At 61.8% G+C, this 461,373-nt stretch carries 420 protein-coding genes, 4 tRNA genes, 8 pseudogenes and 1 riboswitch (2 of these 433 running past the window's edge); of the genes and pseudogenes, 159 read left to right on the top strand and 273 right to left on the bottom strand.

Translation table 11 applies throughout. The features are described from left to right. The 4 genes from PU133_RS07480 to PU133_RS07465 form a co-directional block, all read right to left on the bottom strand. A protein-coding gene (locus PU133_RS07480; protein WP_404864132.1) for a cytochrome bc complex cytochrome b subunit crosses the window boundary here: on the bottom strand, positions 1–765 show its 5' portion. The gene continues 534 nt to the left of window position 1, outside the view; 765 of the gene's 1,299 nt are visible here — the first part of the coding sequence; it begins with the start codon at positions 763–765; the stop codon falls past the left edge of the window. Between the two features lie 20 nt (positions 766–785). Beyond that, positions 786–1,361: a ubiquinol-cytochrome c reductase iron-sulfur subunit gene (petA, locus tag PU133_RS07475; protein ID WP_404864131.1), complete on the bottom strand. Its 576-nt coding sequence runs from the start codon at positions 1,359–1,361 to the stop codon at positions 786–788. 245 nt (positions 1,362–1,606) lie between these two features. Beyond that, positions 1,607–3,472, bottom strand: a complete 1,866-nt coding sequence (locus PU133_RS07470; RefSeq protein ID WP_404864130.1) for an ABC transporter ATP-binding protein — start codon at positions 3,470–3,472, stop codon at positions 1,607–1,609. A 66-nt stretch (positions 3,473–3,538) separates the two neighbouring features. Continuing rightward, the gene (locus PU133_RS07465) at positions 3,539–5,392 is read right to left on the bottom strand and encodes an ABC transporter ATP-binding protein (protein WP_404864129.1); all 1,854 of its coding nucleotides are present in this window, start codon (positions 5,390–5,392) and stop codon (positions 3,539–3,541) included. Positions 5,393–5,649: 257 nt separating this feature from the next. Between PU133_RS07465 and PU133_RS07460 the strand changes: the two genes are divergently transcribed. Continuing rightward, on the top strand, positions 5,650–6,120 hold the full coding sequence (locus PU133_RS07460; protein WP_404864128.1) for a tRNA (cytidine(34)-2'-O)-methyltransferase: 471 nt from the start codon (positions 5,650–5,652) through the stop codon (positions 6,118–6,120). A 24-nt stretch (positions 6,121–6,144) separates the two neighbouring features. On the opposite strand, the gene PU133_RS07455 is transcribed toward PU133_RS07460, so the two are convergent. Then, positions 6,145–6,405 (bottom strand): hypothetical protein, encoded by a 261-nt coding sequence (locus PU133_RS07455; RefSeq protein WP_126012931.1) that lies wholly within the window; start codon positions 6,403–6,405, stop codon positions 6,145–6,147. A 166-nt stretch (positions 6,406–6,571) separates the two neighbouring features. Between PU133_RS07455 and hemF the strand changes: the two genes are divergently transcribed. After that, positions 6,572–7,483 carry an oxygen-dependent coproporphyrinogen oxidase gene (gene hemF, locus PU133_RS07450; RefSeq protein WP_404864127.1) on the top strand — a complete coding sequence of 304 codons (912 nt, stop codon included), beginning with the start codon at positions 6,572–6,574 and terminating at the stop codon, positions 7,481–7,483. An 86-nt stretch (positions 7,484–7,569) separates the two neighbouring features. Next, a complete protein-coding gene (locus PU133_RS07445) occupies positions 7,570–7,764 on the top strand; it encodes a DUF1059 domain-containing protein (protein ID WP_404864126.1) in 195 nt (64 codons plus the stop codon). Here the strand turns inward: PU133_RS07445 and PU133_RS07440 are convergent, their stop codons facing one another. From PU133_RS07440 to PU133_RS07430, 3 genes are read right to left on the bottom strand one after another with little or no spacing between them, the layout of a single operon-like run. Next, positions 7,765–9,066: a CCA tRNA nucleotidyltransferase gene (locus PU133_RS07440; protein ID WP_404864125.1), complete on the bottom strand. Its 1,302-nt coding sequence runs from the start codon at positions 9,064–9,066 to the stop codon at positions 7,765–7,767. Next, positions 9,063–9,722 (bottom strand): CoA pyrophosphatase, encoded by a 660-nt coding sequence (locus tag PU133_RS07435; RefSeq protein WP_404864124.1) that lies wholly within the window; start codon positions 9,720–9,722, stop codon positions 9,063–9,065. Before PU133_RS07435 ends, PU133_RS07440 begins: the two co-directional genes overlap by 4 nt. Before the next feature lie 8 nt (positions 9,723–9,730). Beyond that, positions 9,731–10,336: a DUF1285 domain-containing protein gene (locus tag PU133_RS07430; protein WP_404864123.1), complete on the bottom strand. Its 606-nt coding sequence runs from the start codon at positions 10,334–10,336 to the stop codon at positions 9,731–9,733. A 213-nt stretch (positions 10,337–10,549) separates the two neighbouring features. On the opposite strand from PU133_RS07430, the gene PU133_RS07425 reads away from it, so the two are divergent. From PU133_RS07425 to PU133_RS07410, 4 genes are read left to right on the top strand one after another with little or no spacing between them, the layout of a single operon-like run. Beyond that, the gene (locus PU133_RS07425) at positions 10,550–11,566 is read left to right on the top strand and encodes an AAA family ATPase (protein ID WP_404864122.1); all 1,017 of its coding nucleotides are present in this window, start codon (positions 10,550–10,552) and stop codon (positions 11,564–11,566) included. A 14-nt stretch (positions 11,567–11,580) separates the two neighbouring features. Further along, positions 11,581–12,498, top strand: coding sequence for a DUF58 domain-containing protein (locus PU133_RS07420; RefSeq protein ID WP_404864121.1), 918 nt, complete (start codon positions 11,581–11,583; stop codon positions 12,496–12,498). Next, entirely contained in the window at positions 12,498–15,311 is a 2,814-nt protein-coding gene (locus tag PU133_RS07415) for a DUF4159 domain-containing protein (protein ID WP_404864120.1), read from the top strand. The genes PU133_RS07420 and PU133_RS07415 overlap by 1 nt, the downstream gene beginning before the upstream one ends. A gap of 13 nt (positions 15,312–15,324) precedes the next feature. Beyond that, a complete protein-coding gene (locus tag PU133_RS07410) occupies positions 15,325–17,382 on the top strand; it encodes a hypothetical protein (protein ID WP_404864119.1) in 2,058 nt (685 codons plus the stop codon). A 15-nt stretch (positions 17,383–17,397) separates the two neighbouring features. Here the strand turns inward: PU133_RS07410 and PU133_RS07405 are convergent, their stop codons facing one another. Then, positions 17,398–17,898 carry a GNAT family N-acetyltransferase gene (locus tag PU133_RS07405; RefSeq protein ID WP_404864469.1) on the bottom strand — a complete coding sequence of 167 codons (501 nt, stop codon included), beginning with the start codon at positions 17,896–17,898 and terminating at the stop codon, positions 17,398–17,400. A 258-nt stretch (positions 17,899–18,156) separates the two neighbouring features. Between PU133_RS07405 and PU133_RS07400 the strand changes: the two genes are divergently transcribed. Beyond that, positions 18,157–19,146 carry a glutathione S-transferase family protein gene (locus PU133_RS07400; RefSeq protein ID WP_404864118.1) on the top strand — a complete coding sequence of 330 codons (990 nt, stop codon included), beginning with the start codon at positions 18,157–18,159 and terminating at the stop codon, positions 19,144–19,146. A gap of 8 nt (positions 19,147–19,154) precedes the next feature. On the opposite strand, the gene PU133_RS07395 is transcribed toward PU133_RS07400, so the two are convergent. Continuing rightward, positions 19,155–19,685, bottom strand: coding sequence for an NUDIX domain-containing protein (locus PU133_RS07395; RefSeq protein ID WP_404864117.1), 531 nt, complete (start codon positions 19,683–19,685; stop codon positions 19,155–19,157). On the opposite strand from PU133_RS07395, the pseudogene PU133_RS07390 reads away from it, so the two are divergent. After that, a pseudogene (locus PU133_RS07390) lies at positions 19,668–20,531 on the top strand (metallophosphoesterase family protein); the annotation flags it as partial. The gene PU133_RS07395 and the pseudogene PU133_RS07390 overlap by 18 nt on opposite strands. A gap of 96 nt (positions 20,532–20,627) precedes the next feature. Here the strand turns inward: PU133_RS07390 and PU133_RS07385 are convergent. The 3 genes from PU133_RS07385 to leuA all read right to left on the bottom strand — a co-directional run bounded on the left by PU133_RS07385 (position 20,628) and on the right by leuA (position 23,968). Beyond that, positions 20,628–21,317: a hypothetical protein gene (locus tag PU133_RS07385; RefSeq protein WP_126009126.1), complete on the bottom strand. Its 690-nt coding sequence runs from the start codon at positions 21,315–21,317 to the stop codon at positions 20,628–20,630. Between the two features lie 96 nt (positions 21,318–21,413). Next, positions 21,414–22,229: an alpha/beta fold hydrolase gene (locus PU133_RS07380; RefSeq protein ID WP_404864116.1), complete on the bottom strand. Its 816-nt coding sequence runs from the start codon at positions 22,227–22,229 to the stop codon at positions 21,414–21,416. Further along, complete coding sequence (gene leuA, locus PU133_RS07375) at positions 22,226–23,968, bottom strand: 2-isopropylmalate synthase (RefSeq protein WP_404864115.1); 1,743 nt, start codon at positions 23,966–23,968, stop codon at positions 22,226–22,228. Before leuA ends, PU133_RS07380 begins: the two co-directional genes overlap by 4 nt. Before the next feature lie 238 nt (positions 23,969–24,206). On the opposite strand from leuA, the gene PU133_RS07370 reads away from it, so the two are divergent. After that, complete coding sequence (locus PU133_RS07370) at positions 24,207–24,782, top strand: hypothetical protein (protein ID WP_404864114.1); 576 nt, start codon at positions 24,207–24,209, stop codon at positions 24,780–24,782. Positions 24,783–24,901: 119 nt separating this feature from the next. Continuing rightward, positions 24,902–25,132 carry a DUF2019 domain-containing protein gene (locus PU133_RS07365; protein ID WP_404864113.1) on the top strand — a complete coding sequence of 77 codons (231 nt, stop codon included), beginning with the start codon at positions 24,902–24,904 and terminating at the stop codon, positions 25,130–25,132. Between the two features lie 159 nt (positions 25,133–25,291). On the opposite strand, the gene PU133_RS07360 is transcribed toward PU133_RS07365, so the two are convergent. From PU133_RS07360 to PU133_RS07325, 8 genes are all read right to left on the bottom strand, one after another. After that, positions 25,292–25,834, bottom strand: coding sequence for a hypothetical protein (locus PU133_RS07360; RefSeq protein ID WP_404864112.1), 543 nt, complete (start codon positions 25,832–25,834; stop codon positions 25,292–25,294). 182 nt (positions 25,835–26,016) lie between these two features. Beyond that, positions 26,017–26,838 carry an ABC transporter permease gene (locus PU133_RS07355; RefSeq protein ID WP_404864111.1) on the bottom strand — a complete coding sequence of 274 codons (822 nt, stop codon included), beginning with the start codon at positions 26,836–26,838 and terminating at the stop codon, positions 26,017–26,019. After that, complete coding sequence (locus PU133_RS07350) at positions 26,835–27,833, bottom strand: ATP-binding cassette domain-containing protein (protein ID WP_404864110.1); 999 nt, start codon at positions 27,831–27,833, stop codon at positions 26,835–26,837. The genes PU133_RS07355 and PU133_RS07350 overlap by 4 nt, the downstream gene beginning before the upstream one ends. A 137-nt stretch (positions 27,834–27,970) precedes the next feature. Further along, positions 27,971–28,714: an energy-coupling factor transporter transmembrane component T family protein gene (locus PU133_RS07345; protein ID WP_404864109.1), complete on the bottom strand. Its 744-nt coding sequence runs from the start codon at positions 28,712–28,714 to the stop codon at positions 27,971–27,973. Beyond that, a complete protein-coding gene (locus tag PU133_RS07340) occupies positions 28,708–30,366 on the bottom strand; it encodes an ABC transporter ATP-binding protein (RefSeq protein WP_404864108.1) in 1,659 nt (552 codons plus the stop codon). The genes PU133_RS07345 and PU133_RS07340 overlap by 7 nt, the downstream gene beginning before the upstream one ends. After that, positions 30,359–30,940, bottom strand: coding sequence for an ECF transporter S component (locus PU133_RS07335; protein WP_404864107.1), 582 nt, complete (start codon positions 30,938–30,940; stop codon positions 30,359–30,361). Before PU133_RS07335 ends, PU133_RS07340 begins: the two co-directional genes overlap by 8 nt. 53 nt (positions 30,941–30,993) lie before the next feature. Next, positions 30,994–31,605, bottom strand: coding sequence for a YkoF family thiamine/hydroxymethylpyrimidine-binding protein (locus PU133_RS07330; RefSeq protein WP_404864106.1), 612 nt, complete (start codon positions 31,603–31,605; stop codon positions 30,994–30,996). Then, positions 31,598–31,712: riboswitch (TPP riboswitch) on the bottom strand. It overlaps the preceding gene by 8 nt. Positions 31,713–31,780: 68 nt before the next feature. Next, a complete protein-coding gene (locus tag PU133_RS07325; protein WP_404864105.1) occupies positions 31,781–32,476 on the bottom strand; it encodes a winged helix-turn-helix transcriptional regulator in 696 nt (231 codons plus the stop codon). 156 nt (positions 32,477–32,632) lie between these two features. Here PU133_RS07325 and PU133_RS07320 point away from each other — a divergent pair, with 156 nt between their 5' ends. Further along, positions 32,633–33,799, top strand: a complete 1,167-nt coding sequence (locus PU133_RS07320; protein WP_404864104.1) for an acyl-CoA dehydrogenase family protein — start codon at positions 32,633–32,635, stop codon at positions 33,797–33,799. Between the two features lie 50 nt (positions 33,800–33,849). Here PU133_RS07320 and PU133_RS07315 read toward each other — a convergent pair whose 3' ends face one another. Further along, entirely contained in the window at positions 33,850–34,761 is a 912-nt protein-coding gene (locus PU133_RS07315) for a cation diffusion facilitator family transporter (RefSeq protein WP_404864103.1), read from the bottom strand. Positions 34,762–34,773: 12 nt separating this feature from the next. Further along, positions 34,774–36,960 (bottom strand): anthranilate synthase, encoded by a 2,187-nt coding sequence (locus PU133_RS07310; RefSeq protein WP_404864102.1) that lies wholly within the window; start codon positions 36,958–36,960, stop codon positions 34,774–34,776. A gap of 325 nt (positions 36,961–37,285) precedes the next feature. Between PU133_RS07310 and PU133_RS07305 the strand changes: the two genes are divergently transcribed. Further along, entirely contained in the window at positions 37,286–38,236 is a 951-nt protein-coding gene (locus tag PU133_RS07305; protein ID WP_404864101.1) for an extensin family protein, read from the top strand. A 4-nt stretch (positions 38,237–38,240) separates the two neighbouring features. Here PU133_RS07305 and PU133_RS07300 read toward each other — a convergent pair whose 3' ends face one another. From PU133_RS07300 to putA, 3 genes are all read right to left on the bottom strand, one after another. Then, positions 38,241–38,915, bottom strand: a complete 675-nt coding sequence (locus tag PU133_RS07300; RefSeq protein ID WP_404864100.1) for a spermidine synthase — start codon at positions 38,913–38,915, stop codon at positions 38,241–38,243. Positions 38,916–38,919: 4 nt separating this feature from the next. Continuing rightward, entirely contained in the window at positions 38,920–40,599 is a 1,680-nt protein-coding gene (locus PU133_RS07295) for a formate--tetrahydrofolate ligase (protein WP_404864099.1), read from the bottom strand. Between the two features lie 128 nt (positions 40,600–40,727). Beyond that, positions 40,728–43,847 (bottom strand): bifunctional proline dehydrogenase/L-glutamate gamma-semialdehyde dehydrogenase PutA, encoded by a 3,120-nt coding sequence (putA, locus tag PU133_RS07290; RefSeq protein ID WP_404864098.1) that lies wholly within the window; start codon positions 43,845–43,847, stop codon positions 40,728–40,730. 113 nt (positions 43,848–43,960) lie between these two features. Between putA and PU133_RS07285 the strand changes: the two genes are divergently transcribed. Further along, positions 43,961–44,422, top strand: coding sequence for an Lrp/AsnC ligand binding domain-containing protein (locus PU133_RS07285; RefSeq protein WP_126009093.1), 462 nt, complete (start codon positions 43,961–43,963; stop codon positions 44,420–44,422). On the opposite strand, the gene PU133_RS07280 is transcribed toward PU133_RS07285, so the two are convergent. Then, complete coding sequence (locus PU133_RS07280; protein WP_404864097.1) at positions 44,394–44,891, bottom strand: hypothetical protein; 498 nt, start codon at positions 44,889–44,891, stop codon at positions 44,394–44,396. The genes PU133_RS07285 and PU133_RS07280 overlap by 29 nt on opposite strands. 57 nt (positions 44,892–44,948) lie before the next feature. On the opposite strand from PU133_RS07280, the gene PU133_RS07275 reads away from it, so the two are divergent. Continuing rightward, positions 44,949–45,263, top strand: coding sequence for a hypothetical protein (locus tag PU133_RS07275; protein ID WP_404864096.1), 315 nt, complete (start codon positions 44,949–44,951; stop codon positions 45,261–45,263). An 8-nt stretch (positions 45,264–45,271) separates the two neighbouring features. Here PU133_RS07275 and PU133_RS07270 read toward each other — a convergent pair whose 3' ends face one another. Both PU133_RS07270 and PU133_RS07265 read right to left on the bottom strand, forming a co-directional pair. After that, positions 45,272–45,658 (bottom strand): c-type cytochrome, encoded by a 387-nt coding sequence (locus PU133_RS07270; protein ID WP_404864095.1) that lies wholly within the window; start codon positions 45,656–45,658, stop codon positions 45,272–45,274. An 82-nt stretch (positions 45,659–45,740) separates the two neighbouring features. Beyond that, positions 45,741–46,343 (bottom strand): thymidine kinase, encoded by a 603-nt coding sequence (locus tag PU133_RS07265; protein ID WP_126009087.1) that lies wholly within the window; start codon positions 46,341–46,343, stop codon positions 45,741–45,743. 131 nt (positions 46,344–46,474) lie between these two features. Between PU133_RS07265 and PU133_RS07260 the strand changes: the two genes are divergently transcribed. Both PU133_RS07260 and PU133_RS07255 read left to right on the top strand, forming a co-directional pair. After that, entirely contained in the window at positions 46,475–47,251 is a 777-nt protein-coding gene (locus PU133_RS07260; protein WP_404864094.1) for a HugZ family protein, read from the top strand. Between the two features lie 171 nt (positions 47,252–47,422). Continuing rightward, the gene (locus tag PU133_RS07255) at positions 47,423–47,710 is read left to right on the top strand and encodes an ArsR/SmtB family transcription factor (RefSeq protein ID WP_404864468.1); all 288 of its coding nucleotides are present in this window, start codon (positions 47,423–47,425) and stop codon (positions 47,708–47,710) included. Positions 47,711–47,734: 24 nt separating this feature from the next. Here the strand turns inward: PU133_RS07255 and rirA are convergent, their stop codons facing one another. Both rirA and PU133_RS07245 read right to left on the bottom strand, forming a co-directional pair. Continuing rightward, entirely contained in the window at positions 47,735–48,196 is a 462-nt protein-coding gene (gene rirA / locus PU133_RS07250; protein WP_126009085.1) for an iron-responsive transcriptional regulator RirA, read from the bottom strand. A 139-nt stretch (positions 48,197–48,335) separates the two neighbouring features. Further along, positions 48,336–49,964, bottom strand: a complete 1,629-nt coding sequence (locus PU133_RS07245; protein WP_404864093.1) for an alpha-D-glucose phosphate-specific phosphoglucomutase — start codon at positions 49,962–49,964, stop codon at positions 48,336–48,338. Between the two features lie 141 nt (positions 49,965–50,105). Here PU133_RS07245 and PU133_RS07240 point away from each other — a divergent pair, with 141 nt between their 5' ends. After that, on the top strand, positions 50,106–50,813 hold the full coding sequence (locus tag PU133_RS07240; protein ID WP_404864092.1) for an SDR family oxidoreductase: 708 nt from the start codon (positions 50,106–50,108) through the stop codon (positions 50,811–50,813). A 134-nt stretch (positions 50,814–50,947) separates the two neighbouring features. Next, positions 50,948–53,050, top strand: a complete 2,103-nt coding sequence (locus tag PU133_RS07235; protein ID WP_404864091.1) for a putative bifunctional diguanylate cyclase/phosphodiesterase — start codon at positions 50,948–50,950, stop codon at positions 53,048–53,050. Positions 53,051–53,199: 149 nt separating this feature from the next. On the opposite strand, the gene PU133_RS07230 is transcribed toward PU133_RS07235, so the two are convergent. The 12 genes and pseudogenes from PU133_RS07230 to PU133_RS07175 all read right to left on the bottom strand — a co-directional run. After that, the gene (locus PU133_RS07230; protein WP_404864090.1) at positions 53,200–53,547 is read right to left on the bottom strand and encodes a hypothetical protein; all 348 of its coding nucleotides are present in this window, start codon (positions 53,545–53,547) and stop codon (positions 53,200–53,202) included. Between the two features lie 58 nt (positions 53,548–53,605). Continuing rightward, on the bottom strand, positions 53,606–55,102 hold the full coding sequence (glpK, locus tag PU133_RS07225; protein ID WP_404864089.1) for a glycerol kinase GlpK: 1,497 nt from the start codon (positions 55,100–55,102) through the stop codon (positions 53,606–53,608). Between the two features lie 77 nt (positions 55,103–55,179). Then, the gene (locus PU133_RS07220) at positions 55,180–57,009 is read right to left on the bottom strand and encodes an ABC transporter substrate-binding protein (RefSeq protein ID WP_126009074.1); all 1,830 of its coding nucleotides are present in this window, start codon (positions 57,007–57,009) and stop codon (positions 55,180–55,182) included. A gap of 73 nt (positions 57,010–57,082) precedes the next feature. Then, positions 57,083–57,364 (bottom strand): DUF2160 domain-containing protein, encoded by a 282-nt coding sequence (locus PU133_RS07215; protein WP_404864088.1) that lies wholly within the window; start codon positions 57,362–57,364, stop codon positions 57,083–57,085. Between the two features lie 17 nt (positions 57,365–57,381). Continuing rightward, positions 57,382–58,200 (bottom strand): carbohydrate ABC transporter permease, encoded by an 819-nt coding sequence (locus PU133_RS07210; protein WP_126012907.1) that lies wholly within the window; start codon positions 58,198–58,200, stop codon positions 57,382–57,384. 112 nt (positions 58,201–58,312) lie between these two features. Beyond that, on the bottom strand, positions 58,313–59,182 hold the full coding sequence (locus PU133_RS07205) for a carbohydrate ABC transporter permease (protein ID WP_126009070.1): 870 nt from the start codon (positions 59,180–59,182) through the stop codon (positions 58,313–58,315). 2 nt (positions 59,183–59,184) lie between these two features. Continuing rightward, positions 59,185–60,249, bottom strand: coding sequence for an ABC transporter ATP-binding protein (locus tag PU133_RS07200; protein ID WP_404864087.1), 1,065 nt, complete (start codon positions 60,247–60,249; stop codon positions 59,185–59,187). Between the two features lie 10 nt (positions 60,250–60,259). Continuing rightward, positions 60,260–61,342 (bottom strand): ABC transporter ATP-binding protein, encoded by a 1,083-nt coding sequence (locus tag PU133_RS07195; protein ID WP_404864086.1) that lies wholly within the window; start codon positions 61,340–61,342, stop codon positions 60,260–60,262. 50 nt (positions 61,343–61,392) lie between these two features. Then, complete coding sequence (gene glpD / locus PU133_RS07190; RefSeq protein WP_404864085.1) at positions 61,393–62,922, bottom strand: glycerol-3-phosphate dehydrogenase; 1,530 nt, start codon at positions 62,920–62,922, stop codon at positions 61,393–61,395. A gap of 144 nt (positions 62,923–63,066) precedes the next feature. Further along, a complete protein-coding gene (locus tag PU133_RS07185; RefSeq protein WP_404864084.1) occupies positions 63,067–63,831 on the bottom strand; it encodes a DeoR/GlpR family DNA-binding transcription regulator in 765 nt (254 codons plus the stop codon). A gap of 242 nt (positions 63,832–64,073) precedes the next feature. After that, on the bottom strand, positions 64,074–64,559 hold the full coding sequence (gene bfr / locus PU133_RS07180; protein ID WP_126009060.1) for a bacterioferritin: 486 nt from the start codon (positions 64,557–64,559) through the stop codon (positions 64,074–64,076). Beyond that, positions 64,531–64,836, bottom strand: a pseudogene (locus PU133_RS07175) (bacterioferritin-associated ferredoxin); the annotation flags it as partial. The gene bfr and the pseudogene PU133_RS07175, both read right to left, overlap by 29 nt. Before the next feature lie 568 nt (positions 64,837–65,404). On the opposite strand from PU133_RS07175, the gene PU133_RS07170 reads away from it, so the two are divergent. Further along, positions 65,405–66,661, top strand: a complete 1,257-nt coding sequence (locus PU133_RS07170) for an MFS transporter (protein ID WP_404864083.1) — start codon at positions 65,405–65,407, stop codon at positions 66,659–66,661. Positions 66,662–66,674: 13 nt separating this feature from the next. Here PU133_RS07170 and PU133_RS07165 read toward each other — a convergent pair whose 3' ends face one another. After that, complete coding sequence (locus tag PU133_RS07165; RefSeq protein ID WP_404864081.1) at positions 66,675–67,643, bottom strand: Gfo/Idh/MocA family protein; 969 nt, start codon at positions 67,641–67,643, stop codon at positions 66,675–66,677. A 227-nt stretch (positions 67,644–67,870) separates the two neighbouring features. Here PU133_RS07165 and PU133_RS07160 point away from each other — a divergent pair. Both PU133_RS07160 and PU133_RS07155 read left to right on the top strand, forming a co-directional pair. After that, positions 67,871–67,947, top strand: a tRNA-Met gene (locus tag PU133_RS07160). A gap of 511 nt (positions 67,948–68,458) precedes the next feature. Continuing rightward, positions 68,459–69,442, top strand: a complete 984-nt coding sequence (locus PU133_RS07155) for a calcium/sodium antiporter (RefSeq protein WP_404864080.1) — start codon at positions 68,459–68,461, stop codon at positions 69,440–69,442. 74 nt (positions 69,443–69,516) lie between these two features. Here PU133_RS07155 and PU133_RS07150 read toward each other — a convergent pair whose 3' ends face one another. Further along, entirely contained in the window at positions 69,517–70,554 is a 1,038-nt protein-coding gene (locus tag PU133_RS07150) for an aldo/keto reductase (RefSeq protein WP_404864079.1), read from the bottom strand. A 148-nt stretch (positions 70,555–70,702) separates the two neighbouring features. Here PU133_RS07150 and PU133_RS07145 point away from each other — a divergent pair, with 148 nt between their 5' ends. Beyond that, complete coding sequence (locus tag PU133_RS07145; protein ID WP_404864078.1) at positions 70,703–71,326, top strand: TetR/AcrR family transcriptional regulator; 624 nt, start codon at positions 70,703–70,705, stop codon at positions 71,324–71,326. 86 nt (positions 71,327–71,412) lie between these two features. Here the strand turns inward: PU133_RS07145 and PU133_RS07140 are convergent, their stop codons facing one another. Further along, the gene (locus tag PU133_RS07140; RefSeq protein ID WP_404864077.1) at positions 71,413–72,681 is read right to left on the bottom strand and encodes an amidohydrolase family protein; all 1,269 of its coding nucleotides are present in this window, start codon (positions 72,679–72,681) and stop codon (positions 71,413–71,415) included. Positions 72,682–72,788: 107 nt separating this feature from the next. Here PU133_RS07140 and PU133_RS07135 point away from each other — a divergent pair, with 107 nt between their 5' ends. Further along, a complete protein-coding gene (locus PU133_RS07135) occupies positions 72,789–73,217 on the top strand; it encodes a nuclear transport factor 2 family protein (protein WP_126009050.1) in 429 nt (142 codons plus the stop codon). A 15-nt stretch (positions 73,218–73,232) separates the two neighbouring features. On the opposite strand, the gene PU133_RS07130 is transcribed toward PU133_RS07135, so the two are convergent. Further along, entirely contained in the window at positions 73,233–73,925 is a 693-nt protein-coding gene (locus tag PU133_RS07130) for a GntR family transcriptional regulator (protein WP_404864467.1), read from the bottom strand. 315 nt (positions 73,926–74,240) lie between these two features. Here PU133_RS07130 and PU133_RS07125 point away from each other — a divergent pair, with 315 nt between their 5' ends. The 6 genes from PU133_RS07125 to PU133_RS07100 all read left to right on the top strand — a co-directional run bounded on the left by PU133_RS07125 (position 74,241) and on the right by PU133_RS07100 (position 81,225). Continuing rightward, on the top strand, positions 74,241–75,131 hold the full coding sequence (locus PU133_RS07125) for an ABC transporter ATP-binding protein (protein ID WP_404864076.1): 891 nt from the start codon (positions 74,241–74,243) through the stop codon (positions 75,129–75,131). Then, the gene (locus PU133_RS07120; RefSeq protein ID WP_126009046.1) at positions 75,128–75,898 is read left to right on the top strand and encodes an ABC transporter permease; all 771 of its coding nucleotides are present in this window, start codon (positions 75,128–75,130) and stop codon (positions 75,896–75,898) included. Before PU133_RS07125 ends, PU133_RS07120 begins: the two co-directional genes overlap by 4 nt. Before the next feature lie 48 nt (positions 75,899–75,946). After that, the gene (locus tag PU133_RS07115) at positions 75,947–76,972 is read left to right on the top strand and encodes an ABC transporter substrate-binding protein (protein WP_404864075.1); all 1,026 of its coding nucleotides are present in this window, start codon (positions 75,947–75,949) and stop codon (positions 76,970–76,972) included. 85 nt (positions 76,973–77,057) lie between these two features. Next, entirely contained in the window at positions 77,058–78,500 is a 1,443-nt protein-coding gene (locus PU133_RS07110) for an amidohydrolase family protein (protein ID WP_404864074.1), read from the top strand. Between the two features lie 54 nt (positions 78,501–78,554). Further along, positions 78,555–80,096: a gamma-glutamyltransferase family protein gene (locus PU133_RS07105; RefSeq protein ID WP_404864466.1), complete on the top strand. Its 1,542-nt coding sequence runs from the start codon at positions 78,555–78,557 to the stop codon at positions 80,094–80,096. A gap of 115 nt (positions 80,097–80,211) precedes the next feature. Next, entirely contained in the window at positions 80,212–81,225 is a 1,014-nt protein-coding gene (locus PU133_RS07100; protein ID WP_404864073.1) for a diguanylate cyclase domain-containing protein, read from the top strand. Positions 81,226–81,283: 58 nt separating this feature from the next. Here PU133_RS07100 and PU133_RS07095 read toward each other — a convergent pair whose 3' ends face one another. From PU133_RS07095 to PU133_RS07085, 3 genes are all read right to left on the bottom strand, one after another. Next, positions 81,284–81,475, bottom strand: coding sequence for a hypothetical protein (locus PU133_RS07095; RefSeq protein WP_126009038.1), 192 nt, complete (start codon positions 81,473–81,475; stop codon positions 81,284–81,286). 293 nt (positions 81,476–81,768) lie between these two features. After that, positions 81,769–81,981 carry a hypothetical protein gene (locus PU133_RS07090; protein ID WP_404864072.1) on the bottom strand — a complete coding sequence of 71 codons (213 nt, stop codon included), beginning with the start codon at positions 81,979–81,981 and terminating at the stop codon, positions 81,769–81,771. 126 nt (positions 81,982–82,107) lie between these two features. Then, a complete protein-coding gene (locus tag PU133_RS07085) occupies positions 82,108–82,407 on the bottom strand; it encodes a PRC-barrel domain-containing protein (RefSeq protein WP_404864071.1) in 300 nt (99 codons plus the stop codon). A gap of 215 nt (positions 82,408–82,622) precedes the next feature. On the opposite strand from PU133_RS07085, the gene PU133_RS07080 reads away from it, so the two are divergent. After that, positions 82,623–83,366: a Crp/Fnr family transcriptional regulator gene (locus PU133_RS07080; RefSeq protein ID WP_404864070.1), complete on the top strand. Its 744-nt coding sequence runs from the start codon at positions 82,623–82,625 to the stop codon at positions 83,364–83,366. A 194-nt stretch (positions 83,367–83,560) separates the two neighbouring features. On the opposite strand, the gene PU133_RS07075 is transcribed toward PU133_RS07080, so the two are convergent. The 4 genes from PU133_RS07075 to PU133_RS07060 form a co-directional block, all read right to left on the bottom strand. Then, complete coding sequence (locus tag PU133_RS07075; protein WP_126009030.1) at positions 83,561–84,208, bottom strand: BON domain-containing protein; 648 nt, start codon at positions 84,206–84,208, stop codon at positions 83,561–83,563. 81 nt (positions 84,209–84,289) lie between these two features. Beyond that, on the bottom strand, positions 84,290–84,805 hold the full coding sequence (locus PU133_RS07070) for a pyridoxamine 5'-phosphate oxidase family protein (RefSeq protein WP_404864069.1): 516 nt from the start codon (positions 84,803–84,805) through the stop codon (positions 84,290–84,292). Positions 84,806–84,819: 14 nt separating this feature from the next. After that, positions 84,820–85,170, bottom strand: coding sequence for a TraR/DksA family transcriptional regulator (locus tag PU133_RS07065; protein WP_404864068.1), 351 nt, complete (start codon positions 85,168–85,170; stop codon positions 84,820–84,822). Further along, positions 85,163–85,516, bottom strand: a complete 354-nt coding sequence (locus PU133_RS07060) for an SPW repeat protein (RefSeq protein ID WP_404864067.1) — start codon at positions 85,514–85,516, stop codon at positions 85,163–85,165. Before PU133_RS07060 ends, PU133_RS07065 begins: the two co-directional genes overlap by 8 nt. A gap of 245 nt (positions 85,517–85,761) precedes the next feature. Between PU133_RS07060 and PU133_RS07055 the strand changes: the two genes are divergently transcribed. Then, a complete protein-coding gene (locus PU133_RS07055; protein WP_404864066.1) occupies positions 85,762–87,369 on the top strand; it encodes a catalase in 1,608 nt (535 codons plus the stop codon). 67 nt (positions 87,370–87,436) lie between these two features. Here the strand turns inward: PU133_RS07055 and PU133_RS07050 are convergent, their stop codons facing one another. The 4 genes from PU133_RS07050 to PU133_RS07035 all read right to left on the bottom strand — a co-directional run bounded on the left by PU133_RS07050 (position 87,437) and on the right by PU133_RS07035 (position 91,871). After that, a complete protein-coding gene (locus PU133_RS07050; protein WP_404864065.1) occupies positions 87,437–88,732 on the bottom strand; it encodes a glucoamylase family protein in 1,296 nt (431 codons plus the stop codon). Between the two features lie 136 nt (positions 88,733–88,868). After that, positions 88,869–90,491, bottom strand: a complete 1,623-nt coding sequence (locus tag PU133_RS07045; protein ID WP_404864064.1) for an ABC-F family ATP-binding cassette domain-containing protein — start codon at positions 90,489–90,491, stop codon at positions 88,869–88,871. 130 nt (positions 90,492–90,621) lie between these two features. Further along, the gene (locus PU133_RS07040; RefSeq protein WP_404864063.1) at positions 90,622–91,632 is read right to left on the bottom strand and encodes a Tim44 domain-containing protein; all 1,011 of its coding nucleotides are present in this window, start codon (positions 91,630–91,632) and stop codon (positions 90,622–90,624) included. Further along, positions 91,629–91,871, bottom strand: coding sequence for a hypothetical protein (locus PU133_RS07035; RefSeq protein ID WP_404864062.1), 243 nt, complete (start codon positions 91,869–91,871; stop codon positions 91,629–91,631). Before PU133_RS07035 ends, PU133_RS07040 begins: the two co-directional genes overlap by 4 nt. A gap of 124 nt (positions 91,872–91,995) precedes the next feature. On the opposite strand from PU133_RS07035, the gene PU133_RS07030 reads away from it, so the two are divergent. Beyond that, on the top strand, positions 91,996–93,234 hold the full coding sequence (locus PU133_RS07030) for a diguanylate cyclase (RefSeq protein ID WP_404864061.1): 1,239 nt from the start codon (positions 91,996–91,998) through the stop codon (positions 93,232–93,234). 43 nt (positions 93,235–93,277) lie between these two features. Here the strand turns inward: PU133_RS07030 and rsgA are convergent, their stop codons facing one another. Together rsgA and PU133_RS07020 are read right to left on the bottom strand one after the other, a co-directional pair. Beyond that, complete coding sequence (rsgA, locus tag PU133_RS07025) at positions 93,278–94,267, bottom strand: ribosome small subunit-dependent GTPase A (RefSeq protein ID WP_404864060.1); 990 nt, start codon at positions 94,265–94,267, stop codon at positions 93,278–93,280. A 153-nt stretch (positions 94,268–94,420) separates the two neighbouring features. Beyond that, positions 94,421–94,576 carry a hypothetical protein gene (locus PU133_RS07020; protein WP_164527819.1) on the bottom strand — a complete coding sequence of 52 codons (156 nt, stop codon included), beginning with the start codon at positions 94,574–94,576 and terminating at the stop codon, positions 94,421–94,423. A 160-nt stretch (positions 94,577–94,736) separates the two neighbouring features. On the opposite strand from PU133_RS07020, the gene PU133_RS07015 reads away from it, so the two are divergent. The 4 genes from PU133_RS07015 (at position 94,737) to PU133_RS07000 (ending at position 97,417) form a co-directional block, all read left to right on the top strand. Continuing rightward, positions 94,737–95,195 carry a metallophosphoesterase family protein gene (locus tag PU133_RS07015; RefSeq protein WP_404864059.1) on the top strand — a complete coding sequence of 153 codons (459 nt, stop codon included), beginning with the start codon at positions 94,737–94,739 and terminating at the stop codon, positions 95,193–95,195. 100 nt (positions 95,196–95,295) lie between these two features. Then, entirely contained in the window at positions 95,296–95,934 is a 639-nt protein-coding gene (locus PU133_RS07010; RefSeq protein ID WP_404864058.1) for a hypothetical protein, read from the top strand. Between the two features lie 122 nt (positions 95,935–96,056). Continuing rightward, positions 96,057–96,833: a phosphodiester glycosidase family protein gene (locus tag PU133_RS07005; RefSeq protein ID WP_404864465.1), complete on the top strand. Its 777-nt coding sequence runs from the start codon at positions 96,057–96,059 to the stop codon at positions 96,831–96,833. Between the two features lie 104 nt (positions 96,834–96,937). Continuing rightward, on the top strand, positions 96,938–97,417 hold the full coding sequence (locus tag PU133_RS07000; RefSeq protein ID WP_404864057.1) for a pyridoxamine 5'-phosphate oxidase family protein: 480 nt from the start codon (positions 96,938–96,940) through the stop codon (positions 97,415–97,417). Positions 97,418–97,424: 7 nt separating this feature from the next. On the opposite strand, the gene phnE (PU133_RS06995) is transcribed toward PU133_RS07000, so the two are convergent. The 11 genes from phnE (PU133_RS06995) to phnG form a co-directional block, all read right to left on the bottom strand. Continuing rightward, entirely contained in the window at positions 97,425–98,282 is an 858-nt protein-coding gene (gene phnE, locus PU133_RS06995) for a phosphonate ABC transporter, permease protein PhnE (RefSeq protein WP_404864056.1), read from the bottom strand. Continuing rightward, the gene (gene phnE / locus PU133_RS06990; RefSeq protein ID WP_404864055.1) at positions 98,279–99,205 is read right to left on the bottom strand and encodes a phosphonate ABC transporter, permease protein PhnE; all 927 of its coding nucleotides are present in this window, start codon (positions 99,203–99,205) and stop codon (positions 98,279–98,281) included. The genes phnE (PU133_RS06995) and phnE (PU133_RS06990) overlap by 4 nt, the downstream gene beginning before the upstream one ends. Before the next feature lie 4 nt (positions 99,206–99,209). After that, the gene (gene phnC, locus PU133_RS06985) at positions 99,210–100,070 is read right to left on the bottom strand and encodes a phosphonate ABC transporter ATP-binding protein (RefSeq protein ID WP_404864054.1); all 861 of its coding nucleotides are present in this window, start codon (positions 100,068–100,070) and stop codon (positions 99,210–99,212) included. Between the two features lie 109 nt (positions 100,071–100,179). Further along, the gene (gene phnD, locus PU133_RS06980; RefSeq protein ID WP_404864053.1) at positions 100,180–101,100 is read right to left on the bottom strand and encodes a phosphonate ABC transporter substrate-binding protein; all 921 of its coding nucleotides are present in this window, start codon (positions 101,098–101,100) and stop codon (positions 100,180–100,182) included. 152 nt (positions 101,101–101,252) lie between these two features. Then, on the bottom strand, positions 101,253–101,864 hold the full coding sequence (locus tag PU133_RS06975) for a DapH/DapD/GlmU-related protein (RefSeq protein WP_404864052.1): 612 nt from the start codon (positions 101,862–101,864) through the stop codon (positions 101,253–101,255). 2 nt (positions 101,865–101,866) lie between these two features. Next, complete coding sequence (gene phnL, locus PU133_RS06970; protein WP_404864051.1) at positions 101,867–102,574, bottom strand: phosphonate C-P lyase system protein PhnL; 708 nt, start codon at positions 102,572–102,574, stop codon at positions 101,867–101,869. A gap of 9 nt (positions 102,575–102,583) precedes the next feature. Then, complete coding sequence (phnK, locus tag PU133_RS06965) at positions 102,584–103,360, bottom strand: phosphonate C-P lyase system protein PhnK (protein ID WP_404864050.1); 777 nt, start codon at positions 103,358–103,360, stop codon at positions 102,584–102,586. Further along, positions 103,357–104,235 (bottom strand): alpha-D-ribose 1-methylphosphonate 5-phosphate C-P-lyase PhnJ, encoded by an 879-nt coding sequence (locus PU133_RS06960; protein ID WP_404864049.1) that lies wholly within the window; start codon positions 104,233–104,235, stop codon positions 103,357–103,359. Before PU133_RS06960 ends, phnK begins: the two co-directional genes overlap by 4 nt. After that, the gene (locus PU133_RS06955) at positions 104,232–105,338 is read right to left on the bottom strand and encodes a carbon-phosphorus lyase complex subunit PhnI (RefSeq protein ID WP_404864048.1); all 1,107 of its coding nucleotides are present in this window, start codon (positions 105,336–105,338) and stop codon (positions 104,232–104,234) included. Before PU133_RS06955 ends, PU133_RS06960 begins: the two co-directional genes overlap by 4 nt. Before the next feature lies 1 nt (position 105,339). Further along, the gene (gene phnH / locus PU133_RS06950) at positions 105,340–105,939 is read right to left on the bottom strand and encodes a phosphonate C-P lyase system protein PhnH (RefSeq protein WP_404864047.1); all 600 of its coding nucleotides are present in this window, start codon (positions 105,937–105,939) and stop codon (positions 105,340–105,342) included. 2 nt (positions 105,940–105,941) lie between these two features. Continuing rightward, positions 105,942–106,382 (bottom strand): phosphonate C-P lyase system protein PhnG, encoded by a 441-nt coding sequence (phnG, locus tag PU133_RS06945; protein WP_404864046.1) that lies wholly within the window; start codon positions 106,380–106,382, stop codon positions 105,942–105,944. A 78-nt stretch (positions 106,383–106,460) separates the two neighbouring features. On the opposite strand from phnG, the gene phnF reads away from it, so the two are divergent. Then, the gene (gene phnF, locus PU133_RS06940) at positions 106,461–107,195 is read left to right on the top strand and encodes a phosphonate metabolism transcriptional regulator PhnF (RefSeq protein ID WP_404864045.1); all 735 of its coding nucleotides are present in this window, start codon (positions 106,461–106,463) and stop codon (positions 107,193–107,195) included. A gap of 24 nt (positions 107,196–107,219) precedes the next feature. On the opposite strand, the gene PU133_RS06935 is transcribed toward phnF, so the two are convergent. Both PU133_RS06935 and PU133_RS06930 read right to left on the bottom strand, forming a co-directional pair. Further along, a complete protein-coding gene (locus PU133_RS06935; protein WP_404864044.1) occupies positions 107,220–107,579 on the bottom strand; it encodes a hypothetical protein in 360 nt (119 codons plus the stop codon). A gap of 3 nt (positions 107,580–107,582) precedes the next feature. Then, on the bottom strand, positions 107,583–108,572 hold the full coding sequence (locus PU133_RS06930; RefSeq protein WP_404864043.1) for a LysR family transcriptional regulator: 990 nt from the start codon (positions 108,570–108,572) through the stop codon (positions 107,583–107,585). Positions 108,573–108,677: 105 nt separating this feature from the next. Between PU133_RS06930 and PU133_RS06925 the strand changes: the two genes are divergently transcribed. From PU133_RS06925 to PU133_RS06865, 13 genes and pseudogenes are all read left to right on the top strand, one after another. After that, on the top strand, positions 108,678–109,658 hold the full coding sequence (locus PU133_RS06925; protein ID WP_404864464.1) for an aldose epimerase family protein: 981 nt from the start codon (positions 108,678–108,680) through the stop codon (positions 109,656–109,658). A 163-nt stretch (positions 109,659–109,821) separates the two neighbouring features. Next, on the top strand, positions 109,822–110,814 hold the full coding sequence (gene araD1, locus PU133_RS06920; protein ID WP_404864042.1) for an AraD1 family protein: 993 nt from the start codon (positions 109,822–109,824) through the stop codon (positions 110,812–110,814). 163 nt (positions 110,815–110,977) lie between these two features. Then, the gene (ytfQ, locus tag PU133_RS06915; protein ID WP_126008975.1) at positions 110,978–111,925 is read left to right on the top strand and encodes a galactofuranose ABC transporter, galactofuranose-binding protein YtfQ; all 948 of its coding nucleotides are present in this window, start codon (positions 110,978–110,980) and stop codon (positions 111,923–111,925) included. Positions 111,926–111,986: 61 nt separating this feature from the next. Beyond that, positions 111,987–113,489, top strand: a complete 1,503-nt coding sequence (locus tag PU133_RS06910) for a sugar ABC transporter ATP-binding protein (RefSeq protein ID WP_404864041.1) — start codon at positions 111,987–111,989, stop codon at positions 113,487–113,489. Next, positions 113,489–114,511 (top strand): ABC transporter permease, encoded by a 1,023-nt coding sequence (locus PU133_RS06905; protein ID WP_404864040.1) that lies wholly within the window; start codon positions 113,489–113,491, stop codon positions 114,509–114,511. The genes PU133_RS06910 and PU133_RS06905 overlap by 1 nt, the downstream gene beginning before the upstream one ends. A gap of 2 nt (positions 114,512–114,513) precedes the next feature. After that, a complete protein-coding gene (gene yjfF / locus PU133_RS06900) occupies positions 114,514–115,482 on the top strand; it encodes a galactofuranose ABC transporter, permease protein YjfF (RefSeq protein WP_404864463.1) in 969 nt (322 codons plus the stop codon). Next, positions 115,479–116,333 (top strand): annotated as a pseudogene (locus PU133_RS06895) (SMP-30/gluconolactonase/LRE family protein). Before yjfF ends, PU133_RS06895 begins: the two are co-directional and overlap by 4 nt. Positions 116,334–116,478: 145 nt before the next feature. Beyond that, a complete protein-coding gene (gene chvE / locus PU133_RS06890) occupies positions 116,479–117,546 on the top strand; it encodes a multiple monosaccharide ABC transporter substrate-binding protein (RefSeq protein ID WP_404864039.1) in 1,068 nt (355 codons plus the stop codon). An 82-nt stretch (positions 117,547–117,628) separates the two neighbouring features. Then, entirely contained in the window at positions 117,629–119,158 is a 1,530-nt protein-coding gene (gene mmsA / locus PU133_RS06885) for a multiple monosaccharide ABC transporter ATP-binding protein (protein ID WP_404864038.1), read from the top strand. 3 nt (positions 119,159–119,161) lie between these two features. Beyond that, positions 119,162–120,358: a multiple monosaccharide ABC transporter permease gene (mmsB, locus tag PU133_RS06880; RefSeq protein WP_404864037.1), complete on the top strand. Its 1,197-nt coding sequence runs from the start codon at positions 119,162–119,164 to the stop codon at positions 120,356–120,358. Positions 120,359–120,361: 3 nt separating this feature from the next. Continuing rightward, a complete protein-coding gene (araD, locus tag PU133_RS06875; RefSeq protein ID WP_404864036.1) occupies positions 120,362–122,104 on the top strand; it encodes an L-arabinonate dehydratase in 1,743 nt (580 codons plus the stop codon). After that, positions 122,091–123,017, top strand: a complete 927-nt coding sequence (locus tag PU133_RS06870; protein WP_404864035.1) for a Gfo/Idh/MocA family protein — start codon at positions 122,091–122,093, stop codon at positions 123,015–123,017. Before araD ends, PU133_RS06870 begins: the two co-directional genes overlap by 14 nt. Positions 123,018–123,024: 7 nt before the next feature. After that, complete coding sequence (locus tag PU133_RS06865; RefSeq protein WP_404864034.1) at positions 123,025–124,542, top strand: aldehyde dehydrogenase (NADP(+)); 1,518 nt, start codon at positions 123,025–123,027, stop codon at positions 124,540–124,542. A gap of 25 nt (positions 124,543–124,567) precedes the next feature. On the opposite strand, the gene PU133_RS06860 is transcribed toward PU133_RS06865, so the two are convergent. The 4 genes from PU133_RS06860 to dctP all read right to left on the bottom strand — a co-directional run bounded on the left by PU133_RS06860 (position 124,568) and on the right by dctP (position 127,894). After that, on the bottom strand, positions 124,568–125,005 hold the full coding sequence (locus PU133_RS06860; protein ID WP_404864033.1) for a type II 3-dehydroquinate dehydratase: 438 nt from the start codon (positions 125,003–125,005) through the stop codon (positions 124,568–124,570). A 17-nt stretch (positions 125,006–125,022) separates the two neighbouring features. After that, a complete protein-coding gene (locus tag PU133_RS06855; RefSeq protein ID WP_404864032.1) occupies positions 125,023–126,324 on the bottom strand; it encodes a TRAP transporter large permease in 1,302 nt (433 codons plus the stop codon). Then, the gene (locus tag PU133_RS06850) at positions 126,321–126,833 is read right to left on the bottom strand and encodes a TRAP transporter small permease (RefSeq protein ID WP_404864031.1); all 513 of its coding nucleotides are present in this window, start codon (positions 126,831–126,833) and stop codon (positions 126,321–126,323) included. The genes PU133_RS06855 and PU133_RS06850 overlap by 4 nt, the downstream gene beginning before the upstream one ends. A 71-nt stretch (positions 126,834–126,904) precedes the next feature. Next, the gene (gene dctP / locus PU133_RS06845) at positions 126,905–127,894 is read right to left on the bottom strand and encodes a TRAP transporter substrate-binding protein DctP (RefSeq protein ID WP_404864030.1); all 990 of its coding nucleotides are present in this window, start codon (positions 127,892–127,894) and stop codon (positions 126,905–126,907) included. Between the two features lie 209 nt (positions 127,895–128,103). Here dctP and PU133_RS06840 point away from each other — a divergent pair, with 209 nt between their 5' ends. The 4 genes from PU133_RS06840 (at position 128,104) to PU133_RS06825 (ending at position 132,377) form a co-directional block, all read left to right on the top strand. Beyond that, complete coding sequence (locus PU133_RS06840) at positions 128,104–128,787, top strand: GntR family transcriptional regulator (RefSeq protein ID WP_245451466.1); 684 nt, start codon at positions 128,104–128,106, stop codon at positions 128,785–128,787. Positions 128,788–128,851: 64 nt separating this feature from the next. Beyond that, complete coding sequence (locus PU133_RS06835) at positions 128,852–129,526, top strand: GntR family transcriptional regulator (protein ID WP_404864029.1); 675 nt, start codon at positions 128,852–128,854, stop codon at positions 129,524–129,526. A gap of 122 nt (positions 129,527–129,648) precedes the next feature. Beyond that, the gene (locus PU133_RS06830; protein WP_404864028.1) at positions 129,649–130,488 is read left to right on the top strand and encodes a shikimate dehydrogenase family protein; all 840 of its coding nucleotides are present in this window, start codon (positions 129,649–129,651) and stop codon (positions 130,486–130,488) included. Next, positions 130,485–132,377 (top strand): bifunctional sugar phosphate isomerase/epimerase/4-hydroxyphenylpyruvate dioxygenase family protein, encoded by a 1,893-nt coding sequence (locus PU133_RS06825; RefSeq protein ID WP_404864027.1) that lies wholly within the window; start codon positions 130,485–130,487, stop codon positions 132,375–132,377. The genes PU133_RS06830 and PU133_RS06825 overlap by 4 nt, the downstream gene beginning before the upstream one ends. 21 nt (positions 132,378–132,398) lie before the next feature. Here PU133_RS06825 and PU133_RS06820 read toward each other — a convergent pair whose 3' ends face one another. Together PU133_RS06820 and PU133_RS06815 are read right to left on the bottom strand one after the other, a co-directional pair. Next, positions 132,399–133,415: an amidohydrolase family protein gene (locus PU133_RS06820; RefSeq protein ID WP_404864026.1), complete on the bottom strand. Its 1,017-nt coding sequence runs from the start codon at positions 133,413–133,415 to the stop codon at positions 132,399–132,401. Positions 133,416–133,442: 27 nt separating this feature from the next. Next, on the bottom strand, positions 133,443–134,186 hold the full coding sequence (locus PU133_RS06815; protein ID WP_164527817.1) for a GntR family transcriptional regulator: 744 nt from the start codon (positions 134,184–134,186) through the stop codon (positions 133,443–133,445). Positions 134,187–134,424: 238 nt separating this feature from the next. Between PU133_RS06815 and PU133_RS06810 the strand changes: the two genes are divergently transcribed. The 5 genes from PU133_RS06810 to PU133_RS06790 are packed head-to-tail and all read left to right on the top strand — an operon-like array spanning position 134,425 to position 139,011. Then, complete coding sequence (locus PU133_RS06810) at positions 134,425–135,480, top strand: ABC transporter substrate-binding protein (RefSeq protein ID WP_404864025.1); 1,056 nt, start codon at positions 134,425–134,427, stop codon at positions 135,478–135,480. After that, the gene (locus PU133_RS06805; protein WP_404864024.1) at positions 135,477–136,301 is read left to right on the top strand and encodes an ABC transporter ATP-binding protein; all 825 of its coding nucleotides are present in this window, start codon (positions 135,477–135,479) and stop codon (positions 136,299–136,301) included. The genes PU133_RS06810 and PU133_RS06805 overlap by 4 nt, the downstream gene beginning before the upstream one ends. Then, the gene (locus tag PU133_RS06800) at positions 136,279–137,109 is read left to right on the top strand and encodes an ABC transporter permease (RefSeq protein ID WP_404864023.1); all 831 of its coding nucleotides are present in this window, start codon (positions 136,279–136,281) and stop codon (positions 137,107–137,109) included. Before PU133_RS06805 ends, PU133_RS06800 begins: the two co-directional genes overlap by 23 nt. Continuing rightward, complete coding sequence (locus PU133_RS06795; protein ID WP_404864022.1) at positions 137,109–138,095, top strand: asparaginase; 987 nt, start codon at positions 137,109–137,111, stop codon at positions 138,093–138,095. The genes PU133_RS06800 and PU133_RS06795 overlap by 1 nt, the downstream gene beginning before the upstream one ends. Before the next feature lie 22 nt (positions 138,096–138,117). Next, a complete protein-coding gene (locus PU133_RS06790) occupies positions 138,118–139,011 on the top strand; it encodes a polysaccharide deacetylase family protein (protein ID WP_404864021.1) in 894 nt (297 codons plus the stop codon). Between the two features lie 53 nt (positions 139,012–139,064). On the opposite strand, the gene PU133_RS06785 is transcribed toward PU133_RS06790, so the two are convergent. From PU133_RS06785 to PU133_RS06745, 9 genes are all read right to left on the bottom strand, one after another. Then, a complete protein-coding gene (locus tag PU133_RS06785) occupies positions 139,065–139,766 on the bottom strand; it encodes a ZinT family metal-binding protein (RefSeq protein ID WP_404864020.1) in 702 nt (233 codons plus the stop codon). A gap of 451 nt (positions 139,767–140,217) precedes the next feature. After that, the gene (locus PU133_RS06780) at positions 140,218–141,489 is read right to left on the bottom strand and encodes an ABC1 kinase family protein (protein ID WP_404864019.1); all 1,272 of its coding nucleotides are present in this window, start codon (positions 141,487–141,489) and stop codon (positions 140,218–140,220) included. A gap of 148 nt (positions 141,490–141,637) precedes the next feature. Then, on the bottom strand, positions 141,638–142,600 hold the full coding sequence (speB, locus tag PU133_RS06775; protein WP_404864018.1) for an agmatinase: 963 nt from the start codon (positions 142,598–142,600) through the stop codon (positions 141,638–141,640). Beyond that, positions 142,597–144,036 carry an aldehyde dehydrogenase family protein gene (locus tag PU133_RS06770; protein ID WP_404864017.1) on the bottom strand — a complete coding sequence of 480 codons (1,440 nt, stop codon included), beginning with the start codon at positions 144,034–144,036 and terminating at the stop codon, positions 142,597–142,599. The genes speB and PU133_RS06770 overlap by 4 nt, the downstream gene beginning before the upstream one ends. Then, complete coding sequence (locus PU133_RS06765; protein WP_404864016.1) at positions 144,033–144,776, bottom strand: MBL fold metallo-hydrolase; 744 nt, start codon at positions 144,774–144,776, stop codon at positions 144,033–144,035. The genes PU133_RS06770 and PU133_RS06765 overlap by 4 nt, the downstream gene beginning before the upstream one ends. Continuing rightward, positions 144,773–145,798 (bottom strand): ABC transporter ATP-binding protein, encoded by a 1,026-nt coding sequence (locus PU133_RS06760; RefSeq protein ID WP_404864015.1) that lies wholly within the window; start codon positions 145,796–145,798, stop codon positions 144,773–144,775. Before PU133_RS06760 ends, PU133_RS06765 begins: the two co-directional genes overlap by 4 nt. Beyond that, the gene (locus tag PU133_RS06755) at positions 145,795–146,568 is read right to left on the bottom strand and encodes an ABC transporter permease (protein WP_126008914.1); all 774 of its coding nucleotides are present in this window, start codon (positions 146,566–146,568) and stop codon (positions 145,795–145,797) included. The genes PU133_RS06760 and PU133_RS06755 overlap by 4 nt, the downstream gene beginning before the upstream one ends. Next, positions 146,565–147,416, bottom strand: a complete 852-nt coding sequence (locus PU133_RS06750) for an ABC transporter permease (protein ID WP_126008912.1) — start codon at positions 147,414–147,416, stop codon at positions 146,565–146,567. The genes PU133_RS06755 and PU133_RS06750 overlap by 4 nt, the downstream gene beginning before the upstream one ends. 28 nt (positions 147,417–147,444) lie before the next feature. Continuing rightward, entirely contained in the window at positions 147,445–148,542 is a 1,098-nt protein-coding gene (locus PU133_RS06745; RefSeq protein ID WP_404864014.1) for a spermidine/putrescine ABC transporter substrate-binding protein, read from the bottom strand. 116 nt (positions 148,543–148,658) lie between these two features. Between PU133_RS06745 and PU133_RS06740 the strand changes: the two genes are divergently transcribed. Then, positions 148,659–149,282 (top strand): TetR/AcrR family transcriptional regulator, encoded by a 624-nt coding sequence (locus PU133_RS06740; RefSeq protein WP_404864013.1) that lies wholly within the window; start codon positions 148,659–148,661, stop codon positions 149,280–149,282. Positions 149,283–149,340: 58 nt separating this feature from the next. Continuing rightward, positions 149,341–149,931 carry a hypothetical protein gene (locus PU133_RS06735; RefSeq protein ID WP_404864012.1) on the top strand — a complete coding sequence of 197 codons (591 nt, stop codon included), beginning with the start codon at positions 149,341–149,343 and terminating at the stop codon, positions 149,929–149,931. Between the two features lie 56 nt (positions 149,932–149,987). On the opposite strand, the gene PU133_RS06730 is transcribed toward PU133_RS06735, so the two are convergent. The 18 genes from PU133_RS06730 to PU133_RS06645 all read right to left on the bottom strand — a co-directional run bounded on the left by PU133_RS06730 (position 149,988) and on the right by PU133_RS06645 (position 168,331). After that, on the bottom strand, positions 149,988–151,301 hold the full coding sequence (locus tag PU133_RS06730; RefSeq protein WP_404864011.1) for an FCSD flavin-binding domain-containing protein: 1,314 nt from the start codon (positions 151,299–151,301) through the stop codon (positions 149,988–149,990). A gap of 39 nt (positions 151,302–151,340) precedes the next feature. After that, positions 151,341–151,697, bottom strand: coding sequence for a c-type cytochrome (locus tag PU133_RS06725; protein WP_404864010.1), 357 nt, complete (start codon positions 151,695–151,697; stop codon positions 151,341–151,343). Positions 151,698–151,736: 39 nt separating this feature from the next. Further along, positions 151,737–152,060 (bottom strand): thiosulfate oxidation carrier complex protein SoxZ, encoded by a 324-nt coding sequence (soxZ, locus tag PU133_RS06720; RefSeq protein WP_404864009.1) that lies wholly within the window; start codon positions 152,058–152,060, stop codon positions 151,737–151,739. A 14-nt stretch (positions 152,061–152,074) separates the two neighbouring features. Continuing rightward, complete coding sequence (locus PU133_RS06715; protein WP_404864008.1) at positions 152,075–152,536, bottom strand: thiosulfate oxidation carrier protein SoxY; 462 nt, start codon at positions 152,534–152,536, stop codon at positions 152,075–152,077. A gap of 174 nt (positions 152,537–152,710) precedes the next feature. Continuing rightward, the gene (locus PU133_RS06710) at positions 152,711–153,778 is read right to left on the bottom strand and encodes a YeeE/YedE thiosulfate transporter family protein (RefSeq protein ID WP_404864007.1); all 1,068 of its coding nucleotides are present in this window, start codon (positions 153,776–153,778) and stop codon (positions 152,711–152,713) included. Between the two features lie 115 nt (positions 153,779–153,893). Beyond that, on the bottom strand, positions 153,894–155,777 hold the full coding sequence (locus PU133_RS06705) for a DEAD/DEAH box helicase (protein ID WP_404864006.1): 1,884 nt from the start codon (positions 155,775–155,777) through the stop codon (positions 153,894–153,896). Between the two features lie 102 nt (positions 155,778–155,879). Next, entirely contained in the window at positions 155,880–156,971 is a 1,092-nt protein-coding gene (locus PU133_RS06700; RefSeq protein WP_404864005.1) for an ABC transporter ATP-binding protein, read from the bottom strand. A gap of 1 nt (position 156,972) precedes the next feature. Beyond that, a complete protein-coding gene (locus PU133_RS06695; RefSeq protein ID WP_126008889.1) occupies positions 156,973–157,758 on the bottom strand; it encodes an ABC transporter permease in 786 nt (261 codons plus the stop codon). Further along, positions 157,755–158,741 (bottom strand): ABC transporter permease, encoded by a 987-nt coding sequence (locus PU133_RS06690; RefSeq protein WP_126008887.1) that lies wholly within the window; start codon positions 158,739–158,741, stop codon positions 157,755–157,757. The genes PU133_RS06695 and PU133_RS06690 overlap by 4 nt, the downstream gene beginning before the upstream one ends. Positions 158,742–158,841: 100 nt before the next feature. Next, positions 158,842–159,954, bottom strand: coding sequence for an extracellular solute-binding protein (locus tag PU133_RS06685; RefSeq protein ID WP_404864004.1), 1,113 nt, complete (start codon positions 159,952–159,954; stop codon positions 158,842–158,844). Between the two features lie 118 nt (positions 159,955–160,072). Next, positions 160,073–161,173 (bottom strand): NAD/NADP octopine/nopaline dehydrogenase family protein, encoded by a 1,101-nt coding sequence (locus tag PU133_RS06680; RefSeq protein ID WP_404864462.1) that lies wholly within the window; start codon positions 161,171–161,173, stop codon positions 160,073–160,075. Between the two features lie 75 nt (positions 161,174–161,248). Beyond that, a complete protein-coding gene (locus PU133_RS06675) occupies positions 161,249–161,830 on the bottom strand; it encodes a peroxidase-related enzyme (protein WP_404864003.1) in 582 nt (193 codons plus the stop codon). Continuing rightward, the gene (locus PU133_RS06670; protein WP_404864002.1) at positions 161,827–162,324 is read right to left on the bottom strand and encodes a CMD domain-containing protein; all 498 of its coding nucleotides are present in this window, start codon (positions 162,322–162,324) and stop codon (positions 161,827–161,829) included. Before PU133_RS06670 ends, PU133_RS06675 begins: the two co-directional genes overlap by 4 nt. Continuing rightward, the gene (locus PU133_RS06665; RefSeq protein ID WP_404864001.1) at positions 162,321–163,823 is read right to left on the bottom strand and encodes an NAD(P)-binding domain-containing protein; all 1,503 of its coding nucleotides are present in this window, start codon (positions 163,821–163,823) and stop codon (positions 162,321–162,323) included. The genes PU133_RS06670 and PU133_RS06665 overlap by 4 nt, the downstream gene beginning before the upstream one ends. After that, a complete protein-coding gene (gene tdh, locus PU133_RS06660) occupies positions 163,820–164,890 on the bottom strand; it encodes an L-threonine 3-dehydrogenase (protein ID WP_404864461.1) in 1,071 nt (356 codons plus the stop codon). Before tdh ends, PU133_RS06665 begins: the two co-directional genes overlap by 4 nt. Positions 164,891–164,907: 17 nt before the next feature. Then, positions 164,908–166,104: a glycine C-acetyltransferase gene (locus PU133_RS06655; protein WP_404864000.1), complete on the bottom strand. Its 1,197-nt coding sequence runs from the start codon at positions 166,102–166,104 to the stop codon at positions 164,908–164,910. Between the two features lie 124 nt (positions 166,105–166,228). Continuing rightward, positions 166,229–166,786 carry a helix-turn-helix domain-containing protein gene (locus tag PU133_RS06650; RefSeq protein ID WP_404863999.1) on the bottom strand — a complete coding sequence of 186 codons (558 nt, stop codon included), beginning with the start codon at positions 166,784–166,786 and terminating at the stop codon, positions 166,229–166,231. Between the two features lie 84 nt (positions 166,787–166,870). After that, positions 166,871–168,331, bottom strand: a complete 1,461-nt coding sequence (locus tag PU133_RS06645; protein WP_404863997.1) for an aminotransferase class V-fold PLP-dependent enzyme — start codon at positions 168,329–168,331, stop codon at positions 166,871–166,873. A gap of 109 nt (positions 168,332–168,440) precedes the next feature. On the opposite strand from PU133_RS06645, the gene PU133_RS06640 reads away from it, so the two are divergent. Next, positions 168,441–168,914: an Lrp/AsnC family transcriptional regulator gene (locus PU133_RS06640; protein ID WP_404863996.1), complete on the top strand. Its 474-nt coding sequence runs from the start codon at positions 168,441–168,443 to the stop codon at positions 168,912–168,914. A gap of 3 nt (positions 168,915–168,917) precedes the next feature. Here PU133_RS06640 and PU133_RS06635 read toward each other — a convergent pair whose 3' ends face one another. Further along, positions 168,918–169,973: a pyridoxal-phosphate dependent enzyme gene (locus tag PU133_RS06635; protein WP_404863995.1), complete on the bottom strand. Its 1,056-nt coding sequence runs from the start codon at positions 169,971–169,973 to the stop codon at positions 168,918–168,920. Between the two features lie 2 nt (positions 169,974–169,975). Next, entirely contained in the window at positions 169,976–170,920 is a 945-nt protein-coding gene (locus PU133_RS06630; RefSeq protein WP_404863994.1) for a LysR substrate-binding domain-containing protein, read from the bottom strand. A 101-nt stretch (positions 170,921–171,021) separates the two neighbouring features. Between PU133_RS06630 and PU133_RS06625 the strand changes: the two genes are divergently transcribed. Together PU133_RS06625 and PU133_RS06620 are read left to right on the top strand one after the other, a co-directional pair. Continuing rightward, positions 171,022–171,960: a DMT family transporter gene (locus PU133_RS06625; RefSeq protein ID WP_404863993.1), complete on the top strand. Its 939-nt coding sequence runs from the start codon at positions 171,022–171,024 to the stop codon at positions 171,958–171,960. Between the two features lie 136 nt (positions 171,961–172,096). After that, the gene (locus PU133_RS06620; protein WP_126008866.1) at positions 172,097–172,741 is read left to right on the top strand and encodes a GntR family transcriptional regulator; all 645 of its coding nucleotides are present in this window, start codon (positions 172,097–172,099) and stop codon (positions 172,739–172,741) included. Between the two features lie 25 nt (positions 172,742–172,766). Here PU133_RS06620 and PU133_RS06615 read toward each other — a convergent pair whose 3' ends face one another. From PU133_RS06615 to PU133_RS06580, 8 genes are all read right to left on the bottom strand, one after another. Then, on the bottom strand, positions 172,767–174,347 hold the full coding sequence (locus tag PU133_RS06615; RefSeq protein WP_404863992.1) for a gamma-glutamyltransferase family protein: 1,581 nt from the start codon (positions 174,345–174,347) through the stop codon (positions 172,767–172,769). Positions 174,348–174,351: 4 nt separating this feature from the next. Continuing rightward, positions 174,352–175,677: a TRAP transporter large permease subunit gene (locus PU133_RS06610; RefSeq protein ID WP_404863991.1), complete on the bottom strand. Its 1,326-nt coding sequence runs from the start codon at positions 175,675–175,677 to the stop codon at positions 174,352–174,354. A gap of 1 nt (position 175,678) precedes the next feature. Continuing rightward, a complete protein-coding gene (locus tag PU133_RS06605; RefSeq protein WP_404863989.1) occupies positions 175,679–176,215 on the bottom strand; it encodes a TRAP transporter small permease subunit in 537 nt (178 codons plus the stop codon). 5 nt (positions 176,216–176,220) lie between these two features. Next, positions 176,221–177,303 carry a TRAP transporter substrate-binding protein gene (locus PU133_RS06600; protein WP_404863988.1) on the bottom strand — a complete coding sequence of 361 codons (1,083 nt, stop codon included), beginning with the start codon at positions 177,301–177,303 and terminating at the stop codon, positions 176,221–176,223. Positions 177,304–177,593: 290 nt separating this feature from the next. After that, positions 177,594–178,082 carry a Dps family protein gene (locus PU133_RS06595; RefSeq protein ID WP_404864460.1) on the bottom strand — a complete coding sequence of 163 codons (489 nt, stop codon included), beginning with the start codon at positions 178,080–178,082 and terminating at the stop codon, positions 177,594–177,596. Between the two features lie 148 nt (positions 178,083–178,230). Further along, complete coding sequence (locus PU133_RS06590) at positions 178,231–181,386, bottom strand: efflux RND transporter permease subunit (RefSeq protein ID WP_404863987.1); 3,156 nt, start codon at positions 181,384–181,386, stop codon at positions 178,231–178,233. Between the two features lie 2 nt (positions 181,387–181,388). Beyond that, a complete protein-coding gene (locus tag PU133_RS06585) occupies positions 181,389–182,618 on the bottom strand; it encodes an efflux RND transporter periplasmic adaptor subunit (RefSeq protein WP_404863986.1) in 1,230 nt (409 codons plus the stop codon). A gap of 138 nt (positions 182,619–182,756) precedes the next feature. Further along, a complete protein-coding gene (locus tag PU133_RS06580) occupies positions 182,757–183,386 on the bottom strand; it encodes a TetR/AcrR family transcriptional regulator (RefSeq protein ID WP_164527815.1) in 630 nt (209 codons plus the stop codon). 205 nt (positions 183,387–183,591) lie between these two features. Here PU133_RS06580 and PU133_RS06575 point away from each other — a divergent pair, with 205 nt between their 5' ends. The 3 genes from PU133_RS06575 to PU133_RS06565 all read left to right on the top strand — a co-directional run bounded on the left by PU133_RS06575 (position 183,592) and on the right by PU133_RS06565 (position 187,126). Next, positions 183,592–185,703, top strand: coding sequence for a catalase (locus PU133_RS06575; protein ID WP_404863985.1), 2,112 nt, complete (start codon positions 183,592–183,594; stop codon positions 185,701–185,703). 167 nt (positions 185,704–185,870) lie between these two features. Further along, positions 185,871–186,629: a cytochrome c oxidase assembly protein gene (locus PU133_RS06570; RefSeq protein ID WP_404863984.1), complete on the top strand. Its 759-nt coding sequence runs from the start codon at positions 185,871–185,873 to the stop codon at positions 186,627–186,629. Then, the gene (locus PU133_RS06565) at positions 186,626–187,126 is read left to right on the top strand and encodes a CopD family protein (RefSeq protein WP_404863983.1); all 501 of its coding nucleotides are present in this window, start codon (positions 186,626–186,628) and stop codon (positions 187,124–187,126) included. Before PU133_RS06570 ends, PU133_RS06565 begins: the two co-directional genes overlap by 4 nt. Here the strand turns inward: PU133_RS06565 and PU133_RS06560 are convergent. After that, positions 187,107–187,607 carry a DUF2231 domain-containing protein gene (locus PU133_RS06560; RefSeq protein ID WP_404863982.1) on the bottom strand — a complete coding sequence of 167 codons (501 nt, stop codon included), beginning with the start codon at positions 187,605–187,607 and terminating at the stop codon, positions 187,107–187,109. The two genes, PU133_RS06565 and PU133_RS06560, sit on opposite strands and share 20 nt — an antisense overlap. Before the next feature lie 33 nt (positions 187,608–187,640). Here PU133_RS06560 and coxB point away from each other — a divergent pair, with 33 nt between their 5' ends. The 7 genes from coxB to PU133_RS06525 all read left to right on the top strand — a co-directional run bounded on the left by coxB (position 187,641) and on the right by PU133_RS06525 (position 195,180). Then, positions 187,641–188,348 (top strand): cytochrome c oxidase subunit II, encoded by a 708-nt coding sequence (coxB, locus tag PU133_RS06555; RefSeq protein WP_245451463.1) that lies wholly within the window; start codon positions 187,641–187,643, stop codon positions 188,346–188,348. Then, positions 188,345–190,882 carry a cytochrome c oxidase subunit I gene (ctaD, locus tag PU133_RS06550; RefSeq protein WP_404863981.1) on the top strand — a complete coding sequence of 846 codons (2,538 nt, stop codon included), beginning with the start codon at positions 188,345–188,347 and terminating at the stop codon, positions 190,880–190,882. Before coxB ends, ctaD begins: the two co-directional genes overlap by 4 nt. Next, on the top strand, positions 190,879–191,235 hold the full coding sequence (locus PU133_RS06545) for a hypothetical protein (protein ID WP_404863980.1): 357 nt from the start codon (positions 190,879–190,881) through the stop codon (positions 191,233–191,235). Before ctaD ends, PU133_RS06545 begins: the two co-directional genes overlap by 4 nt. 19 nt (positions 191,236–191,254) lie before the next feature. After that, positions 191,255–192,574, top strand: a complete 1,320-nt coding sequence (locus PU133_RS06540) for a ferric reductase-like transmembrane domain-containing protein (protein WP_404863979.1) — start codon at positions 191,255–191,257, stop codon at positions 192,572–192,574. A gap of 367 nt (positions 192,575–192,941) precedes the next feature. Continuing rightward, positions 192,942–193,574: a hypothetical protein gene (locus tag PU133_RS06535; RefSeq protein WP_404863978.1), complete on the top strand. Its 633-nt coding sequence runs from the start codon at positions 192,942–192,944 to the stop codon at positions 193,572–193,574. Between the two features lie 296 nt (positions 193,575–193,870). Then, a complete protein-coding gene (locus PU133_RS06530; RefSeq protein ID WP_404863977.1) occupies positions 193,871–194,269 on the top strand; it encodes a hypothetical protein in 399 nt (132 codons plus the stop codon). Between the two features lie 59 nt (positions 194,270–194,328). Then, positions 194,329–195,180: an SDR family oxidoreductase gene (locus PU133_RS06525; RefSeq protein ID WP_245451462.1), complete on the top strand. Its 852-nt coding sequence runs from the start codon at positions 194,329–194,331 to the stop codon at positions 195,178–195,180. Between the two features lie 58 nt (positions 195,181–195,238). Here the strand turns inward: PU133_RS06525 and PU133_RS06520 are convergent, their stop codons facing one another. The 8 genes from PU133_RS06520 to gspD form a co-directional block, all read right to left on the bottom strand. After that, positions 195,239–196,681 (bottom strand): PAS domain S-box protein, encoded by a 1,443-nt coding sequence (locus PU133_RS06520; RefSeq protein WP_404863976.1) that lies wholly within the window; start codon positions 196,679–196,681, stop codon positions 195,239–195,241. A 114-nt stretch (positions 196,682–196,795) separates the two neighbouring features. Next, entirely contained in the window at positions 196,796–200,269 is a 3,474-nt protein-coding gene (locus tag PU133_RS06515; RefSeq protein WP_404863975.1) for an AAA family ATPase, read from the bottom strand. A gap of 2 nt (positions 200,270–200,271) precedes the next feature. Beyond that, positions 200,272–201,513 (bottom strand): exonuclease SbcCD subunit D, encoded by a 1,242-nt coding sequence (locus PU133_RS06510; protein ID WP_404863974.1) that lies wholly within the window; start codon positions 201,511–201,513, stop codon positions 200,272–200,274. A gap of 390 nt (positions 201,514–201,903) precedes the next feature. Beyond that, complete coding sequence (locus PU133_RS06505) at positions 201,904–202,251, bottom strand: hypothetical protein (RefSeq protein WP_404863973.1); 348 nt, start codon at positions 202,249–202,251, stop codon at positions 201,904–201,906. Positions 202,252–202,592: 341 nt separating this feature from the next. Then, complete coding sequence (locus tag PU133_RS06500) at positions 202,593–203,258, bottom strand: response regulator (RefSeq protein ID WP_404863972.1); 666 nt, start codon at positions 203,256–203,258, stop codon at positions 202,593–202,595. Further along, entirely contained in the window at positions 203,255–204,625 is a 1,371-nt protein-coding gene (locus PU133_RS06495; protein ID WP_404863971.1) for a sensor histidine kinase, read from the bottom strand. Before PU133_RS06495 ends, PU133_RS06500 begins: the two co-directional genes overlap by 4 nt. Positions 204,626–204,755: 130 nt before the next feature. Next, entirely contained in the window at positions 204,756–205,355 is a 600-nt protein-coding gene (locus tag PU133_RS06490) for a prepilin peptidase (RefSeq protein ID WP_404863970.1), read from the bottom strand. 4 nt (positions 205,356–205,359) lie between these two features. Further along, positions 205,360–207,510: a type II secretion system secretin GspD gene (gspD, locus tag PU133_RS06485; protein ID WP_404863969.1), complete on the bottom strand. Its 2,151-nt coding sequence runs from the start codon at positions 207,508–207,510 to the stop codon at positions 205,360–205,362. A 247-nt stretch (positions 207,511–207,757) separates the two neighbouring features. On the opposite strand from gspD, the gene PU133_RS06480 reads away from it, so the two are divergent. Further along, a complete protein-coding gene (locus PU133_RS06480) occupies positions 207,758–209,416 on the top strand; it encodes a GspE/PulE family protein (RefSeq protein ID WP_404863968.1) in 1,659 nt (552 codons plus the stop codon). Positions 209,417–209,435: 19 nt separating this feature from the next. On the opposite strand, the gene PU133_RS06475 is transcribed toward PU133_RS06480, so the two are convergent. From PU133_RS06475 to PU133_RS06435, 9 genes are read right to left on the bottom strand one after another with little or no spacing between them, the layout of a single operon-like run. Next, positions 209,436–209,897 carry a hypothetical protein gene (locus PU133_RS06475; RefSeq protein ID WP_404863967.1) on the bottom strand — a complete coding sequence of 154 codons (462 nt, stop codon included), beginning with the start codon at positions 209,895–209,897 and terminating at the stop codon, positions 209,436–209,438. Beyond that, positions 209,894–210,430: a type II secretion system protein GspM gene (gene gspM, locus PU133_RS06470; RefSeq protein ID WP_404863966.1), complete on the bottom strand. Its 537-nt coding sequence runs from the start codon at positions 210,428–210,430 to the stop codon at positions 209,894–209,896. The genes PU133_RS06475 and gspM overlap by 4 nt, the downstream gene beginning before the upstream one ends. Then, positions 210,427–211,473 (bottom strand): PilN domain-containing protein, encoded by a 1,047-nt coding sequence (locus tag PU133_RS06465; protein WP_404863965.1) that lies wholly within the window; start codon positions 211,471–211,473, stop codon positions 210,427–210,429. Before PU133_RS06465 ends, gspM begins: the two co-directional genes overlap by 4 nt. Next, positions 211,473–212,351, bottom strand: a complete 879-nt coding sequence (locus PU133_RS06460; RefSeq protein WP_404863964.1) for a hypothetical protein — start codon at positions 212,349–212,351, stop codon at positions 211,473–211,475. Before PU133_RS06460 ends, PU133_RS06465 begins: the two co-directional genes overlap by 1 nt. After that, a complete protein-coding gene (locus PU133_RS06455) occupies positions 212,348–212,992 on the bottom strand; it encodes a hypothetical protein (protein WP_404863963.1) in 645 nt (214 codons plus the stop codon). The genes PU133_RS06460 and PU133_RS06455 overlap by 4 nt, the downstream gene beginning before the upstream one ends. Continuing rightward, positions 212,989–213,381 (bottom strand): hypothetical protein, encoded by a 393-nt coding sequence (locus PU133_RS06450; protein ID WP_404863962.1) that lies wholly within the window; start codon positions 213,379–213,381, stop codon positions 212,989–212,991. Before PU133_RS06450 ends, PU133_RS06455 begins: the two co-directional genes overlap by 4 nt. Further along, entirely contained in the window at positions 213,378–213,833 is a 456-nt protein-coding gene (locus PU133_RS06445) for a Tfp pilus assembly protein FimT/FimU (RefSeq protein WP_404863961.1), read from the bottom strand. Before PU133_RS06445 ends, PU133_RS06450 begins: the two co-directional genes overlap by 4 nt. After that, a complete protein-coding gene (gene gspG / locus PU133_RS06440) occupies positions 213,811–214,272 on the bottom strand; it encodes a type II secretion system major pseudopilin GspG (RefSeq protein WP_404863960.1) in 462 nt (153 codons plus the stop codon). Before gspG ends, PU133_RS06445 begins: the two co-directional genes overlap by 23 nt. Beyond that, a complete protein-coding gene (locus PU133_RS06435; RefSeq protein ID WP_404863959.1) occupies positions 214,269–215,471 on the bottom strand; it encodes a type II secretion system F family protein in 1,203 nt (400 codons plus the stop codon). The genes gspG and PU133_RS06435 overlap by 4 nt, the downstream gene beginning before the upstream one ends. A 372-nt stretch (positions 215,472–215,843) precedes the next feature. Between PU133_RS06435 and PU133_RS06430 the strand changes: the two genes are divergently transcribed. Further along, positions 215,844–218,141 (top strand): multicopper oxidase family protein, encoded by a 2,298-nt coding sequence (locus PU133_RS06430; protein ID WP_404863958.1) that lies wholly within the window; start codon positions 215,844–215,846, stop codon positions 218,139–218,141. Positions 218,142–218,165: 24 nt separating this feature from the next. Further along, on the top strand, positions 218,166–219,245 hold the full coding sequence (locus PU133_RS06425; RefSeq protein WP_404863957.1) for an SCO family protein: 1,080 nt from the start codon (positions 218,166–218,168) through the stop codon (positions 219,243–219,245). Positions 219,246–219,350: 105 nt separating this feature from the next. On the opposite strand, the gene PU133_RS06420 is transcribed toward PU133_RS06425, so the two are convergent. From PU133_RS06420 to PU133_RS06400, 5 genes and pseudogenes are all read right to left on the bottom strand, one after another. Continuing rightward, positions 219,351–220,661 (bottom strand): HlyD family type I secretion periplasmic adaptor subunit, encoded by a 1,311-nt coding sequence (locus tag PU133_RS06420; RefSeq protein WP_404863956.1) that lies wholly within the window; start codon positions 220,659–220,661, stop codon positions 219,351–219,353. A gap of 52 nt (positions 220,662–220,713) precedes the next feature. Further along, a complete protein-coding gene (locus PU133_RS06415; RefSeq protein ID WP_404863955.1) occupies positions 220,714–224,847 on the bottom strand; it encodes a cadherin-like domain-containing protein in 4,134 nt (1,377 codons plus the stop codon). Between the two features lie 20 nt (positions 224,848–224,867). Continuing rightward, positions 224,868–226,634, bottom strand: coding sequence for a type I secretion system permease/ATPase (locus PU133_RS06410; RefSeq protein ID WP_126008796.1), 1,767 nt, complete (start codon positions 226,632–226,634; stop codon positions 224,868–224,870). A gap of 103 nt (positions 226,635–226,737) precedes the next feature. Further along, positions 226,738–227,538, bottom strand: a pseudogene (locus PU133_RS06405) (M10 family metallopeptidase C-terminal domain-containing protein); the annotation flags it as partial. A 276-nt stretch (positions 227,539–227,814) separates the two neighbouring features. Next, positions 227,815–233,745, bottom strand: a pseudogene (locus tag PU133_RS06400) (peroxidase family protein); the annotation flags it as partial. 409 nt (positions 233,746–234,154) lie between these two features. Between PU133_RS06400 and PU133_RS06395 the strand changes: the two are divergent. Then, positions 234,155–235,642, top strand: coding sequence for a sensor histidine kinase (locus PU133_RS06395; protein WP_404863954.1), 1,488 nt, complete (start codon positions 234,155–234,157; stop codon positions 235,640–235,642). A 229-nt stretch (positions 235,643–235,871) separates the two neighbouring features. Here the strand turns inward: PU133_RS06395 and PU133_RS06390 are convergent, their stop codons facing one another. Both PU133_RS06390 and PU133_RS06385 read right to left on the bottom strand, forming a co-directional pair. Then, positions 235,872–236,561: a response regulator transcription factor gene (locus PU133_RS06390; RefSeq protein WP_126008793.1), complete on the bottom strand. Its 690-nt coding sequence runs from the start codon at positions 236,559–236,561 to the stop codon at positions 235,872–235,874. 400 nt (positions 236,562–236,961) lie between these two features. Further along, positions 236,962–237,399 (bottom strand): c-type cytochrome, encoded by a 438-nt coding sequence (locus PU133_RS06385; RefSeq protein WP_404863953.1) that lies wholly within the window; start codon positions 237,397–237,399, stop codon positions 236,962–236,964. A 112-nt stretch (positions 237,400–237,511) separates the two neighbouring features. On the opposite strand from PU133_RS06385, the gene PU133_RS06380 reads away from it, so the two are divergent. Continuing rightward, entirely contained in the window at positions 237,512–238,402 is an 891-nt protein-coding gene (locus PU133_RS06380; RefSeq protein WP_404863952.1) for a LysR family transcriptional regulator, read from the top strand. Between the two features lie 25 nt (positions 238,403–238,427). On the opposite strand, the gene PU133_RS06375 is transcribed toward PU133_RS06380, so the two are convergent. The 4 genes from PU133_RS06375 to PU133_RS06360 all read right to left on the bottom strand — a co-directional run bounded on the left by PU133_RS06375 (position 238,428) and on the right by PU133_RS06360 (position 241,107). Further along, complete coding sequence (locus tag PU133_RS06375; protein ID WP_245451456.1) at positions 238,428–239,123, bottom strand: exopolysaccharide biosynthesis protein; 696 nt, start codon at positions 239,121–239,123, stop codon at positions 238,428–238,430. 91 nt (positions 239,124–239,214) lie between these two features. Then, on the bottom strand, positions 239,215–239,775 hold the full coding sequence (locus PU133_RS06370; protein WP_404863951.1) for a DUF2076 domain-containing protein: 561 nt from the start codon (positions 239,773–239,775) through the stop codon (positions 239,215–239,217). A 98-nt stretch (positions 239,776–239,873) separates the two neighbouring features. Further along, positions 239,874–240,692, bottom strand: coding sequence for an IclR family transcriptional regulator (locus PU133_RS06365; RefSeq protein ID WP_404863950.1), 819 nt, complete (start codon positions 240,690–240,692; stop codon positions 239,874–239,876). After that, positions 240,685–241,107, bottom strand: a complete 423-nt coding sequence (locus PU133_RS06360) for an acyl-CoA thioesterase (protein ID WP_404863949.1) — start codon at positions 241,105–241,107, stop codon at positions 240,685–240,687. The genes PU133_RS06365 and PU133_RS06360 overlap by 8 nt, the downstream gene beginning before the upstream one ends. Positions 241,108–241,203: 96 nt before the next feature. On the opposite strand from PU133_RS06360, the gene PU133_RS06355 reads away from it, so the two are divergent. From PU133_RS06355 to PU133_RS06340, 4 genes are all read left to right on the top strand, one after another. After that, positions 241,204–242,346, top strand: a complete 1,143-nt coding sequence (locus PU133_RS06355; RefSeq protein WP_404863948.1) for an FAD-dependent monooxygenase — start codon at positions 241,204–241,206, stop codon at positions 242,344–242,346. Further along, positions 242,343–243,968: a benzoate-CoA ligase family protein gene (locus tag PU133_RS06350; RefSeq protein ID WP_404863947.1), complete on the top strand. Its 1,626-nt coding sequence runs from the start codon at positions 242,343–242,345 to the stop codon at positions 243,966–243,968. The genes PU133_RS06355 and PU133_RS06350 overlap by 4 nt, the downstream gene beginning before the upstream one ends. A gap of 12 nt (positions 243,969–243,980) precedes the next feature. Next, the gene (gene gtdA / locus PU133_RS06345; protein WP_404863946.1) at positions 243,981–245,021 is read left to right on the top strand and encodes a gentisate 1,2-dioxygenase; all 1,041 of its coding nucleotides are present in this window, start codon (positions 243,981–243,983) and stop codon (positions 245,019–245,021) included. A gap of 72 nt (positions 245,022–245,093) precedes the next feature. Further along, positions 245,094–245,795: a glutathione S-transferase family protein gene (locus PU133_RS06340; protein WP_404863945.1), complete on the top strand. Its 702-nt coding sequence runs from the start codon at positions 245,094–245,096 to the stop codon at positions 245,793–245,795. Positions 245,796–245,832: 37 nt separating this feature from the next. On the opposite strand, the gene PU133_RS06335 is transcribed toward PU133_RS06340, so the two are convergent. Next, positions 245,833–247,902, bottom strand: coding sequence for an FAD-dependent oxidoreductase (locus tag PU133_RS06335; protein ID WP_404863944.1), 2,070 nt, complete (start codon positions 247,900–247,902; stop codon positions 245,833–245,835). A gap of 84 nt (positions 247,903–247,986) precedes the next feature. Between PU133_RS06335 and PU133_RS06330 the strand changes: the two genes are divergently transcribed. Continuing rightward, positions 247,987–248,799 (top strand): enoyl-CoA hydratase-related protein, encoded by an 813-nt coding sequence (locus tag PU133_RS06330; RefSeq protein WP_404863943.1) that lies wholly within the window; start codon positions 247,987–247,989, stop codon positions 248,797–248,799. A 3-nt stretch (positions 248,800–248,802) separates the two neighbouring features. Here the strand turns inward: PU133_RS06330 and PU133_RS06325 are convergent, their stop codons facing one another. The 9 genes from PU133_RS06325 to PU133_RS06285 form a co-directional block, all read right to left on the bottom strand. Next, complete coding sequence (locus tag PU133_RS06325; RefSeq protein WP_126008768.1) at positions 248,803–249,717, bottom strand: helix-turn-helix transcriptional regulator; 915 nt, start codon at positions 249,715–249,717, stop codon at positions 248,803–248,805. A gap of 108 nt (positions 249,718–249,825) precedes the next feature. Then, positions 249,826–250,266 carry an acyl-CoA thioesterase gene (locus tag PU133_RS06320; protein ID WP_404863942.1) on the bottom strand — a complete coding sequence of 147 codons (441 nt, stop codon included), beginning with the start codon at positions 250,264–250,266 and terminating at the stop codon, positions 249,826–249,828. Next, complete coding sequence (gene boxA / locus PU133_RS06315; RefSeq protein WP_404863941.1) at positions 250,266–251,471, bottom strand: benzoyl-CoA 2,3-epoxidase subunit BoxA; 1,206 nt, start codon at positions 251,469–251,471, stop codon at positions 250,266–250,268. Before boxA ends, PU133_RS06320 begins: the two co-directional genes overlap by 1 nt. Positions 251,472–251,549: 78 nt before the next feature. After that, positions 251,550–253,001, bottom strand: a complete 1,452-nt coding sequence (gene boxB, locus PU133_RS06310; RefSeq protein ID WP_404863940.1) for a benzoyl-CoA 2,3-epoxidase subunit BoxB — start codon at positions 252,999–253,001, stop codon at positions 251,550–251,552. A gap of 30 nt (positions 253,002–253,031) precedes the next feature. After that, complete coding sequence (gene boxC / locus PU133_RS06305) at positions 253,032–254,693, bottom strand: 2,3-epoxybenzoyl-CoA dihydrolase (RefSeq protein WP_404863939.1); 1,662 nt, start codon at positions 254,691–254,693, stop codon at positions 253,032–253,034. A gap of 106 nt (positions 254,694–254,799) precedes the next feature. After that, the gene (locus PU133_RS06300; protein WP_404863938.1) at positions 254,800–255,324 is read right to left on the bottom strand and encodes a DUF309 domain-containing protein; all 525 of its coding nucleotides are present in this window, start codon (positions 255,322–255,324) and stop codon (positions 254,800–254,802) included. Further along, positions 255,302–256,867, bottom strand: a complete 1,566-nt coding sequence (locus PU133_RS06295; protein ID WP_404863937.1) for a 3,4-dehydroadipyl-CoA semialdehyde dehydrogenase — start codon at positions 256,865–256,867, stop codon at positions 255,302–255,304. Before PU133_RS06295 ends, PU133_RS06300 begins: the two co-directional genes overlap by 23 nt. After that, a complete protein-coding gene (locus PU133_RS06290; RefSeq protein ID WP_404863936.1) occupies positions 256,864–257,688 on the bottom strand; it encodes an alpha/beta fold hydrolase in 825 nt (274 codons plus the stop codon). Before PU133_RS06290 ends, PU133_RS06295 begins: the two co-directional genes overlap by 4 nt. Then, positions 257,685–259,256 (bottom strand): benzoate-CoA ligase family protein, encoded by a 1,572-nt coding sequence (locus PU133_RS06285; protein WP_404863935.1) that lies wholly within the window; start codon positions 259,254–259,256, stop codon positions 257,685–257,687. The genes PU133_RS06290 and PU133_RS06285 overlap by 4 nt, the downstream gene beginning before the upstream one ends. Positions 259,257–259,587: 331 nt before the next feature. Between PU133_RS06285 and PU133_RS06280 the strand changes: the two genes are divergently transcribed. The 5 genes from PU133_RS06280 to PU133_RS06260 all read left to right on the top strand — a co-directional run bounded on the left by PU133_RS06280 (position 259,588) and on the right by PU133_RS06260 (position 264,162). Continuing rightward, entirely contained in the window at positions 259,588–260,751 is a 1,164-nt protein-coding gene (locus PU133_RS06280; protein WP_404863934.1) for an ABC transporter substrate-binding protein, read from the top strand. 108 nt (positions 260,752–260,859) lie between these two features. Beyond that, positions 260,860–261,720, top strand: a complete 861-nt coding sequence (locus PU133_RS06275) for a branched-chain amino acid ABC transporter permease (RefSeq protein WP_404863933.1) — start codon at positions 260,860–260,862, stop codon at positions 261,718–261,720. A 10-nt stretch (positions 261,721–261,730) separates the two neighbouring features. Beyond that, positions 261,731–262,735: a branched-chain amino acid ABC transporter permease gene (locus PU133_RS06270; RefSeq protein WP_404863932.1), complete on the top strand. Its 1,005-nt coding sequence runs from the start codon at positions 261,731–261,733 to the stop codon at positions 262,733–262,735. Continuing rightward, positions 262,728–263,471, top strand: a complete 744-nt coding sequence (locus tag PU133_RS06265) for an ABC transporter ATP-binding protein (RefSeq protein ID WP_404863931.1) — start codon at positions 262,728–262,730, stop codon at positions 263,469–263,471. Before PU133_RS06270 ends, PU133_RS06265 begins: the two co-directional genes overlap by 8 nt. Continuing rightward, on the top strand, positions 263,464–264,162 hold the full coding sequence (locus PU133_RS06260; RefSeq protein WP_404863930.1) for an ABC transporter ATP-binding protein: 699 nt from the start codon (positions 263,464–263,466) through the stop codon (positions 264,160–264,162). Before PU133_RS06265 ends, PU133_RS06260 begins: the two co-directional genes overlap by 8 nt. Positions 264,163–264,166: 4 nt before the next feature. Here PU133_RS06260 and PU133_RS06255 read toward each other — a convergent pair whose 3' ends face one another. Next, a complete protein-coding gene (locus PU133_RS06255) occupies positions 264,167–264,754 on the bottom strand; it encodes a GNAT family N-acetyltransferase (RefSeq protein ID WP_404863929.1) in 588 nt (195 codons plus the stop codon). 109 nt (positions 264,755–264,863) lie between these two features. Between PU133_RS06255 and blh the strand changes: the two genes are divergently transcribed. The 8 genes from blh (at position 264,864) to PU133_RS06215 (ending at position 273,486) form a co-directional block, all read left to right on the top strand. Then, the gene (blh, locus tag PU133_RS06250; RefSeq protein ID WP_404863928.1) at positions 264,864–266,174 is read left to right on the top strand and encodes a bifunctional sulfur transferase/dioxygenase Blh; all 1,311 of its coding nucleotides are present in this window, start codon (positions 264,864–264,866) and stop codon (positions 266,172–266,174) included. Further along, complete coding sequence (locus tag PU133_RS06245) at positions 266,171–266,488, top strand: helix-turn-helix transcriptional regulator (RefSeq protein ID WP_126008738.1); 318 nt, start codon at positions 266,171–266,173, stop codon at positions 266,486–266,488. Before blh ends, PU133_RS06245 begins: the two co-directional genes overlap by 4 nt. 51 nt (positions 266,489–266,539) lie before the next feature. Further along, positions 266,540–266,962, top strand: a complete 423-nt coding sequence (locus PU133_RS06240; RefSeq protein WP_404863927.1) for a YeeE/YedE family protein — start codon at positions 266,540–266,542, stop codon at positions 266,960–266,962. Between the two features lie 11 nt (positions 266,963–266,973). Further along, positions 266,974–267,402, top strand: coding sequence for a YeeE/YedE family protein (locus tag PU133_RS06235; RefSeq protein ID WP_126008734.1), 429 nt, complete (start codon positions 266,974–266,976; stop codon positions 267,400–267,402). Between the two features lie 33 nt (positions 267,403–267,435). Beyond that, the gene (locus PU133_RS06230) at positions 267,436–269,142 is read left to right on the top strand and encodes a SulP family inorganic anion transporter (RefSeq protein ID WP_404863926.1); all 1,707 of its coding nucleotides are present in this window, start codon (positions 267,436–267,438) and stop codon (positions 269,140–269,142) included. 86 nt (positions 269,143–269,228) lie between these two features. Beyond that, complete coding sequence (locus PU133_RS06225; protein WP_404863925.1) at positions 269,229–270,464, top strand: cation:proton antiporter; 1,236 nt, start codon at positions 269,229–269,231, stop codon at positions 270,462–270,464. Positions 270,465–270,483: 19 nt separating this feature from the next. Further along, on the top strand, positions 270,484–271,677 hold the full coding sequence (locus tag PU133_RS06220; RefSeq protein ID WP_404863924.1) for an MFS transporter: 1,194 nt from the start codon (positions 270,484–270,486) through the stop codon (positions 271,675–271,677). A 57-nt stretch (positions 271,678–271,734) separates the two neighbouring features. Continuing rightward, positions 271,735–273,486, top strand: a complete 1,752-nt coding sequence (locus PU133_RS06215) for a sugar phosphorylase (RefSeq protein ID WP_404863923.1) — start codon at positions 271,735–271,737, stop codon at positions 273,484–273,486. A gap of 3 nt (positions 273,487–273,489) precedes the next feature. Here PU133_RS06215 and PU133_RS06210 read toward each other — a convergent pair whose 3' ends face one another. Then, positions 273,490–274,707 carry a glycosyl transferase gene (locus tag PU133_RS06210; RefSeq protein WP_404863922.1) on the bottom strand — a complete coding sequence of 406 codons (1,218 nt, stop codon included), beginning with the start codon at positions 274,705–274,707 and terminating at the stop codon, positions 273,490–273,492. Further along, positions 274,704–275,501, bottom strand: coding sequence for an HAD-IIB family hydrolase (locus PU133_RS06205; RefSeq protein WP_404863921.1), 798 nt, complete (start codon positions 275,499–275,501; stop codon positions 274,704–274,706). The genes PU133_RS06210 and PU133_RS06205 overlap by 4 nt, the downstream gene beginning before the upstream one ends. 55 nt (positions 275,502–275,556) lie before the next feature. Here PU133_RS06205 and PU133_RS06200 point away from each other — a divergent pair, with 55 nt between their 5' ends. The 3 genes from PU133_RS06200 to PU133_RS06190 are packed head-to-tail and all read left to right on the top strand — an operon-like array spanning position 275,557 to position 278,811. Then, a complete protein-coding gene (locus PU133_RS06200; RefSeq protein ID WP_404863920.1) occupies positions 275,557–277,074 on the top strand; it encodes an NAD(P)H-hydrate dehydratase in 1,518 nt (505 codons plus the stop codon). Beyond that, the gene (locus PU133_RS06195; RefSeq protein ID WP_404863919.1) at positions 277,071–277,910 is read left to right on the top strand and encodes an alpha/beta hydrolase; all 840 of its coding nucleotides are present in this window, start codon (positions 277,071–277,073) and stop codon (positions 277,908–277,910) included. The genes PU133_RS06200 and PU133_RS06195 overlap by 4 nt, the downstream gene beginning before the upstream one ends. 22 nt (positions 277,911–277,932) lie before the next feature. After that, on the top strand, positions 277,933–278,811 hold the full coding sequence (locus PU133_RS06190; RefSeq protein WP_404863918.1) for an NAD(P)-dependent oxidoreductase: 879 nt from the start codon (positions 277,933–277,935) through the stop codon (positions 278,809–278,811). Positions 278,812–278,814: 3 nt separating this feature from the next. On the opposite strand, the gene PU133_RS06185 is transcribed toward PU133_RS06190, so the two are convergent. Both PU133_RS06185 and ggt read right to left on the bottom strand, forming a co-directional pair. Further along, a complete protein-coding gene (locus PU133_RS06185) occupies positions 278,815–280,656 on the bottom strand; it encodes a monovalent cation:proton antiporter-2 (CPA2) family protein (RefSeq protein WP_404863917.1) in 1,842 nt (613 codons plus the stop codon). 58 nt (positions 280,657–280,714) lie between these two features. After that, the gene (gene ggt, locus PU133_RS06180; protein ID WP_404863916.1) at positions 280,715–282,469 is read right to left on the bottom strand and encodes a gamma-glutamyltransferase; all 1,755 of its coding nucleotides are present in this window, start codon (positions 282,467–282,469) and stop codon (positions 280,715–280,717) included. A 218-nt stretch (positions 282,470–282,687) separates the two neighbouring features. Here ggt and PU133_RS06175 point away from each other — a divergent pair, with 218 nt between their 5' ends. The 7 genes from PU133_RS06175 (at position 282,688) to PU133_RS06145 (ending at position 291,168) form a co-directional block, all read left to right on the top strand. Further along, entirely contained in the window at positions 282,688–282,951 is a 264-nt protein-coding gene (locus tag PU133_RS06175; RefSeq protein ID WP_126008713.1) for a DUF4212 domain-containing protein, read from the top strand. Positions 282,952–282,972: 21 nt separating this feature from the next. Further along, a complete protein-coding gene (locus tag PU133_RS06170; protein ID WP_404863915.1) occupies positions 282,973–284,748 on the top strand; it encodes a sodium:solute symporter family protein in 1,776 nt (591 codons plus the stop codon). A gap of 245 nt (positions 284,749–284,993) precedes the next feature. Then, a complete protein-coding gene (locus PU133_RS06165) occupies positions 284,994–285,527 on the top strand; it encodes a hypothetical protein (RefSeq protein WP_126008709.1) in 534 nt (177 codons plus the stop codon). Positions 285,528–285,802: 275 nt separating this feature from the next. Further along, positions 285,803–287,374 carry a peptide ABC transporter substrate-binding protein gene (locus tag PU133_RS06160; RefSeq protein WP_404864459.1) on the top strand — a complete coding sequence of 524 codons (1,572 nt, stop codon included), beginning with the start codon at positions 285,803–285,805 and terminating at the stop codon, positions 287,372–287,374. Positions 287,375–287,488: 114 nt separating this feature from the next. After that, on the top strand, positions 287,489–288,412 hold the full coding sequence (gene oppB / locus PU133_RS06155) for an oligopeptide ABC transporter permease OppB (protein ID WP_126008705.1): 924 nt from the start codon (positions 287,489–287,491) through the stop codon (positions 288,410–288,412). Positions 288,413–288,422: 10 nt separating this feature from the next. After that, a complete protein-coding gene (locus PU133_RS06150; RefSeq protein WP_404863914.1) occupies positions 288,423–289,553 on the top strand; it encodes an ABC transporter permease in 1,131 nt (376 codons plus the stop codon). A gap of 1 nt (position 289,554) precedes the next feature. Continuing rightward, positions 289,555–291,168, top strand: coding sequence for an ABC transporter ATP-binding protein (locus PU133_RS06145; RefSeq protein ID WP_404863913.1), 1,614 nt, complete (start codon positions 289,555–289,557; stop codon positions 291,166–291,168). A gap of 12 nt (positions 291,169–291,180) precedes the next feature. Here PU133_RS06145 and PU133_RS06140 read toward each other — a convergent pair whose 3' ends face one another. The 11 genes from PU133_RS06140 to mbhE all read right to left on the bottom strand — a co-directional run bounded on the left by PU133_RS06140 (position 291,181) and on the right by mbhE (position 303,481). Beyond that, entirely contained in the window at positions 291,181–292,611 is a 1,431-nt protein-coding gene (locus PU133_RS06140; protein WP_404863912.1) for a mannose-1-phosphate guanylyltransferase/mannose-6-phosphate isomerase, read from the bottom strand. Further along, a complete protein-coding gene (locus tag PU133_RS06135) occupies positions 292,611–294,053 on the bottom strand; it encodes a phosphomannomutase (RefSeq protein WP_404863911.1) in 1,443 nt (480 codons plus the stop codon). Before PU133_RS06135 ends, PU133_RS06140 begins: the two co-directional genes overlap by 1 nt. A 144-nt stretch (positions 294,054–294,197) precedes the next feature. Then, positions 294,198–295,523 carry a sigma-54-dependent transcriptional regulator gene (locus PU133_RS06130; protein ID WP_404863910.1) on the bottom strand — a complete coding sequence of 442 codons (1,326 nt, stop codon included), beginning with the start codon at positions 295,521–295,523 and terminating at the stop codon, positions 294,198–294,200. Positions 295,524–295,527: 4 nt separating this feature from the next. Next, positions 295,528–296,970: a sensor histidine kinase gene (locus tag PU133_RS06125; RefSeq protein ID WP_404863909.1), complete on the bottom strand. Its 1,443-nt coding sequence runs from the start codon at positions 296,968–296,970 to the stop codon at positions 295,528–295,530. Between the two features lie 40 nt (positions 296,971–297,010). Further along, positions 297,011–298,243: a monovalent cation/H(+) antiporter subunit G gene (gene mnhG, locus PU133_RS06120; protein ID WP_404863908.1), complete on the bottom strand. Its 1,233-nt coding sequence runs from the start codon at positions 298,241–298,243 to the stop codon at positions 297,011–297,013. After that, positions 298,240–298,533 (bottom strand): monovalent cation/H+ antiporter complex subunit F, encoded by a 294-nt coding sequence (locus tag PU133_RS06115; RefSeq protein ID WP_126008693.1) that lies wholly within the window; start codon positions 298,531–298,533, stop codon positions 298,240–298,242. Before PU133_RS06115 ends, mnhG begins: the two co-directional genes overlap by 4 nt. Then, a complete protein-coding gene (locus PU133_RS06110; RefSeq protein ID WP_404863907.1) occupies positions 298,530–298,865 on the bottom strand; it encodes a Na+/H+ antiporter subunit E in 336 nt (111 codons plus the stop codon). The genes PU133_RS06115 and PU133_RS06110 overlap by 4 nt, the downstream gene beginning before the upstream one ends. Further along, entirely contained in the window at positions 298,862–300,367 is a 1,506-nt protein-coding gene (locus tag PU133_RS06105; RefSeq protein ID WP_126008689.1) for a Na+/H+ antiporter subunit D, read from the bottom strand. Before PU133_RS06105 ends, PU133_RS06110 begins: the two co-directional genes overlap by 4 nt. Next, positions 300,360–300,746 (bottom strand): NADH-quinone oxidoreductase subunit K, encoded by a 387-nt coding sequence (locus tag PU133_RS06100; protein WP_126008687.1) that lies wholly within the window; start codon positions 300,744–300,746, stop codon positions 300,360–300,362. The genes PU133_RS06105 and PU133_RS06100 overlap by 8 nt, the downstream gene beginning before the upstream one ends. Beyond that, entirely contained in the window at positions 300,743–301,147 is a 405-nt protein-coding gene (locus tag PU133_RS06095; protein ID WP_404863906.1) for an MnhB domain-containing protein, read from the bottom strand. The genes PU133_RS06100 and PU133_RS06095 overlap by 4 nt, the downstream gene beginning before the upstream one ends. Positions 301,148–301,153: 6 nt before the next feature. Then, entirely contained in the window at positions 301,154–303,481 is a 2,328-nt protein-coding gene (gene mbhE, locus PU133_RS06090) for a hydrogen gas-evolving membrane-bound hydrogenase subunit E (RefSeq protein ID WP_404863905.1), read from the bottom strand. 998 nt (positions 303,482–304,479) lie between these two features. Between mbhE and PU133_RS06085 the strand changes: the two genes are divergently transcribed. From PU133_RS06085 to PU133_RS06065, 5 genes are all read left to right on the top strand, one after another. Then, a complete protein-coding gene (locus PU133_RS06085) occupies positions 304,480–305,877 on the top strand; it encodes a hypothetical protein (RefSeq protein ID WP_404863904.1) in 1,398 nt (465 codons plus the stop codon). Between the two features lie 500 nt (positions 305,878–306,377). Next, a complete protein-coding gene (locus PU133_RS06080; protein ID WP_404863903.1) occupies positions 306,378–307,331 on the top strand; it encodes a hypothetical protein in 954 nt (317 codons plus the stop codon). Positions 307,332–307,854: 523 nt separating this feature from the next. Further along, complete coding sequence (locus PU133_RS06075; protein WP_404863902.1) at positions 307,855–309,846, top strand: AAA family ATPase; 1,992 nt, start codon at positions 307,855–307,857, stop codon at positions 309,844–309,846. A 1,199-nt stretch (positions 309,847–311,045) separates the two neighbouring features. Then, entirely contained in the window at positions 311,046–311,393 is a 348-nt protein-coding gene (locus PU133_RS06070; RefSeq protein ID WP_404863901.1) for a hypothetical protein, read from the top strand. 576 nt (positions 311,394–311,969) lie between these two features. Then, positions 311,970–313,700, top strand: coding sequence for a hypothetical protein (locus PU133_RS06065; RefSeq protein ID WP_404863900.1), 1,731 nt, complete (start codon positions 311,970–311,972; stop codon positions 313,698–313,700). A gap of 240 nt (positions 313,701–313,940) precedes the next feature. Here the strand turns inward: PU133_RS06065 and PU133_RS06060 are convergent. Further along, positions 313,941–314,252, bottom strand: a pseudogene (locus tag PU133_RS06060) (transposase); the annotation flags it as partial. 2 nt (positions 314,253–314,254) lie between these two features. Further along, complete coding sequence (locus PU133_RS06055) at positions 314,255–315,424, bottom strand: nucleotide sugar dehydrogenase (RefSeq protein WP_404863899.1); 1,170 nt, start codon at positions 315,422–315,424, stop codon at positions 314,255–314,257. Positions 315,425–315,650: 226 nt separating this feature from the next. On the opposite strand from PU133_RS06055, the gene rfbA reads away from it, so the two are divergent. From rfbA to PU133_RS06015, 8 genes are all read left to right on the top strand, one after another. Beyond that, entirely contained in the window at positions 315,651–316,529 is an 879-nt protein-coding gene (gene rfbA / locus PU133_RS06050; RefSeq protein ID WP_404863898.1) for a glucose-1-phosphate thymidylyltransferase RfbA, read from the top strand. Further along, positions 316,526–317,077: a dTDP-4-dehydrorhamnose 3,5-epimerase gene (gene rfbC / locus PU133_RS06045; RefSeq protein ID WP_404863897.1), complete on the top strand. Its 552-nt coding sequence runs from the start codon at positions 316,526–316,528 to the stop codon at positions 317,075–317,077. The genes rfbA and rfbC overlap by 4 nt, the downstream gene beginning before the upstream one ends. A gap of 101 nt (positions 317,078–317,178) precedes the next feature. After that, positions 317,179–318,231 (top strand): dTDP-glucose 4,6-dehydratase, encoded by a 1,053-nt coding sequence (rfbB, locus tag PU133_RS06040; protein WP_404863896.1) that lies wholly within the window; start codon positions 317,179–317,181, stop codon positions 318,229–318,231. 53 nt (positions 318,232–318,284) lie between these two features. After that, a complete protein-coding gene (locus PU133_RS06035; protein ID WP_404863895.1) occupies positions 318,285–319,214 on the top strand; it encodes an NAD-dependent epimerase/dehydratase family protein in 930 nt (309 codons plus the stop codon). Continuing rightward, positions 319,214–322,030 (top strand): rhamnan synthesis F family protein, encoded by a 2,817-nt coding sequence (locus tag PU133_RS06030; protein WP_404863894.1) that lies wholly within the window; start codon positions 319,214–319,216, stop codon positions 322,028–322,030. The genes PU133_RS06035 and PU133_RS06030 overlap by 1 nt, the downstream gene beginning before the upstream one ends. Positions 322,031–322,063: 33 nt before the next feature. Then, on the top strand, positions 322,064–322,876 hold the full coding sequence (locus PU133_RS06025) for an ABC transporter permease (protein WP_404863893.1): 813 nt from the start codon (positions 322,064–322,066) through the stop codon (positions 322,874–322,876). Between the two features lie 61 nt (positions 322,877–322,937). After that, entirely contained in the window at positions 322,938–324,692 is a 1,755-nt protein-coding gene (locus tag PU133_RS06020; protein WP_404863892.1) for a hypothetical protein, read from the top strand. A gap of 53 nt (positions 324,693–324,745) precedes the next feature. Then, the gene (locus PU133_RS06015) at positions 324,746–328,669 is read left to right on the top strand and encodes a rhamnan synthesis F family protein (protein WP_404863891.1); all 3,924 of its coding nucleotides are present in this window, start codon (positions 324,746–324,748) and stop codon (positions 328,667–328,669) included. A 7-nt stretch (positions 328,670–328,676) separates the two neighbouring features. Here the strand turns inward: PU133_RS06015 and PU133_RS06010 are convergent, their stop codons facing one another. The 3 genes from PU133_RS06010 to PU133_RS06000 form a co-directional block, all read right to left on the bottom strand. After that, positions 328,677–329,390, bottom strand: a complete 714-nt coding sequence (locus tag PU133_RS06010) for a cytidylyltransferase domain-containing protein (RefSeq protein ID WP_404863890.1) — start codon at positions 329,388–329,390, stop codon at positions 328,677–328,679. Positions 329,391–329,399: 9 nt separating this feature from the next. After that, complete coding sequence (locus PU133_RS06005) at positions 329,400–330,611, bottom strand: N-acetylneuraminate synthase family protein (RefSeq protein ID WP_404863889.1); 1,212 nt, start codon at positions 330,609–330,611, stop codon at positions 329,400–329,402. Between the two features lie 226 nt (positions 330,612–330,837). Beyond that, on the bottom strand, positions 330,838–331,563 hold the full coding sequence (locus PU133_RS06000; RefSeq protein WP_404863888.1) for an inositol monophosphatase family protein: 726 nt from the start codon (positions 331,561–331,563) through the stop codon (positions 330,838–330,840). Between the two features lie 261 nt (positions 331,564–331,824). On the opposite strand from PU133_RS06000, the gene PU133_RS05995 reads away from it, so the two are divergent. Further along, positions 331,825–333,315, top strand: coding sequence for a ubiquitin-activating E1 FCCH domain-containing protein (locus PU133_RS05995; protein ID WP_404863887.1), 1,491 nt, complete (start codon positions 331,825–331,827; stop codon positions 333,313–333,315). A 644-nt stretch (positions 333,316–333,959) separates the two neighbouring features. Here PU133_RS05995 and PU133_RS05990 read toward each other — a convergent pair. The 5 genes and pseudogenes from PU133_RS05990 to PU133_RS05970 all read right to left on the bottom strand — a co-directional run bounded on the left by PU133_RS05990 (position 333,960) and on the right by PU133_RS05970 (position 337,054). Further along, entirely contained in the window at positions 333,960–334,394 is a 435-nt protein-coding gene (locus PU133_RS05990; RefSeq protein WP_404863886.1) for a hypothetical protein, read from the bottom strand. Between the two features lie 383 nt (positions 334,395–334,777). Beyond that, positions 334,778–335,886, bottom strand: a pseudogene (locus PU133_RS05985) (IS3 family transposase). Between the two features lie 145 nt (positions 335,887–336,031). After that, positions 336,032–336,108: transfer RNA gene (locus PU133_RS05980), tRNA-His, on the bottom strand. A 189-nt stretch (positions 336,109–336,297) separates the two neighbouring features. Further along, positions 336,298–336,756: a phasin gene (locus PU133_RS05975; protein WP_126008648.1), complete on the bottom strand. Its 459-nt coding sequence runs from the start codon at positions 336,754–336,756 to the stop codon at positions 336,298–336,300. Beyond that, a complete protein-coding gene (locus PU133_RS05970; protein WP_404863885.1) occupies positions 336,731–337,054 on the bottom strand; it encodes a hypothetical protein in 324 nt (107 codons plus the stop codon). The genes PU133_RS05975 and PU133_RS05970 overlap by 26 nt, the downstream gene beginning before the upstream one ends. Here PU133_RS05970 and PU133_RS05965 point away from each other — a divergent pair. Continuing rightward, complete coding sequence (locus PU133_RS05965) at positions 337,013–340,504, top strand: ATP-binding protein (protein WP_404863884.1); 3,492 nt, start codon at positions 337,013–337,015, stop codon at positions 340,502–340,504. The two genes, PU133_RS05970 and PU133_RS05965, sit on opposite strands and share 42 nt — an antisense overlap. Positions 340,505–340,814: 310 nt before the next feature. Here the strand turns inward: PU133_RS05965 and PU133_RS05960 are convergent, their stop codons facing one another. Further along, the gene (locus PU133_RS05960) at positions 340,815–342,710 is read right to left on the bottom strand and encodes an acetoacetate--CoA ligase (protein WP_404864458.1); all 1,896 of its coding nucleotides are present in this window, start codon (positions 342,708–342,710) and stop codon (positions 340,815–340,817) included. A gap of 291 nt (positions 342,711–343,001) precedes the next feature. Between PU133_RS05960 and PU133_RS05955 the strand changes: the two genes are divergently transcribed. Further along, a complete protein-coding gene (locus tag PU133_RS05955) occupies positions 343,002–344,804 on the top strand; it encodes an AsmA-like C-terminal region-containing protein (protein WP_404863883.1) in 1,803 nt (600 codons plus the stop codon). Positions 344,805–344,851: 47 nt separating this feature from the next. Here the strand turns inward: PU133_RS05955 and PU133_RS05950 are convergent, their stop codons facing one another. The 5 genes from PU133_RS05950 to PU133_RS05930 form a co-directional block, all read right to left on the bottom strand. Next, complete coding sequence (locus PU133_RS05950; RefSeq protein ID WP_404863882.1) at positions 344,852–345,670, bottom strand: ABC transporter permease subunit; 819 nt, start codon at positions 345,668–345,670, stop codon at positions 344,852–344,854. Next, a complete protein-coding gene (locus PU133_RS05945) occupies positions 345,667–346,572 on the bottom strand; it encodes an ABC transporter permease subunit (protein ID WP_404863881.1) in 906 nt (301 codons plus the stop codon). The genes PU133_RS05950 and PU133_RS05945 overlap by 4 nt, the downstream gene beginning before the upstream one ends. Before the next feature lie 2 nt (positions 346,573–346,574). Next, positions 346,575–347,651, bottom strand: a complete 1,077-nt coding sequence (locus tag PU133_RS05940) for an ABC transporter ATP-binding protein (protein WP_404864457.1) — start codon at positions 347,649–347,651, stop codon at positions 346,575–346,577. A gap of 138 nt (positions 347,652–347,789) precedes the next feature. Then, a complete protein-coding gene (locus tag PU133_RS05935) occupies positions 347,790–348,881 on the bottom strand; it encodes a polyamine ABC transporter substrate-binding protein (protein WP_404863880.1) in 1,092 nt (363 codons plus the stop codon). A gap of 176 nt (positions 348,882–349,057) precedes the next feature. After that, complete coding sequence (locus tag PU133_RS05930) at positions 349,058–350,500, bottom strand: short-chain fatty acyl-CoA regulator family protein (RefSeq protein WP_404863879.1); 1,443 nt, start codon at positions 350,498–350,500, stop codon at positions 349,058–349,060. Between the two features lie 210 nt (positions 350,501–350,710). Here PU133_RS05930 and aceA point away from each other — a divergent pair, with 210 nt between their 5' ends. Further along, positions 350,711–352,000: an isocitrate lyase gene (gene aceA, locus PU133_RS05925; RefSeq protein WP_126008632.1), complete on the top strand. Its 1,290-nt coding sequence runs from the start codon at positions 350,711–350,713 to the stop codon at positions 351,998–352,000. 90 nt (positions 352,001–352,090) lie between these two features. Further along, positions 352,091–352,324, top strand: a complete 234-nt coding sequence (locus PU133_RS05920) for a hypothetical protein (protein WP_404863878.1) — start codon at positions 352,091–352,093, stop codon at positions 352,322–352,324. A 37-nt stretch (positions 352,325–352,361) separates the two neighbouring features. On the opposite strand, the gene PU133_RS05915 is transcribed toward PU133_RS05920, so the two are convergent. The 5 genes from PU133_RS05915 to PU133_RS05895 all read right to left on the bottom strand — a co-directional run bounded on the left by PU133_RS05915 (position 352,362) and on the right by PU133_RS05895 (position 357,143). Further along, positions 352,362–352,847, bottom strand: coding sequence for a DUF4112 domain-containing protein (locus tag PU133_RS05915; RefSeq protein ID WP_404863877.1), 486 nt, complete (start codon positions 352,845–352,847; stop codon positions 352,362–352,364). Beyond that, a complete protein-coding gene (locus tag PU133_RS05910; RefSeq protein WP_404863876.1) occupies positions 352,816–353,640 on the bottom strand; it encodes a DUF1206 domain-containing protein in 825 nt (274 codons plus the stop codon). The genes PU133_RS05915 and PU133_RS05910 overlap by 32 nt, the downstream gene beginning before the upstream one ends. Next, on the bottom strand, positions 353,640–354,389 hold the full coding sequence (locus tag PU133_RS05905) for a phosphatase PAP2 family protein (protein WP_126008624.1): 750 nt from the start codon (positions 354,387–354,389) through the stop codon (positions 353,640–353,642). Before PU133_RS05905 ends, PU133_RS05910 begins: the two co-directional genes overlap by 1 nt. A gap of 123 nt (positions 354,390–354,512) precedes the next feature. After that, positions 354,513–356,522: a methyl-accepting chemotaxis protein gene (locus PU133_RS05900; protein WP_404863875.1), complete on the bottom strand. Its 2,010-nt coding sequence runs from the start codon at positions 356,520–356,522 to the stop codon at positions 354,513–354,515. Between the two features lie 21 nt (positions 356,523–356,543). Next, positions 356,544–357,143, bottom strand: coding sequence for a hypothetical protein (locus PU133_RS05895; RefSeq protein ID WP_404863874.1), 600 nt, complete (start codon positions 357,141–357,143; stop codon positions 356,544–356,546). A gap of 324 nt (positions 357,144–357,467) precedes the next feature. On the opposite strand from PU133_RS05895, the gene PU133_RS05890 reads away from it, so the two are divergent. From PU133_RS05890 to edd, 6 genes and pseudogenes are all read left to right on the top strand, one after another. Beyond that, positions 357,468–357,695, top strand: coding sequence for a hypothetical protein (locus tag PU133_RS05890; RefSeq protein ID WP_404863873.1), 228 nt, complete (start codon positions 357,468–357,470; stop codon positions 357,693–357,695). Positions 357,696–357,784: 89 nt separating this feature from the next. Then, positions 357,785–359,146 (top strand): annotated as a pseudogene (locus tag PU133_RS05885) (glutamine synthetase family protein); the annotation flags it as partial. A gap of 126 nt (positions 359,147–359,272) precedes the next feature. Further along, positions 359,273–360,571 carry an NAD(P)/FAD-dependent oxidoreductase gene (locus PU133_RS05880; RefSeq protein WP_404864456.1) on the top strand — a complete coding sequence of 433 codons (1,299 nt, stop codon included), beginning with the start codon at positions 359,273–359,275 and terminating at the stop codon, positions 360,569–360,571. A gap of 88 nt (positions 360,572–360,659) precedes the next feature. Continuing rightward, complete coding sequence (zwf, locus tag PU133_RS05875; RefSeq protein ID WP_404863872.1) at positions 360,660–362,132, top strand: glucose-6-phosphate dehydrogenase; 1,473 nt, start codon at positions 360,660–360,662, stop codon at positions 362,130–362,132. A gap of 10 nt (positions 362,133–362,142) precedes the next feature. Continuing rightward, positions 362,143–362,841 (top strand): 6-phosphogluconolactonase, encoded by a 699-nt coding sequence (gene pgl, locus PU133_RS05870; protein ID WP_404864455.1) that lies wholly within the window; start codon positions 362,143–362,145, stop codon positions 362,839–362,841. Between the two features lie 60 nt (positions 362,842–362,901). After that, positions 362,902–364,719 (top strand): phosphogluconate dehydratase, encoded by a 1,818-nt coding sequence (gene edd / locus PU133_RS05865; RefSeq protein ID WP_404863871.1) that lies wholly within the window; start codon positions 362,902–362,904, stop codon positions 364,717–364,719. A gap of 51 nt (positions 364,720–364,770) precedes the next feature. Here edd and PU133_RS05860 read toward each other — a convergent pair whose 3' ends face one another. The 6 genes from PU133_RS05860 to PU133_RS05835 form a co-directional block, all read right to left on the bottom strand. Further along, positions 364,771–365,340 (bottom strand): fasciclin domain-containing protein, encoded by a 570-nt coding sequence (locus PU133_RS05860; RefSeq protein ID WP_404863870.1) that lies wholly within the window; start codon positions 365,338–365,340, stop codon positions 364,771–364,773. Positions 365,341–365,467: 127 nt separating this feature from the next. Then, positions 365,468–366,556 carry an ABC transporter ATP-binding protein gene (locus PU133_RS05855; protein WP_404863869.1) on the bottom strand — a complete coding sequence of 363 codons (1,089 nt, stop codon included), beginning with the start codon at positions 366,554–366,556 and terminating at the stop codon, positions 365,468–365,470. 63 nt (positions 366,557–366,619) lie between these two features. Next, positions 366,620–368,287, bottom strand: coding sequence for an alpha-glucosidase family protein (locus PU133_RS05850; protein ID WP_404863868.1), 1,668 nt, complete (start codon positions 368,285–368,287; stop codon positions 366,620–366,622). Between the two features lie 22 nt (positions 368,288–368,309). Next, positions 368,310–369,461, bottom strand: coding sequence for a carbohydrate ABC transporter permease (locus tag PU133_RS05845; RefSeq protein WP_404863867.1), 1,152 nt, complete (start codon positions 369,459–369,461; stop codon positions 368,310–368,312). A 1-nt stretch (position 369,462) separates the two neighbouring features. After that, positions 369,463–370,473, bottom strand: coding sequence for a carbohydrate ABC transporter permease (locus PU133_RS05840; protein ID WP_404863866.1), 1,011 nt, complete (start codon positions 370,471–370,473; stop codon positions 369,463–369,465). A 137-nt stretch (positions 370,474–370,610) separates the two neighbouring features. Next, positions 370,611–371,963, bottom strand: coding sequence for an ABC transporter substrate-binding protein (locus tag PU133_RS05835; RefSeq protein WP_404863865.1), 1,353 nt, complete (start codon positions 371,961–371,963; stop codon positions 370,611–370,613). Between the two features lie 344 nt (positions 371,964–372,307). Between PU133_RS05835 and PU133_RS05830 the strand changes: the two genes are divergently transcribed. Beyond that, on the top strand, positions 372,308–373,366 hold the full coding sequence (locus PU133_RS05830) for a substrate-binding domain-containing protein (protein ID WP_404863864.1): 1,059 nt from the start codon (positions 372,308–372,310) through the stop codon (positions 373,364–373,366). A gap of 15 nt (positions 373,367–373,381) precedes the next feature. On the opposite strand, the gene folD is transcribed toward PU133_RS05830, so the two are convergent. The 21 genes from folD to pseB form a co-directional block, all read right to left on the bottom strand. Next, positions 373,382–374,284, bottom strand: coding sequence for a bifunctional methylenetetrahydrofolate dehydrogenase/methenyltetrahydrofolate cyclohydrolase FolD (gene folD / locus PU133_RS05825; protein WP_404863863.1), 903 nt, complete (start codon positions 374,282–374,284; stop codon positions 373,382–373,384). An 89-nt stretch (positions 374,285–374,373) separates the two neighbouring features. Further along, positions 374,374–374,919, bottom strand: a complete 546-nt coding sequence (locus PU133_RS05820; RefSeq protein ID WP_404863862.1) for a hypothetical protein — start codon at positions 374,917–374,919, stop codon at positions 374,374–374,376. Beyond that, positions 374,916–375,281 carry a hypothetical protein gene (locus tag PU133_RS05815; RefSeq protein ID WP_404863861.1) on the bottom strand — a complete coding sequence of 122 codons (366 nt, stop codon included), beginning with the start codon at positions 375,279–375,281 and terminating at the stop codon, positions 374,916–374,918. Before PU133_RS05815 ends, PU133_RS05820 begins: the two co-directional genes overlap by 4 nt. A 48-nt stretch (positions 375,282–375,329) precedes the next feature. Further along, the gene (locus tag PU133_RS05810) at positions 375,330–375,887 is read right to left on the bottom strand and encodes a rod-binding protein (RefSeq protein ID WP_404863860.1); all 558 of its coding nucleotides are present in this window, start codon (positions 375,885–375,887) and stop codon (positions 375,330–375,332) included. A gap of 109 nt (positions 375,888–375,996) precedes the next feature. After that, entirely contained in the window at positions 375,997–376,413 is a 417-nt protein-coding gene (locus PU133_RS05805; protein WP_404863859.1) for a hypothetical protein, read from the bottom strand. Position 376,414: 1 nt separating this feature from the next. Further along, entirely contained in the window at positions 376,415–377,167 is a 753-nt protein-coding gene (fliR, locus tag PU133_RS05800; protein WP_404863858.1) for a flagellar biosynthetic protein FliR, read from the bottom strand. Beyond that, complete coding sequence (gene flhA, locus PU133_RS05795) at positions 377,164–379,251, bottom strand: flagellar biosynthesis protein FlhA (RefSeq protein WP_404863857.1); 2,088 nt, start codon at positions 379,249–379,251, stop codon at positions 377,164–377,166. Before flhA ends, fliR begins: the two co-directional genes overlap by 4 nt. A gap of 126 nt (positions 379,252–379,377) precedes the next feature. Further along, on the bottom strand, positions 379,378–379,644 hold the full coding sequence (fliQ, locus tag PU133_RS05790) for a flagellar biosynthesis protein FliQ (protein WP_126008586.1): 267 nt from the start codon (positions 379,642–379,644) through the stop codon (positions 379,378–379,380). Between the two features lie 11 nt (positions 379,645–379,655). Then, entirely contained in the window at positions 379,656–380,063 is a 408-nt protein-coding gene (gene flgD, locus PU133_RS05785; protein WP_126008584.1) for a flagellar hook assembly protein FlgD, read from the bottom strand. Then, the gene (gene flbT / locus PU133_RS05780; protein WP_404863856.1) at positions 380,054–380,503 is read right to left on the bottom strand and encodes a flagellar biosynthesis repressor FlbT; all 450 of its coding nucleotides are present in this window, start codon (positions 380,501–380,503) and stop codon (positions 380,054–380,056) included. The genes flgD and flbT overlap by 10 nt, the downstream gene beginning before the upstream one ends. Next, positions 380,500–380,847: a flagellar biosynthesis regulator FlaF gene (flaF, locus tag PU133_RS05775; protein ID WP_404863855.1), complete on the bottom strand. Its 348-nt coding sequence runs from the start codon at positions 380,845–380,847 to the stop codon at positions 380,500–380,502. The genes flbT and flaF overlap by 4 nt, the downstream gene beginning before the upstream one ends. A gap of 48 nt (positions 380,848–380,895) precedes the next feature. Next, the gene (locus tag PU133_RS05770; protein ID WP_404863854.1) at positions 380,896–381,948 is read right to left on the bottom strand and encodes a flagellar hook-associated family protein; all 1,053 of its coding nucleotides are present in this window, start codon (positions 381,946–381,948) and stop codon (positions 380,896–380,898) included. Positions 381,949–381,952: 4 nt separating this feature from the next. Beyond that, the gene (gene flgK / locus PU133_RS05765; RefSeq protein ID WP_126008576.1) at positions 381,953–383,401 is read right to left on the bottom strand and encodes a flagellar hook-associated protein FlgK; all 1,449 of its coding nucleotides are present in this window, start codon (positions 383,399–383,401) and stop codon (positions 381,953–381,955) included. Positions 383,402–383,422: 21 nt separating this feature from the next. Continuing rightward, positions 383,423–384,637, bottom strand: a complete 1,215-nt coding sequence (locus tag PU133_RS05760) for a flagellar hook protein FlgE (RefSeq protein WP_126008574.1) — start codon at positions 384,635–384,637, stop codon at positions 383,423–383,425. A gap of 92 nt (positions 384,638–384,729) precedes the next feature. Beyond that, positions 384,730–385,401 carry a response regulator transcription factor gene (locus PU133_RS05755; RefSeq protein WP_126008572.1) on the bottom strand — a complete coding sequence of 224 codons (672 nt, stop codon included), beginning with the start codon at positions 385,399–385,401 and terminating at the stop codon, positions 384,730–384,732. 264 nt (positions 385,402–385,665) lie between these two features. Next, positions 385,666–386,220, bottom strand: a complete 555-nt coding sequence (locus PU133_RS05750) for a transglycosylase SLT domain-containing protein (RefSeq protein WP_404863853.1) — start codon at positions 386,218–386,220, stop codon at positions 385,666–385,668. Next, positions 386,174–387,784: a flagellar hook-length control protein FliK gene (locus tag PU133_RS05745; RefSeq protein ID WP_404863852.1), complete on the bottom strand. Its 1,611-nt coding sequence runs from the start codon at positions 387,782–387,784 to the stop codon at positions 386,174–386,176. The genes PU133_RS05750 and PU133_RS05745 overlap by 47 nt, the downstream gene beginning before the upstream one ends. Next, complete coding sequence (locus tag PU133_RS05740) at positions 387,781–389,031, bottom strand: chemotaxis protein (RefSeq protein WP_404863851.1); 1,251 nt, start codon at positions 389,029–389,031, stop codon at positions 387,781–387,783. The genes PU133_RS05745 and PU133_RS05740 overlap by 4 nt, the downstream gene beginning before the upstream one ends. Next, positions 389,028–390,344 carry a MotB family protein gene (locus tag PU133_RS05735; protein ID WP_404863850.1) on the bottom strand — a complete coding sequence of 439 codons (1,317 nt, stop codon included), beginning with the start codon at positions 390,342–390,344 and terminating at the stop codon, positions 389,028–389,030. Before PU133_RS05735 ends, PU133_RS05740 begins: the two co-directional genes overlap by 4 nt. After that, on the bottom strand, positions 390,341–390,979 hold the full coding sequence (locus PU133_RS05730) for a hypothetical protein (protein WP_404863849.1): 639 nt from the start codon (positions 390,977–390,979) through the stop codon (positions 390,341–390,343). Before PU133_RS05730 ends, PU133_RS05735 begins: the two co-directional genes overlap by 4 nt. A 150-nt stretch (positions 390,980–391,129) precedes the next feature. Continuing rightward, entirely contained in the window at positions 391,130–392,125 is a 996-nt protein-coding gene (pseB, locus tag PU133_RS05725) for a UDP-N-acetylglucosamine 4,6-dehydratase (inverting) (protein WP_126012825.1), read from the bottom strand. Between the two features lie 238 nt (positions 392,126–392,363). Between pseB and pseC the strand changes: the two genes are divergently transcribed. From pseC to PU133_RS05695, 6 genes are all read left to right on the top strand, one after another. Then, a complete protein-coding gene (pseC, locus tag PU133_RS05720) occupies positions 392,364–393,527 on the top strand; it encodes a UDP-4-amino-4,6-dideoxy-N-acetyl-beta-L-altrosamine transaminase (protein ID WP_404863848.1) in 1,164 nt (387 codons plus the stop codon). Next, a complete protein-coding gene (pseF, locus tag PU133_RS05715) occupies positions 393,524–394,219 on the top strand; it encodes a pseudaminic acid cytidylyltransferase (RefSeq protein WP_404863847.1) in 696 nt (231 codons plus the stop codon). The genes pseC and pseF overlap by 4 nt, the downstream gene beginning before the upstream one ends. After that, positions 394,216–395,373, top strand: coding sequence for a UDP-2,4-diacetamido-2,4,6-trideoxy-beta-L-altropyranose hydrolase (gene pseG / locus PU133_RS05710; protein WP_404863846.1), 1,158 nt, complete (start codon positions 394,216–394,218; stop codon positions 395,371–395,373). The genes pseF and pseG overlap by 4 nt, the downstream gene beginning before the upstream one ends. Positions 395,374–395,402: 29 nt before the next feature. Continuing rightward, positions 395,403–395,927, top strand: a complete 525-nt coding sequence (gene pseH / locus PU133_RS05705; protein WP_404863845.1) for a UDP-4-amino-4,6-dideoxy-N-acetyl-beta-L-altrosamine N-acetyltransferase — start codon at positions 395,403–395,405, stop codon at positions 395,925–395,927. 35 nt (positions 395,928–395,962) lie between these two features. Next, positions 395,963–397,012: a pseudaminic acid synthase gene (gene pseI, locus PU133_RS05700; RefSeq protein WP_404863844.1), complete on the top strand. Its 1,050-nt coding sequence runs from the start codon at positions 395,963–395,965 to the stop codon at positions 397,010–397,012. 100 nt (positions 397,013–397,112) lie between these two features. Beyond that, on the top strand, positions 397,113–398,750 hold the full coding sequence (locus PU133_RS05695; protein WP_404863843.1) for a hypothetical protein: 1,638 nt from the start codon (positions 397,113–397,115) through the stop codon (positions 398,748–398,750). A 93-nt stretch (positions 398,751–398,843) separates the two neighbouring features. Here PU133_RS05695 and PU133_RS05690 read toward each other — a convergent pair whose 3' ends face one another. The 16 genes from PU133_RS05690 to PU133_RS05615 all read right to left on the bottom strand — a co-directional run bounded on the left by PU133_RS05690 (position 398,844) and on the right by PU133_RS05615 (position 410,950). After that, positions 398,844–399,791 (bottom strand): flagellin, encoded by a 948-nt coding sequence (locus PU133_RS05690; protein ID WP_126008547.1) that lies wholly within the window; start codon positions 399,789–399,791, stop codon positions 398,844–398,846. Between the two features lie 276 nt (positions 399,792–400,067). Further along, positions 400,068–401,012: a flagellin gene (locus PU133_RS05685; protein WP_126008545.1), complete on the bottom strand. Its 945-nt coding sequence runs from the start codon at positions 401,010–401,012 to the stop codon at positions 400,068–400,070. A gap of 261 nt (positions 401,013–401,273) precedes the next feature. Further along, positions 401,274–402,011 carry a flagellar type III secretion system pore protein FliP gene (gene fliP, locus PU133_RS05680; protein WP_404863842.1) on the bottom strand — a complete coding sequence of 246 codons (738 nt, stop codon included), beginning with the start codon at positions 402,009–402,011 and terminating at the stop codon, positions 401,274–401,276. Then, positions 402,008–402,493, bottom strand: coding sequence for a flagellar basal body-associated protein FliL (fliL, locus tag PU133_RS05675; protein WP_404863841.1), 486 nt, complete (start codon positions 402,491–402,493; stop codon positions 402,008–402,010). The genes fliP and fliL overlap by 4 nt, the downstream gene beginning before the upstream one ends. Positions 402,494–402,522: 29 nt before the next feature. Then, entirely contained in the window at positions 402,523–403,233 is a 711-nt protein-coding gene (gene flgH / locus PU133_RS05670) for a flagellar basal body L-ring protein FlgH (RefSeq protein WP_126008539.1), read from the bottom strand. Continuing rightward, complete coding sequence (locus tag PU133_RS05665; RefSeq protein ID WP_404864454.1) at positions 403,230–403,745, bottom strand: MotE family protein; 516 nt, start codon at positions 403,743–403,745, stop codon at positions 403,230–403,232. Before PU133_RS05665 ends, flgH begins: the two co-directional genes overlap by 4 nt. 11 nt (positions 403,746–403,756) lie before the next feature. Next, entirely contained in the window at positions 403,757–404,857 is a 1,101-nt protein-coding gene (locus PU133_RS05660; RefSeq protein ID WP_404864453.1) for a flagellar basal body P-ring protein FlgI, read from the bottom strand. Between the two features lie 29 nt (positions 404,858–404,886). Beyond that, positions 404,887–405,366, bottom strand: coding sequence for a flagellar basal body P-ring formation chaperone FlgA (gene flgA / locus PU133_RS05655; RefSeq protein WP_126008537.1), 480 nt, complete (start codon positions 405,364–405,366; stop codon positions 404,887–404,889). Positions 405,367–405,394: 28 nt separating this feature from the next. After that, a complete protein-coding gene (gene flgG, locus PU133_RS05650) occupies positions 405,395–406,183 on the bottom strand; it encodes a flagellar basal-body rod protein FlgG (RefSeq protein WP_126008535.1) in 789 nt (262 codons plus the stop codon). Positions 406,184–406,196: 13 nt separating this feature from the next. After that, a complete protein-coding gene (locus PU133_RS05645) occupies positions 406,197–406,547 on the bottom strand; it encodes a flagellar hook-basal body complex protein FliE (RefSeq protein WP_126008533.1) in 351 nt (116 codons plus the stop codon). After that, positions 406,544–406,963 (bottom strand): flagellar basal body rod protein FlgC, encoded by a 420-nt coding sequence (gene flgC, locus PU133_RS05640; protein ID WP_126012816.1) that lies wholly within the window; start codon positions 406,961–406,963, stop codon positions 406,544–406,546. Before flgC ends, PU133_RS05645 begins: the two co-directional genes overlap by 4 nt. Positions 406,964–406,965: 2 nt before the next feature. Continuing rightward, positions 406,966–407,346, bottom strand: coding sequence for a flagellar basal body rod protein FlgB (gene flgB, locus PU133_RS05635; protein WP_126008531.1), 381 nt, complete (start codon positions 407,344–407,346; stop codon positions 406,966–406,968). Positions 407,347–407,423: 77 nt separating this feature from the next. After that, entirely contained in the window at positions 407,424–407,975 is a 552-nt protein-coding gene (locus PU133_RS05630; RefSeq protein ID WP_126008529.1) for a flagellar protein, read from the bottom strand. Beyond that, the gene (gene fliI, locus PU133_RS05625; RefSeq protein WP_404863840.1) at positions 407,972–409,378 is read right to left on the bottom strand and encodes a flagellar protein export ATPase FliI; all 1,407 of its coding nucleotides are present in this window, start codon (positions 409,376–409,378) and stop codon (positions 407,972–407,974) included. Before fliI ends, PU133_RS05630 begins: the two co-directional genes overlap by 4 nt. Before the next feature lie 57 nt (positions 409,379–409,435). Continuing rightward, positions 409,436–410,164: a flagellar basal-body rod protein FlgF gene (flgF, locus tag PU133_RS05620; protein WP_404863839.1), complete on the bottom strand. Its 729-nt coding sequence runs from the start codon at positions 410,162–410,164 to the stop codon at positions 409,436–409,438. A gap of 3 nt (positions 410,165–410,167) precedes the next feature. Further along, entirely contained in the window at positions 410,168–410,950 is a 783-nt protein-coding gene (locus PU133_RS05615) for a DUF1217 domain-containing protein (protein ID WP_404863838.1), read from the bottom strand. Between the two features lie 204 nt (positions 410,951–411,154). Between PU133_RS05615 and motA the strand changes: the two genes are divergently transcribed. From motA to PU133_RS05585, 6 genes are read left to right on the top strand one after another with little or no spacing between them, the layout of a single operon-like run. Then, positions 411,155–412,027 (top strand): flagellar motor stator protein MotA, encoded by an 873-nt coding sequence (motA, locus tag PU133_RS05610; protein ID WP_126008522.1) that lies wholly within the window; start codon positions 411,155–411,157, stop codon positions 412,025–412,027. A 10-nt stretch (positions 412,028–412,037) separates the two neighbouring features. After that, the gene (locus tag PU133_RS05605) at positions 412,038–412,955 is read left to right on the top strand and encodes a FliM/FliN family flagellar motor switch protein (protein WP_404863837.1); all 918 of its coding nucleotides are present in this window, start codon (positions 412,038–412,040) and stop codon (positions 412,953–412,955) included. Positions 412,956–412,986: 31 nt separating this feature from the next. Beyond that, positions 412,987–413,643, top strand: coding sequence for a flagellar motor switch protein FliN (gene fliN, locus PU133_RS05600; protein WP_404863836.1), 657 nt, complete (start codon positions 412,987–412,989; stop codon positions 413,641–413,643). Positions 413,644–413,671: 28 nt separating this feature from the next. Further along, positions 413,672–414,703: a flagellar motor switch protein FliG gene (locus PU133_RS05595; RefSeq protein WP_126008516.1), complete on the top strand. Its 1,032-nt coding sequence runs from the start codon at positions 413,672–413,674 to the stop codon at positions 414,701–414,703. 53 nt (positions 414,704–414,756) lie between these two features. Further along, entirely contained in the window at positions 414,757–415,845 is a 1,089-nt protein-coding gene (gene flhB, locus PU133_RS05590; RefSeq protein ID WP_404864452.1) for a flagellar biosynthesis protein FlhB, read from the top strand. A gap of 5 nt (positions 415,846–415,850) precedes the next feature. Then, entirely contained in the window at positions 415,851–416,294 is a 444-nt protein-coding gene (locus tag PU133_RS05585) for a hypothetical protein (RefSeq protein WP_404863835.1), read from the top strand. 52 nt (positions 416,295–416,346) lie between these two features. Here the strand turns inward: PU133_RS05585 and PU133_RS05580 are convergent, their stop codons facing one another. Together PU133_RS05580 and visN are read right to left on the bottom strand one after the other, a co-directional pair. Beyond that, positions 416,347–417,087 (bottom strand): response regulator transcription factor, encoded by a 741-nt coding sequence (locus tag PU133_RS05580; RefSeq protein ID WP_404863834.1) that lies wholly within the window; start codon positions 417,085–417,087, stop codon positions 416,347–416,349. Between the two features lie 13 nt (positions 417,088–417,100). Beyond that, a complete protein-coding gene (gene visN, locus PU133_RS05575) occupies positions 417,101–417,772 on the bottom strand; it encodes a transcriptional regulator VisN (protein ID WP_404863833.1) in 672 nt (223 codons plus the stop codon). 409 nt (positions 417,773–418,181) lie between these two features. Between visN and PU133_RS05570 the strand changes: the two genes are divergently transcribed. Beyond that, a complete protein-coding gene (locus PU133_RS05570; RefSeq protein WP_126008508.1) occupies positions 418,182–418,610 on the top strand; it encodes a hypothetical protein in 429 nt (142 codons plus the stop codon). Positions 418,611–418,622: 12 nt separating this feature from the next. Here PU133_RS05570 and fliF read toward each other — a convergent pair whose 3' ends face one another. The 11 genes from fliF to PU133_RS05515 form a co-directional block, all read right to left on the bottom strand. Further along, a complete protein-coding gene (fliF, locus tag PU133_RS05565) occupies positions 418,623–420,284 on the bottom strand; it encodes a flagellar basal-body MS-ring/collar protein FliF (RefSeq protein ID WP_404863832.1) in 1,662 nt (553 codons plus the stop codon). 147 nt (positions 420,285–420,431) lie between these two features. Continuing rightward, positions 420,432–420,815 (bottom strand): hypothetical protein, encoded by a 384-nt coding sequence (locus PU133_RS05560; RefSeq protein WP_126008506.1) that lies wholly within the window; start codon positions 420,813–420,815, stop codon positions 420,432–420,434. Between the two features lie 47 nt (positions 420,816–420,862). After that, the gene (locus PU133_RS05555; RefSeq protein ID WP_126008505.1) at positions 420,863–421,408 is read right to left on the bottom strand and encodes a chemotaxis protein CheD; all 546 of its coding nucleotides are present in this window, start codon (positions 421,406–421,408) and stop codon (positions 420,863–420,865) included. Continuing rightward, complete coding sequence (locus tag PU133_RS05550) at positions 421,405–421,794, bottom strand: response regulator (RefSeq protein WP_126012811.1); 390 nt, start codon at positions 421,792–421,794, stop codon at positions 421,405–421,407. Before PU133_RS05550 ends, PU133_RS05555 begins: the two co-directional genes overlap by 4 nt. After that, a complete protein-coding gene (locus PU133_RS05545) occupies positions 421,794–422,843 on the bottom strand; it encodes a chemotaxis response regulator protein-glutamate methylesterase (protein WP_404863831.1) in 1,050 nt (349 codons plus the stop codon). The genes PU133_RS05550 and PU133_RS05545 overlap by 1 nt, the downstream gene beginning before the upstream one ends. After that, positions 422,840–423,760 (bottom strand): protein-glutamate O-methyltransferase, encoded by a 921-nt coding sequence (locus PU133_RS05540; RefSeq protein ID WP_404863830.1) that lies wholly within the window; start codon positions 423,758–423,760, stop codon positions 422,840–422,842. Before PU133_RS05540 ends, PU133_RS05545 begins: the two co-directional genes overlap by 4 nt. Next, a complete protein-coding gene (locus tag PU133_RS05535; RefSeq protein WP_126008502.1) occupies positions 423,757–424,224 on the bottom strand; it encodes a chemotaxis protein CheW in 468 nt (155 codons plus the stop codon). The genes PU133_RS05540 and PU133_RS05535 overlap by 4 nt, the downstream gene beginning before the upstream one ends. A 4-nt stretch (positions 424,225–424,228) precedes the next feature. Further along, complete coding sequence (locus PU133_RS05530; protein ID WP_404863829.1) at positions 424,229–426,577, bottom strand: chemotaxis protein CheA; 2,349 nt, start codon at positions 426,575–426,577, stop codon at positions 424,229–424,231. A gap of 13 nt (positions 426,578–426,590) precedes the next feature. Continuing rightward, entirely contained in the window at positions 426,591–426,956 is a 366-nt protein-coding gene (locus tag PU133_RS05525; RefSeq protein ID WP_126008498.1) for a response regulator, read from the bottom strand. Beyond that, positions 426,953–427,261, bottom strand: coding sequence for an STAS domain-containing protein (locus PU133_RS05520; protein ID WP_245451445.1), 309 nt, complete (start codon positions 427,259–427,261; stop codon positions 426,953–426,955). The genes PU133_RS05525 and PU133_RS05520 overlap by 4 nt, the downstream gene beginning before the upstream one ends. A gap of 58 nt (positions 427,262–427,319) precedes the next feature. After that, a complete protein-coding gene (locus PU133_RS05515; RefSeq protein WP_404863828.1) occupies positions 427,320–428,882 on the bottom strand; it encodes a methyl-accepting chemotaxis protein in 1,563 nt (520 codons plus the stop codon). 406 nt (positions 428,883–429,288) lie between these two features. Between PU133_RS05515 and PU133_RS05510 the strand changes: the two genes are divergently transcribed. Beyond that, on the top strand, positions 429,289–430,329 hold the full coding sequence (locus tag PU133_RS05510; protein WP_404863827.1) for an AraC family transcriptional regulator: 1,041 nt from the start codon (positions 429,289–429,291) through the stop codon (positions 430,327–430,329). A 172-nt stretch (positions 430,330–430,501) separates the two neighbouring features. Next, positions 430,502–430,723: a LuxR C-terminal-related transcriptional regulator gene (locus PU133_RS05505; protein ID WP_404863826.1), complete on the top strand. Its 222-nt coding sequence runs from the start codon at positions 430,502–430,504 to the stop codon at positions 430,721–430,723. Positions 430,724–430,751: 28 nt separating this feature from the next. Here PU133_RS05505 and PU133_RS05500 read toward each other — a convergent pair whose 3' ends face one another. Then, positions 430,752–431,234, bottom strand: coding sequence for an Lrp/AsnC family transcriptional regulator (locus PU133_RS05500; protein ID WP_126008491.1), 483 nt, complete (start codon positions 431,232–431,234; stop codon positions 430,752–430,754). Between the two features lie 119 nt (positions 431,235–431,353). On the opposite strand from PU133_RS05500, the gene hppD reads away from it, so the two are divergent. After that, the gene (gene hppD / locus PU133_RS05495) at positions 431,354–432,469 is read left to right on the top strand and encodes a 4-hydroxyphenylpyruvate dioxygenase (RefSeq protein WP_404863825.1); all 1,116 of its coding nucleotides are present in this window, start codon (positions 431,354–431,356) and stop codon (positions 432,467–432,469) included. Positions 432,470–432,544: 75 nt separating this feature from the next. On the opposite strand, the gene PU133_RS05490 is transcribed toward hppD, so the two are convergent. The 10 genes from PU133_RS05490 to PU133_RS05445 form a co-directional block, all read right to left on the bottom strand. Continuing rightward, positions 432,545–432,620: transfer RNA gene (locus PU133_RS05490), tRNA-Phe, on the bottom strand. 120 nt (positions 432,621–432,740) lie between these two features. After that, a complete protein-coding gene (gene yacG / locus PU133_RS05485) occupies positions 432,741–432,968 on the bottom strand; it encodes a DNA gyrase inhibitor YacG (RefSeq protein WP_404863824.1) in 228 nt (75 codons plus the stop codon). Between the two features lie 2 nt (positions 432,969–432,970). After that, positions 432,971–433,594 carry a Maf-like protein gene (locus PU133_RS05480; protein ID WP_126008484.1) on the bottom strand — a complete coding sequence of 208 codons (624 nt, stop codon included), beginning with the start codon at positions 433,592–433,594 and terminating at the stop codon, positions 432,971–432,973. 53 nt (positions 433,595–433,647) lie between these two features. Next, on the bottom strand, positions 433,648–433,866 hold the full coding sequence (gene infA, locus PU133_RS05475; protein ID WP_004435948.1) for a translation initiation factor IF-1: 219 nt from the start codon (positions 433,864–433,866) through the stop codon (positions 433,648–433,650). A 142-nt stretch (positions 433,867–434,008) separates the two neighbouring features. Beyond that, on the bottom strand, positions 434,009–434,476 hold the full coding sequence (locus PU133_RS05470; RefSeq protein WP_404863823.1) for a low molecular weight phosphatase family protein: 468 nt from the start codon (positions 434,474–434,476) through the stop codon (positions 434,009–434,011). Continuing rightward, positions 434,476–434,952 (bottom strand): UPF0262 family protein, encoded by a 477-nt coding sequence (locus tag PU133_RS05465; protein ID WP_404864451.1) that lies wholly within the window; start codon positions 434,950–434,952, stop codon positions 434,476–434,478. The genes PU133_RS05470 and PU133_RS05465 overlap by 1 nt, the downstream gene beginning before the upstream one ends. Next, positions 434,952–436,253: a histidinol dehydrogenase gene (gene hisD, locus PU133_RS05460; protein WP_404863822.1), complete on the bottom strand. Its 1,302-nt coding sequence runs from the start codon at positions 436,251–436,253 to the stop codon at positions 434,952–434,954. Before hisD ends, PU133_RS05465 begins: the two co-directional genes overlap by 1 nt. 32 nt (positions 436,254–436,285) lie before the next feature. Continuing rightward, the gene (locus PU133_RS05455; protein ID WP_126008476.1) at positions 436,286–436,735 is read right to left on the bottom strand and encodes a DUF2948 family protein; all 450 of its coding nucleotides are present in this window, start codon (positions 436,733–436,735) and stop codon (positions 436,286–436,288) included. Positions 436,736–436,895: 160 nt separating this feature from the next. Then, entirely contained in the window at positions 436,896–438,185 is a 1,290-nt protein-coding gene (murA, locus tag PU133_RS05450) for a UDP-N-acetylglucosamine 1-carboxyvinyltransferase (protein ID WP_126008474.1), read from the bottom strand. A 330-nt stretch (positions 438,186–438,515) separates the two neighbouring features. Beyond that, a complete protein-coding gene (locus PU133_RS05445; protein ID WP_404863821.1) occupies positions 438,516–438,842 on the bottom strand; it encodes a hypothetical protein in 327 nt (108 codons plus the stop codon). Positions 438,843–439,003: 161 nt separating this feature from the next. On the opposite strand from PU133_RS05445, the gene PU133_RS05440 reads away from it, so the two are divergent. Continuing rightward, positions 439,004–439,078, top strand: a tRNA-Thr gene (locus PU133_RS05440). Positions 439,079–439,290: 212 nt separating this feature from the next. Next, positions 439,291–439,992, top strand: coding sequence for an outer membrane protein (locus PU133_RS05435; protein ID WP_404863820.1), 702 nt, complete (start codon positions 439,291–439,293; stop codon positions 439,990–439,992). 94 nt (positions 439,993–440,086) lie between these two features. On the opposite strand, the gene PU133_RS05430 is transcribed toward PU133_RS05435, so the two are convergent. Next, positions 440,087–441,865: a flagellin gene (locus PU133_RS05430; RefSeq protein WP_404863819.1), complete on the bottom strand. Its 1,779-nt coding sequence runs from the start codon at positions 441,863–441,865 to the stop codon at positions 440,087–440,089. A gap of 277 nt (positions 441,866–442,142) precedes the next feature. On the opposite strand from PU133_RS05430, the gene PU133_RS05425 reads away from it, so the two are divergent. Further along, positions 442,143–442,697 (top strand): hypothetical protein, encoded by a 555-nt coding sequence (locus PU133_RS05425; protein WP_404863818.1) that lies wholly within the window; start codon positions 442,143–442,145, stop codon positions 442,695–442,697. A gap of 15 nt (positions 442,698–442,712) precedes the next feature. Here PU133_RS05425 and PU133_RS05420 read toward each other — a convergent pair whose 3' ends face one another. The 3 genes from PU133_RS05420 to PU133_RS05410 all read right to left on the bottom strand — a co-directional run bounded on the left by PU133_RS05420 (position 442,713) and on the right by PU133_RS05410 (position 445,051). Next, a complete protein-coding gene (locus PU133_RS05420; protein WP_126008464.1) occupies positions 442,713–442,898 on the bottom strand; it encodes a hypothetical protein in 186 nt (61 codons plus the stop codon). Next, positions 442,895–444,019 carry a YeeE/YedE family protein gene (locus PU133_RS05415; protein ID WP_404863817.1) on the bottom strand — a complete coding sequence of 375 codons (1,125 nt, stop codon included), beginning with the start codon at positions 444,017–444,019 and terminating at the stop codon, positions 442,895–442,897. The genes PU133_RS05420 and PU133_RS05415 overlap by 4 nt, the downstream gene beginning before the upstream one ends. 93 nt (positions 444,020–444,112) lie before the next feature. Then, positions 444,113–445,051: a sulfurtransferase gene (locus tag PU133_RS05410; protein ID WP_404863816.1), complete on the bottom strand. Its 939-nt coding sequence runs from the start codon at positions 445,049–445,051 to the stop codon at positions 444,113–444,115. Between the two features lie 312 nt (positions 445,052–445,363). On the opposite strand from PU133_RS05410, the gene PU133_RS05405 reads away from it, so the two are divergent. Then, the gene (locus PU133_RS05405; RefSeq protein WP_404863815.1) at positions 445,364–446,041 is read left to right on the top strand and encodes a YrbL family protein; all 678 of its coding nucleotides are present in this window, start codon (positions 445,364–445,366) and stop codon (positions 446,039–446,041) included. A 113-nt stretch (positions 446,042–446,154) separates the two neighbouring features. Here PU133_RS05405 and PU133_RS05400 read toward each other — a convergent pair whose 3' ends face one another. The 3 genes from PU133_RS05400 to mscL form a co-directional block, all read right to left on the bottom strand. Further along, positions 446,155–446,751, bottom strand: a complete 597-nt coding sequence (locus PU133_RS05400; RefSeq protein ID WP_164527805.1) for an outer membrane protein — start codon at positions 446,749–446,751, stop codon at positions 446,155–446,157. A 166-nt stretch (positions 446,752–446,917) separates the two neighbouring features. Beyond that, positions 446,918–448,084 carry a pyridoxal phosphate-dependent aminotransferase gene (locus tag PU133_RS05395; protein WP_404863814.1) on the bottom strand — a complete coding sequence of 389 codons (1,167 nt, stop codon included), beginning with the start codon at positions 448,082–448,084 and terminating at the stop codon, positions 446,918–446,920. 100 nt (positions 448,085–448,184) lie between these two features. After that, positions 448,185–448,598 (bottom strand): large conductance mechanosensitive channel protein MscL, encoded by a 414-nt coding sequence (gene mscL, locus PU133_RS05390; protein WP_126008453.1) that lies wholly within the window; start codon positions 448,596–448,598, stop codon positions 448,185–448,187. Between the two features lie 229 nt (positions 448,599–448,827). Here mscL and PU133_RS05385 point away from each other — a divergent pair, with 229 nt between their 5' ends. Further along, the gene (locus PU133_RS05385) at positions 448,828–452,334 is read left to right on the top strand and encodes a PAS-domain containing protein (RefSeq protein ID WP_404863813.1); all 3,507 of its coding nucleotides are present in this window, start codon (positions 448,828–448,830) and stop codon (positions 452,332–452,334) included. Positions 452,335–452,338: 4 nt separating this feature from the next. Here the strand turns inward: PU133_RS05385 and PU133_RS05380 are convergent, their stop codons facing one another. Together PU133_RS05380 and PU133_RS05375 are read right to left on the bottom strand one after the other, a co-directional pair. After that, positions 452,339–453,016, bottom strand: coding sequence for a response regulator transcription factor (locus PU133_RS05380; protein ID WP_404863812.1), 678 nt, complete (start codon positions 453,014–453,016; stop codon positions 452,339–452,341). Positions 453,017–453,099: 83 nt separating this feature from the next. Continuing rightward, on the bottom strand, positions 453,100–453,435 hold the full coding sequence (locus PU133_RS05375) for a hypothetical protein (protein ID WP_404863811.1): 336 nt from the start codon (positions 453,433–453,435) through the stop codon (positions 453,100–453,102). 99 nt (positions 453,436–453,534) lie between these two features. Here PU133_RS05375 and PU133_RS05370 point away from each other — a divergent pair, with 99 nt between their 5' ends. After that, positions 453,535–454,521, top strand: coding sequence for an alpha/beta hydrolase (locus PU133_RS05370; RefSeq protein ID WP_404863810.1), 987 nt, complete (start codon positions 453,535–453,537; stop codon positions 454,519–454,521). Positions 454,522–454,524: 3 nt separating this feature from the next. On the opposite strand, the gene PU133_RS05365 is transcribed toward PU133_RS05370, so the two are convergent. Then, positions 454,525–454,929 carry a hypothetical protein gene (locus tag PU133_RS05365; protein WP_404863809.1) on the bottom strand — a complete coding sequence of 135 codons (405 nt, stop codon included), beginning with the start codon at positions 454,927–454,929 and terminating at the stop codon, positions 454,525–454,527. A 91-nt stretch (positions 454,930–455,020) separates the two neighbouring features. Here PU133_RS05365 and PU133_RS05360 point away from each other — a divergent pair, with 91 nt between their 5' ends. Together PU133_RS05360 and PU133_RS05355 are read left to right on the top strand one after the other, a co-directional pair. Continuing rightward, positions 455,021–455,368 carry a DUF952 domain-containing protein gene (locus tag PU133_RS05360; RefSeq protein WP_404863808.1) on the top strand — a complete coding sequence of 116 codons (348 nt, stop codon included), beginning with the start codon at positions 455,021–455,023 and terminating at the stop codon, positions 455,366–455,368. Further along, entirely contained in the window at positions 455,368–456,462 is a 1,095-nt protein-coding gene (locus tag PU133_RS05355; RefSeq protein WP_404863807.1) for a quinone-dependent dihydroorotate dehydrogenase, read from the top strand. Before PU133_RS05360 ends, PU133_RS05355 begins: the two co-directional genes overlap by 1 nt. Here PU133_RS05355 and PU133_RS05350 read toward each other — a convergent pair. Further along, the gene (locus PU133_RS05350) at positions 456,452–457,804 is read right to left on the bottom strand and encodes an MATE family efflux transporter (RefSeq protein WP_404863806.1); all 1,353 of its coding nucleotides are present in this window, start codon (positions 457,802–457,804) and stop codon (positions 456,452–456,454) included. The two genes, PU133_RS05355 and PU133_RS05350, sit on opposite strands and share 11 nt — an antisense overlap. A gap of 193 nt (positions 457,805–457,997) precedes the next feature. Between PU133_RS05350 and PU133_RS05345 the strand changes: the two genes are divergently transcribed. Together PU133_RS05345 and PU133_RS05340 are read left to right on the top strand one after the other, a co-directional pair. Beyond that, entirely contained in the window at positions 457,998–458,897 is a 900-nt protein-coding gene (locus PU133_RS05345; protein WP_404863805.1) for a histone deacetylase, read from the top strand. Positions 458,898–458,921: 24 nt separating this feature from the next. Next, positions 458,922–460,196: a hypothetical protein gene (locus PU133_RS05340; protein ID WP_404863804.1), complete on the top strand. Its 1,275-nt coding sequence runs from the start codon at positions 458,922–458,924 to the stop codon at positions 460,194–460,196. A 13-nt stretch (positions 460,197–460,209) separates the two neighbouring features. Here PU133_RS05340 and PU133_RS05335 read toward each other — a convergent pair whose 3' ends face one another. The 3 genes from PU133_RS05335 to PU133_RS05325 form a co-directional block, all read right to left on the bottom strand. Continuing rightward, entirely contained in the window at positions 460,210–460,695 is a 486-nt protein-coding gene (locus PU133_RS05335; protein ID WP_404863803.1) for a CAP domain-containing protein, read from the bottom strand. A 7-nt stretch (positions 460,696–460,702) separates the two neighbouring features. After that, a complete protein-coding gene (locus PU133_RS05330) occupies positions 460,703–460,969 on the bottom strand; it encodes a DUF6460 domain-containing protein (protein WP_126008428.1) in 267 nt (88 codons plus the stop codon). A 78-nt stretch (positions 460,970–461,047) separates the two neighbouring features. Then, positions 461,048–461,373, bottom strand: the 3' portion of a protein-coding gene (locus PU133_RS05325) for a cisplatin damage response ATP-dependent DNA ligase (RefSeq protein WP_404863802.1). Its footprint extends 1,309 nt past the window's final position; 326 of the gene's 1,635 nt are visible here — the last part of the coding sequence; its start codon lies off the right edge, out of view; the stop codon is at positions 461,048–461,050.

The following is a 461,373-nucleotide window of genomic DNA, read 5'->3' as shown; positions in this document are numbered from 1 at the left end:
CGCCAAGAACACGACCAGTGCCAGCGCATCCTTCGTCGTGGCGTAGGGCGTGAAGGCGACCGTGTCGGTCTTGGTCTTCACGTCGACGCCCGTCGGGTTCGTCTGGCCCGTCACATGAAGCGCCCAGACGTGCAGGATGACGACGCCCGCGATCATGAACGGCAGGAGATAGTGCAGCGAGAAGAAGCGGTTCAGGGTCGGATTGTCGACCGCGAAGCCACCAAGCAGCAGCTGCTGGATCGGCTCACCGATGACCGGGAATGCCGTGAAGAAGCCGGTGATGACGGTCGCACCCCAGAAGGACATCTGGCCCCAAGGAAGAACGTAACCCATGAAGGCCGTTGCCATCATGAGAAGCAGGATCACGACGCCGAGGATCCAGAGGACTTCGCGCGGCGCCTTGTAGGAGCCGTAGTAGAGACCACGAGCGATGTGGATGTAGACGGCGATGAAGAAGAACGATGCGCCGTTCGCGTGCATGTAGCGCAGGAGCCAGCCGGAGTTGACGTCGCGCATGATCTTTTCGACGGAATCGAAGGCAACGCCTGTCTCCGCCGCATAGTGCATGGCCAGCACGATACCGGTCAGGATCTGGATGACCAGCATGACCATCAGAATGCCGCCGAACGTGTAGGCGTAGTTCAGGTTGCGCGGGACCGGATAGGAGACGAACGAATCATGCAGCAGCCGCGGCAGAGGCAGCCGGCTGTCCATCCACCGGCCGACGCCGGACGCAGGTACGTAGGTAGAGTGTTCACCGCTCATGTTGGAAATCTCTCCTCGCCTCAGCCGATCGTGATCATCGTGTCGGACGCGAATGTATAGGGGGGAATCGGCAGATTGAGCGGCGCCGGACCGGTGCGGATGCGGCCCGCGGTATCATAGTGCGAGCCGTGGCACGGGCAGAACCAGCCACCAAAATCGCCTGCCTGACCGAGCGGCACGCAACCGAGATGGGTGCACGAGCCGATCATCACGATCCAGTTCTCGCGACCTTCACCGGCGGAACGGTAGAGATCGGTGGCAGGCTCGGAAGGCGCATTTTCGTTCTGCGACGTCGGATCCTTGAGCTCGGAAAGCTCGACGGCCTGGGCTTCGGCGACTTCTTCTTCCGTACGGTTGCGGATGAAGACAGGGCGTCCACGCCACTGAACCGTCAGCGACATGCCGGGCTGAACGCCGGAAACGTCGACATCGATCGAAGCGAGGGCGAGGGTCGATGCATCTGGGCGCATCTGGTCGATGAACGGCCAAGCGACTGCCGCCGCACCGACGACACCTACCATGCCCGTCGTCAGATAAAGAAAGTCCCGGCGGGTGGGCTCACCGCTGAGGTCTGCTGTCGTTTCGTGTTCGCTCACGGCTCAAACATCCTTTGCGCATGATCATGGCGGACGTCGCAGCAACGCGGCTGCGGCCTGTGGAACAGGAGACAATTCCCCCGCGCGACAGCCCTCGCCGATCGCCCGTCAATTGGGCGCGTTCTATGCTCACAGTCAAATTATGTCCAGTCTCGTCACAGTCATATGGGCAGATTGTCGCGCCCATACGCTGAGGTTCCACAAGCTCTTTGCGGTCCGAACGCCACAATGTGGCAACAGTGGCCCTATTCCGCTGCCATGTCTCCTGCGATGAAGCCACCCGACTGGCGCGACCAGAGGTCCGCATAGAGGCCGCCGCGCGCGACGAGCTCCTTGTGCGTGCCGTCTTCGATGATCCGGCCTTCGTCCATGACGATCAGCCGATCCATCGCCGCGATCGTGGACAGGCGGTGCGCGATCGCAATCACCGTCTTACCTTCCATCAGGCGCGCCAGATTGTCTTGGATCGCGGCTTCCACCTCGGAATCGAGTGCCGACGTCGCCTCGTCGAGGATGAGGATCGGTGCGTCCTTGAGCATCACGCGCGCGATCGCGATCCTCTGGCGCTGACCACCCGAAAGCTTCACCCCGCGCTCGCCCACATGCGCGTCGAAACCGGTGCGCCCCCGAGCATCTTCGAGCTTGCCGATGAAGCCCGCTGCCTCGGCGCGCTCCGCGGCCTTCAGCAACAGGGCATCGTCCGCATCCGGACGTCCGAAGCGAATATTGTCGCGGATCGAGCGATGCAGCAGCGATGTGTCCTGCGTGACCATGCCGATCTGTGCCCGCAAGCTTTCCTGGGTCACCTTTGCGATGTCCTGGCCATCGATCAGGATGCGACCACCCTCCAGATCGAAGAACCTGAGCAAAAGGTTGACCAGCGTCGATTTGCCGGCACCGGACCGGCCGATGACGCCCACCTTTTCGCCAGGCTTGATCGTCAGCGACAGATTTTCGATGACGCCCGAGCCCTTGCCATAGTGGAAGGTGACGTTCTCGAACGCGATGCTCGGTCGATGGACGGTGAGCGTCTCCGCCCCGGCGTGGTCGACGAGACCGATCGGCTGGGCCACCAGTTCGGCCGAATTCTGGATCGTGCCGAAATTGCGCATCAGGCCGTTGAGCTGCGTCATCATGCGGCCGAGCAGCATGTTCAGCCGCAAGACGAGCGCCATGGTGAAGGCGACCGCGCCGCTGGTGACGGCACCCGTCAACCAAAGATGGACCGAAAAGGCGCCGATCATCGCGATCATCAGGCCCGACAGAAGCGCGAGTGTCGCGCGAACCGCCGTCAGGTTTCGCGTAAACGGGATGATGGCCGCGATGAAGCGGTCGAAACCGTCACGGATATAGCGGTCGTTTTCGTCTTCCCGGGCAAAGAGTTTCAGCGTCTGCATGTTCTGGTAGCTGTCGACGAGCCGGCCGTTCAGCATCGACGACGCCTCGGCGGACGCCCGCGCCCAGCGGCGGATGCGCGGCACGAAAAAATAGGCAAGCCCGCAAAACGCTGCGATCCAGAGCCCGACCATGGCGGAAAGCCGCCAATCGAGCTGCGCGATCAGCGCCATGGTCGTGGCGGTATAGATGATGACGAACCAGACGACCTGCAGCAGACTGACCATGAAATCGCCCGTTGCCTGCCCCGCTTGCCATACCTTCGTGACCACACGGCCTGCAAAATCGTTCTGGAAAAAGCTGAGGCTTTGGCGCGCCACATGCGAATAGGCCTGCCAGCGCACGAGATTGTAAAACCCCGGCACGATCGTCTGCTCTTCGACGAGCGCCGCCAGCGCGGTGATCACGAAGCGGGCCACGACGATGACGAGCAGCATGAACAACAATTCGGGCCCGTGCGCGGCGATCAGACCTTCCCAGCCGCTGGCGCGCTCGACCGTGTCCAGCAGATCGACGATCCGGCCGACGAAATAGAAGAGCGCCGCTTCCAGCAAGGCGACGAGGCCGCCAAGCACCAGCATGGCGAAGAAGGGCCAGCGCGCCTGGCGGATATAGAACCAGATAAAGGCCAGCACGCTGGAGGGCGGCTGGAGGTTCTGCGTTTCGCGAAAAGGATCCACCCAGCCTTCGAACAGCCGGAAAATGCGCTTGACCATCGACCCGCATATAATGCGCTGGCACGCTCCCGCAATTGCGGGAACGTGCGTTTGCCTCAGGAATGGCTATTCGGCCGCTTCGTCCTGTCGCGGCTCGGTGGAGATGAACCCGCCGGACTGGCGCGACCACAGGTCCGAATAGAGACCTCCGCGCCCCGCCAGCTCGCCATGCGTGCCAGTCTCGACGATCCGGCCTTCGTCGAGCACAACGAGCCGATCCATCTCCGCGATCGTTGACAGGCGGTGGGCGATCGCGATGACCGTCTTGCCCTCCATCAGGTCGAACAGGTTCTCCTGGATCGCGGCTTCCACCTCGGAATCGAGCGCGGACGTCGCCTCGTCGAGTACCAGAATCGGCGCATCCTTCAGAAACACGCGTGCGATCGCGATGCGCTGCCGCTGGCCGCCCGACAGTTTCACGCCCCGCTCGCCTACATGTGCGTCGAGCCCGGTCCGACCCTGCTGGTCGCTCAGTTCCGAAATGAAACCCCAGGCATTGGCGCGCTTCGCCGCCTCAATGATCTCCGCATCGCTCGCTTTCGGCTTGCCATAAGCGATGTTGTCGCGAATGGACCGGTGCAGCAGCGAGGTATCCTGCGTCACCACGCCGATATGGGATCGCAGGCTGTCCTGCGTAACGTCAGAAACATCATGTCCATCGATGAGCACACGGCCCGCCTCCACGTCGTAGAACCGCAGCAGAAGGTTGATCAGCGTTGTCTTGCCGGCACCCGAACGGCCCACCAGGCCGATCTTCTCGCCGGCGGCGATCGACAGGGTCAGGTTCTCGATGACCCCGTTGTCCTTGCCGTAATGGAAGCGGATGCCGTCGAAATCGATGCGCCCCTTGCGCGTCTGCAGCGGCTTCGCATTCGGTTTGTCGACGACGTCCCGCTCCTTCGCCATCATGTCCATGCCATCGATGACGACGCCGATATTCTCGAAGAGCGCGGAAACTTCCCACATGATCCACTGCGACATGCCGTTCATGCGCAGCGCGAGACCGATCGCAACGGCAATCGCGCCGACGGAGACGGCATTGCCGAGCCACAGGCCGATCGAAAGCGCAGCCACCGCAAAGACAAGGATCGCGTTGTTCACGTAGATCAGGACCTGGAACATGGTCACCAGGCGCATCTGCCGATGAACCGTTCCCAGGAAGTTGTCCATGCTTTCACGCGCGTAAGCTTCTTCACGGCCGGCATGGGAGAAGAGCTTGACGGTCGAGATGTTGGTGTAGCTGTCGACCACCCGCCCCGTCATCATCGAGCGGGCGTCGGCCTGGACGCTGGAGACCGCCCGCATGCGCGGCACGAAATAGACGACGAGCGACACATAGATGATCAACCAGAAGACCAGCGGGATCGCCAGCCGGACATCCGCCGCGGCGATCATCACGATCATCGAGATGAAGTAGACCGAAACATAGACGAAGACGTCCAGCATCTTCATCACCGTCTCACGCACCGCGAGCGAGGTCTGCATCACCTTCGTGGCGACGCGGCCCGCAAACTCGTTGGCGAAGAAGGTCAGGCTCTGGCGCAGGAGATAGCGGTGCATCTGCCAGCGCGCGATCATCGGATAGTTGCCGAGCAGCGTCTGGTGGATGAGCACCGATTGCAGGAGAACGACGGTCGGCAGGCCGACCAGGACGAGCGCGCCCATGGCAAACAGCGTCCAACCCTCGCGCTGAAGGAAACCTTCAGGCTCGGCGGTCGCCAGCCAGTCGACGATCGAGCCCAGGAAGCCGAAGAGCAAAACTTCGCCGATCGCGATCAACGCGGTCAGGCACGCCATGGCGATCAGATAAGGCGCGGCATCCTTTGAATAATGCCAGCAAAACGCCACGAAACCCTGCGGTGGACGCTCCGGATCAGCCTCTGGATAAGGATTGAGACGGCGTTCGAACCACGAAAACATCAAGACATCTTTCAATATGGGTCCAGCAGGCGCTGGAGAATGCCTCGCAAAAGGCGATCTGGCAGACGACACGGTGCGAACACTGTCTTCGGAATGGCACCGTCGAACTCGGTCCCGGCCGTGCGCGGGAGATCGCCGATGGGGCAAGAGGAATGTTTCAGCCAAATAGTGCGCCGATGCAGATTTCGCCAGACCGACCGCGGCCGTCTCACGCATCCCATTGCCAGCACAGTGTGACACTGGCATAGCGGCACGGCATGCATAGCCTTTCACTCGCCCTTTTTCAGCCTGACATCCCTGGGAACGCGGGGACGATCCTGCGTATGGCGGCGTGTCTTGGCCTGTCGGTCCACATCATCGAGCCCGCCGGATTCGATCTCTCGGACAAGGCTCTGAAACGCGCCGGCATGGATTATGCGGCGCAGGCGGCGCTCGTGCGCCATATCAATTTTGACCATTTCGAAGCGTGGCGGGCGCAAGAGAAGCGGCGTCTCGTGCTGGCGACCACGAAAGGCGCCGTCGGCTACACGAACTTCCGGTTCGACCCGAGCGATGTCCTGCTGTTCGGCCGCGAAAGCGCTGGCGTTCCGGACGATGTCCACGCGCTTGCAAACGCCCGCATTCTCATCCCGATGCAGCCCGGCATGCGATCGCTCAATCTCGCGATCTCGACAGCGATGGTCGCCGGCGAGGCCCTCAGGCAGACGGGTGCATTCGCCGCCGAATAGAAATGAAGGCCAAAGGGGTAAAGATCAGTCGGCGGTCGGCAGGCGCCGCATGGTAAATTCGATTCGGTCGTCGGGAAGCTGCCGCCAGGTCTCGATTTCCGTCCAGTAGGCGGCCTTTGGCCAGGTATCGAGCCATTCGCGGGCCTTGGCGCGAGCAGCCATGCGCGGCAGCACGAAGGTTTCGCGCACGAAGGTCGACGTGGAGCCCGTGGCGCCTTCGCGCCGCCCCTTGCTGATCTGCCTGCGCAGGCCCTCCATCGGGGGTTGCGGCTGTCGACGAACCATCATGTCCTCGCGGCTTCCAGTCCTGATCATCAAAAGATAGACATCGGTATCGGCGAAAGCGAGTCGAATCGTCGCGGCCGGGCCGTGCCAAGCCGGTTGCAAATCGCGGCCTGCCGGGCAAACTGCGCATCGGGCGGACGAGCCGCCGACACGGGGGCATTGAGCTATGGAAAGACCGGACCTTCCGGCCACACATCCAGACGACATCGAAGGCAAAAAGGTGCGCGCACGCGCCTGGTTCGAAACGCTGCGCGACACGATCGTCGCCGCCTTCGAAACGCTGGAGGATGAAGTTCAGGGTCCGCTTTCCGATCAGGAGCCCGGTCGCTTCGTTCAGACGCCTTGGAGCCGGGACGACGGTGCGGGCGGCGGCGGTGTCATGTCGCTCCTCAACGGCCGCGTGTTCGAAAAAGCCGGTGTCCACACCTCGACCGTTTACGGCGAGTTCTCACCCGAATTTCGCAGCCAGATCCCCGGCGCAGAGGAAGACCCGCGCTTCTGGGCATCGGGCATTTCACTGATCGTGCACCCGGTCAATCCGAACGTACCGGCCGTGCACATGAACACCCGCATGGTCGTCACATCGAGCCAGTGGTTCGGCGGCGGCGCCGACCTCACCCCCGTGCTCGACCGTCGTCGCACGCAGGACGATCCCGACACCCAGCTCTTCCACCGGGCGATGGAAATTGCGTGCAACCGGCACAAGGTTGCCGACTATCCGCGCTACAAGGCCTGGTGCGAGGAATATTTCCACCTGAAGCACCGCAACGAACCGCGCGGCATTGGCGGAATCTTTTTCGACTGGCTGCGCTCCAGCGAGGAAAAAGGCGGCTGGGACGCGGATTTCGCCTTTGTGCAGGATGTCGGCCGTGCTTTCGCGATCGTCTATCCGAAGCTGGTGCGCGCCAATTTCAACGAGGGCTGGACGGAAGAAGACCGAGACGAGCAACTCGTGCGCCGCGGCCGCTACGTCGAGTTCAACCTGCTCTACGACCGCGGCACGATCTTCGGTTTGAAGACCGGCGGAAACGTCGATTCCATCCTGTCTTCCCTGCCTCCGGTGGTGCGCTGGCCCTAACCGCGATCATCCTCCATCACGAACAAATTGGGCGCCAGCGCGTTTTGCTGGTAGTCTTCAAGTTCCGGACAGAGGAGGAAACGATCATGAAGACGTTCCAGTGCGGATCGCTCGTGCCTGGCTGTTCCTGGCAAACGAGCGCTGATGAAGAAGCGGAAGTCGTGCGCCGCGCCGTCGACCACATGCGCACGACACACGGCGAAATCGTCATTCGCGAATCCATGGTCGACGCCATCAAGCAGCGGATAGAAGACGGACCAGCGAGCCGTCAGGCAAGCTGATCAGCTCTCCTTTTCGGCGATCAGCGCGGCGGCCTTCGAAAGGAGGTCGTCGCGCGTCATGATGAAATTGCTGGAAATCCACATCTCTTCAAGTTCCGACAGCAAGGCCCCGAGCTTCGGCCCCTGCTTCAGACCAAGATCCGATAGGTCCTTTCCGCTGATCGGAAAGACCGGCCGCTGCCACTTTCCAAGGCGCTCGATCAGCCGCGCGTAACCGGCGGCCTCCGCAAGGGCGCCCGTCTCCGACCGCGCCCGCATCCGGGCCGAAGCGAGCTTGAGCTTGAGCCGATCCATCAAGGCGGGCCCACTCGCCCGGTAGGCATGCTTGTGGAAGACGACGTCCGTTGCGCCATGGGCCGGATCTTCAGCCCGCGCATAGGCCTGCAGTCGCCGCGCCTCGGCGCGCGACATCTTCAACCGCTTGGCCATCGCCTCCAGCCGGGCTTCGTCCGGCGGCACGATCGCAAGCAGCCGCAGGAGCGGGTCCGGCTCCCAGCCGAACGCCTCCTCGGCGTGGACGAGACCATGGATCGAATCGATCCCCCACTTTTCGGTTTCCGGCAGGACTTCCGTCAAAACACCGGATTGTCGCATCCACAGCAGCGCACGGGATGGATCGCGGGCAGCGAGAAGCTTCTTGAGTTCCGCCCACACCCGCTCGGCCGAAAGTTTGGCGATGCCTTGCTTGTGGCGCGCAGCCGCACGAATCCCATCGGCATCCGGACGTCCGCCGCCGAAATGGGCAAAGAAGCGGAAAAACCGCAAAATGCGCAGATAATCCTCGGATATCCGCAGATCGGCGTCGCCGATGAAGCGGACTGTCTTCGTCTCGATGTCTGCAAGCCCGTCGACCAGATCGACAAGCCCCCCATTGCGATCGAGATAGAGCGCGTTGATCGTAAAATCGCGCCTGGCGGCATCCTCGGCCCAATCGGTGCCGAAAGCGACGACGGCGCGTCGCCCATCGGTTTCGACGTCCGTGCGCAGCGTTGTCACTTCGAAGGTCTGGCCGTCCACGACCAGCGTGACCGTGCCGTGCTCGATACCGGTCGGCAGAGACTTGATCTTCGCTGTCTCTGCCCGTTGGATGACCTCCTTCGGCTTCAGGTTCGTAGCCAGATCGATATCGACGACCGGCAGCCCCATCAGCGCATTGCGCACCGCCCCGCCGACGATCCGCGTATCGGCGGCCTCGTCGTTCAAGAGATCCAGAACGCGTTGGACCCCGGCAGCCTTGAACCACGGCGCCTCGCGCAGTGTTTCAGCGCTGGAAGCCACATCCCCCGTAACGTCCGTCGTCATCCGTAAAGCCTCTCATAGAGCATCCGCAAAATCCCCGCGGTCACCCCCCAGATGAACCGATTCTCGTACGGCATTGTGTAGTAATGGCGTTCGCGCCCCTGCCACACCCGACTTTCGCGAATGTGATTCTCAGGCGTCATAAGGAAAGAAAGCGGCACCTCAAAGACCTCAGCCACTTCTTCCGGATTGGGAACGAGCGAATATCCCGGCCTCACGACCGCGAGAACCGGCATGATCCTGAAACCCGACATGGTGAGATAAGGCGGCAACTGACCGACAGGCGTGACGAAGGCGGGATCGAGCGCGATCTCTTCCTGTGCTTCGCGGATGGCAGCCGCTTCGGGCGAACCATCCTCGGGATCGATCTTGCCGCCCGGAAACGCGACTTGTCCGGAGTGTTGGCGCAGGCTTCCCGCCCGCTGCGTAAGGATGAGGCGCGCATCGGCTGCGCCATCATCGATCACCGGAATCAAAACGGCCGCATCGCGCCGCGCAACTGCCTCGAGCTGATCTGCGAGATCCGGGTTCAGGGCATGGTCGCCATGGTGGCGAAACGCGTCTGCGATTTCGGCTGCGCTGCGCTGGTGAAGGACCGCGCGCTGCCGGAAGGTTTCGGCGCTGAAGCGATGCAACCCCGCCGGATCATCGATACGCATCGTCGATCTCATCCAGCTGCGAGATCGGCGGCGGGCATGATCGGAAAGACGGCGCCGGCCGATCGCAGGCAAATCGTCGCCTTTCCATTCACGTCTTCCGTGACGGCGCGTTCGACGAGATCGTAGGTCAAGGCCCGGGTGACGAGCGCTTCTAGCCGTCCCCGCACATGCAGATAGGGCTTCAGCGCGCCATCGGGTTCGGTGGCCTCGAACCGGATCGGATGCTCGGGCCCGGCTTCGACCAGATCGCCGACATTGGTGCGGAACGTCAGCACTTCGTGTCCATCGCGCATGGTCGCGCTCATCTCCACCGCAAGAAAAGGGGCATCTTCGATATGCACGACAACCTTTTCCACAGGCGTGACGAGATAGGTCTGCCCGTCCTCATCCTTGCGAAGGACCGTGGAAAAGAGGCGCACGAGCCGCTCCCGGCCAATCGGCGTGCCCTGGTAGAACCAGGTACCGTCAGCGGCAATGCGCATGTCGATATCGCCGCAATGATCCGGATTCCACGTCTCGACAGGCGGCAGGCCTCTTCCGGTGACAGCCCGACTTATCAAAGCGGCAAGATCGCTCTCGCCCATGTCGGATTTGGCCGGGTCATGCTGCGTCATATCTGCTCTGCTTCCTGCCATTGTTCCGTCCAGCTTGCCCGCTAACTCACCAGATAGTTATTCGAAACATGCTTGCTAGCGAAGGGCGTCGGAATAAGCTTGGCTTCGATCCCCTCATGCGGTCACCTGATCCTTGATGCGGGACGAGCGAGAAAAGCGTTCCGGCCGTTCGCCAGAGCTCCGTCAGCAACCGATCGAAAGGGCCTCGACCCAATGGGCGCCATGCAACCGACCGCCACGCCGCTGGATGAAAAGGCGATCGTTCGCTCCGCCGAGCAGGCACTGGAAGACATCGCCCGCATTCGCGCGGAAGTCGCCAAGGTCATCTTCGGCCAGGACAGCGTGGTCGAGCAAACGCTGCTCGCGATTCTCTCAGGCGGTCACGCGCTGCTCGTCGGCGTTCCTGGGCTGGCCAAGACCAAGCTTGTCGTGACGCTGGGCACCGTGCTCGGTCTCAATGCCAACCGCATCCAGTTCACGCCCGACCTCATGCCGTCCGACATCATCGGCTCGGAGGTCATGGACCAGGATGACAGCGGCAAGCGCTCCTTCCGCTTCGTGCGCGGCCCTGTCTTCACGCAGCTTCTGATGGCAGACGAAATCAACCGTGCCTCGCCCCGCACCCAGTCGGCTCTGTTGCAGGCGATGCAGGAATATCACGTGACCGTCGCCGGCGAGCGCAACGATCTGCCTGCCCCGTTCCACGTGCTCGCGACCCAGAACCCGCTCGAGCAGGAAGGCACTTACCCCCTGCCCGAGGCACAGCTCGACCGGTTCCTGATGCAGGTGGACGTGCGCTATCCCGAGCTCGAAGCCGAACGCCAGATCCTGCTCGAAACTACAGGTGTGCGTGAGAGCGATGCTTCGGCGGTGCTCGATGCGGCGCGTCTTCAGGAAATTCAGGCGCTCATCCGCCAGATGCCGGTCAGCGAAACCGTGGTCGACGCCATCCTTTCGCTCGTGCGCGCGGCCCGGCCCGGCAACGGCAACGAGGCCACCGACCGGCATGTCGCCTGGGGCCCCGGCCCCCGTGCCGGCCAGGCGCTGATGCTTTGCGCCCGTGCCCGAGCTCTCTACGATGGCAGGCTTGCACCTTCGATCGACGATGTCGATGCGCTGGCCGAACCGGTGCTGCAACACCGCATGGCCTTGTCCTTTGCAGCGCGCGCGGAAGGCATGAGCCTGCGCGACGTGATCGCCGATCTCGTGAAATCAAGAGCGAGGCGGTAAGCGAAGCGATCCTGATGGCAGCCCTCGGAAAAACGGTTCAACCCACATCGAGCAGCGAGGCGCTTTCGCGTGCGCGCCAGCGCGCTGCGCTTGTGCCGGATTGCCTCGTTGAAGCGCGCCGGGTTTCCAACAGCGTCATCGCCGGATGGCACGGCCGCCGCCGCAGGGGCATCGGCGAAAATTTTTGGCAGTTTCGCCCTTACGCTCCCGGTGAAAGCCTGTCGCGCATCGATTGGCGCCGTTCCGCGCGCGACGACCACACCTATCTGCGCGACCGCGAATGGGAAGCCGCGCACACGCTTTGGCTCTGGGCCGACGCATCCGCTTCGATGATGTTCAAATCGGATCTGGGTCAGGTCTCCAAGGAAAGCCGCGCGCTCGTCGTCGTACTGGCGCTGGCGGAAATCCTGTCGCGGTCTGGTGAACGCATCGCCTATCCGGGCGCGATGGAGCCGGTGGCAGCACGCAACGCGGCCGAACGGCTGGCGGGCGCATTGGTTCTCGCACCGCCAAGCACGGCTCTTCCCGATCTCACACGTGTCGCCGCCCGCAACGACATCGTCGTCGTCAGCGACTTCCTCGATCCACCTGAAGATGTGCTGGCAACGCTCGCACCGCTGGCAAAGCGCGGTATCCGCGGCCATGTGCTGGAAGTCTGCGATCCGGTGGAAGAAATATTCCCCTATGCCGGACGAACGGAATTCGTCGATCCGGAGACCGGCGGCAAGCTGACGCTCGGGCGCGCGGAGACGGCCGGCGAAGAGTACCGCAACGCCTATCTCGCACGACGGGAAGTCCTGGGTGGCGCACTCAGACGCCTGGGGTGGAGCTTCACGACCCACCGCACGGATAGGCCCGCATCGGAGGCGCTCGTCGCTCTGCACATGCACCTGTCCGGCATGCCGGCGACGACTTTGGCGAGGGCTGGCTGATGCTCGGTCTGCCGCTCGCCTTTTCCGCGCCGCTCGTGCTTTTCGGCCTGCTCGCCCTGCCGGTCATCTGGTGGTTGCTGCGCCTGACGCCGCCGCGCCCCCAGGCTGAGATCTTCCCGCCGCTCAAGATTCTCGCGCGCGTGATGAAGCGCGAAGAAACGCCGTCGAAAAGCCCGTGGTGGCTAACGCTTCTGCGGCTTGCCATCGCCGGCTTCATCATTATGGCGCTTGCCGATCCGATCCTCAATCCGCGGGAAAACAGCATATCGACCGCGGGGCCGCTGCTGATCGTCATGGACAATGGCTGGGCGACGGCCGCCGATTGGGAAGACCGCGTCTCGGTTGCATCCCGGCTGATCACCGACGCTGAGGAAAGCGAAATTCCGGTCTCGCTCGTCTTCACCGCCGACGCGACCCATGACGCGACCCCCCGCTCGGCCGCCCAGGCACTCGAGCGCTTGCAGGCTGCAAGCGCCCTGCCCCAGCATGGCGACCGTGCCCGCACGCTTGCAGCTGTGGCGGACACGCTCGGTGGCACTGCGCCCGGCACTTTGGCGATCCTGAGCGATGGCGTTACGTCCGACGGGGAAGAGACAGACCGACTTTCCGCACAGTTGGAAGCGATCGGTGCGGCGTCGGTCCTGCTCTTCGAAGACGGACCCGATGCCGTCGCGCTCGTCGATGCCGAGAATGGCGCCGACGCCTTCGTCGTCGAAGCGCAGCGGCCGGTGGCTGCTGGAGCCGTGAGCTATCCGTTCAATGCGCACGACATTCAGGGCCGAGCGATTGCCGAGGGCAGCATCGATTTCGCGGATGGCGAGACCACGGGCACCGGCTTTATCCGGGCGCCGTTCGAACTCCGCAATGATTTCGCGCGCTTCGCGATCCCGGGGATCCGCAGCGCCGGCTCCGCCTATCTGCTCGACGATAGCTTCCGCCGCCGGCGCGTGGCGCTACTTTCGGGCGCTTCCGCTGACCTCGCGCAGCCGCTGCTCGCCCCGCTCTATTACATCGAACGCGCGCTCGAACCCTTTGCCGACATCGTGCGACCCCGCGATCCGGAACTGTCGGTTGCCATTCCCGAGCTCATCGAGACCAACCCGTCGGTCATCGTCATGGCCGACATCGGCACCCTGCCGGACGATGTCTACGGCCCGCTGACCGAATGGGTGGAAGACGGTGGCCTGCTCCTGCGCTTTGCCGGGCCACGGCTTGCCGGCGCGGACGAAAACGATCCCCTTATCCCCGTGACGCTGCGTCAGGGCGAGCGCGCGCTCGGCGGCGCCATGTCATGGACGGAGCCGCAAAATCTTGCGCCCTATCCGGATCAGGGCCCCTTCGCCGGAATGCCGCCGCCCGAAAACATCGTCGTCAACCGGCAGGTGCTCGCGCAGCCCTCGCCGGAGCTTTCCGCCAATACCTGGGCCAGCCTGGAAGACGGAACGCCGCTCGTTACCACCCGCCAGATCGGCGAGGGCCGCACGGTGCTTTTCCACGTCACGGCCGAAGCGACCTGGTCGAACCTGCCGATCTCCGGCGATTTCGTCGAGATGCTGCGCCGGACAGTCATGCTGTCCAGTGCTGGCGGCCAGCCGGCCGGTGGCAGCGCGGGCGAACAGGCATCCCTGCCGCCCTATCGGCTGCTCGACGCCGCCGGCCAATTGATCGCGCCATCGGGCGAAGCCCGTCCGCTCGTGCTCTCAAACGAAGCGCCCACAGTCAGCCCGGAAAATCCGCCCGGTCTTTACGGCACCGAGGATGGCTTCATCGCGCTCAACCTGATGGACGCACGCGATGCGCTCGAACTTATCGCCTGGCCGGACGCCGTTTCCGCAACGCGGACAGGCTACGGGACAGACAATGCCATGTCGCTGCGCCCGCATCTCTTCACCGCCGCGATGATCCTCCTGCTCGTCGATAGCGCCATCGTTCTTCTCATGGCCGGCTTCGCACGGCGTCTGCGGATCGGATCGCCCGCACTCGGCCGCACGGCAGCTGGCATGGTCGCTATATTTGCAGTGTCGCTTGCGCTGACACCCGATGCGACAGCGCAGACGGACGATACGCGCGCCGGCGACGACATTATCTTGGAGCAACTCAACACCACCCGGATTGGCTACGTACTGACCGGCGAGGATGAGGTAGACCGCATCTCCGAGCGCGGCCTTGCTGGGCTCGCCGAGTTCCTGGCCTACCGAACGTCGCTCGAACCAGGCGCTCCGACAGGTCTCGATATCGAAACCGACCAGTTAGCCTTCTTCCCGCTCATCTACTGGCCTGTCAGCGCCAGCGCGCCAATGCCGAGCGCGCAGGCCATCAGCCGGATCGACGCCTATATGAAGGCCGGCGGAACCGTTCTTTTCGATACCCGCGACCAGTTCTCCGGCCTCGGCAATGCGGCGAGCCCGGAGACCGATCGCCTGCGGGCCATCATGGCCGACCTCGACATACCGCCGCTCGAGCCCGTGCCGGAAGATCACGTGCTGACGAAGGCCTTCTATCTGCTTCCGGATTTTCCGGGCCGGTACCGCGGCGGCGAAATGTGGATCGAGCAATTGCCGCAAGCCGGTGAAACGCGCACGATGACATCCGCCGATGGCGTAACGTCGGTCATCATCACCGGCAACGATCTGGCCGGCGCTTGGGCCATCGACACCAATGGCGTGCCGATCTATCCGACGGTTCCGGCGGACCCCGCCCAGCGCGAATTTGCTTACCGGACCGGCGTCAACATCATGATGTACATGCTGACCGGCAACTACAAGACAGACCAGGTGCACGTTCCCGCCCTGCTCGAGCGGCTCGGCCAGTGAGGCGCCCCGTCCCATGACACTCGATTTCGCCCCGTTGCTGCCCTTCTACGCCCTCGTCGCCCTGGCGCTTGGCGCCGTGCTGGTGGCAGTTGGCCTCTTCGTGCAGGGCGCACGCGGTCGCATCCTGCGCGTGGCGGCGCTCGCGGCCCTCTTGATGGCACTCGTCAATCCGGTGCTCTACCAGGAAGAGCGCGAGCCACTTCAAAGCGTGGTCAGCGTCGTGGTCGATCGCAGCCAGAGCCAGAACTCGCTCGAGCGCACTGAGCAAACCGATGACACGCTGCAGCAACTGACCGAACGGCTCGAGCGCCAGAGCCGCTTCGATGTTCGCGTCGTTGAAAGTCGCACCGACGAGAATGAGGAAGTGCCGTCGACCCGGCTGTTCGAGGCCCTCTCCTCATCGATCCAGGATGTCCCCACATCCCGCTTTGCCGGCGCAATCCTGATCACCGACGGCCAAGTTCACGACATTCCCGAAAATGCCGCGGCCCTTGGCTTCGATGCGCCGATCCATGCGCTCGTTACCGGACATCCGGACGAAGTGGATCGGCGGATTCAGTTGATCGAGACCCCGCGGTTCGGCATCGTCGGCGAAGAGCAGACGGTGCGCTACCGCGTCATCGACGATGGTCAGCCATCGAGCGAGCCAGCCTCCGTTTCGGTGCGATTGAACGGCGAAGACATCGCCAACGCGGCCGTCACGGTCGGCAATGAAGAGCGCCTGAGCTTCGAAGTCCCGCGCGGTGGCAAGAACATCCTCGAATTCGAGGTCGGCGTGCTCGACGACGAGATCACGCCGGCCAACAACCGCGCCGTGATGGAACTGGAAGGCATTCGGGAGAACCTGCGCGTTCTGCTCGTTTCCGGAGAGCCGCATTCCGGTGAGCGCGCATGGCGCAACCTGCTGAAGTCGGACGCTTCTGTGGACCTCGTCCATTTCACCATTCTGCGCCCGCCGGAAAAGCAGGACGGCACGCCGATCAACGAGTTGTCGCTGATCGCTTTCCCGACGCGCGAATTGTTCGTGGAGAAGATTAACGAATTCGATCTGATCGTGTTCGACCGCTACCAGCGGCGCGGCGTATTGCCTGTGCTCTATTACGATTACATCGCCCAATATGTCGAAGCAGGCGGCGCGCTTCTGATTGCCGCCGGTCCCGAACATGCGGGCTCTCAGTCGATCGCAACGACCCCGCTTGCACCGGTTCTGCCCGCAATGCCGACCGGCGAAGTGAACGATGTTGGCTTCTTCCCGCGCCTTTCCGAAGATGGCCGGAAGCATCCCGTGACACGCGACCTGCCGGGAAGCGAGCAGGAACCGCCCTCCTGGGGCCGCTGGTTCCGCGCCGTCGAAGTGGATGCGCCGGAGGGCAACACGGTGCTCGACGGTCCCGATGGATCGCCGCTTCTCGTCCTCGACCGCACGGGCGAAGGCCGGGTCGCCATGCTGCTCTCCGACCACGGCTGGCTGTGGGCGCGCGGCTTCGAAGGCGGCGGCCCACATGTCGATCTCTATCGCCGTGTCGCGCACTGGCTGATGAAGGAGCCATCGCTCGAGGAAGAGGCTTTGACGGCGCGCGCTCGCGGCCGCACGCTCATCGTCGAGCGCCAGACCATGGGCGACGAGCCAGCGCCGGCCTCCGTGACGACACCGGCGGGCGAAGTGATCGATCTCGCCCTCTCGCAGGCCGAGGAAGGTCTGTTCCGAGCCGAGCTTGAAACCGAAGAGGTCGGCCTGTTCGAAGTGGCGAATGGCGATCTGACGGCACTTGCCCACATCGGTGCGATCGACGCACCGGAATTCCGCGCCACAGTCTCGACGGAAGGCTTGCTTCAGCCGATCGCCCGCGAGACCGGCGGGTCGGTCACCCGCGTCTCCGGCAACGAGCTTCCGACAATCCTGCCGGTGCGTGGCGCCGTGCGCGATACCGGCTCCGGCCGCATGCCGCTGCGGGTCACGGACGAAACCGTCCTGATCGGCGTCAACCGCATTCCGCTTTTCTCGGGCTTCCTGGGCTTGGCGCTGCTGCTCCTGGCACTCGGCTCGACCTGGTATCGCGAAGGCCGCTGATCGCGGATCGCTCGCTTATGCCCGCCAGTCGACGGTGCCCTTCAGCTTTACGCGGGCCGTCGGCGAGCAGCCGGCGATGAGAATGCGCGATGGATCGACAGGGCCGGGAAATGCCAGCGTCCCGATCGCCACCGGCTCGAAACCAAGCGGCTGATAATAGGGCGGGTCTCCAACGAGAATGACGCCTTCGCTGCCCTGATCGAGCGCACGACCGACCGAGATGGCGACGAGCGCCCGCCCGATCCCCCGGTTCTTGTGCGTCGGTCGGACGGCCAGCGGACCGAGCAGATGCGCCTTTACACCCCCGGCAAGCACGGGGGTGAGCCGCACTGAACCGACAATCGCGCCGTTCTCGCTGGCGACGAAAGACAAGCGACGATCATGCGGCCCCTGCTCGCGCACACGCTCCGCGGCGCGGGTGAAGCGCCCCGGTCCGAATGCTTCCTGGTTGATCAGTTGAATGATACCGTCGTGCGACGGGTCTTCGGTCAGATAGACGATATCGGAATTGTGCATGAAGGCTGGACCAGCAATGAACCGCAACGAGGGTGCGCCGCGCCCTCTTGCGAGGCACGGGAACGATCAGGATCGTCGCTGTCTGGTCGACTGATGCAAAGCTGCTTCCTATCGCCCCAAGGTCAGGGCATCGCGGCGATAGCATGGGCTCGCGCCACCGCCAACAGGAAAAACAGACTGTCTTCGCTGCATCGTTTCTTGAAGAGCTGCGTTCCGCCTACAATGCTCACAAGACGCTAAAATAATGGAGATCGGTAAATGGGCTTGCTCGTCGAGGGTCAATGGCAGGACGTCTGGTACGACACCAAGGAAACGAAAGGGCATTTCAAGCGCTCTGAATCGCAGTTTCGCAACTGGGTGACAGCCGATGGCTCCGCCGGACCAACCGGCGAGAAAGGCTTCAAGGCCGAAGCCGGCCGCTATCACCTCTATGTGTCCTACGCCTGCCCGTGGGCGCATCGCACATTGATCTTCCGCAAGCTCAAGAAGCTCGAGGATGCCATCTCGGTCTCGGTGGTTGACTACCACATGGGCGAGAATGGCTGGGAGTTCAAAGACCGCGACGGCGGCACGGTCGATCACCTCTTCGGCTTTTCGAAGCTGTGGCAGGTCTACACAAAGGCCGACATGGTCTATTCCGGCCGGGTTACCGTGCCGGTGCTCTGGGACAAGGAGCGCGGGACGATCGTTTCGAACGAGTCCGCCGACATCATCCGAATGCTGAATTCCGCCTTCGACGACATCGGCGACGACACACTCGATTTCTACCCGAAGGAGCTGCGCGGCGAGATCGATGAGATAAATGCGCTGGTCTACGACGCGATCAACAACGGCGTCTACAAATGCGGCTTTGCAACCACCCAGGAAGCCTATGAAGAGCATTTCGTCGCTCTCTTCGATGCGCTGGATGAAGTCGAGGAACGTCTCGCGAAAAATCGCTATCTCGTCGGCGAGCGCCTGACGGAAGCCGATTGGCGGCTCTTCACGACGCTGGTCCGCTTCGATCCGGTCTATGTCGGCCACTTCAAATGCAATCTGCGCCGCATTGCCGATTACCCGAACATCTCAGGCTACATGCGCGAACTCTACCAGATGCCGGGCATCGCAGGGACCGTTAACCTGCTACACATCAAGCGGCACTATTACGGCAGCCATGGCACCATCAACCCGACCGGCATCGTGCCCGTCGGCCCTGCACTGGACTACGATGCACCGCATGGCAGGAGTCATCTGGCGCAGGCTGCCTGACCGCCGGCCTACCAATAGGGAGAGGCTTCGGAACCATTGAGCTCAGCCAGCCTTTTCCGAGTGGCCGGGGTCGTTCCCTCCGGCAAGGCATCCACGTCGAAGAACCCCGCCTCGGCAATCTCGCGATCCGCTTGTTTGGCGCGTTCCTGCGCCACGAGCGCACAGTGATAAAGGACCACATGATCCCGCCTGCTTGCTCCGCGATTGAGATAGATGCCGGCAAGCCGTGGCGCTTCGACCAGCGTGAGGTTGCCTTCTTCGAAAAGTTCCTTTTCAACCGCCTGCAGAACCGTCTCGCCGGGTTCCACGCCCCCACCCGGCAGATGCCACCCGCTCACATAGGTGTGCCGCACCAGAAAAACTCGGCCATCCCGATCGAATGCCAGCATACGCACGCCAAGCGTCATCGGTCGCCTGACCAGGAAGAAGACATGATAGAGCCTCAGCCGCAAGCGTCGCGCCAATCGACGCAGATCGAAACCCGTCGGTTCGGCCTGACGCAGCTCTGGATCGGTGCCTGAATGTTTCGGCTGGCTCATATTTCCGACATCCATCTGGGGCTCGAACACGTCCCCTCCATGCGCGAACTCGCATCCAAGCGCATCACCGGCTATGTGAACTGGCGGCGCCATCGGCGCAAGGCGCTGTTCGGCAATGTGCTGGAAGCGCTGCTCGACGACATCTTCGAAAAGAAGCCCGACCACCTCGCCATCACCGGTGATCTGGTCAATCTCGCCACCGACAACGAGGTGGAGGTCGCCACCGCGTGGCTGGAGGCCATCGGCGACGGACTGAGCACGTCGGTGGTGCCTGGCAATCATGATGCCTACGTGCCCGGCGCCTACGACAAGGTGGCCGAAGCCTGGCGCAGCTATATGACGAGCGACGACGAGCGCCTGATCCGGCCCGACAACGGGCTCTTTCCCTTCATGCGCGTTCGCGACAACGTTGCGCTGATCGGCATTTCGACAGCCACCGCGACGCCGCCCTTCGTGGCAAGCGGCTATTTCGGCATTCCGCAGGCCCGCCGCACGGTGGAACTGCTGAAGCAGGCTAAAAACGCCGGCTTGTTTCGCGTGGTCATGATCCATCACCCGCCGGTCCGGCGCGCGGCGATCTGGCACAAGCGCATGATCGGCATCGGGCGTTTTTCGCGCGTGCTGCGTGATGCCGGCGCCGAACTGGTTCTGCACGGCCACACGCACCTCAACACGATCCACTGGCTGCCTTCGCCGGGCGGGCTCGTACCCGTGGTCGGCATCGCTTCTGCAAGCCAGGGGCCGGGCGGCGCCAAACCGACGGCGACCTACAACTACTTTTCGATCGATGGGAAGCCGGACGATTGGCAGTGCCGGCTGGAACGTTTCCAGCTGCCGGAGGATGGCGGCGACAAGCCGATCCGGATCAGCGACGACGACCTGATGCGGCCCGAGACGGTTCCGCCAGGCCACATCGACCCGGCACTCGGCCAGGACAGCGCGTCACTGCTGCAGGAAGCGATCGGCGAACGACGCCATCAAAAGCAGGCCGCCCAGTATGCAACCGCTCAGGAACCAGATGACGCCGACAAGTAGGCTTTTTGCATTGATGGCCGGTACCCGCTCGGTGCTTGGCATCGCTTGAGGGGCCGGTGACGACGGGGCGTTCGTGGCCGCGACCGATGGCGCATCTGCGCCGTCATGCTCTGCACGATCACGTCGATCCGGCAACCGGCGTCCGCCTGAGCGCATTTCGGTCTCGTAAGACGTCCGCATTGCTTCGAAATCGCCTTCGAGCAGGCGCTGGCGCTGGATGATCCGCTCGGCGATGTAGCGCGAGACGGCGTCCGCCGTCTCCGCCATGTCGGCGGTTTCGCTCATGAGCGTGCGGCCAAGCCTTGTGTCACGCACGAAGCGATAGGTGCGCCGGTCGCGCGCCATGTGCACATGCGCAACCGCGTCGATCCAGAACCGTGGCTGCAGGCCGGAGGACAGGGCGAAATCGAACTGGTCGTCTTGCGCCGGCACGTCGGCGATGACGGGCTCCAGTTCCTGGGCGAGCAGTTCCAGACGCGCCCGATCCGCATCGCGCATGTCGACGACCACGTCGTCGCGCTCGGCAGCCGCCACCTTCACCTCTCGGATGATCTCCGAAAGGCGCCGCTGGCGCGCAGATCTCGACTGATCGCTCATCACGCAGAACCCTCGCTGAGCCAGAAGGCTGGCTTAACTGTTTATTAACACACCGCGAGCGGTCTTGGCGAGGGAGACGGCGGCGGCGCGAGAGAGCTAGCCCCCGGTTTTGACCGATTGCCGAACCAATGTGATGACCGCGTCGCGCTGCTCGTCGACCAGCATGTGCCCCGTATCCTCGAAGACATGGGCTGCGAAAAGCGGTGGCAGCCGATGTGCCTGGCGCGTCGGCAAGACGCGGTCCTGCGTACCCCAGAGCACCTTGACCGGCATCGTCAGCGTTTCGAGATCGGCACGCGCGATCATGCCCTGCCGCCGGTCGAGGCCGGTACCCGTGGTCATGGTGTCATGGATCGCGAGCAGCGTTTCGATGGCACCGGGCTGCGCCCGCAAGGCCACGTAAGCCTCCACGGTCGCATCGCTGATCGGCCGGTTCCAGCCATACATTTCCTCAAGCGCAAGCCGAATGGCGTGCGCATCGGCCGCCTGCGCATAGCGCTCAAGCAGCCGATGGTTGATCTCCGACCCGAACCCGCCGGGGGCGAGCAGCGTCAGCGATGCGACCCGGTCTGGGTCGCGCAAGGCGAGAAGCGCCGCCACTGCCCCGCCCATCGAATGCCCGACAAGATGGACGCCGGCGATGCCGCGGCTGTCGAGATCGGCCGCGATCGCCTTCGCCATCCGCCCTGCCCCGCCGATGCCGGCAGATGCAAGAGAACGCGCATGCCCCGGAAGGTCATAGGCGACCGTCGGATGTTCGACGGCGATGGCGGCGGCGACCTCTGTCCAGACATCCGCCGATCCGCCGAAGCCGTGCAGGAAGACGACGGGCGCCCGTGCCGTCGGATCTCCTTCCGTCGCGGCAAACAACGGTGTCTCGGACTGGTCGGCGCTAGCCTTCCCCGCCGTCATCCGGCATCACCGCTTCGATCGATGATACGGTTTGCCGCCGAGACGATCGCTTCGAGTGAGGCCGCGACGATGTTCTGATTCACGCCGACGCCGAAGATCGTGCGCCCATCGTGCTCCATCTCCATGTAGCAGATGGCGGCCGCATTCGAGCCATGCTGCATCGAATGCTCCGAATAGTCGGCAACCGTCATTTCGATGCCCAGATATTTGTTGAGCGCATCGACAAACCCGTCCACGGGACCGGTGCCCTTGCCTTCGATCCGCTTCGTCTCGCCTCCATCCGTGATTTCGGCGGCAACGATGCGGCGGCCCTTCACCGATCCATCCGCATAGGTGTGATGATCGACGAAGGAGAGCCGCGAACCCGGCTGGCCGACATAGCGCTCCATGAAGCGATCATAGATGCGGCGGGACGGCAGTTCCTTGCCTTCCTCGTCGGTGATGCGCTGGATGTCTTCGCGGAACTCGACCTGCAGCTTCTTCGGCAGGTTGAGCCCGTAATCCTCCTGCAGGATGTAGGCGATGCCGCCCTTGCCCGACTGCGAGTTGATGCGGATGATAGCCTCGTAGGTGCGGCCGACATCCTTAGGGTCGATCGGCAGATACGGCACTTCCCAGAGCGGCTTGTTGGCGACCTTGATCGCCTTCATGCCCTTGTTGATCGCATCCTGATGCGAGCCGGAAAACGCGGTGTAGACGAGTTCCCCCACATAAGGGTGGCGCTCGGCGATCGTCATCTGGTTGGAATATTCGTAGACGGCCTTCATGCGCTCGATGTCGGAACAATCGAGCTCAGGATCGACGCCTTGGGTGAACATGTTGAGCGCGAGCGTCACCACATCCACATTGCCGGTGCGCTCGCCATTGCCGAAAAGCGTGCCTTCGACACGGTCCGCGCCGGCCATCAAGCCCAGCTCGGTGGCAGCGATGCCGGTGCCGCGGTCGTTGTGCGGATGCAGCGAGATGATCAGGTTCTCGCGGTTGTCGAGGTTGCGGCACATCCATTCGATCTGGTCGGCATAGATGTTCGGCGTCGACATCTCCACCGTCGACGGCAGATTGATGATCAGCTTGTTGTCGGCTGTCGGCTTTACGATCTCGGCGACCGCGTTGCAGATTTCGAGCGCGACTTCGAGTTCGGTGCCGGTAAAGCTCTCGGGCGAATACTGGAACCGGTAGCTATCCGCGCCGCTGCCGGCCTTAAACGCCATGTCCATGATCATCTTCGCCGCGTCGGTGGCGATTTCCTTGATGCCGCGAACATCCTTCTGGAACACCACGCGGCGCTGCAACTCCGATGTCGAATTGTAGAAATGGACGATCGGACGGTGCGCGCCTTCCAGCGCCTCGAAGGTGCGCGTAATCAGTTCCGGGCGGCACTGCACCAGCACCTGCAGCGAGACGTCGCTCGGCACATTGCCCTGCTCTACGCACCAGCGCGCGAAATCGAAATCCGTCTGCGAGGCCGATGGAAAGCCGATCTCGATTTCCGGAAAGCCCATGTCCAGCAGAAGCTTGAACATGCGCTCCTTGCGATCGTGCCCCATCGGGTCGACCAGCGCCTGATTACCGTCGCGCAAATCCACCGAACACCAGATCGGCGCCTTCTCGATCCGGCGCGACGGCCAGGTCCGGTCGGAGAGATCGATCTGCGGATAGGGCTGGTACTTCTGCGGCGCGCTCGGCATGCCCTTTTGAATGCGGGCAGCAGGCGTCTCTTGCTTGGCGTGGACAGTCATGGCTCTCGTCTCCGTCTCCTCCGCTTCAAACGCGCTGCCCGACAAAGGGGCAGAAACAGCGCACAAGCGGGACCTCAATCGGTCAATTCACTGGCAGTGTCAAAGGGATAAGGAGCTGTTGCCGGCAAAGCCTCTACGGCCGCCGGGCGCTCCTCAAAGGACCCGGCAACCGCGCGTAAGGCCGAGAAGAAGAAGCGAGCTGAGCGTACGCGCACGGAAGGACACGGACGAAATGCCCATGCCGCGGAAAGATCCAGCCGTGTTGCGCCTCTTGCTCATGGAAGGAGTGATAGCCGAGGACGCTGGGAGAGGCAAGCGGGAGACTTGCCGCGCGCGGACGCCCGTTTTCCACGACCGCAGACGGGCAATCGGCAAATCGATCCCCGCTCAGTCGACGGCCGACGAAGATTTTCCTGCGCTAGCAGCGAACTTTGATCCGTCCGAACCACCGGATGACTGGCCGGAGATTCCTGACCCGCGCCCCCGTAGCTCGCGAGAAAGAACGCGCATCGCTATACGGGTCGCAGAATGGATCGCGCGCAACGCGTGGCGAGCGACGCCCTGGGGTCGAGCAATCACGATCGGACATTGGCTGTATGACAGACTTCCGCTGATCGAATCCTATCGCGATGCCCCACGCACGCTTGAGGAACTGCTCAACAGAGCGAAAACGCCATTGGCGGGCTATGACAGACACCACATCGTCGAACGATCGACTGCTAGACTGAGCGGTTTTTCCGAGGATATGATCAATGATCCTGACAACATCGTGTTGATACCGCGGATGCGGCACTGGCTGATTAATCGATGGTAGGCCAGACCGAATGATGATTACGGAGGCGAAAGCCCTCGCGCTTTCCTTATGGCAAGATCCTGGATGGAGCAGAGACGCGAGGGCCTAAGGGCCTTGCAGAAGTTCGGAGTGCTCAAGCCATGACAACTGTACCTGATCCATCAAGTACAAAGGTTGATGCGCTTGTGGCTAACTTCGCAGATGTCGCGCTCAGGATGGAGCAGGCAGACATCGATGGTCGCTTGGCGCTCTACAAGAAACTCTATCGGCAGAAGGTAGCGATCCAAACTGAACTGCGGGCGCGGCCCGGCGATCAGCGCATCGCTCTGCCGGCTCTTTATAACCACCCCAGTGTTTGGGAGCCAGATTGATATCGGAGAATTGCCCGCAATCTTTGATTGCATGAGCCCAGATGTTCACGAATGCTCATCATGCTCTAGTGCTGCAATTGCATGAAGTGCTGCCTTAAGCCATCGCCGACTTCTTGAATGAAAAGTCGCAATACACACCGGTGAGCTGAAGCCCTCGCTTCACAGCCGCTTCACATACTTCGCCAGCATCCGATCCGCCTTGTATTGCTCCCAGAAATGCTTGGCGACCGAGAGGAAAACCACCGCGGCGGTCAGCCATATCAGACCCATGAAGATGCTGCGCTGGAAGAAGCCGAGTGAAAAGAAGGCCATTCCGAACGCGATAAGCAAGGCGACCGCGAGCAACACGATCTGCCGCACGCACGCACCCGGTGTCAGGGCCCGGTTGGCAAAGGAAGCGCCCGTTTCAGGGATGATGTAATTGTAGAGGTGAAAGCGGTCCTCGTAGGGGCGACCGATCGCTACGACGCGTTGGTTCTCGGCATCCTTGAGCTTGAGGCCGGAGAGATAGACCTCCTTTTCGAAGATGCGCGTGATCGGACGCTTGAGGACGAGACCTTCGATTTCCATCATCGGCGGCTTGTCGCGCAGCTTCAGCCGCTCCCGTGATGCGATATCCCTGCGCTTTTCGACCGGTACCGCCTCCATCCGACCATCGATGATGACAAGGGGACTGAAGTCGAGAAGACTGAAATCATGCATGAACTCTTCGTCACTCCCCGTTGTGGCCGGTCGAACCGCGCTCCTGGCGCACTTCGCCCGTCTTCGAATGGATCAATCGCTCTTTGCGTTGATTGATCGCGTCGCCGGGCGGTGAACCGGCATCCGCTTCACCTGGAAACGCTCCTAGCTCTATGGCCCAAACAGGACGGTGGCGAAAGACCTCAGCGCCGCCGATAGAGCATCAGGGTCACCGGCGCGAGGATCGCCGTTACCAGTGCGGGCGCGATCAGAGCCAGGCCCACATCGGCGAAACTGCCGCCGCCATTCATCAGCCCGCGGATCGCCGTCGTCATCAGGCTCACCGGATTGACGTCGACGAAAGCCCGCAGCCAGCCGGGCATCGTCGCCGGATCCACCATGATGTTGGAGGCGAAGACGAGCGGAAAGAGGAAGGTGAAGCCCATCGTCATCACCGTTGTCGGCGTGCGGATCAAAAGTCCGAGCACCATGAAGATCCAGCCCATGCCGAAGCCGATCGCGACAAGCAGCGCAAAGGCGCCGAACACGCCGAGGATCCCCGTCTCTGGCCGGTAGCCGAGGATCAGCCCGATGGTCAGGATGATCGTCGCGGCGATCAGATGGCGCAGGATATCGCCCACCATCAGCCCGGCAAAAGGCGCCAGCGGCCAGATCGGCAGCGAACGGAAGCGATCGAAGAGCCCCTTGCCGAGATCGGTGGACAGCCCCATGCCGGAATAGACTGAGTTGAACATGACGGTCTGGACGAGAATGCCCGGCAGGAAGAACTGCAGATAGTCCCCCGTCGAACCCGCAAGCGCTCCACCGAACACGAAGGTGAAGAGCAGCGTGAACATGATCGGCGTCATAACCAGATCGAAAAGCTGCTCCGGCACGTGCTTGAACTTCAGGACGGCCCGCCAGCCAAAAACGAGCGCGTTGGAGAACGCGGACGGCTTCGGCGGCCGGGCGACATGTCTGAGGCCGGCCGTGTCCGGCAGATCGTTCATCGGTCGATCGCTCATTCCGCAGCCTCCCTTTCCGGCATGTCCGTGGTGGTGCGCTCGCCCGTCAGCGCGAAGAACACTTCGTCCAGCGTCGGCTGCCCCATGGAGAAATCGGCGAGCGCGATGCCTTCGGCGATCAAAGTCGCCAGGGCAGCATTCGCCGCTTCTGGCGATTCCGCGATGATGGACAGCGTCGCACCTTCCGCCGATCTCTGAACGGAACTCTGCAGCTGCGTTTCGAGGACCGCTGCGGCGCGGTCGAGATGCGCGGGATCGGCAAGAGCCACATGCAGGAAGCCGGAACCGGTCTCAGCCTTCAACTCGCGGCTCGTGCCTTCGGCGATTTTGCGCCCATGGTCGATGACCGCGATGCGCGAGGCAAGCTGGTCGGCTTCCTCGAGATATTGGGTTGTCAGAAGGATGGTGACGCCGCTGTCGGCGAGCCCTCGGATCATCCGCCACACGCCCTGCCGCGCTTTCGGGTCCAGACCTGTCGTCGGTTCATCGAGAAAGAGCACACCCGGCGTTACGATCAGCGATGCGGCGATATCAAGCCGCCGGCGCATGCCGCCGGAATAATCCTTCACCTGCTTTGTTGCCGCGTCGGAAAGATCGAAGGCGGCGAGAAGCTCGTCGCCGCGCTCGCGCGCTGCCCGGCCCTTGAAGCCCCAGAGCCGCGCGATGAGGATGAGGTTCTCGCGGCCCGTCAGATCTTCGTCGAGCGAGGCGAACTGACCGGTCATGGCGATCGCGCTGCGCACGGCATCGGGCGCGGCAGTCAGATCATGACCCATCACCGTGGCTGCGCCGCCATCTGGCACGGTGAGCGTCGCGAGCATGCGCATCAGCGTCGTCTTGCCGGCGCCGTTCGGGCCGAGAATGGCGAAGATCATGCCGCGCGGCACGACGAGATCAATCCCGGCAACGGCAGTCACGTCACCAAAGCGCTTGATCAGCCCATTGGCGACGATGGCAGGTTCCGGCGCGCCTTCATGGTGTGCGTCTGACGTCATGGCGTGGCCCGTCTCAATCTGTGGCCGACACTGCCAAGGACGACGACAACAGCCGTCAGCCGACAGGCGATCCGAATTTTCGATCGATCGGGCTGCTTTACACCAGTTTCATGCCGATTTTGAAGACAGTCCGTGCCTCATAGAGGCGCCCGCGACGTAAGCCAGTAGATCGACAAGAGCCAGGTCGGTGCCAAGAAGCAGAAGATCGCGTCTCGTCTGGATGAAACCGGTGCACCGATGACACTACGCCGGGACGAGGCGCCAAGACCCCGGCTCTCCATCGCGAGTGCCGTGTCACCCGCCCGCCTGATGGCGTAGGCGATGAGCGGGACGACGAGCGATCCGACTTCAATCGGACCCGGGATGCGCCGTGGTGGAGCGCCGCGCCGCATGGCGCGGGCAAGCCGCATCTGCTGCAGTTCGGAAGCGAGATCCGGTACCAGCTGCAGCGCGGCGAAGAGCGCATAGCCAATACGCGGCGACAGGCGCCAATTGACCATCAGCGCTTTGACGAAGCTGCCCGGGTCGGTGGTCAACACGAAAACCGCCGACACCATTCCGCAGGCAATAGCGCGCAGGAAAAGCACGATGCCTGCCTGCAGCCGCCCGTCGCCGTAAGGCGTTTCCTGCGCCATCTGCACCGCGAACTCGCTCTCTTGCCGGAAGAGCACGCTGGTGGTGATGAAGCCCGCGCCGAAGAGCGCGAAGGGCACCATCAAGGCGAGCACGAACACTGGCGAAAGGCGCTCGAGGAGGACGAGGACAGTCACGCATGTCAGGATCATCGCAATCTGGAACGACGCGTCGAACACCGCGATGGAGCCAGCAAGCCAGACCAGCGCGACGATAAGCTTCGGCAGCGGATGAACCGTCTTCAGCATGCGGGCACCGGCTCCTTTTCCAGCCAGTCGAGCGCTTGAAGAAGGTGCGGTGGCGCAAGCCCTGCCCTTTTCATCAGCGCACGATCCCGCATGAGCTCGCCGGCAGGGCCGTCGGCGAGAATGCGCCCTTCGCCGACGACGATCCAGCGTGGGGCCGTCGCAAGTGCAAAATCCATGTCGTGCGTGACGATCGCCACCGCGCGCTCACCGTCGCGGAGCCGGTCGACTTCATCCATGAGCGCCTCGGTACCCGCCGCATCGAGCCCGCCGGTCGGCTCATCCAAGACAATCAGTGGGAACCGGTCGCCGGCCATCAACAGGGCTAGCGAGAGCCGCCGCTTCTGCCCTTCCGAAAGCTGCATCGGATGGCGATCGAGAAGCGTGACCAGTCGCCAACGCTCGGCAAGTGCCGCCACATCGGCTGCCTCCGCCCGTGCGCCGGCGGCTTCAAGTGCGGCGGCAAGCTCTTCGCCGACCGAACCGGCGATGAACTGGCTGTCGGGATTTTGAAACGAGATGCCGCCCATCGCCCCGTCCCGGCGCCCAGCCTTGAGACGGAGGAGCCCCGCCAGGCTGGCAGCAAGGGTCGATTTGCCTGCTCCGTTGGCGCCGAGGATCGCGACCACCTCGCCCGCTGCAATCGACAGCGTCACCTTCTGAAGGACCGGCTTGGCGAAGAGCGGCGCGCAAGACGCGTTTTGCAGCTGGGAAACGGTTGCGCTGATTGATCCGGCTTGCGCGATCCGCGGCGCAATGAAGTCGACAAGCGTTGCGCGTGCTCGATCAATCAGTGGAAGCGGCAGCCGATCCATGGCCTGAAGCGCTTCAGCCAAGGTCAGAGGCTGCTGGTCAGCCTCATGAACGAGCGCCATCAGCCGGTCTGCGAGGCGGCTGCCGATCGGCCGCCAGATGCCCAGACGATCGAGCGTTTGCCCGTGATCCCGGAACACTTTTCGCGGGCAGCCAGTGACGACAATGCGGCCATCGTCTCCGAGCACGGCGACACGGTCGATCAGCGGGATGAGATCGTCGAGCCGGTGATCGACGACGAGTGCGGCGCCGTCAGGTGGCACGTCGCGCAAGAGCCGTTCCAGCCGGCGTGCAGCCTCGGGCGCAAGATGTGCCGTCGGCTCGTCGGCAACGAGGATGGGCGCGCCTTGCGCCATGATGGCAGCAATCGCGACAAGCTGTTTTTCGCCGCCTGACAAGTGGCTTGACCGTCTGTCGAGCCAGTCCTGCGGCAGGCCGATCGAGCGCATCGCCGCTTCCGCGCGCATAGCGATCTCGTCGGCAGGCAGGCCCTGATTTTCAAGCGTGAAGGCGACCTCGTCGGCAACCGTCATGCCGCACAGCGTTTGCTCCGCCTTCTGGAAAAGCCGCGCGACGGAACTGCTCCAGCCCGCTGGCGTGCGCGCCGCAACATCTTCGCCGAGAAGCCTGACCTCACCGGTTCGTTCCGCCGCGATCGCGTGCGGGATGAGGCCGGTCAGCGCATTGAGCAGCGAAGACTTGCCGGATCCGGAGGCGCCAAGCAGAAGCCAGCGCTCGCCCGGACGGATGACGAGATCGACCGGCCCGACCGCCGCCTTGTCCGACGCGGCATAGGTGACCGAGACCCCGTCGATGAGAACCGCGTCAGGCTGTTCAGCCATGGACGACCCGCCGGTCGCGATCGATGCCGAGACCGGAAAGCACGCCCGTGCGATAGAGCGCCTGCGTCACCCAATGGCCAAGAAGCCCGCCGAGCAGCGCGCCACTCAGGCATCTGAGAGCGAACATGGCGATCAACAGGCCGGGTGCGAGCGCGCCATAGTCGAAGCGGATCCACGTGTAGATGAAGGAAGCGACTGCCGCGCCCACGCCTGCCGCCATGAGCACGGGCAAGCGGTAGTTCTTCCATCGCGTGGCCGCGAAGACGGCTTCCGCACCGGCTCCCTGGACCAGGCCGGTGACGATCAGCAGCAGGCCCGCCGGACTTCCGAGCAGAACCTGGACGACCGCCGCGAGCACTTCGGACAGGAGCGCCGCACCCGGCTTGCGGATGATTGCAGCAGCGATAATCGAGACGATGAACCAGAATCCCATGACGACATCCATCGTCACCGGCCCGAAGATCGCCTGCGTGATGAGCCAGACCTGAACCCAGGCCAGATAGAGGACGCCAAACACGGCTCCGAGAAAGGCGACGATCAGGATTTCGCGCAGGGTCCAGCTGTTGCTGTGCATGACAGGCCTCTTGAAGAAAATATGAAACGGGAGAATGGGTTAGCGCCGCGCCCTCAGGCGCGCTTGCTCGGACTGTTGGCCGAAACGGTAATGTCGAGCGCCACATGGCCGCGCGCATCGCCGAAACGCAGGAAGGCTTCCGAGAGCGTTGCGAACACCGCGCCGGCATCGCCCCCGAGCTTCGTGCAGAAGTTCTTGGAGCGATCGAACACCCCCGACGATTTCAGGAAATCGATGCACCCATAGATCTCGTCCATGTGGTGCCCTTCGCCGAGCGGATAGAGCGAAAACTGGGCCGCGACATGCTGACCGGTGACGGGCGCATCGGACACATGCGCACAGGCTGTCTCAATCCGCTCTGCCAGCGGAAACGCGTTGCCGGCGCCCGAGATCGGCGTGCAGATCGGATCGTCCGGCTCACCGGGGCAGCCGCGCGAGACGGTTGCCGAAAACACGCAGTGGACGCCGGATTGCGCCGCACGCACGAAGACGTCGCGCATGGCGGGAAACAAATCCTCCGGTGGACCGACGATCAGCGTCGACACATCATCGGCTTCGATGCGAAACCGGTCCCGATAGGGATCGAGTGCCTGCACGGCATCGAGGATGATCCGGACGAAATCGTCGGACATCGGATAAAGGGAAATCTGTGCACCGGAAAACATGTCGTCGCCTCGCTCCGCTGGCATTAACCAGATCAGCTTGAGGGTCCGGAGGCTTCACGCGCCTCGCATCTCAGCCCCGGCAATACGGAGCACCCCTGTCGAATGGCCGGACGCTATCGCGCCCATTCGACAGACGCAAGTCGTTCGTTGATTTTCCTACTGATTTGTCGAGCGCCTAGCTGGCCTGCCGGGCGTGGGGCGCGAACGGGCTGAGGCCGAGCCATTGCTGCATGGCCTTGGCGATGACGGGATCGCCATCGACGACAAGCCTCCCCGCGTCGATTTCGCTGCGGATAGGGGCGAGCCCCATCCAGACGGCGGTCATGCTGCGCAACTCCCCCGTGACAAGCAGGTCGAGATCGAAACCCGGGTCGAAATTGCAGAGATCCACATGGCCGCGGTCGACGACCAGCCACCAGCTTTGCCGGTTGGTGGGCAGTTCGGGATACAGAAATTGTATCATGCACCGTCGCGGCGGAAGCGGCTGCGGATTGAGATGCCGTCGCATGTCCCACATCAGAAGCGACGGATCGAGATTCTTGAGAGAAAGTCGCGATTCCACCCAGCGCTGACCCCAGATGCCGAGCCCCATGACGAGTGGCTCGAGATCGCGCCCAGCTCGGGTGAGGTGATATTCCGACGCCGTGCCATCGTTGCGCCGGATGGCTTCGATGACGCCTGCTTGCTCCAGTTCCTTCAACCGCTTTGACAGGAGCGCCGGCGACATGCGCGGTACCCCGCGGCGAAGATCGTTGAAGCGCGTCGTGCCGCAAATAAGCTCGCGCACGATCAGCACCGTCCAGCGCGAACAGAGGATCTCGGCCGCCATCGCAACCGGACAGAATTGTCCGTAACCGGCATGTTCCGTCATGGGCTGGCCCTCGCCTGCCGCCCCACTGCCCGAACCGGATAATACCGCGTTCTCGCAGCGCGCGATACGAAAAGCGCAGTACAGTTCCTGAACTGGAAATCCCGAGCAAGCAGACGGATCATCAAGCCGCGATCAATCAGTCGAGGGAGAATGATCATGGCACTGGCTGTTCAGGACACGAATGCGACCCGCATGCGGCGCACGGGAGCGGATCCGGTAGACATCGCAAAATCACTGATGCCAGAATTGAGGAAACGCGCCGAAAGCACTGACGAACAAGATGCATTCGTTGCGGAAAATTTCGCTCTTCTGAAGGGCGCCGGACTTGTCGAGGCAGGCGTTCCTATCGAACTCGGTGGAGACGGCGCCAATGTCGAGCAGCTTGCAGAAATGCTGCGCACGCTTGCCCATGGCTGCAGTTCGACGGCGCTCGCGTTTTCAATGCACACACATCAGGTCGCCGTACCCGCCTGGCGATGGCGCCATCAGCAGGTTGCGGCGGTCGAGCCGCTTCTGCGTCGCGTCGCAAGCGAACGCATCATCCTGCTCTCAAGCGGTGGATCGGATTGGGTCGGCGGCTCCGGGACGGCTGAGCGGGTCGATGGCGGCTATCGCATTCGGGCCCGCAAGGTCTTCACGTCCGCGTCGCCCGCGGGCGAGATCCTCATGTCGGGAGCGCTTGTGGACGAGTGCGACGGAACATCCTCGGTCATCCATTTCGGTATTCCCATGAAAGCCGCGGAGGTCTCAATCGAGCCCACCTGGCGCGCGCTCGGCATGCGGGGCACGGGATCGCATGATGTCGTGATCGACGGGCTGTTCGTTGCCGATGCCGCCATTACGTTTAAGCGCCCTGCGGGTCGGTGGCACCCGGTGTTCCAGATCATCGCGACCGTCGCCTTTCCGCTGATCTACGCGGTCTATTTCGGTGTTGCAGAGCGGGCGCGCGATATCGCGATCGAGATCGCATCGCGCAAGCCGCAGACGGCGCACACGCTCGATCTGGCGGGACGCATGGTGACGAGCCTCAAGGCTGCCCAACTGGCGCACCGCTTCATGGTCGAAACCGCCCTGCGTGGCGATGCCTCCGCCGAGACGGTCAATGCGGTGATGATGGGACGCACGCTTGTGGCGGACAAAGCGATCGAGACGGTTGAACTGGCGCTGGAGCTTGCCGGCGGAACCGGCTTCTACCGAAAGGCCGGGCTGGAGCGATGCTTCCGCGACGTCCAGGGCGCCCGATTCCATCCGCTGCAACGCGGCCCCCAGGCAGCGTATGCGGGGGCAATGGCGATGGGACTTCCGGTCGACACGGTATTTTGAGAACAAGCTTCATGGCGGGTCGCATCGTCGCGACCCGCCATCCTTTGAATTTAGCTCTGCTGCGGCATGACGCGGACGCCGTGCGCCTTCACGCCCTCCGGTTCCACATGGATGGCGATGCGGGCGCCCGGTACCGCGGCACGGATCGCATCTTCGATTCGGTCGCAGATCACATGAGAGGCTGCCACCGTCATCTCGGCCGGTACGACCATGTGGAAATCGACAAAGGTCGCCGGCCCCGCCTGGCGGGTCTTCAGATCATGCACATTCACCGAGCCTGCGGCGTGGTCGGCGATCGCGGCACGGATGAGAGCATCGTCCTGCGCATCCACGGCGCGGTCCATCAACCCGCCGACAGACGCCGAGATGACCTTCCAGCCCTGGAAGAGGATGTTGATGGCGACGATGATGGCGAGCAGCGGATCGAGGATCGCAAAGCCCGTAACGAGCGCCGCGATGAGACCGATGAAGACGCCGACAGATGTCACGACGTCCGACACGATGTGGTGCCCATCGGCAACGAGCGCGGGCGATCGATAGGCGCGCCCCTCGCGGATGAGGATGTAGGCCCAGGTCGCGTTGATGGCGGCAGCGGCGAGGTTGATGGTCAGGCCGAGCCCTGCGGCCTCCGGCAATTGCGGTTCGAAGAGCGCCGGGATTGCCTGCTGCATGATGGCGATGGCCGCCACGACGATCAGGACGCCTTCGATGACCGCGGAGAAGTACTCAGCCTTGTGGTGCCCGAACGGATGGTCCGCGTCGGCCGGCTTGTGGGCGTAGGAAACGGCGTAGAACGCAATCAGCGCCGCGATGATGTTGACGATCGACTCCAGGCCGTCGGACAAAAGCGCGACGGAGCCCGTCACCCACCAGGCGACCAGCTTCATGCCCGTCACGACCAAGGCGATCGGGATCGACCAGAAGGCGAGTTGCCTCACCCGCACGCTGTTGCTTGGCACCACGCTCGTCGTCCTTCAGGCAGCCGCCACATCGGCCTTGCGCGCAAGCCGTGCCACCACGTTTTCGATGATGCGCATGCCGACATCTTGGCCGAGTGTCATGATCGATTCCGGGTGGAACTGCACGGCAGCGACCGGTTCCCGGGAATGTTCGATGCCCATGATCGTTCCGTCCTCGCTCTCCGCCGTGATGCGGAAATCCGAGGGCAGGCTCGCCGGATCGGCGAAGATCGAGTGGTAACGGCCGACGGTCACCTCAAACGGCAGACCGTCGAAGACCGCGCCGGGATCGATGATGCGGATGCGCGATGGCTTCCCGTGCATGGGCAGGGCAAGCTGGCGCAACTGGCCACCATAGGCTTCCGCCAGAGCCTGCAGCCCCAGGCAGACGCCGAAGATGGGCAGGCCCCTCGCCCGCGCGCGCTTGATCGTCGCCTTGCAGTCGAAATCCTTCGGGCTGCCGGGGCCAGGCGAAAGCACCACCAGATCCGGATCGATACGATCGAGCACTTCGTCGGCCACCGGCGAGCGTACTGTGGTGACCGTAGCACCGGTCTGGCGCAGATAGTTGGCCAGCGTGTGGACGAAGCTGTCCTCGTGGTCGACGAGCAGGATCGACACCCCGTCGCCGACCCGGTCGGTCTTTCGCGCGCCCGCCGTAACCGAAGCGCTGCCGGCGTCGCGAATGGCCGAAATCATCGCGGAGGCCTTGAGCTCGGTTTCGGCTGCCTCTTCCTCCGGATCGCTGTCATAGAGCAGCGTCGCGCCGGCACGCACTTCCGCCACGCCCGCCTTGATGCGGATGGTGCGAAGCGTCAGCCCGGTGTTCATGTCGCCATTGAAGTTCACCATGCCGATCGCGCCGCCATACCAGGCGCGCGGGCTCTTTTCGTTGGCTTCGATGAAGCGCATCGCCCAGAGCTTCGGTGCCCCCGTCACGGTCACGGCCCAAGCGTGTGAGAGGAAAGCGTCGAACGCGTCCATCCCGTCCCTGAGCCGTCCCTCGATATGGTCGACCGTGTGGATGAGCCGCGAGTACATCTCGATCTGACGACGACCGATAACCTTGACCGAACCGGGCTCGCAAACGCGGCTCTTGTCGTTCCGGTCGACGTCCGAACACATGGTGAGCTCGGACTCGTCTTTCTTGGAATTCAACAGCTTGAGGATTTGTTCTGAATCAGAAATTGCGTCTTCGCCGCGCTTGATCGTGCCCGAGATCGGGCAGGTCTCGACGCGCCGGCCATTGACCCGCACGAACATCTCCGGCGATGCGCCGATGAGATATTCCTGGTTTCCGAGATTGATGAAGAACGAATAGGGCGACGGGTTGATCGCCTTCAGCCGGCGCGAGATCGCCGAAGGCTTCGACTTGCACGGTTCGCGAAACATCTGTCCCGGCACGACTTCGAACAGGTCTCCGCGCTTGAAGCTCTCCTTCGCGCGGCGCACCAGATCGGCATATTCGCCCGGCTGGTGGTCGCACTTTTCCGGAACCGTGCCCGTGTCCTGGAACGGCTCGGCTTCGACAGACCCGTCCTTGCCTAAGGTCGTGGCACCATCCTTGGTGAAATCGTATCGATCGATCCAGGCTTTTGCCGAATAATGGTCGACGACCAGAATCTCGTCGGGCAGGAAAAGCACGAGATCGCGCTGGTCGTCCGGCCGCGGCAGGGACTGCTTCACCGGATCGAACTGAAAGGCCAGATCGTAGCCAAACGCGCCGTAGAGACCGATATTGCTGTCTTCGGACGACCGGAACAGATCGACAATGGCGCGCAGCACCGTGAAGACGGTGGGGACGCGGGAGCGCTCCTCCTCGGTGAAAAGGCGGCTCGGCTCATGCACCAGCAGCGAAAGCTTGCGTTCCGTCCGCTCGCCGAGCGTCATCTCCTGCTCGGAGGCGAGCCGCGCGGCAATCATCTGCAGCAGCACGGCGCCGCGATCGTTGTAGGCATCGAGCGTGACTGCACGACCGCGTGCCGTGATCGATAGCGGGGGATCGACGATCGCCGTATCCCAACGGGTATAACGGCCGGGATATTCGTAGTTTGACGAGAAGACGGCACCGCGCCGCTCATCGAGACGATCGATGTAGCTGTCGATCGCACCGCCATAGCCGACCTCCCGTCGCAGCCGGGAAACCTCCACGCCACCTTCCGTCAGGAAAGATTGCGCGCCGTCATCGTCAATCCGAGCCATCGTCGCTGCCCACCCTTTTCGTTTGAGCCCGGACACCCTGTCCGGCGGGCTCAAACGAAAAAGCCGCCGGGAGTGATCCTGGGCGGCTTCGGTCTATCAGTCACGCACGACTGGTCGCGGCCGCTTCAGCGTGCCCACCACCAATTCTTGTTTGCGCGTGCCATGTTCATGAATTCTCATTACCGGCGAAAGCGGCCTGCCGCAACTGGATTCGCGAACGCAGGCATCACTCTTCCGTCGACCATGGGAACCCGGACTCAAACGATGCGTTCAGGGACCGGGGAGCGCTCGGCGCAGATGCGCCGTGGGAGAGGATCAATCCTTCATGGACACTCGATTTGCCTGCAGCGTAGCCGCCGCAATTCTCGCGCTCGCGCTGATGACGCCTGCGACTGCTCAGGAAACCGAGCCCGATCCGACTTTGCCGCAAGCCAGCGACGCGCCCTTGCCAGAAGAGCGACCGGAGCTTCCCGGCGATGCCGAACCAAGCGATGATGCCGATCAGCCCGTCGACGGCGGGGAAGCGGAAGAGGAAGCCCCCGAAGACGTGCCGGTCCCGGATGAGCGTCCCGAGGAGGATGTCGACGAAGATTCCGATGACGCAGACGCTGACGCCGGTACCGATGCGGATGCGGATGCCGGCGAAGTCGAGGAAGAGGCCGTCGAAGAGGAGATCCCTGAGCCCCTCCCGCCCGAGCCTGAAGACGCAGCCGCGCTGCGTGCCTGCCGTGCCGAACTGCGCGGCCTCGGCGCGGAATTCACAATACTGGACACGATCGAACCCGAAGGTGCCGAACAGGCTGGATGCGGCGTTGACACGCCCTTCGCCGTCACACGCATCCTGCCCGGCATCGCGCTCGAACCGGAAACGCAGATGCGCTGCGCAACCGCGCTGGCACTGGCGAAATGGGTGCGTGCAGAAGTGCTGCCTGCCGCCCGCGCGCTCGAGCTTGGCCAGCTGACGACGCTCAACCACGGCTCGACCTATGTCTGCCGTCCGCGCAACAATGTCGAGGAGGCCGATATATCGGAGCATGCGCTTGGCAACGCCATCGATATCATGAGCTTCACGTTCGAGAGCGGAGAGGCGATCACCGTTTCACCCAAGGAGGGTGACGGCGACGCCAGCGAAGCTTTCCAAAAAGCGGTCGGCTCAGGCGCTTGCCTGCACTTCACGACGGTGCTTGGTCCGGGCTCGGACGCCTATCACGACGACCATCTGCATCTCGACATCGCCGAACGCTCGAGCGATTACCGGCTTTGCCAGACGCCGTGACGGTCTAGTCCGTGCGCGTCGCGAGCCAGATGAGGTGCCGCGCTCCGCGTGAGCGTCTGGCCCGCACCTTCACTTCTTCCACGGCAAATCCTGAGGATTTGAGCCTGCGGGTGAACCCTGCATCCGGCGCTGACGACCAGACGGCCAGAACGCCGTTCTTCGTCAGAGCACGTCGCGCTCTTTCCAAACCGGCGAAACTGTAGAGCCCCTCATTGGCATCGCGCGTCAGGCCGTCGGGGCCGTTGTCGACGTCGAGTAGAATCGCATCATAGCAGCCAGGCTCGGCTGCGATGACTGCACCGACATCGCGTTCGATGATCGTCACGCGCCGGTCGCCGAGGCTTTCGCCATAGATCGGCTGAAGCGGTCCGCGCGCCCAAGCCACCACGCCCGGCACGAGTTCGGCGACGACGATCTCGCTTTCGGTTTTCAAGGCTTTCAGCGCGGCCCGCAGCGTGAAGCCCATGCCGAGTCCGCCGATCAGGATGCGCGGCCTGGGGCGGTCCGCAACCAGGGCGCAGGACCGCTCCGCAAGCACTTCTTCCGAGCCGCTCAAGCGGCTGTTCATCAACTCGGTTGCGCCGGTCATGATCGAAAATTCATGGCCGCGCTGCATCAGCTTCAGCGGCGTTCCATCGCCCGGCACGATTGCCGTATCGAGATGCACCCAGGGGATCATCGGATCAGAACAGACCTTCGATCTGGCCGCGGTCGTCGAGATGGATCGTCTCCGCCGCCGGCGTTCGCGGCAGGCCGGGCATCGTCATGATCTGGCCGGTGATCGCAACGACGAAACCGGCGCCGGCCGACAGGCGGACCTCGCGGATCGCGACCGTGTGATCTTGCGGAGCGCCAAGCGCGCTCGGGTCGGTGGAAAACGAGTACTGGGTCTTGGCCATGCAGACCGGAAGATTGCCGTATCCGGCCGCTTCCCACTGCGAAAGCTGATCGAGCACGGCCGGCTCGGCGACGGCTTCCGCGCCGCGGTAGATGCGCTTGACGATGGTCTCCATCTTGGAAAAGAGCGACATCTCGTTCGGATAGAGCGGTGCGAACTGGGCATGGCCGGTCTCTGCAAGCTCCACGACCTTTTCGGCCAAGTCGACGATGCCGGCGGAGCCTTTCTCCCAGTGACGGCAGACGATCGCTTCCTCGCCGAAGCCCGCGACATAGTCCCGAACCGCATCGATCTCGCGGTCGGTGTCGCCTGAGAAATGATTGATGGCGACAATGGCCGGCACGCCGAACTGCTTCACGTTCTCGATGTGGCGGCCGAGATTGGCGCAGCCTGCCTTCACCGCATCGACGTTCTCGTGGCCGAGATCGGCCTTGGCCACGCCGCCATTCATCTTCAGGGCCCGGATCGTCGCGACGATGACGGCGGCCGCGGGCTTCAAGCCGGCCTTTCGGCACTTGATGTTGAAGAATTTCTCCGCGCCGAGGTCAGCGCCGAACCCCGCTTCGGTCACGACGTAGTCGGCAAGCTTCAATGCCGTGCGCGTTGCCACCACCGAGTTGCAGCCATGAGCGATATTGGCGAACGGCCCTCCATGGACGAAGGCCGGATTGTTCTCGAGCGTCTGCACGAGGTTGGGCTGCATCGCATCCTTGAGCAGGACCGTCATCGCGCCATCGGCCTTCAGGTCGCGCGCGAAGACGGGCGTCTTGTCGTGCCGGTAGGCGACGATAATGTCGCCCAGGCGCCGCTCCAGATCTTCGAGGTCGGATGCGAGGCAGAGGATCGCCATGATTTCCGACGCGACAGTGATGTCGAACCCGGTCTGGCGCGGAAAGCCGTTCGACGCGCCGCCGAGACCGCACACCATGTCGCGCAGCGCCCGGTCGTTCATGTCGAGCGCGCGGCGCCACACGACCCGGCGGCTGTCGATGCCAAGCGCGTTGCCCCAATAGAGATGGTTGTCGATCATCGCCGACAGCAAATTGTGAGCGGCCGTAATGGCATGGAAGTCGCCGGTGAAGTGCAGGTTGATGTCATCCATCGGCACGACCTGCGCATAGCCGCCGCCGGCTGCACCGCCCTTCATCCCGAAGCATGGACCGAGCGAGGGTTCGCGCACGCAGATGATCGCGCGCTTGCCGATCCGGTTCAGCCCATCGCCGAGACCGACCGTCGTCGTTGTCTTGCCTTCGCCGGCGGGCGTGGGGTTGACGGCCGTGACGAGGATCAGCTTGCCATCGGGTCGGCCGCTCAGGCTGCCGATGAAGTCCGCCGAGACCTTCGCCTTGTCATGGCCGTAGGGAACAAGCTGGTCTGCGGGAATTCCGAGGGCGGCGCCAATCTCCATGATCGGCTTTTTCGCTGCAGCGCGTGCAATCTCGATGTCAGATTGGACACTCGTCATGAATTTCCCCTCGCTTGCACGGCTGCCGTTCACCGCAGCTTGACGCGCCCACGGTGCTACGCGGATACGCCATCGCGCAAGATGGCGCATCACTTATTCAGCGGCCAGGCATGGAACCGAGCAGCGGCTCAGCCGTCCCCCATGGCGATCAGGCTTGCATTGCCGCCGGCGGCAGCGGTGTTGATCGACACCACCTGCTCTTGCGCAAAGCGGGTCAGATAGTGTGGTCCACCGGCCTTGAAACCGGTGCCGGACAGCCCGGAGCCGCCGAAAGGCTGGGTGCCGACCACGGCCCCGATCATGTTGCGATTGACGTAGACATTGCCGACATCGAGGCGATCGATGATGCGCGAGACTGTGGCATCGACGCGGGAATGGATGCCGAGCGTCAGCCCGTAGCCGGATGCCGCTATGCTTTCTACGACCTGATCCAGATCCTTCGCCCGATAGCGGACCACGTGCAGGACGGGTCCGAAGATTTCGCGATCCAGCCGGTCCGCACGGTCGAGTTCGACGATATGCGGTGCGAAGAACGTTCCGGTTTCGGGTGTGTTGCCCGTCGCACGAACGGCGTGGCTTTTCCGCATGGACGTGATGTGGGTCTCCAACATCTCCTTCTGCGCGTCGTCGATCACCGGACCGATGTCGGTCGAAGGGTTCATCGGATCGCCGATCTTCAGGGCGCTTGCCGCACCCTCGATCATGGCCAGCATGCGGTCGGCGACATCAGTCTGGAGAAAGAGCAACCGCAGCGCCGAACACCGCTGGCCGGCCGAACGGAATGCCGACATGACCACATCGTCCGCCACCTGCTCGGGAAGCGCCGTGGCATCGACGATCATCGCATTCAGACCACCTGTTTCGGCAATCAGCGGAACGATCGGTCCGTCCTTCCCGGCGAGCGTGCGGTTGATCGCCCGCGCCGTGTCCGTCGATCCGGTGAAAGCGACACCCGCGATTGACGGATGCGCCGTCAACGTTGCGCCGACATCCCCGGCCCCGGGCAGGAAGATGAGCACGTCCCTCGGAACACCGGCTTCGTGGAGAAGCTGCACCGCGCGATAAGCAATCAGCGGCGTCTGCTCGGCAGGCTTGGCGATGACCGCATTGCCGGCGGCAAGCGCTGCCGTCACCTGGCCAAGGAAGATCGCCAGCGGGAAATTCCATGGGGTGATCGCGGCAAAGACCCCACGCCCGCGCCAGCCGTAATGATTGTCCTCGCCCGTCGGCCCGGGCATCCGCTCTTTCGTGGTGAAAAGCTGCCGGGACTGCGCGGCATAGTAACGGCAGAAATCGACCGCCTCACGGATCTCAGCCAGCCCGTCGTCGAGGGTCTTGCCCGCCTCGAGCGCCAGAAGCGCCATCAGTGCATCGCGGTGTTTTTCCAGAAGGTCTGCTGCGCGCTCCAGCGTCGCGGCCCGATCTTGGACCGAGGTGCGCGACCAGCGGACGAAGCCGGCACGCGCCGCCGTCATCGCCTTGTCGACGTCTGCAGCCGTCGCGAAAACCACAGAGCCGACCTCGCGACCGGGGTTGGCAGGAGCAAGAACGCGCTGAGGCTTGCCAGATGCGTTGACACCCAGGATGAGCGGCTCGGCGTTCACAGTTGCGGTTGCGCGCTCCAGCCCGGCAACCAATTGGTCCAAATCGGCGCGATAGCCGAATTCGAGGCCCGCGCTGTTGCGACGGTTCCCGTAGAGCTTGGCTGGCAGCGGGATCTTCTCGTGACGGGCCGAATGTCCCTTGTCGAGGGCCAGATGCGTTTGCGGCCTGACGAGAAGCTTGGCGACCGGGATCTTTGCATCGCCCGCCACGGCAACGAAAGACGAGTTCGCCCCGTTCTCCAGAAGACGGCGCACGAGATAGGCAAGCAGGTCCCGATAGCCGCCGACCGGCGCATAGATGCGGCAGGGCACGCGCTCGTTGCTCTTGGCGAGATCGGCATAGACCGCCTCTCCCATGCCGTGCAGGCGCTGAAACTCGAAGCCCGAGCGGTCGCTACCGGCCATTTCAAGGATCGTCGCGATCGTCAGGGCATTGTGAGTCGCGAACTGCGGGTAGAGATGGGCCCGCCGGTCGAGCATCTTGCGGGCACAGGCGAGATAGGAAACATCCGTCGCCGGCTTTCGCGTGAAGACCGGATAGTCGGGAAGTCCCCGCTCCTGCGCCCGCTTGATCTCGGTGTCCCAATAGGCGCCCTTGACGAGCCGGACCATCATGCGCCGGTTAAGCTTTCGGCACAGCATCTCGATATGTTCGATCACCATCGGCGCCCGCTTCTGGTAGGCTTGGATCGCCAGACCGAACCCGTCCCAATCAGCCAGCGACGGATCGGCGAAGACCGCATCGATCACGTCGAGCGAGAGCTCCAGTCGGTCCGCTTCTTCCGCATCGATCGTAAAGTTGAGGTCATGTGCTTTCGCGCGCTGGGCAAGCCGCAGCACGTCCGGCACCAACTCCTTGAGCACCTGATTCCGATGAGTCGCCAGATAGCGCGGATGAAGCGCGGACAGCTTGACGGAAATGCCCATGCGTTCCGGCAGGCGTCGCTCCTTGCCGCTCTTGGCCTGCGCCTTGCCGATCGCCTCGATCGCCTCGGCATAGGAGCGCCAATAGCGCGCCGCATCGTCAGCTGTGCGTGCGCCCTCCCCGAGCATGTCGAAGGAATGCCGATAGCCCTTCGCCTCGTTGCGCGCCGCACGCGACAGCGCATCCTCGATCGTCTCGCCGAGCACGAAATGATGGCCGAGGAACCGCATCGCCTGCCGCGTGGCGGTTCTGACCGTCGGCATGCCGAGCCGCCGAACGAGGCCCTGCATCACGCCTTCGGGCGTGTCGCCGGGCTTCAGGACACGCGCAGACAGACCGAGCGCCCAGGCGGAGGCCGAAACAAACCAGGTCTCGCCATGCGCCTCGTGCTCGCTCCAGCCGCCCTCGCGCAGCTTGTCTTCGATGAGCTTGTCCTGTGTCGCCGCATCCGGCACCCGCAACAGCGCTTCCGCCAGCACCATCATCGCGAGACCTTCGCGCGTGGAGAGCCCGTATTCGCGCAGGAAATCCTCGACCCCGCCCATCGAGCCCGCTTCCGATCGGATCGCGTTGATCAGCCGGGTCGCCCGCTGATCGATCGCGCGGTCCTGCGCCTGATCCATGCCGATCAGGCCCAGATGGCCGCGGATGATCGTGTCGTCGTCGCCCCCGTAGGGTGCATCAAATCGCAAGGTGGAGAGGCGCGGCGCAGCAGTCATCAGGGATCTCCGAAAATCTGCCGCGATCCTAGCAAAGCTGGAACCGTATTATCCGCTATATTTGGTCGGCGGATTGGTGGATTTCTCCACCATTTGGCGCTATTTCTGTCCACATGAAGGATCTTGATCGAATCGACCGTAAGATATTGCGGTCACTCCAGCTGGACGGCCGGCTGACCAACACGGAACTCGCGGACCGGATCGCGCTGTCGCCGACGGCGACGGCCGAGCGAGTCAAACGGCTGACACGCGAAGGCTATATCGAAGGATATGGCGCGCGTCTCTCCCCAGCAAAGCTTGGACGTACGCTGCTGGTTTTCGTCGAGGTGAAGCTCGATCGGACGACGCCCGACGTGTTCGACGCCTTCGCCAAGGCGGTCAAGACGAGCGACGATGTCATGGAATGCCACATGGTGGCCGGCGGCTTCGACTACCTTGTCAAGGCGCGCGTCGCCGGTATGGACGCGTACCGCACCTTCCTCTCCGATGTGATCCTGTCCCTGCCAGGCGTCAGGGAAACGCACACCTACGCCGTCATGGAAGAGGTCAAGACGACCGGGCATCTTCCTGTCTAAGCCCAGTGGCCGGCGGCGCCATCAGCGCCGAAAGAAGCTCGCCTGCCTTCTGCCGACGGCTCTCGATGTCGCTCGCCGACAACAGCTGCTGGTGGTGTAGTTCCAGGACCTCGCCGAGATACCCGCTCGGCTCCTCGATGGCTGCGCAACCGGATGCGGCATGGATAAGAACGCCACGCTCCAATTCCAGGCGCGCCAGTGCAGCCATGGCATCGACGATCCGCAGATCGTGCAAAAGAACGCCGATCGCAGCCTCGGCGTTGCCAATGGCGTCAGACACGGCATCCACCCGAGGGTCAGCGCTGCCTCCGACGCCCGCAGCTGCCCGCATGGCCGCAACGGATCGCACCGCAGCTTCCGATTGCGCTTCGGTCAGTGTCACCCTATGCGCGACGGCATCGCGATGCTCATCGAGAAGATCGATCAACCGAGACAAGCCATGGAGATCGGCTGCGAGCTTTTCGCCCATCCCCGCGTTACTCGCTTGCGATGACCATGATAATCGCAGGGTATTTCGTCTCGGCGGATGATCGGCTCCGTTGCCAGCTTCACTCACGGCACTGCCGAGGCGCTGCAACAGCGTGGAGGCATGATGGTGCATGGCTGCAACCGCCGCATTCAGCGCACGGACGCGGTCTTCAAGAGCTGGCTGCTCCCCGGCGCTTTCCAGATTGCGGGACACCGCTGCGACGATGCCATCCGCGTCATGAACGACGTGCAAATTAAGCGATCGAAGCGTCAGAAGCGCTTCGATCGATTGATCATTCGGAGAAGGAGCGGGCATCGGCAATCATCTCGCCTTCTAGACGCGTCGATGACCGATACCGAAAAAAGCGGCTGACCGAAATACTATTCGGCAGCGGCAGGATCGGAGAGATAGGCGATCAGATTGGCAAGCGCAGCCTCATCCTTCACACCGGCAAATGCCATGCGCGTGCCCGGAACCACACCGCGCGGATCGGCGAGGTAGGTTGCAAGCGTCGCTTCGTCCCACACCTTGGCGCCATCTTCGGAGTAGGCGCGCATTGCATCGGAGTAGTTGAAGCCTTCGATCGAAGCGACGGGACGACCGACGATACCGACAAGATGCGGGCCAACCCGGTTCTGTTCCTGGTCGACGACGTGGCAGGCCTGACACTGACGGAAAGTGGCCTTACCGGCGGCAGCATCCTGAGCGGAAGCGACCGAAGTCAGTGCGAGTACGGAAAAACCTGTGGCAAGCAAATAACGAACCATATCTCTCTCCCATCACGACTGTCGTGAGACATAAGAGACATAACGTCGCGGCTGAGAACGGCAAGTCCCCCGAGCTAAAGAACTATCCCCGGTCGGGCCGTCGCCCGGTCTTCTCCATCCAGTGTTCCCTGCAGTAGGGCACGTATTTGTCGTTGCCGCCGACATCGATCTGGGCGCCCTCGCTCAGCGCCTTGCCCTCTGCATCGACCCGGACCACCATCGTGGCCTTCTTTCCGCAAAAGCAGATTGTCCGGATTTCTCTTAAACTGTCGGCGATGGCGAGGAGTGCCTTGGAGCCAGGGAAGAGCTCGCCACGGAAATCGGTTCTCAACCCGTAGGTCATCACCGGCACGTTGAGCCGGTCGACGACGCGTGCGAGTTGCCACACCTGAGCCTCGCTGAGAAACTGGGCCTCGTCGACGAAGACGCAGGCCAGCCGGCCGTCGCTCTCCTGTTCGATCTCCCGCTCCACGACGCCATAGAGGTCATCGGCCTCCGTGAAGGTCAGCGCGTCCGATCCGAGACCGATTCTGGAAGCAATGCGCCCATGGCCAGCCCGGTCGTCGAGGGCTGCGGTCAACAGCAGCGTCCGCATCCCCCGTTCCTCGTAATTGTAGGACGCCTGGAGCAGCAAGGTCGACTTGCCGGCATTCATGGAAGCATAATGAAAATAGAGTTTGGCCAAGACGAACGCCCACTGGTTCGGTTCGATACGCACTCTATCTGACTGTTGCCGGCCGGTGTTACCAGTGCTGACCCGGCAGACCCGCGGACCATCAACAGCTAGAAGACGTTCAGAGGAGTTCAGAAAAACGCATGTCCGAGGAGACGCGCAAGCCGGAAGCAGCCAAGACGATCCGCGAAACGGATGAATTCGCTCTGACTGAAGCGGACCGTTTGATCCGCGGCTCACGGCACGCGGCGCTCTCGGTTCTCGAACCAATAACGGGCCACCCCATTGTCAGCCGAACGCTTGTGGCAACGGATAGTGTCGGCAGACCGATCATCCTCGTCTCGGCCTTGTCGAGCCACACCAAGGCGCTTCTTGCCGATGCGCGGGCCGGTATTCTTTTCGGCGAGCCTGGCAAGGGCGATCCGCTGGCGCACCCTCGCATCTCCCTGAAATGCCGCTCCGAGCACATCACGCGCGACTCAGCCGAACGTCCAGCCTTGAGGCGTCGTTTTCTGGCACGTCATCCAAAATCTGAGCTCTACATCGACTTCCCCGATTTCAGCTTCTTCCGATTGCTCCCCTTATCCGCCAGCCTCAATGGCGGTTTCGGCAAGGCTTACGAGCTGACAGGGGACGATCTCGATATCGCTTCGCCCGCCGCGTCGGCATTGGCCGAAATGGAGGAAGGCGCCATCGCCCATATGAATTCCGACCATACCGACGCCATCGACCTCTACGCCGCACATCTTGCTGGCGAAAAAGAACGCGGCTGGCGCATCTGTGGCATCGATCCCGCAGGCTTCGAGATCCAGCGTGGCGATCAATTGCGACGCATCCGCTTCCCGAAGTCCCTTGGTGATGCGGGAGATCTTCGCAAGGTTCTTGCCGAGCTCGCAAAAAGTGCAAGAGCAAACGATTAAATTCGAATGCCTTTAACCTATGCTGGAACTAGGCCCATCAAAGTCCGTTATTGGGGCATGATGAGCACGAAAACCCACAAGAACACGTCAAACGGCCCCTCATCGTCCTTGAAATCCGATGCCGAGGCGCTGAAGTTGAAATCCGACGAGGCAGCAGACCTGCTTTCGGCGATGTCCAATGCAAAACGCCTTCTGATTCTCTGCAATCTCATCGAAGGTGAAATGCCCGTTGGACAGCTGGCCGAGATGGTGGGTCTAAGCCAATCGGCGCTGTCGCAGCATCTGGCCAAATTGCGCGCCCGCAAGCTGGTCAGCACCAGGCGAGACGCCCAGACGATCTATTATTCGATCGCCTCGGAGAGCGTCTATCGGGTGCTGGAAACGATCGGAGATATCTTCCTGTCCAGCCGGCCAGCGCGCCTGGCCCAGGTGACAGTCAAACCAGCGACGGTCGGCTGATACTCAGCCGGCCAACCTTTAAACTCACTGAACGGCGACTGCCTCGCCCTGCATCATGTTAAGCAGCATCCGCATTTGCGGCCGGTTCTGCACCAGATCGGCAATGGTGTAGTCCTGCAGAACGGCGAAAAAGGCGTTCAGCGCCTTGTAAAGTGCCGAATTCAGCGCGCAGGATTCAACGAGCGGGCATTCAGCCGCGTCGTTTTCGAAACATTCCGCCATCGCGAAGTTATCTTCGGTAACCCGCACGACGTCATAGAGCGTGATGTCCGATGCAAGACGCGCGAGACGCACGCCACCCTTGCGCCCGCGTACGGTTTCCATCAGCCCGGCTTCGACCAGCGGCTGCAGAATCTTGAACAGGAACAGTTCAGATACGCCGTACGCCTTGGCGATTTCCGAAACACGGCTCAAGCTGCCTTCGTCTGCCGATGCACAATACATCAGCATGCGAACGGCGTAGTTGGTCTGTTTGGTCAGGCGCATCGGGTGTCAGATCCGTCCAAGTGAATCGGCAATGGAACATTAGAATAATTCCAGAGTATGGCTTTTCCTAGCATGCCGGAGGTGGGCCGGTCCAGCGTCTGGAACACCCCACCGTTCAGTCATGCAGGTCTTTTGCCCGTCAGGTGATCACATCTGCGGATACACGACCCGTCCGGGCCGAAATCTCGGCAATTTCGTCCGCCGCCGTTACGAGGTCAGCCAGAGCATCATTGGTCTGCATGGAGAGATTGCCGTCGTTCGGCTCATAGCGCTCCAGATATACGCGGAGAGTGGCGCCGGTCGTGCCGGTGCCTGAAAGCCGATAAACGATCCGCGCACCGTCATCGAAGAAGACGCGAATGCCCTGCTTGGCGCTCGACGATCCATCAACCTGATCATGATAGGCAAAATCGTCCGCCGCTCTTATCGTCCGGTTACCGAATGGTCGCCCGACGAGTGACGGCAGCCTTTCGCGAAGTGCTGCGACCATGTCATCAGCCGTCGCGGTGTCCAGCGCCTCGTAATCGTGGCGGGCATAGTAGTTGCGGCCGAAGGTTGCCCAGTGATCGCGCGCGATCTCGGCCACCGACTGGCGCCGTACGGCAAGCACGTTCAGCCAGAGCAGAACGGCCCAAAGCCCGTCCTTCTCACGCACATGATCCGATCCAGTTCCGGCACTCTCCTCGCCGCAGATCGTCACCTTGCCGGCATCCAGCAGATTGCCGAAGAATTTCCAGCCTGTCGGCGTCTCGAAGCATGGCAGGCCACGCGCTTCGGCTACGCGGTCTGCTGCCTGGCTCGTCGGCATCGACCGTGCAATGCCGGCAATGCCCTTGGCATAGCCGGGTGCGAGATGCGCATTCGCGGCAAGCATGGCAAGCGAATCTGATGGCGTGACGTACATGCCCTTGCCGATGATCAGGTTGCGGTCTCCGTCGCCATCGGACGCGGCGCCAAAATCGGGCCCGTCCTCGGCCATCATCGCGGCATAGAGCTCCTTGGCATGCACGAGATTGGGGTCTGGATGATGCCCGCCGAAATCGGGCAGCGGCTTGGTGTTCATCATCGCTGCCGGATCGGCGCCGAGCCGCTTCACGAAGATCTCTTCCGCATAAGGGCCGGTGACGGCGCTCATCGCGTCGAACTGCATGCGGAAGCCTGACGCGAAAAGATCGCGAATGGCCGCAAAATCGAACAGCGTCTCCATCAGATCGGCGTAGTCGGCGACTGGGTCGATGATTTCGACCACACCACCGGCGACGTCGACCTTGCCGATGCGCGAGAGGTCGACCTGCGGGATGTCCATCGTCTTGTAGCGATCGATCACCAGGCTGCGCTCGTAAATCGCGCCGGTCACCGTCTCTGAGGCCGGTCCGCCATTGGCACCATTGTACTTGATGCCGAAGTCTTCATTCGGGCCGCCCGGATTGTGGCTGGCCGACAGGATGATGCCACCGAAGGCCTTGTATTTGCGGATGACATTGGATGCCGCAGGCGTAGACAGGATGCCGTTTTGCCCGATCAGGATGCGGCCAAACCCGTTGGCGAGCGCCATCCGGATCGCAGTCTGAATGACATCCTCATTATAGAACCGGCCGTCTCCGCCAACGACCAGGGTCTTGCCCTCATAGCCTTCCTGCGCATCGAAGATGGATTGCAGGAAGTTCTCCACATAGCCACGCTTCTGGAATTCCGGGACCTTCTTGCGAAGCCCCGACGTACCGGGCTTCTGATCACGGAAAGGCGTGGTCTCAACAGTTTCGATCATGTCGGGGAAACTCGCTTGATGAATGTGGTCGGTCCGCGACGCGAGCATAGTCGAGCCGCTGCCATGCGCCAATTCGATGATTAGGACGCATTCTGCGCGAGGGGAATGGACATCCCGTGGCCGCGTTCCATTTCATGCCTCATGATCCTCACATCTTTTGAAACAGGCGGTCGCGCCATCGTGATCGGCACCGGCGGCATCGGCACGGCGCTCGCTCACGCACTCGAAGCAAGTTCCGCATTTGCCGACGTCATGCTCATCGGACGGCGCACCGATCCGGCATTGGTACTGGAGGACGAGGAGAGCATCGCTGGGTCTGCAAAGGCCGTTGCGCAGGGTGATCGGGCTATCCGCCTCGTCATCGATGCCACAGGCTTTCTCCACGATGACAAGCACAGGCCGGAAAAGGCTTTGCGCGAGTTGACACCCCAGCACATGGCGAAGGCATTCGCGCTCAATGCCATCGGCCCTGCCCTCATCATGAAGCATTATCTGCCGCTGCTGCCGCGACAGGGAAAAGCCGTCTTCGCGACGCTGTCCGCCCGGGTCGGCAGCATCGGCGACAATGCGCTCGGCGGTTGGTATTCTTATCGCGCATCGAAAGCTGCGCTGAACCAGTTCACGCGGACCGCGGCGATCGAGCTGAGGCGCACCAGGCCTCATGCCATATGCTGCGCATTGCATCCCGGCACGGTCGCGACCGACCTGTCTGCACCGTTCTCCAAGCAGGGCCTGTTCATCCAACAGCCCCATGAGGCCGCCGAAAAACTTCTGACGGTCATCGATCGTCTACAGTATGAAGACAATGCAGGCTTCTTCGATCACAACGGATTACCGATCACCTGGTAGTCGAAACGATCAATTAATCACATCTTACTGTTTCAGCAGTCCTGATCTCACATGCTGCGAGAACATCGACACAATTTGTAATTTGGTGGGAATTTAGGGGTTATGCGGATCGTGTACACAAGAGGCACCGTCGCATGGTCAAAGTTCTATCCTGCCTGGTTATCGATCACGATTTTCGGTTCGTGCTTTTGGCGGCTCTCATCTGCCTGGCAGGGTGCCTGATCTCCATCCGATTGTTCTCTCGGGTCCGCCGCTCGGAAGGAGGCCGGCGCTATGCCTGGCTGTTCCTTGCGAGCTTCCTCGCCGGAGCGACCATCTGGACGACCCATTTCACCGCGATGATGGGTTTCGACCCCGGTGTAGCTCACGGTTACGAACCGCAGTCGACCTTCCTGTCGCTGCTGATCGGCATCGCCGCGACCTTTAGTGGCTTCTTCATCACCGCGCTCGGACGTGAGACCTACCTCGCTGAGGCCGGCGGGGCGATCCTGGGTCTCGGCGTCGGCGCCATGCATTATTCCGGCGTAAAAGCCTACGAACTTCAGGGTTCAATCATATGGGACGATAACCTCGTCATCGCGTCGCTGGTGATCGGAGCACTTTTCGGCGCGCTTGCCATGAACCGCGCTGTGCGTCCTGTCACCCGATTCTGCCGTTATGGCAGCGTCGCAGCGTTGATCCTCGCGATCTGCGGTACTCACTTTACCGCCATGGGCGCGATGACGGTCATCCCCGATGCCGGCGCGTTCCGCCCAGAAATGCTGATCCCTCAATCGATCCTGGCGTTTGGCGTCGTCTCTATCATGGTGCTGGTGCTCGCGACGGGCGCCGCCATTCACTTCATCGACGTGCAAACGCAGAACGAAGCTGTCGATCGTTATCGCCACCTTGCTCTCCATGACCCGCTGACGAGCCTGCCGAACCGCGCCTACCTCAACTCCAAGCTCGAAAGTCTGACAGACGACAGGGCTGTTGACGCGGCTCGCACCGCTTTCTTCGCCTTCGACCTCGACCGCTTCAAGCTCGTCAACGACGTGCACGGCCATGCCGCTGGTGACGTGCTCCTGCGAGAACTGGCAGCCCGCATCCAGCGCATGATGAAGCCCGGTGAGTTCCTGGCCCGAGTAGGCGGCGACGAATTCGTGGCGGTCAAGTCGGGCATCTACACAAAGGCCGAAGCGAGCCAGTTCGCCGATGCGATCGTCGCTGCGGTCTGCGAGCCCTTCCCCTATGACGAGCACCTGCTCTCGATCGGGGCGAGCATCGGCATCAGCATCTTCCCGATCGATGGCCAGAAGCCGGAAGAATTGCTGACCAAGGCCGACCTGGCCATGTATCGCGCCAAGTCGATCGATGGGCCATCCGTGTGCTTCTACGACAAGTCCATGGACGAGGGCCAACGCTCGCGGCGCGCGCTTGCCGTCAGTCTTCGACAGGCTGTGGCGAAGGGAGAGCTTGAGCTCTACTATCAGCCACAAAACGATGCCGCGACGCGCCAGCTTGTCGGGTTTGAGGCCCTGCTGCGGTGGAACCACCCGGAACGGGGCATGGTGTCACCGGGCGAGTTCATCCCGATCGCCGAGGAATCGGGTCTGATCTGCGAAATCGGCGAATGGGTGCTGCGCGAGGCCTGCCGTGAGGCATCGACCTGGGCTCAGCCCTACCGCATCGCCGTCAATGTCGCGCCGCTGCAATTGGCGCAGACCAACCTGCCCACAATTGTCCACGAGGCCCTTTTGAACTCCGGCTTGGCCGCTTCGCGACTGGAGCTCGAGATAACCGAAACGGGCATTATCGAGGATCAGACGCGCGCGCTTCACGTCATCCGACAGCTGAAGAGCCTTGGCGTGCGGATCGCCATGGATGACTACGGCACAGGCTACTCGTCCCTCGCTACGCTCAAGAACTTCCCGTTCGACAAGATCAAGATCGATCGGTCCTTCGTCGATGGCGTCAATACGGATCGACAAGCCGCGGCCATCGTGCGCGCGACGATCATTCTCGGATCCAGCCTCGACATTCCGGTACTTGCCGAGGGCGTGGAATCGGAGGAACACCTCGCCTTCCTCAACGCCGAAGGCTGCCACGAGGTCCAGGGCTTCTATTTCGGACGCCCCCTCGCCAAGAAGGCGCTCGACGTCATGCTGGCGGAGAATGCTCCCAAGGCGGAGCAGTTGGTGGCCGATCTGCCGGAAGCGATCATCCCCGCCAAGCCTCTTCGGCAGAAGGTCGCCTGAGGCATCTCGAACTCAGGACAATAAAAAACCGGCTCTGGGGGGAGAGCCGGTTTTTATGGTTGCCTTGAGGTTCGGGGCGGGCATCAAGGCAATGTAAGCGTCGGACAGGGCGTTTCGGGGGGTGGGAAAAGAACCCGTCGTTGTGAACGCTACGACCCAATAACATTCGACCCGATTTTCGGTTCCGCGCTCGATCGATTTTTTTTGCAGATAATTTCGAGCTTGGCGATTTCGCCTTCGATCGTGTCGATGGTCCGGCGTGTCTCGGGGGTTTCCGGGTCCGCAGCGACGATGCTTGTCAGCGCACAGTGCCACTCCCGCAGCAATGCCAGCCTGTATTCCGGCTCGATCGCGTCTGCCGAACCGATCCCTATACTTCCTTCAATACCCGCCCGTTCCACAACTGCAACCTCCCCAGCAACACCATCCACCGGTTGTATATTGCAGTGTGAGCCATGCGGCAAAGCAAAGCGGAGCAAGTTTCCTGCGTTGGTCACAGCGAGATGCCGTGAACGTTAAGAAAGTCGAAAAACAATCTTTTGAAAAAGGCCCGCGCTAGGGCCTGGAGAGCGTTCTTGAAACAGCATCGTCCCAGCCGGCGATTTTCTCCTGGCGGGTCTCGGCGCTCATTTTCGGCTCGAAGCGGCGATCGCGCTCCCAATCTTCCGCAAAGCCCGTCCGATCCGGCCAGATCCCGGCCTTGGAGCCGGCAAGCCACGCCGCGCCAAGCGCCGTCGTTTCCAGGATCCGCGGCCGATCGACAGGTGCATCCAAAATATCGGCAAGGCATTGCATCGTCCAATCGGACGCCACCATGCCACCATCGACGCGCAGCACCGTATCCCCATTGGCGCCGGACCAGTCGCGGTGCATGGCGTTGAGAAGATCACGGGTCTGGAAACAGACCGATTCCAGCGCAGCGCGCGCCAGCTCTGCCGGGCCCGTGCTGCGGGTCAGACCGAAGATCGCGCCGCGGGCGTTCGCGTCCCAATGCGGTGCACCAAGCCCGGTAAAGGCCGGCACGAGGTAGACCGCCTGTTCCTGATCCGATTTGTCCGCGAGCGCCCCGCTCTCCGAGGCGTCCTTCAATATCTTCAGGCCATCGCGCAGCCATTGGACAGCCGCCCCGGCAACGAAGATCGAGCCCTCAAGCGCGTAGGTCGTCTCACCGTCAAGGCAATAGGCGATCGTCGTCAACAGGCGGTTGTTCGATTCAACGCGATCCGCGCCGGTGTTCAGCAGCGCGAAACACCCCGTTCCGTAAGTCGATTTGAACATGCCCGGCTTGAAGCAGGCCTGGCCGATCGTGGCCGCCTGCTGATCGCCGGCCACACCGAGGATGGGGATCGCAGCACCGAGGACGCTCTTGTCCGTGACGCCGAACTCGCCCGAGCAATCACGGATCTCCGCAAGCGCCTGGGCTGGGATGTTCAGAAGAGACAGAAGCTCCTCGTCCCAACTCACCGTATCGATATTGCAGAGAAGCGTGCGCGAGGCGTTGGTCGCGTCGGTCACGAAGGACTGGCCACCCGTCAGGCGCCAGATGAGAAACGTGTCGATGGTGCCGAAGCACAATTCGCCCTTGTCGGCGCGGGCGCGCGCATCGGGAACATGATCGAGGATCCAGGCCAGCTTCGTGCCGGAAAAATACGGGTCGAGCAGCAGCCCCGTCCGTTCCGTGACCATCGGCTCATGCCCGGCATCGCGCAGCTCGGCGCAAAGCGCAGCGGTGCGTCGGTCCTGCCAGACGATCGCGTTGTGAATTGGCTTGCCCGTCGCCCGGTCCCAGACGACAACCGTCTCGCGTTGATTGGTGATGCCGATGGCTGCGACGTCGCCGGCTTCGAGGCCTGCCTTCTCCAGCGCCGATCGAACGGACCAGATCACGCTCTCCCAGATGTCTTCCGGGTCGTGCTCGACCCAGCCGGAGTGTGGGAAATGCTGCGGAAATTCCTTTTGGCCCACGGCAACGATGCGACGCGCCTCGTCAAAGAGGATCGCACGGCTCGATGTCGTGCCCTGATCGATCGCGAGGATGTGCTTCGCTGTCATGAATTCGTCCATTCGTGCCCATGCGCATAAACGGAAGCCGGGGATGAACCCCGGCCCCCTTGCTCGTTGAAGAACGATCAGTTCTGCTGGCCTTCAGCTTCGCTTTCGGCAGGAGCATCGGCTTCTGCCGGTGCTGCTTCCTCTTCCATGGCTCCAGCATCGGCCGGTGCCGATGCATCAGCGGCCTGCCAGCTCTGGATCAGCTCGTCATAGGTGATCGTCTGGGGCTCTTCGTCCTCGTTTTCCTTCTTGAGCTGCGGCGCGATCGTGCCGTTGGCCTGCGCCTGCTCGTTCCAGTACTCGAGGCTCTCTTCCTCGTTCAGAACCGGACCCAGGTCGCCCTGGATGCCCGAACGCTGAATGCGCTCCATCACAGCTTCCTGCTCGGCACAGAGCTGGTCCATGGCCTCCTGCGCGGTCTTCTCACCGGAAGACGCATCGCCGATCGCCTGCCACCACAGCTGTGCGAGACGCGGATAGTCCGGCACGTTGGTGCCCGTCGGCGACCACTGAACGCGGGCCGGCGAACGGTAGAACTCGACGAGGCCGCCGAGTTCAGGCGCACGCTCCGTGAAGCTCTCATGCTGGATGGTGGATTCGCGGATGAAGGTCAGGCCGACATGGCTCTTCTTCACATCCACGGTCTTCGACGCAATGAACTGGCCATAGAGCCAGGCCGCCTGGGCACGATCGACCGGGGTCGATTCCATCAGCGTGTAAGCGCCGGCATCCTGATAGCCGAGCTTCATGCCTTCCTGCCAGTAGACGCCATGCGGGCTGGGCGCCATGCGCCACTTCGGCGTGCCGTCTTCGTTGAGGACTGCGGAAGCACCTTCGCCAACCATGTCTGCGGTGAAGGCGGTGTACCAGAAGATCTGCTGAGCGATGTTGCCCTGAGCCGGAACCGGGCCGGATTCAGAGAAGTTCATGCCCTGGGCTTCCGGCGGTGCGTAGGCTGCCAGCCAATCGAGATACTTCTGAATGGCATAGACCGAAGCCGGGCCGTTGGTGTCGCCGCCGCGAGCGACGCACGAGCCGACCGGCTGCGAGTTCTCGTTGACGCGGATACCCCATTCGTCGACCGGAAGACCGTTCGGCAGGCCTTTGTCGCCGTTGCCGGCCATCGAAAGCCAGGCATCGGTGAAGCGCCAGCCGAGCGAAGGATCGCGGCGGCCATAGTCCATGTGACCGTACATCGACGTGCCGTCGATTTCCTTGCCGGTGAAGAATTCGGCAATGTCTTCATAGGCCGCCCAGTTGATCGGCACGCCGAGCTCGTAGCCATACTCGGCTTCAAACTCAGCCATGATCTCCGGATCGGTGAACAGGTCGTAGCGGAACCAGTAGAGGTTCGCGAACTGCTGAACCGGAAGCTGATAGACCTTGTCGTCCGGGCCGGTCGTGAAGGAGATGCCGACGAAATCTTCCAGATCGAGGTTCGGGTTGGTGAAGTCGGCACCCTCGCCTGCCATCCAGTCGGTCAGGTTGCGGACCTGCTGGTAGCGCCAGTGGGTGCCGATCAGATCCGAGTCGTTCACATAGGCGTCGTAGAGGTTTTCGCCGGTCTGCATCTGCGACTGCAGACGTTCCACGACGTCGCCTTCGCCGATGAGATCGTGCGTGACGCGAATGCCGGTGATCGCGGTGAAGGCCGGAGCCAGAACCTGGCTTTCATACTCGTGCGTCGTGATGGTTTCCGAAACGACGCGGATCTCCATGCCGGACAGCGGTTCCGCCGCATCGATGAACCACTGCATTTCGGCTTCCTGTTCCTCGCGCGAAAGCGACGACATGTCGCCGATCTCGGCATCGAGGAAGGCTCGGGCTGCTTCCATGTCGGCATGGGCGACGCCCATTCCGCAAAGCAGCGCAAGCGCCGTGGTCGTTGAGAACAGTTGCTTTCGCATGAGGTTCCTCCCTTTGAGTGCGATTGCAGTTTGCCGTCCGAAAGCCGCCTTGAGGGCGGCCCGTTGCCTCTCCCTAGACGAAGCGGAACACGCCGATCGCGTAGACCACCGATAGGGCTAGAGCCCACCACAGATTGGGACCGACGAGCCCCAGCCATGCGAGATGAATGAATGCCGAGCCGAGCAGCGACAGAAACAGCCGGTCGCCGCGCGTCGTCTCGAAGCGCAGGATGCCGACCCGAGGATTGCCGCCCGGCGAGAAATATTCCCACACGCCCATCCCGAGCAGCAGCGTCAGAATGCCGAGGAAGAACAGCGCCGTCGGCGTCGTCCAGGCCATCCATGAGAAATCCATATCCGGTCTCCTCTTCTTCAGACGCGGCCGAGGGCAAAGCCCTTGGCGATGTAGTTGCGCACGAAATAGATCACGAGCGCACCGGGAATGATGGTGAGCACGCCGGCCGCCGCCAGCACGCCCCAGTCAAGGCCCGACGCCGAAACGGTGCGCGTCATCGTGGCGGCGATCGGCTTAGCTTCGGTTGTCGTCAGCGTCCGCGCCAGAAGCAGTTCCACCCACGAGAACATGAAGCAGAAGAAGGCAGCCACCCCTATGCCGGATGCGATCAGCGGCATGAAGATCTTCACGAAGAAGCGCGGGAACGAATAGCCATCGATATAGGCCGTCTCGTCGATCTCCTTCGGCACACCCGACATGAACCCTTCGAGGATCCAGACTGCCAGCGGCACGTTGAACAGGCAGTGCGCAAGCGCCACCGCGATATGGGTGTCGATGAGGCCGAACGACGAATAGAGCTGCAGGAACGGCAGCGCGAAGACGGCCGGCGGCGCCATGCGGTTGGTGAGAAGCCAGAAGAACAGATGCTTGTCGCCGAGAAACTTGTAGCGCGAGAACGCATAGGCCGCAGGAAGAGCCACACCCACCGAGATGATCGTGTTCAGCGTCACATAGATGATCGAGTTGATATAGCCCGAGTACCAGGCCGGATCGGTGAAGATCACCATGTAGTTGCGCAGCGTCGGGTTCTGTGGCCATAGCGAGAATGAACCGAGGATCTCGGTGTTCGTCTTGAAACTCATGTTGACGAGCCAGTAGATCGGCAACATCAGGAACACGATGTAGAGCGTCGGAACGAGCCACCAGAAGCGCGATTCACGCCCCCGACGGCGCATCTTGCGCGCCACTGCCTCGCTTTGGCCGAGCGCCTCGTGGTGCGAAGACGCCGTTTCCCTCAGCATGGTCGTCGTGGTGGTTGCCATGGCACTTGCCTCCCGTTCGGCCATCTCAGCGGTCCGCCGTGTCGTAGTTCGTCATGACGGTGTAGAAGACCCATGACAGCGCCAGGATGATCAGGAAGTAGACGATGGACATGGCGGCAGCCGGTCCGAGGTCGAACTGCCCGATCGCCATCTTCACGAGATCGATCGACAGGAAGTTGGTGGCGCTGCCCGGTCCACCGCCGGTGACGACGAACGGCTCGGTGTAGATCATGAAGCTGTCCATGAAGCGCAGCAGCACGGCGATCAGAAGTACGCGATTCATCTTCGGCAGCTGGATGTAGCGGAAGACGGACCATCGCGACGCGCCGTCGATCTTCGCCGCCTGATAATAGGCGTCCGGGATCGAGACGAGACCGGCATAGCAGAGCAGCACGACGAGCGACGTCCAGTGCCACACATCCATGACCACGACCGTGATCCAGGCATGCCAGGGATCGGTAGCGTAGTTATAGGAGATGCCGAGCGTGCGCAGCGTGTAGCCGAGCAGACCGATGTCGCCACGGCCGAAGACCTGCCAGATCGTGCCGACCACGTTCCACGGAATGAGGAGCGGCAGCGCCATCAGGACGAGGCAGATCGGTACGCCGATGCCTTTGCGCGGCATGTTCAGCGCCACGAAGATGCCGAGCGGGATCTGGATGGCCAGGATCACCAGCGAGAAGCTGAGGCTGCGGATCAGCGCGCCATGGAAGCGGCTCGATGTCAGAACCTGCTCGAACCATTCGGTGCCGGCCCAGAAGAAGACGTTGTTTCCGAACGTGTCCTGCACCGAGTAGTTGACCACCGTCATCAGCGGGATGACGGCGGAGAAGGCAACCAGCACCAGAACCGGCAGAACGAGGAACCAGGCCTTGTTGTTGTAGGTCTTTTCCATGATCAGCCCCTCGTCTCGACGCGCCGGGAGTCGGCATAGAGATTGATGCCTTCGGGCACAAAGGTGACCCGCGGATCCGCCGGGATGTCGCCATCCTCCGGCACCATCACCGCGATGTCGTGGTCGGCGAGTTGCGCCCGCACGATGCGGTGTCGGCCGATATCCTCGACTTTCGAGATCGAGATCGGCATGCCTTCGCGGCCGAGCGTGACGAATTCCGGCCGGATGCCGAGCTCCATCTTGCCCGGCATGGGCGTCGCGCCAGGAATGTCGATTACATGTTCGCCGAGGCGCGCACGCCCTTGGTCGAGCTTGATCGGCACGATGTTCATGCCTGGCGAGCCGATGAAATAACCGACGAATGTGTGGGCAGGCCTTCGGAACAACTCGTCCGGCGTGCCGATCTGGACGATCTCGCCCTCATACATGACGACGACCTTGTCGGCGAAGGTGAGCGCCTCGGTCTGGTCGTGCGTCACATAGACCATCGTGAAGCCGAAGCGGCGGTGCAGCTTCTTCAATTCCGAACGCAGCACCCATTTCAGATGCGGATCGATGACCGTCAACGGCTCGTCGAAGAGGATGGCGTTCACGTCCCGCCGCACCAGCCCGCGACCGAGCGAAATCTTCTGCTTCTGGTCCGCGGTCAGGCCCCGCGCCCGCTTGTTGGCGCGGTCGGAGAGATCAAGCATCTCGAGCGTTTCGGTGACGCGCTTCTTGACGTCCGCTTCCGGCAAGCCGCGATTGCGCAGCGGAAAGGCGAGATTGTCGAAGACCGTCATCGTGTCGTAGACGACCGGGAACTGGAACACCTGAGCGATGTTGCGTTCTTCGGTCGAAAGGTTTGTCACATCGGCGCCATTGAACCGGATCTGGCCTTCGGAAGGCTTCAAGAGACCCGAAATGATGTTGAGAAGCGTGGTCTTGCCGCAACCGGAAGGGCCGAGCAGCGCATAGGCGCCGCCGTCGCTCCACTGGTGGTGCACCTCTTTCAGCGCGTAATCGTCGGCCGATTGCGGATTGGCCATGTAGGCGTGACGGATATGGTCGAGTTCGATGCGTGCCATCGGTTTCTCCTCAAGCCGCAAGCGACGATGGCGCCATGGCCCGTCGGCCCTGCGCGTCGAAGACCAGGATGTGGCGCGGGTCGATATAGGCTTCGACCATCGCGTCCGGTTCGAACTCGTGGATGCCGTGGACCAGCGCCACCCATTTTTGACCGGCGAAATCGAGATGGATGAAGCTTTCCGAACCGGTGATCTCCGTGACCGTCACCCGCGCCTTGATGGGTGCATGATCTTCGCCCAAGCGCTCGAGGCGCAATTGATGCGGGTGGAAGGCCATGCGGTACGGACCGTCAGCAAGCGATGCGAGCGCGCCTTGCGCCGGCACACTGGCATCGCTTTCCATCACGAAGCGCCCGTTGCGCTTGACCACGTCGATCGCATTCAATGGCGGGTCGGCGAAGGTCTCGGCCGTCAGGATATCGGCGGGCTCCCGGTAGACGTCGATTGTCGGGCCGAACTGCGTGACGCGCCCTTCGCTCAGCGTTGCCGTATTGCCGCCAAGCAGCAGCGCTTCGCTGGGTTCTGTCGTCGCATAAACGAAGATCGCGCCGCTTTCTGCAAAGATGCGCGGCAATTCGAGACGCAGTTCCTCGCGCAGCTTGTAGTCGAGGTTGGCGAGCGGCTCGTCGAGCAACACCAGACCGGCATTCTTCACGATGGCGCGCGCCAGCGCAGTGCGCTGCTGCTGCCCGCCGGAAAGATTGAGCGGTGTGCGCTTGAGCATCGGCGTGAGCTTCAGCAGTTCGGCGGCTTTACGCACCTCCCGGTCGATCGTTGCCTTGTCGACGCCGGCAACCCGCATGGGCGAAGCGATGTTCTCGTAGACGGTCAGCGCCGGGTAATTGATGAATTGCTGGTAGACCATCGCGACATCGCGCTTCTGCACGGAAACGCCGGTCACATCCTTGCCGCGGAAGAACACCTGTCCCGACGTGGGTCGATCGAGACCCGCCATCAGCCGCATCAGGCTCGTTTTGCCGGACAGCGTCGGCCCGAGCAGAACGTTCAGCGTTCCCGGCTCCAGCGTCAGGTTGATGTCGCTGATATGCGTCTCGGCACCCACCATCTTGGTGACGCCCTTGAGCTCCAGCATGTGTCCTCCTCCCTTCGCGCAGTCTCGCGGCCAGGCCGCGGCCGCCCGTCTTACTCGGCCGCCGAATGGCTGATGCCGCTTCTCTTTTCCCGTATGTATCGATCGAGCGCAGCTGCCTCCTCCGCGCCAGTCTTCAGGCCGAGCTTCGTGCGACGCCACAAGACGTCCTCGGCCGATTGCGCCCATTCCTGCTCGATCAGGTAGGCGACCTCCAACTCGTAGAGGTCAGCCCCGAAATGATGGCCGAGATCGCTTGCCTGAGAGGCAGTGCCGAGGAGCTTCCAGGCGCGCGTCCCGTAAAGCCGGACGAGGCGATGCGCCTGCTGCTCGCTCAGGAACGGATAGTCACCCTTGAGCCGGCGCACCTGCTCCGGAAAGCCTTCGGCATCAAAATCACCGCCCGGCAAAGTCGCGCCTGCCGTCCATGGCTTGCCCTTTGGCCCGATAGCCTCGGCGATCTTGTCCATCATCGATTCCGCCAGGCGCCGGTAGGTGGTGATCTTGCCGCCGAACACGTTGATCAGCGCCGGTCCGCCATTCGCACCATCGCGCTTCAGCACATAGTCGCGCGTGGCTTCCTGCGCCTTGCTGGCGCCGTCATCATAAAGCGGCCGCACGCCCGAATAGGTCCAGACGACGTCGCTGCGCTTGATGGGATTGGCGAAATATTCGCTGGCGGCATCGCATAGATAATCGATTTCCGCCTGCGAGATGGCAGCGTCCTTCGGGTCGCCCTCATAGTCCAGATCCGTCGTGCCGATCAGCGTGAAATCGCCCTCATAGGGAATGGCGAAGATGATCCGGCCGTCGGCGTTCTGGAAAATGTAGCACCGGTCATGCTCGAAAAGCCGCCGCACGACGATATGGCTGCCCTTTACAAGCCGCACATTGTGAACATCGTTACGACCGACAGCACGCGAGAGAACCTGATCGACCCAGGGACCTGCCGCATTGACGACGGCGCGCGCCCGAACGTCTTCCCGCCGGCCGCTCGCCTGATCTTCGATCGTCAGCAACCAGCCATCCTTTTCCGTGCGGGCAGAAACGAGCTTGGCGCGCGGCCGGATGACGGCCCCTTTGTCGGCCGCATCGCGGGCGTTCAGCACCACGAGACGCGCATCATCGACCCAGCAGTCGGAATATTCGAACGCTTTTGAGAACAGCGGCTTCAGCGGCTTGCCGGCTGGATCGCGCTTCATGTCGAGCGTCGTCGTTGCCGGAAGACGGCGGCGCCCGCCGATATGGTCGTAGAGGAAGAGCCCGAGGCGCAGCAGCCAGGCAGGACGCAGACCCTTGTGGTGGGGCAGCACGAAACGCAGCGGCCAGATGATGTGCGGCGCCATGCCCCAGAGCACTTCGCGCTCCATCAGCGCTTCGCGCACCAGGCGAAACTCGTAATGCTCGAGATAGCGAAGACCGCCATGGACGAGCTTCGTCGACCACGAGGATGTGCCCGAAGCAAAATCGTTCATTTCGGCCAGGCAGACGCTGTAGCCGCGACCAACGGCATCCCGCGCGATGCCGCATCCATTGATGCCACCGCCGACAATGAAAATGTCGAACGCCTTCGAACCGGACACGGAACCCCTCCCACTTCGCAATGCAGCATTCTATTGCGCTGCACGAAAGTTAGTGAAAGCATAACGAACCAAAAACGAATGTCAAAGGCGAATTCGAAGAACGCACGTCATTCTGGCCCGCGATCGGCAGGCACAACAAGAATATCAGATGGCGACTTCCACCAAGCGGACGTCGGATTCCTCACAAATCCCCCGAATTCTAGGGTCTGGACAACGGTCCGTGATGAAGCTGTCGACCTGCGAAATGTGCCCGATCCGGACGGGCGCCGTGCGCTCGAATTTCGTGGAATCGCACACGAGAATGACATGGCGCGCATTGGCGATGATCGCCTGCGCAACCTTCACTTCTCGAAAATCGAAATCGAGCAGAGCGCCGTCTTCATCGATCGCGGAGGCACCGATCACGGCGTAATCGACCTTAAACTGACGGATGAAATCGACCGCAGCCTCGCCGACGATCCCGCCGTCTGATCCGCGAACCACGCCGCCGGCGATCACCACTTCGATCGATGGGTAAAGACGTAACCTGTTGGCGACATTGATGTTGTTGGTGATGACCATCAATTCGGTGTGGTCGGTCAACGCCTCGCCGACCGCTTCCGTCGTCGTGCCGATATTGATGAACAAGGAGGCGTTGTTGGGAATGAGATGCGCCGCTTCACGACCAATCGCGATCTTTTCGCGCGAGGCGATCAGACGGCGTTTTTCATACTGCAGGTTCTCGCTGCCGCTCGGCAGAGCCGCGCCGCCATGAATGCGAACGAGCTGGCGATGATCGCAAAGATCGTTGAGATCCTTGCGGATGGTCTGCGGCGTGACCCCGAACTTCGACGCAAGGTCGTCGACAATGACCCGGCCATCGGCCTTGGCAATATCGAGAATCTGCTGCTGCCGAACCGACAGAAACATGATGCACGCCTCTCCTCACCAGAACTTGCCTTGCATGCGCGCACCCGATCAGCGGCGCCGAAATGCCGCCACACCCTCCGCCGGGCACGACAAAGAAACGCACATTGCCGGTGCACTATGCGCCAAACGAAAGAAAACCGAAAGTGGGAGATTTGCGGCGAGAGCCTGAGGCTGGTCGCGATCTGCAACGGATCGCTCGTCAAAGAAAAACCGGCGGCACCTGGATGCCGCCGGCTCGATGATTACTCGGCTTCGTTGGCCGGCAATGCGTTCAGGAGGCCGTAGCGCTCTTCGCCGATCTTGGCCATCAGTTCGAGCTGTGTTTCGAGGAAGTCGATGTGGCCTTCCTCGTCCTTCAGCAGGTCTTCGAAAAGCTCCATCGTGACGTAGTCGCCGCAGTCGTGGCAGACGTCGCGCGATTCCTTGTAGGAGGTGCGTGCGTCGTACTCACCAGCGAGGTCGGATTCGAGAACTTCCTTGACGTTCTGCCCGATGCGCAGCGGCGCGACCGACTGCAGGTTCGGATGACCTTCGAGGAAGATGATGCGCTCGATGATCTTGTCGGCGTGCTGCATCTCTTCGATGGATTCCTCGCGCTCCTTCTTGGCGAGGCGGCCGTAACCCCAGTCAGCGAGAAGCCTGTAGTGGAGCCAGTACTGGTTCACCGCCCCCAATTCGAGAAACAGCGCCTTGTTCAGTCGCTCGATGACCCGTTCGTCGCCCTTCATGATGCCTCGTCCTTCCATACTGATCGAGCAGCGCATTCAGCCGCTCCATGAAAGGAAGGACCTCAGCGCTCGGTGTGTTGCGGGTGTGATACTCTTCGGTGACCCTCAGGATCGTATCCACCACATTGGGGAAACATCCGCAACATTTACCGCGTTTGCTGAGTGCGTGATAGACTTTTGCGGGCACGATCAGCTGCCAGCGATCTTCATCGAGCAACGACACGATCGTCGACTCGATGTCTTTCTGACTGATGTAATTGCAGTGACAAACGATCATGTCCAACCACTCTGCAATGCCGCCGAGTTAACAGGCGGCCATGATCGCCGACCGGTTGCCATCTCGCATCGCATGGGCAGCGAAAGGCGGCTGATCGGCTGGGCTCGCCAGTCTTATATGAGCCAGCGGATCAACTTTGTCAAAGGCCGCGGACAGATCGCGCCATGAAATCAATAGTTTAGAATTATTCCAAACTGAAAGTTGCTTGGGATTTTGTTGGTCACGGACGACGAAAGGCCGCCGGAACCCGGTTTGCGCCTGTTCATCCGAGGTCGCGTTCCGGGCCCGGCGGCCTTTTCCTTTGGCATCGTTCGATGCCGTCTTGCTGGCCCCCTCTGGACCTTGAACAAGACTATGCAACCAGTATGCCAGACGGCCTGAAGACCTGAATGCAGGCTTTGTGACCCATCAGAATTTCTGAAAGATCCTACACCGATTAAAACTTGTGCAGGAAGAACCACGGTTGCATTCTCGCCGGGCAGCAGGCGGGCGGCGCAATCAGCGTCGTGCCGGGCGCTGCCCAGCATGCCGCGGCCCTCTTCAGCGGGTCACGAGCGGGGTCGTCCAAGTGTTTTCGTCATTTCTCTCCGGGCGCGTTCCCGCATCCTTTGCGCTCGATGGCCGCTATTCCTGGACGCGGCTTGCCATATCGGCTCTGATCGGCACGGTCGGCAGCGCCGGGATGTGGTCGGTCATCCTCGTCATGCCCGCTGTCGAGGCGGAGTTCGCGGTAAGCCGATCGATGGCATCCATGCCCTACACGGCAACGATGCTCGGCTTTGCCGTCGGCAACCTGCTGCTCGGCCGCGTCGTCGATCGCTTCGGCATAGCACCGTGCCTGCTGGGCGCGGCCCTGGCGCTCGCCATCGGCTTTGCCGGCGCGGCGATAGCGCCAAGCCTCATCGTCTTCACTATGATCCAGGGCTTTCTCATCGGGATCGGGACGGCGGCATCCTTCGGCCCGCTGATTGCCGACGTCTCGCACTGGTTTCGGCGCCGCCGCGGCATCGCGGTCGCGACAGCGGCCAGCGGCAACTATCTCGCCGGCTCCATTTGGCCGCTTCTGCTCAAGGATATCATCGCGGTCGAAGGCTGGCGCACCGCCTATTTCACCATCGCGGTCATCTCGCTTTGCGTGATGATCCCCGGCGCGCTTCTCTTGCGGCCGCGCATTCCAGCCAATTTCACGGCCGATGCCAATCGCGTTGGCATCGACCCGGCAACCGGCCAGCGCATGACGCTTACGCCGCGCCAGCTGCAGTGGTTGCTGGCCGTCGCGGGCGTCGGCTGCTGCGTGGCCATGTCGATGCCACAGGTGCACATCGTCGCGCTATGCGCCGATCTCGGCTACGGCGTCACCGCGGGCGCTGAAATGCTGGCCGTCATGGTAGCCGGCGGCGTCGTCAGCCGTCTCCTGTCAGGTGTACTCGCCGACAAGATCGGCGGCATCCGAACCCTGCTTCTCGGCACCATCGGCCAGCTTATTGCGCTGACGCTCTATCTGCCCTCCGATGGGCTGACGTCACTCTATGTGGTGTCGCTCGTCTTCGGTCTGTCCCAGGGCGGGATCGTGCCGAGCTATGCGATCATCGTGCGTGAATATCTGCCGGCCGAGGAAGCCGGCCGCCGCGTCGGCATCGTCATCATGGCAACCGTGCTCGGCATGGCACTCGGCGGCTGGCTATCCGGCGCGATCTATCAATGGACCGGCTCCTACCACGCCGCCTTCATCAACGGCATCGCCTGGAACGTGCTCAACGTCGCAATCATCACCTTCATCATGATGCGATCGCGCGGCAGCCCGTCGGTGCCGGCAACCGCCTGACAGATGAGCAGCCTCAGCTCTGGTGACGCACCATGCCGGCCGTGAGGATACGCATCACCGCCAGGCCATCGGAGACGGGAGTGCGCGGTGCTTCGCCCGTCTTGATGCAGTGCAGGAAATGCGCACACTCGCGCGTCAGCGGCAGGCCCTCGGCAATTGGCTGATAGACCGGCTCGGCACTTTCGAAATGGATGCTGCCGTCCTCGCGCCAGACCCGGTGCGGATAAAGCTGCAACTTCTCAGCCCACGGCGCGACATCGTCGAACACGGCCATCCCCTTGTCGCCAATCACCGAAAGCCGCCGCTCGCGGTAGGGATTGAGCCGCGAGGTGAACACGTGACCGCGAAGCCCGGAGGGAAACGTCAGATGCAGATGGGCGAAATCGCTCAAATGATCGATGACGGCCGTGCCCTCGCCCGACACGCGCGAGGGCTCTTCCCCCGTGATCGCCAAAATCAGCGACAGATCATGCGGCGCGATATCCCATAGCGCATCGTTTTCCGGGTGAAACTTGCCGAGCCCGACCCGGTGCGAGTGAATGTAGCGGATCTGCCCAAGCTCGCCGCTGTCAATCAGGTCCATGAGCCCTTCGAACGCCGGATGGAAGCGCAGCACGTGACCCGTCATGGCGATAAGGCCGGCGTCGCGCGCGGCTGCGACCACCGCCTCGCCGTCCTCGATCTTCAGCGCGATCGGTTTCTCCACGAGCACATGTTTGCCCGCGGCGATCGCGGCCAGCGCATTCTCGGCGTGAAATTGCGGCGGCAGTGCCAGCACGACGCCGTCGATATCGGGGTCTGCCAGAACCTCGGCAGGCGTGCGCGCAACCGTCCCGGTCTCCGCGGCAATTGCGGCCGCCCGCTCCGCATTGTGATCGGCCACCGCCACCAGCGCGCCGAGGCCACGCAGCGTCCGCGCGTGGTTTGCGCCCCAATAGCCCGCCCCGATGACCGCGATGGCCGGCACGTCCCGTTCCGTCATGGTTTCCGCCTCTTCTTGCCTGCGGCTGGGATAGTCATCCCGCCATTGAAGCGCAAGTCGGCAGTGGGGGGGCGCACATCGCTTGAACAACCCGCCTGCCCGGAGATTACGCAGGTCCCAAGCTTTTCAAGCGCTGCCGCTTGACACCGAAAACCGCCACACCTTATATGCCGCCGACCCCAGCGATTGAGCGGCGCACCCGCACCAAGACCTGTCGCACGGGACCCGGCGGAGTAGCTCAGTAGGTTAGAGCAGAGGAATCATAATCCTTGTGTCGGGGGTTCGAATCCCTCCTCCGCTACCATTGTCTTATCCAAGCAAAATCAAACACTTAAGGCCGAACAGGGGTTCAGTTTTATGTGTGACATCTCGCGCCAATGTACGCGGAGATGTAATGGGTCGGATTTCCTACCTCACGCGCCGGGACGGGCGTTACTACGTGCGACAGCTCGCCGATCTCAAAGCAACGGCGTCTCACTTGGCGGTCCATTGCTTCGAATTGATCTTTCCGGACGAGACGCGCTTGCGTTCCGTGCACGGCGCCCCGAAGCGCGGATTTCTTCGATCGGCATGGAAGCTTCGACGAACGTGCCCGGCGACACGCTGTTATTCAACGCAAGCTGGGCACGGGTTCGGATGATGGCGCGGGAAAACGTGCTGTCAGCCTCGATTGCGCCGGTGCTTGGCTCTTGCTTACTTCGACAACACGGCTACATCGGATCGGAAGCGTGGTCGATGTCGGCTCATGCTGAACCGCAGGCATCACGTCAGTCGCACCGCGCTCGCGGGCCGCGCTCTAATCAGGAGTTCTATTCATGTTCGAGGTCTGGCTCCCACTGCTCGGAGGCCTTGTTCTGCTGTTGGTTGGCGGCGAACTCCTCGTTCGCGGTGCCGTGAACGTGGCTACGCGCCTTGGTGTCTCGCCTCTCGTCATCGGGCTGACGCTCGTTGGCTTCGGAACTTCGATGCCCGAACTCGTCACCTCGGTTCAGGCCGGGCTTGCCGGCTCCAGCGGCATTGCGTACGGCAATATCGTCGGTTCGAACATCGCCAACACCTTGCTGATCATGGGCGTTGCAGCACTCGTGATGCCAATTGCGGTGCAATCGCGCGCATTGCGGCGCGATGGCGTGACGATGGTCGCAGCCACGCTTGTATTCGCGGGTATTGCCGCCTTCATGCCGATGAGCAGACTGGCGGGCCTGGTCTTCATCCTTGCGCTTTGCGCCTATATCTACATCGCGTTTCGCCAGGAAAGCACGGGCCCATCCGATCATGGAGCGGCATTCGATAAAGGTGCTGCCCGGCAGGAGGCAGGTTCTGCCCTGACTCCGACTGAAGTTCGCCCGGCCCGGTCTCTCGGCTTTTCCCTCGCCACCGCCATCGCAGGGTTGGCGCTCGTGATCATCGGAGGCACGTTTCTCGTATCGGGCGCTGTTGCGCTTGCACGGGGCTTTGGTATCTCCGAAACCGTCATCGGATTGACGATCGTTGCAGTGGGAACTTCGATGCCCGAACTGGTGACCTCGGTGGTCGCGGGCCTGAAAAAACAGGGCGATGTCGCGTTCGGCAACATCGTCGGCTCCAACATCTACAATATTCTCGGCATCGGCGGTTTCACCGCTCTCATCGCTCCGGGCGCGGTACCGCGTGAGATCGCCACCTTCGATAATCTGGTGATGATCGCCGTGGCTTTCCTGCTCCTTGCGTTTGCTTTCACGAGCAGACGCGTCAGCAGATGGGAAGGGGGCGTACTGCTCGCGCTTTACGCTGGCTACGTCTTCCTGATCTGGCCGTGAGAGACCCGAGACTGACTGAGCAACGGCCCTGCCTTGGGCTGCGCCCTCGTCAAACGCGCTGGAAACCTACTGTTTTATTCGCGATCAACGACGGAGGCTCCGCCGAAGACGAACTTTTGGCGCGCCTGCGGTGAGAAGAGCCCATAGAGCATCGCGGTTTGTGGGCTGCTGACCTCGTCGAGGATGGCGATCTGGTCTGCCGGCAGCCGAAGCTCGGTGGCAGCAACGTTGTCGTGAACCTGAGACACGCGGCTCACCCCCATCAGGGCCGTATCGACCCCGCGTCTTGACAGAACCCAAGCCAGCGCCACGCGCGCAGGCGTCTCGCCGATCGTATCGGCAACACCGCGAAGCGCTTCGACGATGGCCCAGTTGCGATCGGTGAACAGCGTATCGCCGAAGGGATTGCTTCCATCCAGCCGCTTGTCGCCTTCCGGACGCGAAGCACCGGTCCCGGCATCGCTCGGCAGCCCTCCGGCACGGGGCGCGCCCGCTTCGACCGCAGCGCGATCATACTTGCCCGTGAGCAGGCCGTAGGCAAGCGGGCTCCAGGGAACCATGCCGAGGCCCATCGCCCGAGCAAGCGGCAGATGCTCGGCCTCCACCTCACGGCTGACGAGAGAATAGAAATACTGCAGCGCGATGGGGCCAGGCATGGCGTGGACGGACGCAAGCGTCGCCACTCTCGCCGCATACCAGGCAGGCGCGTTGGACAGTCCCCAGTAACGGATCTTGCCTGACCGCACGAGGTTCGTCATCGTCTCCAGAAGTTCCTCCGCCGGCGTCAGCGTATCCCAGATATGGACCCAATAGAGGTCGACATAGTCGGTCTCAAGCCGGCGCAGCGATCCCTCAAGCGCGGCGTGGACGTGCTTGGAGCCATTGCCGCCGACATGTGGGCCGCGGCCGTTGGCAAAGCCGGATTTCGTCGCAACGACGAGGCTGTCGCGCAGCCCGCGATCCGCAATGATTTCGCCGACCATTTCCTCGCTGCGGCCTCCGGCATAGACGTCGGCGGTGTCGATGAGGTTTCCACCCGCCTCGACATAGGCATCGAAAACAGCTTCCGCGTCGGCACGCTCCATGCCCCACCGATCGATGCCAAAGGTCATGGTCCCCAGTGAAAGCGAGCTTACGAGAAGGCCTGACCGACCCAGCGGACGATATGAACCCACAGACATACGATGGTTTCCTAGTGATCGCTACAAAACCTCTCTAACCGCCTTGAGATAGTCGGTCAAGCATTCTATAGTGAACCTTATGAAATCAACGGCCGCATCCACGACAAGACGCGCTGGTCGCCCGCTGTCCTTCGACAGGGACGCGGCGCTTGACAGCGCCATGCACCTCTTCTGGCGCCATGGATATGAGGCCACTTCGATCGCCGACCTGACCCGTGTCATGGGCATCATGCCGCCAAGCCTCTATGCTGCTTTCGGGGACAAGCGACGCCTCTTCCTGGAGGCGGTTCAGCGCTATCTGGGCGGCCTCGATGCCATCGAGCAAAAAATTGCCGAGGCGCCCACAGCTCATGATGCAGCCCGGGACCTGCTCGTCGCCGCAGCACTCGGTGACACGCGGGACGACGCGCCGCCCGGCTGTCTTCTCGCCAGTTCCCTCGTCAGCAGTTCGACGGAAGCCGATGCCGTGCGCGAGTCGCTGGCCGCTATCCGCAGGAACATCGAGGCGGCCCTGCGCGCCCGGATCGAGCGGGATATCCGTGAGGGCATCCTGCCATCAGGATCCGATGCGGAGATACTGGCGGGCCACGTCTTCGCTGTCATACAGGGCATGTCGACACTGGCGAAGGACGGAGCCTCCAGGACCAAGCTGCTGGGAATCGTGGATCGCGTGATGGCCAGCTGGCCGCAGACAGATCCTTGAGACTTCTAGCTGCTCGCAGGCCAATTTGAACGGCTGGTGACGCGAACGGAATTGCGAGTGAGAATCTGCCGAGCCTCTGGACGGCCTTATCCGAAGCTGGAACTGCCTTTCCGCAGCGCTGCCTGCTTGACGCTCGAAGGAGCGAGCAGTCGGGCCGTTTCGCGCACGAATGTCGGCTGGCCGCGCTTGTAGCCTTTGAGCGGATCTGGAAGTGCCGCGATGGCCTCGACCTCGTCTTGAGCATCGAGAACGATCAGATCCGCAGCGGCCCCCTTGGCGATCCCGTAATTCGGAAGCCGCATCAAGCGTGCAGGACTTTCCGTCACGAGGTCGAGCACAGAGCCAAAGTCCGAAGGACCGGCGTGGCAGACATTGGCGTAGAGGTTCGCCATGCGCAGCAGCGAGAGATCGCCGAATGGCGTGAACGGGTTGAGCACGTTGTTGGTGGCGATCGAACAGGTGACGCCCTGCGCCTGCAGGCGGTGGACCGGCGTCACGCCGCGCGGCACATTTCCGTCATGTGCGCGGCCCATGAGATAGAGGTCCGTCGCCGGCAAGGTGGTGACGGCAACGCCAGACTGCTCCAGGCGTACTGCGATCTGCGCCAGGGCGTCCGTGGAGAGCGCGGAAAGCTTCGTCGCGTGCCCCACGGCAACCCGCCCTTCCCATCCACGCCGCTCCGTTTCGCGCATGACGGCGTCGAGATGCATCCAATTGGGGTCGAGATCGAAATCGAGGTGGAAATCGAGATCGACATCGAAGCGTTGGGCCAGATCGAAGATGCGTGCGACATGATCATCGGGACGCGTGTCGGTATAGGGGCAGCCACCGAGGACGTCGGCGCCCTGCTTGAGCGCTGAGACCAGAAGCGCTTCCGTGCCCGGACGATTGAACAGCCCTTCCTGCGGAAACACGCAGATGTTGAGATCGATGGCCCACGCATAATCCTGCTTCAGGCTTAGGATCGCCTCGAAACTGCGAAGCCCGACCGCCGGGTCCAGTTCCACATGGGTGCGCATGTGGCTCGTTCCTTGGGTGATTGCGCGGTCGAGGCATCGTGCGCCGCGGGCGTAGACATCCTCGCAGGTGAAATCGGCTTTGAGGCGGGAAACGGCAGCGATGGCATCGGCCAGTCCGCCATGGTCATGGCCGCAGCGGTTCAGGAGGCACGCCTTGTCCAGATGCACATGTGTGTCGCAGAAGCCCGGCAGGATCAGCCTTCCGCCAAGATCTTCATGCGGTGCGGATGACGAAATCCGTGGCTGGATTTCCGCGATCAGCCCTCCACGGATGCCAATGTCCACGGGCTCTGCGCGGCCGCGTATCCGCCCGTTGCGGAGAACCAGATCAAGCATTGAAGACCGCTCACTTGCGCCAAAGAATAGCATGCAATATGCATATCAAAGTGTATTCAATCAAGCCGAATACTCGACACACCGCACGAGCGAACGAAGGAGCGATCATGTCTGTCCAATCCCTGGCCAATGCCCCTGACGATCGCATCCATGACGATGCCGAGATCGTGCGCCGCTATCTGGAGACATCGATGATCCCGGATCCGGAAGGCGCCGCCGCTTTCGTCGCGCCGGAATTCGTCGTGACCTTCACCGGTGGGCGCGATTTCGACCATCCGCGCGGTCCCACGGCGTTTAACGCCGCCCGCTACAACTGGGTGAAGAAGAAGATGGATCGGTTCGACGTCGCACCGGGCGACGGTGAGACTGTCGTCTACAGCATCGGTACATTGTACGGCGAATGGCCTGATGGGACGCCCTTCAAGGACAACCGCTACGTCGACCGGTTCGTCGTTCGCAACGGCAAGATCGTGAAGATGGATGTCTGGAACGACAGCGCCGAATGGATCCTCGATCCTTCGGTTTCCCGCAGCTGAGGCTGCAGGCAGGACTCAAGCCTTGCGCGGACGCTTCGATCGCGAAGCGACCTCTTCCGCATAAGGTGCAAGAATGTCCATGAGTTCGCGATTGCGCGCGTCCGGCGCGACCAGCAACGCGCGATCGGCCACTTGCTCCAGATGCTCACGCATCAGCCGCATGGCTTCCTGAACATCACCCTCAGCAAGAGCGTCGATCAACACGCTGTGCTCGTTGACGGCACATTCCGACGAGTGCGGCCGGCCGAAAGCCGACAGCGTGAGGCCGCACCGATACGAAACCTCGTTGACGTAGCGTGTCAGGATCGGCTTTCCGGTCATTTCGGCAAGCAGCACATGAAACTCGGTCGCAAGCCTGATCGAGGTTGCCTCACTGCCCTGGCGCGCCGCCTGCTCCGCCTCCACATGCTCTCGCAGTCGAGCGATCTGCTTCTTCTCGAGCCGGCCGGCAAGCGCCTTCACCACCAAGCCTTCCAGTTCGATGCGAATGTCGAACGTGTCGCGCGCCTCTTCCATCGAGGGCGTGGCGACCACCGCGATGCGGTTGCGCCGCAGGTCGACCAGACCTTCGGCGCCGAGCTGCCCGAGGGCATGGCGAGCAATCGTTCGGCTCACCCCGAAGCGCTCGCCGAGCGCATCTTCCGGCAGCCGATCGCCTGGCCGGAGCGCCTGCTCCACAATGGCGCGGCGGATTGCACGACAGATCATGCCCGCCTTGTCACCCAGACCATCGCGCGAACCGGGGGAACCCGGCACCTTATCTTCTCGAACCACAGAAGTTCTCCATCCCAGCGACAGAGTGATTAACGGCAGCGGGTGTCTTTATCAATCAAGGAGAGTGCTGTGCGCATGCAGTTCGCCGCTCAATTTGCAGCCAACGCATTGCTCAATTCGTGTGCAACGAGGGCCATCCATCGATTGCTCGCCGCGTCGTCGCTCCGCCGATTTCTCCTGGACCATTGAAAACACTGCCCTTCTCCGATCCACGAGAAACTGGCATCACGATTGCATACACTCTCTGTTATGAACAGTATGCACAAATTGACCCCTCCCCCGGCTGGCTCGCAGATCGCCGCAGCAGCGCAGCGGCATATCCGAACGCCGGCTGTGGAGCTTTCCCAGGCGACCGTGACGTTCGGACGGGGCGACAATCAGGTTCCGGCGCTTTCCGAGACGTCGCTCAAGATCGGCGATGGCGAGTTTCTCGCCCTCGTCGGCCCTTCCGGCTGCGGCAAATCCACGATCCTCAAGCTCGCCGCCGGCCTGATCAGACCGACGACCGGAGCGGTCTTCGTCGGCGGCAGGGAAGTCGAAGCCAAGGCTTTGCGGATCGGAATGGCGTTCCAGAACCCCACATTGCTGCCATGGCTCACGATCGAGAAGAACGTGATGATGCCACTCAAGATCGTGCGGCCGTTCCGTCATGAATTCCGCGCCAAGCGGAAGACAGAGTTCCGCGACCGTGTTCATGCCCTGCTCGAGGAAGTCGGGCTCAAGGGGTTTGCCAACCATTATCCCTGGCAATTGTCAGGGGGCATGCTGCAGCGCGCTAATCTTTGCCGCGCCCTCGTGCATGAACCCCGCCTCCTGCTCCTCGACGAACCCTTCGGGGCGCTCGACCAATTCACCCGTGAGGAACTGTGGAGCACGCTGCAGGACCTGTGGCTGAAGCTGAAACCCACGGTGCTGCTCGTCACCCATGACCTCAAGGAAGCCGGCTATCTCGCGGAACGCATCTGCGTCATGAGCGCCCGGCCGGGTCGCATCCTCGATGACAGCGCCGTCACATTCCCTCGTCCGCGAACGGTCGAGATGACGTTCGAACCGGGTTTCGTCGAGCTCAACCAGCGACTGCGTGGACTGATCGTCGAAGCGCGCAGCGGAAACACCCCCACCAGCGAGGCGCGCCCATGAACGAGCAGTTCAAACGCCGCATTGCGGCTGGCGCGCTCATCGTCGCGTTCTTCGTCACCTGGGAAGCTTTGTGCATCCTGCTCGGCGTGTCGGATCTCGTGCTGCCGCGCCCGTCCCAGGTCTTCACCACGCTCTTCACCCGCATCAATGTGCTGTGGCCGCATATCGTCCAGACGTTGATGACGACGATGGTGGGCTTTGCCTGCGGCGTTTCCGTCGGCGTAATCATCGGCTCGGTGATCGGGGTATCGCGTACGGCCTACGACACCGCCTATCCGCTGCTGATCGGCTTTTCGTCGATCCCGAAGGTCGCCGTCGTGCCGATCTTCGTGCTCTGGTTCGGCTCGGGCACGGTCCCTGCCATCCTCACCGCCATCGTCATCTGTTTCTTCCCGATCGTCGTGAACATCGCGACCGGCCTCGCCACGACCGAGCCCGAGCAGGAGGACACGCTGAAGGCGCTCGGCGCCAGCAAGTTCGACATTCTCTGGAATGTCGGCCTGCCGCGCACCATGCCCTTCTTCTTTGCTGCGCTGAAAGTGGCCATCACCTACGCCTTCGTCGGCACCGTGTTGTCCGAAACCGTCGCGTCCAATCGCGGCATCGGCAATGTGATGATGTCGGCCTCCTCCAACTTCGATGTCCCACTCGTCTTTGCCGGCCTGTTCATTCTCGCAGGCATGGGCGTGACGCTCTACGCGATCTTCTCTGCGATCGAGGGCCGGGTCATCGGCTGGGCGACCCGCAAGAACGAAATCGCCACCTGAACCCAACGACCAACCATAAGCCGAACACCACAACACAGGGGAACTGCCATGAAGACCTTTCTGACCACAACGCTGGTGACCGCGCTGCTTGCCTCGTCCGCGCTGGCACAAGACTTGACCAATATCCGCTTCACGCTCGGCTGGAAGACCCAGGGCTCCGACGCTGCGTTTTTCGTTGCGAAGGATAAGGGCTATTTCGAAGAGGAAGGCCTCAACGTCATCATCGATCAGGGCGAAGGCTCAGGCGCGACCGTCACGCGTATCATGGGCGGCGCCTATGATGCGGGCTTCGGCGACATCAACGCCATCATCCAGAACGCTTCCGAACGGCCGGACGAAGCGCCGGTCATGGTCTACATGATGTGGAACCAGCCGCCCTTCGCCATCGTGACGAAGAAGGAAAGCGGCATCACCTCGATCGAGGATTTCCAGGGACGCACGCTCGGCGGCGCGCAAGGCACGCCGACCACGCGCCTCCTGCCCGTCTTCGCACGCACCAACGAACTCGACATGGAAGCCATCGAGATTTCGAACATGGCGCCGAACCTCCAGGAGCCGATGCTCATCCGCGACGAGATCGACGGTGCACTGGTCTTCAACATCACCAGCTACTTCAATCTGCTCGCAAACCGCCAGGATCCGGAAGCCGACTATGATTGGTGGCAGTTCGGCGACTACGGCATGGATCTCTATTCCAACGGCCTGATGGTGTCGCAGCGACTGCTCGACGAAAATCCAGATGCAGTGGCAGGCCTCGTCCGTGCGGTGAACAAGGCTTCGATCGAGATCGGCATCGATCAGGACACGGCGATGGAAGCCGTCGTCAATTACGACAACCTCGTCAACGCCGAGATCGAGCGCCAGCGCCTGAACTTCGCCTATGAGCGGCTGATGGCCTCGGAAGAAGCGGCCGAAATCGGTCTCGGCGATGTCGACGACGAGCGTCTCGCACGGGCCATCGACATCGTGGTCGAAGGTTACGGGCTCACCGCGACGCCGGCCGTCGACCAGGTCTTCTCACGCGAGTTCCTGCCGCCTCGCGAAGAGCGCGAACTGGTCTACGAAGCCGACTGAGGCCGGCGAACGTCGATCTCCACAATCAGGCGGCGCTGGCTTTGTCGGCGCCGCAGTCAATTCAAGCAGAGGCGGGCGCAGTCCGATGCCCACAATCCAAGCACGCCACGCGCTGACGGGACGTGGAGCCGATCTTTCGGTCCCGCTCGCCCTGTCGTGGGAAAACGAGCTCATCACGCAGGCTTCAACAGCGCCTCTCCAACCGGATGCGCCGCGCCGGCTGATCATCCCCGCTTTTGCCAATGCGCATGATCACGCGCGGCCGCTTGCGCTGTCGTCCTTCGGCGCCGCCTTCATGCCGCTTGAAACATGGCTGCCTCGCTCGATGCTCGCGACACCGCCAGACGCCTATCTTGCGGCTCTGGCACCGCTCGCACGCGCGGCGCGCTCCGGATGTGGCTCGATCATGGTTCACTACACCCGTCCGAGCGGCAAGCTCTCGCCGGTCGACGAGGCGCGGGAGGTTGCCCGCGCCGCCCGCGATATCGGCGTGCGGATCGCCTATGCGCCTGCGATCCGCGATCAGAACCCGATCGTCTATGGCGATGAAGCGAGCCTGCTTGCAGGACTATCGCCCGAAGCGGCGAAGATCGTGAAAGAGACCTACTGCCGGCCTCCGCTCACCGTCGACGCTTTGATCGACATGACTGATGAGATCGCCGAAGCGATCGCCGGACCCATAATCGATGTGCAGTATGGCCCGGCTGCCGTTCAATGGTGCTCGCATGAACTTCTCGTCCGTGTCGCTGAGCGTTCGGCGCAAACGGGTCGGCGCGTCCACATGCACCTGCTTGAAACACCCTATCAGCGGCACTGGGCAGACCGGACCTTTCCCCAGGGCATCGTGACCTATCTGAAGGACATCGGCCTTCTGTCGCCACGCCTCACGCTGGCCCACTGCATTCATACGAGGCCAGACGAATTGGATATGATCGCCGAAGCAGGCGCATCCATCGTCACGAACTCCTCGTCGAACATGCATCTGCGCTCTGGCATCGGCCCCATTGCCGAAGCGCGGCGACGAGGCTGCCGGATCGCGATCGGCATGGACGGCCTGGCCTTCGACGAAGACGACGACATGGTCCGCGAAACCCGCATCGCAAACGCCCTGCACGGCGGTCTCGGCTTCGACGAAAGCTGGAACCGGACAGAGTTTCTTCTCGAAAGCGTTGCCCATGGGCGCCGTTCCACCGGCGCGCCGGGGACAGGCGCGCTCGCAACCGGCGAGCCCGCCGACTTCATCGTCATCGACCACGAGGCCCTCGACCGCGATCGCATCATGGAAGTCGACCCGATCGACCTCCTCTTCGCTCGGGCAACCGCAGCCCATATCGAGGAGGTCGTCGTGGCCGGCCGCAGCATCGTCAAGAACGGCAGGGTCCTGGGCGTCGATCTCCCCGCAGCCGAAGACGAACTGCGCGCACGGTATCGCCAGCAGGCCGGCCGCTTCGCCGAACTCGATGCCGCCTGGCCGCAGATCGAGAAGGCGCTCGAAGGCTGGTTCCGCGATCATGCCGGCTGCTGCTGAAGGACATTGACCATGCACGACACCAAAGGCCGGCTCGCCACATCCAGGACCGCAATGGTCACGAGCCCCCATCATCTGGCGAGCGAGGCCGGACGGGATGTGCTGGCCGCAGGCGGCAGTGCGATCGATGCGGCAATCGCGATCGGCGCGACGCTCGCCGTCGTCTACCCGCATTTCTGCGGACTTGGCGGCGATGCCATCTGGATCGTCAGTGATGAGACCGGCAAAGCCGACACGCTGTCCGGCATCGGCCAGGCCACCGCGAACATCAGCAACATCCCTGCTCCAATACCGCTGCGCGGTCCCATGTCGGCGATCACGAGTGCCTGTGTCGTCGACAGCTGGGGCGCAGCCCATGACTACGCGCGAACGCGCTGGGGCGGCGGACCAAGTTTCGCATCACTTCTGGAGCCGGCAATCGCCCTGGCCGAGGAGGGATTTCCCCTCAGCGCATCGCAGGCCTTCTGGCTCGATTTCCGCCGCAGCGAGATGGGCACCTGGCCCGGCTTCTCGGCACTTTACGACACATCGCACCTGAAGACCGAAAGCGACTTGGTCCGCCTGCCGCAGTTGGCAGCGAGCCTGCGCATGATCGCGCGCGACGGATACCGCAGCTTCTACGCAGGTGAACTCGCCGCCAAGATCGCCGAAGGTTTGCAGGTGGCCGGTTCGCCGTTGAGCGCCGCCGATCTCGCTGCCACGCGCACGCGCGTCGAGCCGCCGCTGCGCCTTGGCTATCGCGGACTGGATTTGCTGGCTCCGCCGCCTCCGACGCAGGGCGTGTCGACACTCGAGATCATGGCTCTGCTCGACCGCATTGGCATCGCCGAAGCTGCGGCCGACAGCGCCGATTATTATCACCTCGTTGTCGAGGCCATCAAACAGGCGTTCCTGTCACGGACCGACATCGCAGATCCGGACTTCAGCCCTCTGGACGTCGGCGCATGGCTCGCTCCTGAACGCCTGGCCGACAAAGCCGCGCGGATCGATCGGCAAGCCGCCCTGCCCTGGCCTCACAGGTTCAAGACCGGGGATACGGTATTCTTTGCCGCTGTTGACGCGCATGGCCGTAGCGCCAGTGTCTTGCAGAGCATCTATTTTGATTGGGGCAGCGGTGTCGTGGCCGGCGACACGGGCATTTTGTGGCAGAACCGGGGAGCGGCATTCTCACGCGATCCGGCCTCGCCCAACCGCCTTCGTCCGGGCGCCCGTCCCTTCTATACGCTCAACCCAGGCATGGCTTTGAAGGATGGTAGGCCGCACCTCCTCTATGGAACGCAGGGCGCCGACGGTCAGCCGCAAACGCTTGCCACGCTTCTGTCGCGGGTGATCGACCATGGCTTCGATCCAGCCGCTGCACTGGCGGCGCCGCGTTTCCTGCTTGGCCGAACCTTTTCGGACAGCCGCGACAGCCTGAAGATCGAAGAGAGCGTCGGTGAAGAGGTGCTCAGCGAACTTGCGCGGCGCGGCCACGAGATCAGCCTGCTGGAACCGCACAGTCCGATTTCGGGACAGGCCGGTCTCATCCGCGTCGAGAACGGTATCATCGAAGGCGCACATGATCCCCGCAGCGACGGTGTCGCGTTGGGTCTCTGAGCCGGAGGATCCAATCCGCGCGACTGAAGAAAGCCTGCTCGCGCTGCGACGGCAGGTGAGCAATCCTTAATTCTCCCGCTCTAGACTTCCGGCGCAACGTTGAGGATGCGCACTGGTGCACGAGTTTCTGGCGAGTCAATTTGACGATGTGGCTGTGTTGCGCCGGCGCGTCGACGAACTGCTTGCAGTCGTCGCCTTGCAGGAACGGGAACTCGCCCACTCTCGCAAAATCTTTGCGCGCTCGTCCGAGGCAGCACAGATCGGCGTCTGGGAGTGTGAACTCGCAGACAATTCGCTGCGCTGGACGGATGTAGTCTACGACATTTTCGATCTGCCGCGAGGCTCGATGCCTACGCGAGAAACCACGCTTGCGCTTTACACACCGCAGTCGCGGGTAGAGCTGGAGCGACGACGCAGCCAAGCAATCGCAGACCGCACCGGCTTTTCGTTCGACGCCGAGATCGTCACTGCGAAAGGCGTCCAGAAGTTCATGCGCATCACCGCGCAGGTCGAGTGCGAGAACGGCGTCGCGGTTCGCATTTTCGGCATGAAGCAGGACATCACAGCTGAAAAACGCGCTGTTGACCGCCTGCGTCACCTCGCAGCGTTCGACGAAATGACCGGGTTGCCGAACCGGTCGCAATTTCAGGAGAGGCTGGTCAACCAGGGAGCAGCCGACGCGATTTCCGCATTGCTCCTCATCGATCTCGATGGCTTCAAGCAGGTCAATGACGGGTACGGTCACATGGTGGGGGACACCTGCCTGCGCGAAGCGGCTGCACGGCTTCTGGCGACATGTGCGTCGGCCGATCTCGTTGCGCGGATAGGCGGCGATGAATTTGCGGTGTTGATGGGTGCGGGTGCCAATCTGGAGGACATCGCGGAGTGCGCCCGCGCGATCACCGTTGCCATGGCCAACCCGTTTGAGCTTGCAGGAAACAATCACGCGCTCGGCGCTTCGGTCGGCATTGCCCTAGCAAGAGAGACCGACCCAGCCGATCTCTTCTCCAATGCCGACACGGCGCTTTACGCAGCAAAATCCGCTGGCCGTGGCACTTTCCGCATCTTCAAGGGCCCGTCTAAGGTCGAAGGTCCATCTATTAAAGGACGCAACAGCGCAGCCGCTTGATTTGCGATGAGCCGGTCAGCCGCCATCGAAGCAACAGGCAGACCCTGATGCGCGCCGATTAGGCATCTCGGCTAAACTCTTCGCAGCGGAACTTCTCGATATGCCAGCCGGGATGATCGCCAGCCCAGCGTGCAAGCGTCATGATAGACGTTTGCACACAGGCAGCCTTGGACCCTTCTGAGGAAATGATGTGTTCACGGCATTGATCCGGCTGCGAAATGAGGCATGCAAGCAAAACAAGGTCGATCATGCTGCTTCTCCGAACAAGCGATGCGGCGTACCAAGCAAATACCATGCCTGCTGTAGCTATGCAGCCGATGTCCTGGCCGTCGCCGTACCAGCGCAACCAGCACCCGCAGTGGCGCGAAGTGACGCCGCGGGATGCTCCGGAATTGACCGTCTATGCTTGGCTCGGATCGTCGATGGCAGGTTTATAACCGCGCGGCCGGTTTTCCGCCGGACCTTCCAACGAGGGCGCTCATCTGATGTTCCGGGTTGCGGTGGCTGTGCGGTCGACGTCCCGGATTGCGATGGCACTATGGTCTAGTGCTCCGATGGCTTCGTGACCCGGTTGTCGATAACCGCCTCGAGCGGATTGGTCTCATCGTCGCGTTCTTGATACATCTCGCGCGTCTTGGCCTTGCCCCTAGCGGCTTCGGCAGGCGTGCGATCGCGTGTTTTCCTCCCGGCGAAAGCAAGAACGAGCCCAAGTATGATTGCGCCGCCCGCAACGACAAAAAGCCATAGATAGTTCATGTCATCGCCTCCTGTTGATTGGAGGGCTAAGACGGGCCGACCCCGGTTTGTTCCAAATACAAACGATCCGGGATGGCTCGCGCAGACGTAATGGCAAAAGGCCCGGCGCGAACCGGGCCTGATCCATCATGTGTCGGTGTGTTCAGGCATGTCTTTCAGCTGGTCTTTCGTCCAGGCCGTGACGGCGTGGACCGTGCCACCCTCGTCCCGCATGATATCGAGCTCGCTGGCAGCCACCGCGACTGACTTCGCGCCAAAGCCCAGAAAGCCGCCGACGTCGATCACGACGCGGGCGGTTTTTCCCACGCCATGCATGTGAGCGACGCTGCCGACCTTTTCGTCGTTGGCGCCATAAACGGTGGAGCCTTTGAGATTGCGCTCGGTGATCTCGATATCCGAGAGCCTGGCGTGTTTGCTGTGATCCATGGTGCTGTCTCCTCGTGTTTGCGCAAGGGCAACAGCGCAGACGCGTCTCGGTTCCAATGAAGAGCGCGCGCCTCGCCTGGGCCGATGCCAAATGCGTCATCGGTCCAGCGAACACGGCTTCGTCAAAATTATCAGCAGATGAGACGATAATAGTTCGTGATTTGAAACCTTTTGGTCACAGGCGCATGCTGTTTGCGGACTGAGAGGACAGCATCTTGACCTATGACAATTTGCATGAGGAGCGACTTGCTGATCGCGAGGGCGCCGCCTTCATGGCGCTTTTTGACGAAACGGCCGGTCAATCCGCCCATTATCGCAGCCATGAGCATCTGCTGCACACGGGAGATGAGGCCGCCTACAGCCACTTGGTGCAAGATGGCTTTGCTGCACGCTACCAGCTGACGCCCGAGGGAACACGGCAGATCACTGCGATTTACATGTGCGGGGATTTCATCGATCTGCGCCTGTGCGCGCAGCAGCCGTCCAATGATGGTGTGGTAGCCATGGGCGCCTGCTCGACCACCAGGTTCCGTAACGACACGATGAGCCGGGCGGCATCGCGGAGTGCACCACTTGCCAACAGCCTCTGTCAGTTGTCGGAAAGAAACGGCGCCATTGCGCGGGCCTGGATTGCCTCGCTTGGCAGGCGCAATGCTGAGCAGCACCTCGCGCACATGATCTGTGAGCTTTTCTTGCGGGCGCGGGCAGCTGGCCTCACGACTGGTTCTCACCTGCGCTTTCCGGCCACGCAGACCTACCTTGCCGACATGATCGGCCTGTCGGTCGTCCATACCAACCGAACATTGCAGACATTGCGTGCCGCCAAGCTGGTGCGCTGGGACCGACAGATGCTGTCAGTCATCGATCTTGAGGGGCTGATCGATCTCGCGGGCTTCCAGGAGGGCTATCTCCAGCATCCCGGTGTGGCGGCACCCCTCTCCAGCATGACGCATCATTAGTGCGAGCCAGCAAGGCATTCATCTGCGTCAACTCGCTTCGTTGAGATACCGATGGTCGGCATCGATGGGGGTCAAAACGAAGTATTTGCCCCTTCTCTCCTTTGCACTCGGACGGTCGCGCCGGCGGATCGCTGGTCAGCAAAACGCGGTCGCCTTGCGACGACCGCGTTTCCACGACGGTTACCCGAACCGCGTCAGGCCAGGGTGATGCGGTCCTCAACAGCCGTCACGCCCGGCGCCGACCATGCGGCGCGTTCAGCGGCCTGCCGGTCGGCCCACACTTTCACATGGCCCTCCAGCGTCACTCTTCCGTCGTGAACGTCGACCCTGATCGATTGGGCCTCCAATTCGGCATCGCGCTTGAAGGCATCCTCAATGCGCTTCTTGATGTCGGTCGCCTCCGCCCGCGGCCGGATCTCGATCATGTTGGAAACGCCGGTCACGCCTGAGAGCCCGCGGACTGCACCGGCTGCAGCGTTCTTCTGGTACTGCCATTCCACCTTTCCGGTCAGCGTGACCCAGCCCTTCTGCACCTTCACCTGAATCTGCTCGTCGGGAATAGTCGTGTTCCATCGGATCACGTTCAGCGCACGCTTTGCGATCTCGTCATCGGCGGTGCGATGCGTGCCGGCCGGGCGGACTTCGATCTCCTGCGCAATGCCGCGCACGCCCTTGATGCGTTTGACCAGATCTTCCGCCGTCAGTTTCTCGTCGAAAGTCGGCACATGGCCGGTCAACGTGACGACGCCGTTTTCCACCGCAACGCCGATATCGGCGGCATCGAGTCCAGGGTCGAAATCCAGCGCATCGATGATGTTTTGTCTGAGTGTCTTGTCGAGCATGTGGTCCTCCTTGGGATGAGCCACCTTCCAGCCTCTCGTGTCCCTTTCTAGAACAATGTCCGGGCCCTGCCTTGATCAGGGTCAAGTTCGTGACGTAAATCGGCCGATCATCCGCTCGACGAAGCCTGGCTGTGGCGGCAGCTGCGCCCGTTTCTCGGCTGCGCACCGCCTCCCCGTCATCTCGACGATGGCGATGCGGAAGAACACGGGCAGAAGCGGGCGGTCGACATCGCCGATCCGCGTGTGCTGGTAACCGGGTTCCCACCAGCCAGCATTGGCCTGCAGCAGGGACCAGGCATGATGGCGCTGCCCTTCGTGGCCGTTATTTGGAGAAATCTCTTCATAGCGGCCAATGACGATGACGCTTTCCCAAGATTCCCGATGCTCGATCCTGTCGACGAGAACACAGACGCGCGGGTTCTGTCGCATCCACTCGACCTTGCGCCCCAGGGTCGTAAATCCATAGAGGTGCCCCGGCTCGGCTGCAAAAAGGATCGGAATCACGTAGGGCTGATCGCCAAGCGCACAGGCAAGACTGCCCGTCGAAACTTCATAGAGAAGCGCCATGCAATCCTCGGTGGTCATCTCAGTGATCATCAAGATCCCGCCGTTCAGCGTTTCGTGGCGCAAGTTCCGCAAAAAGGCGTTGAGGGAAGAGTTTGCAGCCGCCGCGCGTCGATCGGCTTCCCACAGCGGGTGCAAATCCCGTAGGTACCTTCTTCGACCCGTTTCAAGGCGGCCTCGATCTGGCGCAGTTCATCAAGGCCGGCCTCGCCCAGTTCCTCCAGCACCTCGTCGTTTTCGCGCTGGATAGCCTGATCCTCCAGATCCAGGTCGCCAGGTTGCGCCAGATCGGCGCCAATCCTGCCCAGGCGCCGATCCAGTTCATCCCGGCGCGCCGTCAGTATGCGCCGCATGGCGTCGACATCGAGTCCGTCGGGCTTTCCCGTGGTCTCACGCATGAGACGTCCGATCGGTCGCGATGGTCGATGCAGCCACCAGAATCATGAGCCCGCCGACCACGATGACATTCGTCGTCATCGGGCGATCGGACGCAAAGCCCAGCACCCAGGGTGACACGATCAACCACACACCAAGTGCTACATCGGCCCATTCTTCCCAGATCCTTCGTGCCAGCAACGCGGCGATGCCGAGACCGAGGGCGAGAACGCCGACGATATAGGCGTTCCAATCCGCGGCAAGCGCCGGCCCGCTTTCATATCCGAGGGTGCGCAAAGCGAAGGGCGACACAACAAGCCATCCGCCGAGAAGCGTGATCACCCAATCCTGCCATCCGTATCGTTCCATGGCGAAGTCCTCCGTGAAAGGCGAATACTAAGCCCCCGGACGGGCGACGCCATTGACATGGGTCAAGGAAACGTCTGCCGGAATGGTGTTGATTGGGCCCGACGTCTCTGGGAACAGCGGGTCCCGGGCCGCAGCACAGTGAGCTGCGATCCTGCAGGATCATCTTCTTCAACTATCGACGGAACCGGCTGCTCGCTCTGCCGTTGAGCGATATTATCCCCACAACACGCTCCGAGGGCACGATATTGGCCGAGAAAACATTCGCCCCCCGCACGACGACCGATGCCGGGATCCCGGTACAAAGCGACGAACATTCGCTTTCCATAGGACGAGACGGCCCGATCGTGCTCAACGATCACTACCTGATCGAGCAGATGGCGAACTTCAACCGGGAGCGCATTCCCGAGCGCCAGCCCCACGCCAAGGGCAGCGGTGCGTTCGGCCATTTCGAAGTGACGGCAGACATCAGCCAGTACACCAAGGCCAAGTTCCTTCAGCCCGGTGCAAAGGTCGAGACTGCCATCCGCTTCTCGACCGTCGCCGGTGAGCGCGGCAGCCCCGACACCTGGCGCGATCCGCGCGGTTTCTCGGTGAAATTTTACACGGAGGACGGCAATTTCGACATGGTCGGCAACAACACGCCGATCTTCTTCATCCGCGACCCGATGAAGTTCCAACACTTCATCCGCAGCCAGAAGCGTCGCGCCGACAACGGCCTGCGCGACCATGACATGCAGTGGGATTTCTGGACGCTCAGCCCGGAAAGCGCCCACCAGGTCACCTATCTCATGGGCGATCGCGGCGTGCCGAAGAACTGGCGCGAAATGAACGGCTATGGCAGCCACACCTACATGCTGATCAACGAGGCGGGCGAGAAGTTCTGGGTCAAATGGCACTTCCACACCGATCTCGGTGACGGCAATGCGCACCTCACCCAGGACGCAGCGGACAAGATGGCCGGACAGGACGGTGATTATCATCGCCGCGACCTCTTCGATCATATCGCCAAAGGCGAATTCCCGAGCTGGACGCTGAAATTCCAGGTGATGCCGTTCGAAGACGCCAAGACCTATCGCATCAATCCGTTCGACCTCACCAAGACGTGGCCGCACAAGGACTATCCGCTAATCGAAGTCGGCAAGCTGACGCTGGATACCAACCCGGTCGATTGGGACACGCAGATCGAGCAGTTGGCGTTCGAGCCGAACAACATGGTGCCCGGCATCGGCCTCAGCCCCGACAAGATGCTTTTGGCACGCGGCTTTTCTTACGCCGACGCCCACCGCGCCCGCCTCGGCGTGAACTACAAGCAAATACCGGTCAATCAGGCAAAGGCGGCCGAGGTGCATTCCTATTCCCGCGCCGGTCGTGGCCGAACGGTCAATGCCGTCGATCCGGTCTACGCGCCCAACTCCTACGGTGGACCGGCTGCTCAGCCGGAAGTGGGGGGAGAAGCGACATGGATGGCAGACGGCGAGATGGTCCGTGCCGCCTACACCTTGCGCGAGGGAGACGATGATTGGAGCCAGCCCGGCGCGCTTGTCCGCGAGGTGATGGACGATGCGCAACGCGCGCGCTTCGTCGATAATGTTGCCGGCCACCTTTCCAATGGCGTCAGCGAGCCGATCCTGCAACGGGCTTTCGACTACTGGCGCAATGTCGACAAGGAGATCGGTGACCGGATCGAGAAAGCCACCCGTGAACTCGTCGGCGGCACGTCGGACGCTCCGGGCATGGCGAGTGCTGAATCGATCTCCGGCTATCAAGGCGTTCCCGCCACGTCGTCATTTGCCAAGGGCGAAGGAGACAAGAACGCCGTGGCTCACGACCAGAAGGTCGCCCGCGCTCGGTAATTGTCTCGTGCGGCCTGCACACTGACCATTCGGACCGACCGCACCAGCGGTCGGTCCGAATGATATATCAGGAATTGATCAAGCCACGGTTCTTCGTCAGGTGCGGGCTGGTGAAGCCGAGCTTCGAAAGTCCGGCTTGCACTTCGGGAGCGGCCATGAACAGATCCCAGAGCAGGCCGCTCCGAAAATTCTCCAGCATGATCACGATCGGCCCCTGATTGACCGCGAGATAGGTTCTGGCGAACCAGTTGCGGCTCTCGCTGAACGCATCGACGAACCCGAACCGGCCCCAGATGCGGCTGGTGGGCTTGGCCGAGAAAGACCGAAGCGCCCGCATCGCCTCCTCCGGCGTATAGCTGAAACTGGAAAGCGCAGCACTCGGTGTGATCACACCGATGTCGTTGTCGGGTGCGTGCGCGACATAGCCTGAAGGGCTGTGGCTCGACGTCAGCCCCCAGCAATCGGGTCCATAGCCTTTGTGGCCATGAGGATTGGCAACGCAGTGCCGGTAATTGATCTGGGTATGGCGGACATTCTGCTCGAAATAATCGGCATATCGATCGCTTAACCCGCGCGGATCGAGGCCGCAGAACGAATAATGCGCGAGAAACAGCGGGCCACCAAAGTCTATGCCAAGCGGAAGTTCGATGCCATAGTAGCTGCGCCCGTTTCGAAACGCCGGCCCTGACGCAAAACCCTGATGATACACATCTGCATCGATCGGGTGGCTCGGCGAGCCTGCAGCCAGCACATAGGCAATCAGCCCTTCGTTCCAGCCCGTAATCTTCTGGTTCATGGCAAAGCCGTGGTTCGGGCTCCAGTGCCAATAGAGGTGGTTGCCCCCGTCGCGCCGATAGAAGTCCCACTCCGCTTCTTGCCACAGCCGATCGATGCGTTCGCGAAGCGCCCGCTCCACGGCAGAGGCACGGTCGAAGAATTGCCGGACGCAAAGAAGACCCTGGAAGAGCAATGCGCTCTCGACGACGTCGGCTCCGTCGTCCATTCGGCTGAACGGTATGGTTTGCGCTGTACGCCCGTTGATGAAGTGCGCGAACATACCCCGGAAGCGCGTCGCCTGCTCCAGACAGGACAGCATCGTGCCCAATCTGTTCAGTGCCGCATCCCGCGAAACCCAATCGCGCGTGACCGCCACGACAATTGCCATGAAACCGAAGCCGGAGCCGCCGATCGCGACGAGATCGTTGTTCGGATCGCCGGTCGTCTTCTGCCGGTCCCGCGCAAGCCCGCTCGGACGATGCGCCCCTTCCCAGAAATAGCGAAAGGTCTGCCGCTGCACCATCTCAAGCAGTGCGTCATCCGCTTCGGCAGAGACTGTGGCAGGCGCAGCAAGGTTACCGGTCATGAAGCGTCTGTAAGTCCGATTGCCCGAAGCTCCATGGCCGTCGACCTATGCCTGTGACCCTTGAGCGGTCTGCCGGTCGTCCGTGACCTGCACGAAGCAGATAGGGCTTGATGCCGAAAGTGCCAGAGCGACTGGCTCAGCTCCGCAGGCCAGGGGCCTCCTGGCCCGTCCGCTCCACATATTCGGTGTAGCCGCCGCCATAGAGATGCGGGCCCTCCGGCGTCAGCTCCAGCACACGATTGGAGAGCGCGGCCAGGAAATGACGGTCGTGGCTGACGAACAGCATCGCGCCTTCGAACCGCGACAGCGCCTCGACGAGCATCTGTTTGGTGGCAATGTCCAGATGGTTCGTCGGCTCATCGAGAACGAGAAAATTCGGCGGGTCGAACAGCATCTTGGCCATGACGAGGCGGGCCTTCTCGCCGCCGGAAAGCACGCGACACTTCTTCTCCACGTCGTCGCCGGTAAAGCCAAAGCAGCCGGCAAGGGCCCGCAAAGGCGCCTGCCCCGCCAGCGGAAATCTATCTTCCAGCGACTTCAGCACCGTGCTCTCGCCTTCCAGCAGCTCCATGGAGTGCTGCGCGAAATAGCCCATCTTCACGCTCGGTCCACGCGTGACGGAGCCCGCATCTGGCTCCGAAGCGCCTGCGATCAGCTTGAGCAGCGTCGACTTGCCGGCGCCGTTGACGCCCATCACGCACCAGCGCTCGCGCCGGCGCACCTGAAAGTCGAGCGCATCATAGATCGTGCGGTCACCATAGCTCTTGTGAACACCCTTGACGGTCGCGACATCCTCGCCGGAGCGCGGTGCGGGCTGGAATTCAAAGCGCACGGTCTGCTGGCGCTTCGGCGGCTCCACGCGTTCGATCTTGTCTAGCTTCTTCACCCGGCTTTGGACCTGCGCGGCATGGCTTGCGCGCGCCTTGAATCGCTCGATGAAGGCGACTTCCTTCGCCAGCATCGCCTGCTGGCGCTCGAACTGCGCCTGCTGCTGCACTTCAGCAATTGCGCGCTGCTGGCGATAGAATTCGTAATCGCCGGAATAGGTGGTAAGCGCGCCCGCATCGATTTCGATGATCTTGCCGACGATGCGATTCATGAACTCGCGATCGTGCGACGTCATTAGAATGGCGCCGTCATACCCCTTCAGGAAGGTTTCGAGCCAGATGAGACTTTCGATGTCGAGATGGTTCGATGGCTCGTCGAGCAGCATCAGGTCGGGCCGCATCAGCAGGATCTTGGCGAGCGCCACCCGCATCTTCCAGCCGCCCGAAAGCTTGCCGACATCGCCATCCATCATGTCCTGGCTGAAGCCAAGCCCGTCCAGGACCTCGCGCGCGCGCCCATCGAGCGCGTAGCCGTCGAGCTCGTCGTAGCGGCCCTGTACCTCGCCATAACGCGTGATGATGTCGTCCATCTCATCGGCACGGTCCGGGTCCGCCATCGCGGCTTCGAGTTCTGCCATCTCGGCTGCCAGCGCGCTGACTGGGCCGACACCGTCGATCACCTCGACCACTGCGCTGCGCCCGGCCATGTCGCCGACATCCTGGCTGAAATAGCCGACCGTCACACCCTTATCGACCGAGACCTGCCCCTCGTCAGGCAGTTCCTCGCCGGTGATCATGCGAAAAAGCGTTGTCTTGCCAGCCCCATTCGGGCCGACAAGGCCGATCTTGTCGCCGCGCTGAAGTGCTGCCGACGCCTCGATGAAGACGATCTGCTTGCCGTTCTGCTTGCCGATGCTTTCAAGGCGGATCATGCGCGGTGTCCAGGTCAGTTTAAGAGGGGAGCCGCCTCAAACCATCCTGCCGCCTGCGGCGCAAGAGCTGCCGCACCGCAAGCTCGGTTTTACATGACGTCGCAACGCGATCGGCGGGGGGGTTGCAGCTCTAGACGGCAGCTTCCTGGATCGCCGAAAGCTTCCATTCGCCACCGTTCCTGCGCACGAAGGTCCACAACTCGACCGTTTCGGTCGGTTCGTCGACACCGCCCGCCAAAGCGCCGGTGGTGCGGTCGCGCAGGACATCCGTCGCCTCGTAGCGGAACGCGGCGGTGGCATAGTCGTCCTCGCCCTCGTTCCACGCTTCGGCAATATCTGCTTGCAGAAGCTTCACGCCGGTCACCTCGTTGCGCACCCCGCGCTTTGCGTTGTCGGCCAGTTCCTCCGAGAAATAAGAGACCATCTCGGGCGTGGAAAGCCGGCGCAGAGCAGCGTGATCCTCGTCTGCAAACGCGCGCTGCACCTCGCCGAGACGGCGTTCGAACATGTCGAGATCTTCCTGATCGACGGCGATGTCGGTCATTTGAGGGGCAGCAGCAGCTGCGCCTCCGCCAATCCGCGGGACCGTGAAACCCGCAGCTGATGCCTTCGGCGACGACTGGGGCGCCGCATCACGCATCGAGGAATGTCCAAAGCCCGGTCCACCGGCCGAGGCTTGCGTGCGGGCGCCACCGGCGACGGCCGGCTGCCGGCGCGAGCGGAAGAACGCCATCGCCAGCCACACGAGCCCGCCGATGAGGAGCAACTGCACCAGGAAGCCGAGCGCACCGGCCAAGCCGCCGAAGCCATAACCGAGCAACATGCCGAACAGACCACCGATCAAGATGCCGCGCATCAACCCGCCGCCCAGGCCACCGAACATGCCCGGCCGCTGCTGCTGCTGAGCTGCCGTCTGCTGCTGGCGCGGCGCGGTGCTTGGCGCCGGCGTCATGCTGCGCTCGACCGGACCGGTCTGGTTCGGTGCGGTTCGCGTGGGTGGGGCGGACTGTTGCGTGCGGAAGCCGCGGCTGCCGAAACTGCCGCCACGACGCGCCTCGGCAAAATCGACAGAGACAAGCGTCATAGCGATGAATGCCGCCGACAGCAGGGCGAAAAAGCGAAAACGTCCGAGATTCATCATGGCAACCGTTGCTCCAGTTGCCCGCTGAGAAGTCGCAAAGCGGGCCAGTATCCAAACGGTCCGACATCGCGACGCTTCGAGAAGGTCGCCAGAGGGGCCCGGTCCGCTGCACGGGATATGGCAATATCCACCCCCTGTTGCAAGGCGCCGAAGTGGTGGATACCAAAGTGAAGCAGGCCAGCAATCGACATCCCGCCGGAGATAACGATCGACGCCATTATCGTTTCGGCGGGGTTCATGCGAAGCACGGTCCCGGCACCACATCATCTGTCGAAACGACCCGTTAAATCGCCTGCCGTGCGTTAAGACATTCTATACTTTCAGGCAGCACGTTTCCGCTAATCGTTGAAGGAGATTGAGAGCGTGAGCGAGCGCGATGCCCTGCGCGAGATGGACGACGAGAATGATCGTCTCGCTGCCCTGGAGCGCTATGACGTGCTCGACACGCCACCGGAGGAAGCCTTCGATCGGATCACCCGGCTTACCCGTCAGATCTTCGATGTGTCGATCTCGACCGTGACGCTGATCGACGGGCATCGACAATGGTACAAATCCCGCCAGGGCGTCGATGTGGCGGAAACCGACCTGTCGCAATCGCTTTGCCAAATCGCCGTCGTCAATGGCGAGCCGCTCATCGTCGAAGATGCACTGGTTCATCCCACCGTTCACAATCATCCGGCGGTAATCGAGGGATTGAAGCTGCGCTTCTACGCCGGGATGCCGCTGCGCACACCGCATGGTCACGTCATCGGCACGCTCTGCGCGGCGGACACGGTGCCCCGTACTTTTTCGAAGCGCGACCAGGGCATTCTCGCCGATCTCGCCCAATTCGTCGTCAGCGAACTGGAGCTGCGAACGCTGGCCATGACCGATGCGCTAACGGGTGCCCTCTCCCGGCGCGCATTCCGCGAAGAGGCAGCGCGCGCCATCGGCCTCGCCCGGCGTCACGGCACCGATCTCAGCGTGATGATGATCGATCTCGATCACTTCAAGCGCGTCAACGATACCTACGGGCATCGGTTTGGCGATCGGCTTCTGGTTGAGGTCATATCGACGCTTAAGGCGAACGCCCGTCACTCAGACATCATCGGAAGACTTGGCGGCGAGGAATTCGCCATCATCCTCCATCAATCGAGCGCCGCGGCAGCGCTTGACGTCGCGGAAAAACTCCGCTCTGCGGTTGCCCGTCTTCGAATAGAGCATGTCGATGGACCGGTCGGCGCGACGATCAGTGTCGGCGTGGCCGGTCTCGATCGGACCACGCTGGACATAGACACTCTGCTCGAACGGGCGGACGCGGCGCTCTATGTCGCGAAGTCGGACGGACGCAACCGCTGTATCCGCTGGGAAGGTCCCGCACAGCCAATTCCAGCCGATGTACGTCGTCGGGTACTGAAAGGTGGACGCATCGCGTTCAATGGAGGACGGTCGACGATGGATTGCACGGTGCGGACCCTCTCCGAAACCGGCGCCGGGCTCGATTTCATCAGCACAGCCGACGTCCCCGATCGCTTCAAGCTGCTTATCATGGCCGACGAATTCTCGCGCATCTGCCGGGTCCGGGTCCGCGGCGATCGACGCATCGAAGTCGACTTCGGATGACAGCTTGACGATCAGCTGATCTCTCGGCGGCTGTTCGGAAAGCTCACCGGCGTGACGACTTATGCGCACCGAAAGCGCTGTTTTCGTCATGCAACTTACGCCAGCGGGCGAAGCGATGGGGATCGATCCGCCCATCTTCGACGGCCTTGAGCACGGCGCAGGCCGGCTCGTGGCTGTGCGTGCAGTTTCTGAACTTGCACTGGCTCTCCAACTCGCTGATCTCGGCGAACACCGCATCGAGCCCCTCGGCCATTTCTCCGAGATGCACCGATCGGATACCGGGCGAATCCAACACCCAGCCACCGACGCTGACCGCGTGCAACGAGCGCGCGGTCGTCGTGTGTCGTCCCTTGGAATCACTTTCCCGAACGGCGCCGGTGAGTTGGGCGCTATCGGCGCTGGAGCCTGAAAGCGTATTCACGAGCGTCGACTTGCCAACCCCGGAAGAGCCCGTGAGCGCCACGGTCTTGCCGACACCGAACCAGGATTGCAGTTTCGAAACAACCTCCGGGCGGCGCGGATCGACCACCACGATCGGCAGGTCTCGCGCCAGATCGCTCGCCAGTGTCACGAACGGATCGGCTCCTTGTGGGGTATCCGCTTTGGTCAGCACCAGAACCGGAGGGATTTCACATTGTGCTGCCATGGCCAGATACCGCTCGAGCCGTGGAACGTTGAAATCGTCATTGCAGGAAGTGACGATGAACAGCGTGTCGACATTGGCACCGGAGAGCTGCGTGCTGCCGTCGCTCATGCGCCGCGAAAGCAGCGAGGTGCGCTCAAGGCGCCGACGAACGAGATGATCGCCCGGTTCTGCAAGGACAAAGTCGCCGACCGCATAATCGCCAACGGCTTCGCTCGCCGGCAGAACAAGGTCGACGGGGCCATTTGCGGAGTATCCGCTGATGCGTGCGCGATGGATATTCGCGATGCGGACGGGCACGAGATGAACGTCGTCTTCGCCCATCTGATCGCTGAAAAATGACGACCAGCCCAAAGCGCCAAGGGCGGCTACGCCGGTCGGTTCAAGCATTGGTGTTCTCTTTTCCACGGGCACAGCCGAAATCTTGGACGACGCAGGAGATGCACTCGCCGACATGCGACGCCTGCTTACCACAGCATGATGTGGCGCGCCTGCATGTTTAGGACCTGTGGGGACCGGTGCGAGACGGGCTGATGGGCCAGACTACGGCTCGCGCTTCACGGTCTTCAAATTCGGCAGGCTGGGACGCATCGATTTGACGCCGGCTTCTTTCAAGGCTGTATACCCAACCTTCTTAAGGAGCTTCTCCGTCTTCGCACGCTCCTTGTCGAGAGTGCTCTGGCCTTTGTTCTTCGGCATCGGTCCTCCAACTGGGGCGGTGTCGTCCGTACCCCGACACATGGTGTGACAGATCCCTGTGGCGAAGGCGAGGAATGCGTGATTTGAGCGAGCCCTACTTTTGCTGATCTGCCAAGACAAAGCCGCCTATTTCATCCTGATGTGAAGGACCCCTTCTGCCATGCCCACACTCGGCGTCATCTCGGATACGCATGGTCTCCTGCGCGCTGAGGCAATTGCCCTGCTGCAAGGCGTCGATCACATCATCCACGCCGGCGACATCGGAAACCCCGACATTATCAAGCGACTGGAAACGGTCGCCCCGGTTTCGGCGATCCGCGGAAACATCGATGTCGACTCTTGGGCAGCGACCTATCCCGAGACGCTGCGGACAAGGCTTTTCGATCTGAGGATCTTCGTGATCCACGATCGCAAGGACCTGGCGTTCTCTCCCGGTAAAACAGACATCGACCTCTTCATCTCGGGACATTCTCACCGGGCGAGCATCGAAATGGGGGATGGCGTGCTTTACCTGAACCCCGGCAGTACGGGCCCGCGCAGGTTCAGATTGCCCATCACCTTGGCAAAGGTGCAGATCACGAATGGGCAGTTGACGCCTGTGATCCACGAAATCGCATGAGGATCATGGGCGTCGTACCGGTCGCCATGAATTGGCGCAGACTGCAAACGGCCGAAAGAATCAGATTGAAGGCCGATGCGTCAGACTCCATCTGAGCATCATGCCCCGAGCACCAAAACCCAAACCACCGACGAGACTGATCCAAGAATGGCCCCTTTCACCGGCCGCGACATTGGGTTCGGCTGTGCGCACCAGGGGCATCCTCCTCGAAATCCGTGCGCATCTCCCTTTCAAGGAACGCAAGAAGGTCGACATCGAATCCGGCGCGATCGTGCTTCGCGTGCCAGAAGACGATGAGGACGATCACTTCGGGCTCGTAAAGGCCGTCACCAGCAAACTTGTCGGCATCGAAAGTCTTCCGGTGATACCCCGCGAGGTCGAGGACATTCTCGCCATCGAGCCCGCCGAACGCCATCGCTGGTTGAAGGACGGCCGGCTGGAAAGTGCCGGAACCCGAACCGTCAAGCTCCGTGGCCGGGCGCGCAAGATCACCTTTCACGTTTTCGATCCGCGCCACATCGAGGATGTGCTCGACCGCGATCTTCCCGAGGTCTGGCGTGAGGAAGATTCAGCGACCGCAGCCGAAAACAGACGGCGCGGAGCCCAGAAAGCAGCTTTAAAGAAGGCGGGGAAATTGGGCGGCTCGTCCGGCCGCGCCGAAGGCACTGTCAGCGGGGAGAAACAGTCGTCCGGCCTGAAAGGGTGGGACGACTTCGACCTCGACGGGCTTCTTCGCTAGATCTCGATTGCCGCCGATACCTCGAAATTTCCAAGGCACGGGTGAAGCGTGGTCTTAGAATAACGGCACTCTCCTGCTATCGACCGACCGATCACAGCGAGCGAGGACAGTGCATGACTGCAATACGAGGTTTGGCCGGTGCTGCGTTGACGGCCGTGTTGGCGGTAATCGCCGTGCTCTTCGCGCTTCCGGAGGCCAAGGCTCTGCAGTGCAGCGACGAACGTTTCGAGGGCTCGGGCTATGTCGTCTGTACGATCGACCCTGCCGTGTCCGACCTGCGTCTGTTCTGGAGGAATGAAGAGGGTCTGCCTTACCGCCGCTTCTCCAGCCTCGCTGGCGCGCTCCGGGAGCAGGAGCAGAACCTCATCTTCGCGATCAATGCCGGCATGTACCAGACCGATTTTTCGCCGCTCGGCCTTTATATCGAGAATGGAGAGGAACTGCGGTCGGCCGATACCACCACGATCGAAGGCCCGCCGCGACAGGTGCCGAATTTCTACAAAAAGCCCAACGGCGTGTTCTTTTCCGGAGAGGATGGAGCGGGCATCCTGCCGACGGAAGACTTTCTTGCTGTGAAGCCCGATGCGCAATTGGCCACCCAGTCGGGACCAATGCTCGTCATCGAGAACGCGCTCCACCCCGCGCTGATCCCCGGTTCGACCGATACAACCCGACGCAGCGGCGTCGGTGTCTGCGAAGGCGGGCTCATCCGGTTCGCGATCAGCGACTGGCGCGTGAATTTTCATGAATTCGCGCGGTTCTTCCGCGACCAACTGGCCTGCCCCAACGCACTTTTTCTCGACGGTGGCCGCGGCGCTGGTCTCTTTCTCCCCGAAAAAAGACGCAACGATTTTTCCTGGCACGGCGGCTACGGCCCGATCCTGGGCGTGGTGGAATAGCGACGACGTCACGCTCGACGAAAACGAGCCGATTTGCGCGAAATCAATGCGATCGACTGCTCAGCCAATATTCTCCTGCGATCGCTATGCAGGAGGCTTTTCCAATGGATAGCAAACTTCGCAGCACCATTCTCGACCTGCTCGACAAGCACCGCATCCTCACGCTGGCCACGCTCCGCGCGGACGGTTGGCCGCAGGCGACCACGGTGGGCTATGTCAGCCGTGGACTGACCCTGTGGTTCATAACGGGAAGAGATACGCAGAAATCCCGGAATCTCGCGGGCGACAACCGCGTGTCGCTGACCATCGACCACGACACGACCGATCCGATGGCCATCACCGGTCTATCGATGGCGGCCCGCGCCTTCCCGGTCACTGATGAAGCGATGATCCGAGACATCCTGGTTTCCGAGCTTCCGAAAAAGTATCCGGAATACGCCTCGATGATGAGCGGCCTCGACATCAGCGGCGTGGCTGTCTTCGAGCTTCGCCCGGAAGTGATCTCGGTGCTCGATTACTCGAAAGGCTTTGCCCACACGGACGAAGTGACCATCGACGATACGGACCGCCGGGCAGCGGCTTAGCACGCCCCTAGTGAGACGTTTCGCCGATCAACCGCGCACGGATTTTCTTCGACAACCAGTCGATGACGAAGATGCAGACGAGCACGTTCAAGACGACGAATGCGACCTGATCGAAGAGGTTCGCGCGGAAGCGCTCGATGATGATCATGCCGATGCCGCCGGCACCGACGAGGCCGAGTATCGTTGCACTTCGTGTCGAGGATTCGAAGAAGTAGAGCGACTGCGAAATGAAGATCGGCAGCACCTGGGGCAGATAGCCATAGCGCGCGATCTTCAACGGACCGGCGCCCGTCGAGCGGATGCCTTCGACCTGCTTGCGATCCACGTTTTCGAGCGCTTCCGAGTAGAGCTTCGATAGGGTGCCCGTATCCGATACGGCAATAGCGAGCACGCCGGCGAGCGGACCCAGTCCGACTGCCCGAACAAACACCAGACCCCAGACAAGCTGATCCACACCGCGCAGAATATCGAGAATACGCCGCACGATTTGGCGCACGACGACGAAAGGCATCGTGGTGCGCGCTGCGAAAAACCCGATGAAGAGCGCCATGACGGTGCCGAGCAATGTGCCGAGAAATGCCATGCCGAGGGTCTGTGCGATCCCGATATAGATCTGCCGATACTGCCACTCGCCCATGTCTTCCCAGATGAAGAACGCCGCGATGAGGTTGAGGGCGCGCCCGGAGGCATCGAGAAGCCGGTAGACCTCGAAATAATAGAGCGAGCCGATCACATAGAAGATGACCGAGAGCCAGATCGCCCACCGCGTGATCGTCGAGAAGGTGGAGCCGAACGCTTGCGGATGGCTGTGGCGAACACTGGCAATGTCGCTCGACGAAATCGACTGCAGTGTCATCGCGGTCATTGCAGGTTCTCCCGGCCGATGAAGTGCGTTCGCATCTGTTCGGAAAGCAGGTCGATCAGCGTGACGGTGATGACGACCAGCAGCAGGACGGCCACGACGCGATCGTCGGAATAGAGGCTGATCACCCGGTTGAGTTCCGCCCCGATGCCGCCGGCCCCGACGAAGCCGACGATGGAAGATGCTCGCACATTGATTTCGAAGCGCAGCAATGTGTAGGAGACGAAATTTGGCATGACCTGCGGAACGACGCCGTAGCGGATTTCCTCGAACCAGTTGCCGCCAACGCCGCGTATGCCCTCGACCGGACGCATCGACGCGTTCTCGTTGACCTCTGAGAACAGCTTGCCGAGCGCGCCGGCGGAGTGGATTGCGATTGCCAGCACGCCTGCGAGCGGGCCGATGCCGATCGCGAAGACGAAGACCAGCGCGTAGAGGATTTCCGGCACGCCGCGACAGATCTCCATGAAGCGGCGCGACACGATGTAGATGAAGCTGTTCGGAGCAAGGTTTCGCGATGCCGGGAAGCAGAGGAGGAAGGCTGCCGTTGCGCCGAGAATGGTCGCGGTGAGCGCCATGAAGATCGTTTCGACGATGAGGCGAATGTAGACGTTGAAATCCGAGTACCAGTAGGTCAGCGAACCGGGCACGGCGCGTCCGTCGGCTCCCCTCCCTTCGAACAGCAGGTCGAACTGCAGGTTCGGCATGATCGTGCCGAAATACTCGAAGATGCGCGGCAGGCCGGCAGCCAGCCGATCCGGGTAGAAGCGCGACACCCAGATCGAGAGGCCAAGCGCCAGCAGAAATGCGCCGATGAACAGGATGTTCATGCCGAGGCGCTGGCGGCGCAATTCGCTGCGATGACGCTCGAATACGGAAACGGCGTCGTTGGGCTGCGGCCCCGCGTTCACATCTATGGAGGCCATGGGCTCAGCCTGCCAGGAGTTCTGCGCGGGCGCGCTGCTGCAGGTCCGCCTCCGTCAGACGCTCGGCCGGCACTTCGGTGCCTGCGGGCTTCAGCGTCGTCGACGTCATGCTCTCGCTGAAGGCCTCGTCTGCCTCCGCGCCGTATATCTCGCGTGCCGCCCGTTCGGTCAGGGCAGATGGCGGCCCGTCGAACACGACGCGGCCTTCGAAGAGCCCGATGACGCGGTCGCAGTAGTTGCGAGCCGTATCGAGCGTATGGAGATTGCAGATGACGGCGATGCCGTCTTCGCGGTTGATCGTGCGCAACGCATCCATGACGACTTTAGCGTTCATCGGATCGAGCGACGCGATCGGCTCGTCCGCAAGCACGATCTTCGGTTCCTGGGCAAGCGCACGGGCGATGGCGACGCGCTGCATCTGACCACCGGACAGCGTATCGGCCTGTTGCAGAGCCGTATGCGCCATGCCCAGACGATCGAGCGCGCGGATCGCGAAGGCACGTTCGGCAGGCGTAAACACCTGGAACATGCTGGCGATGAGGCCATGGTGATAAAGCCGCCCGGTAAGCACGTTGGTCAGAACGTTCAGGCGACCGACGAGATTAAACTGCTGGAACACCATGGCGCAATTTGCCCGCCATTCGAGCAGTTCCCGGCCTTTAAGCGCCGTCACGTCCCGGCCGTCGAAGATGATCGAGCCACCGGTCGGCTCTGCCAACCGGTTGATCATCCGCAAAAGCGTCGACTTGCCGGCACCGGAGCGCCCGATGACCCCCACCATCTGGCCGTCTGGAATATCAAGCGAGATATTGTCGACGGCATTGCGCGTCTTGAAGCTCTTGGTCAGGTTCTTGATCGCAAGCATGGGATGTCCTTCGAGGTTGCCGGTACCCGAACGGGTGGCTGCCATTCGCGGAAAGACAGGCCCGCAGAAGCTGCGGACCTGTCTGACTTATCGCTGGTTTGCGATCAGCTCAGCGGGAGCCTTCGAGTTCGCGCTGGCGCATGGCAACGACGCCTTCAAAGAACGAGTGGTCCACGGCCTTGAAGCCCTGGCCTTCGCCCTGCGACACGTTGATGTAGCACTCCGGGTCGGTCTCGTTCAGCGTCTCGAGCCAGCCATTGACCTTGTCCTTGACGTCCTGCGGCAGGCTCTTGCGGTTTACCCAGGGACCGTTCGGGATGAGGTTCGACTGCCAGATGATGCGCAGGTCCGACATGTCGAGAAGGTCCTTGTCGACCATCGAGCGCAGAGCGCCGCGGGAGAAGCCTTCGGATTCTTCGCCGACGCCCGAGGTCCAGGTGACGCCAGCATCATACTGGTCGTTGAGAACGGCAATCACGGCCTGCTCATGGCCGCCACCGAAGCCGGTCTGGGAAAAATAGTCGTCGATGACGATTTCCTGGGCTTCGAGTTCGGCCTTCGGCACGAGGTAGCCGGACGTGGAGTTCGGGTCGGCGAAGGCGAGAGACTTGCCTTCCATGTCTTCGAGCGACTCGATGCCGCTGTCGGCCTTGGTGTACATCATGGCGTAGTAGCCATCCGAACCGTCGGCCTCGAGAGCGACGAAGGCAGGCTCGACGGCTTCCGGATCCTGCAGGTAGATGCCGGCGTAACCGGAGGCGCCGAGTTGGGCGGCATCGAGCTGGCCTGCAACGAGGCCCTGCATCACGCCGGCATAGTCCGAAGCCGGATAGAGCTCGACGGGCACGCCGAGGATTTCGCCGAGCTGCTGAACCATGCAGTCGTTCTTGCGCAGACGGTCGGCTTCGTTTTCACCGCCGAGAAGGCCGACGCGGAAGACATCGATGTCCTGAGCAAGGGCGGAGCCGGCGAGAAGGCTGGTTGCGAGCGCTACGTTGACGGCGCCGCGAGCGATTTGAGCGATCATCATGATCTCCACGATCAATTGGAATATGTGCGGTCCGGACACCCCATCCGGCCTGGCATCCACTCCCTACCGAGCGTTCACGACAGTGGGTTGACGGTATTGCAACAGATTGATGAAGGCTCGCGGGAAGCGATGGCTTCAGCCTCGGCAGGGCGTCAGCGATGCTTGGCGATGAAGTCGTCGATGGCCAGCGTGCGGAAGTCGTCAAGCGCCGCGTGCAGCTTGTCGTGGTCCCAATCCCACCAGGCAAGCGCGTCCAGTTCGGCGGCGATATCTGCCTCGAAACGCTTGCGGATTGGTTTGGCGGGAACACCGCCGACGATCGTATAAGGTTCGACATCCTTCGACACGACGGCACCCGCGCCGATCACCGCGCCATTGCCGATCGACACGCCCGGAAGAAGTGTCGCACCGTGGCCGATCCACACGTCGTGGCCGATTGTGACAGCATTTTCCCGCCGCCAGGAGAAGAACTCGGCATCGTTTTCGGCACCGTCGAAATAGTCGCCGGCCCGGTACGTGAAATGGTGCTGGCTCGCGCGCCAGGTGGGGTGGTTGGTGGCATTGATGCGCACGGCCGCGGCGATCGACACGAACTTACCGATCGTCGTGCACCACACATCGCAATCCTGCATGATGTAGGAATAATCGCCGAGCACCGTCTCGGCCACGCGGCTGCGCGCGCTGATTTCCGTGTAGCGCCCGAGCGTACACCCCTTGATCTCGGCCGTTTCGTGAACGGAAGATTCCGGCGAAAGTCGTCCCATGATCAGGCGGCCTCGCGCGCCGGCCGAAAGGCCGTGACGTCGATGATCCGGTCTGCGACCGTCTCGCGCACTTCCTCGTCGTGAAAGATGCCGAGCAAGGCGGCACCCGCCCGCTTTTTCTCCTCGATCATCGCGATGACCACGCGCCGGTTCTGTGCGTCGAGCGATGCCGTCGGTTCATCGAGAAGCAGCACGGGATGTTCGGTGATGAAGCCCCGCGCGATGTTCACGCGCTGCTGCTCGCCGCCGGAAAACGTCGCCGGTGGCAAAGACCAAAGCGCGTGCGGAAGGTTCAGTCGTTCAAGCAGCGCCCTCGCCTGCTGCCGCGCAGCATCTGCGTCATGGCCCCGCGCGATCAGCGGCTCGGCGACGACATCGAGCGCAGAGACGCGCGGCACCGTGCGCAGGAATTGGCTGACATAACCGATGACGTTGCGGCGCAGTTGCAGCACCTGGCGTGGGGAAGCCTGGGCAAGATCGACGGTCTCGTCATCATGCGTGACGAGGATCTCGCCGCCATCCACTGCGTAATTCCCGTAGAGCATCTTGAGGATCGAACTCTTGCCGGCACCCGAAGGGCCGCCGAGCACGACGCATTCGCCGCGCGCCACACGAAAATTGACATTGTCGACGACGGGCAGACGCAGCCCGCCTCTCAAATGCATGGTGAAACTCTTGGCGACGCCCGAAACGACGAGTGGATCTGACATGGTCTGTCCTCACACCTGCAGGATGGAAGAGACGAGGAGCTGCGTGTAGGGCTCGCGCGGATCGTCGAGCACCCGGTCGGTCAGACCATGCTCGATGACGTGGCCGTCCTTCATGACCATGATCCGCTGCGACAACAGCCGTGCCACCGCAAGGTCATGGGTGACGACGATGGCTGCAAGCCCCAGTTCGCCGACAAGCCCGCGCAACAGATCGAGAAGCCGGGCCTGGACCGAGACATCGAGACCGCCCGTCGGCTCGTCCATGAAGACGAGCCGCGGCACGGTGACGAGATTGCGCGCGATCTGGAGCCGCTGGCGCATGCCGCCGGAAAACGCGTTGGGTCGGTCGTCGATGCGGTCGGTCGAAATCTCGACCCGCTCCAGCCAGTCGGCCGCGGTATCGCGGATCCGCCCATAGTGGCGCTCGCCGACAGCCATCAGCCGCTCGCCCACATTGGCGCCGGCCGAGACGCCCATGCGCAGGCCGTCCGCTGGATTCTGGTGCACGAAGCCCCAGTCGGTGCGCATGAGGCACCGGCGTTTGGCCTCACCCATCGCATAGAGATCCTGCAGCCGACCGTCTCGCATGCGGTAGTCGATGCTGCCGGCCGAAGGCGCGAGCCGCGCGGAGAGGCAGTTCAAAAGCGTGGTCTTGCCGGACCCGGATTCGCCAACGATCGCAACGATCTCGCCCGGGTGGATGTCGAGGTCGACGGCCTCGCAGCCGATGCGCTCGCCATAGATTTTCGTGACGCCGCGTGCGGTCATCAGGGGCTGGTCGCTCATCGCCGTGCCTCCTCGACAGCGGCCTGATTTCCGACATGACCTTCCGAGCGTCGCCCATCGCAGTGCGCCGTGTCGGAGCAGACGAACATGCGCGTGCCGCGGTCGTCCATGATCACCTCGTCGAGATAGACATCGTCTGCGCCGCACAATGCACAGGGCTTGTCGAAGCTCTGCACCGTGAAGGGATGGTCGTCGAAATCGAGGCTCACCACGTCGCTATAGGGCGGGATCGCATAGATGCGACGCTCGCGCCCTGCCCCGAAGAGCTGCAGCGCCGGCGACATGTGCATTTTAGGATTGTCGAATTTCGGCGTCGGCGACGGATCCATCACATAGCGCCCCTCCACCTTGACCGGATAGGCGTAGGTCGTCGCGATCTCGCCGTGGCGGGCGATGTCCTCATAGAGCTTGACGTGCATCAGGCCATATTCCTCAAGCGCATGCATCGTCCGCGTCTCGGTCTCCCGCGGCTCGAGGAAGCGCAGCGGCTCGGGGATCGGCACCTGGTAGACGATGATCTGGCCATCGGTCAGCGGATGTTCGGGTATGCGGTGGCGGGTCTGGATGATCGTCGCCGCCGCGGTGTCAGTTGTCACCGCAACATTGGTGACCTTCTGGAAGAATGCGCGGATGGAAACGGCATTCGTCGTGTCGTCCGCGCCCTGGTCGATGACCTTGAGCACATCGTCCTGGCCGATGATGGCGGCGGTCACCTGCACGCCCCCGGTCCCCCAGCCGTACGGCATCGGCATTTCCCGGCTGGCGAACGGCACCTGATAGCCGGGGATCGCGATCGCCTTCAGGATCGCGCGCCGGATCATGCGCTTGGTCTGCTCGTCCAGATAGGCGAAATTGTAGAAGGGTTCCCCGGTCATTCGGCGGCCTCGCGCTGGTCTTCGACAGTCTCGTTCTCCGCTTCGTGCGCAGCGCGCATACGGCGCACCAGATCGAGCTCAGCCTGGAAATCGACGTAATGCGGCAGCTTCAGGTGCTCGACGAACCCGGTGGCCTGCACGTTGTCGCAATGGGAAAGCACGAACTCTTCGTCCTGCGCCGGTGCGCCGGTCTCTTCGCCCAGTTCGCCGGCCCGCAGGGCCCGGTCGCAGAGCGCCATGGCCATCGCCTTGCGCTCCGATTGACCGAAGACGAGGCCATAGCCACGTGTGAACTGCGGCGGCGCCTTGGCCGAGCCCTTGAACTGGTTGATCATCTGGCATTCGGTAACGCGCACGCGCCCAAGCGGCACGGCAAAATCGAGCTTGGGAACATCAAGCTCCACCTCCACCTCGCCGATACGAATTTCACCGGCGAAAGGGTGAGAGCGACCGAAGCCCCGCTGCGTCGAATAGGCGAGCGCGAGCAGAAAGCCTTCGTCGCCGCGGGCGAGAGATTGAAGCCTGCCGTCACGACCCATCGGATAGTCCTGCGGCTCGCGGGTGATGTCGGCGATATGGTCGCCCTCGACGCTTCCGTCTTCTTCCACCAGACCTTCTTCGGCAAGCAGCGCTGACACGCGCGGCGGCGGCGATGCATCGTCGACGCTGATCCGCTCGCCTTCGGGGATCGCTTCGTCGCCGGCCAGTGCCGGATCGAGCAGGCGGTGCGTGTAGTCGAAAGTCGGCCCGAGCAGTTGCCCGCCAGGCAGATCCTTGAACGTGGCTGAAATGCGCCGCTCGATCCGCATTTCGCCCGTCTCGATCGGGCGCGAATAGCCGAAGCGACTGAGCGTGGTGCGATAGGCCCGCAGCAAGAAGATCGCCTCGATCATGTCGCCCCGCGCCTGACGAAGTGCGAGTGCGGCCAGTTCGCGATCGTAAAGCGATCCTTCGGCCATGACGCGATCGACCCCGAGCGCCAGCTGCTCGACGATCTGGTCGAGCCCGATGGCAGGCAGGTCGCGGTTGCCCCGACGACGGTCGGCCAGAAGCCGGTGGGCGTTGGCGATCGCCTTTTCACCACCCTTGACGGCAACATACATGTCAGACCTCCACGCGTTTGATGGTGAGCGTGCGCGGCATGCCCATCACGGCGCCTCCCGCACACAGGATGAGATCAACACCGCGGGGGAACAGCGCACGGTTCTCCGCCCAGCGCTCGACGAAGTCCGCGCCGAGACCGGCGGGTGCCACGGTCGCTGACGTCTTGATGCCCGGGCCCGAGCAAGCCAGGCGCGGCCCATGCGTCAGGCCTCCGCAGGCCTTGACGATGGTGGTCGAGCGATCCGGATATTCCTGCGTTCCCTGCCCGAAAGCGCGAAGGTCGGGCAGCGGATCGGCCTCGGCGACGAGCGCGAAGGCGGCGCGCTCGGGCGCATCGACGAGCGGCGCGCCCGTTGCGAAAGCAAGCCACTCCCGCACCTTGCGATCATCGGCGAGCGACGGGCTAAGCCACAGGGACGTTTCGTGATCGATGAGCGTCAGCGCGATGGCGGCTAGATCGGCATCAATGGCGCCGGCGTCTTCATCGACGACCAGCCGCTGGATCGTACCGGGACGCGACAGCGCGTCCATCAATGCCCGAAAATTCGCCTGCGCGCGGAAGACCGGATCGGCAGGCTGCTGTGTTGCGAAAGCGGTCATCTTCAGTCCTCGCCGCGAACCATGGTGAAAAAGTCGACCTTTGTGGCCGCGGTCTCTTCGGCACGCCGCGCGTCGGCCTCTTGCTCCGCCTTGCGCAGCGGCTTGAGGATCTGCTGCTCGATCATCTCGCGCCGCGTTTCATCCTGGCAGAGCGCATCGCAGATCGCCGACTGCAGCGCCTTCTTGCGATCGCGTCCCAGCGCATAAGCATGACCAATGTGACCGTCGAGTTCGACGCTTGCCCGCGTCACGGTCACCTCTCCCACATTGAACGGCGAGCCACCGCCGCCAATACGTCCGCGCAGCGTGACGAGGCCAGTTTCCGGTGGCCGGACGACGCGCGTTTCACGCGGCAGAGCAGCCTGCTGGCACAAGCAGTCCAGTAGTGTCATGTCAGCGCGGGCAAGCAGACCCATCGCTTCTTTCCGGCCATCCCAACTCATCGAAGCATCCCGTCACTTGTCTGTTTATCTAGACAACTGTAGCCTACACTACGGATGATCGATGACAAGGCTGTGACGATGGCGGACAAGGTGGGCATTTCCAGAAGCGGGGTCGCGCTGTGGCGGCAGGTGGCGGATCAGCTGCGCGGGGCAATCGACCGCGGCGAGTTTCCGCCCGCCTCGAAGCTGCCGTCCGAATTCGAGATCGGCCGCCAGTTCGGCGTCAATCGCCACACGGCACGCGCAGCAATCGCGCATCTTGCTTCGGAGGGATTGGTGCAGACCCGGCACGGGCTTGGCACCATCGTCACCCGCTCAGGCCGCCTATCGTACCCGATCCGCCTGCGCACTCGGCTCAGCGCCGGCCTGTCCGATCAGGTCGCTTCGATCAACAGTCGGTTGCTGGGCACGCAGGAACAGGAGGCGACCCCGAGCATCGCCGCAGAACTCGGCCTCAGCCCCGGCGACAGCGTGCTGGAACTGGAGACAGTGAGCATCGCTGCAGACCGCCCCATCTCGCTCGCCACGCATTGGCTCGACGCCGGGCGGTTCAGGGGCTTTGCCGAAGTGTTCGAGACGACGGGATCCATGACCGCAGCGTTCCGCCAATTCGGCATTGACGACTATATCCGCCGCGAAACCCGCGTACTGGCCGAAGGCGCCGGCGAGGCAGAGCTCACGCATCTCGACCTGCCCAAAGGCTCGATCGTGCTCGTGGCGACTGGAACCAATACCACGCTCGACGGAGAGGTCTTCCACCTGACCCGAACCCGCTTCGCAGCCGACCGCATCGAGTTGCGGATCGAGCATTGAGGGATTGCCATCGCCGGCGTTGGCTCAGGGCTCGATATTGCTGTCTCCACTGTCCGTCGGCAAAGCTTCGAACCAGTCGCGATAGGGCGTGTTCCTCGCGAGGTGGCGGTTGAAATCGGGGGCGCCGTCGTTCCACCAGACAGCGCCGCGTTCGCCGAGAGCCACCTTGGCGTTGTGCACGGCGGCGCGGGCATCAGCGAGTGCGTCGGCATCGGTCGCGGCCTTCGCCGACTTGACCGCGCGACGCGCATCCATGAGCTCCTTCACGAGCCTTGTCCGCGCATCGGCATCGAGACCGGGATTGGTCGTCCGCCAGAGCCTTCCGCGCACGACGAAGTAGCGCCCATCCGGCGTGACGGGAAGGCGCGCACTGCCATTGCTCATCGGTCAGCCACCCGCCTCTCCGCCTTGCATACTACCCGGTGAACAGCGGCGCAGCAGCGTCGCGAGGATCGTTTCTGCAGCGGGAGAGAGATCGCGCTCCTGGCGGGTCACGACGCCATACGTCTTGACCGTCAGGTCGGGCGCCACGGGCAAGGTGGCAAGCCGGCTGCCGAGGCCGCTGCTGTCGATGAAGAATTCCGCCACCGCCCTGGCCAGCGGCGCGATCGCGTTCGTCTTCTGCACGAGCGCAAGGGTGAAGAGCGTGGACGCGGTGCCGAGCACGCGGCGGGGAAGACGCAAGCCCTTGGAGAGGATGTAGTCCTCCGCCGTACGCCGCAGCAGGCCGCCTGGCGGCTGCATCACCCAATCGTAATCGAGACACCGGTCGAGCGACAACGGATCGATCCGGGTCAAGGGATGATCCGCCCGCACCACGAGGCCGATCGGTTCGTCACCGATGTCAGACACCGCGAATGGTTGCGCGTGGGCACCATCGGGTATGCGGCCGACATAGAAATCCAGTTCACGCGCAAGGAGCGCTTCGGCGAGCTTATTCGACGTATCGACCTGAACCGCGATTTCCACGGCCGGCGAAAGCACCCGGATCTCGCGCACAAGCGGCAGGATCAGCTCGAGCGATGGGCCGGTGACTGATCCGATGCGCACGAGGCCACGCGTTCCCTGGATCGTCTGGACCACACGTTCCTGCGAAAGATCGAGCTCGCGCAGGGTCCGTACCGCCTGATCGGCCATGATGTGGCCGGCTTCCGTCAAGGAAACGCCGCGCGCATGGCGGGTGAAGATCGGCGTGCCGATCATCTCCTCAAGTTGTGCCATGAGGCGCGATGCGGCCGGCTGCGTCATGCCCACCTGCTCGGCCGCCGCGCCGATCTGCCCGGTGTCCCGCAAGACGGCCAGCAGCCGCAATTGCGAGAATTTCAGCCCCTTGCGAACAAGGTGATTCTGGCTGGTGAGACCCTCGGCCTGGCTCATGACATGACCATACTGTTATCTCTCGAAGCGGAAATGCGATTTGACGCGCATGTCGACTTCTAGCAACGCTGGCCTGAACCATGCAACGGAGGGGATGGTTTGGCTGTGTTCGGAACGATGCCCGATGGGCAGGAGGTCGTCGGGGTTCACCTTCAGGCGGGAGACCTGAGCGCTCGCATCTTGACCCACGGGGCACGGCTTCAATCGCTGAATTTGATCGGCCTCGACCATTCGCTGGTCATCGGTGCCCCGACGCTTGAGCCCTATCTCGGGCCCATGGCCTATTACGGGGCGATGGTCGGTCGCTTCGCCAACCGCATCGGCAACGCCCGGTTCTCCATCGACGGGACGACCTACCAGACGACCCCGAATTTCCTCGACCGCCACACACTCCACGGCGGGAGCCTCGGGCTTCACGGCCGCATTTGGGACATCGTTGACCAAAGCGATCAGCACGTCACCTTGACGATCGACCTGCCCGACGGCGACGAAGGGTTTCCGGGTCACATGCACATTGAGACCCGCTATGAGATCGAGGCGGCCTCCTCGCTCCGGATCACGACAACGGCGACGACAGACCGCGCCACACCCTGCAGCATCGCCAATCATGCCTTTTTCCGTCTGGGAGATGGAGACATCCGGCAACAGATGCTGACGATCAACGCCGCGCATTATCTCCCAGTCGACGACGAGCTTATCCCGACCGGCGACATTGCCTCGATCGGCGGCACCGCCTTTGACTTCCGGCAACCGCGCCGGATCGGCGCGCATCGCTACGACCACAATTTCTGTCTTCGAGCTGGCCGTGGGCCACTGCGGTTGGCCGCAATCCTGGAAGCGCCCGATGGAGGCATCGCGCTTCATGTCTCGACGACCGAACCCGGTCTGCAGTTTTATGATGGCGAGAACACGCAATTTGCTGTCGACGAAGCTGAGCGCAGCCTTCCTGCATTTGCAGGCCTCGCCCTGGAAGCTCAAGCCTGGCCCGATGCACCGAACCGTCCGAATTTTCCGGACGCGGTTCTGCGGCCAGGAGAAGTCTACAGAAGCGAAACGCTATTTGAAATTCGGCGATCGACGCCTTGATATGGCCGGAGTGGTATAGCTGCGGCAAATATTGGAATTTGTACCGCATATCAGCCGATGTTACCCACGGGCTCACAAGATCAGGTCTGCGGGGGGAGACTGCGGACCAAACTTCTTCGCACCCGCCGCGGCGGGCGCGGAGAGGCATTGGAGGAGGTCCGAATTGCTGCTCTCACAGTACCGTCGCGAGGATGGAAAGGCTCAGATCGTTGCTCGCGAGGGCACGGAAGCCTACGACGTCGCGACCGATGCATCGCTTTACGAACTGGCCTTAGCCTGCGCGAACGATGGCGCCGATCTCAGATCGTCGATCCTTAATCTTGGCCTGCGCAAAGCCGTGGACCTGGCATCGCTCTGCGCCGATGGCCGGCTCCTGCCGCCCGTCCTGCATCCGGATCCGAGCCACCTGCACCTGACAGGAACCGGGCTGACCCATCTGGGATCGGCATCGACACGCGCGGCCATGCACGAGAAAGCTAGCGATAATGAGACCGATTCCATGCGGATGTTCCGCATGGGTCTCGAAGGCGGCAAGCCCTTGAACGGCGCACCGGGCGTGCAGCCGGAATGGTTTTACAAAGGCAATGGCGACGCGCTGGTCGCGCCTTGCGGCGCGCTTGCATGCCCTGCCTATGCCGAGGACGGTGGCGAAGAGCCCGAAATTGCCGGCATCTATGTCATCGGCAACGATGGGGAGCCCTATCGTGTCGGCTTCGCGCTCGCCAATGAGTTTTCCGACCACATCATGGAGAAGCGGAACTACCTCTATCTCGCGCACTCCAAGCTGCGCCAGGCGGCGGTCGGGCCGGAACTGCTCGTCGGCCCCTTGCCGGACAGCATCGAAGGGACGAGCCGTATCCGGCGTGGCCACGAGGTCGTCTTTGAAAAGCCTTTCCTTTCGGGTGAGGCGAACATGTCCCATTCGATCGCCAATCTGGAGCATCATCACTTCAAATACGGCATCTTCCGCCGGCCGGGTGACGTCCACGTCCACATGTTCGGCACGGCGACGCTGTCCTTTGCCGAAGGGTTCGCGGCGCAGAATGGCGACGTTTTCGAAATCGAGGCTGCCGCCTTCGGTTTGCCCCTGACCAATCGGCTGGAGATCGTCATGAAGCCTGACAGGGAAAAGCGCCAGGCCGTGCGCATGCTTTGAAATTGGAGGCTTTGACGCGCAATTGGTTGCGCTGTCGACGTCGGAAAGAGACACGATCCGGCCAAGCTGCCGGTTCGCAAGCGCGAGGGGGCCGGCGCGGACGGGTCCGAGGAGGAACATGGCTGGGCGCGATAGCCCCACCCGTGGACAGTGGAGGAAAACCATGACCAGAGTACTTCTTGCCGGGGCGGCCTTGCTCGCTCTATCGGCAGCAGCATCAGCACAGACAGTCGGCTTCTCGCAGATCGGATCGGAATCCGGCTGGCGCGCCGCCGAAACGACGCTCACGCGGCAGCAGGCCGAAGAGCGCGGCTATACGCTTCAGTTCTCCGACGCACAGCAGCGCCAGGAAAACCAGATCGCAGCCTTGCGGTCGTTCATCGCGCAGGGCGTCGATGCCATTCTCATCGCGCCCGTTGTCGCGACGGGATGGGACAGCGTGCTTCAGGAAGCACAGGAGGCCGAAATCCCGGTCGTGCTTCTTGACCGCCAGGTCGATTCCTCGGACGATCTCTATCTGACAGCCGTCGGTTCGGATCTCGTCCACGAAGGCGAAGTCGCCGGCGAATGGCTCCTCGGCGAAGTCGGCGAGGAGGAGTGCCGGGTGGTCGAATTACAGGGAACCACGGGTTCGTCGCCGGCAATCGACCGGGCACAGGGCTTCCGCAATGCCATCGAAGGCCATGCCAATGTCGAGATCGTGCGCAGCCAGACCGGCGACTTCACGCGCGCCGGCGGCAAGAGCGTAATGGAAAGCTTCCTGCAGGCCGAAGGCGGTGGCGAAAACATCTGCGCGCTTTACGCCCACAATGACGACATGGCGATCGGCGCCATTCAGGCGATCAAGGAAGCCGGGCTTGCACCTGGCGAAGACATCAAGATCGTCTCCATCGACGCCGTTCCGGACATCTTCCAGGCCATGGCTGCAGGCGAGGCGAATGCAACGGTGGAATTGACGCCGAACATGGCTGGCCCTGCCTTCGACGCGCTGGAAGCCTATTGGGCGGATGGCACCGAGCCGGAGAAGTTCATCCAGACGGAATCGCGCCTCTACACCCAGGCAGACGATCCGGCAGCCGAATATGAGGCTCGCAAGGATCTCGGTTACTAAGAGATCCTGCCAACCAGAACCGGGGCAGCGATTGCCCCGGTTTCCTTGCGGGAAAGAACCGATGCTCCTGTCGATCACATCGCTGTCGAAAAGCTTCGTCGGCACCAAGGCGCTTCAGGGCGTCGATTTCGAGCTTGCCGCCGGCGAAGTGCACGCACTGCTCGGCGAAAACGGCGCAGGAAAATCCACGCTGATCAAATGCCTGACGGGCGCCTACAAGCGCGACGCCGGCGAGATCCGTCTGGACGGTGTTTCGATCGATCCATCCTCAACGGCAGAAGCGCAGGCGCTCGGCATCGGCACCGTCTATCAGGAGGTGAACCTCCTGCCCAATCTCACCGTCGCACAGAACCTGACCTTTGGTCGCGAGCCGCGCCGTTTTGGCCTGGTCGACGCACGAGCCCAAAGGGCGCAGGCTCGGGCAATGCTGGAGCCTTACGGGCTCGATATCGATGTCGATCGCGATCTTGGCGCCTATTCGGTCGCCATCCGCCAGATCATCGCCATCGCACGCGCCGTGGCGCTCTCGGGCAAGGTTCTGATCCTGGACGAACCGACCGCCAGCCTCGATGCAGCCGAAGTGCGCATGCTGTTCACCATTGTGCGCAAGCTGCGCGCCGAAGGCCTTGGTATCATCTTCGTCTCGCACTTTCTCGATCAGGTTTTCGCGATCTGCGACCGCGTCACGGTGCTTCGCAACGGCCGCAAGATCGTCACGGAAAGAACGGCCGACCTCGACCGCGTGCGTCTGATTTCCCATATGCTCGGCCGCGACCTGGAAGAAGCGGCGCACGAACACCGCAAGCATGCCGAAGCCAATGACGATCAGCGCGGACCGCTGCTGACATTCGAGGCCATCGGCCGCGCCGGCATGATCGAACCATTCGACCTCGCTGTGGGCAAGGGCGAGGTAATAGGTCTGGCCGGCCTTCTCGGCTCCGGGCGCACCGAAAGCGCGGAGCTTCTTTTCGGTGTTCGCACCAGCGACAGCGGCAGCGCCTCCGACCAGCACGGACGCGTCGCCCATGGCAGCCCGCGCGAGGCGATTGCTGCCGGCTTCGGCTTTGCGCCGGAAGACCGCAAGGTCGATGGCATCATCGCCGAATTGTCCGTGCGCGAAAACATCGTTCTGGCGTTGCAGGCCAAACGCGGCTGGATGTCGAAGATCTCGCGTCAGGAGCAGGATGCGCTTGCCGAACGCTATATCGGCCGCCTCGACATCCGAACATCGAGCGCGGACAAGCCGATCGGAGAATTGTCGGGCGGCAACCAGCAGAAGGTGGTTCTCGCGCGCTGGCTGGCGATGAACCCGCGCTTCCTGATCCTCGACGAACCCACCCGCGGCATCGACGTAGGCGCCCACGCCGAGATCGTTCGGCTCATCCAGGAGATCACGAAGACCGGCATGGCCGTGCTCGTCATCTCGTCCGAACTCGAAGAGCTCGTTGCTGTCTGCGATCGTGTCATCGTCGTGCGTGACAGGCGCCATGTCACGGAACTCGCCGGCGCGGACATCAGCACGGACGCAATCGTCCGCGCGATCGCGAAGCCCGAGGCTGCTTGATGATACGCTCGCTTCAACGCATCACGCCGCAGCTCTTGACGCTGGCTGCCCTCGTCGCGCTTGTGACGCTGTTCTTCCCGAACTTCATTTCCATTTCCTACGATGGCACACGCTTTGTCGGGCCGGTCGTGGATGTGCTCAAGCGATCGGCACCGGTTGCGCTGCTCGCCGTCGGCATGACGCTCGTCATCGCCACGCGCGGGATCGATCTCTCCGTCGGCACCGTCATGGCGATTGCCGGCGCCGTTGCCGCCTATGCGATCACGTCCGGCTTCGGCCTTCCCGCGACATTGGCGCTGGCGCTGCTGGCAGGGTTGGCCGCAGGTTTGTGGAACGGCTGCCTCGTTGCGCTCATCGGCATCCAGCCCATCGTCGCGACGCTGATCCTGATGACGGCCGGGCGCGGCATTGCGCAGTTGATCACCGAAGGCCGTATCCTCACCTTCTCCAACAATGATTTGGCGTTCATCGGCTCGGGCACGGTTTACGGCATTCCGTTCCCCACCATTCTCTGGCTTGCAACGGCGATCCTGGTTGCTGCGCTGATGCGGCGAACCGCGCTTGGACTTCTCATCGAAGCGACGGGCATCAATCGTGCGGCAAGCGCCCTCGCCGGCGTCAACGCCACCGTGATCCTGATCGCCGTCTACATGGCATCGGGCTTCTGCGCGGCGCTGGCAGGCATCGTGGCGACAGCCGACATCCGCGGCGCCGACGCCAACAATGCCGGGCTTTGGCTGGAACTGGACGCGATCCTCGCCGTCGTGATCGGCGGAAATTCGCTGCTCGGCGGACGCTTCTCGATCGCTGGCGCGATGATCGGCGCATTGATCATCCAGACGATCAACACGGGCATCGTGCTTGCCGGCTTTCCGTCGGAATACAATCTCGTCATCAAGGCCGGCCTGGTCCTCGTGATCCTCGTGATGCAGTCGCCGAACCTCTCGGCTGACTGGTTCTATCTGAAGGCGCTGATCAGCGAGCGGCGCACCGCACGCGCAGAGCGGAAGGAAGCGTCATGACCATCAATCCGCGCCTCTATCCCCTGCTCACGACGATCGGCATCTTCATCGTCGGCTATTTTCTCTGCTACCTGCAATTCCCGAACATCCTCTCGACCCGGGTCGTCGGCAATCTGCTGACCGATAACGCCTATCTCGGCATCGTCGCGGTCGGCATGACGATCGTCATCCTCTCGGGCGGCATCGACCTGTCGGTCGGCTCCGTCATCGCATTTTCCGGTGTGTTCATCGCCGTGATGCTGCGCGATACCGATCTGCCGGCGCCGTTGGTCATCGTCATACTGCTGGTCATCACCAGCGCGTTCGGAGCAGCGATGGGGTGGCTGATCCATGCGCTTGCCATGCCGGCCTTCATCGTCACGCTTGCCGGCATGTTCCTGGCGCGCGGCGCCGCCTACATGCTGACGATCGACTCGATCGCCATCACCGACCCCTTCTTCGCTGCCATCCAGAACGCCTACTGGCTGATGCCGGGCAGAGGCCGGTTGACGCTGATCGGCGTCCTGATGGTCGTCGTCGTGCTGGCAGGCGCGCTGCTCGCCCATCGCACGCGGTTTGGCGCGAGTGTCTTCGCCCTCGGTGGCGGCGAACAGACGGCGCGGCTGATGGGTGTCAATGTCGGGCGGACAACCGTGCTGATTTACGCCTTTTCCGGTTTGATGGCCGGCCTGTCGGGCGTGGTCTTCTCCGTCTACACCGGCTCCGGTTATCCGCTCGCCACCGTCGGTACCGAACTCACGGCAATCGCCGCCGTGGTGATCGGGGGAACCATCCTGACAGGCGGCGCCGGATATGTGATCGGCACCCTATTCGGTGTTCTGACGATGGGGCTCATTCAAACCTATCTCGTCTTCGATGGAAGCCTCTCCAGCTGGTGGACCAAGATCGTGATCGGCATGCTGCTCCTGCTCTTCATCCTGCTGCAGAAGGGTCTTCTTCGCCTGACGGCCTTCGGCGCGGCGCGTGCATGAGCGAAGTTCAGGTTCATGACGAGCGCGCATGCATGCTGGGCGAAGGCGCGCTCTGGCATCCCGAGCGCGGTCAGCTTTTTTGGTTCGACATTCTCGCGGGCAAGCTCCTCAGCCGGTCAGCCGACGGCCCTCTCGAATGGAGCTTCGGCGAGTGCGTTTCGGCGGCAGGCTGGGTCGACAGCGACCGGCTGCTGATCGCCAGCGAAACTGGCCTGAGCCTCTTCCATTTTTCGACCGGATCGCGAACGGGGATCGCCGCGGTCGAAGCAGACGATGCATCCACCCGCTCCAACGATGGCCGTGCCGATCCCTTCGGCGGCTTCTGGTTCGGCACGATGGGCAAGAAGGCAGAACAGGGCAGAGGCGCGATCTACCGCTTTTACAAGGGCCGCGTGGAAAAGCTCTTCGACGCCATCACCATTCCGAACGCCATCTGCTTTGCGCCGGATGGACGCCGAGCCTATTACGCGGACACCGCCTCCGGCATGGTCTACGCGGTGACGCTGGACCGTGATGGATGGCCGGCAGGCGAGCCCGAAGTGTTCATCGACCTGGCCTTAGAAGACATTTCGCCAGACGGTGCCGTGACGGATGCGGACAGCTGTCTCTGGAATGCTCAATGAGGCGCATCGCGTGTCGCCTGCTACGCGCCGGACGGATCGCTGAAGCAGGTTGTCCACCTGCCGGCCGCCCACGTTTCGTGCCCCGCATTCGGCGAAGCAGACTTTTCGACCCTCTTCGTGACGAGTGCGCTCGAAAACATTCCGTCCCCTCGTCCCGCCGACGGCTTGACCTACAGTGTCCGCCTCGACGTCCGCGGGCGACCTGAGCCCGCTGTCCTCATCGATTGAGGCGCTGCAGCCGGGCATACCGGGAACGGTATATCATTAGGCTGATACGGAATTTGACCGTCATATCTCTTTTGCCTAACTCTCGGGGTCCGATGAGGAGATCGGATCGAGGCTGGCGGAGTCACGCCGCCAATGGGAGGAACTCATGCGTTATATTTCAGCTGCGATTGCCGCAGCATTGCTTGCAACGACTGCGTTGGCCGTACCAGCTTTCGCGCAGGACAAGGGCTTCGTTGGCATCGCCATGCCGACGCAGTCTTCCGCACGCTGGATTTCCGACGGCAATTCCATGGTCGAGCAGTTCCAGGCTGCCGGCTACGAGACGGACCTGCAATATGCCGAGGACGATATCCCGAACCAGCTCGCTCAGGTCGAAAACATGATCACCAAGGGCGTCAACGTCCTGGTGATCGCGGCGATCGACGGGACGACCCTGTCGAACGCGCTCGCAAACGCGGCCGCTGCGGATATCAAGGTGATCGCCTATGACCGCCTGATCCGCGACAGCGAGAATGTCGACTATTACGCCACCTTCGACAATTTCCAGGTTGGCGTGCAGCAGGCCGAGACGCTTGTGGCAGGGCTGGAAGACCGTTTCGGCGATGTCGAAACCTGGAACGTGGAGCTCTTCGGCGGCTCGCCCGACGACAACAATGCCTATTTCTTCTATGACGGCGCCATGTCCGTGCTCCAGCCGCTGATCGACAGCGGCGATATCGTCGTGAAGTCCGGGCAGACCGGCATGCAGACTGTTGGCACGCTGCGCTGGGACGGCTCGGTCGCCCAGGCCCGCATGGATAATCTTCTGTCGGCCAACTACACCGACGACCAGGTGCATGGGGTGCTTTCGCCCTATGATGGCCTTTCCATCGGCATCCTCTCGTCGCTCAAGGGCGTCGGTTATGGCTCCGGCGACATGGAGATGCCGATCGTGACCGGACAGGACGCCGAAGTCCAATCCGTGAAGTCCATCCTCGCCGGCGAGCAATATTCGACGATCTTCAAGGATACGCGTGAACTCGCCCGCGTCACCGTAGGTATGGTCGACGCGGTACTCTCCGACGGCGAGCCGGAGATCAACGACACGGAAACCTATGACAACGGCGTCAAGATCGTACCGTCCTACCTGCTCGAGCCGGTCCCGGTGACCGAAGCCAACTGGCGTGAGGTGCTGGTCGACAGCGGCTACTACGAAGCATCCGAGATCGAGTGATCCTCCCAAGGACAGCGGGTCCCGGCATCGGCCGGGGCCTGCAGACCGTGGAAGGGCAACCGACGGCGATCTGGAGCGCGCCATGAGCGAAACCATCCTTGAGATGCGCAACATCACCAAGACGTTTCCGGGCGTGCGAGCACTCGACGACGTTTCCTTCTCCGTCAGGCGTGGCGAAATCCACGCGCTTGTCGGTGAAAACGGTGCCGGCAAATCGACGTTGATGAAGGTGCTGTCCGGCGTCTACCCCCATGGCGAATATGAAGGCGACATCGTCTATGAGGGCGAAGTGAAGGCCTTCCGCGGCATCGCCGACTCAGAGCGCGACGGCATCATCATCATCCATCAGGAACTCGCGCTCGTCCCGCTGCTGTCGATTGCGGAAAACATTTTTCTCGGCAACGAATGCGCATCGCGCGGCGTGATCGACTGGCGCGAGACGAACCGGCGGACCGGGGAACTGCTCGCGCGCGTCGGTCTGCGCGAACGGCCCGAAACCAAGGTCATGCATCTCGGTCTCGGCAAGCAGCAGCTGGTCGAAATCGCCAAGGCGCTGTCGCGCGAAGTGCGCCTGCTCATTCTGGATGAGCCCACATCCTCGCTGAACGAACACGACAGCGACGCGCTTCTGGAGCTTCTCATCGAATTTCGCCGCCGCGGGATTTCCTCCATCCTCATTTCACACAAGCTGAACGAGGTCTCGAAGGTCGCCGATACCATCACGATCCTGCGCGACGGCATGGCAGTGACGTCGCTCGACTGTTCCAAAGGTCCGGTGCCGGAGGATCGCGTCATCCGCGACATGGTCGGACGCTCGTTGTCCGACCGATATCCATCGCGGGATCCGAAGATCGGCCCGACGATCCTCGAAGTGCGCGACTGGACCGTACGCCATCCGATCGACACCAGCCGGCTCGTGGTCGACAAGGTCAACTTCACGCTGCGCGAAGGCGAAGTGCTCGGCATCGCAGGGCTGATGGGAGCGGGCCGGACCGAGCTTGCCATGAACATGTTTGGCCGTTCCTACGGCACCTATGTCAGCGGCGAGGCGCTGATCCGCGGCAAGACCGTCGATCTGTCGAGCGTGCCGGCTGCGATCGATGCGGGCCTCGCCTATGCCACCGAGGACCGCAAGACGTTCGGTCTGGTGTTGGACCAGACAATCCGCCGCAATGTGCCGCTTGCCAATCTCGATGGCATCGCCAGCAAAGGCGTCGTCGATCGACACCGCGAGGCGCATGTCGCGGAAGACTATCGCAATCGCGTCCGCATCAAGAGCTCGTCGATCGAGCAGGCAACGGTCAATCTGTCCGGTGGCAACCAGCAGAAGGTGGTTCTGTCGAAATGGCTGTTTGCCGATCCGGACATTCTCATTCTCGATGAACCCACCCGCGGCATCGATGTCGGCGCCAAGTTCGAGATCTACACGATCATCCGCGACCTCGCCGCATCGGGGAAATCGATCATCGTCATCTCGTCGGAGATGCCCGAACTGCTCGGCATTACCGACCGTCTCTACGTCATGAACAAGGGCCGGTTTGTCGGTGAATTGCCGACGGCGCAAGCCAGCCAGGAGAAGATCATGTCCATCATCATCAAGGCGGGCGGCTGACCCATGGACCAGACCGTAACCGCAGAACCGACGCCCGTCCGCGCCTCTGGCGTCAGCTTCTTCCGCGCCAACATGCGCGAATATGGCATCCTGATCGCGCTGGTCGTGATCATGGCCTTCTTCCAGTTCGCAACGGGCGGCATCCTGCTTCGACCGGTCAACCTGACCAATCTTATCTTGCAGAACAGCTACATCGTCATCATGGCGGTCGGCATGTTGCTGGTGATCGTGTCAGGCCATATCGACCTTTCGGTCGGATCGGTGCTCGGCTTCGTCGGCGCGCTCGCTGCGGTCATGATCGTCCAGTGGGACATGAACTACGTGTTGGCGTCCATCCTGTGTCTTGGCGTCGGCGCCGCGATCGGTGCCGCGCAGGGCTTCTGGATCGCCTATTTCCGGATTCCCTCTTTCATCGTCACCCTTGCGGGCATGCTGGTCTTTAAGGGCCTTACACTCTGGCTGCTCGCCGGCCAGTCCGTGGGCCCCTTCCCGCCCACCTTTCAGCTGATGTCGTCGGGCTTCCTGCCGGATATTTTCGGCGGCGACGGCATCAACATCCTGTCGCTCGTCATGGGCCTGTGTGTCGCAGCGCTTCTGCTCTATCTCGCGATGCGCACCCGCAGCCAGGAGATCAAGCGCGGGCTGCCCACCGAACCGCCGGCGCTGTTTACCGTGAAGAACGCGCTCATCGCACTGGCGATCGCCTATATGAGCTATCTCATGGCGTCGTTCCGCGGCTTGCCGAACGTCTTCATCATCATGGCGCTTCTCATCGCCGTCTATTCCTTCGTCGCCAACCGCACGACGGTCGGCCGCCGCATCTATGCGATCGGCGGCAACGAGAAGGCCGCGAAGTTGTCCGGCATCCGTACCGAGCGGCTCGTGTTCCTCACCTTCGCCAACATGGGCATGCTGGCAGCACTGGCCGGCCTCGTCTTCGCCGCCCGGCTTAACACGGCCACGCCGAAAGCCGGCCTGGGCTTCGAGCTCGACGTCATCGCTGCCGTGTTCATCGGTGGCGCGTCGATGTCGGGCGGCGTTGGCACGATCGTCGGTGCCGTCATTGGCGCCTTCATCATGGGCGTGATGAACAACGGCATGTCGATCCTCGGAATCGGCATCGACTACCAGCAGGTCATCAAGGGCCTGGTGCTGCTCGCTGCCGTCATCTTCGACGTTTACAACAAGAACAAGGCCTGACCGATGACCTTCAAGAAGGCTGAGTGGCCGCGCAAACTGCGATCGACCGAATGGTTCGGTGGCACAAGCCGCGACCACATCTACCACCGCTCCTGGATGAAGAACCAGGGATTGCCGGCCGACCTGTTCGACGGGCGCCCCGTCATCGGCATCTGCAACACCTGGTCGGAGCTCACGCCGTGCAACGCGCACTTGCGCGATCTCGCCCAGCGGGTGAAGCACGGTGTCTACGAGGCCGGCGGCCTGCCGGTCGAGTTCCCGGTGTTTTCGCCCGGTGAAAGCACGCTGCGCCCCACGGCGATGATGTACCGCAACCTCTGCGCCATGGATGTCGAGGAAGCGTTGCGCGCCAACCCCATCGACGGCGTCGTTCTGCTCGTCGGTTGCGACAAGACCACTCCGGCGCTGCTGATGGGGGCCGCCAGCGTCGACATCCCGGCCATCGCCGTCTCGGGTGGCCCGATGCTGAACGGATGGTTCCGTGGCGAGCGAGTCGGATCCGGCACAGCGCTCTGGCAGATGAGCGAGGCCATCAAGGCCGGCACCATGATCAGCGACGAGTTCCTGGAGGCGGAACAGTCCATGTCGCGCAGCCCCGGCTCGTGCAATACCATGGGCACGGCATCCACAATGGCCTCCATGGCGGAAGCGCTCGGCATGGCGCTTTCCGGCAATGCCGCGATCCCGGCCGTCGATTCCCGCCGCCGCGTGATGGCGCATCTAAGCGGCCGCCGCATCGTCGACATGGTCAAGGACGACCTCAAGCCATCCGACATCATGACGCGCGAAGCCTTCGAGAACGCCATCCGCACCAATGGCGCGATCGGCGGATCCACGAATGCCGTCATTCATCTTCTGGCGATCGCGGGACGCGTTGGCATCGATCTGACGCTCGACGATTGGGACCGGCTCGGCCGCGATGTTCCGACGATCGTCAATCTCATGCCGTCCGGAAAATACCTGATGGAGGAGTTCTTCTACGCGGGAGGATTGCCGGTGGTGATCAAGCGGCTCGGCGAAGCCGGCCTGCTTCACCGCGATGCGATCACCGTTTCCGGCTCCGGCGTCTGGGACGAGGTGAAGGATGCGCGCAACTGGAACGAGGACGTGATCCTGCCCGTCGAGCACGCGCTGACGCCCCATGGCGGTATTGCCGTGCTCAAAGGCAACCTTGCGCCCAATGGAGCCGTGCTCAAGCCATCGGCGGCAAGCCCGGAACTTCTGCAGCATCGCGGCCGTGCCGTGGTGTTCGAGGACATCGACGACTATAAGGCGAGGATCAACGACGAGAACCTCGACATCGACGCGTCCTGCATCATGGTCATGAAGAATTGCGGACCGCGCGGTTATCCCGGCATGGCCGAAGTCGGCAATATGGGCCTGCCGCCGAAGGTGCTGCGCACGGGCGTTCGAGACATGGTGCGCATTTCGGATGCGCGCATGTCGGGCACCGCCTATGGGACGGTCGTGCTGCACACGACGCCGGAAGCGGCGGTCGGCGGGCCGCTCGCGATCGTGCGCACCGGCGACATGATCGAGCTCGATGTCCCGGGTCGCCGTCTGCACCTGGATGTTTCCGACGCGGAAATCGAAGCGCGTCTGGCCGCGTGGACACCGCCGGTCGAGAAGCCGACGGGTGGTTATGCGCGCCTCTTCCATGACCATGTGCAAGGCGCCGATACCGGAGCCGACTTCGATTTCCTCAAGGGCCATCGCGGCAAGGATGTCGGACGTGACAGTCACTAAGATCGCCATCGTCGGTGTCGGCAAGATCGCGCAGGACCAGCACGTTCCGTCCATCAAGGGCAACGAGGCTTTCGAGCTTGCGGCAACTGTCAGCAGCCGCGACGGCCTGCCCGGCATCGAGAACCACGCCCAGCTGACCGATCTTCTGGACAAGCGACCCGACATCCCCGCGGTCGCGCTCTGCATGCCGCCGCAGATGCGCTACGAGGCGGCGAGGCTCGCCATCGAAGCTGGCCGGCATGTCCTGCTGGAAAAGCCGCCGGGCGCGACCATTGCCGAAGTTCAGGACCTCGTCGAACGAGCGCGTGCAAAGAACGTCAGCCTGTTCGCGACGTGGCACTCCCGCTTCGCGGCGGGCGTTCCCGCTGCCCGCGCCTGGCTCGCCGAGCGCATGGTCCGGCATGTGCGCATCACCTGGAAGGAAGACGTGCGGCGCTGGCATCCCGGCCAGGCCTGGATCTGGGAACCGGGCGGCCTTGGCGTGTTCGATCCCGGCATCAACGCCCTGTCAATCCTCACCGAAATCCTCCCCGAACCGGTCCACCTCGTCCAATCGACGCTCGAAGTGCCGGACGGACGCCAAGCCCCCATTGCCGCATCGCTGCGGTTCCGGGGCCCCGCCGGACTGACGGTCGAGGCCGATTTCGACTGGCGCCAGACCGGTCCGCAAACCTGGGACATCGAAATCGGCACCGACACGGGCTCCCTCAGCCTATCCAAGGGCGGAGCGGAGTTGACGATCGGCGGGCGGCGCGAGATGACGGAAGCCGATGTCGAATATGCCGGCATCTACCGCCGCTTCGCCGAACTGATCGACGCAAGTGAGATTGATGTGGATCTCGCCCCGCTCGTTCATGTTGCCGATGCCTTCATGCTCGGCCGTAAGATCACGGTCGAACCCTTCGAGGAATGAGATTTCCATGACCGATCCCATCACACTCCACGGCCGCCATCTGATCGAAGGGGCGTGGATCGAGGGCTCAGACTTTTTCACGGCCGACCGCACCGATGGCGTGGAGACCAGGTTCGCACGCGGCAGCGCCGCCGATATCGACCGTGCCGTCCAGGCGGCAGCGGCGGCATTCCTGCTTTACAGCCGGTCCAGCCGCGAAAGCCGGGCTCAATTTCTCGAAGCAATCGCCGATGCCATCGAAGAGCGCGGCGCGGCAATCACCGCCGTCGCCATGGCCGAGACCGGACTTCCGGCCGCACGCCTCGAAGGCGAGCGCGGCCGTACGACCGGCCAGCTGCGGCTCTTCGCGAAGCATATCCGTGACGGCGCCTATCTCGACCGACGCCATGACGCGGCCGACCCAGAGCGCAAGCCGCTGCCGCGCCCGGAGATCCGCCTGGTCCAGCGGCCGATCGGTCCGGTCGGTGTGTTTGGTGCATCCAATTTTCCGCTGGCCTTTTCGACGGCCGGCGGTGACACAGCCTCGGCGCTCGCCGCCGGTTGCCCCGTCGTGGTCAAGGGCCACCAGGCGCACCCCGGGACGTCCGAAATCGTTGCCGCCGCGATCCTCGCAGCGATCCGCGCGACGGACCAGCACCCCGGCGTCTTCGCGCTGGTGCAGTCCGATACAAACGAGGCAGGCGCGGCGCTGGTCCAGCATCCGCTCATCAAGGCGATCGGGTTCACCGGGTCGCTGCGTGGTGGGCGCGCGCTCTTCGATCTGGCGGTCAGCCGGCCGGAACCCATTCCCTTCTTCGGCGAATTGGGCTCGGTCAATCCGGTCTTCGTGCTCGCGCACGCGGCCGAGACCCGTGGAGCCGAAATCGCGCGCAATTGGGCGGCATCGCTCACGATGGGTGCCGGCCAGTTCTGCACCAATCCTGGCGTCCTGATCGTTCCGGAAGCGAGCGCCGACCTCATCGAGACTGAGGCGGCCAATCAGCTTCGTCAGGTGCCTCAGCAGACCATGCTCTCGGCCGGAATCGCGCAGGCTTTCGGGCGAAATGCCGCAAAGCTCGCCGCCGGCAACGCCGTCCGCACCATCTGCGCGCCGGAAGCCACCGGACGCACGGCCACCGCCGGCCTCTTTGCGACCGACGCCGACACGTTCATCTCGAACCCGGAACTGGCGGAAGAAGTGTTCGGTCCCGCGGGCATCGTGGTGCGGGCCCGCAGCGAAGATCACCTGCTGACCATAGCTGATGCACTCGAAGGCCAGCTCACCGTTACGCTGCAGCTGGATGACGCTGATACCGACACGGCCCAGCGGCTGATGCCGATCCTGGAACAGAAGGCCGGGCGCATCCTTGCGAACGGTTTTCCGACAGGCGTCGAGGTGGTGGATGCCATGATGCATGGCGGCCCCTACCCTGCCAGCACCAACGTCGCCGCCACATCCGTCGGAACGCTCGCCATCCGCCGCTTTCTGCGCCCGGTCGCCTACCAGAACCTGCCTGAGGCGCTTCTTCCGGCCGACATGCTCTAAGCTTTCGTCGGCGCCTGGCGGAAGGTCAGGCGTCGACGAGATCACCCATGGCCCGCACAGCCGTGCGGTAACCCTTCGGGCCAAGCCCCGCGATGACGGCGGTCGCGACCTTCGACATCAGCGAGTTGTGGTAGACCGCTTCGCGGCGATGGATGTTGGAGATGTGGAGCTCGATGATCGGGCCCGAAAACATCTTCAACGCGTCCATGATCGGCACCGACGTGAAGGTCAGCCCAGCCGGATTGATGATGATGCCTGCGGCCGGCCGGTCGATCGCCTCATGAATCCAGTCGACCAGCTCATACTCCCGGTTCGACTGGTGGAACACGATCTCCGTTTCACCCGCGGCCTCTCGGCACATGGCCTCGACCTCGGCGAGCGTCGTGTGCCCATAGATCTCAGGCTCTCGCTTGCCGAGCCGGTTCAGGTTCGGACCGTTCAGGACATAGATCGGATGGGGCATGGGTACGAATTCCAAGATTAGCCGGAGTAGCCGAACAGGCGCGGCACGAAGAGCACGACCGACGGGATGAAGGTGATGATCGCCAGCGCGACGAACATGCCCATCAGGAACGGCATCGTGTCACGCACGATATCGCGCAGCGGCGCGCCCGAGACACGGGCAACGACGAAGAGCAGCAGACCATAGGGCGGCGTGATCAGGCCGAGCATCACGTTGAACACCACCACGATCCCGAAATGTACCATGTCGATGCCAAGCGCCTGCGCCGTCGGCACGAGCACCGGCACGATCACGAGGATGATCGTCGTTCCTTCCAGCAAGCAACCGAGCAGCAGAAGCACGAGGTTGACGAGCAGCAGAAATGTCAGCGGCGTGAGTTCGAAGCTCAAAAGAAAAGCGCTGAGCGATGCCGGAATGTTCTCGACCGTTACCACATAGTTGAAGACCATCGCACCGGCGATCAGCATGCCGACGGACGCCGTCATGCGGCCGGCTGAAAGCAGCGAGGCGAAGAACTCGCGCAAACCGACGTCACGGTGAATAATGGCGGAGACGACCAGCGCGTAGCCGGCAGCGACGGCCGCTGCTTCCGTCGGTGTCATCACGCCGCCGCGCAGGCCGACGAGAAGCACAACGGGCAGCATCAGTGCCGGCAGCGCGCGCATGGTGATCCCAGGCAGCTTTCGCACAGGCACCGGCGCTTCCGTCGGGAAGTTCTGGCGGCGCGCGCTCCAGGCGACAATCACCATCTGGCTCAGCGCGATGAGCAAGCCGGGCAGGATACCGGCCAGAAACAGGAAGCCGATGGAGGCGTTGGATACCAGCGAGTAGATGACGAGCGGAATTGACGGCGGCAGGATCGGCGCCATGACGGCCGACACGGCGGTCAGCGATGCCGCGAAGCTCGGCGTGTACTTGTTGTTTTCCGTCATCATCTTCTGCATCATCTTGCCCATGCCGGCGGCATCGGCGATTGCCGAGCCGGACATGCCAGCGAAAATGAGGCTCTGCAGGATGTTGACCTGCGCCAACCCTCCACGGAAGCGCCCGACGAGCGCATTACAGAAATTCAGAAGCCGGATCGTCATCGAGCCGGAGTTCATCAGCTCGGCGGCGAGGATGAACAGCGGCACGGCAAGCATCGTGTAGCTGGTGAACATGCTGTTCAGCAGCTGCTCGGCAGCCGTGCCCATGTCGAGGCCGGCGGCGTAGAGATAGAGGATCGAGGCGCCGATCATCGCATGGCCGATCGGCAGGCCGAGGAGGCTCATCGCGACCAGCGTGACGATGCACAGCGTGAAAGGATCGGAAAGGCTCATAGGCCCGAACTCGCTTCTGTAGGGTCGGCGTCACGGGTCTCGCCACCACGGATGGCGCGCCAGACGAGATAGGCGTAACGGCAGATCACCGCGACGGCGAAGAACACGTAGATCGAGAAGAGCCAGTCGAAGCGGATTTTCAGGTAAGCCGTGGACTGCACCTTCATGAAGGTGACGTAATCCACGACCGCCGGCAGCGAAAAGACATAGAGCCCGATCAGCCAAGCACCGCCGACGATCAGCATGATGCGACGTGCGGCTGGAGGCACCATCCAGAACAGGAGGTCGAACCGGATCTCTTCGTCTTCGCGAATGACGAAGGCCGCGCCCCAGAGAACCATCCACAGCCACATGATGACGGACAGTTCGGACGTCCAGCCCGTCGGGAAATTGAGGAAGTATCGAAAGACGATCTGCGTAATGAACGCGACGAACATCACGCCCATCATGATGGCGAGAATGTTCTCCGCGCGCCGGTTAAGCCAGCGCAACACGGGCATGAGACGCATCGTGACCTCCTCGACGGTTGCAAGCCAATCAGCCGCGGCTCCGCGGGGAGCCACGGCTGTTCGCTATCGCATTACATGCCGTTGATGGTCTCGACCATGCCCTCGGGCCAGCTCTCGGCGAGGCTCGATTCCAGGTAGAGGTTCTGGGCATACTCGCGGAAGGCATCGAGATTGGGCTCGTAAACCTCAAGACCCTGCTCCTTGAAGTAGGCGGCGAGTTCCTCTTCCTGCTTCACGTGCTCGGCCTGGCTCCAGTCGATCGCGTTGTCGGCGGCCGTCTGCAGCGTTTCCTGCTGCTCGGGCGTCAGTCCGTTCCAGGCATCCAGCGAGATCGTCAGAAGGTCGAAGCCGACGAGATGCGACGTCAGCACGATCTGCGACATCACTTCGTAAAACTTCATGTTCTGGACGTTCGGCAACGGATTGTCCTGGCCGTCGATCGCGCCGGTCTGCAGGCCGGTGTAGACTTCGGCATAGGCCATCGGCGTCGGGTTTGCGCCAAGCGCCTGCCCGAGGAACTGCCAGGCGTCACCACCCGGCATGCGCAGGTTCACGCCCTGCAGATCTTCAGGTGTCTCGATGCGTCCTTCGGTGCGAAGACCGACATGGCGGGCACCGAAATAGGTGGGGCCGAGGATCTTCACCGAAAGCTGGTCCTCGACCATCTGCTTCATCTCTTCACCAGCCTCGCTGTTGAAGAAGGTGCGCAGGTGATCGGCGTCGCGGAAGAGATATGCCGACGTCAGGATAGACCAGGCCGGGATCTGGTTGGAGATATCCTGCGGGGCGATGTTGCCCATCTCCAGATTGCCACGCTGAAGCGCGACCAGTTCTGTGCCCTGCTTGAAGAGGTTGCCGCCGTAATAGCCCTGGAACTGGAATTCGTCGCCGAGCTCCTCGGTGAAGCGCTCCATCATGCGCGCTCGGATGTCCTGATCCGAGAAGACAGCCGAGAACCGCAGCTCGACAGGCTCTTGGGCAATCGCCGGAACGCTGACGGCAGCCGACAGGATGAGCGCGCCAGCGGCGAGGATGGAGCGGCGTGAAAACTTCGAAAACATGAGGGTCCTCCCTTTGAATTTCTTGCCCGCCCATGGCCTCCAGCCGGCGGATACCGCTTTTCATGCCACTCGACAAAGCGCATTTCAATAGGCGTCGTGGATTTCGTATGAGATTATTGATTATATCTGGTCACGGCAGATGCGCTCGGCGAGCTTGCCTGGAGCCATCAGGTCGGGCAGAGGAACAGGGTGCTGAGGAGGATTTGCGCTTGAGCGGCGACATCCATTCACCGGAGACTGCGGGCGACGCAACCTATCGCCGCATTCGAACCGACATTATTTTCGGCCATCTGGGTCCGGGCGAACGCCTGCGGCTGGAGCGGCTTCGCACGCGCTATGCCACAAGCGTAAGCACGCTGCGAGAGGTCCTCTACCGCCTGTCTTCCGAGGGCCTGGTGACCGCCGAAGGTCAACGCGGCTTCGAGGTCGCGCCGATTTCGGCGGCTAATTTCCGGGAAGTCGCGGCCATGCGGGGCCTGCTCGAAGGCCATGCGCTGCAGGAATCGTTTGCGGCCGGCGACATCGAGTGGGAGGGCCGAGTCGTCGCCGCCCATCACAAGTTGGCACGGCTGGAAACGCTCATTCTTGCAGGCGATCTGGAACAGACATCGGCATGGAAGCACTACGACCGCGAATTTCATCACGCGCTGATTTCGGCCTGCGGATCCCGCGCGCTCATGGATACGCACAGCGTCATCTTCGACCAGTTCCTGCGCTACCAGATTCTGGCCGTGCGTTTTCGCGGCGAGATCGCGGTCGGTGAACACCGGACACTGCTGGACTGCGCGCTCGTGCGCGACGCCGACACCGCTCTCCGCACGCTCGACCGACACATCCACGCCTGCGTCGATTACACCGTTGAGCAAGGGCTCTTTCCATTGGCAGCCCAGTGAGACCAGTTGAATTGCACACCGTGCTCGGGCAGCTTCGGTGGAAATCTGCGGCAGAGAGTGAAAGATGACCGAGCCGGTTATTCATACTGAAACGATCGGGGACAATGCCTATCGCCGCATCCGCGCCGATATCATCTTCGGCCGCATCGCACCCAGCCAGAAGCTGAAGCTTGACAAGTTGAAGGATGTCTACGGCGCAAGCATCAGCACCTTGCGCGAGATTCTCAGCCGGTTGACCTCGGAAGGGCTGGTCGTTGCCGAAGGTCAGCGTGGCTTCGAGGCCGCCCCCGTGTCGGTGGAAAACCTGCGCGAGGTTGCAGCGCTGCGCCAGCTTCTGGAAGGTTTCGCGCTCGAACAGTCCTTTGCGGCGGGCGATGTGGAATGGGAAGGCCGCGTCGTTGCTGCTCACCACAAGCTCGCGGCGCTGGAGCAGCGCATGCGCGATGGCGACATGAGCCAGACGGAGATGTGGAAGCGCTATGACTGGGAGTTTCACCAGGCGCTCATTTCGGCCTGCGGCTCCAAGGTGCTGATGGATACCCATGCCGCCATCTTCGACAAATATCTGCGTTACCAGATGATCGCGCTGTCGTTTCGAGGCGACATCGCGGCGCGCGAGCACCGCGTGATGCTGGAAGCGGCGCTCGATCGCGATGCTCCTACGGCGAAATCGATGCTGGAAAAGCACGTGGGCGGCGGTGTCGAACATGCCTTGGCCACAGGAACCATCAAGACCTGATACAGAACCTGATCAGCCCAGGATCATTCAAAGTTGAAAATATCTGATGAAATGGATTATGTCTGTTGTCATTGTACCGGCGCATCGGGGCGCCGCGCGTTGCGACGACAGGATCACAGAACATGTTTCGGCTCGGATTGATCGGTGACAACATCAAGCGCTCCAAGTCGCCCATGCTGCACCGGTTGGCGGGACAGCTTTGCGGCCTGGACGTCACTTACGAGCCGCTGATCCCGGCCGACATGGGTCTCGATTTCGACGCGGTGTTCGATCAGTGCCGTGAGAGCGGCTTTCGCGGCATCAACATCACCTATCCCTACAAGGAGCGCGTGTTTCCAGCGTTGAACGTGCCCGATCCCCGCGTGCGGGCGATCGCTGCCTGCAATACGGTGATCTTCGATGCCGATGGCCCGTCCGGCACCAACACCGACTACACCGGCTTCGTTGCCGCTTTCCGTGAGAGCCTGCCGGGCATGACGCCCGGCACGGTCGCCATGGCGGGGGCTGGTGGGGTTGGCAAGGCGGTGGCCTTTGCGCTGGCCGAACTCAAGGCCACCGCGCTGCACATCTTCGACACCGACGCCGTGCGTGCCGAAGCGCTGGCAAACGCGATTCGCGCAAATGCTCCCGGTATGTCTGTTTCGGTCTCCCCCACGATCGAGGACGCGACAGAAGGCGCCGACGGCATCGTCAACTGCACGCCCCTCGGCATGACCGGCATTCCCGGCACCGCCGTTCCCTTGACGCTCATGCCAAAAGCCGGCTGGGCGTTCGATGCGGTCTATACACCGGTCGACACGCAATTCCTGATGGATGCGCAAAAGCGTGGATTGGCAACCATCAGCGGCTACGAACTCTTCTTCCATCAGGGCATAGACGCGTTCCACGCCTTCACCGGCGCAAGGGTCGATACGAAAGAACTGCGCCATGCGCTGAAAGCAGAGGCGCTGGAGCAGGCATGAAAACCTCGATCGCGACCGTCTCGATCAGCGGCAATCTGACCGAAAAACTCGCAGCCATCGCCCGCGCCGGATTCGACGGCATCGAGATTTTCGAGAATGATTTCCTCGCCTTCGATGGCTCGCCGCGCGATGTTGCCAAAATGGCCGTCGATGCCGGTCTTGCGATCACGCTTTACCAGCCTTTCCGCGATTTCGAGGGACTGCCGGAGCCGCAACGCGCCCGCGCATTCGATCGGGCAGAACGCAAGTTCGACGTCATGCAGGAACTGGGGACTGACCTCATCCTCGTCTGCTCGTCGGTCTCGCCGATCGCGATGGGCGGCATCGACCGCGCGGCGGACGATCTTGCCGAACTCGGCGCGCGTGCTGCGAAACGGGGCCTTCGCATCGGCTACGAGGCGCTCGCCTGGGGGCGGCATGTCAACGACCACCGCGACGCCTGGGAAATCGTGCGCCGCGCCGATCATCCCAATGTCGGGCTCATCCTCGATTCCTTTCACACGCTTGCGCGACGCACGGATCTGAAATCCATCCGCTCGATTCCGAAGGACAAGATCTTCTTCGTGCAGCTTGCCGATGCGCCGGCAATCGACATGGATCTGCTCTATTGGAGCCGTCATTATCGCAACATGCCGGGTGAAGGCGACCTGCCCGTTCCGGCGTTCATGGCAGCCGTCGCCGCGACCGGCTATGACGGCTATCTGTCGCTCGAGATATTTAACGACCAGTTCCGCGGTGGTTCGCCACGGGCGATCGCCGTCGACGGGCATCGGTCGCTCATCTGGCTGATGGACCGGATCCGGCGCGACGAGCCCGCTTTGAAGGTCGACCTTCCCGCCATGCCCGCACCGATCGGCGTCGAGGGCGTCGCGTTCGTCGAATTTGCGACGGACAAGAAGGGCGCGGCTGACATTGCACGGCTGCTGTCCGCGATGGGATTTTCCGAAGTCGGCCGGCACGTCTCGAAAGACGTCTCGCTGTGGCGCCAGGGCGATATCAACATTGTCGTCAATACCGACAGTTCAGGCTTCGCGCACTCCTCCTTCCTCGTTCACGGGACTTCGGTCTACGCCTTCGCTCTTTGGACCGACGATGCGCAGGCAACGGTCGAGCGTGCACGTGCACTCGGCGCGGAACCGTTCGAGCAGGAAGTCGGCCCGGGCGAGCTGAAAATCCCAGCCATCCGTGGCGCCGGTGGCGGCGTGATCTATTTCCTCGACCGGAACTCCGATCTTTCCAAGCTCTGGGACATCGACTTTGCTCCCGCCGATGGCGCCTCGCCGGCGAACAGCGCCGGCCTCACCCGCATCGACCATGTCGGCCAGACGATGGAGCATGGCGAGATGCTGTCATGGCTTCTCTTCTACACATCCATCTTCCGCGCTCACAAAACCCCGACGGTCGACGTCATCGATCCGGCCGGCGTTGTGCGCAGCCAGGCAATCGAATCCGATGATGGCGGCTTGCGCCTGACGTTGAATGGCGCCGACAACCAGCGCACGCTGGCCGGACACTTCATTTCCCAAAGCTTCGGCTCGGGCGTGCAGCACATTGCGTTCGCGACGGACGACATCTTCGAGACGGCGGCGTCCCTGCGCCGGGCTGGCTTCACGCCACTGGCGCTGTCACCGAACTACTACGACGACGTTGAGGCCCGCTTTGGACTGGAACCGGAACTTGCCGACCGGTTGAGGGCGGAAAACATTCTCTACGACCGAGACGAGAACGGCGAGTTTTTTCAGCTCTACGCTCCCACCTGGGGCGAAGGCTTCCTCTTCGAGATCATCGAACGACGTGGAGACTACCGCGGCTACGGTGCGCCGAATGCGACGTTCCGGATTGCTGCGCAGAAGCGTCATATGCGGCCGAAGGGCATGCCGACCGCCTGAGGGCGACCGGCAATCTCCCATTTATTTGAGCTTCAACAGGCTCTCTGCCGTGCCACCGAGCACCGCCTGACGATCGGCGTCCGACAGGGATTGCTGCCGATCGACGACATCGACGGGCGCATCGTGCCCCATGTCGAAGCAATAATCCGAACCGAGCATGATCCGGTCGGCGCCGACCTGATCGACCAGGAAGGACAGACCGGCGTCGGAATGGGAAATCGTGTCGTAGTGGAAGCGCTTGAGGTAGCTGAGCGCGCCGTTCTCCATGTGCTTCAGTTCGGGCCGCCCCATCGCCCAGCCATGGTTCAGGCGTCCGGCGAGGAATGAGAACGCGCCGCCCGCATGCGGCAGCACGATGTCGAGCTTCGGGAAGCGATCCATGACGCCGCCGAAGATGAGATGCGCGGCAGCGACAGCCGTATCGAACGGGTTACCGAGGAGGTTCGCGAGGAAATACGGCTTCAGCCGGTCAGTCATGCCGATGACTTTCAGGGGATGCAGGAAGATCGGCCAGCCCATCGCCTCGATGCGCTCGAATACGGGCAGCAGCCGCTCGTCCGACAGGTCCCAGTCGCCGATCGCCGTGCCCATATAGACGCCGCACATGCCGGGCGCATCCTTGACGCGCTCCAGTTCGGCGAGCGCTTCTTCCGCGTGGTTTGCCGGGATCATCGCGAGGCCGACAAGCCGATCGGGAAACTGCTCATGCGCTTCCACAAGCGAATCGTTGAAGGCGACGGACAGCGCCCGCGCCACCGGCGCATCGGCGAAATAGACCATCGGCTGGGTGAGCGACAGCGCCTGGACGTCGACGCCCTGGCGATCCATGTCGGCGATGCGCATGTCGAGATCGGTGAAGCGCTTCTCCAGCGGCCCCGCATGCAGCGGACCGACATCTATGATCGTGCCGCGCGGATCGCGCCGCACACAGGCACCGCACTTGCAGCCCTCGGTTTCGAGCGCCGCGATGTAGCGTTCCGGAAAATAATGCGCATGGATATCGATCCGGCGCGCGCGGTTTTCGCTCGTGTCTGTCACATGTCACCCTGGTGTTTGTAAAAAGGTCTAGGCCTTGCCGCGGAGAGCTTCGGCTGCGGAACGATTTGCCGGCTGGCGGCGCGCCTGGGCTTCCGACATCTCGATCGCGCTGATCAGATATTCCGCCGTGTTGCGCGAATGGGCCTCGATGACTTCCTGCGCTTTCGCAACATCATTGCGCTCGCAAGCCGTCAGCAGATCCCAGTGCTCGCGCTGCGACTGCTCGCGCCCGCGCACCGAGATATAGAGCCGCACATAACGTTCGACGTTCGAGCGGAACTGATCGATGGTTTCAAGAAGGCGCGGCCAGCCGCAGGCATCGTTGATCGCAGCGTGGAATTTACGGTTGAGCTCCGGCCAGCTGTCGTTCGCGTTCTCGTCGTCAATCAGCCGGTCCATCGCCTCCAGCGTCTCGCGCATGCCCCGGAAATCCTTCGGGCGCAGATTTTCCAGCGCCTTGCCGACCGCAAGACGTTCCAGTGAGCCGCGAATGGCAAACATTTCGCGGATATCGGCCGGGTCGAGCCTGGCCACTTCAACACCGCGATACGGATAGACGACCACAAGCCCCTCGGCCTGCAACTGCTTGAGTGCCTCGCGAACAGGCATGCGGCTGACGCCGAGCGTGGCGGCGATTTCGTTCTGATCGAGCTTGATCCCTGCAGGCAGCCGCCCGTCGACGATGGCCGAGCGGATGAGGCCAAGAACGATGTCCTTGCGGCTCATGGGCTGGCTGATCAGCCGCGCCTCTTCCTGCGAAAGTTCGATCATCAATTCGGCTCCTCGTCCGACGGTCTTTTGTTCAGCAAAGCCACGACGTTTGCAATCAGCTGCGCCTCGCTCAATTTCTAGGCGTGAAAGATGCATGCCCAAAAATCATCTTGATATCCGTGATCTAATATATTAGTCGTCAGATCACAAGCGGATTTTCCCGCACAGGATCGCCTCCACGAGACGGACGCAGAGCCGTGGCGATCGACCCGAAAACCAGAGGCCAGGATCAATCACCATGTTGCACACTCTACGCGCCGTCAGCATCACCGCCGCCGCTTCCGCAGCGCTTGCGCTCTCCGTTTCCTTCGCCGCTGCGCAGGATCTGGAAACCTTCACCTTCATGTTCCCCGTCGAGAGCGTGAACCAGTTCCACCCCTTCTACATTGCTGACGAACTGGGCTTCTTCGCCGAGGAAGGTCTGGAAGTGTCGTTCCAGGACGCCGGCGGATCCAGCGCGGCCATCCAGCAGGTCATCGCCGGCAATGCCGACGCCGCCCTGCCTGCACCGAGCGCATTCCTCAATGCCGTCGCCCAGGGCTTCGACCTGAAGTGGGTCTATTCCTACCAGTACGCGAACATCTTCACGCTGGCCGCCACCGCTGAATCCGGCATCTCAACGATCCAGGATCTGAAGGGCCGGAGCGTCGGCGTGTCTGATCTCTCAGGCGGTGAAGTTCCACTCGTGCGCGCCGTCCTCGAAGAAGCCGGCCTAACAAGCGAAGAAGTCAGCCTCATCCCCGTCGGCGACGGCTCGGCACTCACCGTCCAGGCGCTCGAATCCGGCCAGGTCGATGCCTATTCCTCCAGCCTCTTCGACATCGCCGCCATCCAGTCGCGCGGCATCGACATGGTGACGATCCTGCCGCAGGAGGCCCAGGACTTCCCGGCAAACGGCGTCGTCGTTTCGGCCGAGCTTCTCGCAAGCGATCCGGACAAGATCGAAGGCTTCCTGCGCGCCGTCGCCAAGGGTGTCGTCTACGCAGCCGCCAATGACGAGCGCGCCTTCGCCATGGCCAAGGAAATCCGGCCGGAAGAGTTCGAGGACGAAGCGATCGCCGCTCCGAACTGGGAAGTCGCCCGACGTTTGAAGACCCCGCCGGCCGCACTCGCAGAGGAGCCCTTCGGCACGCATTATCTCGAAGGCTTCCAGGCCTATCACGACTTCCTGCGCCAGGGCACCGAGGAAGAAGGCGCCCTGCCGACGGACGTCGACCTCTCGGTTGCACTCGACAGCTCGCTGATCGAAGCTGCCAATGAATTCGACCGGGCTGCCGTGGAAGCCGCGCAATGATGGCCGTGCGTCTCGAAGACAAGGCGCCGCTCGAAAGAGCGGCGCCTGCCGAAACCATCATCGACGTCAGGGGTCTTGGCAAGACGTTCACCCTCGATTCCGGGCCCGTCATCGCGCTCGAAAGCGTCGATCTGACGATCCGCAAGGGTGAGTTCATTTCCTTCGTCGGTCCCAGCGGTTGCGGCAAGTCGACCTTGCTGAACATGGTGGCTGGGCTTCTGCCAGCAACCCAAGGCAAAGCGACGCTCAACGGCCGCGCGATCAACGAGCCGTCCCGCCAAGTGGGCTTCATGTTCCAGACGGCGGTTCTCTTGCCATGGCGCACAGTCGAGGAAAACGTTCTGATGCCGGCGGAAGTGTTCGGCACCAAGACGGAAGCCACACGTCAGAAGGCGCGCACCGTGCTGGAAGCTGTCGGCCTTGGCGATTTCATGAACGCCTATCCGCGCCAGCTTTCTGGCGGCATGCAGCAGCGCGTCTCGCTTGCCCGCACGCTGACCTACGAGCCCGACGTTCTTTTGATGGACGAACCGTTCGGCGCACTCGACGAATTCACGCGCGAAGCGATGAACCTGGAGCTGATGCGCATCACGCAGGCGGCGGGCATTACCGTACTCTTCGTGACGCATAACATCACCGAGGCCGTCTTCATGGCCGACCGCGTCGTGGTCATGACGCCGCGTCCGGGCAAGGTCTCCGGCGTCATCGATGTCGAACTGCCGCGTCCGCGCACGATCGATCAAATGCAGAGCCAGACCTTCACCGATCTCATCTTCAAAGTCAGGGGAATCCTCGGCCATGGCCAAGACAGTCACGCTTGATGCCGAGCCGGTGAAGGCCGCCTCGCCCTATAAGAACGCCAACCAGGAACTGCGCTACAAGTTCTACACCTTGGCGATCATCGTCGTGATCCTGGCTGCCTGGGAACTCGCACCGCGCCTCGGCCTCGTCTCGCCGATCATCCTGCCGTCCTTCTCGGCCGTCGTCGGCGCGCTCATCTCGCTCGTCCAGCAGGACTTCTTCCTGCGCCACTTCTCCGTGACCCTGACCGAAATCCTCATCGGCTTCGTGCTCGGCACGTCGATCGGGCTCGCGCTCGGCATCGCACTGGCGGTCTGGCCCACGGCCAAGCGCATCGCCTACCCGTTCGTCGTCGGTTTCCAGGCGATCCCCAAGATCGTCTTTGCGCCGCTCTTCATCGCCTGGTTCGGCTTCGGCATGAGCTCCAAGGTCGTCATGGCCGTTGTGATCTCGTTCTTCCCCGTGCTGATCAACACGCTGGTCGGCCTGGAAAGCGTGCCGGAAGATGCCCGCAAGCTGATGCGCTCCATCAAGGCCACGCCGTTGCAGACATTCCGCAAAGTGTCGCTGCCGCATGCGCTGCCGGTCATCTTCGCCGGTGTGAAGGCTGCGCTCACCTTCGCCGTCATCGGCGCGATCGTCGGCGAGTTCGTTGGCGCATCGGAAGGCCTCGGCTATCTCGTCGAGCTCTACAAGAACCAGCTGCGCATCGACCGCGTCTTCGCCGTCATCGTGATCCTCGCGACAATCGGTGCCGGTGGGTACTTCCTGCTCGAATGGCTCGACCGCAAGCTGATCTTCTGGCGCACCGACGCCCAGGGCAAGTGATGCCGCGCGTCACCATCATCGTGCTTGGCGGCACCATCACCATGGTGCCGCAGGCATCCGGCGGCATTGCGCCGTCGGTCAGCGGCGACGATCTGGTCGCCGCCGTCCCGGCCCTCCTTGATGTCGCCGAGATCGATGTCGTCACGCCGTTTCTCGTGCCGGGCGCGTCGCTCACCTTCGCGCAAATAGCAACAGTGGCCGACATGGTCGCGGCGGCTGGCGCGAACGGGGCCGATGGCGTCGTCGTGGTGCAGGGCACCGACACGATCGACGAAACGTCGTTCCTCTTGGATCTCGCCTGCGAGACCGGCCCGGACCAACCGGCCATCGTCGTCACCGGCGCCATGCGTGGCGCAGCCGCGCCAGGCGCCGATGGACATGCCAATCTGCTCGCCGCCGTCACGGTGGCGGCAGCGCCCCAGGCGAAGTCGCTCGGCACGCTGGTCGTGCTCAATGACGAAGTCCATGCCGCACGATACGTGCAGAAATCCGACACGGGTCTGCCCTCGGCCTTCACCGCGCCTGGGCTTGGCCCCATCGGCACCGTAACGGAAGGGACCTTCCGGCTGCGCCTCCTCCCGGTGGCGTCGCCCCGCCCCGCCCTGCCGATCGCGGAAGCAGCGCCGGTCGCCATCGTCCAGACCGGGCTCGGCGACGATGGCCGCCTCATCGACACCATTGCCGGTGCCGGGTTCCAGGGTGCGGTCATCGCCGCCATGGGCGCAGGCCATGTGCCGGCTGCCATCGTGGAGCGCCTCGATGCGATTGCCCGATCGATGCCGGTCGTGCTTTCGACACGGGTCCCGGGCGGTGCGGTTTTCGAAGACAGCTATGGTTTTGCCGGCTCGGAAATGGATCTCATCCGTCGCGGCCTGATTCCTGCGGGCCTTCTACCCCCGCACAAGGCGCGGCTTCTGCTCGCCTGCCTGCTGGGCGCCGGATTCGCCACCGACGAGATCGAGACGCATTTCAAGGCTTTTGCCTGATCCATCACGAAAGGCTTCATTCATGTCCGATCCGATCATCGATGCGGCGCGCATTCGCGGCCGCCTGCCCTACGAGCCGATCACGCAGCGTCCGAAACTGAAGCTGCCCGATGGCAAGCGCGTCGCGGTCTGGACGATCGTCAATGTCGAGAACTGGTCACCCGCCGGCGCCATGCCGCGCGCAGTCCTCTCGCCGCCCATGGGCCAGCCGCTCCTGCCGGATATCCCCAACTGGGCCTGGCACGAATACGGCATGCGGGTGGGCTTCTGGCGGTTCCTCGAAGCCCTGTCGAGCCGGGGGCTAAAGGCAAGTTTTGCGGTCAACGGCACGGCACTCAGCGTCTATGAGCCCGCGTGCCGCGCAGCGCTGGACGCCGGTTGGGACTTCGTCGGCCACGGCTATATCCAGCGGCCGATGCACAAGGTCGAGGAACAGAAGCAGTCGATCATCGACACGGTCGAAGCGATCCGTGCCTTCACCGGCAAGGCGCCGCGCGGCTGGGAAAGCCCAGGCTTGACGGAAACCGAAGACACACTCGATCTCCTGGCCGAAGCCGGCATCGAATATGTCTGCGACTGGTGCCTGGACGACCAGCCGGTGACGATGCAAACACGATCGGGCCCGATCGTCTCCGTGCCCTATTCGGTCGAGATCAACGACGTGGTCATCACCGCCGTGCAGGGCCACCGCTCAGACGAGATCTATCTGCGCGGCGTCGACCAGTTCGACCGGCTCTATCAGGAAGGGGCCGACAACGCCCGCGTGATGGCGATCTCCATCCACCCCTACCTCACCGGCGCGCCGCACCGGATCAAATATCTCGAAATGCTCTACGACCACATCCTGAGCCATCCCGACGTGGCGCTGATGACCGGCTCGGAGATTCTCGACTGGTACAAGACCGAAACGGCCTGACCTAGCTTCGAGAATGATAAAGGCCCCGGCAATCGCTGCCGGGGCCATTAAAGTCAGTGGGCGATCATTTCCGCAACGATCGCATCGCCCGACAAAGCTGCCGGATAATAGGTCGGCCAATTCGTCACCTCCGACAGCAGCGCTTCGCGGTCGTTGCCCCAATAGAGGTGGTAGTGGTCGGATGCCGACTGCGCGATGCGGTGGTCGCTGAACTGGATGAATTGCGGGGCATCGGCGTCGCCTTCGGTCTTTTCGAAGACGAAGCGCACGCCGCGGTTCCCGGCTTCATAGGTCAGGATCTCATATCCGTCGCCTTCGTAGCGCGCCGAAACGGTCGCTTCACCCCGATGGAACGTGACGCTGTAACGGCCGATCTCGATCCGGTCGACATCGGTGCGATAGCCCGTTTCGTAATAGGCCTTGTACTCGTCCTCCGACTTGTCACCCGTCTCGGCCTTGTGCGCCATGACCGGATCGAGCGTGCCATCCTGGAGAAGAGAATAGACCGACTGCCAATCGCCGCCCCAATCGGAAAGCGGCCGGTCGCGCACCTCCGCATCCTCGAACTCGCCGCGATAGATGCGCTCGGCATCCGCATCATGATCGTGACCATGGGCGTGGTCATGGCCCGCGTGGCCGTTGGCTTCGGTGTGGTCATGCGTGCCCGACGCCATGGCCGGTGACGGCATGGTGGCGAGCCCAGCGAAAAGCACAGAAAACACGGCGACGGAGGCGGCGAGGCGGATGCGGTTCATGCGATACTCCATGGTGTGACGATCAAGAAAGGCGATGTGGCGCCGCGCCGGCCCCCCTGACCAAAGGACGAAAGACCGGCGCATGGCGCTGATTGACAGCGCAGTATGTTATGTTATTTCATTCGTCAAATCATTTTACGTTATACCGTTACAAGTGTGAGGCGGCCCTAGTGCGTTTCATCAACCCTTCCGCGCCCCGCAACCCCGAAGGCGTGCAGGCTCGCCAGATCAAGACATGGGTCCGCGCCGTGTTCAATCTTGAAGACGATGCGGCGGTGTCCGTCGCGCAGCTCGCCTGTCCGGACATCGGCTGTCCCGATGTGGAGACGGTGATCGCCATCGTCCGCCCCGATGCCGCCCCCAAAACTCCGCCTGCTCGCCCCGCTCGCCGCCGTAACGGAAGCGGATATTTACGCGCTGCAGAGCAAGTACGACGCCGGTTCTTAGAGTCTCACTCCAGCGCGATGAACGCCCGGTACGGCGCGACGATGCGGCCGAGATCGACGCGGGCGCGCAGTTTGGCGGCGAGCAGATACATGCCGCCGATCTTGCGGTGCAGGAACAGCGTTTCGGCCGGCGGCACATGCATCAGGTCGCGGTCCGTGCCGATGGTCTGGCCCATGGCGCGCAGGCGCTCCAAGAGGTCCGACGCCTTGAAATCGAAGGGCGTCGGCTGGCGCAGCGGCACCATCGCCGTCTGGAACATGCGGATGATGAGCTCGCGCTGCATGGCGGGCGTCTTCGCACCGAAATAGCCGATCTTCAGCATAGCAGTGCGGATCGCCTCGCGCTCATTGTCGAGCCCTGCCAATAGCAGCGCGCGAAAATCCTCGCCTAAGGCCACATCGAAGGCGCGCACCGCGCCGAAATCGAGAAGCACGATGCAGCCCGATTGCGGCTCGTACCGGTAATTGGCAAGGTTCGGGTCGGTCTGCATGGCGCGAAAGACGAAAAGTTCGCGCATCACGAGGTCGATCAGCCGCTCGGCGACCCGGTCCCGCGTCGCTTGAGGCTCCTGCGCCAGCGCATCGAGCGACACGCTTTCGACGAAGCTCATGGCCAGCACGCGCGGCGTGGAGAATTCCGGGACATGGGCCGGCACGAGGAAATCGGCTGAGCCCGACAGAAGCGCGCCGAAGCGCACGAGCCATGCTGCCTCGCGCTCGTAATCGGCCTCGTCATGCAGCTGGCGCTTGGCCTCAGTGAGAAGCGGCGCAAGGTCCATGCCCGGCGGCACAAGGCCCGGCAGGCGAAACAGGCTTGCGATGTTGTCGATGTCGCTGTCGATGCTGTCGCGCACGCCCGGATACTGAACCTTGATCGCAAGATCGCGCCCATCGAGGCTCTGCGCCCGGTGCACCTGCCCGATCGAGGCGGCGGCGAAGGGCACCTCGTCGAACCGGGCAAACCGGGACCGCCAGCCCTCGCCCCATTCGGCATCGAGCACGCGGCTCAGCTGATGCGGCGCCATGTGACGCGCGTCGGCCTGCAACGAGGCAAGAATGGACGCCATTTCCGGCGGCAGCACGACGCCTGGATCCATCGACAGCATCTGGCCAAGCTTGAGCGCCGCGCCCCGCATATGCGACAGACCCTCGGTCAGCCGCATCGCGTTTGCGGGCGTCAGCAGCATGGAAGACAGCTGAGGGCGCTGGCCGGACGCCATCTGCCGTAGACCCGATGCAGCCGTGTTGCCGGCAATGCCGGCCGCAATGCTGCCCATGCTGAACAGCCGCGACAGCCGGCTTGAAGGGATTGCTGATCCTTCTCTTCTTCGTCGCTCGGTCAAGAATGTCGCCTCGTTTGCTGCCAGCACCTATCTGGCGCGGCGGCAGCGCTTGTCGAGGCGGCGATCCCCAATCAGCCACGGATCAATCCGTGCGGCCCTTGCCGACGCCCGGCAGGACGCAAAGCATTTCATAAAGCAGGTTTGCGCCGATCAGCGCCGTGTTGCCTGAAGGATCGTAGGGCGGCGAGACTTCGACAAGATCGCAGCCGACGAGATTGAGACCGGCAGCACCGCGCACGATCTCCAGCCCCTGCCAGATCGTGAGGCCACCCGGCTCGACCGTGCCCGTGCCCGGCGCGAATGCAGGGTCGAGACTGTCGATGTCGTAGGTGAGATAGACCGGCGCATCGCCGATGATTGCGCGGATTTCGGCCATCAGCGGCGTCAGCGATTTGTGCCAGCATTCCTCCGCCTGCACGACCCGCCAGCCGCGCTCGCGGCCCCAGTCGAAATCGGCAGGCCCGTAGCCGGTGCCGCGCAGGCCGATCTGAAACACCTTGTCGTTGATCAGGCAGCCGTCCTCATAGGCGCGGCGGAACGGACAGCCATGGGCGACCTTCTCGCCGAACATCTCGTCGTTGATATCGGCATGCGCGTCGACGTGGATGAGCGCGACCGGCCCGTGCTTTTCCTTGATCGCCCTCAGGATCGGCCAGGTCAGCGTGTGGTCGCCGCCAAGCGTCAGCGGGATCACGTCATGGGCAAGGATGCCGCGATAGAACTCCGTGATGATGTCGACAGATTTCTTCAGATCGAAGGTGTTGATCGGCACGTCGCCGATATCGGCCACCTGCAGATGCTCGAATGGCGCCGCGCCCGTTGCCATGTTGTAAGGCCGCAGCATTCGGGATTCGTCGCGGATCTGGCGCGGACCGAGGCGCGTGCCCGGCCGGTTCGACGTGCCAATGTCCATCGGAATGCCGACGAAGCAGGCGTCGAGGCCTTCCGCGGTGGGTTGGCTCGGCAGCCGCATCATGGTGACCGGCCCGCCGAAGCGCGGCATCTCGTTGCCGCCGAGCGGCTGGTTGAAGCGGTGCGTCGTCATGCGGTTGCGCTTTCCGGAAAATGCAGCGTCTTGATTTCGAGGAAGTCTTCGAGCCCCAGGAGCCCGCCCTCACGCCCGTTGCCGGACTGCTTGTAGCCGCCAAACGGGCTGCCATAGCGGTGCGGCCCGCCATTGATGTGAACCATGCCGGCGCGAAGGCGGGACGCAACGCGCTCGGCGCGCTCCCGGTTGCCGGTCTGCACATAGGCGGCAAGCCCATAAGGCGTGTCGTTGGCGATCTTGATCGCCTCTTCCTCTGTGTCGAACGGGATCAGGCAGACGACGGGCCCGAAGATTTCCTCGCGCGCGATGCGCATGTCGTTGCTGACATCCGCAAAGATCGTCGGCCGCGCAAAATAGCCTTCGGAAAGCCCGGCCGGCCGTCCCGGGCCGCCGGCCACGAGCCGTGCGCCTTCCGCGACACCGGCCTCGATCAGCGCCTGCACGCGGCCAAACTGCGTGTCGCTGACGAGCGGTCCCATCCGGTCGCCTTCCTGCTTCGGATCGCCGACCTCCTGGGCTTCCGCCGTCTCACGCGCAAGGTTCACGACCTGATCGTAAACGCTGCGCTCCACCAGCATGCGGGTCGGCGCGTCGCAGCTCTGGCCCGTGTTGTTGAACACCTCGCGGATACTAGCCGGCACGCGGGCCTCGAGATCGGCATCAGCGAAGACGATGTTCGGCGATTTGCCGCCGAGTTCGAGCGTGACCCGCTTGACGCTCGGCGCAGCATCCTGCGCCACCGCCGTTCCACCCCGCGTCGAGCCGGTAAAGGACATCATCTGCACGTCCGGGTGGCGCGAGAGGGCCGCGCCAACCTCCGGCCCGGTGCCGTTGACGAGGTTGAAGACCCCGGCCGGAATGCCGGCTTCATGGATCATCTCGGCATAGAGCATGGCATTCAGCGGCGTCAGCTCGGACGGTTTGAGAACCGCCGTACAGCCCGTCAGAAGCGCCGGGATCACCTTCAGCACGATCTGGTTCATCGGCCAGTTCCAGGGCGTGATCAGCCCGCAGACGCCGATGGGTTCGCGCAGCATCGTATCGCCGTTTGGCAAAACCTCGCGCCATTTCAGCCGGTCGAAGGCGGCTAGAAACCCTTCCAGATGGCCGATGCCGACATCGGCCTGCTGCCCCTGGCACATGGTCGCCGGCGCGCCGAGTTCCAGCGTGATCGTCTCCACCATCTCGTCGTATCGGCGCTTGTAGACGGCGAGAAGCCGCTCGCAGGCCGCCCGCCGCTCCGCCGGTGATGTCGTCGACCAGAGCGGAAACGCCCGGTTCGCCGCCGCCACCGCCCGGTCGATATCGGCCGCGGTGCCGAGCGAGATCACGCCGATCTGCTCTTCGGTGGCCGGATCGATGACCGCGTGGTCGCGCGGCGTCACCGGATCGATCCAGGCGCCATCAATATAGAACTGGCGTCGCTCGATCATGCGCCCGTCTCCTTCGTCTTCAGCCATTGGGTGATGATGTCCCGGTGCCGGACACCCGAGTAGCTCGGGAAATGACCACCATGCACGATTGTCACGGGCAGCGTCAGCAGGCGCTTCATGCTGCTTATGTAGTCCGCCTGATCTTTTGCCGTGCGGCCCTCGATCAGTTCGCCGTCATAGACGATGTCGCCGGAAAACAGGATGCCCGTCGCCTTTTCGAACAGCGCGATACCGCCCGGCGAATGGCCTGGCGTGTGGATCACCTCGAAGGCGCGGTCACCGAGATCGATGACATCGCCTTCCTGCAGGATCCGCGTCGCGGGCGCCGCCTTCACGTCGTAAAGCACCGAGCTGTAGGGCTCGGGCGGCAGCGCCGTGAAGATATCGTCCGTCACGTAGTCGGCGGCAAGCGTGTTGGTGCGGTCGGGATTGGCCAGAATATTGGCCTCCGCCGCGTGGCAGAGCCGGCACTCGAATTCATGATGGCAGCCGACATGGTCGAAATGCGTGTGGCTCGCCACCGCATCCAGCGCGCGCTCGGTGACGAGCGGCACCCATTCGCGCAAGGACACGACGCCCATGCCGCTGTCGACCAGCATGTCGCGGTCGCGTCCCCGCACGTGCCAGACATTGCAGCGGAAGAATTCGAGAATATGCGGCTCGTCGATCCAGGTCACGCCATCGGAGAGCGGACGGATGCGGTACCAGTCGTCGGGCTTTGCCCGTTGCAGCGCGCTCATCGGTCCTCCGCAATCAGCACATGATGGTCGGCATAGAGCTCGCTGACGCTTCCCTCCACCGGCACGGCCGATTGGGGCAGATGCGCGACGATCCTGAGCTCGGGCGCGGAAACCGGCGCATAATGGCAGCGGTGATGGGTTCCGAAGAAGGCGGCATCGACGAGTTTGGCCGGCCCAAGCGCGAGGTCCCCGCTGCCGCCGATCGCTTCCGGCCGGATCAGCAGCGCCGTCTTGCCGTTCGCCGCAAGCGGCAGGCGTCCGAGCGGCGTATCGAGGCCTTCGCCGGTTCCCTGTCCGTCTATCCGATTAATCTCGCCCATGAAGGCGGCGGAAAAAAGCGTCCGCGGCTGGAGGTAGACATGCTGCGGCGCGCCGACATCCTCGATGCGGCCGGCATTCATCACGACGATGCGATCGGCAAGCGCCATCGCCTCCTCCTGGTCGTGCGTGACGTGGATGAAGGTCGTTCCGACGCGCCGCTGAATCGCCTTCAATTCGTCCTGCATCTGGCGGCGCAGCTTGAGGTCGAGCGCGCCGAGCGGTTCATCGAGCAAAAGCACATCGGGGTCGACGGCAAGGGCGCGGGCGAGCGCGACGCGCTGGCGCTGACCACCGGAGAGCTCATGTGGCCGGCGATGCCCGGCATCCGGTAGCCCGACGAGCGCAAGCAGTTCGCCCGCACGGCGATGCCGCTCCTTCCTGCCGACACCCCGCATCCTCAGGCCGAACCCGACGTTGTCGATCAGGCTCATATGCGGAAAGAGCGCGTAATCCTGAAACATCGTCGTCGTTGGCCGGTCTTTCGGCTGAACATGCGTCATGTCGCGCCCGCCGATCATGACCTTGCCGCTCGTCGGTTGCAGGAAGCCGCCAAGGATCGAAAGCAGCGTCGTCTTTCCGCATCCCGATGGACCGAGCAGCACGATGAACTCGCCGGCCTCGATCTCGAGCTCGACGGCATGCAGCGCCCGAACCTCGCCGAACTTCATGTCGATGGATTGGATCGAAAGAGCGGCGGTCATCGGCGAACCTTGCGGAAGACGGTGAGCTCCAGAAGAAGGAGCAGGCTGACGGAGACGAGGAAGACGAGGCTGCCCACCGCATTGGCACGGGGCGTCAGCCCAGAGCGCAAGAGCGACCAGATTTCCACCGGCAGCGTCACGTCGAAACGGGTCAGCAGAAACGCGATGATGAACTCGTCCCAGCTGAAGGTGAAGGAGAGAAAGAACGCCGCCAGCATCGATGGCATCAGCATCGGCGCGGTCACGAGCGCAAGCACCTTCACCTCGGACGCACCAAGATCACGCGCCGCCCGCTCCGCATTGCGGTGGTGGTCGCCTATCGCCGCGTAGAGGATCGCGAAGCAGAGCGGCAGGTTGATCACCACATGGCCGACGCCGGCGGTCCAAAGCGACAGGCCGATGCCGGTCCGATTGTAGAGAGTGAGCAGACCGAGCGCGATGATGAGATAGCTCACGGTAAAGGGCGCGATCAGCACCACCCGCATCAGCAGTGTCCCCGGCAGGCGGTAGCGCGCCAGTCCCTGAGCCGCGAGAAACCCGAGAAGAAGCGCGATCGCGGAGGAGACCGCAGCGACGACCAGCGAATTGCCGAGCGCCGACATGAGCCGCCGGTCGCCGAGCACATCCGCGTACCAGCGGAGCGACGGCCCGTTGAAGGGCGGCACCGGCAGGCGCCCGTCCTGGAAGGAAAACAGCACGAGCATGCCGACCGGCAGGAAGATGAAGCCGAGCGCGAGGGCGAGATAAATCCAGGACAAGGCGCGCGTCATAGCCGGTCGATCCGAAGCCAGCGCGCACTGAAGAGATAGGCGAGCGTCACGATTCCCATCAACACAACGGCCATGGCCGAAGCCATCGGAAAGTCACCGCGCCGGCCGAGCTGCATCATGATGAGCTGCGGCAAGGTCAACTCGTTGTTGCCGCCCAAGATCTGCGGCGTGATGTAATCGCCGATGCAGAGCACGAAGGTCAAAAACGCGCCGGTCATCAGGCCGGGCAGCGTGAGCGGCAGGATCACATGCCGGAACGTGGCCAAGCGCCCTGCGCCCAGATCCTGTGCAGCGCGGGCGTAGTTCGGCGAAAGCTGCTTCAAATTGGCGAAGATCGTCAGCGTCAGAAGCATGACGAAGAAGTGCACGAAGCCCGTGACGGTGGCAAAGCGCGACGCCGACATGGAAATGGGCTCACTGATGACATCGAGCGCCATCAAAGTCTTGTTGATCACCCCGTTCTGCCCGAGCACCAGCAGCCACGAGTAGGACCGCACCACGTAAGACGTCCAGAACGGCAGGATCGTGAGGATCAGCACGAGACGCTGCCAGCGCTCCGGCACCCGAAACGCGATGATCCAGGCGAGCGGATAGGCAAGCACCATCGAGATCACGGTCACGGTGACGGTGATCTCGAGCGAGACGACGAGCCCGCGCAAAAGCGACGGCTCGGTGAAAATGCGGATGTAGTTGTCCGGAAAGAAGCCGGAGACGACGCTGCGCCCTTCCATCTTGGCGAAGCTCAAGGCCAGCATCATCAGGAAGGGCACCACGAAGAATGCGATCGTCCAGATGAGGGCGGGAGCAACGAGGCCCCAGCCCTGCCGGTTGTCATGTGCGCGCGCCACGGCCGTCACCGTCCGCTTTCAAACCGCATCACTGCTGCAGCATGTCGGTCCAGAGATCCTGCATGGCGGTGTCGAGTTCGGCGTCGGGAACGGGGTAGCGCTGCACGCGCGTGAGAAAGTCCGGCTGGTCGTCCCAGCGCAGCACGGTCTTTTCCTCATCCGTCAGCACGTCGTCGGCAGCCGCATTGGCCGGCATACCCCAGTAGCAGGACGACGTCGCAAGCCGTGCCTGGCCTTCCGGGCTGACGATGTATTTCACGAATTCGGTGGCAAGATCCTTGTTCTCGCTGCTTTCCAGCACACCGATCGATTGTGCCCAGAGAACGCCGCCCTGCTCCGGAATGGTCCAGTCGAGATCGGCGTTTTCGCTGGCGAGAACTGCCGTCAGCCATTCTCCGCCACCGACAAGAATATCGACTTCGCCCGTCGCGAGCGCCGTCTGGCTCGCGACCACTTCGCTGACCTGGTTCGAACGTGCCCGCAGATCGAAGAGAGGCTCGCGCAGGGTCTCGAGCGCTTCGGCGTCCAGATCACCCGTATCGATGCCTTCGCTGAGCGACAGCATGCCGAGCAACGGCAGATAATAGTCATAGATGGCGATCCGACCGTCATACTTGCCGGAGAAGAGCGTTTCGAAATTCGTCATGTCGGCCGGATCGACGGCGGCCTTGTTGTAGGCGACCGTGTTGTAACCGAACTTCTCCGTCACCGCGTAGGTCGTGCCGTCGCGCGTGTTGAGGTCTTCCATGACGAGCTCAGGGAAGAAGTCGCCCGTTGGCAGTTCGTCGGCAGGCAAGGCCGCCATGATGCCGAGGTCGACCGCACGGCCAACGTCGACGGCATCGATCACGAGCACATCCCAGTCACCGGGCTGCGACTGTTCAAGGATCGCCAGACCGGCAGCCGTGCCTTCATACTCCCGCAGATTGACCCGCACATCGTGCTCTTCCTCAAAGGGCTGAACGAGTTCGGGATCGGTGTGGTCGCACCACACCAGCGCATTGAGCTCCTGGCTCTGCGCGAAGGCGGGCGCGATGGTCGCAGGCGCTGCAGCGGTCAGCGCCGTTGCGGCCAGAAGCGATAGGGAAATCGATTTGCGGAAAGCAGACACGGGCGCGGCAGTCATCGTTCTCTCCTCTGTTGTGTGCACCTTGTTCCGATGCTGGAGACGAGGTTGACGCGACTTATTTTTGAAGTCAATTTGAATTTTGTAGTGGACTACAAGTTTCCGGAGCGCGGCGTGTGACTGGTTTGCGAGAGCAGCAGAAGGCAGATCGGCATCGTCGCATCCTGGATGCCGCGTCGGCGCTTTTCCGCAATTTGGGCTATGAAGCCGCGCGCATGGAAGACATCGCAGAACTCGCGCGTGTGTCACCGGGAACGGTCTATAATTACTTCGGGTACAAGGGCGACGTTCTGGTCGCCATCGTCGCCATGGAAGTCGAAGAAATCCTTGGCGACGGCGCATTGATGATCGATCGCCCGCATCACAATGTCGAGGAAGCGGTAAGCAGCCTGATTGCTCACTATTACGATCACTCGCTCGTCTACCTGAACAAGGAGATGTGGCGCATGGCGATGGCCTTGTCGATCCGCGATCCGAATGGCCCGGTGAGCCTGCGCTATACCGCGCTGGACCAGCAACTGGCCGACCAGATCTGCCAGCTGCTGAAGCGGCTTCAGATCGCCGGCCTCGTGACGGCGGGCCTCGACACGGTCGCGATCGGGCAGATGATCTTCAACAATCTGAACATGATGTTCATGGAATTCGTGAAGGACGAGCGGATGCCGCTCAGCCTCTTGAAGACCCGCGTGACCCAGCAAAATGCACCGCTTCTGCGCCTGATCTGCTCCAAGGTGGCCTGAGAAGCGGAACATCGACCTGATTCCTGGATTGTGCGTTTCCATCCAGAGGAGCCGCACCATGACGATCAAGAACTTCCTGCCGACGCTCGCCCTTGTGAGTTTCGCAGCCCTGCCCTTCGCGCATGCGCAGCAGCCGATGGAAGGCGAAGGCGCCAGCGAAACGAGCAACAGTCAATCAATCGCGTCGGACACGAGTACGGCCGACGTGAACTGGAGCGACGAACTGCGGGGGGCATTCTTCACCGACGAAACGCTGAGAACCGTTCGTTCCGACGAGGAGATCGAGACCAACTTCGCAGACCTCGACGCAGAGCAACAAGCAAGCATCCGCGAGGATTGCGAGGCAGCCGGTGTCTCTGCCGCTTCAACGGGTGAACCCGAAGGCACCGCACCTTCGAGCGCGACCGATCCCGACAGTCAGGCGGTTGATGGTGTGATGGCCGAGGAAGCCAATCCAACGACACCTGCCCCCACCACATCGGGAAGCGTCGGTATCAATGCCCAATCCTCAGGCTCGATCGGCTCTGCGTCGACCCCGGCAAGTCCTGCTCAGGATGCAGGCGAAGACAGTGCAGAAGACGATGGCCAGGAAGCCGAGATGACCCGCATGTCACTCATCCAGATCTGCCAACGCCTTCCAGCCCAATAACCGCCGAAAGCTAGAATGAAAGAGCCGGGCTGGATGCAGCCCGGCCTTTTTTGTTTTTAGACCGTGATGCCGAACGTGTCGGCGATCATGCTGTCGTACCAGACGACGGATTCCTCGTAGGTTTCCTTGCGCAACTCGGCGGTCTCGCCCGGCTGGCTGACGAAGGTCGAGGTCGCTGTGATCTTGCCTTCAGCAGGTTCGTACTGGGCACCGACCTTCACGCCATCATCGGTTTCGATGAGGCTCCAGCAGGTGTTGGCGTAGCGGGCCGGGAAAGCGTTCGAACCGGTCAGTTCGGCGCGAATGTTCATCGCCGCGACCTTGGCCTGGCTGTTTGCGGAGAAGCCGGACTTCGGCATGTCGCCTGCAATGCTTGCATCGCCGATGACATAGATGTTCTCGTCGGCCGACGACTTCATCGAAGCGGCATCGATCGGGCAGAAGCCGGTCTCATTGACGAGATCGGCCTGGATCGCGATGGCGCCGGCACGCTGCGCTGGAATGATGTTGAGAAGCGCGCCTTCAAACGTATCGAAGCCCGTCTCGACAGCGCCGGCGGCGACCTCGACACCGGCGATCTCGCCGATGACATCGGGACCATACCACTCGACCATGCCCGGATAGTGGGTTTCCCAGCCTTCCTGGAAGAGCGCCTGCTTGGAGAAGGTCTCTTTCGGATCGAGCACGAAGATCTTCGACTGCGTGTAACCCTTCGCCTTCAGAACATGCGCCATCATCGACACGCGCTCATAGGGCCCGGGCGGGCAGCGATAGGGGTTCGGCGGCGTGACCATCACAACATTCTGGCCGTCTTCCAACGCATCGAGACGTGTCTTCAGGATTTCCGTCTGCGGGCCGCCCTTCCAGGCATGCGGCGCAGTCTCCGCGGCTTCTTCGGAATAGCCGGCGATGGAATCGTAGATGATGTCGATGCCGGGCGCGACGACCAGGCGGTCATAGGCGATGTCCGTACCATCTTCTAGCCGCACCGTCTTGGCATCGCGATCGATGGCGACGGCCGTCCCGGTGACCTTGTTGATCCCGTACTGCGAAACGAGCGCGTCGTAGCCATGGGTGATCGACTGCAGGTCGCGATAGCCGCCGAGATAGATGTTTGAGAAGAAGCAGGTCGTGTAGGTCTCGGTGTTGTTGATCAAGGTGACGTCGAGCGCGCCATCGCTGTCCTTGGCGAGATAGCGGGCAGCCGTCGCACCGCCGGCACCACCGCCGATAACGACGACACGCGGCTTGTCCTGCGCACGCAGGTAGGAAGGCAGGGCAAGCGAGGCGGCACCTGCGCCGGCAAGGAGACCGAAGGTTCTACGCGTCAAAAGCGGCCCGGCGCCGCGGCGGTCTTTAATCAATGTCATGTGTTTGCCCCCAATGATGGATGTCATTTTCGTGGAAATTCATTGCTGCGAGAAATGTGCGGAAAGCGCCGCGACATCCTCGTCCGACAGCGCCGACGCGACCGACCGCATCACCGCATTCTCGCGGACTTCGGTCTTGTATTCATAAAGCGCGGCGATGATCGCTTCGGCCGGCTGCCCCTGGATGGCCGGAATGCCGCCAGCTGCATTGGCTCCGTGACAGGACGTACATTGCGACGAGAGGTAATCCCCATAGGCGGGGTCGACGGCAAGTCCGCTCACGCGCTCGACATATGCCTCGACATCCGCAGCCGCTCCGGCTTTTTCATCCGCACCAGCCGACACCGGAAGTCCTGCCAGCATCGCTGCAGCAAGAATGATAACAGCCTTGACCAATTGTTCCCCCACCCTCTGCTGCGCCGCTTTCACTTGTCGTCAGCTAACTTCGATTGCCTCTTCCGCCTCGAAGACAGAGCCATCGTCATCGGTCCAGGCGAAGCGGAACGTTCCGCTTTCCGTCACACGCGCCGAAAACGACAGAAACGGATTGGCAGCGACGGCCGGTTCGATGGCGCAGGAGAAGACCGGTTCGCCGTTGAAGGTGCAGGCGAACGCGTTGATGATCTTGCGCGGAATGCGGTTGCCGGAAGCATCGCGGCGCTGGCCGGATTCCATCGTGTGCGAGATCAGGGCCTTGATCTCGATGATATCTCCCGAGGCGGCTGTCGCGGGAACGCTCACGCGTGGTCTCGATGACATGAAATCTCTCCCGCTCAGGCTGCGCAACCGCCGACGGTGACTTCCACCGCGCGGCTATCCATGAAAACCGAACCATCGGCAAAGCGCGCGATAGCGACGACTGTCTGCGACTGGGCCAGCCGAATGCGCGTTCCCGCCGATGCCACACCGCTTCTCGCCGTGAAGGCGAAGGCAGCAACGCCCGGCAGCGGATTGCCATCAGCGAAGATCGCCAACTCCTCCACGAGATCGCCGTCGCTCATCGCGCTCTCGACCGCCACCGAAACCGGAACTGAGCTGCCATTCTCGACTGCATCGGGAAGCGTCAACGTCACGCGGCCGGCTTGAGGCTCCACGCCACCGGTGAAATCGCGGATGGCCGCCTGAAAAGCTTCCTCGTCGGCACGTGCGGGCGCAATGCCGATCGCACCGCCAGCGAAAACGGCAACCGCACCTGCAGTCAGCGTGAGCACATGCCGTCGTGTGGCCTGTATCATGAGCAACTCCCAGCCAGCGACCGGCCGATGAAATCCGACCAATCCACCCGAATATCGATGAGATACAGCCAAAGCTCAAAGGAACGACATGCGCGTTGATCGACATCCGCGCAAAAATCTTCTCACGCGAGCCGGCTTCACGGGTGAATTTATCACCCGACGCATGTTTTGTTGTTAAGCCGGGCTTCGCTCGCGCGGGCGATCAAGCACTGTGTCGGTGACCGCACCCGCAACGGCCATGGAAAGCAACGCTATGAGCGCTGATGCGGCCAGCACCGACCCGCCCGTCAATCCAGCCCCGATCGAGCAGCCAGCGGCCAGAACGCCGCCGAAGCCCATCATGGCGGCACCGATCGTGTAGCGCAACATACGCGGCGCTCCCGGTTCGGAAAACGTCGAGACCTTGAACCGACCGAGGACGAGGGCAGCGAGAAGCCCACCCGCAAAAGTGCCGATCACTAGGCCGAGGTCGAATGTCGGCAATGCGACGCTGCCGATGAGAGCGCCACTCGTCTGCGCAAGCGGTCGGATGAAGGAAATGCTGTCGATGGCGATCGGCTCGAACAGTTGCGCCGTCAGCGTCGCGGTGAAATACCACGCAGCCGCCACCATAAGCCCGACAATTACGGCACCGATCGACTGGCCGAGACCAAGCTTTGCCCGGGCGGCCAGGGCGATGGCAACCACCGCCGCGACGGCACCGAGAACGACGCCTGAAACATTGCCACCACCCGTGTGGTCGACAAGCGCATTGCCGCCGATCGCAGCTGTGCTCAGCAGCGGCGCGATCGCATCGCGACCCGGCACCAGAAAACCGTAAAGCGTGGCATAGGCAGCCAGCGCCACGAAGAGGAGGCTGTAGATCGCGCGCAGATTGCCGGCCGCACCGAGAACGAGCAGGCGCGAGACGCATCCGCGCGTCAGCACCATGCCGATGCCGAAGATCGCGCCGCCGATGAGCGCACCGGAGAGGCTCTGGCCAGTGGCGAAGAAGCGGCTCGTGTCCACGGCGATCACGCCGGAATAAAGCATCACCTGCACGGCAAGAAGCGCGGCAGCGAAGCCGAGCAGCCAGGTGGCAGGCCCGGTGAGGCTCCGTGCTCGCGCCATGTCGATCACCGCCATGCGGGTGCAGAAGCCCGTCTTCAGCAGCGCGAAACCGAGAATGAAACCGATGACGCCGCCACCAAGCGTCGCCGTCATCTCTTCACCGACCTGATCGATCAGCGGCACGAAGTCCATCGAAGCAACCCCAGCTCTTGCAACGCGAAATGTGAACCACCGGCCTTACATCACGCAGCGCGCTTGCTGAAGCCCACCACCCGAGAAGACGACAGACCGGGATTCCGCGGTACGCTCATGCGTCCCGGCGCTTCGCGCCCTTGAACTTGCCGGGCTTCCCCGGTTTGCCCGGCCTGTCCGCCTTCGAACCCTTGCGCGCCTCGTCGGTCCGCGCGGGGCGATCTGACCAGTCCGCACGCTTTTCGGCAGCCCGCTTGGCCGGTTTGGGACCGGATGGCTTCGCGCCGGCGGGCTTGCCACGCGGTGCAGACCGATGGCTGGAGGCACCATCGAGCGGCACGATCGTCACGCCTTTTTCACCGGTGCCGCGTTCCGCCAGATGTTCGACGTAAGCATCGGCCTTGTCGCCGGCAATCTCGAAGCGCGTTTCGGTTTCATCGATCTTGATGGAGCCGACGTCCTTCTTCGTGACGCCGCCTGCCTTGCAGATCATCGGCAGAAGCCACTTCGGATCGGCGCGCTGCTTGCGCCCGAGTGACAGCTTGAACCAGACGCCACCGGCCATTTCGGTGCGCGGCTCCCGCGGTTCACGCGGAGCGCTGCCATCCCGCTCGAAGCTGCGCTCACCTTTCGGCGCGCGCGGCGTGATCGGACGGATCGGAATTTCGGCCACGTCTTCGGGAATGGGGCGCGAAGCCAGTTGCTGGCGAAGATAGGCGGCAGCAAGCTGTTCCGGCGTCACCTTTTCCAGAAGCTCGGCGATGAACGGCTCCTCGTGCTGCTCAACCGGTGGCGTGGATACTGCAGCTTCGAGGATCTGCTCGCGATAACGCGCCTCGATGGCCGCAATGCCGGGGGCCGGAACGGTCGCAGCATTGAGCTTTGCAAGCGACAGCACCCTTGCTGCCGCACCACGGCGATGTTCGGGCACGATCAGCACGCACACGCCCTTGCGCCCGGCTCGGCCGGTACGCCCCGACCGGTGGAGAAGCGTCGCCGGATTACTCGGGACATCCGCATGGATGACGAGATCGAGATTGGGCAGGTCGATGCCGCGAGCGGCGACATCGGTCGCGACGCAGACATGCGCTCGACCATCGCGCATCGCCTGCAGCGCGCTCGAGCGTTCCGACTGTGCGAGTTCGCCCGACAGCGCCACGACCGCAAAACCGCGATTGCCGAGCCGCGCCGTCAGATGACGCACGGATTCGCGCGTATGGCAGAAGACGAGCGCGCTCTTGCTGTCGGAATGGAGAAGCGTGTTGATGATGGCATGCTCGCGCTCGTCGCGGCGCACAAGCATCAGCTGATAGTCGATATCCGCATGCTGCTCGGTCGAAGCCGTGACGGCGACGCGGACCGCATCGCGCTGATAGGTCTTGGCGAGCTCGGCTATCGGCCGCGAGACGGTTGCCGAGAACATCAGCGTCCGGCGGTCGTCCGGTGCCGCGGCGAGAATGAATTCGAGATCGTCCTTGAAGCCGAGATCCAGCATCTCGTCCGCCTCGTCCAGGACGACGGCCCGAAGATCGGCAAGATCGAGCGCACCCTTGTTGATGTGATCGCGCAGACGACCAGGCGTGCCGACGACGAGATGGGCGCCGCGTTCGAGCGACCGGCGCTCGTTGCGCATGTCCATGCCGCCGACGCAGGTGGCGGTGCGCACACCGGCAACGGCATAAAGCCAGTCGAGTTCGCGCTGGACCTGCAAAGCCAGTTCGCGTGTCGGCGCAATCACGAGACCGAGTGGCCGTCCGGCAGCGCCGAAGGTCTCCGCGCCATCGAGCAGCGTGGACGCAATGGCGAGCCCGAAGGCGACTGTCTTGCCCGATCCGGTCTGTGCCGAGACGAGCAGGTCCGCCCCCGCATTGGCGTCGTCCAGCATGGCCGTCTGAACGGGCGTCAGCTGGGCGTAGCCGTGCGCTTCAAGCGCGGAGGAGAGAGCAGGATGGATGGCGGCCGGCAGGGATGCCGGCGCATTTTCGATGGACGATGTCATGAATGGGGCCTCTTTGTCGTGCCGCATACCAGAAGAAGCACGCAAAGAGCCAGCCTTCGCCGGCAAATCAGAGCAAATTAAGTCGCCGGCAATCGTTTCCGATCAGCCAGCGAGCACGGCCAGCCTGTTCGTGTCCCAGGTCACCCACACCGTGTCGTCGGCGAATTGGTGCGCCACCGCGGGGTCCACATGGGCCTTGATGATCAGCGGATCGCGCTCGTCAACCTGGACGTCGACGGTCGTCTTGCTGCCCTTGAACACGCGATTGACGATGCGGCCCTTGAGCGCACGGTCGTTGGCGGGCCTTTGCGGCAGGCAGATCACGTTTTCCGGCCGGATCGACGCGGCAACGCTCGATCCCGTCTGCGGCTGACCACCATTGGCCGAGCCATAGACGCTGTGGCCCTTCCAATCGATGATGACCGCACCCTGGTCGCTGCCGCGCACGGTACCTTCGAGCAGATTGGTCTCACCGATGAACTCGGCAACGAAGCGGCTCGCCGGCCGGTAATAGAGGTCCTCCGGCGTTCCGTCCTGCTCCACGCGACCGGCGTTCATGACGACGATCCGATCGGACATGGTCAGCGCCTCTTCCTGGTCATGTGTGACGAAGAAGAACGTCTTGCCGGTGCGCCGCTGAATGTCTTTCAGTTCCACCTGAACCTGACCGCGCAGCTTGGCATCGAGTGCGCCGAGCGGTTCATCGAGAAGCAGAAGCTTCGGATCGGGGGCAAGCGCGCGTGCGAGCGCCACGCGCTGTCGCTGACCACCCGATAGCTGATCGGGCGTGCGATCGCGGAAGCCGGAAAGCTGCAGGAATTCGAGAAGGCTTGCGACCCGCCGGTCGATCTCGCCGCGCTGCTGGCCCTTCAGTTCGAGACCAAAGGCGATGTTCTCGCCCACTGTCATATGCGGGAAGAGCGCATAGTCCTGAAAGACCATGTTCACGTCGCGCTTGTTTGGCGGCTGCTTGGTGACGTCTACGCCGTCGAGGATGACGCGGCCCTGATCCGGGCTTTCGAACCCGCCGAGGATGCGCAGTGTGGTCGACTTTCCGCAGCCCGACGGTCCGAGGAAGGTGACGAACTCACCCGCCATGATCTTCATGTCGAGATTGTCGATCGCCTTGGTCTGGCCGAAGCTCTTCGACACGTTCTCGATGTGAACGATCGCTTTTCTGCCCTGCTGGTCCATGTCAGGCCCCTTTGTTCATGCGGCGCATCGAGCGTTCTGCCCAGATGCCCAGAATTGCTGTCATGACGAGCACGACCGTGGAGATGGCGTTGATTTCCGGCGACATGCCCGAACGCAGCTTGGCGAAGATCAGCACCGGCAGGGTCGGCTGGTAGCTGCCGAGGAAGAAAGCGCGGACGAAATCGTCGAAGCTGAGCAGCATGCAGAAGATACCTGCGCCGATGAGCGCCGGCCGAAGATAAGGCAGCGTCACGCGGAAGAAGGCAATGAGGCTGTCGGCACCGAGATCGCGCGCCGCTTCGATATGGCTCTTCGGCAAGGTCGCAAGCCGCGCCATCACCACCAGCGCCACGAAAGGCACATTGTGCACCGTATGGCCGAGAATGATGGCGAGCATGCCCGGTTCGATATCCAGGAAACGCGCATAGATGCGCAGCGAGATTGCCGAGATGATCCCGGGAATGACCGCCGGCAGGCAGGTGATGGCGAAGATGATGACCTTGCCCGGAAACTTGTAGGGTCCGAGGAAGGACGCCACCCACGTGCCGATGACGAGCGACAGAAGCGTGCTCGTGATCGCGATCGTCATCGAATAGATGAAGACGTTGATCACTTCAGTGTCCTGAAAGACGCCTTTGTACCAATCAAGCGTCCAGGACTGGATCGGGAAACCGATGAAGGCGGAATCCTTGAACCCCATGACCACCATCAGCACCAGCGGCACGAACAGATAGACCACGAATGCCCAGTAGATGACGGACATGAAGATGCGGGTGGACTTGGTCATTTCATCAGACCTTTTCCGGAGCGGCCCATGAGTTTCAGGAAGATGCCGGTGATGGACAGTGCGGCGATCAGCATGATCGAGGAGAACGCAGCACCCGTCGGCCACTGGTCGCCTGCCACATGGAAGAAGCCTGCGATGGTTTCAGCGAAAACGGTGGTGCTCGGCCCGCCGAGAAGAACCGGGGTGGCGTAGTAGCCGGTCGAGATCAGGAAGACGAGCGTACAGCCCGACGCGATCCCCTCCTTGGAGAGCGGCAGCGTGATCCTGCGAAACCGCGTCCAGGCACCCGCTCCGAGATCGGCACCCGCTTCGAGGTAGCTGCGCGGGATCTTTTCCAGCGCCGAATAGAGCGGCAGCAGCATGTAGAGCGAGGTCAGGTAGACGATGCCGACGCCCAGCGAAAAGCTCGTATACATGAAGGGGATCGGCCGCTCGATCATGCCGAGCATCATCAGCAGCCGGTTCAGCGCGCCCGTATTGCCGAGCAGGATCATGATCGCATAGGTGCGCACGATTTCGCCGACCCAGAAGGGGATGAGGAGCAGAAGCAGGAAGATGAGCTGGTTCTGCCGCTTCACGTGCTTGGCGAGGAAGTACGCGACCGGATAGGTGATCAGCAGCGTCGCGAAGGTGAAGGTGAAGGCATAGACCAGTGTCCGGATGAACGGCGTGACGAAGATGCTCTGCCCGAAGAAGGTCGCCCAATTGTCGAGCGTGAATTGCGGCTCATAGCCGACGCGCGGCGGGTAGGAATCCAGGAAGCTGATCCAGAACATCTGGATGATGGGTCCGAGATGCGCCACGAAGACCCAGATCAGCGGAAAGCTGGCAAGCAACAGGAACTGGCGCCGTTGCGTCTTGAAGAGCACGCCCGTCGCCGCGTTGTACGTTCCATTCTGCGCCAGCGCACCCCAGAAGCTGCGCCGCCCGGTTGGTGACCGTTCACGGCTCTCTTCGAGCGTGGAGGATTGGGTATGAGCCATCAGCGATGCTCCTTCGACGCTTGACCGGCGCGCGGTAACGTCTGGCTTGAAGTACGAAAATGGCCGGAGCGGACGCTAGACCGCCCGCTCCGGTGAAAGATCAGGCTGCCTTGATTTCTTCAACGGCCGGGTCGACGAGCTGGTACTTCATCTCGTTGGCCTCGGCGCGGAAGAACTGCAGACCTTCCAGTTCCTCTTCGGTGAACGACGATGCACGCTGCTCAAGCTCGCTCAGGTGATCGTTGACGCCGTTCATGGTCGACAGGTAGCCCGATGCGCGCGTCATTGCCGCACCAATCTCCGGACGAGCCAGAAGCGCGTCGAGGAAGGTGTAGGCGTTGTCGGCGTTCGGCGCGTTCTCGGCGATGTTGAACGTGTAGATGAAGCCGTAAGAGCCTTCCTTCGGGATCGTCATGTCGATCGGGAAACCGTCCATGATCAGCTTGGAGATCGGGCCGTTCCAGGCATGGGCGAGAACGACATCCTGGTTGATGAACATCTGCTGGATTTCGGCGCCGGAGTCGTAGAACTTGCGGACCATACCCTTGTTTTCGATCATGAAATCGCGCGTTTCGCGCACGATCTCGGCAGCACGCTCCGGATCGTCCATGTATTCGATCATGTTGCCGTCATAGCCCTTGTAGAGCATCATGACGGACATCATGTCCTGGATGATGTACGCGGTCTGGCCCTGATATTTCGGGTCGAACATCACGTCCCAGCTGGTCGTCTCGGACGCGTCGACCATTTCGGTGTTCCAGGCCAGCACCTCGGCGCCGGAGAGCACGGGTGCGCCCCACTTCTCGCCGTTGATCGTGCCCCAGTCGCTTTCCGAGTAAATGGTGTTGATGTTGCCCCAGTTCGTCAGACGGTCCGTGTCGATCGGTGCGAGGAGACCGGATTCGATGAACTGCAGGAAGCGGTGGCCGGCAACCGTCAGAATGTCGACGGTCGGCTGCGGCTGTTCGGCCGCCAGAAGGTTGAACTGCTTGCCCTGGTCGTCGACGAGACGCACCTGGATCTGAATGCCGGTCTCGTTCTGGAACTCGCTGATGAAGTCCTGCGGAATGAAGTTGGCATAGGTCCAGATGTTGACGGTGCCTTCCTGGGCACGCGCTTCACGCGAGCGGAGAATGGACGGTGCGGCCAGAATAGCGGCACCAGCGGCCGACGTCTGGATCAGCCTGCGGCGATTGATGTGAAATTTCGTCATTGCGTAGTCTCCCTCTGTTTCCGGTGATGATCGGCCGTCTCGCACGCGGAGGCTTAACGGCCAGTGCCTGTCATGATCTTTTGTTGGGTCGGGCTTCTTCGTCCCGTGTACTCAAAAATCAGCTTGCGGCGCGCGCCTCCGTCGAAACCTCGAAGCCGTCGCGAGCCAGTTGGCGCAGCCGCTCCAGGGAAAGATCGGACATGCCGATCGCGTCGAGAAGCGTGTTCTCGGCGGCGAAATCCCGGCCATACATCGCGGAGAAGATGCGCACGCCGGCGTCATGAAGGACTGCGGGGCGGCCAGTGAGTTCGCCGAGCTTAACCGTCATCAGAAGGCCGAACGGCACATCCTCGGTGACGTAGCGTGAATCCGCTGTGGCTGGGCCGGTCCCGCCACGCCCTTCGCGGTGCATTTCCTGGTTCATGGCCGAAACACTGTCCTTCGGCACATGGAACGACAGATGGAAGTGTTCGAAGATGTCCCGCACCTTGAGCCCGAGCGCTTCGGCGATGGCGATGCGTTCGCGATCGAGTTCCTCGAGCAGGCGCCCGACATTGGGCGTGACGTTGAGCCCTTGCGGCCAGGTTTCGCCGTGCTCCATGCGGGTCATGTTGCAAAGCGCGATGCCCATGTGGTTCTGCGGATTGAGGTTCGAAAGCGCGATGGCGAGAATGCCGTCGCGCTGCACGAAACGGTCGCCGAAGAGCGTCTGGCAAACCGCGAGTCCCTCGGCGCTCATGGATTCCGGCACGGTTGCGACATCGACCTTGCTGCGCACCGTATTGACCTGCGCCTCGACGAGGCTTGGCTGTCGTCCGGTGGTGACGGTCGTCCCCCAGGCGACGATCGGAACGACGATGCCGCGCTCGGCCAGAAGCCGGTTGAGATAGAGCGCGCCGAACGAGGCATGCGAGCTGATCAGGACGGCCTGACCGTCGCGGATGAAAGGCGCGATGGCGTCCATGACAGCTTTGTGGCCATAGCCCGGCAAGGCGATCATCAGCACGTCATTGGCTTCGACGAGTTGCTGCGCCGACCCCGCGACTGCAGGATGGAAAGTGCCTTCCAGTGCACCGGAAGCAATGAGCGCTTCACCGGCTGCCAGACGCTTTGTGCGCGCGCCCGATGGCGACCAGAGCATGGCGCGGTGACCGGCATTCTCCAGGTAGGCAGCCGCGCCGAATGCGATGGACCCTGCCCCGACGATACCGACCTTCACGATCCCCTTGCTGCCCTGCTCCACTCTCAATTCCTCTCATTTCATCATTTCGAACGGGCTTTTGTAGGCCCAAGATCAGTCCGCTTTCGCCACCGGATCGCCAAGCACGTGCATCAACCGGTTTGCCCAGCCGAACAGCGCCGTCGACAGGATGAGATCGAGGATTTCTTCCTCGCTCATGCCGATGTCGCGCAGTCGCTGCATGTCGTCTGCATCCGCCTCGCTCGGGGCCTTGGAGAGCTTGGTCGCGAATTTGAAGATCGCCGATGCGCGCTCATCCAGATCAGCCTCTTCGCCATCCGCGAAGATGCGCTGCATGACCGCTTCGTCCTTGGCAAGCTGATTGTAGCGGCTGGAATGGACGGCCGCGCAATAGACGCAGCGATTGACCACCGACGCCGCGGTGGCGCCGATCTCCCGCTCCGCACGGCTCAAGCCACCCTTGTTGTACATGATCGCGTTGAAGAGCGGCGTGCGGACCTTCAGCGTTTCGACATCGTTGGCGAGCACCAGGACGTAGTCGGAAACCTTCGTGTTCGACGGCGTCACCTTGAGCGCATCGAGCTGCTCCGGCGTCGCCTCGGCCAGGTCGATGGGTTTGACCCGCGGGCGCCACTCGGGAACCTCGGTGGTGAAGTCGTGGATCACCGCGTTCATGCCGCACCCCGCATCAGCTTCAATCCCGCAAGCAACCGGATCTGGTAGGCAAGGAAGGCGTTGAGCTCGGCCAGCCGCACGATGTCGGCATCCGAAACGCCGGCGGCTTGCAGCGACGCGACGTCGTCAGGCTGCGTCGCCTTCGGGTTGGCGGCGACAAGATCGGTAAACGTCAAAACGGCGTTGATGCGCGACCAGGCATCGCCATCGAAGGCGGGATCGGCGATCGCGAGCGCGTCTTCGTCTGCGTCATAACTGGCAAGCAGTTCCGAATAGTGCGCGGCAAGCTCATCACAGCGGTTGAGCTTCGCGATCCGGGTCGCGAGTGCCGCCCGCTCGGCATGGGTCAAGCCGCCGGTATCGGTCGGCTTCAGCGCTGCATCATGCGCCGCTTGCGTCATTGCGAACACATCGGCTCGCAACGCCACGGCAGCGGCGACTTTAGAGCCATCGTCACTCACCGATGCGAGCCGCGTCACCACATCAGTGCTCATCGGGCGTCGCTCCCCGTTTTCAATGCGGGCTCGTCGAGCTCCTCGCCGGGGAGCAACGTTTCGGTCCACTCGTCGCCCAGAAGCTCCGGCTTGTCGTAAGCTTCCATGGACGCGAAATGTATATCGACGTCCTCGCGATAGAGCGTGGCAGCGATCTCACGGGCAAGCCAAGCGGCACCCTCGCTGATGCCGGGAATGTCGCCGCTGACCTTGCCGAGGCTGACCGATGCGCCGTAGTTGAAGCAGTGGATCGCCGAAAGCCACGGTGCCGTGCCCTCTTCGCGCTCCTGGAAAGCAAAATCGTCGGCAAGATAGGGAAACTTCGCCAATTCAGAATGCTGCAAACCGGCAGGCGCAGCGTAACGATCGCCCCAAAGCAGGATCTTGTCGGCGTAACCATCAAGCTCGGTGCGTGCCAGCGGCTCGACCGTGAAACCTGTCCCGAGAATGAGGAAGTCCGTCTTGAGACGGCTGCCGTCCTGCATCGCAATATCGAGTTCCCGCCCGTCATGGGTAATTCGGTCGATGCCCTTGCCGAAGTGGAAGTATGCATTGGGATGCCGGCTGACGCGCAAGGTCGACCCGCGCGGCGACGGTGTCTGCGTCAAGAAAGAATAGTGCATGAAGCGCCAGCGCCACGCGTCCGAGAGACGTGGAAACGCCGCCGTGAAACCGAAGGAGCCAATGCCCATCATCTTGTTGATGGTCGGCATGTGCTTCCGCCGGATCAGATGGCGAACTTCTGCAGCACCCGCTTCAAGCGCTTCGGCAGAATTGTCGACCGCGGATGCGCCGACGCCGACGACCGCCACGCGCTTGCCTTTCAGCGCCTTGAAGTCGATGTCTTCGGACGAATGCGCCCAGGCCGATTTCGGCAAACCGTCGACGAAGGCCGGAATGTTCGGATGCCCGGTCCCGTCACGGCCGGTCGCCATGATGACCTTGCGCGCGAAAACCTGGGCGTCATTCGTGCCGGCGCCCGAGAGATCGAGCTTCAGATAATCACCCTCGGGCAGAATGCGATCGACATTCACGTCATTCTCGACCTGGATCTCCAGGACTGCGCGGTACCAGCGCAGATAGTCCATCCACATGGGACGTGGGATCTTGTCCAGCGCGTCCCATTCCGTTTCGCCGAACTGCGCAGTGAACCATGACCTGAAAGTCAGCGAAGGAATGCCATAGGCCGGACCGGTTAACTGCTTGGGCGAACGCAGCGTTTCCATGCGCGCGTAATTCACCCACGGCCCTTCGTGGCCGGCCGGATTGCGATCAAAGATGCGCACATTGCGGATGCCGGCGGATTGAAGCGCGAAGGCAGCGACAAGGCCACACATACCGCCGCCGATGATCACGACATCCACGACCGGCTGGCCTTTTACATGGCGTGGAGGCACCCAATTGGCCGGCGGGCGGCACAAAAGCTCCAGATCCTTGCGCACCCGTGTATTGAGCGCATCAAGCCCTGAGTCATCGGTGGCCAGGGATGATCCGCTCATTGCGCTGCCGTCCTCTGCATGGCGAAGCCGCTCGTGCCCGTATCCGACCAGTCGAGCACGATCTTGGCGGCTTCGCCGCGCTTAATCGCCTCAAACCCCTTGTCGAAGTCAGCGGCAGCAAGCCGATGGGAGATCACGCCGCGCACATCCAGCCCGGACTGCAGCATGGCGAGCATCTTGTACCAGGTCTCGAACATCTCACGGCCATAGACGCCCTTGATAACGAGGCTCTTCAGCACGATCGACGACCAGTCCACAAGCATCGGTTGTGCAGGCAGCCCCAGAAACGCGATGCGACCGCCCATGACGAGCGTGTCGACCATCTGCCGGAAAGCGACGTCTGAGCCGCTCATCTCGAAACCGACGTCGAAACCTTCCCGCAGACCGATGCGGCCCATCTCACTGCGCAGATCCTGCGTGGCTGTGTTGACCGGAACGACATCGCAAAGCTTGGCGGCAAGATCGAGCCGGGCCTGGTTCACATCGGTTACCACGATGTGCCGTGCGCCGACATGGCGTGCGACGATCGCCGCCATGATGCCGATCGGCCCCGCGCCGGTGATCAGCACATCCTCGCCAATGATGTCGAACGAAAGAGCGGTATGCACGGCATTGCCCAGCGGATCGAGGATCGCGCCGATCTCATCGTCGACTTCATCGGGCAATGGAATGACGTTGAACGCCGGAAGCGCCAGATATTGCGCAAAGGCGCCCGGAATATTGACGCCGATCCCGCGCGTCTCGGGATCGAGATGGAAGCGTCCAGCCCGCGCGGCGCGGCTCGAATTGCCGACGATATGGCCTTCGCCCGAAACCCGCTGGCCAACCTTCAGATTGGTGACGGAGCGGCCCACATCGACGATCGTCCCGGAATATTCATGCCCGACGACCATGGGCACGGGAATAGTGCGTTGCGCCCATTCGTCCCATTTCCAGATATGCACATCGGTGCCGCAGATCCCGGTTTTCGAGACCTTGATCAGCACCTGATCCGGCCCGATTTCCGGAATGGCCACTTCCGTTTGCCAAAGCCCCTCACGGGGTTCCGACTTGGCCAGGGCGAACATGGTTCCGGTATTCGAGATCACGAGATCACCTTCAGTTCGCGCCCTGCTTCGCCGAATGCAGCAAGTGCCGCATCCAAATCGTCCTCGGTCAAAGCCGCATTCATCTGGGTGCGGATCCGCGCCTGGCCTTTGGGAACGACGGGATAGAAGAAGCCGCTGACATAGACGCCTGCTTCGTAGAGCCGCTTGGCCATGGCCTGCGCAACGGACGCCTCGCCGAACATGACCGGCACGATCGGGTGTTCGCCCGGCAGAAGGCGGAAGCCGAGCGCCTCGAGACCTGAGCGCCATTTCATCGTATTGGCGTAAAGCCGCGCACGCAGATGGTCGCCCTTTTCGGCCAGTTCGATTGCCTTGATGCTGGCAGCCGTGACCATGGGAGGAAGGGCATTTGAAAATAGATACGGACGCGCGCGCTGGCGCAGAAGATCGATCACGGCCTGCGGACCAGCGATATAGCCGCCGATCGCACCGCCGAGCGCCTTGCCCAGCGTGCCGGTGAGGATATCGATCCCGTCAGCCACGCCGTGGTGCACATGCGTGCCTGCGCCGCGCTCGCCCATGATGCCCGTCGCATGACAATCGTCGACCATCACGACCGCATCGTAGGCTCGCGCCAATGCAACGATCTCCGGCAGCTTGGCGAGATAGCCATCCATCGAGAAGACGCCGTCCGTCGCGATCATGATCGTACGCGCACCATCGGCCCGCGCCTGCTTCAGCGCCGCTTCCAGTTCGTTCATGTCGGAATTGGCATAGCGATAGCGCTTTGCCTTGCAGAGCCGGATACCGTCGATGATGGAGGCATGGTTCAGGCTGTCGGAGACAATCGCATCCTGATCGGTCAAAAGCGGCTCGAACAATCCGCCATTGGCATCAAAACACGCAGCGAACAGGATCGCATCGTCCTTGCCGAGATAGCGCGCGATCGATTTTTCCAGTTCCCGGTGCAGATCATGCGTGCCGCAGATGAAGCGCACGCTGGCCATGCCGTATCCCGACGTTTCCAGCGCCGCGGTCGCGGCTGCGACGAGTTCCGGATTATCGGCAAGACCGAGATAATTGTTGGCACAGAGATTGATGATGTCGCCGCCGCGGCCTTCGATCGATACCCGCGCAGCCTGTGGCGACTGGATCGGCCGCTCCGTCTTGTAAAGATCGGCAGCGCGGATCTCCGCCAATTCGGCATCGATGCGGGCGAGGAATGCGGACAAGACGGTCTCCTTGCAGACGCCGGCTAACACTTTCGACTAAGAACGTTATCCAATATAGCGGACATGTCAATCGATGTTGAACAATAAGAATGCACGGAATGTGACTGCCCGCGATTGATGCAAACTAGGAGTTGCGCACCATGAGAATTGCGCGTGCGGGGCCGCTCTTGGCCTCCAAAGAATGCGGCCGGTCTGCCCGATAACAGGCCGTATCACCCTTTTCGAGATCGAGAGAGCGCACGCCGGATTTGACGGTGATCTCCCCCTCCAGGATGGTCAGGTGCTCTTCGCAACCGTCGCGATGCGGTTCGCTGACAAGCGCACCGCCAGCATCGAAAATCACTTCGTAAAGCTCGCAGTCGCCCGCATAATCCGGTGGACTGAGAATCTTTAGACGACATCCCTCGCCTTTTGACTCGATTGTGGGGATCCGATCGGCCTTGACGATCTCCCGGAAGCCGTCATTCACCGGCACCTTTCCGTCGATCAAACCCGCGAAATCGACGTCGAGCGCACGCGTCAGGTTCCACAAGGTAGAGACGGTGGGGCTGGAGCTTCCGCGTTCGATCTGCGACAGCATCGAGCGCGACACACCCGACAGCCGGGCGACGGCATCAAGCGACAGGTTGCGCTCTCGGCGGATCTCCTTCAGGCGCTCGGAAATCCTCTTTCCCAGATCCATACGGGCATTGCCTCCTCCAATATATTGGAGAGCATCATGCCCGAGGTCCAGCGATGCGGCAAGCGTCAATGGCGACCCCTCATATCATGCCGCGACACTGCTTTCTCGGCTGACCGCAAAGCGCGCGGTTGCGGGATCTGGGCGATAGTCGCAGGCAAGATCGGCAGCGTTCGACGCCAGATCGTCGACGGCGTCAATGATGAAGCGCGCCTTCTCGTCGCTCAGCAGATAGCTGAAATTCAGCCGTACCCAGCCGGGCTTTTCCATTTCCATTCCCGCATCGATTGCCGCGGCCAAATCGCGCGAAGCCACCTCGTCGATACCGAGAAGTCGGTGGGCGTAAGGCCCGGCGCAGGCGCAGCCGCCCCGTGCCTGGATGCCGTGATGATCGCTCAGCATGCGAGTGACGAGTTGGTGGTGCACATGGCCGCCCCGACCGTCGCGCACGCGCAACGACATGATGGGCAAGGCGTCCTCGATGTGTCCGCCCAGAACCTCAAGCCGCGGATTGTTCGACCAGCGCTCGAGCGCCATCGCCCGCAACTCACGGTTACGCCTGGAGATGAAGGACTGACCGACCGCCTGTTTGACCAGTAGCACGAGTGCGGCGCGAATATCGCTGATCCCGTTCGGCGTCCCGGCCTCCTCGCGTGCAATGATCTTGTCGCTGTAGCGATGCGCCCATGGTGAGACGAAAGACACGGTTCCCCCACCTGGGAGAGTCGGCCGCGTGGTCGCGACGATATCGTTCTTCAAAGCGAGGATGCCAGACGCTCCCGGCCCGCCAATGAATTTATGCGGAGAGAAGACAATGGCATCGATCGCCGCGTCGTCCGCAGGCACCATGGACATCGGCAGATAGGGTGCGCCGGCAGCATAGTCCCAGATCGCGATCGCGCCATGGGCCTTCACGAGCCGCGTGATGCCGACGACATCGCTGACAATGCCCGTCACGTTGGACGCGGCAGAGAACGCAGCAACCGTGAAGCCCCGCGACGTTGCATCCACAAGCGCTTCAGTCAGTTGAACCTGGTCCGGGCCGCCGCCCTCTTCTTCGGAGATCTCCACGATCCGCGCGCCGCTCTCGCGCCACGGCAGAAGGTTGGAGTGATGCTCGTAGGGACCGATGATGACCGTGACGGCTTCGCCGCGCGCAATCCGCTCCGTGATCGCCAGCAAGCCGACGAGCCGGTTGATGGCGGCGGTCGCACCCGATCCGGTGAAGATGACGCTATATGCGCTGCCAGCGGCGAGCATGCGCCCAATCGATGCGCGTGCAGCTTCGCGCAGGCGGGTGGAATAGGCCCCGCAATGGGACGCCTCGGTGTGGCTGTTGGCGTAAAACGGCAGAACCTGTTCCATCACAAACATTTCGATCTGCCGCAGCGCCCGGCCGGACGCAGTGTAGTCAGCATAGACGAGCCGGCGCGGCCCAAAAGGGCCTTCGATCAAGGCACCCTCGCCGATCAGGCCGTCACGAAGCCGAGCGATCAGATCTCCCTCGCCCGCCAGTTCCTTGGCCCAGTTTTCCAAGCTCCCATCCATCTGTGCATGCCTTGGTTCGATTCCTTGAAACAAGTTTGACGCAGATGCAGTGGGAAATGTTCATCAAAATGTTTGCTAAACAAACGCGAATTGGGTCAAATGAACGACGATGACCCGAAAAATCGATCAATTTGACGCAAGACTATTGCGCGAGCTTCAGCTAGACGCTGGCCTGTCGCAGCGCGATTTGGCCCAGAAGATCGGCCTGTCGCAAAATGCGTGCTGGAGACGGCTGAAGGCGCTGGAAGACGACGGCATCATTGCCGGCCGCACGATCCGCGTTGCCCGCCACAAGGTCGAACTGGGCCTTGTCGTCTTCGTCATGGTGCGCACGCGCCATCACTCGACGAGTTGGCTGAAGACGTTCCGCACCCATGTGTCCTCGATCCCGGACATTACCGACTTCTTCCGTATCGGCGGCGACTACGATTACATGTTGAAGATCGTCACCCGCGACATGATCAGCTACGACGCCGTCTACCAGCGCCTGATCGAGGCGGTCGAACTCGAATCCGTGACGTCCTATTTCGCGATGGAAGCGATCGAAGAACAGCGTCCGCTCACGATCCATCCCCATCGTTGAGCGTCACGTGCCTTCGGTGACCACGACCAGAACGCGGGCATCAGCACCAAGACCACCCACCACTTTCTGGTAGCCGATCGCGCCGGCAAATCCCGCAGCACCGGAAGGCGTCGTGGCAATCCCCACTGTCAAGAGCATGCTGGCGGCATCGGCGGCCTCCTCTTCCGTCACGGTCAGGCAGCCATCGGCGAGCCGGGCGATCGTGGCCAAAGCGACATGCGACGGCTCCTTGCAGTCGAGCCGGCCCATGGCCGAGACCGGCCCATCGGCCCGCACCGCGCGCCCGGCGACAAGGCTCTCCATAATGCATGGCGCGAATGCCGGCTCGACGACAAGTGCCTCGAAGCCATCGCTCCCCCAGGCATTTCTGAAGCGCGCGAGCATCGCTGCCGCGAACCCGCCCACGCCTGCCTGCAGAAAGACATGTGTCGGCGGCGTCACCGTCTCGTTCACGATCTCTTCGGCGAGCGCCAGATAGCCGGCCATGACGTCGAGTGCCGGCGTCGTATAACCGGGCCACGTGGAATCGGAGAGCAGCGTCCAGCCATTGGCGTCGGCAGCCTCGGCCGCCGCGGCCATGCTGGCCTCGTAGTCATGGCCTTGACGGACAACCCGCGCCCCCTTGCCGCGGAGCCTTCCGGCGATCTCGTCCGACACCGTCTCGCTGATGAAGATGACGGCATGCGCGCCGAAGACGCGCGCTCCGGCCGCGACCGACATTCCGTGATTGCCAGCACTCGCCGTCACATAGGTCCGGCCAGCAAGCGCCGACGCGAGATTGTCATCGCCCGCAGCCGCAACGGCATCGCGCGCAATCGCATAGGCGGCGCCGAGCGCCTTGAACGATCCGAGCCCCATCCGCGCCGTCTCGTCCTTGACCCAAAGGCTTGCACCGCCGATCGATGCGCCGAGCGACGACATGCGCAACAACGGCGTCGGAAGATAGGCCGGACATCGCGACAGCAACGCAAGCACCGGGCCAGCGTCATCGGCAAGCTGCGGCAGTGCCGCAAGCTCCGCAGGCAGTTCCTTTGCCTTCCAAGGGTTCGCCCGATACATCTTCAGTCCTCCTTTACCGGCATCACTGGCCCAAGCAGGGCGTCGACTCTTTCGAGCGATGCGGCCCGTTCCGCGTTCAGGGAATCGATGCAGTTCTGGATTGCGCCAGGCCGTTCAAGCCGCCGCGGCGTCACCAATGTCGTATGGAAAGGCAGGCGATCTTTGAGGCGCAGCATCGTTGCACCGGAGCCGAGGAAGTCGAGAGCGGTGATCGGGTTCATGATCCCGACCCCGAGCCCGGCTGCGACCATGGACCCGACCCCATGGCTTGTCGCCGTTTCCACCACATGGCGTGGACGAGCGCCGGCCGCATCCATGATCGCCTCCGTTCGGCGCCGATAGGGATCGGTTTCGGCAATGGCGATCATCGCCTCGCCGTCGAGCTCCGCGAGGCTGATGGCACCGCGTTCCGCCAGCCGATGCCCCGGTGGCAGCAACGCGATCTCGTTCATGTCGGTGAACCGTTCTGCAGCAAGCTCGTCCGATGCAGCCACCTCGAACGCCACAATACCGAGGTCCAACTCCTGGTCCCGCAACGCTCGCATGAGGTCTCGAACTGTCAACGGCACCAGGGAGACGTGACGGTCAGGCTCATCGCGCAAGAAAGAAGCCATTGCCCGGGCGATGAAGCCTTGCGCGAAGGCCGGCAGGCAGCCGATCCGGACCATGCCGCGACGGCGGCGCAGGATCATCTCGGCCGCATGCCCGATCCGCTCCAGTCCAGCAAAGCTCGCCTCCACCTGCGCCATCAGTTCCCTGGCTTCCGCGGTTGGATGCAAACGCCCCTCGCGACGCTCGAACAGCAGAAGCCGCGTTGCGTCCTCCAATTGCTTCAGTGCCCGGGTCACGCTCGGTTGCGAGGTGTTGAGCACATTGGCAGCCGCAGTCGCCGTGCCGAGCCTCATGACGGCAGAGAAACATTCGAGCTGATGGGCCGACGGACGCATGATGCATATCCAAAATGAATAGATGCCGCATCAGTCTCTATTGGTTGCGTATGGAAAACAATGGCATTGAGGCGCCGATGCGACCCAATCGGAGTTCGACCTTGTCCTCGACCCACGCGACAGCGCCCCATGCTGCCCAATACCCCGCTGAGCCGGCAGGCAGCGCCCTCAGAGGCATCGTGATGATGCTGCTTGCCTGCGCCTTGATTGCGGCGACGACGCTCATCGCCAAGGCGCTCGGTCAGGGGATCGGTTCAGACGGCGGTTCACCGCTGCATCCGCTGCAGGTGAGTGCGGGCCGCTTTCTGTTTGCATGGCTCGCCTTGATGCCGATCGTCGCGATCCTCCGTCCTTCCCTCAAAAGCGCCAAGCTGCCGTATCACATCGGCCGTTCCGTCGCCGGTTGGGCGGGCGTCACCTGCCTCTTCGCCGCATCGGCCTATATGCGGCTTGCCGATGCCACGGCGATTTCGTTTCTCAACCCGATCGTCGCGATGATCCTCGCCATCCCGCTTCTCTCCGAGCGCGTCGGGCCGTGGCGCTGGGCTGCCGCCGGGCTCGCACTCATCGGTGCCATGGTGCTGATCCGGCCCGGCAGCGAGGCTTTCCAGCCGGTGGTCTTCGTCGCCCTCGCCTCCGCCCTGTTTCTCGGTCTCGAAGCCATCATGATCAAGGTGCTTGCGGGTGGCGAGCCGCCCTTGCGAATCCTCGTCATCAACAACACAATCGGCATGCTCATCGCGGTCACGGCGGCGAGCTTCGTCTGGATCTGGCCGACCACCACGCAATGGTTGATGCTCGCGCTGCTCGGTTCGATCATGGTCTGCGCCCAGACGTGCTTTATCCAGGCCATGAAAAGCGGCGATGCCAGCCTCGTCATGCCGATCTTCTACGCGACGCTCATTTTCGCGGCGATCTACGACTTTGCCCTGTTCGGCATCGTGCCGCCGGTAACGAGCTTCATCGGTGCGGCCCTGATCGTCAGCGGCGCCCTGCTCCTCGCCTGGCGCGAGAGCAATCGCAGGAAGAACGGCTCTTAATCAGCGAGCGCAGTGGAGCTCCACATCGGTCGAGGACAAATCTGAATGCGTGTTGCGCGGCGCGGCCGTTCGGAAGACACTTTCATCGCGAAAGCTTGAATGAACTGCCGCCGATCGTCGGGTCCAGAATTACGTCATGCACATGCACAAGAACGTCCACAGCGCATTCATTGCCGCCGAGTTGGAACGGGAAATCGTCAATCAGGTTCTGCCGGCGGGCAGCAAGCTCGATGAAAATGCGTTGGCGAAGCGCTTCGGCGTTTCCCGAACACCCGTGCGCGAAGCGCTTCATGTGGTGGTCTCAAGGTCGCTCGCGCAACGCGTGCCCTATCGCGGCGTCATCGTCTCGGAGCAATCGAGCGAGCGGATCGGCGAGATGTTCGAGGCAATGGGCGAGATCGAGGCGCTCTGCGGTCGGCTGGCTGCCGAGCGGATGACGGTCAGCGAGCGCGCCGCCTTCGAGACGCTACACCTGAAGATGCAGCGCATGGCCGAGCAGCGCGATTTTCAAAGCTATGATCTGGCAAACACAGATTTTCACGGCATGATCTTCGACGGCACGCACAATGGCGAGGTCGTCGAGATCGCGCAGGCTTTGCGCCTCAAGCTTGCGCCGTTCCGCTCCTCGCAATTCCGGATGACCGAGCGCATCGCCCGCTCCTGTGCCGAGCACGACACGATCGTCACGGCAATATTGGATCGCAACGCGCGCGACGCGGAAAAAGCGCTCCGCCGCCATCTGCAAAGTGCGGCACGCGCGGTGCTCGATCGGCGGAACTGATCCGCCGATCGAGCGCAACAATGCTTCAGTAGCTGATGGCGGCCCCATCCGAGCGCGGGTCGGAAGCGCTCTCCATCAGCCCATCGACGTGGAGAACGACCGCGCCGGCATGACCTGCGAGATCGGAGAATTCGGGAATGATCTCCACCTCGTGACCCGCTTGGCCGAGATCTTCGATCAGATTCGCGGGGAAACGGCTTTCGAGCTTCAGCGTCGTCGTGGCATCGCCCCACGTCTTGCCGAGGAGCCAGCGCGGTGCCGTTATTGCCTGCTGCAGATCCTGCCCAAACTGCGCGTAGCGGGTGAAGATGGCCGCCTGCGTCTGCGGCTGGCCTTCGCCACCCATCGTGCCATAGGCGAAGACGCGTCGATCCGAAAGCTCGGCCATGGCCGGGTTCAACGTGTGGAACGGCCGCTTGAAAGGCGCAAGCTCGTTCGGCCCCGGCTTCAGAGAGAACCCTGCGCCACGGTTTTGGAAGAATACGCCCGTTTCCGGACAAGTCAGGCCGGAACCAAATTCCCAGAAGACACTCTGGATGAAGGACACCACGGTGCCTTCCGCATCGACTGCGCCCATCCAAATCGTGTCGCCTTCTTTCGGCTCGTAAGGCCAGGGCAGCGCGCGCTGGCGGTCGATCCGGCGGGCCATGGCGTCCAGTCCTGCCGCATCGAGCCAGGATTGCGCCGGCTCTGCCATCGCGTCCGGATCGCCAAGCTCGGCATTGCGCTTGATGAAGGCCTGTTTGGTCGCTTCGACCAGGCCGTGGAGATGGTCGAAACCTTCGGCTTCCGTGATGCCCAGACGGTCGAACAGCCCGAGGATCATCAGCGACGAGATACCCTGGGTCGGCGGCGTCATGTTGAAGAGCGTGCCGAGCGAGGTGGTGAGCGACAGCGGCGCGACTTCGCTCGCCGCGAAGCTGTGGAAGTCGGACAGTCGCAGCGGACTGCCATTGGCTTCGAGATAGCACGCATGGGCAGCAGCGATGTTGCCCTTGTAGAAGCTTTCGAGACCCTGCTCGGCGAGATGCGAGAATGTATTTGCAAGCGCCGCCTGCTTCATCCGGTGCCCGGCGCGAGGCGGTGCGCCATCGACAAGGAACTGCTCCGCAAATCCCGGCACGTCTGCAAGCGTCGACAGCTTGTCGCGGGTACAATCGGACTGATTTCCGGTGACGGCAGTCCCGTCGCGCGCATAGCCGATGGCCGATGCCATCAAATCGGAAAGTGGCAAGCGTCCGCCGCCATGCTGCAAGGCCAGCCGCCATCCATCGATGGTCCCGGGCACGGTCAACGCAGCCAAGCCCCCGCGCGCCGGGATGGCGTCGACATGGCCGGCCTTCCGGTAAAAGGCGACATCCGCGAGAGCCGCTGCCCGTCCACAGCCCGAAATGCCGATGGGCGCTTCGCCCTTCTTCTTGATCAGCCAAAAGCCGTCGCCACCGATGCCGTTCATGTGCGGATAGACGACGGCGATCGTCGCCGCCGCTGCCACCATCGCCTCGACGGCCGTACCGCCCGCCTCGAGGATATCTCGCCCGGCAAGCGCCGCCGCACGATGCGGCGCGGTGAACGCACCATTGTAACCCAACGCACTCTTCAGCATGTCATCACCAACCGATTGCTTCCGGCAGCCATGTCGCAAGCCCCGGGAACAGATAGACCATGAACACCGCCAATGCCTGAATTGCGATGAAGGGCACAACCCCCCGATAGATATCGAGCGTGGTCACGCCCGGCGGCGCAACGCCCTTCAGGAAGAAGAGCGCCCAGCCGAAGGGCGGCGTCAGGAACGACATTTGCAGGTTCACCGCAACGAGAATCGCGATCCAGGTGAGGTCGGCGCCGGCGCTCGCGAAAACCGGGAGGAACAGCGGAAGCGCGATGTAGGAAATCTCGATCCACTCCAGGAAGAAACCGAGGAAGAAGATGAGGATCATCAGGAACAGGATCTGCCCATCCAGGCCGCCGGGCACCATGCTGAAAGCATCGTGAACCAGACGCTCGCCGCCGAGACCGCGAAAGGCGAGAGCGAAGGGCTGGGCGAAGATCAGGATCATGAACACCATGGCCGAGGCGATGAAGGACGCCCGCACGACCTCCCGCATCATCGGATAGGTGAGCCGGCCGGTAAACGCCGCAAGCAGGATGGAGCCGAGCGCGCCCATGGAGGCTGCTTCCGTTGGCGCTGCAACACCGCCGATGATGGATCCCAGCACGAGAAAGATCAGCGCGATGGGCGGCGCGACGACCTGCAGGAGCTTCACCGCAAGCTCTCGGCCTGAGATGGCGTCGCGTTCGGCCTGCGGGATCGGCGGCATGGAGTCCGGCTTCATCAGGCCAAGAACGATGATGTAGAGGACGAACATGCCCGACAGCAGAAGACCGGGAATGAGGGCTGCGGCAAACAGCGTGCCGACCGACTGGCCCATGATATCGGCCAGCAGGATCAGGACCAAGCTTGGCGGAATGATCTGCCCAAGCGTACCGGACGCACAGATCACGCCGGTCGCGACACCCTTGTCGTAGCCGCGATTGATCACCGGTGCGAGCGCGATGAGGCCAAGCGTGACGACCGTTGCGCCGACGACGCCGGACGCAGCGCCCATCAAAACGCCGACGATGATGATGGCAAGCGCCATGCCGCCGCGGATGCCGCCCATCGCCAGACCGATGACGTCGAGCAATTGCTCCGCGATCTTCGATCGCTCCAGCATCAGGCCCATGAAGATGAAGAGAGGCAATGCCAGAAGGGTATAGTTGGTGATGACGCCGTAGATGCGCGCCGGCACCAGATTGAACAGCATGGGCCCGAAGCCCGCATAGCCGAACACGAACCCGGTAACGGCAAGGCAGATGGCGACAGGAATGCCCGCCATCAGCATGACGAAGAAGGCGCCGATCATGGCGAGCGCCAGAAACTCGGTGAATGGCATGTCAGTGCTTGTCCGGATTGGCCAAAGGCTGCTTCAGATGCACACGCCGCACGATGCTTTCGAGCATCATCGACAGCGCCTGAAGCGCGAGCAGAACGAAGGCGATAGGGATCAGGGCCTTCAGCAGAAAGCGATAGCGCAGGCCGCCTGGATCCGGCGAAATCTCGCCGATTGAATAGCTTTGGTTTACGTAGCTGATCGACAGCCACACGATGAAGATCGACGCAAGCATCAGCATCGCTGCCGCGATGATGTCGATCGTCGCTTTCAGCTCGGGTGAAAACTTGTCGTAAAGAACATCGACCCGAACCTCACCGCCCTGGTTCAGACCATAGGACATGCCGAGCAGCGCGCCCGCGGCCATCAGGTGCCATTCCGCTTCCTGGGTCGCGACACTGCTGATGCCGAGCGCGTAGCGCGACAGCACGTTGAACGCGACGAGAAGGACGAGCGCGAGACCGAGCCACGCCGCCATCTGGCCGACAATGCGAACGACACGCGCGGTGCCGTTCGCAGCCTTTTCGAGCATTGCCGTCATGGCAATCAGCCGGCCATGTTGTGGAACGGCCGCTCCGAAACGCCCGACCATTGGTCGTGCTGGGCCTTGAACGCCATGAACGCGTCGTGGACCTTGCGCACACTCGGATCGGCGGCGGCACCCTCCTCCAGCACGGCCATGGTGGCCTCGCGCAGTGCCTCGACCACAGCCTCCGGCAGCGTGTCGGCGATGACGCCTTCGTTTTCGACCAGGTCAGCCAGCGCTTCCGCGTTGGTGGCTTCGCACCAGGTGTGGCTTTCCAGACTGCAGGCCATGGCGGCCGCTTCGACGATCGCCTTCAGATCGTCGGGCAGCGAATCCCAAGCTGCCCGGTTGATCAGAAGTTCAGTGACGTTGCACGGCTCGTGCCAGCCAGTGGTGTAGTAGTACTTCGCCGCGTTTTGCAGGCCGAGGCGACGATCCTGGTAGGGACCGACGAACTCGGCCGCATCGATGACGCCGCGCTCGAGAGCCGGGAAGATTTCACCGCCCGGCAGAAGGCGGACATCGACGCCGAGCGTCGCATAGACGCGTCCGGCAAGACCCGGAATACGCATGACGAGACCGCGGAAGTCTTCGACAGTTTCGATCGGCTCGCGGAACCAGCCGGTCATCTGCACGCCCGTGTTGCCCATGGGCAGCGCCTTGACGCCGAGCGGCTCATAGAGCTCGTCCCACAGTTCCATGCCGCCGCCATGATAGAGCCAGGCATTCTGGCCCTGGAAGTTGAGGCCGAACGGGACCGTGGTGAAATATTGAGCGGCAGGCACGCGGCCGGCCCAGAAATAGGAGTTTGCCGCATTCATCTGTACCGTGCCGGATGAGACGGCGTCGAAACCTTCCAGTGCCGGGATCAGTTCGCCCGCAGCAAAATGCTGGATCCGCAACCGGCCACCCGACATGCGCTCGACCTTGGCACAGAAATCCGTCGGGCTACCCGGACCTTCCACGTAAAAAGGCGAGCCGGGCCCATAGGCATTCGTCATCTGCCAGGTGAATGTGTCCTGGGCCCTCGCGATCGACGGCGCGGCCAGTGGAACGCTGGCCGTGGCGAACGCAGATGCTGTCAGAAAGTTGCGGCGTTTCATGCAGTGTCCTCGGATCTGAAAGTGCGCTTGGGAAGATGCGCACATTGGCTAGCAATGAGCATGCCAGATCGGAGGATCAGTCGTTTCGTAGAGCTTCGGGCTCCGCAGCAAACACAAAATTGTATACAAGACGCCCTCAGAAGACGCAGCATGCATACAAATTTGGCAGCGGATGATGTTTGATACTGCAGCGGGAGCATAGGGGCCCGCCAGACTTGACCTCCCGCTCAAATGAAAAAGGCCGCACGCGATTGGCGTGCGGCCTTTTCCTTACATCGAAACGACGCAGCTCATTCGGTGACGAGCGCGCGCAGCATCCAGACAGTCTTTTCGTGAATGGTCATGCGACCAACGAGCATGTCGTGCGAGACGAAGTCGTCCGCCTCTTCGGCGACTTCCGCAGCTTCGCGCATCTTGCGAATGGTGCTCTCATGCTCGGAGATAAGATCTTCGATCATCTCATGCGCCGTCTTGCTCTCGGCGCCGAGCTCGATGACGATATCGTGCCCCTTGTTGCCGACGACAGGCGCACGGTAGCCCAGAGCACGAATGCGCTCGGCGATCTCGTCCGTCGCCTTGAACAGATCGTTGTACTGCACCTCGGTCATCTCGTGGATCGAGTGGAACAACGGTCCGACGACGTTCCAGTGATAGATGTGCGTCTTGACCAGAAGCGCATAGGTGTCCGCCAGGATGGCCGACAGGTTCTGCGCAATCGTCCCGCGCGCCTTGTCGTCGAGACCGAAATTGACGTTTTCTTCGCGCGGCTTGGGATCCAGCGCCTTCTGTGCTTTGCTCACGGCATGCTCCTTCTTGTTGTTATATGAGTAACTGAGAAGATGGAGCAGAGTTGCATTTTGCCAATAGACGTTTTGACGCGATCAGCGTGCCGGCCGCGATTTCAGACGCGGCCGGATTTGATCAGGCTCACTCAGCCGCGATCGGCATGGGATACCGCTTGCGATCGTCCTGCTCAGTCCCCTCGTCCCGGCCACCATGACCACCCGTCGGAAGATCAGGCTCATCCGGCGCGTTGGGCTTGAGGATCCAGCCGGCCAGGCGCGAGGCCTGGTGCGTCAGGTCGTCCATCAGCGTGTAGAAAGACGGAATGAAGATCAGCGACAGGAGCGTCGAGACGAGCAGTCCGCCGATGACCGCAATGGCCATGGGCGCCCGGAACTCACCGCCCTCGCCCGTGCCAAGCGCGGCCGGCACCATGCCGGCAGCCATGGCGAGTGTTGTCATGATGATCGGCCGCGCGCGCTTGCGGCCTGCATCGACGATGGCATCGATCTGCGGCATGCCGTGCTTTTCCTGCTCGACGGCGAAATCGACCAACATGATCGAGTTCTTCGTCACGATGCCCATCAGCATGAGGATACCGATGACAACCGGCATGGAGACGGCATTGTTTGTCAGCTGAAGCGCGAGCACTACACCGCCGATCGACAGAGGCAGGGACGCCAGGATCGTGATCGGCAGAAAGAACGAGCCGAACAGCAGGATGAGCACGCACAGCACCATCATGATGCCGGCACCCATGGCTGTCGCGAAGCCCGCGAACACCTCGGCCTGGATTTCCGCGTCGCCCGTTTCCTGAATGCGCACACCGGCGGGGAAGTTCTTCACCGCCTCGCTCGCCATGATCCATTCGGTGCCCTGCCCGATCTCGTAGCCCGCAGCCATGCCCGTGCCGACCTTGACCAGCCGCTCGCGGTCGAAGCGGTCGATCGTCGACGCGCCTTGACCGTAGCTCACATCGGCGACCGCCGTCAGCGGAACGGTGCCGCCGCTGCCCGTCGGGATGCGCATGGCCTGAATGGTCGCCAGATCGTTGCGCGCCACGTCGCTCAGCTGGACCTTGATCGGAATCTGCCGGTTCGGCAGGTTGAACTTAGCGAGATTGGCACCCGCATCGCCGATGGTGGCGACACGGATCGTCTGCGAGATCAGCTCAGGCGCGATACCGAGATCGGCCGCCTGGTCGAGCCGTGGCGTGATGCGGATTTCAGGCCGATCGAACGCCGACATCGCCGAGGGGTTGGAGAACATTGGCGTGTCGCGCATCTCTTCCTCGAGCATGCGCGCCGCTTCCGCGACCGCAGCGCCATCCTGGCCGAGAACTCCAACCGACAATTCGCGTTCGCCACGTTCATTGACGTTGAAGAAGCGTATGTCGGGCACCTGTGCCATGCGCACAGCCATATCTTCTTCGACGGCAAACTGCGTACGCTCGCGCTCACCCTTGCGCACAAGATTGGTGATGATCGACGCGCGGCGCACTTCGAGCGTCCCCGTAGGACTAGAGCCCCCAACGACCATGACCGAAGCCACTTCGGGAATTTCCTTGAGGCTGGCGGCGATCGCATTGGTGGTCTCGCGGGTGTCGTCGAGCGTGGAGCCCGGCGGCAGCTCAACCGACGTCACGACACGCGAGGAATCTTCGCGCGGAATGAAGCCGGTCGGCAGAAAACCGATGCTCCAGACCGAAGCTGCAAATAGCCCGACGCCGACAGCCAGCGTCACAAAACGGAAGCGCAACGTTGCGCGCAAGAAGCGCGTATAGCCGCGCAGCAACCAGCCTTCGCGCTCGTCTTCGTCCCCATGGTTCTTCATGAAATACGCTGCCATCATCGGCGTGATGAGACGCGCGACGAGCAGCGAGAAGAAGACGGCAACGGCAACAGTGAGGCCGAACTGCTTGAAGTACTGGCCTGCGACGCCGCCCATGAAGGACACCGGCGCGAAAACCGCGATGATGGTGAGCGTGATCGCGATGACGGCAAGGCCGATTTCGTCGGCCGCCTCCATCGCCGCGCGATAGGGCGATTTGCCCATGCGCATGTGTCGAACGATGTTCTCGATTTCCACGATCGCATCATCGACCAGAATGCCGGTGACGAGCGTAATGGCGAGCAGACTGACGAGGTTGAGCGAAAAGCCCATCATGTCCAGCGCCCAGAAGGTGGGAATGGCCGCCAGCGGCAGGGTCACGGCCGCAACCAGCGTTGCCCGCCAGTCCCGCAGGAAGAGGAACACCACGATGACCGCGAGGGCCGCCCCTTCGACCAGCGTGTGCATCGCGGATTCGAAGTTGCCATAGGTATAGGTGACGCTGTCGTCGATCTTCGAGAAGGTCACGTCCGGATAAAGCGCGGCAAGTTCCGCCACCTTGGCAGCAGCGGCATCGGCCACCGACGTGTCGCTCGCGCCCTTCGCGCGGTAGATGGAGAAGGACACGACCGGGTTGCCATCGAGCGAAGCGAAGGAGCGCGGCTCCTCCCAGCTGTCCGAGATCGTTCCGATCTCGCCGAGGCGGACGGTGCGGCCGCCGGAAAGCGCGATGCTCGTCTGGGAGAGCGTCTCGATGGAATCGGCTGAGGCCAGCGTTCGGATCGTCTGTTCCTGGCCGCCGAAATCGCCGCGTCCACCCGGCAGGTTGACGTTGGTCGCGCGCAGCTGCGCATTGACCTCGGTCGCGGTGATGCCGAGCGACAGAAGGCGATCGGGATCGAGCTCGACGTGGATTTCGCGCGTTACGCCGCCCATGCGGTCTACCTGGCCGACACCCGGCAGGCCCTGCAACTCGCGGATCACCGCATCGTCGACAAGCCAGGAAAGTTCTTCAGGCGTCATGCCCGGCGCGGACGCCGCATAGGTGACGATCGACTGGTTCTCGACGTTGACGCGGCTGATGATCGGTTCGTCGATGGTGCGCGGCAGGTCGGCTCGAATTTCGGCGACCGCATCCTTGACGTCGTTCAACGCCTGATCGGTATCGACCTCGAGCCGAAAGATCGCAGAGGTGACGGACTGACCGTCCGTGACGGTCGACTGGATGTCGTCGATCCCGGCGATGCCGGCAACGCTGTCTTCGACAAGCTTCGTGACCTGCGTTTCAAGCTCGGCCGGCGCAGCACCGGACTCGGTAATGACGACGGAGATGACCGGCACGTCGATGTTCGGAAACCGCGTGATCGGCAGGTTCAGAAACGAAACCCAACCGAGAACCACCAGCACGACGAAGAGAAGAATGGACGGGACCGGGTTGCGGATCGACCAGGCGGAAATGTTCCAGTTCATGGCTATTGATCCCCGCTCTCGGCCTGAGCCACAGCTGTCACGGCATCGCCGTCGCGCACGAAGGAACCGGCCCGCCTGACGATCACTTCGCCCGCCTCAAGACCCGTCAACACTTCGACGCGGTCAGCCGTCCGCAGGCCGGTCGTCACAGTTCGGGTCTCGATACGACCATCGACCACAGCCTGCACGGTGGCTTCGCCATCGACCACGACGAGAGCGGACAGAGGAATGATGACACCATTGGAGCTCGCCACCTCGACGACGCCGCGTGCGAAGGCGCCGGGCCTAAGCGCGGGATTGGCTTCGAGTGAAACCCGCATCTCGCCAAGTCGACTGGCCGCGTTGATCTGCGGGGAGATCAGCCGGACCTCGCCTTCCACGGGCTGCGAAAAGCCCGCCGGGGTAACATGAACCGCCATGCCGGTTGCGAGCGACGCAAGGCTCGTTTCCGTGACATCCGCGCTCAATTCCACATCGCCGTCCTCGGCAAGGCGGAAGAGCGGCTCGGCTGAAGGCGAAGCGACCGCGCCAATCCGGGCCGAGCGCGACAGCACCAGACCATCGGTCGGCGCCTTGATCTCGGTCTTGGTCATGTTCAGGTCGATTTCGCGGCGCTGCGCTTCAACGAGCGCCTTGTCGGCAATGGCAAGCTCAAGGCCCTGACGCGCTGAATTCAGCTGCGCTTCCGCTGAACTTGCCGCGGCGATCCGCTGATCAAGTGTCTGCTGCGCGGTCACGCCGCTGCCCGTCAAGCTCTGCGCCCGTTCAAGCGCGGAGTCGGCTTCGAGCTTGGCTGCTTCCGCCTGAGCGATGCTTGCACGCGCCTGCGCGATACCGGCTTCCGCCCTGGCCAATTGCGATGTGTTCTGGGCGAGCAGGATATCGATAGTCGCTGCATCGAGGCGCGCCAGCACCTGCCCTGCTTTGACCGTGTCTCCGACCTCAGCAAGCACCTCCACGATCCTGAAGCCTTCGACGTCGACGCCGACGATGACTTCCTCGCGGGCAACCAATGTTCCGGTGACCGTGGCAGTCGTCGCGATCTCGCCTTCACGTGCCTCGACGGTGGAAATCGCAGGGGCGCGCACCTGTGGGGTCTGAGGCGGCTCTTGGGCCAGCGCCATGGGCGCAGCCAAAAGCGACGCCGCGAACAGGAGCATCGCCCATCCGCGCATCCCCACCGTGTCACCCGCACGTGGCATGTGCGAAGGAAAATCCAAGGCTTCGGTCATCGTTACTGGTTCCGCAAAAACGCGCATCGAAGTTTTGAGGAGCAAATGGGCTCCACAGCCATCGAGCGGTCGTGTTTCCAACAATGCATGCCATTCAGTCTGCGTCATCCGCCAAAGGTCGGCGGCGACAAAAGTCTCTCAACGGCGCTTTCCGCGCCCGAACACTGCATCGATCATCGCAGCCAGCATCGCGCGAATACGCTCCGGCTCAAGCGCCGGATCGATCGCCGAACGCATGACGATGCCTTCACCCAGCGCCATCATCATCCCGATCGCCGCATCGTGGTCGACAGTCGCATCGATGTCGCCGCGATCCGCTGCCCGTTTGACGAAATCGCTGATGTGCTCGCGCACCATCGCCTCGTTTTCGAGGAAGTTTCTACCAACCGCGCCATTGCGAAGCCCCTCGGCAAAAACTTCGAGCATCATGGGCGTGGCACCGGGCCGGCGCATCTGCTCGAAATAGGCCATGGCCATGTCGACGAAGGCTTCGGTAAAATCGCCCTCCACGAGAAGCGGCTCCAGCGTGCCATGGCAGCGCTGCCTCTCGTCGAGACAAATGGCCTCGATGATTGCTTCCTTGGATTTGAAGTAGCGATAGAGCGCGCCGGGGCTCATCGCCGCCTCCGCGCAGATCTCCTGCATCGAAGTCTTGTGAAAGCCGGATCGCGCGAAACAGCGCTCGGCGGCTTCCATGATATGGCGCCGGCGGCAGTCCTGGGCGGTTTCCGGCGTATCGGCCGCTTTGAGAAGCACTGAAATATTCATGGAAACCGCGCGATCCAACATGAGAGCGAATGTTCATTCGCACAACACGGGCGCTTTGACAACGTAGCAGCGTGCTTTAGCCGATCACGAAATGAGTCAGGCCGCGCCGCCTACCCCTCAAGAGCTGGAACATACCGCTTGCTCGGCGCTTCGGCCGACATGCCCCTCAAGCGGGGGATATCAGCTCAAGAAGGAAGACCCCACCATGGCCGATACGAAAAAGCGGGGCGCGCGCCGATCCGATACGACGACCGTGCATGATCTGACACTGCAGCGAGGCAATGGCGGCGAACTCCACCAGGTGGCAGAGGAAGGCCAGCCAGTCCTGACAACGGCGCATGGCGTGCCGGTGGCCGACGACCAGAACACGTTGAAATACGGCGAGCGCGGCCCTGCCTTGATCGAGGACTTTCATTTTCGCGAGAAAATGTTTCATTTCGACCACGAGCGCATTCCCGAGCGCGTCGTGCATGCGCGTGGCTACGGTGCCCACGGCTATTTCGAAACTTACGATTCACTTGCGGAATTCACCCGCGCCGACATTTTTCAGCGCGCCGGCGAAAAGACGCCGGCTTTCGTGCGGTTCTCCACCGTCGCAGGATCGAAAGGCTCGTTTGATCTGGCACGCGACGTGCGCGGTTTCGCAGTCAAACTCTATACCAAAGAAGGCAACTGGGATCTTGTCGGCAACAATATTCCGGTGTTTTTCATCCAGGATCCGATCAAGTTTCCCGACGTAGTCCACTCGGTGAAGCCTGAGCCCGATCGCGGCTTTCCGCAGGCCCAGTCGGCACACGACAATTTCTGGGACTTCATATCGCTGACACCGGAATCCATGCACATGATCATGTGGATTATGTCGGACCGGACGATCCCGCGCTCCTTCCGCTTCATGGAAGGCTTCGGCGTCCACACATTCCGGTTGTTGAACGAGAACGACGAGTCCACCTTCGTCAAGTTCATCTGGAAGCCGAAGCTCGGGCTTCAATCCGTGGTTTGGAACGAGGCCGTGAAGATCAACGGCGCCGACCCCGACTTCCACCGCCGCGATCTCTGGGACGCCATCCAGGCCGGCGACTTTCCGGAATGGGAGCTCTGCGTCCAGCTGTTCGACCAGGACTTTGCCGACAGCTTCGACTTCGATGTGCTCGATCCGACCAAGCTGATACCGGAAGAAGTAATCAAGCCGATCCCGGTTGGTCGCCTCGTGCTTGATCGCATGCCGGACAATTTCTTCGCGGAGACCGAGCAGGTCGCCTTCATGACACAGAACGTCCCGCCCGGCATCGATTTCTCGAACGATCCGCTGCTTCAGGGCCGCAATTTTTCCTATTTGGATACGCAGCTGAAGCGGTTGGGCTCCACCAACTTCACGCATTTGCCGATCAATGCGCCCAAGTGCCCGATGCACAACTTTCAGCAGGATGGGCACATGGCGATGCGCAATCCCGTCGGGAGAGCGAACTACCAGCCCAATTCGTGGGGAGAGGGTCCGCGCGAAGATCCCAAACGCGGTCATCGATCCTATCGCGACGAGGTCGAGGGCCCCAAGGTCCGGCTGCGCGCCGAAAGCTTTGCCGACCACTATAGTCAGGCGCGGCAATTCTATAGCAGCCAGACAGCTGTCGAGCAGAAGCACATCGCGATGGCTTTGACATTCGAGCTTTCCAAGGTCGAGACGTTGGCAATCCGGGAACGGATGGTTGCGCATCTGCTCAACATCGACGAGGCGCTGGCGACGATGGTGGCCGAAAATCTCGGCATTCGTGAAATGCCGGAAGCGGCTGACGCCGCCGTCTCCCCGCGCGACGATCTGGAGCCATCGGCGGCCCTATCGATCATCCAGAATGGGCCCGAAAGCTTCGAGGGACGCAAGCTCGGCGTGCTGGTCAGCGACGGTTGCGACGCCGATCTGGTAGAAGCCCTGCGCTCGGCTCTGGCCGAGGAAGGTGCAAACATAGAGATCGTCGCTCCGAAGGTCGGCGGCGTGGAAGCCTCCGACGGGTCCTTCATCGAAGGCGACCAGATGATCGATGGCGGCCCTTCGGTTCTCTACGATGCCGTCGCCATCATCGTCAGCCCGGAAGGTGCGGAAAAACTGGTGAAGGAAGCCACCGCGCGCGATTTCGTCGCCGATGCTTTCGCGCACTGCAAGTTCATCGCCTTCGTCGAGGACGCCCGCCCGTTGTTGGACAAAGCAGCGATCGAAATCGATGAGGGCGTGGTCCAAATCGAGAGCGCCGAAGACATTCCGGGCTTCATCGAGATGTGCGGGAAGCTGCGGCTTTGGGCACGCGAACTCAAAGTAAAGCTGTAGAAAGAAGATTGCCGGTCTGCCAGGCGGTGGCACGCCGCTGCGGAATCGCCTAGGCAGCAATATGATCGGGCGGGTCAATCCCGCCCGATCTGATTTTTTGACCAAATTCAGTTTGAATTCGCGTCGTGAAATGAAAGGATGCGCGTGACAGCAAGGAAGCGCCCCACATGAATTCAGAGGTCTATTGCGGCCCGAGCCCCACGCCGGACACGCTCTGGCAGAGCTGGAACTTCGACCCGTACCTCCTGGGCGCTTTGTTCGTCACGACTGGCCTTCTCATCGCGAATTCGCGCAATTCAGCCACGCGGCACGGCCGGCTCTACGCAGTGGCTGCCTCTGCCACACTGTTCATCGCGTTCGTCTCGCCGCTCTGCGCGCTGAGCTCCGCGCTCTTCTCGGCGCGAATCTTCCACCATGTGATGCTGATTGCGATCGCCGCCCCCCTGATCGCGCTCGCTTTGCCGATGCGCCGGCCGCGCAACTCCGGGCTGCTGTCGGCAGCGTTTCTCGTTCACACGATCTTCGTCTGGATCTGGCATGCACCGGCGCCCTACGCGTTCGCGCTGTCGTCCCACTGGATCTATTGGGCCATGGAGATGACGCTGCTCGGTTCCGCCATCTTCCTGTGGCAGCTGATCTTTGCAGCGCGCCGCGCGCATTGTCTGCCGGCCCTGGCCGCGCTTTTCGGCTCGATCGTTCAGATGGGCATGCTGGGAGCGCTGCTGACCTTTGCCCGCACGCCGCTTTATGGCCACCACATTGCGACGACAGAGGCGTTCGGCCTGTCGCCCCTGGCAGACCAGCAGCTGGCGGGCATCCTCATGTGGGTACCGGCTGCCCTGCCTTACCTCCTGGTCGCCCTGATCTTCTCGTCAGCGCTCGTCCAGGAGCGCCTCGCCGCATCCACCGGGCATGACCGAGGATGATGGTATGGCTGAAATTCCTTCACATCGCGACGATTGCGATCTGGAGCGCCGGGCTCGTTAGCCTGCCGGGGCTCTACGTCCAGCGCGCCCATGCGCGTGACGACGATACTCTTTATCGCCTGCAGGGCATGGTCAGGTTCGCCTACGTGGCCCTGATCTCACCGGCCGCCTTCGTCGCGATCGCGACCGGCACGGCGCTCATCCTCGTGCAGGAGACCTTCGAGCCGTGGTTCCATCTGAAGCTCTTGCTGGTCGCGCTGCTCGTGGTCGTCCACGTGCTGACGGGTCTCGTCATCATCCGGCTGTTCCGGGAAGGCGAGACCTATTCGACCTGGCGGGCAGTCGTCGTGACCATCCTCACGGTGATCGTCGCGACCGCGATCATTGGCGTGGTGCTGCTGAAGCCGGATCTCGGAGATCAGCTCCTGCCTGACATCCTGTCGGAGCCTGGCGCCCTTGGCGACATGTTCCAGCCTCTCATTGATCGCTATTTATGACCAGTCCGACACCATGATCGAACACAAGCTTGCCACCGTGCCACCCGGCCATTCCGGCCATGATGCCCGCGAGGACCGACAGCAGAAGTCCGTGCGGCAGGACCATGGCGTCATCGGCAAGCCGCATGCCCCAATTGGTGCCCATGATGGCGATCAGGGTCATCGCTGCCACCGCATGGGTCCAGCTTGCCACGCGAATGCGAATGCCGCGCACGAACAACAGTTCGGCTGTGCCGACCAGACCGGCCGCAACGCCCGTGGCGAAGGCAAAACCCGACGACCAGACCGATGCCCTGACCCAGAACTCATCGCCGCTCCACCAGTAGAACACATCGGCACCGAGCGTGGCGAAGACCAGCGCGATGGGAAAATGGACACTCATGGCATGGATCGGGTGACCGGCAACGGCGATGGCGGAATCGATCTTGCTTTCGGCGACCTTCTGGATCACCGGGCTTTCGAGATTTTCCGTTTCGCTCATTCCATCACTCCGTTGGGTTCGCGCCGCGCTACCTTGCCGGCCCGCAACTTATGGATCAAGGCAACGTTCCTCGCCGCCGGTGGCGCTACGCTTGCCGGCTGCGCAGGCCCGCTGTCCACGCTTGACCCGGCAGGGCCATCGGCGGGTGCCATTGCAAATCTCTTCTACGTCATGTTCGCCGGCTCGGTCATCCTGTTTGTCCTGACGATCGGCCTGCTTCTGGCAACACTTCTCAAGCCGGGCTTCGGCAAGAGCCTCTCGCCGCGTCGCTGGATCGTGTGGGGCGGGCTCGCCATGCCGATCGTCGTGTTGACCGCCCTCGTCATCTTCGCCCTCGCAATGGGCGAAAGGCTCATCGCCAGCCCCCTCGCCAGCGCACCCGAGCGCGTCGAGGCGCGGGCAAGCCAGTGGGCCTGGACCTTTTCCTACCCTGACCGCGAGGGTGCTGCCGAAACAATCTCGGTGTTGCACATCCCCGCCGGTGAGCCCGTCGACATTGTCATCACCGCCGAAGACGTCATTCATTCGTTCTGGGTGCCCCGGCTCGGCGGCAAGCTCGACGCCATTCCGGGGCATGAGAATGTTCTGCGCCTGCTGGCTGATCGGCCCGGCACCTATGCCGGCGTCTGCGCCGAGTTTTGCGGCGTCGGCCACACAAACATGGACTTCACCGTAGAAGCCCATGAACCAGAAGACTACGTCGCCACCGTGAGCGGCGCCGCAACGGAAGCATCGCAATGACGACGACGCCCGAACCAGCCAGCGACGCGATCCGCCTGCACCATGCGCTGGCCAAAATCTGGGACACGAAGCCTGGGCTTGGACGCCTGGCGGCCGTCAATCACACCGTGCTCGGCCGCCGGTTCATGATCGCCGCCTTCACCTTCTTTGCGATCGGCGGCGTGCTTTCGATGCTGATCCGCATCCAGCTCGCGACCGCCGACAGCGCTTTCCTCGGACCGGATATCTACAATCAGGTCTTCACCATGCATGGCACGGTGATGATGTTCCTCTTCGCGATTCCGATGTTCGAGGGCTTCGCGATCTACCTGCTGCCGAAGCTTCTCGGCGCACGCGACCTCGCCTTCCCGAGGCTCACCGCATTCGGCTTCTATTGTTACATTTTCGGCGGCTCGATCCTGATCGTCGCGCTGCTCTTCGGAGTTGCGCCCGACAGCGGCTGGTTCATGTACACGCCGCTTTCCTCCTCGACCTATACGCCGGGCATTAACGCCGATGTCTGGCTGCTCGGCATCACATTCGTCGAGATTTCGGCCATGTCGGCCGCGGTCGAGATTACCGTTTCGATCCTCAAGCTGCGGGCGCCGGGCATGTCGCTCACCCGCATGCCGATCTTCGCCTGGTATCTGCTCGTCGTCGCCCTGATGATGCTGGTCGGGTTCCCGCCGATGATCCTCGCCTCGGTGCTTCTGGAACTGGAGCGGGCCTTCGACCTGCCCTTCTTCGATCCGCTGCGGGGCGGCGACTCGCTGCTTTGGCAGCACCTCTTCTGGCTTTTCGGCCATCCGGAGGTCTACATCATCTTCCTTCCCGCCGCCGGCGCCATTTCTACCATGCTGCCGGTGTTCGCGCAGACCCGGCTCGTCGGCTATGGCGCGATCGTGGTCGCTGCGATCGCGGTCGGCTTCCTGTCCTTCGGGCTGTGGGTCCACCACATGTTCACGGTGGGCATTCCGCATCTGGCGCTGGCTTTCTTCTCGGCCGCGAGCGCCCTTGTCGCCATTCCCACCGCCGTCCAGATCTTCGCCTGGCTCGCGACGCTCTCCCAAGGCCGGCCGCGCTTCGATGTGCCGATGCTTTACATGGTCGGCTTCTTCGTCGTCTTCGTGATGGGCGGATTGACCGGCGTGATGCTGGCGATGGTGCCCTTCGACTGGCAGGCGCACGACACCCACTTCGTCGTGGCACACCTTCACTACGTACTGGTCGGCGGCTTCGTCTTCCCAATGCTCGCCGCGGCCTATTACTGGCTGCCGCACATCACCGGCAAATTTCCGGTGCACCATCTGTCCGTGCCGGCCTTCTGGCTGATCTTCGTCGGCTTCCACATCACCTTCTTCATGATGCACCTGACAGGTCTTCGGGGGATGCCGCGGCGTGTCCACACCTATCCGGACGGGGTGGGCTGGGAGTGGCTGAACTTCCTGTCATCGGTCGGCGGCTTCATCATGACGATCGGCTTCGCGCTCGTCGTGGTCGACATCATCCTTCAGGTCCGCTTCGGCAAGGCGCATGGTCGCGACCCTTGGAAGGCAGGGACGCTGGAATGGGCGACAGCGACGCCACCTCCGTCCTATGCTTTTGCGTCACTGCCGCAGATCGATCGGCGCGCCGACGGACTGGAGCCGGCAAAGATCGGCCCGGAGCTCGCCGCTGGCAAAGGCTATCTTGGGTTCACGCGCAATGGCTGGATGGAGACGCTGGCCGTCGACATGACGACGGGAAAGCCCGACCACATCGTGCTTCTGCCGAACTCCACCTTCCTGCCGCTCTATACCGCGATCGCCACCGGCGCCTTCGTGCTCTGCCTGCTCTTCAAGCTCTACTGGATCTCGCTCGTTCCGCTGGCTGGCGTGGTCGTTCTGCTGCTTGCCTGGACGGGGCCATGCGGTTTCCGCGAAGATCACGGCCCTCTCCCGATCGGCAACGGTCTGAACCTTCCGATTCATTACGAGGTCGACCGTCCGCCCTCCTGGTGGGCGATGGTCTTCGCGCTCGTCGGCAACGGAACGCTCTACACCTCGCTGCTGTTCGGTGTCCTGTTTCTCTGGCTCGTCGCTCCCGGCTGGCCGCCGCCCGCGGTTGCGGAGCCGGGCCTCGTCCTACCACTTGCGGCCGTTCTGCTCGCAGCGGCAGCACCCCTTCTGGCCCGCAGTGGCATCGCTGCGGCGCAGAAATCCGGCTCGGCATTTATGCCCCATGTGCTGGCGGCCGCGGCGCAGTTCGGCGCCTGTCTGATCCTCGTCTGGCTGATGGCGACCGCCATCGCCGACCCGACGACCCACGCCTATCTGGCAGCGAGCTTCGTCGTGCTCGGCTACTGCGCATTGCATACCGGCCTCGGCGTAATATTCGCCGGCTTCGGTGCATGGCGTCAGCACGCCGGCTATGTTTCGGCGCGCCGGACGCTCGACCTCAGGATCGGCAAGCTTTGGCATGACTACACCGCCCTGTCGGTGCTCGCTGGGGTCGGTCTCGTCCTCCTGCTGCCGCTTCTCATCGGCTTCAACATCCCGAGCGGAGAGCAGCCGTGAAAGGCCCGGCGACTGAAACCGTCAGACGCTTTCCGATCCTGTGGCTGGTGGCCGGTTTCGGCCTGTGGTCGCTCACCTTCCTCACGCTCTACATGGTGCTGACGCTCGGCTGTGCCTTTCGCTGGCACATGACCGACTATGCGTTCGGCCTGTCGCTGCAGCGCATCGTGCTCGTCACTCTCGCCCTGCTGGCCTGTATCGCGAATATCGGAATGATCCGTCTTTATCGTCGATCGGAACTGCATGAACGCCGCGACACGATCGGCGTGGCGGCAGACAGGCTCAACATCGTGGCCTTGTTCTGCATCATCTTCACCTTCGGCCCGGTCGTGGCGCTAAGCCCGTGTCATTGACCGTTCAAGGGAGCCGCGCATGAGCCGAACCGTAAGGCAAATTGCCTGGATTGCGGCAATTCCGGCGGTGCTGGCGCTGCCTTTTCTCGTCCTTCTTCGCGGCGAGCGGGTCGAGGGCAATGGCTTCCTGTTCGATCTGTCGATGGGTTTCGGCTTCGGCGCGCTTGCCGTGGCCGGGCTGCAATTTGCCTTGACCGCCCGCTTCCGGCGGCTGTCGCACCCCTTCGGCATCGATATCGTCTATGTCTTCCACCGCTACATGGCGATCGGCGCGCTCGGCCTGATGCTCGCGCATTTCGGCATCCTGTACTTCTGGTTCGAGGAAGCGCTGGGCGTCCTCAATCCTCTCGAGGCGCGCTGGGAACTGACAGCCGCTCGCCTCGCGCTGTTATGCTTCGCCGGGCTTGTCGTGACATCAGAACTGCGCAAGTGGCTGAAGCTCGAATATGGCTGGTGGCGCTATCTGCACGTGGCGCTCGCCATCATCGGCTTCGGCGCGGCCATCGCCCATGTCCTCGGCGTCGGGCGTTTCACTGCCGATCCAAGCACGCGCTTTCTCTGGTTGGGCGTGACCATAGGTTGGCTGGCCATGCTGCTCTGGGTACGCATCGGCAAGCCTTGGAACCAGAAGAGAAATCCCTGGATCGTTGTCGACAACATCGCCCATCACGGCGGCGTCCACCAACTCGTGCTGAGGCCGCAAGGCAAGCCGCTGAGAAACCATAAGCCGGGACAATTCGCCTGGCTGACGCTCGAGCGGTCGCCATTTGGTCTCGGGGAACACCCCTTCACGATCTCCTCCCCGCCCGAGCATGGTCCAGACGTGACGCTGTCGATCAAGGCACTCGGCGACTTCACGGAACAGGCGGTGGAAGTCGAAAAAGGCGCCGTCGCCTATCTCGACGGTCCCTACGGCACGTTTTCGATCGACACCCACCCGGACGCTGACGGCTTTATCATGATCGCGGGCGGCGTAGGCATCACACCCATGATCTCCAACCTCCATGCGATGGATTCCAGACGTGACAAGCGGCCTGCCGTCCTGTTCTACTGCAACAAGACCTGGGACGATGCCGCCTTCCGCGATGAACTTGCTGAGTTGTCCGGCCGGATCGATTTGAAGGTCGTGCACGTGCTGGAAGAGCCTCCCGAGGATTGGGACGGCGAAACGGGCCGCCTCTCGGCCGAAATTCTGAAGCGCCATCTGCCTCAAGACAGCCGCGAGTGGCCGCACATGTTGTGCGGGCCAACGCCGCTGACCGACGCCGCACGCCAGGACCTCCTGAAGCTCGGAGTATCCTTCGGCGCGATCACCAACGAAATCTTCGACATGGTCTGAGGGAGAACAGCGATGCGCCCCATTGTGGCCCTGTCACTCGCCATTGGCATCGTCGCCATCGTCGTCGCCTATGCGACGATCTTCTCATTCGTTCTGAATTAGCGGCTGGGAAGCAGCGAACCGCAGCTGGGCGGGACAAGGATGGGTGCCAATCCCAAGGCCAGGTGGGAAGCCGGAAAAACCAGCCTGTGTCCTATACCGCCGCGTCCGGCTGACGCAGCCGCGGTTCGCTGGACGTGAAACCGGCGCCACCGAGCGAAGTTCCACCACGACCGAATTTTTCCGGCGTCGAAATCGAGGAACAATTTTCTTCAGGAGCGGTTCAGATCCCAAAGGCGCGGCCCACCGCACGTGAAAGGATCAGCCAATGGCAACCTATCCCCACCCAACCGACATCGACACCAGCCATCACCCATCGGAGAAGCATACGCCCATTCGTGAAGCGCTCGACGCCGAGATGCACGATGCGCGCGAGAAGCTTTCCGACGCCGGCGCGCGCACGCGATCGAAGGCGGCGTCCTTCAGCGAAAAGGTCCGGCTGAAGGCCATCGACGAGGCGGACCAGCGCAAGGATGCGCTCGCCGAAGGACTGCACGATATTGCCAACCGCGTTCGCGGATCCGTGCGCGAGGATACGGCAGGCGCAGCATTGACCGGCAAGCTTGCCCGCGAAGCAGCCGATGGGCTCGATAATCTCTCTCGGTCCATCCAGGAACGTTCGATCGTCAACGCGGCCGACGATCTGCGCGATATCGGGCGCCGACACCCGCTCCTGTTTGTGGCCGGTGGACTGCTGGCAGGTTTGACCATCGCGCGCTTCTTGAAGGCGAGCAGCGACCGGGCTGAGGAATATGAATACGAAGACGATGAGCTTGAGGCTTACGACGATGACGAAAGCCTCTACGCCGAAGACAATGCTGGCACGGGCATGAGCGGCTTCGAGCACAAAACGGATGCCGCTCGCTCCACATCGGTGCTCGGCACCGACGATCGCGCCTGAGGTAACCCATGTCTGATATCCGGCGATCATCGGCCGAGCTCGCGCAGGAAGTCGAACTCAAACGCACCGAGTTGAGCCTGAGGCTGGACGCTTTGCGCGACCAGTTTTCCGTCCGTAAAATCGTTGACGAGGCTGCCAAGCGCACTGGCCTTGGCGACGACACGCTACCAGAAACACTTTCGCGTCAGCCGCTGGCGCTCGCCGCTGTTGGTGCTGGCATCGGCTGGCTGATCTACAAAGCGTCGGCCGGGCCAGCGGCATCGTCATCACGATCACGGCCAAAAAGGATTCAACCCATGAACAATCCGAGAAACCTGCCAGTCACATCGAAGCGGTCCTCGTGGCGCGACAGCGCCATCGGCCGCACATTCGACAATGACCCGCTGATCATCGGCCTTGGCGCAGTCCTTGCCGGCATCGCGATCGGCGCGGCTCTGCCATCGACACGGCGCGAGGACGAGTTGCTTGGCGAACTTCACGACGATGCGGTTGAGGGTGTCAAGAAGCGCGCTCGCAAAGCCCGCCATGATGTTGCCGATGCGGTCAAGGACACGCTACGGACGGCCCGCGAGTCGATGCAGGACGAGGGGCTCGCTCCTGCGTCCGCACAAGGTGGACCCACGGTCGCAGAAAAGGTCGAAACGGTCGCGAAGAGGACCGGTGCCGCCATTGAGCGCAAAGCCGGCCTGCGCTGATAGGAACTTCATCGCCTCGCTGCTGTTGGGTGAATGAACCCCAAGGAGCGATCTCGACGATGACCAAGGCACCAGAACGCCAGCAACAGGACCACCAGCCGGGCTCGGAGGCAGCGATGCATCCCGAGCCCGATTTCATGCCACGCTATCCGGGCTCCGGCCGGCTCAGCGGCAAATCCGCGATCATTACTGGCGGCGATTCCGGCATCGGCCGCGCCACGGCAATCCTCTTCGCGCGCGAGGGCGCAAAGGTTGCCATTCTGTACAAAGATGAAGAAGAGACGGCCGATGCCGAGGAGACGATGCGGCTCGTTCGGGAAGAAGGGGCGCAGTGCTTCGCCAAGATGGGCGATATCGGGCTGAGCGGCGTTGCCGAAGCATTCGTTGCCCAAGCGGTGGAGGAGTTCGGCAGCATCGATATCGTCGTCAACAATGCCGCCGAGCAGCACTATCAGGAAGAACTGACCGACATTTCCGAAGAACAGATGGAGCGCACGTTCCGCACCAATGTGTTCGGCGCCTTCCACATCACCAAACACGCGCTGCCCTACTTAAAGGAAGGCTCGTCGATCATCTGCACCACATCGATCACCGCCTATCGAGGCCAGCCGGTGCTTCTGGATTACTCCTCCACGAAAGGTGCGCTGTTAGCGTTCATCCGTGCACTGTCGGCCAATCTCGCGGAAAAAGGCATTCGCGTGAACGGCGTTGCGCCGGGCCCGATCTGGACGCCCCTCATCCCGGCTTCATTTCCTGCCGACAAGGTCGAGGAGTTCGGCAAGAGCACGCCGCTGAAACGCCCCGGTCAGCCAAACGAAGTGGCGCCGTCGCTGCTGTTCCTTGCCTGCGAAGACGCGTCTTACATCACGGGACAGGTGCTGCATCCCAATGGCGGGACGCCTGTAAGCTAGCGTTTCCATGTGAACTGGCTAGCGGTTCACCATCCGGAAACGCGACAATACAAACATCTTAAAGCCTTTGAGCCCCGAGATTGGACCATGGGCTCGTCTCGTCGAGGTCGATTTCTGCGACCTCGACTTGGCGGGCCGGGGCATTCAGTGACCATCGAGCCTGCTCGGCATCGATCTCGATGAGGCCCTTCCCGCCCACGGCCGACGGTGCAATGCGTTCGAGAACGGCCATGCCGAGCCCCGATCGCTTTTCCGTTGGCTCGGTCGAGCGGCCTTGAAACTCTTCCTGCCAATCGAGCAGAAAGCGCAGTCCGCTATCGCTCTCTGCCATCGACCAACTGATCAGGATTTTGCCCGTATTCTGCTTGAGAACACCGTACCGCGCTGAATTCGTGGCAAGCTCGTGAAACGCCATCCCGAGATATTGGACGGCCATCGGCCGCAACAGAATGCGCGGTCCTGACAGCTCGATTCTCTCCTCCAGACCGAACGGCAGCACATGCGCCCGCACCAGCTCACTCAGCGTCGTGCCGCGCCAATCGCCCTGCACCAAGAGATCGTGCGAGCGCGATAAGGCCAGGATCCGATCCTGAACCTGATTTTCGAAATCTCCGGCATCGCCGCTGCGCCGATGCGTTTCTCGAACCATCGAAAGGATGACGGCGAACTGGTTCTTCACGCGGTGATTGACTTCGCCCATCAGCGAGCGAATGCGGCCTTCACGCTCAAGCTGGACAGAGATATCGCGCGCGATCTTCGAAACGCCGATGATCTGGCCATGCCGGGAACGGATCGGCGAAATCGTCAGCGAAACGGCAATCAGTCGCCCGTCCTTGTGGCGTCTGCGGGTCTCGAAGTGCTCCACCTTTTCACCGGCACGAATACGCGCGAGGATCAGATCTTCCTCTCCGGCCCTGTCCGGCGGGATCAGCATACGGATCGACCGACCGATCGCCTCACTCGGCGCGTAGCCGAAAAGCTGCATCGCGCCATCATTCCAGCTGGTGATGACGCCGTTCAAATCCTTACTCACGATCGCATCGGCCGATGACGCAACGAGAGCCGATAGCCGCGATTCGGCGGCCTGGGCCGATTTGTGCGTTGTGATGTCGACGAGCGTATTGATCGCGCCCTCGACCTCTCCATCCATACCGCGCAGAAGCTTCGGATGGGCAAGAAAGGCAACGCGGCTGCCGTCGGCGCGCACCGCCCAAAGCTCCACAGGCTCCATATCCTGCTTTTCCGTCAGCGCCCTGGCGATCGGGCACTGCTCGGTTGGAATGGGTACGCCCAAATCGTCGAAGAAGGTGTCCCAGACGCACCAGCGGGTCTCGTTCAACGTCGGAGCTCGGCCCCAAAGCTTCTCGGCAGCGTCATTATAGGACGTGATGAAGCCTGCGCTGTCTGTGGTGTACACAGCAACGGGCATGGCATTCATCAATTCTGCACTGGTCAGGCCCCAATGGGCGCCCGTCAGTACGGCATGCTCAGCAGGCGGCATTGCTTCTACTTCCGCGATCTCGGCGATCACCTCATCTGGACCGGTTATAGTCACCTCACATTAACATAGGACCAGCATCGCTTCGCCGAACCCCTTAGATTAAGGGGGGTGCCATTAAAGTTCCACGACGTCGAGCGCAGAACCAAGAGCAGCCCTCGCAAGTTCCACGACACGTCCGTGATGCGTGAAAACGATTGGTTGAATCTGTTCGGAAGTTTCCCCGAGGACCTTCAGTGCAGCAAGGGTGCGCTCATCGTCGAAGGTCTGGAAGATATCGTCCGCAATGAAAGGCGCCGGTTCGTTCCTCTCCGCATAATCCTCTAGATAGGAAAGCCTGAGCGCCAGATAAAGCTGGTCGCGTGTCCCGTCGCTCATTCCTGAAGCGCCGACGAAATCGGCATTGCTCCGCACAGCAACGACCGTCGGCCGGTCGTTCTCGTCGAACTGCTGACGAAGGCCATCGAACCGGCCTTCGGTGATGGCTGAGAATAACGCGCCCGCCCTTTGCAGCATCGGGTTGCTCTGCGCCGCCCGCTGCCGTTCCATCGCCGCACCGAGAAGCAGCGATCCGAATTTCAACACGGCCCATTGGCGCGCGACTTGAACGAGCTCGGCTTCGGCGGCCTTCCGCTCGAAGGCTGCGAGTTCGGCTCCCTTGGCGCCCATCATTCCTTCGCGCCGCGCCTTTTCGGCGGCAAGCTGGGCGAAGAGTTCGTCGACCTCACCGTCGAGCCGATGGATGTCCTCCGAAAGCTGCGCAAGGTCCGGCAAGGCGGCATCCCGATCTGCTTCCTGAATGGCCGCGCGGATCGAGGCCTCGTCTTCTCCCGCAGCCACTTCGCCGAGCCGGCTACGGCACCGCGAAAGGCTGACCAGGAGGCCATCGCGTTCGATGAGCCGGCCGGCAATAGCATCCGCATCCGGCGCTTGGCCAAACCCGGCAACCAGGGCAGCGAGACGCTCCTCGGCATCGACGCGCGCTGCATTCGCCTCCGAAAGCCCTTCCTCGGCCTCCGAGATATCCTGTCGCGCCTGACGATCCATCGTGTCGGCCGTTCGTGCCGCCTGGGCCCGGTCGTGAAAGACGCGGATCGCCTCGGCCGGCGGAAAGCCCGACATGGATGCATCCAGCTTCGAAACGAGCGCTTCGACGCTTTCGCGAAATCCGCGAATGTCGCGTTCGATGCCCGCGACGCGTCGCGCGCGGTTGTCCTCTTCGCGCCGCAGGTCGGGCACCTTCTTCCACAGAGCAAGCGCAGCTTCGGTTTCGGCCGGCGTGACCGGCTCGAACAACCCGAGACGTGCGGTTTCTGCCTGGAGCGCGGCAAGCGCCTCCTGCGCTGACCGATCTGACGCGGCGCGCCGTTCGCGAAGATCCTCAACCCTGCGCGCCGTGTCCCGTTTGCGCGCTGCCAGATCCCGGCTCGCATCCCACGCTTCGCCCAGTTGCCGCAGCCGTTCGCGCAAACCCCGATCAAGTGCACGCAAAGGGAGGCTCTCGCTTCCCTCAAGCCGAATGCCGCGGCCGATCAGCTCCAGCGGCTCGCGCAGTTGCTGCGCGGTCTGTTTGAGGCTCGCCAAACGGTCTTCTTCTTCGAGAAGAGCCTGTCGCGCAGCCAGGAGCGCAGCGAGCGCACGGCTCCAGACAATCATCTCATCCGGTGAACCAGCAGCCAGACCGAGTGAAGAGAAGGGACGAGCGAACTCGGCCTGCGCCTTCGCCTGCGCGGCCTCATCGGTTTCGAGGTCCTTCAGAAGGGCCGCGTGGCTGCGTAGCAGATCTTCCCGCCGGCGGGACTTCGCCGCCGCCTCCGCCAGCCGGTCCGATTGCTCCAGTGCGGCGTCGGCAAGTGCGTCGGCTGCCGTTACGGCAGAACGATAGCGCCCGATCGAGACTGCGGCGATGGCTGGTTCGATCGGCGGTGCCTCGCCCGTCAACGAAGCGGCGATCTCTCTGAACAGACCATCGCGATCCGAACGCGCCTGATGGATCGCAGCCGGGCTTGCCGTAACGCCTCGATGCGCCTCGGCGCGTGCCTCGGCTTCGAGCGCGTCGATTTCGACACGCTCGCGATCGATACGGTCCTGCAACACGCGCGCGCCCTGCTGCAGATCGCGCATGCGATCGCGCTGAGCCGCAAGCGTCGTCTCTTCAGGCAGGCTGGTCTTCGCCAGCGCATCGAGATCCTTGACCGGCGGAACGAGCCTGCTCACCGCCTCCGCGATCCGGCGCCGCTCCGTCTCGAGCTTGACCGTCCGGCTATCCACATCGCCTAGTAACTCGATGTCGGGGCGCAGAGCCTCCAGCCGGTCGAGCCAGGGGCGCGGATCGATAGCGGCAACCTCAGTTGCCTGCGCTTCGAGCGTGCTGGCCTGCACCATTTCCGCCGCCAATCGCTCATCCAGCAGGGCAACACGCTCCGCCGCCTGCCGCGCGGCCGCGGCACGTTCGGCAAGGCCAGCGATTGCCATATCGGTCGGTTGAAGTCGGTCGAGATCGCTGCGCACCAGCCCCAGACGATGGGCAAGATCCTCCAGCAGGCGACTGAAATCGTCGCGTTCGCCCGTGACCCGCGGCAGATCCCGGAGATCCTTGAGGTGGGATGCCGACTGCGACAACAACTCGGCAATCGCATCCCCGTGGTCGAGATAGACAACGTCGATCGCGATATCCGCACGCTTGGCCTCCGCCCGTTCCCGCGCCTTTTCCGCAGCCGCGACCCGTTCGTTCGCTTGGCGCAGCGTCGCAAGGGCCGCCGAAATCGCCGATCCCTGCCCTTCCGGGACATGGTCGAGATCCGCAAAAGCGCGCAGTTGCTCCCTCTCGCGGTCGATCTCGGCGAGGATCGGCCGCAACTGGTTCAGCCGAACCAAACCCTGCTCGCGCCGCCGAAGCTCTATCCGCTCGGCCACCTTGGCCGCGTGACGCTCCGTTAAATCGTCGATGGCGTCATTCACGGATTTCCAATCGCCGGCACGCAATTCGTGGTCGCGTTCCAGGCGCCGCGCCTCCTCGTGGCGGGCGAGCACCTGGTAGAAGGCCTTCCCGGCGGCAGCCCTTGGCGTGAAAAGCGCGTTCGCCTCCTCATCCAGCGCCGTCTTGACCTGACGCAGGCCAAGAATTCCGGCGGACGCTGCAAAAAGCAGGTCGCCCGCCTCACCGTCGGCGTCGAGCATCGCCCGCGAACCCAGGCGCAACCGATCGGAATCAAGCCCGAAGGCCCGTTCGAAAACCGGGCGGGACAAACCTCCGAGGAAAGGCGCAAGCGCGTCGTCCTTGAGTGGCGTCTCCGCCTCGTCGTCTGCGAGAAGCGTATCCTTTTTCCCGCGGCGGCGCCGGAAGGACAATTCATCGCCCGAGCGCGCCCTGATCGTCGCCGCTAGCCTCAGCGTCTGCGCATTGTGCAGGAAGGCATAGTGCGCATGGTGTGGAAAACCGAAAAACAGATCCGAAAGCGACGATAGGGCCGAGCTTTTGCCGGCCTCGTTCTGGCCATAGACGACATGGAGGCGAGCATCGGGCCGAAATTCGAGAGCCCGATCGGTCAGGGCCCCGTAACGCAGCAGATGGAGGCGCAACAGCCGCACGGTCAGTCGCTCCCGCTACGCGCAAGCAGCACGTCTCGCGCTTCGGCCAAAAGGTCGTCGACGCTCGCACCGAGCGGAGCGTCTCCGGACCCGGATGCGGCAGGCAGCTTCGCCAGGATTTCGCGCAACGCGGCTTCCGCCGCATCGACGAGCGCCGGATCGTGAACGAGCTCGGCGAGCAGCGGCTGCAGATCGACGCGCGCATCGCCTTCATCCACCGCGACTGGGCGTTCGATTGGGCCGACCCGGAGATCGAGCTTCTCCAGCCAGACGTCCGGATCGATGCGATGGCACGCTGCCTGGATCTCGTCGACCAGTTCGGCCCGGCCCATCAAGACCTGCGGGCGAAGCGCACTGGCACCGGTGAGCGTCACACGAAGCGCCGTCAGCCGCCCGGCGACGTCGTCACAGCTCGAAGCGAGCGCATCTTCGACAAGTCGCAGCAGCGCCGGCACGGTCTCTGCTTGCGAGACATCGACACGCACCTGCTGCCAGCGGGCCTGATCCACGACGAGCCGGTCGATCGACGCAACGCGGCCGTCCTCGACGCTGACGAGGACCGCGCCCTTCTCGCCGCTCTCGCGGATGTTTCGGCCCTGGAGATTGCCGGGGAAGACGATCGGCGGATCGTTGGCGACGATTTCATGGTCGTGCACATGGCCGAGCGCCCAGTAATCATAGCCGCGCGCCTTCAGATCATCGACGGAGCAAGGGGCGTAGTTGGCATGCGGCGGCCTGCCGGTGAGCGATGTGTGGAGCACGCCGATGTTGAAATGCCCGGGCACAGGCGCCGGATAGGCCCGCGCGAGATTGTCGCTTGCCGCCCGCTCGGCAAAGCCCTGTCCGTGAAGCGAGACCTTCAGCCCGTCCAACGAGAAGCTGGAGGGCCTGCGGGTGTCGAATTGGCTGACCGAAGTGGGCAGCGTGATGCTCTTCGTCACGACACTGTCGGCATCGTGATTGCCCTTCAGCAAAAAGACAGGAATGCCTGCCCGGTCGAGCCGCGCCACTTCGCGATTGAAAAAAAGCCCGATCGAATTGTCGCGCCATTCTCCGTCATAGACATCACCCGCGACGATGAAGAACGCCACCTCCTCCTCGATCGCACGGCGAACCAGCTCGGAGAAGGCGTCGCGCGTCGCCGCTGCAAAGCGTTCTGCGATGACGCGATCCTTGATCGCCAGTCCGTCAAAGGGACTGCCAAGGTGCAGATCGGCGGCGTGGATAAATCGGAAGCGGCTCAAGATGTCCTCAGCGGGCTGACGGTTTCAGACCCGACGCAATGGCAGAAACAGTGGACATTAGAAGCAAAGCCGGCCGCAAGCGACCTTTGCCGGTCCATCAGACCGCCCATCCACAGGCAGTTTGGCGGAAATGGGCGCGTTTGAGCCCATCACGGCTTCGCCATGTCCTGATGTGCAGGTCTGAAACAGTTCAGCCCATGGTCCGAACCCGCGACCGACCCAGGGGCCGCAGCCTCGCGCATCGGTCCGGGCCGGATTTTCGGCGATTATGAAAGCAACTACGAATACACGTGGCGGATATCCAAGGAGCATTCGATGACATTGGCAAAACTCAATCGAACACTGTTGGCGATGGCGGTCGTATCAGCCGGAATGGCGCTGACCGGCGGCCTAGTCAAGGACAGCGATGGGGGGATGCGTTTGGAGCTCAAGTTCGGCCAGTCCTTTGCAAAGGATGGCGACAGCTCCGGTCGCGGCGGCGGCGACAGCGATGGCGGTGGCGATCATGGCGGTGGCGATCGTGGAGGCGATGACCGCGGTGGAGGCGATGACCGTGGCGGCGATGACCATGGTGGTGACCGAGGCGGCGATGACCGTGGTGGCGATGACCGTGGCGGCGATGATCGGGGCGGCGACGACCACGATCGTGGTGACCGGGCCGACGATCGCGGCCGAGACAGGGATCGCGACGACGACAGGCGACATGGCCGGCACGACGATGACGACGACGATCACCACGGAAGACACGGCCGCGATAGCAGGCCGTCCAACCTGGCGGAATTCTTCTCGCCGGATCGCGAACGCGGCTCGGTCGCGAAAGCAGAAAGCGAGGGCACTGCCCTTGAAGTAACCTACAGCGACGGCTGGAAAGAAGAAGTCGAAAACGGCCGTTATGAACTGAAGGATCCAACCAACCAGACTGTCGTCGAGAGAGCGGCGACACAGTCTGACATCGATCGGCTGAACTCCGCCTTCTAGCCCCCGCCCCCAAGGGGTTCAGCGATCCGGCAGCGGCTTCGGCCGCTGCCGGTTTTCTTTTGTTCGAGATTTTCAGACCGGAAGCGCGATCGGAAGGACGCTTACGCGCTGTCGCCCGGGCGCATGCCGAGCTGCTCGCGGGCGACGACGGCGGCCTCCACGCGGTTGCGCACGTTCAGCTTCTGCAAAATGCCGGTCATGTAATGCTTGACCGTCTTTTCCTGCAGATCGAGATGGCGCCCGATCTCCTTGTTGGAGCATCCGAGCGAGACGAGCCGGAGAATGCCCTCCTCCCGTTCCGTCAGCATGCTGGCGCGCGTGCCCTCGCCATTGCGCTTCATCGTCAGCTTCATCGAAACCAGCAGTCCCGCCGCAAGCGACGGCGCGACGTAGGATTCGCCGGATGCCACCCGGTGAATGATCGAGACGAGTTCGCTGCCTTCCACGCCCTTCAGGACATAGCCTTTGACGCCCTGTTCCAAGGCATTGATAACGTCCGTGTCCTGTTCCGAGACCGTCAGCATCATCACCTTTGTGTCGGGCACGGCGTCCATCACCCGACCGGCGGCAGCGATGCCGCCTCCGCGCATCGACACGTCGAGCAAGGCGACATCCGGCTTGTGCGCCATGCACAGAAGCACCGCATCGTCGGCCGACCCGCCTTGGCCAACCACTTCCAGACCGTCATGCTCACTCAGCGTGCGCACGACGCCGTCTCGATAAAGGGGATGATCGTCGACCACCACGAGCCGTATGGCACTGTTCATGCCGCAATCCTTTCAACCTGGACGGACATTTCCAGCCGGCTGCCGGTCTGGGGAAATGTCTCGAAATGGAACCGGCCGCCCAACGCTTCCAACCGACCTTGAAGCCCCTCCAGTCCCAGGCTTTTGCGCTCGTTGGGAGGCCTGAGGTGATCCGGCCGATAGGGCCCGTTCGTCACGCTAAGATGCAGCACGCCGTGCTCAAGGTGGCAAAGCACCGACTGGTCGTTCCCGCCCGCGTGTCGGAAAGCATTGTTCAAGCCCTCCTGCACGAAGCGGTAGCAACAGATCTTCAGGTGAACCGGCAGGTCGAGATCGTCGTTGCAGATGCTGAGTTCCACCTTCGTGCCAGTTCGACGTTCGTGCGATCGAACGGCATCCCAGAGCAGCTCCGTCAGAGACTGGTTCTCGATCTGCGGCAGCGACAATCCATGGCAGATCGTGCGGATGTCGCTCATCGCTTCACCCAGCACCTGCTGTACAAGCCCCGCTTCGGAGCGGCGCCGCATTTCGTCGGCACTGTCGCGAAGGCTGCCGATCCTCAGCGAAGCGAGGCCGACGAGTTGCGCCGGTCCGTCGTGCAGATCGGCACTCACGCGCCGCAGATAGCGCTCGTTGAGTTCGGTCGACAGCGTGTAAGCCCGTTCGATCCGCTCCCTCAGCGTGGCGTTCTGGTGCGACATCGCGGCTACGCGTTCGATCTCGTCTTGCAGCGCGGTCTTCTGCCGTTCGATCAGCCGATTGCCGCCATGCACGACGCCGAACAGGAGAAGCCCCATGCCGCTCATTGTGGCGATTACCACGAGCCAGGATTGCCGACGCGCCTGCGTCAGCATCGCCTCGAGCTTGGTTGCATCCTCGTAGAACTCGGCCACCGCCAGAACCTCGCCGGTCCACCGGTCGCGCACGGGACTGTAGATTTCGAGAAGCGGCACACCGAGCGCGGCGACACGGGCGCTTTCGTCGTCATGAAGTGAATCGCGGCTTGCCACGACCTCTCCAGCAAACGCCCGCCGCAGTTCGTCGGATGGCGTGAAGTGCATGCCGATCATGTCGAAATCGCTGCTGTAGGCCACACGCCCATCGGGCTTCCAGATGCGCATGCCGACCACACGATTGACGAGCGGAGCACTCTTCTGCAGCTCGTCCAGCGCCCGCACAGGGCCGATGGAGAGAACGTTTTTGTCCTTCAGCTCCTGGGCGATGGGCGTCACTAACCCGTCGACAACCAGCGCGGTCGAGATCGCGACATTGGCGGTGACGCCACTGGAGATGCGGGCAACGACCCAGCTCCCGATGATCATCGTCCCTATGATCAGAACGACCGCACCGGCCAAAGCAAAACGAAGCGAAAGTGACAAGCGTCCCATGGGCCCGCCAAGCATCGTCGATGCACTCCAGCAGCGGATCAAATTGCAAAAAGTCTACGATTGCGCAGCGCCTCGAACAACTGGACGAAGGTCAGCCAGATCAGCGACCAAGGGCCGAAACCCACGGCAACTAGCGGTGCAGAAACACTCCACCCGGAAACGCAACGGTGAAAGGGACGCTCGCAAGCCAGACCATGAACAGCGCCGGCGCAAGGAAGGACGCAAAGGGCAATCGCCGCTGCCTGCCCCACCCGAAGCGCGACACGCTCAGAAGACCGACAACGACCAAGGCCGTGAGGCTGGCCAGCAAGAGCATGAACGGAAACCCAGAAAGGCCGGTCCATGCGGCGGCGGCACCACAGAATTTGACATCGCCGAGCCCGAGTCCGATGCGCCCGGTGATGCGCGCATGCAGCGCGCGCACGATGAACAACGCTCCGCCGCAGATGGCGCAAGCCAAAAGCGCGAGCATGAGCGTTTCGAAGACTTCCCCATGCGCCTGCGAGACCTGCCAGGCGCAACCGCCGGCAAACAGGAGCGTACTGGCGCTGTCGGCGACGCGCAGTTGGCGCACATCCTCGACAGCAATCGCGAGGCAGAGAGCGCCGAGCCACAGCGCGAACGGCCATGTCGGGTCGACGCCACCTTGTACCGCCAAGACGCAAACCAGCGCCAAGCCAGCTGCACCGGCACCAATCCCGATCAGCTCCGCCCTCGACATCATGGACATTGGTTCAGCGCTTGATGGAACGCGGCCCCAGTTCCCACATGCGCGACTGCAGCTCTTCCGCAACCGTCTGCGCATCCTTGCCATCGCGAATGACCGACGGGCGGATCAGGATCAGAAGCTCCGTGCGTTCGTTGGATCGGTTGGTGCTGCCGAAAAGATTGCCGATGCCGCGCATGCGTCGCAGACCGGGAATCCCGTCCTTGCCAGCTTCCGACTGATCGCGGATCAGACCGCCGAGGAGCACGGTCTGTCCGTCCACCACGGCGACATTGCTCGAGATCGAGCGGTTCGAGATGACGGGCGTCAGCGTTCCTGCATTGGAGGACACCGCGGAGATCTCCTGTTCGATCCGCATGGTCACGATGCCATCTTCGGAAATGCGGGGCCGGACGCGCATGATGATGCCGGTATCGCGATATTCGACCTGGTTGCTGACCGGCGCATTCGCGTCTTCGACCGACGTGACGGTGCGCGTGACGATCGGGATCTGATCACCCACCTGGAAGCGCGCTTCCTCGTTCTCCATGACGACCAGCGACGGTGATGACAGCACCTGCACATCGGTTACCGCATCGAGCGCATTGATGATGATGTCCGGACTGGACTCGCTGCCGACCACGAAATTGAAGCCCGGCAGTTCGCGCGCGATGTTGTCGGCGAGCGTGTTGAACAGCCCGATCGAACCATTGTCGGTGCCAAGGCCAACATTCTGGCTCTTGACGAAATATTGGACGCCGTAGCGCAATTCATCCGTCAGCCGGACTTCGGCCATGGTGATGTTGATCGCCACCTGCAACTGCGGAACGTCGATGCGCCCAAGCGCCGAGAGTGCCCTCTGGCGGGCATCCAGATCGCCATAGATGATGATCGAATTGTTGGACGTATCGGGCTGAATGCGCGGGATGCCGCCACTGGCCGTCGGCGCATTGAAAATCTGCACCGGCTGCGAGGCCACCGTGAAGGCACCCGAGACCGCATTGTCATCGCCGAATGCCGCGTCGATCAATTGCTCTCCCTGGGTCAGAGGCTCGCTTGCAGCCAGCGTCAAATCCTCTGCAGGCGCAAGCGAGGAGGCCGAGGGGCTCGCGCTTTGACCCTGGAAAAGCTGATTGAGGAGTTCGGCAACGACGGAAGCTTCGCGGTACTTCAGCCGATACACGTGGACGCTTTCATCCAGATCGGCGTTCTCGCGGTCGAGCCGCTCGACCCAGGTCTGCGCGCGTTCGATCAGCGACCGGTTCTGAGAAACGGCGAGGACGGCTTGCAGTCGCGGCATTGGCATGAACTGGATGACGCTTGAGCCGCTGCCGCCGCCCTGCGCAGCGAAGATGCGCTCAAGCTCGGGAATGACGGCCTCCGGTTTTGCCGTACGCATGGTCAGAATGCCGACGGACTGGTCCTGCATCCAGTCGACGTCGAAAGCGGTTGCCGTTTCGATCGCCGACCGCCGGTCAGCGGAACTACCGAGCACGATCAACAGGTTGCGCGTGGTCTCGACCCGCAGCGAGCCGGGCCGCGCGCCAAAGCCGTTGATCAACTGGCTGAGCGTCTGCGGTGAGATGAATTGCAAGGGAATGATGCTGAGCCCATAGCCGGCGCCCGCCCTAGCGTAATCGACGCGCGAGGCCGTCGCAGATGTCGCCTCGATCACCTGGTAGGTTTCGCCACTGCGTGTGAGTTCCGCTCCGTTGACGCGCAGCACGGCTTCCAGCAGCTCAAGCAGGCTGTCGCGACCGATCGGCCGCGCCGTCGACAAGGTCACGGTTCCGGAAACGCTGGGGTCGACCGTGTAATTCAATTGCAAGGTCTGGCCGAGAACCGTGTCGATGAATTCCCGCAGGTCGGCATCTTCGAAATTGAGTTGTACGCCGCCATTGGTTGATGTCGGCGTCTGGCCGGTCACCGTGCCATCGATGCCAGGATTGCTTTTGCCGAAAATGCGGGAAGCCGCGATCTCCTGATTGCCCTGCGAGCCGCTGACACCATTGTTGCTGCCGCTGCGCGGAGACCGTGCAGAAAAATCCGGCCGGAAAACCTGACTGAGAACCGAAGGCCGCTCCGCATTGGCACCGCCTTCGGAATTGGCGCAGCCGCCAACGATGGGCACCATGAGCAGGAAGGCGGCCACAGCGCCGATACTACGCTTGTTAGGCAACGCCGTCCCTCCTGGCCCACCACCGGCCGCGCCGCGCATGTATTGCCGAAGCAAGCACCCCGAGCGTTGACCGTCCCCGAACAGAAAACGCGTTCTCGACTTTTCCGAAAACTGATTCGTAAGGCGAGTGCCGTAATGGTATTGTCAAAGCCTGCAATAAGCCATGGGCTCGATGCAGCTTCCCTCGGCAAGGCGTTAGAAAACCCACATGGATGCTTTCGTTACAGATGCTCAAATCAGGGATCCGATGCCCTTTATCGCGTTCCTGCAAAACAACGGATACCTGTCCGGCAACGAGCCTATTCTGGGAAACCTTCGCCAGGCTGGACGCACGTCTTACGGCGATCTGCACGACGCGGCCTTGATACCCGCGCCGCGCCTTGCAGATGCCATCGCTGCCTTCCACGGCCTGCAGCGTGCCGATGACCAGTCGATCGCCCATGATCCCGAATTGCTGGAAGGCCTGTCGATCCGCTTCCTGCGCGGCAACTGGCTCTTTCCCTGCCGGTTGAACGGCACCGTCGCCATTGCGACCGCCGACCCGACCCGCACCGACGACATCGCAGTCCTTCAGCTCGCCATGGGCGAAGATGTGCCGTTGGTTGTCGCGTCCTTCGATGCGCTGGCTGCCCGTTTCGATGAGGCGACGTCCGAGCGCCGCCACGCTGGAACAGCCGCAGCCGTTGAACGTCCGTCGCCCATCGGCGAAGGCGAGATCGAGCGGCTGCAAGACCTCGCAAGCGATGCGCCGATCGTCACCGCGGTCGACGGGCTCGTGGAAGCGGCTCTGATCGCGGGTGCCACCGACATCCATGTCGAGATGGAGCAGTCCGGCGCACGCATCCGCTTGCGCGTCGACGGTGTATTGCGTCTGCACGAGCGCGTCTCGGAGGAAACCGCGCGCGGCATTATTTCGCGCGTGAAGATCCTGTCGGGCCTCAACATCGCCGAACGCCGCCTGCCGCAGGACGGGCGAGCCCGCATGCGCATCGGTACGCTGGAGACCGACATTCGCGTGGCGACTGCCCCTGCCCTTCACGGCGAAAACCTCGTCATGCGACTTCTGGCGCGCGGAGCCCACGCCCTCGATCTCGCCCGCCTCGGCATGGCGCCCGACGACCTTGCACGCTTCAGCGCGCATCTCGAGCAACCGCATGGCATGATCGTGGTGACGGGCCCGACCGGGAGCGGCAAGACGACGACCCTGACGGCGGCGCTCTCCGCGCTGAACCGACCCGACCGCAAGATCATGACGGTCGAAGATCCGATCGAGTACCAGATCCCCGGCATCAGCCAGACTCAGGTCCGGCCGGGAATCGCACTCGATTTTGCCACCGCGCTGCGAGCTTTCCTGCGCCACGACCCCGATATCCTGATGGTGGGCGAAATGCGCGACGGAGAGACGGCAGCCGTGGGCATCCAGGCCGCGCTGACCGGCCATCTGCTCTTGACGACGCTGCACACCAACAGCGCCGCCGATGCCGTGACGCGACTGGTGGACCTCGGCATCGAGCCGTTCCTGATCAATGCGACGCTGCGATGCGTCGTCGGCCAGCGCCTCGTTCGGCAACTCTGCCCGCATTGCCGGACGGTCGACGAGAACGCCGGGAATGCTCTCAAGCCCTTTGTCGATAGCGGTCGTCTGACGATGAAGGCCGACGCAGTCATCTACCGCGCTGAAGGCTGCAGCCAGTGCGCGCAGGCCGGTTACCGCGGACGGATTGGCATCTTCGAGGTTCTCAGCGTGGACGAACCCTTGCGCGACATGATCCGATCGGGACGCGCTGCCGGCGACATCGAAGCCGCGGCCGTCTTGAGCGGCATGACCACCATGCTGCAGGACGGATTCGCCAAGGTGTGCGCCGGCCAGACAAGCGTGGACGAGCTGCTGAAGGCAACCATCTGAGGCGCGGGACGGATTTCGTCTATCGCTCGAACAATGCATAGACCGCGCGCCTCCCCTCATGCTCGAAGGCGATGGTGCGCGCATCGACGACCGACAGCACCCAGCGATCGAGCAAGGCGCCATCCTCCATCCGCAGCACCTCGCCCGTCGGCTGATGCTCGATGATCGCGAAGCCTGTTTGGTCGCCGATCGTGACGCCGACCAGCCGCACGGCAGGCTCCGGCAATGGCGGCGCAGGCGGTGGCGCCATGGGTTCGGCAATGGCAACCGGCTGAACCATGGCAGGTGGTGGTGGCGCGGGCGTTTGCCGGGACGGCGCAAACAGCGGCCGCTCCCGCATGGCCGTCATCGCCTCAAGCGACATCTGCGGAAAGAATGGTGCTCCAACAGCCGTTTCCCCCGCGCCATCGGCCATCGCAGCCGTCCAGACCATGACAGAGCAAATCAGGGCGATGACTGGGCGAAGAATGCGGCGCGTCATGGCTCCAGCCTCCGATAGGCTTTCACGACCAGATCGGCATTGAGGATCGGCGCCTCATCGGCATCGAATGTTGCCAGCCGCAGTGATTGGACACGCATTGCCGGCCGACCCTGTTCGATCGCGTAGAGCATTTCCTGGAAAGCATCGTTCTCGGCCTTGAACGCCAACCGAAGCCTAATGCCCGGCTCAGCCTCAGCCTGGGTCTCCGCATCCAGGGCGCGCATGACCTCGAATTCATCGATGTTGATCCCGGCATCACGCGCAAGCGTCGCCAACTGGGCCTGGAGGCCAGCCGCAGCGACGGCCTCGGTCGCCCCATCCAAATAGAAATCGACAAGCATCCCCTCGCCAGAGCGGTCGTCGCCCCTGGCACTCGATTGCAGCCGCTGCTGCAGCTGGGCGATGGTATTGTCGACGATGGACATCTCTTGTCGCAGATCGGAAAGTCGGTCCTGAGCCCAGAAAAATGCAGCGACAGGCGCTGTCGCCAGCAGCGCCAGGCAGGCAATCGTGACAGCGCGCGCGCGGCTCATGACGCGTCTCCCGCCCGGACAGCGACGACCTCGAAACGTTCCGCCCCCGTGTCGCGATCGACGAAGACCGACGAGGCAAAGCGGACCTGATCGAGATTTGGATCGCTTTCGAGCAACGGGATCAAAGCACCCGCGTCATCCGAATAACCGGAAAGACGGATTTCCGCTCCGGACGCCTCGAATGCCGTCAGATAGGTACCGTCCGGCAATATCGCGCTCAAGGCGTTGAGCAACATCACCAGCGGTTCGTCCGCCAACTTTGCCTGCAGCAACAGTTGCGCACCTTCACCGGGCGCGTTGCTCGCCAGCCGCGTTTCAAGCTCTGCGCGAAGCTCGGCCGCCTGCGCCGCTCTGGCCGCCAGTGCACTCTGCGAAGCGGCGACCTGCCGATACGCGACGGTGCTGCCAGCCAACGCTCCGGCAACCAGGAGCAGAATGATTGCGGAAGCGCTGCGCCGCGCTTTCGCGTGGCGCGCCTGCGGATCGGCCAGCAGATCGAGCGCCGGTCCGTCCGTCAGGCTTTCGGAAATCGGCCCGAGTGTCACCGCGCGAACACCGGCTGCGTTCAGATCCTTTTCCATCCGCTCCCAGAACTTGCGTGCCATGATGGCGATCCGCACCATCAGCGCGCCTGGCGCCTGCGTGCCGTCTCGCTGGATGCGGAAGGCATGCAGCGCGCTGCCGCTGTTCCAAGGACTGAGCTTCTCGATCTGCAACCTGACCACCGCGGGGATGTGCTCGGCGGGCGTCGGCGGCAATTGCACCACACGCCGCATCACCATGCGATCGCCGAGGCGGACATCAACATCAAGCGCCGGTTGGTTGGCGGTTCGTTTGAGATCGGAGCCGATACTGTCCAGAGACCCTTCGGCCACGGTCACCAGCTTGCGGCCGCGCCGCTTCTGCAGAACGAAACCACCGGCGGTCTGTGTGAGCACGTGACGGCTTTGCGAACGACGCTCGTGCATCGGCGCGATCAGTCCGGCGGTCTCGTCGACCAGCAGGTTCCAGATGCGGTGGAAGGGCAAAAAGAGCGCGCGCATTAGCGTCCTCCCCGTCCCGTATCGGCAATTGGGCGCCGCGCCCATGCGAGAACGGTGAAAGGATCCTGGTCGGTCCCATCCTCGATGACGGCCTCGGCCCGTCCTGCCAGCCCGTTTCCGGCCCAGGCATCAATGGTCACCCGAAACCGTTGCGGCGTCTGCGTGGAGAGATAATCGGCATGATCGCGGGCAATCTCGATAATTGTCTCATCGGCTGTCGTGCTTCGCGCCTGGCGCGCCGAGAGAATTCGCTCGACCTCCCGCAGCGAGATTTCCGGCACGGCGCGAAGCACCAGCCTGTCGGCGCTCCACGGATCGACCTGCCCCATGCCGCCAAACACGGTGAGATAGGGTGCAAGACGCGCAAGATCGCCCGGCGCAAGACCTTCCATTGCGGCGAGATCGCCGATCGTCGTCAAGGCTCCGGAAGCTTGCCCTTGCGGATCACCGGCTGAACGCAGCGCCAGCACCCGGTCGGCAAAGCTCGCCGCAGGCATGGAGGTGGCGCCGACCTCGGAATAGAGGTTCGCCAAGAAATCCGCATCAGCCCAATTCACATCGACCCGGCTGGTCTCCGATGACGTCTCGACCACTACGCGGCCATTCTCAAGCGCGATCGTTTCGGTGCCGGGCTGCCAGAAGTCGCCACCGGCCTCTGCCCCGAACAGCCGATAAGCGGCAACGTCGAGCCCGCTGTCGAGCAGCGCTTCGACCTCGATCATCTGCAGATCGATCAGCGAACGGCCAAGGGTCGGCCGCGGTGTTGTGAGAAGACCGGCTGCAATCGTCGCGAGCAGCGAGCAGACCAGCAGCACCGAGATCGTCACATATCCGGCGTCGTGCCGCCTCGCATCGGAAATACCCAGCGCGCGCATCATGGCCGGCCCGTCCTGTCGAGCACGGCCACGCAGGCATCGAGGCACACAGTGGTCCGGTTGGCGCGAATGGGTGCCACGACTTCCGCGATGATGCTTTGCGGCGCTTGCGCGGTCAGCACGCTCAGCCGGACAAACGCCGGCAATTCATTGGCGCGGGTCCAGCTGTCGAGCCAGCGACCTTCGCCGTGGCGGGCGCGATAGGCAAAGCGGAAGCGCCAGGGGCCATCAAGCACCGCTTCGGCGCTTGCGGCTGGGCTTCGATCGGCTGCGACGGAGGTGTAGTTCGCGACCGTGCGGTCGACCCGTGCACTTTGCGCTCGATATGTGACGCGCGCCGGGATGCCGTCGATGCCGAAGCGTGCCGTAACGAACGTCATCGCATCAGCGCTGCCTGTCATCGACGGTCCGTTGCTGACGTCGCCCGGGATAAAGGCCGCGGCAACATCGTGCCGCCACGCTTCCAGGCCACCCATCAGCGTTTCGGCGAGGTTCGTCCGCTCGCTCATGGCCTTCGCGTTGCGCACGACGAGACCGGTCGAGACCGCGAGCGCGACGAACACCATTGCCGTAATTGCCAGCACGACGACCGCCTCCAGAAGCGCGAAGCCATCTTCCCTGCTTGTGGAAACGGTGCCGCTCATTTGACCGCCCCATAGGAAAGACGCTCGACCACAAGGGTTCGGTTGCCGCTCACCTGAATGCTGATGCGCGTGGTGAAGAGCGCAGGCGACGTGCCGTCCTCCGATCTTGAAGTCAGCCCGGCTTCGCGAATTTTCGTCTCGACGCGCCAGCTGTGGCCATCGGTGACACCGGTTTGCTGGCCCGCATGGGGCGAGCTTCGCGCCAGATCGGCCAGCACGCTGTCGGCAACGAGCCGCGCGCTCACCAGGCTTGCCGTCTCGCTCGACATCTGCCGCGCCGTCACGATCGCTTGCGGCAGAAGCGCAGTCATGGCCGAAAGCGTGGCGACGGCGACGAGGCTGTCGATAAGAGTGAAACCGGCCTCACTGTCGCGTGCTGGGGTCTTCATCGGCCGCTCCCGGCATTGGGAGCACTAAGCCTGATGGCAGAGGTGGCGGCATCGATCGAGATGACGTTGAGCGACTGCGCCTGGGACAGGCGAAACACTCCGCCGGACGATCGCCCGTCGGGATAGAAGACGACGCCCTGTTGCGCCTGCATATTGACGGTCACGCCATCCGGTATGGGGACGACGATTCCGTTTGCATCCGACCGGATGAGTAGCCCGTCGGTATCTGCGATCGTCGCGACCGGCTTGCCGCTGCGCAGGGCGGAATTGCGATCCGCCCGCAGCAGCGAGACGACGGCGCTTGTCGTGCGCTCGAGACGTGCCGATGCCACGAGCGCCTGAGCCGGTGGTACCACGAGTGCTGCGGCCAAGGAGACGATGACGATGGCGATCATCGTTTCGAGAATAGCGTAGCCGGCCGTTGCGTCATCAGGGCGTCTGGCTGTCGGCATCGTCGCCTCCCCCCTCAACGCCATCCGGCCCAAACGAGATGATACGGTACCGCCCGCCCGGTTCTGCTCGGTAGGCGTAGGCGTTGCCCCAGGGATCGCTCGGGATGGCAGCCTGCTGGATATAAGGACCAGACCAGCGGGCGATGCCGTCGCCATTGACGAGTGCGCCAAGACCTTCGGCATCCGACGGGTAGCGTCCAGTGTCGAGATAGAAGAGATCGAGCGCTGCGGTCAGCGCCGTCATCTGAAGCGCGCTCGAGCGCGCGCGCGCATCGGTCAGATAGCCCAGCACTCTTGGCGCAACGAGGCCAGAGATCAGGCTGAGGATGACGAGCACGACCAGGAGTTCGACGAGCGTGAAGCCTTCCTCGCCGCGCCGGTTGCGGCGCTGGGCGCCCAGGTAAAGATCGTTAGCGGTGGGGTGCTTCCAGTTTATCATAGCACGATCTCGTTGACGCTGAGGAGCGCGCCGACGACGGCGACGATCATCCAGGCAATGAGCCCGCTGACGAGCAGGAGCAGCACCGGTGCGGCAACCGCCGTCATCCGATCCAACGTCTTGTCCAGCATCGCCTGATACACGCTCGAAACCCGCAGGCACGTATCGGCAAGCTCGCCACTTTCTTCCGCAACCCTCACCATCTGTGCGGCCGCCGGCGCGATGATCGAACTGCGCGAAAACGCAGCACTGAGCCGCATGCCGCCACGCACTGTGCGCACGACCTCCGCCAGATCCCGGCGATGGCGCGATTGGCGCAGAACGTCGCCACCATGGCGAAGTGCAGACGGCAGGTCGGCACCGCTCGCGATCAGAAGCCCGAGGATCGCCGTCAGGCTCGCCGTCCGCTCGTATTCGAGGATGCGATTTGCACCGGGCAGCGCACCGGCCATGTCGAAGAACAGGTCGGCCGCAGCCGCACTGCGCATGACGGCCAAGGCTCCGATCAGCAGAAGGATTGCGCTCACGAGCAGTGCTGTCTGGTGATCAATCGCGAAGTCCGACAGCGCAAAGACCAGCGACGCCTGGCCACCGGCCGCGATCTCGAGATCCGACAGCGCCGATTTGAACTGCGGGATCACGTAGAGAAGCACAAAGGCAAGCACGGCGACGGCCGCCACCGCCAGGAAGGCCGGATACGCAAGCGATGCAAACAGCCGCTCGCGCAGGCGCTCGACCCGCCGCCTTTCGACGACGAGCATTTCGAGCGATGCCTCCATCGCGCCGGACCGTTCGGCGGCGCGAACGACGCCAAGATAGGTCGATCCGAATTGTGCCGCATGGGGTGCAAGCGCTTCCGACAACGCGGCACCGGACGAAACGGACCGGGCAATCTGATCGAGAACCCGCGCGAAGCTGCGCGATGCCCCTTGCGCGACAAGGGCAAGCGCCTGGTCGAGCGCAACACCGGCGCGCAGCAGCAAAGCCAGTTGTTCTGTGGCATCGGTGATCTCGCGCCGGGCAACATGCGCCCCGCCGTTCTTCGGCGCCGAGATATCCGCAACGGCATCCTGAACGAGCACGGGAACCAGCGAGCGCGCCTCGAGCGCGACGAGCGCCTGGGTGCGCGAAACGGCGTGTTCTACGCCTTCGACGACCTGACCGTCCGGGGTCAGTGCCTTGAATCGGAATCCCTGCATGTTCCCTGGCGCCCGCTCGCCTGTGGAAGCTCCTTTCGGCCCTATGGCTGACGCGTGTGCCCCTGCATCAGACCTTGGGCCGTAGGAAATCTAAGCCCCTAATTTTCTTCACCGTTCCCCTTGAGAACAGGCATTCAAACTAAGGCTATCGGCAAGGAAAGCGAATACTCCGATGTCGAATATATAAAGAGACAAAGGTCTCCACCGACTTGGACCTTGGTCCTATAGAAAAATAGACTTTGCTAATAATTGAATACCTAAAGCGAAAGCGTAATATAGAAAAGATAAAATCACAAAAAAATCAATTTTCAACATGTTCCGAGCGGGGACTAGGCAATGTATATAGCGGAAAACGCATCGAGAATCCGTAAGTTGGAAGCTGAGCGGGCGCGGGCGAACCGCGCGGAGATCGTACAGGCGCTCAATCAAGAACAAGTATCGCGGCGTGATCTCATCCGCTGGGGCATCTTTACCGCCGCCGGAGCGTTGGCATTGAAGAACGGTCTCAGCCCGTTCGCAACCAGCGCCTACGCAGCCGTACCGACCGGCGCACCGAGAAGTCCGCTATTCGGCATCAAGAAATTCACCCAGCCGATCCACAGGACACAGCTGCAAAAGCCCATTCCGTTGCAGCGCCAGCGCGACACGCTTCAGGAAGGCAACGAGTTCAACGCCGTGTTCCCGACCCAGCTCCAGGAGCCGCCGGCGCGGCGCCTGTCCTACCACACCGAATTTAGCAAGAACCCCTATGCCGATATGGCCTATGTCAATCCGCTGACGCAGCGCGGCCCGATCGAAGGCCGTCCGCCCGGTGAGATATTCGCCCATCAGCGCTGGGAAGAATACTTTCCCCAAGCAGGCTATATCATGTCGATCGGCCAGTGCGCCGGCGACACATATCTTCACGATTACTTCCCGACCCAGTCGCCCGACAGTTTCTGGTGCTATGGATCCGGCAAGAACAGCTACGGCTCGATGCCACCGTTCCTGATCAAGATGCGCTACGGCGAGCCGGTTCTCACCCGCATCTACAACAACATGCCGGTGAACCGCTCGCAGAATAACGGCTTCGGTCGCAACGAAACGCAACTGCATTTTCACAACGCCCATAACGGCGCGGAAAGCGACGGCGGCGCTAATACCCACCACTTCCCCGGCACGTTCTACGATTACCGCTGGAGCACGACGCTTGCGCGTGCCGACCGGATCAACACGACTGCGAGCGACCCACGCGCATCCGGACCGGATGGCAACGGTGGGCTGGTCCATGTCAAGGGCGATTACCGTGAAATCCAGGGCTCCATGTGGGCCCACGATCATCGGTTTTTCTTCACCGCCGAGAATGTCTACAAGGGCAATTTCGGCGCGATCAACATGTACAGCGGGCCGGACCGTGGCAACGAAGCGTTGCAGGATGGTGTCAATCTGCGCTTGCCGAGCGGCTCTCTGCTCGACTGGGGCAACACCGATTTCGACGTGAACCTGTTGGTTTCGGACTGTGCCTGCGACGCAAGCGGGCAACTCTTCTTCGACATCTTCGACGTGGATGGATTTGTCGGCGACGTTCCGCTGATCAACGGTGCCTATGCTCCGTTCATGGAAGTGCTGCCGCGCAAGTACCGGTTCCGGGTGCTCAATGCCAGCGTTTCGCGCTTCTGGAAGTTCGCCATCGCCGACCAGAACGGCAACCCCGTTCCGTTCCAGTTGATATCGACCGACGGCAATCTTCTGCCGCAGCCCTACACGCTTTCGACGCTCCCGCCGCAGGGCATGGGCGAGCGCTTCGACATCGTCGTGGACTTCACCGGTTTCCCGCTCGGCCAACGCTTCTATCTCGTCAACCAGGCCAAGCACGTGGATGGCCTGCGGATGAAGGAACAGCTGTCGATCAAGACGTCGATGCGCGGTGACAAGGACGATCCGGTCGTGGGATCCATCATGGAGTTCCGCGTCGTCGACCGAGTGCAGAGTGTCGATGTCGAAGGCGTCGTCTTAAAGCGAACCGATCCCGATCAAAGCCGTGTGCCGTTGCAGCTGACCGAGCAGATTCCGATCGTGCAGCCAGTACGGAAGCGTCATGTGGAGTTCAAGAAATCCGGCGGGAACTCGCGCGGGCCGGACGGTTCGTGCACGCCGGACTGCCCGGAGCACGCGACCTTCCCCTGGACGGTCCGCATCAATGGCGAAGACCACCATTCTTTCAACGCCAACCGCATTTCGATGGTGATCCCGCAGGCAGGCGATGTCGAGCACTGGACCTATGAGAACGGCGGCGGTGGCTGGGATCACCCGATCCATCTTCATTTCGAGGAAGGCGTCACGATCAGCCGCCGCGGCATGTCGATGCCCGCTTTCGAAAAGGGCGCCCGAAAGGATGTCTGGCGGCTTGGCGAAGGCGGCAGCGTCACGTTCCAGGTGCAGTTCGGTGAATATGGCGGTTCCTACGTGAACCACTGCCACAACACGGTGCACGAGGATTTCGCGATGCTTGCGCGATTCCAGCTGCTCACCGGAGTGCCGGGATCGCCGCAGCGGGCCATCACGCCGACACCGAATCCGACGCCGGACGGCGTGTTCTTCACCAAGCCGGAAATCATTCCCGAGGGCGTGCCGCGCGACATGAACCGACAGCAGCTGGCGTCGGTCACCGATCTCATACCGAAGAACTGACCACGATCCGAAGGGGCTCGGCAAATGGGCAAGACGAAACGCATGCTGGCGGCATTGGCCGCCAGCCTCCTCGCTACGACCGCGGCAAACGCTGCCTCGCCATGGGGCGAGAACTATTTTCCAAACAGCACCGTCATCACGCAGGACGGCACCAATTTGAAGTTTTTCGATGATCTGATCCGCGACCGCATGGTGGTGATCAGCTTCATTTATACCTCATGCCGCGATCTGTGCCCCATCAACACGGCGCGGCTGGCAGAAGTCGCCCGCCGCCTCGAAGGCCGGATGGGCGAGGATATCTTCTTTGTGTCGATCAGCGTAGACCCGCTCAACGATACGCCGGAACGCCTGAAAGCCTTCGCCGACGCCTTCTATGACGGGCCTGGCTGGACGTTCATCACCGGCGACGAACAGACCTTGCGGCTGATCGGCTCCAAGCTCGGCAACAATTCAGAAGTGCCGGCAAACCATCGAAATGAGGTCGTGCTCGGCAATGCGCTGACCGGCGACTGGTCCAGGAACACCCCTTTCGGCGAAATCGAAACGCTGACCAGCGCAGTTCTCGATCTCGATCCGGTCTGGCGCGAACAACGTCGCATGCCGGACCAGGCCTATCTCGATCCCGCCGACTTGGCCGGCCTGCAGATCAGCGCGGAGCCTGGCCAGGCGCTTTTCAAGAAGATGTGCGCGCCCTGCCACACCGTCGGCGTCGGCGACATGGTCGGCCCCGACCTGATGGGGGTGACGGAACGGCGCGAGCGCGATTGGCTTGCGGCCTTCATCCGCGACCCTGAAACGAGCCGCCGGGCCGGGGATCCTGTCGCGCTCGACATGGTGGCGCGCTTCCCGGGCGTTCGCATGCCGTCATTTGCGCTCACAGAAAACGACGCGGCCGATCTCATCAGCTACCTCGAAACACGCACGAAAGACATCATGACCGCCCGCGCGGAAGCTATCGCGCATGATGCCGATCCTGCACACCACCATGGCGACCATGCAGCCCAGCCGGTCGCAGCTGTCGATGATCATGCGGCGCATGGTCAAGATCACGGTGAGGATCATAGCCACGCGCATGGCCACGACGCCAAGCCGCACCATCACTGAGATCATCGAGCTAACTTGAGAAAAAAGCCGGCGCCCCCGTTTGACGGCGCCGGCTTTTGACGGGATGCTGTACCCACCCGCCGCTGTCGCATCCTAAGGCGGCGCCTATTCCTCGCGGAATGCCTTGGCCATCTGATCCGTAAAAGGCTTAACGAGATAGGAGAGCGCGGAACGCTCGCCGGTCACTAGAAGCACGTCGACCGGCATCCCGGGGATCAGGGTCTTGTCTCCGAGCGGAGCCAGATCGGACGTGATCTCGACGGTTCCCAGATAGAAGTCGCGTCCGGACACGGGATCGCGGGTTGCAGCCGCGGCCATCGCCGTGACCTGGCCCTCGAATTCCGGTGTCGTGCGCTGGTTGAAGGCCGTGAGGCGAAGACGCGCCGGCTGACCGATCGTCACCTGGTCGATATCGGTCGGCGAAACGCGCACCTCGACCATCATTTCTTCGTCCTCGGGCACGAGCGACAGGATCGTTTCGCCCGAACCGATCACGCCCCCGACTGTATGGACCGCCAGGTCGTAGACGAGGCCGGACGCAGGCGCCCGCAACTCCGTCCGCGACAATCGATCGACCGCGGCAATCTCACGCTCGCGCAGTTCTGCGATCCGAGCATCGATGTCGCGAATCTGGGTCTGCGCCGTAGCTTTCAATTCCTGGTCGATCGCAAGGATTTTCAACTCGGTTTCGCTGATCTGGCCACGTGCCTGGGCGACCCGCGATTCAATCTCGCCTCTTTGCCCCTCGATGCGGGCGAGTTCACGTTCCATCTGCCGCACGCGCGAACCTTCGGTCAGCTTGCGCTCCAGAAGCTTGCGCATCAGGGTGATGTCGTCGAGCAGCAGCGTGTGCTCGGCCTGGTTGGAAGCGAGCTGCGCCTCCATCCCCTTGATCTGGTCCCGCAACTGCTCGGCCTGAAGCGACAGTTGCTCCTTCTGGCTGTCGCGCATCGCTCGATTGTCGAGAAACAGTTTCATTTCACCGGCAATCACGCCGGATGTGCCGTCAGTGGACCCGAAGCCTTCCGGAAACGCGACCTCGGCCTCGCCATCGCGCTCGGCCTGGAGACGGGAATAGACACCGGTCAGTTCCGTCAGCTGCGACCGAATGATCGACAGCTCGACCCGCGTGTCTGTCTCGTCCAGCTTGACCAGCACATCGCCTTCCCGCACGCGGTCTCCGTTCGAGACGCGGATCTCGGCGATGATTCCACCATCACGATGCTGGACTTCCTTGACCTGCCGCTTGACCGCGATCTGACCCGGCGCGATGGCAGCGCCGGCAAGACTTGCCTGCGCGGCCCAGCCGCCGCATCCGATGATCAAAAGCCCCGCCAGCGAAGCCGACATGATCACGCGCGAGCGGATTCCAAAAGAGCCGCCGCCACGGGTTTCCTGCGATTTAGCAATCATCATTCCCATACTCATGCTCCACAAAATTAAGAGGCGGCGTATTCGCTGGCGCGTGTCATGCCTGTGCGTCGATGTCGCGTGCCGCGAGAATGAAATCTTCGCGCGTCAGCTGGTGATGTCCGAGAAGTGCAAGTTCGAATTCTGCGTCGGGGTCGCTGTCGGTTGTCCCCGAGACGATCGTGTAGTCGCGGTCGCCGAACCGCTCATGGCGAAAGCCGACGCTGCCGGCTTCGGTGAACGTGGCGCCGGCGATGTCGACGAAAAGCTGGCCTTCAGGTCCGGACAATCGTGAGAAATCGATCCGATCGCCGACGGTAAAGTCGGTGATCTCGTCGCGAGGACCGCCCTCGTTCGTCAGATCGCGCAGCTTGCGGAAGACGAACGTGTCGTTGCCGTATCCACCGGTGAAGACGTTGACGGAGTCATCGGCGACCAACCAGTCGTTGCCCCGGCCACCGCGCACGTTCTCGATCTCGAAGACTTCGTCATACCCCGTATCGAGGCTCTGCACGAAGCCCCCAGGCAAATCGACCAGCACGTCGGCGACAATCTGGGAGAGGTCGTAAGTGTCGACACCGCTGCCGCCGATGATGAGATCATCGCCATCTTCAGAGATCGCGATGAAGATATCGTCGCCCTCATCACCGTAGAGGATGTCGGCGCCTTCGCCGCCGGTGATAACATCGCCACCTTCGCCACCGGAAACGATGTCGTCGCCGGCACTACCAACCAGCACGTCGTCGCCTTCGCCACCATCGATGACATCATCGCCGGCCCCGCCGTCAACGACGTCGTTGCCTTCGTCGCCATGCAGGATATCGCCGCCTTCGCCGCCGTCGAGAACGTCGTCGCCAAGGCCAGCATGGAGGACGTCGTCACCTTCACCGCCCGCCATCAGGTCGTCACCGGCGCCGCCGATCAGGACGTCGTCGCCTTCATCGCCGCTCAGCGTATCGGCGCCTTCGCCACCATTGACGGTGTCGTTGCCGTCACCGCCTTCGATGACATCGTCGCCTTCAGCACCCAACAGCAAGTCTCCGCCCGCGCCGCCACGGATCAGGTCATCGCCTGCCCCGCCATCGACACAGTCATTGCCGGTGCCGCCGGACAGGACATCGTCTCCCTCGTTGCCCTCGATGACATCGTCCCCGGATCCGCCGTCTGCGACGTCATCGCCAAGGCCTGCGAGGATGACATCAGCTCCCTCGCCGCCATCCAGGCTGTCATCGCCTTCGCTGCCGATCAACTCGTCCGCACCGGTCCCGCCCGAAAGCGTGTCATTCCCGGTGCCTCCATCGATAACGTCGTCACCGGCGTCACCTGAAAGCACGTCGTCACCAGCGTCCCCGCTCAGCTGGTCCGCGCCGTCACCGCCAGAGATCTCATCCGCACCGTCGCCACCGGACAGCTCGTCATCCCCGGCCTGCCCCTCGATGACATCATCGCCTGCACCGCCTTCGACGATATCGTCGCCGGCGCCAGCCAAGATCAGGTCTGCACCTTCGCCACCATCGATCGTGTCATGGCCTTCGCCACCGTCGATCTGATCGTCGCCGAGGCCCCCATCGATAACGTCGTCACCGGCGTCACCCGCAAGCACGTCATCGCCGGCATCCCCGCTCAGTTGATCCGCGCCGTCACCGCCGTAAATCTCATCCGCACCATCACCACCGGACAGCTCGTCATCCCCGGCCTGCCCCTCGATGACATCATCCCCTGCTCCGCCTTCGGCAACATCGTCGCCGGCGCCAGCCAAGATTAGGTCTGCCCCTTCGCCGCCATCGATCGTGTCATGGCCCTCGCCACCGTCGATCTGATCGTCCCCGATGCCCCCATCGATGACGTCGTCACCGGCGTCACCCGCAAGCACATCGTCGCCAGCGTCCCCGCTCAGCTGATCCGCACCGTCACCGCCAGAGATCTCATCCGCACCATCGCCGCCGGACAGCTCGTCATCCCCGGCCTGGCCCTCGATGACATCATCACCTGCACCGCCTTCGGCAACATCGTCGCCGGCGCCAGCCAGGATCACATCGACGCCTTCGCCGCCATCGATCGTGTCATGGCCCTCGCCACCGTCGATCTCGTCGTTACCGATGCCTCCATCGATAACGTCGTCACCGGCGTCACCCGACAACACGTCGTCACCGGCATCCCCGCTCAGCTGGTCCGCGCCGTCGCCGCCGGAGATCTCATCTGCACCATCGCCACCGGACAGTTCGTCGTCCCCGGCCTGCCCCTCGATGACATCGTCACCCGCACCGCCTTCGGCCAGGTCGTCGCCAGCACCAGCCAGGATCACATCGGCACCTTTGCCGCCATCGATCGTGTCGCGGCCCTCGCCACCGTCGATCTCGTCGTTACCGATGCCTCCATCGATAACGTCGTCACCGGCGTCACCCGACAACACGTCGTCGCCGGCATCCCCGCTCAGCTGGTCCGCGCCGTCACCGCCGGAGATCTCATCCGCGCCATCACCACCGGACAGCTCGTCGTCTCCAGCCTGACCTTCGATGGCATCATCGCCTGCACCGCCCTCGGCAACATCGCCGCCAGCGCCAGCCAGGATGACGTCGGCCCCTTCGCCGCCATCGATCGTGTCGCGGCCTTCGCCACCGTCGAGAACGTCATCGCCGGCGTCACCGCTGAGATCGTCGTTGCCATTACCGCCGGACAATGCGTCATCGCCGGCGCCGCCGGTCAATTCGTCGTGCCCCTCGCCACCGTCGAGCGTGTCATTACCGGCGTCGCCCGCGAGGAAGTCGTCACCCGCATCGCCGCTTAGCTGGTCCGCGCCGTCTCCACCGGAAATCTCGTCCGCACCATCGCCGCCCGAGAGATAATCGTCCCCAGCCTCGCCCCCGATGACGTCATCGCCGGCACCGCCTTCAGCGACGTCGTCGCCCGCACCTACGCGGATCAGGTCGGCACCGTCGCCGCCTCGGGCGAGGTCGTTGCCAAGGCCGCCCAAGAGAATGTCGTCTTCCGTCCCGCCATCGAGAACGTCGTCCCCAATCCCCCCGTCGAGGTGGTCCTTGCCTTCGCCGCCGTCCAGATGGTCATGGCCAGCATCGCCGGAGAGCCGGTCATCGCCCTCCCCGCCAAACAGCTTGTCGTTGCCCTCTTCACCGAACAGTCGGTCGTTGCCGCGGCCACCGAACAGCATGTCGTCACCGAAGCCGCCGAAGAGCGTGTCGTCGCCATCCTCGCCATAAAGACGGTCGTTGCCATTGCCGCCGAAGAGGGTGTCGTTCTGCGCCCGGCCGTAGATGAGATCATCGCCATCCAGGCCGAACATCCGGTCCGGATCCGGCGTGCCGATCAGGATGTCGTTGCCGTTCGTTCCGATGATGTCGGGATCTTCGTAGTCGAGATCGCTATAGGCGACCTGCTGGACGGACGTCTTCCCGTCGCTGATCTTGTAGGTGAATGTCACTTCGCCGACATAGTCGTAGGCGGGCGTGTAGAGCCACTTGCCGGGCGCAGTCTGCGTGATTGTACCGGACGAAACCGACAGGTCCTGGATCGTCAGGACGTCGCCGTCCGCATCCGACGCACCGACGAGCAGGTCGGCTGCCGCAATGACGATCGCCTGGTTGACCAGACTGTCCTTCAGGCTGACGGGCCCGGCAAGCGTGGGCGCACGGTTCGGCGTCTTCTCCTTGCCGTCGTCATCGTCGCGCCGCTTGGCAGGCCGTTCTTCCGGCTTCGCCTTGCGCGGCGTTGGCGTGCCTTCGACATGGTTGTCGTTCGCCCGCCCGGTCTTTCCCGGCTTGAGAGGACGGAGCGAACCGCCGCCGGCTGCGCGCAGGCCAGCCTCGAACGCAACGGCATCGCCTGTCTGCCCGAGAAACGAGATACGCGCCCCGATCCCGGCTGCGATATCGGCCGAGAGCTGGTTGAGCGACGATGCGATCTGCGCGATGCGAGCAATGTCTGTCTCGAACGACAGCGGGTCGCTTTGAGGCTCCGGCGCAGCTTCCGCCACGTCGCGAAGCGGCCGATCAGACGAGAAGGCCTCCGCCTCGTTGCCAAAGAGCTTTCGCAAGGCAGTGAACAGCCCGATGGCGATGAAAGGCATCATCGCCATCGTCTGCATGCGCCCGCCGCCCTCGGTCTCCTCGAAGCGCTTTTTGGCTGCGGTGGGGTTGGTGTTCTGCCACCGATTGAGAAAGAGCCGCTCGTCCATCGTTCCAGTTCCTCGGTCTCTCAGGCGTTGGTGCGTTCAAGCGGCCGACGGGCGAGTTCCCCACGCTCCGCAAGAGCAGGCTTGCGGCGCGGCGGCGTTTCCTGAAGGATTTCTTCCTTCGGCCCGAATGCGACCAGCCGGCCATTCTGAACCATGCCGACCATGTCGACCGCAGCAAGCGCACTAGGCCGGTGCGCGACGACCACGACGATGCCGCCACGGTTGCGCACGCCAGCGATCGCCGCCGTCAGTGCGGCTTCGCCTTCTCCGTCGAGGTTGGAGTTCGGCTCGTCGAGCACCACCAGGAACGGATCGTCATAGAGTGCACGGGCGAGGCCGATGCGCTGGCGCTGACCGGCGGAAAGCGCCATCCCGTTGGAACCGAGCTGCGTCTGGTACCCTTCGCGAAGCCGCACGATCAGCTCGTGCACACCCGCCGCCTTTGCAGCAATCACGATCTTGCGGGCGTTTTGATCGCGGTCGAACCGAGAAATGTTCTCGGCGATCGTGCCGTCGAGTAACGCCACGTCCTGTGGAAGATAGCCAATCGCCTTGCACAGAACATCCTCGCGATACTGCTCCAGATCCGCGTCATCGAGACGGATCGCGCCGCGCAGAAGCGGCCAGATGCCGACCAGCGCACGAACCAGCGATGTCTTGCCGCCACCGCTCGGCCCGATCAGTCCAAGCGCCTGCCCGCTCTTCAGCTCGAAGCTGACTTCGCCGAGCAGCACGGCACCCGATGCCGGGGCGGCGATCGTGACGTTCTCGACCTTCAGACTGCGGGCCGGCATCGGAAGATCGATCAGCGCCGACTTGTCTTCCATCGCCGCGAGCGTTTCACCCAGTCGCTTAAAACTGCGCCGGGCTGCCTGCATGCCTTTCCACTGGCCGATGACCAGATCGACCGGAGCCAATGCGCGGGCGGATACGATCGACGCGGCGATGATGCCGCCTGCGGACAATTCGCCCTGGATCGTCAGGAACGCGCCCATGCCGAGAACGGCCGACTGCAGGATCATGCGCAGCACCTTGGAAAGGCCGCTGAACGTGCCCGTGATGTCGCTCGTCTTCGTCTGCAAGGCCAGATGCGCTTTGTTGGCTTCTTCGAACCGCTCGACCGCGCGGCCCGTAAAGCCCATCGCCTTCAGGATTTCCGCGTTTGCGGCGTGGCCATCGGCGAGCGTATTGCGCATCAGCGCCGCCTTGTTCATCTCCCGGCTCGAACGGCGCGTCAGCATTTCTGTCGCGATCGTCAGACAGGCCAGCACGATGGCGCCACCAAGCGTCAGAAGCCCGAGCATGGGATGCAGCGCATAGATGAAGATCAGGAAGACAGGCATCCAGGGCAGATCGAACAGTGCGACCGGGCCCTGTCCGGAGAGAAAGCCACGGATCGTATCGACGTCGCGGCCGCGTTCCATCGCCTCGGACGTGGAATAGCCGAAGCGGGGCATCTCGATCACGACGCTGTGTGCCATCGGCGCCAGTTCGGCATCGTATCGTGCCCCGATGCGCACCAGTATCTGCGAGCGCAGGATGTCGAATATGCCCTGAAACAGATAAAGGCCGATTGCCAGCGCGGAGAGCGCGATCAGCGTCGGCATGCTCCCGGACGTCAGCGCCCGATCGTAGATCTGAAGCATGTACATGGCGCCGGTCAGCGCCAGAATGTTGATGATGCCCGACAAGGCGAAAAGATAGATGCCTATGGAGCGCATCTTGCCGAGAACGTTCGGCACCTTGGCACTCGCGGCCGCATTGGTCTTCTTGCTGGTCTTGTTCATCGAATGAACCCCCGGAGAGTGGCAACTGCATTGGAACGATTGCCTGTTCTTGCGTCCCATCCGCCGGTTCCTCGACCGGCGGATCGACATTTTTCATGCACTGTCAGCTCAGGATGTCGGTGTCCGTCAGGTGATGCCTGCCCTTGATCGCGATCTCGAAGTCAGCGTCGGTGTTGCCGTCGACATTGGCCGAGAGGATGGTGAACTCGCCGTCATCCGTGACGATATGGCTCTGCCTGATCTGGCCTGCCGACGTGAACGATCCCCCTGAGATCAGCTGGAACTGCTGATTTCCAGCGACCCCCACATTCGCGTCGATCGCCGAGACGTCGATCCGGTCGCCCGGCTCGAAGTTCATGATCGTGTCGCCATCCGCTGCGAGCGTGGACAGGAAGCGATAGACGTCCGAACCCTCGCCACCGTCGAGCACGTTGATCGCGTCGCTGGCGATGATGGTGTCGTTGCCGCCCCCGCCGATCGCGTTTTCGATCGAATAGATGACGTCGCGGACACCCGATGCCGTCGTCACGCTGCCCCGCTCGTTCAGACCGTTGCCGAGATTGATCGTCAGGGCTTCGGTGAGTGCGGCGTAGTCGATCGTGTCGATGCCTTCGCCACCCCAATAGATGTCGGCATCATCCCCAACGGTTGCGACGAACAGGTCCTTGCCCGCGCCGCCGAAGAGCTTGTCGTTGCCTTCGGCACCGATGAGAACGTCGTCGCCATCCTCGCCATAGACCGTGTCGTGACCCCAGCCCGCATCGATCCGGTCGTTTCCGGCCCCGCCGAAGACATCGTCCTGGTTGCCATGGGCATGGATGATGTCGTCGCCATCGCCACCGAAGATCGCGTCTTCACCGTCGCCGGCCGTGATGGTGTCGTTGCCGCCGAGCGCGATGATCGTATCGGCCTGCGGACGTCCCACCAGGATATCGGCGCCTTCCGTGCCGATGATCTCGCCGGGATTTGTCCCGCCTATGACGACGACAGGCGGTACGCTCGGCGTGGCCGGAGGAGGCGTGACAGTGCCGCCGTTACCATTGCCGTTGCCGTTGCCGCTACCAGCATCCGATCCAGACCCCGATCCGGAACCCGCTCCTGATCCAGCATCGACATCGTCATCATCGTCGTCGCTATCATCATCGTCGTCGTGATCATCGTGACCATGATCGTCGTCTTCATCCTGATCGTCGTCATCCTGACCATGGTTGTCATCATCGTCCTCTTCGTCGTCTCCATCTTCGTCGGAGTCGTCGTCGTCTTCCGCGTCTTCGCCTTCTTCGTGCTCGTCGTCGCCGACGTCGACACCGTTGTCGTCGTCGTCTTCGTTCTCGGTTTCGTCGTCATTGTCCTCAGGCGGCGACGCCTGCTGGAACTGGGGCGGCAAATCGCCGGTGAAGGTGATCGAGTTCGTCCCGTTGCCGAACGTCTTGGTCCCATCCGCGTTGGTCGTCAGCACATAGCTCGTGATCTCATCGCCGGGTGCGAGCACCACCACGTCCTGCGGCCGCAGCGTCCCGATCAGCGTCACGTTGCCGCCGAGCGAGGTGAAGTGGAGGCGGTGCGATGACAAGAGGCCGGAAATGTCGATCGTCTTGTCGCCCACGCCGGAATTCACCCGGATCGTGTTCTGGCTCAGCGTCGTCGGCGAGAAGTTGCCGACCGGAAGGACGGCGTCGGCGCCGTTGCCGGTGTTGATCACGATCTCCTCTATATTGCGGAGTTCGGCGATGATCGAGGCGTTGTTGGTCCCGTTTCGGGTGATCACGATCTCCGTGTTGGCATTCAAGGCAGCGATATTGTTGCCCGGAACATCGTCCCACGCCTGGCGCGTATAGATCCGGAACGTCTCCTGAGTGGCGTCGCCATTGATGATGACCGTATCGGTGCCGCCGACGCCGCCGTCGATGATGTCGCGGCCGTCGCCCACGTTCCAGGTGATGGTGTCATTGCCCGCGCCGCCATTGATGGTGTCGTTGGCAGTGCCGCCGAAGAGCGTATCGTCGCCGTCTTCGCCGTTCAGCGTATCAGTGCCGCCATCGCCATTCAGTGTGTCATTGTCAGCCCCGCCGTTCAGCGTGTCATTGTTGAGACCACCGTTCAGCGTGTCGTTGCCCGTTCCACCGTTCAGCGTGTCGTTGCCCGCATCGCCGTTCAGCGTGTCATTGTCCTCGTTACCGTTGAGCGTGTCGTTGCCGGTACCACCATTCAGCGTATCGTTGCCGCGAAGACCGCTGAGCACGTCGTTGCCGCCGGCACCGTTCATCAGATCAGAGCCATCCGAACCCGACACTGTGTTGGCCCCGCCATTGCCATTGTAGACAATGCCGACGAGGTCGCTCGGAGCTGAGAAGAGCTCTTCCGCAAAGCCACCATTGTCGGTGAAGCTGACGGCTGCACGAATCGAGAGGCCGAGTTGCGCAGCGGTGGGCGTGAAAGTTGCGCCCACGGCACCCGGAATATCCACCCAGACGCCATCGACCAGAGACTGCCAGCGCACTGCCAGAACCACGCCCGCAAGTCCGTTCAGATCGGTGATGCCGGCGAGATTAGCCGTCAGCACCTGGCCCTGCCGCGGCGTCACGCTGCTGAGGACGGGCGCACCCTGCGCCGCCTGGGCGACCGAATAAACCTCGCCACCCGCAAAGTGCAGCTCTTCCATGTTCCAGACGGTGTCTGTCCCGTCGGAAACGAGGTTGCGCTCCGTCTGCGGATTGACGACAGCGCTCACCACATTCTGCGTTACCGTCACGCTGCCATTGGCGTTGTGTGTGATCGTGTAGTTCTCGATCACGTCGTTGAAGATGGCGACGTCGACCGAGGTGGAGTCGTTGCTGTCGATCACTTCACGCACGATCTTCATTTGCGCCGGGGTGATCTGCCGAGCGACCATTAGTTCGAACAGCGACTTGTTGGCCCACTGCGGGCCAAGCCCCAGTGCAGCGACTTCGGCGGCGGTGAAGACATGCTTCATCGTATCGACGGAAGCGGCTTCTGGCCCGGAGCCATCAGCGCCCAGATGGATCGCGATCCGCACGTTCAGCCAGCGGTCGCCATCGAGGATGTCATCGCCGCCATTGCCCTGCAGCCGGTCGCTGCCGGCACCGCCAAGCAGAACGTTGCCGCTTTCGAAGAGACCGTTTGCGCCGAGCGAAACGATGCTGTTCAAGCCGTTGATGCGTGCAAGACCTGCGGCGTCGAGCCCATCGTTGAAGAAGATGTTCTCGGTGGTGGCGACGGTATCGCCAGGGCCGACTTCGCCGAACTCGCGGTCGTCGCCGATCAGCGTGTCGTTATTGTTCCAGCCGGACAGCGCTTCGGTCTTGTCGAAGCGGTTGCGAAGGATGTCTTCCGCTTCGGTTGTGAAGATCGGGATGCGCATGTCGGCATAGCCGTCGAACTGCATGCCCTTGAAGATCGCCCAGTCGAAGCCGAACATGCCTTCGTTGCGCATGACGCTTTCGCCCTGGACCATGATGTCGTCGCCGGATTCGGCGTCGAAATCGTGCTCGTCATTGCCGGCGAACATCACGTCGTGGCCCTTGATGGCCGAGTTGAAGAAGAGTTCGGAGTTGTCCCCGGCCGTCGTGTCGAAGCCGTTGCCAGCTTCGATCCAGTCGTCGCCCTCATTGCCCATGAGGAAGTCCATGTCGTCGCCGCCGAGGATGAAGTCGTCACCCTGGCCACCGAAGACTTCGGTCGCATCCACACCAACGAAGACCGCGTCCTTGCCCGATCCACCCATGATGATATCGAGGCCGTTGGAGTTGGCGATGACGTCGTCGCCCTCCTCACCCTTCAGGAAGTCGCCCGTGTCGCCGGAGTCGGTGATGATGTCGTTGCCGGCACCGCCATTGACGAGGTCGACGCCTGCACCCGCTTCGATGCGGTCATCGCCCGCATCGCCCCAGATGCCGTCATCCCCGAAATCGGCGATGATCGTGTCATTGCCGTTGGTGCCGCCAAAGACCACGTGCTCGCCGCCGAAGAAGCGGAGATAGTTCGCATCGGGGCCAACTGTACCAGGATCGTTGCGCACGACCTTGCCGAGGCCCATGGCTTCGAGATAGGCGTCCTGGCCAACGGGATCCTTGCCCGGCAGGTTGCCGTTCTGATCCGCCTGATTGGCTTCGTTGACCTCGAGAACGTAGTCGTACCGGGCGAAGGAATCGACGCCGATATGGCGCAGCACGATGTCGTCGGACGTCCCGCGAATGCCGTCCGGACCGGGATCGGCAAGGGCCGTGTTGGCCATGATGATCTTGGAGAAGGAGTTCTGCTCCAGCTCGTTGAGGAAGTTCTGGCCCTGCGTGCGGGTAAGATAATAGAACCGGTCGCCATCCTGCAGGTTTTCCAGCTGCAGTTCGAAAACGGCGTTGAAGGTGGAACCCAGCATCCCGCCGAACGGCATCTTCTTTTCGGCCAGGCCGCCGATCCAGAGATCGATGTCGTTGAGACCGCTATTGGCGGCAGTCCAGGTACCGGTGCTGTTGAGGAACTCCGCGCGATCGGCGATTTCGGTCGGGAAACCATCGGCGTCGACGCCGAGGACAAGCTCCAGAGCGATGGCGCGCTTTTCTTCCATCGTGCCGACGATCAGCGGGTGCTTGCCATAGGCTGCAATGAAGTTCACGACCGAGATCGGGTTCTTCAGATTGGCGGCAAATTCCGCCCAGCTCGTGTAGGGCGTCAGGAAGGTCGATCCGCTGGCGGCATAAAGCTGCTCGCGGGCATCGTTGAGTGATGGCATGCCAGTATCGCGACCGCGAGCGATGTTGATGGCGGCAAGGTCGAGCGGCAGGCCGAGCAGGTTGTTGCGCAGCGCATTGACGACGAACTCGTCGATCTCGTTGCCGCGCTCGATCGTCATGCCGCGCACGATGGCAGCAGCCGCCTCGTCATGCGAAATCGTGTGGTCGTTGTCGTAAAGGACAGGATTCAGGAACGCCTCGACGAGATCGACGTCTTCGTTGAACGGGTTCCCGTTGGCATCGATGCGCGGCATGTTCTCCGTGAGCATCGAATGGCCGAAGCGGTAAACCACGTTGGCGAATTCGGCGAAGATCGACGGATTGATGTCCGGAATGCTGTTGAACACGAAGACGTCGATGTTCGGCTGGATCTTGCGAGCGAACTCTTCGAAGACCAGGTGCTGATATTGCATTTCCGTGGCGAAACGGCCCGCCTGGAAAAGACGCTCGCCGTCCCATGCCGCAGTGAGGTTGAGCTGAGCAGCCAGAGCCTGCGCTTCCGCAAGATTGGTCGGCAGGACCGTACCCTGCGGGAGATCCGTCGTCAGCCATTCATTGATGAACGCGAGATTGCCGCTTTGCAGGATCGTAAGCTTCTGGGCATCGACCTGTCGGTTGTGTTCCGAATGGAAGATGTGGTGAACGGCGGTAAGTCCGATATTTTCGTTGCCGCGACCGTCCCCCGTGATGAAGTGGCGATCGAGCAGTTCGTCGTCATAGGTGAGATTGACGCCGAACCCGTTCGGTTCGATCACGTTGCCAGCGATATCGTCCTCATCGGGCGTGACGGCGACCTGCGGCGTCGCCGGATTGCGGTCGTGATCGACAAGGAGCTTCGGCACGGCGTTGTGCGCGATATCGTCGAGGAAAGCGTTCGCCGTTCGAACGGGCGAAACCGAGCCGAAGGGCGTAGGTACGCCGGCCACTGGCGTGTGAAGAACGACCGGGTTCGAGGGCGTTCCGCTGGCGACGCCGTCATCGTCGGTATTGGGAATGCCGTCGGGGCCAAGAGAGAGCACGACCTGCGGGAAGCCGTTGGCATCGCGGATGAATTCGCCATAGGCGTCCGTGCGCAGAAGCGGAACGGCGAACACGTCCATGTCAGAGAGCTGGATGCCGAGCAGGTTTAAAGCCTGCGCCTTAACATCCGCCCAGGTTGCCAGGCCGCCATCTTCGCTGCCCAAAAGCCGACCTGTTGCCATCGGCTTGTCGTCGACCAGCGTATATTCGCGCAAGAAGACCTGATGCGACGCGTTCGACGTGTAGGTCTGGTTCTGGTCGACGAACGGGGTCGTCACGTTGGTCTGGGTCGGGACGCCGCCGGAGCCGGGGGCAGGCGTCGCCCGCGTCAGCACCATGAACTGCGACTCTGGGCGGACTTCGTCGCCATTGCCGGCGATACCGTCCGGCCCGTGCGTGACGAGCGGGTCGTCGGCTGCGAGCGGCACGTAGATCGTGCCGGAACCGCCCTTTGTGATAAGATCGAGACCGTGGTCGAAGAACTGGCCGAAGAAGGTCATCCAGGCATTGAACGGTGCCGAAAGACCTTCGTCGGGTGCGACGTTCGGAATGTCGATCGTGTTGCCGTTGAAGGTGATGCCTTTTTCTTCGGCCAATGCGCGCATCGCGACCTGCGGATCGGCGGCGACCGCCTGTGCTTCGGCAAGTGCTGCTTCCGCTTCGGCGAGATCGATGGCGGCGTCCTGAATGGTGTCGATCGTCGTCGGATCGGTCGGCGAGAATTCCGCGATGGCCTGCGTCAGCAGGTCCGTCGCCTCATCAACGGCAAGCTGCGCCGCGGCAAGCGCTTCGGCTGCGACAGTGGGCGTGATCTTTCGCGCAAGGATCGCCTCGAGATCCGCCTGGGGATCTTCCGATCCGGCATAAACCAGCGCCGCAAAGATCGCGGCCGGGTTGTTGATCGACATGTCCGCAACGAGGTTGGAGATCGTACGCGGATCGGCATCGACGACGCTCGAGCCAGGCGCATAGTTGCCGTTCTGAAGAACGCCGCCCGGACCGGGTCCGTTGAGATCGAGGCTGTCGCCGTCATTGTCGTTGATGAAGGTCGGCTCGAAGAGGCGCGGCATCGGCTGGTTAGCAGCGCCCCACATTTCGCGCCCCGGCAGAATGTTGTTGTAGCTGCCGTCGACCGTGCGCAGACCAAACGGTGTCTTTGGATCCGGGATCGCCAGCACGGCGCCGGGCGTCCCTTGCGGAACGACATTGCCCAGCGCGTCGACGTAGATGTCCGTCAACTCACGGGCGTTCGTGCCCGAATGCGCGGTGGAGTTACCCTCCGCGATCTTGATCTGCTTGAGGATGAACTCCAGGTCGGCGAGATTGAGTTTAACGGCCATTGTGCCCTCCATCGGATGGCGTGCCCCTAGTCCAGCACGCGCGAGTTTCCTGGCTCCATCGATCCCCGGAAACGCTCGCTCCCGAGCCGGCCTGTTCCGATCGTTTCCCCCAATCGGAACCTGGCTGAGCCTGACATGATCATCCCTTGCGCCCGCTTTCGTGACGAGCACACAAGGTCGAACGGTGTAGAAGGACTTCGGAGGGGACGATTATCGACCTTGGAGGAGAGACGATCACCGACTTTGGTCCGATGACAGCAAGCGCTTTTGCTGCTTCGCAACTTGAACCGCCGGTTGCGCGCCACTGCGATCCATCATTCGCTAAACTTTGTGCTATAAACTATGGGAAATGCAGCCGACTTCACTTGGGGACTTTGCAGGATGACTGCCTCGCCTCGGATCGCACCGGATGCCTGAGCGCGCCACGTCCAGGACCACCTCGGGGCCGCTCGGCTCGAATGGCGATCATGCGCGAACAGCCGTATCGCTATGGCGAACAGTGTGGCGGACGCTTTTCCCAGGTACCCTTGCCAGTCAGTTCATGCTCGGTGCGACGGCAGTGGTTTTCACGCTCATGCTCGTTCTGGGCTACTGGGCAAACAGCAGGCTGGAAAACGCGATCCTGAAATCCGCCGGCGAGTTCGGCGCGGTCTATATCGAGAGCTTTCTGGAACGCTATGTGCAGAACATGACCCCTGAGGGGACCCTCCCCCCTTACGTGCACCGGCAGATTGACGGCCGAATGAACAGCAATGTCGATCAGAGGCAGATCGTCTCCGTCAAAATCTGGAACCGCGACGGCATTGTCATCTACAGCGACGAGAAGGCAAATATCGGCCTGAAATCGACGAGCGATGATCTCGCCAATGCGTTCGCTGGTCGCGTGGTTACAAGCTACGAGGAAAGCCAGAACGACGATGCCGACAGGCTCATCGAAGTCGGCGTACCGCTCGTGGAAATCTACACACCGCTGCGCGATCGAAGCACCGGCGAGATCGTCGCCGTCGGCGAATTCTACCAGCAGGCGACGTCGTTGCAGGCGGAGATCAGGCGCTTGGAAACCTGGACGTGGTTGCTCGTTGCCGTGACAGCCATTCCGATGCTTGGACTGCTGCATGTGCTCGTCCGGCGCGGTAGCAAGAGGATCGAGGCGCAGGATCTGCAGCTGCGCATACAGCTTCAGGAAGCCAACGAGCTGGCCGCCCAGAATGCACGGCTGCGCCGCAGCGCCGACAAGGCGCGCGTTGACTCCACCCGCACGAATGAAACGCTGCTCGGGCGCATCGGCTCAGATCTGCATGACGGCCCGGTGCAACTGCTGAGCCTGCTCATCTTGAAGCTTGGAGCACGATCCGGTGCATTCGCCGACGGGCAGATGACGGCACAAGAGCGAGCTGAAAGCGACCGCGAGATCATCGCGTTGGCCGAGGAGATCATGACCGAGATCCGCACCGTCTCGGCCGGCCTCTCTCTCCCCGAGCTTGAACATCTTTCGCTGGCAGAAGTGGTGAACCTCGCCGTCAACCGACATGAGAACCTCACCGGCACCAGTGTCGTGACCGACATCGGGACGCTCCCGTCGTCGGTATCGCACCCGGTGAAGATCTGCGCCTACCGCATCGTTCAGGAGGGCCTGTCGAATGCGGTCAAACATGCCGGGGGTGTCGGCCAGCATGTGGCAGCACATTCCAACGCGGAAGAAATCGAGCTGGTGGTGTCCGATCAGGGACCCGGCATGAGTGCTCACGCAGCCGAAGGTCTCAAAGGCGCCACCGCCTCGCACGGTCTAGGCTTGAAGGGGATGCGCAACCGCATCCGCGCCTTCGCGGGCCGTCTCGATGTGCAAAGCTCACGCGAAGGCGGCACCCGTATCACGGCGCATATCCCGCAACTTTAGGCAATGTGCCGAGCCCAAAGTTGGCCATTCTCGCAATCCGATTCGATCCAGTCACGCGCGCCTGACAGCATTGCAACTGCTCCGCGCACGAAAAAGAGCGCCGGCGTCATGACGCCGGCGCCCTCATCGAAACATCTTTTCGGCTGCCCGGATCGTTCTATACTCATAGTGCCGGGCAGCATCACCCTGAAAGACATCCCCACATGTCTTTCGAAGGCGGGTGCTTGGATCAGTTCAAATAAGTCTGATGCGCCGAAGCTGCGGCAGCTCCGGGGTCCACAACGTCGCCCAGCTTCTGCGCCGCGATGACCACCTCGAGGCGATTGCGCACGTTCAGCTTCTGCATCAGCACGGTCATGTAGTGCTTGACCGTTTTTTCGCTGATGTGGAGCTGCTCGGCGATCTCGCGATTGGTCCGGCCCCGCATGAGAAGCCGCACGATCTGTTCTTCGCGAATGCTGAGCTTGATGGCCTGGGCCGCAGCCTTGCGAAGCGACGCGTTGCGAAGAGCTGCAATCACCTTGCCGGCAAAGCCTTGGGTGATGAATGTTTCGCCCGTTCGGACCGCATGGACGGCATTCAGTAGATCGTCTGCCGTGCTGCCCTTGAGAACGTAGCCGCTTGCCCCGGCATCGAGCGCCCGAACCGCTTGATCGATACCCGTGGCTGCTGTGAAGGCGATGACCTTGGTGTTGGTCTGCCGTCCCGAGATCCTCGAAATCGCTTCGAAGATATCGCCAGGCATGCTCAGGTCGACGACCAATATATCTGGAGAGTGCGTTTCGGCAATCTTCAGTGCGTCTTCCGTGGTGTAGCCCTTGGCAACGATATTCAGTTCATTACTGCGTGAAAAGACGCTGACGATCCCCTCTAACAGGATAGGATGATCGTCGACGAATGCGATAGAAATCGCCGACATGTTGAACCCCCGCTGTCTCAACTATTCAGCATATTACGCGCGGCAGAATTCGCTGTAAACGGGTTTGTTAATTTGTGATTAACTGGCCTATTCTGGCCTTCAACAGTTTGCGGATTGTACACATCGTGCTGCCACCGGTGGTGGGTGCATAAGCATTAAGTAAGTCAGCATGATTGACATTTTAAAACGCTAAATTCCCTTTCCGGGACGAAGAACAACCCGTTGACGGGCAAGCTTAACTTCGCGCGACCGGCCTTCGCGGAGCGGGCGGAGACCCCTCGTTCGACCCAGCTTGGAACACCATCCCGGGTCGGGTCGGCATCGCCTGTCCATCAACGGGCCTCCACTCAGGATTGCGCGCGGGAATTGTTACAGTCGAGCGCTGCCTGGTGGAGAAATGTCAATTTTCCTTCTCGATGCGATAGGTTTCATGGCAATCGCCGCAGTTTTCGGCGACCGCGCCGAATGCTGTCTGAAAGCTCGCCAGGTCTGCCGGCGCGGCAGCGACAGCCGCTTCTGCATCCTCCCGAAATGCATCGATCTGCGCTTGGAAACCAGCCTGATCCTCCCAGATCTTCGGGCTCGCTTCCGTATCGCCGCCGGTTCGCGACGTTTCGGGAAACAGATCCGGCAGACGATCGGCGGTGTCGACGAAGTGTTCAAAGCCCTCCATGGCCGCCGCCTGGTCGAACGGCGCCTCGCCCTTGGCCATCGGCGCCAGGATCTTCATGGTGTCGCCATTGCGCTTCATCAGCGCCTGACGCTCTTCGATCTCATCGGCGCTAGCCGCTCCCGTGCAGATCAGAAGGCAGGCTAGCGCCAGGTTGAACTTCCTCAACACCGATCTTCCTCCGCCTCAATTGGTGCATCAAAGACAAAATCGCATAACTGACTGTAGACCGCGCTTCTAAGCTCGACAATTTGCAGCAATGCAGTCAGGTTGTGCGATTATGCATTCGGCCAATTGGGACGATCTTCGGTTCGTACTTGCCGTCGTGGATGGTGGCTCTGCCAAAGCTGCCGCCGCAGCGCTGGATGTCGACCATACGACGGTGCTTCGCCGCGTGAGCGCGCTGGAAAAGCACTACGGCGTCAAGCTCTTCGATCGCGATCAGTCCGGCTACCGCCCGACGCCCACTTGCCATGCTATCGTCGAGATCGCCCGCTCGGTCAGCCATTCGGTGGCGGAGATCGAGCAGGAAATCCTCGGGCGGCACCGGCGCCTGGAGGGCCGCGTCAAACTGACGACCACGGACACGATCTATCTCTGCGGCCTCGAAGACATGATTGCGGAGTTCGGGACGCTGCACCCCGATATCGTTGTCGAAACGCATGTCACCAACGCCAAGCTGGATATCGCTCGCTACGCGGCCGACATCGCCGTGCGTCCTTCACGCGCCCCGCCACAATGGCTGACGGGTCGTAGGATAACGGGCCTGTCCTTTGCGCTTTATGGCGCCACAACGGAGTTCGCGAAGATCGATGATCCGCTTACCGAGCAGTGCGCCTGGGTGGGGCTCGGCGAGGCGCTCGCCGGCTCGCCCGCTCATGGCTGGATCAGCGACAACGTGCAGCCCGAACGCATCGTCCTTCGCGCCGACAGCTTTGCGCTCGTTCCAGCGATGCTTTTGAGCGGCCGCAGGCTCGGCATCATGCCGTGCTGCATGGGGGATTGTCGGGACGGGCTGATGCGCATCGGCCCGGTGCGGCGCGAAATGGATACGTTCATCTGGGTGCTGACGGCGCAGGGCCATCAGTCGCCCCAGCGCGTTCGCACGCTTTGCGATTTCCTTGCTCGGGCACTGCGGCGACGAAAGGCTACCATGGAGGGCCGTCCCTAAACCCATGCTCGGGAAAGGCCTGCGCTCAGTGCAGAGCGTTGGCGATGAGGTAAAACACCGCCTTGATCAGCGCATAGACGACGCCCGCCGCGACGAAGAGCGAGATGGCCGACATGATCAGGCCTGCGATCGTCCAGACACCGTCCCGCTCGAGAACGCCGAAGGCGAAGATGCTGATGGCGATCGCCGGCAGCATGTTGCCTAGCGGGATGGGCAACACGAGCACGAGCGACAGGATCAGGCAAACGAAGCCGATCAGGTACTCCATCGGCGGCAGCGTGAGGGTGCTGAGGCGCGGACGCAGCAGCTTTTCCGCTCTCGAAAGCCATGGCCCCAGACGCCCGACGAGCGTCGCGAAATCCTGCCGTGCCATGGAGCGATTGGCGATGAACTGCGGCAGCCAGGGCCGCCGCCCGAACATCATCTGCGCGGCCAGAAAAACCAGCGGAGCGCCCAGAATGGCTGATGTTCCCGGCGGGGTCGGGATCGCGTTTGGGAGCGCGAACACGAGCATGAGCGCGCCGAAAGCACGATCGCCCATGGCCGCAATGATGTCGCCGACCGATACGCGTTGACGCGTCGGATCGCCAGCGAGCCCCTCGAGTATCCGCGAAAACCGCGGCCGCTTCTTCTTGCGCCGTTTCAGGAAACGCCGACGCAAGCGTCGGTCGCCATCCATCGGGATTTCGTCAACCGCGGGATCGTCCACCGGACCAGTCATGCTGCAAGAGCTCCGCACGACCTTCCCGGTCGCCTATGCTGCGCACTGTGATAGCTGCTTCAGTCCAGTCGGGAAAGCCGGGCTGAAGCGGTTAGAATTCCATGTCGCCGAAATCGCCGCCCATGTCGTCGCCGCCAAAATCGTCCGCAGGCACATCGTCAGCCGGCACGTCTTCGGCTGCGGCAGCCTCATCACCGGCAAAGGCGCCAGCGATCATGTTGCCGAGAAGCAGGCCACCAGCGACACCCATCGCGGTTTGCGCGGCACCGGCAAGAAAGCCACCGCCACCCGCGCCCCGCCCACCCAATGCAGCACTTTGCGGCGGCACGGCACCGGCTGCACTTCGGCGCGGAATGCTGGGGACCCGGCCGGAAGGCCGCTGCCCGCCGCCAAAGAGCCCGCCGAGAAACCCGCCACTCTCCGGCGCGCTCTGTTGTTGCTGCTCCAGCGCCTCGATACGCGCCTGAGCCGCTTGAAGGGCCTGCTCCTGCACCACGATGGTCTGCGCCATGTAGTAGGGAGCACCGGGATGAACCGAGATCTGGTCGCGGATGAAGGCCTCAGCCTCCCCGTCGCGCGCCATACCCTGCCGCTCGACCTCGGTCAGCCGGGCAAACAGATCCTCGATTGCCTTCTTGTCATTACCGTCCATGCCCAGGGCCTCCTCGATGCTTTCAGTGTTCGAACCACATAGGTGCTGATTTGCGTGACGAAAAGACGACGAGGGGGATATCGTTCCATCCGCAGTCGTCAGGCGATGCCAGTCGGCTTGCCAGCTGGAACCGCCTCGCGGGCGCAAAAGCTCTTGAGGGAAGACAGCGCCCGCGATCCTTCGGCGATGCTGGAAGGGTCGGCTCCGATCAGCGTCACGACCGCCTGCGCTTGGCCTTGCCAATCGAGGATGGGTGCGGCCATCGCCACAAGCCCCGGTATGAACCGCCCATCCACCGTGGCATAGCCGCGATGTCGAATGTCTGCGGTCAGCGATGCGATGGCGGCTCGATTTGGCAGATGCCCGTCGAAAATCCGCGGACTGGCCGTGGCCCGTTCCAATTCGGCCTCCAGCAGCCGTTCGGTCACTTGAGCCGGCAGATAGGCGAGGCAAACACGGCCCGTCGCGGATGTCAGCAGAGGCAAGGTCGTGCCGAGCCCGAGCGACGTGACGATGAAGGACGCTGCCCGCTCCCAGCGCACGACGGTCGGGCCGGAATTCCCCCAGACGCAGAGAAGCGAGGTCAGCCCCGTCTGCGCCGTCAATTCGGGCATGCCTTCGGCGACCGAATTGACGAAATCATGCCGCCCAAGGGCCGCCAACCCCAGATCGATCGCACGAGGCCCAAGATCGTAGCTCCCCGACCGGCCGTTCTGCCGAACGAGGCCCGCATGGATGAAAGAGGCAAGATAGCGATGCACCTTGCTTGCCGGCATGTGACAGGCACGGGCAAGTTCCGAAAGCCCCACCGCGCCCTTCATCTCGCCCATGGCCAGCAGGACCCGCAGCGCCGCGTCAAGCGACTGGATGCCGCCCGTCGCTTCTGTCGCCATGCCCTGCTCGTCGCTCTCAGCCACGGCCGCGCTCCAGCATTTGCCTGAAAGGCTCGATCGGGGCCGCGCGAAGCCGACCGCCCTCCTCCGCCATGAAAAGACCGCGCACCTCATGGCCGGTGAAGGCCAGGCGCGAGCCGACATGGCCTTCATAGGTGATCTTCACGGTGCGGCTCGTCCACTCGACGATCGTCAGCGACAGCGTCAGCGTTTCGCCGAAAGTCACTGGCGAGCGAAACGTCGCGCCCACGTCGATAAGGCCTGTTCCCACGGTGCCGAGGTCGTGTTTCAGGCGCTTTTGCCCGCAGCCGCGACTTTCCAGAAACGAATGGAATGCCGCGTCGAACCAGCGGAAGAAGTTGGGATAAAAAACGATCTCCGCCGGGTCGCAGTGACCGAAGCTGACCGTCACGTCGGTCTTGAAAGTCTCAGCGGTCATTTCCGCTCCGTAAAATTATTTGCATATGATGCAATCCTTGGTTAGCCTCACTGTCAAGATCTAAGGCTCGTATCGCAGGAGAGGAGGCGGAGCGAGTTGCAGCTTTCCACAGTCGACATCATCGGTGCCGGCCCGGCCGGTCTTTATGCGGGTATCCTGCTGAAACGAAAGATGCCGGGCGCGCGCATTGTCGTTCGCGAGCAGAACGCGTCGGATGCAACCTTTGGCTTCGGCGTGGTCTTTTCCGATCAGGCGCTCGATTTTCTGAAGGCGGACGACCCGGAAACCCACGACCTGATCACGCCGCATATGGAGCGCTGGCGCAACATGACGCTGGTGCTGCAGGGCGAGCGCGTGGTCATCGACGGCATCGGCTTCGCCGCGATCGGCAGGCTCCACCTTCTGCAATTGCTGCAGGAGCGCGCGCGCGCCGAAGGCGTGGAACTGCTGTTCGGACAGCCCGTCTCCGATCTCGATGCCCTGGAAGCCGATCTTGTCGTCGGCGCCGACGGCTTGAATTCTCTCGTCCGCCGAGCCGACGAGGATGCGTTCGGCACGACACTCGACCATTTTGACAATCGCTTTGCCTGGTTCGGTACCGACCGGCCATTCGACACCCTGACCCAGACATTCATCGAAACCGAGCGCGGCACGTTCAACGCGCACCACTATCGCTACACGCCCGACCGCTCGACCTTCATCGTCGAATGCGATGCGGCAACTTTCGCAGCCTATGATTTCGACAGGCTGAACGAGGAAGCCTCTGCGCGGATCTGCGAGGAAATCTTTGCCACCACGCTTGGCGGAGCGCGCCTCATCACCAACCGTTCGGTCTGGCGGCGCTTCCCCAAGCTCTGGTGCGAGCGCTGGGTCAGCGGCAACCGCGCCATATTGGGCGATGCGGCGCACACGGCGCATTTCTCCATCGGCTCCGGTACCCGGCTTGCCATGGAAGATGCCATCGCACTCGCCCGCGCGCTCGATGCCCACGAGAAGCTCGACGACGCGCTGGCCGCCTATCAGCAGGAGCGGTTGCCCATCGCCAAGAAGATCGTCACCGCGGCAAACACCTCGGCTGAGTGGTACGACCGGTTTGCGGAGAAAATGGCGCTGGCGCCGCTGGATTTCGGCTTCGACTACATCACCAGATCCGGCCGCATCGACATGGCGAGGCTGCGCCTGCTCGCGCCGAATTTCATGGCCAAATACGAAGCTTCGAAAATGAGAAGCACGGCATGAGTGCGACAGCCATCCGCGCAGCCACCATCTCTCCCATCACCGATCCCGTTGGGGACACATCCGGCGGCCGGGAAATCGGCTTCATCAAGGAAGATCATCCGAACGCATCGGCGATCCTCTTCGACAATCTCGATCGCAATCCCGAGGCCGTCGCCGTAACCGGTCCAGCGGGTACATTGACCTATGCACAACTGTGCGCTTCGGCTTCGCGCTGGGGCAATGCCTTCGTCGCGGCAGGGCTTAAGCGCGGCGACCGGATACCGTTCTTCCTCGACGATACACCTGTGTTCGTGGCCGCCTTCTTCGGTGCCGTGAGAGCCGGTTTCGTTCCGGTGCTGCTCAACACGCTGACGACGCCCGACCTCCTTAATTTCTTTCTCTCTGATACCGACGCCCGGATCGCGCTGTGCGAAGCGGATCTCGTCGACAAGTTCTCAGACGAGGCACTGGCCGGTGTCGCGCTGGATTACATCGTGATCGCTAATGGCAAAGGTGCGACGCCCGACGAGCGCTTCGTCCATGGAAGCGAGTTCGTGAGCGGCCAGAGCGACACCCTTGCCGTAGCCGACACCGGCCCGGACGATATGTGCTTCTGGATGTATTCGTCCGGCTCGACCGGGCGCCCGAAGGGCATCGTCCATCTCCAGCACGACATGGCGTACACGGTGCAGAGCTACGCCCGGCATTTCCTGGACGTCACGCCCGGCGACATCTGCTTTTCCGTACCGAAGCTCTTCTTCGCCTATGGCTTCGGCAATGGCATCACATTTCCGTTCGCAGCCGGCGCGACCAGCCTTCTCATGCCGGGCCGGCCCGAGCCGGACAGGATCCTGGCTACGATCGAGGACTACCGCCCCACGATCTTCTTCGGCCTGCCGACGCTCTACACCGCGCTTTGCCGCGCCGATGACGTTGATCACCGCGACCTCGGTTCGATCCGCCTGTCCGTCTCTGCCGCCGAGACATTGTCGGAAGACATCTTCAACGCCTGGAAAGGCCTCACCGGGCTCGATGTCATGGAAGGCCTCGGCTCGACCGAAGTGCTGCACATCTACCTGTCAAATCTTCCCGACAAGAAGCGCATCGGGTCGGCCGGAAAGCGCGTTCCCGGCTACGAAATCCTGCTGAAGGACAAGGACGATCGCGAAGTCGCACCTGGCGAAGAAGGGGTCATGTGGGTCCGCGGCCATTCGACGGCCCCCTGCTACTGGAACCGGCCAGACAAGACCGCCGAGACCATGCGCGGCGACTGGCTCTACACCGGCGACCGCTTCATCGAAAAGGACGGCTTCTACTTCTTCCAGGGTCGGGCCGACGATCTGATCAAGGTGTCCGGCCAATGGGTATGGCCGCTCGAAGTGGAGCGGTGCCTCGCCGAACACCCTCATATCCACGAATGCGCCGTGCTCGCACATCAGATGGACGATCGGCGCATGACCCTGAAGGCATTCGTCCGGTTGCGCGATGGGTTCACACCCGACGCCGCAACGACGAAGCTTCTACAGGACCATGTGAAGCAGCGCCTGCTGCCCTATAAATATCCACGCATCGTGACCTACCTGCCGGAACTGCCGAAGACCGGAACCGGCAAGCTCGACCGCCAGGCGCTCGCCCGCCTCTAGAGGAGAACAGCAATGCACCCCAAGCCGCAGGATACCCCCGAGCGCCGCGCCTTCTACGAGAAAATCGACAAGCAGAACATGACGCCGCTCTGGACGGTTCTCGGCGCGCTCGTCACGCCCGAACCGGTCTCCAAATGCCAGGCCGTGGGCTGGAAATTCTCGGAAATCCGCACAGCCATGATGGAAGCCGGCGGACTGATCACCGCCAAGGAGGCCGAGCGGCGGGTGCTTATCCTCGAAAATCCCGGCTTGCGCGGCGAATCCAAGGTCACGACCTCGCTTTATGCCGGCGTGCAGCTGGTGCTGCCAGGCGAAGTGGCGCCCGCGCATCGCCACACACAATCGGCTCTACGCTTCGTTCTTGAAGGCTCCGGCGCCCACACCGCTGTCAATGGCGAAAAGACCGTAATGCACTACGGCGATTTTGTCATCACGCCGCAGATGGCCTGGCACGACCACGGCAACGAAACCAGTGAGCCGATGTTCTGGCTGGACGGCCTCGACATTCCGCTGGTGTCGTTCCTGGACGCCTCCTTTGCCGAAGGTCTTGGCGAGGATGCGCAGCCGATCACGCGGCAGACGGGCCAATCCTATAACGAGTTCGGCAACAACCTCATGCCGGTCGACGCACCGCGCGGTGGCCACGTCTCGCCGATCTTCAACTACCCGTACGAAAAGAGCCGCGCGACGCTCGAGGCCATGAAGAAGGGCGGCGATCCCGATCCCTGCCACGGCTACAAGCTGCGCTACACGAACCCGCTCGACGGTGGCTTCGCCATGCCGACCATCGCGACCTTCATCCAGCTTCTCGCTGCCGGTGCCACGACCCCCTATCGGTCGACCGATGCCACGATTTTCGTCTGCGTCGAAGGCCGTGGCAAAAGCCGGATCGGCGACGCCGTCATCGAATGGGGACCGCAGGACATTTTCGTCGCTCCGTCCTGGAAGACGATCGTCCATGAACCGGCGGAGGAAACGGTTCTGTTCTCCTATTCCGATCGCGCGGTGCAGGAAAAGCTCGGCCTCTGGCGCGAAGCCCGCGGCAACGCCTGACGCGCGCAACTCGAACCTGATAAGAAGACGAAGGCGGGAAGGCCTCGCATTTGGCGATCAGGGAGAGACGGGATGATCGATCTCTATTACGCCCCGACCCCCAATGGGTGGAAAGTGGCGATCATGCTGGAGGAATGCGGCCTGCCCTACCAGGCCCGCTTTCTCGACATTTTCCACGGGGCCCAGTTGACGCCTGGATTTCTGGCGATCAGTCCCAACGCCAAGATGCCTGCGATCGTCGACCATGGCGGAAATGGTGGAGCCATCCCGGTCTTCGAATCCGGCGCCATTCTCTGGTACCTCGCCGAAAAAACAGGGCGTTTCATGTCGAACGATCCGATCGCCCGGAAGGAGACGATGGAATGGCTCTTCTGGCAAACCGGCAACCAGGGCCCGATGGCTGGCCAACTCGCCCATTTCCGCATGTTCGGGCCGACCGGCGGACAGGATTACGCCCTGAAGCGCTATCGCGGCGAATATGAGCGCTCGCTCGCGGTTCTGGAACGGCGCCTGCGCCAGGACGAGTTCATCGTCGGCAGCTATTCCATTGCCGACATGCTGGCTTTTCCCTGGGCGTTCATCGCCAAGAACCTCGATGTCTCGCTCGAGCCATTCCCGGAAGTGAAGCGCTGGCGCGAAACGATCAAGGCCCGCCCGGCCGTGCAGCGCGCCATAGCGCTGATGAAGGAGCGCCAGAACAAGGGCGAGCACAACTCGGGCAACAATACCACGCTCTATAACCAGAGCGCGCGGCACTTGCTGGACATCGGTTAGACGAAGAACGAAGGCGCATCAGTCGCCGTCCCGGCATTCACCCTCGCTTCACATCAGCAAACCGCCCGCCCGTGCCCGCCAATTCGCGAATAAGCGGGCTCGGCTTCCACATGACCGGATCCTGCTTTTCGAACTCTTCGATGCGGGCGAGGATGGCGGCTGCGCCCAGCGTGTCGGCGTAGTGGAGAGGGCCGCCGCGCCAGCGCGGGAAGCCGTAGCCGTGGATCATCACGAGGTCGATGTCAGCCGCTTTTTCCGCGATGCCTTGATGCAGGATGTCGGCGGCTTCGTTGATCATGGCGAGCGTCAGCCGTTCACGGATTTCCGCCTCCGAAACGTCGCGGCGCGTAACCTTGGCGAAATGGGCCTCTTCCGTAATCAGATCCTCGAGCAGCGGATCGACAACGGAGCCGCCACCACCCGGATAGCGGTACCAGCCGACGCCGACCTTCTTCCCGAGGCGACCTTCTTCCACCATGCGATCGGCGATCGGAATATAGCGCCGATTGGGGTCACGCGTCGAAGCGCGACGCTTGCGCTGGGCGTAGGAAATATCGAGGCCCGAAAGATCCTGCACCTCGTAGGGACCCATCGCCATGCCAAATTCCACCATGGCCTCATCGATGAGCCAGGGCAGCGAACCGTCCATCATGAGGATGTCCGCCTCTTCTCGGTAGCGGAACAGAATGCGGTTGCCGATGAAGCCATCGCAGACGCCGGCAAGCACCGGGATCTTGCGCAGCTTGGCACCAACGGCAAAGCCCGTTGCCAGCGCCTCCTGTGACGTCCGGTCGGCGCGAACGATCTCCAGCAGCTTCATGATATGAGCCGGCGAGAAGAAATGCAGTCCGAGAACCCGCTCCGGCCGCGATGTCGACGCGGCGATCTCGTTGACGTCGAGATAGGACGTGTTGGTCGCGAGCACCGCGTGGGCCGGCATAACGCGGTCCAGCGTGGAGAAGATCTCCCGCTTCACCTCGATGCTTTCGAAAGCAGCCTCGATCACCAGTTCCGCCTCGGGCAGATCGTCGTAGCCGACGAGCAACTGGATGCGCTCCTGCCGCTTGGCGGCGTCTGCCTCGCTCATCAGGCCACGCTTCACCGCGTCCTTGAACAACCGGCCGACATTGTGGCTGGCACGTTCCTTGGCATCCGCGTCGGTTTCAACCAGCGCAACGCCATATCCGGCACTGTCGAGCGCATAAGCGATGCTGGCGCCCATCGTGCCGCCACCGATGACAACGACTGTCTTCACGTCCACCGGCTGCGCCTCCACCCACGCCGGCTTCTTTGCCCCGCGCTCGGCGAAAAACACATGCCGCAGCGCCTTGGCCTGCGCACCCTGCCGCAGCGTCAGGAAGGTCTGCCGCTCTTCCAGCATGGCTTGCGCAAACGGCATCGAGCTCGAAAGCGCGACAAGTTCGATCGCGCGCTGCGGCGCGTCCTGTCCGCGCATGCGCTTGGCTGCCCGTTCTTTGGCCGCATCAACAGCCGCCTGATCGTCAGCCACCTGCGGTCGCTGCGACAGAGGCACGATCGCCGACAGGTCCTCGCTTTCGGCAATCTGCCGTGCCCGAACGAGCGGATCCTCCGCGATTTCGTCGAGTAGCCCCATGCCGAGCGCTTCCTTGGCCTTCAACGTCCGACCGTTCGCGATGATGTCGAGTGCGGAGGCCAGACCCACCAGGCGCGGCAACCGCTGTGTGCCACCGGCACCCGGCACGACGCCGAGCGTCACTTCCGGCAGGCCGATCGTGCTCTTCGGGCCGGCGATCCGCTTGCGGCAGGCAAGGGCCAGTTCGCAGCCACCGCCGAGCGCCGCGCCCGTCAGCGCGGCGATCCAGGGCTGGGGCGCATTTTCGATGGCATCCAGAATATCGGGAAGATGCGGCGCCACCGGGTCTGCGTCGAACTCTCGCGCATCGGCGCCGGCGGCGAAGATCGTGTCGGATCCGGTCAGCACCACGGCCCTGATATCGGAAGCATCGGCCAGTTCCTCCAGCGCCCGCATCAGCCCCTGGCGCACCGAAAGCCCGATCGCATTCACCGGCGGGTTGTCGAGCCGGACGATAGCGATGGATCCTTCGCGCGCGACTGTGACGGCCATGATGTTCCTCCGAGCCTTGTTGGGAGATGCGGTATAGTGCATCGTGACGATATTCAAACTGCCAACTGCGTGGATTCCCGACGAATGTCAAAAGAGAATGACGATCAGGCCGATCGCCTGATCGAAGAGACCATCGAAGCCGGCGTGATGACCATCACACTGAACCGGCCGGAGCGCATGAATGCGCTGACGGAAGCGATGCTCCTGCAGTTCCGCGCAGCGCTCGAACGTGCCGCCGCCGATCCGCTCACTCGCGCCGTACTTGTTCGAGCCGCAGGACGTGCCTTCTGCACGGGTCAGGATTTGTCGGCGCGCGACCCCCGCAAGTTCGCCGAACCGTTCGATCTCGAGGCGATCCAGAGAGAGCTCTTCCATCCGATCGTCACATTGATCCGCACGATGGAGAAGCCCGTCGTGATCGCCGTTCATGGCGCGGCTGCCGGTGCCGGCGCGTCCATCGCCATTGCAGGCGACATCGTGCTCGCCGCCGATGATGCGAAGTTCATCTGGTCGTTTGCCAAGGTCGGCCTTTCGGTCGATGCCGGAGCCGGACATACGCTCGTCCAGGCGCTCGGCGCGGCACGGGCGCGCGCTCTTTTGCTGACCGCAGGCAGCCTCTCAGGCAGTGAGGCCGCCGCCGCTGGCCTGATCTGGAGAAGCATGCCGGAAAGCGAACTGCAAGACGAAGCAAGCGCCCTTGCCCGCCGCCTCGCAGAAGGACCGACGCTCGGCTACGGGCTGATCAAGAAAGCCGCCGCTGCAGCCGAGACCATGCCGTTCGATGAGTACCTTTCCGAAGAGGCACGCCTGCAGGGCATCGCCGGCCGCTCGCAAGATTACCGGGAGGGCGTGCTGTCGTTCCTGGAGAAGCGTCCGGCAGCGTTCAAGGGCCGCTGACCGTCAGGCGCGGAGGAAGCCGCGCTTTTCGATGAGGTCGAGCACCGCATCCAGCGTTTCGGGGAGACCGCGCCCGCTCGTGTCGATCTGCGCTTCGGCACGGGCGTAGAGCGCTTCCCGGCTCATCAGGATGTTGCGCAGTTCGTCCATTGCCGCCGGGTTGCCGGCCATGGGGCGCTCATCGCCCTGTGCGCGCACCCGGCCCATGTGCTCCTCCGGCCGCGCCTTCAGCCAGATCGTGTGATAATGGCGTAGAAGATAGTTGAACGTCTCGGGCTCAGAGACGATGCCCCCGGCAACCGCAAGCACGATCGAGTCATAGGTGGCGGCGATCCGCTCGACCGATTGCTTCTCCAGCCGCCTGTAGCCTTCCTGGCCATAAAGCGCGATCACTTCGTTGACCGGCATGCCGCTCGCCTGCTCGATCTCTTCGTTGAGTTCGAGAAACGGCAGCTTGAGCCGGTCGGCGGCGAGACGCCCGATGGTGGACTTGCCTGCACCGCGCAGGCCGATGAAGGCCAGTCGCCGTGAACGCCGCAGATGGGGATTGTCGGGATCAAGGATTTCCAGAACGCGCATGCGCTGCTCGCCGGTCGCCTGCCGGTAAAGCGACATCATGGCGACGGCATCGGACGTATAGGGATCTTCCTCGCCCACCAGCCATTCGATCTTGTGATCGAGCGCTTCCGCCACACGTCGCAGAAGCAGGATAGAGATGTTGCCCGTGCCGCTCTCCAGCTGGGCGAGATACCGTTGCGAGACGCCTGAAATTTCAGACAACGTTTTGCGCGAAATGCTGCGGCGGTTGCGCGCCGCGCGCACCCGATCACCCACCATTTCGAGAAAACGTTCGGTATCGTCCGCCTGGCGGTCTTGACCAAGCGTCACTCTGCCGCCAAATGTGACGATCTCATCCATAGCCGAACCATAATGCAGCGGGCCAGAAGGGCCAACGCTCTATGCATTATATTTCATCTTGCTGATTGAACAGCCCTACTTTTTGCCGGTCCACAGCAACGCAGTTGATCAAAGGCGCTCGCTCAAAAGGCTCTCCAGCCGTGTACGAATATCCGCCGAAGGATATCCCGGCCTGAAATCATCCGCGGATACGGCAACGCACACGAAATTGCCTTCAAAGCAGACCGCCTTGTTCTGGCGGCCTACCACCCTGAACGTCAGCGACGTTGTCCCGAGCTTGGTAAGCATCACGGTGCAGAGCAGTGGATGCCGCGGCGTGATCGGCGAGCGGAAATCCATGTCGAGATGCACGAAAGGTGTCCCCATCCGGTGATCGACATTGAGCGCGAACCAGTCGATCCCCACTCGCTCGGCCCACCATGCATCGATAGCCGATAGAGCAAATTTCGGGATCTGGCCGGTATAGGCGATGCGCGCGGGATCGCAGTCTGCCCATTGAACCGTGATGGCGTGAACGAACGGGTCCGAAGGTTCGTCAGCTGCAGCCATCAATAGGTCTCGACATGGTAGCGGCCACTCTCGCGCATCTGGTCGCGCAGGCTCACCCAATCGGTCCCGATATCCTTGGCAATCTGTTCGAACGCGGCCTCGACGCCGTGCTCCATGGCTTTCAGCCCGCAGACAAAAATGTGCGTGTTCGGCGCGGAAAGCAGCCCCGCCAAATCCGCGCGCTGCTTCAGCATACGGTCCTGCACATATTCCTTCTCCACCGCCTCGGCCCGCGAGAAGACGAGATGCTTTTCAAGAATCGTGTCTGGCACCTTCTTGAGCGGCCCGAAGTAAGGCAGCGCATCGGACGTGCGGGCGCCGAAGAAGAGCCGCATGCGCTCTCCCCCATCGGCCGTCAGCCGCTGCCGGCGCATGGTGAATGCGCGAAACGGTGCCGAGCCGGTGCCCGTGCAGATCATGACGATCTGCGCCTGGGGATCGTTCGGCATCAGGAACGTCGCGCCGAACGGCCCGGTGAGCCGAACTTCGTCGCCCTTCTGCAGATCGCAGACATAGTTGGAGCAGACCCCCTGCTCCTCGCGCTTGACGGTCAGCGAAATGTTGTTGGTGTTCGGACGCTCGCCATCGCGCGGGCTGGAGATCGAATAAAGTCGCGGCAGATACGGATTGCCGTTGGCATCCGTACCGGGCGGCTGGATGCCGACGCTCTGGCCTTCAAGAACTGGGAAGTGTTGATTGCCGAGATCGATGATGATGTGGCGCACGTCGCTGTCGGCGCTTTCGCTCGTCAGCCGGTAATTGCCCTGCACGATACCGACAGCAGGCTTCTTGAGATTGTAGAGATTGATCGAAGGCTTCGATGCGGTCGCGGGCGCGCGCGCCTTGCCACCGGCACCGGCATGGGCTTCGGCGAGCAACCGCTCGACGGAATCCTCGAGCGCCTCGACGTCACCACCCTCAGCAGGCCCTGTCCCATCGGGCTTGGTGATCTCCTCCTGCTCGGGAAGCTCCATCCAGCTCATTTGCTCTTCAAGCGAATAAGGCTGCATGACGACCCGCCAGGCATCGATCGACCCGGTGGGGCAAGGCGAAATGCACGCCATACAGAAATCGCACTTCGCGGCATCGACGACGACATTGTCTTCGTTGTGCGTGATCGCATCGATCGGACAGGCTTCCTCGCAGGTATAGCAGCGGATGCAGATTTCCGGGTCGATCAGGTGCTGTTTCAGCGGAGCGTTCATGGGGCGGGTGCCTCCCGTGGTCACCAATGCGATCAGTGGCGAGATTGGCGCTCGCCACTGAAATTCGCGAGCCTGCCGTCAAGCCATGTGAAGCTTGACGTATTCGAAATCGCCCGGCTTGTTGTCGATGCCGACGCGCGGCGGCGCGATCCATCCGGCAAACTTGCCTGGCTCCCAGACTGGCTTCATGAGCGACTGGATGAAATCGCCGTCTGCCGTGGTCGGCAGCCAGTCGTCCTTCTTCGCATCCCACTCTTCCTTGGAGATGATGGTGCCGTCCGGATCGACATTGACGTCTGCGAAGACGCCGATGTGGCGGTAGAAGCCCTGGTGCGGCATCTTCATCTCGAACTGGATGCCGGTCTTTTCGATCGTCGCATTCCAGCGCTTCACGCCACCGGATGCATCGCGGACGTAGTCGTCGCGAAGGCGCATGTTGATGGCCGAAAGCGCCGCGACTTCCTCCCAGACGATCTTGCCATCCTTCAGCTGGATGACGGGATAGGTGTCGTTGTGAAGCTTGTGATCGTCGTCGATCTTGGCTTCCTGATAGCGGCCCTTGATGCCCGCGTTGAAAGCATTTGCCGCATTGGTCGACACTTCCGAGCCGAAGAGATCGAGCGAAAGCGAATAGTGCAGGTTGAGCTTCTTCTGGATCGTCGGCAGATCGATCACGCCGAGCGCGCGAACCTTCTCGATATCGTAGGGATCCTCGATACCGGCTTCCTTCATCGCCTCGCAGGTGCGCTGGATGACGCGACCGACGCCCGTCTCGCCAACGAACATGTGGTGCGCTTCTTCCGTCAGCATGAAGCGACAGGTGCGCGACAGCGGATCGAAGCCCGATTGCGCAAGCGATTCCAGCTGCATCTTGCCGTCACGGTCGGTGAAATAGGTGAACATGAAGAAGGACAGCCAGTCCGGCGTCGCCTCGTTGAAAGCGCCCAGCATGCGCGGGGCTTCTTCCGACCCGGAGGTACGCCGCAGAAGGTCGTCCGCCTCTTCGCGGCCATCGGCACCGAAATATTTCTGCAGCAGATAGACCATAGCCCAGAGGTGACGGCCTTCCTCAACATTTACCTGGAAGAGATTGCGCATGTCGTAGAGCGAAGGCGCCGTCTTGCCGAGATGGCGCTGCTGTTCGACCGACGCCGGCTCGGTATCGCCCTGAATGACGATCAGCCGCTTCAGCATGTTGCGGTATTCTCCGGGCACTTCCTGCCAGGCCGGCTGGCCCGCATGCTCGCCGCAAGGGATCGTGCGACCCTCGACCTGCGGAGCCAAGAGAATGCCCCAGCGATATTCAGGCATCTTCACATAATCGAACTTCGCCCAGCCCTTCGGATCGACCGAAACCGCGGTGCGCAGATAGACAAGGCTTTCCTGGAAGCCGTCCGGTCCAAGGTCGTTCCACCAGCTGATGTAGCCGGGATGCCACTTTTCCAGCGCCTTCAGGACGCGCTTGTCGGAGGACAGACCCACATTGTTCGGGATCTGGGTATCGTAGGCGACATTGATGAGATCAAGCATTCGTCTTCTCCTCGATGATGTCCGACGCCGTCACACGCGGCGCATGTCGTAATCGCCGCGGATCCCCGTCCCGTAGCGTTGCAGTGCCCCATTTTCTCCGACGGCGTTCGGCCGCTGGAAAATCCAGTTCTGCCAGGCGGTCAACCGACCGAAAATCCGCGTTTCCATCGTCTCCGGCCCGGGAAAGCGCAGATTGGCTTCCATGCCCGTCATCGCATCCGGCGAGAACGACGCCCGCTCTTCGAGGAAGATGCGGACTTCGTCTTCCCAGTCGATGTCGTCGAAGCAGTAGGTGACGAGGCCGAGCTCGTTGGCATCGAACGCTTCGAGCGTTTCGCCGATCCGCGCCTTGGCCTCATCGACTTTCGAAGGCTCACCGAGGAACCGCGTTTCGAGACGCGTCAGATCGTTCGCCATTGGGAACGGTCCGAAATTCGTGTCGGACAGCGTGATCGACGCGACGTGACGATTGTCGCCCTCGAAATCGCCTTCGGCCATGTAGGAACGGTCGACGGCAAAGAGCAGTTCGGCCAAAACTCCGGCAAAGCACGAGCCCGGCTCCACGAGCGCGACGAGCGAACGCGAGGTGACGTCGACACGCTTCAGCACGCGCTTCCAGTAGAGAAGAATTTCGTTGGCCAGCCAGTGATCGGCGTTGTCCGTCAGCACCTTTTCATGCGCCAGCACCGCGGCAGGATCGCCTTGACTGCGGATGACCCAGGTGCCGAGTTCCAGCTCGTTCAACCGCAGATGGAGGACCGCATCGTCGAGCTCGCGCGCTGCCCGCAGGATCCAGGCATCGGCACCCTGTGCGAGCAGGCCTGCGGCATCCTTCGGCGCTTGGCCATCAGGACCATTGATGGTGATGGTGACGATGCCCTTCGAGCGATCGAGGTCCACCTCCACGGTGGAATAGGTGACACCGCCATCGTCGTTGAAGGTGCGGTTAAGCGGCGTCAGCTTGACGCCCTTCTCGGCCGCAGCGCGCCTGGACTTGCCGGCGAATTCGCTGGCGCGCTCGGAAATCGTTTCCTCGAACTTGGACTTCGCGACGATCTCGTCGACGAGGTTCCAGTCGACGGCGCGCTTGCCCTTCACGCCCTCCTCGATCGAGCAGAACACATCGGCAAGATCGCGGCGCACCTTGCGCTTGTCGGTCACGCGCGTGAGGCCGCCCGTGCCGGGAAGAACGGCGAGCAGCGGCACTTCGGGCAGCGCGACGTTGGACGCACCGTCATCGACGAGCATGATGTGGTCGCAGGCAAGCGCCAGTTCATAGCCGCCACCCGCACAGGCGCCCTTCACGGCGCAGATATAGTGCTGGCCGGATTCGCGGCCGGCCGCCTCGAACGTGTTGCGCGTTTCATTGGTGAACTTGCAGAAATTCACTTTGTGGGCATGGGTTGCGCTGCCGAGCATGCGGATGTTCGCACCGGCGCAGAACACGCGATCCTTGCCAGACTGAAGCACGATCGCCTTCACCTCGGGGTGCTCGAAGCGCATACGCTGCACGATGTCCGCAAGCTCGATGTCGACACCAAGATCGTAGGAATTAAGCTTGAGATCGTAGCCTTCGAAGAGGCCGCCCTTCTCGTCGACGTCCATGTAGAGCTTCGCGACGTCGCCCTCATACTCCACACGCCAATGGCGGTAGCTCTCCGGGTCGACCTGAAAATCGATGCGCTTGGACACGACTGTCCTCCCTTGTCGTTCGTTGATAACGTTTAGTGCATTTTAATGCACGCTGTCCACCCACCATGGGCATAAAACTGCGCTATAGTGAAATATTAATATCAATTTATGCATTATAATGCAGTTCCGGTGTTCGCCCCGGCATATCGCTCGCGAGACGGGTGTCTCCGAGAAGCGTCGGGAGATCGACGCCCATCACGTCCTCTCCCCGTGCCGCATAATCGGCGTGTTCGAGCAGCCCGGCCGCAATCCCCACCAGCCTGCCGCCCGCCCGATCGCGCTTCATCGCGAATTTCAGCCGGGCATTGGCAAGCTGGATGAGCCCTTGCAGCAGGTAGCGTTCCGCAGTGTGGGGCAAAGCATGCATCCAGACAGGCTCCCAGACTTCATGCGCTTCCCATCCAAAACCCGCCCCATAGAGCCTGAAGCCAGCGAGATAAGCGACATTCTCCCGCCACAGGAGCGGATCGGTCGGGTTCGGCGCCAGCGCCGCAATCCGATGCACGTCATCGTCGCCATCCGGCCGCTTCGTCAGGCCCGGCAGATAGGGCTCCGGTGGCAGCGGCCAATTATGCGCCGCCCGATGGGCCGCCTGCGCTCGCGCGGTTTCAAAGATTGGCTTCGACCGCATCGCTTTGCAGCGCCTCGAAGAGCCCAGGCGAGCCCTGAATGGCGGAACGCTGCATGTGGAAGCGAAGCCCGCGAAGGCCGCCCAACTCCTCGCCGCCACCGGCCCGCCCCGGGCCGCCATGCACGCACTGCGGCATGACGATCGAGTGGCCCGTGTGGTTCTTCCAGACCATCTCGTCGATGACCAGAAGCCGGCCGTGCCACGGAGCGAGCCCGGCAACCATCTGCGCCTGGACTGCAACGTCATCGGAAAAGAGACTGACGGCGAGCGAACCGCCACCCTTTGCCGCGAGCCGCACCGCGTCGTCTGCATGCTCATAGGCCATGACCGTCGCACACGGCCCGAACACTTCCGTCTCATGCACGATCCGCGCACCACCGGGATCGTCGCATCGCAGCAGCGTCGGCAGCAGGAAGGCACCCTTTTGCGCGTCCGCGCCTTCCGCCTGCCCAATGTCGCCGCCACGAATGACGCTCGCTTCGGATTTCAGCGCCTCGATACCGCGAAGCGCCGCATCGCGCTGCTTGAGATCGACAAGCGGGCCCATCCGGACAGTCTCGAGTGCCGGATCACCGACCACGATCTGGTCGAGCTTGGCCGCGACGGCCTCCTCGAATGCCGCCCGATGCTGCGCCGGAACGAGAATGCGCCGGATATTGGTGCAAAGCTGCCCCGCTTTCACGGTCAGCGCTTTCACCGCTTCCCGAACCGCGAGATCGAACACGGCCGTTCCCGGCGCGGCGTCTGGCCCGAGGATCGTCGCGTTGACGCTATCGGCCTCGATCGTGACCCGCGCACCGCTTTCCAACAGGCGCTCACCCGAGCGCAGCTTCAGCCCCGTATCGGCCGACCCCGTGAAGGCGAGACTGTCCATCGCACCGAGGTGATCGGCAAGACCGGCGCCGCTACCGCAAACGAGCGAAAGCGCGCCGGCGGGCAAAATGTCGGCGGCGATCACGTCGCGCACCATTTCGTGCGAAAGCCACGCCGTCGCTGAGGCAGGCTTGGCGACGCTGGCGACGCCAGAGAGCAACGCAGTCGATACCTTCTCCCACAGGCCCCAGGATGGGAAGTTGAAGGCGTTGATCTGCAGCGCAACGCCCGGTCGAGTGGTCCAGACGTGCCGCGCGAAGAAAACCGGCTCCTTGGCCAGCTGATCCTGGCCCGGTTCCATGAGCGCATGCGCGTCACCCAGCGTCTTGCCGTAGCGGGCATACACCTTGAGCGTCGCTATGCCGCCATCAATGTCGATCGCCGCATCACCCGCCGTGTTGCCCGAGTTCAGCCGAGCGATCTCGCCATATTTCTCGCGATTTGCCGTCAGCACATCCGCGATGCCGCGCAGGAGATTGCCGCGCTCGGCAAAGCTCATGGAGGACAATGCGGTCGTGCCCTTCTCGCGCGCAAAATTCAGTGCCTCCGCAATGTCGAAGCCCCCATCGACCACTTCACCGAGCGCTTCGCCGGTGGTCGGATTGATGAACGCCCGTGCGTGACCGTCGCCGGCGCGCCATTGGCCCCCGACATAGCTTTCCAGTTTCATGCGATTTCCACTTTACTGTGCTCGATCCGGTCGAGCCGTGCGACGAAGTCGGAGATGACGTCGAGCGTCCTGTCCTTCTGGTCGATGAAAGGCGCGTGCCGACAATCGTCGAAGATTTCGACGTCGACCGGCGAATAGATGCGGTTCTCAATTTCTTCGATCTGCGCCAGCGTCCCGTACTGGTCGTTTCGGCCCTGGATCGCGAGCACGGGAATGCGCCAATAGTCGATCACCTCGGCGATGTTCCATGCCTTGAACGCAGGATCGAGCCAGGCCTCGTTCCATCCATTGAACGCCACATCCACTTGGGCGTGATGCCGCGCGAGCTTCTCGCGAAGATCACTGGTTTCATAGGCAATTTTGGCCTCGGCAATGGCGGCCAAGCCTTCCGCTTCGGTGAAGAAGTGCGGTGCGATCAGAATGAGACCGCGAACCCGGTGGTCCTGAACGCTCCCGCCATAGATCGCCGCAATCGAGGCGCCGTCACTGTGCCCGAGAAGCACGCCTTCCTGGAAGCCGATAGCATCGAGCACCTCCGGCAACACATCGACCGCTTCCCGCGTCATGTAGTCGAGCGGACGCGGCAGCTCCGCGGCCTCGGACTTGCCATAGCCGGCGCGTGAATAGACTAAGACGCCGCAGCCTGTCCGCTCTGCAAGCTGCTCCGGAAAGTCGCGCCAGAGGCTGACCGAGCCGAGGCCCTCATGCAGCATAACGATCGTTGGCTTATCGCCGGGCGCAGGCCCGAAGCACCGCGCCTCCAGCCTCTTGCCGCCAGCCTGAATCGTAAGCTCGCTGCCCGTCTCCCAGCGCATGGTCATGCAACCTCCTGCTGGCGCAGCTTGAAGCGCTGGATCTTGCCTGTCGCGGTCTTCGGCAACTCGTCGACGATCTCGATCCAACGCGGGTATTTCCATTTCCCGACCTTCTCCTTCACATGCTCCTTTAACACGTCACGGAGATCGGCGGGCGCAGGCTTGTCTTTCACGACAACGAAGGCTTTGGGCTTGTCCAGCCCCGTCTCGTCCTTCTGCGCAATGACCGCGGCTTCGAGCACGGCGGGGTGCGTGATCAGCGCCTGTTCGATCTCGAACGGCGCCACCCATATGCCGGATACCTTGAACATGTCGTCGGTGCGGCCGCAGTAGACGAGGCGACCGTCGTCACGCCGTTCGTATTTGTCGCCTGTCCGCGTCCAATGGCCTTCGAAGGTGCTGCGCGATTTCTCCCGCTGGTTCCAGTAGCCGTCGGCAGCCGAGGGGCCCTTGACCAGAAGCTCGCCAACACCGCCGACCGGCACGTCGGCGCCTGCTTCATCCACGAGACGCAGTTCATAGCCAGGCACGGCGAACCCGGACGTGCCGTAGGCGACCGAGCCAGGCGCGTTGGAGAGAAAGATGTGCAGCATCTCGGTGGACCCGACACCGTCCAGAATGTCGACGCCGGTGATCGCCTGCCAGCGCTTGCCGACCTCCTCGGGCAGCGCTTCGCCTGCGGAAACGCACTGGCGCAAACGCTGAAACCCCGCAGGGCGTCCATCGCGCATGGCCTGCACCATCGAGGCGTAAAGCGTCGGCACACCGTAGAAGATCGTCGGTTGCACGCGCTCGGTGACGGCAAAGAGATCCGCAGGCACGGGCCGACCCGGATAGAGAACTGCCGTCGCTCCGGCGCCCATCGGGAAGGTCATGCCGTTGCCGAGACCATAGGCGAAGAACAGTTTTGCCGCCGAGAAGACGACGTCGTCGGGCCGGATCCCAAGAACCTGGACGCCGTAGGTCTCGTAGGTCGCACGCAGGCTGGAATGAACGTGCCGAACCCCTTTCGGCGCGCCCGTCGAGCCCGAGGAATAGAGCCAGAAAGCCGTTTCGTCGCCGCAGACCTCAAGCGTGTCCGGCGACGACGCGCTGGCATCCAGTTCCGCTGCGAAATCGAGGTAACCTTCGCTGCCATCACCGCCGATCACGAAGACAGCCTTCAAGAACGGCATTTCCTTGAGCACGGGTTCGACCACCGGCAGCAACGCCTTGGAGACGAACAGCGCCTTGGCGCGGCTGTCGCGTAAGATGAAGGCGTAAAGATCGGCAGAGAGCAGCGTGTTCAACGGGGCCGGCACGATGCCCGCCTTCAGGCTGCCCCAGAAAATCACCGGAAACTCGATCGTGTCGAGCACGATCATCGCGGCGCGGTCTTCCCGGGTGAGCCCGTGGCGCTCGAAAAGCAAAGCCATGCGTCCGGCCTGCTCGGCAAGTTGGCGATAGGTCAGGGACCTGCCCTGATCGACACCTTCGACGAAGGCATTCTTGTCGGCTGCTTGCGTTTCCACGTGGCGATCCACGAAGAATTCCGCAGCGTTCGCGTTCTCCCTACGCAACGCCAGTCCTCCCATTTTTCTAAAGCACATCGGCACCGCTATAACGGCCGAAACGGCGATCTCCCCCGCCGCTTCCGATACCGGCACTATGGCCCAGCAAACCGCATGTTGCAAGATAATGCCTATTCTTTTGCCGGACCACGACACGTAAAACAGCGTATCCGAGCTGAATTGTGCAGATTGTTCAGATAGATGGACACGCAATACCGAAATCTGGATGACTGTGCATTATATTGCTTGAATGCTGCTCTCTGCTTGATTAGAGTTTGGGTGGAGGAGACGGCCGCTTGCTTTCCGGTTCACGAACGGGAAAGCTCGGCCGAGGAGAAAACGGGAGGAGAACACGATGAATCTGACAGTAAAATCTGCATTGGCGGGCGCGTTTGCAATCAGCGCGACGACTGCGATGGCGCAGGAAGACGTGATCGATGTTGGCATGATATTGCCTTATGTCGGCGTCTACGCCTCGCTTGGCGAAGAGATCGATCAAGGCTTCGTACTGGCGCTTGAAGAAGCGGGCATGACGGATCGCTTCAACATCATTCGTGAGGACACCGAGGCCTCGCCGCAGGTCGGCGTCGCGGCCACCCGCAAGCTCGTCCTGCAGGACGAAGTTGATGTTTTGACGGGCCTCGTTTCTTCGGGCGTTCTGGCAGCCATCCGCGATTTCGTCGATCAGTCGCAGACGCCGCTGATCGTTTCCAACGCCGGTAACGACGAAGCAACCGGCGCCGATTGCAGCCCATACATCACCCGCGTGTCCTTCTCGAATGCGCAGGTCAACCGCCCCATGGGCCAGTGGCTCTATGATCAGGGCGTGCGCACCGTCTACACACTCGCTCCCGATTACGCCGCCGGCCGCCAGCACATCGGCGCCTTCGTCACGGCCTTCGAGGCCGCCGGTGGTGAAGTGCTCGGCCAGGACTATACGCCCTTCGGCCAGACACAGGATTTCGGACCGTACTTGACGACGGCGCAGGCTGCCGATCCGGACGCGATCTTCGTCTTTTATGCCGGCGGCGAGGCGATCAACTTCGTCAAGCAGTACGATTCCTTCGGCATCAAGGACGAGACGCCGCTTTATGGCTCAGGCTTCCTGACGTCGCAGCTCTATCTCGACGCCGAAGGTCCGGCAGCACTGGGCGTCATCACGTCGCTGCATTACCTGCCGACGCTCGATACGCCGGAAAACAAGGCCTTTGTCGAAGCCTTCCAGACCAAGGCGAACCGCCTGCCCTCCGAATACGCAGTTCAGGGTTACGACGCCGGTCGCGCGCTCGTGGAAGCCGTCAAAGCCGGCGCCACGGATCGTGAGTCCATCACGGAAGCGCTGCGGGACGTGCAGTACACCGGTCCGCGCGGTCCGCTCGAAATCGATCCGGCCACCAACAACATCGTCCAGAACGTCTACATCTACGACATCGTCGAAGGCGAAGACGGCAAGCTGACGCAGGAACTGCTCGATACGGTCGAAGCCGTTCGCGACGAACCGAACGGCTGCGAACTTTAAGCCGCAAACGGTTGCCTGAGGCGTCGCCCGTCGCGACGCCGGCCGCATGAATGGCGGGAGCTCTCGTGTTCCCGCCACCCTTATCCCTACCGGACCGAAGCGGACGCCATGAACTTCTGGATCGTGCAGGCCCTGAACGGCCTCCAGCTGTCGATGCTGCTCTTTCTCCTGTCGATCGGGCTGACCGTCATCTTCGGGCTGATGCATTTCGTCAATCTCGCCCATGGCGCGCTCTATGCGCTTGGCGCCTATGTCGGCGTGTCGGCCTTCGCGCTGACCGGCATGTACTGGGGCGCGTTTCTGCTGGCTCCGATCGCCGTCGCGCTGGCCGGCGTCGTGCTCTATCTCGGCCTCATCCGGCGCATGCGAAAAGCCGGGCCGATGAACCAGGTGCTCGTCACCTTCGGCCTCATCTTTGTGCTTCTCGACATCACGCGCATCATCTGGGGCGATCTCGCGCTCTCTATACCGGAACCGCAGCTCTTTACGGGCCGCTCGGAAGTTTTGGGCGTCGCGTATCCAACCTACCGTCTCTTTATCATCGGCCTCGGCCTAACCGTCATGGCCGGCCTCTGGGTTCTGCTCTCGCGCACCCAGATCGGCGCGATGATCCGTGCCGGCGTCGACAACGACCAGATGGCCGCCTGCCTCGGCATCAATGTGGAGCGCCTGTTTTTCATCGTCTTCTGCATCGGCTGCGCGCTGGCTGGACTTGCAGGAGCGGTCGCGGCGCCGGTGCTTTCAGTGACACCGAGCATGGGCACTCAGCTTCTGATCCCGGTTCTGATCGTCGTGGTCATCGGCGGCCTTGGCAGCCTCAAGGGCGCCATCGCGGGCTCGCTGCTCGTCGGCTTCATCCAGACCTTCGGCGCCGTGCTTGCGCCGCAACTGGCGTCAATCGCAATCTACGCTCTTCTTGCTGCGGTGCTGATCTTCCGGCCGGCTGGCCTGTTTCCGGCAAAGGCGTGAGGGCGGCATCATGTTTCACCAGACCACGATCAAAACCGTCACCATCCTCCTCCTCTTCATCGGCATGGCGATCTACACCGTCTTTGCAGGCTTCTATGGCCGCGAACTGGTGATCGAGGCGGCTTATCTCGTCATCCTGGCCATCAGCCTCGACATGGTGGCCGGCTACGGCGGCATGGTCTCGCTCTGCCACGGCGCCATCTTCGGCATCGGCGCCTATGTCTTCGCCATCCTGACCGGCATGATGGGCATTTCGCCCTTCATCGCTCTGGTTGCCGCCATAGCGGCAAGCGGGTTGTTCGGGCTCTTCGTCGGCGCCGTCACGTCGCGCACCAGCGGCATCTTCTTCATCATGACGACGCTCGCCTTCGGCCAGATGGTCTATGTCTACACCTTCGAGAACCGCGCGCTCGGCGGCGATGACGGCATGTCGGGCGTCGCCCGCCTCGATCTGTCGATGATCGGCATCGATACGAACGATTCCTTGCAATTCGCGCTTCTCGCCATCGTTTTCGCGGCGCTGTCCTACGCTGTCGCCGCCTTCATCATGCGCTCCGGCTTCGGCCGCACGCTCGTCGGCATCCGCTCCAACGAGGTGCGCATGCGCGCGCTTGGTCTGCCGGTACTGCGCTACAAGGCGTTCGCCTTCGGCATTTCAGGGGCGCTGGCAGGCCTCGCTGGAACGATCGCCGCGCAGCAAACCATGTTCGTTTCGCCTGAAATGATGAGCTGGATGATGTCCGGCGAAGCGCTCGTCATCGTCATCCTGGGCGGGCTTGGCACCCTGGTCGGCGCTGCCGTTGGCGCCGTGCTCTTCGTCTTCCTCCAGCACGAAGTCAGCGAGGTCACCCGCTACTGGCACATAGTCGTCGGCCTCGTCCTCATTCTCGTCGTCGTGCTCGGCAACCGCGGAGCCTACGGCCAGATCGAACACCTGCTGGAACGCCGCAAGAAGGTAGCCCCCAAGGCTTCTGCACTCGATGTCGCCGCCGAGAAGGATGCCAGCCATGCTTGAAGCACGTGGCCTCAAGAAATCCTTCGGCCAGATCAACGTCACCAATGACGTGACGATCCTGGTTGAGAAGGGCGAACGCCGGGTCATCCTCGGCCCCAACGGTGCGGGCAAGACCACGCTCTTCAACATCCTCGTCGGCGAATTGAAGCCATCCGCCGGCACGATCCACCTCGATGGCCGCGATGTGACGGGCGACACGGTGGAAGCGCGGGCAAAACGCGGACTTGCCCGCTCCTACCAGAAGAACAACCTTTTCACCGAGCTGACGCTCAAGGAGAACTTGGCGCTGGCGGTCGCAACAGCATCCGGGGCATCGGGTTGGTTTCTGCGCGATACGCTGAACGACACCGATATTTTGGCCAAGGTTTGCGATGTAGCGGCTAAGGTCGGGCTGTCTGAACTTCTGGACCATCCGGTCGATGCGGTTTCCTATGGCGCACGGCGGCAGCTCGAAGTCGGTCTTGCGCTGGCGACCGATCCGAGCGTCATTCTGATGGACGAGCCGACATCCGGCGTCGGCCCAGAGATGATCCACGGCTTTCACCGCCTGCTGAAGACGCTGCCCCGCGACCTGACGGTGGTGATCATCGAGCACGATATGGATCTCGCGCTCGATGTCGCGGACCGCGTCAGCGTGCTCAATTACGGCGAACTCGTTTTTGAAGGCACACCGGACGAGACGCGCGGCAGCAGCCTCGTCAACGAAATCTATCTGGGCGGGCGCGCGGATGCTTGAGATCGACGACCTCCACACCGGCTACGGAGAAACTCAGGTCATCTACGGCCTCAACCTGCGCGCTGCCGCAGGGCGCGTGCTCGCTATTCTCGGCCGCAATGGCGCCGGCAAGACGACGACCATGAAGGCCATCATGGGCCTGCTGCCGGCAACGCGCGGCTCAATCCGGATCGAAGGCAAGGATATCGCTGGCGAGCGGACATTCGACATTGCCCGTCGCGGCATCGCCTATGTGCCCGAGACGCGCGACATTTTTCCATCGCTCACGGTCAAGGAGAACCTGCAACTCGCCACGCGCCTGGCGCCGGCCAATGCCGAATGGACCATGGAGCGGGTGCTCGATTTCTTCCCAAACCTCTCGCGTCGCCTGTCGAACGGGGGGAACGAACTCTCGGGCGGCGAACAGCAGATGCTGTCGATTGCGCGCGCGCTGCTCATGAATCCGCGACTGCTTCTGCTTGACGAACCGACAGAGGGCCTCGCGCCGATCATCGTGCGCCAGATCCACGAGAAGCTCTCGGAACTGAAGGCCGCCGGCATGACCATGGTGCTGGTGGAACAGAACTTTGGCTTCGCGACGGAGCTTGCTGACGACGTCCATGTGATCGGACGCGGCGAGACCGTCTGGAAAGGCTCGTCCGCGGACATCATTGCCGACAAGGCCGTCCAGAAGAAGTGGCTCGGCGTTTGAAGCTCTAACCGATCCGCTTGCCCCAAAACCGCATGGGCTTGGCCGTTTCCACGTCGTCGCCAATGTCACGCCAGCTGAACGCCGTTTCTAGAGCCGTGAGCGGCGCATAGCCCCGTCTGCGCCAGAAATCGTCGAGCGGGACGTAATCGGCCGGGCGAGATGGATGATCGTCTGGTCGGATCACCCCGCAGAACACCGTCCAGTCGAACCGGTTGAGGCTCGTTGCATAGGCCTCGCGTTCCTCGAAGAAACGTACGCCGATCCCCTGCCCGCGATAGTCCGGCAGGAGCACGGATTCGCCGAAATAGAAGATGCGATCGACGTGCCATCCGGCATCGAGGAAGGGCGCCCGCACCTCGTCCGTCTCGTCGGCCATGGGCATGCCGGTCGCCGCACCGACCACCCGCTCGCCATCGAATGCGAGAACGAAAACGCTATCCGCTGACCTGGCATAGGTGGCGAGATAGCGCTCTTCATAGGCATCGGAGCCTTCGTAAAGGTACGGAAAGGCACGAAAGACGGTCGTTCTCAATCGCGCAAGATCCGCCAGATGCGGGCCGATCGCCGATCCCTTGAGGAGCTCCAATCTCATCCCGGCCTCATCACATGCAAATTTTCTATTGCATTTTTTTGCAATCGATATTACTTAGTCGTTACCAAGCCGACACCGTCTCCTATGACACTACCGAAAAGATGACGACATGAAAAAGATCACCGACAAGCTATGGATTTCCGGCCAGCCCAGCGAGGCCGACTTCGATCGCGCCCGGCAGGCAGGCGTCACCCGCGTGATCAACAACCGCGTCTCGGGCGAGGCAGATGACCAGCCGGCGTTGGAAGCCGCGCGCAAAGCGGCAAAATCACGCAGCATGGACTTCGTCTACATTCCCATGACGCCCGGCGTCGTGACGGAAGACCGCATTCGCCAGTTCCAGAAGGCACTTGAGGGCGCTGACGGGCCGGTTCTCGCCCATTGCAGGCTCGGCGGCCGTTCGCTCGGACTCTGGGCAGCAGGCGAAGTGTTGGATGGCCGCATGACGCTCGACGACCTTGATGCACTCGCAGCCGAACACGGCGCCGACCTCGGCAGCGTCAAGGCGTGGCTCACCAAGCGTGCAGCAAAGAAACAACGCCCGGATGTGGCCGGCTTCTTCGACAAGCGCACTTCGTCCATCCAGTATGTGGTTTCCGATCCGGCGACGAAGGATTGCGCCATCATCGATCCGGTCCTGGATTTCGATGAAAAATCTGGTGCGACGGGCACGCAGAACGCCAACAAAATCCTGGCCTATGTGGAAAGGCACGGGCTCAAGGTTCAGTGGATCCTCGACACGCATCCCCACGCCGATCATTTCTCCGCCGCCCGCTACCTGAAGGAAAAGACTGGCGCGCCGACGGCGATCGGTGAGAAGGTCGTCGAGGTCCAGAAGCTCTGGAAAGACATCTATAACTGGCCGGACTTCCCGGCCGACGGGTCGCAGTGGGATAAGGTCTTCGCCGAGGGCGAGACCTTCAAGCTGGGCGGGATCGACGGGAATATCCTGTTCTCACCCGGCCACACGCTTGCCTCGATCACCTACGTGATCGGCGATGCCGCCTTCGTGCATGATACGCTTTTCATGCCGGACAGCGGCACGGCGCGCGCGGATTTTCCCGGCGGCAGCGCTTCTCGGCTCTGGAACTCGATCCAGGCAATCCTGGCGCTTCCCGACGACACGCGCATCTTTACCGGCCACGATTACCAGCCGGACGACCGCGAGCCGCTTTGGGAGTCGACCGTCGCTGAACAGAAAGCGAAAAACACGCACATCTCGAAAGCGAAGTCCGAGGCCGAGTTCGTCGCAATCCGCGAGGCGCGCGACAAGACCCTGCCCATGCCGAAACTCATCCTGCATTCCCTGCAGGTGAACATGAATGGCGGTCGCCTGCCCGAGCCGGAGAGCAATGGCCGGCGCTATCTCAAACTGCCGCTCGATGCTCTCGGCGGCGCACCATGGGACACCGACGGATGAGCGAACTCACCACCGCAGCCGTCGAGGACATGCTGAAGAATGTCGGCGAAGCATCCGACTTTCTGAAAAAGCTTTCCAACCCCAACCGGCTGATGATCGTCTGCGCGCTCGTTGAAGGCGAACGTTCCGTGCGCGAACTGGAGGACGGGCTCGGCATTCGCCAGCCCGGCCTCTCCCAGCAAATCGCCGAACTGCGCGAAGCCGGCCTCATCGCCGGCCGCAAGGAGTCGAAATCCGTTTTCTACAGCCTCGCAGATGCGCGCGTCGCGGAGTTCGTGGCGATGATGCACCGCATGTTCTGCGAAAAGCCCTGACACTTTCCCTTGGCCCGGGGCCTCGCCCTAGCCCCGATCGGATCTTGAACCATGACCGAATTCACTCCCCTCGCCTCGCTTGCCGGCGGCGCGCTCATCGGCCTGTCCGCTGTGCTGCTGATGGCTTTTGAAGGACGTATCGCAGGCATCAGCGGTATCGCCGGGCGCCTGCTTCCGCCCTATGGGGACGCTGGCTTTAGAAGCCGCCTCGCCTTTGTGATCGGCTTGATCGCCGCACCGCTCGCCTATGGGTTCGCAACCGGCGCACCCGTCACGCAAACGGTGTCCTCCAATGTCGCCCTGATGGTGGCGGCGGGCCTGCTGGTCGGCTTCGGCTCGGTCTACGGCAATGGCTGCACCTCCGGCCACGGCGTCTGTGGCCTTTCGCGCCTTTCGGCCCGGTCCCTCGTTGCGACAATCGTCTTCATGGCCACCGCCTTCGTCACGGTGTTCGTGACGCACCACGTCCTCTGAGGAACAGCACCATGTCCATTCTCATCAATCTCGTCATCGGTCTGCTCTTCGGCGTCGGCCTCGTCATCTCCGGCATGTCCGACCCGGCAAAAGTTCTTAATTTTCTTGATGTCTTCGGCACCTGGGATCCGTCGCTCGCCTTCGTCATGGGCGGCGCCGTCATCGTCGCCTTCATCGGCTACCGCTTTGTGCTGAAGCGCGACAAGCCGCTTCTGGCCGATCGCTTCCATTTGCCGACCCGCACCGACATCGACAGCCGCATCCTCATCGGGCCGGCGATCTTCGGCATCGGCTGGGGCCTTGGCGGCTTCTGCCCAGGTCCTGCACTGACCGCGCTCAGTCTTGGTGCGATTGGCACGTTGGCGTTTGTCCCGGCCATGCTGATCGGCATGTGGGGCGCGCGCATGATCGGCGCCCTGCCGCAACCGCGCAGGGCCTGAACGGCTGATTTTCGAACGAAAGGCACCTGGTCCATGGCCGCGCTCCACCACTATTTTCCGATCCTGACCTGGGGCCGCAGCTATAGCCGCGTGACCTTTGCGGACGATCTGCTGGCGGCGGTCATCGTGACGATCATGCTGATTCCGCAGTCTTTGGCTTACGCCATGCTCGCGGGCCTGCCACCGGAGGTCGGGCTTTATGCATCGATCCTTCCGCTCGCCGCCTACGCCGTCTTCGGCACAAGCCGCACGCTTGCCGTCGGCCCGGTGGCCGTCGTCTCACTCATGACGGCGTCGGCCGTGGGCGAAGTGGCGGCTGCAGGCACGGCAGACTATCTCACGGCCGCGATCGTCCTTGCGCTACTCTCCGGCGCGATCCTGCTCGTCATGGGAATCCTGCGCCTCGGCTTTCTCGCCAATTTCCTGAGCCATCCGGTGATCTCCGGCTTCATCACCGCATCGGGCTTGCTGATTGCCATCGGCCAGTTCGGGACGATCCTCGGCGTTCCCGTGCGCGGGGACACGCTGCCGGAAATCGGCACTGCGCTGTTTGCCAACGCCCAGGCGATCAATGTCCCGACGCTTGTTCTGGGCGTGCTTACGCTCGGTTTCCTTTACGCCATCCGCCTGCGCCTCAAAGCCATGCTGATGCGCCTCGGTCTCGGCTCGCGCCCGGCCGACATGATCGCGAAGGCAGGTCCGGTTTTCGCTATTCTGGTCACCGTCGTTGCCGTGAAGCTTCTCGATCTCGGTGCACGTGGCATCGCCCTCGTCGGCGAAATCCCGCAAGGTCTGCCGGTCCCCGGCTGGCCCGTAATCGATCTCGGCGTCGTGCAGGCACTCTTCGTTCCGGCGCTGCTGATCAGTCTGATCGGCTTCGTCGAATCCGTTTCGGTTGCACAGACGCTCGCCTCCAAGCGCCGCCAGCGCATCGTTCCGGACCAGGAACTGATCGGGCTTGGCGCCGCCAACATCGCCTCGGGCCTCTCGGCCGGCTACCCTGTGACAGGCGGCTTTGCCCGGTCCGTCGTCAACTTCGATGCAGGCGCGCAGACGCCCGCTGCCGGTCTTTTCACCGCGCTCGGCATCGCGTTGGCGACGCTGTTCCTCACACCGTTTCTCGCAGATCTGCCCCGCGCCACGCTGGCGGCCACGATCATCGTCGCCGTGCTCTCACTCGTGGATTTCGGTGCGCTGTGGCGGCTTTGGGCCTATTCGAGAACCGATTTCGCCGCCATGGCTGCCACGATCATTGGCACGCTGCTGCTCGGCGTCGAGCCTGGCGTGGTGCTCGGCGTCGTCCTTTCGCTCGTCCTGCATTTGCACCGTACGAGCCGCCCACACATCGCAATCGTCGGCAATGTCGAGGGCACCGAGCATTTCCGCAACGTCGACCGCCATCAGGTGCAGACAGTGCCCCATGTGCTTACGGTGCGGGTGGATGAGAGCCTCTATTTCGCCAACAGCCGTTTCCTCGAAGACCGCATCGCCGAACTTGTCGCCGAACGGCCAGCGCTGCGCCACGTCATCCTCATGTGCTCGGCCGTAAACGCCATCGATTCAAGCGCGCTGGAAAGCCTCGAAGAGATCAATCAGCGACTGAAGGATTCCGGTATTCGCCTGCATCTGAGCGAGGTGAAGGGGCCAGTGATGGACCGGTTGCGGACCACGCAATTTCTCGCACATCTGACGGGCGGCGTTCATCTCTCGCAATTCGCCGCGATGCGTGCGACCGATTGAGAAAGGCGTCGTCATCGCGCGCGGAGAGACGCTATAGACAGGACAAGCGGCACGATTCCACCAGGCAACCGCCGCCCTGGATATGCATGTTCGATTTCAGCAGCTACCATGTCCTGCTTCTCGTAATCGGCGCGAGCGTCGTCAACTCCTATTGGTTCCCCCGCTTCATCCCCGGCTGGGAGCCGGCCGCCTCCGCCCTGCTGATCGCATCGGGGCTCGTTGCCTACACCTTCTTTCCTGGCATGCCAGACATCCTGCACCCGATCGAGGATGGGTATCTGTGGGAGATTGCCAGCGAATTTGCCGTTATCGTGGCGCTTTTCGGCGCTGGCATTCGGATCGATACGCGCTTCAACCGGCAGTTGCTGACGCCGACCATGCGCCTGCTGCTCATCGCCATGCCTTTGACGATTGCGGCTGTTGCCTTGACCGGCTGGGCCTTCGCCGGCCTGTCGATCGCCGGTGCGATCCTGCTCGGAGCCGCGCTGTCGCCGACCGATCCGGTCCTGGCCGGCGACCTCCAGGTCGGCCCGCCGCAGCGGGGAAACGAGCATCCGGTGCGCCTTGCGCTGACGACCGAGGCCGGGCTCAATGACGGGCTCGCCTTCCCCTTCGTGTATCTGGCCATCATCGTTGCGGCGCAGGGTTTCGTACCCGCTGAGTGGGGGCTCGAATGGCTGTTGCGCGATGTCGTCTACCGCATCGCCATGGGCATCGCCGGCGGCTTCGTCACCGGTTACATCCTCTCACGCATCGTCTTTTCCATCCCGAGCCATAACCCGATCGCCAAGTCCGGCGCTGGCGTCATCGCCTTTGCCGCCGTTATCCTGTGCTACGGCACGACCGAACTGGTGGAGGGCTATGGCTTCGTCGCCGTCTTCGTCGCCGGTCTGACGATCCGGCGCTACGAGCCGGAGAACGTCTATCATCGCAAGCTCCACGACTTCATCGAGCCTTTGGAATACGCGCTGACCGCCGTCATGCTGTTCATGCTGGGTGGCGTGTTCCTCGATCTCCTGCCGCTGATCGACTGGCGCCTTGCAACGCTTGCCGCTCTCCTGATCTTCGTGATCCGCCCAGTCATTGCATGGCTGTCGCTCGTGGGCACCTCGCTCGGCGGCCAGGCGCGAAACGACGTTGCCTTTTTTGGCGTGCGCGGTGTCGGTTCGATCTATTACATGGCCTTTGCCGGTGGGCACGCAGCCTTCGCGGACATGGAAAAATTGTGGGCGGCGACGGCACTTGTCATCGTCCTGTCATCGATCGTGCATGGTTTCACGGCCGGCATCGTCGTCAAGCGATACACCGACACGGCCGCCTGACGGGCGAGACGGGAACCACATGCACCGCACCGACAAATGGGCGATCGCCGCCATCGCCATCGCTGAAACGCTGATCTGGTGCGGCACATTCTATGCGTTTCCGGCGCTTTTCGTGCGTTTCGAGGCAGACTTCGGCTGGTCGAAGCCAGCACTGACCGGCGCGCTTACTCTTGCCATCGTCGCTTCGGCGCTGGTGTCGCCCCTGGTCGGTCGGCTGATCGACAGAGGCATCGGCCCTTTCGTGCTCACCGGCAGCATTCTGCTTGGCGGTTTGACGATGCTCGCGCTGTCGCAGGTACAAACACTCTGGCAGTTCTACTTGGCCTGGACGGTGATCGGCATTGCAATGGGCGGCGGCCTCTATGAACCGACCTTCGCCTTTATGACCCGCGCGATCGGCCCGACGGCAACACGCGCGATAACTCTGGTCACGCTGGTTGCGGGCTTCGCCGGCACGCTGTCGTTTCCGCTCGGCCACTACGTCTCAGAAGCAGCTTCGTGGCGGGTGGCTGCCATGACCTATGCCGGATTGATCATCCTCATCGCCGCACCGCTCATGTGGTTCGGCGCGCGCCATTTCGAAACCGGCTTCCGCCGCGCGAGCACCTCGAGCGCACCCAAAGGGCTCCATCATGGGAGCGCACATCTTCGCAGCGCAACCTTCTGGCTGCTGGCTGCCGGCTTCACGCTGATCGCGATCAATCACGGGGTGATCCTGAACCATATTCTGCCGCTCTTGCGCGAACGCGGCTTCGATGCGTCGAGCGCGGTCTTTGCGGCTTCCATGATCGGGCCAATGCAGGTCGTCGGTCGGATCGCGATGATGCTGACCGCCCATAGAACATCCAACAGGGCGATCGTGCTCGCCTGCTTCAGCGGCATCACGCTCGCGACGCTGGCCCTGATCGCCGCCGCAGCGGTTCCCCTGTTCGTGGCGGGGTTCGTTCTGCTGCAGGGCGCCTGCTTCGGCGTCATGAGCATCGCAAAGCCTGCCATCACGCGCGAATCCATGGGCGCGACCAATTTCGGCGCGGTCGCCGGCGCGCTCGCGGCGCCCTACCTGCTCGGCATTGCGGTTGCGCCGTTTTTCGGATCGCTGGTCTGGGAATTCGGTGGCTACGACACCGTGCTGGTCATCATCCTGCTTGCCGCCATTGCCGGTGGCGTGTGCGTCTATCTCGCGACGCGCCGTATGGCGCCCCGCCGCACTTGAGCCACGTTCCTGCTTAACCCATTGAGTTTTGCTGTTGCAGCGCGGTAAGTTTGATCGATGCCCTCATTTCTCCGTTCGCGCCTGGAAAGCCATCTCGCCTTCATCTACCCGGAGCGCGACAGCGCTGCTCTGACCGATGCGATGATTGCCGCCTTCTGGCCCGAAAGCGGCAAGGCCAAGCCGCGCAGCAAAGGTCGTCTGACCAACCAGCCGCCCTGGAGCGAGCGCGACACCGTTCTGATCGCCTATGGCAATTCGCTGATCGACGGCAAGACCGCCCCCGTCGCGCTGCTGCAGGATTTTCTCGATACGCATCTCGATGGCAGCGTGAACAGCGTCCACGTCCTGCCGTTCTTTCCCTACACCTCCGATGATGGTTTTGCCGTCGTCGACTATTACAGCGTCAACCCCGATGTCGGCGACTGGAAGCACCTCCAGAGGCTTGGCCGGCGCTACCGGTTGATGGCCGATCTGGTGCTGAACCACGTTTCCTCTGCATCGCTCTGGTTCAAGCAGTATCTGCGCGGCGAGGAGCCCGGTAGCGGCTTTTTCGTCGAAGTCGACCCCGCGACCGATCTTTCCGCCGTCGTGCGTCCACGTCCGCATCCGCTTCTGCGGAAGGTGGAAACGGCGCATGGCGAGCGACACGTCTGGTGTACCTTCTCCGAAGACCAGGTCGATCTGAATTTCGCCAATCCGGAGATGTTGATCGAGTTTCTGCGCATCATGCGTTTTCACATCGATCGCGGCGTGCGCACGATCCGGCTCGACGCCGTCGCCTTCGTCTGGAAGGAGATCGGCACCAACTGCATCCACCTGCCCCAGACGCACGAGATCGTCCGGCTGATGCGCACGCTCGCCGACTACGCCGAGGTGCCGCTGCTTCTGATTACGGAAACCAACGTTCCGAACATGGAGAACCTCTCCTATTTCGGGAACCGCAACGAGGCCCATGCGGTCTATAATTTCTCTTTTCCGCCCCTTGTCGTTCACGCGCTTCTCTCGGGCGACGCGACAGCGCTCAACCGCTGGCAGATGACGATGCCGCCGGCGCCTGCCGGCTGCTTCTATTTCAATTTCGTCGCATCCCATGACGGCATTGGCCTCCGACCAGCCGAGGGCCTTCTGCCCGACGACGAGATCGCCAAGATGATCGCCGCCGTGGAAGCCTTCGGCGGCGCGGTGTCTTTGCGCGCCATGCCGGACGGCACCTACCGGCCTTATGAGATGAATATTGCGCTTTTCGACGCCTTCCAGGGCAAGATCGACGGCACGCCGGACGAATGGCGCCGCGAGCGCTTCCTGTGCTCGCAGACGATCATGATGGCGCTCGAAGGCATGCCCGCCTTCTATATCCACAGCCTGCTCGCCACCCCCAACGACCACGATCGGCGCGCCCGCACGGGCCACAACCGGTCGCTCAACCGCCACCAGTGGGATTACGCGACGTTGAGCGAGCGACTGTCGGGCCCGGAGAGCGAACAGGCCATCGTGCTTGGCGAACTCAAGCGTCAGATCGACATCCGCACGGCCCAGAAGGCGTTTCACCCCAATGCGACGCAGTTCACGCTGCAACTGGGAGAAGGCCTCTTCGGCGTCTGGCGCCAGAGCATCGACCGCGGGCAATCGATCTTCGCCATCCACAACGTGACCGATCGTGCAATCACGCTGCCGCTCGTCAGCCTGAACCTGATCAAGGGCGAGACCTGGACGGATCTTTTGAGCGGCAACGAGATCGATGCCGAAATCGGCACCGCCATCGAGCTTCACCCCTATCAGTGCGTCTGGCTCGCCAACCGAACCGCTTAACGCTTAACTGCCGCGGTTGTCGGCCTCCACCGCATCGCGCAGATCATCGAGAATGCCTGGCGCGGCTGAATTGACCCGCCGCCAATTGGGGATCACCGGCGTCTCCATCGGATTTTCGAGGAACATCTCGCCGGCCTTCATGATGTTGCCGGCAAAGAGCTCAACGGCCTGCTCCTCCCGGTGGCGATCGAGCCGGAGGCCGTTCATCACAGCGTCTGCGTGATAACTCTCGATCATGTCGAGCGCCGCCCGGTAATAGGTGGCCTTGACCGAGCGGAACGTGCCGGAGGTGAAGGTAACGCCTTCCGTCGCGAGCTTGCGGAACACGGCCTTGGTGATGTCGATCGACATGCGCGACAGGCCTTTTTCCGCATCGTCCTGCGACAGGTCCTGGTGCTTGTGGTCGTAGACGTCCGCGATATCAACCTGGCAGATGGAGCGCTGGCTGGCATTGCGGCGCATCTCCGACAGCACCCCGATTTCCAAGCCCCAATCGGTCGGAATACGGATATCCGGAATGGTCGCCATGCGCATCGCGAACTCGCCGGAGAGCGGATAGCGGAAGGCAGCCAGATAATCGATGTATTGCTGGGGTCCGATGGTCTTTTCCAAAGCATCGAGCAGCGGTCCGACCAGCAGGCGCGACACGCGCCCGTTGAGCTTGCCGTCGGCGATGCGGGAATAGAAGCCCTTGGCAAAGACATAGCCGAAGCGCGGATTGGCAACGGGATAGACCAGGCGCGCGAGCAGCTCGCGGTGGTAGGTGACGATGTCGCAATCGTGCAGCGCCACCACATCCGATCGCCCGGACGCCAGCGCGTAGCCCATGCAGTACCAGACGTTGCGGCCCTTGCCCAACTCGGTCGGCGCAACGCCGTATTCCATCAGCTTGTCATGGATAGCGGTCAGCCGCGGCCCGTCGTTCCATAAAATGCGATGGTGCTGCGGCAGACGACCGAAGAACTCCTTGGCCTTGTGAAACTCCGCTTCGCTCGCCCGATCGAGGCCGATGATGATTTCCTTCAGATACGGCACCTTCGTCAGGTGATCGAGGATCAACGGTAGTGCCTCGCCCTCGAGCTCCGAATAGAGCGAAGGCAGGATCAACGAGATCGGCCTGTTTTCGCTGAAGGCGACGAGTTCGCGCTCCATCTCCTCGACCGGCCGGCGCGTGAGATTGTGCAGGGTCGCAATCGCGCCTGTCTGGTGAAAATCGGTCATTGTGCTGTCCCCTTCTCGATCGCTCCGACGCGCCGAATGAACGAGAGCACCGCCTCGTTCCATCCGGCCGGACCTTCTTTTTCGGTACGGCTGATCCGCCCGGTCTGCTCGCCCGCCAGCGGCGCAAGCGGCGGGTGGGCGCTGTTTGCGACGATCACGCCGAAATCGGCCGCCTCAAGCATCGCGATGTCGTTGGCCGCGTCTCCGAGTGCCAGCGTCGGCCTGCCTGGCCGCCCAGTTTCCACTTCGTGCCATGCGACGATGTCCGCCATGCGATCGGCCTTGCTGGCACCGGCCGAGATCGTCAGGAAACGTCCGCCCTGCACCGCAGACAAGCCTTCCGCCTTGAGCGCATCCAGAAATGCGGCGCGCTCGTCAGCGCTGCCGGAAAGCAGCCCCGGCTCGGAAAAGAGCCGGCGACGGGCAAGGCTGGCCCCCTCGCACGACAGGCCCGTGCGCTCTGCCACCTCGGCATCGTCCATGTCGCCGAAGCTGCGATAGAGCACGCGAAGCGGCTTCGGCATCCTGTCCAGCACGGCGCGGATCTGTTGATACGCATTGTCCTGTCCGTCGGCATGGCCAGGCCAGGCGATGCCAGCGCCATTTTCGACGATCGCGGGCAGGTGAATGCCGGTCGCTTCCCTCAGCGGCTCGATCTCGGCAGCCGTCTTGCTGGTTGCGAAAATGAGCGGGATGCCGTTAGCCTTGACGACATCGAGCGCAGGCCGGGCTGCGTCGAAGGAGTAGGTCGCGTGATCGAGCAGCGTCCCGTCGAGATCGGAAAAGATGATCATGATCTTGAGCTACCAGATTTTGTGCTCTGCACAAATGACAAGCCTCTGAAATTCCATGCATGAACTTCTGACCCCAGGCGAAATGGGCGAAGCGGACCGCCTGGCGATCGAGATGGGGACGCCCGGCATCGATCTCATGCGCGTGGCAGGGCAAGCTGTCGCCGAGGCAGCGCTGAAGTTTCCGTCGGCGCAACGCGGTGTACTCGTGCTGGCCGGCATCGGCAACAATGGTGGCGACGGCTTCGTGGCGGCGGAAGTGCTGCGGTTGCGGGGACTGCCCGTGCGCGTCGTTCTCATCGGCAGGCGTGAGCGGCTGCGCGGCGATGCGGCACTGGCTTTTGCCGATTGGCAGGGTGAGACATCCTCGGCATTGCCAGCTGACCTGTTCCGCTTCGGGATCGTCATCGATGCGCTCTTCGGCGCCGGTCTCGATCGCACCGTCGAGGGCGAAGCTGCCGCGACGATCGACGCCGTCAACCGATCCGGTATCCCCGTGCTGGCTGTGGACCTGCCGAGCGGCATCGATGGTCGAAGCGGCGCGGTGCGGGGGGTTGCGATCAAAGCGACGCGCACCGTCACCTTCTTTCGCAAGAAGCCGGGCCACGTTCTCTTTCCGGGCCGCGCCCACTGCGGCGAGATCAGCGTTGTGCAGATCGGCATCGACGATGCAGTGTTGCGACGGCTCGGCATACGGCGCTTCGAAAATACGCGTGAACTTTGGGCTTCCGCCTACCCGGTTCCCTCGGCGGAAGGGCACAAATACGGACGAGGCCACGCCATCGTCATGTCCGGCGGCCCCACCCGCACGGGTGCCGCGCGCCTTGCGGCAACCGCCTGCCTGCGCGCGGGCGCCGGATTGGTGACCGTGGCTTCGCCGGGCAGCGCTCTTCTGGTGAACGCCGCACATCTCACGGCCATCATGCTCGCCCGCTGCGATGATGCCGACGATCTGAAAACCTTGCTCGAAGACGAGCGCCTGAATGCTGTCGTTATCGGTCCGGGCCTCGGCATCGACGATGCAAGCCGTAATCTGGTGCTGGCGGCATTAGAGAGCAGCGCCGCACTGGTGCTGGATGCCGACGCCTTGACGGTCTTCAAGAATGATCCGCAGGCGCTTTTCACGCGCATCCATGAGCGTCGCGCGCCAGTCGTCATGACACCCCATTCCGGCGAGTTCGCACGGCTGTTTCCAGATCTGGGGAAAAACGAAAGCCTTTCGAAAATCGACGTCGCCGAGCGGGCCGCCGTCGCCAGCGGCGCGACGGTTCTGCTGAAGGGCGGCGACACGGTCATCGCCGAGCCCGAAGGTCGCGCAGCGGTGAACACGAACGCACCGCCCTGGCTCGCCACGGCTGGTTCCGGCGATACGCTCGCCGGCATCATCGGCGGGCTGCTCGCACAGCGCATGCCACCCTTCGAAGCCACGAGCGCTGCAGCGTGGCTTCACGGACGTACAGGGCAAATCGCGGGACCTGGACTGACGGCGGACGATCTGGACAAGGCCCTTCATCAGGCGGTAGGCGCTTTGATCGAGGATCTCGGCACAACGGCCGGGATCGGGAGGACCACATGACGGAACCGGATTACCCGATCACCGATTGGGATGACGCCTATACGAACGGTGCCTATATCGACGGCGCAGAAGCCTATCCCGATCGCTGGGCGGTAGAGGCAGCTCAATTCCGCGCCGAGCTTCAACAGGACGGTCGCGCTGAGATCGATATGTCTTATGGCCCCGAGCCGCGCAACAAGTTGGATCTCTTCCTGCCGGTCGGATCGCCAAAGGGCCTCGTCGTCTTCGTCCACGGCGGCTACTGGAAAGCTTTCGACAAATCCTTCTGGTCGCATCTGGCACGCGGCGCGGTCGATGGAGGCTTCGCCGTGGCAATGCCATCCTACACGCTGGCACCCGAGGCGCGGCTGACGCGGATCGGCCGCGAGGTCGCGGCAGCGATCGTCAAGGCGAGCGATAGGGTCGCTGGCCCGATCCGGCTTGCTGGTCACTCGGCCGGCGGTCATCTCGTCTCACGCATGGTTTCGGAGCATTCCCCGCTTGCCGTACCCGTCCGGGAGCGTGTGAACAACGTGGTGTCAATCTCGGGCGTGCACGATCTTCGCCCACTGATGCTGACCGAGATGAACGCGATCCTCGCGATCGATGAGGAGGAGGCATATCGGGAAAGCCCGGCGCTCCTGCGCCCCCTGGCCGGCACGCGGCTTCTAGCCTGGGTGGGCGGCAGGGAGCGGCCTGAATTCCTGCGCCAAAGCCGCATCCTGCCCGAACTCTGGGACGGTTTCGGCGTCGAGACCGAGTTCCACGTCGATGAAGCGACGCACCATTTCGATGTCATCGACGGCCTTGCTCGGCGCGACAGCCCATTGACACAGGCACTTCTCACTTCTTTCTGACGGACTTTCGGGGCATTTCACCATGACATCGCGACACATCGCCTTCCTGGGCACGGGCCTCATGGGCGCGCCCATGGCCGAAAACCTGCTCAAGGCCGGCCACCGCCTGACGGTCTGGAACCGAAGCAGGGAGAAAGCCGAGCCGCTCGGCAAGCTCGGCGCCGAGATCGCCGCCAGCGCCGCCGACGCGGTGAGAGAAGCCGACATGGTCATCGCCATCGTCAGCAATGGCGAGGCCGTTGCCGATCTTCTGTTCGGCCAAGGCGTGGCAGCGTCCATGAAGAGCGGCGCGATTTTCATCGACATGAGCTCGATCACCCCGGCCGAAGCCCGTGACCATGCCGAAAGGCTCGAGGCGCTCGGACTACGCCACCTCGATGCCCCGGTCAGCGGCGGCACGAAGGGGGCTGAAGCCGCAACGCTCGCTATCATGGCCGGCGGCGACGAAGCGACATTCGATGAGGCCGCCCCCGTTCTTAAGGCACTGGGCCGGCCGGTCCGCGTTGGAGCATCCGGTACGGGCCAATTGGCTAAGCTCGCCAACCAGGCAATCGTCGGCATCACGATCGGTGCGGTCGCCGAGGCGACCCTGCTCGTTCAGTCCGGCGGCGGCAACGCCGAGGCGTTTCGCGACGCGTTGAAGGGCGGCTTTGCCGATTCCGCGATCCTCCAGCTCCATGGCCGGCGCATGGACACTCGCGACTTCACGCCGGGTGCCAAATCCTCGATCCAGCTGAAGGACATGAACAACATCGTGAAGGAAGCGGATGCGCTGGCTATCGAGCTGCCGCTCGCAGCGAGCATTCGCGAACGCTACGAGACGCTCGTCCACGCGATGAACGAGCCGGATCTCGATCATGCAGCGCTTTATCTCGAGCTGATCGGCCGCGCCAAACGCTGAATACTATTCGATCCGCTCGTTGTCGCGGTCGGATGTCGCGCTCTCACCGAGCGTGTCGGCGCCATAGACCTTGCCGGCCCGCCTCGGCGTCGTCAGCGGCGTCGGCTTTGGCATGTTGCCACGCATCAGATCTCGGCCGGAATAAATGTCGCCCACGATCTGCAGCTCGAAGCGCGCCTCGTCACGCCGGCGTACATCCGCGCTGATCGCCTGCGCGTCCTCGACGGAAACGCCAAGCTCGATCAACGCGGCCTCGCCGAAGCGCATCGCGGATTCGAAGGTCTCGCGGATCTGGTAATCGACGCCCTTGGCGATGAGATCGAGCGCGTGGCCGCGATCGAAGGCACGCACGAAAAGCTTGGCCAGCGGAAACTCGTGTTTGACCAGTTCCACGATCCGGTCGGCGGCGGCTCGATCGTCGACGCAGACGAGGATCGCCTCGGCCTCCTTGGCGCCCGATGCATGCAGCGTGTCGAGCCGCGTCCCGTCGCCGAAATAGACCTTGAAGCCGAAATCAGACGCGGCGCGGATCATTTCGACGTCGTTTTCGATGATCGACACATCGAAGCCGCGCGCGAGCAGTCCCTGGCTGGCCACCTGAGCAAACCGGCCGAAGCCGATCATCAGCACATTGCCTTCAAGCCCATCCGCTTTGTCGATGCCATCGAGATCGGTCGGCGCGCGCGGCATCAGGCGCTGCAGCGCGATGCCGATCAGCGGCGTCAGCGCCATGGAAAGGATGATCACGGCGGAGAATATCGCGTTGGTGCGCGCGTCGAAAATGCCGCCGGCAAGCGCTGCCGCATAAAGGACGAAGGCGAACTCGCCGCCCTGCGCGAAGAGTGCCACGCGGGTGATCGCCGCCCGGTTGCCCGTGCCGAAGATCCGCGCGATGACATAGATGCCGATCGCCTTCGTGACCATGAAAGCCGCAACGGCAAGCAGGATCATCTGCCATTCCGCCCCGATGACGGAGAGATCAAGCGACATGCCCACGGCCAAGAAGAAGAGGCCGAGCAGGATACCGCGGAACGGTTCGACATCGGCTTCCAGCTGATGGCGGAAGGTCGATTCCGACAGAAGCACGCCGGCAAGAAACGCGCCCATTGCCATGGACAAGCCACCAACATCCATCAGAAGCGCCGACCCGAGCACGACCAGAAGTGCCGCGGCCGTCATCACCTCGCGCGCCCGCGCCGCCGCCAGAATGCTGAAGAACGGATTGAGCAGGAAGCGCCCGGCGAGAATGAGCGCCGCAACCGCGCCGATCGCGATCGCGATGTCGACCAGGCGCTCAGTCAACGTCGCGCTTTCTCCCGGTGCCAGGAAGGTGACGATTGCAAGAAGCGGCACGATCATCAGGTCTTCGAGTAGCAGGATCGATACCGCCTGCTGCCCTTCCGTCGTGGATGTCTCGCCCCGCTCGTCGAGCATCTGAATGACGACGGCCGTCGACGACAGGACGAAACCGGAGGCCGCAACGAAGGCGATGACCGGTGGCAGGTCGAGCAGATAGACCCCGATCAACGTCAACAGGAAAGCGCAGAAGAACACCTGCGATAGACCAAGGCCGAAGATTTCACGCCTGAGGTTCCAGAGCCGCGAAGGCTGCATTTCCAGCCCGATGACGAAGAGGAACATCACGACGCCGAGTTCGGCGATGTGCAGGATCGCTTCAGGATCGGAGAAGAATCCGAGACCGAACGGCCCGATGATGAGGCCCGCCGTGAAATAGCCGAGCACCGAGCCAAGGCCGAGGCGCTTGAAGATCGGCACTGCCAGCACGCCTGCCGAGAGCAGCACGACCACCTGCGCCAGATCGGATCCGGATCCCTCGACTGCCATGCTGCGCTCTCTCGTCGGCGTTCAGATCATGAACCTCTAAACGACCGCCCGGATTTGTCTATCGTCCCAGCACAAGGCCCTCGCGGCGCGGGTCGGCCGCACCGGCAAGGCCACCATCTTCGACGCGGATCGCATGCAAACCGCTGTTCATGTCACCGATCCGCACCTCATGGCCGCGGGCGGTCAGTTCATCGGCGAAACGCTCGGCTTCGGTTCCTGCTTCGAGCGTTGTCGGCCCGTTCGCATTGAAGACATGGCCAAGGTCGATTGCGGCCTGCAGCTCCAGGTTCCAATCGAGCGTCGCCACCAGCGCCTGCGCCACATAGCCGATGATCGAAACGCCGCCCGGCGATCCGATGACGAGCTCGAGCTCTCCATCCTCCAGCACGATCGTCGGCGCCATCGAACTGCGCGGCCTCTTTCCGCCTTCCACACGGTTCGCGATCGGCCGACCGGCATCGTCGCGCGGCGAAAGCGAGAAATCGGTGAGCTCGTTGTTGAGGAGAAATCCACCGACCATCAGTTGCGAGCCGAACCCACCCTCGATCGTCGTGGTCAGAGAAACCGCGTTGCCGTCCGCGTCGACAATGGAGACATGGCTGGTTCCCGCGCGTCCGGGGGACGTATCCGGTCCCTGCGCTCTTCGCGCGCGCCACGGCGGATTGCCGTGAGCAACCGGTGCAGCGGCGGCTTCATCCAGCGAGATCGATTGGGCGCGAGCGGTCAGATAGGCCGGATCGAGAAGACCGTCGACAGGCACGTCGACGAAGTCGGCATCGGCCAAAAACATCGCGCGGTCGGCAAAGGCGAGCTTGCCAGCCTCGCTGAAGAGGTGCCAGGCATTCGGGTCGTCGGGGCCAAGCGACGCCATGTCGAAATGTTCGAGCAGCCCGAGGATCTGGCCGACAGTCGTCGCGCCCGAACTCGGCGGCCCCATGCCGCACACCTCGTAGACGCGGTAGGGATGACACACCGGCTCACGCTCCACGATCTCATAGGCTTCGAGATCCTCGATCGACAGCAGCCCCGGGCGACCGGGCGCGGTGCGCACCGTCTCGACGATCGCTTGCCCGATCTCGCCGCCATAGAAGACCTCGGTGCCCTCCTCCACCACGCGCCGCAGTGTCTCCGCAAACTCCGGATTGCGAACGATATCTCCCGCTTGAAGTGCCTTTCCTCCTGGAAAGAAGTAGTCGCGCGCGGTCTCGAACGTCTGGAGCCGCGCGGCGCCGTCGCCGGTAAGCTGCCCGGCAAGCCGCGGGCCGACTTCGAACCCTTCCTCCGCCAGGTCGATGGCCGGCTGAAGCAGTTCGGCAAAAGGCTTGGTGCCATAGAGTGCGTGGGTCTCTTCCATCAGCTTCAGCGTTCCTGGCGTGCCGACCGAGCGCCCGCCGACCACCGCATCGAAAAACTCCATCGGCTCACCATCGAGCCCCAGGAAGAGGTTTGGCCCAGCAACCTTCGGCGCCGTTTCGCGCCCATCGAACGTGCGCACCGATCCAGTTTCGGCGTCGAAATAGACGAGGAAGGCACCACCGCCGATCCCGGAGCTCTGTGGCTCGACGAAATTGAGCATCATCTGCACGGCGACCATGGCGTCGATCGCGTTGCCGCCGGCTTCCAGCACCGCCAATCCGGCTTCGCTGGCGGCCGGATGGGCAGCGGCGACCATGAAATCCTGTGCGTAAACAGTCGCCTGCTGGATCCGCCCAGTCGCCTGCTCGGGCGCAGGGCGCGCCTCCTGCGCAAGCGTTTCGCCGCTGGTTAAGACGAGCAGAGCAGCGATGGGTGCACACCAAGACCTTGAGATCATTGCAGCTTTCTCCTATCGCCCCAGCCTGAACATATCCTAAGTGCTCTAGGCCGAAAGGGCAAAGTGCCGGTTCCTGGCCGCATTCGCCCTTCGTTTATAATCCGAACGGCTAACTGGTCGCATTTCGGGCTCGGCAGTACGGTTCAATTGCGGTGGCATAGGCTGGCCGCAGGGGTTTGCCGTGGCCGCGCCACGGCTCGAAATGGGAGGTAATCGTTTTGGATCCCAAGTCCGCACAGGCCGATGCCTATTGGCAGGCCAATCTCCGGATCATCAAGTTCTCGCTCGTTATCTGGGCGCTGGTCTCGTTCGGTTTCGGCATCATTCTGCGCCCACTGCTCTCCGGCATTCCCGTCGGCGGCACTGATCTCGGTTTCTGGTTCGCCCAGCAGGGCTCCATCCTCGTCTTTCTTGGTCTGATCTTCTTCTATGCCTGGCGCATGAACAAGCTCGACCGCGAATTCGACGTCGACGAACAGTAGACCGCGAGAGGGAGGGGTAACATGGATCAATATACACTCAATCTGATCGTCGTCGGGCTGAGCTTCGCGCTCTATATCGGCATTGCGATCTATTCACGCGCCGGAACGACCGGCGAATTCTATGCCGCAAACCGCGGCGTTCATCCGGTGATGAACGGGATGGCGACGGCTGCTGACTGGATGTCGGCCGCATCGTTCATTTCGATGGCGGGCCTCATCGCTTCGGTCGGGTACGACAACTCGACCTATCTCATGGGCTGGACCGGCGGCTACGTGCTGCTCGCCATGCTCCTTGCGCCCTACCTGCGCAAGTTTGGCAAGTTCACCGTACCGGAATTCATCGGCGACCGCTTCTATTCGCGCACAGCGCGCATCGTTGCCGTCGTCTGCCTTATCGTCGTCTCGGTCACCTACGTTATCGGTCAGATGACCGGCGTTGGCGTCACCTTCGCCCGCTTCCTGGAAACCGACACCACCACCGGCCTTCTGATCGGCTCGGCGATCGTGTTCCTCTACGCGGTTTTCGGCGGGATGAAGGGCATCACCTATACGCAGGTCGCCCAGTACGTCGTGCTCATTCTTGCCTACACGATCCCGGCGATCTTCATCTCGCTGCAGCTGACGGGCAATCCGCTTCCGATGTTCGGTCTCTTCTCCGAGCACACGGCATCCGGCCAGCCACTTCTCAGCACCCTCGACCAGATCGTGACCGATCTCGGCTTCAACCAGTACACCGGCTCGACGGATTCCATGCTGAACATCGTCCTGTTCACCATGTCCCTGATGATCGGTACCGCCGGCCTGCCGCACGTCATCATCCGCTTCTTCACCGTGCCGAAGGTATCCGACGCACGCTGGTCTGCCGGATGGGCGCTGGTCTTCATCGCCATTCTCTACCTCACGGCTCCGGCCGTCGGTGCGATGGCGCGCCTCAACCTTATCGAGACGATCTACCCCGGCAATGGCGCCGTGGAAGAGACTGCTCTCGTCTATGAGGATCGTCCCGAGTGGATGCGCAACTGGGAAACCACCGGCCTCCTCACCTTCAACGACCTGAACGGTGACGGCCGCATCCAGTTCTACAATGCCAACAACGCAGCCTATGCCGAAACGGCCACGCAGCGTGGCTGGCAGGGCAACGAACTGACCGTCAACAACGACATCATGGTTCTCGCCAATCCGGAAATCGCAAATCTTCCGGGCTGGGTGATCGCACTTGTCGCTGCCGGTGGTCTTGCCGCCGCTCTGTCGACGGCGGCAGGCTTGCTGCTCGCCATCGCTTCGGCGATCTCGCACGATCTGATCAAGAGCGTCTTCAAGCCGGACATCTCTGAAAAGGGCGAGCTGCTGGCCGCGCGTGTCGCCATGGCCGGTGCCATTGCGCTTGCTACCTGGCTCGGGCTCAACCCGCCCGGCTTCGCAGCCCAGACCGTGGCTCTTGCCTTCGGCCTTGCTGCAGCGACGATCTTCCCGGCACTGATGATGGGCATCTTCTCCAAGCGCATCAATTCGTCGGGTGCGATCGCTGGCATGCTCGTCGGTCTGATCACGACCTGCGCCTACGTCTTCGCGTACAAAGGCTTCCTGTTCATTCCGGAAACCAACATCCTGCCGGACAATCCGGCTGGCTGGATCTTCGGCATTTCGCCGGCATCCTTCGGTACGATCGGCGCGATTTTGAACTTCGCCGTTGCCTACTTCGTGTCAAACGCGACCGAAGCACCGCCGCGCGAAATCCAGGACCTCGTCGAAAGCGTTCGCACGCCGCGTGGCGCCAGCGCAGCGCTGGACCACTAAGACATAAGACCGTTCCCGGTCTTCACGTCCGGGAATGGTCGAAATGACCAGAAAAGACCCCGCAAGCTTCTGTTTGCGGGGTCTTTTTACCTTCTGGCCCGCGATTGGTTGATCCGAAGCGGAATTCGGGCGATTAGGGGCTTTGGAAGCACAGCAGCGTGGGACGTTTCGTCCACGCTCGATGATCGGGGTGGATCACGCACGGGCTTGGGGGAGCACCGACGCGATCCTGGCGGGAAGAGACGATGTTTTTTATCTTGATCGGGGGCCTGCTCGTGGCCGTCAGCGCCGGGGCGATCGCTTCGCTGCCTTATCGCTTTGCCAAAAAGCCCGTGCCGCGGGGCCTGATGCCGATCGTCGGCGGCATATCGCTTCTCGTCTTCGTCCTCTGGAACGACTACTCCTGGTACGGCCGTACCGTTGCGGAACTGCCCGAGCGTGTCGCTGTCGTCGAGAGCTTCACCTATAGTGGCGCCCTCCAGCCCTGGACGCTCATCAAGCCGCGCATCAACCGCTTCACCGCCGTCGATCGGGCGTCGATCCAGCGCAACGAAGCGCTGCCGGGTTATGTCATGGCGGACATCATCTTCGTTCAGCGCTACCAGCCGACGCTACAGGCGCGCCAGATCTTCGATTGCAGCGATACGCGCCGCGCCGATCTCACCGATTCCACCGAGTTCGACGAACGCGGCATGCCGCAAAACGTCAATTGGGTCGATCTCGAGGATGATCATCCGCTGATCCCCATCGTCTGCGCCGAGCCCGCTCCGATCGGTTGAAGCCATCTAAGGCTTAGGCGATGCAGCCACCTGAGGCTGTCGCTTTTGCCGCTTGCGCAACTTTACGATCAAAACCGGACGCCGGGCGTTCGATCCATTCAAAGCCCTTTGACAGCGTGTGCGGCCTGTCCGCTTCAGCTTGACTCGGAAATTTTATTCCAACACCTTCACAGGTGGGGGTGCAGAAGACGTGGTCGCACGTCGCTGCAGGGGCCATCGAAGAACAAGACAACAGGGAACACCGATCGATGCTCAAGAGCCTTTTCACTTCGACGATGCTGGCCTCCGCGCTGGCCATTTCAGCCCTTCCGACGGGCGCGTCCGCGCAGGACGCAGAAGTGGTCTACAACCGCGGCAATGACACCGACCCCTCGACGCTCGATCACCATCTGACGTCGACGGTGGCGGAAGGCCACATTATGCGCGATCTCTACGAGGGGCTCGTCGTGCAAGGCGCTGACGCCGAAGTAGTGCCGGGCGTCGCCGAGCGTTGGGACATTTCCGAAGACGGCATGACCTACACGTTCTATCTGCGCGAAGACGCACGCTGGTCGAACGGCGATCCGGTGACGGCAAACGACTTCGTCTTCGCCTATCGCCGCATCCAGGATCCGGCAACGGCAGCGCCTTACGCCAACATGCTCTACGTCATCGAAGGCGCCGAAGAGGCGAACACGGCTGGCGGCGCGCTCGAAGACATCGCTGCCCGCGCCATCGATGATCGCACGCTGGAAATTACCCTGAAGACACCGGCCCCCTACTTCCTTGAGCTTCTGACCCACCAGACAGGCCTGCCGCTGCACCAGGCGTCTGTCGAGGAGCATGGCTCGAACTACACGAGCCCCGGCAATCTGGTGACCAATGGCGCCTATATGCTGGAAAGCTTCACGCCGAACGACCAGATCGTGATGCGCAAGAACCCGGAGTTCCATGACGCGGACAATGTCGCGATCGACGTCGTGAACTATATCCCCTTCGAAGAGCGCGCGACCTGCCTGCGCCGTTTCGAGGCCGGCGAGGTCCATTCCTGTTCCGACGTACCGCTGGAGCAGATGGACTATATGGAAGCCAATCTCGGCGATGCGCTGCGCATCGTCCCCTATCTCGGCACCTACTACCTGCCGGTAAAGACGACGAAGGAGGGTCTCTCCGATCCGCGCGTCCGCCAGGCGATGTCCATGGCGATCGACCGTGAGTTCCTGGCCGAGGAAATCTGGCAGGGCGCAATGATCCCGACCCACTCCTACGTGCCGCAGGGCATCGGCAATTACGGCGAGCCGGCGGAAATGCCCTATGCCGATGACGACATGCTGGACCGCGAAGATGCCGCGATCGCGCTTCTGGAAGAAGCCGGCTACGGCGAGAACGAGCTGTCCATCGAGCTGCTGTACAACACGTCGGAAAACAACGCGAACACGATGACCGCGATCGCCGACATGCTGGGCAATATCGGAATCCAGGCAACGACCGTCGAAATGGAAGGCGCCACCTACTTCAACTATCTGCGTGAAGATGGCGACTTCGATGTCGCTCGCGCCGGCTGGATCGGCGACTATTCAGATCCGCAGAACTTCCTCTTCCTGCATGAGAGCGACAATCTCGGCTTCAACTATTCCCGCTGGGTGAACGAGGATTACGACGAGCTGATGGATCAGGCGTCCGTGGAAACGGACATCGATACCCGCGCTGAAATCCTGAAAGAGGCAGAAACGCTTCTGTTGCAGGAAGTGCCGGTCATTCCGATCCTCTACTACACGGCCAACGCGCTCGTGTCGGATCGTCTTGTCGGCTGGGAAGACAACGTCATGAACGTCCACGGCAGCCGTTGGATGTCGATCACCGAATAGGCTTTCAGCCCTTACCCGGCGAATTCGGGCCAGCGATGGCTTGGATCGCCGGGTGATTTCTCTGGGCGCTGAGAGCGCCGTCCTTCGCCGATAGGCGTCGTCAGGAAACCTTAAATGGTCGGCTATGTGCTGCGGCGTCTGTTGAGCGCCATACCGACGGTGTTTATCATCGTCACCCTCGCCTTTTTCATGATCCGCATCGCGCCCGGCGGTCCGTTCGATCTTGAACGCCCGCTCGATCCGCTGATCATGGAAAACATCAACCGCGCCTACAATCTCGATAAGCCGCTCTGGCAGCAGTATCTGCTGTATCTCGGCAATCTGGCGCAGGGCGATCTCGGCCCGAGCTTCACGCGGCGCGACTTCTCGGTGATGGATTTGTTCCGAACTGGCCTGCCCGTTTCCATCCAGCTGGGCGCCATGGCGCTGTCGCTGGCGCTTATCGTCGGCACGGCTCTCGGCGCGCTTGCGGCTCTGCGTCAGAACACCTGGATCGACTACATGGTTGTCGGCACCGCCACGCTCGGCATCACCATACCGCCCTTTGTGATCGCACCCGTCCTGTCGCTGTTCTTCGGCGTCATGCTCGGCTGGCTGCCAGCCGGCGGCTGGGGCGGCGGGCAGTTCCGCTATCTCGTCCTGCCGGTCGCAACCCTTGCCCTGCCCCAAATCGCGATCATTGCGCGGTTGACGCGTGGCGCCACCATCGAGGCCCTGCGATCGAACCATGTGCGCACCGCCCGCGCCTATGGCTTGCCGACCCGCGTCGTGGTCGTCACCCATGCGCTGCGTGCCGCCATGCTGCCTGTCGTCTCCTATCTCGGCCCGACGGCAGCCGCCCTGCTCACCGGTTCCGTCGTCGTGGAAACCATCTTCGGCATCCCCGGCATCGGACGCTATTTCGTGCAAGGGGCGCTCGGGCGCGACTACACGCTCGTCATGGGCACGGTGATCGTCATCGCCGTCTTCGTGGTGATCTTCAACCTGATCGTCGACATCCTCTATGCGTGGCTCGATCCGCGCGTGCGTTACGATTGAGGACCATGCGATGACCGAGACAATCTCCGCCCATTCCGAACTGGACTACCGCCAAAGCCGCTCGCTTGGCCAGGATGCCTGGCTTCGCCTGCGCCGCAACAAGGCGGCCGTCGTTTCGATGATCGTGCTCATCGCGCTCGCCCTCACGGGCATTTTCGGGCCGATGCTCTCGCCGCACCCTTATGACCGCATCTATCCGCAATATGTACGCGCCCCGGCGAGCTTCGAGGCCTACCCACGTGCGGACGACATAACCCCGGCTTTCGAAAGCGCGATCGAACGCGGCCGTGTCACGATCGGCGAAATCACGATCGAGGGCCAGACCGCGCGGGCACTCATTTCGAACGACGAGCCGATCGACGACCGCATCACCCGCTATGTCGACCGCTCCGACCTCTTCTCCAATGCGCGCCTTGAAAACCTCAGCGCCGACGGTCTAAGCGCCGAAATGGTGGCGGACGTGCAGCGGCTGCGCTTCCTCTTCGGCACCGACGCCAACGGCCGAGACGTGCTGACCCGCACGATGATCGGCATCCGCATCTCGCTTGCGATCGGGCTTCTCGCCTCGCTGATGGCACTTGTGCTGGGCGTCACCTACGGCGCCGTCGCCGGCTATCTCGGTGGCCGCGTCGACAATGTCATGATGCGCTTCGTCGACATCCTCTATTCGCTGCCCTTCATCTTCTTCGTCATTTTGCTGGTCGTCTTCTTCGGGCGAAGTTTCGTTTTGATCTTCATCGCCATCGGCTGCACCGAATGGCTGGACATGGCTCGCATCGTGCGCGGGCAGACGCTCACCATCAAACGGCAGGAATATGTGGAAGCCGCCCAGGCCATGGGCGTGACGAGTTGGGGCATCCTGCGCCGGCACGTGATCCCGAACACGCTCGGCCCGGTGATCGTCTTCGTTACGCTTCTGGTGCCGAAGGCAATCCTCCTGGAAAGCCTGCTCTCCTTCCTCGGCCTCGGCGTCCAGCCCCCGCTGACGAGCCTCGGGCTCCTGATCTCCGATGGCGCGGCAAACATGCGCGGCGCGAGCTGGCTCCTGATCTATCCGGCGGTGACGCTGACGATCATCCTCTTCGCGCTGAACTTCCTGGGCGATGGCCTGCGCGATGCGCTCGATCCGAAGGACCGATAGAATGAGCGACCCGATCCTCAAAGTGCGCGATCTGAAGGTCGAATTCGGTACCAATGACGGGCCCGTCTACGCCGTCAAAGGCATCGACCTCGACGTGATGCCGGGTGAAACGGTCGCGATCGTCGGCGAATCCGGCTCCGGCAAGAGCCAGACCATGATGGCGATCATGGGCCTGCTCGCCGGCAATGGCCGGGCGAATGGCTCGGCGCAATACCGCGGAAAGGAGATCATCGGCCTTTCCGACCGGGCGCTGAACCGCATCCGCGGCGAGAAGATCACCATGATCTTCCAAGAGCCGATGACGTCGCTCGATCCGCTCTACAAGATTGGCCGGCAGCTATCCGAGCCCATCATCCACCACGGCAAGCTGAAGCGAAGCGAGGTGCGGCCGCGCATCATCGAGCTGTTGAAGCTCGTCGGCCTGCCCAACCCGGAACGGCGGATCGATGCCTATCCGCATGAACTTTCCGGCGGCCAACGCCAGCGTGTGATGATCGCGATGGCGCTCGCCAACGATCCGGACATCCTGATCGCCGATGAGCCGACGACGGCACTCGACGTGACGATCCAGGCCCAGATCCTCGAACTTCTGGCCGATCTGCAGAAACGGCTCGGCATGGCGATCGTCTTCATCACCCACGACCTCGGCATCGTCCGGCGCTTTGCCGACCGCGTCTACGTCATGCAGAGGGGCGAGGTGGTCGAGACGAACGACGCCGAAGTGCTGTTCACCGCCCCTGCCCACCCCTACACGCAGATGCTGCTGGCGGCCGAGCCGACCGGCATCAAGGCACCGCCGCCACCGACGGCACCGGTGCTGCTGGAGGGCCGCGATGTCGCCGTCACTTTCCGCGTCGGCGGCGGCTTCATGAAGGGGCCCGCCATCGACCTGAAGGCCGTCGACCGCATTTCCCTGCAGTTACGACAAGGCCAGACGATCGGGATCGTCGGTGAATCGGGGTCAGGCAAATCGACGCTCGGGCGGGCGCTTCTAAGGCTCGCGCCTTCCAAGGGCGCAGTGCGGTTTCAAGGCAAAGACATTTCCCACGCCGACCGCGAGGCCATGCGGCCGTTGCGGCACGAGATGCAGCTCGTCTTCCAGGATCCCTTCGGGTCGCTGTCGCCCCGCATGACGGTCGGCCAGATCGTGACGGAAGGCCTTCTGGTGCACGAGCCGCACCTCACCCGACGGGAACGCGATGCCCGTGCGATCGAGGCGCTTGCCGAAGTCGGTCTGGATCCGCTGATGCGCAACCGCTACCCGCACGAATTCTCCGGCGGCCAGCGCCAGCGCATCGCGATTGCACGCGCCATGATCCTCAAGCCCAAGATCGTTGTGCTGGACGAGCCGACCTCGGCGCTCGACCGCTCGGTGCAGAAACAGATCGTCGACCTGCTGCGCGATCTGCAGAAGGCGCACGACCTCGCCTATCTCTTCATCAGCCATGATCTGGCGGTGGTGCGGGCCATGGCCGACCACATCATCGTGATGAAGGACGGCCGGATCGTCGAGGAAGGCGCGACAGCCGAAATCTTCGACCATCCGCGGGAAGCCTATACGCAGGCACTGATGGCGGCGGCGGTGGACCAGACGAGGTTCCGGCGCTCCGCCTGATCGACCGTCGGCTCAACGATCGTCGTCGCCGGGCAGCTTCGGCGGCGCGAAGCGCACGATGTCGTCTTCGCCGAGATAGCTGCCGGTCTGGATCTCGATGATCTCCAGCGGGATGACACCTGGATTTTCCAGCCGATGGACCTCGCCGACCGGGATGTAGGTCGACTGGTTCTCCGAAAGCGTCACCTCGTGATCGCCAATCGTTACTTTCGCCGTGCCCTTCACGACGATCCAGTGCTCCGCACGGTGATGGTGCATCTGCGTCGACATGGCCGCTCCCGGCTTGACGGTGATGCGCTTCACCGCATCGCGCCCGCCCCTATCGACCGTGTCGATCGCGCCCCAGGGTCGATAGAGCTCGCGATGGTTCAGATGCTCGCGACGGCCATCGGCTTTGATGGCGTCGACGATGTGGCGCACGTCCTGAACCTTGTCCTTGTGCGCGACGAGGACCGCATCCTTCGTCTCGATCACGACGAGATCGGTCGTGCCGACAAGGGCGACCAGCCGGTGATCGGCTTCCACGAAGCTGCGGGAACTTGCGGTCGCGATCACATCGCCGCGAAAGGCGTTGCCGTCGGCGTCCTTTGCCCGGACATCGAACAACGCCGACCAGGACCCGATATCGCTCCATCCCGCATCCAGCGGCACCACCGCCGCCCGCGTCGTCTTTTCCATCACGGCATAGTCGATGGAGACCGCTGGGCACGCCTCGAACGCGGCCCGGTCCAGGCGCAGAAAATCGAGATCGGCGACCGCCCCGTCGAGCGCCCGACGGCACGCAACAGCGATCTCCGGTGCATGGTGCTCGAGTTCTTTTAGATAATCGCTTGCCCGGAACAGGAACATGCCGCTGTTCCAGAGGTGATCGCCAGAAGCGATGTAGCCCTCAGCAGTCGACCGATCCGGCTTTTCGACGAAGCGTGCGACCTCGAAGCCGACTTCGCCAAGCTGCGCGCCCTGCTGGATATAACCGTACCCCGTCTCAGGACGGTCCGGTACGATGCCGAAGGTAACCAACCGGCCGTCCTGAGCGAGCGGCAGCGCTTTTTCGATGGCTTGCCGAAAAGCGCCGACATTCTGGATCAGGTGATCTGCGGCCAAAACGATGAGTAGCGGATCCTCATGCACCTGAAGCGCCTTCAGCGCTGCGACAGCGATGGCCGGTGCCGTGTTGCGACCGACCGGCTCGAGCACGATCGACTGAGTCCTTGCGCCAATGCCGCGCAACTGTTCAGCGGCCAGGAACCGGTGCTCCTCGTTGCAGATGAGGATCGGGTCGGCCGCCATGCCGGAAAGTCTCAGCGCCGTTTCCTGCAGCATGGTGCGATCGCTGGTCAGCGGCAAGAACTGCTTTGGATTCAGCTGACGCGACAGCGGCCAAAGCCGCGAGCCGGACCCGCCCGCCAGGAGCACCGGAATGAGCGGAGCCGATGCCGGCATCAGTGTTCCACTCCCACGGGAGCGAACGCCTTCAGGCGCCTCAGTCCTTCCGTAAGTAGTGCCTCCGCGGCATCTCGGTTCGGCGCTTCCACGTAGCAGCGCATTTCTGGTGCGTTGCCGGAAGGGCGGAAATGCACGATCTTTCCATCTTCAAGGAAAAACTTCACGCCATCGGTGGTGTCCCTTCCTTCGATGGAACCGAGACCATCGAGAAAATGCTCGGAGAATGCCGCGTCGTCCGCCAGCTGGCGCATGAGCGCCTGCCCCTTGGGGACAGGATAATCCTGCAGCCGATCGCTTAACGCCTTTGGAAGGCCAAGCCCCGAAACGACTTCCGAAGCCGGGGCGCCGGTTTGGCCCATGGCGATGAACATACAAAGGATCGGCAAAAGGGCATCACGCGTCGGCAAGGCCGGCAGCACATGGCCTGAATAGGTGATGTCGCTGCCGGTCAAAAACCCGCCATTGGCCTCGAAGCCGACGACGTTTCGGTGACCGGCAGAGACGGCTTCGGCCATGCCGGCAATCACGAAGGGCGAACCGACCCGGGTGCGCAGCACGGGCGCAGAGAGGCCCGCTTCGATTCCCGAACTCGAGGTCACAGGCGTAACGACGCTGCCTGCGTTGAGGATCTTCGCGGCGATCAGACCGAGCGCATCGCCGCGCACCTGCCGGCCCTTTTCGTCGATGACAAGCGGACGATCGGCATCCGCATCGGTCGAAATCATGAGATCAAGCTGCTCGCTGACGATCCAGGCAGCAAGCCGAGCGGCATCGGTCGCGCCAAGCGCCTCGGTATCGACGGGCACGAACTGCGCGGAGCGACCGAGCAGCACAGGCTGGCCACCCGATGAGGTGACGATCTCAGCAAGCAAGGACCTTGCGACGGAGGATTGTTCCCAGATACCGACCCGGCGACCGGAAAGCGCCGCGTTGGGTAAAAAGCCGCGATACCGAGCGCGATAGAGCGCGAGCGCGTCGGCTTCGGCTGCGGCCACCTCGCCTGTCGAACGAGCGCCGACCGCATGCGAGCCCTGCTCGGCCAGGATTTGCACGATCGCGGCTTCGTCCTGTTTGTCGATCTCGCCATCCGGTCGATAAAATTTCAGCCCATTACGATCCGCAGGAATATGCGATCCCGTGACCATGATCGCCGCCATGCCACGGCCCATCGCGAAGCACGCCAAAGCGGGCGTCGGCACGACGCCACAGCGCACGGGCATTAGCCCAACCTGAATTATCGCTTCGCACACCGCCTCACCGATCGCGGCTGAGCTCGGCCGCAAATCCTCGCCGACGGCGATCGAACCGCCCTCGCCGACCAAGCCGGATCGCTGGAGATGCTCGATGAAGGCGCGTGAGTAGATACCCGCATCGCCGCTGAGCAGGCGATCGACGAGGCCGCGTACGCCGCTGGTGCCGAATTTGACGGCCTCAGACACGGGCAGCTCGCTCACATGGATGGCGCTGGACAGGCGTGAACACGGGCAATTTCGAATTCATGAGAGGCGGGACAATCCTAAGAGCGGGCGCAAGAAATGACAGATAGCACGACCCGAGCAGGTGGCCAGTTTGACTCAAGGACATTATTGGTCGCCCACCCCGTAGCGGCGCATCTTGTCCCACAGCGTCGTGCGCGACACGCCGAGCAGTTCTGCGGCGTCCTTCAAGGAACCGTCTGTCTTGGCGAGAGCCGAGACGATCTGGGCACGTTCGGCCGCCTCCCGGGCGGCTGATAGCGTGTCGTCCACGGGTTGTGCCCGTGGCTCCGATCGGGCGATACTGCCGTCGGGAAAAAGATCGCGTGCGGTCAGCACGGTGTCATTGCCGAGTGCCACCGCCCGATCGACGCGGTTGATCATTTCGCGGATGTTGCCCGGCCAGCGATGCGCCAGCGCAGCATCGATCGCTTCCGCACCGATTTCCGGTGGCAGGCGACCCGCTTTTTGCGCCGCCGAAGCGACGAAGGCTTTCAACAGTCCACCAATGTCGCTGCCCCGTTCGCGCAAGGGCGGAAGCTGCAGTGTGATCACATTGATACGAAACCACAGATCTTCGCGAAACTTCCCCTCCGCGACGAGCGCGGCGAGGTCCTGGTTCGTCGCACAGACGATCCGGCCATTGAAGTTGCGCGTGTCGCTACCGCCGAGCCGGCGATATTCCCGCGATTCCAGCACGCGCAAAAGCTTCACCTGCAGCGGCAGTGGCAGATCGCCGATCTCGTCCAGGAACAGCGTCCCGCCTTCCGTTTCCTCGACAAAACCGCGATGTGCGCCGACCGCGCCGGTGAACGAGCCACGCTCATGACCGAAGATCATGGAATCTGCGAGATCAGCAGGCAGCGCTCCGCAATTGACGGGAACGAACTGCGCCGATGCCCGTGGCCCGCTGGCATGGAGATACCGTGCGGCGACCTCCTTGCCCGTGCCCGTCTCGCCAAGCAGCAGCACGGGCATGTCGGTCGCCGCCGCACGCTTCAGCATCTGCCCGATCTCGCGCATCGCCGGGCTGTTTGCGAACGGGTCGGCCGGAGCCTCCTTCACCAGCGATCTGCGGGTGATGTTTTGAAGCTCCTCGATCAGCTGATCGAGGTCGAAGGGCTTCGTCACGTAGTTCAGCGCGCCGGCACGCACGAGCCGCACGGCCTGGTCGATGTCGCCGAACGCCGTCATGAAGATCGTCGGCACGAGACCATTGCGGTCGAAATGGCTGCGCATGACCGTCTCGCCATCGCCATCGGGCAGGCGGATATCGGACAGGATGATCGCCGGCTGCAGCGACGCCAGCAGAGTGCGCGCCTCGGTGGCCGACCGCGCCCAGCTGACGCCGAACCCTTCCAGTTCCAGCCGCTGGCGCAGAGATGCTCCAAGCGTGGCATCGTCTTCCACCAGCAAGATCAGTGCACCAGACATCAAGTCACCCGTTGGTTGCCGCTGGAGCGGTTGGTGCGGCAAGCGTTATCCTGACCATCGTTCCGGCGCCATCCTCGCTGCGGATCGAAAGGCTGGCACCGATCTGTTCGACCAGATTGGCGATGACCCAGATACCGATTCCCCGCTCGGCCGGTATCGCTTCCAACTGGCCCGAGATGATCGCGGCGACCATTTCAGGCGGCATTCCCTGGCCTTCATCCTGGATCTCGATCGAGACCGTGTTTTCTCGCACATCCTGCGCGAGCGTGACGGTCACTTTCCCCTTAGCAGGCGAAGCCCGCACGGCATTCAAGAGCAGGTTGATGAGGATCTGCCGTAACGCATCGCCGTCGACATCAATCGCCACAGCTTCGTCCAGCACCCACTCAAGCTGAACGCCGAACCGTCTTGCCTCGGGCTGGATGAGAAGGTCGAGGTCCCGGATATCGCGTGCAAACAGGCGGCTGGTGCCCGAGCGCCGACGATAGGTCGAAAGCGTCACGTCAACGACACGACCGATGCTGTCGAGACCCTTTTCGAGCAAGTCGAGTGTCTGTTCGCGAACATCCGGGCGGTCGCCATATCGTTTCAAGGTCGAAACGCCGTTCTTCAGGCCCGCCAGCGGATTGCGCACCTCGTGGGCGATCCCAGCCGCCATGCGCGCGAGAAGAGCATCGCGCTCCTGCTGCGCCATCTGTTCGAGCAGCTTCATGCGTTCGGCTTCAGATCGCTCGCGGAGTGCCAAAGCCGCTTCCAGCTGGCGCAGCTCGTCGCCTTGGCGCCACGAGGCCAACGCGGTCGTCAGCGCGTCCTGATCGGCCAGCCGGTTGATAAATGTGTCGAGCGGGGCAAGCGCGCGCCGGGTGATCACATAGACCGCTATGGCCGCGATGATCGCGACCAAAAAATCGATCCCGAGAGCGACGCCCGAGGCCGTATCGGCCGTCTCCTTGACAGGTGTCGTGTCGAAGGTCGCAGCCAGAAACAGGACGCGATCATCCATCGCATAGGTTCTGAGAACAAGAAGCAGACCGCGATCCGGAAACGCGCTGAAGACCGTTTCGCCAGCTCCAAGATTTGCCGCGTCATCGAGTGCCGTGGCGAGCAGAGATCGGTGGGCTTCGCCAAGAACCATGGTCTGCGTGGTACCGGATGCGTCCGTCCAGCGCGCCGCCATGGCCTCTTCGAGCAGCGCGGTCCGATAGGTCAGCGACGCCTCGAGCTGCCGCTCCACGGCTGCCGGCGTGTCGGACGTCTCGGCTGCGATGTTGCCCGCAAGCGCGTCGAGAAAGACGGCAGCCTGATCGCGCAGCGCCGATTCGCTGTTGGACTGCAGCAGCCTCACCCCGAGCTGCGTCGTACCAACCGCGACGACGAAAATCGCGACCGCTACGAACAGCGGCAAAGCCAGGGTCAGCGGCAAGGTCTGGCGAAGTCGCGACTGCATGAAAACAGCCATACATCACCTTGCCGCCGCTGCAACAGACTCAGGCAGAAGCACGGCCTGCCGGCGCTTCCATGATAAGCACGTCGCCGCTCATGTCTGGGGCAATGCGCGACCGCCAATGGGCGCCGAACCAGCTGGTGCGAAGCGGCTTGGGCGTTGCACCAAGGATGACGGCGTCCGCATCCCGCAACTCATCCGGGATGGCACAACCCTCTGCACTCGCCTCGATGAGCCGGTAGCCGCAACGGAAATTCCTGGCAATTTCTTCGATCGCGCGCGTGTCGGCACCACGATCCGCGACATGCACCAAGCTCTCCACCGGCCACAACTGCGCCATGAGCGCCCATTCCACCAGCGCGGGCAGATGGTCCTCCCCGCAGTCGCGCACGACGATCATCGCCGCGCCTGTCGCGAGGTGCTTGCCGGTGAAAAGGACAGGGCCCCGATGAACGGCCGGTAGCCGCAAGAGGCCATCAGGCTCCCATGTCGTCAGGCTGCGACGCCCCTCGACCTGGTGATGGAACCAGCCCTGGCATGGCAGGACGAGAAGTTCTTCTCCCGACCCGTCGCAGGCGAGCAGTTGTTCCGGGTCGCCCTCGCTGTAATTGAGCACGGCATCGACGCCGATGAAGCTCTTCAGCGTGTTCACGGCCTTGCTCGCGCGATCGCGGATGAGCCGGCGCATCTGCGCCGGATCTTCCGCCGTGTCGATGGCATGGCCATCGATGAGGACGTGCGCGGAAAGCTTCGCTTCGTTTTGCTTCGCAACGCTGGAGGCACGTTGCGCGACCAGATCGACGTTGCCATCGATCACCGCGAAACGCACCGATTCAAGGCGCTGCAGCGAGGCCTTCGATCGCTCCGGCGCAAATGCCCTTGGTGCCGGCGATTTCACGCCATCGACATTCGCCGGAAGCCAGCCCATGCGCTCGTCCAGCGGCAGGCTCGACCGCTCAAGCACGCCTTCGAGAGCGTCGTCACCGCCAAGCGACAGCCGCGCCCCCGATACATAGGCGGCCCTGCCAAGAAGATGGCCGGCCACAGGCACGGTCAGAAGCAGGAAGATAACGGTGAAGATGCCCATAATTGTCGCATCGAGCGCCCCATGGGCAATCACGCTGCCGATGATGACGAGGCCAGCGCCGAGCGTGCCAGCCTTGGTGGCCGCATGCATGCGCTGGAACGGATCGGGCAGGCGCATCACGCCAAGTGCCGCAATGCAGAGAAAGACAACGCCCGCGAGCTTGAACAGAATGGAGAGAAGCGCGATCATTTCTCGTTCTCCTTCTTCTTCTCGAGCAGGGCCGACAGCGAGCATGTGGCGAGAAAGCCGATGAGCGCGATGCCGAAGGCGATGTCGAGAAATTCCCGGCGCCCGGTCACGATCATCGTCAATGCCGCGATCGCGACCGCTATCCCCGTCAGCATGTCGAGTGCGACGAAGCGATCCGCATAGCCGGGACCCGTCATCATGCGGATGGCCGCCAGTGTTAGCGGCACCATCAGGATCACGATCATCGCCGCGGCGAAGGTCGACAGAATGCCGTCCAGAAACTCGATCATCCTTCAATCTCCTTGATGCGCGTCTCGAATGTATTCTTGAGGCTTGTCACCACGGCGTCCGGATCCGGAGCATCGAGAACGTGGACGTAAAGTGTGGACAGGTCCTCGCTCACATGCAGCGAGGTGGTTCCAGGCGTCAGGCTGACGCAATTGGCGAGCGTGGTGATGCCCGCCCGGCTGCGCAGCCCCACCGGAACCGCCAGGATCGCCGGCCGCAGAGCAGCGCTGTCACCGAGAACCTGACGCGCCACTGCAACCGATGAAAGCACCAGTTCCTTGATGAAGACGGCAGACAGAACCACCGCCTGAACGGAGCGATTGATGAAGTTCATGGCGTTACTCCTGCTGTGTGCTCACCGCCATAGAAGGCGCCGATGAGCTGCGTGCGATCGCCCATGCTTTCCGCAGCCAGGTTCGAGAATGCGACGAGCGGTTCGGGATTGAAGCCGATGGCGAGCGTGATGATGCCGAGCGCCGCGATCGGCACCAGCATGACCGCCGGAACCGGACGCGCACGCACGGCACGCGGATGTTCTTTCCAGAAAGCCTCGATCCAGATCTTGCTCATCGAGAAGATCGTCAAAAGCCCGACGAACAGCGCAACGGCGGCAAGCCATGCCGCCTCGCCCTGGAAGGACGCATCGACGACCATGAACTTCGCCCAGAAGCCCGACAATGGCGGTATGCCTGCCAGCGACAGCGCCGGAATGGCGAAAAGCACTGCCAGAAGCGGCGAAGCCTTCATCAGCCCGCCGGACTTGCGCAGGTCGAACGACCCGGTGGCCCGGTGAATGGCGCCGGCGACGAAGAAGAGGTTCGCCTTCACCACGATGTGGTGGATGATGTAGAAGACGGCGCCGGCGAGCGCGAGCGGCGTCGCCACCGCCAAGCCTAGCATGATGTAGCCGATCTGGCTGATGATGTGGAACGACAGGATACGGCGCACATCCCACTGGATCGCGGCTCCGAACACGCCGAACAGCATCGTTCCAGCCGCGATGACCGCGATCAGCGGCTTCAGGGTGCCGTTATCCACCTCGAACAACAGCGTGAAGACGCGGAAGAGCGCGTAGACGCCAACCTTGGTCAGCAGGCCGGCAAAGACCGCCGAAACGATGATGGACGCCGTGTGGTAAGAGGCCGGCAGCCAGAAGAACATCGGGAAGAACCCGGCCTTGATGCCGAAGGCGAGCAGGAACATCATCGCCGTGAGCGTCAGCGCAGCCGATGGTTCGGTCTGCGGCAGCACCACTGCGAGGTCCGCCATGTTCAGCGTGCCCGTTGCCCCGTAGAGCAGCCCCACCGCCATCAGGAACAGGATGGTGGAGAAGAGGTTGAGCACGGCGTATTTGATCGCGCCGTCGATCTGCGCCCGCGTGCGGTCCAGCGTGATGAGGCCGAGCGTCGCGATCAGCATCACTTCGAACCAGACATAGAGGTTGAAGATGTCGCCGGTCAGAAACGCGCCGTTGACGCCGATCATGAGGCCGAGGAAGAGCGGATAGAAGCCCGAGCGCACCTGGCGCTGACGCAGATCGCCCATGGCGAAGACGAGCGCGCACAGCGCAAGCAGGCTCGAGATCACGACCATCGCAGCACTGAAGCGATCGGCAACGAAAACGATGCCGAAAGGCGGCATCCATCCACCGAATGCCTTGGTCAGGATCGCACCTTCCATGACTGCATCGACGAGAAACAGCGAGGCGCCGAAGGTCAGGACCATGGTGATGAGAGCCACCTGCCGCTGCACAGCCGGGAAGGCATGCAGCGCAGCTGCCAGTGCCGCACCGGCAAGCGGCAGGATGACGGGCCAGAGGAGAAGCGTATCAAACATTGTCGGCAGCCTTCTTGGCAAAGGGCGAGCCGAGCTCTTCGGCATCGTTCTGTTCGTCGGTGAAGACTGAGCCCAAGGATTGATAGGCCTTCAGCACGAGCGCGGCTGCAAAGGCCACGAGCGCGAAGCCGATGACGATCGCGGTCAGGATGAGAGCTTGGGGCAGCGGGTTGGCCGCTCCCTCGCCGAGCATCTGCTGACCCTGCGGGATCACCGGCGGAGCGGTGAACTGCAGGCCACCCGACACGAAGATCAGCAGGTTTGCCGCCGTCGACAAAAGCACCACCCCGAAAAGGATGCGCATCACGTGACGCGACAAGAGGAGATAGACGCCGGCACCCATCTGGGCCGCGACTGCGAAAGCGTAGATCAGGCTCACTGCTCCACTCCTTCATAAAAACGGAATACGAGGGCGAGAACGCCGCCAATGACGACCATGAAGACACCGATGTCGAAGATCGTTGCCGTGCCGAGATGCGTGGAGCCGAGTTCCGCCCACCAGTGGGTCAGGAAGGACCCGTCCGAGAAGAGGCCTGGAAGACCGCTCAGGAAGGCGAGGAAGAGCCCGCAGCCGATCAGCACGACCGGATGGACGATCAAGGCCTTGCGTGCCGCCGCAACACTGTCGGCGAGCGCCAGAAGCGCAAAGGCAAGCGCTGCGAACAGCCCGCCGATGAACCCGCCCCCCGGCTCGTTGTGACCGCGAAACAGCATGTAGATCGAGGCGACCAGCATCAGCACGAAGAAGAGCCGCGACATGGTTGAGAAGATGACGGACATGACCGCTTACTCCTTTGTGCGAAGGGGTTTGATGGCACCGCGCAGCAGGCCCCACGCTGCGATGGTGGCGATGGCGACGACGGCGATCTCGCCAAGCGTGTCGATGGCGCGATAGTCGACGAGGATGACGTTCACGACGTTGCGGCCATAGGCTTCGAGATAACTCGTCTCGCCGAAATACTCCGACAGCCTGAGATCGACCGGTGTCACGCCGATGGATGCGAGCGCGACGAACATCATGGCGGCAAAGCCACCCGCGATCAGCCCATCGCGACGCCGTTCGGAGACCGTGCGGGAATGCCGGGTGCGCGATGGCAGCCGCAGGAGCACGGCCGTCATCAGGATCACGATGAGGGTCTCGACCGCGATCTGCGTCAGCGCCAGGTCGGGAGCACCGTTCAGCATGAAGATGACCGCCGAACCGAAGCCGACGATGCCGACGGACACGAGGCCGGCGATCAGCGAGCGCACCAGGATGGTCGCCCCCGCTCCGACCACGGTGAGCAGGAGAACCAGCGCGACCGAGATGCGGATATCGCCCTCACCCGCCAGAAAATCCCCGCTTGGCGCTGCGAAGAACGCAATGACCAGCCCGGCGATGACCGTCAGCAGAACGATCGTCGTGTAACGATGCTGGTCACCATTCTGCAGCGTTTGCGTCGACACGCGCGCCGCACCGAGAACGCCGTTCAGCGCACCGTGATAGAAGCGGTCGCCAAGGAACCCATAGGCATGGTCGAAGGTCTTCAGCGCCGTGTGGATCTGCGTCCACTTGATGACGATCAGCGCGCCGATGGAGACGACCAGCGCCGACAGAAACAGCATCGGGGTCAGCCCGTGCCAGAGCGAGAACGACACGTCGATCGGCTGTCCATAGAGGGCCGAAGCGGCCGGTCCGATGAGCCATTGCGCGGCCGGTGCCGGAACGAGACCGATCAGGATGCCACCGGCGGCAAGCAACATCGGGCCGATGAGCAGGCCGGCCGTCTCGCCGTGATGGACTTCCGAGACCCGTTCCGGCTTGAAGTAGAACGGACGGATGGAGACGACGCCGGCGACACCCACCATCACCGCGTTAACGAGCACCGCCACTGCGATCGGGATGATGTTCCAGTCGTTGGCGAGTTGGGCTTCGAATAGATACTCTTTCGAGATGAAGCCGACGAATGGCGGCAGACCGGCCATGGACAGGCTGGCCAGCACGGCTGCAACCGCCGTGATCGGCAGGAAGCGGGCAAGTCCGCCGAGCCTGTTGAGGCTCGCCTCGCCCGTGGCGTGAATAGCCGTGCCCGCGCAGAAGAAGAGCGCCGCCTTGTAGAGCGCATGCGCCAGGATAAACCCGACCGTCGCCACGGCTGCGACCTCGCCAGTGAGTCCGATCAGCATGACGAGAATGCCGAGCGACGCGACGGTCGATTGCGCCAGCACCGCCTTGAAGCCTTCGGCGCGCAGTGCCTGGAGCGCCGCGACGATCATCGTCAGGGAACCGACGACGACGAGCGTATGCCCGTAAGCCGGCATTTCGGCGAAGACCCCATCGAACCGCGCCAGAAGGAACACACCGAGCTTCACCATCGTGGCCGAGTGCAGATAGGCCGATGCCGGTGTCGGCGCCGCCATGGCATTCGGGAGCCAGAAGTGGAACGGAAACTGCGCACTCTTGGTGAAAGCGCCGATCATGACCAGCACGGCGATTGTGCCTGCCCAGGGGCTGGCAACCAGTTCGTCGGAACGCGCCAGCACCTCGGTGAACGAGAACGTGCCGAGCGTCATGCCGATCACGACGATGCCGGCAAACAGCACGAGCCCGCCGCCGCCAGTGACGATGAGCGACTGAAGAGCCGACTTGCGGGCAGCCTCCTTGTGGCCGTCGAAGCCGATCAGCAGGAACGATGCGAGGCTCGTCAGTTCCCAGAAGACGAACATGACGATGAGATTGTCGGACAGCACCGTGCCGAGCATCGCCGTCATGAACAGCATGATGAGGCTGAGGAACCGGCCAAGCTCACCGCTTGGCTTCTCGGCAAAATAGGCGCCCGCATAGATCGTCACCAACGTGCCGATCCCGGTGATGAGCAAGGCAAAGAGGAGCGAGAAACCATCGAGCCTGAAGGCAAGTTCAACCCCAAGCGATGGCACCCAGGACAGCTGCGCAAACAGCACCTCCCCGCCCGCAACCTGCGCGACGTGAAGGAAGATGGACACGAAGATGAACAACGGGATGAGACTGATCACCCACCCTGTGTGCCGCCCCAGAACCGACGAAACCGGCCGGGCAACAACGGCCCCCGCCAAAGCGATCAATATGCTCCATTCAAATGTCACGGCATGCATTCCTCTTTGCTGGTGACAAACATCTCAGCAAGCGGCATGCCAGAATGGAAGGATGAGCAATTTCAGATGTTTAGAGGGACTGAGAAAGCTGAACGTTCAGAAAGCCGAACACCGCTTCACGACGGGAGTTCGAAATTTCGAACATGCGCGGCCATGAAGGACTTGCATAAAGATGACACGGTCGAGCATCGCCGGCTTCTGCACTTTTAGAACATAACCGCTGGATGCCTGCTGGCCGCTCGGCAGCATCTGGACATCCAGGTTGCAATGCAGGGGAACGGCGATGACCACTGCTTTTCTGACGTGCGTGTCACCCAGCCCGCCGGCACGACCTAATACCGTGACGCGGAGCGACCTGAATAATTGTCGTTGCCTCAGCCGGCCCGAAAGAGCCCAGCTTCTGCACGCGTTACCCGATCCGAAACCGCCCTACGGATCCATCTCGAACTGTCGGTAAGAAATCCCAACGCGTTGAACGGGACCAGTTGCGTCTAATGCAAATCAACGTCGCCTCAGCCATTTCTGCTATCTTCAAAGTTTAACTGAAATTCGTCTTCAGGTTGTGTAACCGCGGAGATCGTCTTCGACCTTCACTTCAGACCTCCGGATCCACAATCCGAAGTAGAGGTTTTTTTGGTTGTAGCCAAAAATGTTGACAACCCTCGATGGCGTAAGGCTTTTGAGGCATAAATGTCTGATAATGTTGACATTTTATAGCGTTTTGAGCCACTTCTGACATTAACGAATCACTCAACACGTTGTGCGAAAAGGGCTTGTCAACAAATTTGAAATGGTACGAGAATGGTACGGATTTTTCTGGGAGCCCAAAACTCATGGTTGGAAAGCACAACCTATACATTGAAGTGCACCACGTGGATGCGGCGTCGCGGGCAGCGCTCAAGAACTCGAAGAAGGGTGCAATCGATGAGAGCTACACCCTCACGGACCGAGGCCATCGTGGCCTAGCGCTCCGCCTTCGAGGCGGCAAAGTGTCCTGGATGGTGAAGACCACAAAGGTCTCCAAGGTCATCGGCTACGCTCATCCAAAGACGCACCCGTGGGCCATCAAGGGGATCATCGAAGCCAAAGAGATTGCCGGTCACGTCCAGGCGATGATCCGAAATGGCGAAGAGGCACTCGTCGACGATTACCTGTCCAACCGGCATTCCCTGAAGGATCATGACAAGGCCGTTTCTGCGGTGAGGCCAGTTGCAGAAACTTGGACTTTTCGAACATGCCTTGAGGAGACGTTGAAGGAACGGGCAGATGCGAGTGCGCAGCGACCGCTGCGACCCAGATCGGTCGATGAATACCGCCACACGTTCAGCCGCCCGATCCTTCAGCCGCTGCTGGAGAAGCCGGTCGTTTCCATTACCCGAGGTGAAATCGAAACGCTTCGTAAGGTCATCAAAGACAAGCATGGCATCCGACCATCGGAGAAGCTGCTCACAAATTTCCGATCGGTCATGGATCACGTAGCCGCGTTTCACTCGATGGAGGCTGGACTGGAAACAGTCGAGCCATGGTGGCGAATGCTATCGAGCCCCTTCGGGGTCAAGCCGAGGACACGGCGACCAACTATTCAGGAAATCGTAAAAACTCTGCTGATTGCAGAGGAGTATGCAACGAAGCCGTTTCCGGGCCGATACAACAAGAAGGTCGGCGTGGCTCCGAGCGCCTTGGCAGGTCTCTGGTGGCTGGCCCTGACCGCCCAACGGGCACAAGCGGGCTTGATGCTGAAATCCTACGACTTCAACGCGGACACGATACCCGGTCGCGAGGGCTGGATGCTTGCGGCGTGGGACGGGTCCGTAATGAAGAACAGGCAGACCCATGTGCTGCCGATACCACCGCGCGCCTCAGCAAAAATCCAGGAGCACCTGGCGAAATGCAAATATGTCGGCCGCAGCGACTGGGCCTTCCCAAGCTCAACGAACCCCGACAAACCCACCCATAAATCGGTCATCAACAACGTGATGAAGCGTATGGCGATGAAGGACCAAAAACGCACGAAGAAACCAAACAAAGAGAACGCACCAGCGAGCAAAGACACACGGGTCGACCTCTTCAGCGAGAGAGGCATTCTTTGGTGGTCGCCCCACGACATCCGCCGGACCCTGCTTCAGAGAATGGATGAGTTGGGAATGCCAGGCGGCGCATCGGCCATCATGGCGCACGAGATCAAACTGTCGCAAAGCCTCGACGACGAGCGGATGACGATGCTGCAGCGGGAAGAGTTTCGGCGACAGCGCGCCGCGCGCATCACATTGATGGCCTATGGCGGCGCGCAACACATCAACCTTAAGTCGACAGCGATGACTGCCTGGACCGACAGCATCCTTGATGCCTATGAGGAAGAGAAGGCCAGGCAAATGGCTTGGGGAGACGCAGCCTGATTCTGCCAGAAAGCAGATCTGAACTCCGTTAACCATCAGACCAAAACAACAGCGCGGATGGCATTATCCGATTGAATTATCAGATCTATCGCATATTCTAACACTCTCTCAAAGTGAGAAACGGCCTCCGCCGGTGCGCCAACACCGAACGAAGGCCTGACCCGCCAAACCTGAACAAGAGGTCCAACAGGCTATGCACACAGATATCGACATTCCCCCATTCTGCCTAGAACTGAACGAGCGCACCCACAACCGTGTGGGTTCGCCGATAGCGCCAGCGTGTCGCCCTGACTTGCGCAACTCCGGCATAGCCAGTCGTCCGCTTTAGACCTGGCCGCAACGGCTCCCTCACCTCAGGTTAATCTTCCGCATTCAGTCGCCCCGGGGCTGCTGATCAGTCGCGTCGCTTATTCTAGCGCTTTACCTTAGCGCCGGTCCGATGCCGCCTGATCTGCGCTCGCCTCCGCGTCTGATGCGCCAGTTCCAGGATGGAATCCTTCATGTCATTTTCCAATGGCGTGCGCCGCGCCGCGCCCGCAAACCAAGCTTCATCGTCAACACCGTCATCGACCGCATCGTCTCATGCCGTCGACCCACAGCATCGGCTGGTCGTCGACGACGCCATCCGCCAGCTCCGGTCATGCCATTCCGCGAGCGTCGATGCGCATTGGCAGTCGGCTGGCCTCATCGCGCTGGCTGCGCAAGTCGCGGCAGCCGAGGGACGGATGCTGGAACGGCTTCTCCGCGAGAAGGTATCCTCTGAAGCTCGATTTAAAGTGCTCGAAAGCGGCATCGACTTACCCGTGCTTGGAGACGCCGAGCGCATGCTGGCGTTGAATGAGTGGTCGCGACTGTCGAGCCTGGCGGTGGATCCAGATCGACGGGCCACCCGTCACTATCGTCCTGACCTCATCGTCATCGAGAGAGCGACCAGCCGCGCGATCATTGTCGACGTCAAGCGATCGTTGTCGTCTTATTCCGGCAACAGACAGCTCAATCACCTGAAGAACCGAATGTTGGCGGCGGCCTTGGTCGCGCCGCAGATCCTATACACCGAGCATCAGCGAACTATGGTGACGCGTACCGAGATCGCCATCCTTGATCTGGCTGACAGTCGCTCTTTGTACGGGGACGGCATTTTCGGTCTCTGCCATTTAGACGCGTTGCTCGGTATGCCGGGCCTCGCGGCTGATCTGCAGCAATGCCGCGTTGTCTATCGGGCAGCAGTCGACGCCCTATTGCAAGAGATTGCTGTCGGCACTTTCAGCCTGTCGCGGCTCACACCGATGGCCGATTCAGATCCGTCCTCCGGCGACGCCGCATCGGCCGATATTGATGACGAAGACGAGCCTGGTGACGGCAGGACCCGAATATCATCCCAGCGCCGGGCCGCGACCATGGCCCCGGTCGGGCTCGCGCGACTGCACCCAGCCAGCGTCAGCATCAGCGCCTGAGGCTCAGGGGCCCAGCCCCTGCCCTCCGCTACTCATCCCTCATCATCGTTTGAACTGCGCCGCGCCAACGCGAGCAGCGGCAGCAGCGGAGCTGTGTCATGCAAAAGCCAATCAAATTCCCCGTCAATCCCATCCTCGAAGCGGCGTCCGAGAAGCGCCTCTCCCGTCGCGTCCGTCCGACATTCGATCCGTCAACCGCTCGCGCTCAACAGCCATGTGGAGCGGACGATCAAGTCGTCGAGCAAGCACGTCTTGCATCCGGCAAGAGCCGTCTCGTTTCTGCGTTGCCAGATGCTGCAGTGCTCATCGGGCTTGCCATGCAATTTGCACGGATGGGTAATTTCCGGCCCGGGTCAGTTCCGATGCCAGTCCTAACGCAGCTCGGATGGCACGGGCTGGCGGGGGATCACGCCGCCCTTCTGGTTCTCAGCCACATCCACCGTCGTGCGCTTCTGCACATCACCGATCCAGAAGGACGCGTCCGGCTCCAGCCAAACACCAACAGCGCGATCGGAGGTGCAGCATGAAAGCCTACGCTACGTTTCCTCGACACATCACCGATCAGTCGCAGCGGCAGGAGCACAAGAGCTTCATGAGCCTTGCCCGTTTCCTGCGCCGCGCCATGATCGTTCGCGCCTTGCGTGACGAGCGGGAATTCCGCTGCGGCCAACCGGGACGGTTCATCCTGCTCGTCCCACCGAATTTTGAGCCCAAGACAATGGTCAGCGCTGCGACGCGCGCTTTGTCTGAGTGTAAGCCCGATCTCCAGGATTTATTCGAGTATGACGTCGACCCAGTGGATGCAGAGACATCGCCATTGTGGTTGGAGGACTTGCCCGTCCGGCTGATGGAAATGCCACGGTATCTGCTCCTGACGCAAAGCCTGGATTTCATCCCCCATAGGTGCCGCCTGGGTTTTGACGCTGTGCTGCAGATGCAGCCTCCGACGCCCGCTCACTGGCGGGCGGCGCTGAAAGTGTGTCTCGGCCTGGCCGCCACAAACGCGGAGATCGATCGTATTGCGCGCCTGCCGATTGATCTCGTCGCCCTTGCGACGGGGCGACGGAGATCAGTCACAGAGATCATCGATGAAGTCGAAGCGGCTATCGCGGAAGACGATGCGAAAGAGAGTCGGTTAAAACAGCCCGACGCATCATCGCGGCAGCCGCGTTTGATGACGCTTCAGGAACTTTCTGGCTATGGACCTGCGCAAACATGGGGCCTCGACCTCGCGTCTGACCTGGCTGCATGGAAAGCCGGAGAGCTCGCCTGGGCAGATGTCGATCGTGGCGTCCTTCTGTGTGGACCTCCCGGGACGGGCAAAACGACTTTCGCGGCGGCACTAGCGCGGAGTTGCGACGCGCATCTTGTCGCCGCGTCTGTTGCACGATGGCAAGCGACCGGGCATCTCGGTGATCTCCTCAAAGCGATGCGCAAGGATTTTGCAGCGGCCCGTAAGCATGCGCCGAGTATTTTGTTCATCGACGAGTTCGACTCGATCGGTGATCGAGCGCGGTTCAGTGATCACCATGCGAGCTATTCGATCCAGGTCGTCAACGGTTTGCTTGAGTGCATCGACGGGCTCGATGATCGCGAAGGCGTCGTCATCGTCGGAGCCTGCAACCAGTCCGAGGGAATCGACCCCGCGCTTCTGCGATCGGGACGGCTTGATCGGCAGATCGACATTCCGCTTCCTGATGAGACTGCACGGCGAGCGATTTTGCGTGTCCATCAGCCGGACGCGCTCGACGAAGACGTCGCCGAGAAAGTCGCGTCGGTGACTGAAGGCTGGTCGGGTGCTGACCTCGAAGCGCTCTGTCGCCGAGCGAGGCGACGTGCGCGGAAAGAACGCCGGGCCGTGATGCTGGATGACTTCATGACGGAGCTCCCCGAAGAGATCGCGGTGCCAGACGATCTCGTAGAGGTCATGGCAATTCATGAAGCTGGCCATGCCGTGGTAGCATCGGCACTCGGGCGCGGTGTTGAGATGATCGAGATCAACCGGACCCTCAGACGCGAACATGCTGGGCTAGGCGGCCATGTCACGCTTCTGCAGCAGCCGCTAAAGCGGCGATCGCGTGCAAGCTATCTAGAAGAGGTCACCATCCTGATGGCGGGCATCGCAGCCGAGACAGTGTTTTACGGCGAGCATGCAGATGGCGCGGGAGCCGTGCGCGGTAGTGACCTGCAGCGGGCAACTGACCTTGTCACAATCATGGAAACCTCAATGGGGTTTGGCTCGTCTTTAGTCTACCACGACGCGCAAGACGCCTATTCTCTCGATCGGTTACGTCGATCCGACCTCAAACTCAAAGGGCGGGTAGATGCCATCCTCAAATCCTGCCTGAAGACAGCAAAGGACATTGTTTCGGCTGATCGGCAGGCGGTCGAGGCTATCGCAAAACATTTGGTGCGAAATGGATCGATGCCTGGGCATCAGGTGAAGAGCCTCATGGAGAGGCAGCGGACATCAGCGAAACGTCGTGGTGCAGCGCAGACGACAAACGTCGCATGATTAAATAGCGAGGGACAGCACGAACGGATGGACGTCACACCACCGCAACGGTCCCTCGCCGTTCGATCAAGCAGCTGCAGCTTAAGAATTCCGATTCACCGGCAAACGGCGTTTGCAGGCCACGCGCGGTGGTCCATGAGGATGCGCAATGTTGACATGACGACACAATTGAATTCACGGGACGACCTGCATCCGGCACGTCGACTCCCTGCGCCATGCCCCTTCCCACGTAAGGGCCACGCCCCCAGGGCTTGTCGGATGAAGGCATTTCGATTTGCGTGCTGGGCAGATTCAATTGAGATGATGTCTCCGCACATCGCTTCAATGCTTGCTTCGGCGATCCATAGATCGATATTCGCGATTCTGAATGCGATAAACGCGAGTCACGCAGCAACGGCGTTTGATCTTGGGTCGGCACTGCTCTTGAGCGTAAAGCTGTCCCGAGAAGACCGCCCAAGTCCGCTCGGATCCGCAGGGACGTGCTTCGCCCCATGCTTTCGACGGTCCTTTTCCAAGCGTTCTTCCAGCCGACGCAATCGCGGCAGAGAGCCGTTGGCACTCTACCGACCGCAGCCCCCCGGTGGCCGTCGACAATGCTGATTCACGTCGTGACATTTGCGATTCATCGACGGACGCCGTTAGGGGATATGACACCCATCTCGCTATTGGCGTCAGTGTTGACGTCACGGCCGACTGTTCGACCGGCATGCATCTCGAAATCTGCGCAATCTGGCCAGTTGGAATCGCTCGCAGCCTAATTTCGACGAAAAAAGCCGCTTTCTAATGCGTCCTCGCCTGAATTCATTCCGATGTTTGTGCACATTCAGACAATTCGGGTTGATTTGAAGTAATTCAATTCGATGTCGATGTTTTCGATTCAGACCTCAACGAAAGCGATTCACGCGCTGAACGGCGTTTGCACGTGTGGCTGGTGACGGGATGAGCCGACCCTGAGCAGCATGTGCCAAGGGCGTTATCCGCATCTGCACGAATTCCAGTTTGATGGATTGCGCCGACAGGATTGGCGACACACCCTTTGAAAGGGGCATCCTGCTCCAGAGCATTCTCATGACCCATCGACCAAAGCTTCCGGCCGTCGTCGGTCTCTACGCCTGGCAGACTCATCCAACGTCCAGAACGTCAGGCCACCGGCCGCGCATGCGCCGCCGTGTCAACATTGGACCGAAGGGATGCTGCTCATGACCAGCCGTTCCAAGAAGCGCCCAACAGAAACGCGCCAAGCAGCCATCCGGCGGCGAGAGCAGCGTGAGCGGCAACAGGCCTATCGAGATGAGATGCGGGACTTGCGACGTCCTGATCGCGACGACATCGCACGCGTTTGGCTGTGGCAGTCAATCCGGATGGCAGAAAAAGCTGAGCCGAAACACCGCGACTGGATGCAGTGTACTGTTCTTGAAGCGCTCAAAGCTCAGGGCTTCGACGAGCGCCAAAGCGAGATCGCGCTTGACGAACTCGTCGAGCGGTACCGTCAATCAAACAAGCCTCCGTTTCGCCGGAAGCGGCACCTGAACGATGTGGCTGACTGACATCAACGGCCGAGGTTGCCCGCCGCGCCCAAGGATTACGGGACGACCTTATAAACGCCGTTCAACACCAATCCCCGCATTCCCTCCGTTACTCCCGACTTGAGAAACGGGATTCTCCGAATGTGAATCAGAAATATTAGGCGCGCAAAATCGAATCCAGAAACAGTGGTCCCTCCTGTCGAGAACGCCCATCCTCGATCGCCGCAGCCACCCGGTAGCCAATCATGCTCCTCGTCATCTCCACTTTGGCAGATCACCCGAAAAGTTGAATCAGGTAAAGCCGTCCGCTCAAATCCTCAAACCGTCTCTACCTTCGTCGAAAATGCTTTAGGAGCTCGGGCGGTGTTCAAATCTGGGTTTCCGTTCTACGATGGAGCATTGCGCGTAGAACGGGAGAGCAGAATTTTATTCACGATCTCGTCGGGCGCTGAACTGCTTACGAGGGAAAAATGATTGATAGGCAAGCCGGTTTAATTTAACAGATCGCCATTTTGAGTATCTCTGCAATTCCTCGTAAAGAGATATTTATCAACACACACCATTATTCTAAACCATGAATGGAACCTGAAATTATAAATGCTGCCGTCTTATCCAAGTGTCGAAGATATGGTTTCTATAAGACCGCTAGATTTTGAACTGCTGCGAAACGAGGTTGTGACCGATCTTCACTACGCTCCTTCGTTTGGCAAGCATCAAAATCTGCAGCAACAGATTCGCATGCTGGAGCACGAATTTTCTGGTCAGTCGCGGCTGAAACTCGTGCATGCGACTTTGAACGTCTTGCTGCGACGCGATATTGAGGTCGACAACGTCTATCGACAATTTCGCAGACTCTGGGCTGAGCATGGCGATCTCCTGATCGAGACGTTAGACAGCCGGTGGCTAATTTCAGCCTGCGACTCGATCAGCGACCATTCAGATGATTCCTGCGAAGCATCGAACGCTGCTCTCTGCAGCTTATTCATGAATACGCTTAAACTGACCGAAACCGAGCGCCTCATCACCGCTTCTGCCAAGCCCGATCCGACGCGAGTGGCAGGGCGAACACCATTGTTCGACGGGATGACGGCATTCTTGCCAACGTCGGGCGACATGCCAGCAAATTTGCTGAAGCGCTTAGACCGACGGTTGAGTCCTGAAACACTAATCGGATTGATCGGCCGAGAACTCGTGAGCCGGGCCCTTTCCGCAGATACCGTCTTTAGTCGGCTTGCCGAATGGCAAACCAATCATTTCTGGCAGGGTTATCTTTTTCCCCGTCCAGCACCGACCCGTGTCCTCCGACGCTCTGTAACGCCAGCCAACCCACAGCCCACCACGGCGGAGCCTAGCAGGCCAGGCTATATTCTGCTGAACGACACTGGTCGGTTGGGCGACAGCTTTCATTTCGGAACTGTCTACGCATGCTGTGCCATCCGTCAGAACTTGGCTTCCCTTCAGTGGCACGAAATCGGCTGGGCCAATGATCGCGCAAGGTTTGATGCTTTGCTTGCAGATGCTAAGTCGCCGCCGACACTTGTCGTGCTGAATGGCGAAGGCACCTTGCACCACGGCGCTGCACGCGCGGCTGAATTGCTCTCGATATGTGCGCACGCTAAACAACTGGGGATGAAAGTTGCAATTATAAATTCTGTCTGGGAAGATAATCCGAGTAGCATGGAAGAATTACTTAAAAGTGCTGATGTCATACCCGTGAGAGACAGTCAGTCGCTCGCATCCCTACCAGCAGGATTGTCAGCTACGGTCACGCCGGACGTTTCAATTCAGCTATTCCTGCGAACGCTGCGCAAAGGTAGCTTCTTGCCACCGCAGCACGAGATCGGCGTGATAGACAGTGTCGTTCCGAGGAATTCTGCTGCGCTGCTGCGCTTTGCTGAACGCGCAGATGCGAGGTTCTTTGTGATGCCAATTGGCAATTTACGCAAAACCAGGAATGCAGTCGCCGAGCGATCAGGGCACGTTTGGCCGAGACTTCTACAGGCGACGGATCTGATGGCCGCCAAAGCTTGGGTCACGGGGCGATTTCATGGACTGATCGCCGCGGTTTGCGCCGGCATCCCAGTTTGCGCCTTGCCCTCTAACACCAAGAAAGTTGAAGGTTTTCTCCACGACGCTGGCCTCGCCGAAGCCTGTTTACTTGACCCAACTTGGACCGATGCCCCCGTGCTTCAGCAGCGCGATGAGCTAGCCCGGCGTTTTGAGACGCAGCAGTCAGCGGCATTCATCGAACACCGAGAGGCATATCTCGAAACGGCTGAGATGAAGATCAACCAGATGTTTGGTGCCGTCGCCAGACTAGGTTTTTAGTCACGACATCTGGTGGGTAAGATTGACAGTGAATCGATCCGGTACCGCTGTGCAGTTATTACAGATGTACTCGCAAAGTGCGCACTTTAGGGTCTCCAGTCGCCACTTGCAATTATAGACGTTGATGAAGTCTGCAGCATGGTGACCCGCCATTGAACGTTCATCCAACAGGAATATCCTCGGCCATTGTGTTACGCTGTAGCACACGGGTTTAGCAACTGGCGAAGATGCGAAATCCTTGTCAAGCGCAGAGCTGGAGATGGTTTCGGCGAAGGCCGCGGGGGTCTGGTAGCCAAACGAGGAATGCGGCCGCGCGGCATTGAAGTCTTCTCTCACTTCAGCGATGGCGCGGCGCGCATGGCCGATTCTGAAGAACAAACTTTCGTTTAGCAGCTTGAAATGCATGCGGCCGTGGAAGAATTCAACGTAGCCGTTTTGCAGTGTATTTCCGGGAGCGATGTAATGTCTGTCGACGCGATGATCCTTCGATCAGGCAAGGATCGCGTTCGAGGTGCACTCCGAAACGTGTTCTAAAACGATCATGGCTGGCTGCCTTAATCCTTCCCGAAAATGTCGCGGGTATATACTTTATGGGTCACATCTTCCAGTTCTTCAAATTTGCGGTTGGATATGATGACATTTGACCGGTTTTTAAAATCGCTGACATCTCGGACCACTTCGCAATCCAGGAATCGATTTTCAGACAGATTTGGCTCGTAAATTAAGACCTCAATTCCGCGATCTCGAATCCGCTGCAAAATCCCCTGGATCGACGACTCGCGAAAATTGTCCGAATCCTTCTTCATGATGAGACGAAAAACTCCAACGACGCGTGGGGACATTGATGCCACCCTATCAGCGATAAAGTCTTTGCGGACATCGTTCGCCTCGACGACTGCACGGATTAAGCTCTGCGGAATATTTTCAAAATTTGCTAGAAGTTGCTTTGTGTCCTTTGGCAGGCAGTAGCCTCCATATCCAAACGACGGGTTATTGTAATGGCTTCCGATGCGCGGATCTAATCCTACGCCTTCGATAATTGACTGAGTGTCCAACCCATTTGTAATCGAATAAGTATCGAGTTCGTTGAAAAAGGCTACGCGCATAGCAAGGTAGGAATTGGAGAAAAGCTTGATGGACTCTGCTTCTGACAATCCAGTTAGGAGGATTGATACCTCGGGATTACTCGACGCAGAACGAAGTATGTCTGCAAATGCCTCAGCATCCTGACGCGGTCCACCCACAACAATGCGTGAAGGAAATAAGTTGTCCCGAAGCGCGCGCCCCTCGCGAAGAAATTCCGGAGAGAATAGTATACGATCGTCGGAGGTTTTAGTGCTGAGGTGAGCCGTATAACCAACTGGAACTGTCGATTTAATGACTATGATAGCCGTCGAGTTGACTGATCGAACGGCTTGGATAACACCCTCGACACTTTTCGTATCGAAACGATTAGTGTGCGTATCGTAGTTCGTTGGGGTTGCTACGATCACATAATCGGCTGCCTCAAAGGCAGCTCGCGCATGGGTCGTCGCCGATATCGATAAGTTGCGTTGCTGTAAAAACCGCTCAATGTCCTCATCGGCAACCGGTGACTTTTTGTCGTTGATTCTGGCGATTCGATCGTCATCCACATCATAAACAACAACATCGTGAGTTGCGGCTAAAAGGACGGCATTGGAGAGTCCGACATAGCCGGCACCGGCGACGGCGATTTTCATCATCAGAAATCAGAGCTTTTCTAGTTGAACATGGCTGCGCACGCAGCAAAGCTTATGTGGCTCACTATCACAGACATGCTGGTGACGAGTCATTTGCTTGGCCGTGACGTATTGCAATTCAATGCCGCCAACAAACCATTTGACGGGAAAAAGACACATCCTTACTGCCAACGTCTAGTTCGCGTTGTCCTCCAACGCGCGACGTCGACAGCAAAGAAAAGGGCGCGTTATGAAAGGCATCATCCTCGCGGGCGGTAGCGGAACACGGCTTTATCCGGTGACCAGTGCGGTCTCGAAGCAGCTGCTGCCGGTCTACGACAAGCCGATGATCTATTATCCGATCTCGACGCTGATGCATGCGGGCATCCGGGATATCCTGATCATCTCGACACCGGAGGACACGCCGCGCTTCGAGCAAATGTTGGGCGACGGCTCGCGTTGGGGGATCCGCTTTTCCTATGCGGTACAGCCTTCGCCCGATGGCCTGGCGCAGGCGTTCCTGATCGGAGCGGACTTCCTTGACGGCAGCCCTTGTGCGCTGGTTCTCGGCGATAACATCTTCCATGGCGAGGATCTGCGCCGGCTGCTCGACAATGCGGCCGCGCGCGAGACGGGGGCAAGCGTCTTTGCCTATCACGTGCAAGATCCGGAGCGGTACGGCGTCGTCGAGTTCGACCAGGACGGCAAGGTGCTGAGCCTGGAGGAGAAGCCGAAGCAGCCGAAGTCCAATTACGCGGTCACCGGGCTCTATTTTTACGACGGGTCCGTCGTCGAACGCGCCCGCGCAGTCAAACCATCGCATCGTGGCGAGCTGGAGATCACCGATCTCAACCAACAATATCTCGACGAGGGCCTGCTCAACGTGGAGATCATGGGACGTGGTTATGCCTGGCTCGACACGGGCACCCATGACAGCCTGCTCGATGCCGGCAACTTCATCGCGACGCTGGAGCATCGCCAGGGCTTGAAGATTGCCTGCCCCGAAGAGATCGCCTACCGCTCGGGCTGGATCGATGCGGATGAGCTGAAGGCGCTTGCCGCTCCTCTCGCCAAGAACAATTACGGCCGCTACCTCATCCAGCTCCTCAGCGATCGGGTGCTGGCATGACATTCGAGGAACTTGCGCTCAAGGGCGTCTTCCTGATCGAACCGAAGGTGTTCGGAGACGAACGCGGCTTCTTCATGGAGAGCTTTAACGCGGCACGGTTCCGCGACGGCACCGGAACGGATGTTACCTTCGTTCAGGACAACCATTCCCGCTCGTCCCGTGGCGTTTTGCGCGGCCTGCACTACCAGCTGCCGCCGCATGCGCAGGGCAAGCTCGTGCGCGTCGTCTCGGGCGAGGTCTATGACGTCGCCGTCGATATCCGCCGCTCCTCCCCGACCTTCGGCCAGCATGTGGGTGCGGTGCTGTCGGCCGAGAACAAGCGACAGCTGTGGATCCCCGTGGGCTTTGCCCATGGTTTCGTCACACTTTCCGACCATGCCGAGTTTCTCTACAAGACGACCGATACCTATGCGCCGGAGTGCGAGGGTGCGATTGCCTGGAACGATCTGGAGCTTGGCATCGATTGGCACATCGAAGCGGATGTCATTCAAGTGTCGGACAAGGATGGCAAGGCTCCGCCTCTGAAGGATGCGAAGCACTTTGAGTAAATGGCGTTCTCAGTAAGCGAGTTGCAGAATGCTCGTTATAGTTGATTCAATCAGTTAAGCAATTCAGCGGCCCAGGAACAGACGACAGGACAGCTTTTTCCATGACCATTCTCGTCACCGGCGGTGCCGGTTTCATCGGCAGCAATTTCGTCCTCGACTGGCTGAAGAGCAGCGACGAGCCTGTCATCAATCTCGACAAGCTCACCTATGCCGGCAACATGGACAATCTGGCGTCGCTCAAGGGCAATCCGGCCCACCGCTTCGTCCAAGCCGACATCTGCGACGCAGACGCGCTGAAGAGGATCTTCGCCGCCGACGATATTCGCGCCGTCGTCCATTTTGCCGCCGAGAGCCATGTCGATCGCTCGATCCATGGCCCGGAAGCCTTTCTCGACACCAATGTCACCGGCACCTTCCGCCTGCTCGAAGCCGCCCGCCATGCCTGGGGGCCGAACGCTGCCGCTGATGGCCGCCGCTTCATCCATGTCTCGACCGACGAGGTCTACGGTTCGCTCGACCCGGATGCGCCGGCGTTTTCGGAAGCCAACACCTACGAGCCGAACAGTCCCTATTCGGCCTCCAAGGCGGCGGCGGATCATTTTGCCCGCGCCTATCACCACACTTATGGGCTGCCGGTGATCATCACCAACTGCTCCAACAATTACGGCCCCTATCATTTCCCCGAGAAGCTGATCCCGCTCGTCATCCACCGGGCGCTGAAAGGCGAGCCCCTGCCCGTCTATGGCGACGGCACGCAGATCCGCGACTGGCTCTATGTCGGCGACCACTGCTCGGCGATCCGCCGCGTGCTCGAAGCCGGACGGCTCGGTGAGAAGTACAATATCGGCGGCTTCAACGAGAAGACCAACATCGAGGTGGTGCGCACCATCTGCGCGCTTCTCGATGAGCGCCGCCCACGCGCTGACGGAAAGGGCTATGCCACGCAGATCACCCATGTCCGCGACCGGCCAGGCCACGACAAGCGCTACGCCATCGACGCCACCAAGATCGCCACCGAACTGAACTGGCAGCCCGCCGAGACCTTCGACACCGGCATCGCCCGCACCGTCGACTGGTACCTCGCCAACCAGGGCTGGGTCGACCGCGTCACATCCGGCGCCTATAAGAACTGGCTGGAGAAGCAATACGCATGAGTGTGGTGCTGATCGGGGCAATGACCGAACGCCATCAGAAATAGGCTGATCCGATGGCGCGATACATTGTGACCGGCTCGACTGGCTTTTTAGGCTCAGATTTGGCCTTACTGCTTGATCAAAGTGGTCATGAGGTAATTAGAGCCGGCCGGCGCTATGTCGCGCATCACACGATGGTGCATTTCGATCTCGGCGATCTGACAACCTTGTCAAACTTGGCAGCGACGGGAGCCGATGGAATATTTCATCTCGCATGGTCCACCACACCCGCTGTTGCGGAAGCAAATCCGCATCAAGACATCGCTACTAACGTAGCAGGGACAGTCGCTCTCTATCAATTTTCTCAGTCACAAAAGATTCCGATCGTTTTCGTCTCATCCGGCGGAACGGTTTATGGCAATGCCATAATCACTCCGACGCCGGAAACATCGCCCCTCAATCCCATAGGTGCCTATGGACTGGGTAAATCGTTCGCCGAGCGCTATGCCGATTATTATTCGAATATTGGAGCAGACATACGGATCGCCCGTGTCAGCAACCCTTTCGGCGAGGGGCAATCCGCAGCACGCCTGCAGGGCGTCATCCCCATCTTTGCGAAAAAGATCTTAAAGGGCGAACCCATAACGATATGGGGTGATGGAGAGAATCTGCGCGATTACATCCCAGTACGCGATGTATCCATAGCACTTATTAAAATGATGTCACAACAAAGCGCGTCCATTCGAAAAGCATCTGTTTTCAACATAGGCGCAGGTGTGGGCTTATCATTAAATCGACTAATTGCGATCTTGGAAGAAGAAATCGGCTCGAAGGCTGACGTCAAATATCTGGATGCACGGCCGTTCGATATTCATGCCAGCATTCTCGATGTTCAGCGTGCCTTAACTTTGTTGCAATGGAAGCCAAGCGCTGATCCAGAAAGTAGCGTCCGACAATTTGCAAGGGCCATCCAAACCAAAAAAACGAATGACTGGACAATGTAATGGGCGTCTCTCGCAAGAACACTATTCGATCTTTGATCGAAATTAAAAATAGCAAATTGTTCGATTTGGACCACTATCGAAAGCAGTCGGGCAAGAGACATCTTAGCCTGTATACCGCCATTTATCATTACATCATTTCGGGCGAACGCCGAGGCCTTAGCGCCAACCCCGGTTTTGATCCCAAATACTATCTCACTGCCAACCCCGACCTGAATGGCTGGTCGCTACCCCTTTTCGTCCATTACGTCCGGTATGGCCACAAAGAGGGGCGGGCGGCTAAGTCACCAACCAGTGCTACTGATGGCATCTCTAAAAGCATCAAAAGAGTAATCATCGATTCCGGGGAATTCGACCTCGATTACTACGCAATGCAGAGCGGCGAACGTTTTAAAAATATCGACCAAGCCGTACGTCATTATCTGGCAAAGGGCGAATCGAGAGGCTTCAAACCAAACCCAGATTTTGACCCTGTCGTTTACCGCTCCTATTCCGATCTAAAAAATTATGGAGCCCTTTTCTATCATTATTTGCTTCATGGTAGAAAAGAGGGCCGCATCGGTAATTACGATTTCAGCTCGTGTTTTCGGCCTGGAAAACGCGTTTACGATGAATCCAAAGAAACAGTCGCTTTGGTTATTCACGAGGGATCGTTCACCGGTGCCCCCATCCTCGGGATCAACCTTCTTGAGCAATTTTCTCAGACGCACAACATCGTCCTCATCTCATTGAGAGATGGTCCGCTGCTTCGCTATGCCGCCGATTTCGCGGTCAAGATCGTTGTCGGCGACGTGAACGTCGGCAGATTGAGTTCAGAGTTGCTAGCTGCAAAGCTTATTCGGCCGCTGATCTCAGAATTCAATGTAACCGCCGCTCTCGCAAACAGCGTCGAAACGGCCGCAATTGTGGCGGCGCTTTCAACCGCCAATGTCGCCATCGTGTCGCTAATTCATGAATTCGCGACTTATGTGCAACCGCTCACCCTTTCGACTGTGCTGGCATGCTCCCAGAGAGTGGTATTTTCCTCATCGCTGACCCAAAAATCCGCCCTAGAGGCCGGCATCACAGGTCATTTCCGACATTCGGTGGTGCGGCCTCAAGGTCGCTGTGTGGTTCCTGACGTTGGTGCAACAGCGACGAATGATACTTCGCGGACCCGGTCAAAGCCTCACGTTGAACTCGGTAAATCTGATTTTCTTTGCATCGGGTGCGGTTATGTGCAGTACCGGAAAGGGGTTGATCTATTTATTGCCACGGCGGCAGCTTTCAGACGTCTGAACCCTTCAACGAAAGCAGCATTTGTCTGGGTCGGAGAGGGTTATGATCCGATCAACGACCTCGGCTACTCCGCTTGGTTGAAGGATCAAATCCAACGCAGCGGGCTCGACGATGTTGTCGTCATGATGCCTGCAATGGATGCGAAGGCCTTGCTCCAACTGTATGGAATGGCCGATGCGATGCTTCTCAGTTCGCGGCTGGATCCGTTTCCAAACGTTGCGATCGACGCAATTGCTGAGGGACTACCTCTGGTCTCGTTCAAGGACGCTAATGGTGTATCCGAATATCTGGAGGACGATGAGTTGCTTGCATCTCTCGTTGTTCCCTATCTGGACATCGAAGCAGCGGCTGCGGCTCTTATCAAACTGCAGTCCGGCGAGAAGAGAAGCCGTAAGACCAGCGAGCATCTCAAGCGACTGGCCGCTAACCAGTTCAACATGGTCGACTATGTCGACGACCTTCAAAGCTTGCTTGATCAAGCCGTGGCCGTTAGCCGACAAGAGCGAACAGATGTCGAGACGATATTGGAGCATGGCGGCGTCGATTTTGACATGCTCGGTATCCGGGATAGCCCTGATCAGAAAGACGTCGTCTCCAACTATGTCCGGTTGTGCGCTGGTTCTATTAATCGAACCTCGAACGGCATAGAACGTCGGCCCATACCTGGCTTTTATCCAGCTCAATATGCAGCGTCGCATCCGTCGCTTGCGGAACTGCCATATGAGAACGCTTACGCGCACTTTTTGAGGGCAGGTCGTCCGAGTGGGCCATGGATCCGTGATGTCGTGCAACTTCAGCAGAGCGACAAACCAGCAGTCACTTTAAAGGATGCGGAGGTGGCCCTTCATATTCACCTTCATTATCCGGACCAAGCTCTGGAAATTTGCCGACGAATCTCCCTCAATCGTTCTCGCCCAACTTTGCTAATCACCGTGACCGAAACGACCAACAAATCGGTCGCAGCTGAGGCGTTTGCAGATTATTCGGGTTCCGTCGAAATTCGGGTTGTTCCGAATAAGGGTCGGGACATCGGCCCATTCCTGTGTGGGTTCAAAGACCGCGTGTCTGACTTCAAAGTGATCGGGCACATCCATAGCAAGAAGAGCATGGACATTGCAGAAGATACCGTTTCAGTCTGGCGCGACTTTCTGCTCGAAACGTTGCTGGGGGGACGATATAAAGCCTTGGATCAAATTTTGGCAGCGTTTGATCGAAACCCTAAATTGGGCCTGATCTATCCCGAGGATCCGCAGTCCGTCGGATGGACCGAGAATTTTGGCATTGCCACTCGGATCGCACCGCGCGTCGGGTTGTCCTCGGTTCCGGAATTCATTGAATTTCCAGTCGGCAACATGTTTTTTGCCAGAACGAAAGCGCTGAATGGACTTTTCGGTGCCGAATTTGAATTGTCAGATTTCCCAGAAGAACCGGTTGCTTATGATGGGACAATCCTACACGCCCTAGAACGCCTCACTCCTGTTATCGTGGAAGACGCTGGGTACAGCGTGAAAGCCATCCATGGCAAAGGCTTAACCAGATAGCCGGGGTCATGGAGTTGCTTCAGTGACTATCGCTTGAATGCCTTCGAAAAGGAAACTGCTGTGCCAAGTCGTACCTCTTTCCTGACCGCAGCCCGTCGTAAGGGCAATGTCATGAAGGCAGTGATGCTGCGTGATATGCGCACCCGCTTCTTCGATCACGGTCTTGGTTTTTTGATCGTCATCTTCTTTCCGCTCGGACATATGATGATCTTGTTGCTGATCTACAGTGTGTTGGGACGCTCGGCCCCGTACGGCGACAGCCTGATGCTTTTCTTCGGTACCGGCTTGGTTCCAACGTTGGCCTTCATGTACGTTTCTCGGATGATGGTGGTTTCCATCCAAGCCAATAGACCCATGCTGTCGTTTCCGGCGATCCGCGTGACCGACATCATTTTCGGACGCGCAGTGTTGGAGGTTTTCGGATCATGCATGATGGCAGTGCTTGTGGTCCTAATATTTGCTCTCATGGGACAACCGGCGTTGCCGATTGATGTGCCAAACGCTGTAGCGGCTCTGGCAGCCACCCTGGTATTGGCAATCGGCGTCGGCTTCTTGATGAGCTTGGCTGCTGCTATCATCCCGGCGGTCGCAATGGCGTACATGCTCGCCACCATCCTGGTTTATATTCTTTCGGGGACGCTTTTCGTTGCCTCCTCATTGCCTGCGCCAGTAATCGAGGTCCTAGCTTGGAACCCTGTTTTGCATGGTGTCGAATGGTTGCGGTCGGCCTATTATTTGGACTATCCCACGCAGGTTCTCGACAAGGGATACCTGATCGCATGTGGCGCAATTACGCTTCTTCTTGGACTGCTCGTGGAGCGCTATTCGCGGACGTTGGTGTATTAAGGCTTCCTACAAAGCCTAGAACGTACCTCCCGTGATCGATGCCCAGCGCAGAGGAAAAGCGATGAAAACCAAAAAAAAGCGCCCGCTCGATTCGAGTGGCAATTCGCGGAACAATGGTGTCGATCGCGTTCGGAAGGCGCTGGTGATCCTCGGCATGCATCGCTCGGGCACGTCCGCGTTGGCCGGATTGATGATGCGGCTTGGAGGAGATGGACCTGCGAACTTGCTCGGCCCAACTGCAAACAACGAGCTTGGCCACTTCGAGTCCCGACCGATTTATATGCTTCAGGACCAAGTGCTGGCGAGCGCAGGGCTCGCGTGGGATGACTACAGACCATTCCCCCCAAGTTGGATGAAATCGCCAAAAGCTCACGAGTATCGATCAGCCTTGAAGGAGGTTGCGATTTCCGAGTTCGGCAATTCGGCACTTTTTGTCGCTAAGGATCCGCGGACGTGTAGGCTCGTGCCGTTGTGGGTGGATGTCCTCGACGATCTCAACATCGAACCACTGTTTGTTCATACGCACCGCGAGCCGAGCGAAGTGGCCGCATCGCTGCAGAAGCGGAACGGATTGGACCCCGAATATTCGAAGCTTGTCTGGCTACGTTACGTTCTGGACGCTGAAACTGGAAGCCGGGGTCAACGGCGCGCTTTCACCAGCTATGATGCAGTTCTTAACAACTGGCCGGCTGTCGCGGATAAAATCTCGCATCAATTCGGTTTGGCCTGGCCGAAGCTCGCGGCATCCAACGCCAAGGACCTGAATGACATTATCCGGCCGGATCTGAGACACAACAGGGTTGCGGCTTCTGTCATCGCTTCTCATGCCCTTCTCACGAACTGGATCGATGAAGTTTATACGATCTTTGAACGATGGGCTTCAAAGGGCGAAGACCAAAACGATCACGAGAGGTTGGACGTCATCAAGGCATCATTTGATGAAAGTGCTGCAGCATTCAGCGGCGCGGTCTCGCCCAAGGCGCGCACGCTGCTCATTGAACGGGATGAGGCACGCAACGAACGGGATGCAATCCGTACAGAGATTGAGGCGGTGCGCGCCAAGAGTAATGAACGACATAACGTCATCGTTCGGCTCAAGGAGGAGCGCGACGGGGCACTTGCTCGGATCGCCGAGCTATCCGCCTTGCGCCCGCAAGGAAATGATGAGGTTCAAGCCGTAGAACGACAGATTTCTGAACTGAGAGAAGGCGCTGTAGCGCAACAGAACCTGATCGACGCTTTGACGGCAGAGCGAGATAGTCTGGCGGCCGAAGTTCATCGTCACACAAGTATGCTCGCCCAAAGCAAGGCTGAACGTGACGACGTTTGGAATGAATTGAGCGAAGCTCGCACCGCCCTCGCCGCAGCAGAGCAAAGACTTGCTGACCTCGATGGTGAAGTGCAGCAGCGGAGCGACGAAAACGCTCAGCTAAGGGCGGCGATCGAACGTCGAGACACCGAACTGGCCAAGATCCAGACGGTCATTCTTCGTTATCAGGACGAGGCGATAGCGCGTTCAGTCCAATACTCAGAAGAAATAGCAGTCATTTGCCAAGAGCGCGATGAGGCACAGCGCCATCTGGCAGCGCTGGCGGAAAACGCCGCTGCGGTGGAACTGGACAGGTCAAAAATCTCCGCGGATCGCGATGCTGTGCGCCAGATGCTTGACCAAGCCCAGTATCAGCTTGGGACACTGGGCGCGCGGGCGACCTCGGCCGAAGCGAGCCTGATGGAAGCCCGCTCTACGCTCTCTTGGCGTCTGACACGCCCCTTCCGCATGATAGCACGGCGCCTTCCGTTTCAGTCGAAGCGTTGATTGCCAACCTCATCAGTCCTCCCAAGCTGATTTGACAGACGAAAGCGATCACCATGGTCAAAGTAACCAGCGGTCTTGCCAATCTTGACAGCGGATCCAAGTGGCGTGGCCACTTCGACGGCATGTCACAGGACGGCAAACTCAACGGCTGGCTCTTCTGCAGAGATGATATGCACAAGACGTTGACGCTTGATTTGTATGTGCATGGTTTTCACATCGCGAGCACCACGAGCGATAAACCGCGCGGTGACATCGACAAGCTGCTGGGCGTAACCAGCCCGGCAAATACCGGTTTCCAGTTCGACATGAAGACGTTTCACCCTCAGGGCGCTCTCGACCTTCTCCGCCATTTCGAAGGGCAACTGCCAAAGGTCGATCTTGGGCTGGATGTGGCGATATGCATTGGTGGAACTGCTCACCGGGTTCCAAACGGAAGCCGAAATGCGGGCATCCTGCTCGATTTGGCTGCGGCAGTTGGCCCACTGATGCACGCAGCCGCAGTTCGTCTACGCTCTGAAGTCGAGGCCAATGGCTTTGAAGTGCCCCTTGGCGGCGTCGATCAGGCGATACTGCTGCGCTCAAGCCCGTTCTTCTCAGAGAGCTGGTACGAGACCACCTATGGAGAAGTCGCCCTGACCGGCCTCTCCCCTGTGGAACACTGCCTGCGCATCGGCAAGGATTTGGAGCGCAACCCCGGACCGTGGTTCAACACCGCGGAATACTTCCAGGCCGCACCGGACGCACGTCAGTCACCTCTTTTGCCCTTGTTGCATTATGAGATCCAGGGCCATCCAACTTGGTGGCCAGGCGCTGCTCGATTGGGTGGACGCAACGCCGAAGCGCCAACCGGCAATAAAGACTACGCGGTTCTCATCCATCTCTATCATCTCGATACGGTGCCCGATCTCCAGAGGTTCGTCGCGAACTTCCCCGAAGATGTCGACATCATCATCAGCGTTCCCGAAGGTTCGCCAGATCATGATCCGGCTCGCATCGCTGAATTTTTCCCGCGTGCACGCGAGATTTTCCCGGTTCCAAACCGCGGGCAGGACGTAGCCGCCTTTCTCGAAACCGTTCGCCGAGTGAAGCCCCGAAACTATCGGTTCTTCTGCAAGGTGCACTCGAAGAAGGGCAACAAATACCCTGACACGTGGCGACGGGTTATGTTCGATGCGCTCGCCGCCACTCCGCGGCGCGTGCAGGACGTTGTTGGATTGTTCAGATCAAATTCTCGCGTGCTCATGGCGGGACCATCACAGTTCTGGCTGAACGGGCAGGACTTTGAGCTGGGCAGCGCTGATCGACTGGTTCCGCTATTAGACAAGATGGGGTTGGGTGAAGGATCGCTTGGTCGCAACTGGGCGTTTTTCGCTGGTACGTGCTTCTGGATTGACGCCCGATTAGCGGGCATAGCCGCTGACGCCATCCCCCAGGAATCCTTCAATGAGAAGACGGTCAAACGCGACGGTCAAATGGCTCATGCGGTTGAGCGTGTATTCAGTCTGCTCGGTTCGATTCTTGGCGGGTCTTTCGCGCTGCTGGACGGCTGCGACTGGAGCTCCGAGCCTCTAATCCTTTCTGAGCCGTCGGAGAACAGCTTACGCATGAAGCCCGGCGAAGATGTTGGGCGTCTTCTGGTCAGTTACCTCAAGTCTCTTTCGGCCCCACGCGCCATAGACACGCCGAAAGGGATAACGACATTCCCAGACGCAGCCGAGATACATACCCTTTTTCCCGATGCGGATACGGCTCTGCACAGGTCGATCGATATCATCATCAACTGCTGGATGGGCAATTTGGAGCCTTTGCACGAGGGCTTGGCGAGCCTTGAGCGCGAGCTGGCTATGCAGGGCATGACAAGCGCTTTTGTTGTCGCCGGGGGGCCACCAGTGGAATTCCTGCACACACGCTCCTGCCCGAACGTTCTGCTCGAACGCGCGATGTTGCATCTGCCTCCCCACATTCCCGCTGAGGCTCCTGCACCGGAATGTGATGGCTTGCCGGAGAAGCAGCTGCGGCTTCTGCTCCGCACGGAAGTCATGTTTCTAAGGACGAGCTATCCTGAAGGCGAACAACTGGAAGCTGCTTTGTCGCGCATACAAAGAGTGTACGCGTTCTGGCGCGATACCCTCGTGCGTCACAGAGTCAAAATGTTCCTTGTTTGGGGCAATACAGCCCCAAAAAGCCGCCTTTTTATATATCTGTGTGAAGAACTAGGCATCGAATATCAGATCATCGAACGGGGCCACTTTCCGGCCACCTTCATTATCGATCCGATGGGTCAATTTGGTACGGGAAGCAGGGCTCGACTCATCGAACATTCGTCGACCCCCAGCCAAAGCGACAACCAATCGCCAAGACGTTTTGCAGAAATTCAGCACTGGTATGAAACGCAGTCCGATAACGCGGCGTATGCCTTATTTCAGAAAAGGGGAACTCGGGATCTCGCTGTTATCAGACGTGCACGAGATCAAGCGCGGCCCGTTATACTAGTCATTGGTGGGAATGACCAAGGAGCAGGTGTCATCGGACCCGATCCAGATCCGCTCAACGTTAACTGGTTCGGTAGCTCTGATGGAGCATTCAACACAATTCGACGCGTCGTATCGTTAAAGTTTCCGGATGCATTGCTTGTTTTAAGGCCGCACCCGTCCCAGGCACCACAGTTCGGCGAGTTTATTCTTGTGGCCCGAGAAAGCTCACTCGATGATCTGATCGACAACGCCGATATCTGCATCACGGTCTCAACAACCGCCAGTTCAATCTGCCTTCTTAAAGAAAAGCCACTTCTTACATTGGGCCTGTCCGAGCTCAATGGCAAAGATGTGGGCGAACACATTATTGATGAAACGCATCTTCTGGCTGCGCTAAGGCGACATATCTGGACCGACTTCAAAAGCAGTGACGACAACACAGCGCATAAACAGCATATCATCGATCTATTTGATAACTGTTTAATTGGCGTAGATCATTCAGTTCCGACGCGCCATCACGTGTCAGACCTCGCCAGATTATTGAGCGGCCGATTTCATCGGATGAAAACAGGTTTTCTGGACCACAGCGAAAAGAACCGCGGTATCAGCAAAAGGCTTTTTGAAGATACACAGACTCGTAACCGAGCTGTATTCCCCGTTGACCCCGAGAGGCTCACCAATTCAAGGCGCCCACCAATCAGCGTCGTGCTTCCAATCTATGGAGACTACGACGGCACACGGCTGTGCTTTGAACAATTGGCCAAATGTCAGCCGGATAATGGGTATCGTATTATCATGGTCTGGGATCGGGGTCCTGATCTCCGCTTGCGCGAGCTTTGCATAGAGTATGCTGAAAAGTGTGGCTTCACTTACCTCGAAAATCGCGACAACGTTGGCTTCAGCGGAACCGTCAATTCTGGCATTCTGCACGCAGGGAGCGACGATGTCATTCTGTTGAACAGCGACACAATCTCATGCGGTGACTGGGCTTTGCGGCTACAGGACGCTGCCTACTCACATCCGAAGATTGCTACGGTAGTCCCATTCTCTAACAACGCAACGATCTACAGCATCCCGTTTCCGACTGGCGAGGAGTTGCCCGTCGAAGACGCAGTTTCTTGGGTCGAGCAACGCGATGCTATGGCGCGACTGTCAGCCCCATGCGTTGTTGAGATGCCCATCAGCCACGGCTTCTGCACCTATGTCCGACGTTCTACCTTCAACCGGACAGGACTGTTCAGTGAAACTAAGTTTGACAAGGGGCACGGCGAGGATAACGAATTCAGCATGAGAACGCGCTCCGCCGGTTATTTCTGCGGCTGCGCAACAAACGTATTTGTCGGACATGCGGGCTCGACCAGTTTTGCCGAAGAAGCCAATAAATGGAAACTGGCCGGGCGCGCCAAAATGCTTGAGGACTACGAACACTACTTTGATGAAATTCGTAGTTTCTACCAGAATGACCCTCTATTTCCATTCCGAGAGTCTATCATCAACCGCTGATTCAATCTTATTCGATGTAAAGGTACTTACTAACGAGTTCCCGATTTCCATTGATTATCGCCTCAATGACTTGGAAGTCTTCGACATCATCAATATCAAGTCCACAAAACTTTGGAACGGGCTGACCGTAGACACGGCGGCCTAGAAAATCGTTCGTTATCTCGTCAGGCCGAAACCTGATCACATCCGTGCTAAAAACTTTGTATCTAATGCCGATATCCTGCCGACGTATCATCGATTTACCTTGATCGTCGAAGTCTGGGACCAGTTGTCCACCATCATCTATCGAATAAAGTCGCCGTTCACTTTCACATACCGTGCGTGCGGCAGTAAATGTGTTATCACGCTTTAAAACATCAACGCAGTTTTGAACCGCCTCAATATCGCGAAATACAAAAGTCGGTCGCAACCACACAATCAAATCTGGCGATGGTATTCCGCTTGACCCAAACTGGACAGCTAGATCTCGTAAGATGTCCTCTTCCATCGCAGTATCAGAAGCCGCTTGGGCTGACCTTAGAAAGGGCGTTTCGGCACCATACTGCGCGGCAATATCGGCGTACTTTGGCGAATCTGTCGAACAGATTACTTTGTCGCATCCCAAGGCGCGAGCGAATGCTATCGAATAGGCCATCAATGGATGGCCGGCGAGGTCGCGAATATTCTTATCCGGCAACCCTTTTGAACCTGACCGCGCCGCCACTATTGCGTAAGTAAGCATTTGCTCTCCCTAATGCGATTTGCGTCGATATTTATGATGCTCACTCGGAGCGACAGACTTCTCCTCAGAGCCCACGATGATCTCCGCTTCGCGGATTTTTTCAACAAAATCCCGGAACTGGGACGTTGTGAGATCCAGCGCCACGGCGTCGAAATGGGCCCACTCGCTATTGCCGAACTTGACGTGCTTTTCGACCATGCGTGCGCCGGCGGCCACTGCCAGTGCCGAACCGAACCAGTTTTCGTCGTGGCTTGAATAGGCTGGGATGATGCGCGGGTTGGATTTTGCTAGGCGGCTGTAGTGCCGCACGACACCCACATTGCAATCACGCGCGGGGGTCGGATAGGCGGAATTCGCCTGCATCAGATACAATTCCGGCGCCTCCTTGAACGTTTGCAGAACCCACTCTTCGTAGGCCTTGTCAGTCATGCCGGTGGACAGCACGATGCCGCGATCAGTGCTGGCCGCAACGCGCGCAAGATAGTCTGTGTATTCCGAGATCGTGGAGGGGAGCTTGATCAGGGCCGGATTGAAGTCCAGTACGAAATTGTATGAGGCTTCATCGAGTACGGACGCGAACCAACGGATTTCAAGCTGCTTGCAGAGATCGGCAATGAAGGCGAAATCATCACCATCCAATTCGAGCTGACGCCGGTAGTCACCAAAGGTCGTCCCGAACGGCGACCGGTAGGGAGCGGCTAGCTGCTCTTTACTGTAGAAGCTTTCCACATCGCGCTTCTGAACCTTGATGAAGTCTGCTCCCGCAGCCGCCGCTGCACGAACCATCCGTTCCAGCCTGAAGCGATCGCCGAAATGATTGGTCGTCAGCTCCGCGACGACACTCACGGACCAATCGCGCTCGTGATGGTCCCCGCTCCGGTTGCGGCTGAAGCTTTCGACCAGTTCATCAACCGACAACCGCGAGTAAGGACGATTGCCGACATGGTTCAGCTCAAGTCCCGTGCCCTGTAACATGTAGAGTGCGTTGAGCAGGTAGTTCTCCTGCATCCCGATGCGCATCGCGCGCTCGACTTCATCGCCGACTGTGAACTGACGGCCGGCCGGGTGGGCATAGCCAAGCTCCGGGCGGAAGTCGAAGCCGACCATGTAGACCTTTTGCGGCCTGCCCCGTTGATCCGCGACTTCGCGGGCCACGCGCAGTGCCGACATGAAGAGCACATCCTCGATGACGACTTCGTCGGAAAGCAGGCGCTGCACCATCAGGTCAGCCGTCTCCTGCGTCAGTTCCGCATGAGGAACCCGCAAAACGCTTCCGCGATCCGGGCGAAAATCGGTCGATGTCAGATAAAGCTGTGCCCGCGCGCCATTTTCGAGCAGTGCCTGGGCGACCCAATCTGCATGAAAGATCGAGATGTCGGCGGGGTAAATCCGCTCTGCGTCATTGACGCCGATGACGAGAGATCCCGAGAACACCTCGGCAGGTATCTCATCGACGGACGGTCCCTTCCCCAAGATGAAAATCGTATCTGTGCCGTATGTCGACGCGATAGCGCCTACCTGGCTGGAGAAAGCGTCCGTCATAGTCTTCACCATCGATTATCACCTCACATCCGGCTTCTTCGGCAAGGGCAACGCCAGCCAGCAAGTCCCAGCTATAGGCGCCCTTTGGATTCACAAAACGCGCATACGCGCCGCGAATGACATTGAAAAGATTGTAGACCGCACATCCCATGATCCGGCCCTCGGCATTTTCGGCGAGGCCTTGTCCGATCGCGTCGTTGAATGATGACGAGAAGCCAACGATGCGCGACCGGGGAACACGCGGGATCGCTCCCGACGTCATGCCCTCGCCGAGTTCCGGCATCAACAACATGCTTCCTGCGTGCTTTCCGCCGCGCCAGATGGAAAGGGATGTTCCCCATTCCTTAAGGCCCGAACAGAAATTTTCAGTGCCGTCGATAGGATCGAGAACGGCTACCCATTCGTCACCCACAACGAGATCGGGAGTCCAACTCTCCTCGCCGATGAAACAGAGGCCGGGAAGCGCGATAGTTAGCCAATCTCGGATCAGATCTTCGAGATACACATCAGCAGCCGTGACAGGACTGCCATCCGGCTTCCATGTGATGTCGAACCGTCTCTCCTGAAGTGCTGGCAAGCAGCCCTCTACCACATGACGCAACTGTTGAAGCAGGGAGGGGATATCGGTCAAGTCGGAACTCCTGGCGGCATGGTTGCGCCTAGTTACACAAAAGTGGCGCTCGTCTCTACCCTGAAGGCTGGACGTGGCCAGGGGCAATCCGACATATCTGCGGGGAGACAGCCGCGGCCATTCGTGGTCGAACCGATACGGTGTAAAAGCCTGAACGAAGAAATGACCCACCAAGGCATTGGGAGGCTGACGGGTGCGTGGATCAGTACCGCTCCAGTTGCAACTTCGCCCAAAATGACGACTTACGCACTGGATTGATTGATGACAGAACTGACACGACGGAACTTCCTATATGCTTCCGGATGCCTCGCTTCCTCCACATCGGTGTCGAGAGCACAGCCCCTTGTTCCGGCTGAGCAGCAGAGCGGCACAATCGCACCTGGCAGGGTAACCCAATCAGAGATCGTACTCTCTCCCTTCCAGTTTCAAGGGCGCGGCGACGGGATCCAGGATGATACCGGCGCGATCAACGCCATGTTTCGATACTTTCGCGAGTTGATGGCTCAGAGCGGAGGCCAGCAGGCTCCGATCGAGATGAGCTTTTCCGGAGGAAGATGGCGGTTGACTGATACCGTCGACGCCACCGCAATCACCGCATGGAACTGGAAAATGAGCGGAGGCCATTTGTACGGGGAATGCGAAGGCAAGCCGATGCTCGACCTCAGCGGATCGCGTGGCTACGAGATGAACGGCATCGGCTTTCACGGAGACCGTGAACGCATGCCGCGCTCGGCATGGCAGGCTGCGCGGCTGGAGCATGCGCAGTTTTGCGATAACGTCCAATTCAACGACGTGGCGACCGATGGCTTTTTTTCAGAGGCTTGCTGGATTGCGTTTGGTCAAGAGACAGCCAAACATGACCACTGCACCTACTACAACAGCTACCACAAGGGGCGGGTTGCGGTTGTCGAAGGGTATGATGCGCATCCCTTCGTTTCGGAGTTCGGCAAAGTCATTCGCGGATCAACAAGCAACGTCAACATATCTTTGCAAGGAAACTGTGATTTTCGCTACCTGCCGACACATGATCAATGGCACCTTTCCAACGTCACAAGCAGCCGCAGTGCAGTACTCACGCTGAGTGATCACAGCCTTGAAATAGGTGATGAAGTGGTTTTCGCTTATGTCGATGGCATGAGAGAGTTGTCCCAGCTCATCGCTAAAGTCACCGCTGTCACGGCCGATACGGTTACAACTGATTTGGACACGACCAATCTGGGAACCTACGCCGATGGAGGTGTCGTCATTCGGCGTCAGACAAGAAGTCCGCTTTACATTGCAAGGACTGAGGGAATTAGCCTAGCAGACGCTTACATTGTCGCTTACGGTCAGCCGCAGATCGAAATCGGATTTCCCGACACCAGTTTTCCATTCATCGAAATGTTTAGCGCTCCTCGAATCCTGTTCGAGGGCTCAGGAAACCGAAGCAACATTGCCTTTAATACAGGGACAGTCGCCACAGCTAATGTTCTTGGATTTGAGATTTCGACTTATAATTCGAACGCTGTTGAATCTCTCATTTCTAATGAGGGAGGTATAACGGCGATCTACAAACCAGTGATCGACATGTTTTCGAGCCTATGGAATGTGAAACTATTAAATGATCCAAAATCGTTTGCGATGTATGGCGCAGAGGTTCTCTTCTCATCGCTCGATCAGACGGAGGCTAATCAAATGATTGCCTTCAACGGCCAAATAACTTCAGTAGCCGACGGAAATACATACGAAATTGGGAAGATTCCTATTGAATAAGCGCCTGCCGCATAACGCTGCAAGCTGTAATTTATGAGATGTTATGATCGAACATGCCGGTGAAACTTAGTAATAGGTGCACGCCAAAGATAATTTGACTTTTTGTGGTTTCAAGGTTGGGATGAGGTGCTTCGCGCCACCCTTGCCAGTCACAACAGTTGGCAAAATCTCAGTAGAATTTGATCCTTCACAGGCTGGACATCAGAAACTCTGCTGGAACGCTCGGCCACAGCATAGTCCCAACCAGTATCATACCGACAGACCCCTCAACTGTAAGAATGGCTAAGCGTCATCTTACAGAATGACAGCTGACGAAGCATTTTCTCAATTATCAACAAAAATGCCGACAATTGATATAGAACCTCTCTCGGCCGCACCACTGTGAATGGCCCAAATCTTATCGACCAAGCCTCTGCAGAAGCTAGGACCAGACCTCGTCCAATCTTAATATGCGTCACACCGGAGCAGCCGGACCCGCGTAAGTGAACTCTTCTATAACCAGGCTTTTTAGCGAGCAGAGGAAACCACTACTCGACGAATGTCTGAGCCAAAGCCACCTCTACTGTAGAGATGGCTTTGGAACCAACCGATCATTGACTTAAAAATTGCCCTCGACCATTTCCAGACTGAGGTACAACAGCCGGTCACGCAGCAGTCAAAAGATGGTCTTCAATAATAGAAATTTCCCCATCCTCATCAACGACTGGACTATTGGCGTCGATAGAATTAGCCGATGCGAATTCACGCATCGCCTTTAGGACTTTTGCGGGCGTTCCACAGTTGCGGTAAAATATCTGACCGTCTTCGTCAGTTTTACCTAAAATTAGCCAGTATTGGCGATCTTTAATGCGTCGACCATTAGCTAGGAGACAATCTCCACCCACTTCAAAAGCGTCTCCTGGCTCAACGGCGCTCATATCAATGATCTCATCTTTCTTGGGGAGAAAAATACGCGTCATATTTGCCGCGTTTGTCCCCTTCAATATTGCACCCCAATTTTTGCCAGCGGGGTACTCGCAGAAAAGCGGGTTTACCATCCCGTTTCCCTCAATATCGATTGTCAATACATTCTCGTCCATTAATTATCTCCATTCTTATGTCGCAGCCGTCCACTTACCTAGTTTAACACTTAAAATGGAACCCTGAAACAAACTGTACGTAAATGTTTGTTTGAAAAAAGGGGCATGTCAAACAGAAAATATGTACAGAAGACAAAATTTTTCCCAATCATCGCTGGCAGTAATGATTGCTCAGTCGGTAATGTTGACATTTTTGCCATATCGGGATGGCGTTGCTTAGGACTTATGTTGACATTTTGCGCGAGCATCGTCGCCGTCTGGCAATATAATATCCATCTCTGTCAACTCGGGCTGGAGCGGATCGCGGAACTGCCGCTGACATATTAGGGGACGAGTTACCCGCTCTAGATCCAACCTGACATGCCTCACCTGAATGTCCCCATTCATAGGCTAGCTCTGTTCACGTGGTGGTCCATTCCAGACCGGATCGCAAATTCGTTCGGTGTGAGCCCGTCAAGGCTCGTATGGGGCCGGTGCAGGTTTTAGTCTATTCTCCATGTCTCGATGATCTCTCGTGCATGGGGGTAGCTTCGGAACAGGTGATCGTTGAGGCATTCCTCCCTGAGCCTACCGTTGAATGACTCCACGAAGCCATTTTGCATGGGTTTGCCGGGTGCGATGGAGTGCCACTCGACGCCGCGATCCTGCTGCCAGGCCAGCATGGCGTTTGACGTCAGCTCCGTGCCGTTGTCGCTGACAATCATGCAGGGGTAGCCGTGCCGTTCGGCGATCGCATCCAGTTCACGAGCGACACGTTCGCCCGAGATCGAGTTGTCGACCACTGTCGCCAGGCACTCCCGGCTGGAGTCGTCGATCACGCACAGGATGCGGAAGCGACGGCCGTCGACCAACGCGTCCGACACGAAGTCGAGTGACCATCTCTGGTTTGGATCCTGCGGAATGGCCATCGGCGCTCTCGTGCCCAGAGCCCGTTTGCGCCCGCCACGTTTTCGGACCGTCAGGCGCTCTTCCTTGTAAATCCGGTAGAGCTTCTTCCAGTTCACCGAGACACCCTCCCGCTTCAACAGCAGGTGCAGGCGGCGGTAGCCGAACCGCCGTCGCTGCGATGACAGTTCCCGCAAACGTGCTCGCAAAGCAGCATCTTCCGACCGGCTGGATATGTATCGGTAGACACGCGGCGCAATGCCGACCAGGGCACAGGCCCGCCGCTGCGAGTAATTCTTCTCTTCGACTGCCCAACTCACGGCATTTCTCCTTGAGCCGGGCGTCAGAGGTTTTCTGCCAGCATCTCGCGCAGCGTCGATACATCCATCATCGACTCTGCCAGAAGCTTCTTCAGGCGGGCATTCTCCTCCTCCAAAGCCTTCAGCCGTTTGGCCTCCGCCACCTCCATACCGCCATACTTTGTGCGCCAGGTGTAGAAGGTCGCGTCTGAGAAGCCATGCTTGCGGCAAAGCTCGCTGGCCGTCATGCCCGCCTGATGCTCCTTCCAGTCCTTAAAAAGGATACACGCCGGAGTTGCGAACACCATCGCGGCCCAGTCTGTTGACGAACGTCCACAGCGCCTAGAGTCCAAAAAATGGTACGAGAATGGTACGGATCGCAAAAATCGAGGCGACAAAGTCCACATCGTGGAGACCGCGACGGCAATAAGTATCTGATTTCACTGGATAAAATGGTACGGTTGGGTGGGCTCGAACCACCGACCTCCGGATCCACAATCCGGCGCTCTAACCAACTGAGCTACAACCGCATAAGGGTCGGCGCCCGAAAGGGGCGTCACGTGTGGCGTCTGATACCGGCTGGCTTGCGGTTTTGCAAGCGGAAAGCTGAAGGGAAGCTGCTCTCCGGTTGAGGCGCATCGTCCTGCATTGAATAAAAAAAGGGCTGGCTTGCGCCAACCCTTTTTGACTGTCGATACCCGCCCCGGGCAACCAGCGCATCAGGCGACGTTGATGTCCTTCATGGACTTTTCAACGGCGACCTTGCCAGGCTGGGAGACGTTTTCAGAAACCGTGCGTACGGCGTCCTGCCAGCCCTTGGCCTGGTCGACGGCGGCTTCCATCTGCGTGCGCAGGAAGGACGACTGCAGTTCGATCATTTCGGCGACGGACTTCACGCCGAGCAGCTTCTCCATGTGGGAGAACGTCGTCTCGGTGTTGACGCGCATGGTGTCGATGGCCTTGAGGCCAAGCTCGACGGTGCCGGCCTGCGCCTTTTCCATGGTGGTTTCCATGGTCTTGGAGGCGTCTTCGGCGGCAGCCTTCATCTTGGCGTAGGCTTCCTTGGACTGGGCAACACCCTTTTCAGCGAATTCGCGATAGGTGTCGGTGACCTTTGCGGGGTCGAAATTCGGGAAAGCGAAGATTTCTGCTTCAGCAGTTTTCTTGGCAGTAGCCATAATGATGCGCTCCTTTGGTTTGGAACCCTCTCATGAGGCGTCCCTTGGCGATGAAGCTCATATAGGGGATGTTATTGTGCATTGCAACATTTTTCCTGCGACGCAGCATCAGCGTTAACCTTTTGCCGCGAAAGCAGGGGCTTGGCGGAGGCTTTGGGTGGACCCAAAGGCGCGCGCGCATTATTAAAAAAGCCTTAATGAAGCCTATGATTAACAAAGCCTTGCCAGCGAATTCGGCCAGCGGATAGGGTTTTATATGCCGGCGCACGACTATCCGTTCATCGAGATCGCCGTTCATCCTTCGATCCGTGAGCGGTACTCCGAAGGAGCCGGCCTTGCGGTGCTGTCGCCGACGGTGGATTACGTCTATTGGGCGAACGGCGCCGCTGCCACGCAATTCGGCTATGAAAGCATCTATACGTTTTTGGAGGACGAGGCTTTCGAGGAAGGTCTGCTCGCGCGCCAGGTCGAAACCGCGGCGGGCCGCGTCGCCGCATCCGGCCAGGCCGAGAAGCTCATCCTGCGCGTCGGCTCCGGCTTTCGGCGCGTCGCCACGCCTTGCGTTCTGGAGCCGATGACCTTGAGTGGCGGCGAGCCCGCACTCCTGCTGGCCATGCCCCCGGAAAAGCGCTTGAGAGACAGCATCCACCGCGCCCAGGCGATGATTTCCGGCTTCGGCGACACCGACACCCATGTAGCCGTGCTCGATGGCGATGCGAACATGCTCGCCCAGTCGATGACCTTCGATGGATTGCGGATTTCTCCGGATGAACTGGTGGCCCTGGTCGACTCGGTCGATCGCGAGCCAAGCCGCTTGATCAAGCGCAGCATTGTCACGGCCCATGGTGCGATGCCCGCCGCTATCGCGCGGATCGGCGACAGCCAGCCGCTGAACCTCATCTTCGTCGTTGAAATGGCGGCAGCGGCTGCGCCGCAGGCTGCTCCCGCATCTCCGCAGACCATCGACGCCGCACCGTCGCCGATGCTGCAAGCGCCACCTCAGATCACGCAACCGCCTGCACCTGCATCCGCCGCACCCGGTGCCGATAGGTCCCGTGAATTGGATACGGTCTCGGGCGTTCCTGCAGTCGATCGGTTCGAGTTCGACATCACGGCGCGTCCGGTGCGCTTTGCCTGGAAGATTGGGGCTGATGGGCTCTTCAGCGAAGTCTCGCCGGAATTCGGCAAGACCGTCGGGCCGAATGCAGCCGATATCGTCGGCCGGTCCTTCGAGGATGTGGCAACGGTCTTCAATCTCGATCCCGAGCGCAAGATCATCGATCTGCTGCACCGCCGCGATACCTGGTCCGGCAAGACGGTGATGTGGCCCGTGCAGGGCACGCCTCTGGTCGTCCCCGTCGATCTGGCCGCCTTGCCCACCTATTCTCGTGATCGTGCCTTCGAAGGCTTCAGGGGTTTCGGCATCGTGCGCGTGGCCGAAGCTGTCGAAGATGCCGGTCGTCTCGGTCTCTCGCTCACGCCACAAGCCAAGGTGTCGCCGACGCCGGAGCCTCTGGCAGCGGACCCATCACTTCTATCCGAGATACCCGCGATCCTCGACCTTAAGGCGCAGGATCCTGTCATCGAACTACCGCTCCGCCGGCCGTCCGAGGAAAGCAAGCCGGCGGTGATCCCCGTGCCGTCCAACGACGACAGCGCGCCACCCGCCGCGAAACATCGCGCATCGGATCCGGGCGAGAACCTCGCGGAAGATCCCTTCCGCGGTGAGGTGCCGGCGCTGCACATCGTGGAAACGCCGGCGAGGCGCTCGTCGGACAAGGTAATCGACCTCGATGAGCATCGCAGCCGCGGGCGCGAGGGCTTGTCGAAGATCGATCAGGCCGTATTCCATCAGATCGGCGAGGAGCTCGGCCGTCGTCTGGCGAGCCGTGATGCCACACGTAAGCAAGACGCAGATGCGGATCGCAACGCGACTGCCCCAACGGCTGTAGAGGCGCGAGCCCCAGTTGCGCCCCCTCCTCCGGCCGAACCCGTCGCAGCGGTCGTGCTTATCGCGCGGACAATGCCGAAGGCCTTGCCGGCCGCAGAATTCGTCGGAGCGGTCACCCTGCCCGAGCCGGACCTGCCGATTGCCGTGACGGCGGAACAGCCGGCTGCTGCGCCCGAAGGTGGCAGTGACGAACGCATCGATCCGGTTCAAGCGGAGGTTACCGAACTTCCGCAAGTCCCGCCGGTCGACGTCGCGAGCGAAGCGCCAAGACGGCCCGGCCGCATCCATCTCACCGCTGCTTTCATCGAAGCTTTGCCCGTCGCTCTGGCCGTGTTGCGGGGCGAGCGGATGTTGCACGCGAATGCAAAGTTCCTGAGCCTCACCGGCTACACCGACAGCGCGCATTTCGAGAGCTCGGGCGGTCTCGACGCGCTCTTTCTCGACATGGAAGACAGCGCCTTGTCAGCGGTCGACCCGGCCGCCAAGGGCCTGCGCCTCATGCGCCTGAACGGCAATCCCATCGAGGTCGACGCCAAGCTGCAATCCGTCGGCTGGGACGATGGTTCGGCATTGCTGCTCGTCGTCGAACCGCTCCGTGAGGAACTTGCCGTCGAGCCGCTCCGCGAGGAGCTTGTCGACGATGGGGAAGAAGAGCGTCGCGCCTCGCCCTCCAACGCCGAAATCGAGATGGAAGAACTGCGCTCCATTCTCGAAACGGCGACCGATGGCGTCGTCATTCTCGACGAAGATGGCTCGATCCGTTCGATGAACCGTTCGGCAAGCGCCCTCTTCGACTATGAGGCCGACGAGACGTTGCATCAGCCCTTCGCGATGCTGTTTGCCCATGAGAGCCAGCGGGCCGTGCTCGACTATGTGGCGAGCCTTTCGGACCATGGCGTGGCGAGCGTGCTGAATGATGGCCGCGAAGTCATCGGTCGGGAAGCCTCAGGAGGCTTCATTCCGCTTTTCATGACGCTTGGGCGCCTGCGGGGCTCGAACGGCTACTGCGCGGTGATGCGTGACATCACCCACTGGAAGCGGACCGAAGAGGAGTTGCGTGCTGCCAAGCGCAGCGCCGAAACGGCCAATGCCCACAAGAGCGAGTTTCTCGCGCGCGTCAGCCACGAGATTCGCACGCCGCTCAACGCCATCATCGGTTTTTCAGAGATGATGTCGACCGAGCGGTTCGGCCCGTTGGGCTCTGCACGCTATCTCGAATACGCGCACGACATCGGCCGTTCGGGGCGGCATGTGCTGGATATTGTCAACGACCTGCTCGACATCTCCAAGATCGAGGCCGGCCAGCAGGACATGGATTTCGCAGCGGTCTCGCTGAACGAGCTTCTTGCTGAAGCCGTGTCGCTTCTTCAGCCGCAGGCAAATGCCGAGCGCGTCATCATTCGCACCAGCCTGTCCACCGCTTTGCCGGACGTCGTGGCAGATCCACGCTCGGTCAAGCAGATCGCCATCAACCTTCTGGCAAACGCCGTGCGGTTTACGCCTCCGGGCGGGCAGATCGTGGTCTCCACGGTCTATGATGCGAGCGGCAAGGTCGTGATGCGCGTTCGCGATACGGGCATCGGCATGTCCCGCAGCGAACTCGACCATGCGATGAAGCCATTTCGCCAAGGCCCCACCAGCCCGATGCGCCCGCGTGGCGATGGCACGGGCCTCGGCCTGCCGTTGACGAAGGCAATGGTCGAAGCGAACCGGGCGCATTTCGCCATCGAATCCGCACCGGGCGAAGGCACGTTGGTCCAGGTGACCTTCCCGTCCCAGCGCGTCCTCGCAGACTAAGCGCTGGGACGCAGCGCAAAAAAAAGGAGGCACGGCGGCCTCCTTCAAGTCAAAATGCTGTTCGGCGGGCTTGAGCAGAAACAACCATCAGCCATTACGCGAATCGGCTGGGACGGTCGCAACAATTGGCTGCACTCAAGTTGCACACAAGATGGCGCGCCCGGCGTTACCAACCTCTTAACGGAATTTCTCAATTTTAACGGATCAGCAACACTTGTCGTTGCTTGGTTAATTTGATCGAAAGGGCTGGTTAACCATCATCCTCCGAAAAAGACCGTTCATTCAATGGGGCGGCTACCGCCGGGCCGCTTCAACTGCTGAGCTCAGGCAGGTCGATGAACAGATCCAGCGCTTGCGGATTGGCGAGCGCCTCCTTGTTCTTGACCGGTCGGCCGTGAACGACATCGCGCACGGCCAGTTCGGTGATCTTGCCTGATTTCGTGCGGGGAATGTCGCTGATGGCGATGATCTTAGCGGGCACGTGCCGTGGTGACGCACCCTGGCGGATGCGCGTACGGATCGACTTCTCGAGGTCTTCGGAAAGGCTCTTCCCATCCGCCATGCGAACGAAGAGCACGACGCGCACGTCCCCATCGAAGTCCTGGCCGATGCAGATCGCTTCGGTGATCTCCGGCATCTGCTCGACGATGTTGTAGATTTCGGCGGTTCCGATCCGTACGCCACCTGGGTTGAGCGTCGCATCGGATCGGCCATGAATGACGAACCCGCCATGCTCGGTCCGCTCGGCAAAATCGCCGTGGCACCAGACATTGTCGAAGCGATCGAAATAGGCCTCGTGGTACTTGGCGCCATTCGTGTCGTTCCAGAAGCCGATCGGCATGGAAGGGAACGGCTTGTGGCAGATCAGTTCGCCTTTCTCGCTGACGACCGGCTTGCCGTCGTCGTTCCAGACATCCGCCGCCATGCCGAGCCCCGGACCTTGAATTTCGCCGCGCCATACGGGCTTGGTCGGGACGCCGAGCACGAAACACGCGCAAATGTCCGTGCCGCCCGAAATCGATGCGAGATGCAGATCGCTCTTGATCCCCTCATAGACAAACGAGAAGCCTTCGGGCGAGAGCGGCGATCCGGTGGAGGTGAGCAGCCGCAGCGCCGACAGATCGTGATCGCGGCCAGGCGCGAGGTCCGCCTTGCGCACCGCATCGATGAACTTCGCCGACGTGCCGAAGACGGCGAAGCGCTCGGCGGCGGCATAGTCGAACAGCACGTTACCGTCGGGATAAAAGGGCGAGCCATCGTAAAGGCAAAGCGTGGCCCCGACCGCCAGGCCCGAGACGAGCCAGTTCCACATCATCCAGCCGCAGGTCGTGAAATAGAATAGCCGTTCCCCGGACCGGATGCCGCAATGGAGACCATGCTCCTTTAGGTGCTGCAGCAGCATGCCTCCAGCGGAGTGGATGATGCATTTGGGCACGCCCGTCGTGCCGGAGGAGAAGAGGATATAAAGCGGGTGCGCGAATGGCAGCCGTTCGAACGTGACGGCCTGCGGCTCATAGGCTGCGATGAATTGGGGAAGCGTGGTCGCGTTCTTCAGCTGCCCGGCGACGCCGTCCGCCTTGCCGAGATAGGGGATGATCAGCGTCAGCTCGGGCGCCAGTGACGCTTCGATCGGCACGAGCTTGGCGGAGACGTCCTGTTCCTTGCCATTGTACCAGTAGCCGTCGCAGGCGATGAACAGCTTCGGCTCAATCTGGCCGAACCGGTCGGTCACGCCTCTTTCGCCGAAATCCGGCGAACAGGACGACCAGATGGCACCGATCGATGTGGCGGCCAGCATCAGCGCTACGGTTTCCGGCATGTTCGGCAGCATCGCGGCCACGCGGTCACCGGCTCCGATGCCCATGGCACGCATGGCCTGCTGCAGGCGCGACACCAGCGCGTGCAATTCATCCCAGGAGAGCCGCGTTTCGATCTTGTCTTCGCCGCGGAAGATGATCGCATCGTCGCCACCTGTCCGTGACAGCAGGTTTTCGGCGAAATTCAGCCGCGCATCCGGGAAGAACGATGCTCCCGGCATCCGGTCGAGATGCTCCGCAAGCGTCTCGCCCTTCTCGCCCCTGACCTCGAAATAGTCCCATACGGACGACCAGAAGGAAGGAATGTCGGCGACCGACCATGCGTGCAGCGCGTCGAACGTATCAAACGTCTTGTCGGCTCGCGCACCGGCAAAGCGCGCGAATTCCATCATGCGGCTGGCGTCGATGTCAGCGCTCGAAGGCGTCCAGAGCCATTGATTGTCGTCCGTCTTCATCGCTTAATTCATCTCCCTGAGGCTCACGCGATATCCGCATAGCATTGTGCGGACCGCTGTTGAAGGAGCGGCGACCCACGGCTGCCCGTCCTTCGCTTTGATTGCATTTGCGGAAAGGAGGCTCTAACCACAGGGCAGGATCATCGCATTCTGCTTTTCGGAAACACGCATTTGGTCGCTGACGACACATCCCGGCAAGGCTTCAGGCGCGTCCGATGGCTCCTCGTGCTTGTCCTTGCCGTCGCTCTCATCATCGGCGGCGCGCTGAGTATCCCTCTCTTTGTGTCCGAGCAGCGGATCGGCGAACATCTCCGCATCGAGCTGGAAGATGCGACCAGTCACCGCGTCGATTTCGATCCCGCCGTGGAGATCATCTTCTTCCCGGTTCCGAGCATCAAGATCACCAACGTCACGATCCATTCCGATTCCGATCCTGAACAGCCTTTGCTGACGGCAGAAACCATCGAGGCCGATTTCGGTCTGGCATCCGTGGTGCTCGGTGGTCCGGAGTTCTCAGACATTGCCCTGCAGCGCCCTGTTGCACGTGTGGTGCTGGACGAAAACGGCGTCAGCAACTGGCATGATGCAGACCACCTTTCGGCGACAGACGAAGAGCTGGAGAGCACCAGCGGAGCCGAGGCGCAGCCTTTCGCCTTCGACATGTCACGGATCGGCAATCTCGAATTTCGCGACGGCACGCTTCTCTACGATGACAGACGCAACGATCGCAGCGAAAGCGTCAGCGCGATCAACGGCAATCTGGTCTGGCCACGGGTCGGCATGGGAGCGCGGCTGGAACTCGGCGGCGTTCTGCGCGGCGAGCCCGTGCGCCTGGTCGTCAATGCCGAGCGGCCGATCGAACTGCTGAACGGCACGCCGGCGCCGCTCCGGCTCAACGTGTCCTCTGAGCTTCTGACGTTCAATCTCTCGGGCACGGCAAACCTCGCTTCAGCATCGCCATCCTTCAACGGGGACCTGGAACTCTCCAGCCCCTCTGTGCGCCGTGCGCTGCAATGGTCCGGGACAGAACTGAAGCCCGGAGAAGCGATCAGCGCGCTCGAGCTGGAGGCCGAAATTCAGGCTGCGGCGGGCCAGGTGAACCTAGCCAATGTGCTGCTCGACATCGACAACAATCGTGGGATCGGAGCGCTTTCTCTCAATTGGACCGAAGGTGCGCCACCGGCCATCTCCGGGACCCTGGCCTACAGTGCGCTCGACGTCGGCGCGTTCCTGAACGCGTTTGCGCCCCTGCCACTCGATGGCGGACAGCTGACCCCGTCGATCGACACGGGTTTTCTGCGTCAGCTCGGGCTTGATCTTCGTTTTTCCGCACAGACCGCTCGCATCGGACGGCTGGAACTTCAAAATCTCGCAGCAGCCGCGCGGATCGAACGCGGGCGCGCTTTGTTCGACATCGGCGATGCCTCCGCCTATGGTGGCCACATCATGGGCCGTATCATCATATCGGAGAACGGTTTCGATGGTGGCGGCGAAATCCAGCTTACGGCCGAGAACGTCGATTTCGGTGCCGCCTATCAGGCCGTAGGTGTCACAGGTCCGCTGCCGCGCGGCCGTGGCACGCTCAATCTCACCGTCGCTTCGCCCAACCCCGTCTGGGCAACGACTGCACGCGACCTGCAGGGCCGGCTTGAAATGGCGATGGGCGAAGGATCGATCCCGGGCTTCAACCTGCAGACATTCCGCACGCTGGCCTCCCAGGAACGGTTCTTCAGCCTCACACGCGCATCGGAAGGCGAGTTGCCGTTCCGCTCCGCACGCTTCGCCACCACCTTCGCCAATGGCACGGCGGAGATCGACATGGCCGAGATCCTGTCCGGAAACACGACGGTCGCGCTGTCTGGCCTTATTCCATTCGATCGCGGCAGTCTTGCCATGTCGGGAGCGATCACCGATGCGCCGGCTCAAGCCGCCGAGGGTGCCGAAGCCCCCGCGGCTCCGCCGGCCTTGCGGTTCTTCGTCGGCGGCTCCTGGCCTGCCCCGGTGATTTCGCCTGTGATGGGCAACTGACGGGATCAGCGCGGGTCTACGCGCTTAAGGGCTAGAGTCGACCAACCTCAGCCGGCTCGGGCAAGCTGCTCGGCACGCTCGCGCTGGACCATGCTGCGTTTGTTGATCACCGAAGCGATGATGACCGCCGTCGTCACCAACGCGATCAGCACCGTGCACACCGCATTGATCTCCGGCGTCACGCCAAGCCTGACCTGGCTGTAGATCCGCATCGGCAGCGTCGTCGCGCCGGAGCCTGACGTGAAGCTCGCGATGACGAGATCGTCCAGCGACAACGTGAAGGCGAGCATCCAGCCGGCGATCACCGCCGGCGCGATCACTGGCAACGTCACCGTCAAAAACGCCTTGAGCGGCGTGCAGCCAAGATCCTGCGCCGCTTCTTCGAGCGACCGGTCGAATGTCACCAGCCGCGATTGAACCACCACCGCGACGAAGCACATGGAGAACGTGGTGTGCGCCAGCATGACGGTGAAGATCGTGCGGTCGAGATTCATCGCGATGAAGAGCAGCAGCAGCGACAGGCCGGTGATCACTTCCGGCATGACGAGCGGCGCGAAGACCATGCCGGAGAAGAGCAACCGCCCGCGAAAGCGCGTGACCCGGACGAGGACCACGGCTGCCAGCGTACCGAGCAACGTCGCCGCTGTCGCCGACACGAGCGCGACCCGCAGCGTCACCCATGCCGCGTCGAGAAGCGCCTGGTTGCGCAGCATTTCGCCGTACCAGCGCGTGGAGAAGCCTGCCCAGACCGTGACCAGCCGGGACTCGTTGAACGAGTAGATGATCAACAGCAGGATCGGGATGTAGAGGAAGGCAAAGCCTACCACCACGGAGACGATGTTGAAGCCGGACCAGTGCCTGTTCATCGTGTATCGGCCTCGCGCGTGCGCGCCTGATAATATTGGAAGATCACGATCGGCACGACCAGGATCAGCAGAAGCAGCGTGGCGACCGCCGATGCCACTGGCCAGTCCCGGTTGGAGAAGAATTCCACCCAGAGCGTGCGGCCGATCATCAGCGTATCCGACCCGCCAAGAAGATCCGGAATGACGAATTCACCCACGGCCGGAATGAACACGAGCATGCATCCAGCCACGATGCCCGGCAGCGACAGCGGGAACGTGATTTTCCAGAAGGCAGCAAGGCGCGTGCAGCCGAGATCCTGCGCCGCCTCGATCAGGCTCTCGTCCATTCGCTCCAGCGCCGCATAGAGCGGCAACACCATGAACGGCAGATACGAATAAACGATGCCGATATAGACGGCGATGTCGGTGTTGATGATGGTAAGCGGCTGGTCGATCACGCCGAGCCACTGCAGGAACTGGTTGAGCAGCCCTTCACGGCGCAGGATGCCGATCCAGGCATAAACGCGGATCAAGAAGCTCGTCCAGAACGGCAGGATGACCAGCATTACCAAAAGCGGCCGCCAATGCGCCGGCGCGCGCGCCATGCCGTAGGCGAGCGGATAGCCGATGGCGAGCGCCAGCACCGTCGAGACGAAGGCGATCTTGAGGCTCGAGAGATAGGCGTTGAGGTAGAGCGGGTCTTCGGTCAGCCACAGATAATTGTCGAGAGACAGCTGCCGCAGCTTCTCCATCCAGACCGCAAACCCATCCGTCCACTCGAACACCGGCAGATAGGGCGGGATCGCGATGTTGGTCTGCGAAAACGAGATCTTGAAGACGAGGAAGAACGGAACGAGGAAGAAGATCAGCAGCCAGAGATAGGGAATGGCGATCAGAAGCCATCTGCGTGCGGCAGCGCCCATCGTCAGCGCTCCAGAACGACGCCGGCATCTTCCGCGAAGGATAGCCAGACGCGATCGTGATAGGTGAAGACCTCCGAGCCGCTACGCGATGCGTTGACGACGCTGGCCTTGATGATCTTGCCGCTGTCGAGCTTGACGTGGAAGATCGACATGTCGCCGAGATAGGCGAGATCCCAGACCTCCCCTTCCACCGCATTGACGCCGGAATCCGGCTTCGTATGGGTGACGGCGATCTTTTCGGGACGCAGTCCAAGTGTCAGACGACTGCCAATGCTACGCGACTGACCATCCACCATCCGCAGTGCAAAGCCCTCCGGCGACTGCAGTTCCGTCAAAGCCGCGTCTGAGCGGGTCACTTCGCCGTCAAACAGATTGATGCTTCCGATGAAGTCGGCGACGAACCGGGAATTCGGCGCTTCATACACTTCAGCCGGCGTCGCCACCTGGCGGATCTGGCCGGCATCCATGACGGCGATGCGGTCGGCCATGGTCATCGCCTCTTCCTGGTCGTGCGTGACGACCACGAAAGTCAGGCCGAGATCATATTGAAGATCGGTCAGCTCGAACTGCGTTTCCTCGCGCAATTTCTTGTCGAGCGCGCCGAGCGGCTCGTCGAGCAGAAGCACCTTCGGCTGCTTGGCGAGCGCCCGGGCAAGCGCCACGCGCTGCCGCTGGCCACCCGACAACTGATGCGGCTTTCGGCCGGCGAACTCCGACATCTTTACGAGCTTCAGCATCTGCGCGACGCGCTCGGCGATGGCGGGCTTTGCCATCTTCTCCTGCTTCAGACCGAACCCGACATTGTCGACAACGGTCATATGCGGAAAGAGCGCGTAGGACTGGAACATCATGTTGAGCGGACGCCGATAGGGCGGCACGCCCGTCAGATCGACACCATCGAGAAGGATCGCGCCTTCGTTCGGCGTCTCGAAGCCGGCCAGCATGCGCAAAAGCGTGGACTTGCCGCAACCCGAGGCGCCGAGAAGCGCGAAGAACTCACGTTCGTAAATGTCCAGCGAAAGGTTGTCGACCGCCGTGAAGTCACCGAAACGCTTCGTCACGTTCCGAATAGAGATCATCGCCTTGGCGTTCGGATCGGACCACGGCGCGAACGAGCGCCGAATATTGCCAAGGGATCTCATGCGGTTCTGCTGCCCATGAATTGCGGCCGGCTGGCCAAGGGCGCGGGCGCGACCGACCGCGCCCGCGGATCGTGATTATTGGCCGCTTTTGACGCGCGTCCAGGCGCGCGTGATCAGGCGGTTGGCCTGCGCGTCATAGGGCGGCTTGGTGAAGAGCGCTTCCTGCGCCTCGGCAGGCGGATAGATCGCCGGATCGCCGATCACGTCTTCCACCAGAAACTCCTGCGAAGCCTCGTTGCCATTGGCGTAGTAGACGTAGTTCGAGGCCTTGGCGATGACTTCAGGACGCATCAAATAATTGATGAACTCGTGCGCTTCCTCGACATTGCGCGCATCGGCCGGGATGGCGAGTTGGTCGAACCACATTTCGGCACCCTCGACCGGGATCGCGTAGCCGACTTCGACACCCGCATCCGCTTCGGCGGCACGGTCGCGCGCCTGGAAAACGTCGCCCGAATAGCCGATCGCCAGGCAGATATCGCCGTTGGCAAGGCCATTGATGTATTCCGACGAGTGGAATTTCTCCACATAGGGCCGGATCTGCATCAAGGCTTCTTCGGCAGCGGCGATATCTTCAGCCGATGTCGAGTTCGGATCGCGGCCGAGATAGGCAAGCATCGCCGGGAAGATTTCGATCGGCGAGTCCAGCATGTGAATACCGCAATCGGCGAACTGCGCGGCGATCTCCGGATCGAACACGACGGACCAGCTGTCGATGCTGTCCTCTCCGAGAATTTCCTGCACCTTGCCGACATTATAGCCGATGCCGTTGGTGCCCCACATGTAGTTGACCGAATAGGCGTTACCCGGATCGAAGACCGCTGTGCGTTCGGTCACGAGGCTCCACATATTGCCGATATTGGTGAGCTTCGACTGGTCGAGCTCCTGGTAGACGCCGGCAGCGATCTGCCGAGACATGAAGGACGCGGTCGGAACGACCACATCGTAGCCCGAACCGCCCGCCAGCAGCCGCGTCTCCAGCATCTCGTTGGAATCGTAAACGTCGTAGACGACCCTAATACCCGTTTCAGCGGTGAATTCCGCCAGGATTTCATCGTCAATATAATCCGACCAGTTGAAGACGTTGACCACGCGGTCTTGCGCCCCGGCAGCCACCGTTCCTGCAAGCAGGATTGCGACTGTGCTCAAAACTCGGCTGTTCTTCATGATCGAGGCTTCCCTGTATGTCCGTTTTGCCCGTTTGCCCGTCTTTGCGGGATTGATGGATTGGGCATTCTGTTGGCTGAAAACTAGGCGGGAAAGCCGGGCCTCACAAGCTTAAATTCATGGCAAGTCGCGCCCGCTTTCCAAGCAGCACCGCCCATGCTGTCCACCCGCAGGACTTACTGAAAGTCGAAGGCACTGAGACCGGTGACCATTTCATCGAGCCCAAGCGGTCGCGTCACCGGCGGCTCGGCGCGCGCAAGGCAACCCTGTCGCTCACATAGGCGGCACGCCGCACCGACTTTCGTTGTTTCCCGGCCCACCGAGGATCCAGCCGCACGCCTGGTCTCGATAGCCCCACCATAGATGATGTCGTCGCGAAACCCTATGTCGCAGCCAAGCAGCAACGCAGTGCGCCGCACCCGCTCGTTGAAGGCCGCCTGCGGCCCTTCCAGAGTACGCGACACGACCAGAAACTCGGCACCATCGGTGAGTTCGACGGCGTCGACGAGGATCTGCCCCGGCTGTGAGAAGGCAGCGTGAATGTTGAGCTTCGGGCAATCACCGCCGAAGCGCGCATGCGGATAGCCCTTGGCGCCTGAGCGCCGAAACTTGTGGCCCGCATTGTCGATCTCCAGCAGGAAGAAGGGGACGCCCTCCTGCCCGGGCCGCTGCAGTGTCGTGATCCGGTTTGCGACATGCTCATAGGATACGCGAAATCGGGATCTGAGAACGTCGATGTCATAGCGCGCGCGCTGCGCTGCCGCGAGAAAGGCGCCATAAGGCATCATCAGCGCATGCGCAGCATAGCGCGCGAGCTCGAAACGGGCGAGCCGACGCGCTTCGTCGCCTTCGAGACCAAGCGTATCGAGCGCAGCTCCGATCTCGTCGCGCAAGGCCAGCTGGCAGGCCTCCATCGCAACCTCGCGCAACTGGTCGAATGGCGACAGACGCTCCGACAGAAAAAGCCGCATGGAATGCCGATCGTAGCGACGGCGCAGATTCGGCATCGCATGAACCGGCAGGGCCCGCACGACGATCCCATGTTCGCGGCTCAACCACGCCCGAATGGCACCCGTCAAATCCTCGCCAGGCGCCAGCCGGTCATGAAAAACCTCTGCGGCCTTGTCGATGGCTGCAAAATGGTTGGACCGGCGCTCGAAGGTTTCGCGAACGACATCGATCGGCAGCTTGGCACCTGCGGCAACCGTCTCGTGCCCCTCGCGCGCCAGCAGGCTGGAGAGATCGGAGAGGCGCTCCGCCTGTTCTCGATAGGCCCGATAGAGTTTCACCATGCCCGCCGCCGCATTCGGCGCAGCCTCCGAAATCTCGATCAGTTCCTGGTCGCCGGGCAGCTCACCGGCCAGAAGCGGATCGGAAAAAATCTCCTTGAGCGCGGTTACCGATGCGGGTGTCTCACCCTGCAAGGCATCAAGATCGATCTTGAATGTGCTGGAAAGCTTCAGGAGCAATTGGACGGTCAGCGGCCGCTGATTACGCTCGATCAGGTTGAGATAGGACGCCGATATGCCGAGCGCCTCGGCCATCGCCGTCTGGGTCATATCCATGCCGTTGCGCAGCCGACGCACGCGCGGCCCGGCGAAAATCTTCTGATCGGCCATTTGTGAAGACCTTTACATCCCAGCCGCCTTTACAGAATTGACAGATTTACAGAAGCGCATTGTAAATTCAAGCACAGCTTGACCCTTTTCAATGCCATACAAGCCCTTATTTCCTGGCGGCCTACCGCAGCGCAATGTAAACCTTGTCACATCAACATAGCGCAACGGAGCGGCATAGAGATCGCCGCCTCCAGCAGTCGGAGAAGTGCCATGACAGATTTTTACAACCTCGTTCCTTCCGCTCCCGAAGGCCGCTTCGATGGCATCGAGCGCCCCTATTCGGCCGAGGACGTGAAGCGTCTGCGTGGCTCGGTGCAGATCCGCTACACGCTCGCCGAAAACGGTGCGAACCGGCTGTGGGATCTCATCCGCTCGGATGACTTCGTCAACGCGCTCGGCGCGCTGTCCGGTAACCAGGCCATGCAGATGGTCCGCGCTGGCCTCAAGGCCATCTACCTCTCCGGCTGGCAGGTCGCGGCAGACGCCAACACGGCATCGGCCATGTATCCCGACCAGTCGCTCTACCCGGCCAATGCTGGCCCGGAGCTCGCCAAGCGGATCAACAAGACGCTGCAGCGCGCCGACCAGATCGAAACATCGGAAGGCAATGGCCTGTCGGTCGACACATGGTTCGCCCCGATCGTCGCCGATGCGGAAGCCGGCTTCGGCGGCCCGCTCAACGCCTTCGAGATCATGAAGGCCTATATCGAGGCGGGCGCCGCCGGCGTTCACTTCGAAGACCAGCTCGCATCCGAGAAGAAGTGCGGTCATCTCGGCGGCAAGGTTCTGATCCCGACCGCGGCCCACATCCGTAATCTGGATGCTGCCCGTCTCGCAGCCGACGTGCTGGGTGTCCCCTCGCTCGTCATCGCCCGCACCGATGCGGAAGCCGCGAAGCTTCTGACATCGGACATCGACGAGCGTGACCAGCCCTTCGTGGATTATGACGCCGGCCGCACGACGGAGGGCTTCTACCGGGTCAAGAACGGCCTTGAGCCGTGCATCGCCCGCGCAGTCGCCTATGCCGAACATGCGGACATGATCTGGTGCGAAACCTCCAAGCCCGATCTCGATCAGGCCCGTCGTTTCGCCGAAGGCGTGCACAAGGTGCATCCGAACAAGATGCTCGCCTACAATTGCTCGCCCTCGTTCAACTGGAAGAAGCATCTGGACGACGCGACGATCGCCAAGTTCCAGCGCGAACTCGGCGCGATGGGCTACAAGTTCCAGTTCATCACGCTCGCCGGCTTCCACCAGCTGAATTACGGCATGTTCGAACTCGCCCGCGGCTACAAGGATCGCCAGATGGCGGCCTATTCGGAGCTGCAGGAAGCGGAATTCGCGGCGGAAGTAAACGGCTACACGGCGACCAAGCACCAGCGCGAAGTGGGCACCGGCTATTTCGACGCCGTGTCGATGGCGATCACCGGCGGCAATTCCTCCACCACTGCCATGGGTGAATCGACCGAGCACGCCCAGTTTCGCCCGGCGGCTGAATAAAGTTCGAAACTGCGTGGCGACGTATCGCCGCCACGCCTCAAGCCTTCCACCAATTTGCGCCTCAGGCGCCTGAAAACGGAGATTACCGAAATGGCATCGATCTCACGCGTCAAGGAACGGGCTGAAGAGCAGTCATCGGCCATGAGCGACGACCAGCAGAGCGCAATCCGCATGCTGGCCAACGACCTGCACCGCCTCAACCAGTCCGTCATGAAGGCCGTCGACGCCGGCGTATCCGTCGAACTGGTTCGCTCGGCCCGTCATCACTCAGAGGGAAATTGGGGCGACCTGATGATCCCCGTCATCGTCACGCAAGGCCGCTGACCTCCACCATCACGATGCGTGGCGAAAGCCCGTCGGCTCAAGCGGCCGGCGGGCCTTTGCGTTGTTTTTCCCATGCCGCGCGTTCGCGCTCTTCCTCTTCCAGAAGATGCTCCTTCAGCATGCGGACATTGCGGGTATTCGCCTTGAAGGCGACGTCGACGACCGTGCCGAGGACCGGGATGGAGCCGAAAATGTAATCAAACGCGATGTTGCTGATCATCTTGCGTTTGATGTGTCCCGGAACGCCGAGCTTTTGCGCTTTCCAGTAGATCCAGCCGGCCGCGCCGGCAGCCACGGTGTCGCCCGCAACCGGCACGAGACCGAGCACCGCATCCCAGCCGAAACGGATCCCGAGAAAGCTGAAATTGCGGTCGAACAGCTTCTCCACCTGCTCGAGCCGACGCAGGAGATCGCGCCGTTCGCGGCCTTTCGGGGTATTATCGAAAATCTCGGCGATCGCCGGCCCGTTGGTGCGGTCGTGATCGGCAACCTTATCGCCCGATGGCATCGGCATCTTCGACATTGATCCGTCTCCACACGGCCTCGAGGATCGAGTAGACCGCAAAGGCCGTGAGGCCAACACCCATTGCTCCCAGCAGGATGCCGCCGAATGGCAGCCCCTGAACGAAACTGAGCGCGTCCTCGACGCCGGGCGTGGGCGACCCTTCGCCTCCGGCATTGAGGCCCCGGTAGAATAGCAGGAACGCGACGACCAGAAACGACAGGCCCCGCGCCGTCAGACCCGTTCGCGCGATGGGATGCACGAAGTCCATCACCCGTTGCGGTGCTTCGAAGTGGCGAGCGTAGCCCTTGCGTACGGCCTTGGCGATATGTGCGAAGCCGACGCCGATGAAGACGGCCGTCAATGCATAGGCCACCGCCTGGCTGCCCACGATGGAGACGATGAAGTCGACGATCTGCGATCCACCGCCACCGTCGCCGTCATCGCCCTGCGACCCGTTCCATAGCCCGAATGTAAAGACTGTGAGAATGCCGTAGGTCACGCCCGATGCGATGAGACCGCCGCGAATAGCCGCGCCCTTGAAGCCGAGCCCGTGCTTGTCGGTATCGAAGATTGCCTGGATGAAGCGCCAGATGAGATAAGAGACCATGCCGCACATCAGCAGAATGGCGGTTACGTCGCCAAAGGGCGTGTCGAGGATCGTGCGAAGCGCGTCGCGAGAACCCTGCTGCTCGCCTGAGCCGATGGCGGCCAGGACGGCGAAGAAACCGATGACGATGTAGACCAGTCCACGGGCGGCGTAGCCTGTTCGGGCGAACGGCTTGAACCAGACGTGGCGATGCGGAGATACCATTAAAGTGGGGCCTTGTCGTTGCGGTGAAGATAGCCACGGGCCTGAACGCCGAGTTCGGCAAGCCGTGCACGATTTTCGATCAATGCGATTGCGCACCAGACGATCGATGCCCAGGACAATCCGAGTGCCCATCCCGCAATAACGTCGCTCGGCCAGTGGACACCGAGATAGACGCGCGTCAGCCCTATCGTGACGGTAATGATGAAGACGACGGTTGCGACATAGATCACCTCTGCACGGCTGCGCGCATAACGGATCAGCAGCGCGCCGAGCGTGAGATAGGTGACAGTCCCGACCATCGCATGGCCGCTCGGGAAGCTCGCCGTGTGGATGACATCCAGTTGCTCGACAATATCCGGCCGCGGCCGCTCGAAGAATGCCTTGAGCACGGTGGAAAGGATCGCGCCGCCGGCGACGGAAAAGAGGACGTAGAACGCAGCCCAGCGCCTCGTTGCGACACCAAGATAGCCAGCAACGGCAAGTGTGAGCAGCCCTATGATCGGATAGCCGCCCAAGGCAGTCAGCTCCAGCGCTGTCTCTTCAAGCCAGGGCGGACCGAGTGGATCGCTGGTATCGGCAGGATTGCGCAAAGCCAGTAGAAGGCTTTCGTCGAAATCGAGCCCCTCGCCTTCCATGATCTCTTCGGCAAGCTCGAGAAAGACAAACAAGCCGGCGCCAAGCACCGCCAAAAGGGCGATGGGCCACAAAGCCTTCAAGGTTACTGCCGAACGCAATTCTGTCAGTCGCATGGTTGCCCCTAATCGATCCGTTGGAACGGATGGAATGTTGAACGGTTCCGCCGCGCCTCAAACGGCAGACGCCGGCGCAATTTTGGCGCCGGCGTCTTTGAATTTACACTCGAAGTGGCGGGATCAGAACTCGGTCCAGCCATCCTCCTCCGTGGATGCTGCCGCAGCTGCGGCCGTACCACCGCCGCCGAAGGCACCGGCCAGCTTGCGCCCAAGCGCCCTAGCGGGAGATTCCCGCGTCGCGCCGGTAGCGCCGTTGGCCCGGACTGGAACAGGTGCAGTGGACCGGCGCGAGACGGGAGCCGACGACGCGGCACTTGCAGCCCTGCGCTCATAGCCCTGCGAAACCATAGATCCACGGCCCGCCATTTCGAAGCGGCCGACCAGACCCCGCAGCGATTGTGCCTGCTCCTCGAGGCTCACACAGGCGGCATTGGTCTGCTCGACCATGGCGGCGTTCTGCTGGGTTACCTGGTCCATCTGGTTGACGGCGGTGTTGATCTCCTGGAGACCGGCGGACTGCTCGCGCGCCGACGTGACGATGGCTGCGATATGGTCCTTGATCATGTGCACGTGCCGTTCGATCTGCTCGAGCGACGCGCCGGTCTTGTTGACATGCGCGACCCCCATGCCGACTTCCTCGCCCGACTTGCGGATGAGGTCCTTGATCTCCTTCGCGGCCGCGGCCGAACGCTGGGCAAGCTCGCGAACTTCCTGGGCAACGACGGCGAAGCCCTTGCCCGCTTCACCGGCGCGCGCCGCCTCGACACCGGCGTTGAGCGCCAGCAGGTTGGTCTGGAAGGCGATATCGTCGATGACACCGATGATCTGGCTGATCTGCGTCGACGATGTCTCGATCCGCTCCATCGCCGTGATGGCATCGCCGACCACTGCACGGGAATTGCGTGCTCCCGTCGTTGCGTCAACGACCATGCGGTCGGCTTCTTCGGCGCGTTGAGCGCTGGCGCGCACCGTCTGCGTGATCTGGTCGAGCGCCGCTGCGGTTTCTTCAAGCGACGCTGCCTGCTGCTCGGTACGACGCGACAGATCGTCTGCCGCCTTTGCGATTTCACCGGAGCTGCCGCTGACCGACTGCGTGGCATCCGTAATGTCGGACAAAGTTTCGCCGAGCGATTTCACCGCTGCATTGAAGTCTTCCTGCAGCGAGGCAAATGCGTGGTCGATCTGTTCGATCTGGACGGTGAGATCGCCCTGTGCCAGGCGACGCAGCGCATCACCGACCGTTTCCATCGCCTCTTCGCGGGCCTTGGCCGTGCGAAGCGTCTCGGTTTCGTTGCGTTCACGCTCAGCCTCGAAGGCCGCGCGCTGGCGCGTTGCTTCCAGCTCTGCTTCGCGCTTTTCCATGGCGGAGATGCGGAAAGACTCCAGCGCATTGGCGACCACGCCGACCGTGTCGGTGCGGGCGCGGTGCGGAACGCCTGTTTCGAGATCGCCTTCATCCAGCCGCTTGATGCGCGCCGTGAGGTCGCCGAGCGGACGCGTGACGATGGTCCGAAGCGCAAGCAGGAAGAGCCCGACGACGATGAGAATCGAAACGCCCTGAACGGCAAGTGTCTGCAGACCGAAAGCAACGCTCGTTGCGTGAAGGTTTGCCGTGCTCCAGACGGTGGCGATATGACCGCGCGGATTGCCTTCGCTGTCCGGCTCCAGCGGCGCGATGATCGTAACCTTGCCGTCACCGAGCGGGAGGTCGTTGATGACCGAATTTTGCGGCGGTGTCGCCATCATCGCTTCGATGTCGCGGCGCGCTGCAGCGCCATCCGCACCGGAGCGTGTCCAGGCAGTCATTTCGGCACCAGCCGCATTGTAGACGATGATCTGCACCAGGTCGTGCTCGTCGGAGGTTGTGTAGCCCTTGTAGGCATCTTCGATCGCTTCCGGCACGTTCCATTTCACGCCGCCGGCTGCAACCATGCCGACTTCCTTCACCTCGCGGCTCCAATTGGCGAATGCGTCCTGGCGCAGCGTGTGTTCGGCCGATTGATAAAGCCACCAGACCGTGGCGCCGAGCCCGATGAGATTGACAACGATGATGACCGCGGCAAGTTTTGTGGTCAGCGAGAGCCGACCGAGGAAACCAACCGTACCGGGTTTGGAAACGTTAGCTTTCATGTTGTTTGTCCTTTGGCGCGATCAGAGCTTGTTCAGGTTCAAAGAGACCGTGAGCGCTCCAATGGGTTCGCCGGTGTCTGGATCGATAATTGCACTGTTCGCCTGACTGAGAACGAGGTGCGTATCGGGCTCGTATTCGATGTCGTCGATGAAAAGGCCGGCTTCCGGCTGAAGAAACGTCTTCTGGAACTTGGCTTCGTCGCCTTGCCAGTAATCCGACGTCGGCGTGCTGACGCCGACATTGAGGCCCCTGCCATCCATCACGATGATCTCGACGATCATCCAGTCGGCGGCAGACTGTTTCTGACGCAGAAATTGCGAGACGGAATTCTGAATCATGGCGTCGATCTGAGGACGCTGGATCTGACCGGCTTCAGCGCGCCATTCGGCGTCCGCGGCATCTATTTCAGCCTGCGTCCATGCGGCTGTCGCGCCATTTTGCGCGCGCACGGCCTCGATGATCTCGGGGCTTTTGACCCACTCGGCCAGATTGTCTTGAAAATATGCTTTGACCGCTTCTTGGTGGTCAATTCCGGCGGCGGATGCTTGAGACAAGGGCGCAAAAGCAGCCCCCCAAAGCGCCGCGTACACTGCAACCCTGCTCATGGCGAGCAACGACATTCCCACACCCCTTTGACCCGGTGCGCATCAATCAAGGTGGAATTGATGAAAACTGCACACCCACAGACAACTATACATGCCCATGATGGCGCGGCCTGGGACGTCATGTCGGCGCGAGAGCTAATCTCGCAGCAGCCTCCAACAACTGATGAGGAACGCTGCTTGCCGAAGACTTAACAAGTGTAGGCGAGAGATCGCGTTTTCAGTAGAAATTTAGGGGCTCCGGCCCGAAGATACACGGGCCGGTAGACTGTGGCATTGCGGCCCCACGTCAGGGTCGCAAGATGTTTGGTCAAGGCTCAGAAGATGAGGCTGAGAAGACCGATGACGACCAGAAGCCCGATCAGGAAAATGACGCCGACAGTACCGCCGATGAATTTCAGCATGGAGGTGATCCTTTTGCTTGCCCGTGATGACCGGATTAACGCGCAAGCACCGCATTTGATCCAGCCGCGTGATCGATCGACGCGACCTGCAACGATCGGGAAGGCGATGACACAAGGACTTTCGTCCGTCACTTCACCGGTCTATGCTCATATCGACATAAACTGAAACGGTGATTGATGCCTTCGAGAATCGAACTTCATCCGGGTGCAGCACGGACGGAACGTCCTCGCAAACGGCCAGCCTTCATTGACCAGAAGCGTGGTGTGAAAGACTGGAAGCAAGCCAGCGAATGGCTGAAGTGGCGTGGGATCGAAGATATCGAATGCATCACGCCCGACATTGCCGGTGTGCCACGCGGCAAGATGATGCCGACGTCGAAATTCACGTCCAACACGTCACTGTCGCTGCCCTCGGCCCTGTTCCGACATACCATCTCTGGCGAGTATCCAGAGGAAACGGGTGACTTCCGTTATGACCCAACCGATGGCGACTTGAAGCTCGTGCCGGACCTGTCGACGCTGTCCGTCGTTCCGTGGGAAACCGACCCGACGGCGCAGGTCGTTTGCGACATCGTCGACACCCAAGGGAACGAGGTCGGCTATACGCCGCGCAATGTGTTGAAGCGCGTGGTCAGTCTCTACCGCGAGCGCGGCTGGCAGCCAGTCGTCGCGCCCGAGATCGAATTCTATCTGGTCGCAAAGAACGACGATCCGGATTACCCGCTGCAGCCGCCGAAAGGCCGATCGGGCCGCACCATCGCCGGTGGCCAGTCCTATTCGATCGCCGGCGTCAACGAGTTCGACGAACTGATCGACGACATCTATCATTTCTCCGAAGCGCAGGGCCTGGAGATCGATACGCTGATCCACGAAGAGGGTCCGGCACAGCTTGAAATCAACCTGCGCCATGGCGATCCGATCGAGCTTGCCGATCAGGTCTTTCTCTTCAAGCGCACGCTGCGCGAGGCGGCGCTGAACCACAACATGTACGCGACCTTCATGGCCAAGCCGATGCAGGGCCAGGCGGGTTCGGCGATGCATATCCACCAATCGGTGGTCGATCTTCAGACCGGGCGCAACATCTTTGCAGACGAGAAGGGCGAAGCCTCGCAGGAGTTCTTCTCCTTCATCGGCGGCATGCAGCATTTCGTGCCGAAGGCGCTGGTCATGATGGCGCCTTACGTGAACTCCTATCGCCGACTGACGCCGGACATGGCCTGCCCCGTCAACAATGCGTGGGGCTATGACAACCGCACCACCGCCTTCCGCGTGCCGAGTTCCGACCCAAGCGCACGGCGCGTGGAAAATCGCCTCCCCTCCTCGGATACGAACCCCTATCTGGCACTCGCCGCATCGCTCGCCTGCGGCTATCTCGGCATGGTGCGCGGGGTGAAGCCTTCGGCACCGACGGCCCATACTGCCAATGAGGGCACGACGGTCGATCTCCCCCGCGGCCTTCTGGAAGCCGTATCGCTGCTCGAAAGCGAACCCGCATTCCAGGATGTGTTCGGCGCGGATTTCATCGCCACCTATTGCGGGCTGAAGCGTGGCGAATTCGAAACCTTCATGCAGGTCATCAGCCCGTGGGAGCGTGAATATCTCCTGCTGAACGTCTGAGCATTTCCAGGTGAAGTGGAGACCGGTTCACCGTTCGGAAACGCGACAAATCGAAAACTCGGAGCAATTGATCGATTCGAAGAAAAGCGAAATTGCGCTGATCAGACGGCGCGAAGCCACCACATGATGACGGAGCATCCCATCGCCTACCAAAGCCCCATCTCGCCCGGCATCTCCTGGTACGAGGATGCGCTTGCCGAGCGGCCAAGCTTTGAACCTCTCGATGGCTCGCGACAGGCCGACGTCGTCATTGTCGGTGGCGGTTTTACCGGCTTGCAGGCGGCCTATAATCTGGCGATCGCCGGCGTCGATGTGGTGCTGATCGACGCCGCACGTTTTGGCGACGGCGCCTCCGGGCGCAATGGCGGCCAGATCGGCACCGGACAGCGTGAAGACGTCACCGCGCTTGAAGCACAATACGGGCTTGAGACATCCAAGGCGCTCTTCGATCTCGCCGAGGACGGCAAGCGCTATCTGATCGACTTCGGCGAGCGCCTCGGCATCGACATGGAGTTTCGGCAAGGCCAGCTCTCGGTGGCGCACAAGAAGCGCTATGTCGATGATTTCCGTTCCTATGTCGAAATTCTGGCCGAGCGCTACGGCTACACCCAGGCGACCTTCATGGATGCCGCCGAGACCGCGGAGCGCCTCGGGTCGACGCGCTTCTTCGGCGGCATGCGCGACATGGGCACCGGCCACATCCACCCGATGAAGCTCGTCGCAGGGCTGGCACGCGCCACCGATACCGCAGGCGCGCAACTCTACGAGAATACCCGCGCGACGGGCATCGCCAGCGCGAATGGCCGCGTCACCGTCACGACCGACCGCAGCACGATCACCGCAAACCACGCGCTTCTCGCCTGTAACGCTCATATCGGCGATCTCGAGCCGGTCACGGCTGCGCATGTGATGCCGATCCGCTCCTTCATCGGCGCGACCGTGCCGATCGACGCGCCGACAATCATTCCGGGTGGCGAAGCGGTGGACGACAGTCGCTTCGTGGTGCGCTACTTCCGCAAAAGCCTCGATGGACGGCTGCTCTTCGGCGGGCGCGAGGCTTACACGTCGGAAAGCCCCACCGACATCAAGTCGCACATCCGCAAACAGATCGCCGAAATCTACCCGGAGCTCGGCGATATCGACATCACACATGCTTGGGGCGGGTCGGTCGCGATCACCATGCCGCGCCAGCCCTTCGTGCGCGAAGTGATGCCGCATGTCATCACGATCGGCGGCTATTCGGGCCATGGGGTGAAACTGTCGAACTATTGCGGCAAGCTTTATGCCGATGCGGTGCTCGGCGACCGCAGCCGGCTTGCCCAATTCGAGCGCCTCAAGATCCCAGCTTTCCCCGGCGGAACGCGCTTGCGTCAACCGCTTCTTTTCCTGGCGATGACATGGTTTTCGCTGCGTGATCGCATCTGAGGCCAGCCAAAATCGTCGCCATGCTATGGCCTTTTTAAATCGATTAGATTAAAAGCCTCGACGACACCGATTGCAGGGACTTGATGCGATGAGCAGCCAGATCATTCCGGTCGATCCTTTCGACTATGTCGTGTTCGGCGGTACGGGCGACCTTTCCGAGCGCAAGCTCCTTCCGGCGCTGTACCACCGCCAGGAAGCGGGCCAGCTGACCGAGCCGACCCGCATCATCGGAGCTTCTCGATCCGAGCTTTCCCATGACGAATTTCGCGAATTCGCGCGCTCCGCGTTGGTCGAACATGTCGGCAATGGCGGCCTCGACGAAGCCGAGGTCGAAAAGTTCCTCGCGCGCCTCTTCTACGTCGCGGTCGATGCCAAATCCGACAAGGGATGGGATGATCTCAAGGAACTGTTGAGTGAGGGTGAAGATCGCATCCGCGCCTTCTATCTCGCCGTGTCGCCTTCTCTCTTCGGCGATATCTCCCAGCACATCCGCGACCACGGGCTGATCACCGACAAGACACGCATCGTCGTGGAAAAGCCCATCGGGCGCGACCTCGCCTCGGCGCGGCAGCTGAACGACACGATCGGCAGCGTCTTCCGCGAAGAGCAGGTCTTCCGCATCGACCACTATCTCGGCAAGGAGACGGTGCAGAACCTGATGGCGCTGCGCTTTGCCAACGCGCTTTACGAGCCGCTGTGGAATTCCGCGCATATCGACCACGTTCAGATTACGGTTGCCGAAAGCGTCGGGCTGGAAGGCCGGGCCGGCTATTACGATACCGCCGGCGCGCTGCGCGACATGGTGCAGAACCATATCATGCAGTTGCTCTGCCTCGTCGCCATGGAGCCGCCGTCGTCCATGGACGCAGAGGCCGTGCGCGATGAAAAGCTGAAAGTGCTGCGCGCGCTGCGCCCGATCACCAGCCGCAATGTTCAGCAGATGACCGTTCGCGGCCAGTATCGCGCGGGTGCATCGGCAGGCGGGCCGGTCAAGGGCTATCTCGACGAGCTGGAGAGCGGCACCTCGAACACCGAAACCTTCGTCGCCATCAAGGCCGAAATCGGCAACTGGCGCTGGGCCGGCGTGCCGTTCTATCTGCGCACCGGCAAACGCATGGCCGAGCGGGCGTCCGAAATCGTCATCGCCTTCAAACCGATCCCGCATTCCATCTTCGACGAGAGCGCCGGCCGCGTCATCGCCAATCAGCTGGTTATTCGCCTGCAGCCAGATGAAGCAGTCAAGCAGTGGATCATGATCAAGGATCCGGGCCCGGGCGGCATGCGCCTGCGTCACGTGCCGCTGGACATGACCTTTGCCGAGAATTTCGACGTGCGGAACCCCGACGCCTACGAGCGGCTGCTCCTCGACGTCATCCGCAACAACCAGACGCTGTTCATGCGCCGCGACGAGGTCGAGGCGGCGTGGCGATGGGTCGATCCGATCCTGAAGGCGTGGGAAGAAACGGGCCAGCAGGTTCAGGGCTACACGGCCGGCACGTCTGGCCCCAGCCAGGCGATCGCACTCATCGAACGCGACGGCCGCACCTGGCATGAGCACTGATCCGATGGGAGTGTCGCCGGAATTCCACGAATTTGCCGATCGCTCGGAACTGGCCGAAGCGCTCGCCGACGCCGTTGCGGAAGCCTTGAAGGCTGCCATCGGCGCGCGGGGCCGCGCGACGCTTGCGGTGTCGGGCGGCTCTACGCCAAAGGCATTCTTCAAGGCCTTGTCCGGCAAGGAACTCGCCTGGGACCAAGTCACCGTTACGCTGATCGACGAGCGGTTCGTGCCCGAAACGCACGAGCGATCCAACCAGAAGCTCGTGGTGGAAAACCTGCTGGTCGGTCGCGCCGCACGCGCGCGCTTCGTGCCGCTGTTCAACGATGCGCCAGACGTTCATCTCGCCGCCGACCGCGCGTCGGGCGTGATCGACGCCTTGCCCCGGCCGATCGACGTTGCCATCTTGGGTCTTGGAACAGATGGCCACACCGCGTCTTTCTTTCCCGATGGCGACCGGCTGGCGGAAGCGATCGACCCCGGCATGCCGACGTCGGTTCTGTCGATGGAAGCGCCGGGCGCCGGCGAACCGCGATTGACGCTGACGCTGCCGCGCATCGTCGAAGCGCCCCTCGTGGTGCTGCACATCGAAGGCGGCGAGAAGCGCCAAGTGCTCGACCAGGCGCTGGCTGGAGAAGACGCAAACGACATGCCGATCCGCGCCGTGTTCGCCCATGCGCCGGCGCCGATCCACATCTACTGGGCGCCCTGACGCCCGATCTTCGCCGCGGCTTGAGAAAGCCGAACCGAACTGACAACGGGATAGCGAACCATGGCTGCGGATACACGCATCGAATCCATCACCCGGCGCCTCGTGGAGCGCTCCAAGCCGACGCGCGAGGCCTATATCGACCGCGTCCGCCGTGCCGCCGGTCAAGGGCCGCATCGCTCTGCTCTAGCCTGCGGCAACCTCGCCCATGGCTTTGCCGCCTGCGGCCCGAGCGACAAGGAAGCGCTGGCGGGCGATCGCCTGCCAAACCTCGGCATCATCACCGCCTATAACGACATGCTTTCGGCCCACCAGCCTTATGAGCGCTTTCCGGACATGATCCGCGAGGCAGCGCGCGAAGCCGGCGGGGTTGCCCAGGTCGCAGGCGGCGTGCCGGCCATGTGCGATGGTGTCACGCAGGGCCAGCCGGGCATGGAGCTCTCGCTCTTCTCGCGCGACGTGATCGCGATGTCGGCAGGCATCGGTCTGTCGCACAACATGTTCGACGCAGCGCTTTATCTAGGCGTCTGCGACAAGATCGTGCCGGGCCTCATGATCGCGGCGATGACATTCGGCCATCTGCCGGCTGTCTTCGTGCCGGCCGGTCCGATGACGACCGGCCTCCCAAATGACGAAAAAGCGCGCATCCGCCAGCTCTACGCCGAGGGCAAGGTCGGCCGCGAGGAATTGCTGGAGGCGGAATCCAAGTCCTACCACGGGCCTGGGACCTGCACCTTCTACGGCACTGCCAATTCCAACCAGATGCTGATGGAGATCATGGGCTTCCATCTGCCGGGCGCATCGTTCGTCAATCCGAACACGCCGCTGCGTGATGCGTTGACCAAGGAAGCGACCCGCCGCGCACTGGAAATCACCGCTCTTGGCAATGAATTCACTCCCGCCGGCGAGATGATCGACGAACGCTCGATCGTCAACGGCGTCGTCGGCCTCCATGCGACCGGCGGATCGACCAACCACACGCTGCACCTCGTCGCCATGGCCCGATCGGCCGGGATCCGGCTCACCTGGGAAGACATTTCCGAACTCTCGGACGTCGTCCCACTGCTTGCGCGCGTCTATCCAAACGGCCTTGCCGACGTGAACCATTTCCATGCAGCGGGCGGCATGGGTTATCTCATCGGCCAGTTGCTCTCGAAAGGCCTGCTGCACGACGATGTGCGCACGGTCTACGGCCAGGGACTTCAGCCCTATGCCATCGAAATCGGCATGGACGCCGCCGGCGCGATCGAACGACGCCCTGCACTCAGGGAGAGCGCAGAGCCGAAGATCCTGGCAGCGGTCGACGCACCCTTCCAGCCGACCGGCGGCCTCAAGATGCTCAGCGGCAACATCGGCAATGCCGTCATCAAGATTTCGGCCGTAAAGCCGGATCGTCATGTGATCGAGGCGCCGGCGAAAGTCTTCCATGATCAGCAGTCGCTGATCGACGCCTTCAAGGCCGGCGAATTGAATCAGGACTTCGTTGCCGTCATCCGCTTCCAGGGGCCAAAGGCAAACGGCATGCCGGAACTGCACAAGCTGACGCCCTCGCTCGGCGTGCTGCAGGACCGCGGCTACCGCGTGGCACTCGTCACCGATGGCCGCATGTCGGGTGCATCCGGCAAGGTGCCAGCCGCGATCCACGTCACGCCCGAAGCGGCCGACGGCGGCCCGATCGCCCGCATCCGCGAGGGCGATATGGTTCGTGTCGACGCGGTTTCCGGGGAGTTGTCAGTGCTGGTCGAGGCCGGCGAATGGGAGACACGCGAAGCGGTGACCGCCGATCTTACCGGAAACGGCTTCGGCATGGGCCGTGAACTGTTCGCCGCCTTCCGCGCCGTTGCCGGCCCCGCGAGCGAAGGCGCGAGCGTTCTCTACTGACCGAATACCGGGACGGCATGGCCGCCCCGGTTTCGGTCGAACGCCGTGTGTTTATTGCGGCACGAGCACGTTGTCGACGACGTGAATGACGCCGTTCGACTGATTGACATCGGCGATGGTGATGGTGGACGTGCCGCCATTTTCATCGGTCAAGGCCAACCCACGGCCCTGCTCCGTCACTACGAGCGTATCACCGCTTACCGTTGTCAGCTCAAGCTGCCCGCCATTGGCGATCACGTCGCGCTTGAGTTCGCCGCCGGAGATCCGGCCGGAGACAACATGCGCAGTCAGTACCTTGACCAGTTGGTCCTTGTTTTCCGGCCGCAGGAGGGTTTCCACCGTGCCGGCCGGAAGCGCCGCGAAACCATCATTCACCGGCGCGAAGACGGTGAAGGGTCCGGCGCTGGCCAGCGTATCGACCAGATCCGCGGCCTGGACGGCAGCCACAAGCGTTGTGTGGATCGGCGAATTCACGGCGTTTTCGACGATGTTCATCGTCTCGAGCATCGGCGCTCCGCCGACCGTCGGATTGCTTTGGGCGATCGCGACGCCGGTGAACACCGACGCCGCCATTGCGGCTGAGAGAGCGAGTGACATCGAATGGGAACGGGTCTTGCGCATGCGAACCTCCACAGGTCGTCGTCCTCGAAGCGGGACAACGAACATACGGCCAGGTTCCGCCCAAGTTTCTCGAACACGCGAAACTCACGACATCGTGCACGTTGCTTCACCAGCGCGGGTCGAGGACCTATCGCCGATAGGTCGTGCCGGCCTCGTCGAAAAGATGCAGGCAATCGCGCTTGGCCGTGAAGCGCATCGTCTCACCGCGCCGCACGGGCTGGTTTCCGGGCACCTTCACGACAATCGGCTCGCCCTCGACCAGTCCCTCGATGTAATAGAGCGTCACTTCGCCAAGCGCTTCGGAAAGCGCGACCTGCCCTTCGAACAGGTAGTCCTCTCCGGTCGCAACGGTCAGATCCTCGGGACGCACGCCGAAGCTGGCAGCCTTGCCTTCCTGTGACGGGTCGGTCGCGATATCGACCACTGCATGGCGCCCGCCCGCCAAGGCGACCTGCGTCTGCGTCCCTGCCTTTTCGACCCGCGCAGGAAGGATGTTCATGGCCGGCGACCCGATGAACTGCGCAACAAAGAGATTTGCCGGGTGATGGTAAAGCTCCATCGGCGACCCGACCTGCTCGATGCGGCCGGCCGACAGCACGACGATCCGATCGGCAAGCGTCATCGCTTCGACCTGATCGTGCGTGACGTAGATCATCGTCGTGTCCGGCATTGATTCATGCAGCTTGGCGATCTCGATGCGGGTCGCCACGCGCAATGCGGCATCGAGGTTCGACAGCGGCTCGTCGAACAGAAACACCTTTGGATCGCGGCAGATGGCCCGCCCGATGGCAACGCGCTGGCGCTGACCGCCGGAGAGCGCTTTAGGCAAACGGTCGAGATACTGGGTCAGTTGGAGGATGTCGGCTGCGGCGCGCACGCGCCGATCGATCTCTTCCTTGCTTTCCTTCGCGATCCGCATGCCGAACGCCATGTTGTCGTAGACCGTCATGTGCGGATAGAGCGCGTAGGACTGGAACACCATCGCAATGCCGCGCTTAGAGGGCGGGATGTCGTTGACGACCTGCCCGCCGATGGAAAGCGTACCGCCGGATATTTCCTCCAGACCCGCGATCATCCGGAGAAGCGTCGACTTCCCGCAGCCGGATGGGCCGACGAAGACGACGAATTCGCCTTCCTGGATGTCCAGATCGACCCCGTGGATCACATCCACATTGCCATAGGATTTCTTGATGTTCTTGAGCTGCAGTGCAGTCATCTCGCTCCCCCGTCCGGGCGTACGGCCCTGCGGCCGATCGCACTCGACGTTTCCTCCCGAACCTCAGTCCGTCTTGCCGAAAAACGCGTCGAAAGCACCGAGATGGACGGTGCCGTCGCGGTAAAGACCAGAAAAATCATGATCGCTGATCGCCTGCATGCCGGGTCTTTCCAGCGCCACATCCCGACGCTCATCCGACAGGTTGAAGACGCACAGGATCGTCTCGTCACCCGCCTTGCGCTCGATGATCAGGATCCCGTCTTCGGCTTTCAGGATCGACATGGTGCCGACGCGCAGCGCCTCATGCGCCTTCCGAAACGCCAGGATCTTTCGGTAGTGGTTCAACATCGAGCCTTGGACGTGGTCCTGCTTGTCGACCGCGAGACCGAGATGGTCGCCGGGGATCGGAAGCCACGGGCGGCCGTTGGAAAACCCGGCATTTACGCCGTCGCCGTCCCAGACCATCGGCGTGCGGCAGCCGTCACGACCCTTGAACTTCGGCCAGAAGCGAATGCCATACGGATCCTGGAGCTGATCGTAAGCGATGTCCGCCTCGGTCAGACCCAGTTCCTCGCCCTGATAGATGCAGAGTGAGCCGCGCAGCGATGCCATGAGCCCGGCCAGCAGCTTCATATAGGCCGTCCGATCGCGCACATGGTCGCCCCAGCGGGTCGCAGGCCGAACCACGTCATGGTTCGACATCGCCCAGCACGGCCACGCATCCTCCGACGCCTGACGCAGCGTGGTGAACACCTCTTCGACGCTCTCGGCCGTCGGCACTTCCGGCGCCAGGAAGTCGAAGGCGTAACACATCTGCATCTTGTCGCCGCCGCCGGTATATTCGGCCATCAGCTCCAGCCCGCGCTGGCTGTCGCCGATTTCGCCAACGGCCGCGATCGCCGGATATTCGTTCATCAGTGCGCGCAGCCGGCGCAGAAACTCGACATTCTCCGGCTGGCTCTTGGAGTAGAGATGCTCCTGGAAATTGTAGGGGTTCACTGCGGGTGCTGTCTTCGCGTTGCGACGCTCTACGGGCAGGCTCGGATTGTCGCGCAGCTGCCGGTCGTGGAAGTAGAAATTGATCGTGTCGAGCCGGAAGCCATCGACCCCGCGGTCGAGCCAGAAGCGCGCCACATCGAGGACCGCCGCCTGCACGTCCTCATTGTGGAAATTGAGGTCGGGCTGCGACGTCAGGAAGTTGTGCAGGTAGTACTGGCAGCGCGTCGAATCCCACTCCCAGGCCGTGCCGCCGAAGATCGACAGCCAGTTGTTGGGCGGGCTCCCATCGTCCTTGGCATCGGCCCAGACATACCAATCGGCTTTTGCATTGTCCTTGCTGGATCGGCTTTCGACGAACCACGGATGGATGTCGGCCGTGTGGGAAATTACGAGGTCGATCATGACCTTGAGGCCATGGGCATGGGCCGTGGCGATCATGTCATCGAAATCGTGCACGGTCCCGAACATCGGATCGACGCTCAGATAGTCGGAGACGTCGTAGCCGAAGTCTTTCATCGGCGAGGTGAAGAACGGCGAAATCCAGATCGCATCCACGCCAAGCGATGCGATGTAGGGGATACGCTGCGCGATCCCGGCAAGGTCGCCGATGCCGTCGCCGCTCGTGTCCTGAAACGAGCGTGGATAGATCTGGTAGATCACCGCGCCGCGCCACCAGTCGTGATCGGCAGCCTTGTCGGTGAGCAATGTCGCGTTTTCGGTCAAATCGTTCATGGCAATCGTCATAGTGGGAGGATCATCCGCCTTTCACGGAGCCCGCGAGAAGGCCGCGGACGAGGTAGCGTTGGAGGGTGAAGAACACGGCGAGCGGCACCAGGATGGTGATGAAGGCCGAAGCCGTCAGGATTTCCCAGTTGCCGCCGCGTGATCCGAGAAGGTTGACCAGGCGTCCGGTGAGCACCAGTTCGCTGTCCTGCGCGCCGAGGAAGACCATGGCGACGAGCAGGTCGTTCCAGGTCCAGAGGAACTGGAAGATCGCAAAGGAGGCGAGCGCCGGAAAAGAGAGTGGCAGCACGATCTTCATGAAGATCTCGAAGTCGCTCGCTCCGTCGACACGCGCCGATTCCATGATCTCGCGCGGCAGCCCGGCGATGTAGTTCCGCAGCAGATAGACCGCGAGCGGCAGGCCGAAGCCCGTATGGGCCAGCCAGATCCCGAGATAGGTTTTCGCCGGCACGCCAAAGAAGGCCCCGATGCCGTTATACATGCGCAAGAGCGGGATCAGCGACATCTGCAGCGGCACGACCAGCAGTCCAACGATGACGGCGATCAGGAGTGCCCGGCCCGGAAACTTCATCCAGGCAAGCGCGTAGGCGGCGAAGGCAGCAATCAGGATCGGAATGATCGTTGCCGGAATGGTGACCGTCAGCGAGTTGATGAAGGACCGACCGATCCCTTCCGACGCCAGCACTTCGCGGTAATTGTCGAGCGTGAAGCGCGGCGGGATGGTGGTCGTGAAGAAGATGCGTGCCCCGCGCGGGAGGTCGAGCTCGCTCGGCGAGGTGATCGCATAGGCACCATCCTCGGCGACGGTCAGCACCCCGCCTTCACGAAGCTCCGCTTCGGCGCCGGGCTCGTATTCCGTCGGGTTCAGGCCCGACGTACCGAACGCCGAAACGGTGCCGCTCCCCTCGCCAAAGACATTGCCTTCGAGGATGAATACGCCGTTGCGCTCGACCTGGTCGTCAGAGGTTCCGGTGCGGGCCTGCAGGTTCTGGGTGGAGCCGGCGAGTGCCGTCCACCAGCCGGAGATCGCGAGTTGGTCCTTGTCACGGAAGGAGGAGATGAAGAGGCCTGCGGTCGGCAGCGTCCAGAGGATGACGAGCAGCAACACCGAGAGATGAACCGCCCAGGTGAGCGGGGATTTAGCGGAACCGGCGCCTCCCATATCAGCGGCCCTCCATTTCGGCGCTGGCACGGCGGATGTTCCAGACCATGATCGGGATGACCAGCACCATGATCACCATGGCGATCGCTGCCCCGCGCCCGAAATCGCCGCCACCGCGGAACATCCAGTCGAACATGAGATTGGCCAGAACCTGCGTGTTCCATTGCCCGTTCGTCATCGCCAGCACGATGTCGAAGACCTTGAGAACCAGGATCGTGATCGTCGTCCAGACGACAGCGATCGTGCCCCATATCTGCGGGATCATGATCTTGAAGAATATCTGAAAGCCGTTGGCCCCATCGATGACCGCCGCCTCGATCGTCTCGTCGGGAATGCCGCGCAGTGCCGCCGAAAGGATGACCATCGCAAAACCCGTCTGGATCCAGACGAGGATGATCATGAGAAAGAAGTTGTTCCAGAAGGGGATGGTGATCCATGCCTGCGGCTCACCGCCGAAATAGACGACGATGGCGTTGAGGATGCCGATCTGTTCTGAACCAGCGGCACGGTAGTCGTAGATGAATTTCCAGATCACCGATGCGCCGACGAAGGAGATCGCCATCGGCATGAAGATCAGCGACTTGGCGATGTTGCCCCACCAGATGCGGTCCGTGAGCGCAGCGATGACGAGCCCGAGGAAGGTCGACAAGGCCGGCACGAAGAGCAGCCAGAGCATGTTGTTGAACATGGACTCCCGGAAGCCCGGATTGTTGACCATCCAGACGTAGTTGGAGAGGCCGACGAAGTTGCGGCCGGACCGGTCGTGCAGCGAAAGCCGCAGGGATTCGAACACCGGGTAGACGAGATAGATGCCGAGCACGAGAAGCGCCGGCCCGAGAAAGAGCCACGGGCGGATGGCATTGGCGCGTCGCATGTTGCGCGCGGCGGTCAGGGGATCGCGCCCCCGCGACGGAAATGCCGCATCGAGCAGGAAGTTGGAGCCGAAGAAATAGGCTGCGCATCCCAAGACGCCGATGACGACGGTGACGAGTGCACCTGCAAGCTGTTCCATGCGATCAGCCTCCCCTTTGGCCGCCCCCTTCGGCTGCCATGGCTTTGGTCAGGGTATGCTATGCCCCGCGCGTGTGCGTCATGCCGCGCGCCGAGCCAGCCGGCTCCCTCGAGAGGAAGCCGGCAGCTTGAACGGTGCTACTTGATGGAGTCCCAGGAATTCTGGACTGCCGTCGTGACCTCTTCGGCGGAAGCGCCGCCGACATAGTCGATCATCGCCGTCCAGAAAGCGCCCGCACCGATCGCACCCGGCATCAGGTCCGAGGCATCGAAGCGGAATGTCGTTGCTTCGGTCAGAATTTCGCCCTGGCGACGGAGCGCATCATTGGCATAGGCTTCGAGATTGGCGCCCGTGTAGGGCGTCAGGAAGCCCGACTGTGCCATCCAGACCTCATGTGCGATCGGCGTCTGCAGGAACTCGATGAAGGCGCGGCCAGCCTCCGTATCCCGTGTCAGCATCGCGAGCGTGCCGGCGCCGAGCACCGGGCGGCCGAGATCGTTCTCGGCCGATGCCGGCAGGTAGAAGAAGTCCGCATCGAGACCAAGCTCGGTGCCTTCCGGGAAGAAAGACGAGATGAACGATGCCTGGCGGTGCATGAAGCATTCCGGCGGCGATGCGAACATGCCGTTCGGGCTTTCGCGGAAGTCGGTCGAGCCGACGGCCTGGCTTCCGCCCTGCACGAAATCGTTGTTCTTGGCGAAGAAGCCGAATTCCTCGATCGCGCCGATGACCGCCGGGTCGTTGAAGGGGATCTCGTTGGTGACCCACTGGTCGTAGACTTCAGGCGCCTGGGTGCGCAGCATCAGGTCTTCCACCCAGTCGGTGGCGGGCCAGCCCGTCGCACCGCCTGAACCGAGCCCGATGCACCAGGGGGTATACCCATCGGCGGCGATCTGCTCCGTCAGCGCCTTCAGATCTTCGTAGGTTTCGGGAACCTCATATCCGGCATCGGCGAAATTGTCGGGGATGTACCAGACGATGGACTTCAGATCGATCTTGTAGGGAAACGCGTAGAATGCCTCGCCGTCCGGGCCCTCGTAGGTGCCGAGATCGACCCAGCTTTCACCGGCGGCGTAGTTTTCGTTGATCCAGTCGCGTGCTTCGTCCCCAAGCGGCGTCAATTGCCCTTTCGACGCGAGATCGGCAATCAGGCCTGGCTGCGGCAGGATCGCGACATCCGGCGGGCTGCCGGCCTCGGTGTCGATGACGATCTGCTGCTCGTAGTTCTCGGAGGACGAGTAATTGACGGTGACGCCGGTCGCTTCCTCGAAATAGGCGGCGACGCTTTCGAACAGCGCCTGGTCCTCCCCGCGCCATGGTCCGAAGATCGTCAGGCTCTCGCCTTCGAGATCGTGCGCTTCAGAGAATGCCTCGAAGCTTTCCCAGTTGAAACGATCGTCTTCACCAGGTGCGAAAATCAATTCCTGAGCGCTCGCCGTGCCCGCGGTCAAGGCCACGGCGGCAACGCTCATCATCAGCCAGTTCTTCATCGGGTTCCCTCCCAGTCAATTCAATCGTCTGAACGCATGCTTTTGATCAGAGACCATAACGTCGAGCAAATGGCCACTGCAACGAGCGGCACAAAATCCAAAGCGCTTTGGTCGCAGCGACAAGATTGGATGATGCGCTGCAAGTCAAGGCTCCCAATTAATAAACTCCTGAATTACGCGACTATCGCTCTGTTCTCGGTAGCTTATGATGAATAAGCGGGTATCATCACACTGAAATCTGACCCATTGCAGCGATCTGCAAACGCTTCTTCGCCACTGACAGGAGGGCGTTTGTCAAAGCGCTTTGGTGCAATGCAGCATGCCGAACCTGGGGAGTGACGGCCGTGAACCTCAAAGAGCTGGCCAAGCATCTGAGCCTCTCTCAAACGACGGTCAGTCGTGCCCTGAACGGCTATCCTGAAGTCAATGAGCGCACGCGTCAACGCGTTCTGCAAGCCGTGCAGGCGACCGGCTATCGTCCGAACCGCGCGGCTCAGCGTCTCGCAACAGGCAAGGCGGGCTCGATCGGCGTCATTATGCCCTCCAGTCCGGGGCGTGACACCGACCTGCATTTCTCCGAATTCCTGTCGGGCCTCGGCGAAGTCTGCGTGTCGGAAGACATCCTCCTCGTCGTTCACCCGAGCCGGCCGGAAGATGAGGAAGCCACATTCCGCAAGCTTGCTGCGAGCGGCAGCGTCGATGCCATCTTCCTCGCCTATACGCGCCGAAACGATACTCGCATCGATCTTCTGAAATCCTTGATGTTGCCCTTCGTCGTCCACGGGCGCGCGGCAAGCGACGGGCCGCACGACTATCCGCTGCTCGACATTGATAATCACGGTGCCTTCCGCGACGCTGCCGATCTTCTGTTGCAACTGGGGCATCGCCGGATCGCGCTTCTGAACGGACCGGACTATCTGACCTTCGCGATCGCCAGGCGCGCAGGCCTCGAAGAAGCGCTGAAAAGCCGTGATCTCAGCTTGAACCCGGCGCACTGCCAGGAATTCGCGATGACCGAGGAGAATGGGTATCGCGGCATGGTCCGCTGCCTGGAGACCGAGGAGCCTCCGACTGCCGTTCTGTGCTCGAGCATGCTGCTTGCGCTAGGCGCCGTGCGAGCCATCAACCAGCGCGGCCTGAAGGTCGGCCGCGACATCTCGCTGATCGCGCATGACGACGTGTTCCCCTACCTGAAGCCCGAGAACTTCACGACGCCGCTGACGACGACGCGGTCGTCGATCCGGGCTGCCGGTGCGCGCATCGGAGAACGGCTCATCGATGCCGTGGCTCGCTCGACACTCGATCAGCAGCAGGAAGTGTGGCCGGTGGAACTGATCATGCGCGCCTCCACCGGCCCTGCCCCGACGGAACTGGACATCAGCCGCCAGCAACGGGCCGGCTGAGTTTCATAAGCGCTGTCAGAAGACGGGCGGTTCGCGGCCCGCGGCACGATGGGCCGAGATCACGGTATTGGCCATCAGCATGGCGATCGTCATCGGTCCGACACCACCTGGCACAGGCGTGATGGTGCCTGCTACCTGCTCGGCCGCCTGGAAATCCACGTCGCCGACGAGGCGCGTCTTCCCCTCGCCGCGCTCCGGCGCATCGATGCGATTGATGCCGACATCGATCACGGTCGCGCCCGGCTTGATCCAGTCGCACTGCACCATTTGCGGGCGGCCTACCGCAGCGACCAGAATATCCGCACGCCTGCAATGGGCGGCGAGATCCTTGGTGCGCGAATGAGCCGTCGTCACCGTCGCATTGGCGGCAAGAAGAAGCGCGGCCATCGGCTTGCCGAACAGGTTGGACCGGCCGATCACCACGGCATCGCGGCCTGAGAGGTCATTGCCGTGCACTTGACGCACGAACACCATCGCGCCCGCCGGCGTGCAGGAGATCAGGCCTGTCTTGAGATCGCCTGTCATCAGCTTGCCGGCATTGGCGACGCCCAAGCCGTCGACGTCCTTGGCGGGATCGATCGCCTGAATGATCGCATCGGCATCGAGCCCTGCCGGCAGGGGGAGCTGGACGAGAATGCCGTGGACCGAAGTGTCGGCGTTGAGCTTTGCAACGAGAGCCGCAAGCTCTTCCTGGCTGGTCGTCGCCTCCAGCGTGTACTGGCTCGAACGGAAGCCGCACTCTTTTGCCATGCGGCTCTTGGAGGACACGTAGACGTGGCTTGCCGGATCGTCGCCGACGATGATGACCGCAAGCCCTGGCGTCACGCCGGTCGCGTGCACGAGCGCCTCGGTTTCCGATTTCACCCTGGCGATCACGCCCTTGGCGATCTCTTTGCCGTCGAGAATTTGCGCCGTCATCCTGCTCTCCGCATTGTGCGTCAGGCAGGCGTTGACGCTATCGCGACGAGAAAATCAACCATCGAGTCCAGAAATTCAGGCTTTGTGCCTCAATGGGCTGCGGGTTCTTCCGCCGCAGCCGGTTCCGTCGGCGCCGTGGCAGCTGCCGATGCGGGCGCGGCCGGGCGGCGACGCTGCATGTTGGAGCGGATTTCTTCCTTGGTCAGGTAGTCCACCTGCTCGATGATGATCTCGTGGAAGATCTTTTCCCCGACCCGCGCATTCAGCGCATCACGCACGCCCTCGCGGAACTGCGTCAGGTCGAAGGTTTCCATCGTCGTGAAATCGATATTCGGATTGCCCATCAGGTGGGTGTAGAGCTCATCCGTGATCAGCGTCTGCGGCTGGATGGAGAGCTTAGCGAGTTTCTCAGGCTCGGCCGTAAAGACCAGACGGGCCAGGAAATAGCCCTGCACCGCGCCATCGCGAATGACAGGAACCGAAATTACCTCACCGCGCACATAGTCGAGGCCACCGAAGAATGGAGGAGGCACGGCAGCCTCCGCTTCGTTGGTCGACGATGTCTGGATCGCGAAATAGACCGCGCCGAGCGTAACGGCGCAGATCCAGACGGCGGTGAGCGCAAGCTTGATCATTGTGCTGCGGGCCTGAAGGTATCCATGGAATAGGTGCCATCGGCTTCAGCGGCCTGAACAGCCTCGTTGATCAGGTCGGTAACGTCCCGCACGGCTTCCATATGGGCCTTGACGCGCGTTGCGTTGGTTTCGACCACGCTGCGAAGACGGATAAGCCGATCCCCTGCCGCACGCGGCAGATCGAACGGCTCCATCGACTTCATGAGCAAATTCAGTTCGTAAAGGCAGCGGCTCTTCTGGGCGTTCGATGCAGTGATGTCGAACCGAGCATCGGTGCCGATAAGCGAGTTCTCGCGCTCAAGCACGGCTTCCAACCGGCCCAGTACGCCGGAGATTCTCAGTTCAGTGCCGTTGGTTTCCATGTTTGGCCTTTTCATTGTTATCGGCAAAGCAAGTGGTATGCCTGAAGCTTAGGCGCGATTGTCCGCTGCTTCAGAGCGTTCCCGTCCCTCAATATCTTTCCAGTCGTTCAGTGTCGTGCGCTGCAATTCTTCAAGCATCATGGTCGCACGGTCGCGTTCCGCGTCCGGCGTGTGGGACGAGACCAGCCGTCCTTCGGCTGTCACGCGGGCGCCATCTGGCGCGAGCTGCTCGGCAATGCCGATGCCGCCACCCTCGGAGATCATGCGGCCAAGGTGTTCGGCCATCATGCCCTTCCAGATCTCGCCCGCGGTCCCTTCGCCAAAGATTTCCTCGGCATCCTGGGGCAGCATCGATTTCACGAAAGTCTGCAGGACCATCGCCTCAAAGTCGCGGTAGGTCTTCATCGCATCGTCGGCCGGCGACAGTGCGCCTCGGCCGGTTCGGGCGGCCGCTCCGCCATCGCGGGCGATCGAAAACTCGATGGACGCCGACTGCGCACCATTGGCGGCCTTCTGCGTCAAAGCGCGGTGGGCTTCGCGCACGCTCGACGGATCTGCTGCGTTGATGACGTCGAGAATGATGTCGCTCGCGGGAGAGATGGCCAAGATATGCACCGTCGCTGAAGCGCTGCGCCGTCCCTCATGGACAAGCCCTCAGAGCTGGAACGTTTCGGCGCGATCTGCATCGACGCACCGTCAAATCAACATGGCGTGACTATGAGCCTTGAAACTTACGGGAGGCTTGAGCGTCGATAGCGCCAATGCATTCAAGCAGTTGCTCAAGTTCGGCCTCCTGTTTCTGTCGCTCCACCTCGCCCAGCGCCGTGGCCGTCGACTCCTCGAGGCGATCCGCTTTGGCCTTCTCGGACATGACCTTCTTCTGCTGCAACTGCATGCGGCCGGTCAGGATCTGGTCGCGCACCTTGAGCTTGCCGATCTGCGCGCCGTAGAGCTTTGAGAAGTTGGCGTGCACCGGTTTCGGCGAAGCAAGCGCGCTGACAAGCGCATCCATCTTGTCCGCAACAAGCGCGCGCTCCCGCATGATGTCGGCGAGCTCGACATCGGCCACCCGCTCCATCTGTCGCTGAACGGCCGCAAGACGCTTCAGCTTGGCGTAGCGCTCGGCGCTCATGTCAACGCTCCATGAAGATCGGTTCGAAGCCGGCAGCGAACAGGCGGAAGAAATCGCCCGAGCCGAAATAGATCAGCAGCAGCCCGCCGGCGATGAGGAAAGGCAGTGAGATGAAGTAGACCGGTATCTGGGGCGCGAGCTTGTTCACGAGGCCGACAGAAAGGTTGAAAACCAGACCGTAGATGATGAACGGGCTCGACAGTTGCAGCACCAGCCGGAACGACGCGAGCAGCGTGTCGGTCAAGGACACCAGAGCCAGCTGGGAGTCGAACGCGAGGCCGAGCGGCATGAAATCGTAGGAGCTCGTCAGCGACACGATCACCACGTGGTGGAAATCGAGCATGAACAGCATGAGAATGCCGGTGAAGCTGATCAGCCGCGACAGGTCGGTGTGCTGCTCCATGTCCTCGATGCCGCCACCCGGCATGCCGTTGAAGCCGATGACCATGGAGATGACCGAACCGGCAAATTGCAATGCCGCCACGTAGTAGCGCGCAAGCAGCCCGATGACCGATCCGATGAGAAGCTCGACGCCGACGATGCCGATGTAACCCGGACCACCTTCCGAAACGCGCGGATAAATCTGGTCCCACATGAGCGGCGCGAGCGCGAAGGAAATGCCGATGGCGATGAAGAGCCTGACCTGCAGCGGCACGCGAATGGTGCCGAAGCCCGGCAGCAGCATGAAGCAGGCGCCGATCCGGCAAAATGCCGCGAAAAGAGCGAGGACGGAGCCTTCGGGATCCGTGATCAAGAGATCGAGCCCAGAACCTTGATCTCGAGCCCCTTGGCTATCTCCACATGCGAAATGACGGGCAGTGTCGCAAAGAGGCGTTCGATGATCATGCGCACGTAAGGCCGCGCATCCGGTGCGGTGACGAGCACGAAGGGGCGCCCCTTGTCCAGCTCCTCGCGGATGACCTTGGTCGCCTGCTCGCTGAACTCTTCCAGATGACGCGGATCGATGTCGAACTCGACCACCTCGCCCTTGTTGTCGCGCTTGAGCGCCTGGTGGAAGGCGAGATCCCACCGGTTGCCGAGGCGCAGCACGCGCAACACGCCGTTTTCGGCAAGGTCGCCGCACAACTGCTGCGCCATGCGGATACGCACATGCTCGACGATCTGCTCGGTCTTGCGCACATGCGGCGCAAGCTCGGCGACCGCTTCGATGATGAGATGCAGGTTGCGGATCGACACCCGCTCGGCAAGCAGCAGCTTGAGCACGGCCTGCAGGCCCGAATAGGTCATGTGCGACGAACAGATCTCGTCGGCGAGCTTCTTGTACTCGGGATCGAGCCGTTCCAGCAGCACCTTCATGTCCTTGTACGACAAAAGCTGCGGCAGGTTGTTGCGGATGACTTCGCTCATATGGGTCAAAACGACGGAGACGTTGTCGATCGGCTGGAAACCTTCGCGCTTGAGATCTTCGGTGAAGCTCTCCGGCATCGAGATGGCCGGCATGCCGAAGGCCGGCTCGCGAATATCGTCCCCCGGCACGCTCGGCATGCGGTTCGCCTGCTTGACGACCATGACTTCGCCGACGCGCAGTTCGTTTGCGGCGACCACGGTTCCGTGGATGCGGATCTGGTAGCCCTTCTGGGGCACCGAGTAATCGTCGCTGACTTTGATCTCTGGAACGACGAAGCCGTACTGCATCGCGAACTTCTTGCGCATCTTGCCGACCCGGAAAGCCAGTTCCTGGTGCGCGCCGAGCAGTCGCGACGAGACGTGCTTGCCGAGCAGAAGCTCGACTTCCGCAGTCTTCAGGACAGACTTCACCGAGTCCTTTTCCTTCGCCTGCTCTTCCATCTTCGTGCTGCGCTCGGCCTCAGCCTCCGCAAGCTTCACTGCCTCGATCTGCCGAGGAATGATCCAGCCGCCGAAGGCCATGATGCCGCCGAGTACGACGAAAGGCAGGAACGGCAGGCCGGGCATGAACGCCAGCACGAACATCAGCACTGCCGCAACGATGAGTGCCTTCGGATAGTGGCTGAGCTGGCCGATGACGGCCTGGTCAGCCGAGCCCGTCGTGCCGCCGCGCGCCACCAGAAGGCCGGCCGCCAGCGAAACGATCAGCGCCGGGATCTGCGTAACGAGGCCATCGCCGACGGACAGGCGCACGAACACGTCAGCTGCTTCGCCGATTGGCATGTCGTGGCGCGCATAGCCGATGATGATGCCACCGAAGATGTTGATGGCCGTGATCAGCAGGCCCGCGATCGCATCGCCGCGCACGAATTTGGACGCACCGTCCATGGACCCGAAGAAGGAGCTTTCCTCCTCCAGTTCCTTGCGGCGGCGCTGCGCTTCCTTTTCATCGATGATGCCGGCCGACAGGTCTGCATCGATCGACATCTGCTTGCCGGGGATTGCATCGAGGGTAAAGCGCGCGCCGACTTCCGCGATGCGGGTGGCACCCTTGGTGATGACGATGAAGTTCACGACGATCAGGATCATGAACACGATCAGGCCGATCACGAAGTCGCCGGACATGACGAGGTTCGCGAAACCGTGGATCACGCTGCCGGCGGCATCGGTGCCTTCATGGCCCTGGGACAGGATGATGCGGGTTGTCGCGATGTTCATCGCGAGCCGCAGCATCGTGGCGATCAGCAGGATTGTCGGAAACGAGGAGAACTCGAGCGGCCGCTGGATCCAGAGCGAAACCATCAGGATCAGGACGGACAGTGCGATCGAGAAGGCCAGCCCCATGTCGATGAGGATCGGCGGCAGCGGCAGGAACAGGATCGCCAGGATGGCTACGATCCCAAGCGCGAAGCCCACGTCGCGGCCTTGCTTCTTGGGAAATGCCGGGGAAAGGGCCTGGATCTGCGCCATCGTCACTGCCGTCCGCTTCGGGCCGGTCGCACGGACGCGTCATGCGTCGGTGTTGGAGACCGCCTGACAGAGACCTAGCGAGCGAAGCTTGCGTGAGCATTTCGGTAGGGTCGCAGAGACCCTGCTCTAGAAGCCGCTCTCGATGCGCGAAAAGACGATGTTCGTGAACAGTGAGATCTGTGCCCCGACGAACGGCGCCGAAATGGCGACGGTGACGAGGATGGCAACGATCTTGGGAACGAAGGTGAGCGTGATTTCCTGAACCTGCGTCAGCGCCTGGATGAAGGCGATGCCGACGCCGACGACCATCGCGACAAGCACCGCAGGCCCCGAAGCCACGATGATCGTCCAGATGGCATTCTGAACCAGTTCGAGAGCGTCTGCTTCATTCATGGCACGCTGCCTCAGCTGATGGAAACGCCCGACGTCACATCGATCTTCTTGCCATCTTCGAGAATCGCAGTGATGCCGTCAGACCGCAGAAGAACTTCCTTGACGACGCCCGAGGTCAATCCGTCGGTCGAGGTCAATGTGCGGCCGATGACGGCATTGGCTTCGGACAGCGCTGAAGACTGTAGCAGCATTTCGAGCCGACGGTTCGTCTGGATCGTCTGCTCGACCTGGGAGAAGGTCGCCAGCTGGGCGATCTGCTGCGTCGAGTCCATCGGCTCCGTCGGATCCTGGTTGCGCATCTGTGCGACCAGAAGCTGCAGGAAATTGTCGTAGTCAAGCATGGCGTTTTCCGACGCCTGCTGCGATTTGGAGGTCGCCGCGGTGCTCGTCGTCGCGCTGCCGGTGGCCCCTATCTCCATGGCGCAATCTCCTTTTGGATCGCAGTGATCGTGGCCGGCGTCATCTCAGGCGTGTTCAGAACCTGATCTTCGAGCGGGTAGAGCTTGCGGATCATCTTGAGCGCTTCGAACGGCTTCTTGCCGGAAACGATCTCGTCGATCAGTTTCAGCTGCGTGCGGATTTCTTCGTTCTGGAAGCAGTTCAAGAGCATCATGATCGACTTCTTGAACATGTTCATCGACTGATCTGCGCCTTCCGGGTTGATCAGCATCATCTGCACGATAAAATAAAGCTGCCTGAGTGGCGTCGTCGCATCCTCCGGCTGAAGAACGTGGTTCTCCAGAAGGAAGGTGACGTCGTTGAGGAACTCGAGCGACACCTTGCGATCGACCCGCAGGACGGCACCGTTGATGAAGATTCTTTCGCCGCTCTTCAGCGAAATTCGCAGCGAACTCTTCATTTCAGTCCATCCCTGATGATCGACGAAATGTCGATGATGCCTTCGAAGTTCTCGGATTCGCCTTTCCGGATCTTGTCGCTTTCGCGCAGGATCCAAAAGCCGACCGAGATCAGATTTGCCTTGAGCGAAAGATCGAGTTCGTTGTCCGGCGCATTCAGGTCTTCGATGAAGCGCATCCAGACGCGATTGGTGAAGTAGAGTGCCTCAATGGCATCTCTCGATTTCGGGCCGGCCACTCGGGCCCGCTCCAGAAGGCCGATGGACTTGTCGAGAACCTGCCGCTCCCGGTCCTTCGATTCAGCAACATCATCCTGCTGTATCTCGGCATCAGAAAACTGATACATTCAGCTCGCCTTGTCATGTGTTGCGCCAGAGCCGGACGGCACGAGCGGCTAGAGGAAGTTCAACAAGCTCATCTGCTGGATTCGCGCGGTCAACGAGTAGGACGCTTCCATCTGGGTGAGCAGTGTATTCATGCGCGTGGCAGCCTCGTAAGGATCGACGCCTTCGAGTTCACCAATATAAACCGCAACGATATCTTTCTGGGTTCGCAGGCTGACATTGGCTTTTGTCACCCGCATTTCGGCGACGCCAAGCTCTGCCCGTTGCTCGTCGACAGAGGTGATCGCGCTGCCGGCCATGCTGATCACGGCGTCGCTCAGTGCCGCGCGTGCTTGACTGTTCCAGTTGCCGCCGATCAGCTCGCTGCCGACCACTGCGGCCATAGCGAATTGGCGGAAGCCCGCATTGTTGGCATTGGTCGAGCTTTGAATGACCTCCGAGCCATTGATGCGGTTCGTCAGGTTCGTGTCAGACGCACTCGACCAGTTCAGGTTCCAGGCCGGGCCCTCGAACATCTGCTTGACGTCGGTATCGAGGAAGTTGGTCAGGTCTGCAGCCGAAATCGTCTCCGTCTGCGGATCATTCTGCGAAAAGCCGAAGCGCGACTGGAACAAATTGTCGAACGCGGCCTTGGCAGGCGAACTCGGCGCGAAATAATCGTTCATCGGCCGAACATCGGTGTTCACACCGGCGAACAAGAACTCGCCGCTGTTGGACGTATTTGCCAAAGCCGAGAAATTGCCGAGCGCGCCGTTGATCGTCTGCTGTGCGACTTTAACCAGAGATGCATTTTCGCCGTCGCTGAGCGTGATCAGCGTGTCGAGCATCTGCTGCGCGCTCTCCGACAGCTGACCCAGAACAACCTGCGAAGACGACAACCGCTGGCCGACAAGCGCGTTCGTGTCGAGCACGGCGTCGATGCGCGCGACTTCGCGGTTGAGCGAGATCGACCGTGTCGACTTCGAGCCGAGCGCCAAGCCCACATCCGCATAGCGGTTGGTCACGACTTCCTGCTGCCGGTCGGTCACTTCCGACTGCGCCCGCTGGATGGCGAGCCGGACCGCGTTCTGCATGGCACTGGTTGAAACGAAAGTTGTCTTCATGGCTCTAACGCACGCTCAGCAGCGTATTGATCATCTCGTCCACCGCCGTGATGATGCGGGCGGACGCCTTGTATGACTGTTCAAGCTCCAGGAGCTTGGCCATCTCTTCGTCGATGTTGACGCCGGTGGCATTCGAGAGCGCCTGGGTCGTGCGATAGTAGGAGGCGTTCTTATTTTCGGCAGCGGTGTTTGCCTGCTGGCGCAGGCTTTCCATCCAGCCGACCGAACTGGCAGCAAAATCGAAGAGCGATGCGCTCGCACCGATCTGGGCGTTCACATCGAAGTTCACGGGTTCCGACATTTGCGTCACGAAACCCTCGATGAGTGACGAGAACCCGGCGCCGCCTTCGACGTTTACGACGTAGTCTGCGCCGTTCGCACCGCCATCACGCAGCAGGAAAGCGTTGCCGGACGGCTGCACGTAAGCGGCGTTCACAGCAAGCGAGGTTGCCATGCCAGGCACGATCGTCCCATCGGGAGGGACGGTGCCACCACTCCAGGTGAAGAGACCCGGCAGATCAGTGCCGCCCGTTTGCGACACTTCGCGGAATGTCGTCACTAGAGCACGCGCCATTTCGTCGAGCTGCGACTGGTAAGTCGGCGCAATCGTATCGCGAACCTGGAGAAGCGCCCCGAGCGAACCCGAAGCGGTTGTCGCTCCCCCTTCGCCGGCACCAAGCGGTACGCCGTCGACCAGCACGGCATTGCCGACCGTGTTGGCGTCAAAGCCGTTCGTCCGCGCAAAGGTCACGTCGCGCGGCACCGTTTCGAACAGCGTCGCGCCTTCTTTCGTGTAGAGCGCGATATCGTTGTTCGGCCGCTTGACGACCGTCACGCCGATGATTTCGGAAATGCTTTTCAGGATCCCGTCGCGAGTATCCAGCGCATCGGAGGCATCCTGGCCGCTACGCGTCGCATTGCGCACGTCGTTGTTGACGACTTCGAACTCGCCGAGCAGCTTGTTGAGATCCTCGACCTGACGCGAAATCTCAGTGTCGGTCTGCAGGCGCATTTTCTGCAGGTCGATCGATGATTGGCGTATACCGTCGGCAAGCAGAATGGCGTCGGCGACCGCTCCCTGGGCTGCGCTGGTGTTGCTCGGCTGCGACGCAAAAAGCTGCAGCGAGTCACGCAGTGAACCCATGAGGGCCGCCGGTGCCTTTTCGAAATCATTGCCGCCGATCAAGGCACGGATCTGGTCGATGCCGTCCAGAAGCGCGTTCTGACCGCTTGCCGACGATGTCGACACGAGACTGTCGCGGAACAGCACGTCATTGGCGGCGCGCGAGATGTTCACGACCTGCGCGCCCCAACCGTTGCTCGCCAGCGTGGCAGATCGGCGGACATAGTTCTCTGCGCCGGCATTCGAAATGTTTCGAGACACGGTCGACGTTTGCGTCGACGTGTTCGAAAGGATCGATTGAGCCGTATTGAGTGCCGATGTCAGAGACATGCCAAACCCTTGAAAGACGGTTTATCGCTTCAGATTGACCAGGATTTCCATCAGGTCCGAACCCGTCTGGAAGACCTTCGAATTGGCCGTGTAGCTACGCTGCGATTCAATCATGCTGGTGAGCTCTTCGGCGATATCGACGTTGGAGCCTTCGAGTGCGCCGGAAATGATTGAACCGAAATTGCCGCTTTCGGCAAAGCCCGTGACGATCACGCCGGAATCAACGCCTTGCGTGTAAACGTTGCCGGCCAATGGCTGCAGCTTGTCCGGGCTCTGAACGTTGGCCATCGCCAGGCGATAGAGCGGCTTCAGATCGCCGTTCTCATACTGGCCGTAGACAATGCCGTTCGAGCTGATCTGCACGCTTTCGAGCTTACTCGGCGCGCTGCCGTTCACTCCGGCGGACGCTACATCATAGGGATAGCCAAGTGCGGTGATCCGGCTGAGATCCATCGCAATGTCTGGATTGCCCGTCCCAAGATTGAACGTCAGCGACGGCGAGGTTGTGAGCTGGCCGTTCGTGAAGGACAGCGTCGTGGGCGCGTTGAGCGGCGTCGCCGTCGGATCATCACGGCGCACGATTTCGAGCGTCCATTCTTCCGGCGTCGATGTCGACGGGTCGGCAACCTGGGTCTTGGTATAGACGAGATCGACCAGGACAGTGTTGCCGACCGTATCGAATACAGCGAGCGAGCTGCTCACCCTATCTCCAACCGCCGCACCGGACGGAAGGTTGCCGGCGAAATTACCTTCGGTAGAAGCCGTTGCGCTCAGATTGCCCTGGCCGATATTGACGGGCGACAGGCCATCGAAACCGTTGACGACCGTCTGAGGCGTACCGGTTCCGTTGTAAGGATAGCCGAGAAGCGTAAACCCGGCCGCATTCACCAGCTCACCGCTGCCATTCGGCACGAAAGAGCCTGCACGCGTGAGGAACGGGTCTCCATTGCCGTTTTCGACAATGAAGAAGCCGGGACCTTCGATTGCAAGATCGGTCGCCGAGGAGGTGAACTCTAGCTCGCCCTGCTTGTTGACGTTGTATCGGACGTCAGTCGTCACGGCGCCTGAATTGTAGGAGCCGGAGGAGCCTGGCAGGATCAGCGACGAGAACTCGGTCGAGGCGCGCTTGTAGCCTGCGGTATCGGAGTTCGCGATGTTTTCGGCGACCGTGCTCAGCCGATTAGCCTGCGCGTTCATTCCCGATACGCCAGTGCGCATCATGCCGTTGAGACTCATCGATCAGACCCTTTGTAGATTGATTGGGGACGATGCTATGGGCCCTGGCTTGCGCGAACCTGACAGAGGCCGCCGCCGGGGCGAGAGATCGCTCAGTCCCAGTCGATGCGGTAGCCAAGGAAGCGCTTGGAATCGATCGGATCGACGCCGAGCTTCTTGCGCAGTTTCTTGCGCAGCTTGCTGATGTGGCTTTCGACGACGTTCTCTTCGACGTCTTCGTCGAAGATGCCGTAGATGGCGTTGAAGATCTGCCCCTTGGTGACACGCTTGCCGCGATTGGCGACAAGATATTCCAGAATTCGGCGCTCTCTGCGCGGCAGAGCGAATGTCTCGCCTTCGATTTCTGGATCACGACCATCGGAGAACACGCGGATCGAGCCGATGTCCGTATGGTTGACCATCGACTTCAAGCGACGACGAATGGCAGCCGCACGGGCCAGGATTTCCCGCGGATGAACCGGATTGCGAACGACGTCGTCGACGCCGCTGTCATAGAGCGCCAGCGTGGCTTCCAGAGAATGCGTATCGTTGACCGCGATCACCGGTGCTGCAGAGCGACTGCGGATGGCGCGGGGAAGCTCGAAAGTCGAGTTCGACTTACCGATCAGGAAGGCCTCGACAGCATCGAGATCCGTGTCCGCTGCCGTGTGAACCCACGCCTGAAACTCACGAGGCTCAAAGCTTGCAGACGGCACACCCTCCCGTCCGAAAAGCGATTTAAAGCCTTCCGTCACGAGCTCTCGCTCGTCAACCACAACGATCATTGTCGCCCCCGAATCACCGCACCCATCGCGTTAACCACGTTTTACGAATCGTGAGATTCTGGAACAACTACAGGAAATATTGATGCCTTTTGGCAGTTGCGACCGCTTGGCGTGCCGATTTGATACTAGATGTTGTGAGGCCTCGCGGCGGAGCCACAAATTTCCTTTGGAAAAAGTTAACAACGCCTAAATTTGGCCTTGCCGGCCACAATTGGACGTAGCTTCCGCTAATTCAATCTGAGATTGAAGAAGAAAGGTGACGGATCACGTGCAGAATGCACGGGCGCCGGGCGTCCATTGTCCGTACCCCGTGGCCACCAGATTGCTGATGACGCGGCACACGTACCGTTTCTGAGCCGGATCGTTGTTCGGCCCCGCATGATAACGCGCCACCGCCATCGTCCAGCTATCATGCCGACCTTTCAGCTCATGCAGAAATCGCGCGGCATAGCGAACATTGGCATGCGGATCGAGCATGGCATCGACCGAGGCGAACTGGTCCCGATGATAGTGATGATTGATCTGCATGCAGCCAAGATCGACCAGCACTTTACCCTGCGCCAAAGCATCGTTCAGGACCTGCACCGCTTCGCTCTTCGACCGCGCGAAGTATGCCTTGCCTTCGATATTGAGCGCAAAGGGCTGCAATGACCCGCGCATCCCGGTCTCCGTGAGCCCGACGGAATAGAGAATGCCGACAGGAATATCGTAGGCCTTGGCAGCGTCAGTGATCTCCGCTTCGCAGCTCGCAGCCGCTGCCTGGCTCACTTGGCTAGAGATACACGTCGCCAGAAGCAGCGCGATCAGTCCTGCGCGCATCGACATCTCCCTGCTCCCGTCCCGAACCGCGACGACCGTCGCTGCCGCCCTCACCGCGCTGCTGCCCGGTTGCCGATTGCTGGCTGCTGCCGCCTTCCATCTGGCCCTGCTGGCCGGCGGCACCGTTGCCCGAAGTCGGGCCTGCACTTGCGCTTTGCGCCGAGCGATCGCTGCCCACATGTTGGACAACGACGTTCTGAGCATCGATGCCCTGCGCCTTCAGGGCCTTGGCGAGGCCGCTCTGGTCATCCGACAACTGCCGATAGGCCTCGATCGTCTCGACCTTCAGTTCGATGGTCAGATCACCGCCGCTCATGCGGAACGTGGCTGTCACCGTGCCGAGTTCGACCGGGTTCAACTGGATCTTCAGCGTGTTGCTGGCATTGCGTGCCGTGTCGAGCGTTGTGGCGGATGTGGAAGCCACGTCCCGCAGCATCGCGTTCCACTCGCCGTTCTCGGTTACCGTGCTGATGATGCCGGCGGTGGACGTCTGGCCTGCGGCCACACCGAGAAACTTGCGGCTTTCCAGGATCGAAAGATCGGCACCGGCGCGCAGCATATTGTCTGCCCGGTCTTGCCGACCACCAAGATCGGCAAGACGGTCTGCCGGCGTGGTGGCGCTGGTCTTCTGCGATGTGTCGCTCACGCCACGGCCGCTATCCAGCATGGGTGCTGTCTTGAGCCGATCGGGATCAACCCCGTCCACCTTCGCGCCACGAGATGCACCATCGAGGCGGATCGGGTCGGCCTTCGTTCCATCTGGCCGTGCTTGGCCCTTGGCCATGCCCTGCGCGATGGAGCGGGCCACGGCATCGACCACTATGGACGGCACGTCGCCCTTGCCGCCGACCATGCGGAAGACATCGATCTCGCCATCGGCGCTCTGCGGCACCTCCGCGCCCTTCAATGCAGCAATGTCCGGACCGTCGACGGCAAGCTGACCATCAGCCGGAACCACCGGCAAAGCCGTGGTCGTGCTGCGCGATTGCAGCCAGGCGCTGATCGTGTCCGGCTTGGCAAGAGCCTGCTGCAGGGACGAAGTCACACTCGTGCCGACGCCCTGCGAGGTTTGAGTGCCCGCGAAGTCCATCACGTCCTGCGTCAGATCGAAACTGTCTTCAGCCGCATCCGAGCTTTCGGACAGGTCACCCGAAGCGGACTCAAGCGTTTGAGGTTGTGCTCCATTCGCTTCCTGGGAAATGGTATCATCCGGCTTCGAGCCATCCACTGGCCGGTTGCCGGCCTTGGCGGTGTTCTCGAAAAGGGCGAGCAGTGAACTGCGATCCTCGCGGCCGATTTCTCGCGGGCCTGCCACGTCCTTGCCCCCACGCGGCGCGTTGGTGATATCCACCTCGATGTCGCCCTTTCCATTGGCTGATGCCTCTGCGCGGGCCTGGCCGTTACCAGTGCCGCCGCGTTGCCCTTTCGGATCCTTGGCGGACAGCCGATCGATCGCCTGGCTGAAGACATCGCCTGCGTCCCGTTCCTTCTGGCCTCCGCTTCGACCCTTGATCGTCGGATCGTTGCCAATTGCGGGCAGTCCGATTCCCACAGGTGCGCTCATCGGTCTTCCTCCAGCAATGCGTCGATGCTTTCCAGAACCGCGCGGCGATCGTCGACGAAGCCGTCCACTTCATCTTTGACCGCATCGGTCGGAGCATCCGTCGTTTCGGGTGCGCCCTCGCCCTGCGGCATCATGGCCGGCTGCGTGGTGTCGGGAGCAGAACTGGCATCAGGCTCGACCGATACCGCTACCGGCTCGGCAATCGCTTCGAGGATCGGCGGCCGCGTGACCGCAGCGGCGATCGACTCGGCGGCGGATCGGAGCGCTCGATCGCGTGGTGATAACGCCGCATCATCGATGCTGGAAACGGCGGCAGCGACGCCGCTCACATCTTCGCCCGGAATGGCCGCGGCACCGGAATAGAGATTGGCGAGCGCCTGCGCCTTCTCATCTTGCACCCCGAGTCCTTCGGCAGCGGCGGCCGCTTCCTGGGCCAAAGTCCGGTTGCCGTTGATGGCTGCCCGCCGGGCAATGCGCAGATAGATCGAGCGCTGCCGCGCCTCGTCCATGAACGCCAGCGTTTCGGCGATCCGCTCGCTCTTCACATCGTCCGGGTGCGAGAGCACCAGTTCCACGAAGAGATCGGCGAACTGGCCGGCATAGGGCGAGTGCAGGAAGCGCCGCGCATAGCGTTCGGCACGCTTCAATCCCTCATCGACCATGCCGAGCCTCACGGAAACCTCGACGGATCGCCGAAGCGCCGCTTCCTCGATGATCGAGCCTGGAGCCAGGAGCCTCGCCCAATCGAACAGAGGAAGAGAATCGGCCGGGCTGGAAAGCGCTGCTGCATTCGCCGCAACAAGCGTCAGATAGGGCTCGATGCGCGTTCCTTGATAATGCACCAGAATATCGCGCAGGGGTTCGAAGACACCGCGCCCGCGCCCGCGTAGATGCTCTTCAAGCAGAGGCATGAGCCGCGGATCGAAGCCCGCTTCCGGAAACCGGCGCGCGAGCATCGGCAACGTTGCCGGGTTGCCTCCGCTGAGCGCGTAGATGATCGCGGCATCCATGCCGTGCTGGTCGTAGAACGTCTCGGCGCTCGCCGCGCGCAGCCGCTCGTCGATCACCGTCAGCAGGTGACGCTGCATCTCGATGGCCGAATGATCGCCCTTGATCACCGCGTCCTGCACGAACTGCAATGACCGCACCATGGAGAGCGGCGTCGGACCGGCCTCCATGGCCTGTGCCTTGACGGGCACGAACGCCGAAGCCGCGACTGCGACGATGGCGAGCCAGCGCCGTTTCATGGGAGGATCTCGCTGGCATCGGCCTGCACGAGTATTTCGATACGACGGTTGGCATCGGCGAAGGGATCATCCGGCAGCTTCGGCCGGCGATCGGCAAAGCCCGACACCTGCACGATGCGATCTTCCTCCAGGCCGCCACGCACGAGCATGTAGTAGGCGCTGTGCGCGCGCGCTGTCGAAAGCCGCCAATTGTCGTTGCCTTCGCCGCGGAAGGGATGCGCGTCCGTATGGCCGCGGATAACGATCTGGCCGTCACGTTCCGCAAGCAGCGCGCCGATGCGCTCCATGGCCAGCACCAGCTCGCGCTGCGGAACCGGAGAACCGCTGGCGAACATGGCGACATCGACCTGGTCGGTCAGGCTGATCAGAAGCCCGCCCTCGGCCGGCGTCACCTCAAGACCCTCCGCCAGCTTGCCGCCGACGCCGGCGATCTGCTGCTGGATCTCAGTACGCAGTTCCTGCGCTGCATCCAACTGCGCGTTGGTATCAGCCTCAGGAGTCACTGCTGCCATTTCAGCGGGAGGCGTTTCAGAAGTTGGCGCCGCCTCGGCTGGACTTTGCGCCGCTGCCGGCTCCGGAGCCGCAGCCGGCGCGATCACAATATCCTCTCCCGCAGCCGGATCGACAGTATCTGCGGCCGGCGAAAGGGCTTCTTCGATCAGCGCGGCATCATCGGAGATGGCCTGAGGCGTCACAAGCGCCGTCTCCTCATTGGCAGGATCGAGGCTGATTTCGCTCAGCGACTGCTGCGACCAGAAATCCGGATCGAAGGGATCGCGATAGGCCTCGCCACCGGACGCGCCGGTCGCAGGTCCTGACGTCTGCGCTCCACCCTCGCCCGCGTCGGAAGTATTGGCCTGCTGGCCCGTTTCGCGAGCGATTTCCGCCAGGACGGCATAGGGATTTTCAAAATAATCCGATTCGGAATACTCCGTTTTTTCTCCGGCCGTTGCATTGCGGTCGGAGCCCTGTTCGGTGCTCGCGCCATCCGTCGTGCCTTCGCCCTGCGTATCGGCAGCAGGTCGGTTGGTCTCGCCTTCGGAGGCCTGTCCTTCATCCTGGATGCTGCGATCGGCCGGCTTTTCATCCATAAGCTGGATCGGGTTGAAGTAGCTCGCAACCGCCGCCTTTGTTTCCTCATTGGCTGCATTGACGAGCCACATGACCAGAAAGAACGCCATCAATGCCGTCATGAAGTCGGCATAGGCGATCTTCCAGACACCGCCGTGATGCCCTTCTTCATCGCCATGCCCGCCCCGTCGGACGATAACGATTTCCCGCTCGATTTCAGGCCGATTGCTGTCTCCGCTCACGCTACGGCCTCCTTCAAGGCTTCAGACCAGTCCGCGAGCCGCGTCGCGAAGACCGTGCCATCGAAATTCACGATAATGTCCATGTCGTCGCTTTCTTCGAAGGCGAAGGCGACGCCTGCATCGTCGAAGTGGCGCGCCAGCTGTTCTTGAAGGCCTTTCGGCCCAGAGACCGAGACGCTCGCTTCCGGCCCATTGGCGATCGCGGCCTGGATGGCGCGGGCCAGTTCGGCGACGACGCGGCGGCGGATGATGGAGTCGAGGAACGGCGCCAGCACATCACTGACCTGCTCACCGATCGTATCGCTAAGATTGCCCGCGATGCCATCGAGCTTGGACGCGATCATCGTCGCATAATCCTGCTCGTACGAGGTGCGGACGCTGTCCATTTCCTCGCGATGCCGCGCGCGTTCGGCCTCGAGTGCAGCCGTAAGCTCCGCCTCCGCACGGGCGGCCGCCGCCTGCTCGCCGCGCGCGAAAGCGGCTGTCAGTTCCGCCTCGAAGTCCCGATCGGGAACGGCCGGCGCGATATCGATGCTGACCGGCTGCGGCTCGACAGGACGCAGACGGGTCGCGTGCACGCCGCGAACCTCGTCCGGCGCACCAAAATCGCGCAGATAATCAGCAATGGAAACCATCAATTCAAACCAGCCCGAGCAGACATGCAATCAGCCGGACACACACTCCGCCATGTATGCCTTTCGGGTCTGTTCTAGGAGGCGAAGCTTGCGTGAGGGTGGTTGAAGGGGAGAGGTGAGATCAGTTGCGCTCACCTCTCCGCAGGCCTGTCAGGCCCGTGTGTCCATCTGCCTGATCTGCTCGACATCGAGAAAATCGGAATTGTTGCCGCTATGATACTCGAACCCTGTGTGCACAGGTGAACCGTTCTCTCCGAGCGCATTGGTCGTGTAATCGAGATCGCTGTGATGGAACTTGATGGTCGGGCGCAGGACGAAATGGTCGTCGAATTCCAAGGTCAGGTGGCTGTCGTCGGCCGGGCACATGATCTCGTGAAGCTTCTCGCCGGGCCGAATGCCGATGATCTCCGCATCGCGTGTGCCGCTATAGGCTTCGACCAGATCGAGAATGCGCACCGACGGGATCTTCGGCACGAAGATTTCGCCGCCATACATTCGCTCGAAGTTCTTGAGAACGAAGTCGACGCCATCCTGCAGCGTGATCCAAAAGCGCGTCATGTCTTCATGCGTCACCGGCAGAGGCGTACGCCCTTCGGCGATGAGCTTCTTGAAAAATGGCACGACCGAACCGCGCGAGCCCACTACATTGCCGTAGCGCACCACGGCGAAGGTCGGTCCCCGACCGCCGGTGATGTTGTTGGCCGCAACGAAGAGCTTGTCGGAAACGAGCTTTGTCGCTCCGTAGAGATTGATCGGGTTCGCCGCCTTGTCGGTGGAAAGCGCAATGACCTTGCTCACCCCCGCCTGCATCGCGGCCGAGATGACGTTCTCCGCACCGTTGATGTTGGTCTTGATGCATTCCATGGGGTTGTATTCGGCAACCGGGACATGCTTCAGGGCAGCGGCGTGGATGACGAAATCGATGCCGTCCATGGCTTGGCGAAGCCTCGCCTGATCGCGCACATCGCCAATGAAATAGCGCATCGCAGGATCGTTGAAGGTCTGCGCCATCTCGTATTGCTTGAGCTCGTCGCGCGAGAAAATGACGATGCGCGACGGCTTGTAGCGCGCAAGAATGGTCTCGGTGTATTTCCGGCCGAAAGATCCGGTCCCGCCGGTGATGAGAACTGCCTTGCCCGTGAACATCTGCTGCCCGCTCCCCGAATAGTCCTTTGCCCCGTCGATGAGACCATTCAGCATGCGGCCCGCCACCGATGCTGATTCGCCCCGTCTTCGTGACTAGCACGACACTTGCCGAATTGCGCGCACGGCGCCTCCTGGATTCCGGCAGTTCATCAGCAATGTTTCACATTTGAAATCCGCGGCCAGTTCTGGCTATTGATCCTGTCGGACCACGCGAATCGGTCCCTGCCGAGGTGAGCCCTTGCCCTTCGTCCCCTATGGTCGCCAATCCATCGACGATGCCGATATCGCCGCCGTTCTGGATGTCCTGCGCTCCGATCATCTGACGCAAGGTCCGGTCGTCGATGCCTTCGAGCGCGCGCTCGGCGAAACGGTCGGTGCCCCTCACTGCGTGGCGGTCAACTCAGCGACGGCTGCCTTGCACATCGCGTGTCTCGCGCTCGGCGTGGGGCCTGGCGACCTCGTCTGGACGTCTCCGATCTCGTTCGTCGCCTCGGCCAATTGTGCACTCTACTGCGGCGCGGAGGTCGATTTCGTCGACATCGATCCGGTGACGCTAAACATGAGCGTCGATGTGCTAGAGGAGAAGCTGCGCAAGGCAGAGGCGGCCGGCCGCCTGCCGAAAGTTGTGATCCCGGTTCATCTGTGTGGGCTGCCCTGCGACATGTCCGCAATTGGTGCCCTTGCGCTCCGCTACGGGTTCAAGGTCATCGAAGATGCGAGCCACGCCATCGGCGCGCGCGACGGCGGCGATCTGGTTGGCGCCTGCACCCATTCCGACATCGCCGTCTTCTCGTTCCATCCGGTCAAGATCATCACCACGGGTGAAGGCGGCTGTTGCGTCACCCAGGACCCGGACCTCGGCAAGGCGTTGCTCCGGCTCCGGTCACACGGAATTACGCGTGACGAGAACGACATGTCCGGCCCATCGGAGGGGCCGTGGTACTACGAGCAGATCGATCTCGGCTTCAACTACCGGATGACCGAAATGCAAGCCGCTCTCGGTCTGTCGCAGCTTGCCCGGCTGAACGATTTCGTCAGCCACAGGCACCGGCTGGCTGACCGCTATGATGTGGAGCTGGCCGCGCTTCCCATCGATCTGCCGCAACGCAGCGCCGACAGCCTGTCCAGCCTCCATCTCTACGTCATACAGTTGCGGCTGGACGAAATCGCCCTCTCGCACCGGCAGGTCTTCGAAGGCCTGCGCCAGCGCGATATCGGCGTGAACCTCCATTACATACCGATCTATCGGCAGCCCTATTATCGGGCGCTTGGTTTCAAACCCGGCCACTGCCCGAATGCCGAGGCCTATTACGCCCGAGCCATCTCCATCCCGATCTTTCATGGAATGACAGAGCCACAGCAGGATCAGGTCGTCGCAGCCCTGAAGGATGTCCTGCGGTGAGACTGGGGCTCATACCAGCCCGCGGCGGCTCGAAACGCATTCCACGGAAGAACATCAGACCGTTCTTCGGCAGGCCGATCATCGCTTACTCCATTGAGGCTGCGCTTGCTGCGAGAACCATCGATCGCGTCATGGTCTCGACCGACGATGAAGAGATCGCTGCGGTCGCCCGTGCTGCCGGGGCTGACGTTCCCTTCATGCGCACGCCGAAGCTATCCGACGATCACGCCACCACGCTTGCCGTCATCGCCGATGCGATCGATCGTGTCGAAGCGGAAGGCGTGGCGGTGGATGCGGTTTGCTGCCTCTACGCGACGGCACCCTTCGTCACGGCTCACGATCTGGATACTGCCTTCGGTTTGCTTGAAGGAGGCAATTCCTCCTACGTTTTCGCTGCAACCGAGTATGCCTACCCGATCCAACGCGCGCTGCGGCTGCGCAATGGTCGGCCGGAAATGTTCAATCCCGAGCTGGCGTCGACGCGGTCCCAGGATCTCGAACCCGCATACCACGATGCGGGTCAATTCTATTGGTGCCGCCCCGACGCAGTACGCGCGAACCGCCCCGTGCTCGGCCCGAATGCCGCGCTCTATCATGTCGAACGGTCGCGCGTGGTCGACATCGACACGCCCGAAGATTGGAAGATGGCCGAGGAGCTCTATCGTCTCCGCTCCGCCGGACAGGCATCATGAGTGGCCACCAACGCTGTCGCGCGGTTGCGATACGCGTCGATGCATCGCCTGTTATCGGGCTCGGACATGTCATGCGGTGCCTGACGCTGGCCAATGCGCTCACCGATCAGGGCTTTGAATGCGTCTTTGTCGCCCGCTTCATGATCGAGGATGTGAAAAAGAAGCTCGCTGAAGCAGGCCATCCACTGGTTATGCTGCCGGAAGACGGACCGCCGCCGGGCCCGACACCATACGGCACCTGGCTTGGGACCACCGAAGAGCATGATGCCGAAGCGCTTGGCGGTCACATGAAAACACTCCAACCACAGATCATCGTGGTGGATCATTACGCGCTCGGCATCGCATGGGAGCGCGCCCTGCGCTCGTCTACGGACCAGCCGCCTCTCATTCTGGCGTTCGACGATCTCTCGAGGTCCCACGATTGCGATATTGTGCTCGATGCCACGCTCGGCAAATCTGCCAACGACTACGCCCATCTGGTACCAGCCCAGTGTCGCGTTCTGACGGGACCTAGTCACGCGCTTCTGCGGCCCGATTTCGCAGCCGAGCGTCGCGCATCGCTTCAACGGCGCGACGACGCTTTTGCGGCGGGCGCGGGCATTCAGACGATTCTCATCTTCATGGGCGGCGCCGACAGCGCGGACTGCACAGGCTGGGTGCTGCGCGGACTTTGCGAACTGCAATTGCCGCCAGAAGTGGACCTACATGTCGTAACCGGCCCTGCCTATCCCCATCAGGATGCTTTGAGGCAATTTGCGGGGCAATGCGGTCGAAGCGTCACCCTCCATCACAATATCTCCGACATGGCGGCATTGCTCAGCCGTATGGATCTCGTCATCGGGGCGGCCGGCAGCTCATCGTGGGAACGATGCTGCCTGGGCGTGCCTGCGATCAACCTGATCCTGGCCGAAAACCAGAAAGAAGCGGCGCAAGCGCTTTCGCTGAGCGGGGCATCTGTCGATGGTGGGGCCTACGAGCCGCAAAACGACCCACACCGATGGGCCGAAACCAAGGTAGGCCCGCTGCTGAAGCCTGCGGCCACGCACCCGATCAGCCTCGCGGCACGCGAAGTGACCGACGGAAACGGCGCCGCGCGGGTGGTCGACGTCGTCCTTGCATATGTGTCCCACCCACTGCTGGAAGATGCCCCATGACGGAAGACAGACCGGGGACCCTCAGGGCTATGTCGGACGATGATCTCGACCACGTGCTGGTGTGGCGCAATGCGCCTGCCGTACGCAGGAACATGTATACCAGCCATGAGATCAGCGCCGAGGAACACCGGGCTTGGTGGCGGAGGATGCGCGACACCAGAGATCGGCATGATCTCATCTTCGAGATGAGTGGACGACCGCTGGGGGTAGTCTCGTTTTCACAGGTGTCGCAAAGCGACCGGAACGCCGTTTGGGCGTTCTATGCGGCGACCGATGCGCCACGCGGAACGGGATCGCGGATGGAGTTTGCCGCGCTCGATTTTGCGTTCGAGCAGTTGGGCCTCCACAAACTCAGCTGCGAAGTCCTGGCGTTCAACGAGCCGGTGATAAAACTTCACCAGAAATTCGGTTTCTCCATCGAAGGCATCTTCCGCCAACACCATCGGCGGGAAGAAGCATTCGTCGACGTCGTGCGTCTCGCCATCCTTCACCACGAGTGGAAAAGCATACGCCCGGCAGCAAGTGGTAAGCTTCGCGCGACCGCACCGCGCTAGACGGCGTTCTCTCCTGTCTTGCGCACGAGGTTCTAATGTCCAGCATCAAGATTGCAGATCGCCTGATCGGCCAGGACGCCGAGCCGTTCATCATCGCCGAAATGTCCGGCAACCATAACGGATCGAAGGAGCGTGCGCTGGAAATCGTGCGCGCGGCGGCTCAGTGCGGCGTCGATTGTCTGAAATTTCAGACCTACACGGCCGATACCCTGACCCTGGACAGCGATCTGGACGATTTCGTCATCCGCGACGACAAGAGCCTCTGGAATGGGCGCAGGCTGCACGATCTCTATCAGGAAGCCCATACGCCGTGGGATTGGCATGCCGATCTCTTTGCCGCGGCCGCAGAGCATGGCGTCATGGCCTTCTCCACGCCGTTCGATGAAACAGCCGTCGACTTTCTGGACAGTCTCGGCGTTCCAATGTTCAAGATCGCGAGCTTCGAGCTCACTCACCTGCCGCTGATCGCCAAGGCCGCGGCCACCGGCAAGCCGCTGATCATGTCGACCGGCATGGGAACGATCGATGAGATCGAGGAAGCCGTGACCACGGCACGCAGCGCAGGCGCGAACGACATTGTCCTGTTGAAATGCACGAGCCAGTACCCCGCCGATGCCTCCGACGCCAATCTGATGACCATACCGGACATGGCCCGCCGCTTCGGCGTGCAGGTCGGCCTGTCGGATCATACGGCTGGCACCGGCGTCGCCGTCGCCGCCGTCGTGCATGGAGCCACGGTGATCGAAAAGCATTTCACGCTGTCGCGCGCCGAAGGCGGCGTCGATTCCGCCTTCTCGCTGGAGCCATGGGAGATGAAACTTCTCAAGGAGGAGACGCGGCGCGCCTGGCTTTCGCGCGGTGCGGTTCACTACGGCGGCACCGAGAACGAGAAGAATTCGCGGGCATTTCGCCAGTCGATCTATCCGTCGCAGGACATCCAGGAGGGCGAAATCTTCTCCAGAGCCAATCTCAAGATCTGCCGCCCCGGCACAAGCCTCGAGCCGCGCCATTTCGCTGGCCTCCTCGGGAAACCGGCGCGGCGTGCGATTGGCAAGGGTGAACGCCTGACGCTGGACGACCTTTAGGCCTTCCACCAGAACCGGCGCTTGCGCCGACAAGGCTCGCACAACATAGGCCTGCGACAAGGCATCCTCGACGGAAACCATTCCAGCAGAGGATCGCACAATGGCGAACTCCAAGCCTGCCCTTGGCCAAAGCGGCAAATTGAAGCCCGCCGAGGACCAGCTAACGGCCCGAATGAAGGGCGCGCAGGCATTGCTGGCCGCGGTTGCCGCGAAGACCCACGGCCAGGCAGCAAGGTCTGCTTTCAAGGCAGCTCCGGCATCCAAGGCAGAGCGCAAGGCGACGAAAAAGGCGGTCGAGCTTACGACCGAAGCCACGAAGGCACTGCACGAGCGGCGTTACAAAACCGCCGAAACCCTTTTCGATCAGGCCATCGCTCTTTTCCCCTCGCCGCCGCACCGGCTGCTGATCAACAGGCTTACCGCAGCATCCAAGGCCGCCAATCATGCCTATGTCGCGGAGCATTATCCCCAGATACGGGCACTGGCCACGACCGATGAAGAGAAAGCAACGGTCGACCATATCTGGATCGACTGCCTCGTCGCCGCCGGATATCCCGACCAGGCGCTGGAACTGATCGCGGCGTGGCGCAATTCGGACGTGAAGATCTGGGCCTCGATTCAGACGGTCGCAGGAATCATCGAAGAAGATCGCGGGAACTTCAACAAGGCGATGGCGATCCAGGAAGCGATCCTGGCGCGCGATCCGAATTGCGACGTGGCTCGCTGGCACCTCTCCCTTCACCAGATGGCAGCCGGCAAGCTGCCGGATGCCTTCGATAATTACGATGTTCGATGGAAAATCAGCGACTTTCCATCCGAGCGCCGGTTGTTCGACATTCCTCGGTGGCAGGGCGAAGCGCTGGTAGGCAAGAAGATCCTAGTCTGGCGCGAGCAAGGTGTTGGCGACGAGATCCGCTTCGCCGGGCTGCTTACGGACCTCGTCGAAATCGGCGCCGACGTGACATTCGAATGCACGGCCAAGCTGGTCCCGCTGTTCCTTCCGTCCTTTCCGGACATCACTGTTCGACCGGTCGTGCCGGCGGCCAACCGCACCTCTGCGCTCTATGCCGAATTTGATTTTGAGACTCCGCTCGGCTCTCTTCCGCGGTTCCTTCGCCCGTCTGTCGAGGCCTTGAAGACGAAGGCAAAGCCGTTTCTGAAGCGCAGTCCGGAAGTCGAAAACAACGTCCGCGAAGCCATGATTGCGCGACCCGATCAGCCGGTCATCGGTCTTTGTTGGCGCTCGAGCCTTCGCAACCTGCACCGGGACAAGAACTATCTGCGCGCCGAGCACATCGCAGCTCTGAAGCTTCTCGGGAAAAGCGGTTTCATCTGTCTTCAGTATGATCAGTGCGCTGATGAAGTTGCGCTGATGCAGGAATTGGGTCTCCCCGTCACACAATTCACGTCCATCGATCAGATGAACGACCTCGCAGGAGCGGCGCTGCTTGCGGGCGCCTGTGACCTCGTCATCTCCGCGGGGACGGCCACTGCCGAGCTCTCCGCCGGCTTGGGCGTACCCACGCTGCTATTTGGTCCAGAGCATAGCCGCACCCGGCTTGGGACCGACGGCATGCCATGGCACCCCGCAACACGCTACTTGCCGACCAATCCCGACGAACCGATCGAACTGATGAAGACGATCCTGTTCAATTGGGCGTCGATCGCGACCTGGGCAGAAGAAAAGAGCATTTCAGGCCGAAAGATAGACTGGAGCCAGTCCTATCCTCGCGCCTGACGCAGAAATTCAATCCTAAAATGAAAACCCCCGGGATCCATCGGATCCCGGGGGTTTTCATTTGGAGCGCCCGGCGCGAACCGGAGGCGGCTATTAGCCCTGGAAGAGCTGCAGGATGTTCTGCGAGTTCGAGTTCGCGATCGACAGCGACTGAATGCCGAGCTGCTGCTGCGTTTGAAGGGCCCGCAGACGGGTGGACTCTTCGTTCATGTCGGCGTCGACGAGACGGCCGATACCGCTATCGATGGAGTCCATCAGATTGGCGACGAAGTCTTCCTGCATTTCGATGCGGCTCTTGACAGCACCGAGGTCGGCAGCGGCATCCGTCATCGACTGCAGGACAGCGTCAACGCCCGAAAGTGCGTTGCTGAGAGCACCGGCTGTCATGGCGGAAATGTCGAGAGACAGGACCGAAACGCCAGAGATCGCAGCGGAAGCGCCCGAAGCGTTGATGTAGCGCAGATCGTTGGAAAGAAGGCCGGTGCCGGAAGCGACGTAGCCGCCCGATGCGTTGGTCTCGATCAGCGAAGTCGCGGTCGTGTCTACATCGAGCTTGGTAATTGAGACGTTGTTCTGCGAGTCGCGGTTGAACGAGCCGACGATGGACTTGGTGCCGGCGACGTTGTCAGCGCTGTGCGACAGCCAGTTTTCGCCCGAGAACGATGCTGAGCCGACGACGCTCTTCAGCTGATCCTGAAGCTGCGTGATTTCCTTCTGGATCTTGTTCTTGTCGACGCCCGGCTCCGAAGCCGCGACCAGCTTCGCCTTGATTTCGTCGACGACTTCGATCGCAGCGTTCAGACCCGTGTATGCGGTATCGACTTTGGCAGCGCCGAGGCCGAGGGCATCCTGAACGGTCGAGAGCGCCTTGTTGTCCGAGCGCATGGTCGTGGCAATCGACCAGTAGGCGGCATTGTCGCCGGCCGTCTGAACCTTCATGCCCGAAGAAATACGGTTCTGCGTCGTTTCCATGTCAGAATTGATGGAGCGCAGCGTCTGCAGCGCGCCCATGGCTGCGCTGTTCGTGAGGAGACTCGTCATGTGGGTAAAGCCCTTTATCGCGTGACTGATACAAAATGAAAGCGCGTCATGTGCGAGACGAAAGGCTTCATGCGTGTCGGCGAATGACTCGGCGACGTTTCGTCTGTGAGGAGGATTACAATCTATTTAGGTTAATGCAATGCTAACATACGGCCCTGAACATTTACCATTGGAGCGACGAGCCCAAACGCAAAAACGCCGTGGCCCAACTGGACCACGGCGCTCTGAAGGATTGGTGGGTTCCGGACGTCTCCGCCCGGAACCTCAAGTTTGTTTTTAGCCGAAGAGCTGCAGGATGTTCTGCGACTGCGAGTTGGCAATCGAGAGTGCCTGGATACCAAGCTGCTGCTGTGTCTGCAGAGCGCGGAGGCGGGTGGACTCTTCGTTCATGTCGGCATCCACGAGGCGGCCGATACCGCTGTTGATGGAAGTCTTCAGGTCGGACACGAAGTCGTTTTGCATCTCGACGCGCTTCTTTACGGCACCGAGATCGGCAGCGGCATCGGTCATGCTCTGGAGAACCGAGTCGACGCCCGACAGAGCGTTCGAAAGATCACCAGCCGACATGTCTGTGATGTCGAGGTTCATGACGTTCACGCCGCTCAGCGATGCGGAAGCGCCGCTGGCAGTGGTGTAAGTCAGGTCGTTGGACAGAAGACCATTGCCGGAAGCAACGTAAGCGCCTGAAGCATTGACTTCGATCAGTGACGTCGTGGTCGTGTCGATGTCGAGTGTCGTCAGGCTGACATTGTTGCTGGCGTCACGGTTGAACGAACCAACGACCGACTTCGTGGAAGCGGTGTTGTTATCGTCGTGATAGAGCCAGTTTTCGCCGTTGAACGACGAGGACTTGGTCAGGCTGGTCAGCTGCTCTTGGAGCTGCGTGATTTCCTTCTGAACCTTGGCCTTGTCGACGCCCGGCTCGGAAGCTGCAACCAGCTTCGTCTTGATTTCGTCGACGACTTCGATTGCGGCGTTCATACCAGTGTAGGCGGTATCGATCTTGGCAGCGCCGAGGCCGAGTGCGTCCTGAACCGACGAGAGTGCCTTGTTGTCCGAACGCATGGTGGTTGCGATCGACCAGTAAGCGGCGTTGTCGGAAGCTTCGCCGACTTTCATGCCCGACGAGATGCGGCCCTGGGTCGTGGACATTTCGGAATTGATCGAACGCAGCGTCTGCAGAGCAGACATCGCAGAGGTGTTCGTAAGAAGGCTCGACATAAGTGTAATCCCTTGGACTAGATACTTTTCAGGGACATACCGGACTGCAAGAGATTACCGGCGATGGCGGTTTAGGCTTCATGCCACTCTGCTTAGACCTCGGTCAGAAGCGAACCCGCCATGTTGAGATCAACTTCGCCGAGGCCGCTTTCCAAACACTTAATCGACCCCCCGAACCGCGCGTTCGGCAGGCGTTCAGCAGGCGATAACCCGCATCATGGTTAAGGGGTAGCTAAGATAGATGATCTGCTTGCAGCGCGTTCAAACGAAAGAGCGCACCAGGGAACCAACGAGCAGGTTCCAGCCGTCGATCAAGACGAAGAAAAGGATTTTGAACGGCAGCGAAATTGCCGTCGGCGGCAGCATCATCATGCCCATCGACATGGTGATCGTCGCGACGACCAGATCGATCACGAGGAACGGCAGCACGATGAGGAAGCCGATCTCGAAGCCACGGCGGATCTCCGAGATCATGAAGGCAGGCGTCAGCACGCGCAGATCGATCTCGCCATCCGTTTCGACCGTCTGACCACGCTCCGTCGCGATATCGATGAACAGATTGAGATCCTGGTCGCGCGTGTTTGCCATCATGAAGTCGCGGAACGGATCGGAAATGCGCGCGATGGCCTCCGTCTCGTCGATCTCGTTCTCCATCAGCGGCTGGACGCCTTCCGACCAGGCGCGGTCGAAGGTGGGCGCCATGATGTAGAAGGTCATGAAGAGCGCAAGTGACACGAGGATGAGGTTCGCCGGCGTCGTCTGCAGTCCCATGCCCGCGCGCAGGATCGCAAAGGCGATGATCAATCGCGGAAAGCTGGTCACCATGATCAGGATGCCAGGCGCGACCGACAGGACGGTGATAAGTCCGAAGGTACGAATGATCCAGCTCGCGACGGACCCGTCGACGGGCGTCTCGAACAGACCGGGATCGATCCCCTGGGCCTGGGCGCTGGCCATCAACGCCATCATGGCGAAGCCAGCTATGAGCAATCGGGTCATTCGATCACGAAGGTCCTGAACATGAGGCTGGCGACCTTACCTTGCGAGCGCAACGCTGCCCGTTCGGTCAGGTCTTCTTTGAGATGCTGGAAACCGCGAGCGCCTTCGATCTGCTGCAGCGAAACCGTGCGCAGATAGGCGATGATATCCTGATGGACCGTCTGCGCCATCGCTTCGTCCGCCATTTCGGCGAACACCAGTGAGACTTCGAGGCGGATCCAGTTCTCGGACGGATAGGCAAGATTTGTGGTGATGGCATCGAGCGCCACCACTTTCGGTACCGCGTGTGCTTCGCCCTCTGCCTCGCCGCCATGGGCTTCAGCCTCGGCAGGTTGCACGGCAGCCTCCACCTGCGGTGCGAGCATGCCGCCGACGAACCAGCCTCCGCCGGCTGCAACGGCAGACAAAGCCAGAACCACAGCGATCGTAATGATTGCCGAAGGTTTCTTAGGCGCACTGCCCGTATCTTCAGGTGTCGTCATGTCACCCCCGCCGCCCGTTCCCGCCGTCGTCAGATCGGCGAATAGATATCGACGAACTGCTGACCGACCGGAGGCTGCTGAACCTCGGTCAGCCGGCCACGACCACCATAGGAGATGCGTGCTTCGGCGATCTTTTCATATGAGATTCGGTTGAACGCGTCGACATCGCGCGGACGCGCTATCCCCGCAATATTCAGGATGCGAAGCTCCTGATTGACGCGCACCTCTTGCGAGCCGCTGATGACGAGGTTTCCGTTTTCGAGAATGCCCGTCACCACGGCCGCAACGCTGAGGCGCAGTTGCTCGGAACGCGCCGTGGAACCAGATCCATTGGTGGCAGTGTTTGAGCCGAAATCGACGTCGGCCTCACCCGATCCGGTGCCGCCAAACAGATTATAGCTGCCCCCGAACCCGATGCCGCTTCGGTTGGTGCGGCTGCGCTCGGTCTCGTTATCGAATGCGGCACGGTCGTTGATGGCGATGTCGACAGTGAGGATGTCGCCGATATTGATCGCGCGTGCATCCTTGAACAGCGTGCTCTGGCTGTCCTGCCAGATGGAGAAGCTTCGATTGGTCGTATAGGGCTGCTTCGGATAGAGCGCCATCTGTGGTGTCTGCCCATAGTTCAGGCCGGCCCCCACCGGGCTCATGGCCGGCGCCCGACCGATCTCGTTGAAGGTCTGCGAGTTGCAGCCAGCGAGAAGCGCGAGCGTCGCGATGAGGGTCAGTCGGCGCATCATGATGGGTTTCTCGACGTTGTTTCATCCGCAGCACTTGCGATCACGGAGGTCAGTGCGGCAGCGACTTGGCTGTCCATCTCGTTGAGGATCTGGCTGGCGATGCGCGGGCTGAGCTTCATGATGATTGCCGCAGCAATCTCGGCGTTGACGTTCTCGAGGCGCTCGGCAGCCGCATCGGGCCGCATGCCCTTGTAGATGTCGATCAGCCCCTGCTCCGCCTGCTGCAGGAAGTCGTTGCGGCGCTTCAGCCAGTCTTCATACTCGGCCCGGCGCTCCTCGAGCACCACGATGCGCTCATCGATGCCAGCCTGCAGGGTGTCGAGTTCCTGCTTCTGCAGCAGGTAGCGCCGATCACGGGCAGCATCCGCAATGTTGGTGCAATAGGCCTCGATATCCGCGCTGATCGCGGGGTCGACATTGCCTTGCGCGTTGGCGCCGCTCATCGAAAGCGGCAGCGCGATCAAGAAAGCGCCGACGGCGCAGGCGTTGAAGCCGAGACAGGCGAGTGCCATGCGTTTCATGCTCATTGCAATACAAGCTCCGCCTGAAGTGCTCCGGCTGATTTGATGCCCTGGAGAATGGAGATGATGCCGTCGGGCTTGACGCCGATGCCGTTGAGGCCGGAAACGAGCGCCTGCAGGTTCGGTCCGTCGAGGATGGCAACCTGTCCGCCTTCGACGTCGGCATAGATGTCGGTGTTCGGTTCCGCCGCGGTCACCCCGTCGGAAAATGGCAGCGGCTGGACGACCGTCGGCGTTTCGTTGACCCGCACGGTCAGTGTCCCATAGCTGACGGCCACCGGCGAAATGCGCACATCGTGCCCGATCACGATCGTCCCGGTTTTCTCGTTGACCACCACGCGGGCGGGCGCGTCCGGCACCACGGTGAGGCCTTCGATCTCCGCCAGAAAGCGGGTCAGCGCACCGGCATTGGCCGGCTTGCGCACGGTGATTTCGGTGCTGTCGCGCGCATCGGCGGTCGCGACGCCATAACGTTGGCTCGTATAGGCATTGACGACATCGGCAACGGCGACGGCCGTGCCGAAATCGGGATTGCGCAGCTGGAACACGAGGTGATCGGCCGCCTCGAACTGGGCGCCCACTTCACGCTCGATGATCGCGCCATTCGGCACGCGACCGGCAGTAGTCACACCCTGGGTCAATTGCTGCGCCTGGCCTTCGGCCTGGAAGCCGGAGACGACCACGCTGCCCTGGGCCACAGCGTAGATCTGGCCATCGGCACCGGAAAGCGAGGTCATCACCAGCGTTCCGCCGCGCAGGGAGGTGGCGTCGCCGAGCGAACTGACCGTGACGTCAACTCGGGAGCCCGCGCTCGCGAAGGGCGGCAGCGTTGCCGTCACCATCACGGCCGCGACATTATTGGCGTTCGTTGTACGACCATCGGTCGAGATGCCGAGATTCTGCAGCATCGCGCGCAACGATTGTTCGGTGAAGGGAGAAGCACGCAGCCCATCGCCGGTGCCCTGAAGCCCGACGACCAATCCATAGCCGATCAGCTGATTGTCACGCGCACTCTGAACCTGCGCGATGTCCTTGATGCGCGAGTTGGCGTCAGCGCTGCCGATGAGGCCGCCCGAAAGCATCACCAGTGATGCGGCAAGCATGATGACGAAGCGGCCGGATATCGAGGATTTCATTGCGCGATGACCTGCACGGTCCCGTTCGCCATCACGGTGCCCGAAACGGTGCTTCCGCTTTCGAGGTTTCGCACCTGAATGAAGTCGCCGATCGCCGCGGATTTCAGGGGGCTGCCGGAGGCAGTGATGACGAGGCCGCCACTGGAATAAACCAGCTTTACCGGTTGCCCGCGTTCGACTGCATAGGATGCGCGAACGGCTGACGTCGGGATGACCCGGCCCGGTAGAAGCGTGCGGCGCGCCACGGCGCCTTCGAGTTCGGCCATCGACGAGATGTAATCGGCGCGGATGTTCGGATTGGTGACCTCGACTTCGCGCATCAGCGCGATGTCGATTTCCTGGCCTGGATAGACCACTTCGTTCGGGACGACGGCTACGGGCCCGCTTGCCTTGGCGGGAACCGTTAAGCCGGCCGCAACGGCAAGCGCCGCCGTCAGCATCTTGAACGAGACCATGTGCGTGCGAAGAGCCATCATGAGCGTCCGCCTCAATCCTAAAGTTCCGCTAGCGGATGCCTTGCGACACCACCGACGCCATTTCGTCAGCAGCCTGAATGATCTTCGAATTCATCTCATAGGCGCGCTGCGCCGAGATGAGGTCGGTGATCTCCTTCACCGGATCGACGTTCGAAGCTTCGAGATATCCCTGCTGGATGCGCGCGAAGCCGGCATCGTCGGGAGCGCCAACGATGGCGGCGCCCGATGCAGGCGTTTCGCGGAAGAGGTTCTCACCGAGTGGCTCGAGCCCCGCCTCGTTGACGAAGTTCGAAAGCTCCAGCTGGCCAAGCTCCTGCAGGTCGACCTGGTTCTCGACACGGGCGAAGACCTGGCCGGACCTGCTGACGACGATCTCGCTCGCATTCTGCGGCACGACGATTGCCGGCTGGATGCGATAACCATCAGCTGTCACCAGTTCTCCCTGGGCGTTGGTGTTGAAGGCACCCGAGCGCGTATAGAGCGTGTCGCCCTCGGCAGTCTCGACCTGGAACCAGCCGCGGCCGATCAGGGCGAGATCGAGATTGTTGCCTGTCGTGACCAGCGACCCCTGGATGTGCAGGTTGCGCACGGCAGTGGTCTGAACGCCGAGGCCAATATAGGCACCTTCCGGAACCACGGCGGAGTCCGCCCGGTTCGGCACGCCCTGCTGCCGCTCGACCTGATAAAGCAGATCGGAGAATTCGGCGCGCGAGCGCTTGAAGCCCGTCGTGTTGATGTTGGCGATGTTGTTGGCGATGACTTCCAGGTTCAGTTGCTGGGCATTCATGCCGGTCGCAGCGATGGCGAGAGCTTTCATGGTCTGGACGTCCTTAAATCTGCATTCGGCTGACTTCGAGGTAGGCGGTCACGATCTTGTCGCGGATGGCGATCGCCGTCTGGAGCGTCTGCTCCGCCGTCATCACCGCATCCACCACTTCGCGCATGTCGGCCTGGCCGTTGATTCCGTCGAGGGAGGCCTGCTCGGCGCCGCGCAGGCTGCCGACCATGTCGGTCGCCATGCTGGCGAGAGTCGCGCCGAAATCGCCGCTGGCCGGCGCAACGCCCTGCATCTGGCCCGTAAGCGGCATCTGCAGGATGGACGAACTGCTGCCGGTTTCCGATGCGCCTTCCATGGCGCGCGTGAACGACAGCGCCGAAACGTTCTGGATGCCGCCGATCATTGCGAGGCTCTCAACAGGTCGATTGTCATCGAAATCAGCTCTCGCGTTTGTTTGATCGTCTGAAGATTGGATTCGTACGCCCGGTTGGCCTCACGCATGTCGGCCATTTCGATCAGCACGTTGACGTTCGGCTTCTTGACCATGCCGTTCTCGTCGGCGGCCTTGTTGCCGGGATCGTATTCCACGGTGAAGTCGCTCGTGTCCTCGTCGACCGAGCCGACGTTGACGAGCGATGCGCCGGAGACGCGGTCGAGTTCGGCGTTGAAGTCGACGATCTTGCGCCGGTAGGGATCTCCACCCGGCAGGCTGGACGTGGATTGCGCGTTGGCGAGGTTTTCGGAAACCACGCGAAGCCGCGTCGTCTGCGCCTCAAGCCCCGAAGCTGCGATTCTCAGCGATGCGGTCAGCGGATCGATCGTCATGCGCGCACCGTCTGCAGCATCATGCGGTGAAACGTGCGCACGAGGTTGGTGCTGAGCTCCATGTTCCGCTTGATCTCGCCGGTCTTGCGAAGCTCGTCTGCCAGGGTCACGGAATTACCCGAAACCTGAACTTCGACGCCGTCCTTGACGGTCGTGGAGGAGACGGAGTTGCGCATCTCGTCCTCGATGAAGTGGGCCGGGTGCGTGGCCGCCATGCGGTTTCCCGTCTCCTTCAGCACGTCCTCGAAGGGCGCTACTTCGCGCGCGGCGTAGCCGGGTGTATTGGCGTTGGCGATGTTTCCCGCCACAACGGTCTGGCGGACCGAAAGCCAGTGGGCCTGTCTGGACGCAAGATCGAAAAGTTGAATGGGCTCCATGCCGGGTCTCCGCTGGATCGTTCCGCTTGGATGACCGAACCTAGGCTTTCAATCTTGCGTCAGACTTGTGAGAGACCTCAGCGCTCGATCACCGCGCCTTCCGACGTCACGATCACCCAGGTGCCGTCGCGCCGCTCGAGCCTTGCAAGCCGGCTGTTGTCAGGCAGCACCGAGCCGATCTGCACCATGTACATGCCTGCAGAATCCTCGATCAGTGCCCGGCCATTCGCCACATGCAGAAGACGGAAAGCATTAGATCCCGGAAATGGCTGGTCGAGCGGATCGGCTGCCGCTGCGGCGGGCTCTTCCTCGATCGGGGGCTCGGGCACGGTGGCCGTCATCAGCATGTCGAACTCGCCCTCGCCGGCCGGCTCGCCTTCCAGCACGATCGGCGACGCGCTCATCATCCCGGTGCCGGGCCAGTCCGACAGCGGCCGGTCGGTCGAATAGGTCATCGGGCGCACGCCGAAGGATTCCTGATGGAAGAAGACGTACCAGGGGAAGAACGCCGCGCCGACGGCCAGAGCGATGCCGCCACCGACGATCGCGGTATCGACGTTCAGCAGGCGCTTGAGAAGCGGCTCGCGCGGCAAGGTATCGTCGAAGAAGATGTCCTGTTCGTCGCTCATTTGCGTCCCTTGCTTGGCTCTGACTGCGGAGTGCCGGGTTGGATGAGGCCGGCTGCCTTCTTCATTTCGTGGGCCAGATCGTCGAATGCGTCGGCTGCTGGCGGATCGTCGGGACCCTGGCGCAGAACCTCATAGACGACCGGCACCTGCTTCACGGCCATATCCATGTCCGCGTCGGTTCCCGGGCGATAGCCGCCGATGAGGCGCAGGTCGCGGGTTTCCTCGAAACGATGGATCAATGCCTTGAGCCGCGTGACGAGTTTTTCCTCGTCACCGGCCCAGGCCTTGCGAGCGAGACGGGAGATGGAGGCAAGCGGATCGATCGGCGGATAGCGCCCCTCTTCCGCGAGCGTACGGCTGAGCACGATGTGGCCATCGAGAATGCCGCGTGTCGCATCCGCAACCGGATCGTTGTGATTGTCGCCATCGACGAGAATCGACACGATCGCCGTGATCGAACCCGCGTCCCGCCCGCCTGGCCCTGCCCGTTCCAGAAGCTTCGGCAGCTCGGTGAAGACGGAGGCCGGGTAGCCGCGCGCGATGGGCGCCTCGCCGGATGCGATGCCCACTTCCCGCACCGCATGGGCAAAACGAGTCACGCTGTCGACGACCATCAGCACGTTCTGCCCGGCGTCGCGAAAATACTCGGCAACAGTCATGGCGGTCAGCGGTGCAAGCCGGCGAAGCATCGGCGACTCATCGCTCGTGGCAACGACGACAACGCTCTTTGCCAGATTGTCGCCGAGCGTGTCTTCGATGAATTCCCGCACTTCGCGGCCGCGCTCGCCGACGAGTGAGATGACAACCCGATCGAAGGCGCTCGCCCGCGCGATCATCGAGAGCAGCGTCGATTTGCCGACACCAGATCCGGCGAAGACGCCCAAGCGCTGACCCAGACAGATCGGCGAGAAGATGTCGATGGCGCGCACACCCGTGCGAAGCGGCGTCTCGACGCGCTGCCGGCTCATCGACGGCGGCGGCTGGCTGACGACGGAGCGCCGCTTGGCGCCGGGTACCAGTTCAGGGCCGCCATCGATCGGCTGGCCCATGGCATTGATCGTGCGCCCGCACCAGGACTGGTCCGGAGCGACCTTGAAGGCACCGCGGCTGAAAACCGTTTCATTGACACCGATCGGCTCCCCAGCCTCGATCGGGCAGACAACGACCGTATCCGTATCCACCTTGACGACTTCGCCCAGATGGTCGCCGCTCTGGCTTCGGTGAACCACGAATTCGCCAAGCCGGACATGACGCGAAAGGCCGGACACGGTGTAATGGCCGGCCGCGATCGACTGGACATAGCCGCCATAGCGAATGGCTTCGCTCGGCTCGGCGAATTTACGTGCGACCTTGGCGAGCGCATCCAGCTTCTCGGATCGATGCGAATGGGAGTGCACGCTCATGTCGCTTTCTGTCCGGCTTCAGGCTGACTGGACGTTTCCGGGAAACGCGAAGTTGCTCTAGGTGTTGCTGCCGCCAAGCGTGCGGATCGCGTCCTGCTTGATCCGTTCGGCATCGCGGACAAGTGCGGACACGTTCTCGAACTGACGCGTGACCATGATGAGCTGAGTCATCTCCGAAACGGCGTTGACGTTGGACTTTTCGATGAAGCCCTGCACGACACCCACGTCGAAGCGATCGACGACAGCTTCGGGCTCGCCATTGGGCAGGATCGCGCTGTTGTCGTGCCGGCTGTAGCCATTTTCGGGATTGAAGGTGAAGAGCCCGAGTGCGGCAAGCTGCACGCCGTTCTGGCGAAGCGCGCCGTCGCGCGAAACTTCCGGTTCGCCGCCCGCAGCATCGAGCTGGATGGCAGCGCCGCCCGGATCGAGCACTGGATAGCCGTTCAACGTCACGAGCGCACCATCTTCCGTCATCGTGAAGCGCCCGTCGCGCGTCAGCGCCGGGCCGGCGGGTGTTTCGATGGAGAACCAGGCATCGCCCTGCACGGCGAAATCGAGCGCACTGCCCGTCTGCTGCAAACCACCATTGCGCGTGGAGAGGTAGTTTTCGCCCGACGACACGAAGGTGACGTCGGCAGGGCGACGATTGTCGACCAGTTCCTCGAACTTCACTTCGGTTGCGCGAAAGCCGACCGTGTTGGAGTTGGCGACGTTGTCCGAGAGCGTCGTCAGGCGCCGCTCGAGCGCGATCTGAGACGACAGCGAGACGTAAAGAGCGGTATCCATGGATCACCGTCCTCCGAGCTTGAGTATGTTGATGGACAGGAGAAGATCGGGCGAAATGCCCGCGGCCCCCTGCGTGCCGAAAAGAGCGGACGTATCGAGCGTCCCCTGCGACGGGTTCTTCATTTCCCAAAGGGTCGTGAACCGGTCGATGAAATCGCCGAGCTTTGCGGGATCCTTGAAATCCGCCAGGCTGAACTGGTCTTCGAAATAGGCCGCCTGCTTGTCGATGTCGGTTGCGGCGAACTCGTCCGGCAGGTTGAGCGACGTGCGCACGACTTCCGCGAGCGCTTCGTCCGCCAGGATCTCGTAGGTGTTCTCCAGCCGCGGCGCCATGCGCTCGAAGTAGAGCGCGAGCCGCACGCCGTTGTTGTCGGCACCAGCGCTCTCTTCGAGCGTCTGGCGCATATATTTGTCGATGGTCTTCTGCTGCGCCGCGTCGAAGCTGGTTGCGGCGGCGCCATGCGTCTCGAAATTGAACGCCTGCGCAAATTCCTTGTAGCGCGTGTCGGCCAGCTTGTTGGCGAAGCTATCGTCGTTGGCGACGCCTTCGGTCAGAACCTTGCGAATGAACGCTTTGGCATAGGTCATGTCCTCCAGCCCGTGCGCCTTCAGCGCATAGCGATAGACACGGTCGTCCGCCATGAATTCGTCGATCGATTTGATGTTGCCGACAGTCTCACGGAAATAGGCGGTTTCGCGCGCAACGAGGGGTTCCTCCGAAACACGCGCGATCGAACGCGGCAGATCGGAAGCCAGCAGTCGATAGCTGGTGAATGTCGTGGTCATTCTTTGAGAGACCCCCGCTCGTCGGCGCGAGAGGGCCCGCGCAGTTCAGCACCCTGAGTGCGAGCGATAGGTCGGCTGGCTTGCGCGAGGCTTGATGATCGCCTGGCGTGTTAATCGATTGCTAATGAACAGCCGAGCAACCAGCTTCACGCAAGCCCCGGTGCGTAGTCAGATTGATACCACGCCAGCTGCGCGAGAGAGTTCATGAACATCCTTATCGGCCTCATCCTCACATTCGGTTCCATCCTCGGTGGCTTCATGGCCATGGGTGGACACCTCGAGGTGTTGATGCAGCCCTTCGAGCTCGTCATCATCGGCGGTGCGGCGCTGGGCGCCTTCATCATGGCGAACCCCGTGAAGACCATTAAGGACACGGGCAAGGCCATCGGCGAGGCACTGCGCTACAAGGTTCCGAAGCAGCGCGAATATCTCGATACGCTCGGCGTGCTCTATACGCTGATGCGCGACCTGCGCGCCAAGTCGCGCAACGAGATCGAAAGCCACATCGACAACCCGGAAGAGTCCGAGCTGTTTAAGGCTGCGCCGACGGTACTGGCCAACAAGGACCTCACCGCATTCATCTGCGACTATGTCCGCCTCATCATCATCGGCAATGCACGTCCCCACGAGATCGAAGCGCTGATGGACGAGGAAATCCAGACGATCGTGCGCGACCGCATGAAGCCTTACCATTCCATGACGACTGTTTCCGACGCCTGCCCCGCCATCGGCATCATCGCCGCCGTTCTCGGCGTCATCAAGGCCATGGGCGCCATCGACCAGTCTCCGGAAATCCTCGGCGGTCTGATCGGCGCGGCACTCGTCGGCACCTTCCTCGGCATCTTCCTGTCCTACAACGTGCTGGGCCCGATCGCGACCAACATCAAGATCGTTCGCGAAAAGCAGAACCGCCTCTACGTGATCGTCAAGCAGACCCTGCTCGCCTACATGAACGGCTCGGTTCCTCAGGTTGCGCTCGAGCACGGCCGCAAGACGATCTCTGCCTACGAGCGTCCTTCGATCGATGCCGTCGAGCAGGAAATGATGAACCCCGGCGGCGACGCGAAGGCAGCCTGAGACAATGGGCATGGCCGTCACCAAACCCATGGATACCGCACTTCTGGCCCGCATGACCGGGCGCCTCGGCGAGGCATCGGTCATCGAGGTGCAGATGGCGGCCATCGGCAAGGCAACCGCCGATCGCCTGGCGGAAGCCCTGCTGCAGGCAACCAGCGTTGCGGTGTCGGTCGTTCCCGAAACCGCGCCGCAGGGTGTGCGGGCCGACATGGCTGCGACATTCGGTGCTCAGGATGTTCTGTGCGAGACCACGATCGAAGGCTGGTCGCTGGACCTGCTGCTTGCCGTCGATTCAGCCTTCGTCATCGCCATGACCGAGCGGCTGCTCGGCGGCGAGAGCGACGGCGTGCCGGCATCGCGTCCTCTGTCGGAGATCGAACAGGACGTCGCCAAGCTGCTCTTCGAAACCTTTGCCGAGACCCTGCGCAAGGCGGTTTACCCGAACTGCGATCGGGCGATCTGCTCCAATCCGTTCCAGGGCCCGCTCAAGCGCGAAAGCGATGCCTCGTCTGCTGATTTCTCGGCAGTTCTCGTCCTGGGCGTCACGATCGGGAAAGCCAGCTTCAAGCTGCGCGCCATGGTGCCTCAGGCGGTGGTTCTGAAGACGAAGATCGCCGAACCTGCCACCGCGAAGATCGACACACGGCCGAAACACTGGACCGAGCAACTGAGCGAAAAGGTTCAGAAGTCCAACGTCGGGCTTGAGGCCCGCATTCGTCTGGTGCCACTTTCGCTCGGCACCGTCGCCAGGCTCCAGCCGGGCTCGGTCATCCCGTTTGCCGATACGAAGGACACCCGCGTTCTTCTGCGTGCCAACGGCAAGGACCTGTTCTGGTGCGAACTCGGCAAGTCCGGCGAACGCTACATGGTGCGCCTCCAGGAGCGCCATGGCAGCGAAGAAGATTTGATGAAGGAACTGACCGCATGATGCGGCAGCATATGTCGATGGAGACATGGGAATGGCTGGTCAGCCGGAATTGAACCGCGAAATCGAGCGCGGCGATGGCTCCGATGAGGAATTGAACCGGGCCATCGATGGTCTGCGCGGTGTGCTGCGCAAGGATACCGACGGCGTGACGTCGGCTGAGGATTTGGAGAGTGTCAGCGAAATGATGAATGCCGCAACAGGACCGAGCAAGGCCTTCCCGGCCGATTTCGGCAGCGACTTCGACGACGGGCCAAGCCCCTTCGACGCAAGCCCTGCTGGCGCAAGTCTCGACGGAATGTTTGGTGCTGAGACGCCTCTGTTCGACGATGAGCCGACCGCAGTTCTCTTCGCGCCGGAGCCTGAAAAGCCTGCGCGCCGGACGAGCGACAGCCACCGTGCGAAATCGGGCTCTGCGATCAACAACGTGGCCGAGACCGGCAATTACGATCTGGTCATGGACATCCCGATCGACATGCAGATCGTTCTCGGCACCAGCCGCCTGCCGGTGGCGAGCCTGATGAACCTTTCCGAAGGCTCGCTCATTGCGCTGGATCGCCAGATCGGCGAGCCGGTCGACATCCTCGTGAATGGCCGCCATTTCGGCCGCGGCGAGATCACGGTGCTGGACGGTGATGACAACCGTTTCGGCATTCGCCTGATCGAAGTCATGACTGAGAAATCGAAGTAAACCGACATCAAGCGAGAAGGGAAGCGCGATGAACGCGTTCACCGAATATGCTCAGGCCGAACCCGCGCCCGCATTGACCAAGGCGCAGAAAGCAGCCGCAATCCTGATCGCTATGGGCAAGCCGGTTGCCGGCAAGCTCCTGAAATATTTTGCCTCGTCAGAGCTTCAGCTGATCATCGCCAATGCGCAGACACTGCGCACGATCCCGGCCGACGAGTTGGAGGTGCTGGTCAGCGAGTTCGAGGACCTCTTCACCGAGGGCACCGGCCTGATGGACAATGCCCGTGCCATGGAAGACATTCTGGAAGAAGGCCTGCCGCCAGACGAAGTGGACGGTCTGCTCGGCCGGCGCACGTTCTTCCAGGCGCTCGAGACATCGATCTGGGACCGCCTTCAGGACGCCGATCCTGTCGTCATCGGCAACTTCCTGACGCGCGAACACCCGCAGACAGTGGCCTATATCGTCACGCAACTTCCCTCCGCCTTCGCCGCCAAGACGCTCCTGCAGCTGCCGGACGAAAAGCGCGCGGACATCATGCACCGCACCGTGAACATGAAGGAGGTGAACCCGAAGATCGCCGAGATCATTCACAAGCGGGTCGTCGATCTCGTCGAGGCACTCGAAGCCGACCGCAATTCCACCGGCACCAACAAGGTCGCCGACATTATGAACGAACTCGAAAAGCCGCAGGTCGACGCACTTCTCGGCGCTCTGGGCTCGATCAGCACCAAAGCCGTCGAGCGGGTTCGCCCCAAGATTTTCCTGTTCGAAGATATCCTGGAAATGCCCTCCAAGAGCCGCGTCATGCTGTTCGACGACATCTCCAACGATCTCATCACTGCGGCTCTGCGCGATACGCGACCGGAACTTCGCGAAACGGTCCTCGGCTCACTGGGTGCACGCCAGCGCCGCATGATCGAAGCGGACCTTGCCGGTGGCGGTGGGTCGCCGCGCGATACGGAAGTCGCCCGCCGCTCAATCGCCCAGGAAGCGATCCGTCTGGCTGCGGCAGGCCGAATCGTCCTAAAGGAACGCAGGGATACGCCACAGGCCGCATGATGCGGTACTGCCGGGACGCAATGTCTTCCTGACGTTCCTACGATGGAGCCATGATGGCCGAGGATCAGGATAAAGACAGCAAAACAGAAGAACCGTCAGAGAAGAAATTGCGCGATGCGATGGACAAGGGCAATGTGCCCTTCTCCCGCGAATTGCCGCTCTTCGGTTCCGCCCTTGCAATCCTCATATTCTTTGTTTTCTTCCTGCCGGCCGGCGCTGCGCGTCTGACCAGCTCACTTGTCGACGTCTTCGAGAAGCCCGAAGAGCTTTCGCTTGCGACCGGTCAGGACGCTGTGTTCCTGTTCCAGCACCTCTTCATCGAATCCGGCGCGGTGCTGCTGCCCGCCTTCGTCTTGATGATCACCTTCGGCATCGCGGCGTCCGTGTTCCAGAACATGCCACGCCCAGTGCTCGACCGCGTCCAGCCGAAGATGGAACGCATCTCGCTGATGAAGGGCATCAAGCGGATCTACAGCGTCAAGGGCATGGTGGAATTCGCCAAGTCGCTGTTCAAGATTCTGGTCGTCTCGTCGATCATCGGTGTCGTCCTCAGCGACGATTATTTCGGCGTCCTGGCTGCCATGTTCTCCGATCCCGCAACGATCCTCGACATGATGAGAGCCATGGTCGGCAAGGTCATCATCGTCGTCTTGATCGCCACGGCAGCGATCGCGGCGGTCGACGTCTTGTGGACGCGCTTCGACTGGCACAACGACCTGCGCATGACGCGCCAGGAAGTGAAGGACGAATACAAGCAGTCCGAAGGCGACCCGATCGTCAAGTCACGTCAGCGCTCCCTTGCCCGTGACCGCGCACGCCGGCGCATGATCGCCGCCGTGCCCCGCGCTACGCTCGTCATCACCAACCCGACGCACTATGCCGTTGCGCTTCGCTATGTCCGCGAGGAAGGCGGTGCACCTCTTGTCGTCGCCAAGGGTCAGGATCTCATCGCGTTGAAAATTCGCGAGATTGCTCAAGAGCATGGCATCCCGATTTTCGAGGAGCCACCGCTCGCCCGCTCCATCTTTGCGCAAGTCTCCGTGGATAGTGTCATACCCACGGAATTTTACCGGGCCGTCGCCGAGCTGATTCATCAGGTCTACGCCAAGCCCGCACAGTCGCAACCAGTCAAGGCCAGTTGACCGCCATGATGAAGACAAGCTGCACCGCCGAACGCGAAATGATCGTTGCCGAGGCACTGCGCCCGGTGGCCAGCGAATTGCGTCTGATCGACGCCGGCGATCTGATCTCGATGCTGAAATTCGAGTGCTACGGCGACCTCGCCGACCTCGTCGCTTCAGCAGCAGAGCTCTATTTCCTGCCGGGCACCGTGTCGCTCGGTATCGGTGGCGATTACTGGCTGGACTGGTCGACGCGGCCGCGCGTCGTGCTCGACCTGGAGTTGCGACCGGAAGGGGTAACGATTTATACCCGCCTCACGCTCGAGGATGCGCAGGGCAGCGTCGAGATCAGCCACATCGCCTTCGACGATCCGTCCGAGGATCCTGAAGTGAACACGCTTCTCCTGTCGGAAAGCCTGCTCAAGTCGCGCTTCCGCAAATCGGTCGGCGCGCTTCAACTCCCGCACTGACTGGGCAGCGCAATAGCGCGCTGCAGTCTGCCCTGTGCAGCTTCAGGTGGTTTCAGGCGAGATATCCAAGACGGATTGCCTTGGCGATCGCCTGGATCCGATTGACGGAATCAAGCTTCGCAGTCGCCGTGCCGAGATAAGCGTTCACCGTGTGGACCGACAGCTCCAGGCGGTCGGCGATGGCTTCCGACTTCAAGCCGTCACCGGCCAGCTGCAGGCATTCCAGTTCCCGCTCATTGAGCTTCTGGCGTGGTGCTGCTTCGCGAATGTCGAGCATCAGGAGTAGTTTCATCACCTTGAAACTGCGGCGATGAAGGTTGAGCAGCATTTCCGCGTCACAGGACAGGTCCTCACCGGCAAACAGCGTCAAGCCATTGCCAAGACCACCGAGCTTGACCGGAAACGCGATGATGTCGAGCCCCTCGGCCGTGACCGGCAGGCACCCTACTTCGCCCATCTGCGAAGCACAGCCGTTCAAATCTGGCGAGCTGGCGAAACCGTGGATCAGCGGAGCCAGCGAACGTTCCATGTGCCCGATCACGGCCCGCGAGAAGCGCGCGTTGAAGCCGGTCGCGATGTCGCCGCTGCCCTTGCCGGCGCACCGGCTCAGCACGCAGTGCGTGGCCGCGCGCGCCGCATTTGGCGAAAGCCTGAGAAGAAAGCGGCTTTCGGCGCCAAGTGCTTCGGCCATCTCGCGCAGCTGCTCGTCGATCGCAACCATCGAGCACTCTTTGTCCTTGACCTGAAATGTCGGTTGCCCGGCAGTTTTGGTGTGACCGATTTGAATGTTCAACGCGGTGACCTCCTTAGATCAAGCTATGTCTGACAGCGTAAGCGATCGCTTCCGATCGGGTCTTCGTCGCCGTCTTGCGCATGATGCTCGTGATGTAGTTGTTCACCGTGTTCCGCGAGATGCCAATGATCATCGAGATCTCGTCGCTGGTCTTGCCTTCGGCGATCCAGTTCAGGCACTCGATCTCGCGCTCGGTGAGATCGAGCACGCTGGACGGAACGTAGGTGGCTTCGTCGAAACGCGCTGCGAAATACGCGCTGAGCAAGGCAACATCGTGAACCCGTTCGCGCGCAACGACGATATCGCTGCGAAACAGAAAGATGACCGAGAGCCGCGCCTGGCCCGTGCAGAACGGGAAGGCGCAGTAGATGCGACTGAGATGCTCGGGCATTCTCAACGTCGTTGGCGCGCGGATGAATGCCGGCTCCATGATCGCCATGCAGCGCTCGAGTTCGTTGCGCTTGGACTGCTGCTTGATCACATGCTGCCCGAGCGTGCGCACGAGGTCGAACGGCCAGTTGGACGAGACGATGTGGTCGAAGCCATCTTCGTTGAGCATGTCCTGGCGGGCGAGCATATAATGCTCGGCGCCGACGAAGCTGCTCATGAGTTCAAAGCCGGCCGGCAGATCGCCGCGCTCGGCACATTGCGCCAGCTTGCCGATGAGAACGCTGCGGTCGATCATGTTCGCCGACCGCCCGCGGATGCCTCATCCGCACACAGCATAAGTGAGGACGCCCGCCCAGCGCCCGAAAAAAACATCACTCTTGGCTCCTTCGCCAAACGGTGTCGAAGATACGCAAGAACGCGAAACGTTACGTAGCCAGATCGGTGATTCGTCCCTTAACAAAACGTTACGCAGGGCTCTCGCGGGTGTCCACTGCCAATCCTAGCCATTTACGGCGGGCTAGCGATGTGGAGTGATTCGCGTGGCGGTCGCGCAACATTTCGGACCAATAAAACTGGTAGCCGGACGGCTTAAACGGCGATAATTGCAATTAATCGCTACGCTTACTTGTATTGTCGTTTACCGGAATGGACTAATGCGGAGGGCGTTCATGTCGACCCAAGGGCGGAGGGTCGACATATTCTAAATGGCGAGTACCTGTGGTGTGAACGACAAGATGCAAGCTCCGACCGATTTTCTCGATCAGGCGACGATCAATCTTCTCTCGGAGTTTTGCATCGTCGATCATTGGTCCGCCAATCTCGCCAATGCGATGCTGAAGATCGGACATCGGGCGCGCACCCTGCATGGCCTCCCGGAAGACCGAACGGCTTTCGGCCTGCTGGAACTCGTGCGCTGCTACGACGACAGCATCCACGACAAGATCATCAAGCTCTTTGAACATGCGGCGTTTGAAAGCCGACCGTTCAACTTTTCCGCGGCCATCAAGCAGCCGTCGGACGACCACCGCATCGTGCACTGCTTCGGCGCTTATCGGTCGCTCGAGGACCAGTCCGACGGTGAGGAGCTCTACGGGGTGTTTCTCTTCTCGCGCGGCACCTACGGCCATCTTTGAAGGCAGCCCCGATCAGGCCGCCTTCTCGATCGCCCATTTCCGCAGGATCTTGGCTGCCCGCTCTTCGTTCAGTTCGACCATGCGAGCCAGACGCTTCTCCGGGCCTTCCTTCATCCGGCGATTGTAGCCGCTGCTCTCCTCGCTGCCGAGGAGATCCGTTTCCGGATCGAAGCCGAAATCCGCACCGAACCCTTCCATCGGCATGGCGCCTGTCCCCATCGACGGGCTGAAGTCGCCAAGCGCTGCATCGGCTTCCTGAGCAGGAGCAACGGCCGTACCGACGGACCTGGCCAGCGGGCGAAGTCCGAACCAGACGACCAGAAGCGCGACCACGATGAAGGCGAGTGCATTGATCATGCTGCCGGCATGGCGCGAAAGGTTCTCCAGAATGGAGCCTTCGACCGCGGCTTCTTCGAGAAGCTGGTTCTCGAGAAACGCCATGGCATTCAAGGACACGACGTCGCCCCGGTTCTGGCTGAAGCCAGCGGCCGAGCGTACGATGTTTTCCATGTCTGCAAGATAGGCGTCGATCTGCTCCTGGGTGGCGTTCTCGCCGATCATCGCAGCAATGCGGCCGCGATTGACGACGACGGCAATCGACAGTTGCTCGATCGTGTAGCTGTTCTTGACCGTCTCGATCGTCTTCGAATTGATCTCGAAATTCGTCTGTTCTTCGCGCCGATCGAGCGACTCGTTGGAAGAAGGACCGCCGCCGGTACCTTCCGGTGCAGCCTGCGGCAGGTTCTGTTCGACCGTCGCAGGCGTGTCACCCTCGGCACGGTTCGAGCGTTCCTCCTCGCGCGTCACCCGCACCGAACGCTCGACGCGTGATTCCGGATCGAAGGTGGTCTCGCGGATCTGCTGGCTGTCGGTGTTCAGGTTGGCGCGAACGCTGGCGCGGAAATTGTCGACGCCGAGAAATGGCGCAAGCGCCTTCTCGATGCTCGTCTCGATCTCGCGCTCCACCAGTTGCACAAGGCTCATCGAGCGATTGAGCGCGCTGTTGGTCATGTCGTCGCCAGAAGCGAGCAACTGGCCGGTGGAGTCGAGCACTGTCACATTGTCGATGCCGAGGCCCGGAACGGATGCTGCCACGAGATGACGCACCGATTCCGCGGCCCGCTGTCCGTTCGTGCCCGACGTGCGGATCATGACGGATGCTGACGGCTCCTGTTCGCCACGCCGGAAGTTGCCGCGATCGGGCATGACGATGTGGACGCGGGCGGCGGAGATGCCGCTGATGGACTGGATGGTCCGCGCGATCTCACCTTCGAGCGCGCGAACGCGGGTCACTTCCTGCATGAATGAGGTCAGGCCGAGCGAACCGACATTGTCGAACAGCTCATAGCCGCCATTGGCGCTGTCGGGCAGGCCGCGCTCGGCAAGAAACGCCCTCACGGAACCCACTTGACCGACCGGGACGAGAAGGGTCGAACCATCTGTGCCGACGGCAAAATCCATATTTGCTTCGGAAAGTGCCATCGAAACGCGGCTCAGGTCCTCCGGCTCGAGGCCGACATAGACCGTCTCCATCGTCGGTTTGTTCAGATAGAGGCCCGCCGCCACGATCATCGCAATGGCGAGCGCGGTCCCGCCGAGCATGGCCATGATGCGCATCTGGCCGAGGGCCATGAACCGCTTGGAAAGTGGTGCCAGTTGGCTCAACAGATTCATTCTGTGCCCGTTCAACTGCAAAATTCGACGCGTCACGGCGTGACACGCCATGCGATCCTGTCAGGGCCGACAATAGGCAGTGAAACTTGCGCGAAGATGTTGCGCCCTGAACGCAGCCGGGCACAGCTGCAAGCGGGCGTCAGCGGCTTAGAAAAGCTCGATGTCGCCGCTCTCCTTCACCGCATCGCGGCGACCGTCCGCCTCGCCGGACAGGCGGCTCTTCACGTCGGACAAGGTCATGATGCGAAGCGCGTCCTGAAGGTGGATCGCAACGCCGTGAGGAACATTGACCGAAAGCGCGTCGAGGAAATGGCCGAGGCCACGCAGGCGCTGGATCGTGAGATCCAGCGTTTGCAGCCGCATGACGCGCGCGTCGTCGCCATGGTCTGCCTCTCCGGCGGTCAGATCATGCTCGATCGCCTCCACCGCGCCGGCAAGATCGATCATCTCGTTGGCCAGGCGGCCCAGAAGATGGCTCAGTGGTTGACCGGCCTCGTCCTGCTCCAGTCGGCGTCGTGCGTGCTCGGCCATTATGTCATGCTCCAGAAAAGGCACTTCGGCGTGGTCGACGCCGTCAATCAAAAGAATTCCACGCCGCCATCCGCGGGAGCCGGCGCCACGGGACGAGGACGCTCCATTTCAACGGCGCGCTGCGTCTGAGTGTTGTCGAGCGCATGCTGTCTGGCACGTCCGCTCACCGGCCAGAACTCGACTTTGCGGCCGAGATCGCCCCCGGTCGAGGCGTTGATGATCGGAATGCGCTCGTCGGTCAGAAACCGCGTCGCAAACTCCGCGTTCTGCCTGCCGACATTGGAAAACTGCGCGATGGTCTGCGCTCCGCCGAAGATCTTCGCCTGCAGCCGATCGCGGCGCGCGCCGTTCTTCAAGAGCTCGTTGATCAGCAGTTCCATCAGATGCACGCCGTATCGGGTCGCGGCGTTGCCGGAGGACCCCGGTCCGCCGGGCAGCAGGAAGTGGTTCATCCCACCGATTCCGGCGGCCGAATCCCGCAGGCACGCGGCGACGCAGGAGCCGAGGATCGTGGTCAGAACGACGTTCGGATCGTCGCTGACGTGATACTCTCCCTGAATGACATGAACGCGCCGGACCGCACCGGCTGTCATTTCAGGGCACCGAAGACGGCCTCGATCGCCGCCTGCATCTTTTCCACCGTGAAGGGTTTGGACAGCACGTTATTCGCACCAAGCTGCGCAGCCTTCTGCACCAGGGCGCGATCGCCCTGTGCAGTCAGCATGATGAACGCCGCCCGCTTCGTCTGTGCATTGGAGCGGATCGCCTGCAAAAGCCCGAGGCCATCCATCTTCGGCATGTTGAAATCCGAGATAACCAGATGATGCGGCTGCTGCTGCATGATCGCGAGACCTTGCTGACCGTCGCCTGCTACGGTGATCTGCGAAAAGCCCAATGACTGGAGCGCTTCGCCGAGCAGCAGGCGGCTGGTCACCTGGTCGTCAACGATGAGTACTTTGATTTTTTGCGCAAGCGACATCACACAACCCCGATTTTCTTGGCCGCCGTTGCGGCAATAATTTCATCTCCGATGGCATCGAGGGGCAGCTGCATCGCCACAGCTCCTATCTCCTGCGCAACGCGAGGCATTCCATAGACAACAGCACTGCGTTCGTCCTGACCGAACGTTGCAGCTCCCGCTTGGCGCATGGCGAGCAGGCCCTGGGCGCCGTCCCGGCCCATGCCGGTCAGGATCGCGCCGACGGCGTTCTTGCCCGCTGTGGCGGCAACCGAGCGGAACAGGACGTCGACCGACGGCCGGTGGCCGTTCACCGTTCCACTTTCCACCAGCCGGCACCGCGGTCCCGATCCGTTGGTGATTTCCAGATGACGCTCGCCGCCTGGCGCGAGATAGACGCGGCCGAAGGACAAGGGCTCGCCATCGATCGCCTCGGCCACTTTCGGCGCGCACAGGCGATCCAGCCGTTCCGCGAAGCTGCGCGTGAAGGATGCCGGCATATGCTGCGTGATGACCGTCGGCGGGCAGTTGGCTGGAAACCGCGAGAGAACCTGGATCAGCGCCTCGACACCACCGGTCGATGCACCGATCGCGATGATGCGGTTGCGCGGGCGGTAGTCCGAGGTGACCGGCGCCGGCGCAGCCTTTTCCGAAGGCCGCTGATAGCTCCGCTTCAGCCGCGAGGCGGCCGCTTCCTTGACCAGTGTCGTCAGTCCTGCAAACGGCTTGCCTTCGCCTGGAACCGGCTTTCCGATACAGTCGAAAGCGCCGATCTCAAGCGCCGCCAGCGTCGCTTCGGCCCCTCGCTGCGTCAGCGTCGACACCATGATCACCGGCATCGGCCGCAGTTGCATGATCTTTTCTAGGAACTCGAGCCCGCTCATGCTGGGCATCTCGATATCGAGCGTCACCACGTCGGGATCGAGTGCCTTGATGGCGCTTCTCGCTTCCATGGCGTTCGACGCCTGGCCAACGACCTCGATATCCGGATCGGCATTGAGCACGGCCGAAATCATCATCCGCATCGTGGCGGAGTCATCGACGACGATCACCCTGATGGGAGAGTTCATAGCGTGCCGCTCCTGCCTGCCGGCCTGCCCGAGTTCTTGCGGTAAGTGGTGATGGCGACGTTGTCGAAACCGTCCTTCGCCGGGCCGGACACCCGCTCGGAATGGCCGATGTAAAGGTGACCGCCCTCCTCCAGCGTTTGGTGATAGCGGCTCCAGACGCGCGCCTGGGTCTGCTCGTCGAAATAGATCACGACGTTGCGGCAGAAGATCACCTGGAAGGTCCCTTTGAAGGGCCATTCACGCAAAAGATTGAGCTCACGAAACGCGATCAGTTGTTTGACCTGCGAGGAGACCTCCCAACGGGCCCCGGCCTCGCCTTTCGCCTCGTGGATGAAGCGCGAACGCAGCGCGGATGGCACCGTCTCGACCGCATGGTCGTCGTAACGCCCGGCTTTCGCCTTGGCGATGATCTTCGGATCGATGTCGCTTGCGAGAATTCGGAAATCGTAGGAAGCGATCTCCGGCATCAGCGACAGGACGGTCAAACCGATCGAATAGGGCTCCTGGCCGTCCGAGCAGCCGGCCGACCAGATTCGCACCCGTCCCCCAGCTTTCGCCTGCTTCAGGAGCGGCGGCAGCACCGTGTCGCGCAGATGGTCGAAATGGTGGTTCTCGCGAAAGAAGCGCGTGAAGTTCGTCGTCAGGAACGACAACATCTCACGCCGCTCGTCCGCACCTTCCGGTGAAGAGACGAGCTCGCAATAGTCACGGAAGCTCGACAGGCGCAGTTGGCGAATGCGCTTGGAAAGCCGCGAATAGACGAGCGAGGCCTTGGTCTCGTTGAGATGGATGCCTGCGTCAGCGTAGATCATCGCCGCGATCTCGTTGAGATCACGACGGGTCAGCGGAAATTCGCCGCTGACCAACAGCTCTTCGCCAGGCAGGCCTCCGCCGTCGCGCGCCAGTGGGCGTGTCATGCAGCTTCGCTTTCGCTCGACTTGAAGAGGGCTTCGAGTTCGATGAGACAGATCATCCGACCCTCGATCGCCAGCACACCGCGGGCAAACGACTTGTCGAGCTCGGAGGAGACTTCCGGCGTCGGCTGGATGTTCTGGCTCGTGACCGACAATATGTCGGAGACTGCATCGACCAGAAGCCCGACGACCTTCTTGTGCACCTGGGCCACGATGATCACGTGCCGCGCAGTCGGATCGGCTGCCTTCATGCCGAGACGGCTCGACAGATCGATGATGGGAAGCACAGCGCCGCGCAGGTTGATGACGCCGAGCACGAAGCCCGGGGAGTGCGGCAAAGCGGTCGCGGGGGTCCAGCCCCGGATTTCCCGCACCGACATGATGTCGACGCAGAATTCCTGATCGCCGATACGGAAAGCGATGAGTTCGCGAACGCCGTCGGCCTGTGTCCTGGCAAGCTCGTTCATGGTCCTATCCTACTGCTGCGAGGGAAAGTTCGGGCCGCGCCTGGTCGCCGCGAGAACCCGCGACGACGGCATCGACGTCGAGAATGAGGGCAACACGCCCATCACCGAGAATGGTGGCCGCGGCAATGCCCGGCACGTGATCGTAGTTGGCTTCGAGGCTCTTGATGACGACCTGGCGTTGGCCCTGGATGGCATCGACCATGAGCGCGCGCTGGCCGCCGCCTTCCGTTTCGACGAGCACGGCCACGCTTTGAACCGGATCAGCCTGCTCGCGGCGGAAGGACAGCACCCGCCCGACATCGACCAGCGGACAAAAGGTGTCGCGGATCGAGATCAGGCGCTGTTCCGCGCCGAAGCGGTGGATCTTCGAGGCTTCCGGCTGCAGCGTTTCCACGATCGCCGTCAGTGGCACGACCAGCGTCTGGTTGGCGACCGAGACGACCATGCCATCGAGCACCGCAAGCGTCAGCGGCAGGCTCATGGTGAAGACCGAGCCTTCGCCGGGCCTGGAGACGATCGAGATGCGACCACCCAATTGCTGGATCGAGCGCTTGACCACATCCATGCCGACGCCGCGGCCCGAAATGTCGGAGATCTTGTCGGCGGTCGAGAAGCCCGCGTGGAAGATCAGGTTGTCGATTTCCTCGTCCGACAGGTTCGCGTCCGCACTGATCAGGCCGTTCTCGATCGCCTTCTTGCGGACGCGCTCGCGGTTGATGCCGGCGCCGTCATCGGCGATCTCGATCACGATGCGGCCGGACCTGTGCTTGGCGGCAAGACGCAGCGTTCCTTCCTCCGGCTTGCCTGCGGCGAGCCGCTTCTCCGGTGTCTCGAGCCCGTGATCGACCGCATTGCGGATCATGTGCGTCAGCGGCTCGGCGAGCTTGTCGATGACGGTCTTGTCGACCTCGGTGTTCTCGCCTTCCGTCACCAGACGCACGTTCTTGCCAGTCATGTCGGCGATTTCGCGTACGATCCGCGACATGCGCTGGAAGACTGGCTTCACCGGCTGAGCGCGGATCGCCATCACGCTGTCCTGGATTTCCCGGGTCAGCTGCTGCAGTTCCTCAAGGCCCATATTGATGGCCGACGTGCCGGCCGCACTCTCATTGACGCTCTGCGCCAGCATTGCCTGGTTGATGACCAGCTCGCCGACGAGGTTGATCAACCGGTCGACGCGGTCGAGATCGACGCGGATGGTTGGAGCGACCGTTTCCGCTGCACGACGATCCCCACCCTGGCGGCGGTCGGCCGCATCGGGATCGGCCCCCCGCTTGGCCGCCGCTTCCGCGATGGAGATCACCGGGGCGACCGGAGCAGGTGCCGCAGGCGTGGCAGCCACGGGCGCAGCAACCGGCTGCGGGGCGATCGTATCAGCCACCGTCAGATTATCGAATGCGGACAGATCGAAGGGCACGGGAACCATGCCGCTGTCGTCTACCGAGGCAGTTGGTTTCGCAGGCGTGAACGCCGGAGCCGGCGCCTTGACCGGCGCAGACGTCTCTATCGGAGCCATCAGCACGATCTCTTCGGCCGGCTGAACCGCAGAAACGTCTCCCGAAGGCACGATCGTCAGGTCGCAATCCCATTCGGCGAATTCGAAGACCCGCTGAATCGGTGCTTCGTCGGCCAGACCGGTCACTTCGATCGTCCAGGAGAGATAGGCACCCTCCGGGTCCATCTGCGCGAGGTCCGGAAGATCGGTGCTGTCGCACGCGATCTTCGCCGCGCCGAGCTTGGCGACATCGCGCAACAGCAGATAGGCGTCGTTGCCCTTACCGTAGAGCTCGGCGCGCGGCCGAAAGGTCACGACGAAGCCCGAGGCTGCGGCGGCGGTGTCTTCGTCATCGAAATCGTCGAAGGAGAACGGCACAGGCGCGAAGTCGGCACTTTGCGGTTCTTCCAGCATCACCGGCACCGGCGTGAACTCAGGCTCGGCTTCGGCCGGCTTCTCGCCGCTCGATACGCCTTCGCCGCGTGCCAGCGCCTCCAGGTCGGCAACGAGCGATGCGCTGCGATCCTGGTCGATCTGGTCGCCATGGCGGGCAGCGTTGGTGAGGTCGGCCAAGACGTCGGCCGACTTCAGCATCACCTTCAAAACATCGTGTGTCGGCTCAAGTTGTCCAGAGCGCACCTTATCCAAAGTGGTTTCAAACACATGGGCGAAGGCCACGAGATCGTCGAGCGCGAACGCACCGGCGCCGCCCTTGATCGAGTGCACTGCCCGGAAGACGGCATTGACGGTTTCCGGATCGGTATCGCCGTCATTCAGCGCGAGAAGACCCGTTTCCAGTTCGGCGAGTTGCTCCTCGCACTCCTGGAAGAAAATCTCTCTGATTTCGTTCATATCCATGATGTCGATCCCGTCAGGCCGTCACGCGCTCGATGGCGTCGATAAGTTTGGCAGGGTCGAAGGGCTTCACGATCCAGCCGGTGGCACCGGCCTGGCGTGCGCGGTTCTTCTTTTCCTGGTCGCTTTCCGTCGTCAGCACGAGGATCGGAATGGCGCGAGTGCGCTCGTCCCGCCGCACGCCTTCGATGAATCCGAAGCCATCGAGCCGCGGCATGTTGATGTCGGTCACGATCACGTCCGGGTTGGAACGGGCGAGAACTTCGAGGCCCTCGACGCCGTCCTCGGCCTGGATGGTCTCGTAGCCGGCCCCTGACAGCGTCATCAGCAGCATGTTGCGGATCGTGCGGGAATCGTCGACCGTCAGCACCGTCTTCTTCATCGTGTCGTCTCCGTAGCGGGCGTCAGATCACCGGCAAAACCCATCTGCCGGAGTGCGTTGAGGAAACCGTCGGAAGGACGATCGATCGAAAAGCCGGCGCCGTCGCGCTGCCAGGCATTTCGCGCCGCCAAGAGAACCTGCAGGCACTGTCCGCCGATCCGCTCGACCCGCGAGGCATCGAGCGCCAAAGGCGTGCCGCGGCGCGCAAGAAGGCGATCGCGCAGAGGCGCTGCCGCGTTGAGGTCCAGGACCGTCGGCAGTTCGACGATCTGTGCATCGTCCATCATCGTCATCGTTCCATTCATGCGTGCTGTCCCTTGAAGAGTGCGGCCGTCCCGCCGCCTTCCCGCGTTGCCGTCGTAGTCATGCTCCAAGGCTCCGCAGGTAGCCCCAGGCATCGTTGTCCCGAGAAGGTCGTTTGTTCGCGACGGGTTCTGTCGATCGTGCCGTTTCCCGCCGCCCATAGGCGTGTGGCGTGACCGGCATACCGACGCGATCTTCAACGTGAGACCCACCGTGAAGCGGGACCGACAGGATGTGAGCGATCGATGCCTTTGCCGCCTGGCCGGCGCGATCGATGGCATCGAATGTGTCTGCCATATGCCCGAAACCCTGACCGAGAAGGCCGCAATCGGATTTGATCGCGATCAGGTCCTCGCCTGCAGTCTTGGCGTCCGCGTCGACCGCAGACATGCGCAGCAGCACGTCCTTGAGGATTTCACGGGTCTCTCTGACCCGCGCGGAGCCCTGGCCCACATGCGATTTCGTTTGTCCGACGATGCGTTTGATGTCCTTGGCCGCATCCGCCGAGCGCTCCGCCAGCGCCCGCACTTCCGACGCAACCACAGCAAAGCCGCGCCCGGCGTCGCCGGCACGTGCCGCCTCGATGCCCGCGTTCAACGCAAGCAGGTTCGTCTGGAATGCAATGTCGTCGACCGAGCCGATTAGTCGGTTGATCTCTTCTGCCGACCGCTCGATATCGGCCATCGCTGCCATTGTGTGGGCAGCGGCGCTGTCGCCTTCGCTTGCTTTTGCACGCGTGTCACTGAGCGAGGTTCCCACGACAGCAAGCCGCGCCTCTGCCGTGCTGACGGCAGCAGAAAGATGCGCGCTGTTCTGGCGCGCCGTCTCCACGACAAGACGCGCTTCGCCGGTCAGGGCGAGCACTTGCTCCTGCGCATTCTCGGCAAGCACGCCGCTCGACCTCAGCGTCTTCGTGGCCTCGGCGAGTGCGCCCCGGTGCTGATCCAGTTCGACGAGCACCGCGTTGACGGTGCCGGCAACGGTCGCAAGGCTGTCGGGAAGTCGCGCCGGCTCGAGACGACGGCCGGTGTCTCCCCGCGCGGCGTCCTGCAGAGGCGGCAGAAGCACCGTTTCGATCCGCTGTCGGGTATCGAGCCGGCGCGCTTCGGCTTCGCGCTTGAATGTGTCTTCAAGGCGCGCAGCGCGTTCGCTCACCATCGCCTCGATGTCGGCGAAAACGCTCTTCACAAGCGCCGAGACCGCAGTCAGATCGACGCTTTCCGGTTTGCTGAGGGATGGCCAGCGCCGCTGACGTGGCTGTTCGACGATGGTGATGATGGCCGCTTCGATGGCCTGTCCATAAGCCGCGAGCACAAGCCCGATAGGCGCGCCGGCCTCGGTCAATAGGGGGTCGATGTCGGCGCGTGCAAGATCGTCCTGATCATCGAGGATCGCATCCACACGCTGGGCCAATGAGCGCTTCAGGCGCCCCAGCATGTTCCCGTCGATCGCGCCGCTTCGTTGCGCGCTGTCCAGGCAGGAGACGATGCCGCTCTTTGCAGAAGCCCCGAGGATGGGCGACACGAGCCGCAAGGCTTCGCGCTCGCCCTGGCCGATCGTCGATGCGACGAATGCGGTCCGGTCGCTGCGAAAACCATGCTCGTTGAGCCGATCCTGCCTCAAGGTGATCCTAACCGGTCATGCAGGCGCGCACCCGCCCCGGTCGACACCGGAAACGCCACGTCACTTACATGCCTGAACTCTGTCGGGAAAATACCGGTCTCTGTCCGGTACGACGAACCGGCATCATGCCTGAGGGGAATGGCTGTGCGCCCCCACACCCACTGCGTCGTGATGGCGAGACTATGATCGGAGTCCTTGCGCGAAGGTTAACCATCGAGAGCAAGTTCCTGAGTGGTCGTCCCGCCGCCCCTAGCCTTTCAGGGGGTTTTCGCATTGCCGCGCAAGATAAATAATGCCAGTATTGCGTTGCAGCAACAAATGTTGCGGGTACGACCTTTTAACCCTTCGACACGGCCGGGGCGGCGCGATACCATCGACGCCAAAGTATTAACCTTGTGCGCCAACGATGTCGAAACCGCCTCAACTGGCCGACCGATTTGAAGTGGCCGCGTCGCTCGGCGCGTCGCTGCTCGCAATGGCTCGCGATCGTGACATCGACGTCGACAGCATTGCGCGGTCGATGGGGCTCAGCACATCGAGTTTCAACGATTTTTCGACGCGCATCAGCCTGGACCGACTGTGTCGGTTGTTCGAATCGCTCGCGATCATTTCCGGCGATCCCGCCTTTGGACTGAAAGCGGCCGATCATCTAGAGCCCGGAAGCACGGGCATCTATGGCTACGGTATGTTGAGTGCGCCGACGCTCGCCGAGTCGCTCTCCTTTGCCGTGCGTCATCATCGCCTGCTGATGGAAACGCAGCACTGCGCGATCGTCGTCAAAGGGGAGATCGCGCGGCTCCAGTGGTCGCTGCCCGCGCTCATCGTGCGCCACGATCAGTTCACCGATTATTTTGCTGCGCTCTTTGCGGCACGCTACCGCGGGCTCCTCGGGCTGAACCTGCGCGCGGCGCGCTTCCTCCTGCAAAGGCCGCCGCCCTCCGCGCTTGGCCTCTATCGCCGCAAGCTGGCAACCAATCTGCGCTTCGGCGAGCCGATGAATGCCATCGAATTTCCGGCCAGCCTGATGGCGACGCCGAACCCGAAGGCCGACGCGCGGCTCCATCGCCTCATGGAAGAACAATGCAACAAGCAGGCGGAATTGAAGGTCGAAAACGACGACCTCCAGACGCGCATCCGGCTCTTTCTCCTGCAAAATCTATCCGCCGGTGAACCGACGCTCGAGCATGTGGCCCGCCACATGGGCATGAGCGAGCGAACGCTTCAGCGCCGCTTGGCCGAAGCAGGGACATCCCACAACGACCTCATCGACCAGACGCGCTGCGAATGGGCGCGCCGCCTTCTGCGTGACAGCGAGCGCAGCATCTCCGACATCGGCTACGAACTCGGCTTTTCCCAGCCAAGCGCCTTCACCAGGTCGACGCGGCGTTGGTTCGGCCGATCGCCGAGCGAACTCCGTCGGGAATTGCGGAGCCCCTCTCGTCACTGAAATTTTGTGCATTGCAGCATCCGGATTGGCGTCGCGGGTCAAACCCGCCAAGGTAAATTCGTATATTAGGCTTTTATCGCCGCCGGTCGCCCTGACCCGCCGCGAAGCGCTTTGCCGCCCGCATGGATGTCGGCAGCCCTCAGACTCTCATCGTAGAGTTCGAAAGACGACCATGAACAAGATGAACGAGTTGGGCGCCAGCGCGCTCAGCCAGCACGAGATGGATTGCCTGCGCCTGCTCGCGGACGGCCGCGACACCACATTGATCGCCGCCCAGCTGGGCTGCTCGGTCGGCGAAATCGAGCAGACGCTGGATCAGGCTGCCATGCAGATGGGTGCCTCGAGCCGCCTACACGCCGTCATCAAGGCCATGCGTCTCGGCCTCGTCGGATAAAGCCATAACAAAGGGGCCAGCCGGTTTGTCATGAGCCGGTCGGAACCGCCTTCACGCCGACCTCGTCTTTCAGCGTCTTCAACACGATCTCCGACCGTACCTGCGTCACCTGTGGCTGCGGCAGGAGCTTTTCGTGGACGAAGCGTGCAAACGCGGCGAGATCGGGAACGCGGATGTCGAGCACATAATCCGCATCGCCGGACACCGAGTGGGCTGCCCGCACCTCCTCATGACGTGCGAGAAACGCGGCAAAGGCAGCCTCCTGCTCCTGGCCGTGCGAACGGAGGTTGACGCGGGTGATCGCGCGCATGCCGAAGCCGAGCGCATCCGCGTCCACAAGCGCGCCGTAACCCTTGATCAGCCCGCCTGCTTCAAGCGCCGCTCGCCGTCGCGAGCATTGCGACGGTGACAGATGAACCTCGGCCGCGAGGTCGGCATTGGTCAGCGTCGCGTCCCGCTGCAGCGCATTGAGTATTGCAGCATCGACGCGGTCGATACGAATTTCTTGCATCGAGGCTCGCTTCTTATCGATTTCGATGCATCATCGTCGTCTTGCACGCATGAGATTGCAAGCCGCTTGCACGCCTCCGGCAGTAGAATGACGACCGTTCTGCAGCGAGGAGGATACGCATGGGACCCTTTCCACACGACGCACCGAAGGCAACGATCACTGAAGCCAACCCGGCCGGCACGGATGGGTTCGAATTCGTCGAGTTCGCCCATCCCGAACCGGAGGTTCTCGATGGTCTGTTCCGCCAGATGGGCTTCACCGCAGTCGCCAGACACCGTAGCAAGGCGATCACGCTCTACCGCCAGGGCGATATCAATTACCTGCTGAACGCCGAACCCCACTCCCATGCCGCGCAATTTTGCGCCGAACACGGCCCGTGCGCACCGGCCATGGCCTGGCGCGTCGTCGACGCTGAGCACGCCTTCGACCGCGCCGTCAGCCTGGGCGCCGAGCCCTACAACGGCGACGGCAAGTCCATCGATGCGCCCGCTGTCGTCGGTATCGGCGGATCGCTCCTCTATTTCATCGATCAGTATGGCGAGAATGGCAGTTGCTATTCGGCAGACTATGAGTGGCTGGGTGATCCCGATCCGAAGCCGCAGGGCTTCGGCTTCTTCTATCTCGATCACCTGACGCACAATGTCGTGCGCGGCAACATGGACACCTGGTACCGGTTCTATGCCGAGACCTTCAATTTTCGCGAGATCCGCTTCTTTGACATCAAGGGCAAGCAGACGGGTCTCACGTCGCGCGCCCTCACCTCGCCCGATGGCAAGATCCGCATTCCCATCAACGAAAGCGCCGACGAGCACAGCCAGATCGAAGAATATCTGCGCGAATATCGCGGCGAAGGCATTCAGCACATCGCCATCGCTACGAATGACATCTACAGCGCGACCGACAGCATCGCTGATGCCGGCATGGAGTTCATGCCAGGTCCTCCGGACGTCTATTACGAGATGTCCCTGAAACGTGTCGACGGCCACCAGGAGCCGCTGGAACGCCTGAAGAAGCGAGGCATCCTGATCGACGGCGAAGGCGTCGTCGGTGGCGGCGAGACCCGCGTTCTGCTGCAGATCTTTTCCAAGACCGTGATCGGCCCGATCTTCTTCGAGTTCATCCAGCGCAAGGGCGACGATGGCTTCGGTGAAGGCAATTTCCGCGCGCTGTTCGAATCGATCGAGGAAGACCAGGTCCGCCGCGGCGTGCTGAGCAGATCGGAAGCTGCTGAATAGAACTTGAGCGAATTGCGTGCAGCCGGCCAGTCATTCCCGGTCGGCTGTAAACGGAAGAGATGCGCTTCAGGAAAATGGTGCCCAGGGACGGAGTCGAACCGCCGACACTGCGATTTTCAGTCGCATGCTCTACCAACTGAGCTACCTGGGCATCTTCTTGATCCGCCGACATTTCTGCGGTGGGAAAGGCCGTTGGCTGGCCCTTCGAAGTGGGCGGGTTATAGCCACCCGAAATTGCGGTGTCCAGCACCCGGCATCGAAATTTGTCAGTCTATTCGCGGCCTGTTTGATCGTCGTTCGGCAGGCTGCCATCGCCCTCTTCCGGATCGTCTTCGTGCACCGGAATGACATAGGCTCCCGTCAGCCATCGATTGAGGTCGATTTCCTTGCAGCGGGTCGAGCAGAACGGAAACGTGGCCCGGCTGGAGGGTTTACCGCATTCCGGGCACGGCCGCGGCTTGCGCAAGGGCGTCACTTTGCCGTCGACACCGTCAATCATGCTCAGCGTGCTTCCAGCCAGTTCAAATGCACGTCGTAACCCTCGCCCGTCAGGAGACCTACGGTCTCATAAAGCGGCAAGCCGACGACGTTCGTATAGGAGCCAACGAGCTTGACCACGAAGGCACCGGCAAAACCCTGGATGGCGTACCCACCCGCCTTGCCGCGCCACTGGCCCGATGCCAGGTAGGAATCGATTTCAACCGTCGACAGCCGCTTGAAGCGCACCCGTGTCTCCACGATCGTCTGCCGCAGCTTGCCGGACGGCGTGATGACGCACACACCAGTAAACACGCGGTGCGAACGGCCGGAGAGCAGGTAGAGGGCGTTCGATGCCTCATCCACCCGCTCGGGCTTGCCGATGCTGCGCCGGCCGACAGAAACCACGGTGTCCGCCGAGAGAATGAAATGGCCCTTGAGCGCTGGATCCGACACGATCGCGGCGCGCGCAGCCTCCGCCTTCTCCTTCGACAGGCGCCGGGCAAGCGAGCGAGGGTGCTCCGACTTTGCCGGCGTCTCGTCGATTTCCATCGGCATCAGCTTGTCAGGCTCGATGCCGGCCTGCGCAAGCAGTTCGACCCGCCGAGGCGAACCGGATGCAAGAATGAGTTTCTTGGACAACGCCATGGGTGAGCCCGAGCCGCAGCCGTTCCGCCGGCCGCCTGGGGCCGTCTGGAAGGCTATTTGAAGCGATAGGTGATGCGGCCCTTGGTCAGGTCATAGGGCGTCATTTCGACGAGCACCTTGTCACCAGCCAGCACGCGGATGCGGTTCTTGCGCATGCGTCCGGCGGTGTGGGCGATGATCTCGTGCTCGTTTTCCAGCTTCACGCGGAAGGTCGCATTCGGAAGCAGTTCGGTCACGACGCCCGGAAACTCCAGGACTTCTTCTTTTGCCATACAGGTCGGTTCTTTCTTTTTTTAAGTGCCCAGGCCGAGGCCTCGGCCGAAATTGGGCGGAAACTACACAATCCGGTTACCTTTGTGAACCATCGAGATCACGCCGGCGACTGCGATGCCACTTGTGCCAACCGCGGTCAGATCAGTCGCGTCTGGACCTGAACCGCGCCATGATCGCCGTCCTGATCCGGTCGCGCACATCGCGATAACTCTCCAGGATCTGCTCGCGCGTCCCGGTCGCGACCGTCGGATCCGGCATCGGCCAGTAGATCACGTCGACCGCGTTCGTCCGCGTCAGCTCCAGCGCCCGGTGATGCGCCTCCGGAGCGAGCGTGACGATGACGTCGAAAAAGTCATCCTCGAGATCGTCGAGCAGTTGCGGTTGCCGTTTGCCGAGATCCAGCCCGATCTCGTTCAAAACGGCATCGACGAACGGATCGCGCGTCCCCGGCCTGACGCCCGCCGAAGCGATATAGGTGCCGGGCCCGAGAATGTCACGCGCCATTGCCTCGGCCATCGGCGAGCGGATCGAATTCATGCCGCAAACGAAGAGAACCGAACCCGGATCGCGCCTCTCTTCGGCGGGCGTGTCGGTATCGGCGGGTGGCATCAACCGCGCCAGTGCAGAACGCAGATCAGGGTGAACAAGCGCCGCGCCGTCGGAAAATCCACTTTGATCTTGCCTTCGAGCCGGTCCATCAGCGTCTGCGATCCGTCATTGTGGATGCCGCGACGACCCATGTCGATCGCCTCGATCTGGCCCGGCGAAGACGACCGGATCGCATCGTAATAGCTTTCGCAGATCATGAAATAGTCTTTCACGATCCGCCGGAAGGGTGTCAGCGACAGGATGTGCGTCACGACCTGATCGCCGCTTTCCGTCGTCACGGCGAAGACGAGGCGCATGTCGACCAGCGAGAGCTTGAGCTTGTAGGGTCCGCCCGAATGTCCCACCGGTTCGAAGCTGTTCTCTTCCACGAGGTCGAAAATGGCGACTGCGCGCTCATGCTCGACATCGGGCGTCGATCGGCCGATCGATTCGTCGAGTTCGACGTCGCTGAGCCGGAAGACGCCCTTTGTTCCCATCACGAACCCGGCATGTTCATGCGGATGGACACGGACCGCGCATGGGCGTCGAGACCTTCAGCTTCCGCCAGCGCGATGGCCGCCGGCCCGAGCGCGCCCAGCTGATCCGGCCCGAGCTCCAGCACCGACGTGCGCTTGACGTAGTCGAGCACCGACAGGCCAGACGAAAACCGCGCCGAACGGGCCGTCGGCAGCACGTGGTTGGACCCGCCGACATAGTCGCCGATCACTTCCGGCGTGTGGCGGCCCATGAAGACGGCGCCGGCATTGCGGATATGCGGCAGAAGATCGTGTGGACGCTCCACCGCAAGTTCCAGATGCTCGGCGGCGATGCGGTTGATCAGAGGAAGCGCCGTGGTGAGGTCGCCGACGGTAATCACCGCGCCATGGTCACGCCAGCTTGCTTCCGCCCGCTCCCGGCCGGACAATGTCGTCAACTGGGCGAGAACGGCGCGCTCGACGGCATCCGCCAGATCGCGGTCATCGGTGATGAGGATAGACTGTGCTGCTTCGTCATGCTCGGCCTGCGCCAACAGATCGGCCGCTAGCCAATCGGCACTGTTGCCGCCATCGGCGACCACAAGAACCTCCGACGGGCCGGCAATCATGTCGATGCCGACATGGCCGAACACCTGCCGCTTGGCCGCAGCGACATAGGCGTTGCCCGGACCAACGATCTTGTCCACCGGCTTGATCGTTTCAGTGCCGAAGGCGAGCGCCGCGACAGCCTGCGCGCCGCCGATCCGGTAGATCTCGGTCACGCCGGCAATGCGCGCAGCGGCAAGCACGACGGGATTGAGCGCACCGGCCCGTGCCGGCACCGTCATGACCAGCCGCTCGACGCCTGCGACCCGTGCGGGAACCGCGTTCATCAGGACGGAGCTCGGATAACTCGCCTTGCCGCCCGGCACATAGAGGCCCACCGCCTCGATCGCCGTCCAGCGCGAACCGAGCTTCACGCCAAGCGCATCCTCGTAGAAATCATCGCGTGGGAGCTGGCGGCTGTGATGCGCCTCGATCCGCCCGGCCGCAAGCCGCAACGCATCCAAGGTCCGCGCATCGACCAGATCCATCGCCGCATCGATTTCGGCCTCGGTCACGGCCAGACCGTCATGCTCCAGGTCGATACCGTCATACTGCTTGGACAATTCGATCAGCGCGGCATCACCGCGCGCGCGCACATCGGCAATGATCTTGGCGACAGCATCGCCGACATCGATGGACACTTCGCGCTTGGTTGCAAGCAACGCCGCGAAACGTGCTTCGAAATCCGGTTCCTGATGATCGAGACGAATGGCCAAGCGGCTTGCTCCCTGCACAGATACTTTAGCGCTCAATCACGTTCTGGATGGCGCGGTCGGCGCTGCGTTTCCCATGCTGGTCCAAGATCGGCAAGCTGCGCCTCGATACATTCAACGTTGAGCTGAACGGAAATATCGTCGGCGAAGATCAGTTCAATCTCTCCACCCGGTCCTTCTGTCGCAACGTCGGGCACGAACTGAACCGCGAGCAGCGACAAGACCGTCTCTCGCGCACCGCGATCGAAGCCCCTGGAGCGCACGCCAAGCACACGATCGAAATGCATCGCGGCGCGCCGGCGCTCGAAGCTCTTCTGCCGCTTGCCCTGTGCGACTTCCCAGACGAACCGGTTGGCTCCGAGCACGAACTGCCGGCTCTTGGCGTCGTAGCTCATGTCGCCCACCTTCAGCACGGCGTCCTGCATATGCGCGGAAAGAACGTCGAGGTCTTCGCTGTCGAGGGCTATGAGTTTGATCAGATCCATCACTGCATTCTCTTGGAGACGGCGCCGATGCGCAATGCGGTCGATCCGCTGCGGGCCATGCCACGCGAGCGGCCGTGCTCGCATTTCATTGTGCAGCGCAACATAAGCACGCCCATCCGGTTTCGCAACGGCGACAGCTCGATTACCGCACCCGGGCCGATCAGCCCGAGATGCGCTCGACCTGCGCGCCGCAGTTGGTGAGCTTTTCCTCAAGCCGCTCAAACCCACGATCCAGATGGTAGACGCGGTTGACGACCGTCTCGCCTTCGGCAGCAAGCCCGGCGATGACGAGCGACACCGATGCCCGCAGATCGGTAGCCATCACCTGCGCGCCCTTCAGCCGGTCGACGCCGCTAACGGTGGCGGTCTGGCCCGAAAGCGATATGCGCGCACCAAGCCGCGCGAGTTCCTGCACATGCATGAACCGGTTCTCGAAGATCGTCTCGGTGATCCGCGACTCGCCCTTGGCCATCGTCATCAGCCCCATGAACTGGGCCTGGAGATCGGTCGGAAAGCCCGGAAACGGATCGGTCGTCACATCGACCGGGGCGATTCCCGATCCATTGCGCACGACGCGGATACCGCTTTCCGTTTCGCTGATCTGCGCGCCGGCGGATTGAAGGGCATCCATCGCCGAGCGCAGCAGGTTGATATCGGTGTTTTCGAGAACGACATCGCCACCGGTCATGGCGACGGCCATCGCATAGGTGCCCGTCTCGATGCGGTCCGGAAGCACCCGATGACGCGCGCCCGAAAGCGAGGCGACGCCCTCGATCGTGATCGTCGAGGTGCCGGCGCCTGAGATTTTCGCGCCCATGGCGTTCAGACACTTGGCGAGATCGGCGACTTCCGGTTCGCGTGCAGCGTTCTCGATCTCGGTGACGCCTTTGCCAAGCGTCGCCGCCATCATCAGCACATGTGTCGCGCCGACCGAGACCTTCGGGAACACGTAGCGCCCGCCGACGATGCCCTTCGGCGCCTTGGCGTTCACATAGCCGCCGTCGATTTCGATCTCGACGCCGAGCGCCGCGAGGCCTTCGAGGAAGAGATCCACCGGGCGCGTACCGATGGCGCAGCCGCCTGGAAGCGAAACCCGGGCTTCGCCCATGCGCGCCAGGAGCGGGCCGATGACCCAGAAGCTCGCCCGCATCTTCGACACCAGTTCATATGGCGCGGTCGTGTCGACGATGTTGCGCGCCGTGAAGTGCACGGTGCGGGCATAGCTTTCGCCCTGGCGCTCACGCCGGCCGTTGACCGTGATGTCGACGCCGTGATTGCCGAGAATGCGCACAAGCTGCTCGACATCCGCCAGATGCGGCACGTTTTCGAGCGTCAGCGTGTCATCGGTCAGGAGCGAAGCGATCATCAGGGGCAGCGCCGCGTTCTTGGCGCCAGAAATCGGGATGATGCCCGAAAGAGGGTTGCCGCCGATGACTTTGATACGATCCATGCGCTTGCTATGCGGACGACAGTCCGCCCTCTCCTGGTGATCGACAAAACCCATTCGCGGGCTGCCCGTCGCGTCGCTGCGACCGATTGAATTCAGATCCGCGCGCCGGCACCGCAAGAGCGGCGTGACGCGCATGATGAGATGCGGCCGCACGGTGGCTATTTCCAGCGCCATCCATGAACCGCATCTTCGATGCCCCACAGGCGCGCTAGAGATCAATTATGCGGATATCAAGACTGATTCGCACCATCCACAGGGCGCCAAGCGTGCAGACTGCGCAAAAGCCACTCCCTGAGTTCGCCGCGGCCTGCTTGCCGAGCGCCAGGTCGCTCAGGAGCCGCCGCTGTTGTCCTCACCGTCGCCCATGGCCCGTCGCCCGCGCATCTGCGCCTTGCGGCGCTTGAGATTGTCGCGAAGCGCTGCGGCCAGCCGCTCTTTCTTACGCTCGGCCGCACTGACCGCCTTTGGCGCCATGGCCGCGTCTGGTTTAGGCGATTGCGTGTTGCCAGTCGCATCGCGCGCCGCGGCCCCGCCGGCATCCTTGGGCGTCGCGCCGCTCAACGTCGTTCCGATCGAGCCGGCCTCATCGCTTCCGCCAAGGACCCGCTCGCCAATGTCGCTCTGGCCGCTGTCGCTCTTGCCCATTTCATCGCTCATGATCACGTCGCTTTAGCCGATCCCACCATGCAATCAAAGCCTGTGTCGTGCCAATACGGCCATCGGCATCGCCCGTTCAAACGATGCGAGATGCGGCTTGCACTCCCCCTGAACCTATGGCAATAGGCCCCTGCCCGCGGCAGTCCCGCGCCGGTCATCAAGCTGCGGTAGCTCAGTGGTAGAGCACTCCCTTGGTAAGGGAGAGGTCGAGAGTTCAATCCTCTCTCGCAGCACCAGCCCTCCCCCATACGAAAGCCTTTCTAGCACTACGTCTTAGGACATTATCCTTTTCGATTTCATCAGCAGGCGCCCGTCGAACCACCACGCACCTCACCAAATTAGCCCGAGATAATAAATACTTAGCGCCGTCGTGTTGCATTAGGGAGACAGTGCCGCGCCCTCATAGCTTGTACTTCTTGCAGGCGAATCAACTTCAACGGGGGCTCCCATGAAAATCGTTCTTGCCGCATCGGCGGCATTTCTCGCACTTGGTACTGCTTCATACGCTGCCGACGCCATCATGTCGGTTCCGTCTGCACCTGCAGCGGCGCCGGTTGCGGCTGCTTATAACTGGTCGGGCTTCTATGTCGGCGCCTTCGGTGGCGTGACGACCGGCGACTACGATTTTACCGGCACGGACGGCACCGACACGCTGGATCTCTCCGTTTCGGGCAGTGGCTTCCTCGGCGGCGCGCAGATCGGCTACGACCAGCAGTTCGGCCAGCTCGTCTTCGGCGCGGTTGCCGATATTGCAGCAACCAACCATGAAGCCGAAATCACTGCCGCCGTTCCGGGCTTCGGTGCAGTTCAGGCCGAATCCACGCTGAAGTACCTCGGCACCGTTCGCGCTCGCGCCGGCTTCGCCATGGATGATCTGCTTATTTACGCACACGGCGGCTACGCCTATGGCGAAACCGAGCAGACGCTTTCGGCAACCGGCATCGGCAGCGTCTCGACCGACAACGACGTCAAGCACGGCTTCGCGGTTGGCGCTGGCGTCGAATACGCCGTCACGGACACCATCTCTTTCCAGACGGAGTATTCCTATACCGACCTCGGTGACGACGAGATCTTCAACGCCGGCGGCGTGTCGATCGCGGAAGATCTGAGCTTCCATGCGGTCAAGGTCGGCGTGAACTTCCGCTTCTGATCAGGACCTGACATTTCAAAAGCAAAAGCCCGGCCTCGCGCCGGGCTTTTCTGTGCGTTTGGAGATCCCGCTCAACCGACGCGGGGCGTCCTGCTCAGTTGAACAGCTGCATCACGAGATCGGTATTGTCGTTGGCGATGGCGAGCGACTGTCCGGCCAGCTGTTCCTGCACCTGCAGCGCTTTCAGCCGCGTCGAGACATCGCTCATGTCGGCATCGATGAGCCTGCCAACGCCTTTTTCGATCGACTGGATCAGGCTCGCGTTGAAGTCGGTCTGCATGTCGATGCGCTTTCGGAATGCGCCCAGCGTCGCAGTGCCATCGATCGCCTTCTGCAGCACTGTGTCCATGTAGTTGAGATAAATCCCCTTCATCGCGGGGTTAGTTGCGATGTCGATGGCTCGAAACGACAGATCCGCGAGCGGCTCGATGCTGACGTCGATATTGCTGAACCCGATCCTCGTTCGCCCGCCCGCCAGCCGATCGACGGCAGGATCGGTGCGTATCGATATGGTGGACGCGCTGTCGACCTCGATCAGCACGTCCGGCCAATCTGCGGCGATAAGGGAGGTCAGGAGTTCGTGCATCTCCTCCACCGTCTCGACCTTGCCCGTATCCCGGTCGAACAGCGCGTTCACATAGCTACGATCGAACTCATAGAAGCGCTGAGGTTCGCCATTTGCCGAGAAGGAGAATGAGACCTTCACGCCGTCGTCCGACTTTCCGTCCAGATGCACGGTGAACGGCGAAAACGAAAGCGTCATGCCCGAGCCTCGCGTTCCGAAAACCTGTTGATTCGTCAAACCACTTGCAGAAACGCCGACTGCCGTCAGACCGCTGATCTCGAGATAGGAGCCGTCGAGCCCAGAATTTTCGGATGTGGAGAGGCGGATGCGATTGTGGATCGGCGAAGTCGTTCCGTCCCCGTTGGATACTATGATCTGTGCAGCTCGCGCACCTGCTGGAGCGAGCACGTGATCGAGTACGCGGATGTAGTCCTGATAGGTCCCGATCGTCCCGTTGGCTGACGGCAGAACCGCGTCGACGACGGCCCGGTCGATGCGCAGCGATGTGGTACGGCCTTGATCGTGAGGCGGCGCCACATCGCTCGGATTGTCCTTGTCGACGACCAGGTCGAAAGTGATCGCGTCCGATGGATCATCGAAGGTCATGGGTCCGGTGAAGTCGAATTCAAAGCGTGCCCGCTCGCCTGCTAGCGTATTGAAACGATCGATGACGATTTCGCCGTCCTGGTTCCGGTAGTTATCGGAGTTACGAATTCCGCCGAGCGTGAGAGAAAGGCGGCTGTCGGGCTCCAGGAGCCCGCCGCCGCTGGTGTTGAAGAGCGATGTCTCCGAGAGGTGAAATTCCATCGTGGACAGTGCCGAGAAGCCATTAGCGCTTCGGGTCATCGTCGATGTCACATGGGTGACATCGAGCGTTCGGTCGTGGATGTCATCAATGTCGGTGCTCAACCAGTTCGCGCCGTTAAAGCTCGAAGAAGCGGCGATGGACTCCACCTGGCCTTTGAGTTGGTCCAGTTCCTTTTGAATTTTTGCGGGATCGACGCCCGGTTCCTGCGCAGCGACCAGTTTTGCCCGAAACTCGCTCAGCACGTCGATCACCGAAGACAAGCCCTGATAAGCGACATCGATCTTGGCACGCGCGAGGCCAAGCGCATCGCCGACTGCGCCGAGGGCCTTTGCATCGGATTTCATCGTCGTCGAAATCGACCAGTATGCAGCGTTGTCGCTGGCGCTGCCAATGCGCAGACCGCTGGACGCCTGAAGCTGTGTAGAGTTTGAGAGAAGGGCGATAGAACGCAGGGTCGCGCTCGCAGCCATGGCGGCACGATTGGTCAGAACACTGGTCACTGAGGGAAAATCCCGAGGAAGGCGCGCGTCATGCAGCAGAAGAAGTACACGCAGAAATTGCGGTGAAAGTAGTTAACGAAAGATTAACGGCTGCGAATTCTATTCAATCTTTCGTTGCAACCGGATTGCCACCGCACGCTTCGCCCGCCATTCTGCCTTAGAGGCTTTGGGGGAAGCAGGCATGCAGACGGTCGCGGCAATCGAGCGGTTCGAGAATGTCGGTATCAATTGCGAATTCGGCTTCGTTCAGCGCGCATTGGGTTGTGAAGCAGGCGGGTTGCTGCGCTGGGCCTTCTGCCCACCTGCATCGCTGCTGAAGCTTTTCGAGCGCGATTTTGCCGGTCTCTTCCTGTTCGAGAACCTGATGCCGGATTTCGACATGGTGCGCGACGCGGCATACGACATCGCATTTCACACCCGCATGAAGTCCGACAGCGTCGGATGGCTCCACGATGAGGACACGAGACGCGCAATTCATGCCGAGGAAGTAGCCAAGGTCGCCCATCTGCTCGAGAAGTTCCGGGGGCGTCTTCAAGATCCGGATGTGGTGTTCGTCGTCAAGGACAATCAGGGAGTGCCGCAAGATCTGCGCATAGAGCTTGCCCAGGCATTCGGCGCCCGCAGCGCTGGACGATTGCTGGTTGTCGATACAACGCCCGATCCAGCGCTGGTGGGGACCGTGATCGAGCACGGCGATTACGTTGAGGGACTTATCGACCGTTTCGCGCCCTATCCCGAATCCGACAAGTTCTCCCCTGCCTGGCTGGAGATACTCGCCGCATTCGAGCGCCACTGCCCGCCGGCCTTGTTAGCCGAGAAATCCCACGCGTGAAAAGACGCGCGCTGCTCACGCGCCGGAGCAGTGGGCCCCGCCCGGTGCCTGACCGGAGCCGAGCGCAATGGGGCTCGGAGCGTTGAAGGGATCAATGCCGCCCGATGCCTGAAGATCGAAGGCAGCGAGCACCAGAACGACCAGCATCGTGGTCAGCGCCACGAGCGTGCGGCCGGGAAAGCGGTAGTGTTCGCTCGTCATGCGGGTTGTCCTTCTCCGACAGGGGGCGTCATTGGTCGCAGCAGCACGGGGCGAAGCTTCAGGCCGACACCGGATCCTATAAACGCTGCCGCAAACCACACCCAGCCATGCAGGCTGCCGGTGGAAATGCCGCTGAAGAACGCCCCGACATTGCAGCCGAACGCAATGCGGGCGCTGTAGCCGAGCACGAGACCGGCGATCAGGATGACGGCCCAGCTTTCGAGTTTGAGACGCTTGACCTGCTCACCGACGGGAGCGCGCCACCGTATGACGAGGAACGCGCCGAAGAGAAGGCCGATATTGGTGAGTGACGTGTAGTCGGTCAGAATGCTCTGCTCCAGCCGCTCCGCATGCACTGGGCCAGACCAGAATGCATTGGCGGCGAGATCCATGCCGCCTGCCTGGGCGATCTTGGCGCCCCAAAGCCCTAGACCATAGACGATGCCCCAGGGTTGTCCGGCGACGATAAGGTTGCCGATGGCCAGAAGCGCGATGAGGATCGCCGCAATCCACAACCGGCGCGGCGGCATCTTCTTGCCGGGCGCCGAACGGGCGATCGCGAAGGCGGCAACCGCAGCAAGTCCTACGAGCGTGAGCGCCAGACCGCCATTGGTCCCGGCAAGCCCCTGGATCGTGAGCGTGGGCAGTGCACCGAGGCCCGTCCACCAGTCGAGATGCAAGGTGCCGAGAAAGCTGCCGGCGATGAAGCCGACAAGGGCGACGGCGCCGATGAGATTGCCGCTGCCGGCATTGACCAGCGTTCCCGATCCGCAGCCCATGACCAACTGCATGGCCGCGCCGAACACGAAAGCACCGGCGATCATCGCCAGGCCGATCGGCGCATGCGCACCGATGAGTTCACCGGGAGCAGAGGCGAGCAGTGGAATGGCGACGGCCGCAGTCAGCCCGATCGCCAGCAGCTGCGCGACCAGACCGCGCCCGTCCCTTTCGGTGATCATCACCCTCCATGGGCCGGCAAAGCCGAAGCGAAGCCCTTCAAGTGCAAGGCCAAAGCCGATGCCGACCAGAACGAGAAGAGCCGCGCGCGGACCCGCGAGGCCGAAGACGACGACGACGAGCACGAGGCTGGCGGCGATCAGCGACAGACGGTTGAGGATCATTTCAATCACTACCTGAACAATGCGGACCGCGCCCCTAGCAGGGCGCGGCGGACGTCTGGACTAAAAAGGTGGACTTCAGGCCCGATCCCGAGATCAGGAGAAGAGGCTTTCCACCCAGCGCTTCGTCGAAAGCCAGTAATAGGTGAAGGCGTTCGGCTGGTTGGCAACGGGACGGTCCGCTTGGGTCCATTCCGCCATGCTTTCGGCATAGAGGCGGGTGTTCTCGACGCCGGCCATTTCACTCAGCGCGAACCAGTTGATCGCTGCCCAATGGCCGGTATTGCAGAAGGATACCGTGAGCGGCGCATCGGTCTGGCCGTAATCCTCGGCAATCTGGCGGGCAGCTGCCGCATCGACCATGCGGTTGCCCTCAAACCAGCTCTCATAGGTGAGGTTGCCGGCATCCGGCAGCGTGCCTGGATCGGCGACGGTCCACATAATGCCTTCGAAGAAGCTCTGCGGGCGCGCGTCGATCAGGCGGGCATCACCGGAAGCGACATGCTGCTCGACTTCTTCGGTGGAGACACGCCACTCATCCGACCACTGAGGCTCCCAGCTGCTCGCCGTTACGGTGCCGGCTTCGTTCGCCACATCAAGACCCGCTTCGCGCCAGGCCGTGAAGCCACCATTGACCAGCGCGAGATCCTCGACGCCGAGCGACTTCAGCGTCCAGTAGACGCGCGCTGCGGTACCCATGTCGGTCGTGTCTGCGCCTTCATGAACGAGCACCACCGGCGTGTCGGCCTCGATGCCGAGGCTCTGGACGAGATCCTGGTAGTACTCCACTTCGCGGAGCGCGCCGGGGTTCTCCGCGGGTCCACGCCAATCGGCATAGGGTGCGGAAACAGCGCCCGGGATAAAGCCGCTGTCACCGCTGACGCGAATGATGCGGACAGTCTCGTCCTGCGCCAGGATCGCGGACAATTCCTGCGGCTCGAGAAGCGGCTTCCAGCCATCCGGTGCGGCGAATGCCGTGCTGGCGAGAAGGGGCGAAACGAGAGCTGCGATCAGCAGGCTGCGCGCTTGGGGCATTGTGAACTCCGACAATAAGCGAGGAAAACTTGAAAGCTAAATATGAGCCCGGGCGCTTTTTGACAAACCGGGAGGACAGGGTCTCCGAGAACTTTTCCGGCTTCTGCGTTCCCCACGAAAAATTTGCCCGCCCTATTCCAGCGACACAGGATGTTTCAAAGCGTAATGGGCGAAGAACGATAAATTTTTCCAGGCCCACGGGAGCGATGCAGCCTCATCGTCGCCGCCATCGCCTTGACGCATGAGCTTTTTGGCTCAATGACGGGCAAATCCTCGTCCACCACCTTGTTCCCACCGAAGAGAACCGCGATTTTGTCCAGCAGCCATCACGATGTGCTCGACCTGACGGATGTGCCTCTCATCGGCCAGGGCACGAAGCGGCGGGTGTTCCATCACCCCGGCGATCCGAGTTGCTGCATCAAGATCGTTCGCCCGGACCTGAAGAACTGGACCCGTCCCTTCCAGGGCTGGAAGCGGTATTTCTATCGCTCCGGCGCCCATTCCATGCAGATCGACGAATTGCGCGAGCAATTCGCACTCTATGCGCTTGGCGGCTACCCGGATTTCATGACGCCGATCCGCGGCCTGCTGGAAACCAATCTCGGACCCGGGCTGGTCGTTGGCATCGTGCGCGATGACGACGGCACGCTGGCGCCGGATGTCCGCCAGATGATCCTGCGCAAGACGTTCACCCCCGCTGCCGAGCAGGCAGTTGAAGACTTCTTCCGCAAGGTGCTGGCGGCACCCATCGTCGTCAGCGATCTGACGCCGCAGAATATCTGCTGTGCACGGCGAGGTGATGGTTATGCGTGTTTCATGGTGGATGGCTGGGGAGATGACAGCCTGCTGAAGCTCAAATCCTTCAGCACGAGCATCAACACCCTCCTGAAACGCTTCGCCATCGCGCAATGTCGCGCCAAGATGAGAAACTACCAGGCACTGGTGGCAAAGGGTGCGATCGACGAAAGCACCGGAGCCCAGCCGGTCTGAGATCGCTGTGTCGGCGCGAGGCGGCAGCCGAATCGGTCACGCACTCACTGGCCGAAAAGCAGAAGGGCGAGCTTTCGCCCGCCCTTTGCTTTAGCTTTGTCGCTCTCAGGCGATCAGAACTTGAAGGAAGCCTTCGCCTTCAGAGTGTGGACGTTGACGTCGATGCCGCTGTCGTCGAAGTTCGAGAAGTCGTGGTAGAGGTACTCGGCACCGACGATGATGTTGTCGGTAGCAGCGAAATCAACGCCAGCGCCCACGAGCCAGCCGAAATCATTCAGGTCACCGAGAGCGGTGTCGGCGGTCGCATAAGCACCACCTGCCGTACCGTAGACGAGAACCTGGCCGAGATCGGCGCCGGCACGCAGCTTGGCGCGTGCAACGCCGTCGATTTCACCGAGGCCACCATCGATCTCGACATTTGCGAAGTCGTAGTCGACTTCGCCGCCGACGACGAAGCCGCCGAAGTCGTAGTTGTAACCGGCATGGATGCCGCCGAGCACGCCGTCAGCGTCGATCGTTGCAGGACCGGTGTCGAGCTCGGCCCAGGCATAACCAGCCTGAATACCGATATACGGACCGGTCCAGTCGAAGCCGGGAGCGACGAAAGGAGCGCTGGCCGGAGCCGGCTCGTTGTAGACGATGGCGTCGGCTGCAAATGCCGATGCGGACATGACGGTAGAGGCAAGTGCGATTGCGATGATGTGCTTCATTGTCTTCTCCATAGGCGACCCGATTGAGGGAGTGGATCGCTTGAATTTCATGGCGCCACTATCGCTGAAAATATGAACCAATCCTTTACGATCCAGTTCAACTTCTCCACGATTTCAGCGCTGTGGCGAAGTTGCAACAGGCTTTGGAAGGGAGGTTCGCCAGACGTCAGCGGTCGGCGATGAACGCCTGTAACCGGTCGGCAGCCTCCGTCATCTGGTCAAGGCGGCGCAGGAAGCAGGCGCGGAAGAAGGGCGAGCCTCCAGCACCGAATGCCGTGCCCGGCGCAAGCCCGACCGCCGTGCTGTCGACAATGTCGAGTGCGGCCCGTCTCGGGTCATCAATGCCGTCGATCGCGAAGAACGCGTAGAAGGCACCATCCGGCTTCACGAGGCGCACGCGGTTGGTGGCCAGCAGGGCATCGCAGAAGAGATCGCGTGCCTGCCGCGCCCGCTCGACCTGTTCGTCCACGAAACCGTCGCCGTGTTCGAGCGCAGCCGCAGCGCCCTGCTGCAGGAAATGCGGCACGCCCGACGTCGCGTACTGGATGAGGTTTTCCAGCACCTGGCCCATTTCCGGCGGCGCTGTGATCCATCCCATCCGCCAGCCGGTCATCGCCCAGTTCTTGGAAAAGGAATTGACGAAGAGAATGCGGTCGCCCTCTTCCCGGATGTCGAAGAACGATGGTGCACGACCACCAGCATAATGAAAGCGCGAGTAGATTTCGTCCGCCATGATCCAAAGGCCATGGCGCCGGGCGAGATCGAGAATTTGTTTGAGGTCGTCGGCAGAAGCGGTCCAGCCGGTCGGGTTGGAGGGTGAGTTGACGAAGATCGCCTTGGTGCGCGGCGTGATGGACGCTTCGAGCCTGCCGATATCGAGGCTCCAGCCACGCTCTGTAAATTCGAGCAGCACCGGCACCGGCTGCGACCCGGTGATGGTGACTGCGGCCGGGAAGTTCGGCCAGGCCGGCGACAGATAGAGCACCTCGGATCCTGCCGGGACGATCGCCTCCAGGCCAATGCGGATTGCCTGCATGCCGGAAACGGTGACGTAGAACTCGTTGGCATCAAACGATGCGCCGAAATGCCTGGAATGATAGTTCGCCAGCTCCTGGCGCAGATTGGGGATGCCGCGCTGCCAGGTGTAGAACGTCTCGCCGCGTATCAGCGAGGCCGACGCGGCATCCGAGATGAAGGCTGGCGTCGGCTGGTCACCCTCGCCGACCCAAAGCGCAATCAGCCCTTCACGGCTGCGCCCGTGATTGACGACTTCGACGATCCCGCTTTCCGGCACGGAATGCGCAATCGGGTTCAGATGGTCCATGAGGGACATGAATGTGCTCCGCCTCTTGATCGGCACTGCCTATCGCAATTCGAGGCGGGGCACACGTCATAAGCACTGATCGACGGATCGATGCTGATGATGGACGAACCTACCTCTTCAGCAGGTCCCTGATCTCGGTCAGAAGCAGGATATCGGCGGGCGGAGCGGTGTCCTGCGCCGGGTCTTCCTGCTTGCGACGAAGCCGGTTCACGCCCTTCACCATAAGGAAGATGATGAAGGCGAGGATCACGAAATTGATCACGACCGTCAGGAAGTTGCCGTAGGCGAGAACCGCGCCCTGTTCGCGGGCGGCTGCCAACGTATTGGCCGTGACGTCGGACGACAACGGAATGAAGTAGTTTGAAAAATCGACGCCCGAGCCGAGAACGGCTCCCACGAGCGGCATGACGACATCATCGACGACCGAGGAAACGATCAGACCGAAGGCTCCGCCGATGATCACACCGACTGCCAGGTCCATGACGTTGCCGCGGGCAATAAACTCCTTGAACTCGTTCAGCATTGACTACCCTCCGTTGGTGGTCGGAAACCCTCGACCAGGCCGGCGCGCTGGAGCCGGCCTTGCGCAGAATTATCACAAGCAGTTGTGCGCCACGATACGATTTCGCGGGTGCGGGGAGCGCTGCGCACCGTCTTTCGCATAATTTGCGCGACGTACCGATCGCGCTATGCTTTCACGTCGTCATCGACGGCCTTTCCGTTTATGACGACGAGGCGATTGGGGAGGTTGAATGGTCGCCGGCTGGGTCATTTTCTGTTCGGCGCTGTTTTACATGCTGCTGCTTTTCGCCATTGCGACCTATGGCGACAAGATCGGCATGCGTCCCAAGCGGCGCCTTGCCGGCCGGCCTGTCATTTTCGCGCTGAGCCTCGCGATCTACTGCACGTCCTGGACCTATTTTGGCTCCGTTGGTCTTGCGACGGAGCGCGGTCTCGAATTCCTCGGGATCTATATCGGCCCGATCCTGATGTTCACGATCGGCTTTCCCGTCATCCGCCGCATCGTGCGTCTCGCCAAAGCCGAGAAAATCACCTCGATCGCCGATTTCATTGCGGCGCGCTACGGCAAGAACCCGCTTGTGGCCGGCATCGTCGCCCTCATCGCCGTCATCAGCGCCGTTCCCTATATCGCCCTTCAGCTGAAGGCCGTGTCCAGCAGCGTGACGGCCATCGTCAATGCGAACGGCATCGGCGGCATTCGCGAGTCTTTCCTCGTCACCGAGATATCGCTGGTCGTCGCCGGAATGCTCGCCGTCTTCGCCGTGATCTTCGGGACTCGTCACACGGACGCGACCGAGCACCAGGACGGCCTGATCCTCGCCATCGCCATGGAGTCGGTCGTCAAGCTGATCGCCTTCACCATGGTGGGCCTCTTCGTCGTCTACTGGATCTTCGATTCTCCGGGGGCCCTCTTCGAGGCAGCGCAGATGAACGCGCAGGCCGTCGAAGCCATGGCCTATGAAACGTCGCTCGGCCGATGGCTCCTGCTGACGGTGCTCTCGGCCTTTGCGATCATTCTCCTGCCGCGCCAGTTCCATGTGACGGTTGTCGAAAACCGCACCCACGACGAACTGAAGACGGCAGCCTTCCTCTTCCCGGCCTATCTGATCGCCATCAATCTCTTCGTGCTGCCGGTTGCGCTTGCCGGCCTCATCGTCTTCGACGGCGGCGGCGACGCGGATCTCTATCTGCTGTCCCTGCCGCTTGCCTTCGACGTGCCGGAGCTCACCCTCATCACCTTCATCGGCGGGTTTTCCGCCGCAACCGCCATGGTGATCGTCGCATCGGTGGCGATCTCGATCATGATCTCCAACGACATTGTGATGCCGGTGCTGTTGCGTCAAAGCTCGTTCCGCCGCTCGATTGCCGGCCGCGACGCCTCCCTGACCATCCTGCGCATCCGCCGAACCGCCATCTTCTTCACGGTCTTTCTCGGTTACTGCTATTTCCGCGCATCGGATGTCAGCGGGGGCCTGGCGTCGATCGGCCTCCTGTCGTTCGCGGCGATCGCCCAGCTCGCCCCGGCGCTGTTCGGCGGTCTCATCTGGCGCGGTGCGAATGCGCGAGGCGTCGTGGCTGGCCTGATCGGCGGCACGCTGGTCTGGTTCTATCTCCTCTTCATCCCGAGCCTTGGTGGGCCCGAGCAGACCATGCTTTCGGCCCAAATCCTGAGTTTCCTGCTTCCGGGAATGGACGCCACGTCGCCGGCCATGGCCGATCCGCTGCTGAACGCAACCGTCTTGAGCCTCGGGCTCAACATCGTGCTTTACGTCGTGGGCTCCCTGTCGCGCGATCTGAAGCCCCTTGAAAGGCTGCAGGCGAACGTCTTCATTCCGCAGCGGTCACTGGCAAACCCAGCTTCCGGCCGCTGGTCCACGAAGGTGACCGTCAAGGACCTGAAGGCGACGATCGCGCGTTATCTGGGCGAGCGGCGCACGGAACGCTCGTTCCACACCTACGAGACGACCACTGGTCGTTGGCTGGAGCCCCAATCCGCGGTGGACATGGGCCTGGTGCGGTTTGCGGAACAGCTTCTGGGCAGCGCGATCGGCTCTGCGTCCTCGCGCCTGGTGCTCTCACTGCTCTTCCAGAAGCATGACGACACATCAGCCGCCACGGCGAGGCTTCTCGACGAGGCCTCGGAGGCCCTGCAGTACAATCGCGACCTGCTGCAGACGGCGCTCGGCCAGATGGACCAGGGCATCACGGTCTTCGACCATTTGAGCCGGCTGACCGTGTGGAACACGCGCTTTCGCGATCTGCTCGGCTTGCCCGAGGCCGTCGGGCAGGTGGGGTTTCCGCTGCGCGAGATCATCGCGATCATGAAGGAGCGCGGTGACCTCGATCCGAAGCAGGCCGACAAGGTGCTTGCCGACTTCATGGTGATGGACAAGGCCTTCGCGCTCGAATTGCCGAGCCTCGGCCGGATCATTGAAATCCGATCGAACCCGATGCCCGACAAGGGCATCGTCACCACCTATGCCGACATCACCCAGCGCGTGAAGGCCGATCTTGCTCTCAAGCAGATCAACGAGACGCTGGAGCAGCGCGTTGCCGAGCGCACCTTCGAGCTGACGCAGGTGAACGAAGAGCTCGCGGAAGCCCGCGCGACGGCAGAGGAAGCCAATATTGGCAAGACCCGCTTCCTTGCGGCAGCAGGCCACGACATTCTCCAGCCGCTCAACGCCGCCCGCCTCTATTCGTCAGCGCTCGTCGAACGTCTGGATGACACGGCAAACCGCGATCTCGCCACCAACATCGATTCCTCGCTCGATTCCGTGGAATCGATCCTCGGCGCGGTGCTGGACATTTCCCGCCTCGACACCGGGGCGATGAAGCCGCGTTTCTCCGTCGTGGCGCTCGACGAGCTCTTCCGCCGGATCGAGACGGACTTCGCGCCGGTCGCTGCGGCCGGCAATCTGCGGTTCAAGGTCATGAAGACATCGCTCGTCGTGCGCACCGATCCAAACCTCTTGCGCCGCCTGATCCAGAACCTCGTTTCGAACGCGCTCAAATACACCAAGAGCGGCGGCGTCGTCGTCGGCGCCCGCCGGCGGGGCAAGGATGTCGAAATCCAGGTGATCGATACGGGCATCGGCATACCGTCCTCCAAATTCCGCACCGTCTTCAAGGAGTTCGCACGGCTTGAGGAAGGCATCCGGACAGCCAGCGGCCTCGGGCTGGGTCTCTCCATCGTCGATCGCATGGCGCGGGTACTCAATCACCGTGTCAGCCTGAGCTCCGTGTCCGGACGCGGCACCGATTTCCGCGTCACCGTTCCGATGGAAAAGGCAAGCCGTGCGACAGCCGCTGAAAAGAGCAGCGTTCACGATATACGACCGGTGACAAGCCTCGGCGGTCTCCGCGTCCTTGTGCTCGACAACGAAAAGCGCATCACCGAAGGCATGATCACCCTGCTCACGGGCTGGGGCTGCTCGGTCACCGGCCTTCATTCGATCGCGGAGATCGACGCGCTCTCACCTAGCCACCCGGTGCCCGAAGCGCTCATCGTCGACTATCATCTCGATGATGGCGACGGGATCGGCGCAGTCATCCGGTTGCGCAAGCGCTTTGCTACCGATCTGCCCGCGCTCATGGTCACGGCGGACAGGACGGTCGAGGTGCGCACCATGGCGGATGCCGAGGGCATCGCCATCCAGAACAAGCCGGTTCGGCCTGCAGCGCTGCGCGCGTTTTTGGCCAGGATTGCCGCTGCGCGTCGTCAGGCGGCCGAGTGACGTATCAGTGCGTCGAGGCGCTTTCCGGCAGGGCGTTCAACCCGCCCATGCCGATTCGCGACAGCTGGATGACCGCCTGTGTTCGGCTGTCGACGCCGAGCTTCTGCAGAACCGCGGACACATGGGCCTTGATGGTGGCTTCCGACACGCTGAGTTCGTAGGCGATCTGCTTGTTCAGCAAGCCTTCGGCCAGCATGCCGAGCACCCGGCTCTGCTGGGGCGTGAGCGTCTGCAGTCGGCGAATGAGATCCTGCACTTCGGTGTCGGCTTCTTCCGCCACGTCGATCGAGGCGGGGATCCAGACTTCGCCATCCAGCACGGCCCGCACGGCGGCCCGGATATCGTCGATGCTCGCGGATTTCGGGATGAAGCCCGATGCACCGAGATCCAGCACCCGGCGGATCGTTGCCCCATCGTCCGAAGCCGACACGATGACAACCGGCAGGCTGACGAATTCCGCGCGCAGGGAAATCAGGCCCGAAAGGCCGCTCACGCCGGGCATGGCGAGATCAAGGAGCATGATGTCGGCATCGGGATGGTCGATGACCGCTTGCCGCGTTGCATCGAAATCACCGGATTCGACGATCTCGACCGCCTCTCCCAATCCGTTGAGCGCCTGCCGCAACGCACCGCGAAAAAGCGGATGGTCATCGGCGATGATGATTGTGGTGTTCGAAGTCAAATGCCCCTCCCGACGGCGCTTCGGTTAGACCTCCGCCCGGGCGCCGACATTGAACGCTCATGCTAGACGCGAACGTCCTGCGCTCAAAGCGCTTTCTGCCCTTGTCCACGAACGGACGCAACCGCATGGCCGGCCCACTCCCTTATCTTACGCCAACGGACGACGAACCAGAGCACCGTCCAGAGATTGCCGAGAAAAGGCAGCGGCAGGCACCACAACAGGACGGCGAAAGGCCTCCGCTCGACGAGCGCGATGATCACGCCGAACAGAAAAAGGCCGAGATAGAGATCCACGAGAGACACGATCCCCCAGGGATCGGACGTCAGGAAGCTGCCGGCCGCCCAGAAATCGCCCGTCAGGCTCGCCCAGACGATCAGCAACCCGAAGGCGAGTCCGAAAAGTCCAATGATGATCCTCAACTGCCTATCTCCTCGTCGACGCGCCCATTGCCATCCTGGACTGCACCCATATGGTGCAGGACGGGCAAAACGACAGTCTTGAGAAGAGATTCGTGCGTGATGAGTGCAGTCGAGTGGCCAAGTCCCGACATTTTCGCGCCCGAAAACATAGACGGGGAAACCCGGGATCTCAACGAAAGCATCCTCGCCCGGCTGGCTGCGGCACCCGACATCTGGTCGTTCAGCCTGCCGGAGATCAGGAAGGCGCGCGCTGCCGGTCGCGGCTCGTTTCCACTGCCGCCACCCGACCGCCACGCCATCGAGCAGACCATCGTGGGCGATGACGGACATCCGATCGGCCTGCGCATCCTGCATCCGCTGACACGTGCCCCACGCGGAACCTATCTGCATTTTCACGGCGGTGGATGGGTGATGGGAACGGCGCGCGAGAACGATCTGCGTTTGCGGCGCCTGGTCGAAGTAACCGGCCTTTCTGCCGTGTCGGTCGACTACCGTCTTGCGCCCGAACACCCGTTTCCTGCCGCCATCGACGATTGCCTGACCGCGGCCTTGTGGCTCGTCGGCGAAGGCGGCTCGGAGTTTGACCGTTCCGTTTTGGCCATCGGGGGCGAATCCGCCGGCGCACACCTCACCGTCGCCACGCTCGTGGCCTTGCGTGATCGGTACCAGCTGACGCCATTCGCAGCTGCCAATCTCACGGCGGGCTGCTTTGATCTGTCGCTTACTCCGAGCGTTAGGAACTGGGGCAGCGACAAGCTGATCCTCAACACCCGGGACGTGGAAAAATTCGTCGAGAATTTCGTGCCGGCAACGATCGACCGGCGCGACCCCGCCGTTTCACCGCTCTTTGCCGACTTGGTCGACATGCCGCCGGCTTTGTTTTCCTGCGGAACCGCCGACCTTTTGATCGATGATACGCTTTTTATGGCGGCCCGCTGGCTGGCTGCCGGCAACACGGCCGAGATCGACATTGCGCCGGGCGGCTGTCACGTCTTCCAGAGCTTCGAAACGAAGCTGGCGGAAGCGAGCCACGAGCGGATAGAAACCTTCCTCAACAGCCGGATCGATGCGGCGCTCGCCACATAGCGATCAGGTGCGGGTGCCATCCTCGGGCGTGCCCAGCTCCTGCTGGAATTCCTGGACCATGCCGAAGAAGCGGCGCATGAAGCTCTCCATGATGCCCATCGCGCGGTCGATTTCTTCCTCAGGCGGCAGATCGGCCGAGGACAACTCCGCAAGCCGCTCCTCGAGCGCCGTGACACGGTCAGACAGCGCGTCGAGATCCGTCTCGAAGGCCTGCCGGTCGTCGGCTGCCAGCCGGCACACAAGATCCTCGCCCTGCTCCCGGCAGACCGAGACCTCGCCGGTCTGTCGATCCATGCGCACGAAGCCGTCTTCGGTACGCTCCATCGCGTAGCGCCCATCGTCCTGCGCGACCGCAGGACCGGCCAAAAGGCCAAGGATCAGTGCGGCGGCGGGAAATTTGTGCAACATCGTCGCCTCCAATTGCTTAATCACGGTCACTATGCCCATTGAAACGCGTCCGAAATAGGATATCCGGATCGTTACACGCGAAGGGACTCGCATGACAGCACCGATCTACAAGATCGCGCCGCGCCCGCTCTGGGAAGCAGCCGAAGCAGCGGGCCAGTTCGTCGGTGCGCCGATCGATCTCATCGACGGCTATATCCATTTCTCCACAGCCGATCAGGTAAGCGAGACGGCAGCCAAGCATTTCCAGGGTCAGGACGATCTGGTGCTCGTTGCAATCGACCCGGCGCAGCTCGGCGATCATCTGGTCTACGAACCGTCCCGCGGCGGACAGCTCTTTCCGCATCTCTATACGCCGCTGGAATTGTCGGCCGTGCTCTGGGTGAAGCCTTTGCCGCTGAACGCCGACGGCTCCCACAATTTTCCGGCATTGGACGCCTGATGTCTTTCACCGCCGATATCGGCCGCCAGCTTCTGTTTCTGTTGCAGCCTGAAACGGCGCATGGACTGGCCATTCGGGCGCTGTCGGCAGGCTTGGTGCCTGCCCCGCCCCCGGTGCGCGACAAGCGTCTGGAAACACGCGTCGCCAATCTGATCCTGCCGAACCCGATCGGCATGGCCGCCGGTTTCGACAAGGACGCCGAAGTGCCGAATGCGCTTCTGCAGCTCGGCTTCGGCTTCGTCGAAATCGGCACGGTGACTCCGAAGCCGCAGGCCGGAAACCCGCAGCCCCGCATCTTCCGGCTGCCGGAGGACGAAGCCGTCATCAACCGACTCGGATTCAACAATCGCGGACATGAGGCGGCGTTAGCCAAGCTCAAGAAGCGCTCGCGCCGGGCAGGCATCGTCGGCGTGAACATCGGCGCCAACAAGGACAGCGACGACCGCGTCGCCGATTACGCGGCCGGCATCAAGACCTTCGCGACGGTCGCCGACTATTTCACGATCAACGTATCCTCGCCGAACACGCCTGGCCTTCGCGACCTGCAGGCGCGCGAAAGCCTGGCCGAACTGCTGAAATCAGTGACCGCTGCGCGCGAAGCTGCCGCCAGCATCACGGGCAAGCGCCTCTCGGTGTTTCTCAAGATCGCGCCGGATCTAGATGAAGCCGCGCTCGACGACGTCGCTGAAATGGCTCTGGCCCATGCCATCGAAGGCGTGATTGTTTCGAACACCACCCTGTCGCGCGTCGGCCTGACCGACAGCGACAAGGCACGGGAGACGGGTGGCCTGTCCGGTCGCCCGCTGTTTGAGCGCTCCACCATCATGCTGGCGCGCCTGCGTCGACGTGTGGGGACCAGCCTGGTGCTGATCGGCGTTGGCGGCGTCGATTCCGCGGAAGCGGCCCTGACGAAGATCAAGGCAGGCGCCGATCTCGTGCAGCTTTACACAGGGCTTATCTATCGCGGTCCTGCCGTCGCGCACGACATCACCAAGGGTCTCGTCGAACGCCTCGATGCCGACGGCGTTGCGGTCATTGCCGATTACCGTGATACCGAAGTCGACGCCTGGGCGGATCTCGCGCTCACTGCCTGAAGGTCGTCTGTGCGCGGCGCGGTACGAGCAGATAAAGCGAGATGCCGCGCAAGCCGAGGAACAGGTTGAACGCGGCCCATAGCCCGTGATTGCCGGCCATGGGCACGACGAACCACACCATCGCGACAAAGGCGATCAGTGACAGGACCATCATGTTGCGCATGTCGCGCGACCAGGTCGCGCCGATGAAGACGCCGTCCATCTGAAATGCCAGCACGCCGGCAAGCCCGGTCAGCGCCGCCCATGGAAGATAGTTTCGGGCCGCCGCGCGCACCTCCGGCGCGGTGGTGACGATGTCGATCAGCGCCGGACCAGCCAGCAGGAAGAACGCGGCTGCGATTCCCGACAAGGCAAAGCCCCACATCACCGTCAGCCGAATTGCCTTGTCGAAAGCCGGCCGATGCATCGCGCCGATCGAGCGACCGACAATCTGCTCGGACGCCGTCGCCAGACCGTCGAGATAGAAGCCGGCGATCATGAAGAAGTTGAGCAGCACTGCATTGGCCGCGAGCGTGACCGGACCGAATTGCGCTCCGGTGCGCGTGAACAGCGCGAAAGCGGTCAAAAGCGACAGCGAGCGGATCATGATGTCGCGATTGAGCGCCATCAGCGCAGCGAGCGCCTTCCGGTCGAGAAGCGACAACCACGCCGGCCTAGCCTGACGTGAAAAGCGCCCAACGATGATCGCGAAGCCGCAGATAGCCCCGATGCACTCAGCGGCCACAGTTCCCCAGGCAACGCCTGCGATGCCCCAATCCAGCACCGCGCCGAGATAGAGCGACAGGGCGATATTGGCACCGTTGATCACCACTTGAAGCGCCAGACCGAGCCTGGCTTCGCCGCGACCGAGCACAAATCCCAGGATCGCGTAGTTCGCCAGCGCCGCCGGGGCCGAGAGAAACCGGATCGCCATGTACGTTTCTGCAGCAGCGCGTACATCGGCGCTCGGCTCCATGAAGGCCAGCCCCGCACTGGTGATCCATGGTGCAAGCAGCACGAAGACGATGCCGAGGCCGAGTGCGAGAGCAAGCGCGCGCCAGAAGATCGTCTGTTCTTCGCCGGCATCGCCGCGGCCTGCCGACTGCGCCACGAGCCCTGTCGTTGCCGAGCGCAGAAAATTGCAGCTGACGAACACGAAATCGAAGATGATCGCCCCGATCGCCAGGCCGCCGAGCGGTGCCGCCTCACCCGACTGGCCGACGATCGCCGTGTCGGTCAACCCGATCAGCGGCGTCGTCATGAAGGCCAACGTCATCGGCAGCGCGATCGCGAGCACCGATCGGCTGGTCACGTCGAACGGCTGGGCTTTGGACGCGTTGGGATTCGTTGGGCTGGACGACAAGAAAGCGACCTTGAGCGAAGCGAAGCGAAGCGAAGCGAAGCGAAGCGAAGCGAAGCGAAGCGAAGCGAATGTCGCACCTCCCCTAGATCGTTTCAGGGAAAGAGAGAAGCGGCTGCGAGGCGGACGTCGCTCAAGGGCATTGGAGGCCGCCAGCACTTCACCTGCAGCCAGCTTCCACTATATCGGGTCTCTGATGGTGCTCCCGATCGTCCACACCCCCGACTACGATGCGCAGTTTTCTGCTGACCATCGCTTTCCCATGGGCAAGTACACGAGGCTCATCGAGATTTTGAGACGCGATGGCCTCCTCGAACAGGGCCATGAAGTGCCCGGGATCGAACCGCAGGAGGTCTTTGCGCTCGCCCATGATCCGGCCTATGTGGCGCAGGTTTTTGCCGTTGCAGTGCCCGAACCCATTGAAAAGGCCATCGGCTTTCCGGTCAACGAGCGCGTATCGCGGCGTGCGCGGGCCGCAACGTCCGGCACGCTTCTGGCGGCACGCATCGCGCTGGAAACCGGCCTTGCCTGCAACACCGCCGGCGGCAGCCACCACGCACGGCGCGCACATGGTGCCGGCTTTTGCACCTTCAACGATGTCGGCGTTGCGGCCTCGAAGCTTCTCGAAGAAGGAGCGATCCGCCGGGCCATGGTGATCGATCTCGACGTGCACCAGGGCGACGGAACCGCCGACATTTTTCGCGACGAGCCCCGCGTTTTCACGGTGTCGGTTCATGCCGAGCGAAACTATCCGCACGACAAGGTGCCTTCGGACATGGATGTCGCGCTGCCCGACAAGGTTCGCGACGATGCCTATCTGGAAATCGTCGAGGATACACTGGCGCGCGCATGTCTTGGACCGCGGCCTGATATCGTGTTCTACAACGCCGGCGTCGATCCACACGCCGATGATCGGCTCGGCAGGCTCTCCTTGACCGACGAGGGCCTGAAGCGGCGCGACCGCGCGGTCATCGGCTTCTTCCGGCAACGCGGCATCCCCCTTTGCGGGGTCATCGGCGGAGGATACGGCAAGGATGTCGATGCGGTCGCCGAGCGCCACGCGACACTCTTTCGCGTCGCCCGCGAATTCGTCTGAGACTGGCAGGAGCGACAAGACCAAATGATCCGAGAAGCTCACTTCACGCGCCGCACGCTTCTTGGGTCAGGCGCCGGCGCGGCGACAGCCCTGCTGCTCGGCACGCCGTATGCTTGGGCCCAACGCGCTCCCGAACGTCAGGCTGCCACCTTTCCCGGCTGGACGGCGCCCGAAAACTTTGGCGCCGTGGGTGACGGCGTGGCCGACGATACGCAAGCCGTTCGCCGCGCGCTGCATTCGGGGCTTGGCGTGGCACTGGTCGGCACGTACCGGCTGACGTCACCCATCACCTTCGGCAGCGGCTTCACCGACCAGCCGAGCATGCTGCAGGGCCTTGGCCGCAACCATTTCATCGTCGACCACGCCGAGGGCGACGCGCTGCACTTCGACTGCGGCGAGATCGGCATTTCGACAGGCAACGCCTTGACCGCGCGCGATTTCGGCCTGCTGTCGGCGGTTGCCGGGTCGCCGCATGGGGCGCTGACCCTCACGGCCAGCGGCGGAACGGGTTCGGTCTACCGCACCTTCGACATCACCAATGTGCATACGAGCGCGACCGATCACGATCGCGGCTTTCGCACCGGCATTCGCCTCGTCAACCAGCGGCACGGTGTGGTGCGCGGCTGCATTCACAATGGCGTCCGCCACGTGGTGCCGGGCGAGCGCCAGGGAAGCGCGATCGTTGCCGAGGGCGACGGCGAGAGCCACCCGGTCGATTTTACCATTGAGAATTGCCAGGCCTATTTCGCCGGCTGCGGCGTGCATCTCGTCGGCACCCACGAAGGCATCACGATCGACAAGCACTCAGCCGTTGCCTGCGACGAGGGCGTGCTCGTGGAGGCGGACGAATACCCGCTGGACGGAGGCAATGCCGGCAAGCCGCTCTTCTGGATTACGAACTGCCACTTCCAGACCTTCAGAACGGGCATGCGTCTGATGCGCGCCCGGGACTTTATCGTGACCGGCAACGACCTGCTCGTAGAGCAGCCGGATACCACCTGGACCGGGCTCGTCGCGGAAGTGGGCGACGCCGCCTCTCAATATGGCTGGATCGACGGCAACAAGTTCCAGGATGCGACCCGGGTCGGCCGGTCGGCAGGCCGAACGACCGGCATCTTGCTGAATGGAGCACCCGAAGGCGTTCTGGACACACGGATTGGCGTCAACCGCTACGTCAACTTGGTCGTCGGCCTCCACCTTGGCGCAGATGCGCGCAGGGTCGTCTATTCCGATGCCAGTCTCTATGCCGCGGTCGACACGCCCATCATCGATGAGGGCTCCGGCAACAGCCGCTACTGATTGGGCGACGGCTTCAGCCGCCCGAAAGGATCATCGCCCAATAGGGCGCACCGCCATTGTCGGTGTCCTGTGCCATGGCGACGCCGAGCCCGGTAAAGCGGGGATCGAGCGTATTGGCACGGTGGCTTGCGGAGACTTCCCAGGCGAGCAACGCGCGATCGACAGTCGCCTGCCCAGCCGCGATGTTTTCGGCGGCCGGCAGGGTCACGTTCTGTCCCTTCATGCGCTGCACGAAATCGGCGCCGACGCCGATATTGTGCGCCATGCGGCGGTTCTCAGCCATCGTGCGTGCATGAGAAAGCGCTGCTTCCGAGGCACGCGCATCATGGCGCAGCGGCGTCCGACCATTGGCAACGCGAAAGGCGTTCACCCGCTCGATCGCGTCCATGGTGACGACCTGGCCCGGGATCGAACTGCGGGAGCCGAGCGTCGAGCACCCTGCAATCAGCGCAAGCCCGGCCGCGCCGCTTCCGAGAAGGACGAAACGTCTGGTCTGCATGAAAGGATCAATTCCGATAGCTGACGATGCGCAGGATAAGGAAGACGGGAATGACCACCATCGCGCCGAGGATCAGGTAATTGCCGACGCTGCCGAAGGCATCGAAGCCCAAATCCCAGAGATAGAGCGCGAAATCGCGGACGAAGTAGTAGATATCCAGCGGATACCACCCCATCACGTTCATCACGACGCCGACGATGAAGGAGACGACGAGAAGCTTGACCAGCGTTCGTCCCGGCGTATCGCCTAAAAACCGTGTCACCCTGCCCGACATTGGTGCCTTTCCGAAGCTGTCAGCGCGTCTTAGAGTTGGCGAGGTAGGAAGCCTTTGCGGCTTTGGCAAGGCGCCCCGTCAGTCCAGCATCCGTTCCAGCGTTTCCAGGCGGTCGGCCTCGCGCGCCGGCTTGTCCCAGCGCAGCCGAGATATGCGCGGAAAGCGCATCGCGACGCCCGATTTATGCCGGGCGGAGCGGTTCAGCCCCTCGAACGCGATTTCCAGCACCAGCCCCACCTCGGGCGTCGCTTTGACCGACCGAACCGGCCCATAGCGGTCGATCGTGTTGTCGCGCACGAATTTGTCGATCAGCTTCAACTCGTCGTCCGTGAAGCCGAAATAGGCCTTGCCGACGGGGACAAGCTCTCCGGTTTCCGGCGTATCGCCTTTCCAGACCCCGAATG

Origin of the sequence: Georhizobium sp. MAB10 (assembly GCF_045012825.1) — a bacterium.
GTDB lineage: Bacteria > Pseudomonadota > Alphaproteobacteria > Rhizobiales > Rhizobiaceae > Georhizobium > Georhizobium profundi.
Note: the sequence above shows the minus strand (reverse complement) of the source record. Positions and strands in the feature narration are given on the sequence as shown.

Excerpts from the sequence above, each read along its gene's own strand:
- PU133_RS07470 (WP_404864130.1), bottom strand. The coding sequence starts at position 3,472 with ATGGTCAAGCGCATTTTCCGGCTGTTCGAAGGCTGGGTGGATCCTTTT.
- PU133_RS07465 (WP_404864129.1), bottom strand. The coding sequence starts at position 5,392 with ATGTTTTCGTGGTTCGAACGCCGTCTCAATCCTTATCCAGAGGCTGAT.
- PU133_RS07460 (WP_404864128.1), top strand. The coding sequence starts at position 5,650 with ATGCATAGCCTTTCACTCGCCCTTTTTCAGCCTGACATCCCTGGGAAC.
- PU133_RS07455 (WP_126012931.1), bottom strand. The coding sequence starts at position 6,405 with ATGGTTCGTCGACAGCCGCAACCCCCGATGGAGGGCCTGCGCAGGCAG.
- hemF (WP_404864127.1), top strand. The coding sequence starts at position 6,572 with ATGGAAAGACCGGACCTTCCGGCCACACATCCAGACGACATCGAAGGC.
- PU133_RS07445 (WP_404864126.1), top strand. The coding sequence starts at position 7,570 with ATGAAGACGTTCCAGTGCGGATCGCTCGTGCCTGGCTGTTCCTGGCAA.
- PU133_RS07440 (WP_404864125.1), bottom strand. The coding sequence starts at position 9,066 with ATGACGACGGACGTTACGGGGGATGTGGCTTCCAGCGCTGAAACACTG.
- PU133_RS07435 (WP_404864124.1), bottom strand. The coding sequence starts at position 9,722 with ATGCGTATCGATGATCCGGCGGGGTTGCATCGCTTCAGCGCCGAAACC.
- PU133_RS07430 (WP_404864123.1), bottom strand. The coding sequence starts at position 10,336 with ATGACGCAGCATGACCCGGCCAAATCCGACATGGGCGAGAGCGATCTT.
- PU133_RS07425 (WP_404864122.1), top strand. The coding sequence starts at position 10,550 with ATGGGCGCCATGCAACCGACCGCCACGCCGCTGGATGAAAAGGCGATC.
- PU133_RS07420 (WP_404864121.1), top strand. The coding sequence starts at position 11,581 with ATGGCAGCCCTCGGAAAAACGGTTCAACCCACATCGAGCAGCGAGGCG.
- PU133_RS07415 (WP_404864120.1), top strand. The coding sequence starts at position 12,498 with ATGCTCGGTCTGCCGCTCGCCTTTTCCGCGCCGCTCGTGCTTTTCGGC.
- PU133_RS07410 (WP_404864119.1), top strand. The coding sequence starts at position 15,325 with ATGACACTCGATTTCGCCCCGTTGCTGCCCTTCTACGCCCTCGTCGCC.
- PU133_RS07405 (WP_404864469.1), bottom strand. The coding sequence starts at position 17,898 with ATGCACAATTCCGATATCGTCTATCTGACCGAAGACCCGTCGCACGAC.
- PU133_RS07400 (WP_404864118.1), top strand. The coding sequence starts at position 18,157 with ATGGGCTTGCTCGTCGAGGGTCAATGGCAGGACGTCTGGTACGACACC.
- PU133_RS07395 (WP_404864117.1), bottom strand. The coding sequence starts at position 19,685 with ATGAGCCAGCCGAAACATTCAGGCACCGATCCAGAGCTGCGTCAGGCC.
- PU133_RS07385 (WP_126009126.1), bottom strand. The coding sequence starts at position 21,317 with ATGAGCGATCAGTCGAGATCTGCGCGCCAGCGGCGCCTTTCGGAGATC.
- PU133_RS07380 (WP_404864116.1), bottom strand. The coding sequence starts at position 22,229 with ATGACGGCGGGGAAGGCTAGCGCCGACCAGTCCGAGACACCGTTGTTT.
- leuA (WP_404864115.1), bottom strand. The coding sequence starts at position 23,968 with ATGACTGTCCACGCCAAGCAAGAGACGCCTGCTGCCCGCATTCAAAAG.
- PU133_RS07370 (WP_404864114.1), top strand. The coding sequence starts at position 24,207 with ATGCCGCGGAAAGATCCAGCCGTGTTGCGCCTCTTGCTCATGGAAGGA.
- PU133_RS07365 (WP_404864113.1), top strand. The coding sequence starts at position 24,902 with ATGACAACTGTACCTGATCCATCAAGTACAAAGGTTGATGCGCTTGTG.
- PU133_RS07360 (WP_404864112.1), bottom strand. The coding sequence starts at position 25,834 with ATGCATGATTTCAGTCTTCTCGACTTCAGTCCCCTTGTCATCATCGAT.
- PU133_RS07355 (WP_404864111.1), bottom strand. The coding sequence starts at position 26,838 with ATGAGCGATCGACCGATGAACGATCTGCCGGACACGGCCGGCCTCAGA.
- PU133_RS07350 (WP_404864110.1), bottom strand. The coding sequence starts at position 27,833 with ATGACGTCAGACGCACACCATGAAGGCGCGCCGGAACCTGCCATCGTC.
- PU133_RS07345 (WP_404864109.1), bottom strand. The coding sequence starts at position 28,714 with ATGCTGAAGACGGTTCATCCGCTGCCGAAGCTTATCGTCGCGCTGGTC.
- PU133_RS07340 (WP_404864108.1), bottom strand. The coding sequence starts at position 30,366 with ATGGCTGAACAGCCTGACGCGGTTCTCATCGACGGGGTCTCGGTCACC.
- PU133_RS07335 (WP_404864107.1), bottom strand. The coding sequence starts at position 30,940 with ATGCACAGCAACAGCTGGACCCTGCGCGAAATCCTGATCGTCGCCTTT.
- PU133_RS07330 (WP_404864106.1), bottom strand. The coding sequence starts at position 31,605 with ATGTTTTCCGGTGCACAGATTTCCCTTTATCCGATGTCCGACGATTTC.
- PU133_RS07325 (WP_404864105.1), bottom strand. The coding sequence starts at position 32,476 with ATGACGGAACATGCCGGTTACGGACAATTCTGTCCGGTTGCGATGGCG.
- PU133_RS07320 (WP_404864104.1), top strand. The coding sequence starts at position 32,633 with ATGGCACTGGCTGTTCAGGACACGAATGCGACCCGCATGCGGCGCACG.
- PU133_RS07310 (WP_404864102.1), bottom strand. The coding sequence starts at position 36,960 with ATGGCTCGGATTGACGATGACGGCGCGCAATCTTTCCTGACGGAAGGT.
- PU133_RS07305 (WP_404864101.1), top strand. The coding sequence starts at position 37,286 with ATGGACACTCGATTTGCCTGCAGCGTAGCCGCCGCAATTCTCGCGCTC.
- PU133_RS07300 (WP_404864100.1), bottom strand. The coding sequence starts at position 38,915 with ATGATCCCCTGGGTGCATCTCGATACGGCAATCGTGCCGGGCGATGGA.
- PU133_RS07295 (WP_404864099.1), bottom strand. The coding sequence starts at position 40,599 with ATGACGAGTGTCCAATCTGACATCGAGATTGCACGCGCTGCAGCGAAA.
- putA (WP_404864098.1), bottom strand. The coding sequence starts at position 43,847 with ATGACTGCTGCGCCGCGCCTCTCCACCTTGCGATTTGATGCACCCTAC.
- PU133_RS07285 (WP_126009093.1), top strand. The coding sequence starts at position 43,961 with ATGAAGGATCTTGATCGAATCGACCGTAAGATATTGCGGTCACTCCAG.
- PU133_RS07280 (WP_404864097.1), bottom strand. The coding sequence starts at position 44,891 with ATGGGCGAAAAGCTCGCAGCCGATCTCCATGGCTTGTCTCGGTTGATC.
- PU133_RS07275 (WP_404864096.1), top strand. The coding sequence starts at position 44,949 with ATGATCGGCTCCGTTGCCAGCTTCACTCACGGCACTGCCGAGGCGCTG.
- PU133_RS07270 (WP_404864095.1), bottom strand. The coding sequence starts at position 45,658 with ATGGTTCGTTATTTGCTTGCCACAGGTTTTTCCGTACTCGCACTGACT.
- PU133_RS07260 (WP_404864094.1), top strand. The coding sequence starts at position 46,475 with ATGTCCGAGGAGACGCGCAAGCCGGAAGCAGCCAAGACGATCCGCGAA.
- PU133_RS07255 (WP_404864468.1), top strand. The coding sequence starts at position 47,423 with ATGTCCAATGCAAAACGCCTTCTGATTCTCTGCAATCTCATCGAAGGT.
- rirA (WP_126009085.1), bottom strand. The coding sequence starts at position 48,196 with ATGCGCCTGACCAAACAGACCAACTACGCCGTTCGCATGCTGATGTAT.
- PU133_RS07245 (WP_404864093.1), bottom strand. The coding sequence starts at position 49,964 with ATGATCGAAACTGTTGAGACCACGCCTTTCCGTGATCAGAAGCCCGGT.
- PU133_RS07240 (WP_404864092.1), top strand. The coding sequence starts at position 50,106 with ATGATCCTCACATCTTTTGAAACAGGCGGTCGCGCCATCGTGATCGGC.
- PU133_RS07235 (WP_404864091.1), top strand. The coding sequence starts at position 50,948 with ATGGTCAAAGTTCTATCCTGCCTGGTTATCGATCACGATTTTCGGTTC.
- glpK (WP_404864089.1), bottom strand. The coding sequence starts at position 55,102 with ATGACAGCGAAGCACATCCTCGCGATCGATCAGGGCACGACATCGAGC.
- PU133_RS07220 (WP_126009074.1), bottom strand. The coding sequence starts at position 57,009 with ATGCGAAAGCAACTGTTCTCAACGACCACGGCGCTTGCGCTGCTTTGC.
- PU133_RS07215 (WP_404864088.1), bottom strand. The coding sequence starts at position 57,364 with ATGGATTTCTCATGGATGGCCTGGACGACGCCGACGGCGCTGTTCTTC.
- PU133_RS07210 (WP_126012907.1), bottom strand. The coding sequence starts at position 58,200 with ATGCGCCGTCGGGGGCGTGAATCGCGCTTCTGGTGGCTCGTTCCGACG.
- PU133_RS07205 (WP_126009070.1), bottom strand. The coding sequence starts at position 59,182 with ATGGAAAAGACCTACAACAACAAGGCCTGGTTCCTCGTTCTGCCGGTT.
- PU133_RS07200 (WP_404864087.1), bottom strand. The coding sequence starts at position 60,249 with ATGGCACGCATCGAACTCGACCATATCCGTCACGCCTACATGGCCAAT.
- PU133_RS07195 (WP_404864086.1), bottom strand. The coding sequence starts at position 61,342 with ATGCTGGAGCTCAAGGGCGTCACCAAGATGGTGGGTGCCGAGACGCAT.
- PU133_RS07185 (WP_404864084.1), bottom strand. The coding sequence starts at position 63,831 with ATGTTTCTGTCGGTTCGGCAGCAGCAGATTCTCGATATTGCCAAGGCC.
- bfr (WP_126009060.1), bottom strand. The coding sequence starts at position 64,559 with ATGAAGGGCGACGAACGGGTCATCGAGCGACTGAACAAGGCGCTGTTT.
- PU133_RS07165 (WP_404864081.1), bottom strand. The coding sequence starts at position 67,643 with ATGACGGAACGGGACGTGCCGGCCATCGCGGTCATCGGGGCGGGCTAT.
- PU133_RS07155 (WP_404864080.1), top strand. The coding sequence starts at position 68,459 with ATGTTCGAGGTCTGGCTCCCACTGCTCGGAGGCCTTGTTCTGCTGTTG.
- PU133_RS07150 (WP_404864079.1), bottom strand. The coding sequence starts at position 70,554 with ATGACCTTTGGCATCGATCGGTGGGGCATGGAGCGTGCCGACGCGGAA.
- PU133_RS07145 (WP_404864078.1), top strand. The coding sequence starts at position 70,703 with ATGAAATCAACGGCCGCATCCACGACAAGACGCGCTGGTCGCCCGCTG.
- PU133_RS07140 (WP_404864077.1), bottom strand. The coding sequence starts at position 72,681 with ATGCTTGATCTGGTTCTCCGCAACGGGCGGATACGCGGCCGCGCAGAG.
- PU133_RS07135 (WP_126009050.1), top strand. The coding sequence starts at position 72,789 with ATGTCTGTCCAATCCCTGGCCAATGCCCCTGACGATCGCATCCATGAC.
- PU133_RS07130 (WP_404864467.1), bottom strand. The coding sequence starts at position 73,925 with ATGATCTGTCGTGCAATCCGCCGCGCCATTGTGGAGCAGGCGCTCCGG.
- PU133_RS07125 (WP_404864076.1), top strand. The coding sequence starts at position 74,241 with ATGAACAGTATGCACAAATTGACCCCTCCCCCGGCTGGCTCGCAGATC.
- PU133_RS07120 (WP_126009046.1), top strand. The coding sequence starts at position 75,128 with ATGAACGAGCAGTTCAAACGCCGCATTGCGGCTGGCGCGCTCATCGTC.
- PU133_RS07115 (WP_404864075.1), top strand. The coding sequence starts at position 75,947 with ATGAAGACCTTTCTGACCACAACGCTGGTGACCGCGCTGCTTGCCTCG.
- PU133_RS07110 (WP_404864074.1), top strand. The coding sequence starts at position 77,058 with ATGCCCACAATCCAAGCACGCCACGCGCTGACGGGACGTGGAGCCGAT.
- PU133_RS07105 (WP_404864466.1), top strand. The coding sequence starts at position 78,555 with ATGGTCACGAGCCCCCATCATCTGGCGAGCGAGGCCGGACGGGATGTG.
- PU133_RS07095 (WP_126009038.1), bottom strand. The coding sequence starts at position 81,475 with ATGATCGACCTTGTTTTGCTTGCATGCCTCATTTCGCAGCCGGATCAA.
- PU133_RS07090 (WP_404864072.1), bottom strand. The coding sequence starts at position 81,981 with ATGAACTATCTATGGCTTTTTGTCGTTGCGGGCGGCGCAATCATACTT.
- PU133_RS07085 (WP_404864071.1), bottom strand. The coding sequence starts at position 82,407 with ATGGATCACAGCAAACACGCCAGGCTCTCGGATATCGAGATCACCGAG.
- PU133_RS07075 (WP_126009030.1), bottom strand. The coding sequence starts at position 84,208 with ATGCTCGACAAGACACTCAGACAAAACATCATCGATGCGCTGGATTTC.
- PU133_RS07070 (WP_404864069.1), bottom strand. The coding sequence starts at position 84,805 with ATGATCACTGAGATGACCACCGAGGATTGCATGGCGCTTCTCTATGAA.
- PU133_RS07065 (WP_404864068.1), bottom strand. The coding sequence starts at position 85,170 with ATGCGTGAGACCACGGGAAAGCCCGACGGACTCGATGTCGACGCCATG.
- PU133_RS07060 (WP_404864067.1), bottom strand. The coding sequence starts at position 85,516 with ATGGAACGATACGGATGGCAGGATTGGGTGATCACGCTTCTCGGCGGA.
- PU133_RS07050 (WP_404864065.1), bottom strand. The coding sequence starts at position 88,732 with ATGACCGGTAACCTTGCTGCGCCTGCCACAGTCTCTGCCGAAGCGGAT.
- PU133_RS07045 (WP_404864064.1), bottom strand. The coding sequence starts at position 90,491 with ATGATCCGCCTTGAAAGCATCGGCAAGCAGAACGGCAAGCAGATCGTC.
- PU133_RS07040 (WP_404864063.1), bottom strand. The coding sequence starts at position 91,632 with ATGATGAATCTCGGACGTTTTCGCTTTTTCGCCCTGCTGTCGGCGGCA.
- PU133_RS07035 (WP_404864062.1), bottom strand. The coding sequence starts at position 91,871 with ATGAACCCCGCCGAAACGATAATGGCGTCGATCGTTATCTCCGGCGGG.
- rsgA (WP_404864060.1), bottom strand. The coding sequence starts at position 94,267 with ATGCTTGAACCGACCGGCGTAGCCGCCCTTGGCGCTTTGGGCTGGTCG.
- PU133_RS07020 (WP_164527819.1), bottom strand. The coding sequence starts at position 94,576 with ATGCCGAAGAACAAAGGCCAGAGCACTCTCGACAAGGAGCGTGCGAAG.
- PU133_RS07015 (WP_404864059.1), top strand. The coding sequence starts at position 94,737 with ATGCCCACACTCGGCGTCATCTCGGATACGCATGGTCTCCTGCGCGCT.
- PU133_RS07010 (WP_404864058.1), top strand. The coding sequence starts at position 95,296 with ATGCCCCGAGCACCAAAACCCAAACCACCGACGAGACTGATCCAAGAA.
- PU133_RS07000 (WP_404864057.1), top strand. The coding sequence starts at position 96,938 with ATGGATAGCAAACTTCGCAGCACCATTCTCGACCTGCTCGACAAGCAC.
- phnE (WP_404864056.1), bottom strand. The coding sequence starts at position 98,282 with ATGACCGCGATGACACTGCAGTCGATTTCGTCGAGCGACATTGCCAGT.
- phnE (WP_404864055.1), bottom strand. The coding sequence starts at position 99,205 with ATGGCCTCCATAGATGTGAACGCGGGGCCGCAGCCCAACGACGCCGTT.
- phnC (WP_404864054.1), bottom strand. The coding sequence starts at position 100,070 with ATGCTTGCGATCAAGAACCTGACCAAGAGCTTCAAGACGCGCAATGCC.
- phnD (WP_404864053.1), bottom strand. The coding sequence starts at position 101,100 with ATGATGATCGCTCAAATCGCTCGCGGCGCCGTCAACGTAGCGCTCGCA.
- PU133_RS06975 (WP_404864052.1), bottom strand. The coding sequence starts at position 101,864 with ATGGGACGACTTTCGCCGGAATCTTCCGTTCACGAAACGGCCGAGATC.
- phnL (WP_404864051.1), bottom strand. The coding sequence starts at position 102,574 with ATGTCAGATCCACTCGTCGTTTCGGGCGTCGCCAAGAGTTTCACCATG.
- phnK (WP_404864050.1), bottom strand. The coding sequence starts at position 103,360 with ATGAGCGACCAGCCCCTGATGACCGCACGCGGCGTCACGAAAATCTAT.
- PU133_RS06960 (WP_404864049.1), bottom strand. The coding sequence starts at position 104,235 with ATGACCGGGGAACCCTTCTACAATTTCGCCTATCTGGACGAGCAGACC.
- PU133_RS06955 (WP_404864048.1), bottom strand. The coding sequence starts at position 105,338 with ATGTATGTTGCCGTCAAGGGTGGTGAAAAGGCGATCGCCAACGCCCAC.
- phnH (WP_404864047.1), bottom strand. The coding sequence starts at position 105,939 with ATGACCGCTTTCGCAACACAGCAGCCTGCCGATCCGGTCTTCCGCGCG.
- phnG (WP_404864046.1), bottom strand. The coding sequence starts at position 106,382 with ATGAGTTGGGATGGCCGGAAAGAAGCGATGGGTCTGCTTGCCCGCGCT.
- phnF (WP_404864045.1), top strand. The coding sequence starts at position 106,461 with ATGGCGGACAAGGTGGGCATTTCCAGAAGCGGGGTCGCGCTGTGGCGG.
- PU133_RS06935 (WP_404864044.1), bottom strand. The coding sequence starts at position 107,579 with ATGAGCAATGGCAGTGCGCGCCTTCCCGTCACGCCGGATGGGCGCTAC.
- PU133_RS06930 (WP_404864043.1), bottom strand. The coding sequence starts at position 108,572 with ATGAGCCAGGCCGAGGGTCTCACCAGCCAGAATCACCTTGTTCGCAAG.
- ytfQ (WP_126008975.1), top strand. The coding sequence starts at position 110,978 with ATGACCAGAGTACTTCTTGCCGGGGCGGCCTTGCTCGCTCTATCGGCA.
- PU133_RS06910 (WP_404864041.1), top strand. The coding sequence starts at position 111,987 with ATGCTCCTGTCGATCACATCGCTGTCGAAAAGCTTCGTCGGCACCAAG.
- PU133_RS06905 (WP_404864040.1), top strand. The coding sequence starts at position 113,489 with ATGATACGCTCGCTTCAACGCATCACGCCGCAGCTCTTGACGCTGGCT.
- chvE (WP_404864039.1), top strand. The coding sequence starts at position 116,479 with ATGCGTTATATTTCAGCTGCGATTGCCGCAGCATTGCTTGCAACGACT.
- mmsA (WP_404864038.1), top strand. The coding sequence starts at position 117,629 with ATGAGCGAAACCATCCTTGAGATGCGCAACATCACCAAGACGTTTCCG.
- mmsB (WP_404864037.1), top strand. The coding sequence starts at position 119,162 with ATGGACCAGACCGTAACCGCAGAACCGACGCCCGTCCGCGCCTCTGGC.
- araD (WP_404864036.1), top strand. The coding sequence starts at position 120,362 with ATGACCTTCAAGAAGGCTGAGTGGCCGCGCAAACTGCGATCGACCGAA.
- PU133_RS06865 (WP_404864034.1), top strand. The coding sequence starts at position 123,025 with ATGACCGATCCCATCACACTCCACGGCCGCCATCTGATCGAAGGGGCG.
- PU133_RS06860 (WP_404864033.1), bottom strand. The coding sequence starts at position 125,005 with ATGCCCCATCCGATCTATGTCCTGAACGGTCCGAACCTGAACCGGCTC.
- PU133_RS06855 (WP_404864032.1), bottom strand. The coding sequence starts at position 126,324 with ATGAGCCTTTCCGATCCTTTCACGCTGTGCATCGTCACGCTGGTCGCG.
- PU133_RS06850 (WP_404864031.1), bottom strand. The coding sequence starts at position 126,833 with ATGCGTCTCATGCCCGTGTTGCGCTGGCTTAACCGGCGCGCGGAGAAC.
- dctP (WP_404864030.1), bottom strand. The coding sequence starts at position 127,894 with ATGTTTTCGAAGTTTTCACGCCGCTCCATCCTCGCCGCTGGCGCGCTC.
- PU133_RS06835 (WP_404864029.1), top strand. The coding sequence starts at position 128,852 with ATGACCGAGCCGGTTATTCATACTGAAACGATCGGGGACAATGCCTAT.
- PU133_RS06830 (WP_404864028.1), top strand. The coding sequence starts at position 129,649 with ATGTTTCGGCTCGGATTGATCGGTGACAACATCAAGCGCTCCAAGTCG.
- PU133_RS06825 (WP_404864027.1), top strand. The coding sequence starts at position 130,485 with ATGAAAACCTCGATCGCGACCGTCTCGATCAGCGGCAATCTGACCGAA.
- PU133_RS06815 (WP_164527817.1), bottom strand. The coding sequence starts at position 134,186 with ATGATCGAACTTTCGCAGGAAGAGGCGCGGCTGATCAGCCAGCCCATG.
- PU133_RS06810 (WP_404864025.1), top strand. The coding sequence starts at position 134,425 with ATGTTGCACACTCTACGCGCCGTCAGCATCACCGCCGCCGCTTCCGCA.
- PU133_RS06805 (WP_404864024.1), top strand. The coding sequence starts at position 135,477 with ATGATGGCCGTGCGTCTCGAAGACAAGGCGCCGCTCGAAAGAGCGGCG.
- PU133_RS06800 (WP_404864023.1), top strand. The coding sequence starts at position 136,279 with ATGGCCAAGACAGTCACGCTTGATGCCGAGCCGGTGAAGGCCGCCTCG.
- PU133_RS06795 (WP_404864022.1), top strand. The coding sequence starts at position 137,109 with ATGCCGCGCGTCACCATCATCGTGCTTGGCGGCACCATCACCATGGTG.
- PU133_RS06790 (WP_404864021.1), top strand. The coding sequence starts at position 138,118 with ATGTCCGATCCGATCATCGATGCGGCGCGCATTCGCGGCCGCCTGCCC.
- PU133_RS06785 (WP_404864020.1), bottom strand. The coding sequence starts at position 139,766 with ATGAACCGCATCCGCCTCGCCGCCTCCGTCGCCGTGTTTTCTGTGCTT.
- PU133_RS06780 (WP_404864019.1), bottom strand. The coding sequence starts at position 141,489 with ATGGGCAGCATTGCGGCCGGCATTGCCGGCAACACGGCTGCATCGGGT.
- speB (WP_404864018.1), bottom strand. The coding sequence starts at position 142,600 with ATGACGACGCACCGCTTCAACCAGCCGCTCGGCGGCAACGAGATGCCG.
- PU133_RS06770 (WP_404864017.1), bottom strand. The coding sequence starts at position 144,036 with ATGATCGAGCGACGCCAGTTCTATATTGATGGCGCCTGGATCGATCCG.
- PU133_RS06765 (WP_404864016.1), bottom strand. The coding sequence starts at position 144,776 with ATGAGCGCGCTGCAACGGGCAAAGCCCGACGACTGGTACCGCATCCGT.
- PU133_RS06760 (WP_404864015.1), bottom strand. The coding sequence starts at position 145,798 with ATGACCGCCGCTCTTTCGATCCAATCCATCGACATGAAGTTCGGCGAG.
- PU133_RS06755 (WP_126008914.1), bottom strand. The coding sequence starts at position 146,568 with ATGACGCGCGCCTTGTCCTGGATTTATCTCGCCCTCGCGCTCGGCTTC.
- PU133_RS06745 (WP_404864014.1), bottom strand. The coding sequence starts at position 148,542 with ATGACTGCCGCGCCCGTGTCTGCTTTCCGCAAATCGATTTCCCTATCG.
- PU133_RS06735 (WP_404864012.1), top strand. The coding sequence starts at position 149,341 with ATGACGATCAAGAACTTCCTGCCGACGCTCGCCCTTGTGAGTTTCGCA.
- PU133_RS06730 (WP_404864011.1), bottom strand. The coding sequence starts at position 151,301 with ATGACATTGATTAAAGACCGCCGCGGCGCCGGGCCGCTTTTGACGCGT.
- soxZ (WP_404864009.1), bottom strand. The coding sequence starts at position 152,060 with ATGTCATCGAGACCACGCGTGAGCGTTCCCGCGACAGCCGCCTCGGGA.
- PU133_RS06715 (WP_404864008.1), bottom strand. The coding sequence starts at position 152,536 with ATGATACAGGCCACACGACGGCATGTGCTCACGCTGACTGCAGGTGCG.
- PU133_RS06710 (WP_404864007.1), bottom strand. The coding sequence starts at position 153,778 with ATGGACTTCGTGCCGCTGATCGATCAGGTCGGTGAAGAGATGACGGCG.
- PU133_RS06705 (WP_404864006.1), bottom strand. The coding sequence starts at position 155,777 with ATGACATCGTCCATCGAAAATGCGCCGGCATCCCTGCCGGCCGCCATC.
- PU133_RS06700 (WP_404864005.1), bottom strand. The coding sequence starts at position 156,971 with ATGGACCAGCAGGGCAGAAAAGCGATCGTTCACATCGAGAACGTGTCG.
- PU133_RS06695 (WP_126008889.1), bottom strand. The coding sequence starts at position 157,758 with ATGACCAAGTCCACCCGCATCTTCATGTCCGTCATCTACTGGGCATTC.
- PU133_RS06690 (WP_126008887.1), bottom strand. The coding sequence starts at position 158,741 with ATGGCTCATACCCAATCCTCCACGCTCGAAGAGAGCCGTGAACGGTCA.
- PU133_RS06685 (WP_404864004.1), bottom strand. The coding sequence starts at position 159,954 with ATGACGAAATTTCACATCAATCGCCGCAGGCTGATCCAGACGTCGGCC.
- PU133_RS06675 (WP_404864003.1), bottom strand. The coding sequence starts at position 161,830 with ATGAACGCGGTGATCCACGACTTCACCACCGAGGTTCCCGAGTGGCGC.
- PU133_RS06670 (WP_404864002.1), bottom strand. The coding sequence starts at position 162,324 with ATGAGCACTGATGTGGTGACGCGGCTCGCATCGGTGAGTGACGATGGC.
- PU133_RS06665 (WP_404864001.1), bottom strand. The coding sequence starts at position 163,823 with ATGAGCGGATCATCCCTGGCCACCGATGACTCAGGGCTTGATGCGCTC.
- tdh (WP_404864461.1), bottom strand. The coding sequence starts at position 164,890 with ATGTTCGCCCTGGCCAAGTCGGAACCCCGTGAGGGGCTTTGGCAAACG.
- PU133_RS06650 (WP_404863999.1), bottom strand. The coding sequence starts at position 166,786 with ATGGATCTGGGAAAGAGGATTTCCGAGCGCCTGAAGGAGATCCGCCGA.
- PU133_RS06645 (WP_404863997.1), bottom strand. The coding sequence starts at position 168,331 with ATGGATGGGAGCTTGGAAAACTGGGCCAAGGAACTGGCGGGCGAGGGA.
- PU133_RS06640 (WP_404863996.1), top strand. The coding sequence starts at position 168,441 with ATGACCCGAAAAATCGATCAATTTGACGCAAGACTATTGCGCGAGCTT.
- PU133_RS06635 (WP_404863995.1), bottom strand. The coding sequence starts at position 169,973 with ATGTATCGGGCGAACCCTTGGAAGGCAAAGGAACTGCCTGCGGAGCTT.
- PU133_RS06630 (WP_404863994.1), bottom strand. The coding sequence starts at position 170,920 with ATGCGTCCGTCGGCCCATCAGCTCGAATGTTTCTCTGCCGTCATGAGG.
- PU133_RS06620 (WP_126008866.1), top strand. The coding sequence starts at position 172,097 with ATGCACATGCACAAGAACGTCCACAGCGCATTCATTGCCGCCGAGTTG.
- PU133_RS06615 (WP_404863992.1), bottom strand. The coding sequence starts at position 174,347 with ATGCTGAAGAGTGCGTTGGGTTACAATGGTGCGTTCACCGCGCCGCAT.
- PU133_RS06610 (WP_404863991.1), bottom strand. The coding sequence starts at position 175,677 with ATGCCATTCACCGAGTTTCTGGCGCTCGCCATGATCGGCGCCTTCTTC.
- PU133_RS06605 (WP_404863989.1), bottom strand. The coding sequence starts at position 176,215 with ATGACGGCAATGCTCGAAAAGGCTGCGAACGGCACCGCGCGTGTCGTT.
- PU133_RS06600 (WP_404863988.1), bottom strand. The coding sequence starts at position 177,303 with ATGAAACGCCGCAACTTTCTGACAGCATCTGCGTTCGCCACGGCCAGC.
- PU133_RS06590 (WP_404863987.1), bottom strand. The coding sequence starts at position 181,386 with ATGAACTGGAACATTTCCGCCTGGTCGATCCGCAACCCGGTCCCGTCC.
- PU133_RS06585 (WP_404863986.1), bottom strand. The coding sequence starts at position 182,618 with ATGACCGAAGCCTTGGATTTTCCTTCGCACATGCCACGTGCGGGTGAC.
- PU133_RS06580 (WP_164527815.1), bottom strand. The coding sequence starts at position 183,386 with ATGAATATTTCAGTGCTTCTCAAAGCGGCCGATACGCCGGAAACCGCC.
- PU133_RS06575 (WP_404863985.1), top strand. The coding sequence starts at position 183,592 with ATGGCCGATACGAAAAAGCGGGGCGCGCGCCGATCCGATACGACGACC.
- PU133_RS06570 (WP_404863984.1), top strand. The coding sequence starts at position 185,871 with ATGAATTCAGAGGTCTATTGCGGCCCGAGCCCCACGCCGGACACGCTC.
- PU133_RS06565 (WP_404863983.1), top strand. The coding sequence starts at position 186,626 with ATGATGGTATGGCTGAAATTCCTTCACATCGCGACGATTGCGATCTGG.
- PU133_RS06560 (WP_404863982.1), bottom strand. The coding sequence starts at position 187,607 with ATGAGCGAAACGGAAAATCTCGAAAGCCCGGTGATCCAGAAGGTCGCC.
- ctaD (WP_404863981.1), top strand. The coding sequence starts at position 188,345 with ATGACGACGACGCCCGAACCAGCCAGCGACGCGATCCGCCTGCACCAT.
- PU133_RS06540 (WP_404863979.1), top strand. The coding sequence starts at position 191,255 with ATGAGCCGAACCGTAAGGCAAATTGCCTGGATTGCGGCAATTCCGGCG.
- PU133_RS06535 (WP_404863978.1), top strand. The coding sequence starts at position 192,942 with ATGGCAACCTATCCCCACCCAACCGACATCGACACCAGCCATCACCCA.
- PU133_RS06530 (WP_404863977.1), top strand. The coding sequence starts at position 193,871 with ATGAACAATCCGAGAAACCTGCCAGTCACATCGAAGCGGTCCTCGTGG.
- PU133_RS06525 (WP_245451462.1), top strand. The coding sequence starts at position 194,329 with ATGACCAAGGCACCAGAACGCCAGCAACAGGACCACCAGCCGGGCTCG.
- PU133_RS06520 (WP_404863976.1), bottom strand. The coding sequence starts at position 196,681 with ATGCCGCCTGCTGAGCATGCCGTACTGACGGGCGCCCATTGGGGCCTG.
- PU133_RS06500 (WP_404863972.1), bottom strand. The coding sequence starts at position 203,258 with ATGAACAGTGCCATACGGCTCGTGGTGGTCGACGATCATCCCCTTTAT.
- PU133_RS06495 (WP_404863971.1), bottom strand. The coding sequence starts at position 204,625 with ATGGGACGCTTGTCACTTTCGCTTCGTTTTGCTTTGGCCGGTGCGGTC.
- PU133_RS06490 (WP_404863970.1), bottom strand. The coding sequence starts at position 205,355 with ATGTCCATGATGTCGAGGGCGGAGCTGATCGGGATTGGTGCCGGTGCA.
- PU133_RS06480 (WP_404863968.1), top strand. The coding sequence starts at position 207,758 with ATGCCCTTTATCGCGTTCCTGCAAAACAACGGATACCTGTCCGGCAAC.
- PU133_RS06475 (WP_404863967.1), bottom strand. The coding sequence starts at position 209,897 with ATGACGCGCCGCATTCTTCGCCCAGTCATCGCCCTGATTTGCTCTGTC.
- gspM (WP_404863966.1), bottom strand. The coding sequence starts at position 210,430 with ATGAGCCGCGCGCGCGCTGTCACGATTGCCTGCCTGGCGCTGCTGGCG.
- PU133_RS06465 (WP_404863965.1), bottom strand. The coding sequence starts at position 211,473 with ATGCGCGCGCTCTTTTTGCCCTTCCACCGCATCTGGAACCTGCTGGTC.
- PU133_RS06460 (WP_404863964.1), bottom strand. The coding sequence starts at position 212,351 with ATGATGCGCGCGCTGGGTATTTCCGATGCGAGGCGGCACGACGCCGGA.
- PU133_RS06455 (WP_404863963.1), bottom strand. The coding sequence starts at position 212,992 with ATGAGCGGCACCGTTTCCACAAGCAGGGAAGATGGCTTCGCGCTTCTG.
- PU133_RS06450 (WP_404863962.1), bottom strand. The coding sequence starts at position 213,381 with ATGAAGACCCCAGCACGCGACAGTGAGGCCGGTTTCACTCTTATCGAC.
- PU133_RS06445 (WP_404863961.1), bottom strand. The coding sequence starts at position 213,833 with ATGCCGACAGCCAGACGCCCTGATGACGCAACGGCCGGCTACGCTATT.
- gspG (WP_404863960.1), bottom strand. The coding sequence starts at position 214,272 with ATGATAAACTGGAAGCACCCCACCGCTAACGATCTTTACCTGGGCGCC.
- PU133_RS06435 (WP_404863959.1), bottom strand. The coding sequence starts at position 215,471 with ATGCAGGGATTCCGATTCAAGGCACTGACCCCGGACGGTCAGGTCGTC.
- PU133_RS06425 (WP_404863957.1), top strand. The coding sequence starts at position 218,166 with ATGGGCAAGACGAAACGCATGCTGGCGGCATTGGCCGCCAGCCTCCTC.
- PU133_RS06420 (WP_404863956.1), bottom strand. The coding sequence starts at position 220,661 with ATGATGATTGCTAAATCGCAGGAAACCCGTGGCGGCGGCTCTTTTGGA.
- PU133_RS06415 (WP_404863955.1), bottom strand. The coding sequence starts at position 224,847 with ATGGACGAGCGGCTCTTTCTCAATCGGTGGCAGAACACCAACCCCACC.
- PU133_RS06410 (WP_126008796.1), bottom strand. The coding sequence starts at position 226,634 with ATGAACAAGACCAGCAAGAAGACCAATGCGGCCGCGAGTGCCAAGGTG.
- PU133_RS06395 (WP_404863954.1), top strand. The coding sequence starts at position 234,155 with ATGCCTGAGCGCGCCACGTCCAGGACCACCTCGGGGCCGCTCGGCTCG.
- PU133_RS06390 (WP_126008793.1), bottom strand. The coding sequence starts at position 236,561 with ATGTCGGCGATTTCTATCGCATTCGTCGACGATCATCCTATCCTGTTA.
- PU133_RS06380 (WP_404863952.1), top strand. The coding sequence starts at position 237,512 with ATGCATTCGGCCAATTGGGACGATCTTCGGTTCGTACTTGCCGTCGTG.
- PU133_RS06375 (WP_245451456.1), bottom strand. The coding sequence starts at position 239,123 with ATGACTGGTCCGGTGGACGATCCCGCGGTTGACGAAATCCCGATGGAT.
- PU133_RS06370 (WP_404863951.1), bottom strand. The coding sequence starts at position 239,775 with ATGGACGGTAATGACAAGAAGGCAATCGAGGATCTGTTTGCCCGGCTG.
- PU133_RS06360 (WP_404863949.1), bottom strand. The coding sequence starts at position 241,107 with ATGACCGCTGAGACTTTCAAGACCGACGTGACGGTCAGCTTCGGTCAC.
- PU133_RS06350 (WP_404863947.1), top strand. The coding sequence starts at position 242,343 with ATGAGTGCGACAGCCATCCGCGCAGCCACCATCTCTCCCATCACCGAT.
- gtdA (WP_404863946.1), top strand. The coding sequence starts at position 243,981 with ATGCACCCCAAGCCGCAGGATACCCCCGAGCGCCGCGCCTTCTACGAG.
- PU133_RS06340 (WP_404863945.1), top strand. The coding sequence starts at position 245,094 with ATGATCGATCTCTATTACGCCCCGACCCCCAATGGGTGGAAAGTGGCG.
- PU133_RS06335 (WP_404863944.1), bottom strand. The coding sequence starts at position 247,902 with ATGGCCGTCACAGTCGCGCGCGAAGGATCCATCGCTATCGTCCGGCTC.
- PU133_RS06330 (WP_404863943.1), top strand. The coding sequence starts at position 247,987 with ATGTCAAAAGAGAATGACGATCAGGCCGATCGCCTGATCGAAGAGACC.
- PU133_RS06325 (WP_126008768.1), bottom strand. The coding sequence starts at position 249,717 with ATGGATGAGATCGTCACATTTGGCGGCAGAGTGACGCTTGGTCAAGAC.
- PU133_RS06320 (WP_404863942.1), bottom strand. The coding sequence starts at position 250,266 with ATGGCTGCAGCTGACGAACCTTCGGACCCGTTCGTTCACGCCATCACG.
- boxA (WP_404863941.1), bottom strand. The coding sequence starts at position 251,471 with ATGAACGCTCCGCTGAAACAGCACCTGATCGACCCGGAAATCTGCATC.
- boxB (WP_404863940.1), bottom strand. The coding sequence starts at position 253,001 with ATGCTTGATCTCATCAATGTCGCCTACGATACCCAGATCCCGAACAAT.
- PU133_RS06300 (WP_404863938.1), bottom strand. The coding sequence starts at position 255,324 with ATGCGGTCGAAGCCAATCTTTGAAACCGCGCGAGCGCAGGCGGCCCAT.
- PU133_RS06295 (WP_404863937.1), bottom strand. The coding sequence starts at position 256,867 with ATGAAACTGGAAAGCTATGTCGGGGGCCAATGGCGCGCCGGCGACGGT.
- PU133_RS06290 (WP_404863936.1), bottom strand. The coding sequence starts at position 257,688 with ATGACCATGCGCTGGGAGACGGGCAGCGAGCTTACGATTCAGGCTGGC.
- PU133_RS06285 (WP_404863935.1), bottom strand. The coding sequence starts at position 259,256 with ATGGGAGGACTGGCGTTGCGTAGGGAGAACGCGAACGCTGCGGAATTC.
- PU133_RS06280 (WP_404863934.1), top strand. The coding sequence starts at position 259,588 with ATGAATCTGACAGTAAAATCTGCATTGGCGGGCGCGTTTGCAATCAGC.
- PU133_RS06275 (WP_404863933.1), top strand. The coding sequence starts at position 260,860 with ATGAACTTCTGGATCGTGCAGGCCCTGAACGGCCTCCAGCTGTCGATG.
- PU133_RS06270 (WP_404863932.1), top strand. The coding sequence starts at position 261,731 with ATGTTTCACCAGACCACGATCAAAACCGTCACCATCCTCCTCCTCTTC.
- PU133_RS06265 (WP_404863931.1), top strand. The coding sequence starts at position 262,728 with ATGCTTGAAGCACGTGGCCTCAAGAAATCCTTCGGCCAGATCAACGTC.
- PU133_RS06260 (WP_404863930.1), top strand. The coding sequence starts at position 263,464 with ATGCTTGAGATCGACGACCTCCACACCGGCTACGGAGAAACTCAGGTC.
- PU133_RS06255 (WP_404863929.1), bottom strand. The coding sequence starts at position 264,754 with ATGAGATTGGAGCTCCTCAAGGGATCGGCGATCGGCCCGCATCTGGCG.
- blh (WP_404863928.1), top strand. The coding sequence starts at position 264,864 with ATGAAAAAGATCACCGACAAGCTATGGATTTCCGGCCAGCCCAGCGAG.
- PU133_RS06245 (WP_126008738.1), top strand. The coding sequence starts at position 266,171 with ATGAGCGAACTCACCACCGCAGCCGTCGAGGACATGCTGAAGAATGTC.
- PU133_RS06240 (WP_404863927.1), top strand. The coding sequence starts at position 266,540 with ATGACCGAATTCACTCCCCTCGCCTCGCTTGCCGGCGGCGCGCTCATC.
- PU133_RS06235 (WP_126008734.1), top strand. The coding sequence starts at position 266,974 with ATGTCCATTCTCATCAATCTCGTCATCGGTCTGCTCTTCGGCGTCGGC.
- PU133_RS06230 (WP_404863926.1), top strand. The coding sequence starts at position 267,436 with ATGGCCGCGCTCCACCACTATTTTCCGATCCTGACCTGGGGCCGCAGC.
- PU133_RS06225 (WP_404863925.1), top strand. The coding sequence starts at position 269,229 with ATGTTCGATTTCAGCAGCTACCATGTCCTGCTTCTCGTAATCGGCGCG.
- PU133_RS06220 (WP_404863924.1), top strand. The coding sequence starts at position 270,484 with ATGCACCGCACCGACAAATGGGCGATCGCCGCCATCGCCATCGCTGAA.
- PU133_RS06215 (WP_404863923.1), top strand. The coding sequence starts at position 271,735 with ATGCCCTCATTTCTCCGTTCGCGCCTGGAAAGCCATCTCGCCTTCATC.
- PU133_RS06210 (WP_404863922.1), bottom strand. The coding sequence starts at position 274,707 with ATGACCGATTTTCACCAGACAGGCGCGATTGCGACCCTGCACAATCTC.
- PU133_RS06205 (WP_404863921.1), bottom strand. The coding sequence starts at position 275,501 with ATGATCATCTTTTCCGATCTCGACGGGACGCTGCTCGATCACGCGACC.
- PU133_RS06200 (WP_404863920.1), top strand. The coding sequence starts at position 275,557 with ATGCATGAACTTCTGACCCCAGGCGAAATGGGCGAAGCGGACCGCCTG.
- PU133_RS06195 (WP_404863919.1), top strand. The coding sequence starts at position 277,071 with ATGACGGAACCGGATTACCCGATCACCGATTGGGATGACGCCTATACG.
- PU133_RS06190 (WP_404863918.1), top strand. The coding sequence starts at position 277,933 with ATGACATCGCGACACATCGCCTTCCTGGGCACGGGCCTCATGGGCGCG.
- PU133_RS06185 (WP_404863917.1), bottom strand. The coding sequence starts at position 280,656 with ATGGCAGTCGAGGGATCCGGATCCGATCTGGCGCAGGTGGTCGTGCTG.
- ggt (WP_404863916.1), bottom strand. The coding sequence starts at position 282,469 with ATGATCTCAAGGTCTTGGTGTGCACCCATCGCTGCTCTGCTCGTCTTA.
- PU133_RS06170 (WP_404863915.1), top strand. The coding sequence starts at position 282,973 with ATGGATCAATATACACTCAATCTGATCGTCGTCGGGCTGAGCTTCGCG.
- PU133_RS06165 (WP_126008709.1), top strand. The coding sequence starts at position 284,994 with ATGTTTTTTATCTTGATCGGGGGCCTGCTCGTGGCCGTCAGCGCCGGG.
- PU133_RS06160 (WP_404864459.1), top strand. The coding sequence starts at position 285,803 with ATGCTGGCCTCCGCGCTGGCCATTTCAGCCCTTCCGACGGGCGCGTCC.
- oppB (WP_126008705.1), top strand. The coding sequence starts at position 287,489 with ATGGTCGGCTATGTGCTGCGGCGTCTGTTGAGCGCCATACCGACGGTG.
- PU133_RS06150 (WP_404863914.1), top strand. The coding sequence starts at position 288,423 with ATGACCGAGACAATCTCCGCCCATTCCGAACTGGACTACCGCCAAAGC.
- PU133_RS06145 (WP_404863913.1), top strand. The coding sequence starts at position 289,555 with ATGAGCGACCCGATCCTCAAAGTGCGCGATCTGAAGGTCGAATTCGGT.
- PU133_RS06140 (WP_404863912.1), bottom strand. The coding sequence starts at position 292,611 with ATGCCGGCATCGGCTCCGCTCATTCCGGTGCTCCTGGCGGGCGGGTCC.
- PU133_RS06130 (WP_404863910.1), bottom strand. The coding sequence starts at position 295,523 with ATGTCTGGTGCACTGATCTTGCTGGTGGAAGACGATGCCACGCTTGGA.
- PU133_RS06125 (WP_404863909.1), bottom strand. The coding sequence starts at position 296,970 with ATGCAGTCGCGACTTCGCCAGACCTTGCCGCTGACCCTGGCTTTGCCG.
- mnhG (WP_404863908.1), bottom strand. The coding sequence starts at position 298,243 with ATGATCGCGCTTCTCTCCATTCTGTTCAAGCTCGCGGGCGTTGTCTTT.
- PU133_RS06115 (WP_126008693.1), bottom strand. The coding sequence starts at position 298,533 with ATGATCGAGTTTCTGGACGGCATTCTGTCGACCTTCGCCGCGGCGATG.
- PU133_RS06110 (WP_404863907.1), bottom strand. The coding sequence starts at position 298,865 with ATGAACTTCATCAATCGCTCCGTTCAGGCGGTGGTTCTGTCTGCCGTC.
- PU133_RS06105 (WP_126008689.1), bottom strand. The coding sequence starts at position 300,367 with ATGTTTGATACGCTTCTCCTCTGGCCCGTCATCCTGCCGCTTGCCGGT.
- PU133_RS06095 (WP_404863906.1), bottom strand. The coding sequence starts at position 301,147 with ATGTCCGTCATCTTCTCAACCATGTCGCGGCTCTTCTTCGTGCTGATG.
- mbhE (WP_404863905.1), bottom strand. The coding sequence starts at position 303,481 with ATGCATGCCGTGACATTTGAATGGAGCATATTGATCGCTTTGGCGGGG.
- PU133_RS06085 (WP_404863904.1), top strand. The coding sequence starts at position 304,480 with ATGGTGAAGACCACAAAGGTCTCCAAGGTCATCGGCTACGCTCATCCA.
- PU133_RS06080 (WP_404863903.1), top strand. The coding sequence starts at position 306,378 with ATGTCATTTTCCAATGGCGTGCGCCGCGCCGCGCCCGCAAACCAAGCT.
- PU133_RS06075 (WP_404863902.1), top strand. The coding sequence starts at position 307,855 with ATGAAAGCCTACGCTACGTTTCCTCGACACATCACCGATCAGTCGCAG.
- PU133_RS06070 (WP_404863901.1), top strand. The coding sequence starts at position 311,046 with ATGACCAGCCGTTCCAAGAAGCGCCCAACAGAAACGCGCCAAGCAGCC.
- PU133_RS06065 (WP_404863900.1), top strand. The coding sequence starts at position 311,970 with ATGCTGCCGTCTTATCCAAGTGTCGAAGATATGGTTTCTATAAGACCG.
- PU133_RS06055 (WP_404863899.1), bottom strand. The coding sequence starts at position 315,424 with ATGATGAAAATCGCCGTCGCCGGTGCCGGCTATGTCGGACTCTCCAAT.
- rfbA (WP_404863898.1), top strand. The coding sequence starts at position 315,651 with ATGAAAGGCATCATCCTCGCGGGCGGTAGCGGAACACGGCTTTATCCG.
- rfbC (WP_404863897.1), top strand. The coding sequence starts at position 316,526 with ATGACATTCGAGGAACTTGCGCTCAAGGGCGTCTTCCTGATCGAACCG.
- rfbB (WP_404863896.1), top strand. The coding sequence starts at position 317,179 with ATGACCATTCTCGTCACCGGCGGTGCCGGTTTCATCGGCAGCAATTTC.
- PU133_RS06035 (WP_404863895.1), top strand. The coding sequence starts at position 318,285 with ATGGCGCGATACATTGTGACCGGCTCGACTGGCTTTTTAGGCTCAGAT.
- PU133_RS06030 (WP_404863894.1), top strand. The coding sequence starts at position 319,214 with ATGGGCGTCTCTCGCAAGAACACTATTCGATCTTTGATCGAAATTAAA.
- PU133_RS06020 (WP_404863892.1), top strand. The coding sequence starts at position 322,938 with ATGAAAACCAAAAAAAAGCGCCCGCTCGATTCGAGTGGCAATTCGCGG.
- PU133_RS06015 (WP_404863891.1), top strand. The coding sequence starts at position 324,746 with ATGGTCAAAGTAACCAGCGGTCTTGCCAATCTTGACAGCGGATCCAAG.
- PU133_RS06010 (WP_404863890.1), bottom strand. The coding sequence starts at position 329,390 with ATGCTTACTTACGCAATAGTGGCGGCGCGGTCAGGTTCAAAAGGGTTG.
- PU133_RS06005 (WP_404863889.1), bottom strand. The coding sequence starts at position 330,611 with ATGGTGCAGCGCCTGCTTTCCGACGAAGTCGTCATCGAGGATGTGCTC.
- PU133_RS05995 (WP_404863887.1), top strand. The coding sequence starts at position 331,825 with ATGACAGAACTGACACGACGGAACTTCCTATATGCTTCCGGATGCCTC.
- PU133_RS05990 (WP_404863886.1), bottom strand. The coding sequence starts at position 334,394 with ATGGACGAGAATGTATTGACAATCGATATTGAGGGAAACGGGATGGTA.
- PU133_RS05975 (WP_126008648.1), bottom strand. The coding sequence starts at position 336,756 with ATGGCTACTGCCAAGAAAACTGCTGAAGCAGAAATCTTCGCTTTCCCG.
- PU133_RS05965 (WP_404863884.1), top strand. The coding sequence starts at position 337,013 with ATGCCGGCGCACGACTATCCGTTCATCGAGATCGCCGTTCATCCTTCG.
- PU133_RS05970 (WP_404863885.1), bottom strand. The coding sequence starts at position 337,054 with ATGAACGGCGATCTCGATGAACGGATAGTCGTGCGCCGGCATATAAAA.
- PU133_RS05960 (WP_404864458.1), bottom strand. The coding sequence starts at position 342,710 with ATGGAATTCGCGCGCTTTGCCGGTGCGCGAGCCGACAAGACGTTTGAT.
- PU133_RS05950 (WP_404863882.1), bottom strand. The coding sequence starts at position 345,670 with ATGAACAGGCACTGGTCCGGCTTCAACATCGTCTCCGTGGTGGTAGGC.
- PU133_RS05945 (WP_404863881.1), bottom strand. The coding sequence starts at position 346,572 with ATGGGCGCTGCCGCACGCAGATGGCTTCTGATCGCCATTCCCTATCTC.
- PU133_RS05940 (WP_404864457.1), bottom strand. The coding sequence starts at position 347,651 with ATGATCTCTATTCGGAACGTGACGAAGCGTTTCGGTGACTTCACGGCG.
- PU133_RS05935 (WP_404863880.1), bottom strand. The coding sequence starts at position 348,881 with ATGAAGAACAGCCGAGTTTTGAGCACAGTCGCAATCCTGCTTGCAGGA.
- PU133_RS05930 (WP_404863879.1), bottom strand. The coding sequence starts at position 350,500 with ATGGCCGATCAGAAGATTTTCGCCGGGCCGCGCGTGCGTCGGCTGCGC.
- aceA (WP_126008632.1), top strand. The coding sequence starts at position 350,711 with ATGACAGATTTTTACAACCTCGTTCCTTCCGCTCCCGAAGGCCGCTTC.
- PU133_RS05920 (WP_404863878.1), top strand. The coding sequence starts at position 352,091 with ATGGCATCGATCTCACGCGTCAAGGAACGGGCTGAAGAGCAGTCATCG.
- PU133_RS05915 (WP_404863877.1), bottom strand. The coding sequence starts at position 352,847 with ATGTCGAAGATGCCGATGCCATCGGGCGATAAGGTTGCCGATCACGAC.
- PU133_RS05910 (WP_404863876.1), bottom strand. The coding sequence starts at position 353,640 with ATGGTATCTCCGCATCGCCACGTCTGGTTCAAGCCGTTCGCCCGAACA.
- PU133_RS05905 (WP_126008624.1), bottom strand. The coding sequence starts at position 354,389 with ATGCGACTGACAGAATTGCGTTCGGCAGTAACCTTGAAGGCTTTGTGG.
- PU133_RS05900 (WP_404863875.1), bottom strand. The coding sequence starts at position 356,522 with ATGAAAGCTAACGTTTCCAAACCCGGTACGGTTGGTTTCCTCGGTCGG.
- PU133_RS05895 (WP_404863874.1), bottom strand. The coding sequence starts at position 357,143 with ATGTCGTTGCTCGCCATGAGCAGGGTTGCAGTGTACGCGGCGCTTTGG.
- PU133_RS05890 (WP_404863873.1), top strand. The coding sequence starts at position 357,468 with ATGACGACCAGAAGCCCGATCAGGAAAATGACGCCGACAGTACCGCCG.
- PU133_RS05880 (WP_404864456.1), top strand. The coding sequence starts at position 359,273 with ATGACGGAGCATCCCATCGCCTACCAAAGCCCCATCTCGCCCGGCATC.
- zwf (WP_404863872.1), top strand. The coding sequence starts at position 360,660 with ATGAGCAGCCAGATCATTCCGGTCGATCCTTTCGACTATGTCGTGTTC.
- edd (WP_404863871.1), top strand. The coding sequence starts at position 362,902 with ATGGCTGCGGATACACGCATCGAATCCATCACCCGGCGCCTCGTGGAG.
- PU133_RS05860 (WP_404863870.1), bottom strand. The coding sequence starts at position 365,340 with ATGCGCAAGACCCGTTCCCATTCGATGTCACTCGCTCTCTCAGCCGCA.
- PU133_RS05855 (WP_404863869.1), bottom strand. The coding sequence starts at position 366,556 with ATGACTGCACTGCAGCTCAAGAACATCAAGAAATCCTATGGCAATGTG.
- PU133_RS05850 (WP_404863868.1), bottom strand. The coding sequence starts at position 368,287 with ATGAACGATTTGACCGAAAACGCGACATTGCTCACCGACAAGGCTGCC.
- PU133_RS05845 (WP_404863867.1), bottom strand. The coding sequence starts at position 369,461 with ATGGGAGGCGCCGGTTCCGCTAAATCCCCGCTCACCTGGGCGGTTCAT.
- PU133_RS05840 (WP_404863866.1), bottom strand. The coding sequence starts at position 370,473 with ATGGAACAGCTTGCAGGTGCACTCGTCACCGTCGTCATCGGCGTCTTG.
- PU133_RS05835 (WP_404863865.1), bottom strand. The coding sequence starts at position 371,963 with ATGAAGAACTGGCTGATGATGAGCGTTGCCGCCGTGGCCTTGACCGCG.
- folD (WP_404863863.1), bottom strand. The coding sequence starts at position 374,284 with ATGACGGCGCAAATTCTCGACGGCAAAGAGATCGCCAAGGGCGTGATC.
- PU133_RS05820 (WP_404863862.1), bottom strand. The coding sequence starts at position 374,919 with ATGATCAAGCTTGCGCTCACCGCCGTCTGGATCTGCGCCGTTACGCTC.
- PU133_RS05815 (WP_404863861.1), bottom strand. The coding sequence starts at position 375,281 with ATGGAAACCAACGGCACTGAACTGAGAATCTCCGGCGTACTGGGCCGG.
- PU133_RS05805 (WP_404863859.1), bottom strand. The coding sequence starts at position 376,413 with ATGAGCGCCGAGCGCTACGCCAAGCTGAAGCGTCTTGCGGCCGTTCAG.
- flhA (WP_404863857.1), bottom strand. The coding sequence starts at position 379,251 with ATGGCGCAGATCCAGGCCCTTTCCCCGGCATTTCCCAAGAAGCAAGGC.
- fliQ (WP_126008586.1), bottom strand. The coding sequence starts at position 379,644 with ATGAATGAAGCAGACGCTCTCGAACTGGTTCAGAATGCCATCTGGACG.
- flgD (WP_126008584.1), bottom strand. The coding sequence starts at position 380,063 with ATGGAGATAGGGGCCACCGGCAGCGCGACGACGAGCACCGCGGCGACC.
- flbT (WP_404863856.1), bottom strand. The coding sequence starts at position 380,503 with ATGAAGAGTTCGCTGCGAATTTCGCTGAAGAGCGGCGAAAGAATCTTC.
- flaF (WP_404863855.1), bottom strand. The coding sequence starts at position 380,847 with ATGTATCAGTTTTCTGATGCCGAGATACAGCAGGATGATGTTGCTGAA.
- PU133_RS05770 (WP_404863854.1), bottom strand. The coding sequence starts at position 381,948 with ATGAAGACAACTTTCGTTTCAACCAGTGCCATGCAGAACGCGGTCCGG.
- flgK (WP_126008576.1), bottom strand. The coding sequence starts at position 383,401 with ATGTCTCTGACATCGGCACTCAATACGGCTCAATCGATCCTTTCGAAC.
- PU133_RS05760 (WP_126008574.1), bottom strand. The coding sequence starts at position 384,637 with ATGAGTCTCAACGGCATGATGCGCACTGGCGTATCGGGAATGAACGCG.
- PU133_RS05755 (WP_126008572.1), bottom strand. The coding sequence starts at position 385,401 with ATGATCGTTGTGGTTGACGAGCGAGAGCTCGTGACGGAAGGCTTTAAA.
- PU133_RS05750 (WP_404863853.1), bottom strand. The coding sequence starts at position 386,220 with ATGCGCGCAGGACTGATCGCGCTGCTTCTGGCGACGTGTATCTCTAGC.
- PU133_RS05745 (WP_404863852.1), bottom strand. The coding sequence starts at position 387,784 with ATGAGCGCACCTGTGGGAATCGGACTGCCCGCAATTGGCAACGATCCG.
- PU133_RS05740 (WP_404863851.1), bottom strand. The coding sequence starts at position 389,031 with ATGAAACGGCGCTGGCTCGCCATCGTCGCAGTCGCGGCTTCGGCGTTC.
- PU133_RS05730 (WP_404863849.1), bottom strand. The coding sequence starts at position 390,979 with ATGGTTTCCATTGCTGATTATCTGCGCGATTTTGGTGCGCCGGACGAG.
- pseB (WP_126012825.1), bottom strand. The coding sequence starts at position 392,125 with ATGTTCACGGGCAAGGCAGTTCTCATCACCGGCGGGACCGGATCTTTC.
- pseG (WP_404863846.1), top strand. The coding sequence starts at position 394,216 with ATGAGTGGCCACCAACGCTGTCGCGCGGTTGCGATACGCGTCGATGCA.
- pseH (WP_404863845.1), top strand. The coding sequence starts at position 395,403 with ATGTCGGACGATGATCTCGACCACGTGCTGGTGTGGCGCAATGCGCCT.
- pseI (WP_404863844.1), top strand. The coding sequence starts at position 395,963 with ATGTCCAGCATCAAGATTGCAGATCGCCTGATCGGCCAGGACGCCGAG.
- PU133_RS05695 (WP_404863843.1), top strand. The coding sequence starts at position 397,113 with ATGGCGAACTCCAAGCCTGCCCTTGGCCAAAGCGGCAAATTGAAGCCC.
- PU133_RS05690 (WP_126008547.1), bottom strand. The coding sequence starts at position 399,791 with ATGACGAGTCTCCTCACGAACAGCGCAGCCATGGGCGCGCTGCAGACG.
- PU133_RS05685 (WP_126008545.1), bottom strand. The coding sequence starts at position 401,012 with ATGTCGAGCCTTCTTACGAACACCTCTGCGATGTCTGCTCTGCAGACG.
- fliP (WP_404863842.1), bottom strand. The coding sequence starts at position 402,011 with ATGACCCGATTGCTCATAGCTGGCTTCGCCATGATGGCGTTGATGGCC.
- fliL (WP_404863841.1), bottom strand. The coding sequence starts at position 402,493 with ATGACGACACCTGAAGATACGGGCAGTGCGCCTAAGAAACCTTCGGCA.
- flgH (WP_126008539.1), bottom strand. The coding sequence starts at position 403,233 with ATGATGCGCCGACTGACCCTCATCGCGACGCTCGCGCTTCTCGCTGGC.
- PU133_RS05665 (WP_404864454.1), bottom strand. The coding sequence starts at position 403,745 with ATGGCACTCGCCTGTCTCGGCTTCAACGCCTGCGCCGTCGGCGCTTTC.
- PU133_RS05660 (WP_404864453.1), bottom strand. The coding sequence starts at position 404,857 with ATGCTTGCCGCATCACTGGTGATGCTTTCGGGCGGCCTCATCGGCAGC.
- flgA (WP_126008537.1), bottom strand. The coding sequence starts at position 405,366 with ATGATGGCTCTTCGCACGCACATGGTCTCGTTCAAGATGCTGACGGCG.
- flgG (WP_126008535.1), bottom strand. The coding sequence starts at position 406,183 with ATGAAAGCTCTCGCCATCGCTGCGACCGGCATGAATGCCCAGCAACTG.
- PU133_RS05645 (WP_126008533.1), bottom strand. The coding sequence starts at position 406,547 with ATGATCGGCGGCATCCAGAACGTTTCGGCGCTGTCGTTCACGCGCGCC.
- flgB (WP_126008531.1), bottom strand. The coding sequence starts at position 407,346 with ATGGAGCCCATTCAACTTTTCGATCTTGCGTCCAGACAGGCCCACTGG.
- PU133_RS05630 (WP_126008529.1), bottom strand. The coding sequence starts at position 407,975 with ATGAGCGACGAACAGGACATCTTCTTCGACGATACCTTGCCGCGCGAG.
- fliI (WP_404863840.1), bottom strand. The coding sequence starts at position 409,378 with ATGAGCGTGCACTCCCATTCGCATCGATCCGAGAAGCTGGATGCGCTC.
- flgF (WP_404863839.1), bottom strand. The coding sequence starts at position 410,164 with ATGGATACCGCTCTTTACGTCTCGCTGTCGTCTCAGATCGCGCTCGAG.
- PU133_RS05615 (WP_404863838.1), bottom strand. The coding sequence starts at position 410,950 with ATGACCACGACATTCACCAGCTATCGACTGCTGGCTTCCGATCTGCCG.
- motA (WP_126008522.1), top strand. The coding sequence starts at position 411,155 with ATGAACATCCTTATCGGCCTCATCCTCACATTCGGTTCCATCCTCGGT.
- PU133_RS05605 (WP_404863837.1), top strand. The coding sequence starts at position 412,038 with ATGGCCGTCACCAAACCCATGGATACCGCACTTCTGGCCCGCATGACC.
- fliN (WP_404863836.1), top strand. The coding sequence starts at position 412,987 with ATGGCTGGTCAGCCGGAATTGAACCGCGAAATCGAGCGCGGCGATGGC.
- PU133_RS05595 (WP_126008516.1), top strand. The coding sequence starts at position 413,672 with ATGAACGCGTTCACCGAATATGCTCAGGCCGAACCCGCGCCCGCATTG.
- flhB (WP_404864452.1), top strand. The coding sequence starts at position 414,757 with ATGGCCGAGGATCAGGATAAAGACAGCAAAACAGAAGAACCGTCAGAG.
- PU133_RS05585 (WP_404863835.1), top strand. The coding sequence starts at position 415,851 with ATGATGAAGACAAGCTGCACCGCCGAACGCGAAATGATCGTTGCCGAG.
- visN (WP_404863833.1), bottom strand. The coding sequence starts at position 417,772 with ATGATCGACCGCAGCGTTCTCATCGGCAAGCTGGCGCAATGTGCCGAG.
- PU133_RS05570 (WP_126008508.1), top strand. The coding sequence starts at position 418,182 with ATGGCGAGTACCTGTGGTGTGAACGACAAGATGCAAGCTCCGACCGAT.
- fliF (WP_404863832.1), bottom strand. The coding sequence starts at position 420,284 with ATGAATCTGTTGAGCCAACTGGCACCACTTTCCAAGCGGTTCATGGCC.
- PU133_RS05560 (WP_126008506.1), bottom strand. The coding sequence starts at position 420,815 with ATGGCCGAGCACGCACGACGCCGACTGGAGCAGGACGAGGCCGGTCAA.
- PU133_RS05555 (WP_126008505.1), bottom strand. The coding sequence starts at position 421,408 with ATGACAGCCGGTGCGGTCCGGCGCGTTCATGTCATTCAGGGAGAGTAT.
- PU133_RS05550 (WP_126012811.1), bottom strand. The coding sequence starts at position 421,794 with ATGTCGCTTGCGCAAAAAATCAAAGTACTCATCGTTGACGACCAGGTG.
- PU133_RS05545 (WP_404863831.1), bottom strand. The coding sequence starts at position 422,843 with ATGAACTCTCCCATCAGGGTGATCGTCGTCGATGACTCCGCCACGATG.
- PU133_RS05540 (WP_404863830.1), bottom strand. The coding sequence starts at position 423,760 with ATGACACGCCCACTGGCGCGCGACGGCGGAGGCCTGCCTGGCGAAGAG.
- PU133_RS05535 (WP_126008502.1), bottom strand. The coding sequence starts at position 424,224 with ATGAACGAGCTTGCCAGGACACAGGCCGACGGCGTTCGCGAACTCATC.
- PU133_RS05530 (WP_404863829.1), bottom strand. The coding sequence starts at position 426,577 with ATGGATATGAACGAAATCAGAGAGATTTTCTTCCAGGAGTGCGAGGAG.
- PU133_RS05525 (WP_126008498.1), bottom strand. The coding sequence starts at position 426,956 with ATGAAGAAGACGGTGCTGACGGTCGACGATTCCCGCACGATCCGCAAC.
- PU133_RS05520 (WP_245451445.1), bottom strand. The coding sequence starts at position 427,261 with ATGAATGGAACGATGACGATGATGGACGATGCACAGATCGTCGAACTG.
- PU133_RS05510 (WP_404863827.1), top strand. The coding sequence starts at position 429,289 with ATGTCGAAACCGCCTCAACTGGCCGACCGATTTGAAGTGGCCGCGTCG.
- PU133_RS05505 (WP_404863826.1), top strand. The coding sequence starts at position 430,502 with ATGAACAAGATGAACGAGTTGGGCGCCAGCGCGCTCAGCCAGCACGAG.
- PU133_RS05500 (WP_126008491.1), bottom strand. The coding sequence starts at position 431,234 with ATGCAAGAAATTCGTATCGACCGCGTCGATGCTGCAATACTCAATGCG.
- hppD (WP_404863825.1), top strand. The coding sequence starts at position 431,354 with ATGGGACCCTTTCCACACGACGCACCGAAGGCAACGATCACTGAAGCC.
- yacG (WP_404863824.1), bottom strand. The coding sequence starts at position 432,968 with ATGATTGACGGTGTCGACGGCAAAGTGACGCCCTTGCGCAAGCCGCGG.
- PU133_RS05480 (WP_126008484.1), bottom strand. The coding sequence starts at position 433,594 with ATGGCGTTGTCCAAGAAACTCATTCTTGCATCCGGTTCGCCTCGGCGG.
- infA (WP_004435948.1), bottom strand. The coding sequence starts at position 433,866 with ATGGCAAAAGAAGAAGTCCTGGAGTTTCCGGGCGTCGTGACCGAACTG.
- PU133_RS05470 (WP_404863823.1), bottom strand. The coding sequence starts at position 434,476 with ATGCCACCCGCCGATACCGACACGCCCGCCGAAGAGAGGCGCGATCCG.
- PU133_RS05465 (WP_404864451.1), bottom strand. The coding sequence starts at position 434,952 with ATGGGAACAAAGGGCGTCTTCCGGCTCAGCGACGTCGAACTCGACGAA.
- PU133_RS05455 (WP_126008476.1), bottom strand. The coding sequence starts at position 436,735 with ATGGATCTGATCAAACTCATAGCCCTCGACAGCGAAGACCTCGACGTT.
- murA (WP_126008474.1), bottom strand. The coding sequence starts at position 438,185 with ATGGATCGTATCAAAGTCATCGGCGGCAACCCTCTTTCGGGCATCATC.
- PU133_RS05445 (WP_404863821.1), bottom strand. The coding sequence starts at position 438,842 with ATGAGCGATGAAATGGGCAAGAGCGACAGCGGCCAGAGCGACATTGGC.
- PU133_RS05435 (WP_404863820.1), top strand. The coding sequence starts at position 439,291 with ATGAAAATCGTTCTTGCCGCATCGGCGGCATTTCTCGCACTTGGTACT.
- PU133_RS05420 (WP_126008464.1), bottom strand. The coding sequence starts at position 442,898 with ATGACGAGCGAACACTACCGCTTTCCCGGCCGCACGCTCGTGGCGCTG.
- PU133_RS05415 (WP_404863817.1), bottom strand. The coding sequence starts at position 444,019 with ATGATCCTCAACCGTCTGTCGCTGATCGCCGCCAGCCTCGTGCTCGTC.
- PU133_RS05410 (WP_404863816.1), bottom strand. The coding sequence starts at position 445,051 with ATGCCCCAAGCGCGCAGCCTGCTGATCGCAGCTCTCGTTTCGCCCCTT.
- PU133_RS05400 (WP_164527805.1), bottom strand. The coding sequence starts at position 446,751 with ATGAAGCACATCATCGCAATCGCACTTGCCTCTACCGTCATGTCCGCA.
- PU133_RS05395 (WP_404863814.1), bottom strand. The coding sequence starts at position 448,084 with ATGTCCCTCATGGACCATCTGAACCCGATTGCGCATTCCGTGCCGGAA.
- mscL (WP_126008453.1), bottom strand. The coding sequence starts at position 448,598 with ATGCTGAACGAGTTCAAGGAGTTTATTGCCCGCGGCAACGTCATGGAC.
- PU133_RS05385 (WP_404863813.1), top strand. The coding sequence starts at position 448,828 with ATGGTCGCCGGCTGGGTCATTTTCTGTTCGGCGCTGTTTTACATGCTG.
- PU133_RS05370 (WP_404863810.1), top strand. The coding sequence starts at position 453,535 with ATGAGTGCAGTCGAGTGGCCAAGTCCCGACATTTTCGCGCCCGAAAAC.
- PU133_RS05365 (WP_404863809.1), bottom strand. The coding sequence starts at position 454,929 with ATGTTGCACAAATTTCCCGCCGCCGCACTGATCCTTGGCCTTTTGGCC.
- PU133_RS05360 (WP_404863808.1), top strand. The coding sequence starts at position 455,021 with ATGACAGCACCGATCTACAAGATCGCGCCGCGCCCGCTCTGGGAAGCA.
- PU133_RS05355 (WP_404863807.1), top strand. The coding sequence starts at position 455,368 with ATGTCTTTCACCGCCGATATCGGCCGCCAGCTTCTGTTTCTGTTGCAG.
- PU133_RS05345 (WP_404863805.1), top strand. The coding sequence starts at position 457,998 with ATGGTGCTCCCGATCGTCCACACCCCCGACTACGATGCGCAGTTTTCT.
- PU133_RS05340 (WP_404863804.1), top strand. The coding sequence starts at position 458,922 with ATGATCCGAGAAGCTCACTTCACGCGCCGCACGCTTCTTGGGTCAGGC.
- PU133_RS05335 (WP_404863803.1), bottom strand. The coding sequence starts at position 460,695 with ATGCAGACCAGACGTTTCGTCCTTCTCGGAAGCGGCGCGGCCGGGCTT.
- PU133_RS05330 (WP_126008428.1), bottom strand. The coding sequence starts at position 460,969 with ATGTCGGGCAGGGTGACACGGTTTTTAGGCGATACGCCGGGACGAACG.